Raw genomic sequence first — 340,066 nt, 5'->3', positions numbered from 1 at the left:
ATAAGCGAGCGAAGCCTACGTCAGGCCACTTTTACACCGCTCCTGGGACGCCACCAGCGCGTTAGCCAGGATTTTGCAGTAGTTGTGGGTGACACGGCGTGTAGATAACGGAAAGCCTTTCTGTTGCAAGGGAAACTGTAGTTGCTAACCGTAACAGTTCCAACAGCAGAAGGGCACTTCCGAGGTGAAGACTACAGCTGGCCGTCCGGGTCTGGTGGTAACTACAGGCGGACGGGGTGTCGTGGCGCACGCGGGCACGCGATTGTTGTGCGAGCTGGCCGACGGGCTGGGACTGACTGAGGGGTTGTCAGCGGCGATGGCACCGACGAAGAAGCGCCGCCGCGGCCATGACCGGGGCCGGGTGCTGACCGACCTGGCGGTGGCGATCGGCGACGGCGCGACGGCGATCAGCGACCTGCGGGTGCTGGCTGATCAGCCCGACCTGTTCGGTCAGGTGGCTTCGGTGGCCACGGCATGGCGAACCTTGGAGGCCGTCGACACCGACGCGCTGGCCCGCATCCAAACCGCCCGCGCCGCCGCGCGTGCCGCGGCCTGGGCAACCGGGGCCGATCCGGGCTGGTATGTCATCGATATCGACGGGGTACTCATCGAGGCCGATTCCGACAAGCACTATGCGGCGCCGACCTATAAGCGCGGGTTCGGGTTTTATCCGCTGTTGGCGGTCCTAGACGCCACTGGGGAGGCGCTGGCCGGGCTGCTACGGCCGGGCAATGCGGGTTCGGGTACTGCCGGCGACCACCTCAGCGTGTTGGAGGCGGCGCTGGCGCAGCTGCCGGTGGACCCCGCGCACCAGCAGGTGATCTGTCGCACCGACGCCGGGGGCACCAGCCACGAGCTGGCCGCGGCGTGCCGCAGCCGGGGTGTGCGGTTCATCGGTGGGGTCCCGATGCCCGCGGCCCGTGCCGAGGTGATCCTCGCCCTGCCGCGATCACGCTGGCAGTCAACGATCTCCGCCGATGCCAGCGAGGTTCGCGACACCGGTGAGGTGGCCGAGATCACCGACCTGGTCTCGTTGTCGGGCTGGCCGCCCGGCACCCGGATGCTGGTGCGCCGCGAACAACCCCACCCGGGCGCGCAACTGCGCTTCACCGACCTCGACGGTTACCGCTACCAGCTGTTTGTCACCGACCTGCCCGATGCAGACCTGGCCTACCTGGAGGCGCTCTACCGTGGCCGTGGCCGCATGGAATGCGCCATCCGCGACCTGAAGGACACCGGGCTGGCCAACCTGCCCTCCCATGACTTCGCCATCACCAACGCGTGGCTGATGGTGGTGCTCATCGCCGCCGACTTGCTCGCCTGGACCAAAACGCTCTGCCTGGATGGTGCGCTGGCCAGTGCCGAGCCCAAACGGCTGCGCTACACCCTGCTGCACACCGCCGGGGTGCTGGTGCGCTCGGCGCGGCGCACCACACTGCGGCTGGGCGCCAACTGGCCCTGGGCCATCGACCTGCTCACCGCGTTCACCCGACTACCCGGATGGGTCGCAGTCCCCGGCTAAACAAACCCACACCACCCACAGGGGCCCCTCGGCGACACCCCCGAGGTAGTTGAACGCTGTTTCCGCTCAGCGATGCTGATACAGCACGCCGTGAATCGACCCACCCACAACCCGTCGAGGGTTAATCGGCTCAACCACATTGCAGCACGCGAGCTTGACCGACCTCCACCGCACTCGACCCGAGCGGCAATGCCCACCTAATCACCTCTCTCCAGGCCCTACCGCAAAATCCGGGCTAGGTGACATTGGAGGCGCGTTCCGTGGCATCGTGCGTCAGCGACAGCCTGGGTGGCGTTCGAGGTATTCCACGACTGCCTGACGGATCAGTTCTGACTCTGAGCGGGATTCCCCGGCCTTCACCCGGTGTTCGATCTCGACACGCAGAGAAGTGGGGAGCCGGACAGTCACTCCCGGCGTCTTACCCGCCGTCGGGGTGCCTTTGATGGGGCGGCCCATGCGTAGCGTGGCGCCGAACTCCATCGGGCCGCGCACGGTGTACGCGCCAGATTCAACAGCGCGGCTCATCTCTTCGTAATCCTTAGCGCTTCTCTTCGCCATGGTCAGATTTCCTCTCCTATGTCGTACCGGGGGCCGATATACGGCCGTTGCGGCGACAGGTCGCTGCGGAGGTCGATGATGCCGCCAGAGATGTCATAGACCTCGTCAGCGACACGGAGGGTGAGCATCATTGCGTGAAAAACCACCCATGTGTGCCCGTCTTCGTCTTCGGCTGCAACCTCGATCCATGGTTCGTTGTTGACCCTGTTCCCGACAAACATGTAGGTGTCGGCGTCCGCGTAGACGGTGGTGATCCCGTACCGCAGGAGCGGGTAGGAGATCCGGGTAGGAGATCACCGCGCGGATCTCATCGCTTGTGATGCTGTGCTGCCAGGCGGAGGACAGACATTCGATCCGCACCACCTAAAGTGTAATGCACTTTGTGAGTTAGTGCAATACACTTTTTTGCCCCGGATGGCTTTGATCCTAGTTAAGCCGAGAAATCCACCAGCAACCCAGGCGAGCTCAGGCCATCTCTGCAGATCCTCGGCTTAACCTTAGGCTAGGTGCGAGTTCGGGGACCCTTGCCTAAGAATCTCTGGCGATCAGCGGCCTCGTTTCGGCATTGATAGCGATCAAGATGGGATTAGCCGACGCGCTTCAGCGGCGAACTTCGGCACCTGGGTGCCAGCGCATCAAGGACCTGGTGGGCCGTGAATGGCGGGTTCGTGTATGCGGCCACGATCCCGAGAAGGGCCGAGCGGGTGGCCATGCTCGTTTAAACCCTCACCGCGCCTTGAGGATCGCCTCGATCTCGTTCGCCGAGTCTCGGGTTAGCTCGTCAAGCGCCGCGCGCCGGCGGGCCCGCATCTCCTGCTGATACTGCAGCAGCGCGTCGAGGCTGACCTTGCGGTGCCGCCCTGGCTTCTCGAAAGGGATGCGGCCCTCTTCGAGAAGCTTCACCAGCGTCGGCCTGGAGATGTTCAGTAGGTCGGCTGCCTCCTGAGTGGTGAGCTTGCTTTGGCGCGGCACTAGCGTGATGCCCTTGCCCTGCGAGAGGGCCAACACGACGTTGTACAGCGCCTCCCGGACAGGATCGGGGAGGGTGATCGGATGGCCGTCGCCGCCACACACGGAAACCTGGCCCGAGCCCAGCGCCGCCAGCAGCGCCGACAAGTCCTCGGGCTGTTGAGGTGGTAAAACGGTGCGTTCCTCAAGGAAGGGTGGGGCTGTCATACACCCCAGGCTAAAACGAAAGAAACGAAAAGTCGAGGAGGCGAGCATGGGTGTGAACCCATGGCGGTGGTGCCGCCGTTGCGTAAGAGGCTGTCCAGCCGATACCGCAGTAGATACCGCAGTGCTCCCAGACCTGTCCAGCTCCGGTCAACGCGACAAACCCTATCGCCGCAGCTAGAAGGGCGTTACTCAGAACGTACCAACGCTGGCCGACGCGGCAAACGCCCAGAAACACCGATTATGAGTCCGCGGCTCTAACCGACTGAGCTACCGCCCCTGAGGTCAACTGGCTGCGTCTTTGCTTGGTGACTGCCCTACTTTTCAGCACCTCACGTCTGCGTCATTGCCTCGGTCGGGCTCCGGCGAGGCTGCGGGAACACCGCCGCCGCAGTGCTGCCGAACATGCGTTGCACGTCGCTGACTTTAGCGGCATTAGCGACATTAGCGCCCCCGAGACGGCAAGCAATACCACGGTGTGCCTACAACCGGCCGGAACCGATCGCCGCTGAGGCGGCTACTCCCGGGCGCTACCGCCGCCATCAGCAGCGGCCCGCGATGGCCCGGGGCCCCGAATGCCCGAGCCGCCGACCTCCGCGGCTCCTCGCCGACACCCGGCGGTGAACTACTGCGCCGGGCTCACCGACGACATGTGAAAGTCAGGTATCCGCAGCGGCGGCATGGCCGCCCGGGTGGCCCAATCGCCCCATTCTCGTGGCAGTGTCACCTCGCTGGCGCCGACGTCGGTGACGCGGCGCAGCAGATCCAGCGGGCTCTCGTTGAACCGGAAGTTGTTGACCGCCGCGGTCACCCGGCCGTCCTCGACCAGGTAGACCCCGTCGCGGGTAAGCCCGGTGAGCAGCAGCGTGGTGGGGTCAACCTCGCGGATGTACCACAGCGTGCTCAGCAACAGGCCGCGTTCGGTGCCGGCGATCATGTCGTCCAGCGCGGCATCGCCGCCGCTCATCAGCAGGTTGTCGGCGGCCACCGCGACCGGGGCGCCGAATTCGGCTGCCGCCGCCCGCGGATAGGCCAGGGCGTTGATCACCCCGTCGCGGATCCAGTCCACCCGAGCGATATCCATCCCGTTGTCGAACACCGACACCGTCTCCGAGGAGGCGCTGACCGCCACGAACGGCGAGCACGCCAGTCCGGCGGCGAAAGGATCGGAGTAGAGCGTCAGCGGCAGATCGGTGAGCCGCTCCCCCACCCGGGTCCCGCCGCCGGGGGCCGAGAACGCGGTGCGCCCCTCTTGCGCACCGCGCCCGCTCATCGCCCACTGCAGGTAGATCATCATGTCGGCCACCGCCGACGGCGGCATGATCGTCTCGTAGCGGCCCACAGGCAGTTCCACAACCCGTGCCGCCCACCCCAGCCGGGCCGACAGTTGCTCCAGCAGCAAATCCGTTGGCACATCGGCGAAATCGGGCGTACCCATGCCGGCCCAGGCGCTCGCCCCGCCACGTTTGGCGTTGATCTGCACCGATCCGGTGGGCTGGGTGAAGCGCCGCCGCAGTCCGCTCGACGTCGCCAGAAACGTCGTCTCCACCGTGTGATGCGCAAACCCGTAGAGCTGGTCGGCACCCCGAAACCCCCGGGCCAGCGGTTCCGCGACACCGGCGAACACCTCCGCACCGGTGCCGGAGACGGCGTCGTCCCAGTCATCTGGTACGTCCGTGCCGGTGATCAGTGGCGCGGCATCGCGTGCCCTCGGGGCGGACGCGGCCGCGTTCTGGGATGCCCTCACCAGGGCGGGCAGCACCGACGGATCCACCTCGGTGGAGCGCAGCGCACCAACCCGCGCGTTGTTGCCCTCGCGCACAATCGAAATCACGGTGGTGCTGCGGCTGGTCGACACCCCGTTGGTGGTCATGGTGTTGTTCGCCCAGCGCAGCGAGGCCTCGGAGCGATCGGTGACCAGCACCATGGTCTCGTCTGCCCCCCCGGAGCGGGCCGCGTCCAGCGCGATCTCGATGGCCAGTTGTGCGCCGATCATCGGCGGCCCTCAGCCACGGTGTTGAGCACGTTGACGCCGCGGAACAACGCCGACGGGCAGCCGTGGCTGACCGGGGCCACCTGCCCGGGCTGAGCCTTCCCGCAGTTGAAGGCTCCGCCCAGCCGCCACGTCGAGGCGCCGCCCACGGCTTCCAACGAGTTCCAGAACTCGGTGGTGGTGGCCTGGTAGGCGACGTCACGCAGCTGTCCGTCGAGGCGGCCGCCGCGGATGCGGAAAAAGCGTTGACCGGTGAACTGGAAGTTGTAGCGCTGCATATCAATCGACCACGACTTGTCCCCGACGATGTAGATGCCGTTCTCGACCTTGCCGATCAAATCGGCCGTGGTGACGTCTGCCGCGGCCGGCTGCAGCGACACGTTGGCCATTCGCTGAATCGGCACATGGTGCGGTGAGTCGGCATACGAACAACCGTTGGAGCGCGGCAGCCCCAGCCGGCGTGCGAACACCCGATCAAGCTGATAACCGACGAAAATCCCCTCGCGCACCAGATCCCAGCGCTGCGCCGCGACTCCCTCGTCATCGTAACCGACACTGGCCAAACCGAATTCAACCGTCCGGTCGGCTGTCACGTTCATCACCGGTGACCCGTAGCGCAGACTGCCCAGCTTGTCGGGGGTGGCGAACGAAGTGCCGGCGTACGCGGCCTCGTAGCCGATCGCTCGGTCGTATTCGGTCGCGTGGCCAATAGATTCGTGAATGGTCAACCACAGGTTGCTGGGGTCGATCACCAGGTCGGTTGGCCCGGGTGTGACGCTAGGCGCTTTGACCTTTTCGGCCAGCAGCGACGGAATCTGCGCGAGCTCATCGGTCCAGTTCCACACCTCGTCGCCGGCCATCACCTCCCAGCCGCGCGCCATCGGGGGCGCCAGGGTCCGCATCGAATCGAACCCTCCGGGCGCGGCGTCGACCGTCACCGCCTCCAGGGTGGGCATCAACCGCACCCGCTGCTGGGTGATCGATGACCCGAAAGTGTCGGCATAAAACGTCTGCTCCTTGACGGCGGTAAGACCGGCCGACACGTGATCAACGCCGATCCCGCCGTCCTTACCGGCCAGCAGCCTGCCCGAGTAGTCCCCCAGCACGGCGATCTTATCGGCGGTGGGAACGCTGAACGGATCGACCCGATAGCTCGACACCCAGGTGACGTCACTGTAGACCGGCTCCGGTGCCAGCTCGATACGCTCGGCGTTCAGCGCCGCCAGCGTCCCGGCCACCTGGACCGCCCGGCGCGCGGTGTCGGCGGCGACGTCGACGGCCAGCTCGGCGTGGGAGGCGAATCCCCAGGTGCCGTCGACGATCACCCGGACCGCCAGGCCAAGTTCGCGGTTTATCACCGCGGTCTCCAGCTGCCCGTCACGCAGCTGGATGCGCTCGGTGGTGATGCGGTGAACCCGCAGGTCAGCGTGGCCGGCTCCGGCGGCTGTGGCCGCCGACAGGGCGGCATCGGCGAACTCATGGCGCGGCAGGGCCAGAAACTCGGCATCGATCCCGGGTGTCACAGCACCACCGTAGCGACCGGCTTTAATACCTTCATGGTCCACGTCGGCGACAGTCTGGCCCGAAGCGTTGAACAGGGCCGCCCTCGGCCCGCGCTGTGGGGCCACCCCGCCTGCGGGGGGAGACCGTGCCGGTGAATGACGCCGGGCCGGCACCCCGACGCCGGGTCACCGCGCTAGGGTATGCGTTGCTGGCACCCAGCCTGTTCGGGATGGTCACCTTTCTGCTGCTGCCCGTCCTGGTCGTAATCTGGCTCAGCCTGCATCGATGGGATCTTCTCGGCCCCATCGAGTATGTCGGACTGGACAATTGGCGCTCGGTGCTGACAGACCCGGCGTTCGGCAATTCGCTGGCCGTCACCGCGGTGTTCGTGGTGATGGTGGTGCCGGCACAAACAGCGCTCGGGCTGCTGGCGGCGTCGATGCTGGCCCGCCGGCTGCCGGGCAGCGCCCTGTTCCGCACGCTGTACGTGCTGCCGTGGATCTGCGCCCCGCTGGCGATCGCGGTGTTGTGGCGCTGGATCCTGGCACCCACCGACGGCGCGGTCGCCTCGGTGTTAGGCCACCAGATCGACTGGCTCACCGATCCCGGCCTCGCGCTGCCGGTGGTGTCGGCGGTCGTCGTATGGACGAATGTCGGCTATGTGGCGCTGTTTTTTCTGGCGGGCATCCTGGCTATCCCCGAGGAGCTCCATGCGGCGGCGCGCATCGACGGCGCCAGCTCCTGGCAGCGATTCCGGCGTATCACCCTACCGATGCTGCGACCCACGATGTTCTTCGTTCTGGTCACCGGAATCATCAGCACTGCACAGGTTTTCGATACCGTGTATGCACTGACCGACGGTGGTCCGCAGGGCCGCACCGACCTGCTCGCTCATCGCATTTACGCCGAAGCCTTCGGCGCGGCGGCCGTCGGTCGGGCCGCGGTGATGGCTGTGGTGCTTTTCGTCATCCTGGTCGGCATCACCATCGTCCAACATCTGTATTTCAGGCGCCGAATCAGCTATGAGCTCACCTAGCCGCGCCCTCCCGGCTATCGCGATCTACACCGGACTGACGGTGGGCGCGGTCATCACACTGCTTCCGTTCACGTTGGGGTTGCTGACATCGTTCACCGCACCGCTGCAGTTCGCGACGGGCGGGCCGCTGGCACTGCCCCGTCCGCCCACCCTGGCCAACTACATCGGTCTGGCCGACGCCGGGTTTGTCCGAGCGCTGGCCGTCACCGCGGTGATGACGGCCATGATTGCGCTCGGCCAACTGAGCTTTTCCGTGCTGGCCGCATACGCGTTCGCGCGATTGCAGTTTCCGGGGCGCGACGTGTTGTTTTGGGTGTATGTCGCAACGTTGATGGTGCCGCCCACGGTTACGGTGATTCCGCTGTATTTGATGATGGCCCAAATCGGTTTGCGCAATACCTTCTGGGCGCTGGTGCTACCGTTCGTGTTCGGCTCGCCGTACGCGATCTTCCTGCTGCGCGAGTACTTTCGTGCCATCCCGGAGGACTTGATCAACGCGGCACGTCTCGATGGCGCCAATACCCTCGACGTGATCGTGCATGTGGTGGTGCCGGCCAGCCGGCCGATCCTGGTTACGCTATTGCTGATCACCGTGGTCTCACAATGGAACAATTTCATGTGGCCGTTGGTGATCACCAGCGGTACCAAGTGGCGGGTGCTGACGGTGGCAACGGCGGCCCTGCAGTCACGGTATAACGCTCAGTGGACATTGGTGATGGCCGCCACCACGGTCGCTATCGTGCCGCTGATTGTGGTGTTCCTCGCCTTCCAACGGCGCATTGTGTCCTCAATCGTCCTTACGGGACTGAAATGAGCTGGCGTCCACGGCTTTCCACTCTGGTTGCTACGGGGCTGGCCCTGGCTGCTGCGATGTTGGGTGCTGCGGCGGTGCTTTTGGATATATCCGCCCGGCCGCCCGGCGGCAAGACCGTGGTGACGGTGCGACTGTGGGACGAACAGGTTGCCGCAGCCTACCGGGAATCGTTTGCGGCGTTCACCCGAGCGCACCCGAATATCGAGGTACGCACCAACGTAGTGTCCTATTCGACATATTTCGACACCTTGCGCACCGACGTGGCCGGCGGTAGCGCAGACGACATCTTTTGGCTGTCCAACGCCTATTTTGCCGAGTATGCCGACAACGGTCGGCTATTGAACATCGACCAGGCGTTCGGCCGGGCTGCCGCAGCGGAATGGGAACCGGCGGTGGTCAGCCAGTTCACCCGCAACGGTGTGCTGTGGGCAGTGCCCCAACTGACCGACGCGGGCATCGCCGTTTACTACAACGCGGATCTGCTGGCCGCGGCCGGCGTCGACCCCGCCGTACTGGGAACGCTGCGGTGGAGCCCGGACGGCGCCGACACACTGCGCCCGCTGCTGGCCAGGCTCACCCTTGACGTCGACGGGAATGCCGCGGGCACTAGAGATTTCGATGCAAGCCGGGTCCGCCAATGGGGATACAATGCGGCCAACGATCCGCAAGGGATCTATCTGAACTACATCGGGTCGGCGGGTGGAGTGTTTCAGCGTGACGACAAGTTCGCCTTCGACAACCCCGCTGCGGTCGCGGCTTTCCGTTACCTTGTCCGCCTGATCAACGAGGACCACGTTTCGCCACCGGCCTCGGACACCAACGACAACGGGGATTTCTGCCGTAACCAATTTCTGGCCGGCAAGATGGCGCTGTTTCAGTCCGGCACCTACAACCTGGCGGCGGTTGCCGAGGGGGCGAGATTCCGCTGGGGGGTGGCGATGCTGCCACTCGGGCCGTCCGGGCGGGTCAGTGTCACCAACGGTATTGCAGCGGCAGGTAATTCAGCATCTAAGCACCCGAATGCAATGCGTCAGGTCCTAGCCTGGATGGGCAGCGAGCAGGGTGACGGCTACCTCGGCCGCCGGGGCAGCGCCATCCCGGCGGTGCTGCCGGCGCAGCAGATCTACTTTGGCTACTGGGCCGCCAAGCACGTGGACGTCTCACCCTTTTTCACCGTGCTGAACGGCCCGCGCATCCCCGCGCCGGGGGGCGCCGGCTTTGCCGCCGGCTTTCAGGCCCTCAAACCGTTTTTCGACGACATGTTCCTGGGCCGCGGGGACGTCGCGGCAACCCTCACGCGGGCCGAGGCGGCGGCCAATGCCGCCGCTCGCCGTTACCGATAGCGCCGTGATGGGGCTCGGCCGGGCCGGCCGCATCGCCCCCAGGATCGGCCGAGTCGTGCCGAGTGGCCTGCACCGCGGGTTGGCCGAGCCCTGCCGAGTTGTGTTGACCTGTGCTGCGCCGGGCTGGCTGTGGATGCATTCGCGGCTGTGGATAACCCGGTTCGTTTTCGTCATTTGCACCGGTTGAGCGTCCGCGATGTCACACAGGCGATATAGCTTTCGAATATGGGTTCGAGTAGCCGCGAAGAGATCGTGGAGCGTTTCGATGCGCTGCATGATGCGGTGTCGGGGCTACTCGAGCTGTCCTTCGACGCACTGACCGTCCCCGAACAGCTCAGGCTTCTGGAGCGGCTGGAAGCGGCTTCCCGGCGGCTGAGCGTCCCGCGGCACGCGCTGATCAATCACGTAGGTCAGCTGGCCAGCCCGATCGAACTCGGCGGCGGTTTGGCGCAGGCGTTGGCGAATCGGTTGCGCATCACCCGCGGGGAGGCCGCGCAGCGTATCCATGAGGCCGCGGATTTAGGTGAGCGGCGGGCGCTTACCGGTGAGCCGCTGCCCCCACGGTTGCCGTGTACCGCCGCCGGGCAACGCGCTGGCACAATCGGAACCGGCCACGTGACGGTGATCCGGCGGTTTTTCCGGCAGCTGCCCCACTGGGTCGACGCCCCCACCCGCGATCGCGCGGAGTCACAGCTGGCCGACCTGGCTGCCCGGCACCGGCCGGATGAGCTGCGAAAGCTCGCCGACAAACTCGCCGATTGCCTTAACCCCGACGGCAATTTCAGTGATGGGGACCGGGCACGGCGGCGTGAGTTGACGCTTGGCATCCAAGACGCCGACGGGATGTCGCCTATTCGAGGTTGGCTGACCCCCGAGGTGCGCGCCGGGCTGGAAGCCGTGCTGGCCCGCTGGGCCGCCCCCGGGATGTGCCATCCCGACCACCAAGCGGCCACCGTCGACGGCACGCCCTGCGAAGATGCCGTCGCCCGGGACGCCCGCTCCACCGGGCAACGAAACCACGACGCTCTCGCCGCAGTGGTGCGCAGTGTTCTGGCCTCCGGAAAGCTGGGCCAGCACAACGGGCTACCGGCATCCATCATCGTCACCACCACACTTCAAGAATTGGAGGCCGGCGCCGGGCGAGCACTCACCGGCGGCGGGTCGTTGCTGCCGATGAGCGATGTGATCCGGCTGGCCCGCCACGCACACCACTATCTGGCGATCTTTGACAACGGCCGGGCAATCGGGCTGTATCACACCAAACGGCTCGCCTCACCCGGGCAGCGGATCGTGCTCTACGCCAAGGACCGTGGCTGCAGCTTTCCCAGTTGCGATGTGCCCGGCTATTTTTGCGAGGTTCATCACGTCACCGAGTACGCCAAATCCCGTAAAACCCACATCGATGACCTGACGTTCGGCTGCGGACAACATCATCCCCTGGTCAAAGAGGGCGGCTGGCAAACCCGCAAACGCGCCAGCGGCGAGACGGAATGGCTTCCCCCAGCCCACCTCGACCATGGGCAGGCTCGCGTCAATGCCTACCACCACCCCGAAAAGCTCCTGGGCGACGACGAAGACGACGACGACCCGTAGGGCAACCACCGGCGGCTACGCCGGCCACGGCGTGGCGACCCGTCAGAGCGCCCGGTGACGCCCCAATCTGTGACGCGCGGTGGTCCCGGCTGGGATCGAACCAGCGACCTCCCGCGTGTGAAGCGGGCGCTCTCCCACTGAGCCACGGGACCGGCACCGAGACGCGAACGACGTCGAAGACTAGCACGAACGGGCCTGGTGGCAGAACGTGCCGCATCCCCGCACAATGAGGACGCGTCGCGTGGTATCAAGAAATTTGTGCGGTCCCGCGTAGGTGGACTATCGTCGTGCTTCGCACCGGGCGACGTCCTCGTCCGTTGCGCGCGGATGTAGCGCAGTTGGTAGCGCATCACCTTGCCAAGGTGAGGGTCGCGGGTTCGAATCCCGTCATCCGCTCGAAGGTGTTTCAGTGGCGTCAACCCCGCGGTGGAGTGGCCGAGTGGTGAGGCAACGGCCTGCAAAGCCGTGCACACGGGTTCGATTCCCGTCTCCACCTCTTTTCTCGGACCCGGGCGCGGTTAGCTCAGCGGGAGAGCGCTTCCCTGACACGGAAGAGGTCGCTGGTTCAATCCCAGTACCGCGCACCAGTGTTTACGCAGCTCAGAGGCGGTAGTTAGCTCAACAAACACGGTGCCGTGACCTAGATATGACCTGACAATCGGCGACGCTGGCTCCGAACCCGAAGGGAGCCACATGTCCATTGAGTCCTACCGCGAGTTGTGCCGGGCCGGTGACGGGTTGGAGGCGGTGGTGTCTATGTTCGATTGCCCGCCGGGTTGTGAGATGCCCGCCGCCGGTGAGGGTCGGCGATGCCGCCGGCCGGCCGGCTGGCGGGTGAACCTGCACGGCTGTGAGGCGGTGCTGATGTGCGGGCAGCACAAGGCCGCGTGGCTGCGGCAGACTCGGGCGCAGTTTTTCACCGGCCGGCCGCGCTGCGCGCATTGCGGGCGCGTGTTCGGCAACCTGGCCACCGCAGTACGGTTGGTGCGGCTATGAGCGCGGCCCGACACCACCACCGGCATTTGGCGTTGGTGGTGCCCGCCGCCGGTTCCGGCGATGACGATGGCGAGCTGAGCGCATTGGAGCGCTGGGAGCTGTACATGCGCGGCGCGGGCCGCTCCAACCGCACGATCAACGAAACCCTGGGTGTGTTGCGCCGGTTGGAGAAATTCGCCGGGGCGGGCGTGGAGTCGGTGCGGCCCCTTGACATCGCCCGGTTCCTTGGCCGGCCCAATTTGAAGCCCAACAGCCGCGCCGCCTACTACGGCTACATTCACAGCTTCTACCGCTGGTTGGGGCAAAACGGCGGCACGAATGCCGCAGCGCAGCTACCACGGCCGAAGCCCCCCAAAGGCGTGCCCCGGCCGATCACCGATGAGCAGTTGCAAAACCTGCTCGCGGTGCGCATGCATCACCGCACCCGCGTGATGATCCTGTTGGCGGCGTTCGCGGGCTTGCGGGTGCATGAAATCGCCAAAATACGCGGCGAGGACGTTGACCCTCAGGCGCGCACCCTGTGGGTGACCGGCAAGGGCAACGTGACCGCGATACTGCCGCTGCATCCGCTGCTGGTTGAGGCCGCCGAGACGATGCCCCGGCGAGGTTGGTGGTTTCCGGGCAACGCGCGCCGGCGCGGGCAGCCGATCCGGCCACGCGGCGTCGCCGACATCATCGGGCAGGCAATGGATCGCGCCGGCATTCCAGGCGGCACCGCGCACAGGCTGCGACACTGGTACGGAACCAGACTGGTCAGCGACGGCACCGATCTGCGCACCGCGCAAACCCTGCTGCGGCACGCCAATTTGAACACCACCGCCATTTACACTCGGGTGTCGGATGCTCGGCGCACGGAAGCGATCAACCGGCTGGCCGCGGACGGTGCGCGCGCCCAACACGACGATGGAGCCACCGATGGGCCGCGATGACTACCGGCAGGTGACGCCCGCCGAGCTGGCCGAGGAAACCCGGCGCGCCGAGGAAGCCCGTGCCGGCGCGGCCGGAGGTCTCGCCGAAGCGGCCGGCTACCTGGAGGCCTGTCGCCATTTTCTGCGTAGCGCGCTCACCGACGCCCGCTGGGCCGAGCAACACCTATCCGGTGCCCGCGCGGCGCGCGCGTTCGAGCTGGGTGGGCGAATCAGCGACGCCATCGCCTACGCCGAGCGGCTGGCCTTCGTGGTCGAAGGCGACGTGCGCGCCGAGCTGGGAGGCCCGCGATGAAGGCAACCGTCGTGCGCAAAGACCTGCTCCGCTACGTGCTGGGCACGCTGCCGTGGGACGGCCGCGACACGTGGAATGTCGGCGGCATCATCGACGACCTGCTGGCCGAATACCCCGGCCTGCTCGGCGAGCACGACCTGGCCGGCTACCCCGGCCCGGACCCGGTGACCCAATACCTCGACGACCGCATCGACTACGACACTTACCGGCGCATCGTGGAGCGGCGGGACACGGCACCATGATCGCCGCGCTCGCCGCTGCCGCCGTGTTGCACGCTTCCACGCACGGCCCGATCCAATGGTGTGATCCCGCATCGCCGCTGTTCGATCCGATCATCTGCTACAACGAGTCGCCGCCGCGCAGCGGCTACTCCTGCGACCCGTTCGGGCCGGCCTACGACCCGAACTATTGCGCGGCCCAGGATCACGGGAGAACAGCCCCGACGTGAGCTAGCCGCGCGGCACACTGGACGGCGATGGTGGACTTCACCTGTACCCGGTGCGGTGCGCGGCCTGAACCGCTGGCCGAGAGCTTCGCCATCGTGCGCCACCGGCCCGGCTGCTCGGTGCTGGCCGGGGTGGTGCGCCGGCGCTGGCCGCTGCGGCGAGACACCAGCCTGCCCGACACACCGAAGCCGACGCCGTTTGCGCAGCGCGCCGACTGGGGCCGGTTCCACCGGGCCGTGGAAGCGATGCAAGCCCGCCGCAATGACCGCATGCGCGCACGGTCACGATGACCGCACATGCCGTGGGGTGCGGCCGCCGCACGCAGCCGGGTCAGAACGGCATGTGCAGGTAGTCGGGGCCGTCGCCGTCGTCGCGTCTTGCCTGCCAGCATTGGGTCAGCAGCTCAGCCCACGGGTCACGGTTGCCACGCTCATCGGACAGGCTACGCAAAACCTGCTGCGCCAAAAGCGCGTTCACCAGACGCTCATCCATCACCCATCACGGCTCCTCAGGAGTTTGGGTAGGGTGCCGGCCCCGGTGGGTGAAAGCTCGCGAAAGCCCCACCAAGGCCGGCACCCCGTGTTGCGCGGGCGTGAGCGACCGGGGAAAGGAGAACCCGAAACCCGCGCACGCCAATCAAGCCCAACCACCGCCGTTCTCTATGAGTTCGATTTCCAGTTGGCCTCCCGGCCCGGTGGCTATCGCCGACAACGCCATCGGGTGACCGTAGGTGTCGAGCATGGGTAGCGTCGCGAACTGGCCCGGCTTCAACCGGCAACCCACCTGCGGGTCCAGGGACGCCGGGTCGCCTTGGTTGACAACCACATCCGGCGCGGGCCCGTCGCCGAGGCCACCGGAGCTGTTGAGCACCCACACCGCCGCCACGGGCGGCAGCGGGATCGGGGTGGTTGTCGTGCCCACCACCACCACCGCAGGGACGTTCGACACGCTCACTCAGGAAACCCCGGCGAGTACGCGGTGACCTCACCCCGGCCGTCCGGCGCGACCGCGTACACACTCAAACTCCGGTCGTCCCGGTGGCGCGGGAGTGTCACCCGCTCACCGGGCCGCAACCGCACACCGGAAATGTCGGGTGGCTCCAGCGCTTCCTCGTGCGCGTCGATGAAAACATCAACGCTGCCACTGTTTTCGACCAGGATGCCCGAGCACTGCCAGTGCGCGGTCGCAACATGCACGGGCGTCGGCCCCACCTGCACACGCTCGGCGATCATTTCGCCTCCCACGGGAACGGATCGCCCGCCCTCCACGGGGGGTCCGAGTTGAACAACGTCAACGCTTTGGCGATGGCGTCGTTCGAGTAGCGGAAACCGTTGCGCCGCAACATATCCGCAGCCCTTGGACGACCACACCCCAACGGGACACCAACCGCGCTCAGCGCGGACAAGCATTCGATCACCCGGCCCGGATCAGTCGGCCGCCCGGCCGCATCGCAAACCTCAACCAGCCCATGATCCAACAGCCGGCGAATCTGCTCGGCGTCGTGGGCCACCCACTGCGGCAGCAGCCGGCCCGGCCCATAAAAATCGTGCAGCCTGCCGCGATGGTCCGCCACCCGCAGCAGCGCGCACGTCGAACGGAACCGCGCGTCAGGGTGGATCAACAGTTTAAAGTCATCGGTCTCGGTCACGACGGAATCCCTTCTCACCACGGCGTTTTCGGCACCCACCGGCCGGTAGCCGGATCGAAGCGGGAGACATCACCCGGGCTTGGAATGTAGTAGCTCGTGCTGCCCGGCGGCGGCTTCAACCCCGCACGGAAGCGTGGTCCCAGCCGCCATAAAAGCGCGTCGCGAACCTCAGCGTCGCTCCATTCCTCGGGTGGCCGGCCATGGGTGATCCGCACCGGCTCGCCGAGGTCGTCGAGCGGCAGACCCGCGAGATCGCGCTTCACACCATCGGCCGGGCCTTGACGCGGCGGCGGCGGCTGGAACCCGCGAGCGCTGGAAACAAATGTAGGCATTCGGCGCCTCCTCCTCGGACGTATCGAGAGCTGTCCGCGGACGGGCCGGTCGCGGACAGCCAGCCTAAGCATAGCAACATCTGCGAACAGGTGTTTCCACATTCACCCGCGTGCCGAAAACTGTCCCGGCGGGACAGCTCAGCTCGTCGAAGGCGGCGGCTCAACCGGCTGCACAGTGGCCCGCCGCTGCCGCTCCAGCCGGCGCAGGCGAACCTCGGCCAGCACCGAGGGAGCCGACCCGGCCGACCGGCCCTCCAAGCGGTCCAGCTCAGCCAGGATGGTCAGCAGCGTCCCCACCAGCGAACAGACGGCCCGCGCATCGACAGTGCGTCCCAGCTGCCAGCCCACGCGGCGCCGCAACGCGCGAAGCGCGGTTTCGTAATCATCGGACTCGACCGCAGCCAGCACCGAAATTCGCTGCGGCACAATGTTTCTGGAGCGTCGCGTGGTCAATTTTGCCCTCCAAAATGTGGAATTAGCGGCCGGGGAGAGAAAACCGCGACCGCAGCGGGGTCGCGCGCACACCCCCTCCCTCCGAATTTTTTTGCGGGGTGGTCATTTGTGCTGGTGGTGTGGGGTGGTGGTGTTTGCCGAGTTTGGGTGAGGTTTGGCGCGGGACATGGGTGGGTGGTGGTGTGTGGTGTTTGCTGTCGTGGATGGCGATGTTTGCCGGTGTGGGGTGTGGGGTGTGTAGGCAGCGCCTTGCGAGCGGTGGGGTGGCGTGCGGCCATGCCGATGCGGCCATCCCAAGATGCGGCCAAGATGCCGGCCGCGATGCGGCCTGGTGGGAATGCAGGCTGATGCGGCCCGGATGCGGCCCGGCCTGGCTGATGCGGCCCGGATGCGGGGTGGGGGCCACGATGCGGCATGGATGCGTGAATGCGGGGTCCGGTGCGTGTGATGGGATCGTTGGGTGGTGTCCGGCGCGCGCAGGGTGTGGTGGTGATGGAATGCCGGGATGGACGTGTCGGCCGTGGGCGTGACCGATCCCGCTGGGGGATTTCGTTTTGTCTCGAATTGTTTGTTCTGAATTGTTTGCTCTGAATTGTTTGCTCTGAATTGTCTGTTCTGAATTGTCTGTTCTGAATTGTCTGTTTGTTCTGTTTGTTTTGTTCATTTGTTGTTTCTCTGTTTTGTTCATTTCTTGTTTCGTTTGTTTGTTTGTTGCTTGTGTTGAATGCTTGAATGCAGGGTCGCGAGATACAGGTCACGCAGGCGGTCGCGGTCGAGTCGGGCCAGCAGTGCCGTCGCGTCGTCGAGGTCGAGCTGGTCGCCGAGCTGGGCGTGCAGTTCGACAAGCTCGTAGACCAGTGGGTCGGGTTCGCGGCGGCGGGTGCGGCGGCGGTGATGGTCGCTCATCGACGGTTCCTCCGTGGCGGGATGCGTGGCGGCCGGTGGAGTCGGCCGGCGGTGACACCCGCCGGGCGCTCACCGGCCGGCAAGGCGTCGAACCACGACCGGCAAGCTGCGAGGGCCGGGCAACTGCGGCAGGTGTTGAGCGCGTACTCGACGGCCGCTGGGTCGTCGGTCTCGTCGAACAGTTCGTGCCGGCCGACGCAGCGGGCTCCCGGCAGCAGCGGGACGGAGCGCAGCGGCGCGAGCAGGTCATCGAGTCTCACGACGTGAGTCCTCCCGTGGTGGTGTTTTGGCGGCACGCCGCCACGCTTGAACCTGGCGCTGCCGGGTGATGCGTTGGGTGCGTGATTGTCGGCGCGGCGGGTCGAGGCGGGCGACAGCCGGGGTGAGCCTCGGACGAGACGGCTGGCCGGTCACGGTGCCCTCCGATGCCAGCCGCACGCCTGGCCGGGACAGCGCACCGGGATCCGGCAGCGACCACCGGATGCCGTGCGCCTTCCACAGCGAAGCGGGGTTGACCAGATACGGGACCGCCACGCGGGCGGCAGCGGGCCGGTTTGGTCGTGTCGGGCGTCGGCGCAGTGGGGATCGACGGTCGCGTCCGGGTCACCGATTAGCTCGGCGTCGGCCACCAGCAGCACCGTGTCCCCGTCTGAGCCGACCGCCGTCACGGCGAGGCAACCCGGCAGTCCAACATCGCACAAATGTGCGGAACGGTGATCGTCGATCAGCAGCGTCGCGTCGAGGTCGGTCATCGGGCGGCCGCCTCCCGTTTCGCCGAGCACCAGTGACAAAGGCCACTCTCGGGATCGACGGGTGCGGGCCGCCCGCACGGGCAAAGGCGGCGTGCCGGCTTCCCGGCGTGGCCGTCTGGTTCGGCGGCGCTAGGCGTTGGCACCGTAGTCCTCTCCTCTCGGTCGGTTGTCTGGTGGGTTCCGTTAAGGCGCTCGGTAGTTTGCTGGACACGCTCGGTGTGGTCGGTGGTGCGGTCGGTGATACCGCCCAGCGGCGTGGTGTCCGGCTCGGGTGGCCGGGTGTAATCCAAGCGCTCGTCACCAACTTTTCCGTTTTTATGCGTGACATCCGTGACATCCGTGACATTTTCGGAAAACAGCTGGTCAGATGGTGTTTCCGTTGTCACGGATGTGTCACGGATGTCACGCTCATCCGTGCCGTTGTCACGCTTGTCACGGATCGGATTTTCATCCGTGACGCGCTGACCTGCGATGTCACGCTTGTCACGCATGTCACGCTTAGGGGCGGGCGGGAGCCAGTGCGCCCAGGCTTGACCGAGCCCATCTTCGCCGTCAACCCGGTAGCCTCTGGCGCGTGCTTCTCCGATGCGGATGGTGTCTGACGCCACTCCGTAGCGTTTCAATTCCTTTGCTAGCCGACGCTCGTTGAGGGGCTTGCCCCACACGTCAAGCCACTCCGATTCCGCGTCGGATGTCAGCGCGGCGATGATGTCAACCGAAAACATGCGGTCGCGCTCACCGAACACGGCGCGGACATCTCGAAGCAACCGCGTGCCGAAAGACAGCCGATCCTCGGTGCTGTCGCACTCAAAATGCTCGCAGGCGTCGCGGGCGCGCTCAGGCCAATCGGCGCCGGCGGCGTCAGCAACCGCCAGCAGTGCTTCCCATATCTCAGCGCGCCGGTCGCGCACCCCGGCCGGCATAACTGGCCGAGCCTTCGCCAGCGTGTCGAGGGTGGCTGCGGCCCATGCCTCGATACGCGCCCGCAACGGCCAGGCCTCAATGTCAACATCCCGTTCACGCCAGTCATCCAGCAGTTCGTCGGCGAGCCGGCGGCGCATATGCATGACGATTGCCCGGCTGGTGACCGTGCGCGGAATCTTGCCCTCCAGCCCGGCCAGCGCCGCTGGCGCAAACACCCGAAATTCGCGCACGTCCATGTTTTTCGCGTCGCCGACGCAGCGGTCGACGGTGGCGCCCCGCCGGTATCCGTTGTCGTAGAGCGCTCGTAATTCCTCAGCCTGGCCGGTCGCTCCCCGGCTCCAAACGGCGTCGGCCTCATCCTGCAGAACAGTCGGCGGCCGGTCACCCCCGGCGTGGATGCGCCGATACAAAGCTGCTGGAGATGTCGAGACGATGAGCCGTGGCGCGTAGCACAGCTTTTCGAGAACTTCCAGCACCCGAGTTTTGCCGCTACCCCATTCTGGCGACTCAAGCACAAGCCTCGGTGTGACATAGAACGCTTCGATCGCCCATGTGTGAACAGCCCATAAACTGAGCGCGACAAGGTGGTGTTCGGTTGGAAGCGCCAGGAATCGAGCGGCGAATGATTCGATGTCGTCCAGCAGCTTCGCGCCGTTCGGCTCGTCTTCCGCGTACCAGTCGCGCAGCTCGTCGGCTCGGTCGTCAGCAGTGGTAGTCATTTCGAGGCCTTTCGTGGGATTCGTGTACCGGCCGCCTCGGCGGTGCGGCGCTGTGTGATCTCGGCGGCTATCGCCGGCCAATCCGCTGCCGCTGCAATGTCTTTCGATGCTTCGGCGAGCGCTTCCTGCGCGGTCTCCATCCGCAGCACGTGGTGCTCGCCGGCGACGGCCAGCGCCAAAAGTTTCCGGGGATCGCCGTCGGCCAGCGCGCACCAGCCTGGCGTGCCCGCCAACGGAAGCGGCCCGCCGCAATTCGCTTGGGAGAGTATAGATTCGATGAACGTGTGGACCGACCACCATGAGACTTGCCGGCTTTCGGGACATGTCGCGGTCATCGGCCGTCACCGACCTGTCGCCTGGTCGGGTCGAGCAGTCCGACGCGCCGGCCGACCCGCCAGCACGACCGGCACATGCGCCGACGCAAGGTGGTGGGTGAGCGCAGCGGCGCGCCGCACTCACGGCAGGTCGGCGCGGTGCTACACTGGGCGAGTCCTTCAGCGGTTAATCGAGGGCCGGGCGGCAGCGCCCGGCCTTCGCCGTTCATTTGGCACCGCCGGCGGTCATGGCGACGTCCAGCTCGTTCAAGTCAACTCGGACGATTCGCTTGCCGTTGCGGTACAAGCGGATTCGACCGTCGGCACCCATCTGGCGGATCGTGCGGGCGCTTACCCCGAGATAGTCGGCGGCTTCTTGCGGGGTGGCCCACCGGCGGGGAGGAACGACAGCAGACGCGGTTTTCGCGGGCATGCGGAAACTCCTTGCATATCAAGGGTTTCCGGTTGCCTAAGCCGGTGTCCCGACGAATAACCGCCGGGTTTCGCGCACCGCGAGGTCTGAACCTAAGGCTAGCCCATCGCGGCGTTGGATGCCATGATGCGCCGTCTCACGGCGTGTCGCGTGCGGGCGAGCTCGGCCCGCAGCACGGCCGGATCGAGACTGACCTGCCAGTGGACAGGACAAACAGCCACGGCCGCCACTTCTAGCGGCACCAGCAGCTCGGGGGCGGTGTAGCGCTTGGCGACCCGACGGGCGCCAAGGCGCCGTAGCGTCCGCGCGTCGTAGTCGGCCTGGCGGGCGCGCAGCATATCGGCGAGGGTGCGCCCGGTGGCGTCGGTGATCTTCTCGGCGGCTTGTCCTAGCTTGTCGAGCAGTGCGGCCGGTGGCGCGGCTGGTACTACCCGGTCGGGAAGCCGCTGCCACAGTTTCACGACAACCAGCTCGGGGTCGGCGGCGTCGGTGTGCACGTCGGCCAGCCGGGAGCCGCAGCCGTCGATCCCGCACACTACGAGCAGCGTCGGCGGCATGCGACGCCCGGCGTTCTCCCACCAGTCCAGCAATCGCGGCGACAGGTAGTGGCTGTACGAATCATCCGGTGGCTGAATACTCGGGCCGCCCACGTGTTCCTCGACTGGGCCGCCCAGGTGCTCCTCGACCGCGCGCATGATGCGCTGATGAACGTACTCTAACTCGTCTGCGCTCATTAGGGTCTCGCCCGGTTCTCGGCGAGTTTGCTTAGCAGTGCGGCGATTTCACGGTCCCGGCCTTGCGCGGCGTGCTGGTAGCGCATCGCGGCCTGCGGAGTGCTGTGACCCAAACGGCTCATCAACTCGGCCAAGCTCGCCCCAGTGGCCGCGGCCAGCACCGCGCCGGAATGCCGCAGATCGTGAAAGCGAAGGTCGGGCCGGTTGGCCGCGTCACGCGCTTTGTAGAAGTGCCGGTTCAAGGTGGCGGGCGCTAGGTGGCGTCCACTCTTAGCCGGGAACAGCAGTGAATCACGCGCGCCGCCAACGTGTCTGGCGAGATGTTCCTCGATGGCGGGCAGCAAGTGCGGCGGGACCGCCACATCACGGACACTGGCGCCGGATTTCGGTGTGGTGACCTGGAATTGGCCGCCGTGGACACGCACCACGGCGCGACGCACCCGGATCACTTCATCGGACAGGTCGATGTCCATGCGGCGCAGCTCGGCGAGTTCCCCGAAACGCAACGCGCACCACGCGCCGAGCAGCACCATCAGCTTGTACTCGTCGGGCATCGCATTGGTGATGATCTCCAGCTCGCCGAGCGTGGCGGGCCGGATGCGGTGGACCCGTTTGGCGGTGCCCGCGCCGCGGATCACGCACGGATTGAGAGCGATCTTGCCGTCGCTGGTCGCGGTGCCCAGAATCGTCCGAATTAACCCGTAGCAGTGCGCGCGCAGGGTAGGGGTCTTGCGGTGGCTCATCGCCGCGTGCCAGCCGCGCACGTCCTCGACCGTGATGGACGCCAGCGGCATGCCACCGAATGCGGGCAGCAAGTGGTGGTCGAGCAGCTTGCGGTAGTGCTCGCGGGTGCGCTCCTTCAGGTCGCGCTGGGACAGCCAGGTTTCGGCGTACTCGGCGAACGTCAGCTTCGGCTCGGCCGGTCGCTCGGCCTCCGGTGGTGTCCATGCGTTGCGCACGATCTCGGCCTGCTTGAGCGCCAGCCAGGCGCGGGCCTCAGCCTTGGTGAGAAACAGGGTGGGCGCTTTGTGGCGGCGGCCGTCCGGCCCGTAGTAGCGGGCGCGGTAGCCGGTGGCGAGCTTATCGACCGATCCGAACGTGCCGGAAGTGCGGTTCCTGCGACCCGCTCCCCGCGTCATTGTGTGATTCCCAGTCCTCTTGGCTTCTCAGGTCATGACCTGAACATGACCTGACCATAGCACACTTGCTTCCGCTTGCCGCCGCGTGCTTCCTGTTGTACTGTCCGTTGTAAGCGCAGGCAATTCAACGTCGGCGCTGGTCAACAAGTAAAATCCAGCAAACCGATTGGACTGGTTCAATCCCAGTACGGCGCACCAGTGTTTACGCAGGTCAAAGGCGGTAGTTAGCCGATTTATCAGACTGTACATCGGATGCGCACCGTGGTGTGGGGGTCCGAGACGGGCGCCGGGGTCAGCCGCCCCCACCGCTGCTGGTGGCGATGTGTTGAGGGCAGTAAACACTGGCTGCGATGCCGACGAACCTTTCGGCGTTGTGCACCATGAATCCCGGGTTGGCTTCTGTGAGCTGCTTGACAACATCCGGGGCCGACGTGCCGTTGTCCATCTCCATGCACACCGCTTTTCCGGCCGCTACCACTTTGGTTGCGTTGCTGTAGGTGATCCCGGCGTCTTTTAGTCCGAAGTTGCGGCGGGTCAGTTAGGCAATTTGGGGGTTGAGCTGGGGTCTGTGCGGGTTGGTCTGCCGAAGGTGTAGCCAGTGAATATGGTGTGTTGATGCTATTGATTGACGAGTTCGCCTTGTAATATTCAGTTATGGTCAAACCTGTGCGGATGCACGTAGCCCGGACTCCGAGCAAATATGTGGACAAGGCCGGCAACGTGCACCGCTATGAGTCGGTGCTGGTGCGTCGCACCTACCGCGACGGGACGAAGGTCCGCCACGAGACCCTGGCCAACCTGTCCAAGTTGCCCGCGGAGGTGATCGCCGCGATCGAGGCGACGCTGAAGGGACAGGTGATGGTGCCTGCCCAGTCGGCCTGCACCATCACCCGCTCGCTGCCGCACGGGCATGTGGCCGCAGTGGCGGCGATGGCGCGTCGGCTGGGGTTTCCGGCGCTCCTGGGTCCGGCGTGTCGATCCCGCGATCTGGTGCTGGGGTTGGTTATTTCGCGGGTGATCCGTCCGGCGTCCAAGCTGTCAACGTTGTCGCGGTGGGCCGATACCACCTTGGGGCCCGACCTGGACGTGGCTGGCGCCTCCACCGATGAGGTGTATGCCGCGATGGACTGGCTGGCGAATCGTCAGGACGCGATCGAGAAGAAGCTGGCCGCTAAACACCTTGGGCCAGCGGCGAACCCGTCACGGATGGCGTTGTTCGATCTGACCAGCTCATGGGTGACCGGGCGGTGCTGTGAGCTGGCCGCCCATGGCTATTCCCGCGACGGCAAAAAGGGCCTGCCGCAGATCAACTACGGGGTGCTCACCGACCCGGCCGGACGCCCCGTGGCGGTGCGGGTGTTTTCCGGAGATACCGCCGACCCGGTCGCGTTCACCGACATCGTCGAGGTGCTGCGCGACACGTTCGGGTTGACCCGGCTGGTGCTGGTGGGGGATCGCGGCATGATCACCAGTGCACGCATCAGCGCACTGAGAGAGCTTAACACCGATGCGGGAACCGGTTTCGGGTGGATCACCGCCCTGCGTGCACCCCAGATCGCCACCCTGGCCGCCGACAAGGGACCGCTGCAGATGAGCCTGTTCGACACCCAAGATCTCGCCGAGATCGCCCACCCCGACTACCCCGGGGAACGGTTGATCGCCTGCCGCAACCCCGCCCTGGCCGCCGAGCGGGCCCGCAAACGCGCCGCGCTGCTAGCCGCCACCGAGGCCGACCTGGCCGCCATCGCCGAGCGGGTGGCCCGCGGCACCCTCAAGGGGGCAGGCAAGATCGGTGAAGCCGTTGGGCGGATCATCGTCAAACACAACGTGGGCAAGCATTTTCACCGCACCATCACCGACACCAGCTTCACCTACCAGCGTGACCAGGCCGGCATCGATGCCGAGGCCAGCCTCGATGGCATCTACGTGCTGCGCACCAGCGTCGACGCCGATACCCTCACCCCAGCAGCCGTGGTGGAAAGCTACAAAAACCTCGCCCACGTCGAGCGCGACTTCCGCAGCATCAAGGCCGATGATCTGGATCTGCGGCCCATCCATCACCGCCTCGATAAGCGTGTCCGCGCCCACGTGCTGATCTGCCTGCTGGCCTGCTACCTGGTCTGGCACCTGCGTAAAGCCTGGGCGTCGCTGACCTTCACCGACGAACACCCACCCGCCCGCGACAACCCCGTCGCGCCCGCACAACGCTCACCACAGGCCCAGGCCAAAGCCTCGACCCAGCACGACCCAGACGGTAACCCGCTGCGCAGCTTCCGCGGCCTGCTCGATCACCTAGCGACCCTGACCCGCAACGACATTCACTACCACGGCACCAACGCCACGGTACCCACACTGGCCGAACCCACCCCCGACCAACGCCGCGCCTTCGACCTTATCGGCACCCCCATCCCGCTGACCGCCGCGTAGCCAGAACCACGACCCCACACCACCAGCAAAAACCCACGTCAGCCACGAATCCACCCACCCAAACCGCCGCAACTTCGGTTTAGTGCCGCGAGAAATCTCGCGTCGTCACCGGCGGGATCGGCCTGCACCGGCACCGCGAAGGCGATCACGGCGATGACTCCAGCCGCGACCAGCGGAAGTCTCATGGTTTCATCATTGCCCGGGCGTGGCTGATCCGCATGCGGTTCTCCGTCAAGAAGACACGAAGAGCTGATGCGCCAAGCGGGTCACCACCGAACCGCCAGGAGGCACCGGATAGTCTCTCTCGGACAGCTACTCGACGGCTGGCAGTGCTGCCCGCCCAGACCGTGATGCGAACCGGCCCGGCTACCTGGTCCGCTCATCGTCGAAGGAGGACGTCATGGCCAAGATCGTGCTGGTGTTGTATCCGGATCCGGTTTCCGGCTATCCGCCGGTGTATGCCCGTGACAGCATTCCCGCGGTCCGCGGCTACCCTGGGGGTCAGAGTCTGCCGAGCCCGTCGCGGATCGATTTCACTCCCGGTGAGCTGGTGGGCTGCGTCTCCGGTGCGCTGGGTCTGCGGAAATTCCTTGAGGATGCCGGCCATCAGCTGGTGGTGACCGCCGACAAAGACGGCCCGGACTCCGAGTTCGAACGGCACCTGCCCGACGCTGATGTCGTTATCTCCCAGCCGTTTTGGCCCGCGTATTTGACTGCTGAGCGGATTGCAAAAGCCGCTAAGCTCAAACTGGCCATCACCGCGGGGATCGGCTCGGATCACGTGGATCTCGACGCCGCGATCACCCGGGGCATTACGGTCGCCGAGATCACCTACAGCAACAGCATCAGCGTCGCCGAGCATGCGGTCATGCAGATCCTTGCGCTGGTGCGCAACTTCATCCCGTCGCATCAATGGGCGGCGCAGGGCGGCTGGAACATCGCGGACTGTGCTGCGCGCGCCTACGACCTGGAGGGCATGGATGTGGGGGTGCTCGCCGCCGGGCGCATCGGGCAAGCCGTGCTGCGCCGGCTGGCGCCCTTCGATGTCAACCTGCACTACACCGACACACACCGGCTGCCGGCCGAGGTCGAGCGGCAACTGGGCGTCACCTACCACCCCGAGGTGCAGTCGCTGGTGCGTGCGGTCGACGTGGTCTCCATCCACGCCCCGCTGCACCCGCAGACCTATCACCTGTTCGACGAGAAGCTGCTGGCCTCGATGCGGCGTGGTTCCTACATCGTCAATACCGCCCGCGCCGAAATCTGCGTGCGCGACGCGGTCGTGGCCGCACTGAACAGCGGTCAGCTCGCGGGCTATGCCGGCGACGTCTGGTACCCCCAGCCCCCGCCGGCCGAGCACCCGTGGCGCCGCATGCCGTACAACGCCATGACTCCCCATGTCTCGGGCACCACGCTGTCCGCCCAGGCGCGCTACGCCGCGGGCACCAGGGAAATCCTCGAAGACTGGTTCGCCGGCCGGCCCATCCGCGAGGAATACCTCATCGTGGCCGGGGGCCAGCTGGCCGGCACCGGCAAACGGTCCTACACCGCCGGAGCCGCCACCAGCCTCGGCGGCAACCGGTAGAGACATCCCGCTACGATCCCCTGGACTGCGCCAGCGGCACCGCCGAACCGAACCCCGTCAGGTAACCGCGGTGGCCGGCGGCGATGTCCGGCCGTAGCGGCGCAGCGGCCGCAGCCGGGGCAGCTCCCAGACGTCGCCATCGAGCACACCGGGCAGCTCGGCGGTTTTGAACACCGGCTTTTGGCCCGCGGCGGACTGGCGGTGGAAATCCCGCACGGCGGCGAACGCCCACTCACCCAGCAGGCAAATCGCGATCAAGTTGCCGACTGCCACCAATGCCATCCCGACATCGGCGAGCGACCACACCACCGCCAGCTTGGCCAACGCCCCCACGGCAACCGCCACCAGCGTCACCACCTTGAGCACCGCAACCGCCCGCCGCCCCGCGCCCAGGAAGAACAAGTTGGCCTCGGCGCAGACATAGTTGCTCAGCACCGCGGAAAACGCGAAAACGAACACCACGATCGTCATCACGCCGGTGGTCCAGGATCCCAGGCCTGCGGCGATCGCCGTCTGTGTCAGGCTGGCGCCGGCGATCGCCGCCGGGCGAGCCGGGTCATAGATGTCCGGACCCGAAACCATGACGATGAACGCCGTGGACGTGCACACCACCATGGTGTCGACGAAAACGGCGAGGGACTGGATCAAGCCCTGCTCAACCGGATGAGACACCGTCGCGGTGGCCGCGATGTGGGGCGCACTGCCCATACCGGCCTCGCTCGCAAACAGCCCCCGCTTGACCCCGTTGAGCATCGCGGCGGTGATGCCGCCGCCAAAACCCCCGGCCAACTGCTTAAATCCGAACGCGCCGCCGAGGATCTGTGCGATCACCGCCGGCAGATGCGCGATGTTGACCGCCACGATGACCAGCGCCAGCAACACATACCCGGTTGCCACGATGGGAAGGACAAAACCCGCGACCTTGGCCACCCGTCGAATCCCACCGAAGAGCACCGGCGCGGCAAACGCGACTAACCCCAGCGCCGTCCACTCCGCCGTGACCGCATGCGAGGTCTTCAAGACGTCGCTGATCGCGTTGGCCTCCACCATGGTGAAGGCGATCCCGAACGTGAACACCACCAGAATCGCGAAGACGATCCCGCCGGGCCGCGAGCCTAGCCCCCGCTGGATGTAGAACGCCGGACCGCCCCGGAAGGCACCGTCTTTCGAGCGCACCTTGAAGATTTGCGCCAGCGTGGCCTCGATCAGTGCCGTCGCCATACCGACCGCCGCCACCACCCACATCCAGAACACCGCGCCGGGACCACCCACCGTGAGGGCAATGGCGACCCCGGCGATGTTGCCGATGCCGACCCGAGACGCCAGGCCCACGCAGAACGCCTGGAACGACGAGATGCCACCGGAGTGACCGTGCGAGCTCCGGATCTGGTGAAGCATTCTGCCGAAATAACGGATCTGAACAAAGCGGGTCCGCAGCGTGAAATAGATCCCCACACCGATGAGCACAAAGATCAGGACGTGGGTATAGAGGATCGTGCTCAGCGGATCGATCAACTGTTCCTGGAGGAAGTCCATCTTCACTTCCCTCCAAAAACCTGGCCGCCGCTTGACTGCAAAATCGTACGGGCGAGATGTTGACGATAGGTTTCACCACTCCGCGAGCGCAGCACGAAGCTGTAACGATTGGATTACCCCACGGCCCCGCTGTGAGCCCGGCAGGACCACGACGATGCGGATCATGTTCGTCAACGGTGTACCGACAACATCCGTCAACCTAGGGTTGACACCATGACCGAGTCGAGACCCGTCGACCCGATCCGCCTCGATGACCTGATCGACACCATCAAGCGCGGCCACCACGACGTCCTGGAGCAACTCACCGCCGCCGTCCTGGCCGCCGAGCGTCTCGACGAGATCGCCGACCATTTGATCGGGTATTTCGTCGATCAGGCGCGCCGCGCGGGAGCCTCCTGGAGCGCTATCGGCAAAAGCATGGGCGTCACCAAACAGGCGGCACAGCAGCGGTTCGTCCCCCGGGCGGACATCCTGGCGCTCGAGCCCGACCAGGGCTTCGAACGCTTCACGCCGCGAGCCCGCAACGCCGTCGCCGCGGCCCAGAGTGCGGCACACGATGCCGGTAATGCCAAGATCGCACCCGAGCACCTGCTGCTGGGTGTGCTCAGCGATCCGACCGCGCTGGCCACCGCGCTGCTGCGTGCCCAACGGGTCGACGCCGAAGCCGTCCGCGCGGCCGTGACACTTCCCGCCGCCGCCGAGCACCTCCCGGAGGTGATCCCGTTCAGCGGCCCCGCACGCAAGGTACTGGACTTGAGCTTTCGTGAGGCACTTCGCCTCGGCCACAAATACATCGGCACCGAACACCTGCTGCTCGCGCTGCTCGAACTCGAAGACGATGCCGGACCGCTGCACCGGTCCGGTGTCGACATGGAGCGCGTTGCGGTCGACCTGATCACCATCCTGGAGTCGATCACCGCCGGAAAAGACGTTGGCGGTGCGACCGATTCCGCGGCCGATTACCCGGCCGGAAACAGCGGTTGACGGTGCCATCTCGCACAGCGGCGGCCCGCGGCGCCTACAGCAAAGGTCTACGGCAAAGGTCTACGGCAAAGGTCTACGGCAAAGGTCTACGGCAAAGGTTGTGTCGGCTTGACGCAGCTACCCACAACCGCCCGCCGGCACTATCGTCGAGGCCTGGCAGGGTCACGATTACGCACCGGCGCGGCCTCGATGCCGCCGGACCGCCGCCGGCGGCATCAAGACGCCCCTCCGCACCTATCCGAGGAACGAAACATCATGAACCGCTTAAGCTTTCCCGCTGTTGCAGATCCCGCTGTCGCAGATGAAACCCCTGCATTGGTCAGGCTGCACACCAGGCTGGAACGCAGCGCCGACGATGACGGCCTGTTCGACATCGCCTACCGCACCGTCGACACCCCGGTGGGTGTGCTGCTGCTGGCGGCCACCGACACCGGACTGCTGCGGGTCGCCTACGACGTCGAAGACCACGCCGCCGTGCTGACCGCGCTCGCACACTCAGTCGGCCCGCGCATCCGATGCGCCCCGGCGCGGCTGGACGCCGCCGCCCGCCAGCTCGAGGAGTATTTCGTCCGACAGCGAAAATACTTCGAACTGCCGATCGACCTTCGCCTGGTAACGGGCTTTCGGCGCACCGTCATCGAGCACCTGCGCGGCATCGGCTACGGGCAGCGCGAAAGCTACGCGCGCGTGGCCGCCGCCGTCGGCCATCCCGGCGCGGCCCGTGCGGTGGGCACGGCATGCGCGCACAACCCGTTGCCGGTGGTCATCGGGTGTCACCGGGTGGTGCGCTCGGACGGTTCGCCCGGTCAGTACGCCGGCGGAGCCCGGGCGAAGGCGGCGCTGCTGGACCTGGAAGCGGCCTAGCCGCAGTGGATGCCGAACAACCCGTGACGCACCCGGAGATGAACCGGGACGCGAGGCTTCGCGGGCGGGATCCGGGCGACCCACCGCCGGCGGTGACGGTGCACCTCGCCACCGGGGGCCACGTCGCCACCGGGGGTTTTGTCGCCACCGGGGGTTTTGTCGCCACCGGGGGTTTTGTCGACACCGAAGAGCTGGCGGCGATCGCGGCCCGAACCTTTCCACTGGCGTGTCCGCCGTCGGTGACCGCGGAGAACATCGCCTCATTTATCGCGGCGAACCTTTCCGCCGAGCGCTTCACCGGATACCTGAACGACCCCGGGCGGTTGATTTTCACCGCACAGCACGAGCATCGAATCATCGGCTATGCCATGCTCGTTCGCGGCGCCGCCGAAAATGCCGAGGTAGCCCGGGCGGTTGGCCTGCGCCCCGCGGTCGAGCTTTCGAAAATGTACGTGCTGCCGGACTATCACGGTCAGGGGGTATCGACGGCGCTGATGGACGCCGCGCTCCGCGGTGCAACCCGGTGGTCCGCGCGTTGTGTCTGGCTGGGCGTTAACCAGCACAACCGGCGCGCCCAACGCTTCTATGCCAAGCACGGCTTTACCGTCTGCGGCACCAGGAGGTTTCGGCTGGGCAGCGGTGTCGAAGACGATTACCTCATGGTGCGCGTCTTCGACCCTGCCGGATGACCCGGCTCCGGCGGTGTCCACCGCTGCCGGGGGCGTGCGTACCGACGCCATCGCGGCGTGCTCCAATCGTGCTCATGCCCGACCCTGACACCGGCCACACCGAAGGGGGCAAGCTCAGCCTGCTGGGCGCGGTCCGCGAGCTCGACGACGCCGAACTGCTTGCGCTTTACGACTACCCGGCCGAACATCGCGGCATTTGGCTGCGGGCGAACATGATCACCAGCCTTGACGGCGCCGCTGCCGTCAAGGGCACCACCGGCGGCCTCGGGGGCTCGGGCGATCGGCTGGTGTTTCACCTGTTACGCGAGCTGGCCGACGTCATCCTGGTCGGCGCGGGCACCGTGCGGATCGAGAACTACTCCGGGGCTCGCCCGAGTATCGCCCAGCGTCAGCGCCGGCAGACTCGCGGCCAAACCGAGGTTCCGCCGCTGGCGATCGTCACCGGCTCGGGTCGCCTCGATCGCGATCTGCCGGTATTCACCCGCACCGAGGTAGCGCCGCTGGTGTTGACCAGCACCGCCGCCGCCGCCGAAACACGCCGCCGGCTTGCCGGTCTCGCCGACGTCATCGCCTGCTCCGGCGAGGATGCGACGGCCGTCGATGAAGCCGCCATCCTCGTCGCGCTGGAAAGTCGCGGCCTGCGCCGGGTGCTGACCGAAGGCGGCCCGATGCTGCTTAGCGCTTTCGTCGACCGGGACCTGCTCGACGAGCTGTGTTTGACGATCGCCCCGGTGATCGTCGGCGGGCAAACGCAGCGCCTCACGCCCATGGCGACGGCCCCGGGCCGGATGCCGACCCGAATGCACTGTCGGCACGTGCTCACCGACGAAGCCGGCTATCTGTACACCCGTTACGTCACGGTCGGGCGCCCACGGTCCTGATCCCCGATCGCTAGGGTGGTCGGCATGGGTCGGCACGCCATGCCCGCACTGGTCGTGATGTCGGTGGCTGGGCTGCTCGCCGGTTGCGTCCCGGGCCTGGCCGCAGACCCGCGATTCGCCACCAATTCCGGCGCCCGCCCGCACGCGCGGGTCACCACCACGCCGCCGGCGAGCGGGCCACCGCCAATCGCGGCGCCGAAGAACGACCTGTCCTGGCGGGACTGCACGTCGCGGGTGTTCGGGGGCGCGGCGGTCCCCGTGGCGCCGGGTGTGCACCTGGACTGCGCCAGCTACGATGCCGACCTCGACCCGGCCAACGGCGCGGCCGGGACACTGAGCATCGGCGTGGTTCGCGCCCGCTCGGATCAGACCCCGCCCGCGGCCGGCCCGCTGGTGTTCACCACCGGCTCGGATCTGCCGTCGTCGGTCCAGCTGCCGGTCTGGCTATCCCACGCGGGCGCCGACGTGCTGCGCAGCCACCCCATCGTGGCCGTCGACCGGCGGGGCATGGGCATGTCGAGTTCGGTGGACTGTCGCGATCCCATCGACCGTGAACTGATGCGCGATGAGGCGCAATTCGAGCCGGGTGACGACCAGGTCGCCAACCTCAGCGACGTCACCGAGAAGGCCACCACCAGTTGCACCGATACCATTGCGCCCGGCGACTCCGCCTACGACAACCAGCATGCCGCCACCGATGTCGAGCGCCTGCGCAGTATCTGGGATGTGCCCGCACTCGCGTTGATCGGTGTCGGCAATGGGGCCCAGATTGCGCTGACCTACGCCGGTTTGCATCCCGCCAATGTGGCCAGGCTGATCCTCGACTCGCCGGTGGCGTTGGACGTGGGCGCCGAAAACGCTGCCGAGCAACAGGTCCAGGGCGAGCAGGCGGCGCTCGCCGCGTTCGCGGCGCAGTGCGCGGCGCTCGACTGCCCGCTGGGTCCCGACCCCAGGGGCGCCGTCGACTCGCTCCTGGCCGCCGCCCGAACCGGGCACGGCCCCGCGGGTGCGTCGGTGGCGTCGGTAGCCAATGCCATCACCACCGCTTTGGGTTTCCCCGTCGGCGACCGCGTCGGTGCCACCCTGGATTTGGCGCGTGCGCTGGCCACCGCCCGCTCCGGTGATACCAATCTGCTGACCAGCCTGATCAACCGGGCCGAATCCCTGCGGGGCACGGATGGTCAGTTCATCAACACGTGCAGCGACTCCCTCAACCGCCCCACCCCGGACCGGATTCGCCAACTGGTGGTCGCCTGGGGCAAGCTCTATCCGCAGTTCGGCGCCGTCGGCGCGCTCGGACTGACCGACTGCATCCACTGGCCGAGTGCCGCTGCGCCGCAACCGCCGAAGAACCTCAAGATCGACGTGTTGTTGCTGGGCGTGCAGAACGACCCGATCGTCGGCTCACAAGGGGTTGCCGCGACGGCCGCCATCGTCATCAACGCGGGCACGGCCAGCAAGCGGGTGATGTGGCAGGGCATCGGCCACGGCGCCAGCATCTATTCCCCCTGTGCGGTGCCACCGTTGATCGGCTACCTGGACAGCGGCACGCTGCCCCGAACCGACACCTACTGCCCCGCCTGAGGCTTCGGTTTCCGGGTTTTCGGCGGCCAGCTGCCGCGGTGTAGTGTGCGCTGGTGGCGACAGCTGAGTTAATCCGCACCGGCATACGCGATTCCGCGCTGGCCGCGTTTCGTCCCCGTACCCGTGCACCGAGCGCCGCCACGGTACTGCGGTCGGCGCTGTGGCCGATAGCCATCATGTCGGTGATCCACCGCAGCATCGTGCTGACCACCAACGGCAACATCACCGACGACTTCAAACCGGTCTACCGGGCGGTGCTGAACTTCCGGCACGGCTGGGACATCTACAACGAGCATTTCGACTACGTCGACCCGCACTACCTGTACCCGCCCGGCGGCACACTGATCATGGCGCCGTTCGGCTTCCTGTCGTTCACGGTGTCGCGCTACCTGTTCATCTTCTGCAACGTGGTGGCGATTGTGGTTGCCGCCTATCTGCTGCTGCGGTTGTTCGGGTTCACACTGAGCTCGGTGGCGGCTCCGGCGCTGCTGCTGGCCATGTTCTGCACCGAGAGCGTGACCAATACGTTGGTGTTCACCAACATCAACGGCTGCGTCCTGCTACTCGAGGTGCTGTTTTTGCGCTGGCTGCTCGACGACTGCGCGACAAACCGGGTCAGCCGTCAGTGGTGGGCCGGCATCGCGGTCGGGCTGACGCTGGTGGTCAAACCGTTGCTGCTGCCGCTATTGCTGCTGCCGCTGCTCAACCGCCAGTGGCGGGCGGTGGTGGCCGCCGTGGTGGTGCCGGTGGTGTTCAACGTGGCGGCATGGCCATTGGTCAGTGACCCGCAGGACTTCTTCACCCGCACCCTGCCCTACATCCGCAGCACCCGTGACTACTTCAACAGCTCGATCGGGGGCAACGGTGTGTACTTTGGCCTGCCCACCTGGCTGATCGTGTTCCTGCGAATCCTGTTTACCGTGATCGCCATCGGCTGCTTGTGGCTGCTCTACCGCTACTACCGCACCCGCGACCCGCTGTTTTGGTTCACCACCTCCTCGGGTGTGCTGCTGCTGTGGTCCTGGCTGACGCTGCCATTGGCCCAGGGCTACTACTCGATGATGCTGTTCCCGTTCCTGATGACCGTGGTGCTGCCCAACTCGGTGATCCGCAACTGGCCGGCCTGGCTGGGAATCTACGGGTTTATGACACTGGACCGCTGGCTGCTCTTCAACTGGATGCGATACGGCCGGGCGCTGGAATACCTCAAGATCACCTATGGCTGGTCGCTGCTGCTGATCGTGGTGTGCTGCGTGCTCTGCTTCCGCTACCTGGACGCCAGGGCCGAGAACCGGCTGGACAGCGGCATCGATCCGGCGTGGCTGCTACCCGGCAACACAAGCGCTAACGTGGGCACATGAGTGCCGAGGGTTTACCGCCCCCGCGGATACAACTCACCGACGAGGAGTGGCGTCAAAAACTCACCCCCGAGGAGTTCGCCGTGCTGCGCCGTGCCGGCACCGAGCGGCCCTTCACCGGCGAGTACACCGACACCACGACCGCGGGAATCTACCTGTGCCGGGCCTGTGGCGCCGAATTGTTCCGCAGCACCGAAAAGTTCGAATCGCATTGCGGCTGGCCCTCATTCTTCGACCCGTCGAGTTCGGATGCGGTTATTCTGCGCCCCGACCGTTCGATGGGCATGATGCGCACCGAAGTCCTGTGTGCCGGCTGTCATAGCCACCTGGGCCATGTGTTCGCCGGCGAAGGGTACCCGACACCGACGGACGTGCGCTATTGCATCAACTCGATCAGCCTGCGTTTCGTGCCGTCCTGAGGTCCTATCTCACGTATCTCGCGAGAGTGCAACTATCGACGCGTTTCGCGAGAGACACCGTCGCTAGTTGCACTCTCGCGACGAGACCATCTCGGGGCATCACGGCAGTGCGGCCACCAGCTGCTCCACCGACACCCGGGGTCCGGTGAAAAACGGTGTCTCCGCACGGGTGTGGCGCCGAGCGTCGGTGGCGCGCAAGTCGCGCATCAGGTCGACGATGCGGTGCAACTCGGGAGCCTCGAACGCCAGGATCCACTCGTAGTCGCCCAGCGCGAACGCCGGAACGGTGTTGGCTCGCACCTCCTTGTACTCGCGGGCGGCCATGCCGTGTTCGGCGAGCATGCGGCGACGTTCCTCCTCGGGCAGCAGGTACCACTCATAGGACCGCACAAACGGATATACGCAGATGTAGGCGCCCGGCTCCTCGCCGGCAAGAAACGCCGGGATGTGGCTTTTGTTGAACTCCGCCGGCCGATGCAACGCCACACTGCTCCACACCGGTGTGCAGGCCCGTCCCAATGTGGTGGTGCGCCGGAAATCCTTGTAGGCCGCTTGCAGCGCCTCCACCGGTTCGGCGTGCGTCCAGACCATGAAATCGGCGTCCGCGCGCAAACCCGCGACGTCGTAGAGCCCGCGCACCACCACGCCGCGTTCCTCCTGCTGCTTGAGGAAGGTGGCGGTCTCATCGATGATCGTGGCGCGCTCGGCCCCCAGCACACCCGGGCGCACGGAAAACACCGAAAACATCACATAGCGCAGCGTGGCGTTGAGGGCGTCGTAGTCCAAGCGGGCCATGGCTCTATCGTGCCACGCACGCCGCAACCTCCCTCACCACGCGGGCTACCGCGTGCCCGGCAGCCGCGATACAGGCCGGCACACCGATTCCGTCGAGGTAGCCGCCGGCCACGGCCAGCGTCGGCGGTAGGCCGGCGCGCACCGCGGCGACCACGGCGGCATGGCCGGGACCGTACTGGGGCATCGCGTCGATCCAGCGCTGCACGCGGGCATCGAGGGGGTCGACGGACACCCCGAACACGGTGGCCAGGTCGGCTAACGCCCAGTCCAGCAGCTCGCCGTCGGACACGCTGACAGCGACCTCGTCGCCGAACCTCCCGAACGACAGCCGCAGCAGCTCCACATCACCGCGGCGGCCCCACTTGCGCGACGACAGCGTGATCGCCTTGGCGTGCAACCGCTCGCCGCTGGCCACCAGCACACCCGAGTGTTCGGGAAACCGGGTGTCGCCGGGCACCGCGAGCGCCACCACCGCCGACGATGCGCTGGCGATCCGGCGCGCCGCCGCCGCGGTCCCCGGGGCAACGGGCTCAACCAGGGGGGCCAGCCGCGGGGCCGGGACGGCCAGGACGACGCCGTCGGCGCGCCAGTGGGCACCGGTGTCGTCGTGCAGCGTCCAGCCGGTCTCGGTACGGGCACGGTCGATCCTGTTCACGCCCGCCCGCACCCAGCGCACCCGGCTGCGCCGGACCAACTCGTCGACCAGCACCCCATAGCCGCCGTCCACCGCGCCGAACACCAGCCCGCCGCTCCCGCTCGGCCGCGCCCGGCGGACCGCGTCGGTCAAGCTGAGCGCACCGGCATCCAGGGCGGCCGCCACGGACGGTGCCGCCGAGCGCAGCCCGATGCTGGCAGCCGAGCCGGCATACACCCCGCCCAGCAGCGGATCAACCGACCGGGCCACCACCTGCTCGCCGAACCTCTCGGCCACCAGCGCGGCCACGGCGGGATCACCGCCGGGCCGCCAGCGCAGCGGACGCCTCGGTTCCCCGGCGATACGTGCGATCGTCGTCGCGTCGACCAGCCCGGCCACGGACATCGCTGACGACGGAATCCCGGCCACCGTGTCCGGTGGCAGCGGATGCAGCCGGTCCCGGCTGTAGATCAGCGGCCGGGCACCGGTGGTGGGCCGTTGCCGGTCCGACAGCCCCAGCTCGGCCAGCAGCGCCGGAACTTCGGGACGGCGCACCACGAACGCTTCGGCGCCCACGTCCATCGGCTGCCCGCCGACGCTCTCGGTGCGTAACACCCCACCGAGCCGGTCGGCGGGGTCGAACAGCGTGATCGTCGCGTCCTCCCCGGCGCTCACCCGTAGCCGGTAGGCCGCGGTCAACCCCGAGATGCCGCCGCCGACAATGCCGTAGGAGCGGGTCATAGCGAGTGCACCAACGCCACAAGGTCGGTCAGAATGCCCGGATCGGTCTCCGGCAGCACGCCGTGCCCGAGGTTGAAGATGTGACCGGCCGCACCGGCGTCGACCGCGTGACGACCATCGTCGACCACGGCGCGCGCCGCGCTCTCGACCACGGGCCAGCCCGCCAGCAGCACCGCCGGGTCGAGGTTGCCCTGCAGCGCCGTGCCCGGCTCGACACGGCCGGCGGCATCGGTCAGCGACGTCCGCCAGTCGACCCCCAGCACCCTCGCCGGCCCGGGCTGCTCACCCGATTTCAGGGCCGTCGACATCGCGCCCAGCAATTCGGCGGTCCCGATGCCGAAGTGCGTCATCGGCACGCCGTATCCGGCCACCGCGGCAAACACCCGTGCGCTGTGCGGCAACACGTACCGGCGGTAGTCGGCCAACGAGAGCGTTCCCGCCCATGAGTCGAACACCTGCAACGCGTCCGCTCCGGCGTCGAGCTGGACACGCAGGAACGCAATGGTCAAATCGGCCAGCTTCGCCATCAGCGCGTGCCAGCTCGCGGGCTCGGCCAGCATCAGCGCCTTGGTCCGGACATGGTGGCGGCTGGGTCCGCCTTCGACCAGATAGGACGCCAATGTGAAAGGGGCTCCGGCGAAGCCGATCAGGGGAACCTCACCCAGTGCGCCCACCAGCAGCGAAACCGCCTCCGACACCGGCTGAACCGCTTGCGGCTCAAGGGGTCTGAAAGCAGTGATATCGGCCTCGGTACGCACCGGGGACGCGATGACCGGACCGACATCGGGGACGATGTCCAAATCGACGCCTGCGGCGCGCAGCGGCACCACGATGTCGGAGAAGAGGATCGCCGCATCGACACCGTGGCGACGGACCGGTTGCACGGTGATCTCGCAGATCAGTTCCGGGTCGAAGCACGCCGCCAGCATGGCGTGCTTATCGCGTAGCTCCCGATATTCGGGCAGCGAGCGGCCGGCCTGACGCATGAACCACACCGGTATCCAACGGGGTTTGCGGCCAGCGGCCGCGGCCAGATACGGCGACTCGGGAAGGTCGCGACGGGTTCTCATTGTGCTCAATGCTGCCACGGCAGCCCGCTGGCACCGGCACCCGTCGTTCGACGAGCCACATATTTGCCCTATCCCCGGTACGGGCTCGGGGAACGCTGAATCGGAGACGGCCAGGCCCGCGCGTAACATCACGGACCGCAGCCGTTTAGTGACCAGCGCCGAATGAGCCCCCTCGAGCGTCAGGAGCCGGGATGCCAGTCAGCCACCCCCCCGTCAGCTACGACGAGTTTTCGAGCCTTCGCGTCGAGCCGGGTGCCGAGGGGGTGCTGCACCTGATCCTCGATGCACCCGGTCTGAATGCGGTCGGGCCGCAGATGCACCGCGACCTCGCTGACATCTGGCCGGTCATCGATCGCGATCCCGACGTGCGTGTCGTCCTCGTCCGCGGGGAGGGCAAAGCGTTTTCCGCCGGTGGCAGCTTCGAGCTGATCGAAGAGACCATGGGGGGCTTTGCCGACCGGGTCCGCATTCTGCGGGAAGCACGCGACCTGGTGCTTAACCTGGTCAACTTCGACAAGCCGGTGATCTCGGCGATCCGGGGCCCGGCCGTCGGCGCGGGTCTGGTGGTAGCGCTTCTCGCCGATATCTCGGTTGCCGGCCGGACCGCGAAAATCATCGACGGTCACACCAAACTCGGGGTGGCCGCCGGGGATCACGCCGCGATCTGCTGGCCACTGCTGGTCGGCATGGCCAAGGCGAAGTACTACCTGCTTACCTGCCAGCCGCTGTCCGGGGAGGAAGCCGAAAGGATCGGCCTGGTGTCACTGTGCACCGACGACGACGAGGTGCTGACGACCGCAACACGCCTGGCCTCGGATCTCGCGAGGGGCGCTCAAACTGCGATCCGCTGGACGAAACACAGCCTCAACCACTGGTACCGGATGTTCGCGCCCGCTTTCGAAGCCGCCCTCGGCCTGGAATTTATCGGATTCAGCGGCCCCGACGTTCGGGAAGGACTGGCGGCACACCGCGAGAAGCGCCCGGCACGATTTGACGCCGCAACCGACAGCACGCCCACCCAAGCGCGCTGAATGGTCCCGGCCCGCTTGACGGGCATCCTGCCGCACGGACCCGGCGCACCGCGCGGCCGGTAGCTACCGGCCGGGCCTGCGGCGTGCCTGCCCACGCGGGTCTGCGGTTGGGTCTACCGTCGAATGGTGTGAGCCCCGCCGGCGACGATGCAGAGCGAAGCGATGAGGAGGAGCGGCGATATTGAGCTCAGCCGAACCGATCCCATTCCGCGAAGCGGTGGCCACGATGAATGCTGTCACCGTGCGCTCCGAAATTGAGCTCGGCCCGATCCGACCGCCGCAGCGCCTGGCACCGTATAGCTACGCCATCGGCGCCGAGGTCAAACATCCCGTGCGCGACGTGGTCCCGGAGCAGCCGGAGGGCGATGCGTTCGGTCGGTTGATCCTGCTCTACGACCCGGACGGGTTCGATGCGTGGGATGGCACCTTGCGGTTGGTCGCCTACATCCAGGCCGACCTGGACTCCCATGAGGCCATCGACCCGCTGTTGCCGGAGGTGGCGTGGAGCTGGCTGGCCGACGCGTTGAAGTCGCGCGCCGAGCACGTCACCGCGCTCGGCGGTACCGTCACTGCCACCACGTCGGTGCGCTATGGCGATATCTCCGGACCGCCGCGCGCCCACCAGTTGGAGCTGCGGGCATCCTGGACCGCGACCACCCCCGACCTCGGCCCTCACGTCGAAGCGTTCTGCGAAGTGCTCGAGCACGCCGCGGGGCTGCCACCGGTCGGGGTAACCGACCTAGGTTCGCGCTCACGCATCTGACATGGGTGACGCGGCGGCCGATCAGAGCTCCGAACCCGTCCCGACACCGTTGCTGCACCCGGCCGGCGGGGTGCCGAAGCTCTCAGCCACGAGCACCGAGATCGAGGCGGCGGCCGAACTCCTGCGCGGCGGATCTGGACCATTCGGGGTAGACGCCGAGCGGGCATCGGGATTTCGTTACTTCAACCGCGCGTATCTGATCCAGATTCGGCGCGCCGGCGCGGGCACCGTGCTCATCGACCCGGTCAGCCACGGCGGTGATCCGCTCGCCATGCTTCGGCCGGTGGCCGAGGTGCTCAGCGAAGACGAGTGGATCCTGCACGCCGCCGATCAGGATCTGCCGTGCCTGGCCGAGGTCGGCATGCGACCGCCCATGCTGTTCGACACCGAGCTCGCCGGACGGCTCGCCGGGTTCGACCGGGTCAACCTGGCGGCCATGGTCCAGCGGTTGCTTGGTCTCAGCCTCGCGAAAGGCCATGGCGCGGCCGACTGGTCTCGGCGCCCCCTGCCGGTTGCGTGGCTGAATTACGCTGCCCTCGACGTCGAGGTGCTGATCGAACTACGCGGAGCGGTCGCGGATGTGCTTGCCGAGCAAGGAAAAACCGATTGGGCTGCCCAGGAATTCGAATACCTTCGGACCTGTGTAACGCCGCCGCCCACCCGGCGGGACCGCTGGCAACGCACCTCAGGCATCCACCGGGTGCGCGACCGACGCGGCCTGGCCGTGGTTCGCGAACTCTGGACCGTGCGTGACCGCATCGCCAGGTGCCGCGACATCGCGCCCGGCCGGGTGCTGCCCGACTCGGCCATCATCGACGCGGCCATCGCCGACCCCAAGACCCTCGAGGATCTCCTTGCCCTGCCGACATTCGGCGGGCCAAAACAACGCCGCCACGCCGGTACCTGGCTGGCCGCGATACAAGCGGCCCGGGAAAACCCTGGGGCCCCCGAAGAGGCCGAGCTGACCAACGGCCCGCCCCCGACGACGCGCTGGGGCAAACGGAGGCCGGAGGCGGCCGCGCGCCTCGACGCGGCCAGAGCGGCGCTGGCAGCGTTATCGCAACGGGTGGCGGTGCCCACGGAAAATCTGGTGTCCCCGGATTTGGTGCGGCGGTTGTGCTGGGACTGGCAGGGCGGCGACGAAAGCGTGATCGAGGAGTTTTTGCGCGCCGGCGAGGCCAGGGCGTGGCAGCGCGAGCTCGTGGTTCCGGTACTGGCGGCGGCGTTGTGCCATCGGCCGACTGAAAGCTAGCCCGGGTAGTCCGGGTGCTCGCCGACCCCGGACTGATCCGCCGTTCTCCGACACTCTCCCCCGAGCGGGGGATCGCCCCATCCCGGCCCGTCCCCGCCCGCATCGTCGCCGGACCCAAGCCCGATCGTCCGGCTCCCCAGTGCCGCAACCCAACCGGTGATCCGGCGGGCCACGTTCTGGTCGGTCAGGCCGGCCTCCGCCAATACCTCGGCCCGCGACCCGTGATCGTAAAACCGCTGCGGCAATCCGATGTCGCGGCACGGGACGTCGATCTCTGCGCGCCGCAGTGCGGCCGACACCGCCGAGCCGACACCGCCGTTCACACCGTTGTCCTCCAGTGTGGCGACCAACTTGTGAGCCACCGCCAACTCGCAGACGGTGTCGGGCACCGGCAGAACCCACCGTGGGTCGATCACCGTCACTCCGATGCCCTGCTTACGCAGCCGTTTGGCCACCGCCAGCGCCATCGAGGCGAATACCCCGACCGCCACCAGCAGCACATCGTGGGTCAGACCGCTGGCGGGCACCGCCAGCACGTCCACACCGGACCTCCGCTCCAATGCCGGAATATCTTCTCCCACATCACCTTTGGGGAAACGAATCGCCGTCGGGCCGTCGTCGACGTCAAGCGCCTCACCGAGTTCTTCGCGCAACCGGGTGGCATCGCGAGGCGCGGCCACCCGCATGCCGGGCACGATGCCCAGCATCGACAGGTCCCACATACCGTTGTGGCTGGCGCCGTCCGGGCCGGTGATCCCGGCCCGGTCGAGCACCATGGTGACCGGCAGCTTGTGCAGCGCGACGTCCATCATGATCTGGTCGAACGCGCGGTTGAGGAACGTCGAATAGATCGCCACCACCGGGTGCAGCCCGCCCATTGCCAACCCGGCCGCTGAGGTCAGTGCATGCTGCTCGGCGATGCCCACGTCGAACAACCGGTCCGGGAACCGCTGCCCGAACGCCGTAAGCCCGGTCGGGCCGGGCATGGCCGCGGTGATCGCCACGATGTCGCGGCGCTTGGCGGCATAGGCGATGAGCGCGTCGGAGAAGGTAGCGGTCCAGCCCGGCCCCGTCACGTCGGCGGCCAGCCCGGTCGCCGGGTCGATCACCCCGCAGGTATGCATCTGCTCGGCCTGGTCACCCTCGGCCGGGGCGTAGCCCATGCCCTTGCGGGTCACCACGTGAACGATCACCGGCGCACCGAAGCCGCGGGCCCGCCGCAGCGCGGACTCCACGGCGTGCTCGTCGTGACCGTCAACGGGCCCGACGTACTTCAGGCCCAAATCGGTGAACAGCAGTTGCGGCGCCAACGCATCTTTGATGCCGGCTTTGACGCTGTGTATGAGGTGATAACACAGCTCACCGACGACCGGAATGCCGCGCATCGCGCGGCGACCCTGGTCCAGCGCTCGCTCATAGCCCGGCTGCAGTCGCAGTGCGGCCAGGTGGTCGGCCAGTCCGCCAAACGTCGGCGCATAGCTGCGGCCGTTGTCGTTGACGACGATCACCACCGGCCGGCGGGCCGCGGCGATGTTGTTGAGGGCCTCCCAGCTCATCCCGCCGGTCAGCGCCCCGTCACCGACCACCGCCACCACATGCCGGTTGCGGTGCCCGGTCAACTCGAACGCCTTGGCCAGGCCGTCGGCGTAGGACAACGCCGCGCTGGCGTGGCTGGATTCCACCCAGTCGTGTTCGCTCTCGGTGCGGCTGGGGTACCCCGACAAGCCGTCCTTTTTGCGCAAGGTGTCGAAACCCTGGCGGCGTCCGGTCAGCATTTTGTGGACGTACGCCTGATGGCCCGTGTCGAAGATGATCGGATCGTGCGGCGAGTCGAAGACCCGGTGTAGCGCCAGCGTCAGCTCGACGACGCCGAGGTTGGGCCCTAGGTGTCCCCCGGTCGCGGCCACCTTGTGGATCAAAAACTCGCGAATCTCGTGGGCCAGCTCATGGAGCTGGGTCTGGGAAAGATGCTGCAGATCGGCGGGCCCGCGGATCTGTTCAAGCATCCCGCCAGTGTACGCAGGCGGGCCGGTCACCTCCCAAAGGCGGGACCAACCGCGATCCGCACCGTGGATCCCTGCTATACGCCGGCCAGACCCTCGAAAGGCGAACCGGCCGCCGTCTTGATAGCGTTGGTGCCCGGTGAGCCGGGAAGTCTGGTCGGCGTCGTTGTCCGCTCAACCCGGGAGTTCATCATGGGCGTCGCCGTCTCCAGTTGCAGTGCCCGCGATTTGCGAGCACACCGCCGCTTCGGCAAGCGCTGGGGCATCGGAGGGTGCGTCCGCGCCCGCAGCGATCACAGAATCGCCGCGCATCGGAAGTATCGTTGCGGTGTGCGTGCAGAGGACATCGACGAGAAGTTTCCGGTCGTGCACATCGACTCCGATGCGCTCGACGCCGTCCGCCTTCTCGCCGAGCACCGCCTGACCGGAATCGTGGTTGTGACGGGGACCCCCGCCAAGCCGTACGCCGTGCTGCCGGCCTCCCAGGTTGTCCGGTTCATCGTGCCCGGCTATGTGCAGGACGACCCCGGGCTGGCCGCTGTGCTGAACGAGTCGATGGCCGACCACGCCGTCGAGAAGCTGCGCGGCAAGACGATCCGTGACGTGCTGCCCCAGCAACGACAGATCGTGCCCGTGGCCAACGCCGACGACACGATCATTGAGGTGGCCGAGACCATGGCCCGCCTGAGATGTCCGCTGGTCGCGGTGGTCAAAGACGGCAAGTTGCACGGGGTGATCACCGCTTCGCGCCTGCTGGCGGCCGCGCTGAAAAATTGATCGGCGGCCCGGTGGATCGGCCCCGATGATGCTCTACGCCGGTGCGGTGTTCGTGGTCGCTTATGCGCTGATCATCAGTGAGCGCTTCAGCAAGACCACGGTCGCGCTGGTGGGTGCGGGGCTGATGGTCCTGTTACCGGTGATCGACGCCCCCGACGTGTTCTACTCCCAAGCGACCGGAATCGACTGGGACGTCATTTTTCTGATGCTGGGCATGATGATCGTCGTCAGCATCCTGCGCCAGACCGGCGTTTTCGAATACGCCGCGATCTGGGCCGCCAAACGCGCCAACGGCTCCCCGCTGCGCATCATGGTCCTGCTGATGGTGGTGATGGCGCTCGCGTCGGCGGTGCTGCCCAACGTCGTTTCGGTGCTGTTGATCGCACCGGTCACGCTGCTGGTCTGCGATCGGCTGGCGATCAGCCCGGTACCGCTGTTGATCGCCGAGGTGTTCGCCTCCAACATCGGCGGCACGGCGACACTGGTCGGCGACCCGCCGAACATCATCATCGGCGCCCATACCGGCCTGTCATTCAACGCCTTTCTGGTGCACATGGCGCCGATCGTGGTCATCGTGATGCTGGTCTTCATCGCCGTGTCACCGCTGTTGTTCCGCGGTTTTCCCGCGGTCGATGCCGAGCGAATCGCCGACGTCATGTCGCTGCAGGAGGACGAGGCGCTTCGCGATCGCGGGCTGCTCGTCAAGTGCGGGGTGGTGTTGGCGACGATGCTCACCGGGTTCGTCGTCTCCCCGGCAATCCATCTTCAGCCGTCCCTGGTGGCACTCTTGGGCGCCGGCGCCCTCATCCTGGTCTCCCGCCTGGATCGGTCGGACTACCTGCACAGCGTGGAATGGGACACCTTGCTGTTCCTCGTCGGCCTGTTCATCATGGTCGGCGCCCTGCTGAAGACCGGCATCATCACCAAGCTGGCCCAATTGGCGGCCCACGCCACCGGTGGCAACGCCCTGCTGACGACGATGCTGGTGCTGGGGGTGTCGACGCTGGTGTCCGGTTTCATTGACAACGTGCCGTACGTAGCCACGATGACACCGATCGTCGGCCACCTGGCAGAGACCATGCCCAGTCACCCGCACCAGAACGTGCTGTGGTGGTCGCTGGCGCTCGGCGGCGATTTGGGCGGCAACCTGACCGCCGTCGGGGCCACCGCCAATATCGTGATGCTCGGCATCGCCACGCGCGCCGGCAATCCCATCTCGTTTTGGGAATTCACCCGCAAGGGCGTGGTGGTCACGGCGATCTCCGTGGCGCTTTGCGCGGCCTACTTGTGGCTGCGCTACTTCGTGGCCGGTTAGCGTCGTGAGCCGCTAGCGGGTGAGCAGTGCGACGCATTCCACGTAATGGGTCAGCGGAAACGCATCGAACACCCGCAACTTGTCCACGACGTAGCCGTGAGCACGGTAGAGACCGATATCGCGGGCGAAGGACGCCGCCTCGCAGCCCAGGTGGACCACTCGTGGAACCCCCGCGGCGGCCAGCAAGTCGATCACCTCGCGCCCGGCCCCGGACCGCGGAGGATCCAGCACCGCCACGTCGGCGCCGAACGTCTGCCCCTCGAGCACACGCCGCACCGAGTCGGTGATGACCTGTACCTGAGGCAGGTCGGCCAGGGCGGCCGCGGCCGCGCGCGATGCCGCTCGAGAGGTATCCACGCTGAGCACCCGCCCCGACGGGCCCACGGCAGCACCCAGAACCGCGGCGAAAACACCCGCGCCACCGTAAAGATCCCAGGCGGTCGCGCCCGCATCGGGTTGCGCCCACTCGCTCACCAGGGCGCTGTAAACGCGCGCCGCATCACGGTGCGGCTGCCAGAACGCCGACACCGGTACCTGCCAGCTACGCCGGCCAACCCGCTGCGCAGCGTGATAACTGCCCTCCACCACCGTGGTCGACGTCCGTCTGCCCCGCCGCAGCGTCCAGGCCACGTGCCGCTGACCGTCGTCGTCGACGGCCACATGCAGGTGGGCGGTGGGGGGGCAGCGGATTCCCTCCAACCCTTCGGTCATACCGGGGGACAGCTGCGCGCAGCGCAGCTCGGTGACGAGTTCGTCGCTGTGGTAACGGTGAAAGCCCGCACGACCGTCCGGCCCCACGTCCAACCGGACCCGGGTGCGCCAGCCGGTGGGTCCTGTCACCGAGAGGGGCTCGACCTCGCCGTGCCACCGGTGACCGCCCAACCGCGCCAGCTGATTAGCGACCACCTCGGCCTTGAGCGCACGGGCTGCCCCCGGGTCGGCGAAGGCCAGGTCGCAGCACCCGGAACCACCCGAACCGGAGATCGGGCACAGCGGCTCGATTCGGTGCGGCGACGGCTCGATCACCTCGATAACTTCGGCGTGCCAGTAGGAATGGTGCCCCGAGGTAACCCGTATCCGCACCCGCTCGCCGGGCAACGCATACCGAACGAACACCACCCGCCCGTCGTGGCGCGCCACGCAGCTGCCACCATTCGCCGGGACCCCGGTAACCACAGTCAGCTCTGCTAACGGGATATCGGTGGAGTTCGCGGTCAATCGAGGATCCCCCGACGCACATCGTCCGCAGCCCACCGTTGCACCATCTTGAGGTGCTGCGATGAACCCAGCTGCCGGGCAACCGAAGTCATCGTCACTGCGGACATGAACAACAGCCTTCCCCTCAACGGGCGGGGCACTGTGCGGATGCCCCATCCGCGCCCACCCGGTGCACCGGCATGCTCCGGGTACGCCGTCACTCGGTGCGCGGTACTCGCTGGGCGGCCCCGCGTCATTGTGCTGGCAAGCGGCCGGCCCGCGCAATTCCTGGCTGGCGGTTCGGGGTGCCCGCGGGGCCAGGCGCCGCAAGGCGACCCGCTGGGGGCTAAGCGGGTGTGGGTCGACCCTTCGCTATCCCACAGCATCCCACAGCCCCGGGGACACCGTCGCTCTCCAACGGCCCCGGAACAAGCTTAGACGTGAGAGCCAGGGGCGAGCTCACACGGGACTGGCGGTAGCGTTCCCTGGGCAGGAACGTTTCCGACGATTATCGGCCGGCCAACGGGGTCGCCGAGGCGGTCTGCGAGCGGGAGACCTTCGGTGCGGGTAGTGGTCATGGGTTGCGGCAGGGTAGGGGCGTCGGTGGCCGACGGTTTGTCGCGGATCGGCCACGAGGTAGCGGTGATCGACCGCGACAGCACCGCCTTTACCCGGCTGAGTCCGGAATTCGCCGGCGAACGTGTGCTGGGAATGGGGTTCGACCGAGACGTACTGCTGCGAGCCGGCATCGAGCGGGCCGATGCCTTCGCCGCGGTGTCCTCCGGGGACAACTCGAACATCATCTCGGCGCGGCTGGCCCGGGACACGTTCGGTGTCACCCGCGTTGTGGCGCGGATCTTTGACGCCAAACGCGCCGCGGTCTACGAACGGCTCGGCATCCCGACGGTCGCAACCGTGCCCTGGACCACCGATCGTTTGCTTCACGCGTTAACCGGCGAGACCGAGACCGCCAGGTGGCGCGACCCGACGGGCACCGTCGCGCTCGTCGAGCTCGCCTTGCACGAAGACTGGATTGGGCATCGGGTCACCGACCTGGAGGTAGCCACCGGCGCCCGCGCCGCGTTTGTGATCCGCTTCGGTACCGGCCTGTTGCCCGAACCGAAGACCATCATTCAGGCCGGCGATCGGGTCTATGTCGCCGCGATTTCCGGTCGGGTCGCTGAGGCGGCTGCCATCGCGGCTTTGCCGCCGAGTGAGGAACTCGAGTCGTGAAGCGGGTGTTCAAGCCCACCGGGGTTGAGGAGTGGCGCAGATGAAAGTCCTCATCGCCGGGGCGGGCGCGGTCGGGCGCTCCATCACCCGTGAACTCACCGACGGCGGCCACACCGTGACCCTGATCGAGCGCAACCCCGAACACGTCGACGTCGACGCGATTCCGCAGGCGCATTGGCGGCTCGGCGACGCCTGCGAACTGAGCGTGCTGGAGTCGGTGCACCTCGAAGATTTCGACGTTGTGGTGGCCGCCACCGGTGATGACAAGGCCAACGTGGTGCTCAGCTTGCTGGCCAAGACCGAGTTCGCGGTGCCCCGGGTGGTGGCGCGGGTCAACGATCCCCGCAACGAATGGCTTTTCACCGACGCCTGGGGCGTCGACGTCGCGGTGTCCACCCCGCGCATCTTGGCCTCCCTGGTCGAAGAGGCGGTCTCCGTCGGAGATCTGGTGCGGCTGATGGAGTTCCGCAAGGGCCAGGCGAACCTGGTCGAGATCACGCTGCCCGACGACACCCCGTGGCGCGGCAAACCGCTTCAGCGGCTGCAGCTGCCGCGGGATACGGCGCTGGTGACAATACTGCGCGGGCCCCGGGTTATCGTGCCGCAGCCCGACGAACCGTTGGAAGGCGGTGACGAGTTAATCTTCGTCGCCGTCGCCGAGGCGGAAGCGGAGTTGCACCGACTGCTGCTGCCGAAAGCCTAACATCGCCAGCAAAGTCAACACCGAATCGGCCGTAGCGAACCCCGGCGGGCCCGCTGATGGCGGGTCCGCAGGCTATTCGCCGCCGGGATCGGTTACGGTCGCCGCGGCGTTCCCGTTGGCCGCGATCGCGCGCCGTGCCGCTTTGATGGCCGCATAGCTCGCCAGGGCGGCTGCCGCCGTCAACGGCAAGCCCATCGCAATGCGTGTCGCCGCCAGCCAACCGGTCCGGTCGGCGTCGTACAGGAGCCGCTGGACCACGAACCGCGCCGCGAATACCAGCACCCAGGCAAGCGTGGCGATATCGAAGGCGTAGACCGCGCGACGCACGCCGCGCCAGCTGCCGTCGTGCCCGCCGGCCCAGTTCCACAGACAACCCACCAGAGGCCGGCGAATCAAGACCGAAAGCATGAAGACCACGGCCCACAGCAGCGACGCCCAGATGCCCAGCAAAAAGTAACCCTTGGACTCCCCCACGGCGTAGGCGATCGCCGCACAGACACCGACCCCGACGAATCCGGACACCGCCGGATGCGCGGACTCCCGCCGGATCAGCCGCCACAGCAGGATCAACGCCGCGGCACCGAGGGCGGCACCGATCGCCGCGCGCAACCCGAAGACACTGGAGGCCGGCACAAACACCAGCACCGGCAGCGACGAGTAAATCAACCCACTGACCCCACCCAGCCGGGCCAGCACGTGCTCGGCGTCGACGCGGTTAGCCCTCATGCGCGGTCGGGCCGACCGTTCGTCCGGCTCGCGAACTCCCCACTGCCGGTCATCGCTGAATTTCGTAGTGCGGGTTGAACAGCGCCTTGGTGCCGTTCTCGAGCATGCCCAGTCGGCCTCGCACCCGCACGGTGCGGCCGGATTCAATGCCGGGGATGCGGTGTTGCCCCAACCACACCAAGGCCACGGTATCGGTGCCGTCGAACAATTCGGCGCGCACTCCCCCGTCCAGATTGGCGCCGGCCTCCACGCTGCGCAACGTGCCCACCATGGTGACCTCCTGGCCACGCTTGCAGTCGATTGCGCGCTGCACGCCGATATCAAGACCCGCGTCGGATAACTGCGCGCCGTCGCGTTGCCCCGGGCGATCGGTCAGCCGACGGGTCAGCCGGCGCAAATAACCTTCGGCCGCCATGGCCTCTCCTGACAGTCCTGACAGTTCAAAGCTTCGTGACGAAAACTGCCGTGACGAAAACTGTTCCGTTACGACAGCTCATCTCGTTGCGGTCGCTCCCTGATGCCAACGGACACCCTAACGCGTCGGTTCCCCGGGATCCCGCAGCGACAGGGTGTGGACCAGCCGTTGGCGGCGGGCACTATCAAGAGGTGGCTGTCGAATTGTCCGGTGTTCGGGCCGTGTTGCTGGCCGGAACCGGCTCCGACGACGACTACATCCGTCGGGCGTTTGCCGGCCCGTTGCACGGTGTCGGCGCGCTGCTGCTGGCGCCGCGGCCACAGCCAGGACATTTGATCGCCGGCTACCTGGCAGCCCTGGACAACGCCGCTCGTTGGGGCCGGATTGCCGTCGGCGGCGTTTCGATCGGGGCCGCGGTCGCGGCCGCGTGGGCGCTGGCCAATCCGCATCGCGCAGTCGCCGTGCTGGCGGCGCTGCCGGCTTGGACCGGAGACCCCGCAACAGCCCCCGCCGCCCAAGCCGCCCGGCAGGCGGCACGCCAGCTGCGCCACGAGGGCCTCGCGGCGGCGACCATGCGGCTGCGCGCATCCAGCCCACCCTGGTTGGCCGAGGAGCTCAGCCGATCCTGGCGGCGTCAGTGGCCACAGCTGCCCGATGCCATGGAGGAAGCGGCTGTCTACGCAGCGCCCGGCCGCGCGGAGTTGCAGCGCCTGGCCGTGCCGCTGGGGATCGCCGCGGCGGTGGACGATCCGATTCATCCGCTGGAGGTGGGCGTGGAATGGGCGGCCGTGGCGCCGCACGCGGCCCTGCGGACCGTCACGCTCGATCAGATCGGCGCCGATCCGGCGGCGCTCGGTGCTGCGTGTCTGGACGCGCTCACCGAGGTCGACTAGCCACCGGTTGTGCTGCTGCGCAGCTGCTGCATCGCCGAGCCCGCCGCGCTGCGCCGCCCGGCCGGCGACCGACCACCCGGTTGGTGTTCCGCGGCCTGCTGGGCGGCCGCAGCCTCGCGCAGCTGCGCCGCCATCGGCTCCGGCAGCTGCACCGGCAACGGCGTGCGCACCGGTAGCGGCGTACTACCACGTCGAACAACAGTGTCGGCCAACGCTTCTCGAGCCTCAGCTGTCAATGCGTCGATGGTCTCGTGCCCGCCGTTGACGACGCAACGGATCATCCAGCGATAACCGTCAACCCCAATGAACCGCACCACACCGGCGGCGATGCCAACCACCTCTCGCCCCCACGGCCCGTCCTGGATGGTGACATTGACCGAGTCCTTGCGCAGTGCGTCGGCAAGTTCGCCAGCCACTTCCCGCCACAGACCGCCGCTCTTCGGCGCCGCGTAGGCGGCGATCGTGAAGCGACCGTTGGGCGTCACGATCCACACCGCGCTGGGCACACCGGTCTCGGTCAGCTCGACCTGCAGCTGACTCCCCGCCGGCACCGGGATCAGAACCGAGCCCAGATCGAGGCGAGCCTGCTCGGCGGCCCCGGGATCGTCAAAGTCGTCGATGTCGAACGGGCCTTCCGGTTCCTCGGCGACGGGCTCAGGCGCGGGAGCCGCTTCCGGTTCCGGCTGCGTAGCGGGCGAGCCAACGGATTCCCGCTCCCGGTTGTCTTTGCGCTTGCGTCTCCCGAATACCATCACAGACTCGCATGTCCGCCCGAGGAGCCGTGACCGCCATCACCGCGGGAGGTGCCGGCCAGCCCGGCCTCGTCAAACGAGGAGACCTCGACCAACTCGACCAGCTCCACCGGCTGCACCAGCAATTGAGCGATGCGATCACCGCGATGCACGACGATCGGAGTGACCGGATCGAGATTAATCAGCGTGACCTTTATCTCACCGCGATACCCGGCGTCGATGGTGCCCGGGCTATTGACGATCGAAAGCCCCACCCGCGCGGCCAATCCCGATCGGGGGTGGACCAGACCCACCATGCCGAACGGGATGGCGACCGCGATACCCGTTGAGACCAGGGCACGTCGCCCGGGAGCGAGTTCGACATCTTCGGCGCTGTAGAGATCAACCCCGGCGTCGCCCTCGTGAGCTCTTTTGGGCAGCGGAAGCCCGGGATCCAAGCGGATAACCGCCAGACTGGTCGACACGGGCCCTGAGATTACCCTTAATCGGATGTCGGGTACGCGCGTCGCGCCCCAAAGCGTGCGATATCGCGAGCGGCTTCGGGTGCCGTGGTGGTGGTGGCCACCGGCCTTCGGGCTGGCGGCGCTCATCGCGCTGGAAGTCAACCGGGGCGTTCCCGGCCTTCCTGCCTGGTTGCCGTTCGCGGTGCTGTTCGCTGCCGCCGCTGCGGCGTTGATATGGCTGGGTCGCGTTGAGATCCGGGTCGTCGCCAGTGACACCGGGGTCCAACTATGGGCCGGAGAGGCGCACCTGCCGGTCACCGCGATCGTCCGATCTGCCGAGGTGCCACGCTCGGCCAAGTCCGCGGCGCTCGGCCGCCAACTCGACCCCGCCGCATACGTGCTGCATCGCGCGTGGGTGGGACCAATGGTGCTGGCCGTCCTGGACGACCCGGAGGACCCGACGCCCTATTGGCTGGTGAGCAGCCGTCACCCGGATAAGCTGCTGTCGGCATTACGAAGTTGACCCCCCCAGCGAGGACGACGGGTCGAACGATCCGGGGAGAAACCTTCTGGGGGAAAACCGAGCACCCCGTCAAGCCGCGCAGTCGGTGCAGATCATCACGCCGTTCTGGGCACTGGCCAGCCGGCTGCGGTGCTGCACCAAGAAGCACCGGGAACAGGTGAACTCGTCAGCCTGCTTCGGGATGACGCGAACCGTGAGCTCTTCGCCGGACAAGTCGGCACCGGGCAGTTCGAAGGACTCGGCGGAATCGGATTCATCGACGTCCACCACGGCCGAGGCCGCCTCGTTTCGCCGGGCCTTGAGCTCCTCCAGCGAATCCTCGGAGACGTCATCGGTGTCAATACGCCGTGGGGCGTCATAGTCGGTAGGCATCGGCCTCTCCCCTGGAAATCCCCTCGTTACCTTGCAAGCAACGCTTTGTACCAGCGTCGAACGCATCTACCAAACGATTCGTGCCCGCTTGCACCTCGATTCACATGTGATTTACATCACATCACGTATGTGACCATCGTGGGCCGATTTGAGCGCAGCATTTAGAGTTTCCTTCATGGTCACCCAAATCACCGAGGGCACCGCCTTCGACAAGCACGGTCGGCCATTTCGACGGCGTAACGCCCGCCCGGCTCTTGTGGCTCTGGTCGTGCTGGCGGCGATGACCGCGGTGGTGTGGGCGATCGCGCTGACCCGCCCCGATGACGTCCACGAGGCGGTGGCCTGCAACCCGCCCCCGCAACCCGCCGATCCGGCGGCACCGAAACTGGGTGAACAGGTGTCGCGTGCAACGATGATGGACGTCACACCGGCCAAACTCGCACAAACCAAGGTCCGGGTTCTCAACGCCAGTGGTCGCGGCGGTCAGGCCGCCGACACCGCCGACGCCCTGCGGGAACTGGGCTTCGCCCAGCCCACCGCCGCCAACGACCCGATCTATGCCAACACCCGGTTGAATTGTCAGGGCCAGATCCGGTTCGGCGAGGCCGGTCAAGCCGCCGCCGCCGCCGTGTGGCTGGTGGCGCCGTGCACCGAGTTGTACCGCGACGGCCGCACCGATGACTCCGTCGATCTGGCGCTGGGCACCGAGTTCACCTCGCTGGCGCACAGCGATGACATCGACACGGTATTGGCCAGCCTGCGCCCCGGCGCCACCGAGCCCTCCGACCCCGCCCTGCTGTCGAAAATCCACTCCAGCAGCTGCTGATCGCGGACGCGATTGCCCGGCCCGGCTGCCGCCGGCGGTCCCGCCTCGTCGAGCGGCTCAGTCGTCCCGGATCGGTTCCAGCCCGTGGAATCGCTCCAGGGCGCCCAGCAGATCGTCGGCAATTCCCGGCGCGGCGGCCACCACCAACTCCGCAGCGCCCGGCGGCCCTCCCGGGAGCGGCAGTACCACACGCGCTCCCGCCTCGGCGGCGATCAGCGCACCGGCGGCACAATCCCAGACCTGCAGCCCGTGCTCGTAGTAGGCATCCAGGCTCCCGGCCGCCACCATGCACAGATCCAGCGCCGCCGAACCGATGCGACGCACATCGCGGACCACCGGCAGGATCTTGGCCAACAGCGCCGCCTGAGCGGCGCGACGACCCCGCGAGTACCCGAATCCGGTGCCCACTAATGCCATCGACAGATCATCGATCGCGGTGCACTGCAACGCGCGGGTTCCGTGCTCGTCGGTGAGGTGCGCGCCGAGCCCGGCGCCGGCCGAATACAGCCGCTCGGCGACAACGTCGGCGACCGCGCCGGCCACCGACACGCCGTCAACCTGAGCCGCGACCGACACCGCGTAGGCCGGGATGCCGTACACGAAGTTCACCGTGCCGTCGATCGGGTCAAGCACCCACGTGACAGCCTCGGCTTCGGTGTCCGACGAATCCCCGGGCCCGCCGCCCTCCTCACCGAGGATCGGGTCACCGGACCGCAGTTGCGCCAACCGGCTGCGCAGTAGCTGCTCGGTTTCGGTGTCCACCACGGTCACCGGGTCGGTCGGAGTGCTTTTGCTCCGTACCGCGCTGTTTTTGCTGTTTTTGGCAGCGCGGGTGTCGGGGCCGAACACCTCGGCACGGCGACGGCGCACGAACGCAGCGGCCTCCGCGGCTAGCGTTTCGGCCACCCGCCGCAGGTGTGCCGGCTCATTGTCGAGCTTTGTCACCAAGTTATCGCCTCACCATCACCAGACCAGGTATTCTCGCGCGCATCCGGCGACACCCTAGCCAACTCGGCGGCCGTCGGGAATGACCGCTGAAAAGCGGACCCTTGGCCGATCGGGTGCGCCACCACTCTCGGCGTCACGAGCGGTGTGCTGCGACACCCTGGAGATTGGCGTCGCACGGCACGCGAACCCACAATCACATGTGAACGAGACATGTGAACGAGGTTTTCCCCGCCCGTGCGGCTAGGGTGTGGGCAATACGCACGGCTCGTCGAGGAGTTTTGATGGTCGGCTGCGACGCCACAACCGCCATTTCCGCCGGCACGTCCGGGACCGAAGTGTCCGGTGCCGGGACGCGGCTTCGGGGGCTCGGTGTCGACGTCGGCGGCAGCGGCATCAAAGGCGGGATCGTCGACCTGGCCACGGGACGGCTGCTCGGCGACCGTTTCAAGCTGCCGACGCCGCAACCGGCCACCCCGGCCGCGGTCGCCAAGACCGTGGCCAAGATCGTCAAGGAATTCGGATGGACGGGCCCGCTCGGGGTGACCTATCCCGGCGTCGTCATCGGTGGTGTCGCGCGGACCGCGGCTAACGTGGACAAATCTTGGATCGGCACGAACGCCCGCGAGGTCATCAGCGTAGAACTCGGTGGCCAGGAGGTCACCGTTCTCAATGATGCCGACGCGGCCGGGCTGGCCGAAGCACGCTACGGAGCGGGCAAAGATAACTCCGGCGTGGTGGTATTGCTGACGTTCGGGACGGGAATCGGATCCGCCATCATCCACAATGGGAAGCTGCTGCCCAATACCGAGTTCGGCCATCTGGAGGTGGGCGGCAAAGAGGCGGAGCAGCGGGCGGCGTCATCGGTGAGGGACCGCCACGGCTGGAGCTACAAAAGGTGGGCGAAAGAGGTCACCAAGGTCTTGGTCGCCATCGAGAACGCGATCTGGCCCGATCTGTTCATTGCCGGCGGCGGCATCAGCCGCAAGGCCGACAACTGGGTGACGCTACTCGAGAATCGCACCCCGGTGGTGCCCGCCGCCTTGCTGAACACCGCGGGGATCGTCGGTGCGGCCATGGCGGCAACCACCGATGTCACACACTGAATTCTGCCCGCTCCACCCGTGCGTTCTCCTGTGACCGTTACAATAGTCGGCGGCGGCCGCCTAACCGATAGCGGCGATTATCGCGCCGACATTCGACATAGCAGACATTTTCGGTTAAGCACGCCCAGAGGCACCGAAAGTGAGTCCGACCGAAGGGGTGTATGTGGCAGCGACCAAAGCAAGCTCGGCGACAGACGAGCCGGTGAAACGGACCGCCACCAAATCCCCAGCCCGAACCGGAGCGAAGCGGTCTGCCGCCAAGTCTGCTAGCGGCTCCGCCCCCGCCAAGGGGGCCGGCAAGACAGCCAGCCGGACCAAGACTCCCCCGCGGGCCACCAAGACCGGCGCACGGGCCACCAAGACCGGCGCCCGGGTCGCCACGCCCGGCTCCGCCGCCGACGGCGCCGACACCCCGAAAAAGAGCCGTGCCACCGCCAAGGATGCTGCCGCCAAGTCAGCGTCTGCGCGCAGCCACGCCCAGAAGGCCAAGGCGCCGAAGACCGCCATCAAAAATGGCGGAACCAACACCGCTGACACCGAGTTCGACGTCGCCGTCGAGGACCTTGATGTCGAGCCGGACCTGGACGCGGAACCCGGCGTCGACCTCGACGCCGAAGACATCGACCTCGACGCCGGCGACCTCGACCTCGAGGACCTCGAGGACGTAACGGCGGACAGCGCCGATGTCGATCTCGATCCGGACGACCTGGAACCGCCGGAGGATCCTGTCGCGGTTGCCGCCATCGGCGAAGACAGCGTCGATGATGACGAGGAACTCGTCGAGCCCACCGAGATGGACAAGGCCTCCGGTGATTTCGTCTGGGACGAGGACGAATCCGAAGCGTTGCGTCAGGCGCGCAAGGATGCCGAACTCACCGCATCGGCGGACTCGGTTCGCGCCTATCTCAAGCAGATCGGCAAGGTGGCGCTGCTCAACGCGGAGGAAGAGGTCGAGCTGGCCAAGCGGATCGAAGCCGGGTTATACGCCAGTCAGCTGATGGCCGAGATGGCCGAACGCGGGGAGAAACTTCCCGCCGCCCAACGCCGTGACATGATGTGGGTCTGCCGCGACGGCGATCGCGCGAAAAACCATCTGCTGGAAGCCAATCTGCGGCTGGTCGTGTCGCTGGCCAAGCGCTACACCGGCCGCGGGATGGCGTTTTTGGACCTGATCCAGGAAGGCAACCTCGGGCTTATCCGCGCGGTAGAAAAATTCGACTACACCAAGGGCTACAAGTTCTCCACCTACGCGACGTGGTGGATCCGCCAGGCCATCACCCGTGCCATGGCCGACCAGGCCCGCACCATCCGCATACCGGTGCACATGGTCGAGGTGATCAACAAGCTGGGCCGCATCCAGCGTGAACTGCTCCAGGACCTGGGCCGCGAGCCCACGCCGGAGGAGCTGGCCAAAGAAATGGACATCACCCCGGAGAAGGTGCTGGAGATCCAGCAGTATGCCCGGGAACCGATCTCGTTAGACCAGACCATCGGTGACGAGGGTGACAGCCAGCTCGGCGACTTCATTGAAGACAGCGAAGCGGTGGTGGCCGTCGACGCGGTGTCCTTCACATTGCTGCAGGACCAGCTGCAGTCGGTCCTAGACACGTTGTCCGAGCGCGAGGCCGGCGTGGTGCGGCTGCGCTTCGGCCTCACCGATGGCCAGCCCCGCACCCTTGACGAGATCGGCCAGGTCTACGGCGTCACCCGGGAACGCATCCGCCAGATCGAGTCGAAAACGATGTCGAAGTTGCGTCACCCCAGCCGTTCTCAAGTCCTGCGCGACTATCTGGACTGAGCGAGCGTCGACGATCTATGCCGCTGGGCGATTTGGCCGCGGTGACCTCGTTTCTCAGACCCGAGATGCTCTGCGCCGAGGTCCGGCCCGCGGCCACGATGGTCGAGGTCTCCGCGTTTATCGCCCCCCAGCTGTTGGTCGAGATCGAAGCCGACGCCTACCTAACGCCCTCAGGGCGACCCTCAGGCCCGGTGACCTGAGGACAGGAGCATCCCCGCCGCGGCGGTTCGGCTCCGATGACGTGCACCAGCACCGCGGGAGCGGGGTTCACCCACCGGTCCGCCTGAACCGTGGGTGGCGGACCCGGGGGTGGCGAACCCGGGGGGTGCGGACCCGGGAAACGACACACGGGGAATTCGCGGGAATACACCCGAACGCCGCGGCGTCTGAGAGACTGAAGATATGGCAGCAAGGGAGAAGCCATGAACACCACATTGACCAGCCCGGAGTTAACCAGGGCTGATCGCTGCGACCGGTGTGGAGCCGCCGCTCGCGTCCGCGCCACCTTACCCTCGGGAGCGGAGCTTCTCTTCTGCCAGCACCACGCCAACCAGCATGAGGCGAAACTGATCGAACTGGCCGCGGTGTTGGAGGTCAACGGCTCACCAGAACCGTAATCCCGGCCCCCGCCGGGGCCCAGCAGGCCGGAGTGCCTTCAGTCCTTCTTGAGCCGGTCGTAGATCCGCTTGCACTCCGGGCAGACCGGGGAGCCTGGCTTGGCCGCTCGGGTCACCGGAAACACCTCGCCGCACAGGGCGACCACATGGGTCCCCATGACCGCGCTTTCCGCGATTTTGTCTTTTTTGACGTAGTGAAAGTACCTCGGGGTGTCACTGCCGGTCCCGTCGTCGACGCGTTCGTCGATATCGGCACGTTCGATCGTCTGGGTCTGCATGTCTGACATTCTGCCCCGAAACCGGTTCCCAAATCGAGCCCGCCGGAGTCGACAGAATGTGGGACAGTAGAGAGATGAAGCGCGGCCCGAAGCCGGGTTTCGACGACGATGGTCACCCGGTGCTGATCACGGCCGCCGCACCCTCTTACGAGGAGCAGCGTCGCGAGCGGGTGCGCAAATACACGACCCTGATGGCGTTCCGGGTACCCGCTTTTGTGCTGGCCGCACTCGCCTACGGTGCATGGCACAACGGGTTGATCTCGCTTGCGATCGTGGCAGTTTCGATCCCGCTGCCGTGGATGGCGGTACTGATCGCCAATGACCGGCCGCCGCGCCGTGCCGATGAGCCTCGACGGTTCGATAACAGTCGTCGGCGCACCCCGCTGTTCCCGACCGCACAGCGGCAGGCGCTTGAGCCCCGCCGTGAGTCGGCGGCACAACCGGACCCGCCAGCGACCGGCGGTTCCAAATAGCCGCCGCTGATCGCATCTTCTCAGGACATTCTCAGGTCGTCGGCACATTTGCGCAGGTCAAAGGGTGTAAGACCGGGGACCGGCGGGAACTCCGGACCGGGGTTGCGCGTTGGACAACATGACAGTTCAAGCCGATCAGGAGGCCGCAATGGCAGATGCCACCACAAGCCGGGTTGACAGCGACCTGGATGCTCAAAGCCCCGCAGCGGACCTGGTGCGCGTGTATCTGAACGGCATCGGTAAAACGGCGTTGCTCAACGCCGCCGATGAGGTTGAATTGGCCAAGCGCATCGAGGCGGGCCTTTACGCCGAGCACCTGCTGGAAACCCGCAAGCGCCTCGGCGAGAACCGCAAACGCGAACTGGCGGCCGTGGTCCGCGATGGCGAGGCAGCGCGCCGTCACCTACTGGAAGCGAATCTGCGGCTAGTGGTCTCACTGGCCAAGCGCTACACCGGTCGCGGAATGCCGCTGCTGGATCTCATCCAAGAGGGCAACCTGGGGCTGATCCGCGCAATGGAAAAGTTTGATTACACAAAGGGATTCAAATTCTCGACGTATGCCACGTGGTGGATCCGGCAGGCCATCACCCGCGGCATGGCCGATCAGAGTCGCACCATCCGGCTGCCGGTCCACCTGGTTGAGCAGGTCAACAAGTTGGCGCGGATCAAAAGGGAGCTGCACCAAAACCTGGGTCGCGAGGCCACCGACGAGGAGCTCGCGGCGGAATCCGGGATTCCGATCGACCGGATCAACGACCTGTTGGAGCACAGTCGCGACCCGGTCAGCCTGGATATGCCGGTCGGCTCCGAGGAGGAGGCTCCCCTGGGTGATTTCATCGAGGACGCCGAAGCGATGTCGGCGGAAAACGCGGTGATCGCCGAACTCCTGCACACCGATATCCGCAGCGTGTTGGCGACCCTTGACGAGCGCGAGCAGCAAGTGGTCCGGCTGCGCTTCGGCCTGGACGACGGGCAGCCCCGGACCCTCGACCAGATCGGTAAGCTTTTCGGCCTCTCCCGTGAGCGGGTCCGCCAAATCGAACGAGAAGTGATGGCCAAGCTGCGCCACGGCGAGCGCGCCGACCGGCTGCGTTCCTACGCCAGTTAACCCGCCAGTTAACCCGCCAGTTAACCGAGCCCGTTAACCGAGCCCGATAGCAGGATGCCCGCCGTGCACGATCGGCGGGCATCCTGCCGTCTTGAGGTGTTTAGGGGGTCATTCACCTAGCCGGACACGTAGACTCAGCAGCGATGGAGGGTGCGCGATGAATGAGCTGGTCGATACCACCGAGATGTATTTGCGGACTATCTACGACCTCGAGGAAGAGGGCGTCATGCCGCTGCGCGCACGGATCGCCGAACGGCTCGACCAAAGCGGGCCGACCGTCAGCCAGACCGTGGCGCGGATGGAGCGGGACGGTTTAGTGCGTGTCGCCGGTGACCGCCACTTGGAGCTCACCGACAAAGGTCGGGCACTGGCCATCGCCGTAATGCGCAAGCATCGGCTCGCCGAACGGCTGCTCGTCGATGTCATCGGCCTGCCATGGGAGGAGGTACATGCGGAGGCCTGCCGGTGGGAGCATGTGATGAGCGAGGATGTCGAGCGCCGTCTGGTGCAGGTCCTCAACAATCCGACCACCTCCCCGTTCGGCAACCCGATTCCGGGCCTGGAAGACCTTGGTGTCGGACCGGAGCGCGGTACCGATGACGCCAACCTGGTGCGGTTGACCGAGCTGCCGGCCGGTCCGCCGGTGGCGGTAGTCGTTCGCCAACTCGCCGAACACGTTCAAGGGGATATCGAGCTGATCACCCGGCTCAAGGACGCCGGCGTCGTCCCCAACGCGCGAGTGACCGTCGAGACCAACCCCGGGGTCGGGGTGACGATCGTGATCCCCGGTCACGAGAATGTCAGCCTGCCGCACGAGATGGCGCACGCGGTCAAGGTCGAAAAGGTTTAGCCCGCCTGCCGAACACCCGTCGCGGCGGGAGCCGCACCCCGAGTCGTTCAGCCAGCCGGTAGCCGGTGACGGCCAGTTCGCGGATGTGCTCGGGTGGCAGGCCGGATTGCAATGCCGTGTCCAACATGCCCGCCATGCGGTGTCTTGGATCGCAGCGCAGCGCAGATTCCAGCGTTATCCCTGCCAACGGTCCATCGCCGCGGGCGTAGGCACTGAACGCGAGTAACACCAACGCCTCGACCCGCCACCGACCGGGCAGGGTGCGAGCCAGTACCGCCCACAACGACTCCGCCTCCCCGGCATTCTCCCCGACCGCCAGGGCAAACAGCGTGTCGCGGACCTGCACGTCGGCCAGCGCGCAGCCCAGTTGCGCCAGCTGCGCGTCAGACAGGGGCTGTCCGTCACCGACACGGGCTGCGGCAGCCATCGTGTCCTGCACATCGCGGCGGCGGCAGCCAAGGGGATCGGCGCGGTGTGCGGCTTCCCGCGACACCGCCACTTCGCCGATCAGCCCGGTCAGCCTGGCTCCCCGTGAGGGATCGGTGATGGCGATGACGGCCTGCAGGTCGGCGCGCCGCTCATAGAGCCGTCGACCCTCCAGAACCGCCGCCATGGCCAGTGGCGATGCCGACGGATCGTCGATCAGGCCGCTCGCACCGCAACCATCAACACAATGCCAGCGTCCGCCGGCGGCCACCCGATCCACCACATGTGCTGCCCACAACACGATGCCGTGTTCGGACAATGCCTCGGTAAGCCCCGCGCAGAGCTCGCGGTATTCCTCGTTGCATATCGGGCAGCGCGCACCATCGGCGTCGACGATCACCGCGATCGCCGCCTCGGGATCGGCCGCGGCCGCGACCTGCGCAAGATGAGTCGCTCGGCCGATCAGCTCTCGGGAAAGATCGATACGCATCACCGGCCCCAGTTCACCGCTGTTCACCGACACCAGGACCAGGGATTTTTCCGGTGTGAAGCCGAGAATGGCCGGCAGGGCGGCGATCAGCGCCCCGGGGCGGTTCAGGCCGAAATCAGCTCGATGCTTCGTCATGCCTGTAACGCTGGCAACCGGTACCGTCAGCCGCTGCGCCGGCGGGCGTCGTGGCCCATCGGCTGTGGATAAAGTCACGACTGTGTGTTTATGGCCCCCTCGGGCGCGTCGGTGTAGCCCGACACCCGACGCCTCGCGGCCAGCGACAACCCGGGCCGGACAATCCGAGGAACTTACTTTAGCGATAACACGTTCGAAATACGTGTCGGGTATATCCCGGTAATCGGGTCGGACGGGTTCGCTAATTTACCGATCGGTTACCCAGCGAGACCCACGCCAAGTGAGTCTCCGAGTGAGACTAGGGACGTGGTGCAACGGCGCGCCATGGAGGAGGCGACAGCTATGGCCCAAGATCAATACCCATGGCAGGACCACCAATCCGGGCAGGCGGGCATGTACGAACTTGAGTTCCCGGCACCGCAAGTGTCGTGCCAGGACGGCCGCGGCCCGGTGTTGGTGCACGCCTTGGAGGGCTTTTCGGACGCCGGCCATGCGATCCGGCTGGCGGCAACCCACCTCAAGGACACCCTGGACACCGAGCGGGTCGCATCGTTCGCGATCGACGAGTTGCTGGACTATCGATCGCGGCGGCCGCCGATGACCTTCAAGTGGGATCACTTCACCCACTACGAGGACCCCGAACTGGCTTTATACGCGCTGCGCGACACCGCGGGAACGCCGTTTTTGCTGCTGGCCGGCATGGAGCCCGATCTGAAGTGGGAGCGTTTCGTCACCGCTGTGCGGCTCCTGGCTGAGCGTCTCGGCGTCCGGCGGACCATCGGTCTGGGGACAATCCCGATGGCGGTGCCGCACACCCGGCCGATGACCCTGACCGCGCACTCCAACAACCGGGATCTGATCGCCGATTTCACGCCGTGGATCGCTGAGGTCCGGGTTCCCAGCAGCGCGTCCAACCTGCTGGAATACCGCATGGCTCAACACGGTCATGAGGTCGTCGGTTTCACCGTGCACGTGCCCCATTACCTGGCGCAGACCGACTATCCGGCAGCCGCGCAAACACTGCTCGAGCAGGTGGCCAGGACCGGGCAACTGCAGCTTCCGCTGGCCGCGCTGGCCGAAGCGGCCGCCGAGGTCCGCGCCAAGGTCGACGAGCAGGTTCAGGCGAGCCCGGAAGTGGCTCAAGTGGTGGCGGCGCTCGAGCGCCAGTACGATGCTTTCGTTGCCGCCCAGGAGAACAGGTCCCTGCTGGCGCACGATGAAGATCTGCCCAGCGGAGACGAACTCGGCGCCGAGTTGGAGCGGTTTTTGGCCCAGCAGACAGAAAAAAAGCCGGACGGCAACAACTCGACCTGACCGCCCCACCGGGCCCGGCACCGAGGTTGGCGACATGACGGAGCGCAAGCCACATCTCCGCCCCGTGCGCGAAGTGGCGCCGTCGCTGCAATTCCGCACCATCCACGGCTACCGGCGGGCGTTCCGGATCGCCGGTTCGGGGCCGGCGATTTTGCTGATCCACGGGATCGGCGACAACTCCACCACCTGGAACGCCGTGCAGGCCAGGCTGGCGCAGCGGTTCACCGTCATCGCCGTCGACTTGCTGGGCCACGGGCAGTCCGACAAACCGCGTGCGGACTATTCGGTTGCGGCATATGCCAACGGGATGCGGGATCTGCTGAGCGTACTCGGCATCGATCGGGTCACCATAGTCGGCCACTCGCTGGGCGGCGGGGTGGCAATGCAGTTCGCCTACCAGTTCCCCCAACTGGTCGAGCGGCTGGTCCTGGTGGCCACCGGCGGTGTCACCAAGGACGTCAACATCCTGTTGCGCTGGGCCTCGTTGCCTTGGGGCGGGGAGGCACTGGCGTTGCTGCGGCTGCCGTTGGTGCTCCCGACGCTGCAGCTGGCCGGGCGTGTGGTCGGGATGATGCTCGGATCAACCGGAGTGGGCCGCGACCTCCCCGATATTTTGCGAGTGCTGGCCAACTTGCCGGAACCGAAGGCCTCCTCGGCGTTTACCCGGACATTGCGTGCCGTGGTGGACTGGCGCGGTCAAATCGTGACCATGCTGGACCGCTGCTATTTAGCGAAAGCTATTCCAGTACAGATCATCTGGGGTACCCATGATGTCGTCGTGCCGGTAAAGCATGCCTGGATGGCGCATGCGGCGATGCCGGGTTCTCGGCTGGAAATCTTCGAGCGCTCCGGGCATTTCCCGTTCCACGACGACCCGGACCGCTTCATCGAGGTGGTCGAACGCTTCATCGATACCACCGAGCCGGCCGAATACGATCAGGAAGCGTTGCGTGAGTTGCTTCGCTTGGGCAGCGGCGAGCGTTCCGTCTCCGGTCCGGCTGACGCCCGTGTCGCCGTCCTCAACGCGATGGGCGCAGACGAACGCAGCGCCACCTGATCACTCGTCGCGCAGGCGTCGTACAGTCAGCCCATGGGTTTCGACGTGACCGTCTTGCGGGTTTTCACCGACTCAGAAGGCAATTTCGGAAACCCGCTGGGCGTCGTGGACGCTCGCGCGGTCCACCCCCGGGACAGGCAGCGGCTGGCGGCTCAATTAGGTTATAGCAAAACGATATTCGTGGATCTTCCTAGCGGCGGGTCGGCGACCGCTCAGGCGCGCATCTACACCCCCCGTACCGAACTGCCGTTCGCGGGTCATCCGACTGTGGGAGCATCGTGGTGGCTGCGCGAGCAGGGCATGCCGATCCGGACCCTGCAGGTCCCGGCCGGCATCGTGCAGGTGTGCTACCCGGACGACCTGACGGCCATCCGCGCCCGTTCGGAATGGGCACCGGAATTCGCGATACACGACCTCGACTCGCTCGACGAGCTGGCCGCCGCCAACCCGGCCGACTTTCCCGACGACGTCCAGCACTACCTGTGGACCTGGACCGACCGGTCGGCGGGAGTGCTACGTGCCCGGATGTTCGCCGCCAATGTGGGGATTCCCGAAGATGAAGCGACCGGCGCCGCGGCGGTGCGCATCACCGACTATCTCAGCCGCGACCTCACCATCATCCAGGGTAACGGCTCGGTAATTTGGACCACCTGGAGTCCGGAGGGCTGGGTTCAGGTGGCCGGCCGGGTCGTCAGCGACGGGGTGACGCACTTCGTCTAGGGTCGTCCACGATGTTCTTCGACCGCGGTCGGGGACTGACCCGGTGCCACGCCAGCGCCGCAGCAAGGCCAGCTCGGGTCGGACAAGTTGACATAGCCACCCATGGGCCATCCATGGCACCCCAAGACTGTGACCTTTCTGGGGACCTTTGGGCATTGCCGAACAGGCCCGGTTCCAAACGGGCGCGTCGTCCCACACTCCTCAATCGACGGAAATTGCCCTCGATCGGTGGAGATTTCCGGAAATTCCGCAACACCCCGAATTGCGGGACGATCGGCATTCAGCTTGTGCTTTTGCGGTGTAACACCGCGGTGAGATGGTTCTGCGTGGGCTGGCCGACCGCGCCCATCTGCACGGAGTAGGAAAGCTCGTCGCCGTCGAGGCGAAAGCGCCGGGCGAGCTCGCTGACCTTTTTGGCGGTCGGGCTCAGCCCGATGGACGAGGCGGTCAATTCGAGTTCGATGACGGACCCGTTCACCGCATACGTGCCCACCTCGATTTCGGTGATGCCGGTGGGGTGGGCCAGGACCAGTTCCACCCGACCCGATCGCGGCACCCGAAGATAGCCGCTCTCGGCGTGCAGCGGCTTTCCGTCATCCGGCGCCCTGGTCTTTTGGCCGTAGATCAGAAACGGTTTGCCCACATGGGAGAACACGACGTCCTCGAGGTACTCGAACGGCTCGATCGTCGGATATCTGCCGCAGCCGCGACCCGCCCAAGTCCCGAGAAGCGGCGCCAGCTCCTGCAAATCGGGGTGCAGAACGGCGGACACGCTGTTTAGCCTAACCGCGCGCCGTCCAACACCCAACGGCGCGGGAACGGGCAACGGCCACGGTGCCCAGCGCAGCCGACGAACAGCTGGCTGCGACCCGGCCGGATCGCCGACCGTCAGCTCGGAGTCGACACTTTGCGGTGTGCGCGCAGCGCCTCGATCTCGCGCTCGAAATCATCCGCCGAAGAAAACGATCGGTACACGGAGGCGAACCGCAGGTAGGCCACTTCATCCAGTTCTCGTAACGGTCCGAGGATGGCCAGCCCTACCTCGTGGCTCGGGACTTCCGCCGACCCGGTGGCACGGACCGTGTCTTCCACCTGTTGGGCCAGCCGGTTCAACGCGTCTTCGTCCACTTGACGGCCCTGGCACGCCCGCCGTACGCCGCGGATGACTTTCTCTCGACTGAAGGGCTCGGTGACACCGCTGCGCTTGACCACCGCCAGCACGGCCGTTTCGACGGTGGTGAATCGCCGACCGCATTTGGGGCAGGATCTGCGGCGCCGGATGGCCTGACCCTCATCGGTTTCCCGGGAGTCGACCACCCGGGAATCGGGATGGCGACAAAACGGACAGTGCATAACCGCTCCTCCGTCGCGCCGACAGGTCTCCGACCACTCCGAGAGTACCTGGGCACCGCGGCGCAGGGCGACCGTCGCCGCCGTCGATGCCGCGTCACCGGCGCCCAAGCGGGCGATCGCCGAGCCCTCGGGGTTCTCGCGATGCATGGCCGGGTCGCTACCCAACCGGTGCGATCAGCGTCTGACCCGCCGCCAGTGCCGCGGGTTCCACGCCGTTGAGTTCCCGGATACGTTCGATGACCTGCCCGACCGGCGCCCCGGGCGCCACCCTGGCGGCAAGGTGTTGCGCGGTCTCCCCGGCTTCGACCCGCACCACCGCCAGCCGGTCGGGAACCCGGGGCGGTCCGCCCTCGGCGGTGCCTGGGGAGGTGTCTCGCAATTGCGCCAGCAGCCCCAGCCACCCGGTGATGACCGCGGCCAGCAGGGCCAGCACCACCGTCGTCGCCGGAGTCACGGCACGTCCGCGATGCGGTGCGGTGGACATCATGACGGCGGGACCCCGGTAGCGCGGCGACGCGCCCTCCGGTCGTCGGGAGCCGGGTCCGTGGGGCGCGGGCCGGCCGCACCCGCCGGGGTGCGCCCGGGCGGAGCCTCGGGCTGCGCTCTTGGGGACGGTGCCGAACGCTGTCATCGTGCCTTCCTCCTCATCTCTGGCTCATCTGGCTCATCTCTCGGCCGTGTTCTTTTATTCGATCGTGTGTTCGAATATATACCACATCCGCCCGTCTTCCGAACATTTGACCGATCCGGTGTCCGATGCGCCCGAAGCGTAGGCCAAGCCACCGACACCGAGCTCGGGAGCGGGTCCGCCTCCGGCACTTGCCGACCTTCCGGGCAGGACACGCTCGAACACACGTTTGATAACTGGCGGCAGTTGGGCTACCATTCGGGCTCATGAGCGAGCGCAGCGACAACCGGAACGCCGAGCCAGGCCGCCGCCTGCAATCGGTCGATTCAGCGCTGACCGAGCGGCAGCGCACCATTCTCGACGTCATCCGCGCGTCGGTCACCAGCCGTGGGTATCCGCCCAGCATCCGCGAAATCGGGGACGCCGTGGGCCTGACGTCGACATCCTCGGTGGCGCACCAGCTGCGCACGCTGGAGCGCAAAGGGTATTTGCGCCGGGACCCCAACCGTCCTCGCGCCGTCGACGTGCGCAGCGCCGACGAAGTCGCCGCTCCGCCGGCGCCGGCCGATGTCGGCGACTCCGACGCCTTGCCCGAACCCGCGTTCGTCCCGGTCCTCGGCCGGATCGCCGCCGGCGGTCCCATCCTGGCCGAGGAAGCCATCGAAGACGTCTTTCCGCTGCCGCGCGGGCTGGTTGGCCAAGGGACGCTCTTTTTGCTCAGGGTGGTCGGTGACTCGATGGTCGATGCGGCGATCTGCGACGGCGACTGGGTCGTGGTCCGTCAGCAGAACGTGGCCGAGAACGGGGACATCGTGGCGGCGATGATCGACGGTGAGGCCACCGTCAAGACGTTCAAACGCACCGGCGGCCAGATTTGGCTCATGCCGCACAACCCGGCTTTCGAACCGATCCCCGGCAACGACGCCACCGTACTGGGCAAAGTGGTCACCGTGATTCGCAAGATTTAACCGGGTGTGGCGCCACCGCAGCCGGTGCCGGGCTTAGACGTCGCTAGCTCGCTCTGATGAAGCCGTTAGCCCGCGCGGCTTCTTCGCTGGCGAACCAGATATCGGCGAGAACCTCCGGATACCGCGGGTGATCGGGAGTGTAGTAGGTTCCGCCACCGGCGGTGGCCTTGATGGGGTAGCCTTCCGGCGCCTGATACGGGTCGTCCAACGGAAGATGGATCGCCAGCCGAGCGGTCCTTCCGGGTCGAAGCTGGTGCGGTGGTGCGGTGGCGTGGTCATCGATGTCCTCGGTCTCCGCGGCCGCGTGTCGCCCCCTGCGCACCTCGGCCGGCGACGGGACACGGGTAGGGGCGGTGTCTACCTCATCGGGGTTTTCCAGATCGGCTTCCACACCCGTGCCGGCGCCCGCGCCGGCCGGTGCCGCGGGTCGTCCCGCCTCAACCCCGGGCTCGTGGTCGGTGCCCACCGCGGATTCGGTTGTCCGGATGCTATAGGCCCCGGTATCGGTGGCAACATCGGTGGCATAGGTCTCGGCCTCGCGGCCGGCACGACGTCCTCGCCACCCCAGCACCGCCAGCACCAGGATTGCGATCAGCGCCAGCACCGGTACCGCGACCTTCAGCCACCACCAGTGCCAGCTCAGCCCCTTGCCCGAGTTGCCCGATGTCATCGATGCCGAACCGCTGGGCAGGTTCTGCCCCGGCACCTGTAAGCCGACCAATTGGGAGGCCAGGTTGGTCGGCACGGTGCTGAACGTGTTCTTTGCCGGGTTCCAGGAAATCGTGCCCCCGGTAAACGTCTGGGTGACCAAGCCGCCGTCGACCGCCTGGTCGCCGACCGGCGCGCCGAGCACGCCGGTCGCGGCGCCGAGCTTGTCCCAGGCTGCTTTCATGGCCCCACGCACCACAAAGGCGCCGTGGGCGGGTGTCCAGAAGATCACCGGCTTATCCGCGGCGGAAAACCTGCTGATCCGGCTCGCCGGGAGCCCGCCGTCGGCCTCGTTGGCGATCGGGAAACCCAGGCCGCTGCCGACCGGCCCGCCCAGTGACTCATACTTGGCCAGAATCGCCCCCTCGACGGCGTTGGCCCCGGTAGCCGGACTGAAGTAGACCTTGCCGCCGGCGAAGTCCTGCACGATGCCGTTATCGCCGATGCGATGTTGCTCGCCCCTTTTGGCGCCCAGCGGACCGGTCGCACCGCCGGCCGCACGCCAAGCCGTGTCGATGGCCGCGGTCGGATCGATCGGCACCTGCAGACCCGTCAATTGATTCGCCAACTCGGGCGGGATGGTGGCGAAAACCTTGGTCAGCCTGTTCCACGACACCTGGCCGCCGCTGAACCTCTGGGTGGCAAGTTCACCGTCGTAGGTTTCGTCGCTTACCGGTGCGCCGAGCGGACCGCCGGAGCTGCCGAGTTTGTCCCACGCGGCATTGATCGCGCCGCGCACCACGAACGCGCCGTGCTGGGGCGTCCAGAAAATCACCGGCTTGTCGCTGGCGGAAAACAGGCTGACCCGGCTGTCCGGTCCGATCAGGCCGGGAACCTCATCGGTTGTCGGGAAACCCAGAGCGCTGCCGACGGGACCGCCAAGGGATTCGTACTTGTCGAGGATCGCACCGTACATTGCGTGCGCGCCGGTTGCCGGGGTGTAGAACATCTTGCCGCCGGCGAAATTCTGGGCGAATCCGTCGCCGACGGAATAGACGTCACCCTGCTTGGCTCCCAGCACGGAATTGTCGCCGCCGGCACGCTCCCAGGCCGATGTGATGGCGGCCTCGGCGTCGCTCTCCGGGGACGCCGCCGCCAGGGGCGCGACCAGCACGAGGGCGGCCAGCGTCGTCGCCACAGCCAGCCCCAGAAGCCCGACAATCCCGACTCCGCCCCCCCGCCGACTCACCCGGGTGTTCCGGCCCGCCGAAATGCCGTTACCGATAGCCGGGCGGGACTGCCCGGCGACGGCTTGCCCGGCCGGCCCCGGCAAGGGCGCCGACTCCCCGCTTCGGGGAGTCACACCCCCATTGGCGCCGGGCTCCACCCGGGCGCGGGTCTTGGCCCCCCGCCGCGCGGCGGCGCCCCGGGTCGCCGGGCGACCTGCCACTGTTCCCGCGAACGACAATTGCACTGTCATATCGCAGACATTACGAAAGCGCCGACCCGACCGATGTGGAAATGAGACAGGCCCGCGTCCGTGTCGCCGGCAATCTCACCGCGTTCGCGGCGACGCGTAGGTTACCGTGCCGAAGACAACCGCTCAGCACACGCCGGGAGAGGGACCGCAACTGACATGGGCGCTTCCGAACTGGTCTGGGCGCTGACGGTCGCGGTCATCCTCGGGTTGGTGCTGGCGGACTACGTCTTCCACATCCGCAAGACCCACCTGCCCACGTTGGGTGACGCCGCGGTCTGGTCGGCACTCTATCTGGGCATCGCGCTACTGTTCGGGATCGGCGTCGTCATCGTCGGCGACACCACGATGGGCGCCCAATATTTCGCCTGCTATCTCAGCAACGAGGCCCTGTCGGTGGACAACCTGTTCGTCTTCCTGGTGCTCATGGGCAGGTTCACCGTCCCGCGGGGTGCTCAGCAAAAGGTACTGCTGTTCGGCATCCTGTTCGCGCTGATCGCGCGCACCGGATTCATCCTTGCCGGGGCGGCGCTCATCAGGGTTTTCAACTGGGCGTTTTACCTGTTCGGTCTGGTCTTGCTGATGACGGCCGACAAACTCGCCAAACCCGAGGACTCCGAGCGGCGCACGGCCGAGAGTGTGGTCATTCGTCTTGCCACCCGCTTCTTGCGGACCTCCGCCAGCTACGACGGCGACCGGCTTTTCACCGCCGAGAACGGCAAATCGGTGATGACCCCGATGCTGCTCGCCATGATCGCGGTAGGCGGCACGGACCTGTTGTTCGCATTCGACTCGATTCCGGCGCTATTCGGGCTTACCCGGAACATCTACCTGATGTTCACCGCCACCGCGTTATCGCTATTGGGTCTGCGCCAGTTGTATTTTCTGATCGACGGACTGCTGGACCGACTGGTCTACCTGTCCTACGGGCTGGCGGTGATCCTGGGCTTCATCGGTGTCAAGCTGCTGCTGCAGGCGCTGCACGAGAACAGCGTTCCGTTCATCAACCACGGTAGCCCAGTCCCGGTCGGCGAGGTGAGCACCGGGGTGTCGCTCATGGTGATCATCGCCATCCTGGTTGTCACCACTGGAATGTCGTTGCTGTCGGCTCGCGGACGCGCCCAGAACACGGTCGCTCGGGCCCGTCGCCACGCCAGGGAGTATCTCAACCGGTATCGGGAACTCGATCCCGCCGAGCGCGAGAAAATATTCGCTGAACTGCTCATCGAAGAAGGCCAAATCAACGCGCTCCCAATGAAATACCGTGCCCGAATCCAAGACGAAGACGAACTCGACGAGCTGTTGCGCAAGGCGCACCACATGCACGACACGCACCGGCCGGGCCAAACCCGAAGCGCACCCCCGGAGACTGAGAACCCGCCGGTTCCGGGCGATAGCCCAGGGGGAACCCCATCCGGTCAGCGGCGGTTTCACAACCGGCACCGTCGCCCGGGTTAGATACCGAGACTGCGGCCGATGATCTCCTTCATAATCTCGGTTGTGCCACCGTATATCGTCTGCACACGCGCGTCCAAATATGCTCGGGCGATAGGGTATTCGCGCATGTAGCCGTAACCTCCGTGTAGCTGCAGGCAGCGGTCGATCAGGTGCACCTGCTTTTCGGTGGCGTACCACTTAGCCATCGCCGCCTGCTCTGCGGTGAGCTTTCCGTCGAGGTGCAGTCGGATGAACTCGTCGACCATGATCCGCACCAGCGTGGCCTCGGTGGCCAGCTCGGCCAGCAGGAACCGGCTGTTCTGGAAACTGCCGATCGGCCGGCCGAAGGCCTTGCGCTCCTTGGTATATTGCAGCGTCTGCTCCAGCACGGCCTCCATCGCGGCGGCCGCCATGATAGCGATCGCGATGCGCTCCTGGGGCAGGTTCTGCATCAGATAGATGAACCCCATGCCCTCCTCGCCGAGGAGGTTCTCCGCGGGAACCTTGACGTCGCTGAACGACAGTTCCGCGGTGTCCTGGGCGTCCAGGCCGATCTTATCCAGGTGACGGCCGCGTTCGAAACCCGGCATCCCGCGCTCGACGACCAGCAGCGAGAAGCCCTGGGAGCCCTTTTCCGGGTCCGTCTGCGCCACCACGATCACCAGATCGGAGTTGATTCCGTTGGTGATGAACGTCTTTGATCCGTTAAGCAGATAATGGTCGCGGTGTTTGACGGCACGGGTTTTGATGCCCTGCAGGTCGCTTCCGGCGCCCGGCTCGGTCATGGCGATCGCGGTGATCAGTTCCCCGGTGCAAAACTTAGGCAACCACCGCCGCTTTTGTTCCTCGGTGCCCAACCGCAGCAGGTAGGGCGCAACCACGTCGTTGTGCAGCCCGAAGCCGATACCGCTGTAGCGGCCCTTGGTGGTCTCCTCGGTGATGATCGTGTTGTACCGGAAGTCGGGATTGCCCCCGCCACCGTATTCCTCGGGCACCGCCATACCCAGAAAGCCCTGCTTGCCGGCCTCGAGCCAGACATCGCGGTCAACGATCTTCGCCTTTTCCCAGGCGTCGTGGTACGGCGCGACATGGCGGTCGAGGAAGGCCCGGTAGGACTCACGGAAAAGCTCATGCTCGGGCTCAAACAGAGTGCGCTGATACTTGACGACACCGCTCATCGACGACCTCCGACAGCTGGGGATGCTGGCGCCCAAGATATACCAACCAGCTGGTTGGTCGGGCGCCGGTCTATGGGGTCGGGGCCGGGCCGGGCACCGCGGCGAACTCGCGCAAACTCGCCGCCAGGGCCAACGGCACCCGGGCCCGGATGTGCGTGCCGGCCGCCTCGTGCTCGGTTTGCTGGACCCGGCCGTCGGCATACACCCGGGAGACGAGATCGCCGCGGTGATACGGGATCACCACGTCGACCGCGGTGTCGGCCGGCGCCGCCAGCTCGGCCATCCGCCGTCGCAACGCGTCCATGCCCTCACCCGTGCGTGCGGAGACGAACACCGCCCCCGGTAGGGCGCGACGCAGCTGGGCCAGTGCCAGATCGCTGGCGGCGTCGACCTTGTTGACCACCAACAGCTCCGGCGCCGGATCACCGCGGTGGTCGGCGATCACCTCGGAGATGACGTGACGCACCGCGCTGATCTGCGCCAGCGGGTTGACTCCGGCGCCGTCGACGACGTGGACCAGCAGATCGGCGTCGACGACCTCCTCCAGCGTGGAGCGGAACGCCTCGACCAGCTGGGTGGGCAGGTGGCGCACGAAGCCCACGGTGTCGGTGAGCACGAATGGCCGCCCGTCGGGAAACTCTCCCCGGCGAGTGGTGGGATCCAGGGTCGCGAACAGCGCATCCTGCACCAGGACCCCGGCCCCCGTCAGGGCGTTAAGCAGGCTGGACTTGCCGGAATTGGTGTAACCGACGATCACGATGGACGGCACGTCGCTGCCCAGGCGCCGGCTGCGCTGGGTGTCTCGGGCCTGTTTCATGGCCTTGATCTCGCGCCGCAGTTTGGCCATCCGTTGGCGGATGCGACGGCGATCGGTCTCGATCTTGGTCTCACCGGGACCCCGCAAACCCACGCCGCCGGTGCTTCCCCCGGCCCGGCCGCCGGCCTGCCGCGACATCGACTCGCCCCATCCGCGAAGCCGCGGCAGCAGGTACTCCATTTGCGCCAGGGACACCTGGGCTTTGCCCTCCCTGCTGACGGCGTGCTGGGCGAAGATGTCGAGGATCAGCGCGGTGCGGTCGATGACTTTGACCTTGACCGCCTTCTCCAGCGCGGTCAGCTGTGCCGGGGAGAGCTCGCCGTCGCAGATCACGGTGTCTGCGCCGGTAGCCAGCACCACCTTGCGCAGTTCGGCGGCCTTACCCGAGCCGATATAGGTGGCCGGATCGGGCTTGTCGCGGCGCTGGATCAATCCCTCCAGCACCTGTGAGCCGGCCGTTTCGGCGAGCGCCGCGAGCTCGGCCAGGCTGGCCTCCGCGTCCGCGGCGCTGCCGTCGGTCCAAACCCCGACCAGCACCACCCGCTCGAGGCGCAGCCGGCGATACTCGACCTCGGAGACATCGGTGAGTTCGGTGGACAGCCCCGCGACCCGGCGTAGCGCTGATCGATCATCGAGCGCTAACTCGCCTGCGGTGGGCGACACGACGGCGTCAAGAGATCCAGAATGTGTCATAGGCAATTACTGATGGTGCCCGCCAAATCGGCATTGTGCATCACGATTAACGCAGCTGCGCTCGCCACCATTCCTCGCTGAGGTCGCCCCGAGCCACCAGCACCGACGGTCCCCGCAAGTAGCTGGTGGCATCGGTGATGGTGACGAGAACCTCCCCGCCAGGAACGCGCACGGTGAGCGTGCCGGTACCGGAACCGACGTGGGCCAGTGCGGCCACCGCGGCAGCAACGGTTCCGGTTCCGCACGAGCGGGTTTCCCCGACGCCTCGTTCGTGTACCCGCATCGACACCGCCCCACCGGACGGGGCGGTGAGGATTTCCACGTTGACGCCGTCGGGAAACTGCGCCCGGTCATAGGTCACCGGCGCAGCCACCTCCAACGCCGCGAGCGCCTCAGCGGTTAGCCGCGGGTCCACGCACGCCAGGTGCGGGTTGCCCACGTCGACCGCCACCCCGCTGAACCGGCGACCCCCCACGGCGACCTGCCCCGTGCCCAGCCGATTGGCCTTGCCCATGTCGACGGTGACGTCGGCGGTGGTCGCATCGGCGCGATGCAGCGTGATCGGCCGCGGGCCGGCCAAAGACCCGATCGTGAACCGATCACGGGTCTCCAATCCGGCGGCGTGCAGGTAGTGCGCGAACACCCGCGCGCCGTTGCCGCACATCGGCGCGACCGAGCCGTCGGCGTTGCGGTAGTCCAGGTACCAGTCGTCCGCGCTCACGCCGTCGGGCAGGCGCTCCAGCACCCCGGCCGCCAGCGCCGCGCGTGCCGTCGTCACCCGCAGCAGACCGTCGGCACCCAGCCCGCGGCGGCGGTCACAGACCGCGGCCACCGCCGCGGGCGTCAGCGTCAATTCGGCGCCCAGGTCGGCTAACAGCACAAAATCGTTCTGCGTGCCATGGCCCTTGGCGAAGATCACCTGCTCAACGATACGTGCCGCCAGGCACGCACGGTGTCCTCGACGAGGCGGTCCGAGGTCGCATCGAGCCAGTGGATGCGGTGGTCGCGGCGAAACCATGACCGCTGGCGGCGCACGTAGCGGCGGGTACCGATATAGGTCTTCCGGCGCGCCTCCTCCAGCCGGTCGGCTCCCCCACCGGCGTCGAGCGCCGCGATCACCTGGGCGTAGCCCAAGGCCCGGGAAGCCGTGAGGCCCTCGCGCAGTCCCCGGCCGAGCAGGGTGACCACCTCGTCGACCAGACCATGAGCAAACATCGCTTCGGTACGGCGGGCCAAACGATCGTCGAGAAGTTCAGTGTCGCAATCCAATCCGACGATCACGGCGTCCCAGCGCGGGGCGCCGATGCTGGGCACCGACGCGGCGAACGGCCGCCCGGTAAGCTCCCCCACCTCCAGTGCGCGCACAATGCGGCGGCCGTCGGTGGGCAGGATCGAGGCGGCCGCCGCCGGATCGCGATCCGCCAGTTCGGCATGCAACCCGGCGGCACCGATTTCGGCGAGTCGTTGCTCCCATTTGGCCCGCACCTGCCGATCCGTCGCCGGGAAGGACCAGTCGTCGAGTAACGATTGGATGTAGAGCATCGAGCCGCCCACCACCAGCGGCACCGCTCCACGCGCCGCGATCGCCTCGACGTCGGCGGCAGCCGCCTGCTGGTAGCGGGCGACGCTGGCCGTTTCACCGACCTCTAGGACGTCCAGCTGGTGATGCGGAATGCCGCGCCGTTGGCTCAACGGCAGTTTCGCGGTGCCGATGTCCATGCCGCGGTAAAGCTGCATCGCGTCGGCATTGACGATTTCGACGCCGCTCGCGCCGCCGAGGCGCTCGGCGACATCCAGCGCCAACTGCGACTTGCCGGTGCCGGTGGGGCCGACGATCACCAGTGGTCTCACGACGAGCGGGTCACGGCTGCCACACGCCGGCGAAATAGCCCACGCCATAGGGCGCTCCTCGGTAGAGCTCCTTGGCGGACCGAGGCGCCGGCGCGGCCAGGCCGGCCAGCACCTGAAACGCCACCCGGCCGACGACCTGTGCGGGCAGCCGGCCCAAGGTGGCGATGTCACCGCAGGCCAGCGCATCGTCGAGGGTGCGTTGAATGGCGGCGTCGCGGGGCTGGTAGCCGCCAGGGGCGGTGGGTGTGAGGGTGGTCACGCCGTCGGCCACGACCAGCACCCCGGTCGGCTCGGCCACCGCGTCGATCTCGGCACGCAGCTGCCTGCCCCGTGCCTGCGCGGCGTGGGCATCATGGGTCTCGGCGTAGACCCGGACCTCGGCGCTGGCCTCGGGCCGGGCCTGACCACGGGCCCAGCCGGCAAACAGCGCACACAACGGTAACTCGACCAGTTGCTCGGCCCGATCGCCGGTCCGCGGCGAGAGGCGCACCCGCAGGTCGGCCCCGAAACCGGCGAACGTTCCGGTGGTTTCCGGGTGCAGCACCCGGTCCGCGCGGTCCACGCCGACAACCACCCACCGCGGCGGCAACGATGCGGCCGCTGCGATCACCGCCGCCCGTGCCTCATCCACTTCGGCGGCGGCGGCTCCGGCGAGTTCGGGAACCAGCACCGGGGCAGACGGGACAATCGCAATAGCGACCAACACGCCACCAAATTAGCGTCGTTACGCGGTGACCGGTTGGGCGTCGACCGCCACCGTGGCGGCGGCACGCGCCTCCATCGCGGCGGCCTCGCCTCGGGCCAGGGCCGCGGTCGCCAGGATCACGACGATCACCGCCGCCACCAACGCGAACACTTCCGGGCCGTCGACGCGCAGCGACTCGTGCAGCACCGTGATCCCCAAGATCCACGCCACCACCGGCTTGGCCATGGTCATGGTCGGTAACGAGGCGGTCAGGGCGCCGGCACGAAACGCCGACTGCTGAAACACCATCCCGGTCAGCGCCATCGCCATCCAGGCGTACAGTTCAGGCGCGCGTAGCAGCGCCCCGGCGCCACCTTCCCCCGCTTCGACGACTCCCTTGGTCAGCACCGCGAACAGTGCCAGCGACGAGCCGGCGACCATCGCCAGCAGCACCGCTGCCACCGATCCCGACCAGGTCCGCGCGCCCACCACACACAACACCAATATCGGGCCCATCACCGCGGCGACAACCGCCCAGGTTCCCAGGGAGGCCCGCTGCTGACCCTGCGTCGGGTGACCGATCGTGATGACCGCCGCCACCGCACCGGCCAGCAGCGCGGCCCACATCCATTCCCAGCGGGTGACCCGGTGGTGGGTCAGGCGGGCATTGATCGGCAACGCGAACAGCAGCACCGTCACCTGCAATGCCGTCACCAGGATCACCGACCCGAGACCCAGCGCGGCGGCCTGCAGACTGTAGTTCGCCACGGCCGCGGCGCCTCCCAACCACCATCTCCCATCGCGCAGCGAGAGCACGAACAGCGCCCACGGGCCGACGGGCCGGTCGGTGACCTCCTGCGCGGACCGCTGACGGATCACCGAGCCGATCGCGGAGACCAGCGCGGCGCTTAATGCGAGCAGCACCGCGATATCCGCTTTCGCCATCGCCACCTCCTCACCGTCGTGCCGGGCCGGGGCCGTCACGTGCCACCAACTGTTTCACAACCACGCGGGCGCAGCGGCTCTCCGCGTTCGCGGCGCGCCCGGGGCTATTCACGTCAATCCTGACACCCCGCCGATCAGGGTTGTGACGGCGCCGCGGGCCGCTGGGCTATTCTCGCATCGCGCCCGGCGCCGGCCGCCATGGTCGCGGCCTCGCCGCGGGCCAGCGCAATCGTGGCAACTATCACCACCGCCGCCGCTACCCCCAGCGCAACCCACTCGGTGCCGTCGGCGTTCAGGGTCTCACCAAGCACGGTGATTCCGAGCACCGAGGCCACCACCGGTTTGGCCACCGTCATCGTCGGCAGCGAGGCGGTCAGCGCGCCGGCGCGAAACGCCGACTGCTGATAGATCATCCCGGTCAGCCCGGCCAGCAACCAGGCGTACAGCTCGGCAGAATGCAGCAGCCGGCCGGCACCGTGTTCGACCACCTCGACAACGCCCTTGGTCAACACCGCGAAAAGCGCCAACGATGAACCCGACACCGCCGCCAGCAGCACCGCCGCGGCCGGGCGGTCCGCCCAGGCGCGGGCGCCCAACACACAAAGCCCCAGCAGTGGACCCATCACGGCGCCCACCACGATCCAGCTTCCCAGCGAGCCGTGTGAAGTGCCGGCTTTCGGCTGCCCGACCGCCACGACGATCGCCAATGCCCCGGCCAGCAATATCGCCCACAGCCACTCCTGGGCGGTGATCCGGTGGCGGGTCACCCGCGCATAAATGGGCAGGGCGAAGAGCAGGGCCGTCACCTGCAGCGCCATCACCAACATCACCGAGCCCTTGTCGAGGGCCACGGCTAGCAGGCAGTAACTGGCGATGTCCCCCGCGCCGCCCAGCCACCATCGGGTGTCGCGCACCAACAGGGCGAACAGCGCCACCGGGCCGACCGGTTTCTCGGTGATCTCCTGCGCGGAGCGCTGCCGAATCACCGAGCCGATCGCGGCGGCCAGCGCGGCACACAGGGCGAGCCACACCGCGATATCCGCCTTCGACATCCGGTGACCTCCTCGCCGATGTGCGGCCCGAAAGCCGACTCGAGTACGCGCTGTTCTTTACGCCCGGCGCCACGCCGACACTCACTGGGCCTGATTGCGCTGGACACCGTCGCGACTGCGATGGGTTCCGGCCCCCGTAGAGCTTCCTACCCTAGCTACTAACCTACGCATGAGCGCGGCCAGCCCGAGAACACGACAGGCACGACTCGGTGCTTCCCTACCGCCGCCGAGAGCTTCCGAATTACGCCCTGGCGAGCTGGCGTCCGGGTTCCACCGGCTTTTTGCCGCCAGCCGTCAAAGTGGCGGCCTCACCGCGGGCCAGGGCCGCGGTCGCGACGATCACCACCACCACCGCGGCCGCCAAAGCAACCATCTCCGGGCCGCTGACCTCAAGGGTCTCGCCCAGCACGGTGACCCCCAGCACCGACGCCACCACCGGCTCGGCCACCGTCATGGCCGGCAACGAGGCGGTCAGCGCGCTGGCGCGAAATGCCGACTGCTGAAACACCGCCCCGATCAACGCGGCCAATGCCCACCCGTAGGGCTCCGGCGCGCGCAGCATCGCTCCCGGGCCGTCGTCAAGCACGGCGACCACGCCTTTGGTCAGCACCGCAAACAACGCCCACGACGACGCCGACACCACAGCCAACAGCACCGCGGCCAGCGGACCCGACCAGATCCGTGCACCCACCACGCAAAACACCAACACCGGGCCCAGGACGACCGCCACCTCGCTCCAGGATTCCAGCGAAGCCCGTTGGCGACCGGCTGCCGGGTCGCCGAGGGTGACGAACACCGCCACCGCGGCGGCCAGCAGTACCGCCCATAGCCACTCCCACCCGGTCACCCGTTGACGCGCCAGGCGCGCATAAATGGGCAACGCAAACAACAGCGCCGTGACTTGCAGAGCCTGCACCAGCACCACCGATCCCAGCGCCAGCGCCACCGCTTGCAGTCCGAAACTGACCACGGCGGCGGTGCCGCCCAACCACCACAGCCTGTCCCGCAGCGACATCCGGAACAGCGCAACGTGCCCGACCGGCTCCTCGGTGACCCGCTGGGCGCAGCGCTGCCGGATGACATCACCGACCCCGGATATCACCGCCGCCACCAGGGCGAGCCCGGCCGCGAGATCCACCTTGGCGATGGGTACCCTCCTCGGCGATGTCGGGCCGCCGGCCGTTAGCGGCATTCGTGGCAGATGATGGCACGACGGTAGCCGCCCTCCGGGAAATTGAGACGCCGCCGCGCCGCAGCATCCGGCGGTTGGTGAACGAAGACCGGTCTACGGTTTCATGAGCGCCACCGGCCCGGCGGCGCGTCACCGGTCAAGCTGCTTGAATAGCTGGTGGGAACTGTCGGGGGGATCCTGTCACGGCCGGTGGGCCGGCGGACTTCCGACGGTGAGCTGATGGCGCCGCAACGCGCGGCAGGTGCGCGGGGATGACTCGCGCGAAGGGTAGGTGACGGAAGCACATGACGGCCGAAAAGCCCCGGACCAGTGATTCGCCCAAGCCAGCTCCCCGTCCGGGACCGCGTCCAGGGCCCCGACCTACCGCCTCAGCGTCGCCAGCGGCCAACGATCCGCGCCGATTCGGTCGTGTCGATGACGACGGCATGGTGTGGCTGATCACCGAAACCGGTGAGCGGGTCATCGGCTGCTGGCAGGCCGGCGATCCCGAGGCCGCGTTCGCTCATTTCGGGCGGCGCTTCGAGGACCTGAACACCGAGATCACGCTGATGGAGGAGCGGCTGGCGTCGGGCACCGGCGATGCCCGCAAGATCAAAAGTGCCGCGGCGGCGCTGGCTGAGGCCTTGCCGACGGCAAATGTGCTCGGCGACGTCGACGCCCTCGCGGCCCGCTTGGACGCTATTCGCGAACACGCCGAGGCCGTCACCGCCGCGGACCGCGCCCGCCGCGAAGAGCTGCGCGCCGCCCAGACGGCCCGCAAAGAAGCGCTGGTCGCCGAGGCCGAGGAACTGGCCGCGCACTCGACACAGTGGAAGGCGGCCGGCGACCGGCTCCGCGCCATCCTCGAGGAATGGAAGACGATCACCGGCTTGGACCGCAAGACCGACGACGCGTTGTGGAAGCGCTACTCGGCCGCCCGGGACACCTTCAACCGGCGGCGGGGATCCCATTTCGCCGGGCTCGACCGGGAGCGGTCCGGTGCTCGGCAGGCAAAAGAACGGCTGTGTGAACGCGCCGAGGAACTATCGCGATCCACGGACTGGGGTGCCACCAGCGCGGAATTCCGCAAACTCCTCAACGAATGGAAAGCGGCCGGGCGAGCGGCCCGCGAGGTCGACGAGGCCCTGTGGCGCCGGTTCAAGGCCGCTCAAGACGCGTTTTTCGCGGCGAGAAATGCGGCGACCGCGGAACGGGAAGCGGAGTTGTGGGCCAATGCGCACGCGAAAGAAGCGCTCCTGGCCGAGGCGGAGAAACTCGACACCAGCAACCTCGACGCCGCGCGGGCGGCGCTACGGTCGATCACCGAGAGATGGGATGCGATCGGCAGGGTGCCACGGGAACGATCCGCGGAATTGGAGCGGCGACTGCGCGCGGTCGAGAAAAAGATCCGTGAGGCCCAGCCGGACTGGTCGGATCCGCAGGCGCTGGCGCGTGCCGAGCAGTTCCGCGCCCGAGCCGAGCAATTCGAACGCCAGGCACAAAAAGCCGAAGCCGCCGGACGCAGCAAAGAAGCCGAGGAGGCGAAGGCGAGCGCCGCGCAGTGGCGTCAGTGGGCCGAGGCGGCCGCTAACGCGCTGACCCGCAGGCCCTAGGCCGACCCCGCCCGAACCCCGAACACCCCGAGCCGCAACCGGGCTGTCAATCCCGCTGCGGCTTATCGCTCTCCGGATCGGGCGGACCGTCATCGGCCGCGCTGCGGCGCGCCGGGTTTTCCGGTGGGATGGTGAAGCGTCGGGCCGCGGCGTCACGCCGGCGCTGCTGTTCGGCGGCAAGTTGGACAAGGGTGCGCGACCCCACCACCCGGGCCCAGTGGAAGGTGAGCACAATCACCGTGATCCACGCGATGATGAGTCCGAGACCGGGACCCGGATGGCCGGCGGCCGCGGTCTGTCGCGACCACACCGCCAGCAACCCGCCGGCGCTGGCGACCGCCGTGCCGACAAGTGCCACCCAGGCCAGCGTCCAACGCCGGGTCAGCAGGGCCAGCATCGAGAAACCGACGCCGAACACCAGCGCCAGCCAGCTGAACATCCGTGACGGCAACGTCACCGCGGCCGTGCGCGCGCCGTGGGTGCCAAACAGCACGTCCCAACCGTTGACGTCGCCGGTGTGCGGCAGAATAAACGACCCCAGCAACACGAACACCAGGACGGCGACGACGACAGCTCTGGCGCCGGGCTCGATCTCCCGGGCGATACGGCGTTCCGCCTCTTCGATATCGGTCTTGAAGGCGTCGAAGCCATCAGGCTGCCGCCCGGCGTTCATCGGGTGCACCCGCTTGCACCGACCGGATCGGCCGGCGGTCCGACACCGGGCATGCCGAGGCCGACAACACCGCGCCGCCCGGTGGCGTGCACCTCACCGGCACGGGTCCGGCGGTGAGAGCCAATGCCCGCATCCGCGATGAGATGGTGCGGCGCGGCGTCGGTGATCACCGTGGTGACGACGTCGCCGGGCCGCACCTGCTGTCCGCCGGGGGTGAAATGCACCAGCCGGCCATCCCGTGCCCGCCCGCTCATCCGCGCGGTGTGGGCATCCTTGCGCCCCTCGCCGATGGCGACCAAGACCTCCACCGTTCGGCCGATCTGGGCGCGATTCTCCTCCAGTGAGATCTGCTCCTGCAGCGCTACCAACCTGCTATAGCGTTCCTGTACAACAGCTTTCGGGATCTGATCGGCAACTTCAGCTGCGGGCGTGCCGGGCCGTTTGGAGTATTGGAAAGTGAACGCGCCCGCGAACCGCGCTTGCCGCACGACGTCCAGGGTCGCGGCGAAGTCCTCTTCGGTCTCACCGGGGAAACCGACGATCACGTCGGTGGTGATCGCGGCGTGCGGTATGGCCGCGCGTACCCGCTCGATGATACCCAGGAAACGCTCGGCGCGATAAGAGCGCCGCATCGCCCGCAAGACCCGGTCGGAGCCGGACTGCAGCGGCATATGCAAGGCCGGACAGACGTTCGGGGTTTCCGCCATCGCCTCGATGACGTCCTCGGTGAACTCGGCCGGATGCGGGGAGGTGAACCGGACCCGCTCGAGCCCGTCAATGTGCCCGCACGCGCGCAGCAACTCGGCGAAGGCGTGGCGATTGCGTGGCAGCCGCGGATCGGCGAAGGCGACCCCGTAGGCGTTGACGTTCTGTCCCAGCAGGGTGATTTCGAGCACCCCGGTGTCTACCAGCGCCCGGATCTCGGCCAGGATGTCCGCCGGGCTGCGGTCGACCTGTTTCCCGCGCAGCGACGGGACGATGCAGAACGTGCACCGATTGTTGCAGCCTACCGAGATGGAAACCCAGGCAGAATACGCGGATTCGCGAACCGACGGCAGCGTGGAGGGAAACTGCTGCAGCGCCTCGACGATTTCCACCTGCGCGGACTTGTTGTGACGCGCCCGCTCCAGCAGCGTCGGCAGCGCACCGATGTTGTGGGTTCCGAAGACCACGTCGACCCACGGCGCTTTGCGCAGCACCACGTCCCGGTCCTTTTGAGCCAGGCAGCCGCCGACCGCGATCTGCATGTCCGGGTTGCGGTGTTTGCGCGGCGCCAGGTGGCTCAGGTTGCCGTAGAGCTTGTTGTCGGCGTTCTCCCGCACGGCACAGGTGTTGAAGACCACCACGTCGGCGGTGGAACCCTCGGGCGCGCGCTGGTAGCCCGCCGCCTCCAGTAGGCCCGCCAACCGCTCGGAATCATGGACATTCATCTGGCAACCGTAGGTGCGGACCTGATAGGTGCGCCCACGCCCGGGCGCGCCCCCGTCTGCGGTTCCCGCGCTCCTTAGACCCTGCGCCGCCGTTGACGTCACGGGGCCATGGTACGGCGACGTGAGGGCTCCCGGTTGGCCGCCCGCCCGACCGTGGTGCGCCCGAACGCGACGACGGCACACCACGTCGCCGAGGATCGGCACCCGCTGTCCCCGTGCCACCGGTTGGGCCCGGCCGCTGCCCCGCCTACACCCGGCGACGGTCCCGTTCGGCGGCCAACTCGGCGCACACTACCTCGGATGCCATCACCCGGTCATAGCCGCGGCGCGCCAACATCGCCACCAACCGACGACACACCCTCGCATCATCGTCAGTGAGGTCCTCCCGTCGTAACCTGGCCCGCACCAGTCGCTCGGCCCGCTCCCGCTCGACATCCGTGTCGATACCGTCCATCACCGCGCTGATGACATCGTCGTCGACGCCCTTGGCGTGCAGCTCGGCGGCCAGCACGCGCCTGCTTTTCCCCGCGCTGGCCCGCCTGACGTGCACCCATTGGTCGGCGAACTCCGTGTCATCGATCAGCCCGGCGGCGGTCAGCCGGTTCAGCACCCGGTCGCTGACGTCGTGGGGGTATCCGCGTTTCGCGAGCTGCGCGGATAATTCGGCCCGGGTTCGTGCCCGCACGGTGAGCAGGCGCAGGCACAACGCCCGGGCCTGCTCCTCGCGAGACGGTTCAGAAATCGACGGGTGCGGGCAAGACGTCGTCATCGGTCACCACCGCACCAATGCCGAGCTTTTCTTTGATCTTCTTCTCGATCTCGTTGGCTATGTCGGCGTTTTCCCGCAGGAAGTTGCGGGCATTCTCCTTGCCCTGACCGAGTTGCTCACCCTCGTAGGTAAACCAGGAACCGGACTTGCGGATGAAGCCCTGATCCACACCCATGTCGATCAGCGAGCCCTCCCTGCTGATGCCCTTGCCGTAGAGGATATCGAACTCGGCCTGCTTGAACGGTGGCGCACAGTTATGCACGACAACCCCCTCCGCGACCAGGTTGTGTAGCTCCTCGACCTCGAGGTCGAATGTTCGCATCCGCCGCGCGGGCAGTACTTCTCGGATCACCGAGTACCGCAGTTCTTCGATCAGCACAGCACGCAGAAACGTGTCATCCAGGGCATCCGCAAGCGCCTGCACACGGTCCCTGCGCAGCCGGCTGACACCTCCTAAGACCCGCTTCATTCCGCCACGGGTGCTCCCGGCTCCCGCGCCGACCAGCGTTGCCGCCTCTCGCACGCTCACGCCGCGCTCTTGCAGGTAATTCAGCACGGCGCCGGTCACCTCCGCGGAAAGATATGTCACCTGCGATCCACACCGCGGCCGCGGCAGAGCCTGTGAAATTACCCGGACAAGGGCGATACCGCGCGGTCCCCACATGGGAACCGATTGCGCGAATGCCCTGACGTTTTCCATGCCTGCGATCCGGACCTCCAACACCCGGCGGCCCCGAATTCGTCGGCCGAGGGCGGTATTCGGCGATTTCTGGGCCGGACCGTAATCTCGGACGCTACTCACGATTCCGAATCGCAACAGCAGCCAATGAATCTGGTGGGCAAGCTGTTCAGAGGTCGTGGTGTATCCGGCCAGAAGCGCTCCGGCATGTCCCCGGCCTACCTGACCACCGCCTTCGAACAGGCCGAACAGTAAATTACCGACAATGTCGGCAGCAATGTCGGGCCCGAAGAACCAATGCGGAATCGTCCTTTCCGATGCGGGCTTTCCGGAAACACCGGCCTGCTGGCACAGATCCAGGACACCATTGCGCTCGCCGGGCCGAGGAGTGATCGCAACGGAGTTCTGCCCCTGCGGATCGGCCGCACAACCGAGCGTCGCTGCGATTCGGGCCACGTCATCGATGAGTGCCTGATCAACGTTGATGAAATGAATCGGGGGACTACCGCTTGCGTAAGAGTCCGCGATCAGGTAGCCGAGCAGCCGTGCCTGATCGGGCGAAATAGGAGCATTGTCACCGAATCCGCCGAAGCACCGCGGTTGCGCCACCCGGTCTCCCCGGCGGAGTTTCCCGGCCTGGCGCCAGCCGTACTCTGTCAGCACTTTGTGATCGGGCGTTGCCCAAACGGTCGCGCCGCCGGCGATCCGCAACCCGATCACATCCTGCGTTCCCTGGTCGAACCAGGACACCACGGGCCGCGGATGCAGCGTGCCGTCTTTGGCCGCGGCCATCACATGGATCCGCTTCCGTCCGTCGACGACATCCTCAATACGATGCGTCGCGCCGGTGAGCGGATCGAAGATCCGGGTACCCGCTGCAAGGCACTTGTTCTTGACGACTTTGGCCCGGGTGCGGTTACCGACCGCTTCGGTACCGTCCTTGAGCGTCTCGATTCTCCTGACATCCAGCCTCACCGAGGCGTAGAACTTCAAAGCCTTTCCACCAGTTGTGGTTTCGGGGCTTCCGAACAACACTCCTACCTTCTCACGCAACTGGTTGATGAAGATCGCGGTTGTTCCTGAATTATTCAGCGCACCAGCCATTTTCCGCATTGCCTGGCTCATCAGCCGGGCCTGTAGGCCGACGTGGCTGTCGCCCATCTCGCCCTCGATCTCCGCTCGCGGCACCAGCGCGGCCACCGAGTCGACCACCAGAATGTCCAGCGCGCCGGAGCGCACCAGCATGTCGGCGATCTCCAATGCCTGCTCCCCGGTGTCGGGTTGACTGACCAGCAACGAGTCGGTGTCCACGCCGAGCTTCTTGGCGTACTCCGGGTCTAGGGCGTGCTCGGCGTCGATGAATGCCGCGATGCCTCCGGCGGCCTGGGCATTGGCCACCGCATGCAGGGCGACGGTGGTCTTCCCCGAGGACTCCGGCCCGTAGATCTCCACGATCCGCCCACGAGGCAGGCCACCGATGCCCAGGGCGGCGTCCAGCGCGATGGACCCGGTTGGTATCACCGAGATCGGTTGACGCACCTCGTCGCCGAGGCGCATCACCGACCCTTTGCCGTAGCTCTTCTCGATCTGGGCCACCGCCAACTCGAGAGCCTTCTCACGATCAGGGGCTTGCGTCATAGTGGTGTCTCCTGTGGTTGCTGTTCGGTCGACCGGTGTCGATCGGTTGGCCGTGACCCTAGTGGAAGCGTCTGACAAGTGGCCTGACCAGCATCTTCACCGTCGAACACCCCACCACATTAGCGAACGTGTGTTCGATGGCAAGGAGGCGCGCCGTGTGGCGGTCGAGATCTGAAACGCACGGCCAGGGCCGCCGGCCCCGCAAACAGCCGGACCCAACGCGGTGAGCCACCCTGGCTAGGCTTTTGCGCGGCCGCCCCATTGAGAGCCGCCGGCAGATGACCGGCAAATTCGATCCGGTGATCGCATCACCGCAAACTTGCCCGGAAAATCGCTGCTACGTCTAAGATTAGCCGCGAAGATCACCACGGGATCATTCCAGATAGGGGAGGTCCGGTATTGAACGGTAGTCTCCTGGGTGTCGATTATTTGTTTATCGGAATGATCCTGATTGTGAATGCCGCATGGTTGCGGGGTAAAACAGATTCTTATGATGCGGGGATTTTCAATGTGTTCGTCGGCCTCCTGGCAACGGGCACAGCGCTATACTTCGGACTAGTCGAGCACAACTACCCGATTGCTGCTGGTGGGGCGCTGTTCGGCGTGACCTACTTATGGACCGGGTGGAACGCCATGAGGGGAGCGACGGACCAAAGGGCACTCGGCATCTATTGCGAGCTGGTCGCGTTCGTTACGATCCCGTACGCCATAAAAGCACTGCTGGGCGGCGATCTAGGATGGACATTCGAGTGGATTAGCTATGGCGTCTTGTGGTACATGTTTTACCAACTTCACACCGGCAAGCCTCCGTGGATACTGAAGCCCACGATAGCGATGACCTATTTCGTGGGAATAGAGGTCGCGATCACCGGCTGGCTCTATCTCTACGGGTACTGGCCTTTTGGAAATTGGTGGCCGGTGGTGCACAAGTAATTTCTCTAGTTTCTCCCATATCCGCCGGACCGACACCACCACGACGCAGTCGACGGTTGATGAAGTCCGGCCAGGAATGCGGTACCGGAGGTCCTGGTTTAACTTAACACGCTAAATACGCCGACCGAGGTGAGCACACGACGTCCGATCCGGTACCCCGGATCGGATATGAACGGAGACAACGGATGATCGCCAACGACGATCCGAAGCCGGTGGCCGGTAGTCGGCTGTCCGATGCCGAGCGGGCGGGTCTGGTCCTGCTACGGGAGGAAGAGCGGGTGGCTCGTGATCTGTACCGGCGGTTCCACCAGGCGTGGGGTATGCCGATTTTCGGCAACATCGCCGCCAGTGAACAGCGCCACTACGATGCGATCGGGCGACTGCTCAAGCGGTACAGCGTCCCCGATCCGTCGGTAGGCCGGCCTCCCGGTGTCTACGCCGATACCGAACTGCAGAACGCCTACGACATGTGGCTGGCCCGCGGGTTGTCGTCGGCCGAAGAGGCATTTGCTGTCGGAATCGAACTCGAAACCGGCGATATCGCCGATCTGTCTGTGGCCATGCACGGCAGCGATCAGGCGGCCATCCAGAGGGTGTGTGAAAACCTGCGGGCCGCTTCCCAGAATCACCTGCGGGCCTTTAAAGCCGCAAGAGCGGCTACCCACCGTCACCACTGATCGCGGGGGATGTCGAAGTCGACGCACAATGCCCGCCATACCTCACGCGGGTCAACGCCGTCTTCGATCGCCTCGGCGGCGGTGCGGCCACCGAAGCCGGTCAGCACGTGATCGACCAGCACCGATGCCCCGTAGGCCACACCGAACCGCGAGGTGATCCGTTCGTGAAATTCCGTCAGGCGCACGTCGTTCAACCTACCGGGCCGACGCCAACGCTTCGTGGCACACCGATACCGGATCGGTGACGCCGGTGATGCTGGCGGCGGCCCGCCGGGCGGCCTGGCGGTAGCGGGGCGACGACAGCACCTCGCCGACCGCTGCGGCCAGTGCGCCAGCGGTCAACGGTCGGATCAGCTGGCCGCTGCCTTGGCGTACCACACGATTGGCGATCTCCCATTGATCCCCACCGCCGGGAACCACGACCATGGGAACCCCGGCCAGCAGCGACTTGGCCACCATCCCGTGTCCGCCCCCGCAAATCACCAGGTCGGCATGGCCCAGCAGCGTATCCTGGCGTCCCAGCCCGGCCGTCGCCCAATACGGCAGGTTCAGTTCCCCTCCGCTCAACCGCGACACCACCAGCCGCGATCCCGGTGGCAGGGTTTTCCCCGGGATCAGGCACTGCAGCGACACTTCGGCCAGACCAGGGGTCCCGGTCGCCGCCGTGGAGGGGGCAACCACCACGACCGGTCCGGAGCCCGGCGGGATCGGCAGCAGCCGGTCGGTCGGTTCATAGTGCAGCGGACCCACCACCACCGCCTCGGGCGGCCAGTCCGGGCGCGGAACCTCCAGCGCCGGCAGCGTGGCGATCAGCCGGCGCAGCGGGCCGGGGTCGTGCGCCGGCAGGCCGATTTCGGCCCGCACCGCTTCTCGCTGCCGCAAACCCTGACGCCAGGATCGTGCGGACAGGGCCCGCATCACGGCGTCTCGCAACCGGCCAGGAACGCCTTTACCGGGCGCTAAACCGCTGCCCAGCGGGGGCAGCCCCGTCGAGGGTAGGTACAGCGGATGCGGGTTTAGCTCGACCCACGGGATTCCTAGCAACTCAGCGGCCATGCCTCCACTGGCGGTGATTACGTCGGACACCACCAAATCGGGAGCCAGGTCGGCTAACCGGGGCACGTTAAGCACCGCCATCCGCGCCGCGCGCCGATGGATCCGGAATCCGGCGTCACGGTCCTCCGCTGTGGGTTCAAGCCCGTCCAGCTCTATGACCCGGACACCGGCGGCACGAGCAGCGTCGAACCAGTTGGCGCCGGTGAGCAGGGTCGGGGTATCACCTGCCGCCACGAAGCGCTGACACAAGGCGATAGCGGGAAACGCGTGCCCAGGATCCGGTCCGGCAACCACAGCAACACGCACGCCCTACCCTCCCACAGCCCGCGGCCGCGATCCATCGGCTCCGCGCCGGCTCCAATGCCGGGGTTCGCCCATATTCGGGGATCCGCAATGAACTAATCGCCCTGTGACGCAACAGCTTCCGCGTCTATCACCGCTCGGGGAAATTCGTGATGAGGCCATCGATCAGTCCCAGCAGACCATGATGCGGTCTGAACCGTTGGAGATCCGCGTAATTCGCAGATCATGTCATGATGGCCGTCGCCGCAGCGGTTCGGTTCACCACCGCAACAAAATCGGGATACCGGCAACAGGCAAGACATTTCCTCGTGCAGGCCTCGCTTCAGGGCCTCGTTCAGGGCCTCGCTTCAGGGCCGCAACAGCGGGGCGCGCCGGCGCACCCGCAATCTCTCGATTCGCCCGCGCGGTCAAATCTGGCCATCCGCCGACCGCTGACCGAGCGGTGTCTCGGCCGGGGCGTCGGCGCTGGCCTCGGTGCTGGCCGGAGTGGCCGGGATGGCCGCGGGCCCGCCCTCCTGCCTTCCGGCCGGCAAGGCCTCACCGCGCATCGACGCGCGGATCTGCTCCAGTCGGGCGTGCCCGGCCATCTGCACGGTGGCCTGCTCGACCTCGAGCATCCGACCCTGCACCGAATTCTGCGCGAGCTCGACCGCGCCCATCGCGTTGGCGTAACGACGCTCGATCTTCTCGCGCACTTCCTCGAGTGTCGGCGTGGTGCCCGGCGCGGCGAGTTCGCTCATCGAGCGCAGCGACGCGCTCACCTGTTCCTGCATCTTTGCCTGCTCAAGCTGGCTAAGCAGCTTGGTGCGCTCGGCGATCTTTTGCTGCAGCATCATCGCGTTCTGCTCGACGGCCTTTTTGGCCTGAGCGGCCGCGCTCAGCGCTTGATCGTGCAACGTCTTGAGATCCTCGACGCTCTGCTCGGCGGTCACCAGCTGGGCCGCGAAGGCCTCGGCGGCGTTGTGGTATTCGGTGGCCTTGGCGGTATCCCCGGCGGCGGTGGCCTGATCGGCTAAGGTCAGCGCCTGGCGCACGTTGACCTGGAGCTTTTCCACCTCCGCCAGCTGCCGGTTGAGCCGCATCTCTAACTGGCGCTGGTTGCCGATGACTTGCGCGGCCTGCTGGGTCAGCGCCTGGTGCTGACGCTGCGCTTCTTCTATGGCCTGCTGGATTTGCACCTTGGGGTCTGCGTGCTCGTCGATCTTCGCGCTGAACAGCGCCATAAGGTACTTCCACGCTTTGACAAACGGATTGGCCATGAGTCAGCTCCGCCCTCGTTTCCCACTCTCCCCGGACCACACACCCGCTGGACTGCTGGTCCCGCCCCGTCGCCTAATCTATCGGTTCCGCGCGGGTACGCACGCCCGTGTGGGGTGGTTGCCGTCGCGCGCCACCCGCGCGATGTCATCGACGTACCTGCCCGGCTCAAGCCACTGCCAACGAGGACACCGGCGGAATGACGACCTTGGTGCTCTCGTCGATGTTGGCGGTGCCGGCTTCGGCGAGCGCCGCTCGCTCCTGCCGTGCCATCTGTTCACCCACATCGATGAGCACCGCGGACAAGGGCAGCTCCAGCGCATCGCAGATCGCGTTCAGCAACTCGCTCGAGGCCTCTTTGCGGCCGCGTTCGACCTCGGAAAGATACCCCAGGCTGACCCGCGCTGAATCCGACACTTCACGCAGCGTCCGGCCCTGCGAAATCCGGGTGCGGCGCAGCACGCCGCCGATGAGTTCGCGCAATAGGGACGCCATTGTGCTCCTCTTCGTCCTGTCAAGCCTGATCGGCAGCGGTTATTTAAAGAAACGCCGACGACGGTGGTGTGGGTTCCCCGCCGTCTGACTGCCTCCAGCTCACACCCCCGCCGCGCCGGCCGCAACACTAGACCGCACCCAAATCCGGGCATTCCCGCCGTCGTCGCAGATCAGCGAATCGTCCCGCGGACCTCCCTGGCGGCCGAGGCCACGTAGTCGATCCCGGTGATCACCGTCAGCGTCACCGCCGCGGCCATCACCGCCCCCGCCGCCGCCAGCCAGGAACCCGACAGCGGCAGCACGAACAACCCGATCGCCACCGCCTGAACAAAGGTTTTGAGTTTACCGCCCCAGCTGGCTGGGATGACACCGCGGCGCAGCACAGCGAAACGCAAGACGGTAACACCGACCTCGCGGGCCAAGATCAGCATCGTCACCCACCACGGGAGATCACCGAGCATCGACAAGCCGATCAGCGCCGCGCCGATAAGGGCCTTATCGGCGATCGGATCGGCCAGCGTACCCAGCTCGGTCACCATGCCGTAGTTGCGGGCCAATGCACCATCGAACCGATCAGTGATGACAGCAATCGCAAAGATCACGAAAGCTGCTGTGCGACTGGCTGTTTCGTGTCCACCTCCGGCGAACAGCGCACCTAGGAAGATCGGGACAAGCACCAGGCGCATGCCGGTGAGCACATTGGCGAAGTTGGTGATGCGGGTGCGCTTTTCCAGTGGACCGGTTTGCGGCTGCCCCGACACCGCCTCAGAATAACGGGTGCTCAGATGGCGCGGAACCGCATACCGATACTGTGCATCCGTGAATCTCCAGGGCGACCGGCCACTGGTTCGGCGTGCGCGAACCTCCGACGTCCCGGCGATCAAGCGGCTCGTGGACATCTATGCGGGGAAGATACTTCTGGAAAAAAACCTGGTGACGCTCTACGAAGCCGTCCAGGAATTCTGGGTGGCCGAGCACCGGGGGAACGTGGTTGGTTGCGGCGCACTGCACGTGTTGTGGTCGGATCTCGGCGAACTGCGCACGGTCGCGGTCGACCCCACCATGACCGGGCGCGGTATCGGTCATGCGATCGTCGACCGGCTCATCGAGGTCGCGCGTGACCTGCAGCTGCGGCGGCTGTTCGTGCTGACCTTCGAAACCGAGTTCTTCGGCAAACACGGATTCACCGAGATCGAGGGAACGCCGGTGACCGCCGAAGTGTATGAGGAGATGTGCCGCTCTTATGATCTCGGCGTCGCCGAGTTCCTGGATTTGAGCTACGTCAAACCGAACACGTTGGGCAACTCGCGGATGCTGCTGATCCTCTGATCCGGTGGTGCGACGGTGTAGCCGCGGTTCGCGGGTACCTCGGCTGACCGGGGAGCCGATCGGAGAGCCGGGGAGCCGAATCAGCGAGCTGATCAGAGCGGAAACTTGGTCCCGGTGAGCTGTTCAGACAGCTCCCAGAGTGCCGCGGCGGTGTCGGCCCGCCTGGCCGACCAGCTGCGCCAGGTGGGCCCGGTGCGCCCGTACAGCCCGAATCTCGGACCGACGAACGTGTTGCCCGGCAGGTCCTGCGATATGGCGTAGAGCGTTTGCCGGGCACCGAAGTCGGCATCGGTGGCCACCAGACGGGTGACGGCCCGTATCAACGCGTCGCCGAACTTGCGGCCGGAGCGGCCTTGCAGGTTGGTGTGCGAATAGCCCGGATGAGCGGCCAGTGCGCGCAGCGGCGAGCCGACGGCGTCCAGGCGCCGCTGCAGTTCACCGGTGAACAGCAGATTGGCCAGCTTGGATTGGCCGTAGGCCAGCCAGGCCGAATACGGCCGCGATTGCCAGTTCAGATCGTTGAGGCTGATGTAGCCAATGGTGTGCAGCAGCGAGGACACCGTGACCACCCGGTCGGTGATGCTGGGCAGCAGCAGGTTGGTCAACGCGAAATGACCCAGGTGATTGGTGGCGATCTGGCCCTCGAAGCCGTCGACGGTGAGCGCGTATTTGGTGGCCATGATGCCGGCGTTGTTCACCAGGACGTCGACTTTGCCCACCCCGCCACCTACCCCGTCTGCGAAGCGCCGCACCGAGGACAGGTCCTGCAGGTCGAGCCGACGCACCTCGACCGGGCCGGTTTTGGGTCCCCGCATGCGATCGGCGGCGGCCTCGCCTTTTTCGGTGTCACGGACCGCCAGGATGACGCGGGCGCCGACCCGGGCCAACTCCCGGGCGGTCACCTCGCCCAGCCCGCTGCTCGCGCCGGTGACGATGACGGTGCGTCCGGTGAACGAGGGCAGGTCCGCCGCGGTCCACCCAGGCATGGCACCCACCCTAATCCGGCCCGGCGGGAAGTTCCGGCGGGCCGGGTGATCGCGCCGCGCATGCCCGACGACGGCTCGTCCGCCCGGGTATCGTTGCCGGTTAGCGCCCACGGCAGGTCGCCCGAGCCGCGCCGGAGCGCCCAGCCCGTCCCGAGGAGTCTTCAGGTGGGACGCGACACTTCGCGAGCCCGTCACCGGACGCGTCGCCAGTTGATACCCGGCGCCTATCCGGGAGCCGGGCGCAGGTGATGCCCGGATGTATCTAGGCGTCATCGTCAATCCGCTCGCCCGCAACAACCGGGTCGCGGCCGGGGATCGCGCCGCCAAGCTGCGGAGCATCGTCGGCCCGTGGGGCGAGGTACACCAAACCGCGTCGGTCGCGGAGCTCCGCGGCATCCTGGAACAGCTCTATCCGCGGGCGAGCCACCTCGTCGCCGACGGAGGTGACGGCGCGTTGCACTGGTTGATCAATGAACTCCGTCGGTGCGTGACCGATCCGCGACGCTGGCCGGCATTTGTGCCCACCAACGGCGGCAGCGTCAACGCGGTGGCGCGCAAGGCGCGGGTCCGGGGGCGGGCCGATACCATTCTGCGTGCCCTGACGGCCGCCGCCGAAGCGGACCGGCCACCGCCCGAGGTGTGTCTGGACACGTTGCAACTCGACGGTGTCACCGAAGACGGCGCGCCGTTTCACCGCCTCTGCTTCGGCCTGGCCGCCGGAGGCGTCGGCAACCGGTTCTATGACAAGTACTATGAGCTCCCCGATCACGACCGCGCGGCCGTCGCCCGCGTGATCGCGCGCACCGTCGCCGACTACCTCACCTCCAAGGTGGTTCCCGGGCGCTCGGGCAGGCCCAACTACGCGACCCACCTGTTCACACCCACACGCGCGCGCGTCTTCATCGACGGCCGGGAGGTTCCCACGCGCATCCATCGCTTGCTGCACGCCGGCGCGATCGACCTCCGTATCGGCGGTCCGTTTCGGCTCTTCCCAAAGGCGTCCGAACCCGGCGCGCTGCATTTCCAGGCCGGGGAGCTGCGGCCCTCGCGGATCGTCGCACAGCTTCCCGCGGCGCTCACCAACGGCACCGTCCGCGGTGCCCGGGTCTGGGACACCACCGGCCGCGAGATGATCATCGAAGCCGAGGACCAGGCGCTCTCGCCGATCATCGACGGCGAGCGTTTCACCGGTATCGTCAGGCTGGTGGTTCGCGCCGGCCCGCGGATCCGCATCGCTCAGGTCGGGTCGTCGACGGCCGCCCCGGCCCGGGCCCGCGCCGGGCCGTCGCAGCAGGTGTAAGCCGCGGGTGCCCGGCCGGTAGGCTCACCGCCGCCCCGCGCGGATCACGCGGATGATCTGAGCCGAGAGTGTGGGATCGCTCAGCAGCTGGTCGACGAGCGCGGCGAGGACCTCCTGGCCGGTGACCCGGGCGAGGCCGAGACGGTCGGCGGCTTCTCGCTGCCACATGTCAAGGGCCCGGTGCTGCGCGGGGGTGAGGTCGACCGTTCGCCGGGTTCGTGGGCTGCGGGTTCGACCGATGACGACCGGTTCGGTCGGCGCCGCTGCGACCGAGGGCGTCAGCCGGGCAGCAGACCCGGGGTAGCCGCGAGACCGTTCGCCGGCTGCTGTGACGCGATCGGCGTTGCTCATCGCGGAACCTCCTGCCGTGCGTATCGCAGGTCAGTACGTCAGTACGTCAGTACATCAGTGTAGCAGTAGGGTAGATTACCTCAGCAATCTTGGCAGCAATCTTGGCAGCAATCTTGGCAATGTCGGCGCCGTCTGCGACCGCTTCACGTGGTGGGTCCCGATTAAGACGGTGATCGGAACACCCGCCTTGGCGTCGGACCCGTTGCGGGAGCAATGGCAATAGCAGTTTACCTTAAAACTTGCATCTTAAAACTCTCATATAGGATTGCTGTAAAATCTAACATAGAAGAATTAAAAGCCAATTATATCCTCAACCTTTGTTTGCAGAAAGTGTCGTATTTCCTGCCAATAATACCCAATAGGTAGCGAAATAACCGTGTGCAATCAGGAAATACACTCCTACGGATATACGGGCATCAGTATCACAGTGGCTACGGAAATCAGTAGCAAAACGCGCCTGAAGTCCAGTACTGAGGTACTGATCGTCGTATTTACGGAGATATGGAAACCAACACGTGCACGCCTTCGAACGATCGACCTGTAAGCGCAGAACAGGACCTCATCGTTCGTAGCTAAGTCGGTTAAATGAGACTATCATGCGGAGCATAGAAATGGCGTATATAACTTTGCTTGATATCGGCACACAGCCTACTATCGGCTTTACCGCGAAAGATGTTGTTTGGTTGATTTCGGCTCATACCGGCTCGACGGTGGGAGGGACTGCGATGGCGACGCTGATCGATTACCTGCGGATGGGGGAAGCGCGACGACCCGACCAGACCCTGTACCGGTTCGTCGATGTCGACGGTCGGGAACTCGAGCACTACACCTACCGGAGCTTCAGTGAACGCACGCGTGAGCTGGCCGCCTGCTTGTCCGCCGAAGCCGGCCTGCGGCCGGGCGACCGCGCGCTGCTGGTCTACCCGCCGGGCCTGGAGATGGTGGCGGCGTTCGTCGCGTGCGCGCGCCTCGGGGTGATCGCCGTCCCCGTCAGCCCGCCGGTGCCCATGGCGTTCGATGCGGGGCTGGCCAAACTCGGCTTCATCGCGCGCGACTGTCAGGCCAAAACGGTGCTGTCCACGAAACAGTTCGAGTACGACTACCGGCTGCTCCTCGGTCACCGACGGGGTGCGCCGCCGTGGGCGGACTCCGAGCCGCCCCCGGAGCTGCCCTGGTTCGCCACCGACGGCACGCAGGACTTCGGCGGCGTCCCCGTCGCGGACACCCCAGGCCCGGTGCTGTTTTTGCAGTACACCTCCGGCTCCACCGGCGATCCCAGGGGCGTGATCGTCAGCCACGCCAACGTCATCGCCAACGGCTCCGCCTTCACCGGCAAGGAAGTCTGCGTCAGCTGGCTCCCCCAGCACCACGACATGGGCTTGATCTCGGCATACCTGTTCGTGTTGGTAAAAGGCGGCACTACCCACGCGATGTCGCCGGTCGATTTCCTGCAGCGGCCATCGGCCTGGCTGCGGCTCATCAGCGACGTGCGCGCCACCCACACGCCCGCGCCGAACTTTGCCCTGGAGTACTGCCTGCGCGAGGACAAGCTCCCCGAGTCCGAGCTGGACGGAGTCGACCTGAGCAGTCTGGACAGCATCATCGTCGGGGCAGAGCCGCTACGGGATACGACGTTCGCCCGCTTCCGGAAGCGCTTCGCTCCCTACGGTCTGCGGCCCGACGCGCTGACCGGCGCCTTCGGTTTGGCCGAAAACACCCTGATCGTGTCCATCGGCGGGCGCCAAACCCTGGCTTTGAACAAGCGAGCGTTGGAGCGCACCGTTGTGCAGGTCGAAAAAGCCGTGCCGCACAACGGGAATCAGGCCGCGGTTGTGAGCTGCGGCAAACCCGCCGCCGGAAACGTGGTGCGCATCGTCGACCCCTCGTCGGGGCACGATCTGGGCGAGGGCCGCATCGGCGAGATTTGGGTGGACGGACCCTCCAAAGGGCGCGGCTACTGGCGCCGGCCCGGGCTTAGCGCGCGGACCTTCCACGCCCGCATCGTCGGCGACGACGAGCACGGCTACCTGCGCACCGGGGATCTCGGCTTCCTGCACGAGGGCGAGTTGTTCGTCTGCGGGCGCAGCAAGGATCTGATCATCGTCCGCGGCGTCAACTGCTACCCCTCGGACATCGAGGCCGTCGTGGAACGCTCGGCCGAGCAGGTGCGTGACGGCTGCGTCGCCGCCTTCTCGGTCGAGCGCGACGAGCAGGAAGCGCTGGTGGTGGTCGCCGAGGTGCGCAACGGGCGGGCCCTCCCGAACGCCGCGGCCCTGGCGCGCGCCATCCGCAGACACTGCCATATCGACCCGCATACCATCGTGTTGGCGCCGCCGCACAGCATTCCCAAGACCACCTCGGGGAAGATCCAGCGTGCCCACACCCGCCGGCTCTGGCTGGAGGCCCAGCTGCCCGTGCTGGCGAGCTGGACTAATCCGATGACCCGGCGGACCCAGCGGGACCGGGACACCGCGGCGGATCCGCTGCAACGCTTCGGTTATCTCATCGAAAGCTACGACCTGGACGGAGACGAGAACTGCTCCTTTGCGGACCTGGGCATCGACTCACTGTCCCTGGCCGAGCTGCGCGCCGACCTGAAGGCGCTGCTGGCCGAGCATGGCGCGGCCGAGCTGGCCGAGGATGTCGATACCCGCCTGCTGCAGCGGCTGACGGTCGCCGAATTCTTCCGGCTGGTGCGCCAGTTCGGCGAGGGGTCGGGGCGACCGCTGCACGCCCTGCGCCGCGCGCTGAATCGGATTTCCGCCGACTACCAGGCATACGAAACCGGTCGGATGCGCGCCGACGCGCAACTGGCCCTGCCGGCGCTTCCGCCGGCGCCAACACACCAACGCGGCGACATCCTGCTGACCGGCGCGACCGGGTTCCTGGGGCCGTTCCTGCTCGACGGCCTGCTCGGGCGGACCTCCGACACGCTCCACACGCTGGTGCGCGCCACCGACGCGGCCCACGGGCTGGACCGGATCCTCGCCGCGCTGCGGCGGGCCCGGCTGTGGTCCCCGGCCCTGGACGCCGAGGTCCGCGCGCGGGTGCGGGTGATCTGCGGGGACCTGGCCGAGCCCTGCCTGGGGATCGGCGAAGAGGCGTTTCAGCGACTGGCCCGGCGCGTCGACGCCGTCGTCCACAACGGCGCCCTGGTCAACTACGTCCGCACCTACGATGCCCTGCGGCCCACCAACGTGGCCGGCACCCGGGAGCTTTTGCGCCTGGCCATGACCGCGCACCGCAAGACCTTCCACCTGGTCTCCAGCACCTTCATCTACGGCTGGAGCACCAAGCCGGTGGTCGGCGAGTGGGATGCCAATGAGGAGATGGCGGGCCTGGACTTCGGCTACTCGCAGACCAAATGGGTCGCCGAACAACTGGCGCGGGCCGCGGCCCGTTGCGGACTGGATGTGCGCATCTACCGGCCCTCGCTCATCTCCCCCACCAGCGCGGGCTACGGCAGCCGCGACGATATCTATGTGCGCCTCATGGCGTTCATGATCGAGCACGGCCTGGCCGTCAACGCCCACAATCAAATCAGCCTGCTGCCGGCGGACCTGATCGCCGATCACATCGTCGCGCTGATGGGCCTACCGAACGAGGACGCCGGCTGCGCGGCGGTGTTCAATATGACCGCGGATAACTACTACAACCTGATGGATATCACCCGGATTCTGGCGGAACGCCACGGCTACCGGTTCACCTACCACGACATCCCGTCCTTCGCCGAGCAGTTAGACCGCCGCTGCACCCCGCGGGATCCGCTTTATCCCCTCGTCGATTTCCTCACCCGCTCGGCCGAGCGGATCGCGGCGATGCGGGACAAGCGCTACGACAACACCCGGTACCGGAACGCGCGCGCGCTGGCCGGTGTCCGGCTGCACGAGCCGGCGCTGACCACCACCGTCGACGCCCTGGTCCGGTTCTTGCGCAGCGAGCGGCTGATCACCGAGGCTGAGACGGAGGCACAATGCATCGCCTAGCGACTGCGGGGGTTCACCATGTTCAGCGTCGATGACCGGGCAGCCGGACCGCACGACGCGCCGCTGGATCACGAGCGGATCGTCCTGCAGGCGCGCGACGTCGAGTTCGACTGGGCGACGCTGCCGTTCTACTACGTGCCCAACGAGCCCTTCGCCACCCATTTCTGCAATGTCCTGCACCTGCTGCTGCCGGCGGGCGAAAAGTGGATCGTCGAGGTATTCACGACGGCGCTGCCGCTGATCCAGGACGACCAGCTGAGGCTGGACGTGCAGGGATTCATCAGCCAGGAGGCCATGCATTCCCGGGCGCACGCCGGTGTGCTCGGGCACTTCGCGGCCCAGGGCATCGACGTGACACCGTTTACCGACCAGATTCGCTGGCTGTTCGACAAGCTGCTCGGCGAGCGGCCCCGATGGGGCCCGCGACGACGCCAGAAGTGGCTGGCAGAACAGGTGTCGATCGTGGCGGCCATCGAGCATTACACCGCCATCCTGGGTGACTGGATCCTCGACACCCCGCAGCTGGACTCCCTCGGCGCCGACCCGGTGATGCTGGACCTGCTGCGCTGGCACGGCGCCGAGGAGGTGGAACACAAGGCCGTCGCCTTCGACACCATGAAGCATCTGCGGGCCGGATACTGGCGCCGCGCGCGCACCCAGCTGCTGGTGACCCCGGCGCTGCTGTGGTTGTGGATACGCGGCGTGCGGTTCATGTACTCGGTCGACCCGCACCTGCCGCCGGGAACCACGCCACGCTGGCGGGACTACCTCGATGCGGCGCGCCGGGGTTTGGTGCCCGGGCCGGTACGGTTCCTGCGGGTCATCGCCGCCTACTACCGGCCGGGTTTCCATCCGTCTCGGCTGGGCGGGGTCGGACGCGCGGTCGACTACCTGGCCCGCTCCCCTGCCGCTCGCGCATCTCACTGAACGCCGTGCTGAGCACCGTGGGAAGGACTCGGAGAGCACCTGTGTCACAGACTATTTGGAGCAGCAGGCCCGCCGACCTCTACGGTCGCCGCAAACACGATCGCGTTCTCACCGCGTTTTGGGGTGTGGGTGTGCTCTTCGGCGGCTTGGCCTCGCTCTCCCGCTGGAGGCCCTCGCGGGTCACCCCGGTGTCACACACGATCAGCGCGGTGGTCACCAAGCGCGAACTGCTCGCACCCGACGTGGTGGCGCTGACACTGGCCGACCCGCACGGGGGATTGCTGCCGTCCTGGACGCCCGGCGCACACATCGATGTCCGGCTGCCCTCGGGCCGGCGTCGGCAGTACTCGCTGTGCGGCCCGCCCGGGCGGCGCACCGACTACCGCATCGCGGTGCGCCGCATCGCCGACGGCGGCGGCGGCTCGATCGAGATGCACGACACCGTCGGCGTGGGCGACACCCTGGTTTTCGAAGGTCCCCGCAACGCCTTTTACCTCGTCACCGACGAGGACGACGTGTTGTTCGTGATCGGCGGCATCGGGGTCACGCCGATCCTGCCCATGATTCAGCTGGCGCACCGCCACGGAATCGACTGGCGCGCGGTCTACGCCGGACGCAGCCGGGAATACATGCCGCTGCTCGACGAGGTGGTGGCGGTAGCACCGGATCGGGTGACGGTCTGGGCCGATGACGAGCGCGGCCGAATTCCCACCGCAGCCGACCTGCTCGCCGACGCCGGGCCGACCACGGCGGTGTACGTCTGCGGACCGGCCGGCATGCTCGAGTCGGTGCGCGCCCTGCGCGGCAGCCACGCCGACGCGCCGCTGCACTACGAGCGGTTCGGACCGCCGCCGGTCATCGACGGTGCCCCGTTCGAGCTGGTGCTCGCGCGTTCGCGGCGGGTGCTCGCCGTGCCGTCGAACCGCTCGGCGCTGGCCGTCATGCTCGACCACAACCCGGCGACCCGCTATTCGTGCCAACAAGGGTTCTGCGGCACCTGCAAGGTCAAGGTGCTGGCCGGGGCGGTCGATCGCCGCGGACGCATCGCGGAGGGCGAGGGCGAGATGCTCGTGTGCGTGTCGCGGGCCAACGGCGACCGCGTGGTCATCGACGCCTGAACGCCCGTCGGTCGCTACCGCGAACCGGCGCCCGCCGCGGCGTCGATACCCCTGATCGCGGCCAGCGTCGCCGCCAGCTCGTCGGGTTTGACCAGCACCTCGCGTGCTTTGGATCCCTCCGACGGTCCGACGATGCCGCGGGTTTCCATCAGATCCATCAGCCGGCCGGCCTTGGCGAACCCGACGCGAAGCTTGCGCTGCAGCATCGAGGTGGAGCCGAACTGACTGGAGACCACCAGCTCTACGGCCTGCAGGAACAGCTCCATGTCCTCGCCGATGTCCGGGTCGACGTCCCGGCGTTCGCCGGTGGGCTTGGCGGCGGTGACACCCTCGGTGTATTCGGGTTCGGCCTGCTCCTTGCAGGCGGTGACGACGGCGTGGATCTCCTCGTCGGTGATGAACGCCCCCTGCAGCCGGATCGGCTTGCTCGCGCCCATCGGCAGAAACAGCCCGTCGCCCATGCCGATCAGCTTTTCCGCGCCCGCCTGATCGAGGATCACCCGGCTGTCGGTGAGCGACGAGGTCGCGAACGCCAGCCGCGAGGGCACGTTGGTCTTGATCAGCCCGGTCACCACGTCCACCGACGGCCGCTGGGTGGCCAGCACCAGATGAATGCCCGCGGCGCGGGCCTTTTGGGTGATCCGCACGATCGCGTCCTCGACATCGCGGGGGGCGGTCATCATCAGATCGGCCAACTCGTCGACGATGGCCACCACGTAGGGGTAGGGACGGTATTCGCGCTGACTGCCCAGCGGTGCGGTGATCTCACCGGAGCGCACCTTGTCGTTGAAGTCGTCGATGTGGCGCACCCGTGACGCCTGCATGTCCTGGTAGCGCTGCTCCATCTCGTCGACCAGCCACGCCAGCGCGGCCGCCGCCTTCTTCGGCTGGGTGATGATCGGGGTGATCAGATGCGGGATGCCTTCATACGGTGTCAGTTCCACCATCTTCGGGTCGATCAGGATCATCCTGACCTCTTCGGGGGTGGCCCGGGTCAGCAGCGACACCAGCATCGAGTTGACGAAGCTGGACTTGCCCGAGCCGGTGGAACCCGCGACCAGCAAGTGCGGCATCTTGGCCAGGTTCGCCGAGATGAAGTCGCCCTCGATGTCCTTGCCCAGCCCGATCACCAACGGGTGGTGGTCGCGGCGGGTGGACGGCGCGGTGAGCACATCGGCCAGCCGCACCATCTCGCGATCGGTGTTGGGCACCTCGATGCCGACCGCGGATTTACCGGGGATCGGTGCCAGCATTCGCACGCTCTCGGTGGCCACCGCGTAGGCGATATTGCGGTGCAGCGCGGTGATTTTCTCCACCTTGACACCGGGCCCCAGCTCGACCTCGTAACGGGTGACGGTCGGCCCGCGAGTGCAGGCGGTGACGGCCGCGTCGACCTTGAATTGGGCGAGCACCTCGTTGATGGCGCCGACCATGTGGCTGTTCGCGGCGCTGCGTCTCTTGGGCGGGTCGCCCGGGATCAACAGGTCGAGCGACGGCAAGGTGTAGGGCCCATCGACGACCCGGTCCGACGCCGGTTGGTCAAGCGCGCGTGCGGCTGGGGCAGCGCGCCGGCGAGGGCGCGTGCCGGCGGGCTCTGCGACCGTGGCGGTGTCGTCCGTGCCCGGGGCCTGCTCGCCGGGCCGGTCCCATGCCCCGTCACCGGGGAAGTACGCCGGGTCGTCGTAGTAGCCGTCGGAGAAGTCCTCGGCGGCAATATCCTCGGCATCGTCGACGGCGCCGGGGCGCTGCGCGCCGGTCCCGAAGAATAGCGAGAACCGGCCACGGCGTGCCGGCAGCCCGGTGCCCAACACGGTGCGCAGTTTGCCGGGCACCTCGCGAAGCGTGGTCCGGGTCAACAGCAGCACCCCGAACAGCGCCCCGATCAACAGCAGCGGCGCGGCTATCCACGCTGTCAACCCGTCGGCGAGCGGTCCCCCGATGGCGAAACCGAGAAACCCCCCGCCGCGGCGACGTGCGTCCGGGGTGTCGGGGGATCCCGCCCACAGGTGCCACAGCCCCAGCGTGGGAAGCGCGATCATCACCGCTCCGAGGATTAGCCGCGGGCGGGCCTCGGGATCGGGTGCGGTGCGCATCAGCACCACCGCAACGACGGTGACGACCGCCGGGAGCAGCACAACTGCCGAGCCGATCAGCGTCCGCAGCAGGGTGTCGACCCAGGCCCCCGCCGGGCGGGCGGCGTGGAACCACGAGCTCGCCGCGATCAGGACGGCCAGGCCCAGCAGCGTCAGCGCGATCCCGTCGCGGCGGTGTGCGGGCTCGATGTCGCGGGCGCGGCCCATCGAGCGCGCCGCGGTGCCGGCGCCCCGTGCCAGGGTCAGCCACACCCCGCGGGCGACCTGGCCGGCCGCCAGCCCGGTGGCAACGGGCAGGGGCCGGTTGCGCCGCCCCCCGGACGGGCGCGCTCTGGTGACCCGCGACATGCCCTTTGACCGGGCTTTTCGGGCGCCGGATCGGCCTGATCGGATAGCGGTCTTGTTGGACATGCCGGCAAGCCTAATCGCAAAGACACCATCTGCATCATCTGCCACACTGATTGCAGCCGGTCGCGTTTCGGTGTCCGGGCCGCCGGGTAGGGTGCGAGTCGTCAGGTGTTTACCCCAGAGAGCCTCAGGAGGCCCCCATGCCCGTCGTTGTCGTCGCCACTCTGACCGCCAAGCCCGAGTCCGTCGACACCGTCCGCGACATCCTCACCCGCACCGTCGAAGACGTCCACAACGAGCCGGGATGCCAGCTCTACGCGCTGCACGAATCGGGGAACACCTTCGTCTTCGTCGAGCAGTGGGCCGATGCCGAGGCGCTCCAGGCTCACAGCACCGCTCCCGCCCTGACCCGCCTGCTCAAGGAGACCGGGGAGCACCTCACCGCCGCGCCGGACATCAAGACGCTGACCCCCGTCCCCGCCGGCGACCCGGACAAAGGACAGCTGCGCCGCTGACGGCCGGTGCCGGGCCCGGCGCATCGTGTTACCGGCATCGCCGTGGCCGTCGCCGCGGCGCTGTCCGGTGGCGCCGGGTAGCCGGCTGGTGTTCACCTACGTGCGCCGCGACTTCATCGACGGGACGAACCTGTACGGCGCCCCCATGCTCTACCGCCGAATGCGGCAGCGCCGACAGCTGTGGCACTTCGGATTACAGCCCGAGGAAGTGGCGGAGTTTCTCGCCGGATCCGGGTGGCGGCTGATCGAGCAGCTCGGGCCGGAGCAGATCGTGCGGCGCTACGTCGCACCGACCGGTCGCAACCTGACGGCATCAGACATCGAGTGGTCGGCGTACGCGGAAAAGGTTTAAAGTACCGGCGATCCCCACCGGGTGGGTCTTCAGATTTCCAGGACCGTCGGCACGATCATCGGCTGGCGACGGTAGGTTTCCCCCACCCACTTGCCGACCGTGCGGCGCACCGCCTGAGCGATCCGTACCGGATCGGTGATGTTCTCGGCGGCAAGCAATTCCAGCTCTTGCTCGACTTTACGCACCGCGGGCTCCAGTGCCTTGGGATCTTCGGAGAAACCCCGGGAGTGCAAATGCGGCGGAGCCGCCGGACGGCCGGTGCCGTGTCGCACCACCACGGTCACCGCAACGAAACCCGATGACAGAATGAGCCTTTCGCCCAAGGTGATTTCGCCGACGTCCCCGGTGACCAGGCCGTCGACGAACATTTTGCCGACCGGAACCGCTCCGGCGATGCCGGCTTTGCCGGCGATCAGATCGACACTGACACCGTTCTCCGCCAATAAAATTGACTCTTCCGCCACGCCAGTGCGGGCGGCCAGTTTGGCGTTGGCCCGCAGCATCCGCCAGGTGCCGTGGATGGGCATAACCTGTCGCGGCCGCACCGCGTTGTACAGGAACAGCAGCTCACCGGAATATGCATGGCCTGAAACATGCACGCGCACTTGCTGGTTGGTAATGACTTGGGCGCCGATCTTAGACAGCTCGTCGAGCACACCGTAGACAGCTTCCTCGTTGCCGGGGATCAGCGAGGAGGACAGGATGATCAGGTCATCGGAGGTAAGCGTGATACTGCGGTGCTCACCGCGCGACATTCGCGACAACGCCGACATCGGCTCACCCTGGGTGCCGGTGGTGATCAACACCACCCGCCCGGGAGGCATCATCTCGGCGGCGGCGATATCGATCAGATCGGAATCGGCGACCCGCAGAAAACCAAGCTCGCGGGCGATTCCCATGTTGCGCACCATGGACCGGCCGACGAAGGCCACCCGCCGGCCCAGTGCCACCGCGGCGTCGATGATCTGCTGCACCCGGTCCACATGGGAGGCGAAGCACGCCACGATGACCCGGCCTTCGGCGCCCCTGATCAGGCGGTGCAATGCCGGGCCCACTTCGCTTTCCGACGGCCCTACACCGGGAATCTCGGCGTTGGTCGAATCGCAGAGCAAGAGATCCACACCGGCGTCACCGAGCCGGGACATGCCGGGCAGGTCGGTGATGCGTCCGTCGAGCGGCAACTGGTCGAGTTTGATGTCTCCGGTGTGCAGGATGGTTCCCGCCCCGGTGTGCACCGCAATCGCCAGCGCGTCCGGGATGGAATGATTGATCGCGAAGTACTGGCACTCGAACACGCCATGCGTGCGGCGCTCGCCCTCGGCGACTTCCACAAGCACCGGCTTAAGCTGGTGCTCACGGCATTTGGCGGAGACCAGCGCCAGGGTGAACTTCGAGCCGACCACCGGGATGTCGGGCCGCAGCTTGAGCAGAAACGGGACCGCCCCGATGTGGTCCTCGTGCGCGTGGGTCAGCACCAGCGCCTCGATGTCGTCGAGCCGGTCCTCGATGTGACGCAGATCCGGCAGGATCAGGTCGACCCCGGGCTCGTCGTGGGTGGGGAACATCACCCCGCAGTCGATGATCAGCAGCCGGCCCAGATGCTCGAAAACCGTCATGTTGCGGCCGATTTCGCCGACACCGCCCAGCGCGGTGACCCGCACCCCGCCCGGGTTCAGGGGTCCGGGGGGATTGAGGTTGGCATTCACCGGCCGCTCACCCGTCGCTTAGCGGAGCACCGAGGCGGTGCGCATGTCGGCGGCTAGCGCCTCGATTTGGTCAGATGTCGCAGGCATTTGCGGTAACCGTGGATCGCCGACGTCCATCCCCTGCAGCCGCAGACCCGCTTTGACCATCGTCACCCCACCGATGCGGCCCATCGCGTCACACAGCGGGCCGAGGGTCACGCTGATCTTGCGGGCGGTGGCGATGTCGCCGGAATGAAAGGCAGACAACATCTCCCGCAACTGACCCGCCGCCAGATGGGAAATCACGCTGATGAAACCGCTTGCCCCCATTGCCAGCCAGGGCAGGTTCAGCGAATCATCGCCGGAATAATAAGCCAGCCCGGTTTCGGCCATGAGCTGAGCGCCGGTGTGCAAATCGCCCTTGGCGTCTTTGACCCCCACGATGTTGGGGTGTGACGCCAGCGCACGGATGGTGTCCGGCGCGATGGGTATTACCGAGCGCGGCGGGATGTCGTAGAGCAGCACCGGCAACGCGGTGGCGTCGGCGATGGCGGTGAAATGGGCGATCAGCCCGTTCTGCGGGGGCTTCGAGTAGTACGGGGTGACCACCAGCAGGCCGTGCGCCCCCTCGGCGGCGGACGCCTTCGCCAGACGCACACTGTGCGCGGTGTCATAGGTGCCCGCGCCGGCGATGACCCGGGCACGGTCGCCGACCGCTTCCAGCACGACCCGCAGCAGCGTGCGTTTCTCCTCGTCGGTGGTGGTCGGCGACTCCCCGGTGGTGCCGGACACCACCAGCCCGTCGCACCCGGAGTCGACGAGGTGGTTGGCCAGCCGCGCCGCGGCGGCGGTATCCAGGGAGCCGTCAGCGCCGAACGGAGTCACCATCGCGGTCAGCAGCGTGCCCAGGCGTGCCGGGGCGTCGAATCCGACGGTGCTCACGGTCCCTAGGTTACGTCACGCCTCGGTCGCCAGGGGTGACGTCGCGATCTCGGTGCCGTCGGCCAGGGTGGTGATCTCGAAATCGGCGAAGACCGCGGGCGCCACCTCGAGGAGGTGCCGCAGGCACAGTAGGGCAAGCCGCCGGATCTCGACGTCGGCGTGCTCGCTGGCGCGCATCGCGATGAAATGCCGCCACGCCCGGTAGTTGCCGGTCACCACGACGCTGGTCTCGGTGGCGTTGGGCAGCACGGCGCGGGCTGCCTGGCGGGCCTGTTTGCGGCGCAACCCGGCGTTGGGCCCCTCGGCGAGCCTGGCCTCCAGTTTGGCCAGCAGTTCGGTGTAGGCGGCGCGACTGGCGTCGGCGGCTGTAGTCAGGATCCGCTGTAGCTCGGGGTCGTCGGGCATGCCCGGCGGTATGACGATCCGCGAGTCCCCTTCCGGGACGTAGCGTTGGGAAAGCTGTGAGCAGGACAAATGCCGGTGCCGGATCAGCTCGTGGGCGCAGGATCGCGAGATTCCGGTGATGTAGAAGGACACGCTAGCGTGCTCGAGCAGCGAGAAGTGCCCGACGTCGATGATGTGCTTGATGTAGCCGGCGTTGGTCGCGGTCTTCGGGTTGGGTTTGGACCAACTTTGGTAGCAGGCCCGGCCGGCGAACTCGGTGAGCGCCTGCCCGCCGTCGGCGTCGGTGCTCCACGGCACGTCATCCGGGGCGCTGAACGCGGTCTGAGCGATCAGTCGCACGCGCAGCGGGGCGGTCTCTGCCACGGCGTTCACCATAGCCCGGTGGTTGGGAGATGCCGGCGGGATCGCTGTCGCTCGCCGGAGGGTTGCCGCGGAGGGGAAACCCGCAGATGCCCCGCCCCGCGCTGGGTTAGCATGCGGTTGCGGTGACTGGCGTGCCGATTCTGGCCGGGCGGTGTGGAGGAACGGCGGTGGCGGGTGAGTTGCGGGTTGACCTGGAGGCGTTGGCGTGCTCGGCGGCGCATGTCAGCGGCCAGGGCGAGGACTTGGCGGCGGCCCATCTCACGTCGGATAACACGATCGAGGCCGCGCAGTCCGGCTGGGTGGGGGCGTCCTCGGTGGCGCTGGCCGCCCGGATGGACATTTGGTTGCAGACCTCCCGGCGGCTTTTGACCAACGTCGGCGCGCACGCGCTGGACCTGCACAACGACGCCATCGATTTCGCGGCGATGGAGCGCGAGAACGCCCAGCGGCTGCGCGCGGTCGGCGACAGCGCCCCGGGACGGCCGGTGCGGGTCGAGGCGCCGTGACGCTGACGGTGGCCGATATTGATCGGTGGAGCTCGGATGCGGTGCGGGCGGTGTTTCACGCGGCCACCGCCCGCGGGCAGGCCACCTTGGAGGTGTCGCGTCAGCTGAGCTCGCTGGCGGTGTTTGACACCTGGGAGGGCCAAACCGCTGCGGCCCGCAAACACCACAATGCGCTGATCCGCCAGGACCTTGACGCGCATGGCAACGAGGCGCTGGCCGTGGGCGCCGCGGCGGGCAAAGCCGCCGATGGCATCGATAAGGTGCAGGCCGACTTGCGCCGGTTGCGCGCTGATGCCGCCGAGATGGGTCTGTGGGTCGATCCGCTGGCCAACAAGGTGGTGGCCGGGTCGGGTTTCCGCGGCGACGAGAAGCAGCTGGCCGCCGCGCAAGCCGAGCTGCAGCCACGGCTGAACGCGATCCTGGCCGAAGCCAACGCGGTCGACGCGGACCTGGCGGCCGCGATCAACATGGCCGACGGTGACACCCCCATCCCGGCCGGCCCCCACGAGAATCGTCCCGAGATTCAAGACGCGCTGTCCAAACCCCTGCCCGAGGATCCGCAGCAGTTCACCGCGCTGTGGAATCAGCTGACCCCGGAAGAAAAAGACTGGCTCTACGCCCAAGACCACAACATCGGCAACCATCCCGGGATGCCCTGCGATCCCCCGGACCACCTCGGCTACGACCACTACAACCGGCTCAATCTCGATGACCAGCTGGCGCGCGCCCGGGCCGCCGCCGCGCAAGCCGACGCGCTCAAAGCCCAGCACCCCGACTGGGCGGAGGGCAAAAATATTCCGCCTCCCAACGAGCCGGGTGCGATCTTCGATGACCGGCTGGCCTATGAGGCCTGGCAGCGCCACTACGACGCCGCCCGAAACGCCGCGAAAAACCTGCCCGATCTGCAGGCGGTCGACAAAGCCCTCAAAGCCGGCCCGGATCGCAAGCTGATGCTGCTGGACACCCAAAACGGCAAACAAGTCCACGCCGCGATCGCCGTCGGGGATCCCGACACCGCCACCCACGTGTCGGTCACCGCCCCTGGGCTGAACACCACCGTGCGCGACAGCATCGGCGGCATGGCGGACGAAGCTATGCACGCTCGTGTTGAAGCTCGTAAGCAGCTCATACTTGCTGGTCGTGGAAACGAAACCGTGTCGGCTATCGCGTGGATCGGTTACGACACGCCGCAGGTCCCCGGTTGGGATCACCTCGGTACGTCCCTCGGGGGCGGGTGGGATGTCAGCCACGACACCCTGGCCCGCGCCGGCGCGCATGACCTGGCCCGCTTCTATGACGGGATACAAGCCTCCCACCAGGGCGGGCGGGCCGATCTGACCGCGATCGGGCACTCCTACGGCTCGCTGACCACCGGGCTGGCGTTGCAGCAGCCCGGTGATCACGGGGTGTCGCGGGCGCTGTTTTACGGCTCACCCGGCATCGAAGCCTCCACCCCGGCCCAGTTGCACCTGCAACCCGGCCATGTCTATGCCATGGAGGCCCCCGATGATCTCATCCAAAGGGTGTACGACGGCCGCGCCGTTGCCCAGGGCATCCCAATTCTCGGGTCGTACGCCGACGCCGAGTTCGGCAACTTCGGTTCCAACCCGGCCACCAACCCCAACTTCACCCGCCTAGCCACCGGCCCCACGACCGTGCCCGACGGCCGCGCCCTGGAAGGCGTGAGCGGGCCGCACGCGCACAGCCAATACCCTCAACAAGGCGACAACGGTCAGCCCCGCACTAGCGGCTACAACATTGCAGCGGTCATCGCCGGACTCAAGCCGATCAGCGGAAACTGAACACCAGATGAAAAGACCCCGCCACCACCGCCGCAGCCTCCTATCGACCACGATCGTGGTCATCGCACTAGCATCACCAGGATGCCATATGAAAAACCCTTATAAACCAACGGATCCCGACGCGGCTAGCAAAGCGGCTGCCACACTCAATACGCTGCCATCGCTAGAAGATACGCAGACACAACTCAAGACAACAATCGAACAGATCGGGACGGCGGCCTCCGCGATTGCCCCCACCCTGGCATGGCACTGGCTCGATGAACCGAGCCGCGGCGGCTGCTCCCCCCCCTATGAGCAGTCTGACGGTCAAGAGGTGCTCATGCCGAACTATGTATCGAATACCCCGATTCCCGAGGAGAATTGGCAGTCGGTCTTTGACATCGCTCGCGATGCTGCCGCCAAGCTCGGCGCCAATAGCATCGAGGTATTTCGCGATGCCCCCGGCAATCATGATGTCGAATTCTTCGACGAGACGGGCACAACCATCCGATTAGGATCGCAGCAGGTGGCGTTAATATCGGGTAGCACCGGATGTCGCTTACCCCGCGACAGAAAGTAGCACCACCCCGCCACCGTCGGCGCGCTACGAAAGCGTGGCCGCGCCAGCCCAGCTGGGCGAGAAGGCGATTCGTCGCAATCGAACACCAGGGCGGGCGGGCCTTTCTGACCGCGATCGGTCACTCCTACGGCTCGCTCACCACCGGGCTAGCGTTGCAGCAGCCCGGTGATCACGGGGTGTCGCGGGCGCTGTTTTACGGCTCACCGGGCATCGAAGCCAGCACGCCGGCTCAGCTTCACCTGCGGCCCGGCCAGGTGTTCGCCATGGAAACCCCCGACGATCCCATCCAGTGGACCTACGACGGCCCGCGTATCGCCCATGATGTGGCCCCGTTTTTGCCGCCGCCGTTGAACACCATCGCCGAAGGCATCTTAGGAGACGCCGACGCCTCCGGGGCCGGGCATTTCGGCCCGAACCCGGCCACCAACCCCGCCTTCACCCGCCTGGCCACCGGCGCCACCGCGGTGCCCGACGGCCACGGCGGCACCCTGCAGCTGGAGGGCGCCCACGGCCACAGCGACTACCCCCGCTTTCCCGACGACGGGGGGATCCGGACCACCAACGACAACATCGCCGCCGTGGTGGCCGGGCTGGGTGATAAGGCGGTTACCGGCCAGTGAGGAAACCCGCTGACCCTCCCCCGCGCCGGCGACGCCACGGATTGCTGGGTGCCGCCCTACTACTCACCACCACCCTCACCGCCGCAGGATGTCACGTGACAGGACCCGATCAACCCACCTCGCCCTCGGTGGCCGCCAAAGCCCTTGAGGTCCTCAAATCCCTGCCCTCCCTGGAGGACACCCAAACCCAGGTGCAAGCCGCGATGAACGAAATCAAAACGGCCGCCAGCACACTCATCCCCGGAATCACCTGGGAGACTCCTCACGAAGGATCAGGCAGTACCTGCGCGCGGCCCTACGAACAAAGCGACGGGCGAGAGTACTTCCCCCCCGACGCGGTCGCTGTTCGTGTGCCAATGTCTGAGCAGGACTGGGCGAAAATTCAGGAGGCCGCCAAACGGGCGGCCGCCAAACTGGATGCCACCGAGGTCCAGGTGTTCCAAGACAAACCTGGCGATCACGACGTCCGCTTCTATGGTCCCACCGGGATATCCATTGGCGTCGGTTACCGGGGCAACCTGGTGGTCTCTGGTTTCACCGGCTGCCGGCTACCCCGCGACCAGAAACAACGCCACGGCTAGCACCGAGCGCGTTGGCCCCGCCACGGGCACGGCACATTTCTCCGGCGGTTGCCCGCGGGCGAAGCGTGCTCAATCTTGCGCGGCGCGCAGTTCGCCCGCCAAGTTGCCGACGCTGCCCACGGTGATGCCGCCCAGCGCCAGCCAGGATGCCATGGTCTGCAGTTCGGCCGTCAACGCCGCGGCAACCCGGGTGGGCGGTTCATCCGGTTCGATGAACGCGCCCACGACGTGCAGGGCGTTTCGCGCCCTATCGGCCTTGAGGTCGACGCGGCCAACCAGCCGCCCGTCGAGCAAAAACGGCCAGACGTAGTAGCCGTACCGACGCCGGGACGCCGGGGTGTAGATCTCCAGGCGGTAGTGAAACCCGAACAGCCGCTGCACCCGCGGCCGGTAGAAGATCAGCGGGTCAAACGGGCACACCAGCGCCGTTCCGCGGTCGCGGCGCGGCACGGCCTGCCCGGTGCGCAGATACGCCGGCGCGGCCCAGCCATCGACGTCGACGGGCTCCAACTCGCCGTCGGCGACCAGCTTGGCGATAGCCGGCCCGGCCTGCCGGGCAGACAGCCGAAAATAATCGCGGATGTCGGCCTCGGTGCCCACCCCCAGCGCGGTTGCCGCCCGCAGCGTGAGCTCCCGGACGGCCTGTTCGTCGTCGATCTGGCGGGCGAGCACCGCTCTGGGCAACACACGCTCGGTCAGGTCGTAGTACCGGCTGAACCCGACCCGGGTGGCGGTGGTGAGCACGCCCGCGGCGAACAGCGCCTCGGCGACCCATTTGGTGTCGCTGCGATTCCACCAGGCGCCTTTCGTGCGGGAGCGCCCGCGAGCCAGGTGGGCCTCGATCTGCCCGGCGCTACACGGTCCCAGTTCGGTGACCGCGGCGATGACCTCGTCGGCTAGGCGTTGGTTGGCTCGCACGATATGCACACCCCAGCGGCCGTGCCGGTACTGGCGCATCCGCCAGCGCAGCAGCGGCCAGTCCTCGACGGCCATTAGCGCGGCTTCGTGTGCCCAGTACTCCACCAGTAGCCGCGGTGCACGGGTTCGGTGGGCCCAGGCGGCGCGGTCGAGGATGTCGCGGTCGTAGGGGCCGAACCGGCTGAACACCGGCGCGTAGTGGGCGCGCACCGCCACCGACACCGAATCCAGTTGCAGTACCTGGATGCGCGACATCAGTCGGCGCAAATCGGCCCGGGTAACCGGACCACGCCGTGGTGATGGGGTGAATCCCTGTGCGGCGACGGCAATCCGGCGTGCCTGCGCCGCGGTCAGCCGGCTCACGCGGCGCGCCGGTAACTGACGAACCGGTAGCGCAGCCCGCTGCTGCTGGCCCGCCACTCCCCCGTGGAGCCCACCCAGGTGTCGTCGAGAACCGGGGCCAGCGCGTCCCCCTCTTCGGGAGGCAAGTCGATGTCGACCTCGGTGACCTCGCAGCGGGTCGCCAGTGGCAGCGCCAGCGCAAAGAGTTGCGCGCCGCCGATCACCCAAGTCTGCTCGTCGGTCAGCGCCTCGCCCAGGCTTCCCACCACGTCCGCACCGTCGGCGACGTAGTCGGCGCGGCGGGACAGCACGACATTGCGCCGGCCCGGAAGCGGGCGCACGCTAGCGGGCAGCGACTCCCAGGTGCCCCGTCCCATCACCACGGTATGGCCGACGGTGATCGCTTTGAAGCGGGCCTGGTCTTCGGGCAGCCGCCAGGGGATACCGCCGCCGCGACCGATGACACCCGAGGTGGACTGAGCCCAGATCAAACCCACCTTCATACCGCGACGGGGGCTTTGATGGGCGGGTGCGGATCGTAGTTTTTGATGACGATGTCCTCGTAGGTGTAGTCAAAAATCGAATCACGATGGGCCAGAACGAGTTGCGGGTAGGCCCGCGGTTCGCGCGAGAGCTGCAGCCGTACCTGCTCGACGTGGTTGTCGTAGATGTGGCAGTCGCCGCCGGTCCAGATGAACTCCCCGACGTCGAGTCCGGCCTGGGCGGCCATCATGTGGGTCAGCAGCGCGTAGCTGGCGATGTTGAACGGCACCCCTAGGAACATGTCGGCGCTGCGCTGATACAGCTGACAGCTCAACCTTCCGGCGGCGACGTAGAACTGGAAGAGCAAGTGACACGGCGGCAGTGCCATGTTGGCGAGCTCGCCGACGTTCCACGCCGAGACGATGATCCGCCGCGAATCCGGGTCGGTGCGCAAAAGCTCCAACGCGGCGCTGATCTGGTCGATGTGCTCACCCGTCGGCGTCGGCCAGGACCGCCACTGCACCCCGTAAATCGGACCGAGATCTCCTGAAGGAGAAGCCCATTCGTCCCAGATGGTGACGCCGTGCTCATGCAGCCAGCCGATGTTGGAATCGCCCCGCAAAAACCACAGTAGCTCGTAGATCACCGATTTGACATGCACCTTCTTCGTGGTAATCAGCGGAAAACCGGCCGAGAGGTCATAGCGCAACTGGCTGCCGAACAGGCTGCGGACCCCGGTGCCGGTGCGGTCGGCTTTGGGTATGCCCCGCTCCAGCACCAGGCGCAGCAAATCCTCGTAGGGCGTGGGGACGGGCACGCGCCCAGCTTAGCGGCGATCGCCAGCGCGGCGAAGCCGGGCGCAGCGGGTCGACGCCCAAGAATCCAGCGGCGATCGCCAGCGCGGCGAAGCCGGGCGCAGCGGGTCGACGCCCAAGAATCCAGCGGCGATCGCCAGCGCGGCGAAGCCGGGCGCAGCGGGTCGACGCCCAAGAATCCAGCGGCGATCGCCGCGGAGTAGAACAGAAGCCATGCCCCACATCACCGACAGCATCCGCACCGCCGACGGCGTGTGCACCGTGCACCTGTTCACCCCCGATGGTGCGGGCCCGTGGCCCGGTGTGGTCATGTACCCCGACGCCGGCGGCGTGCGCGACACCTTTTACCAGATGGCCGCCAAGCTGGCCGGCTTCGGGTATGCGGTGCTGCTGCCCGATATCTATTACCGGCACGGCGACTGGGCTCCCTTCGACATGCGCACCGCGTTCCGCGACCCGGGGGAGCGCGCCCGGCTGATGTCGATGATCGCCAGCGTCACGCCGGACATGATGGCCCGGGACGCCGCCGCGTTCTTCGACTACCTGGCGGCCCGCCCCGAGGTCAAGGGCGAGCGTTTCGGCACCACCGGGTACTGCATGGGTGGGCGGACGTCGCTGGTGGTGGCCGGACGGGTTCCGGATCGGGTTGCGGCCGCCGCATCTTTCCACGGCGGTGGGCTGGCGACCGACAAGCCCGACAGCCCGCATCTGCTGGCCGACAGGATCCAGGCCGCGGTCTATGTGGCGGCGGCGGAGAACGACGGCTCGTTCACCCCCGAGCAGGCCGAGCAGCTCGAGAAAGCGCTCACGGCGGCCGGTGTGCGCCACACCATCGAGACCTATCCGGCCGCACACGGCTTCGCGGTGCCCGACAACGCGCCCTACGATGCCGCCGCAGCCGAACGGCACTGGGCGGCCACGCGGGAGTTCTTCGGCTCCGCGCTACCGCGCTGACCCGTCGGTCGCCGGTGCCGGTCAGGCGGCCCGGTTGGCCGGGGACGGGCGCCGCGTCCGCACCCCCGGGCGGCTCCTACACGGTGCGGGCCAGCCGGTTCGCCAGCAGGCCGGCAAACTTTGCCGGATCCTCGGGTACGTCGCCTTCGGCGAGAAGGGCGGTGCCGTAGAGCAATTCCGCGGTTTCGACCAGCTCCCTGGACGGCGATCCACCGTCCGGGCGGTTTGAGTACGCCTGGTGCAGGCCGGCGACCAGCGGATGCTTCGGGTTGAGTTCGAGTATCCGTTTGCTGGCGGGAACCGGTTGTCCGGAGGCCCGATACATGCGCGCCAGCGCCGGGGTGAACCCGAAGACGGGGGTGATCAGGCACGCCGGGGACTCGGTCAGCCGTGCCGACAACCGCACGTCGGTCACGTGCTCGCTCAACGTCTCCTTCAGCCAGCCCAGCAGGTCGGCGAACTCCTGCTGTTGTTGCTCACGCTCGGCCTCGTGCGCCTTTTTTTCCTCCTCGGAGTCGAGGTCCACCTCGCCCTTGGCCACCGACTGCAGCGGTTTGCCGTCGAACTCGCTCACCGACCCCGTCCAGATCTCGTCGACCGCGTCGGTGAGCAGCAGCACCTCGTAGCCCTTGGCCTTGAACGCCTCCAGGTGCGGCGCGTTCAACAGTTGCTCCCGCGACTGACCGGTGGCGTAGAAGATCTGCTGCTGGCCGTCTTTCATGCGCTCGACGTACTCGGCAAGGGTGGTGAGCTGCTCGTCGCTGTGGGTTGAGGCGAACGAGCAGATCCGCAGCAGCGTGTCTTGGTTGTCGAAGTCCGATATCAGGCCCTCTTTGAGCACCGGGCCGAACTGGGCCCATAGGGTGCGGTAGTCCTCGGGGCGCTGCGACTGCAGATCCTTGATCGTGGAGAGCACTTTTTTGGTGAGCCGTCGGCGAATCGCCGTGACCTGCCGATCCTGTTGCAGCATTTCACGGGAAACGTTGAGCGACATGTCCTCTGCGTCGACGACCCCCTTGACGAAACGCAGGTATCGGGGCATCAGCTGCTCGCAGTCGCCCATGATGAACACCCGCTTGACATACAGTTGCACCCCGACCTTGGCCTCCCGGGTATACAGGTCGAACGGGGCGTGCGACGGGATGAACAGCAGGGCCTGATACTCAAAGGTGCCCTCGGCCTTCATCGGGATGACGACCAGCGGGTCGTCCCAGGCGCGGGCGATGTGCTTGTAAAACTCGTTGTACTCCTCGTCGGTGACCTCGTCTTTGGACTTGGTCCACAGCGCCTTCATCGAGTTGAGGGTCTCGGTTTCGAGGGTGACCACCTCCCGGCCCTTTTCGCCGCCCGCGGCGTCTTCCTCGCCCTCATCGGAGGCCGGGCTGCGCCGCTCGACCTGCATCCGGATGGGCCAGGCGATGAAATCGGAGTACTTCTTGACCAGCTGCCGAATCTTCCACTCCGCGGTGTAGTCGTGCAGCTCGTCCTCGACGTCCACGGGTTTAAGGTGCAATGTCACCGCCGTTCCCTGCGGCGCATCCTCGACGGTCTCGATGCTGTAGGTGCCCTCACCGCTGGACACAAATCGGGTGGCCGCACTCTCACCGGCCTTGCGGGTGAGCAGCTCGACCTTGTCGGCCACCATGAACGTCGAGTAGAACCCGATCCCGAACTGGCCGATCAGCTCCTCGGAGGCGACCGCCTGCTTGGCCTCACGCAACTTTTGACGCAGCTCGGCGGTGCCGGATTTGGCCAGGGTGCCGATCAGATCCACGACCTCCTCGCGCGTCATACCGATGCCGTTGTCGCGGACGGTCAGGGTGCGCGCCCCCTTGTCTGTCTCGATCTCGATGTGCAGATCGGAGGTGTCGACGTCCAGCTCCTTGTTGCGCAGCGCCTCCAGCCGGAGCTTGTCCAGCGCATCGGAAGCGTTTGAGATCAACTCCCGCAAAAACGCGTCCTTGTTCGAGTACACCGAATGGACCAGCAGGTCCAGCAGCTGACGCGCCTCCGCCTGAAACTCCAACTCTTCCACGTGTGCAGTCATCTGAGTGCGTTACCTCCGTGTCCGACTCCGCAGACATTATCCCCAGCGCAATCCCGGCGCCCCCGCGACCGGCACCCCCAGCAGCGGTCAGCACCCGCAGGCGCGCCGAGGACACCGCGCCCGGCAGCGCTCGGGCGCGGCCGCCCGGAACCGATCACCGGGAAGCACCCGGCGCCGGCCATGCACCCGTCGTTCAGGCCGGAGGCCGGAAAGACCGCGCATCACCGAGCAGCTGCCCGCCATCGACGACCATGATCTCGCCGGTGATCCAGCCGGCCGCGTCGGAGACCAGGAAGCCGACCGCGGCCGCCACATCCGCCGGCTCGCCGATGCGCCCCAGCGCCGTGGACGCCGACAGCTCCCGCTCGTAGCCCTTCCACAGCGCCTCGGCGAGCCTGGTGCGCACGACCCCCGGGCAGATCGCGTTGACCCGCACCCGGGGGGACAGCTCCAGCGCCAGCTGCTTGGTGACGTGGATGAGCGCGGCCTTCGTGGTGTTATACAGCCCGAGGTTCGGCGCGACCTGCATGCCGCCGATGGAGGCGATGTTGACCACCGCCCCGCCATGCTCACCCATCCACCCCTTGACCGCCAGCGAAACCCACAGCAGCGGGGCCCACAGGTTGACGTCGAAGATCTTGGCGAAGCGGGCATGGTCCTGCTCGATCAGCGGACCGAACGCGGGATTGGTACCCGCGTTGTTGACCAGGATGTCCACGCTGCCGAAACGCTCCAGGGTGAGATCGATGCAGCGCTGCGCGGCGCCCTCATCGGCCGCGTGGGCGGCGACGCCGAGCGCGTTTCCGCCGACCTGCGCCGCCGCCGCCTCGGCGTTCTCCCGGGTGCGGGAGGTGAGCACCACGTTGGCGCCGGCCTGCGCAAGCTCACGCGCGATCGCCAGCCCGATGCCCCGCGACGCACCGGTGACGATCGCGGTACGTCCGGCCAAGTCCACAGCGGTCATAGATTCCCCTTCCTGCTGGTTGCGGGGTGCGCGGGTGCGGCGGGGACCTCGCGGCGGATAACTCGCGGTGGGTGTTGCGGACCCGCCGTCGTCACGACATCAACGTCGCGGCCAGCGTCCCGCCCAGTTCGTAGGCCCGCCCGCGAATCGCCGCGTTGAGCTCGCCGACCACCTCGAGCGGGTCGGCGGCTTTGGTCAGCGACAACCCGGTGGCGACCTTGTGCACCGCCGCGGCCGCCCCCACGGTGTCGTTGTTGCCGTGCACCCACAGACCGTAGGGCCGACCCGCCACGTAGTCCAGGCTCGGGTAGTAGACGATGTCGAAGAAGTGCTTGAGCGCGCCGGACATGTAACCGAGGTTGGCGGTCGTGCCGAAGAGGTAGCCGTCGGCGCCCAGCATGTCGGAGACCGTCGCGGCCAGCGCCGGGCGGACCACCACGTCGACGCCTTCGATTTCGGGGTCGTTGGCGCCGGCCAGCACGGCTTCGAGCAGCTCGCGCGTGGTGGGCGACGGAGTGTGGTGGACCACCAGCAAGGTTTTGCTCATGTGCTCCCCGGGAGTCGTCGTGGCGGCGCGCCGTTTGCGGGTTTCGGCCCGGTCATCCCAGGTTAAGCAGGGGCTCCAGCCCGACCGTCAGTCCCGGACGTTCCTTGATGCGGCGCACCGCCATCAGGACGCCGGGCACAAATGCGGCGCGATCCAGGCTGTCGTGGCGGATGGTCAGGGTCTCCCCTGCGGTGCCGAAGAGCACCTCCTGGTGGGCGAGCAGCCCCGCCAATCGGACGGCGTGCACCGGGATTCCGCCGACGTCGGCGCCGCGGGCGCCGGGCAGGCCGGTGCTGGTGGCATCGGGGTTGGGCGGCAAGTCTTTTCGCGCCTCGGCGATGAGGGTGGCGGTGCGCACGGCGGTGCCCGACGGGGCGTCAACCTTGTCCGGGTGGTGCAGCTCGATGATCTCCGCCGAATCGTAGAATGGCGCGGCCTGCTTGGCGAAATGCATGGACAACACCGCCCCGATCGCGAAGTTGGGTGCGATCAGCACGGCGACGCCGGGTTTGGCGGCCAGCCAGGAGCGCACGTGCCGCAACCGCTCGCCGGTGAAGCCGGTGGTCCCGACCACCGCGTGAATCCCGTTGTCGATCACGAACTTCAGGTTGTCCATCACGACGTCGGGGTGGGTGAAGTCGATGACGACCTCGGTCCGCCCGTCGATCAGCAGGCTCAGCGGATCACCGGCATCGACCTCGGCGCAGAGTGTCAGGTCGTCGGCGGCCCGCACGGCGCGCACCATGGTGGAGCCGACCCTGCCTTTAGCTCCCAGCACTGCTACCCGCATAGCGTCAACCCTAGCCCGAGGGCTCTGCGCGCAGCCGGTCCGCCGGCTCGGGTGTGCGCAGCCCACTCGGTGAGAGGGTCGGGTGATTTGCGGTCAGGCCCACACTCATAACGCCCAGATGACGACCGCCAGTACCACCATTGCCAGCACCGACAGCACAGCGCTGACCCAAAAGTCGCCGGCGGCACACACGTTGCCCAGGGCACCCCGGTAGCTGACCGCGGCCCGGTCCCGGATCAGGGCGGCACCGGTTGCGTCGACATCGCCGAACCCGTAGTTGATCGCCATTGGTATCTCCTGCCATGTAAGGGGTGCGCTGCTGAGTTAGTCGCTCCCCGCCGGCAAAAGTTCCCCGCCGACCACGGCATAATCGACTGGCAGCGTTCGGCCTTCGCCATCACATATCCCGCCCATCGCCGCCCACGCCAAACTTTCGGCCCTACACCGTATTCCGGTGACATGTGCCGTTCCCGCCCTCAGCGGACTGCACCGAAAATATCTACAGGCCACGGAATTTAAACTCGCGCGGTAAACGGCACGAAAACGGTGCATTACCCGGCCCGGCCGGTAGACGGCAGGTATCGTTCACGTCTTGTTCACCCGGTGTTGGTGGCTATTGATTCGATAGCTGTCAATATCGACATATGTCGAAACCACGAACCACCCCGATCGAGACCTTGGACTGCGAATTGGCGCCCGAGATGAGTGAACCGCTGTCCCCTGTCGCGGCTAATGAGCTGGCCGGAAAGCTCAAGGCGTTGTCGGATCCGGTGCGGCTGCGGCTGTTCAGTGTCGTGGCCAGCCGCCGTGGCGGGGAGGTTTGTGTGTGCGAGCTCTCGGCCGGCATTGCCGTGAGCCAGCCCACCGTGTCCCACCACTTGAAGGTGCTTAAGTCGGCGGGGCTGCTGGCGAGCGAACGGCGCGGCTCCTGGGTGTATTACCGGATCGTCCCTGAAGCACTGCAACAACTTTCAGATCTGCTGGATGCCGAGAGCCCAACCGGGGTCGGCAGGTGATCAGCGTCGGGCGCGACACGAAAGGCGGTGATCGGTGATGAGCGCTTCCCCCCGAGGCCCTTACCCTCGCACCCCCTACCCGCCGGCTGTGGCCGATACCGACGTCTTGACCCGGTTGTCGGCCGTGGATCGTTTCTTGCCGTTGTGGATCGGGCTGGCCATGGCGGCCGGGCTGCTGCTGGGGAGGCTGATTCCCGGTCTGGCCAGCGGGCTTGACGCGGTGTCGATCCACGGCACCAGCCTGCCGATAGCCCTCGGGCTGCTGCTGATGATGTACCCGGTGCTGGCTAAGGTCCGCTACCGGGAGATCGGGCGGATCACCGCCGATCACCGGATGATCACCGCGTCGCTGATCCTCAACTGGGTCATCGGGCCGGCGGTGATGTTCACCCTCGCCTGGCTGCTGCTGCCCGACCTGCCCGCCTATCGTACCGGTGTCATCCTGGTCGGGCTGGCGCGCTGCATCGCCATGGTGCTCATCTGGACCGACCTGGCCTGCGGCGACCGGGAGATGGCCGCCGTGCTGGTCGCCCTCAACGCCGTTTTCCAGGTGCTGGCCTACGCCGCGCTCGGGGTGTTCTACCTCAACGTGCTGCCCGGCTGGCTCGGCCTGCCCAGCCAGAGCCTGCACGTCTCCTTCGCTGCCATCGCCCTCACCGTCGTGGTGTTCCTGGGCATCCCGCTGGTCGCCGGATTTCTCACCAGGACCCTCGGGGAACGCTCCCGCGGCCAGGAATGGTATGAAAGCAGGCTGCTGCCGCGCATCGGGCCGGTCGCGCTGTACGGGCTGCTGTTCACCGTGGTGGTGCTGTTTGCGCTGCAGGGCAAGACGATCACCTCGCAACCGGTGAATGTGGCCCGGATCGCGCTGCCGCTGCTGGCCTACTTCGCCGTGATGTGGGCCGGCGGGTTCGCCGTCGCCCGGTGGCTGCACCTGGCCTACCCGCGCGCCGCGGCGCTGGCGTTCTCCGCCGCCAGCAACGACTTCGAACTCGCTATCGCGGTGGCCATCGGCGTATTCGGCGCCACTTCCGGCCAGGCCCTCGCCGGGGTCGTCGGCCCACTGATCGAGGTGCCGGTGCTGCTCGCCCTGGTTTACGTGGCGTTGCGGCTGCGCCGTTGGCTGGCGTGGCCGCAAGACGGCCGGCCGCTGCGGCGAGCCGAGCTGCTTGCTAGCGCCCAGTCATCGACCAAACCCCGACCGCCACAAGGAGATCCATCATGGTGTCCCGTCATATCATCACCGTGGGCGGCAGCGACGCCGCCATAAGTGCCGCCCTGCGCGCCCGCGAACTGGATCCCGCAACCGCGGTGACGGTGGTGGTCGCCGATGGCTATCCCAACTTCTCGATCTGCGGCATCCCCTACTACCTGTCCGGGGAGGTCACTCACTGGAGCAACCTGGCGCATCGCACCGGCGCCGACCTGGCGGCCACCGGGATGCGGGTGCTCACCGACACCCGTGCCACCCGCATCGACCCGGACTCCCATACCCTCGAAATCCTCAATGCCAGCGGGGAACCGGGTCAGTTGTCCTACGACGCATTGATCGTGGCCACCGGCGCCCTCAGCGCCCGCCCACCCATCGGCGGACTCACCGGACCTGGGCGACTCGGCCCGCGAGACGGGGTTCACCTGCTGCACTCGATGGGTGACACCTTCGCCGTCATGAAGTCGTTGACCGCCGGAAACCCCAAGACGGCGGCCATTATCGGTGCCGGCTACATCGGGCTGGAAATGGCCGAGGCCCTCACCCTACGGGGCATCGCCGTTACCCAGATCGAAGCCCTTCCCGAAGTGCTGCCCACCGTCGACACCCAACTCGGCTCCCTCATCCACGCTGAACTCGAACGCCACGGCGTCGAGGTGCTCACCGACACCACGGTCACCGCGATCACCCGCGCGGACACCGGTGGCCTCACCCTCACCGCGCGTCATCATGACGAAATCATCACCCGCACGGTGGAGTTCATTTTGGTCGTGGTCGGTGTGCGGCCGGATACCGACCTGGCCGCCGCCGCCGGGGTGGAACGCGGGGTCAAGGGTGCCATCGCGGTTGATGAAACCATGCGCACCAATCTGCCGGATGTCTTCGCCGCCGGTGATTGCGTGCACACCCATCACCGCCTGTTGGGACTGACCTGGTTGCCGCTGGGCACCACCGCCCACAAGCAGGGCCGGGTCGCCGGCGAGAACGCCGTCGGCGGTGATGCGCGCTTCGCCGGGAGCCTGGGCACTCAGGTCGTCAAGGTGTTCGACCTGGTCGCTGCCCGCACCGGAGTACGCGACCACGAGGCCCGTAGCGCCGGCCGCGGGTGGGCACCGGCCACCAACGCCTGCAGTGCCGATGACCACAAGGCCTATTACCCGGGTGCCACTCCCATTCACATCCGCATCACCGGTGACCCGGGGACCGGCATGCTGCTGGGGGCCCAGCTCGTCGGGCACCGCGGCGCCGAGATCGCCAAGCGCGTCGACATCTTCGCCACCGCCATCTTTAACGCCCTGACCGTCGACGCCATCAGCGAGCTGGATCTGTCCTACACCCCGCCTCTGGGATCACCCTGGGACGCAATACAAATCGCGGCCCAGGACTGGGTGCGCCAATACCGCGGGACGGCCTATCCACAGGCGGTGACCAACCAACCGCTCACCGGATCGGCTCGTTGGCGGTGACCGCAGCGCATCCCGTTCCGGCCGTTCATTGACATCTATCGATGAGCGTGCTGCTGGCGGCCCGCCGGGTCGGCCCGAGCGGGTTCGTCTATGGAATCGACATGGTCGACGAGATGGTCGCCCTGGCCGAGGCGAACAAAGCCAAAGCCGGTGTCACCAACGTCGAATTCCGCAAGGGCGCCATCGAAGACATCCCGATGCCCGATGCCTCGGTTGACGTGGTGATCTCCAATTGCACGATCAACCTGTCGCTCAACAAACCGGCCGTGTTCGCCGAGATGTTCCGCGTCCTGGTTCCCGGTGGGCGGATCGCAATATCCGACACCGTCGCCGAAGACCGTCTCACACCAGAGGACCGCGCCGAACGCGGTACCCACGCTCGCTGTATCGCCGGAGCGCTGTCCAGGCAGGAGTACCTCGACGCCCTGGCCGCGGCCGGGTTCACCGATGCGTCGGTCACCTTCACCCGGGAACGCATCGACGGAATACACCACGCCATCATTCGTGCGACCAAACCCGGTTCCCGGCCTATGGGCACCGCATAGTTCAACCGGGCTGCGCGGTAACACCGGGGCATTGAACGGTCAAGCCCGTGTCGGCCGGGGTTTCCTGCCGGCGCGGCCGCGCTCGCACGGTCCCGGGCGCGCCAGGCGTCAGCGCCTGCGGCTCGCGCCGGCCAGCACGTCGGCCAGCGCGTCCAGCACACCCGGAACGACGCGGTAGTACGCCCACTTGCCACGCTGCTCCCGCTCCAGCAGCCCGGCCTCGACAAGCACTTTCAGGTGGTGCGAGACGGTCGGCTGCGACAGCCCCACCGGGTCGGTCAGCTCGCATACGCACGCCTCGGCGCCCGGCCGCGTGGCGATCATCGACACCAGCCGCAGCCGGGTCGGTTCCCCCAGCGCCCGAAGCACCCCCGCCAGCCGTTGGGCGGTCGCGCTATCCAGCACCCCGCCGGTGATCGGACGGCAGCACGCCGCCGAGTCGGCGATCAACAGCGAGCCGGCGGCGGGGGTGGTGGTGGCGTAACGGGTCATAGCGGCATTCTGGCACACTTATTGACAAATATCGATGGGTGATGCATCCTTCCTTATCGCATAGACAACTATCGATGGATTGAGAGGTTGGGATGACCACCAAAAACACGGAGCTGCGCGAGCAGGTTCGGGAGCGCTACGCCGCGGCCGCCACCGCGATAACCGGTGGCGCCACTAACGGTGATGTGCTCACCGCGGCCAGCTGCTGCGGATCCAGCGACGCCGCCGAAGTCGGCATCCTCTTCGGGGCCGGGCTCTACGGCGATGCCGAGCATTCCGAGCTGCCCGCCGAGGCCCTCGCGGCCAGCCTGGGTTGCGGCAACCCGGTCGCGGTCGCCGAGCTGCATCCGGGCGAGCGGGTGCTCGACCTGGGTTCCGGCGGCGGGATCGACGTGCTGCTCTCGGCGCGGCGGGTCGGTCCGTCGGGATTTGCCTACGGGATCGACATGACCGACGAAATGCTGGCCCTCGCCCAGGCGAACAAGGCCAAGGCCGGCGTCACCAACGTCGAGTTCCGCAAAGGCAGCATCGAAGACATCCCGCTGCCCGACGCCTCCGTCGACGTGGTGATCTCCAACTGTGTGATCAACCTGTCGGTGGACAAGCCCCGGGTGTTCGCCGAGATGTTTCGGGTCCTGGTGCCCGGCGGGCGCATCGGCATCGACGACGTCGTCGCCGAGGACCGGCTCAGCGCGGCCGAGCGGGCCGAACGAGGCTCTTATGTCGGCTGCATCGCCGGAGCCCTGTCCAAGCAGGAATACCTCGACGGGCTGGCGGCGGCCGGATTCATCGACGCCTCAGTCACGTTCACCCACCAAGTCGCCGACGGGATGCACGGCGCGATCATCCGCGCCACCAAGCCCGTCGCAGCCCCCAAGGACTGAACCGTCCGCGGCCCGCAGCCACCGTGGGCAGGCACCCGGGGCTAGATCGGCGCCGCCCCCCGCAGGTGCTCGAAGATCAGCGACGTCTTCGTGCCGGCGACGTCGGCGTCGGCATTGAGCTTCTCGACCACGAAGGAACGCAGATCCTCGGTGTCACGGGCGGCCACGTGCAGGATGAAATCGTCGGCCCCCGCAAGGAAGTACACCTCCATCACCTGGCGCCGGCAGCGGATCTGCTCGATAAAGCTGCGGATCTTCCCGCGGGCGCTGGCCTGCAGGTTGACCGAGATCATCGCCTGCAGCGGCAATCCGACAGCGGCCGGGTCGATATCGGCGTAAAACCCGCGGATGGCACCGAGGTGCAGCAGCCGCCGAACACGGCTGTGACAGGTCGACGGCGCGATGCCCACGCGCGCGGCCAGCGCGCTGTTGGTGATCCGGGCATCCGAGTGCAGCACGCTCAGAATGTCGCGGTCCACATCATCGAGCTCGGCGGGCGGCCGAACATTCTTCGCGGAACCACCGGGATAAGCGCTCAATTCTGTTGACTTAGCAGACATATCCCGACTTTACAGAATATTCGCCATCGATATTGGCGCAGTTATCGAACGTTCTTCACACTGGTAGTGGATCTGCAGAGTTCTGGCGAGGAGCGAAGATGCGCGTCGGGATTCCGACCGAGACCAAAAACAACGAATTCCGGGTGGCCATCACCCCGGCCGGCACCGCCGAACTGACTCGCCGCGGCCACGAGGTACTCATTCAGGCGGGCGCCGGCGAAGGCTCGGCGATCACCGACGGGGATTTCAAGGCCGCCGGTGCCCAGCTGATCAGCAGCGCCGACGAGGTCTGGGCGAAAGCCGAGCTGTTGCTCAAGGTCAAAGAGCCGACCCCGCCCGAATACCACCGTCTGCGGCGCGGGCAGACCTTGTTCACCTTTCTGCACCTGGCCGCCTCACGGGCGTGCACCGACGCCCTGCTGGCGTCGGGCACAACGTCAATCGCGTTGGAAACGGTGCAGACCGCCGACGGCACCCTGCCGCTGCTCGCCCCGATGAGCGAGGTCGCCGGGCGGCTCTCGGCACAGGTCGGCGCCTATCACCTGATGCGCACCCACGGCGGACGCGGCGTGCTGATGGGCGGGGTGCCCGGCGTCGAACCGGCCGACGTCGTGGTGGTGGGCGCCGGCAAGGCGGGTTACAACGCCGCCCGGGTCGCTAGCGGCATGGGAGCCACCGTCACCATTCTCGACATCAACATCAATAAACTTCGCGCGCTCGACGCCGAGTTCGGTGGCACCGTGCGCACTCGCTACTCCTCGGCCTATGAGCTCGAAGACGCGGTTAAACGCGCCGACCTGGTGATCGGCGCTGTGCTGGTGCCGGGCGCCAAAGCTCCCAAGGTGATATCGAATTCTCTTGTCGCGCAAATGAAACCGGGAGCTGTTCTGGTGGACATCGCGATAGACCAGGGTGGCTGCTTTGAAGACTCGCACCCCACCACCCACGATCACCCGACCTTCCCCGTACACGACACGTTGTTTTATTGCGTGACGAATATGCCCAGTGCGGTGCCGAAAACGTCGACTTTCGCGCTGACCAACGCCACCATGCCGTATGTAATCAAGCTCGCAGACTACGGCTGGCGGACAGCATGCCGATCGGATCCGGCACTGGCCAAGGGTCTTTCGACGCACGACGGGGCATTGCTGTCCCGGCAGGTCGCCAGCGACCTGGGTTTGCCGTTCACCGACCCGGCCACCGTCCTGCGCTGACAACGGCGCTATCCCACCGCCCCAAGCTTTTTCACGATGTCTGCCGCCGGCCCGCTGCACGCCTCCCGATATCCGGTCCCGGCCCACAAGCTCATTCCGTGCGGGTCGTCCAGCGCGGCGGCGGCCGCACGGATCGGCGAGGTCATGTGGTTGACCTCTGGATACCCCAACGGGGCGACGTTGTCGAAAAGTCGCGTGAAATCGTTCTCCAGGCCGCGCGCATAACGCCCCGAAAAGGCGCGGGTGACAACCGTACTGGTGAACCACGGGTGCTGCAGAGCGCCGCGATGCGCGGAGGTGGTTCCCGCTTCGTCGCTGAGCAGCAACGCGGTGCCGATCTGCGCCGCGACCGCTCCCCGGCGCAACACCCCGGCGACGTCCTCGGTGGTGCTCAACCCCCCGGCCGCGATGAGCGGAACATCATGGGCGCTGCCGATGTGGTCGAGTAGGTCACCCAGTGACTCGGTGCCGGGCTGCATGTCCGGGGCGAAGGTGCCGCGATGCCCGCCGGCATCCGGACCCTGCACAACCAGGCCGTCGGCACCGGCGGCCACGGCCACACCGGCCTCGTAGGCCGACGTCACCGTGATCAGCAGCACGATTCCCAGCGAGCCCAACCACCGCAAGACGTCCGGCGGTGGGGCACCGAAGGTAAACGACACCACCTCCGGCCGGACGTCGGCCACCACCTCGAGCTTGCGCTGCCAGCCGTCGTCGTCACCGAAGCGGGGCTGCCCCACCTCGACGCCGTAGTGCTCGGCAACCTCGTCGAGCGCCGCAGCATAGTAATCCAGCTGCAGGTAATCGGCGACGCTGGGTTGGGGCACGAACAGATTGACCCCGATAGGACCGGTGGTCGTCGCGCGCGCCGCCGCGATGTCGTCGGCGAGGCGGTGCGGGCTGACGTACCCCCCGGGGATGAAACCCAGCCCGCCGGCGTTCGACACCGCCGCGGCCAGTTCCGGCGTTCCCGGACCACCGGCCATCGGCGCGCCCACCACGGGCACCGCGAGGTCCCAAAACCCCAATACCATAGCGCTACCGTACAATCATCCGAAGTTGTTGGGGCAGAGACCGCTTGGACTCGTGCGGACCGAGGACGGCAGCACCGTAGCACTTGTTCAGCAGTCGGCGAGCGACCGCATTGACTTCCTCCACGGTTACCTCGTCGATCTGCCGCAACGTGCGCTCGATGCTGCGATGCTCCCCATAATTCAGCTCGTTGCGGCCGATGCGGTTCATCCGTGCGCTCGAGTCTTCCAGGCCCAGCACCAATCCGCCGCGTAGCGAGCCCTTGGCGATCCGGCACTCCTTCTCGGTGATCCCGTCGCGCGCAACAGATTCGAGCACCTTCGTGATCACGGTTATCACATCGGCGAACCGGTCGGGCAGGCATGCGGCATACACCGACAGCGCCCCGCTGTCGGCGAAGACGTCCAGCGACGAGTAGACCGAGTACGCTAGACCGCGGGACTCACGGACTTCCTGGAACAGCCGCGAACTCAATCCCCCGCCCAGCGCGGTGTGCAGCACCGACAGCGCCCAGCGGTGTTGCCAATGACGTCCCGGTGTGCGTACCCCCAGGGACACATGCGTCTGGTCGGCGTCCCGGCTCACCATCGTCAACCCGGGACGGCCCGGCACCCGGCCGGCCCCTTTGCGCGGTGCCACCGGCCGTCGGCCCCGGACCAAGCGCGGCCCGAAGTGCTCACGCACCAACCCGACCACTTCGTCGTGGTCGACGTTGCCGGCCACCGCCACGACCATCCGCTCGGGCGTGTAGCGGCGTTTGTGAAACGAATGCAGCTGGGTTTGCGTGATCGCCGACACGGATTGCACGGTGCCGATCACCGGACGGCCGATGGGGTGCTCACCGAACAGCGCGGCCAGGAACAAGTCGGCCACCGCGTCTTCAGGGTCATCGTCGCGCATGGCGATCTCCTCGAGGACGACGTCGCGTTCCAACTCGACGTCCTCGGGTCGGCAACGGCCGTTGAGCACCACGTCGGCGACCAGATCGACGGCCAGCTGCAGATCGGTATCGAGGACATGCGCGTAATAGCAGGTGTGTTCCCTGGCGGTGAAGGCGTTCAGCTCCCCGCCCACGGCATCCACCGCCTGTGCGATGTCCACCGCGGTGCGGGTCGGGGTCGCCTTGAACAGCAAATGCTCGAGGAAGTGCGCCGCCCCGGCGACCGTGGCGCCCTCGTCGCGTGATCCCACGCCGATCCACACCCCGACCGACGCGGAATGCACCGCGGGCACCCGCTCGGTGACCACCCGCAACCCGCCCGGCAACGTGGTGCGGCGCACCGCGGCCGTTTGATCGGCCCCGGCCCCGGCGCTGTGCCGTAAGGCGCCGGGCCTAGCCGCGGGTCGTCGCGGCATCGGCCGGCGCGGCTTCACCGTCGGCAGAGTCCGCGTCCGGAGCCGATTCGGGGACCAACACCAACGAGATCTTGCCGCGTTTATCGATGTCGGCGATCTCCACCCGCAGCTTGTCGCCGACGTTGACGACGTCCTCGACCCTGGCGATACGCTTGCCCTTGCCGAGCTTGGAAATGTGCACCAGACCGTCACGGCCCGGCAGCAACGACACGAATGCACCGAATTCGGTGGTCTTAACGACGGTTCCCAGGTATCGCTCCCCGACCGTGGGCAACTGCGGGTTGGCGATGGCGTTGATCCGCTCGATGGCGGCCTGCGCCGACGCCCCGTCGGCGGCGCCGACGTACACCGTGCCGTCGTCCTCGATGGAGATCTGCGCGCCGGTCTCCTCGGTGATCGCGTTGATGATCTTGCCCTTGGGCCCGATGACCTCGCCGATCTTGTCGACCGGCACCTTGATGGTGGTGACCCGCGGGGCGTACGGGCTCATCTCGTCGGGCTTGTCGATCGCCTGGGCCATCACGTCCAGGATGGTGAGCCGGGCATCCCGGGCCTGCGCAAGCGCCCCGGCCAGCACCTGCGATGGAATCCCGTCGAGCTTGGTGTCCAGCTGCAACGCGGTGACGAAATCGCGAGTACCGGCGACCTTGAAGTCCATGTCGCCGAACGCGTCTTCCGCCCCCAGGATGTCGGTCAGGGTGACGAAGCGGCGCTCGGTCCCGCCGCCGGGAAGTTCGACGTCGTCAGACACCAGACCCATCGCGATGCCGGCCACCGGCGCCTTGAGCGGCACCCCGGCGTTGAGCAGCGCCAGGGTGGAGGCGCACACCGACCCCATCGACGTCGAGCCGTTGGAGCCCAAGGCTTCCGACACCTGGCGGATGGCGTAGGGGAACTCCTCAAGACTGGGCAGCACCGGGACCAGCGCTCGTTCCGCCAGCGCGCCGTGGCCGATCTCGCGGCGCTTGGGGGAGCCGATCCGGCCGGTTTCGCCGGTGGAGAACGGCGGGAAGTTGTAGTGGTGCATGTAGCGCTTGGTGGTCTCCGGTCCCAGCGAGTCGATCTGCTGAGCCATTTTGATCATGTCGAGCGTGGTCACGCCGAGGATCTGGGTCTCGCCACGCTCGAACAACGCGCTGCCGTGCGCCCGCGGCACCACCGCGACCTCGGCCGACAGCGCGCGAATGTCGGTGACGCCGCGACCGTCGATGCGGAAATGGTCGGTCAGGATACGCTGGCGCACCAGCTTTTTGGTCAGCGCGCGAAACGCCGCGCTGATCTCCCGCTCCCGCCCGGGATAGGCCTCGGCGAGCCGTTCGAGCACCTCGGCTTTGATCTCACCGGTGCGGTTGTTGCGTTCGGTCTTGCCGGTGATGGTCAGGGCGGCGGCCAGCTCCTCGGCGGCCGCCGAGGACACCGCGGCATACACGTCGTCACCGTAGTCGGGAAAAAGCGGGTATTCCCCGGTGGGCTTACCGGCTACCCCGGCGAGTTCCCGCTGCGCGGCACACAAGGTGGCGATGAACGGCTTCGCCGCTTCCAGACCTTGGGCGACAACGCTTTCGGTCGGCGCTTGGGCACCCGCCCCGATGAGGTCGATGACGTTTTCGGTGGCCTCGGCTTCCACCATCATGATCGCCACATCGGGCTGGCCGTCGGCGCCGGTCGTGTCCGTCACCCGGCCGGCCACCACCATGTCGAACACCGCCCGCTCGAGCTGCTCGACCGTGGGAAACGCGACCCAGGTGCCGTCGATGAGCGCCACCCGCACCCCGCCGATCGGCCCGGAGAACGGCAGCCCGGCCAGCTGGGTGGAGGCCGAGGCGGCGTTGACCGCCAGCACGTCGTAGAGCTCGTTGGGATCCAGGCTCAGGATCGTCACCACGATTTGGATCTCGTTACGCAGCCCCTCCACGAACGACGGGCGCAGCGGGCGGTCGATGAGCCGGCAGGTCAGAATCGCGTCGTTGGACGGGCGGCCTTCACGCCGGAAGAAGGATCCCGGGATGCGGCCGGCGGCATACATGCGCTCCTCGACGTCGACCGTCAGCGGGAAGAAGTCGAACTGCTCCTTGGGGGTCTTGCTGGCGGTGGTCGCCGACAGCAGCATGTTCTCGTCGTCAAGGTAGGCCACGACCGAACCGGTGGCCTGCCGGGCCAGCCGGCCGGTCTCAAAACGGATGGTGCGGGTGCCGAAGCTCCCGTTGTCGATGACGGCGGTTGATTCGAACACGCCGGGGTCGATTTCAGCTACAGACATGGACGTCCGTGGGGCCTCTCTGGGTATTGAGCTGTTTTGCGTCGTCACGCACAACCCGCAGGTGTTCCAGGAAATCTGCAGCCGTCCGGCCTGCAACGGTTACGGCCGTCGATCGAAGCTGCCGGCCTGCCCCGTTTTGGAGCGCCCGGCAGCTACTACCGAAGACCGCCCGATACAGACCCCGATCCAGACTGAGCCTTTCCTGTTCGTGACACGCCGGAACGGCACACGCAGGCCGCGCATGCCGCACCATTCTCGGGCCGATCCGACCCAGAATGCCCCCACTCTACACGGCTACCTGCCGGTTTTGCGCCGTGCGGCGGCCGGGCGTCAGCGGCGCAGACCCAGCCGCTCGATCAGTGAGCGGTACCGCTCCACATCGATGCGGGCCACATACTTCAGCAACCGGCGCCGCCGCCCCACCAGCAGCAGCAACCCCCGCCGCGAGTGGTGGTCGTGCTTGTGCACCTTGAGGTGCTCGGTGAGGTCGGCGATCCGCTTGGTCAGCAGGGCGACCTGCGCCTCCGGTGACCCGGTATCGGTATCGTGCAAGCCGAACTGGCTCAGGATTTCTTTTTTCTGCTCGGCTGTCAGCGCCACGGGGAATCTCCATCTATCGGTCCGCGAAACCTGGGGTTCGGGATGCGGCCGCCGCGAACCGCAGCACGCTCCGTTTCGCCGAAAGTCTAGCAGCGGGCCGGCGGTGCTCCCGGTGCGCACGCCGCCGATGTCACCGGGACGAGAGCAGGGCGCGGGCCCGCTCGGTGTCCGCGGCCATTGCGGCGATGAGCTCATCCACCGAGTCGAATTTCCGCTGTCCGCGGATGCGCGCGACGAAGTCCAACGCCACATGCTGCCCGTAGAGGTCGGCGGTGGCATCGAGCACGAACGCCTCGACGGTGCGGGTGCGCCCGGAAAAGGTCGGGTTGGTGCCGATTGAAACCGCCGCCGGATAACGCTTGCCCGGGACCACGGTGCCGGTCACCGGCCCGTGGCCCAGCACGGTGAACCAGGCGGCGTAGACCCCGTCGGCCGGGATGGCCGAGTACATCGGGGGGGCCACGTTAGCGGTGGGAAAGCCCAACTGGGTGCCCCGCCGGTCGCCGCGGACCACGACGCCTTCGACACGGTGGGGACGACCCAGGGCCTCGGCGGCCGCCACCACGTCACCGGCGTCCACGCAGGCCCGGATGTAGGTCGAGGAGAACGTGACCACTTCGCTGTCATAGCGCTCTGCCACCAGCGACACCGATTCCACCGCGAACCCGAAACGCTCACCGGCCCGGCGCAGCGTATCGACGGTGCCTGCGGCCTTTTTGCCGAACGTGAAGTTCTCGCCGACCACGACTTCCAGCACGTGCAGCCGCTCGACCAGCAGCTCGTGGATGTAGCGCTCCGGTGTGAGCTTCATGAAATCGGCGGTAAACGGCATCACAAAAAAGACGTCGATGCCCAATTCCTCGACCAGCTCGGCGCGGCGGGTCAACGTGGTCAGCTGCGCCGGGTGGCTGCCGGGGAAGACCACCTCCATCGGGTGCGGGTCGAAGGTCATCAACACCGTCGGCACCCCGCGCATCCGTCCGGCTTTCACCGCGTGTGCGATCAGCTCGGCGTGTCCGCGGTGCACGCCGTCGAAAACGCCGATGGTCAGTACACATCTGCCCCAGTCCGTGGGGATCTCGTCTTGTCCCCGCCACCGTTGCACAACGCCAGCCTACGGCGGTGGCCGGTGGCGCTCGGGGCACGGATCGCCGGGCCCCGCACACCCGGGCGGTGACGCGGATCGCCCGGCCCCCACGGATTGCAGCGGCACGCCGTGGCGTCCCAGACCAGGTGATCGATGCCTAAACTTCCGGGTGTGAGCCCTGATGACGAGCCCGGCGGTCTCACCGCGGTTGCCCAGGACTATCTGAAGGTCATCTGGACCGCGCAGGAGTGGTCACTGGAAAAGGTCAGCACCAAGATGCTGGCCGAGAAGATCGGGGTGTCGGCCAGCACCGCCTCGGAGTCCGTCCGTAAGCTCGCCGAGCAGGGTCTGGTCGACCACGAGAAATACGGCGCGGTGACGCTGACCGAATCCGGGCGGCGCGCCGCGCTGGCGATGGTCCGCCGGCACCGTCTGCTGGAGACCTTTCTGGTCAACGAGCTCGGTTACCGCTGGGACGAGGTGCACGACGAGGCCGAGGTGCTCGAACACGCGGTATCCGATCGGCTGTTGGCGCGAATCGACGCGAAGTTAGGGTTCCCGCGGCGCGACCCGCACGGCGACCCGATCCCGGCGTCCGACGGGCGGCTGCTCACCCCGCCGGCACGGCAGCTTTGGCTCTGCCGCGACGGCGACACCGCAACGGTGGCCCGAATCTCCGATGCCGACCCGCAGATGCTGCGATACTTCGACAGCGTCGGGATCAGCCTGGACGCGCGGCTGAAGGTTCTGGCCCGCCGCGAGTTCGCCGGCATGATCTCGGTGGCGATCGAGTCGGCCGACGGCGCCCCCACCACCGTCGACCTGGGAAGCCCGGCCGCCCAAGCGATCTGGGTGGTCATCTCGCCGCCGGTTGAGGGTTCGGGCGACCGCCGGTGACGTTGGCCCCGCCCCCGCGCTATAGCGTGGCCGGGCGAATCACGACCACCGCCTTGGACCGCGGGCCGTCGTCTTTTAGCAGCGCGATCACCCGGTCGCCGGCGGCGACGGCGGCATAGAGGCCGTCGATCCCGGCCGCCGTCAGCGGGCGCCCATTGGCGGCCGCCTCAACCTCCTCGCCGGCGAGGTCGCGACGAGGAAACATCTGCAGACACACCTCGTCGAGGGTCAGGCTCAGCCGCGGCCGCTCGGCGAGCTCGTCGAGGGTCCGGGCCTGGTCCAGCCCGAACCGTCCGACCCGGGTGCGCCGCAGGCCGACCAGATGCCCGCCAACGCCCAGCGCGTCACCCAAATCCCGGGCGAGCGCGCGGATGTAGGTCCCCGGCGAGCAGTCCACCGCCACGTCGATGTCGACGAGACGATCGTGTCTGCGGACGGCCGTGATGTCGAACCGGTCGACCCGCACCGGTCGGGCCGCCAGTTCCACCGCCCGGCCTTCCCGGGCGAGCCGGTAGGCCCGCCGCCCGCCGACCTTGACGGCGCTGACCGCCGACGGCACCTGCATGATGTCCCCGCGCAGCCCGGCGACCGCGGTGGCAATGGCCGCCTCGGTCAGGTGGTCCGCCGAAACCTGCCGTGTCAGCGCGCCTTGGGCGTCCTCGGTGACGGTGCACTGGCCCAGGCGGATGGTGGCGGTGTAGGACTTGGAGGTCTCGCTCAGCAGCCCGAGGATCTTGGTGGCACGCTCGATCCCGATCACCAGCACGCCGGTGGCCATCGGGTCCAGCGTGCCGGCGTGGCCGACCCTGCGTGTCTGGAAGATCCGCCGGCAGCGGGCCACCACGTCGTGGCTGGTCACCCCGGCCGGTTTGTCGACGACGACGATGCCCGGACCCACGCTCATAGCACGATCGCCGTCAGCACCAGACCACGCTCGACCGACCAGCGGCCGGTCAACTGCGTCAGCGGCGGACCCGATAGCGCCGAGCCGTCGATGAGGATCCGCGAGACGAAACCACCGCCGGTCCCCACCGCATCGAAGGTGATATGGGCGTCCTCGAAACCCAGCCACCGTTTAGTCAGCGGAAACCACGCTTTATACGTTGCCTCTTTGGCGCAGAACAATATTCGGTCCCAATGCAAGTTCCCCGGCAGAGCTGCGATTTCGCGGCGCTCTTCTTTCAGGCTGATCGCCTCCAGCACCCCGTCGGGCAGCACGGCGTGCGGTTCGGCGTCGACACCCACCGATCGCACCGTGGGGCGGCGGCCCACCACCGCGGCGCGGTAGCCGGTGCAGTGGGTGATGCTCCCGACGGCGCCGTCGGGCCAGAGCGGCTCACCCTTGTCGCCCTTGAGGATCGGCGCCGCCGGCAGGCCCAGCCGGTGCAGCGCGGTCCGCGCGCAGTGGCGGGCCGTTGTGAACTCGTTGCGCCGCTTGGCTACCGAACGCGCCATCAACGGTTCCTCTTCGGGTAACAGGGCCAAGCCGGGCGGGTCGACGTAAAGCTCGGCAAACGCGAGGTTCTCCGGATCGTCGGGCAGCACCGATGCCACCAGTGTGTCTATCGTCATCGTGATTGGCGCTGGCGCAACCGTTTCCGAAACCGTTCGACCTGCGCCCGCAGTTCTGGGGTGATCACGAAATGGCCGCCGAAGTCGTTGAGATAGCCCGGCGCGTACCGTGGTTCCGGCAGCACCTGACGCAGCCAGCTAAAAGGCTTGCGACGCCGCCATTCCCGTGGATAGCCGACGGACACCTCTTCGAAGCGAACATCGTCATACCATGTGGTGCGCGGGATGTGCAGATGCCCGTAGACCGCGCACACGGCGTTGTAACGGGTATGCCAGTCGGCGGTCTCGGTGGTTCCGCACCACAGCGAGAATTCCGGGTAAAACAGCGCATCGCAGGGCTCGCGCACCAGCGGGAAGTGGTTGACCAGCACGGTCGGCGTCATCCAGTCCAGGTCTTCCAGCCGGGCGCGGGTCCCGGCGATCCGCTCGCGACACCAGGCCTCCCGGGTGGGGTACGGCTGCGGCGACAGCAGAAACTCGTCGGTGGCCACCACATTGCTTTCCCAGGCGATCGCCAGGCCCTCGGCCTTGCTGGCCGCCCCGTCGGGCAGGAAGGTGTAGTCGTAGAGCAAAAACATCGGCACGATGGTGGCCGGGCCGCCCCGCTCGGTCCACACCGGATAGGGGTGTTCGGGCGTGACCACCCCCATCTTGTCGCACATGTCGACCAGGTACTCGTAGCGCGCGCGGCCGGAGATCTGCACCGGGTCGCGGTTGGTGGTCCACAGCTCGTGGTTGCCGGGCACCCAGATCACCTTGGCGAATCGCCGGCGCAGCAGATCCAGCGTCCAGCGGATGTCCTCGATGCGCTCGGCGACGTCGCCGGCGACGATCAGCCAATCGTCCGGGGACGAGGGGTGCAGCGACTCGGTGACCGCCTTGTTGCCGAGGTGGCCGGTGTGCAAATCGGACACCGCCCAGAGCGTCGGCTGTCCCGCATTGCCCGGCCGCTGCCCCGCTTCTTGCCACGCCACGACTTCCCACCCTAATGACCGGGCGCGGCGCGCCGCGCACCGCCGTTTGCGGCCGGCCCCTACCCTGGCTCCGTGACGATCACGTCCCCGACGCCCGGGCCCGCCAAGCTGCGCGCCCCGATCGGTCGAGCCGGTGGGCGTGTCCTCGGCGGGCTGCTGCGCCTGCCCCCGGCAACCGCCGGCTACACGGTGAGCCGGGTGCGGATCCCGATGCGCGACGGGGTCGACCTGGTGGCGGACCACTACGCACCGCGCACCACGCCCGCCGGCACCTTGCTGGTTCGCGGGCCCTACGGGCGCGGGTTTCCGTTCTCGCTGGCGTTCGCCGGACTCTACGCCGCCCGCGGCTACCACGTCGTCTTGCAGAGCGTGCGCGGAACCTTCGGCTCAGGGGGGGTGTTCGAGCCGATGATCCACGAAGCCGCCGACGGCGCGGACACCGTGGCGTGGCTGCGCCGACAGCCGTGGTTCACCGGCCGGTTCGCCACCATCGGCATCTCGTATCTGGGATTTACCCAGTGGGCCCTGCTGGTGGATCCACCGCCGGAGCTGGCCGCGGCCGTGATCACCGCCGGCCCGCACGACTTCAGCGCTTCCGCGTGGGGCACCGGCTCGTTCACTCTCAACGACTTTTTGGGCTGGAGCGATCTGATTGCCCACCAGGAAGACCGCCCCCGGATACGCGTGGTGATCCGCCAGCTCACGGCGCGACGGCGGCTGGCCCGCGCGGCCCTGGGATTACCGATGGGCGCCGCGGGTCGGGCGCTGCTGGGCGACCGGGCGCCCTGGTACGAATCCTGGCTCGAACACCCCGATCCCCAAGACCGGTTCTGGGATCCGCTGCGCTTCGGCGCGGCGCTGGAGCGGGCGCGGGTGCCGGTGCTGCTGCTGACCGGATGGCAGGACCCGTTCTTGCGCCAAACCCTCCAGCAGTACCGCCGACTGCGCGAGCGGGACGTCGAGGTGGCGCTGACGGTGGGACCGTGGACCCACACCCAGCTGCTCACCCGGGGCCTGGGCACCATCTGCCGGGAGTCACTGGGCTGGCTGGACAGCCACCTGCGTGGTGCGCGCAGCGGCACCCGGGCCGCCGCGGTGCGCGTCTTTGTCACCGGTCAGGGCTGGGCCAACCTGGCCGACTGGCCGCCGCCGACCACCCAGAGGGTGCTGTATCTGCAGCCCGGCGGCCGCCTGGGTGCGACTGCGCCGCCACCGACAACGCCGCCCGTGACATTCACCTACGACCCCCTCGACCCGACGCCCACCGTCGGCGGACGGCTGCTGGCGCCGCAGGGCGGCTACCGCGACGACACCCGGCTGGCCCGGCGCGCCGACGTGCTCAGCTTCACCGGTGAGGCCCTCACCGCGGATCTGCGGGTGACGGGCACCCCGGTTGTCGAGCTGGCGCACACCGCTGACAATGCCCACGTCGACGTGTTCGTCCGGGTCAGCGAAGTCGACCCCCGGGGGCGCTCGGTGAACGTCAGCGAGGGCTACCAACGACTGTTTCAGCCTGCGTTTCAGCCTGTGTCAGCCCGCACCGTCGCACTCGACCCCGTCGCGCACCGGTTTCGCGCCGGATCCCGGATCCGCGTTCTGATCGCCGGCGGCTCTCACCCCCGCTACGCCCGCAACCTCGGAACCGGCGATCCCCCGGCGACGGGGATGCGGGTGAAACCGGCCACTCACACCGTGCACTTCGGCGCCTCGCGGCTGTTGCTGCCACTCGCCTCATCCGACGGTGGCGCGGACCCGGGCGGCGAGCCCGATTAGCGTGGCCTCGTCGTACACCGGTGCCGCGACGGCCGGCATCACGGGCAGCCACACCCAGCTGGCGCAGCCGGCGTATTCGGGTCTGCGGGGCATCCGCAGCGGCTCCACCAACGGCATGGCCTGAACGACCACGACGGTCAGCCGGTGCCTGGGCCTGAAGTCGAGCCGGTCGGCGCGCACCGACTCAGCGGTCCAGATGTGCAGGTCTTCGATGGCCTCCAGGTTATCCGGGCGGTTGACTTCCACCACCGCGACAACTCTCGCCGCAGCGCGAAGAATCACCCGCTCGTCGGTGCTGTCAGCGGCCGAGGCGGCCAGTAGGTCTCGGTGTTCGGGCCGCACCCGCTCCGCGTGGCTGTGCGCGACCGTTGGGAACAGCAGAAACTCTTGGGCCGCCACCTCGAACCGCTTCTCATGAATACCGCCCTTGCGCAACAGGATTCGCTGACGCCCGTCGAGCAGCGCGTGCACCGCCGCACTCCACTCCTTGAGTGCGGGCACCGCCCCGGCCCGGATCATCCCGCTCCGCTTTGGGGGCGGGTCACACTGCGGCACACCCCTCAACGATAAGGCGGCTGCCGCGGCCGGGGTTTCTGCCCCGAACCGCCGTGGCCCCGGGTGAAACGAGCCGGGTCGAATCGAGATCTCCGCTGGGCTACAAGAGGCTACAAGAGTGGGCCCAGCCAACAGCGTGCCGGCTTCATGCTGACACCGGAGTGCGACGACGGGCGGGCGTTTGCGTTGCCCGGTGTCGCCAGGCGACCTCAAACAGCTCCAGCGACACGGATCGCCGGTGCGTCGGCATAAAGCAGTCAGCACAGCGGGTCCGGTGCGCCGACCCCGATGCCCGCGAGCCCCCGGAAATCGCTTTCGCCTCATTCGTCACAGCCCGGCGTGGGTCGTGGGGGATGTCGGTCATCGCCGGTAGCGTCCCGGCGCAACGCTTGCGCGCATCAAGTGAGATGGGGAGGGCGTATGACCGTCACGATGGCCGCCGACCAGGCGTCCGCCGAAGACCTGTCGACCTACCTGCCGTTGCTGGAGCGGCTACGCAATGGCGCACGGCAGCAGCAGGATTGGTCCAAGATCGTCGACGAGGCGGTCCAGGTCTGGTCGCGGCCGGGATTCGACACTTTTCTGGCGGTGCCCCGGTTGCGCTTCGAGCCGTTCGACTACCAGTTGCAGGCCGCGCGGACGGTATTGCGGCGGATGCGCGGCAGGGGCATCCTGGCCGACGAGGTGGGGCTCGGCAAGACGATCGAGGCCGGGCTGGTGCTCTCCGAGCTGCGGATGCGCGGGCTGGCCGATCACGCCCTGGTGATCGCTCCGGCGGGACTGGTCGATCAATGGCGCGACGAATTGGAGCGCAAGTTCGGGTTGCCCACCACGATCGCCCAATCCGGGTCGGCGCCTGCCCATGAGGCGGGGACGCCTCACCCGGTCGTGATCGCCTCGCTCGCCGCCGCTCGCCGGGCTCCACTGCTGGGCAGGCTGACCGGCGCCAACTGGGATCTGGTGATCTTCGATGAGGCGCACCGCCTGCGCAACCCCCGAAGCGCCTCGGGCAGGCTCGGGCGCGGGCTGCGCACCCGCTATCTGTTGATGCTGACCGCAACGCCGGTGGAAAACCAGCTCTCGGACCTGTACCAGCTGGTCAGCCTCGTCGCGCCGGGACTGCTGGGCACACCGGCCCAGTTCCGCGCCAAACATGGCGCGGCGTCGGTCGAGTCGAGACCGCGCAACCTTGACGAGCTGCGCGCCCGGACCCGCGAGGTGATGGTCCGGCATCGCCGCAGCGAAGTCGCTGTGATGCTGCCGGCGCGCCTGGCCGAGACGATCCTGGTGACGCCCGGCGCCGACGAGGCCGGCCTGTATGCGGACATCGTCCGGCGGGTCAGGCTAGCGGCGCCCGCACCGGTGTCCGGCGACGGCGCGGCCCGTGCCAAGCTCGAAGGTGCGGGCGCCTGGCGGCAAAGGGCCGGACAGTCGGCGTCACGCACCCGGTTGGTTTTGCGCGGCCTGACCCGGCTGGCCGGCTCCAGTCCCGCGGCCGCCGCCCCGACGCTGGCCAAGCTCGGCTGGAACGACTTGGCGCAACGGGCCCGGGCGATCCGGGAACCCGAGAAGGTGCGGGTGCTCGTCGAACTCCTGCGGCGCCACCTCACCAGGGGCGAGAAGGTGCTGGTGTTCACCGGGTTTCGGCAGACACTGGAGGCTCTTGCCGCTGCGGTCGAGTGTTCCGGGCTGCCGTCGGCGGTGTATCACGGCAGCCTCACCCGGACCGAAAAAGAGTCCACGATCAGCAAGTTTCGCTCCGAAACGCCGATCCTGCTGTCGACCGAGTCCGCGGGTGAAGGTCGCAACCTGCAGTTTTGCCATGTCATGGTGAACTTCGACCTGCCGTGGAACCCGATGCAAATCGAGCAGCGGCTCGGCCGGCTGCACCGGGTCGGGCAGCAACACCACGTGACGCTGACCAACCTGGTCTGCCGGGGCAGCATCGAGCAACGGATCGTGCAGGTGCTCGAGTCCAAGATCAACCTGTTCGAACTGGTCGTCGGTGAGCTTGACATGATCCTGGGCCGGGTCGATGACGACTTCGATTTCGAGAACGAGGTGTTCGATGCGTTCGTCGATGCCGTCGACGACGAGGAGTTCGAGCGACGGCTCGAGGCTCTTGGCGCCGCGCTGGCCGAGGCGCGCCGCGGCTACCTGAAAAGCAGGGAGGACGTGGACCTTCTGGTGGGGACCGCCAGCGCCGCACAGCCGGGCGTCGCGGGTCGCCACCCGGCAACCCGGGCGGGTGAGCCCTCGTGACGGGCACCGATGCGGGGCTGGACTTCTGGTTGCGGTATGTCGAGGCCTGCGGCGGGCTCACCGAATCGGGCGGTGACACGACACTGGTGATGCTCCCGCCGACCCTGCAGGCGATGCTGGAGTTGCCGGAGGTGCTGCAGGTCACGGCCGATCCCGATGTTGCTCGCGAGGATGGCGCGACCTTGCTTTCGGCCGGGCATCCCGCGCTGGGGCGCTGCGCAGACGAGGTGCTGGCGCTCGGCGACGTCGCCACGGTGGCGGTGTCGGTGCCCGCCCTGCCGCCACCCCCGGCCGAGCACCTGCAGGCCCTGGCGCGCGAGCAGTTCACCGTCGATCACGGGCGGATCGACGCCGCGGCCGCACCGACCAGATCGGTTCGCCCGATTCTGCGGGTCGGCGCGCTGGTTGATTACACGCTCTCCACCGACGAGCACTACCAGGAATGCGCCGAATGCTGGGTGGATGTGCACTCGCAGCGCCGGCTCCCAGCTCAGCTCGGGAGCAAACTTGCCACCTTGGCGACGACGCCGACCGATAGCTCGCCACCGCTGCCCGGGCTGACCCCGGCGATCGGGTGCGCGAACCGGGTTATCGAGCAGCGCGCCCAGCGGCGCCAATCCGAACTCGCGGATGACATCGACGCAGCGCGCGACGCGGAGCTGCAACGCGTGGAGGCCTACTACCGCGATGCGCTCGCGACGATCGAGCGCCGGCGTGCGCAAGCACCTGCCGATCGATGGCAACTGCTGGACGCCCGCGTCGAGAGTGTACGCAACGAGCGTGCCCGGCGCCTCGAGGAGACTCGGGAGAAGTACCGGGCCAGCCATGCGATCCGGCCCTACCGGCTGCACATCTACCAGGTGCCGGTGTGGCGGTTGCCGGTTCACGTCCGCCGCGGCGACCGACGCTACCCGCTGACGCTGGACTGGCTCATCCCGCTGACCCGTTTCACCGACATCGCCTGCCCCCACTGCGGCGCCGATGAGCGGCTGACGGCGACGAAAACCAGGCTCGGGTGCGCCCGCTGCGTTCCCAGGCCGACCGTCCGGGTCGCGCCCGAGCCCATTAGACCACCGGCCGACCCGATGCCCCGGCCGGCGGCGAGAGCGAAACAGGTTGTCACCCAACCACCGGAACCGAGGAAGCGGCCGTCGCGGCTGCCTGCCGATCGCGGTGCCACGCCGGCCAAGCTGTCGAGAATCGGCGACAAGCTGGCCGCAAAGGTGTGGGAGGCGGTGGTCTGTAACGATCGGCGGCTGGCGCGTATCTGCGCGCCGGATTCGCCTGCGGGGACGGCGGTGCGGCTCTATGGTCCGTCGGGCGCCGCGTGGGCGCTCGGGATCTCGCCGGCTGAGGAGCTGGTCGCTTTCGCCGCTCGCACGATAACCCCGCCGCCGGGTGTACGCCATGCCTCCAGCGGCTACGTAGACACCACGGCCGGACATCGCTTTCCGTTCCTGCTGCGTTGGCTAGCGCCGGGCGAGACCGGGCAGGTCGTCGAGATCTTGCCCTATGACCGCGCGCTGGAGCCCGCGCACCTGAGCCGATGGGTGTCCGGACCCGGCCGCCATGGTGTATATGCACCGCCGCAACCTCGGATTCCGCTCGGCCCTGTCGGTGAACTGCTGTGGCAGCGAGTGATTCCGGTGTTCGGCCTGCCCTGCGTTCTGCGTTGCCTCGCGGCGCTGTGGCGAATTCCCGACGAGAACGCCGTTCTGGATGCGCACGGCCCCGCTGCGGTCGCAGCCGGGATCACACGAATGGTGTGTCAACGAGCCCACCTGACCACCGGCCGCTTCGCCGACATCGCCGCGGCATTCCGCGTCGAGGAAGGCGCGGTTCGCGCCGCCGACACCGACCTGCAGAAAGACCTCCGGCTCGGCCCGCAGCAGTGGTGGTAGCAGCCCTCGAAGGCGTTGACCACGCCACACCCGTAGCGACACAGGACCGCGGCCCAGGTGTGATTGCTCTGCCGGATTGTGGCAGCGAGATCGCCATGGCAGCACTATCCGGGAATTTCAGTCTCGCGATTCCCCGCCGGTAGGTGGACAGCTAAGGTATGCTGGCATACATGAAGCGGACGACGGTCAAGATCCCTGACGCGCTGGATGCACGTCTGCGGCACGAGGCTAGGCGACGGAATTTGACCATCTCGGAGGTCAGCCGTGAAGCGCTCGAGGCTTACCTGGGCATGACCGGTGCCCGTCGACGCCTCAACGCAGCAGCCGCCGGCCGTAGCGGCCGTAGCGATATCTCCGAGCGCATCGAAGAAATTCTGGCTGCCGAGGTCGGACGATAGCGGCAATTGTTGTCGATGCGGGCCCCCTGTACGCCTACGTCGACGCCGACGACGCTCATCATGTGTCGTCACTGGAACTACTAGAGACCCATCCGGGTCCGTTGATCGTCCCGACACTTGTCATCACCGAGGTGGTCTGCCTACTGGGTACCCGACTGGGCGCCGAACCTGAAGTGCGATTCCTCGGCGACTTGGCCGATGGTGCGTTCGCTGTCGAACCGGTAGCCGCCGGAGATTGGCTGCGGATCGCTGAGCTTGTTGCCCGATACCGAGACCTGCCACTTGGCGCCGTAGACGCCTCCGTGGTGGCCACAGCAGAACGCTTAGGCATCAGTGAGATCGCGACCGTCGACCGCCGTCACTTCACCATCGTCCGTCCCTGCCATACCGAGCGCTTCACCCTTCTTCCGTGAATCGTCCGGTTGTCGTCGGAGTCGTCTCACGCCGGCGGTTGGTCACGTCATAAATGGGCGTTCGGCGACACTCCAGCACCCTCGACGGGGGGTAGATTGCCGACTTGCAACAAAGGTCGGATTGCTTGGTCGTTTTGACGTCGGCCGCTGACGAAACTTACTGGGAGAAGCAATGATCGAGTCAAGGGGTGTTATTTGAGGCATCTGAGGTGATCCGCATGAGTTGGGCGAATGCACGGGCAAGGTGGCGATGCCGACTGGCACCCTCAGAAGCCCGAGGCCAGTTGCAGTCTGCGTGGTACGTGCCACGACGGTGTCGACATTCCTGCGCGAGGGCCAGCGGGGTTCGCATCACTTGCAAAACCCGCCATTCCCCGTTGCCGTTCAGTCGTGCCAGCGCTGGCCAAGTGCCTTAGCCGCTGTGGACACCTTCATCACCAGACGGCGCTGGCGGTTGCGGACGGGGACGAAGTGGTAATGCTCGTAAAACGACTGGGCCTCCTCGTCTATCGCATCAACGACGATAAGCCGTCCTTCGCCGATCTCCGATGCGGCCACTGCTTTCCCGAGTGCGTCCAGGAGTAACTGCTCGCCGTACCCTCGACCATGCAGCGTTGCGTCGATTGCCAGACGGGCGATCAAATATCCGGGTATGCGGGAATAGCCCGCAGCCATCGACGCCGGCACGCCGGCGTCTTTCCGCACGATTTCGGTGGGACAGATGGCGAAGTAAGCGCAGACCTTCGGTTCCCCGTGCGGGGTCCATACGTAGACGTGCGCTGTGCCGCTGCTGTCCGCGCGGCGGGCGTGTTCGGCCAGCCAGTTGTTCAGCGGTTCCTTGCCGCAGTCGAACCCTTCCAGGGTGTGGTCGTCGTCGAGCCGCGCGGACTCGAACATCGCTCAGCGCCGCTTGAACGCCGCAGGCTTTCGTGCGGCTGCCGCGAGTCGTGGTGCGGCGTCGGCGGCGTCGAGCGAAGACATCAACTTGTCGAACTGTTCGGGCTCCATCACCGTTACCAGCTCTTGGCGCAGGACGTCCTCGGCACGCTGGATCGCGGCTTTGCGGACGAATTCCGAGGTCTGCTCATGCACGACATTGGCGGCTCGCTGGATGCGGTCCAGGGTCGCCTCCTCCGCGCGAAGCTCGAAGCGCTTCGCTTTGACTGCCACGATGACTCCTCCTTAACCAACAACCATAGTGTACGGTTAATGTACGTACGTTGCTACCCTAAACCATACCGTCGCGAGTCAGCGCCACGACCTCCGCGACTCCGCACTCGACCGGTGACCCGCGCAGACCAACTGTGAGCTGCGAAGACGGACCTCTGGGCACTGGCGTCAAGCCGGCTCCGGTTGTGCCAACCTCCATCCGAATGAGGGTAGATTCCCGACTTGTCACAAACACCTTGCCCGTGTCATCGAGATGCTTCGCTATGAGCACCGGCCCCCCACACAGCCGGCGACCACAACCGGATTTCGGACAGTCCCCACAACCGAATCGCACCGCGATTGTTCGGGGATTGATGGCCTCGGGGTGCGGCCGGGCTGAGTTGTGGCAGCCAACGTGAGTCGGTTTGCCGGGTGGCATCCGATGAGCCGCTGCGGGTGGATCCGGCGGTGTTGGCGGGTTTCGCGCAGGCGTTTGCGGTGGGGCTGAGGCGCTGCGGGACCGGCTGGCTGAGCTGGACGGCGAGGTCGCCCAGATGCTGGGGGTGGTTGGCAGGCCCTGAAGCGCGCCCACGCCCGGGCGCAGGAGCTGTGGCATCGCGGGGCCGGTGAGATGATGCTGGGGTTGTCGATCTTGGCCGAGGCGGTCGGGGGCGGACTACCAGGACAGCGAGTCGGCATCGGCGCGGCGGCTGGGGGTGTGGTCGATGGCTAAAGGCGTTTCGGGTGGATCCGGAGGGGGTTGGCCGAGGCGGTGCAGCGAATGGGGGAGTTTCAGCGCGAGGCGGTGCAGCGAATGGGGGAATTTCAGCGCGATGCCGAGGCATTGCTGGCCGAGTTCGATTCCCTGGTCGCGACGCTGCATGCATGGCCGCAGCAAAACGGTCGGTCGCAGCAAAACGGTCAGCCCGGCCGCTCCACCCAAAGCGGCATGCCCGTCGGCAAATCCGGTCAACGCAGAGCCTCAACGCAAAGCGGCGCGCAACGAGGTGACCACTTCGGCTGCGGTGCCGGTGGTTGTGTAGCCTGCGGCCAGCGGATGCCCGCCACCCCCGAACACCGCCGCGACCGCGGCCAAATCCACTGCGCTTTTAGCCCGCATCGACACCGACCATCGCTGCGGCTCGATCTCTTTGAACACCACCGCCACCTCGGCCTGTTGCGTGGTGCGCACGATATCGATGATGCTTTCGACATCCTCCGCCCGGGCGTTATCCCAGTCCCGGTTGCCGACAACGACATAGACCAGTCCAAGACCGCCGACAGCGTCGGGCACCAACCGCGCCGAGCCCAGCACCCGCGACAGCAACCCCAGCCAGGAAAACGGACGGCTGTCCATCAGCGATCGGCTGATGGCGGCATTGTCCACCCCGATCTCGATCAGCCGGGCCGCCAGCCGATGCCCGCGCGCGCTGGCCCAGCGGAACGAGCCGGTGTCGGTCGCCAGCCCGGCGTAAATACACTGCGCCACTTCGGCGTTGATGGGCTGACCCCACGCGTCCAGCAGCTCGGCGACCAGCATCGTGGTGGAATCCGCCGAGGGGTCCACGAAGTTCGCGGTGCCGAACAGCTGGTTAGAGGCGTGGTGGTCGATGACCAACAGCTCCCGGGCGGAGGCCAGCCCGGCCAGCCCGCCGAGCCGGTCGACACTCGGAATGTCGACGGTGACAACCAGATCGACATCCCGGCGGATGGCATCGGGGCCGGCCAGCAACCGCCCGCCCGGCAACGACCGCAGCGACTCCGGCAGCGTCGCCGGCGCGGCGAAACCGACCTGGACCTGCTTGCCGCAGCGCTCGAGTGCCAGGCCCAGCGCCAACCCGGCCCCAACCGTGTCGGCGTCGGGATAGACATGACAGAGCACCGCGACCCTCGTGGCGGCGGCGAGCAGCTCGGCGGCGCCGGCGGCGTCAACGCGCCCGGCCGTGGACCCCGGCTCAGCCTTGGGGTTGATCGTCGTCACCGGAGCCCCCGGCGGTTGCACCGGCCTGATTGCCACCGCTCACCCGGTACGGGTCGGCCTCGCCGGCCGGCTTGGCCCCGGAGCGCACCCGGGCCAGCTCGGCGTCGGCGGCGCGGGCCCGGGCCAGTAGCTCGTCCATTTGGTGCACGGCGTCGGGCACGGTGTCGCGCACGAAGCTCAGCGTGGGGGTGAAGCGCACACCGGTGCCGGCTCCGACCTTGGTGCGCAGCACACCCTTCGCGCTTTCCAGCGCCGCGGCGGCGGCCGCGTAGTTCGGCTCCTCGTCGAGGGTGCGGCCCATCACCGTGTAGTACACCGTCGCGTCGTGCAGATCCCCGGTCAGCTTGGTGTCGGTGATGGTCACCCCGTCCAACCGCGGATCCTTGATCTCGTGTTCGATCGCCGAGGCCACGATGGTGGAGATCCGTTTGGCCAGCCGGCGCGCCCGTCCCGGGTCAGGCATAAGACGCTCCTACCCTCGTTCCTTTTGGACCAGCTCGTAGGTTTCGACGACATCGCCTTCCCTGAGGTCGGAGTAGCCCAGCGTCAAACCGCACTCGTAGCCCTCGCGAACCTCGGTGACGTCGTCTTTTTCCCGGCGCAGCGAGGCCACGGTCAGGTTGTCGGCCACCACGATGTTGTCCCGCAGCAGCCGGGCCTTGGCGTTGCGCCGGATCACCCCGGAGGTGACCAGGCACCCGGCGATGGTGCCGACCTTCGAGGAGCGGAACAGCGCCCGCACCTCGGCGCGGCCCAGCTGGACCTCGGCGTAGACCGGCTTGAGCATGCCGCGCAGCGCTTGCTCGATCTCGTCGATCGCCTGGTAGATCACCGTGTAGTAGCGGATCTCCACGCCTTCACGGCTGGCCAGCTCGGTGGCCTTGCCCTCGGCGCGCACATTGAACCCGATAATCACCGCATCCGACGCCGAGGCCAGGTTGACGTTGGTCTCGGTGATGGCGCCCACCCCACGGTCGATGACCCGCAGTTGCACGTCGCCCTCGACCTGGATGCCCAGCAGCGCCTCTTCCAGCGCCTCGACCGTTCCGGCGTTGTCGCCCTTGAGGATCAGGTTCAGCTGGCGGGTTTCCTTCAGCGCCGAGTCCAGGTCCTCCAGGCTGATCCGTTTGCGGGTGCGGGCGGCCAGGGCGTTGCGTTTGCGGGCGCTGCGCCGGTCGGCGATCTGACGGGCGATGCGGTCCTCCTCGACGACCAGGAAATTGTCACCGGCGCCGGGAACCGAGGTGAAGCCGATCACCTGCACCGGGCGCGACGGCAACGCCGCGTCGACGTCCTCGCCGTACTCGTCGAGCATCCGCCGAACCCGGCCGTGGGCATCGCCGGCCACCACCGAGTCGCCGACGTGCAGGGTGCCGCGCTGCACCAGCACGGTCGCCACCGGACCGCGGCCACGGTCTAGCTGCGATTCGATCACCACGCCCTGCGCCTCCATGTCCGGGTTGGCCCGCAGGTCCAAAGCGGCATCCGCGGTCAGCAGCACGGCCTCAAGCAGCTGATCGATATTGGTGCCGACCTTCGCGGAGATGTCGACGAACATGGTGTCACCACCGAATTCCTCAGGCACCAAACCATATTCGGTGAGCTGACCACGGATCTTGGCCGGGTCGGCACCCGGCTTGTCGATCTTGTTCACGGCCACCACGATCGGGACGTCGGCCGCCTGCGCGTGGTTGATGGCCTCCACCGTCTGGGGCATCACGCCGTCGTCGGCGGCGACCACCAGGATCGCGATGTCGGTGGCCTTCGCGCCGCGGGCACGCATGGCGGTGAACGCCTCATGACCCGGGGTGTCGATGAAGGTGATCGGTCGCTGGGTGCCCTCGTGCTCGACCGTCACCTGGTAGGCGCCGATGTGCTGGGTGATGCCACCGGCCTCGGCTTCGCGCACATTGGTCTTGCGGATGGTGTCCAGCAGGCGGGTTTTGCCGTGGTCGACGTGGCCCATCACCGTCACCACCGGCGGGCGGACCTGCAGGTCTTCCTCGGTGCCCTGGTCCTCGCCGTAGGTCAGGTCAAACGACTCGAGCAGTTCGCGATCCTCGTCCTCCGGGCTGACCACCTGCACGTTGTAGTTCATCTCGTTGCCCAGCAGCTCGAGCGTCTCGTCGCTGACCGACTGGGTGGCGGTCACCATTTCGCCCAGGTTGAACAGCGCCTGCACCAACGCCGCCGGGTTGGCGTCGATCTTCTCGGCGAATTCCGCCAGGGAAGCGCCGCGCGCCAGCCGGATCGTCTCACCGTTGCCGTGCGGCAACCGGATGCCACCGACGACCGGGGCCTGCATCGAGTCGTATTCCTGGCGCTTTTGCCGCTTGGACTTGCGGCCACGCTTCGGCGCGCCGCCGGGACGGCCGAACGCGCCCGCGGCACCGGCGCGCTGCCCGGGACGGCCACCGGTCCCGGGACGGCCGCGGTAACCCGCGCCGGGCGGTGCCCCCACCCCGCCGCGGTAGGCGCCGCCACCCGCTCCGGCGCGACCACCGGCCGGAACACCGGGGCGACCGCCGGGAGCGGGACGCGGCACCCCCGGACGCGCCGGGCGGGCCTGGCCCCCGGGCCCGCCCGGTCGGGGCGGCATGCTGCCCGGGGTGACCCCCGGGCGCGGCGCCCCGGGCCGAACGGCCCCCGGACGCGGGATCTGGGGTCGCGGAATGGGTCGATCGACCGGTTGCGCCGAGGAGAACGGGTTATTTCCGACGCGCGGGGTCCGAATTCCCGGTTTCGGCGCGGCGCCAGGGCGCGGTGCGGGAGTCGCCCCGGGCGAGGGGGGTCTGGCGCCCGGGACCGGCGGGTGCCCGGCTTCCGGGACCGACGGCGCTCGCGAAGGCGCCGGCGGCGCGGCCGCCCCGGGTGCGGGCGATGCGGCCGCCCCGGGTGCCGATGGCGCGGCTGCCCCGGGTGCGGACGGCCGGCCAGCGGTCTTGGCCGCGGCCACTCCGGCACCGGATGCCGTAGCGGGCGCGGCGGTGGCCTCGCCGTTGCCGGCGGTCTTCTGCTGCGCGGCCTTGCCGCCGCCGAACGATTCCCGCAGCCGCCGGGCGACGGGTGCTTCCACCGTCGACGACGCCGATTTGACGAATTCGCCCTGTTCGCTCAGCCGGGCGAGAACTTCCTTGCTGGTTACACCGAGTTCCTTGGCCAACTCGTGTACGCGGGCCTTGCCTGCCACTCCATCTCCTGTCCATGAGGCGACGGCGTGTGGTGGGCCGCGCCTCGGGTTTAGCTACGACGCATGATCATCGTCGGGGCTTCACGGTGTGCTCATGTTCTGTGCTGCCTGTTCTGTTGCCGGGTGGGCCGAGCGCATTAATATACTCGACCACCGCGGATGGGTCCGGTGAACCGGTGATGCGCAGCGCTCGTGCGAACGCTCGCCGCCGAATCGCTTGCCGCACACACTGCTGAACGGGATGCAGCCATGCGCCCCGCCCCGGCATGCTGCCGGCGGTATCAACGATCACGGCGTGCCCGCCATTCCCGATCGACACCGCCACCACGCGCAACAATTCGACAGCCAACCCTCGCCTTCGACACCCGACGCACGTGCGCACCGGCCCGTCGATGCGTCGATGCGCCGAGGCAGAAGTCTCGCGCTGGATCACGGCTTAGTCTACCTTCAGCCCGGCCGGGCGCAGAACCGCCCGATCTGCGACGCACCAAACCGCCCCACGGCGTTACCGTTCGTGCGCCATTCCCTGGTCGGCGCCGTGCTCCTGCCGGGGCCCCGGCTGCGCCGGCGAATCGCCCCGGATGTCGATCCGCCATCCGGTCAACCGCGCGGCCAACCGCGCATTCTGACCCTCTTTGCCGATGGCCAGCGACAACTGGAAATCGGGGACCACCACCCGGGCGGCCCGGGCGGTCGGGTCGATCACCGTCACCGAGACCACCTTGGCCGGAGACAAAGCGTTGGCGACGAAGCGGGCCGGGTCCTCGTCGTAGTCGATGATGTCGATCTTCTCCCCGGACAGCTCGCTCATCACGTTGCGCACCCGCTGCCCCATTGGACCGATGCAGGCGCCCTTGGCGTTCAGCCCGGGAACGTTCGACTTCACCGCGATCTTTGAGCGATGCCCGGCCTCGCGGGCGACCGCGACGATCTCCACCGAACCGTCGGCGATCTCGGGAACCTCCAGTGCGAACAGCTTGCGCACCAGGTTGGGATGGGTGCGCGACAAGGTGATCAGCGGCTCGCGGATCCCGCGACTCACCCCGAGCACGTAGCATCGCAGGCGGTTGCCGTGCTCATAGCTCTCACCCGGAACCTGCTCGGCCGCCGGGATGACACCCTCGGATGCCCGGGTCTCACTGCCCATCCTGACCACGACCAGACCGCGGGCATTGGCCCGGCTGTCCCGTTGGATCACCCCGGCGACGATGTCCCCCTCCCGGGTGGAGAACTCACCATAGGTGCGTTCGTTTTCGGCGTCGCGGAACCGCTGGAGCATTACCTGGCGCGCGGTTGTGGCCGCGATCCTGCCGAAACCCTCGGGGGTGTCGTCCCACTCGCTGACCACGTTGCCCTCAGCGTCGGTTTCGCGGGCGATCACCCGCACCGCGCCGGTTTTGCGGTCGATCTCGATGCGCGCGTCGTTGTGGTGGCCTTCGGTGTGGCGGTAGGCGGTGAGCAGCGCCGACTTGATCGTCTCGAGCAACTCGGTGACGGAGATTCCCCGATCCACCTCGATCGCATGCAGGGCGGCCATGTCGATGTTCATGCCCCGGCCTCCGTTCCCGCAACGCCGGCCAGTTCCAACTCCCGTGGGGCGGGCCGCGAAAACTCAACCTGAACAACGGCTTTCGTGATTTCCTCGAGCGGGATCCTTCGAACGGTCCAGCCGCGACCGTCGCGAATCACCAGTGCCACCGCATTGCCGCGCGTCTCCCCCACACGGCCGGTCAGCCGGGAACCGTCCGCCATCGACAATTCAACCTTGCGGCCACGGGCGCGGCGAAAGTGCCTCTCGGTGGTCAACGGGCGATGCACGCCCGGCGAGCTGACCTCGAGAAGGTAACTGCCGGTAATGCCGTCCAGGGTGTCCAGCAAAGCCGACGCCGAGCGAGACAACGCGGCTATGGTGTCCAAGTCAAGCGGGGTATCGCCATCGGCGACCACCGAAATGCGCGGCGGGCGGGCTCGAGTGTCGATGACGACTTCTTCGATGTCGTAGCCGGCGCGCGCAAAATGCCCACCAAGTAGCTCGATCACCTGCTTCTGCGAAGGTAGCCCGGTGGCCACGGCGAGCTCCTCATCTTGAGTTGTTCGAGTTATCCGGTCATCGGCTGGATGTCGCCGGCGGGCGGCTCCGAGCGGCCCCGCGGTACGCCGCGGCGGGCGTTCCACAGGGGCCAGCTACCAACGATACGCCAGGAATCGGCTCCGGAATCGGCTATCGAACCCGATGGCCGCAACGGTTCACCGGGTCACGCCGACACGCGGGCAATGGCAGGATGTGGCTGTGTCAAGCACCGCTTCCGTGGTCAGCAGGAGACAGCTGCTCGCCGGTGGCGCTGCCCTCGTGGTGCTCGGTGCGGTGGCGCCGGGGTGCGGCTCCCCGCCGCCGCCTCCCGCGGTGGACGAATTGCAGTCCCAGCTGGAGTCGGCCCGCAACGACAGTGAGCTGGCCACCGCGGCGGCCGCGACCGAACTGGGACAGCTCGCTGCCGCGCTGCGGGAAGTCGCGCTGGAACGTTCCCGCCATGCGCAGGCGTTGGCCACCGAGATCGACCGGGTCGCCGGTAGGACCACGACCACCTCGAGCGCACCGGCCGGTCCGGTCGCTAACGGCCCGGCGGCGCCGGCGCCCTCGCTCTCGGATGTGATCAATGCGCTGCACGCCTCCGCGGACAGCGCCACCCGGCTCGCCGCCAGGTTGTCGGGTTACCGGGCCGGACTGCTGGGCTCCATCGCCGCCTCCTGCACCGCCGCCTACACGGTCGCGCTGGCGATCGGAGCGCCCACGCCATGACCTCCGTCGAGCCCACCCCGGGTACCAGGTCACCGTCGCCACACCCGGGGGGCAAAACCGACTCCGACGACGCCGCCCTCTGCGACGCGCTGGCCACCGAGCACGCCGTTATCTACGGCTACGGCATCGTGTCCGCGCACTGCGCGACCGACGTCAACGCCCTGGTGTCCACCGCGCTCGGCGAGCATCGGGAACGACGGGATCGTGTCATTGCGATGCTGGCGGCCCGCAAGGTCGCCGCGCCGGTGGCCGCCGCGGGCTACCAGCTGCCGATGGCGGTGAACAGCCCGCGCGCCGCGGCCCGGCTGGCCGCGCGGATGGAGAACGACGCCGCGGTGGCCTGGCGGGCGGTCGTGGAACAGGCCCAGGGGCCCGAGGACCGGGAATTCGGCGTGCGGGCGCTAACCCAAAGCGCGGTGCTGGCGGCGCAGTGGAACCGGGTGCTGGGAGCCTGGCCGATCACCACGGCTTTTCCCGGCGGCGGATGAGGGGACGGGCCCGGGGTGGTCCGCGGCTCAGCCGGCCGCCGCAGCGCCGGCGTCATCACCGCGCCGGCCGGACACGATGGCGGCGATCTCGGTGGCCGGCGAAGCGCCGGTGGCCAGCTCGCGGGTCTGGCCGCTGAAGCGGTCGCGCAACTCGACGACGCCTTTTGCCCAGCCGCGACCCACCACGACGATCCAGGGCATGCCCAGCAACTCGGCGTCGGTGAACTTCACCCCCGGCGAGGCCTGCCGGTCATCGAGCAGCACCTCGACACCGAGGCGGTCCAGCTCCGCGGCCAGCGCGGTAGCGCCGGCGTGCACCCCGGCGTCTTTGGTCGCGATCACCACGTGCACATCGAACGGCGCCACGGTGGACGGCCAGCGCAGGCCCAGCTCGTCGTGATGCTGTTCGGCAATGACGGCAACCAGCCGCGACACCCCGATGCCGTAGCAGCCCATGGTCAATCGCACCGGTTTTCCGTCCTCGCCCAGCACATCGACGGCAAAGGCGTCGGTGTATTTGCGGCCGAGCTGGAAGATGTGGCCTATCTCGATGCCGCGGGCCGACACCAGCGGGCCGGCCCCGTCGGGGGACGGGTCGCCATCGCGGACCTCGGCGGCCTCGATCGTGCCGTCGGCGGTGAAGTCCCGGCCGGCCACCAGTCCGACGACATGCTTGCCGGGCTGGTCGGCGCCGGTGATCCAGCTGGTGCCGTCCACCACCCGTGGGTCGACTAGATAGCGAACACCGTTTTCGCGCAACGCTTTCGGCCCTATGTAACCCTTCACCAAAAACGGGTACCTGGCGAAGTCGTCGTCACCGAGCAACGCGTACTCGGCGGGGGCGAGCGCCGCCTCCAGCCTCCGGTCGTCGATTTCACGGTCGCCCGGCAGTCCGATGGCCAGCAACTCCCAGTCCGATCCCGGCCGGCGAACCTTGAGCATGACGTTCTTCAGGGTATCGGCGGCGGTGATGGTGCGCCCCAGGCCCGCTCGGTTGGCCCAGTCGACCAGGGCGGCGATGGTCGGAGTGTCACCGGTGTCATGGATCACCGGCTCGGGCTGCCCGTCGATGGGCAGGCTCTCCGGGCGGGCCGTGACCACCGCCTCGACGTTGGCGGCGTATCCGGACTGCAGGCAGCGCACAAAGGTGTCCTCGCCGACCGGGCTCTCGGCCAAAAACTCCTCCGACGCGCTACCACCCATCGCGCCGGAAACCGCGGAGACGATGACGTAGCGCACCCGGAGCCGGTCGAACATGCGCTGGTAGGCCTCGCGGTGCGCGTAATAGGCGGCCTTGAGCCCGGCGTCGTCGGTGTCGAAGGAGTAGGAGTCCTTCATCAGGAACTCCCGAACCCGCAGAATACCGGCGCGCGGCCGTGGCTCGTCTCGGTATTTGTTCTGGATTTGGTACAGCAAAAGCGGAAAGTCCTTGTGAGAGCTGTACTCTCCCTTCACCATCAAGGTGACCAGCTCTTCGTGCGTTGGCCCCAGCAGGTAGTCGTGTCCACGGCGATCCCGAAGCCGAAACACCCCCTCGCCATACTCGGTCCACCGGTTAGTCGTCTCGAACGGCGCCCGGGGCAGCAAAGCGGGAAGCAGGATCTCCTGCCCGCCAATGGCGTTCATCTCCTCACGCACGACGCGTTCGATCTTGCGCAACACCCGCAGGCCGAGCGGAAGCCAGCTGTACAGCCCGGGTGCGACCGGCCGGATGTAGCCGGCCCGAATCAGCAGCTTGTGGCTGGGCACTTCGGCGTCGGCGGGATCCTCCCGCAACGTGCGCAGGAACAGCTGGGACATGCGCATGATCACAGCAAACGAGCTTAATGAGCCCGCCGCCCGAGGTCCGGACTCGCCCGGCGCGGACCCTAAAGACCCCCGTGCTCGATCGCTTCCTTGGCCTCTTGGGCCTGCGCCACCTGCTGCGCCGTGTAGCCGATCAGCAGCGCCGCGCCGCCGACCAGGATGGCCACCCCGGCCACCCACAGCAGGCCGTAGGTGTAACCGCGATCCAGCGCGTGCAACTGGGCGGCGTCCATGAACTTCACCGGGCCGGTGGTGCCGCCCAGGTACAAGGTGCGTGAGGTGATGACGGCCTGGATGATGGCGAGCACCACCGGCCCTCCCAAATTCTGCAGCATGAGCGCGATCGCCGAGGTGGGCCCGATCCGGTCGAAACCGACGCCGGCGATCGCCGAGAGCGCCAGCGGGACGATGATCATGCCGATGCCGATCCCGCCCACGACGATCGGCATCACCAGGTTGGGGAAGTAGGGGATCCCGCGGTTGAGTGTCGAGCCGTAGAGCATCGCGCCCAGCACCAGGATGCCCCCGCCGATCACCACGACCCGCGGCGGGAACCACGCCACCAGCTGCGACGACGCGCCCAGTCCGACACCCATCGCAATGGCGAACGGGATGAAGCCGATGCCCGCACGCAGGGCGCTGTAGCCCATGATGTCCTGCACGTACAAGCCGATCAGCACGGTCAGGGTGAACATCACCCCGCCGGCCAGGAAGATCGCGGCGAAGGTGGCCAGCCGATTGCGGTCGCGGAACAGGTTGAACGGCACGATGGGGTTCTCGGCGGTGCGCTCCACCACGGCGAACGCCACGAAAGCACCCAGGGCCAGCACAGCCGACCCGATCGTGGTGGCCGACAGCCAGCTCTTTTCCGGCCCCATCGAGAAGCCGAAAACCGCCGCGGTGCAGGTCAGCGTGGCCAGCACGGCCCCGGTGGCGTCAAGCTTCATGCGTTCTTTCTGGGTTTCCCGCAGCGCCACCCGGGCCAGATGCACCATCAGCAGCCCGATCGGCACGTTCACCACGAACGCCAGCCGCCACGACACCTCGGTCAGCGCCCCGCCGACGACCAGGCCCAGCACCGAGCCGACGCCGGTCATCGCGCCGAACACCGCCGTCGCGGCGTTGCGAGCCGGGCCTTTCGGGAAGGTTGTCGCCACCAACGCCAGGCCGGTGGGCGAGGCGATGGCGGCTCCCACGCCCTGCAACAGCCGGGCCAACACCAGGGTGCCCGCGTCCCAGGCAATGCCGCACATGGCAGAGGCGATGGTGAACAGCGCGACGCCGACGATGAACGTGCGCTTGCGCCCGATGGTGTCCCCCAGACGGCCGCCGAGCAGCATCAACCCACCGAAAGTCAGCACGTAGGCGGTGATCACCCAGCTCCGTCCGGCGTCCGAGAGGCCCAGCTGGTTCTGGATCTTGGGCAGCGCGACGATCGCGATGGTGCCATCCATGGTCGCCATCAGCTGCATGCCGCCGATGGCGATAACCGCGGCAACAAAGCGGCGAGGCGGCAGCCACGGTGGCAGAAACCTGCGTACCGGCCGCAGCGCGATCCCTTCAACGGGCATCGGGGTCGCACGCCGCGCGCGCGGGGCCGTCCGGTTCGGCACTGCCCAGTCCGCGTCGTTGAGGGCCGTCATAACGGGCCACCTTACAGTAATCTTAAGAATTGTTTAAGCGCCGAACGCGGCCACCGGGCCGATCACGATGACCGCGGGAGGCCGAAGGCCCGCTGCGCGGATCTTCTCCGGTGCCTCCGCCAGCGTTGCCCGCAAAGTGCGTTGTGCGGCCATTGTTCCGTGTTGCACCGCCAGCACCGGCGTCTGCGCAGGCCGGCCGCCTCGTAGCAAAGCCTCAGCGAACAACTCGAAGTGTTCCACCGCCATCAGCAAAACGATGGTGCCCGACATCGCCGCTATTGCATCCCAATTCACTAACGATTCGGGGTGCCCCGGGGGAAGATGCCCGCTGACCACCACAAACTCATGGCAGACACCGCGGTGGGTGACCGGAACACCCGCTAACGCGGGCACCCCTATGGCGCTGGTCACACCCGGCACCACGGTCACCGGCAGCCCGGCGTCGGTGCAGGCCAAAAACTCCTCGTAGCCGCGGGCGAACACAAACGGGTCACCGCCTTTGAGGCGGACCACGAACTTGCCGGCTTTGGCCCGCTCGATCATCACCGCGTTGATGGCGTCCTGGGCCATGGCGCGGCCGTAGGGGATCTTGGCGGCGTCGATCACCTCGACGTGCGGCGGCAGCTCGGCCAGCAGTTCGGGTGGCGCCAGCCGGTCGGCGATCACGACATCGGCCCGAAAGAGCAGCCGACGACCGCGGACGGTGATCAGCTCGGGATCGCCCGGACCGCCGCCGATCAGCGCCACCCCGCCCGGTATGACGTCGTCGGTGTCGGCGGCGATGACACCCTGTTGTAGCGCCTCGCGGATCGCCGAGCGGATGGCCGCCGAGCGGCGATGTTCACCGCCGGCCAGTACTCCGACCGACAGCCCTGCGTACTCGAATGACGCCGGGGTGACCGCGGTGCCCTCCGCGGCGACGTCGGCACGCACGCAAAAGATTCGCCGCCGCTCAGCCTCGGCGACCACGGCGGCGTTCACGTCCGCGTCGTCGGTCGCCGCGATCGCATACCACGCCCCCTCGAGGTCGCCGTCACGATAATCCCTCAGCAACAAGGTAATTCGGCTCATCGCCTCGACAGCGCGGGTGGCCCTGCGGGTGATGACGTGAACGTCGGCGCCGCTGGCGATCAGCAGCGGTAACCGGCGCTGGGCGACCGTGCCGCCGCCAACCACGACGACTTTCTTGCCGGCCAGCCGCAGACCGACCAGGTACGGCTTATCGGCCACCGGACACCGTGTTTCCCGAGCCGGCGGCGTGGTCGACGAAGCGCGCCACCGCATCCGGGGCCGCGGCCGGATGGGTGTGCAGATAGGACGCGTGCACACCGGCGTGCACCACCCCGTCACGCACCGCGCCACCCCCGGGCCCCGGATACACCCATGCCGGGGGATAGCTCTTGGCGAATGTGGCTGAGGTTCGGTGAAATTCGTGGCCGACCACACGTTGCCCCGCGGTGTAGAGCGGCGAATCGGCCGTCGCAACGGCGTTGCGATAGCCCAACGTGAGGCGGCTGGTGAAACGCGCCGATCCGGCCAGCACACCGCACATCGGGTAGCCGTCGAGTTCGGAAAGCAGATATGTCAGCCCAGCGCATTCGGCGTGCACCGGCGCACCGGCGGCGGCCAGGGCGGTGATCCGGTGGCGGGCGAGGTCGTTGCTGGAGAGCTCGGCGGCGTACTGCTCGGGAAACCCACCGGGCAGCACCACCCCGTCGGTGTCGTCGGGCAGCGGGTCGCACAGCGGATCGAATTCGGCCACCTCGGCGCCGGCGGCCCACAACAGCTCACCGTGTTCGGGATAGCCGAAGCTGAACGCCTTCCCGCCGGCCACGGCGATCCGGGCCCGGGGGGTCCGCCTTGCGGTGGGTCGCCCGGCCCGACTCACCGGCGGGCACGGCGGCTCGCCCGCCCCGCCCACCGCGGCCACCGGATCCCACGCCGGGGCTACGATTCGGCTCTGTGCGAGTGCCACCACCGCGGCCAGGTCGACGTGGCGGGCCACCAACGCTGTCATCGCCGCCACCGCGCTGCGGGCACGCCGGCCGTACTCCACGGCGGTGACCAGACCCAGATGGCGGGCGGGCACCTCCACCGTGTCGCTGCGCGGAATCGCGCCGACGACCGTCGCACCGGCCTGGGCACAGGCCTGGCGCAACACCTGCTCGTGTCTGGCGGACCCGACCCGGTTGAGAATGACGCCGGCGACGCGGGTTGCGGGGTCGAACGTCGAAAAGCCGTGCAGCAGCGCGGCGATGCTGTGGCTTTGGCCGCGGGCGTCGACCACCAGGAGCACCGGGGCGCCCAGCAGTCCGGCCACGTGCGCGGTGGATCCGGGCGCCGGCGTGGGGGCGTCGGCGCCGATGCGCCCGTCGAACAGGCCCATCACCCCTTCGAGCACCGCGACGTCCGCCCCGGCCGCGCCGTGCGCATACAGCGGCCCGATGAGCTGCTCCCCCACCAGCACCGGGTCCAGGTTGCGCCCGGGCCGCCCGGCGGCCAGGCAGTGATAACCCGGGTCGATGAAGTCCGGTCCCACCTTGAACGGTGCGACCGCATGGCCGGCCTGGCGCAATGCGCCCATCAGACCCGTTGCGACGGTTGTCTTTCCGCTTCCCGACGCGGGCGCGGCGACGATCACGGCGGGGACGCTCACCACTCGATGCCTTGTTGGCCCTTGCGCCCGGCATCCATCGGGTGCTTGATCTTGGTCATCTCGGTCACCAGGTCGGCGGCGTCGATCAGTCGCTGCGGGGCATCGCGCCCGGTGATCACCACGTGCTGGCGGCCGGGGCGCGACAGCAGCGTGTCCACCACGTCGTCGACGTCGACCCACCCCCATTGCAGCGGGTAGGTGAACTCGTCGAGCAGGTAGAAGTCGTGGCGGCAGCCGGCGAGGCGACGGGCGATCTCGGCCCAGCCGTTCGCGGCGGCCGCCACGTGATCGCCGTCGGTCCCGGACTTGCGCGACCACGACCAGCCGGCACCCATTTTGTGCCATTCCACCGACCCGCCCAACCCGTGCTCGTCGTGCAGCCGGCCGAGCTCGCGGAACGCGCCCTCCTCACCGACCTTCCAGCGGGCGCTCTTGACGAACTGAAACACCGCGACGGACAGTCCGGCGTTCCACGCCCGCAACGCCATCCCGAACGCGGCCGTCGATTTCCCCTTGCCCGCCCCGGTGTGCACCGCCAGCACCGGCGTGTGGCGCCTGGCCCGGGTGGTCAGCCCGTCGTCGGGAACCTCAAGCGGACGCCCCTGTGGCATAGCTCGGCACCCCCGGCCGACTCACGCTGCGCCGCGCACGGCGCGGGTCAAATGATCGGCGCGCAACTGCGGCAACCGCACGCTCGGTGCGCCGAGCCAGCGGGCCAGTTCCCCGGCAAGCCCCAGTCTCGCATGCTGGGTTTCGCAATCCACGACGACCGCTGCGACCCGTTCGGCGGCCAGCCGGGCGGCAGCTGATCGACTGCGGCCCAACGGATCCGGGCCGCCGGTGGCCCGTCCGTCGGTGAGCACCACCACCAGGGGACGGCGCGCCCGGTCGCGCACCTTCTCCCGAACGATCAGCTCACGGGCCGCCAGCAGGCCTTCGGCGAGCGGCGTCTTGCCGCCGGTGTCGAACCCGGCGAGCCGACGCCCGGCGATGTGCGCCGACGAGGTCGGCGGGAGCAGCAGCCGCGCCCCCGCCCCGCGGAACGTGATCACCGCGACCTGGTCGCGCCGCTGGTAGGCGTCGCGCAGCAGCGACAAGGCGGCACCGCTGACCGCGGCCATGCGGTCGCGGGCCGCCATCGAACCGGAGGCGTCGACGAGAAAGACCACCAGATTGCCCTCGAGGCCCACGCGCACGGCGCGGCGCACGTCGGTGGGCTGCGGGCGCAACGGGCCCGGACCACCGCCGCGCTTGGCGGCGGCCAGCACGGTCGCAAACAGATGCACCCCGTGACCGCCGGGGCTGTCGGTCGCGGCCACCACCGCGCCACAGGCGTTGCGGGCCCGCGACCGCCGTCCGGGCGCCCCCGCGCCAACCCCGGGCACGGTCAGCGCACGGGGCCGAAACGTCGCTGACGGCGGCGCGCTTGGCTTGGGGGACTGCGGCGCCGACCCGGTGTTCCCGGTATTCCCGGGTAACGGTTCAGGGTCCATCCCGGTCGAGCCTCCGCCACCCGGCGGGTCGGGATCCGGGTCGGGCTCGCCGGGGGCACCGGCGGCGCCGGCCTGCGCCAGCGCCGCGTCCAACCGTTGGCGGTCGATGCCCGGCTCGTCGAACGGGTCCCGGCGCCGCCGATGCGGCAGCGCCAGCTCGGCGGCCACCCGGATATCCTGCTCGCCGACGGTGCGACAGCCCCGCCAGGCCGCGTGCGCCACCGCGGTGCGGGCCACCACCAGATCGGCGCGCATGCCGTCGACATCGAACGCCGCGCACAGGCTCGCGATGCGACGCAACTCGTCATCGGGCAGCACCACCTCGCCGGCAAGCCGGCGGGCCGCGGCGATCCGATCAGCCAGCTCGGCGTCGGCGCCGGCATAACGAGCGGCGAACCCGTCGGGGTCGGCCTCGTAGGCCATCCGCCGGCGGATGACCCGCATCCGCACGTCGACGTCGCGCGGCGCGTGCACGTCGACCGTCAGGCCGAAGCGGTCCAGCAGCTGCGGGCGCAGCTCGCCCTCCTCCGGATTCATGGTGCCGATCAGCACGAACCGGGCCTCATGGGAATAGGAGATGCCGTCGCGCTCGATGTGCACCCGCCCCATCGCGGCGGCATCGAGCAGCAGGTCGACCAGGTGATCTTGCAGCAGGTTGACCTCGTCGACGTAGAGCACCCCGCGGTGGGCGCGGGCCAGCAGTCCCGGGGAGAACGCGTGCTCGCCGTCGCGCAGCACCCGCTGCAGATCCAGCGAGCCGATCACCCGGTCCTCGGTGGCGCCGATCGGCAGCTCGACCAGGCCGGCGCCCTCGGCCACGCCGGACAGCAGGGCGGCCAGCCCGCGCACCGCGGTGGACTTGGCGGTGCCCTTCTCGCCGCGGATGAGCACCCCGCCGATCTCCGGACGCACCGCGCACAACAACAGCGCCAGCCGCAGCTGGTCCTGTCCGACGATCGCACTGAACGGATAAGGTGTCACGCCAGCACCGCCCCGGTGCCGGTCCCCCCCGCCCGCGCTACCGGCCCGGCAGCGGCCTGCAACGGAGCCGGGCGGCCCAGCCGACCGATGCGGAACACCTTTGCGCCAGCGGCATGCTCTTCCATCAGCCGCAGCGTACCGATCACCGCGCCGTCGGGTTTCTCCAGCCGGTGATGGCGGGTCTTGGCGGGCGGGTCCCGCCGGGCGTGCCCGAGGTATCGGGCTCCAAGCGCAGCGCCCGGGTTCCCCAGGACCACAGCTTCTCGAACAACGCCGGCTGATCGGACAACCGGATACCCAGCGACGGCACCATGTCTTTCAGGGTGGGCAGCCAGGATCGGTACCGGCCGGGAAAACATTGCGCCAGCACGTCGAGCATGGCCGAGACGGCGGTGGAGGCTCCCGGGGAGGCCCCGAGCAGCCCGGCGATGCTGCCGTCGCCACCGATCACCAGCGTGGTCCCGAACTCGAGCACCCCGCCTGTCACCCGGTCGCGGCGGATCACCTGCACCCGCTGACCCGCGGTCGTTGTCTCCCAGTCCGCGTCCGCTGCGCTCGGGGCGAACTCCCGCAGCGCGTCGACCCGGGCCGGTGCGGACATCATCAGCTGGCCGATCAGGTAATTCAGCAAGCTCAACTGGCTAACCCCGCCGCGCAGCATCGGCACCACGTTGTGGGGTTTGACCGACCGCGGCAGGTCGCCGGCCCGGCCGTGCTTTAAGAATTTCGCCGACCAGCCGGCGAACGGCCCGAACAGCAGCCACGACTTGCCGTTGATGACCCGCGCGTCCAGGTGCGGTGCCGTCATCGCCGGCGCGCCCGGCGCGGGACAGCCGTACACCTTGGCCCGATGCGCGGAGGTGAGCGTGGGGTTGTCGCTGCGCAGAAACTTTCCGCCCACCGGGAAACCGCCGTATCCCCTGGCCTCCTTGATGCCGGATCGCTGTAACAGCCGCAGCGTGCCACCGCCGGCGCCGACGAAGACGAACTTGGCGTTGAGTCGGTGTTTCTCGGCGGTGCGCCGATTGCGGAGCGTCAGCGTCCAGCTGCCGTCGAACTCCCGCGACAGGGCCCCGACCTCATGACCGAAAAGCGCGGTCATTCCGCCCCGCAGGCCGTAGCCGATGAGCTGTTTGGCCAACGCGCCGAAGTCCACGTCGGTGCCGTGTTGGGCCCAGCTGAGCGCTATCGGCTCGGAGAAGTCACGGTGTGCCGCCATGAACGGCAATCGACGGGCGAATTCATCTGGGCTGTCGATGAATTCGGTGTCGGCGAACAGCGGGTTGGCGCTCAGCGCCTGGCAACGGCGGCGCAGATAGTCGACGCGCTCGGCGCCGTGCACGAAGACGACGTGGGGGATCGGGTGCAGGAAGCTCCGAACGTCGGTCACGATGCCGGATTCCACCGCGTATGCCCAAAACTGGCGGGTGACCTGGAATTGCTCATTGACGTGCACGGCTTTGGTGATGTCGATGGAGCCGTCCCGGTCCGGGGTGTAAAACAACTCGCACAGTGCGGAATGCCCGGTCCCGGCGTTGTTCCATGGGTCGGTGCTTTCGGCGGCCGCGGCGTCCAGCCGTTCCACCAGCGTGATCGACCAGTCCGGCTGCAGTCGGCGCAGCAGTGCGCCCAGGGTGGCGCTCATAATGCCCGCACCCACCAGCGCAACATCCGTCTTAGCGGTTCGAGCTGGCTGTGACACCGGATCGCTGGTCCCTTGGGTTGGCGCGGACTCGCTGGGTCGCCGGGGGGCGCTACCCAGGTTATCCCGCGGGGCATGGCGTCGGGCCCGCCAATCCGGCCCGCATCACCCGGCGCGGGAGCCTCGGCGGTCAGGGAACGAGGAGCGGGCCGCGGCCGCTCCCGTCCAGAAGACACCCGCACTCCGGAACCAAAGTTGCCGCAGCGTCACTGTCGTTAAACTACGACTTCGGCAGCTCAACTCCCACCGGCGAGGCGGACACAACATGAGCCCCAACGACATGAGCCCCAACGACATGAGCCCCGACGAGAAGCACGACAGCGGCGACCCCGAGGCCACCACACGCGGCGCGGGCACCGAACACCGGGCGGTTGCCGGCAATCTGGCGGCGACTCAACGGCGTCCCTCGGTTTCCCTTGGCGAACGAACGCGCCGGCACCACGCCCACACGACGGTGGTCGCCGCCGGTCTCATCGGATCGATCGTCGGCGCCGTGGTCACCGCCGCGATGGTGGCACCTGCTTCTGCCGCAGCCGTTTTCACGTCACAGCCGCCGGCCGAAACGCTGCTTATCCTGCCCGATCAGCCATGGCCGGGGCCACCCGGTCCGCCCGGGCCTCCGCCGCCGCCCGACCCCTGGGGACCGCCACCGCCCGGCCCCTGGGGACCGCCACCGCCATAGCGATCGGCGCTCAGGCGGGCTGGCCGGCGGTCGCGCACCGATCACGCTTTGATATGTAATTCGTTTTGTCAACCAGGCAGGGGGAAGCAGGCGCCGCGGCCGTCGCCGGGCGCCTGCTTCCGGTTGACCGAATCGTCCCGGTTGGCGAGCGTGTCGAGGTTGTCGACGCGGGTGTCAAGTCTGATATTCGCGGGTTGGTTACCGCAGGACGGACTGTTCTGCTGGAGTGGATCGCGGATCTAGAGGTCGAGCGTCATCATGTTGTCAGGCAACAGGATTGCTCATAAAGCGTTCGCGGGTCACTCCCAGGCGCTGCCGCCACCAGGCTCGATTCGGGCAGTTGTGGAGGGCGCGGGTTTAGCTGTCGAGGACCGCCAGTGACCAGCACCAGCCCGCCAGTTCGCGGGCGATCGCGGTGTTGGCGACCACCGGGCGCTTGTTACGGGCATCGAAGCGACACCAGCGCTCGTGCAGGCGCCGGTTGGCCTGTTGGCCGCGCGCCCGTGCTGCCGGGCTGGCCGCGTCCCAGCGGCGCCGCATCACCATTCCGGGTCGGTAGGGCTGGCGGTGATGCCAGGCCGCCTCGATGAGCAGTCGGCGGGCGTGGCCGTTGCCGGTCTTGGTGATCGCCCCCTGCGAGCGGGAAGCCCCCGAGCTGTACTCGCATGGCACCAGACCCAGGTAGGCGCCGATCGAGCGGCCGGTCAACCGGTGCCAGTCGCCGATCTCGACGGCCAGCCCAAACGCCGTCAGCGTCGAGACCCCGCGCAGACAACCCAGCCGGGTCACCACCGGGGTGTAGGCGCTGTCGGCGGCCAACTTGGCGATCGCCTCGTCGAGGCGGTTACGGCGATCCACGGTGGCCAGCATCGTGTCCAGTGCCGTGTCGTAGGTGAGCTGCAACGCCGGTGCGTCAAACCGCTGCCGCTGCAGCCACAGTTCGTGCTTGCCGGTCCAAGTTCCTCCACCGGAATAGATAACCCCCTGCCGCAACAGCAGTTTCGACAATCGATGCCGGGCACTCATCAGATCCCCGCGGCAGTCCTCTCGTGCCCGCACCAGATCTCGGGCCGCCTCCTGCTCGGCGCTGGGAACCGTGACCTCCACAATCTGACCCAAATGCAGCAACCGGGCCAGATGCGCCGCATCACGGGCATCGGTCTTGACCCGATCCCCGGTCGGGCGTTGCAGCTTCGACGGAGCGGCCACCAGACACATCACCCCAGCCGCCACCAGAAAGCGCGCCAGACCGAACCCCGTCGGGCCAGCCTCATAGGCCACCGCGACCCGGCCCGGCAACGATCGCAACCACTCCAAAATCTCCTGATAATCCGGGGTCAACCGACGTTCGAATACCTCACCGGTATCTCCGTCCAACGCGCACCCAACCACCGACCGCGCATGCACATCCAAACCAACACTCGTACGCTGAACCTTCACTGGGGCCTCCCACATCTTGTGGCTCTACCGGCCAGGACCCGTTTCCTGTCGGCAACCCACGTTCACATGTGAGCGAGACCCCAGCCCCCCATAACCGTCTAAGCTGGCGACGTGACTGGCTGGCAGCCTGATGTCCTGCCCGGCTATTGGCAATACCCGATTCCGCTGGGCCGCGATCCCGACGGCGAGGGCGATCTGGTAGCCACGCTGGTACGGCGAGGGGACGCCGGGGTCGAGGCGCACGCCGTACTGGCGGTGCACGGGTACACCGACTATTTTTTCAACACCGCCCTGGCCGACCACTTTGCCGACCGCGGCTTCGCCTTTTATGCGCTGGACCTGCACAAGTGCGGCCGGTCGCATCGTGTCGGGCAGACCCCGCACTTCACCACCGACCTGGCCCGCTACGAGCGCGATCTCGAAGAAGCGCTGGCCGTCATCCGGACGCAGACACATTCGGCTCGTCCCGTCAGGGTGCTGATGTACGGCCATTCCGCCGGTGGGCTTATCGTGTCGCTCTGGCTGGACCGCCTGCGGCGCCGGGGCGCCACCGCGCGGGCGGGCGTGGGCGGTTTGGTGCTCAACAGCCCATGGCTGGACCTGCACGGCCCCCCGATCGTGCGCACCGGGGCGATATCGGCCGTGATCGCCGCGATAGCCCGGCTGGGGAAAAAATGGGTTGCTCGTGGGCCGGGTGACGGCGGGTACGGCGCCAGCCTGCATCGGGATTACGATGGCGAGTTCGACTACAACCTGCAGTGGAAACCACTGGGCGGCTTCCCGATCACTTTCGGGTGGCTGCATGCCGTTCGCCGCGGTCAGGCACGACCGCATCGCGGGCTTGATGTCGGAGTGCCCAACTTGATCCTGCGTTCAGACCACAGCGTGCCGGAAACCGCCGACCCGATCGCCCGGCACCACGGCGACGCCGTGCTCGACGTGCGCCAGATCGCCCGGTGGGCCGGGTGCATCGGCAACCACAGCACCATCGTCCCGGTGACCGATGCCAAACACGATGTATTCCTGTCGATGCCGCGGCCCCGCCAGGCCGCCTACCAGGAACTCGATACCTGGTTGAGCTGGTATTTACGGACGGACCGCGACCCGAACGCCACCGCGCATGCGGCAGTATCGACCGAGGGTGAGTAAGGCGCATGGAAAGCTACGATCTCGCGATCATCGGAACCGGTTCGGGCAACAGCATTCTCGACGAGCGTTACGCGGGCAAACGGGTCGCGATCTGCGAGGCGGGCGCCTTCGGCGGCACCTGCCTTAACGTCGGGTGCATCCCGACGAAGATGTTCGTCTACGCCGCGGAGGTCGCTAACGCGGTCCGCGGCGCGTCACGTTACGGCATCGACGCGAATATCGAGCGAGTGCGCTGGGATGACATCGTGTCGCGCATCTTCGGGCGTATCGACCCGATAGCGATCAGCGGTGAGGATTACCGGCGCTCCTCGCCCAATATCGACGTGTACGGTCACCACACCCGCTTCGGGCCGGTCGGGGCCGACGGGCGCTACCTGCTGCGCACCGACGCCGGTGATGAGTTCACCGCCGAGCAAGTGGTGATCGCGGCGGGATCCCGCCCGGTGATTCCGCAGGCCATCCTCGCCAGCGGGGTCGATTACCACACCAGCGACACCATCATGCGGATCCCGGAGCTACCCGAGCACCTGGCGATCGTGGGGGGCGGTTTCGTGGCTGCCGAATTCGCCCACATCTTCTCCGCGCTCGGTGTCCGGATCACCCTGGTGATCCGGGGCGGCATGCTGCTGCGGCATTGCGACGACACCATCTCCGAACGCTTCACCCGCATGGCCGCAACCAAATGGGAACTGCGCAGCCATCGCACGGTCGTCGGCGCACGCCGGGACGGGTCCGGCATCACCCTGAGTCTTGATGACGGCAGCGAGGCGAACGCCGACATGCTGCTCGTGGCAACCGGGAGGGTAGCCAATGCCGATGTGCTGAACGCCGAGCAGGCCGGCATCGACATCCACGACGGAAGGGTGGTGGTCGATAAATACCAAAGAACCTCCGCACGCGGTGTTTTCGCGCTTGGTGACGTCTCCTCGCCGTATCAGCTCAAGCACGTCGCCAACCACGAGGCCCGGGTCGTGCAGCACAACCTGCTGTGCGACTGGGATGACACCGACTCGATGGTCGCCACCGACCACCGCCACGTCCCGTCGGCGGTGTTCACAGATCCGCCTATCGCTACCGTAGGACTTACCGAAAACCAAGCTGTTGCAAGCGGTTTCGATGTTTCCGTTGGGATTCAAGAGTACGCCGACGTGGCCTACGGCTGGGCGATGGAGGACACCACCGGGATCGCCAAGGTGATCGCCGATCGCGTCAGCGGCCGGCTGCTGGGCGCGCACATCATGGGCCATCAGGCTTCGTCGATCATCCAGCCGCTGATCGGCGCGATGAGCTTCGGTCTGACCGCCGCGCAGATGGCCCGCGGCCAGTACTGGATCCATCCGGCGCTGCCGGAAGTCGTCGAAAACGCGCTCCTGAACTTGAACTGACACCTGCCGGCGGGACCGCTCAGCCAGGTTCGCTCCCGTCACGCCGGTCACCCTGGCAGTTCGGGCACAGGCCGTGCAGGGTGAGCCCGGCCCGCTCGGACAAGGTGAACGAGCTGCCGGCCATCGCGTGCTCGAGCGCTGACGTCAGTCGGCGCGCGGGAACCTCGATGATCGACCCGCATCGGGTGCACACCGCATGATGGTGCGGATCGATGGCCAGCCCGTAGGTGGTGACACCGCCCTCCAGGGTCAACGCGTGCAGCACCCCCTGATCCACCAGGGTGGTCACCGTGCGATAGATCGTCGCCAGATCCGGTGGCGGAGTCCCCGCGGGCAGACACTGGCGCACCCGCTGGTGGATCTCGGCCACCGACAGGTGCCCGTTGACCGGCTCGAGAACCGCCAGCACTTCGATACGCGACGCCATTCGCCGCAACCCACGGGACCGCAGCATCTCACCGATGCGCTCGGTGACGGCCGGATCCCAAGCCGACGGTCTGGCCACCCGTCCAGTATTCCGCATCCGCGTCGCAATGCACCGCCCACCCGCGTGCGGCGATTCGGTGCGCGGTCCGCCGTGGCTGCCAGACTGGCCGTCGTGGCCGGTTCACTCTGCGACGTGCTGCCCTCGGCGGCCGCGCTGCTGGGGGTCCCGGGCGCGCCCGACCCGCTGGCGCTGACCGGCCGCGTCGGCAATGTGCGACGCCTCGCGATTCTGCTCGTCGACGGGATGGGTCGGCGGCTGCTCCCGCAGATGGCCGTCGACGCCCCGCTGCTGGCCTCGGTCCTCGCCGGCGGCGCCGGGCAACTGGTCGAGCTGGTGAGCACGTTCCCGTCGACCACACCGACCAGCCTGGTGTCCCTGGCCACCGGCGCACCTCCCGGTGAGCACGGCATCCTGGGTTTCACCGTCAAACTTCCCGGCAGCGAGCGGGTGCTCAACCACATCCGGTGGCGCGACGACCCGCCGCCGCCCCACTGGCAGCCCGTCCCCACCTGGTTTCAACGGCTCGCGCAGGCCGGGGTGCGCGCCCGGGCCCTACTGCCGGCGCCGTTTCTCGGCAGCGGCCTGACCGAGGCGGCCTACCGGGGTGCGGAGCTTTGTCCCACCGGCACCGACGACGACTATGCCCAGCGGCTGGCCGAAGAGCTGCGCGCAACACCGGGGCTGGTCTACGGCTACACGGCCGAACTCGACACCGCGGCGCACCTGTTCGGTATCGGCTCGCACCAGTGGCATCAGGCGGCGGCCCGGGTCGATGCGCTGCTGCGCCGACTGGTCGAGACGCTGCCGCGGGAGGCCGCGTTGCTGGTCACCGCCGATCACGGGGGAGTGAACGTCCCGGAGATTGCCCGGGTCGATCTGGCTGCCGACCCCCGGCTGGGCGCGGGCGTCCGCGTCGTGGCCGGCGAGCCACGGGTGCGCTACCTGCATACCGAGCCCGGCGCCGCCACCGACGTGCAAGCCGCCTGGAGTGAGGTGCTCCACGGGCGCGCCGAGGTGCTCAGCCGCGACGACGCCATCGCGGCGGGACTGTTCGGACCGGTGCGTGCCCAGCACCGCGCACGCATCGGCGACGTCATCGCGATCTGCACCGGTGACACCGCGATCCTGGCCAGCGCTCACGAGCCGCCGGAAGTGGCTCGCCTCGTCGGCTTCCACGGCGCCGCCACCCCGGCAGAAATGACCATCCCGCTGATCGTCTTCCGCGGCTGACCGCAGCCGGTGAACAATTGCGAAACACTTGCAGCTACTTTTGTGAACCAGATCCACCGTGTTAGCGCCGTGGATTAGCGTTCGTGCAGGGTAGTTTCCTCATGCTGCGGCGCAGTTTCTCATGTTCGAAAGGACGCACCATGGCCGCTGACGTACTCGGGAGGCCACGCCCGTCAGGGTCGCGGCTGCGTGGCGCCCTGACGCCATCGGAGTGGACGCGGCTGGGATCGATGTTCGCGGCGATCGTCGTGCTGAATCTCATCGGCTGGGGAATCCTGGTGCTGATAGTGCAGCCCGCCCACTTCAGCCTCGGCGACAAGGTTTTCGGGGTCGGCATCGGGCTGACGGCCTACGCACTGGGCTCCAAGCACGCCTTCGACGTCGACCACATCGCGGCCATCGACAACGTGACCCGCAAGCTGATGAACGACGGGCAGCGCCCGCTGGCCGTCGGGTTCTTCTTTTCCCTCGGCCACTCCACCATCGTGTTCGCCCTGGCGGCGCTGCTGGCATTCGGCATGAAGGCGATCATCGGGCCCGTCAAAAACGATTCCTCGGCTCTGCATCACTACACCGGCTTGATCGGCACCGGTGTGTCGGGCGTGTTTCTCTGCCTGATCGCGATCATCAACATCGGCGTCCTGACGGGCATCCTACGAGTCTTCGCCCGGATGCGTAGCGGCATCTACGACGAGGCCGAACTCGAAGAACAGCTCAACCACCGCGGCTTTTTCAACAGAATCCTCGGCCGGCTCACCAAATCGATCACCACCTCGTGGCACATGTACCCGGTTGGCGTGCTGTTCGGACTGGGCTTTGATACCGCCACCGAAGTTGCCCTGCTGGTGCTGGCCGGCACCAGTGCCGCGGTCGGTCTGCCCTGGTACGCCATTTTGTGCCTGCCCGTGCTGTTCGCCGCGGGGATGTGCCTGTTCGACACCATCGACGGCTCGTTCATGAACTTCGCCTATGGCTGGGCGTTCTCCAAACCCGTGCGCAAGGTCTACTACAACATCACCGTCACCGGACTCTCGGTCGCCGTCGCGCTGCTCATCGGCGGCCTCGAGATCCTTCAGCTACTCGGTCAACAGCTGGCCTTCCGGGGCGAGTTCTGGGACTGGATCCAAAACGTCAGTTTCAGCAAGCTCGGTTTCAGCATCGTCGGCCTATTCGCCGCCACCTGGGCGCTGGCCCTGGTGGTGTGGCATTTCGGCCGCATCGAAGAAAGATGGACCGCGGCGGCGCCGCAACACGACACCTGACCGAGGGTGGGTTTGAGCCGCTCGGCGACGCCGCCGGCGCCACCGGACGCGGCATCGTCCGCGCTCTTACCGGATCCCAACCGGTAGCGCTGGTAGGGTTGAAGTATCGGAACGTTCACGGCGGTATCCAGAAGGCCACGGCGGCGACCGGTCGCCGGGATAGTTGTGGGTCTGTGTCTGCTCGCCACCGTCACCGGTTTCTGGCTGGTGCAATCCGAGCGGATCGTGTCCATGCTGCCCCAGCCGGTGGCGATATCCGCCGGTGCCATGCCCGGAAGCCACATGCAGCTTGCCACCGGCGCGTCAGCCGCGGTCCATCCGGTGTTGACCCCGGCCAGGCCGCGTCGTGACCTGCCGCCAGCCCCGTCACGGTCACCGGCTTCACTGGCGCCGTGGTGGTCGCCGTCGCCCGACTCAATGGATACGTTGCCGACTTTTTTGCCGGCCGTCTGGAACCGATCCGGCGGGGCGCAGTGGCCGGCGCCGCCGGCTGCCCGAGCACCCGCTGCGGTTCCCGCGGGCCCCGACCTTTTGACACAGCTCTGCGTCAGCCGGCGCTGATCGGCCAGCGTCAGGTCGTTGTGCCCCGTCACGACGGCCGGTGACCAGCGATCCGCGCTGACTGCGGCGTCCGGGCCCACAGCAACCGAAAACCATCGACCCGTCGGGTGCCCCGGGTGCAGATTCGGGTAGCAGGGTAGCGGTCAAGCCTCTGGTGTCCCTGGTGCTGTCGCAGCTAAGCGGGTCGGACTAACCACAAATCCGTGTTTAACGAGGAGTAGTCCGTGTCTTTCGTCACCACCTCTTTCGTCACCGTCGAACCGGAAACACTGGCCGCGGCCGCCGGCAATTTGGACGCCATCGGCTCGTCCATGGCCGCCGGCGGCATGTCCGCGGCGGCACCCACCACTGCGGTGGTCCCCCCTGCCGCCGATGAGGTTTCTGCGCTCACCGCTGCGCAGTTCACCGCGCACGCCATCATGTGCCAGGCGGCCCTCGCTCAAGCCGCGGCGATTCATGAGCTGTTCGTGTCCACATTGCGGGCCAGCGCCGGCTCCTATGCCATCACCGAGGCTGCCAATGCGGCTTTGACCAACTAGGGGACCACCACACCTCGGGGACTCACGAACAGACCATCTAAGGGGATGACAATGGATTTCGGAAAATTGCCCCCGGAAATCAACTCCGGGCGGATGTACGCCGGTCCGGGCGCACTGTCGATGCTGGTTGCCTCGGTGGCCTGGGGGCGGCTGGCCACCGAACTGCATACCGCGGCGGCGGGCTACCAGTGGGTGACCACAAGCCTGGCCGGCGGCGGATGGGACGGCGCGTCGGCGGACTTGATGGCAGCCGCGGCCGCACCCTATGTGGCGTGGCTGAGCGACACCGCCGCAAAGGCCGAACAGGCCGCCGCCCAGGCCAGGGCCGCGGCCGGCGCCTTCGATATCGCGCATCGAATGACGGTGCCACCACCGTTGATCGCCGCCAATCGTGCTCAGCTGAGAAGGTTGGCCGCGACGAATTTTTTGGCTCAATACAGCCCGGCCATCGCGGCCATCGAGGCGGACTACGAAGAAATGTGGGCTCAAGACGCCGCCGCGATGTACGCCTACGCCGGCGCCGCGGCAACCGCCTCGAAGGTTATCCCGTTCGACTCGCCACCGGTCACCATCGACCCGGCGGGGCTGGCACGTCGTGAGGGCACGATGGCCAAAACCACCCGGAGCCTGGCCGGGGCCGGGGCGCAGGAAATCCTGGCGACAGGATCTCAAGTCATTCGGACCGTGCCTCCGACACTGCAACGACTGGCCTCACCCTCGGGCTTCACCTGGTCACTCTCGTGGTCCACGCCGTCGCCGTCGGGATTGTCGTCGCTGCCGCAACCGGGCTCCCCGTTTGTTCCGGCTGCTGTCGCGATGTATGCGCCGTATCCGATCAATTCGGTGCTGGCCGCAATGGGCTTCGGCAGGTCCAACGACACGCCCGGCATCGCGGCAATCCGGCCGGTGCCTTCCGGCACGGCAACCGGTGACTCCACTGCCTTCGCTCCCAAACCGGACCCGGCCTTTTCGGGGACCTTCTCCGCCCCGGGCGCTGGTGACCCCGGGTCCGGCGTGTCTGCGGGGGTCGGTGGGGCGAGCAGGGTCGGCCGGTTGTCGGTGCCCGGTACCTGGTTCGCGGTGGCGTCGATCTGCCAGCCCGCGACCACCGGTGTGGGGCTCCCCGTCGTCTTGTGGAGAACATCGTCGGGACATGGACCCGTGGGCGTGCGGATTACGCCGATCGCCAGTACGGCGGGGCGCCGTGTCAGCCCGGCCGTCGCTTCCCGGCTCAAGGTTGGCCGCGGCGTGGTTCCGCGTCCACCCGCCGCGGGATGACCGCGCCTGCCCGGGTGCGCGCGTAAGCGCGCGCCGCGTCCACGATCCCGGCGAACAACCGCAGGTCGTCCAGGGCTTCTTCGGGATGCCACTGCACGGCGAGCACGAACCTCTCGCCGGGCAGCTCAACCGCCTCGACCACTCCGTCGGCATCCCACGCGCTGACTAGCAGGCCCGCGCCGACGTCGGCGATCGCCTGGTGGTGGTAGCAGTGCACCTCGGCCGACTCGCCGAGCAGCGCCGCCAGTCGGGTGCCGGGGGCAATACGCACCGCAACGGTCGAGAACACCGCGTTGCCGGGCTGATGTCCGGTGTGACCGATGACGTCGGGCAAATGCTGGTGCAGCGTTCCGCCGAGCACGACGTTGAGCACCTGAGCACCGCGGCAAATTCCCAGGATCGGCAACCGCCGGCGCAGAGCGCATTCCAGTAACGTGAACTCCCAGGCATCGCGGACACCGCGGGGCTCGTCGGTGGCCTGGTGTGGCAGCTGACCGTAGCGGGCCGGGTCGACGTCGCTGCCGCCGGTGATGATCAGGGCATCCAGCCGGTCAAGCACGCTCTCGGCGATGCCGGGATCCACCGGTTGCGGGGGCAGCAGCACCGCCACGCCGCCGGCCATCGTGACACCCCGGAAGTAGGCGGCCGGAAGGAAGCTGGCGGGCACGTTCCAGACCCCGGTCTGCGCCCGGTCCAAATAGGTGGTCATGCCCACCACCGGCCGGTCGCCGGTGCTGACCCGATTACCCCGTTCCTCCCCGGGCCGCACACGGCCCGCATCGTCGCCGGTGTTGAAGACGCTCAACCTTGCCACCCTTTCGTCGGCTGACCGCCGCGTTGAGCCGTTGCAAACTCGAATGTCGGCGCTGTCCAGATGGATCGGCGGGGACGCCGTAACCGTACCGTGCGCACGCGGGGTCAGACCGCTACCGCGTGGTGCGGGTTGATATGCCGCCGGGCAGCCGCGCGACCGCGCCGTCAGCCGGCGGCGTGTCACCGCGTCGCAGTGGCACCCGCGATATCCCGGCTGCGGCACGTATCGGGTGGCACCTATCGGGTGCCACCGTCCCCGATCCGGACAACGCCCACTCGGTGGCCCGGTTGGCCGGCCGCGGCGATCACCAGGTGTGGGCGCGCAGCACGATCTCGGCGGCCAGCTGCGCAGTCAACTCCTGGGCGTGGCGTCGTCCGAGAAGGTCCACCACACGGTAGTCGGCGTAGACGAACCGCTGGCTGGCACGGGCCACCGCCCGCGCCGCCGGGTTGCTGACCAGCGCGGTGGTGTCGATCTCCACCGGCGGGCAATGCTCGTCGCGGATGACACCGGCCGGGTCGGCCACCCGCGGATGTCCCCGGTCGATAACCACCAGGGCGGTGAAACGGTCCAGCCTGCTCGCCGCCAGTTCCCACGCGAGTTCGCCACCGGCTCGATCGCCCACTATGACTCCCCACCGAATGCCCAGCGAATCGAGTATGCCGATCACCGAGTCGCCGGTCAGCCGAGCATCGGAGCCGATGACAACCGTCCGCAGCGACGCGGTGTGCAGACGCTCACACACCGGGTCGTATGCGGCGACCGGGAAACGGGCCGCGCCGAGCACGACGACGACGGACCCTCTTTCCGGACCCGTCACCGCGACCGGGACGGGAAACCCGTCCAGAGTGGTCATCATCGTCGAGGGCACGGTGGCAAGTTACCGCCAGTTGGCCGGCCTGTGGGCTGTTTCGCCCGCTCTCTCAGGCCGCTATCAGGTGCCGGACCGCGTTGCCGGCACGCCAAGAATGTCAGAAAGCGGGCGAGTACGCCGTTTTATGGCTAACGGCTAGCAGCCACGCGCCTCATGCAGAGCCATGCAGAGCCGTGACGATAGTCGGACGTGGTGGCGGCCCATCCTCGATCAACCCCACGACGGCATCCACATCGAGGTGATCGTCCAGCAAATCAGCTACCCGATCCAGCCGGGCGTCGCGGCGCGCCCCGACGTCGACATCGTCGGCCGCGACGAAACCGTCCCGTCCGGCCAGGGCCGCCGCCTCGGTCAACCATTGCCGGCGGAATGCGTCGTTGTCCAACAGGCCGTGCCAGTGGGTTCCGAACACACCGTTGTGCCGATAGCCCTGCGGACATCCGTCCACGCCGAACCAGTCATCCTCACGGCAGCGGGTGACCCGGCCGTGATGAATCTCGTAGCCGGCCAGCGGCACCCGCCAGCACCGGAGCACCTTATCGGGGTCCAGCACGATATCGGCGTCCAACAGACCTAACCCCTCGACACGGCCGGAACCCGTCTCGACCGGGTCGTCGATCGACCGGCACAGCATCTGAAACCCGCCGCAGATGCCCAGCACCACGCCGCCCGCCTCGGCGTGCGCGGCGACGGCGCGCGCCAGGCCCCGATCGTGCAGCCATCGCAGGTCCGCGACGGTGGCTTTGCTGCCCGGCACCACGATCACGTCGACATCGGCCAGGTCGGCGGGATCGCTGACCCAGCGCACCAGTACCCCCGGTTCGCAGGCCAGCGCCTCCACATCGGTGGAGTTGGAGATCCGCGGCAGCCGTAGCGCTCCGACCCGCAGCCATTGGCGGCCGCGCGGTGGCCCGGGGGTGCCCAATAGGTGCCCGGACCGCACCGACACCGAGTCTTCGGCGTCCAGCCAGAGCCCCTCGGCATACGGCAGCACCCCGTAGGTAGGGCGTCCGGTCAGCTCGGCCAGTTGCCGCAGCCCGGGTGCCAGCAGCGCGGAGTCACCGCGGAACTTGTTGACAATGAACCCCGCAACCAGCCCCTGGTCGCCGGGGTCGAGCACCGCGATCGTCCCGAACAGGTGCGCCAGCAGACCCCCGCGGTCGATGTCGCCGACCACGACGACAGGTAGGTTCGCCGCCCGGGCAAGCCCCATATTGGCCAGATCACCTGCTCGTAGATTGATTTCAGCAGGCGAACCAGCGCCTTCGCAAATAACCGCATCGAATTCGGAACGCAGACTTGATAATTCGTCGATGACTATAGAGGAAAGCCGCTCACGGTGCCCGAAGTAGCTTGCCGCGGTGACCGAGTCGACGACCTTCCCCCGCAACACCAACTGCGAGAAATGATCGGCACCGGGTTTCAACAGGATCGGGTTGAACCTGATGCTGGGCTCCAGGCCGGCGGCACGTGCCTGCATGGCCTGTGCCCGGCCGATCTCGCCACCCTCCACGGTCACCGCAGAGTTGTTGGACATGTTCTGGGCCTTGAACGGGGCGACCCGAATCCCCCTGCGGGCCAGCAGCCGGCACAGTCCGGCGACCACCAGGGATTTCCCGGCCTCAGAGCCGGTACCCGCCACCAGCAGGGCACCGCTCATCGGTTCGGGGAAAGTAGCCGCGACCGCTCCCGTTGATCGTCTACGTGCCGGGCGTGAGCTCTACTCATCGTCGAAACATCATGGCAGGGTGAGGATTTCGACCCCGGTCTCGGTGACCAGTACGGTGTGTTCGAATTGGGCGCTCCACTTTCGGTCCTTGGTGACCACCGTCCAGCCGTCGTCCCAGATTTCGTAGTCCAGCCCGCCAAGGTTGATCATCGGCTCGATGGTGAACGTCATCCCGGGTTCCATGACGGTTTCCACGGCGGGCTGGTCATAGTGCAGCACCACCAGGCCGTTGTGGAACGTGGTGCCGATACCGTGCCCGGTAAAGTCGCGAACCACGGTGTACCCGAACCGGTTTGCGTAGGACTCGATGACCCGTCCGATCACCGACAACGCCCGACCGGGTTTGACGGCGTTGATCGCGCGCATCATCGCCTCCCGGGTGCGTTCGACCAACAACCGGTGCTCCTCGGAGACGTCGCCGGCGAGAAAGGTCGCGTTGGTGTCACCGTGGACACCGTGGATGTAGGCGGTGACGTCGATATTGACGATGTCACCGTCCTCGATCACCGTCGAGTCGGGGATGCCATGGCAGATGACCTCGTTCAGCGAAGTGCAACAGGACTTCGGATAACCCTTGTAGCCCAAGGTCGACGGATAGGCGCCGTGGTCGACCATGTAGGCGTGCGCGATCCGGTCCAGCTCATCGGTCGTCACCCCGGGCGCGACCGCCTTGCCGGCCTCGGCCAGCGCGCCGGCCGCGATCCGGCCGGCGATGCGCATCTTCTCGATCACCTCCGGGGTCTGCACCCACGGTTCGCTGCCCTCGCGCGCGGTCGGTTTGCCGACATATTCCGGGCGTGGGATCGAACTGGGCACCGGCAGTGTCGGGGATACCACGCCGGGCGAAAGCGCGGTGCGAACGGACATGGCGCCAGCTTAACCATCCACGCGGCGGCGATGCGGGCCGTGTCGTCCCGGGGAGAAGGCGGGTACCCCCCACGGCGTCACGCCAGGTAGTCCGCCGGCAGCGAGTTGAACATCATTTTGGTCATCCGCACCGCGTGCTCGGAGCTACCGCCCCCGACGATCAGCGCCGCGAACGCCAGGTCGCCACGGTATCCGGCGAACCAGGAGTGCGATCCACCGGGAAACTCGGCCTCCCCCGTCTTGCCGAACACCGCACCGCAATCCGCGATGTCCTTAGCCGTCCCATTGGTCACCACCAGTCGCATCATCGGCCGCAGCGCATCGAGCATCTTCGTGGTGATCGCTGCTGCAGTGCCGGCGACCGGGGTCGGCCGGCCTTCGATGAGATGCGGCAGCGGGGTTTTCCCGGCCGCCACCGTGGCCGCCGCCAGGGCCATGCCGAACGGGCTGGCCAGCACCTTGCCCTGGCCGAAACCGTCCTCGGTGCGTTCCGCGAGGTCCACCGTCGGGGGCACCGATCCGGTCACCGTCGAGATGCCGTCGACCTGATAGTCCAGGCCCAGCCCGTACTGGGCGGCGGCCTGCGACAGGCCACGGGGCGGCATCCGGCTGGCCAGCTCGGCGAACGTGGTGTTGCAGGAACTGGCGAACGCGCGCGACATCGGCACCACACCCAGATCGAACCCGCCGTAGTTGGGGATGGTGCGTTGGCCGATATCGATCTCGCCGGGACACCCCAGCAGCGTGTTGGGCGTGGCCATGTCCCGTTCGACGGCGGCGCCGGCGGTGATCATCTTGAACGTCGACCCCGGCGGGTACAGCCCGGTCGTGGCGACCGGGCCGTCGGCGTCGGCCGCCGCGTTTTGGGCGATGGCCAAGATCTCCCCCGTTGACGGCTTGATCACCACGATCATCGCTTTGCGGCCCTGGGTGTCCACGGCGTGCTGGGCCGCGTCCTGCACGATGCGGTCCAAACTGATCGTGATCGACGGCGCCGGCGCGGGAGCGACCTCGTGCAACACCGCGACGTCCGCACCGTTCTGGTTGACGCTGACCACCCGCCAGCCTGACTGGCCGTCGAGTTGATTGATCACCGCCTTTTTCACCTGGGTGATCACCGTGGGCGCGAACCGGTCGTCGGTCGGCAGCAGGTCGGCCTGGGGGGTGATCACCACGCCGGGCAAGCTGCCGATCGCCGGCGCCACTTTGCTGTGGTCGTCGGGGCGCAGCGTGATCAGATCCAGCGGCTCGGTTGCGGAGCTGGCCTGCTCGGCGAGCCGTTGCGGGTCCAAAGTGTCGTCAAAAGGGCGCAGCGCCTCCACCACCGCCCGGGATGTGCCGATCAGGTTGCCGCCTGCCCCGCGGGCGTCGAGGCGGTAATGGTAGAGGTTTCCCGGCACCAGCACCTCGGTGCCGCCGATCTCGTTTACCGAGGCGCGTCGCGGTGGATCGGCCCGCAGGGCGAACGTCTGATGCTCTCCCAGCCTGGGATGCAGCCCGGTCGCCGTCCAGCGCACCTGCCAGCGGCCCTCGTTGCGGGCCATCTTCAGCTGGCCCTCATAGGTCCAGGTGCGGTTTTTGGGTAACTGCCAGGTGTAGCGATACACCACGCTGCCGGTGTCCTCGCTGTATTTCGAGCTGAGGAGTTGCGCGTCTAGGCGAATGGCCTGCAATCCGGCCCAGGCGGCGTTGAGCGCTTCGCGGGCGGCGTCGGGGTCGTCGCTGAACCGGGCAGCCGATGCGGTATCCCCGGCGGTCAATGCGGCGAAAAACTTCTCGGCGGCGGGGGCCGGGCCGTCGGGACGTGGAGTGCACGACGGCACGGCGGCGCCGACAAGCACCGCCAGCAGGCACGTGATCGCCGATACCAGTGTGGTTTTAGTGACCATTGTGGCAGATGGTAGGAGAGGGCGCGGCGGGACCGGCGGAGGCACACCGAGACCGAAGCGTTATCTCCAGGTCCCGGCAGGGCCGACGCCGCCTTGAGGGCATGCCGGCAATCGACGGCAACCAGGGACCGTCCCCGCGGCTGGGCCGGTGTGCACGCTCGCTCCCACCCGACACGCCGATCGGCGGTGCGACGTTCGCGGGTCAGTCCAGCAGCACGGTGGCGAAACTGCCGACTTCAACGAAGCCCACGCGGGCGTAGGTGGCCCGGGCGATGGTGTTGAAATCGTTCACATACAGGCTGGCGATGCGTCCCATGCCGACGATGACCGCCGCCAGCGTCGCGGTGCCCGCGGTGCCCAGGCCCTGCCCACGCCGCTCGGGATGCACCCACACACCCTGGATCTGGCCCACGGCCGGGGACTGCGAGCCCACCTCGGCTTTGAAGACCACCTCGCCGTGCTCGAAACGGGCCCAGGCCCGGCCGGCCGAGATCAGGCTGGCCACCCGTCGGCGGTACCCGCGCCCACCGTCACCGAGCCGCGGGTCCACCCCCACCTCGCCGATGAACATGTCGACGGCGGCCACCAGGTATGCGTCCAGCTCATCGGGGCGCACTTGGCGCACCTCGGGATCGATGGCGCACCTGGGCATGCTGTTCAAGGCCATCAACGGCTGGTGGGCGCGCACGTCGCGCGCCGGACCCCAGGCGGGTTCCAGCCGCCGCCACATCGGCATCACCAGTTCGGCCCGGCCGACCAGCGAGGAACATCGCCGCGACCCGCTCATCGCCTCGTCGGCGAACGCCGCCAAGTCGTCCGGACCGCCGCGCAGCGGGATGAGGTTGGCACCGGCGTAGCACAACGATTCGTCTGCGCCGCGGCGGGTCCACAGTTCGCCGCCGATCGCATCGGGGTCGACACCGTGATCGGCGACCCGCGCGGCGACCATGCACGTGCCGACCGGGTCGTCGTGCAGCACGCGCCACACCGCGGAGGCATCACGCACCACCGCCACCCGTCGCTTGCCTACCGGGCGAAAGATGGGCGGAGCCGACATGGTGCGTCTTTCTGTGACGGCGAGAGAACCGGCTGGTTTCAGCTTACGATCACGACGGGAGAACCGCTCGCCGTGGTGTCCGAACCGTGCTTTTTGTCGACCTCAGCGGCAAGGCGCATGGCCTCCTCGATCAGCGTCTCTACGATCTGCGATTCCGGCACGGTCTTGATCACCTCGCCACGAACGAAGATCTGGCCTTTGCCGTTTCCCGACGCGACGCCCAGATCAGCCTCGCGGGCCTCACCGGGACCGTTGACGACACATCCCATCACCGCTACCCGCAACGGCACGTTGAGCCCTTCCAGGCCGGCGGTGACCTCGTTGGCCAGGGTGTAGACGTCGACCTGGGCGCGCCCACACGACGGGCAGGACACGATCTCCAGCGAGCGCGGCCGCAGGTTCAGCGACTCCAGAATCTGGTTGGCGACCTTGACCTCCTCGACCGGGGGCGCCGACAACGACACCCGGATGGTGTCGCCGATCCCCTTGGACAGCAGCGCGCCGAAGGCGACCGCGGACTTGATGGTGCCCTGAAAGGCGGGGCCCGCCTCGGTGACACCCAGGTGCAGCGGGTAGTCGCATCGGGCGGCCAGCAGCTCGTAGGCGCGGACCATCACCACCGGGTCGGTGTGCTTGACGCTGACCTTGATGTCACCGAAGCCGTGCTCCTCGAACAGCGAGGCCTCCCACAACGCCGATTCGACGAGCGCCTCGGGTGTGGCCCGGCCATACTTGGCCAGGATCCGCTTGTCCAGCGAGCCGGCGTTGACGCCGATGCGGATCGGGACGCCGGCGTCACCGGCGGCCCTGGCGACCTCTTTGACCCGACCGTCGAATTCTTTGATGTTGCCCGGGTTGACCCGGACGGCCGCGCACCCCGCCTCGATGGCCGCGAAGATGTAGCGCGGCTGGAAGTGGATGTCGGCGATCACCGGGATCTGGCTGTGGCGGGCGATCTCGGCCAGCGCATCGGCATCCTCTTGGCGCGGGCAGGCGACCCGCACCAGGTCGCACCCGGCGGCGGTCAGCTCCGCGATCTGCTGCAACGTCGCGTTGACGTCGTGCGTCTTGGTGGTGCACATCGACTGCACCGAAATCGGGTAGTCGCTGCCCACCCCGACGTCACCGACCATCAACTGGCGCGTCGGGCGCCGCGGCGCCAGGGTGGGTGGCCGCGGTGCCGGCACCCCCAACTCGACGGTCACGTCATCTCCTTCGGTCTTCTGGTTCCCGGTGGGAGCCTATTGGAAAAGCCTGATCGGGTTGACCACGTCGGCGGTCACGGTCAACAGCATGTAGCCGATCACCAAGGCCAGCACGACATAGGTGGCGGGCATGAGTTTGAGATAGTTCACCGGTGCGGCCGCCACCATGCCCCGGGCCGAGCGGATGGTGTTGCGGATCTTCTCGAACACCGCGATGGCCAGGTGCCCGCCGTCGAACGGCAACAACGGGACCAAGTTGATCGCGCCGACCACGAAATTCAGCTGGGCGAGGAAAAACCAGAACGCCACCCACAAGCCATGTTTGACGGTTTCGCCGCCGATGATGGAGGCACCCACCACGCTGATCGGCGTGTTCGGGTCGCGATGCCCCCCGCCGATAGCGTGTACCAGCGCCCCGATCTTGGTCGGCATGGCGAGCAGCGACTTGCCCAGCTCGACGCTCAAATCCCCGGTGAAGACGAAACTGGCGGGTACGGCCGAGGCCATGTCGTAGCGCGTCGGCGGGTAGATTTTCGGCGCCACCCCGATCATGCCCACCGTCGACGGGGTGTCGCTGCCCTTGACCCAGCGCTGCGTGGGTGTGACATCGACGTACCTGGTCATCCGGGTGCCGTCACGCTCGATGACGAACGGCACGACGCCGTGCAGCCCGCGCACCGCGGCGGCCATTTCGTCGAAGGTGTGCACATCGGTGGCACCGACCCGGAGCACGACGTCACCGGGGCGGATTCCCGCGATCGCCGCCGGCCCCGGACCGGTGCAATGGCCGAACTGACCCCTGGCGGTTTCCGGGGCAACACAACCGGTTTCGCCGATCACCGCGGCGGTGGGCGGGTGCAGGTCGGGCAGCCCCCACGCCACGGCGATGGCATAGATCAGCAGCACACCGATGAGGAAGTTCATCGCGGGCCCGGCCAGCAACACGGCGGCGCGCTTCCAGGTGGCCTGCTTGAACATGGCTCGGTCACGTTCGTCGGGCCGCAGCTCCTCCACGGGGGTCATCCCGGCGATATCGCAGAAGCCTCCCAGCGGGAGAGCTTTGACGCCGTATTCGATACCGCCGCGCCGCGTTGACCACAGGGTCGGGCCGAAGCCCAGGAAATAGCGGCGCACCTTCATCCCGGTGGCCCGCGCGACCCACATGTGCCCGCATTCGTGCAATGCCACCGAGGTCAGGATGGCCAGCGCGAAGGCCGCGGTGCCGATAGCGAACATCATGGGGCTGGCATAACCTCCTGTGTGACCGCCCGCTGGGCGCGTTCGCGGGCCCAGCGCTGCGCCTCGAGTACGTCATCCACGGTAGCGGGCTCCGCGGTCCACTGGCCGGCTTCGCGCACCACCTCAGCGACAGTGCGCACGATGGCCGGGAAGCGGATCCGCCCGGCCAGAAACGCCGCGGCGGCTTCTTCGTTGGCGGCGTTGTAGACCGCGGTCATGCACCCTCCGGCCTGCCCGGCCTGCCGCGCGAGCTCGACCGCGGGGAAAACCTCGTTGTCCAGCGGCTCGAACTCCCAGCGAGCGGCGGTGGAGAAATCGCAGGCGGCGGCGGCCGCGGGTACCCGCGCCGGCCAGCCCAGCGCCAGCGCGATGGGCAGCCTCATGTCCGGGGGGCTGGCCTGGGCGATCGTCGAGCCATCGGTGAACGTGACCATCGAATGCACGATCGACTGCGGGTGCACAACCACCTCGATGCGCTGGTAGGGGATCCCGAACAGCAGATGGGTCTCGATCAGCTCGAGCCCCTTGTTGACCAGCGACGCCGAGTTCAAAGTGTTCATCGGACCCATAGACCAGGTCGGGTGGACGCCGGCCTGCTCTGGGGTGACGCGCTCGAGTTCGGCTGCCGACCAGCCGCGGAACGGCCCGCCGGAGGCGGTCAGCACCAGCTTGGCGACCTCGTCGGCGGTGCCCGCGCGCAGGCATTGCGCCAACGCGGAATGCTCGGAGTCGACGGGCACAATCTGCCCCGGCCGCGCGGCCCGCAGCACCAGGGGACCCCCGGCGACCAGCGATTCCTTGTTGGCCAGTGCCAACCGGGCCCCGGACGCCAGCGCGGCCAGTGTCGGGCGCAGCCCCAGTGCCCCGACCAGCGCGTTGAGAACCACGTCGGCCTCGGTGTTTTCCACCAGCCGGATGACCGCATCGGGACCGCGATAGGTGACGTCGCCGACGGCGTCGGCGGCACGCTCGTCGACGACGGCGATATTGGTCACCCCGGTCTGCGCGCGCTGCGCTGCCAGCAGCTCCGGGCGTCCCCCGCCCGCGGCCAGCCCGACCACGACAAAGCGATCCGGGTTAGCGGTGATGACATCCAGCGCCTGGGTGCCGATCGAGCCGGTGCTGCCCAGCACCAGAACGCGCAACCGGCGATCGGCGGGACTCGTCATCCCCTCATTGTGCCGTGTCCACGAAATTGTGCCGGGCCACCGCGACCCGAGAGCCGCGCGGACCGCGCCAGGATCGGCGACACGCGGGTGTGTCACAATGTGGACACCGCCAATGCGCTCATGCGAGAAATCGGGAGGGGATTGCCGTGGCCGGTACCGAGGTGCAGCGCACCACCGCCGTCGACACCGCCGAGGTGCCCTCTGCCGACTGGGGTTGGAGCAGGATCAACCATCGCACCTGGCACATCACCGGCTTCGCCATCTTCGGGTTTTTGCTGTGCATGCTCAAGGGCAACCACGTGGGCCACGTCGAGGACTGGTTTCTCATCGGGTTCGCCGCGCTGGTGCTTTTGGTGCTGGTGCGCGATCTGTGGGGCCGTCACCGCGGCTGGATCCACTAACCCGGTGAGCGCAGCCCACAACCATGGCTAGGTCGTGAGCGCACGCACCCGATCGGCCAGCTCCTGCTCGGACATGGCGGTGGTAGGGGTGTTCACGAACGTGGACGAGCCGTCCGCGCGATAGAACACGTATGCCGGCTGCCACGGCACGTGGTAGCGCGCCCAGATGGTGCCGTCGGCGTCGTTCAAGTTGGTGAAGTTGAGGTGGTACTTCGAGACGAAGTCCTGCATCGCCGCCACGTCCGACCTGCCGGCGATACCGACGAAGGTAACCGCCGGGTTAGCGGCCGCCACCCGGCTCACCCCCGGGGCTTCCTGGTTGCAGATCGGGCACCACGGCGTCCAGAACCACAGCACGGCCGGTTTGCCCTGCAGGCTCGCCCCGTTGAAGGGCGCGCCGGTGAGGGTGGTGCCGGTGAAGTTCAAACGCTCGTCTACGGCAAGCGCGCGCGGGGCGCTGGCCAGTGCGACCACCAGGGCCCCGATGACCACGGCCAACATTAACGATTTGACTGACGACAACGACCGGATTTTCATGAGAGGACCTTTCTGCTGATACCTATTAGCACCTACAGCATGGCGCAAATCCCGTTGAGCACGGGCGGATTCGTCGGGCAGGCACCCGATCCTGGCGGGCATCCTCACAGCGGCTTCCCGATGGCTGCACACCGGCATGAGCGGATTCGGGCGTAAGCGGGCGCGGGCCCGCATGCGGGGACTAATTTTCGGCGGCCAGCTGGCCGCAGGCTGCGCTGATCTCCCGCCCGCGAGTGTCGCGCACGGTGCAGGGCACCCCGTTGGCGCGGACCCGGCGCACGAAGTCGCGCTCGACCGGTTTAGGGCTGGCGTGCCAATCGCTGCCCGGCGTCGGGTTCAGCGGGATCACGTTGACGTGCACCAGCGCGCCGAGCGCTCGATGCAACCGCTTGCCCAGCAGGTCGGCCCGCCACGGCTGGTCGTTGACATCACGAATCAGCGCATACTCGACCGAGACCCGCCGGCCGGTGACGGCGGCGTAATAGCGGGCGGCGTCCAGGACTTGGCCGATCTTCCATCGGTTGTTGACGGGCACCAGGGTGTCCCGCAGCTCGTCGTCGGGGGCGTGCAGCGACACGGCCAATGTCACCCCGAGGCGTTCGTCGGCGAGTTTGCGAATCGCCGGGGCCAGCCCCACCGTCGACACCGTCACCGCACGAGCCGAAATCCCGAACCCGTGGGGCGCCGGCTCGGTGATGCGGCGCACCGCGGCCACCACCCGGGCGTAGTTGGCCAGCGGCTCGCCCATGCCCATGAACACGACGTTGGACAGCCGATCACCGAAGTCGTCCCGCAGCGCCGCGGCCGAGGCGCGCACTTGTTCCAGAATCTCCGCGGTCGACAGGTTCCGGCGCAGCCCCGCCTGCCCGGTAGCGCAAAACGGGCACGCCATGCCGCAACCCGCCTGCGACGAAATGCACGCGGTGTTGCGTTGCGGGTAGCGCATCAGCACCGATTCCACCGTGATGCCGTCGCCGGCCCGCCACAACGTCTTGCGGGTCCGGCCGGCGTCACACGCGACTACTCGGATCGGGGTCAGCAGCTGCGGGAACAAGGCCTCGGCGACCCGGTCGCGAACGGCTGCCGGCAGATCGGTCATCCGCCGCGGGTCGGCGGTCAGCCGGGCGTAGTAGTGGTGCGCGAGCTGATTGGCGCGAAACGCGGGCAGCCCCAGATCCACGACGGCAGCCACTCGGCCTGCCGCGTCAAGATCGGCGAGGTGGCGCGCCGGCCGCCCCCGCGGCGACGAAACGCGCGGTGGGAACTCCCCCGGCCGCCGGGAACGGGACGTATCGCCGGGGTCGATTGCGTCATAGGGTGAAGCCGGTGTCGGGGGTGACGGTCGTTGCGGTTGCATCACCCACCAGTGTGACGTCCCTCGGCAACGAAGCGGATCCTCAGGGCACCAGCGTCAGCACGATCCAGGCGGCGACCGCCGAAGGCAAAAATCCGTCGAAACGATCCAGGATCCCACCATGACCGGGCAGTATGCTGCCCATGTCCTTGATGCCGAGATCGCGTTTCACCTGCGATTCCACCAGGTCGCCGAGGGTGTCGCTGACGACCAGCGTCAGCCCCAGCAGCACGCCGATCCAGGCGGGTTTGCCGGTCAGATAGGTCACGCTGAGGGTGGTCGCAGCGATGCCCAGTGCCAGCGAACCGGCAAAGCCCTCCCAGGACTTTTTCGGGCTGATGGTGGGGACCATCGGGTGCTTACCGAAGAGCACGCCGACGGCGTACCCGCCGATATCGGAACTGACGACACCGATCGCCAGGGAAAACACCCGCCCGGCGCCATCGTGCGGGTAGATCAGCAAAGCGCCAAAGGACGCGAACAGCGGAACCCAGGTGGCCAGGAAGACCGTGGCGGATACGTCGCGCAGGTAGTTGGCCTGGACGGCGGCATCCCATTTGAGGGGAGCCGCCCGGCCGTGTTGGCTCAATAGCCGCCACATCATGCAGATCACCACCGTGGCACCGAAGCCGGCGAGTGCGCCACGAGCCCCGAAGGGCCATGTCAGCCACAGCATGGCCTGGCCGCCGACCACCAGCGGGATCACCGGGATCACATATCCACCGGCCCGCAACCGACGCACCACCTCAAGGGTGCCCAGCAACGCCCCGACGGACAGGACGCCGACCCAGCCGTAGGGCCGCGCGTACACCAGGCTCGCAACAGCGACACCGCCCAACGCCGCGCCCACGATGATCGCGACCGGCAGGTTGCGCCCCGCCCGAGAGGTGTTCTGCGCCGGCCCCCCAGCCGAGGTGCCCGCACCGGTATCAGTGTCTGCCACGGACATTGGTTGCTGAACGGCCGTTAGACCTCCAGCAGCTCGCCTTCTTTGTGCCGGACGAGCTCATCGATCTGGGTGACGTACTGGTGGGTGACCCGGTCCAGCTCCTTTTCGGCACGGCCGACCTCGTCCTCGCCGGCCTCCCCGTCCCGGCGGATGCGATGCAGCTCTTCCATTGCCCGACGGCGGATGTTGCGCACCGACACGCGCGCTTCTTCTCCCTTCGCTTTGGCCTGCTTGACCAGCTCGCGGCGGCGTTCCTCAGTCAGCTGTGGCACCACCACCCGGATCAGGGTGCCGTCGTTGGTGGGGTTCACCCCGAGGTCGGAATTGCGGATCGCGGTCTCGATGGCATGTAGCTGGTTGGCTTCATACGGCTTGATGACGACCAGCCGCGCCTCGGGGACATTGATGCTGGCCAGCTGGGTTATCGGGGTGGTGGCGCCGTAATAGTCGATGGTGATCCGGGAGAACATGGCGGGACTGGCCCGGCCGGTGCGAATGGTCGCCAGGTCATCCCGGGCCACCGCCACGGCCTTTTCCATCTTCTCTTCGGCGTCAAAGAGGGTCTCCGCAATCATGGCGCCGCTCCTCCTCATCCCTGTGCCCTGCATGGTCGCCGGCGCGGATCACGGCTTCCTTCCGTCAGCTGGTGACCTTCCGTCAGCTGGTGACCAGCGTTCCGATCTTCTCACCAGCGACCGCCCGGGCGATATTGCCGTCGGTTAAAAGGTTGAACACCAAGATCGGCATGCCATTGTCCATACACAGGCTGAACGCGGTGGCGTCGGCCACCCGCAGTCCACGGTCGATGACCTCCCGGTGGGTGATCACCGTGAGCAGTTCGGCGTCGGGGTTTACCCGCGGATCCTCGGCGAACACCCCGTCGACCGCCTTGGCCATCAGCACCACTTCGGCACCGATCTCCAGTGCCCGCTGCGCCGCAGTGGTGTCGGTAGAGAAGTACGGCAGCCCGATGCCGGCACCGAAGATCACCACCCGCCCCTTCTCCAGATGCCGCCGTGCCCGCAGCGGAATGTAGGGCTCGGCGACCTGACCCATCGTGATCGCCGTCTGGACCCTGGTAGCAATGCCTTCCTTTTCCAGGAAGTCTTGTAGGGCAAGGCTATTCATCACGGTGCCCAGCATGCCCATATAGTCTGATCGCGCGCGGTCCATGCCACGCTGCTGCAGCTGGGCGCCTCGGAAAAAGTTACCGCCGCCGATGACGACGGCGACCTGGACACCGTCGCGGACCACTTCGGCGATCTGGCGCGCCACCTGGGCCACCACCTCGGGATCCAGGCCCACCTGGCCGCCGCCGAACATTTCGCCGCCGAGCTTGAGTAGCACCCGCGAGTACTTGGGCCGACTTGCCGGCTTCCCGGCCGGATGCCCGCCGTCCCGGGGAAACGCCTCCGCACCCGTCGGGGTCCCTGGCTCCGTCATCAGACTCCTCGCGTGACAGCGATGGCAACCACCAAGCGCGGCGTACGCCACCCTGCCTGATCGGCATACCCGCGCGTGGCCCGGGTAAATTTTAGCTGGCCGTTGTCCTTGGAATTGAACTCACATTCGAACCCGGCTCGCACCGGCGAATCCGGTCGAGACCGATACGGATGGCAAAGCCCGGCTCAAGGCTGACCGACCTCGAACCGCACGAACCGCGTCACCGTGACGCCGGCCTCGTCGAGCAGGGCCTTGACGGTCTTCTTGTTGTCGGAGATCAACGGTTGCTCGAGCAGCACTGCATCCTTGAAGAATCCGCCCAGTCGGCCCTCGACAATCTTGGGCAACGCCTGCTCGGGTTTGCCCTCGGCCTTCGCAGCCTCCTCGGCGATGCGGCGTTCACTGGTCACCACGTCGGCGGGCACGTCGTCGCGGCTCAGGTAGCGGGCCTTCAGCGCGGCGATTTGCAGCGCGACCGTGTGCGCGGCGTCTCGGGCCGATTCAGCATCCGATCCGCGGTCGGAGCTGGTCTGGTACTCGACCAGCACCCCCACGGCGGGCGGCAGGTCGGCCGACCGCCGGTGCAGGTAGGTTTCGACAGTTCCGTCAAAGCGCGCGAGGCGGCGCAGCTCGAGCTTTTCGCCGATCTTTGCCGACAGCTCGCCGATCGCCTGCTCGACGGTCTTAGTACCCGAAGGTTGGCCAATAGGAGAAGCCTTGACCGCGTCGACGTCAGCGGCCCGGGATGCCGCCGCGGCCGCCACGATCTCTTGGGCCAGGGCTTGAAACTCCGCGTTCTTGGCAACGAAATCGGTCTCCGAGTTCAATTCGATGAGCACGCCGTCCTTGGCGGCGACCAAGCCCTCGGCGGTAGCGCGCTCCGCGCGCTTGCCGACGTCCTTGGCACCCTTGATGCGCAGCACCTCAATGGCCTTGTCGAAGTCTCCGTCGGTCTCGGCCAGCGCGTTCTTGCAGTCAAGCATGCCGGCACCGGTGAGCTCGCGAAGCCGTTTGACATCGGCAGCGGTGAAGTTCGCCATATCAGCCTTCCGTAGTGGTCGCATCGGTAGTGTCCGTTGGTTCGTCCTGGGTGCCGGGGGGTGCCGGTTCGGAGGTGCCCGCCGTCGCGGCCGCCAACAGCTCCTGCTCCCACTCGGGCAGCGGCTCGGCGGCCTCAGCCTCGGGCTTACCATCCCCGCCGGCGAGACCCGCGCGCGCCTGCAGTCCCTCGGCCACCGCGGAGGCAATCACCTTGGTCAGCAGCGCCGCCGAGCGGATCGCGTCGTCGTTGCCCGGGATCGGGTAATCGACCTCGTCGGGGTCGCAATTGGTATCCAGGATCGCAATGACCGGGATGCCCAGCTTGCGGGCCTCACCGACGGCGATGTGCTCCTTGTTGGTGTCCACCACCCAGATCGCCGAGGGCACCTTGTTCATGTCACGGATCCCGCCGAGGCTGCGCTCCAGCTTGGCCTTCTCCCGCGTCAAGCCCAGGATCTCCTTTTTGGTGCGCCCCTCGAAACCACCGGTCTGCTCCATGGCCTCGAGCTCCTTGAGACGCTGAAGCCGCTTATGCACGGTGGCGAAGTTGGTGAGCATGCCGCCCAGCCAGCGCTGATTAACATATGGCATCCCGACGCGGGTGGCCTCGGCGGCGATGGCTTCCTGTGCCTGCTTTTTGGTGCCGACGAACAGGATCGTGCCGCCGTGGGCGACGGTTTCTTTGACGAATTCGTATGCCTTGTCGATAAAAGTCAGCGTCTGCTGCAGGTCGATGATGTAGATGCCGTTGCGGTCGGTGAAGATGAACCGCTTCATCTTGGGGTTCCACCGACGGGTCTGATGCCCGAAGTGGGTGCCGCTGTCGAGCAGCTGCTTCATGGTGACTACGGCCATGCCGGGTCCTTTTGTCGTCGGTTGCCGCCCGGCCTCGGGTGAGGCCGGGCCCTGGCGTCTGCCGCGATGCCGGACCCGTTGTCGAACGGGACCGCCCGGCACGCTGTCCGTCCCCATCGGGGGCGGGGCAGACACGCGAAGTCAGCCCGCTGGTATCGGGCTGCGGGACGCCAGTTTACACGCCGCGAGCAGCCGCTTTTCACAGCGCCGCGAGGGTCCACAGATCGGTGGTCCACGGTTGGCTTCCCGCGGCGCGCGGTAGTGCACTGGACGGTGTGCGGCGGGCGACGCTGATTTTGGCGGTGCCGCTGGTGTGCGCGGCGCCGGCGCGCGCGGAGGGTGAGCGGCTGGACTGGCCGTTGCGGCCGCGGCCGGCCGTGCTGCGCGCATTCGACGCTCCGTCGCCCGATTGGCGCCCCGGACACCGGGGCGTGGACCTGGCGGGCGCTCCGGGGCAGCCGGTGTATGCGCCCGGCGAGGCGACCGTGGTGTTCGCCGGCGCGCTGGCCGGGCGACCGGTGGTGTCCCTGGCCCATCCCGGCGGTCTGCGCACCAGCTACGAGCCCGTCCGGGCGGCCGTGCGGGCGGGTCAGCGGGTGAGCGCCGCGACCGTGATCGGCGAGCTGGCGGCCGGCCACCCCGGCTGTGGGGCGGCGGCGTGCCTGCACTGGGGCGCGATGTGGGGTCCGGCGGCCCGCGCCGACTACGTCGACCCGCTCGGGCTGTTGAAAGCCACCCCGATCCGGCTCAAACCGCTGGGTGGGTGGCCCGCGAGCAGCGACGGTGCGCCGAGGGCGGCGACACGCCGGGAAGTTCCGCCCTGCACGCGCACTCGGCGCCCCCGGCGCACCGTCAACGGCTTGGTCAGACCCGCGGGTGGGCCTGGTCGTGCACCGCGCGTAACCGCGCGATGGTGACATGGGTGTACAGCTGGGTGGTGGCCAGGCTGGAGTGCCCGAGCAACTCCTGCACGACCCGCAGGTCGGCCCCGCCTTCGAGCAAGTGGGTGGCCGCAGTGTGGCGCAGGCCGTGTGGGCCCATGTCGGGCGCGCCGGGCACCGCGGCGACGGTCTGGTGCACCACGGTGCGGGCCTGGCGCACGTCGAGCCGTCGGCCCCGGGCGCCCAGCAGCAGCGCCGGACCGGACTCCGCCGTCACCAGCGCCGGGCGTCCGTGGGCCAGCCAGCCCTGCAGCGCGTCGGCGGCCGGCTCGCCGAACGGCGCGGTGCGCTGCTTGTCGCCCTTGCCGAGCACCCGCAGCAGCCGATGCCCGGGGTCCACGTCGTCGACGTCCAGCCCGCAAAGCTCGCTGACCCGGATACCCGTGGCGTAGAGCAGCTCGACGATCAGCCGGTCCCGCAGGGCCAGTGGATCGCCTTGCCGGCAGCCGCGGTCGGCGGCCGCCATCGCCGCCAGCGCCTGATCCTGGCGCAGCACCGCCGGCAGGGTGCGATGCGCCTTGGGCAGCTGCAGGCGCACGGCCGGGTCGCCGGTCAGCAGGCCGCGCCGCACCGCCCACGCGGTGAACGCCTTGACCGCCGAGGTGCGACGGGCCAGGGTGGTGCGGGCCATGCCCGCCCCGGCCTGGGCCGCCAGCCACGCCCGCAGCACCGGCAGGCTCAGTTCATTAAGATCGCAACCGCGTTCGGCGAGAAAGCTCAACAGCGACCGCAGGTCGCCCAGGTAGGCGCGACGGGTGTGCGCCGACCGACCACGGTGCAGCGCCAGGTAGTCGTCGAACTCCTCGAGGATCCCCTCCACTCTGCCACCGTCGCAGACCCGGGTGGGTTGTCTCAGTCGACGCGCCGCAGCGCGTCGGGGCCGAGATCCGACACCGCGCGATACCCGTCGACGGCCATGATCAGGTCGGCTTCGGCCAGCAGCGCGCGCAGCACGTGCACGACGCCGTCCACCCCCCCGAGCGCCAGCCCGTAGGCGTAGGGGCGGCCGATCCCGACAGCGGTGGCGCCCAGGGCGAGGGCCTTGACGATGTCGGCGCCGCTGCGGATCCCGGAGTCGAACAACACCGGCAGCCCGTCGGCCGCCTCGACCACCGCCGGCAGGCAATCCAGCGCGGGCAGCCCGCCGTTGGCCTGCCTGCCGCCGTGATTGGAGCAGTAGATGGCGTCGACCCCACCATCCCTGGCGCGCCGGGCGTCCTCAGGATGGCAGATCCCCTTGAGGATCAGCGGCAGACTCGTCAGCGACCGCAACCACGGCAGGTCGTCCCAGGTCAGCGGGTTGCCGAACACCTGAACCCAGCGCAGCACCACCGCCTGTGGGTTTTCCTCGGGGGGTTGCTGCAGGCCGGCCCGAAAGACCGGGTCGCTGGTGTAGTTGCTCAGGCAATGCCCCCGCAGTTGCGGGAAGTTGGCGGTGCTCAGATCCCGGGGACGCCAGCCGGGCACCCAGGTGTCCAGCGTGACGACGATGCCCTTAAACCCGGCCGTCTCGGCGCGACGCACCAGGCTGGCCGCCAGCTCGCGATCGGTCGGGGTGTAGAGCTGGAAAAACCCGGGGGTTTCGCCGAATTCGGCGGCGACATCCTCCAGCGGATCGGCCGTGAGCGTCGACACCACCATCGGGATCCCGGTGCGGGCGGCGGCACGGGCCGTGGCCAAATCCCCGTGACCGTCTTGGGCGCAAATGCCGATGACACCGATGGGCGCCATGAACACCGGTGACGGCAACTTCATTCCGAATAGGTCCACCGACAGGTCACGGTCTTTTGCGCCGACGAACATCCGCGGGATCACACCCCAGCGCTGGAACGCCTCGCAGTTGGCCCGCTGGGTGCGCTCGTCACCGGCGCCGCCGGCCACATACGACCACACCGACGCCGGCAACGCCGCGGCCGCCTTGGCTTCCAATTCCGCGAAGTCCATGGGCAGCGACGGCATCACCCCGGCCAGCCCCTGCAGGTAGATCTCGTACTGGTAGTCCCCGAAATGAGGTGCGAGTGCCATGTAGTGAGGATGCCAGCCGAACTCGAGCGGCCCGCAGCCGCTGGCGGCTCGCCCGGCCACCTGCTGCCCCGGCCTGCCTTTTTCTACGTCCACCCCTTCACGGCCTACTTCCACCGCCGCCACGGCCCGACGGGACCCGGGGTGCGACACCGCGCCCGCCGATAGGCGAGGTCCACGACACTCGACGAGTGTCTGCGGTGCGCCGACGGTCAGCGGGACCTCGTCTGCGGACCGGATATCTATGATATCTATGCCGTCTTTCCGGTTGCCGTCCGGTTGCGGCGGCGGGCAAGGCTTCCAAGGTCAGCGGGCCGATTCGTGCTCAGGGCGGACCCGAATGACCCGGCTGTCCGAACCGCGCGTTGGGCGCTGCCCGTTGCGCAGTGCTGGCACGATTCGCCAACGCCCCTGGTGGCGTTCGACCAGCCCGGCCACCTCCAGCATCGCCAGCGGCCCCAGCACCTCAACGGGCAGCAGCCCGCACCCCGCTGCCACCTCGTCGATAGTCACGGCGCCACGGCCCGGCAGCGCCTCGTAGACCAGCCGCTGAATCGCGCTCAGCTCGTCGAGCGCGGTCGTCGGCCGGGGCTCGTCGGCCGCCAGCTCCCCCATGCGGCCCACCAGCTCGACGATGTCGTCGGCGCGCGTGACCAGCTCCGCGCCGCCGCGCAGCAGCTCATGACACCCCGCCGACGCCGAGCTGGTCACCGGGCCGGGCACCGCGGCCACCACCCGGCCCAATAACCGCGCCCAGGCGGCGGTGTTCGCCGCACCGCTGCGCAGGCCGGCCTCCACCACCACCGCCGCCCGAGCGAAGGCGGCGACCAGGCGGTTCCGGGTCAAAAACCGATGCCGCGCCGGTCGTACCCCCGGCGGGTATTCGGTCACCAGCAGCCCGTGGGTGGCAATGCGATGCAGCAGTGCCGAATGCCCGACCGGGTAAGGGATGTCGAACCCGCCGGCGAGCACCGCCGCAGTGACTCCCTCGCCCGCGAGAGCCGCCCGATGGACTGCGCCGTCGATGCCGTAGGCGCCGCCGGAGATGACCGCGACGTCATGCTCCACCAGCCCGGCGGCCAGGTCGGCTGCCACCTGCTCACCGTAGGCCGTGGCCGCCCGCGTTCCGACGACGGCGGCGGCGCGCTCGGCGATGTCGCCGAGGAGTGCCGGGCCCAGCGCCCACAACACCAGTGGCGGTCTGGCGTGTGGTTTCGTGCGGGCGACCGCACCGGCGAATGCGCTGCAGGCAAGCACCGGCCACTCGGCGTCGGCCGCGGTGATCAACCGACCGCCACGGCGTGCCAGCAGCTCCAGATCCGCTGCAGCCCGGTCGATTCCACGTCGGGCAGCGGTGTGGCGCGCCAGCGTCGCGTCGACCTGTCCGCGCTGCACCCGTTCGGCCGCCTCTACCGGACCCACGCTGGCCACCAGGGCGGCGAGTTCAGCGCACGGCGGTTCGGCCACCCGGGACAGATACGCCCAGGCCCGCAGCGTCGAGTCGGACACCGCGCTCACCGCGACAGTCCCGGTTGCCGGAAGCTCAACGCGGCCGCCACCTCGTCGAGCCCCGGCGATGTCCGGCCGGCCAAATCGGCCAGCGTCCAGGCGACTCGCAGGCAGCGGTCGACCCCGCGGATGCTGAGTAGCCTGCGGTCCACCGCGGTCCGCAGCGGCGCCATCGCGGCGCTGGTCGGACGGAACTTCCGCCGCAGCAGCGCCGCGCTGACTTCGGCGTTGGTGCGAAATCCGTGTGGCCGCCACCGCTCGGCGGCCGCCTGACGGGCCGCCGCCACCCGGGCGCGCACCCGTTCCGTCGACTCGCCTTCGGCCGCGCCGAACACCCCGGCCCGCACCGGATGCATTTCCACCCGGAGGTCCACCCGGTCGAGCAGCGGGCCGGACAACCGGCCGAGGTAGCGCCGTTTTTCCCTGGGCGCGCAAACGCAATCAGCCGGGTCCGCGGGCGCGCAGGGGCAGGGGTTGGCGGCCAGGACCAGCTGAAAGCGCGCCGGGTAGCGGGCCACGCCGTCGCGGCGGGCGAGGCGGATTTCACCGTCCTCCAGCGGTGTTCGCAACGCTTCCAGGGCGCTGACGCCGATCTCGGCGCACTCGTCGAGAAACAGCACCCCGCGATGAGCCCGGCTGACGGCGCCCGGCCGGGCCATCCCGGAGCCGCCGCCGACGAGGGCCGCGACGGTGGAACTGGGGTGCGGCGCGACGAAGGGCGGCCGGGTGATCAGCGGCGCGGCGCCGGAGAGCAGCCCGGCCACCGAATGGATTGCGGTTACCTCCAAGGCCTCGCTCTCGGACAGCATCGGCAATAACCCCGGAAGACGTTGCGCCAGCATTGTTTTCCCGACACCGGGCGGACCGGTCAGCAGCAGATGATGCGCCCCGGCCGCGGCCACTTCGACGGCGAAACGCGCTTGCGTCTGACCGACCACGTCGGCCAGGTCGGCCGGGCGATCCGCTGCGGTGGGCAGCGCCGTCACCCTGTCTTGCAGCCGGGCCGAGCCCCCCAGCCACGCCTGCAGGTGCCCCAGGCTAACTACCCCCCAGACGTCGATGCCGTCGACCAGGCTGGCCTCCGCCAGGTTGTCCGCCGGAACGACGACGGCCGGCCAGCCGTCGTGTTTGGCGGCCAGCACGGCGGGCAACACGCCATGCACCGGCCGCACCCGGCCGTCGAGTGCCAGCTCGCCCAGCAGCACGGTCTTCTCCTGGCGCGGCCACGGCTTCCTGCGCTGCGCCGCCAACACCGCCGCCGCCAGGGCAAGGTCGTAGACCGAGCCCATTTTGGGCAGCGTGGCCGGTGACAGCGCGAGCGTGAGCCGCGCCATCGGCCATCGGTTCCCGCAATTGGTGATCGCCGCCCGGACCCGGTCACGCGACTCCTGCAGCGCCGCGTCGGGCAGACCCACCAGGTGCACGCCGGGCAACCCCGAGGAGATGTCGGCTTCGATCTCCACGATCTCGCCGTCCAATCCGCGCACCGCCACCGAATACGCCCGCCCGAGTGCCATCAGCCGACCCCTTGCACGTGGTAGATCTCCCGAACACCGCGCCGGCCAAATCGCACCCCGATCACATCGAGCCGGACCGCCGCCCACCGCTGTTCCTGACCGGCCAGCCATAACGCGGCCAGCCGGCGCAGACGGAGGACTTTGCGCCCGGTCACCGCTTGCGCCAGACCGCCGAAACCGTCGCCGGTGCGGGTCTTCACCTCCACGAATACCGCTGTGTGGGTGGCCGGGTCGGCGGCGATCACATCCAGCTCGCCGTATCGGCAGCGCCAGTTGCGGGCGACGATCCGCAGCCCCTGCCGGGCGAGGTGATCCACGGCCGCCTGTTCTCCCAGCGCTCCCAGCTGGGCCCGAGTCAGTGTCGTCATGCGTCCATGCTCGCGGGAGCGCCGACATGGGTGATCCCTCCCGGCGGCCACCGCCGCCGCCACCGCCCAGTTATCCCCAGTCGGGCGCTATTCCACAGCTGTAGCCGCGGAGCTCACGCCGGCCGCGCCCCTCACGTCTCACCGGCCGCGCCCCTCACGTCTCACCCGGTGCGCACCAAACCTCAGGAGGTCGCGATCGCCACCGCGAGGACGGCCAGCACCGCGATGAGCAGGTAGGCCAGATAGGCGTCCAGACGCCCTGACTGCAGCCGTCGGGCGGATCGCGACACGCACAGCAGGGCCGCCACCAGCGGCCGGTAGAAATAGCGTTCGACGAGATCGACCACGTCGACGCGGTAGGTAAACGCGAACGGGACGGTTAAGCGGCGGCCCGTGACGTCGTCCGTCGAGGCCGCCAGCTCGGCCCGGGTCACCAGCACGGTGGACAACACGGTGCGCACCGGGCTGGCGTAGCCGAACGAGGTATAGCCGACTCCGCGGTCGACCCCGGGCGACGCGGACGACCAGGCGCGGAGAATTCCGCATACCACTGCTGCCGGTCTCCCCACGCACCACCGGGGTCCGTCTGCGGCTTCCCCAGCCGTGCCGGACCGAACGCGGTGAGGGCGACCACACGCACGAATGTCACGCCTGCGATGCCGATGGTCAGCGCCACCAACGCTCCGGTGACGGCGGTGGACAGCTGCATGGCAAGGCTGGAGATACGGAATTGCCAACAGCAGCAACGCATATGCCGCCTGACCCACGGCGCTGCGTGGATCCACCGCGCCGCCGGTGAACGCAAAGGTGTGCGTCTGCCCCGCCAGCAGCAACGCCCCGCTCAATACCGCTGCGCCGCTGCCCTTTCCGAACACCACCGTGATGACCGAGCCGGCTGCCCTGCCGGGCAGCTCACGGTCGTAGCCGGCCAGGAGGTCGAACGTGTCCGGATGAAGCGATCAGCACATTCCTTCCGCGCGGCTTCGATTGCTGCTTCGGTGTGATCCAGAGCCCCATCATGAGGATGAATGCGACCAGAACCACCGCCACCACCAGGTTCAGCGCGATGGTGGGCAACACGGTGGAACTGATCCCGAGAACACCGACGGCGAAAAACCCGTAGGCGGCGATCGCGATCGAGATCAGTACCGCATTGGCCACGCCGATTGCGCCGCTGCCGGCACGCAGCCGTCTGCAGCCCATCGGCGCGGCAGGGTTGACTGGGCCCTGAGACAACTGCGTTAGCTTGCGCGCTCAGTTAACCGTTCGTTAATATCGTCCGACGGCGATGAAGCTCGCCACAACCGCCACCCCGGCTGATGGCTTCTACCCATGAGGGGATCAGGGTAGAAGGGAGTTGGTCCAGGGCAGACGGCAGATGGCGAGTAGTCGATGGCGCACCCCGGTGCGGTTTTTCCGTTGCGCCGCTTCGGCGTGGTGTGCCAGGAAACTTCAATTGTGTTGGTGCCCCCCGGAAGGGCCACCTTCGCCCCACAGGCTTTCGAAAACACCGTTACCGCAGCACGTTCTGCTGTCGGCCTCACATCAGAGGCGCCTCGGCAATTGCACTTCGCCTACAACACCGTAGTTCTGGCAGCACACACCTATAAGTTCTGACAGCACACTATTGAGGAGGGGCATCGATGTCTTTCGTGATCACACAGCCGGAAGTGCTGGCAGCAGCGGCCGGCAATTTGCAGGCGATTGGCTCTGCAATGGTCGCCAGCGGTGCGGCCGCGGCCGCCCCGACAACCGGGGTGATCCCTGCCGCCGCCGACGCGGTGTCGGCATTGACGGCGGCGCAGTTCGCGACGCACGCCCGGATGTACCAGGCCGTCAGCGCCCAGGCCGCGGCGATTCACGAGGCGTTCGTGAATACGCTGGCCGCCAGCGCCGGGTCGTATGCGGTCACCGAAGCCGCGAACGCACTCGCGGCCGGCTAAACACCGGCCGACTGAGAACGGAAGGCCGACAGAAGTGGATTTCGCGCTGCTACCGCCGGAAATCAATTCCGGCAGAATGTATACCGGCCCGGGGTCGGGGCCGATGCTGGCGGCCGCGGCGGCCTGGGACGCGCTGGCCGCCGAGCTTCATCACATCGCCAGCGCCTACGAATCGGTGATCTCCGGGCTGGTCAACGGGCCGTGGCTGGGGCCGGCGTCGGCGTCGATGGCGGCCGCCGTCGCGCCCTACGTGACGTGGCTGCGCACCACCGCGATGCAGGCCGAGCAGACCGCCTCCCAGGCCGGGGTGGCCGCGTCCGCCTACGAGTCGGCGTTCGCGTCGACGGTCCCCCCGCCGGTGATCGCGGCCAACCGTGCTCAGCTGGTGTCGCTGATCGCGACGAACTTCCTGGGGCAGAACACCCCGGCGATCGCCGCCGCCGAGGCCGCCTACGCCGAGATGTGGGCTCAGGACGTCGCGGCGATGTACGGGTACGCCGCCGCGTCGACGGCGGCGTCGGCGTTGACGCCGTTCACTCCCCCGGCGCCGACCACCGACCCCGCTGGATTGACCGGCCAGGCCGCCGCGACCACACACGCCGTCGGCACACCGGCCGGCGCCGCGGCGCAAACGATCATGTCGAGCGGACCGCAGCTGATGTCCGCGGTGCCCGCGACGCTGCAGGGGCTCGCGTCGTCCGCGTCGTCGGCAGACCCCGGGGCGGGGCTGACGGCATTTGCAACGCTCGTAACAGAGGTGGCGATAGCCGTGGCCGCTGCCGACACAGTCGCGGCATCCACCAGTGCACCCGCATCGTTCACGAGCGCACCATCATCGATGGTGTCGGCGACGATGTCATATCGAGGCATGCTGATCAATGCCGATCGCGATTTTGCCCAGGGTAAGGGACCGTTTACCGGCAACGGGCCGGGCGGTCAGGCGCTGCCCCAATGGATCTTCGGTGGCCCGGCCGCGTTCGGTGAGCCGTCGACCACGCCCGCGCCGTCGGTGGCGGCCGGCCTGGGGCAAGGGACAGCGCTCAGCGGCTTGTCGGTGCCCCGCGGCTGGGTCAGGGCCGCCCCGGCGATCCGCACCGCCGCCCTGGCATTGCCGTTCACCAACGTCGGCGCCGCACCGGCGACGACGGCCGAGATCGCCCCGGCGATGACCGCGGGCATCCCGGGAAGCATGGTCAGCGGCACGGCCCTGGCCGGTATGGCCGGGGGCGCCGTCGGCAACGCCATCGGCCCCGGCCGCCGGGAGCCTGTCCGGGCCAGCTCCCCGGAGACGCGGGTGGGGCCGGCGCCGCGGCCTCCCGGCGAGCCGGCCGCGGGAATCTCCACCGAGTTGCGCGAACTCGCCCTCGCCGTGCTGCGCGACTCCGGGGTTTTGACCGAAGAGGAATTCGCCGAGAAACAACGCCTTGTCGGTCGCTGACCACGGCTGTCCAGGACGGTCACCGGGTGCGTCGACGTGCTGGCCGGGGACTTTCGGAGTGGTGCCGGTTCGACGACCACCGGCGAACAGGAGATGGGCGAACGGGAGATGCTCGCCGTCGCCGCGATGGCGCAGCCCGCCGATCACCGGATACCATGCCGGTAGGCGATGAAGCCCGCCACAACCGCCACACATCGGCTGATGGCTTCTACCGTGGACGACGGCGGTAGCAGGCGGTGGTCGATGGCCGGCTTTACCAGCATCCTCTTCCCCGGCGCGCATCCCGGGCCCGACGTCACGGGGCCAACACCACCGGAATGCCTTCCCGACCTCTGTCTCGACCAGATCATCGACGAGGTGACGGCCGCGCATGGCGGTGATGGCCTTGCCCAGTTCTTCTACCTACCGTTGCACGACGTTTCGGCTGTCGAATATCGCCATGAGGTATTCCGGGATCTTGAGCGCGACCAACGCCGTCAGCCCGTCGAGAATTTTATCGACCGCATGCGCACCGTGCGGCTCCGGCTCCACCACGCCGAACGTGTCTTTCATCCCTTGCAAAAGCAGGGCTGGTTCCTGCATGCCGTCGACGGCTATTGCGGCGCGGTGAAAACCCTGCGAGACGATCTCGGCCGCGTCGCGCCGACGTCTCGTGGCCTGCGCGACTTTGCCGACTATGTGGCCGGTTACGTCGACAGCGAAGAGTTTCAGAAGCTCTCCGCCGACACTCAAGCCGTCACGGCCGAATTGCGCAAGGTTCGCTACACCGTGCACATTCAAGGCCTGCGGGTCCACGTGCAGAAGTTCGACGGCCAACCCGATTACAGTTCGGCAATCACTGCGACATTCGAACGCTTTGCCACCGAGGCGAGTAAGGACTACCACATCCCGCTCAAGGACTTCGCCGACATGGACCACGTGGAAGAACAGATCCTGGAGTGCGTCGCCAAACTACATCCGCAGCCCTTCGCGCTGCTGGAACGTTTCTGTAGCCGCCACCATGGCTTTATCGACCACGCCATCGGCCGGTTCGAACGCGAGGCCCACTTTTACCTGTCCTACCTCGCGTTCATCGGCCGCTTTGCCGCGGCCGGACTGGCCTTCAGCTATCCCGAAGTGACCAGCGAGCCCGGTGTCCTGCGCGCGACCGATGCCTTCGACCTTGCGCTGGCGATCAAGACGACCGGCGACGGCACGCCCGTGGTGCGTAATGACTTCCGGCTCTCGGGGCCCGAGCGGATCTTCGTCATCACCGGCCCCAACCAGGGAGGCAAGACGACGCTCGCCAGAACGATCGGCCAGTGCGCCTACCTTGGCGCGCTGGGCTGCCCGGTGCCTGCCAGCCGCGCCGAGCTGAGCCTGCCGGACCAGATCTACACCCACTTCGAACGCCGGGAAAGCCTGTCGAGGCCGCATGGAAAACTCGACGACGAGTTGGTGCGCATCCACGACATCCTGGCTCGCGCCACCGAGGCGAGCATCATCATGAATGAGAGCTTCTCGTCGACCACCGCCGAGGATGCGCTGCTGATCAATACCGAAGTCCTGAAACGCATCATCAGGCTGGGCTGCGTCGCGGTGTGCGTCACCTTCCTCGACGAGCTGGCCGCCCTGGGTCCGGCGTGCGTCAGCATGGTCGGCGAAGTCGCACCAGACGATCCGACCCGGAGGACGTTCACATTCACCCGCAGACCCGCCGACGGTCTCGCCTACGCCGCGGCGCTGGCGAACAAATACCGGCTCAACTATGACACCCTGCGCCAGAGGATCACCCGATGAAGGTCCGGCTGTTACACCCCGAACGCGACCCCGACCTAGAGCCTGCGATCCCCCGTCCGCTGCGTGAGCAGATCGACGACGACCTTGAGCTCACGCGCCTTTACCCAGCGATGGCAGCCGGCGACGAATTCCTGCTCGAGACCGCCCGGAAAGTCCTGGCACTCCCGGTCACCGATCCTGACGTCATCGTCTACCGCCAACAGGTGTTGGCCGACTGTCTGGCCAATCGTGCTGCTGTGCAACAGATGTACGACATCGCGGTTGACGCCGTGCAAGTGCGCCGCAAGATCTTCCTTGGCGGGCTATTGACTCGCGACCCCGATTCGCTGCTGCGCCGTTCCGTGCGGGTGCTGGAACTGCTCGCCGGCAATCTCAAACAGCTGCGCACTCTGCGCGACGCGCATGCCGGGCGGTTTCGCTCCCGCGGATTTCAGCAACTGCTCGCGATGATCGGCGACCAGCTTTCCGATGACTATCTGAAGCGGCTTGACGAGGATCTTTCCGAACTGCACCTGCCGCGCGGCATCCTGGTCAGCGCCCAATTGGGGCTCGGCAACAAGGGTGCGCACTACCTGCTGCACCAGCCCCCCCGGCGCAGCTGGTGGGACAGGCTCACCGGAAACCACGACGGCTGCGGGTTTGTCGTCGACGACCGTGACGAGGCCGGTGCTCGGGCTCTGAGCGAATTGGCGGGCCGCGCGATCAACGAGGTCGCCAATGTCGTCGCGCAATCGGCGGACCACGTCGAGGGATTCTTCGGTCGGCTGCGCACCGAACTGGGCTTTTATCTCGGGTGCCTCAATCTTTACGATGAGCTCACAAGATTCGGCGTGCCCGCATGCTTTCCGATTCCCAGCCCGGCCGGCACACCAGAGTTTCAGTGCCGCGACCTGCGCGACGTGGGTCTGTGTCTGACCACCGTAACAAAAGTCACCGGCAACGACGTCAACGCCGACGGCAAATCACTGATCGTGATTACCGGCGCTAACGCGGGCGGCAAGTCGACGTTCCTGCGCAGTGTGGGTGCCGCTCAGGTGATGATGCAAGCCGGCATGTTCGTCACCGCCGAGTCGTTTCGCGCCGACGTCCGAGACGGCGTCTTCACGCATTTCAAGCGGGAGGAGGACGCTACCCTCACCCGCGGCAAGCTCGACGAAGAGCTGGCCCGGATGAGTGCGATCGCCGAGCATATCGGGCCGAGGTCGCTGCTGTTGTGCAACGAGTCCTTCGCGTCCACCACCGAGCGCGAGGGTTCGGAAATCGCACGCGGCGTTGTGGACGCCATGGTCGATGCCGGGGTCAAGGTTGTTTTCGTCACCCATTTTTACGATCTCGCCAGCAGCCTGTGCGCGCGCCGGGATCCCGCCTACTTTTTCTTACGCGCGGAGCGTCGCCCCGACGGGGTGCGCACCTTTCGCCTGTTTCCCGGCGAACCCGCACCCACCAGTCACGGCGAGGACTCGTTGCGACGGGTCTTCGGCATTCCCGCAGGGGCCCCCGCGGCCACCGTCACCCCCTAATCGCCGACTGCCCGCATCGCACCCGGTGCACCAAATCCACTGCCGCGCAGTAGGTCTGGTAGCAACTAGGAGACCATGGCCGATTGGTCGGGTTCGGCCGGCCCGATCCCCACGCCGGCCGCGGTGAAGGGGCGGCCTGACATCGGCGATGAGAACGTCGCGACCGCGTTGCGGCCCGCACAGATCCGCGTCGCGCACCGCCCACAGCCGCGCTGTTTGCTGCTTTTGTTCTTATATCGTTCCTATCCGATGCAGAACCTGCTCGCATTCACCGATCAGACGTCGTGGCTCTTGCTGCGCGCCACCGGCCAGGGACCCGTCATCCAATGCGTGTGGGTGTATGAGCGTGCCGTCGACCTCGATGGGGTACGGCGCTTTCACCGCAACCTCGGGCTGGGGTTGCTGGGACGGCGAATCGAGTGTTCCCCGCTGCCGTTCGCCCGTCACCGGTGGGTGTCCTGCCCGGCGCCGTCGGCCATCGATATCGCCGACCGTCCCCGTCCGCGCGCCGAGCTCAGCGCGTGGGCTGACGAACGCGGGCAACTCGTCGTCGATCCGCAACTGGGGCCCGGCTGGCATCTCGGGGTTGCTGCATTCACGGACGGCTCCGCGGCGGTCAGCCTGGTGGCATCGCACACCCTGGTCGACGGCATGGGGTTGTGCCGGGCGATAGCCGACGCGGTCTTGGGTGCGACCCCCCAGTTGGGTTACCCGCCGCCGCACTCACGCACCCGCACGCGTGCGGTGCTCCAGGACGCTTACCAAACCGCGCGGGACGCACCCCAGGCTGCGCGAGCGCTCGCCACGGCGGCGCACGTGGTTCGCCGGCGCCGGGCCGGCGGTGCCCGATCGCGCGCATCAAGCCCCGTCGCGATTCGGCGCGGCGCCGCTCACCGCGGTGCCCCGGCTATCAGCATCTACATCGATTTGGACGACTGGGATTATCGTGCGAAATCCCTTGGCGGAACGAGTAACTCGTTATTCGCCGGGTTCGCTGCGAAACTCGCGGAGCGCTCTGGATTCCACGACGCAGCCGCCGGCACGGTGCGGATATCTTTCCCGGTCAGCGACCGTATCGAGGGCGATACCCGCGCGAACGCCCTGTCGTTTGTCATCGTCGACGTGGAGCCGGCGCGGGTCACGACAACGCTACGCGAGGTCCGCGGCGCGATCAGCCGGGAACTGCAGACCCTGCGCGAGACACCGGAGGAGCTGTTGGGACTGCTTGCGCTGTCCCCGTTCACACCCAAGCGGGTGGCCCGGAAACTGGCCGAAACGGCCTACGGCTATCCCGACGTGGGGTGTTCCAACCTCGGTGACCTCGACCCGGCGGTCGGCCGCCCCGACGGCACCGACGCCGACCGGGTCTTCATCCGGGGATTACGACAACAGCTCACCCCACAAGGCTTCGAGCGTCCCCGCGGGATCCTCCTGGTTTCCGGACGCATCGGGGCAAAGATCTTCATCACCGTCGTCGCCTATCACCTCGCCGCCAAGAACCCGACGCCCGGCGCCGAGCCGAACTTGCGCGAGTTGGCGGCGCACACGCTCGCGGAGTTTGGCCTAACCGGTGTGATCGACTAGTAAAGCAGCATGGAGAAAACAACCACCGGATCGCCCATGGTGCTTTCTGCCCGGCACAACCGCCGGATAGCCGACCGATAGTGGGTGATCGCGATGCCGATGGCCGAGTCCCCCCTGGTGACGGTGCTGCGTGAGCGCGCCAGCCTGCAGCCCGAAGACACGGCATACACGTTCGTGGATTACGAACGGGACTGGGACGGCGTTGCCGAGAGCCTGACGTGGTCGCAGCTGTATCGTCGGACAGGACACGTTGCGCGGATGCTCGAGAATTGCGGCTCGACGGGAGACCGCGCCGTGATAGCGGCACCACAGGGGCTTGACTACATCGTGGCGTTTCTCGGCGCGCTGCAGGCGGGGCAGATCGCGGTTCCGCTGTCGGTTCCGCAGGGTGGCGCCCATGATGAGCGAGTCACATCGGTGCTGCGGGACGCCGCGCCGACGGCAATTCTCACGACATCCGCCGCGGCAGGAGCTGTGGCCCCCTACGCCGCGCCGCAGTCCGGCCGGTCCGCCGTGGCAGTCATCGAGGTGGATGTGCTCGACCTTGACCCCCCGCGAGGGTCTGCCGTTAGACGTGAAATCGACTCGGATGCAGCGTATTTGCAATACACCTCCGGGTCGACGCGGGAGGCCGCCGGGGTGATGGTCTCCGCCGGGAACCTTTTCGCCAATTTCGATCAGCTCATGTCCGACTACTTCCTGGAATTCGGAAAGGTGGCCCCGGCAGACACCACCGTGGTGTCGTGGCTGCCCTTCTATCACGACATGGGCTTGGTGCTGGGGATTTTCCTCCCGCTGCTCGCCGGCCTTCCCGCCGTGCTGACCAGCCCAGCGTCCTTCCTCAAGCGGCCGGCCCGGTGGATGCAATTGCTCGCCGGCCATAGCCGGGCGTTCTCGGCGGCGCCGAACTTCGCTTTTGAATTGGCGGCGCAAAAGACGTCCGATCATGACATGGCCGGGCAGGATCTCGGCGGGGTGCTCATCATCATCAACGGCAGTGAGCGGGTACAGCCCGCGACGCTGCGTCGCTTCACCCGCCGGTTCGCCCGCTTCAATCTGCCCGGACGGGCGATCCGGCCGTCGTACGGGCTGGCCGAGGCAACGGTGTATGTGGCGACCCGCACCGGTGCCCAGCCACCGGCCGTCGTGCACTTCGAATCCGAGAAGCTCGCGACCGGGCGCGCCGAACGCTGCGAAAACGATCGGGGCACACCGCTAGTCAGCTACGGTGTGCCGCGGTCGCCGATGGTGCGCATCGTCGATCCCGAGACACGTAGCGAGTGCTCGCCGGGAACCGTCGGGGAGATCTGGGTGCACGGCGCTAACGTCGCGAGGGGTTACTGGCGGAAACCCGAGGAGACCGAAAGCACCTTCGGCGCACGGCTTGCCGACCCGTCCCCGGGAACGCCCGAGGGACCCTGGCTGCGAACCGGTGACTCGGGATTTTTGTCCGACGGTGAGCTGTTCATTGTCGGACGCCTCAAGGATCTGTTGATCGTGTATGGGCGCAACCACTCTCCTGACGACATCGAGGCCACCATCCAGGAGATCACCCACGGCCGGTGTGCGGCGATCTCAGTTTCCGATGCGCACACCGAAAAGCTCGTCGCCATCGTCGAAGTCAAACACCGGGGCGAGTCCCACCGGGACGCGAAGGATCGGCTCGACGCCGTCAAGCGGGACATAACCTCGGCGATATCGCGCTCGCACGGCCTTAGTGTCGCGGATCTCGTGCTGGTGCCCCCGGGTTCGATCCCGTTGACCACCAGCGGCAAGGTCAGGCGGGCGGCGTGTGCCGAGCGGTACCGGCAAAGTCAGTTCGTCCGCCTGGACGGCTACGGCTAAGCCGAGTAACTGCGTGGGGCACCAGGGGTTTTCGCACACCGCGCCACCCGGACTAGCGGGTTAGCTTATCCCGGTAGCCATGATCAAGACCGCCACCGCGCCGAGACTGAGGGCCAGGATCCGGCGGCGGCGAGGCCGCACCCACTCGTGTAATTGCATCATGACCGCGTGCGTTTGCGCCGGCCTGGCCGGGTAGCTGAGGAGCGGGATCTCGATGACCGCGAGCATCACCACGACGAACATCACGACGGCGCCGAGCTGCGTGCCGATGGTGCCTCCCGAGGCCGCAATCACGGCCAGTGCCACCGGGTACTCGACGGCGGGGAATCCGGAGCTGAGACCGACCACGAACGCCGGCCACAACGACTTGCCGTGCAGCACATCTCGAGCGCGGCCCCGCAGCCGGGTGACCGCGCCGGGCGTGCGCGGCTGCGGCGCCGCGGCCCAGACACCGCCGCCCATGCTCGGTGTCCGGATCCGCCGGACCGAAAAGCCCACTGCGATCAGCGCGGCGGCCGACAACACGACTATCCCGATCGCGATGTGCGCCCGGCGTGCGACGGAGCTTGACGCCAGCGCGGACACCGACTGGGTAACCGTCGGACCGAAGTCGTGCACCGCTGCCAGCAGGCACAGGCCCGCGGTGAGACCCGTTGTCATGGCGCCCAGCCAGAACGTGAGCAGGTTGAGCAGGGGCCGTGGCCGGGAAATCAAGAGCAGCGCGACACCGAGCCGCACCGGGTTGGCCGCCGCGATGAGTGCCATCGCCAGCACCGCGTCCATCAGCCGACCCGCCCCGAGCCGGCGGCGTTTTCCAGGAGATCGGCTGCGGCCGCGACGCTGACGTCGGGTGTGGTCATCCTGGAGGCGATCTCGCGGGCCCGGGCGGAGCATTCCGCCCCGAGGATTCCGCGCAGGCCGGCCACCAACGACTTTCGAGTAGTGCTCGAAAGACGCTGGGAGGAACCGACTTTCAGTCGTTTGACCACCGCCCCCCAGAGCGGCTGCTCGTTTCTGATCCACAGGATCAACGTCGGAATGCCGGCTCGCAGACCCGCGGCGGTGGTGCCGGCGCCGCCGTGGTGCACGATTGCCCGGCACGCGGGAAGGACGGCCCCGTAGTTCAGTGCGCCGACAACCTTGACGTGCCCGGCATGCGGGATGCCGCTGAAGTCATGCGCGCCCGAGTGAACCAGGGCCCGCTCGCCTAGCTGTTCACAGGCCGCCGTGATCATGGCGACCGTGTCGGCGGGTGATCGGATCGGTGTGCTGCCGAAGCTGAAGTAGATCGGTGGGGTTCCGGCGGCAATCCACGACAGGACTTCGTCATCGGCCGCCGTCGGCAACTGCATCGTCAGCGCGCCGACGAAGGGCCGCCGGCCGTCGCAGTGCGCCCATTCTGCCGCCAGCCCGGGGAAGAAGAATTCCTCGTAGGCCTGGATCTCGAGGGCTCCGCGTCGCACGATCCGCTGTGTCGAGGGAGCGGTCGTCTTCGGCAGGCCCAGATCCCGGCGCTGGGCGTTTTCCGCCTCCCTCGTCAGGCGCCAATGTGCCCACCAGAACCCCCAAATCGCCGCGCGGGTCACCGGCGAGGGCAGGCCCGCAACAAGCTGCCCGTTGACCCGAATCGGCATCGAGTGCAGGCTCGCCAGCGGAATGTCGTAATACTCCGCCACGTTGGCGGCCAGTCCCTGATGCACACTGCCGGTCACCAGCAGATCAGCCCCGTCCGCCAGGGCGGTCAGCGTCGTGCCCATCTCCAGCCAGACTCGGCCAAGGTAGTTTTTCCAGGCGGACAGCTTGATCGGATTCTTTTTCCCCCAGACTTTGCCGAAAAGCACCTCCCGCGTATCCGGACCGTAGGCGAGGGCGGCGAGCCCCGCCGACTCCGTCAAGCCGTGCAGGTCGGGCGGGACCGCGAGGCGCACGTCGTGCCCGCGGCGCAGCAACTCCAGGGCGACGGCCGCGTGCGGTTCGACATCGCCGCGTGACCCATGGACGGCCAGAGCAAATTTCATCAGCGGCCCTTGCCTCCCGCTTTTCCCGGACCCCGGATGCCAAGAGCCGGTGCGGCAGTCGCGCGTGTCACACCCGGCAGGCCAACTGGTGGCGGAGGCGCGCGCCGTCGGGCCGAGGCTTCATTGCGCCGCCCTGCTCGGCGACCCGGACATACACGGATTTCGCGACCGCCAGGTAGCGGGTGATCGATTCCCGGGCGATCGGGTTGTCCGGGAACAACACGATCATCTGTGTTTCGTTCTCGAGCCGATTCACCCGGATAGCGACCTGAGACGGAATCCGGCCGTCGTGATACAGCCCGGCGTTCATGCCCTCCAGCTGTGACGTGACGACGGCCGACAAGGGCGGAACGCCGGCATCGAGGTAAAACAGCAACGGGGTACCCCGTTGCGGCATTCTCAGGCTCGGCGCCAGTTCCAGGACGCGATCGATCGGCACACGCGCGCACTCTTTACCCGAGTCGAAAGATCCCTGGGCGGCACGGACGGTTTCGGCGAAGGAGGTCCCGACGGGCACGGTGAGCGGAACAAAGCCGACAAACCACCCGGTCGTCATCAGGTCCGCCTGGGTGCTGCGGGTATCGACCGGAATAATCCCGTAATAGGTTTCCGCGCCGATCAACTCGTGTTCGATGAGCGCGGCGCAGGCGAACACACCGCCGCTGAAACGCGCCCCCGCGGCCAGGCACGCGGATTCGAACCGGGCTGTCTGCCGCTCATCGAGCAACCGAATGCCCATCATGTCGCAGGGAACCGGCTCATCGGCGACCGGCAGCGGGAATTCCGGCAGGGTTCCGTTATTTTTGTCGAAGAACTCCACCCATCTGCGCACCGGCGGGGACGCTAATGTCAGGGCGGATAGCTCCCGGTGTTGGCGCACACAGTAATCGTCGTAGCTGCCCGCGGCCGGAAGCGACAGCGGCGCCGCGCCGGCCACCAGGGCGGCGTACATCATATGAAGCTCCACGAATGCCACGCCCACGAACATCGCGTCGATGTGGACGTGGTCGACACACAGGCAAAACGTGAAGTGGTCCGGGCGCTGGATGACCATGAAGCGGAAGGAATCCCACTGCAGCGGATTCGGGGTGCTCAGCGCCTGGCGTCGTAGCTCGCCCGGGGTGATCTCGCCCAGCCGGGTCGAGGCGAACGCGATATCGGCCGGTTCGCGGATGGTGCGGCGGACGATGACTCCGGCGTCGCTGCACTCGAACCAGCTGTGATACGTGTCGTGCCGGCGCAGGTGCGCGTTGATGACGTGCGTCATGGCACGGATGTCGCATCGGCCCGGGACGTCCCAACAGGCGGTGAGCAGCCGCGACATATCGATACCCTGGGCCGCGTAGTCAACAAAGCGGCGAAGATGTTGGGCCTGCTGATAGCTGGCGGGTACCGCACTGGCCGGGGCCTGCCGGGCCGCCGCCAGTGCCGCGGGTGTGGCCTGCCAGCACACCACCGAACCTGCCGCCGGCGCCCAGTCGCGGATCGGCCCTACCGTCACCTTCCCTACTGCAATCACGGTCCCTCCAATGCTCCGGCGGCTGCGGCGTTCAGCGGATCCCCCGCCGTCAGGGTTCGGACCCGGATGCCGGTCCGGGCTCCGGGCCGGCCAGCGCATCGCACACCTGCGCCGCCACACCCCGCACGGTGGTGATGTCGGTGGGGTTGATCCGGACCCCTGCTTCGGTTTCTATGCGGGTGCGCAGTTCGAGGTTGCCCAGCGAGTCAAGCCCGTACTCCGACAGCGGGCGGTCCGGGTCGACCGTGCGGCGCAGAATCAGGCTGACCTGCTCGGAGACCAGGCGCCGAACCCTCGTGGACCGTTCGTCGGGGGGCAGCGCGGTTAGCTCGGCCCGGAATGTGGCGACGGCCGAGCGGCTTTGCGCGGTGGGCCGGAAGGCTTCGGCGAACGGGCTGCGCTGCGCGAACGCCGTCAACCACGGTGCCCCGATGACCGGGGCGTAGCCGCTGTATGCGCGATCGTGGGAGAGCAACACCCGAAAGGCGCGGGCGCCCTCCTCGGGGTCGATCGCGGTGTCGAAGCCAGCCGCGAACGCGGTTGCGCGGCCGATGTCGGCCCACGCTCCCCAGGCGATCGCGGTGGCCGGAAGACCCTTGGCCCGACGCCAGTGGGTGAAAGCATCCAGCCAGCTGTTGGCCGCGGCGTATGCGCCCTGACCGGGTGAGCCCACCAGGGCGGCCGCCGACGAGAACGAGCAGAACCAGTCCAGTTGCAGGGTGGCGGTGGCCCGGTGCAAATTCCAGGCACCGTAGACTTTCGGCGCCCAGTCCCGCTCGAGCAGCTCCGCGGTGATGTTGGGCAGGGTGGCGTCCTCGACCACCGCCGCCGCGTGCAGCACACCGCGCACCGGAAGCCCGGTGACGCTCGCCACGCTCACCAACCGGTGCGCCGTCTGCGGTTCGGCGATGTCACCGCACTCCACCACGACGTCGGCTCCGGTGGCCCGGATCCGTTCGAGGGCCTGCCGCGCTTTCGCGTCGGGCCGGGAACGAGAGCCCAAGACGATCCGGCCGGCGCCCGCCTCGGCCATCTTCCCGGCGAGGAAGAGCCCCAGGCCACCCAGGCCACCGGTGATGATGTAGGCGCCGTCGCGGCGGACAACCGGCGCCCGCTCCGGCGGCACCACCGCGCGGCTGCGCCCGCGGTGAGCGATGTCGAGCACGAGTTTGCCGGTGTGCCGGGCGGCGCTCATCACCCGGATCGCGGTGGCCGCGTCGGCGAGCGGGTAGCGGGTGTACTCCGGCGCCGGCAGCGCGCCGTCGGCAATGAGGCGCAACACCGTCTGCAGCACGTCTCGGACCCGCCCCGGGTGGGTGGCGGCCAGCAGCCCCAGATCGACGGCGTGAAATGTGAGATTGCGCCGGAACGGGAACAGCCCCAACCGCGTGTCGCCGTAGATGTCACGCTTGCCGATCTCGACGAACCGGCCACCGAACGCCAGCAATTCCAGCCCGGCACGCTGAGCCGCCCCGGGCAGCGAGTTGAGCACGATGTCGACGCCGTAGCCGTCGGTGTCCCGGCGGATCAGCTCGGCGAACTCGGTGCTTCGTGAGTCATAGACGTGCTCGATACCCCGACTGCGCAGCAGTTCCCGGCGCTCTGGGCTGCCCGCCGTGGCGAAGATCTCGGCTCCGGCCCTGCGAGCTATCGCGATGGCCGCCTGCCCCACCCCCCCGGTCGCCGAGTGAATCAACACCCGCTCACCGGCCGTGACTCCGGCCAGATTGTGCAGACCGTGCCAGGCGGTGGCGTGCGCGGTGGCCACCGCGGCCGCCTGGTAATCGGTCACACCCGGCGGCAGGGTCACGGCAAGGCGGGCGTCGCAGGTGACGAACGTGCCCCAGCAGCCGTTGGGGGAGATGCCGGCCACATGGTCACCGACCCGGTGGTCGGTGACATCGGGCCCGACCGCGGTCACCACCCCGGCGAAGTCGGCACCCAACTGTGGCGACCAACCCTCAAAACCCGGGTATCGACCGAAGGCCACCAGGACATCGGCGAAGTTGACGCTGGAGGCGTTGACCGCCACCTCGATTTGCCCCGGACCCGGCGGAACCCGATCGGCCGCCACCAGTTCCAGTGTCTGCAGGTCACCGGGTGTGCGGATCTGCAGGCGCATCCCGTCGCGTTCGTGGTCGGCGATCGTGGTTCGCCGCTCGTCGGGCCGCAGCGGACTCGAGCACAACCGGGCGGTAAACCACTCGCCGTGGCGCCAGGCGGTCTCGTCCTCCTCGGATCCGGCCATCAACTGCCGGGCCACCCGCTCGGCGTCGGTCCGCTCGTCCACGTCGATTACGGTCGCGCGCAGCTGGGGGTGTTCGGCGCCGATCACCCGGATCAGGCCACGCAGCCCGGCGTGCTCCAGGTTGACCTCGTCGCCGGGCAGCACCGCCTGGGCCGCACCGGTCACCACGTAGAGCCGCGGTGACTCGCCGGGGAATTCCGCCAGTCCCCGCGCCACCCGCACCAGGTGGTGCACGTGTTCTAGCGCCCGCAGCCCGCATCGGTCATCCGGGTCGCCGGTGCGCGGTCCGGTGAGCACCACCACCCCGCTGAACCCGCCGGAGCCGAGGTGCGAGCCCAGCGTTAAGGCGGTGGCTTCGTGGTCGGCCTGCTGCGGCCAGCACATGGTCGTGCAGTGCGCGCCGCTGAGCTTCAGCGCGTCGGTCAGCCTGGTGGCCATGACATCTGCGGCGGTCGACGTGCTGATCAGCAGCCACGTCCCCGGGTTGGGGTGGTCCACCTCGGGAAGCTCGCACCGCCGCCATTCGACCGTCAGCAGCCGCTCGCCACACACGTGATCCCGCTCGGCGCCCGCGGCGGCTCCGGTGCCGATGCGCAACCCCCGCACGATGAGCAGGGCCGTCCCCTGCTCATCCAGCACGTCCAGGTCGGCCTCGATTCCGGCGGTGTCGGCCGCGGTCACCCGGGCATAGCAGTAGCGGGCGGAGCGGGCCGGGCCGTAGGCGCGCAACCGGCGCACGCTCACCGGCAGCAGCAGCCCGCCGTGGTCGGCGTCCTGGACGGCGGGGTGCGCCGCAACGGACTGGAAACACGCGTCCAGCAAGGCGGGGTGAACACCGAAGCGCCCCCCCTCCGGGCGAATCGGGCTGGGTAGGGTCACCTCGGCCACTACGGTGGGATTGACCCCGGCCGCGGTGTGCACCGCGGTCAGACCGCTAAAGGCGGGACCGAGGTGAATGCCTCGGGTGTCCAACGACCGGCGCAGCTCGCTGCCGGTCACCCGGCGCGGGTGCGCGGCCAGCAGCGCGGCCGGGTCGTACCCGGGCCGCCGGTCCTCGCCGTCCGGGGCGCACAGCACCGCGGAGGCCAGCCGCACACGCTCGCCGTGGCGGTTCGTCTCCACGGCGAAAGTGGCGGCACCGGGGGCCGTCACCGAGGCGACCGAGCCGACCGCCGACCGGTCGTCGAGCAGCAGCAGCTGCTCGAAGCGGAGGTCACGCACCTCGGACCCGTCGCCGAGGACCGTCTGCGCCGCCGCCAACGCCATCTCGCAGTAAGCCGCCCCCGGAAGGGCGGCTACCTGATGTACTCGATGGTCGCCCAGCCAGGGCTGCGCGTCGGTGCCGAGTTCCGCGTGCCAGGCGTGACGCTCGGGTTCCTCCATCAGCCGCACATGCGGGCCCAGCAGCGGATGCCCGGCGACGGCGCTGGCCCCGCCCGCCTCCCGACCGTCGCGGGCCAGGAGAAACTGCCGGTGGGTCCAGGTCGGCAGCGGCGCGTCCAACAGCCGCCCGTGCGGGTACAGCGCCGAGAAGTCCACCGCGGCGCCGGCGCTGTGCAGGTCCGCCAGAAAGCCGAGCAGCCCGTGCGGGAGCGCCTGGTCCCGCCGCATGCACGCCAGCGCCGCCACCGGCACCTCGAGGCTTCGGGCGGTCTCCTCGACGGCGTGGATGAGCAGGGGGTGCGGGGCGAGTTCGGCGAAAACCCGGTGCCCGTCTTGCAACGCCGCCTGCACCGCCGCGGCGAACCGCACGGTGTGACGCAGATTGTCCACCCAATAGCCGGCGTCGCACACGGGCTGCTCGCGCGGGTCGAACAGGGTCGCGGAGTAGAACCGAATCTGCGGTGTCATCGGCGTGAGCTCCGCCAGGGCGTCGGCAAGCTCGCCGAGTATGGGGTCGACTTGCGGCGAGTGCGAGGCGACGTCCACGGCCACCTCGCGGGCCAGAAGGCCACGCCGTTCCCACGCCGCGACCAGGTCGCGAACCGCGTGCGCGGCGCCGCCCACGACGGTCGACCGCGGGGAGGCGACCACCGACAAGACGACGTCGTTCACGCCGCGCGGCGTCAGTTCGGCCAGCACTTGTTGGGCAGGCAGCTCCACCGACGCCATGGCGCCGGCGCCGGACAGGCGGGACATCAGCCGGGACCGCCGGCAGCTTACCCGCACGCCGTCGTGAGGCGACAGCGCGCCGGCGACCACAGCGGCGGCCACCTCGCCCATCGAATGCCCGATGACCGCGCCCGGCCGGACCCCGTATGACGTCATGGTGGCGGCGAGCGCGACCTGCATGGCGAACAGGGCGGGCTGGACCCGGTCGATACCGGTCAGGGTCTGTGGCGCGGCCAGCGCCTCGCTGACCGAGAACCCGGCCTCCCGGGCGATCAGCGGCTCCAGCTCCGCGATCGCCGCCGCGAACGCCGGCTCGGTCGCGAGCAGCTCAGCGCCCATGGCGGCCCACTGCGAGCCCTGCCCGGAGAACACCCATACCGGGTCGGCGTCGTGTCCCACCGCGGGCGGGTAGGGGGTGTCGCCCTCGGCGATCTCGCGCAGGCCCGCCGTCAGCTCCGACAGATCCGCCGCGACCACGGCGGTGCGCACCGACCGGTGCACCCGCCGACGCGCGAGGGTGTAGGCCAGATCCGAAAGCACCGGGGCGTTGGGATTTTCCCCCGCATGCTTGGGCACCCATTCGGCCAGTCGCCGGGAGGTCCGGCGCAGCTCGCCGGCGGAGGTGGCGGACAGCGGGAAGAGCAGCGGGCCCGCGGCGCCGCCGGGGGGTGCGTCGGGTCCGGCGGCGGTCGGCGGTGCTTGTTCCAGGACGGCATGCACGTTCGTTCCAGACAACCCGTACGAGGACACCACCGCCCGCCGCGGGTGCCGGCCGTCACCCGGCCACGGCGTAGTCGCCTGTGGCACAAAGAGTTTCGTTTCTATTTGGGCGAGCTCGTCCGGGAGGCGGGTAAAGTGCAGATGCGGCGGGATCACCCCATGGCGCAGCGCGAGCACGGTCTTCATCAACGACAGCGCGCCGGATGCCGACTGGGTATGCCCGAAATTGGTCTTCACCGACGTCAGCGCGCAGGGTCCGGTGACGCCGTACAGCCGGGCAAGGCTCGCGTATTCGATCGGGTCACCCACGGGGGTGCCGGCTCCGTGCGCCTCGACCATCCCGACGCTGCCGGCGTCCACACCCGCCGCGGCCAAAGCGGCCCGATACACCTCGGTCTGCGCCGTGAGCGACGGTGTCGCGATGTTCACGGTGCGACCGTCCTGGTTGGCGGCCGTGCCGCGCACCACGGCCAGCACGCGGTCACCGTCTGCCAGCGCGTCCGGTAACCGCTTGAGCAGCACCACTGCGCAGCCCTCGGAGGTGACGAACCCGTCGGCCGCCGCATCGAATGCGCGACAGCGCCCGGTGGGCGACAGCATGCCCTGCGCCGATCCGGAGACGAATTTCCGCGGGTCCAAGACCACGCAGGCGCCCCCGGCGAAAGCCAGGTCGCATTCGCCGCCGTGCAGGCTACGGCAGGCCAGGTGCACCGCGAGCAACCCGGAGGAACACGCCGAGTCCACCGTGAACGCGGGGCCGTGGACCCCCAGGGCGTAGGCGATCCGCCCGGAGGCCAGGCTGAAAGTGGTGCCGGTGAACCCGTAGGGTCCCTCCACGCTGCGGGCGTCGGCGGCCAGCAATTGGTAGTCGCCGTGAGTCAATCCCACGAACACGCCGGTCAGCGAGCCGGCGATGGTCTGCGGGGTGAGGCCGGCGTGCTCCATCGCCTCCCAGGACGTCTCCAAAAGCAAGCGGTGCTGTGGATCGGTGGCCATCGCTTCGCGCTCGGTGATGCCGAAAAACTCGGCATCGAAGCCGCCCACGTCGTCTAAGAACCCGCCCCACCGGGAGACCGAGCGGCCGGGCACCCCGGGCTCGGGATCGTAGTAATCGTCCGCGTCCCAGCGGTCCGGTGGGATCTCGGTGACGAGGTCATCACCCCGCAGCAGCGCCGCCCACAGTTGATCCGGCGAGTCGATCCCGCCGGGAAGCCGGCAGGCCATGCCGATGACCGCGACGGGTGTGACACCTGTGTTACCCAAAGCCGCTCCCCCTTCCGGTGTCGTCCTCGCGCAATCCTCGTTCGAGTCCGCCGCTCGGCGATGCTACGGCACCGGGTGCCGCCGAACGTGTCGTCGGTGCTGGCTTCGCGTCATCACCCTCGGGCCCGCCGATCCCGGGAGCCACGCCGGTTTCGCGTTCGCGCATCGACCGGCGCAGCCGCTTCGGTGCACAGATCGTAAACAACGTCGCTGCCCGGGGCGACTTGGAGGGACCGCGCCGGCTGCCCCGCACACCGGCTTCGCGTCCCCGCCGCGCCCGCCGGCGAACCGGCCCGCCGCTGGGCAGCGTTGACACGCCAGTAAATCCGACCCGGGGCACAGGGACAAGACCCCCTCCCGGTATGGGACGTGGGTACCGGGTATGCGCGAGACCGCAGAGACGCCGGCTCACCCCGGGGTCAAGCATGGCGGCCTGCGCGGTATCGCGGCCGGGCCGCTTACTCGGGCAGGCGCAGTTCGGGCTTCTCCACCTCTTCGATGTTGACGTCCTTGAACGTGACGACCCGCACTTGTTTGACGAACCGGGCGGGCCGGTACATGTCCCAGACCCACGCGTCGGCCAGCCGCAGCTCGAAGTACACCTCGCCGTCGGCGTTGCGGGGCACCATCTCGACACTGTTTGCCAGATAAAACCGCCGCTCGGTTTCCACCACGTAGCTGAACTGACCCACGACGTCCTTGTATTCGCGGTACAGCGAGAGCTCCATCTCGGTTTCGTATTTCTCGAGATCTTCGGCACTCATCTGCTCAGCCGTCCTTCTGCTGTGCCAACTTGCCCGACTTTCCCCGTAGCTGGGAGATGGCCCCGGCACGCCGGGGGGCCCTCACGGGCGGTTCGCCCGGGCCGGGTCGTCGCTGGGCGGGAAACCTGCTCCCATCTTTCCTCAACGCTCATCGCCATGCTCATCCGGCGGGGCGAATTCGGCCAGCGCCCGCGTGCCTGCGGCGGTCGCCACCCGGCGGACGGTGATGAACGAATGACGATGCTGGGGACACGGGCCGAGCCGGCTCAGCGCCTCGCTGTGCCCGGGGGTGCAATAGCCCTTGTGCTCGGCAAAGCCGTATCCGGGATGGTGGGCGTCCAACGCGATCATCCACCGGTCCCGGCTCACCTTCGCCAGCACACTGGCCGCGGCGATACAGGCGGCGGTGGCGTCGCCGTCGATCACCGGCAGCGAGGGCATCGGCAGCCCGGGTATCCGCAAGCCGTCGCTCAGCACATACCCGGGTCGCACCGACAGGCCGGCCACCGCGCGGCGCATGCCCTCGATGTTGGCCGCGTGCACCCCGCGCCGGTCCACCTCCCCGGAGGAAATAAACACCACGTGATAAGCCAGCGCGCAGCGACGGATCACCGAGAACAACTTCTCACGGGCCTGCTCGGTGAGCTTTTTGGAATCGTCAAGACCGGCCAGGCTCTCCGACCGTCCCGGCCCCAGCACACAGGCCGCGACCACCAGCGGGCCGGCGCAAGCGCCCCGACCCACCTCGTCAACACCCGCGACCGGCCCCAGGCCGCTGCGGTACAGCGCGGACTCCAGGGTGCGCAGCCCCGAAGATTTGCGGATCACCGTCCGCGGCGGCCAAGTGGTCGCCATGGCTAGCGGCCCTGTTGCGGGTTCACCGAACGCACCAGACCCCAGCGCGTCGGCGGCCACACGATCACCTGGGCCTTGCCGATGACGTTGCCCACCGGCACCGTTCCCGACGTCGGGTCCCCGGTACACAAGATGCCCTTCAGGGCGTCGGCGGGGATGCTGGTGCAGTGGGCGCGTGAATCTGCCGAATGAGTCCGGTTGTCGCCCATCACCCACAACCGTCCCGGTGGGACGGTGACCGGGCCGAACTCGCTGCCCAGGCAGGGGTACACCGAGGGGTCGGCCATCATGACGGCCGGGTCCAGATACGGCTCCTGCAGCCGCTTGCCGTCGACCGTCAAGCCGGTGGCGTTGCGGCACTTCACGGTCTGCCCGCCGACCGCGATGACCCGTTTCACCAGGTCATTTTCATCGGGCGGCACGAAGCCGACGAACGACAGCGCGTTCTGCAGCCAGCGCACCACGACGGTGTGCGAGCGAATCGACCGATACCCGACGTTCCACGACGGCGGCCCTTTGAACACGATGACATCACCGGGCCGCGGTGCGCCGAAACGATAGCTGAGCTTATCCACCATGATGCGATCGCCGACGCAACCCGGACAGCCGTGCAACGTGGGTTCCATGGACTCCGACGGAATCAGGTACGGGCGCGCCACAAAGGTCAGCATGACGTAGTAGAGGACCACCGCGATCGCCACCAGGATCGCGGTTTCCCGCAGCACCGGGTGCTTTTTGGGGGTCTGCTTATCGGCAACGGCCTCATCGGAATCGGAGTCGGCGCCCGGCTCACGGGTAAAGACCGGGGGCGGTGCCGGAGGGGGATCGGGGGGGCGCTTCGCTGATGAGTCCGTAGTTTCGGTCACGCTCTAAGCGTAGCCAGCCGACGGGCCCGCGCGGTTAGCGCTTCTCTTTGATCTTGGCCTTTTTACCCCGAAGCTGACGCAGGTAGTACAGCTTGGCGCGGCGAACATCACCTCGAGTCACCACCTCGATGTGGTCGATGCTCGGCGAATGCACCGGGAAAGTCCGCTCGACGCCGACACCGTAACTCTCCTTGCGCACCGTGAACGTCTCGCGGATTCCCCCGCCCTGGCGACGAAGCACCACACCCTTGAACGCCTGGATGCGCTCCTTGGCTCCCTCGACCACCTTGACGTGCACGTTCACCGTGTCGCCCGGGCCGAAGTCCGGGATGTCGTCGCGCAGCGACGCCCGGTCGACGAAATCCAGCGTGTTCATCGGACACTTCCTTGCTTGCAGGTCGCGGCCCGGGGTGCGGCCCGCGCCGCGGGCGCGTAGCCGGTCACCGGGCCGATGAATGTCGCAATCTGCGCCTTTCGCATCCGGCGGTGGCCCCCGGCCGGAGCGGACGGCTGCTCAATTGTGCCAGATATCGTGCACCAGCGAAAATCACCCGACATTCGGGGAGCGTCGGTGCGCCGGTGCTCCTCGTCGGGATGGTAGATCGGAATGGTAGATATGACGGCGGCATCCGCCGACGGCCTGAGCCGCGCTGCGCACCGGATGCCGGGCGAGCGGGAGAAGTGGCTGCACCACGTCCGAGGAGAGCCACGTCCGAGGTGAGCCACGTCCGAGGAGAGCTATGCACGGACGGTCAGCGACACTGGCCACCGCCTGCGCAGCGGCACTGCTGGCGTCGGTGACCGGTTGCCAGGCCACGGTCTCCGGCGCAGCCCGAGCCGTTTCGGCCGGGCCGGCCGCCCCGTTGACCGCTGCGCCCCGGCCGCGGCCGGCGCCACCGCAATCGGTGTTCGCCGGGCTGGCGGGCCGGATCCGGCGGGCGATCGACGAAGCCGCCGCCGACGACGCCCGCATTTCGGTCGCGGTGCTGGACCGGGTGACGCATCAGATGGTCTCCGACGGCGACCCGCAGATCCTGGCCACCGCCTCGGTGGCCAAGCTCTTCATCGCCGACGAGGTGCTGCTGCGGGAGTCTCGGGGCGAGATCACCCTGTCCGTGGAAGATCGCCGGTCACTGCTGGCGATGCTGCGATCGTCGGACGACGACGCCGCCGAGAAATTCTGGAACCAAAGCGGCGGCAGCGCCATTATCAGTCGGGTCGCCGACCGCTACGGGCTGGCGTCCACCGCGCCTCCCGGTGACGGGCGCTGGTGGAACACCACCAGCTCGGTGCCGGACCTGATCCGCTACTACGACATGCTGTTAGACGGCAGCGGTGGCCTGCCGCCGGAGCGGGCCGACGTCATCGTCGGCAGCCTCGCCCAGGCCACCCCGGCCGGAAGCGACGGCTATCCTCAGCGATTCGGCATTCCCGAGGGCCTTTACGCCGAAACGGTGGCGGTCAAACAGGGCTGGCTGTGCTGCATCGGCGAAGACTGGATGCACCTGTCCACCGGCGTGGTCGGCCTGGACCGCCGCTACGTGGTGGTGATCGAGGCGCTGCAGCCGGCCGACGACGCCACCGCGCGAGCAACGATCACCCGCGCGGTGCGAACCATCTTTCCCGTCGGCCGCATCTGATCCGCGGTTCGAGGCGGGCTACCGCAGCAGGTCCGGACGGCGTTCCCGGGTGCGCTGCAGCGCGGCCGCCCGGCGCCATTCGGCAATGCGCGCATGATCGCCGGAGAGCAACACCCCGGGGACATCAAGACCCCGCCAGGTCGGCGGCCGGGTGTAACACGGCCCTTCCAGCAGACCCTGCGAATACGAGTCCTCCCGGTGTGATTGCGGGTTGCCCAATACGGTGGGCAACAACCGGATCACCGCCTCGATCATCACCAGGGCCGCGGATTCCCCTCCCGGCAGCACGTAGTCACCGATCGAGACCTCCGCCACCCGCATCCTCCGGGCGGCGTCGTCGATGACACGCTGGTCGATGCCCTCGTAACGCCCGCAGGCGAACACCAGATGCGCTTCACCGCTCCACCTTTGGGCCATCTCCTGGGTAAACCGTATCCCTGCCGGGGTAGGAACAACCAAAAGCGTGTCACCGGAGCAGATCTCGTCGAGGGCTTCGCCCCACACCGGTGCCTTCATCACCATCCCGGGGCCACCCCCGTAGGGGGAGTCGTCCACCGAGTGGTGCACATCATGAGTCCAGCGGCGCAGGTCGTGCACCTGCAGCTCGACCACACCCGACCGGATCGCCTTGCCGGGCAACGATTGCCGCAGCGGCTCCAGATAGGCCGGGAAGATGGTGATGACGTCGATGCGCATCGCTACTTCAGATCCAATAGACCGTCCGGAGGATCGATCTCGATCCTTCGCTCCTCCAGCGACACCGCCGTTACGATTGCGCTCACGAACGGCACCAACACCTCGCCGCCGGTGTCGCAGCTGACCGCCAGCAACTCTCCGCCGGCGGTGTGGCGTACTTCGGCGACAACACCCACCGGCTGACCGCCCACCGTTGTGACCCGAAGGCCTTCCAACTGATGATCGTAGTAGGTGTCGGGTTCGTCGATCGGGGGCAAGTCTTCGGAGTCGATGACGATGGAACTGCCCCGCAGGGCGTCGGCGGCCGCACGGTCGCTGACCCCGGCCAAGCGCACCAGCAGCCGCCCGCCATGTTCCTGCACACCGTCAATGACGTAGCTGCGCTCTTGGTCACCGGATCCTTTGACGCGCAACGCGGTCCCCGGCATAAATCGAGCCCCGGGCTCATCGGTGTGCACGTCGACGACGATCGCCCCGCTGATGCCGTGCGCCTTGACCACGCGCCCGACTAGCAGCTCCATGCGAGCTCCGTCACCGAGACTGCGCTACTGGTCGGTGTCCACCACATCGACGCGGATGCCGCGGCCGCCAATCCCGGCAACCAGGGTACGCAGCGCGGTCGCGGTGCGCCCCCCGCGACCGATCACCTTGCCCAAATCGTCGGGGTGAACATGAACCTTGATGGTCCGTCCCCGCCGGCTGGTCACCATTGCGACCCGGACGTCGTCGGGATTGTCGACGATCCCGCGGACCAGATGCTGCACGGCATCGACCACGACGGCATTCATCACGCCCGTCACGTTTCGGCCCCCGGACCGGCTTGGTCACCGGCTTGGGCGGGCGTCTCCGCGGCTTTCTCGGCCGCCTCCGCCGGGGCGGTCTCCGCAGCCGCGAGCGTCTCCTCGGTCTCGGTGGCTTTCTCGGCCTCGGCCTCCTTCTTCGCCGCCTTCTTGGCCGGTGCCTTCTTCTTGGGTTTGGTGGCCTCGCCAGCAGGAGCGCCCTCGGCGGCCGCCAACGCGGCGTTGAACAGCTCCAGTTTGCTGGGCTTGGGTTGGGCCTTCTTCAACCTGCCCTCGGCGCCCGGCAGGCCCTTGAACTTCTGCCAGTCACCGGTGATCTTCAATAGCTTGAGGACGGGCTCGGTGGGCTGGGCGCCCACGGAAAGCCAGTACTGGGCCCGTTCGGAGTCGATCTCGATGAGGCTCGGCTCTTCCTTGGGGTGGTAGCGCCCGATGATCTCGATCGCCCGGCCGTCGCGCCGGGTTCGCGCGTCGGCGACGGCAATGCGGTACTGGGGATTGCGGATTTTACCGAGCCTGGCGAGTTTGATCTTGACAGCCATGGTTATGCGCCTACTCCTGCAAGTGTCACGCTGCAATTCAGCAACCAGGGCGGGATGCCCGGATCCGGTTTTGCCTCGCGTGTGCGTCTCGCCGGCAACCTCCGGTCGCGGGGCGGACAGCCGCCCATTGTGCCAGAGCCGCCCACCCCGGTGAAAATCCGCTAACCGCGCGGGTTGGCGGTCGCGACGAACCGGGGCTCCCGAGCGCAGGTCAACGCGGCCAATGTCATCCATGGGCATGATAGCCGGGCTATGCTCACCGGGCATGCGGACATTTCCGGTCGTGGCCGCGGCCCTGCTGGTCGTGGGCTTTGGCTGGGCCGCTGCCGGCACCGCGACGGCACGGGCGGAAACCGACGTGCAGCCCGTGGGGTCGGTGCCGATCCCGGACGGCCCCGCGCAAACCTGGATCCTCGCCGACTTGGACAGCGGTCAGGTATTGGCCGCCCGCGACGAGCACGTGCGCCATCCACCGGCCAGCACCATCAAAGTGCTGCTGGCACAGGTGGCGCTCGAGGAGTTGAACATGGACTCCACCATCGTCGCCGACACCGCCGACGCCGATGTCGAGTGCAGCTGCGTGGGTGTGCGGCCCGGCCGCAGCTACACCGCCCGCCAGCTGCTCGACGGGTTGCTGCTGGTGTCGGGTAACGACGCCGCCAACACGCTGGCGCACATGTTGGGCGGCCCCCAGGCCGCGGTCGCCAAGATGAACGCCAAGGCCGCGGCCCTGGGTGCGGTCAACACCCACGCCACTACCCCGTCCGGCCTGGACGGCCCCGACGGATCCGGCTGGTCGACCGCACACGACCTGGCGGTCATCTTCCGCGCCGCCATGGCCAATCCGGTGTTCGCGCAGATCACCGCGGAGCCGTCGGCGATGTTCCCCACCGACAACGGCGACCGGGCGATCGTCAACCAGGATGAGCTGCTGCAGCGATATCCCGGCGCGATCGGCGGCAAGACGGGGTTCACCAATGCCGCCCGCAAGACGTTTGTCGGCGCCGCCGCCCGCGACGGCCGCCGGTTGGTGCTGGCCCTGATGTACGGGCTGGTGACCGCGGGTGGGCCGACGTACTGGGATCAGGCCGCCAACCTGTTCGACTGGGGCTTCGCGCTCGACCGGCAATCCGGCGTCGGCTCCCTGTAGCCTCGGTCCTCTCACCGGTGCCCCTTTTTCGGCGACCCGTCGGATCCCGATCCGCCGGCCGGGCCCAGCCTCAGCGGGTCGGCGTCGTTGTCGCCGGTGTCGGGGCATCGGGGGCCGGGTTGGGCACCGTGATGCCGGGCGGCAGATCGCCGACCCGCTGGGCCACCACCGGAATCACGAACCGCCCTCCCTTCTGGCCGCACTCGTCGGTGTGCACGGTGACGGTCATCACGCCCCGCAGCGACCGATGATCCCCCGGATGCAATGAGAGCACCTGCGTCGTGGTCTCTTCGGCCGGTGTGCCCTCCGGTGTGGTGCAGGCAAACGGCAGCGTTTCCGGGCGTGACTGCCAGGAGCCGACCTGGAAATCCAGGACGAGTGGCCGGCCCCCGGCGGCGGTGCTCGTCGCGTGGTGGTCGCCCCCGTCGAGCATGATCCCGCTGGCGACACATCCGGTGGCGGTGCAGGAGGAACGAAAAGCCCACCAGGTGGCCGCGTTCGGCGGTTGCGGGTTGGGGGTGCCGTTGTAGGTCTCCTGCGCGCGCTCGAGGTCGATCCGGTAGCTGCCCTCCAGCACCGCCGGCACGCCGGCCGAGGTGACCGTTGACGGGGCCGCGCCCGCCGGAAAGGTGCCGCCCGTGGGGCCACCGGCCCGAGAGGGTGTCGCCCCGTTCTTGCGTGCGATGCCCAGGACCAGCAGGACAACCAGCGCCACCAGCCCCGCCGCGATCGCCGACCCGGCCAGGATCCGCCGCCTGGGCCGTGTTCGCGTCGGCTCGATGCCCGGGAAATCCGTGTCGGTGCCCGATGCGCACGGGGCGTGGGAATGATCGGTGACGAGAACGGCCTCGGGGCTGTGGCGGCCCGTGCCGACCGCGCAGTTGAGCGCGTCCGCAAACTGAGCACACGAATCGAAACGGTGCGCGGGATTTTCGGCGAGGGCTTTGCCGATGATGCCGTCCAGGTGTGCCAGCTCGGGATGGCGGCCGCCGAGCCTCGGCGGCCGTCCGCTGAGGCGGCGGCCGATGACCGTCGCGGAGTTGGCATCATCGGCTGGCGGCGCGCCCGTGAGCAGCGCAACCGCCGTCGCCGCCAGCCCGTACTGGTCGGCGCGCCCGTCGATACCCGCGCCCTGCAGTTGTTCCGGCGCAACGTAGCCGACCGTTGCCGCGCTCAGGGTGATCGGCGGCGCTATTCCGAAGTCCGCCACCAAAACCCGTTGCTCACCATTTCCCGGATTCGTCAGAAACACGTTGCCGGGCGTGACATCGCGGTGCAGCAGTCCCCGCTGGTGGGCGTAATCCAGCGCCCCGGCGACCGCGGTCACGATCGCCAGCGCCTCACCGACCGGCATACCGGCCGGGAACCGCTCCCGCAGCAGCTGTGCGGCGGTGGCGCCGTCGACGTAGTCCATCGCGATCCACAGCCGTCCGTCGCACTCCCCGCGGTCGTGCACCGCCACGATGTGCGGATGGTACAGAGTGGTGGCGATCGGGGTTTCCCGCGTGAATCTCGCGCGGAACTCGGGATCCGTCGTCATCGCCGGGGGCAGCACTTTGAGCGCATCGCGCCGCGACAGGCTGGTGTGCCGCGCGAGATACACCTCCCCCCGCCCGCCGGTTCCCAGCATCCGGATGATGGTGTACCCGGCAAAGACCGTCCCGGGGGCCAACGGCATTCCCGAATCCTATCGGTCGCCGCGGCCGCCCGCTTCTTCTGCACAGCCGGCGCGCGCCACCGGCGCTGATCCCGCGGATTCGCACCCCTTCGGCGCCGCCGTGCCTTGGCCGGCCGCCGCGGCGATCAGCGACTCGGCGTCGTGGTCGGCGCCGGGGGCGAGCCGGGCGCCGGGTTGGGCACGGTGACGTCGGGCGGGACGGCGCCGACCCGCTCGGCTACCGCCGGAATCGAGATCTGCCCACCCTGCTGGCCGCACTCGTTGGTTTGAACGGTCACCGTCATCACCCCGCGCAGCGGGCCGCTGGTGTGCGGTTGCAACGACAGCACCTGCGTCACGGTTTCTTTGCTCGGTGTTCCGTTAGCTGAAACGCACGGAAACTGCAAGGTTTGCGGCCGCGACTGCCAGGCGCCCTCGCGAAAATCCAGCACCACCGGCGGCCCGGCCGTTGAGCTCACCTTTTGGTGGTTGTCGCTGTCGAGCATAACCGCGTCGGCGACGCATCCCCCCGGAGTGCACGCCGAGCGAAACGCCCACCAGGTGGTCACGTTCGGCGGCTGCGGATCGGGACTGTCGTTAAAGGTCTGCTGCGCACGGTCGATGTCCACCCGGTAGACGCCATCGAGGGGGGCCGGGGGGACGCCCGAGACGCTGCGCGGCGGCGCGACGGCCGGCACGGATGTGCGAGTCGCGGACGCCGGGCTCGGAGCCGAGGCCCGGTCGGTCTGCCCGCCGGTCCCACCGCCGAGGGCCAGCTTGCCAAGAACCGCCAGCAGCAACGCGGAAGCCGCCACCAACCCGCCGAGCAGCCAGCGCCGCCGGTGGCGCGTCGGCGCAGCCGGCATGTCCTCCACCGCCCCGGGCTCCGGAGCAGCCGTCGCGGGGGTCCCGTTCCCGAGGCGCCCGGCCGGTGACAGCCCGGCCGGGCCCCTCGGTGCCTCCGCGGAGATGAGGGTCGATCCGGCGTATGCGGGATCCACCCCGGATCCGGCGTCGGGATAGCCGACGGCGCCGGCGATGTCGTAGGTCTTCGGGCCGGCACTGCCGGTCGAAACGCCGGTCGAAACGCCGGTGGTCAGCGCCTCGGCGAAATCCCGGCAGCGGCCGAAGCGGTCGTTGGGATCCTTGGCCAGAGCGGTGGCCACCGCGCCGTCAAGTGGCGCCAGTTCCGGGCGCCGGTCGCTGAGTTTCGGCGGCGTGCCGGTCAGATGCGCGCTGATGACCGCGACCGGGTTGGCATCCCGAAACGGCGGCGCGCCGGTGAGCAGGTGAAACGCGGTGGCCGCCAGCGCGTACTGGTCGGCGCGGCCGTCGACGGCGGAACCCATCAGTTGTTCGGGCGCGGCGTAGGCCACCGTCCCCAACGTCAAGTTGGTCGCCGTGAGCCCGCTGGGGTCACCGAGGTATCGCGCTATTCCGAAGTCGGCCAGCAGAATCCGTCGCTCACCGGCTTCCGGATCGGTGAGCAGGATGTTGGCGGGCTTGACATCGCGGTGCAGCAGACCGCGCTGGTGGGCGTAGTCAAGAGCGCCGGCGATCGCGGAGATGATCGCCAGCGCATCGCCGACCGGCATGCCGGCCGGGAATCGGTCCCGGACGAGCGTGGCGGCATCGGTGCCGTCGACGTAGTCCATCGCGATCCAGAGCTGCCCCTCGAACTCGCCGCGGTCATGCACCGCCACGATGTGCGGGTGATACAGCGTGGCGGCCACGTCGGCTTCGCGCTGGAACCGCTCCCGGAACTGGTGGTCCGCGGTCGCCGCCTTGGGGAGGACTTTCAGCGCGTCGCGGCGCGGCAGTCGTGGATGTTGCGCCAGATAGACCTCACCCATTCCGCCGGAGCCCAGGAGTCCCAAAATGGTGTACCCAGCAAAAGACGTGCCCTGGGCTAACGGCATGCCCCGATATTAACCGCCATCGCCGCCGGGCGCTCGGTACAACCGTCCGCGCAGGATCACCACATCGGGCCGGCGCAGCACGGCGGCGGACTGCCGCGGATCGTGGGTGTAGCACACCAGGTCGGCGGGCGCCCCGTGGGCCAAACCCGGCCGGCCCAGCCAGCGTCGGGCGTCCCAGCAGGCGGCGCCCAGCGCCTCGGTGGGGCTCATCCCAATGCCTTTGAGCGCCTCGACCTCGTCGGCGATGCGGCCATGGGTGATGCCACCGCCGGCGTCGGTGCCGGCATAGATCGGCACCCCGGCCTCGCGGGCGGCACCGACTCGGCGGCGGCTGTGCGCATAGAGGTCCCGCATGTGGGCCGCATACCTGGGGTAGCGCTGCGCGGAGTCGGCGATCCGGGGAAAATTGTCGACGTTGATCAGGGTCGGCACCAACGCGGTGCCGTGGGCCAGCATCAACTCGATGACCTCGTCGGTGACCCCCGGCCCGTGCTCGATACAGTCGACGCCCGCGGTGATCAGGCCCGGCAGCGCATCCTCGCCGAAAACGTGTGCGGTGACCCGCGCCCCGTGCGCGTGAGCGGTGTCGACGGCGACCTTGAGGATCTCGTGGGACCACAGCGGTGCCAGGTCACCGGCCTCCCGGTCGATCCAGTCCCCGACGAGTTTGACCCAGCCGTCGCCGCGGCGGGCCTGGGCCTCGACCGCCGCCGGCAGCTGGGATTCGTCCTCGAGGTCCAGCGCCACCCCGCGGATGTAGCGTTTCGGCCGGGCCAGGTGACGGCCGGCGCGAATGATGCGCGGAACGTCGTCCCGGTCATCGAGACCCCGGGTGTCGATCGGCGATCCGCAGTCTCGCAGCAACAGCGCGCCGACATCGCGTTCCGTCTCGGCCTGGGTGAGCGCCTCACCGAGGTCGACCGCGCCCTGCGGTCCCAGCCCGATATGACAGTGCGCATCCACCAGCCCGGGCAGGATCCAGCCATCCCCGTCGGCGCCGAACACCGTCTCGGCGCCAGCGACCGGCTCGGCACTGAGGTGTCCGTCGACGACCCACAGCTCGATCGGGGCCTCGGCGGGCAGGGCCAACCCGCGCACGTGCAGTCGCACGGTGCGGCTACTTCTTTCCCGGGAACTTCAGCTTGGACAGGTCGAAGTCGGCCAGCCCGGGCGGCAACTCGTCGAGACCGGGAGGCAGGTGCGACAAGTCGGGGAAGCCCGCGGGCAGACCCATCGGACTGCGCTGCGCCGGGGTAGGGCCACGCTTTTTGGCTTTCCTCCCTTTGGCTCCCTTGGCCCCCTTGGCTTTGGCGGCTTTGCGGGTCGGGGATTTGCGGCCCAGACCGGGCATCGCCATGCCGCCGACCATCGATGACATCACCTTGCGGGCCTCGAAAAACCGGTCGACCAGCTGGTTGACCTCGGCCACCGTGACACCGGACCCCTTGGCGATCCGCAGCCTCCGTGAGGCGTTGATGATCCTCGGATCGGCCCGCTCTTGCGGTGTCATCCCGCGGATGATGGCCTGCAGCCGGTCGAGTTGTCGGTCATCGACGGCGGCCAGCGCCTCCTTCATCTGGCCCGCACCCGGCAACATGCCCAGCAGGTTGCCGATCGGGCCCAGCTTGCGGAGGGCCAGCATCTGCTCGAGGAAGTCCTCCAGCGTGAACTCACCGGAACCGATCTTGGCGGCGGCGGCCTCGGCCTGCCGGGCGTCGAACACCTGTTCGGCCTGTTCGATCAGGCTCAGCAGATCGCCCATGCCCAAAATGCGGCTGGCCATCCGATCCGGATGAAAGACGTCGAAGTCCGTCAACTTCTCGCCGGTTGAGGCGAATAGGATCGGCACCCCGGTCACTTCGCGCACCGACAGCGCGGCGCCGCCGCGCGCGTCGCCATCGAGCTTGGTCAGCACCACGCCGGTGAACCCGACCCCTTCGCGAAACGCCTCGGCGGTGGTGACGGCGTCCTGGCCGGTCATCGCGTCCAGGACGAACAGCACCTCATCGGGATGGATCGCCGCCCGGATGGCCGCGGCCTGGGCCATCATCTCGTCATCGATGCCCAGCCGCCCGGCCGTGTCGACGATGACGACATCGAAATGCTTGGCCTTGGCTTCGGCAAGCCCCTGGGCCGCGACGGCGACCGGGTCGCCCGGGCCCGTCTCGGCCGAGGCGCCCGGGTGTGGCGCGAACACCGCGACGCCGGCCCGCCGGCCGATGACCTGCAGCTGGGTCACCGCCGCCGGGCGCTGCAGGTCCGCGGCCACCAGAAGCGGGATGTGCCCTTGCCCGCGAAGCCAGGCGGCCAGCTTGCCCGCCAGCGTGGTCTTACCGGAGCCCTGCAAGCCGGCCAGCATCACCACGGTCGGCGGCGTCTTAGCAAACGCCAGCGGGCGGGTTTGGCCGCCGAGGATGCCAATCAGCTCCTCGTTGACGATCTTGACGACCTGCTGAGCGGGGTTGAGCGCACCGGATACCTCGGCTCCCCTGGCGCGCTCCTTGATGCGGCCGATGAACGCCCGGACCACCGGCAGGGAGACATCGGCTTCCAGCAAGGCCAACCGGATCTCGCGGGTGGTGGCCTCGATATCGGCCTCGGTCAGCCGGCCTTTGCCCCGCAGCCCCTTCAGGGCCCCGGTCAGCCGGTCGGACAGCGATTCAAACACGCCGCCAGCCTAGCCGGGCACCGCCGGTGAGGTGGAGGCCGACTTTTGACCTCCGCCACCGCCGACCGCAATGACCACCCCGCACCCGCGATCCCTGACCTTTCGGCGGCAGGCTCAGCCGGTGTTCGCGGCGGCAGGCAACACGGCCGCCAGCTCCCGCTGAACAACCACCCGTCCGCTCGAGTCGGGTTCGCCGGCCGACCCGCCGGCGACCGGTCCCGGCAACACGACGCAAAACGTGTCGTCCACCGTCGACCCGACGGTGGTGACCTTCGCCCACACGATATCCGCCCCGGCACGCTCCAGCGCCCGGGTGAGCAACGCCAGCAAACCGATCCGGTCGGTGGTGCGGATCTCAACGATCCGCTGTCCGGGGGCGGTGCCGTCGAACCACCGAATGCGGGGAGCGGCGCTCGACGGCGGCGCGGGCACCCCCGCCCGAACCTCGCCGACCATGGCGGAAGTGGCCTCCGGGCTGCGCCGCTCCAGCATGCCGAGAACGTCGATCTCACCCGCAAGCGCGCCGACGAACTGCTGACGCAGCAGGTCGGCAGCGGCCGGGGAGCCGAAGTGGGGCGACACCACGAATTCGTTGATCGCCGTATCCCGGTGAACGTTCACCGCGGCGGAATGCACCCGCAACGAGTTCAGGGCTAACACACCCGCGGCTTTCGACAGCAATCCCCGCCGATTGGGCGCGATCATGACTACCCGATAGAGACGCGGGCCGCCGTTCTCGCGGACCTCCACGTGCACCTCGTGGCCCTCCGCTAACGAAAGATAGCGGGGATCAAGCGGATCGGGGCGCGGCATGGGCTCGCCGGCCATCACGGCACGGCAGCGGCGCACCAGCTCGCCCACCAGCGACTCCTTCCACTCACCCCACATCCCGGGGCCGGTGGCCAGCGCGTCGGCCATGGTCAGCGCGTGCAGCACGTCGAGCAGCACCGGATCGCCACCGACGGCGTTCGCGACGGTTGTGATGGTCTGCGGATCATTCAGGTCGCGGCGAGTGGCCATCTTGACCAACAGCAGGTGGTGACGCACCAGGGCCGACAGTCGCTCGACGTCCGCGGGCGGCATTCCCAGCCGGGTGCCGATCTGCGCAGCCAGTTCGGCACCGATCTCGCTGTGATCGCCACCCCGGCCTTTACCGATGTCGTGCAGCAGCGCACCCAGCACCAGCAGGTCGGGCCGTGCCACACGGGTCGTGAAAGCGCTTGCTTGCACTGCAGTTTCAACCAAATGACGATCAACCGTCCAGGTATGGACAACATCACGTGGGGGCAGATCGCGGATTGCGCTCCATTCGGGGAACATCCGCCCCCACAGCCCCGCGCGGTCGAGGGATTCTATCGTCACCACCGCGCTCCGGCCGGCGCCGAGCAAAACCAGCAGGTCGTCTAATGCCCCGGGTGGCCAGGGGGTGTGCAGTTCGGGGGCGGTATCGGCGAGCCGGCTCAGGGTAGCCGCCGCAATAGGGGTTTGGGCGACGGCCGACGCCGCGGCCACTCGCAGCAGCAACCCCGGGTCGCGTTCCGGCCGGGCGTCCCGGGCGAGCACCACCTCCCCGGCGTACTCCACGACACCCTCCTCCAGCGGTCGGCGCCGCCACCGCAACCCCGAAATCCCCTGCCTTGGCAACGAGTTGGCGGCGGTCCGCAGCCCGGCATCGACCCGGTAGCTGATGGTGCGAGCGGCGTCGGACAAACGACGCGCCAAGTCGAATCGGTCACCAAGGCCCAGGGCGGTGCTGATCTCATCCGCGTACTGCGCTAGCAGTACATCACGTTCGCGCCCGGAAACCCGGTGCAGTTCGGTGCGGATATCGAGCAGCGTCCGATACGCGCCGGTCAACGATCCCCCCGGGCTGTCCGGCCGGTGCACGATGTGCCGGTCGGCCAGCTGGGCAATCGCCAGCGCATCGAGCAACTGGACATCGCGCAGCCCACCACGGCCGTATTTCAAATCTGGCTCCGCACGGTGCGCGATCTCACCGCTGCGATGCCAGCGGGCCCGCGTCACGTCGACGAGCTCATCGAAGCGGCAACGGATTCCGAAACGCCATTGCTGCCGCACCCCGGCCACCAACTGCGCGGACAACGCCGCATTGCCGGCGATGTGGCGGGCCTCCAGCATCGCCAGGCCGGCGGAGATCTCCGTTTTGGCGACGTGCAGCGCGTCGGCGACGGTTCGCACACAGTGGTCAAGACGAATGTTGGCATCCCACAACGGATACCACAGCAGATCCGCGACCCGGCCGACGACATCGGCAGGCATGTCGTCATGTAAAAGCAGCAGGTCCAAGTCGGAGTGGGGCAGCAGTTCGCGGCGGCCCAGTCCACCGGTCGCAATGATCGCGAAGCCCCCGGTATCGCTGAGTCCGATCTGCGCCGCCTTGGTCGTCAACCACGACTCGTGCAGGTTCAGCCATGCCTCGCGGAGCTCAACCGCGTCCAGCTCCCGCGGCCCACGGGCCAGCAACCGCTCCCGTGCGGCGGCCAAATCGGTTGCCGGACGAAGACTCTCCGAAGCCTCGGCGTCCCACCGGGAAGGCCCGAGGGGAACCGGTCCGCGCTGTTTCACCGCTATCCGGATCGCATCAGGTATCCGCGCCAAATCTCATGCCATCTCATAGTGCATCGGGTCCGCGTTCACCGGTGCGCACCCGCACCACGGTGTCAACGGGGGTGACCCATACCTTGCCGTCACCGATCTTGCCGGTACGCGCGGCCCGCACGATGCCGTCGACGATCTTGTCGGCCGCAGCATCCTCGACGACCACCTCGATGCGTAGCTTCGGCACGAAGTCCACCGAATACTCGGCACCCCGATACACCTCGGTATGGCCCCTCTGGCGCCCGTAGCCCTGGACTTCGCTGACCGTCATCCCCAGGACTCCGGCCTGCTCAAGATTGGCTTTGACGTCCTCGAGCGTGAACGGCTTCACGATCGCGGTGATCAGCTTCATGCCCTCTTTCCTCCAAGCCGTGACGACCAAGAACCGCGCCGGCACCCAGCGCCGCGAAATCGTAACCGCTTTCGGCGTGCTCCGCCTCGTCGATACCCGAGGCTTCATCTTCGGCACTCAGACGCAGCCCGACGGTGTACTTCAGGACCAAAGCCAAGATAGCCGTCCCGACGGCCGAATATGCGAGAACACTGAACGCTCCGATCGTCTGCCGCCACAGCTGATCGAACCCGCCCCCGTAGAACAACCCCGGCGACACCCCCGCCACCCCGGCAATCGCCGTGGTCTGCGGCGCCGCGAGCAGACCCACCAGCAGCGTGCCGACCAGACCGCCGACCAGGTGCACTCCCACGACGTCGAGCGAATCATCAAAGCCGAAACGGTATTTCAGGCCCACCGCTAACGCGCACAGCACACCGGCCGCCACACCGACCACGAGGGCACCGAGCACGTTGACCGACGAGCACGACGGTGTGATGGCGACCAGTCCGGCGACGATGCCCGATGCCGCCCCCAATGAGGTCGCCCGCCCGTCGCGGATGCGCTCGGTCAGCAGCCAGGCGAGCATGGCCGCGGCGGTGGCGATGGTGGTGGTCATGAAGGTGGACCCGGCGGCGCCGTTGGCGCTGACGGCGGAGCCGGCGTTGAACCCGTACCAGCCGAACCACAGCAAACCGGCACCGAGCATCACCAGCGGCAGATTGTGGGGCCGCATCGGGGTGCCCGGCCAGCCCTGGCGCCGCCCGAGGATGATCGCCAGGACCAGGCCCGCCGCGCCGGCGTCGATGTGCACCGCGGTGCCGCCGGCGAAGTCGATGGCGTGCAGCTTGTTGGCGATCCAGCCGCCGCGGGCGGCGGTGACCTTGTCGAACGCGAAGACCCAGTGAGCGACCGGGAAATAGACCACCGTAGCCCACAGTCCGGCGAACAGCATCCAGCTGCCGAACTTCAGCCGGTCGGCCACCGCGCCGGAGATCAACGCCACCGTGATGATGGCGAACATCAGCTGAAAGGCCGTGTAGACGACGTGCGGCACGGTGCCCGCCAACGGAATCTGCACGCCCGGGCTGCCCGCACCGGCCGCGGAGGCGTTGCCACCGATGAGGCCCTTCAAACCGAAGTATTCCAGCGGGTTGCCGGCGAGGTCATGAACGTCGTCGCCGAAGGCCAGCGAGTAGCCGTAGAGCACCCACAGCACCGTCACCACGCCGATCGCGCTGATGCTCATCATGATCATGTTCAGCACACCGCGAGCGCGGACCATCCCGCCGTAGAAGAAGGCCAGGCCCGGGGTCATCAACAGCACGAGCGCGGAGCTGGCCAGCATCCATGCGGTATCACCGGTGTTCGGCACCCCCATGGTCGGGAATTGGTCCACGGGCGCCAACCTCCTTCGCCGCGGCCGGGTCCGCGACGGCCGCCAGGGATTCGGACTGAACAATTCGTCCACGACAATGCGCAGCGGTTGTTTCCGTTTCGACGCGTCCGTGTTTCGGCGACGTTACGGAACGCTACATCTGCGCCCGGAAGGGATTTCGGCCACGAAGTGGTCTCAGCCCAGGAGCGCGTCGACGAAGGCGGCGGGTTCGAACGGCGCCAGATCGTCCGGCCCTTCCCCGAGTCCCACCAGCTTGACCGGGACCCCGAGTTCCTGCTGGACACGAAAGACGATGCCACCCTTGGCCGTCCCGTCCAGTTTGGTCAGCACCGCGCCGGTAATGTCGACGACATCGGCGAAGACCCGTGCCTGCGCCAAGCCGTTTTGGCCGGTCGTGGCGTCGAGCACCAACAACACCTCGTCGACCGCGGCGCGCCGGCTCACCACCCGTTTGACCTTGCCGAGCTCGTCCATCAGCCCGGTCTTGGTGTGCAGCCGCCCGGCGGTGTCGATGACGACGACATCGGCACCGGTGGCGATGCCCTCGTCGACGGCGTCGAACGCCACCGACGCCGGATCCGCGCCCTCGGCGCCGCGCACCACGTCGGCACCCACCCGGGCTGCCCAGGCCTGGAGCTGATCGGTGGCCGCGGCGCGGAAGGTGTCCGCCGCCCCCAGCACGACGCGCCGGCCGTCGGCGACCAGCACTCGCGCCAGCTTGCCGACCGTGGTGGTTTTCCCGGTGCCGTTGACCCCCACAACCAACAGCACCGAGGGGCGATCGGCATGCGGCAGCGCGCGGATGGAGCGGTCCATGTCCGGGCGCAGCTCCCCGATCAAGACGTCGCGCAGCACCGCCCGCGCGTCGGCCTCGGTGCGCACGGTGACGCTGGCCAGCCGACTGCGCAGCCGCGACACCACGGAGGCGGTGACCACCGGGCCCACGTCGGCGACCAGCAGGGTGTCCTCGACCTCCTGCCAGGAGTCTTCGTCCAGGTCACCGCCGCCGAGCAACCCCAGCAGGCTGCGCCCCAAGGCGTTCTGCGACCTGGCGAGCCGGCCGCGCAATCGCTGTAAGCGGCCTTCGGGGGGTGAGATACCCGCGAGATCGGGTGCCGGGGGTGCGACGGTGTCGGGCTGGGACACCCGGACCTCGGCATGCGGGCGCCTCAGCGCATCCGGAGAAACGGCGGCACCGCCACCGGGGGCCGGCGCACCGGCGGTCTCCTGCTGCTGCACCGGGTTCTCCGTCGGCCGGACCGCGGGCGGTGGCTGGACCGCGGGCGGTGACTGGCTGAAAGCAATACCCGAGGAGGTGGTGTACCCGGAGCGATCGGGTGCGCCGGCCTGCCGGACCGACACCCGCAGCCGTCGCCGGCGGTAGAGCACCACGCCCAGGATCAGCGTCGCGAGGGCAACCACGACCGCGGCGACGGTTATCGCGACCCACAGACCTCCCGACACGTCGTCATTGTTTCAGGGCCGCGATCCCCGGCGCCGCGGCCCCTGACATCATCCGGCGCGCATCGTCACCGAACCGGCCCGAGGGCCCACCCGTTGACCCCGGATCCGCTGCGAGATGACCGTGGTGATGCCGTCGCCACCCATGGTCACGCCGTAGAGCGCGTCGGCCACTTCCATGGTCGGCTTCTGGTGGGTGATGATGATGAGCTGCGACCGGGCCCGCAGCTGCTCCAAAAGGCCCAGCAGCCGCCGCAGGTTCGCGTCGTCGAGGGCCGCCTCCACCTCATCGAGGACGTGGAACGGCGACGGACGGGCCCGAAAGATCGCCACCAGCATCGCGATCGCCACCAGCGCCTTCTCGCCGCCGGACAGCAGCGAGAGCCGCTTAACCCTCTTGCCGGGTGGGCGGGCCTCCACCTCGACGCCGGTGGTGAGCATGTCGTCCGGGTCGGTGAGCCGCAACCGACCCTCCCCGCCGGGAAACAGCGCGGCGAACACGTCCCGGAATTCGCGTTCCACGTCGGCGTAGGCGTCGCTGAACACCTGCACGATGCGCGCATCGACGTCGGCGATGACGTTCAGCAGATCCTTGCGGGCGGCCTTGACGTCCTCGAGCTGGGTGGACAGGAAGTTGTAGCGCTCCTCCAGCGCGGCGAACTCCTCCAGGGCCAGCGGATTGACCCTGCCCAGTTCGGCCAGCTCCCGCTCGGCCCGCTTAGCCCGGCGTTCCTGGGCGGCCCGGTCGAACGGCATCGGTGCGGGCGCAACCACCCGCTCCCCGCGTTCTCGGGCCTGCCGGTATTCCGCGAGCTCGAGCGCCGTCGGCGGCAGCGCCACCTGCGGGCCGTACTCGGCGACCAGGTCGGCCGGCGACATCCCGAACTGTTCGAGCACCGACCGCTCGAGCTGCTCGACCCGCAGCGCAGCCTGTGCCTCGGCCACCTCGTGTCGATGCAGCGAGTCGGTGAGCGCGGCCGCCCGGGCGCTCAGCGTCTCGACCTCGTCGCGGATCGCGGCGATCGCCTGCGAACGCTGGTGGCGTTCGGCCGCCAGGGCATCGCGGTGCCGCGATGCCGCCACCACCACCTGCTCCAGCCGTTGCGCCAAGAGCCGGCCGCCGTCGGCCACCGCGGCGGCCACCGCGGCGGCCTGCTTGCGGGCAGCCTGGGCCTGCTGGGCGCGCAGCCGAGCCTGGCGTTCTGCGGCGGCTGCGCGGCGCAGCGACTCGGCGCGTCCGCGAACCGCGGTGGTGCGTTCCTCGGCGGTGCGCAGCGCCAGCCGGGCTTCCATCTCTGCGACCCGGGCGGCCTCCACCTCGGCGCGGGTGGCGGCGATCTGCTGCGGCCCGGCGGGTTCGGCGGGGCCGTGGTCGGCTTGCTCGGCGTTACGCACCCGGGCTTCGAGATCACCGAGCTCCTCGAGAGCCTGCGCGCGGGCGATTTCCAGCTCCTCGCGCTGCCGCAGCAGCCGACGCCGGTCCGCGTCGGCCGTGCGGGCCTCCTGCCCCAGCCGGGCCAGCTGTTCGTAGATCGCCGAAATGGTCGCATCGGATTCGTTGAGCGCGGCCAGCGCCTGCTCGGCGGCGTCCCGGCGACCGGCCTGCTCGGCCCTGGCGCCGGCCAGCTCCGCCGTCAGTCGCGCGGCCCGCTCCTCGGCGCCGGCCAGCTCGGCGCGTGCCTTCTCGATCTCCGAGGTGAGCTCCAAAGTCGACGGTTTGCGGTCGGAACCGCCGCTCACCCAGCCCGCACCCACCAGGTCACCGTCGAGTGTGACCGCGCGCAACTGTGGCCGGGTAGCCACCAGATCCAGCGCTTGGGTCAGGTCATGAACCACGGCGACGCCGGACAGCATGGCGGTCATGGCACCGCGCAACCGGGGTGGCGCCTCGATCAAATCCACGGCCCAGCGGGCACCGTCGGGCAGCGGGCAGGCCGCGGGCACCGGGTCCTCGGGGGCCGGCCAATCCCCCAACACGATTGCCGCTCGTCCCCCGTCGGCTTCCTTGAGTGCGGTGACCGCGGATCGAGCCGCGCCCAGACTGTCGGCGGCCAGCGCGTCGGCAGCCGCACCGAGCACCGCCCCCAGCGCCGCCGCATAACCCGGACGCACCTTCACCAACTTGGCAATAGAACCGAAAAGCCCGGTGCCATTATGGTTTTGAGTCAGCCAAGCGGCACCGTCCTTGTGCTCCAAGGCAACCGAGAGGGCTTCGATACGGGCTCGCAACGACGCCACCCGACGTTCGGCGTCGCGCTCGGCGGCCTGCAGCTCGGCGACCCGCTCGTCGGCCAGTCGCAGGGCCGCCACCGCCCGCTCGTGCTGCTCGTCGAGCCTGACCTCGCCCTGTTCCAGCTCACCGAGGCGGCCCTGCACCATGTCGAACTCGGCCTGAGCCTGTTGTGCGTGTGCGGCGGAGCGCTCGACGCGCTCGGCCAACCGGGTGAGGCTCTCCTCGATGGAATCCGCCCGGGCCCGCATGGTCTCGGCCTGACCGGCCAGCCGGGCCAGCCCTTCGCGCCGGTCGGCCTCGGCACGGACCGCCGCCAGATGGGCCTTTTCGGCCTCGGCGGCCCGCTGCTCACGGGCGGCAAGCGCGGTTCCCGCGGCTTCCAGCCGGGCCTGGGCGGCGGCCAGCTCCGCCAGCAGCTGCCGCTCCCGGCTCTCCGCCGCGTCGGCCTCGGCCTCCAGCGCATCCGGATCCGTTCGGCCATCCGCCGGCACCTCGCGCTCGAGATGCTGCGCGCGCTCACCGGCGACCCGCACCGTGGCGCTCACCCGTTCGGCCAGCGTGGACAGCCGAAACCAGGCGTGCTGGACCGAATCGGCCCTTTGGGAAAGGCAAGCCAGCGCGGATTCCTCCGCCGCAAGCCGTTCGGATGCCATCGCCAATCGGGCCGTGGTCTCCTCATGCTCGCGGCGGAGGGCCACCGCGGTGTCATTCGCGGCTTTCAGTTCGGCGTGGCGGGACACCAGATCGTCGGCGGCCAGCCGCAGCCGGGCATCCCGCAGATCGGCCTGGATGGCGGCGGCCCGCCGGGCCACGTCGGCCTGACGGCCCAGCGGTTTGAGCTGGCGGCGCAGCTCGGTGGTCAAATCGGTGAGCCGGGCCAGGTTTGCTGCCAGCGCATCGAGTTTGCGTAGCGCCTTTTCCTTGCGCTTGCGATGCTTGAGCACACCGGCGGCTTCTTCGATAAAGGCCCGGCGGTCCTCCGGGCGGGCCTGCAGGATCTCCTCCAGCCTTCCCTGCCCGACGATGACGTGCATCTCCCGGCCGATGCCGGAGTCGCTCAGCAGCTCCTGAACATCCATCAAACGGCAACTGCTGCCGTTGATTTCGTACTCGCTAGCACCGTCGCGAAACATCCTGCGGGTGATCGACACCTCGGAGTACTCGATCGGCAGCGCATTGTCAGAGTTGTCGATGGTGACGGTCACTTCGGCGCGGCCCAGCGGTGCGCGCGACGACGTCCCGGCGAAAATGACGTCTTCCATCTTGCCGCCCCGCAACGTTTTGGCGCCCTGCTCCCCCAGTACCCACGCCAGAGCGTCGACCACGTTGGATTTGCCCGAGCCGTTAGGACCGACCACGGCGGTGATGCCCGGCTCGAAGCGCAGAGTCGTCGGTGAGGCGAAAGACTTAAAGCCCTTCAGCGTCAGACTCTTGAGGTACACGACCTGCCAGACTACCGCTCACCCGCCCGGCGACGATGCGGACGCGCAAACCCGCGGGCAGCAGGCGGGCGCACCCGGCCCCGGACCGGTCAGCGCTCGGTGAATCCGCGGATATCCTCGTCCGGCTGCGACCAACTGGCGACCACTCGGGTGACATGGCCGGGCGTGGTGCCGCCCTCCAGTAACTTCAGCAACTTCTCGCAGGCGGCACGCGACCCCTGGGCGACCACCAGCACCCGACCGTCGGGTTTGTTGGCGGCGTACCCGGTAAGCCCCAGCTCTAACGCTCGCGCCCGGGTCCACCAGCGGAACCCGACCCCCTGCACCCGCCCGTGCACCCAGGCGGTCAGCCGGACGTCAGCCACCGACATCGGCGAGCCCGAAAGTGATTTTGGTGCCCGATTTGAGGGTGCGCCCCACGGTGCAGACCTGATCGACCGCTCGATTGACAACCACCACCAGCCGCTCGGCCTCCTCCTGGGTCAAGGCTGAGAGATCCACCTCGAGGGTGACCTCGAGTAGCGGATAGCGTTCCTGGTCGCGGTCGGGCGGGCCGGACACCTTCAACGTCGCCGGGTAATCGTCGCCGAGGCGACGGGCCAGCGGCCGGTCGCCGGCCATCCCGCTGCACGCGGCAAGCGCGATCTTGAGCAGCTCTCCGGGGGTGAACACCCCGTCGACGTCCACCGGGCCGACATGCACCTGCGCGCCCCGCGAACTGTACCCGGTGTAGCGGCGAACCCCGGTGCGTTCCACCCACAGTTGCGTCATGGGTTCCGTCATGGGTTCTTTCTACCTTGCGTCTCCGGCGCTCACCGTGGGGTCGCGCACCCGGCGGCGCCAACCGCGGTCTCAGGCGCCTCGGCCGCGGCGCCGCGGGCGCGGCTGACATTTCGGGCAGTAGAACGACGAGCGGTTCATGAACTTCTCCCGGCGGATCGCCGCCCCACAGCGTCGGCACGGTTCGCCTTCGCGACCGTAGACGTCCAACGATCGGTGGAAGTAGCCCGATTCCCCGTTGACGTTGACGTACAGCGAATCGAAGGAGGTTCCGCCGTGGGCCAGCGCGTCTCGCATCACCGCGGCGGCCGCCGCCAGCACCGCCGCGAGCTGCCGACGGGTCAGTGCGGCGGCGATGCGCGCCCCGTGCACTTGCGCCCGCCACAGCGCCTCATCGGCGTAGATGTTTCCGATGCCCGACACCACGGTCTGGTTGAGTAGCTGGCGTTTTATCTCGGAATGCTTGCGCTGCAACGCCTTAACGACCGCGGCGGCGTCGAATGCCGGGTCGAGCGGGTCGCGTGCCAGATGCGCTACCGGTGCCGGCACGGCGCTGCCGTCCACGGTTACCAGGTCGGCCAGCAGCCAGCCCCCGAATGTCCGCTGGTCGGCGAAGCTCAGTGTGGTGCCGTCGTCGAGCAGGGCCGAGATCCGGACGTGGTCGGCGCGGGGGGCGGTCCCGAGCAACATCTGCCCGCTCATGCCCAAGTGGACGACTAAGGCGGTGTCTCCCCCGCCCAGCGTCAGCCACAGGTACTTGCCGCGCCGTTGGGTGTCGCCGATCCGGGCGCCGGTCAGCCGCGCCGTCAGGTCGGCCGGCCCGGGCTCGTGCCGCCGCACCGCGCGGGGGTGATGCACCCGGACCGCCGTTATGGTCTTGCCCACCACGTGGGCTTGCAAGCCCCGCCGCACCACCTCGACTTCGGGCAGCTCGGGCATCTAGCTCACGCGCTCTCCAGCGCGTTCCACGCAGCCGCCGCGGCCTTTTGCTCGGCTTCTTTTTTGGAGCGGCCCACGCCCGACCCGTACTCGGTGTCCATCACGACGACCACCGCGGTGAATTCCTTATCGTGGTCCGGACCCGTGGAGGTAACCACATACGACGGCGCACCCAACCCGCGCGCCGCGGTCAGCTCCTGCAGGCTGGTTTTCCAGTCCAGCCCCGCACCCAGGGTCGGTGCGGCGTCGAGCAGCGCACCGAACAGCCGCAGCACCACCTGCCGCGCCGTCTCCAGTCCGTGATGCAGGTAGATCGCGCCCAGCAAAGACTCCATCCCATCGGCGAGGATGCTGGCTTTGTCGGCTCCCCCGGTGTTGGCCTCGCCACGCCCTAACAGCACATGAGCACCGAGACCCCCATCGGTCAGGGTGCGTGCCACGTCGGCCAGCGCCTGGGTGTTGACGACACTGGCCCGCAGCTTGGCCAGATCCCCCTCGGAGCGCCCGGGATGGCGGCGGAACAGCTCCTCGGTGACGATCAACCCCAGGACGGCGTCACCGAGAAACTCCAAGCGCTCGTTGGTCGGCAACCCGCCATGCTCGTAGGCGTAACTGCGGTGCGTCAGCGCCTGGGTCAGCAACTCCTCCGGCAGGTCCACCCCGAGCGCCTCGAGCAGGCTGCTCACGGCCGACCCGCATCGTCGTCCGGGCGCATCCCGGCCAATTTCGCCCAGCGCGGGTCGATCCGATCGTGACGGTGACCCGGCTCGGCGGTGGCCAGAGGGACGCCGCAGTCCGGGCACAGCCCGGGGCAATCTGCCCGGCACAGTGGCGAAAACGGCAGTTCCAGGCCGACGGCGTCGATGACGGACTGTTCCAGGTCGATGATGTCGCCGATAATCCGCCCGACGTCGTCGTCGGTGGTCTCGTCGGTGGTGCTGTCCGGATACGCAAACAGTTCCGTGAGGGCGACCTTGACATGCCCGGTGACCGTCGTCAGGCAACGCGCGCACTCACCGGTGGTAGGTGCGGCCACCGTCCCCGTCACCAGCACGCCTTCAGACACCGACTCCACCCGCAGGTCCAACTCCAGCGGGGCGCCGCGCTTGATCGCGATCAGCTCGATCCCGATGCGCGACGGGCTGGGCACCGTTTCCCGCACCGAAAATGCCGCTCCCGGGCGACGAGCCAGCCGCGCGATGTTGACCGTCAGCGGCGAGGTCGGATGGCGCTTTGCGATCGGACTGTACTGCCTCGCCATAGCGCAATCCTACGGCGCGCGGCGTTGGGCGCGGACCCCTCGAGGCGGTTATTCACCGGGTAGCGTAGTCGTGTGTACCCGCCGCCGTGCGCAGCTGGTGGCGGCCGCGCCCGACCGAGCGCAAGGTGGTGTTCAGGAATTCCTCGAACTCGGCGAGCTTGGCGTCGACGTAGATGTCGCATTCGCCGCGCAACCGGTCGGCCTCGGCGTGCGCGGCGTCGATCAACCGGGTGGCTTCCGCGTTGGCCGCCTGGACCACCTCGGTTTGGGAGACCAGGCGCTGCTGTTCCTTGATGCCTTCCTGCACGGCCTTCTCGTAGGAGATATTGCCGCTTTCCACCAGCCGGTCGCACTCCGCCTTGGCTCGGCTGGTGGTGGCCTCGTACTCGCGTTTGGCCGCGGCGGCGATGCGAACCGCTTCCTCGCGAGCCTCACCGACCATCCGCTCGCTGTGCTGGCGCGCCTCGGCCACCATCCGGTCGGCCTGCGCCTTGGCGTCGGCCAAGATCCGGTCGGCCTCCGAGCGGGCATGGTTGAGCATCGACTCGGCCTCGGTGCTCGCCGAAGACACCATGGAGTCGGCGTGCGCCTTCGCCTCGTTCAGCAACGAATCGCGCGCATCCAGCACATCCTGGGCGTCGTCCAGCTCACCGGGGATCGCATCCTTGATGTCGTCGATCAACTCGAGAACGTCCCCGCGCGGCACCACGCAGCCTGCCGTCATCGGCACCCCACGGGCTTCTTCGACAATGGCGCTCAATTCGTCGAGCGCTTCAAAGACTCGGTACACGGCAACACCCTTCCCGGCTTCACCTACCCGGCCGACGCGGCTGTTACTAGTGTGCCTGATGGTATGCCTGTGACCCTGCTGAAACGCCCGGTGTGTCGGGCCCCGGCACCGCAGGTCGTGCCAGGGTACCCCAAAGCCACCGCGGCCGCTGCCGTCCGGCAAACCGTTGCACGCGCTCCGTCAGGACGGTCCGGCCGACGCGGCCCGATCCGCAACGGCCCTGATCTGGTCGATGACGATGGGCCACAGCGGTTCTGGTAGGTCGTGACCCATTCCTGGCAGCAGCATCAGCTTCGCGCCGGGAATGGCAGCGGCTGTCGCGCGTGCACCGTCCGGGCGGATGACGGGGTCGCGCCGGCCGTGCAGGATGACGGTGGGGATGCGCAGGTGCGCAAGCCCGGGCCGGCAGTCGGTGCCGGCCATCATTGCCGCGGTTTGTCGCGCCCGTGCCGCCGGATCGAATCCGCCTCGGGCGTACATCTGTTCGCCGAGTCGGCGCAGCCGGTATTCGTCAGGAGGATAGCCGGGCGAGCCGATGACACGGTGCTGGCGCACCAGCCAGTCCCCCGCCTCGGCAGGTCCGCGTGGCGGCTTTCGGGTCAGCACGCCGGGTACCGCCCACGACAGGCGCAGCATGGTCAGCACGCTCAGCCGGCCGATGTCGGGGCACGGTGTGGTGCTGATAGCGGTGAGCGATCGCACGCGCGCGGGGTAGCCGATGGCCAGCCGTTGGGCGATCATCGCGCCCATCGAGTGCCCCACAAGGTGCACCGCGTCCCAGCCCAGTGCGTCGAGAACCGCGATCGCGTCCCCGGCCATGTCCTCGAGGCTGTAGGGAGCGGCCGCCGGGTCGCGCCGCGCGGCCCGGCGGGACGGAGCGCGGAGGTGATCCAGATGGGTGGATCTGCCCGAATCCCGATTGTCAAACCGTGCAACTTGAAATCCCTTATGCACCAAGGCATCACAGAAACCATCGGGCCAGTAGTGCTTGTCGGCAGCCAGCCCTGCGATCAACAGCAACGGGTCTCCGGCGCCTCCGGTGTGCTCATAGCACAGGCGAATGCCATTGTGATGGGCGATCAGCTCCGGCATGGTGGGCGTAACGATAGCTGGGCTGTTCTGCGGGGGCTCTGGATCGTGGGCGGTGCCAGGGTAGCCGGCCCCGGAAACGGTGTTCACGACGCGTTAGCGCCCGACTACCTCGATAATGCCGTGCGCACCGCGTTCGGCGTCGACCATCGCGTGTGACACGAACGGGTAATGACCCGGCTGGCCGAAGGTCAGTTCGACGAATCCGCCCTGGGCCGCAAACAGGCCCAGTGTCTGGGCGCCGCCTGCGCCCCCGCGGAGTCGGTAGTCGCCTTCGGCCCACACGGTGTCGAACTGCCCCCCGACGATGTGGAAGGAGGTGCCTCGGTTCGGTCCGGCGGCAAGCACCCAGACGCGCACCCGCTCGCCCACCCTCGCGGTGAGCGGGGCATGGTCGTATTGCCGGGCGTAGCCGTTGAACACCACCAGGTCCGGCTTGTCCGCCGCAACTTTGGCCGGGTCGGCCCCGCCTCCGGGTGCCCCGAGATACATCTCCGATTGCACGATCAGATACTCCCGATCGACGGGCGGCAGATCCGGCGGGTCGATGATCACCGCACCGAACATGCCGTTGGCAATGTGCAACGACATCGGCATCGTGGAGCAGTGGTACAGCCAGATGCCGGCGCGCGTCGCGGTGAATCGGTACAAAAGACGCTGGCCGGGCAGGATGGTGCGCATCGGCTCGTCGGGAGCCAGCGTCCCGGCGTGGAAATCGATCGAATGTCCGACGGTGCCGTTGTTGACGAGGGTGACCTCGAAAACATCGCCGACCTTGCCCCGCAACGTGGGTCCCGGTGCGGTGCCCCCGAATGTCCAAAGCCGCTGGGTGATTCCGGGGGACACTTCACGCTGGACCTCGGTCACCGACAACGTGATGCGGTGATCGGCGGTTGCCGGGGCCAGCGCGGCGGCACGCGGGGTGAAGCCCGGACCCGGCTCGGCGCCGAGGCTGCGGGTGATGGCGGCGGCGGATATCGGTGCGGGCTGCCCCGGGTCGCTGCGGCCGGGGCGCCCGGTGGGTCCGGTCGCCCCGGTCACGCGGACCGAGAACGTCATGCCCAGCTGCCGGTGTCCGGCCACCGCGCACCAGCCGTCGAGGTTCGCGCCGATCACCCCGGCGTCGAGGACCGCCGTCTGACCCGGCGCGATCCGACCGGTGCGGGCGCCGTTGGCCAGCACCAGGTCGTGCTGGTCGGTCCCGTCGTTGACGATGCTGATCAGCAGCCGATCCCCGGCAGGGACTTCGACCGTATCCGGCACGAAGCGCATGCCCTTGATGCGCACCGACACCGCGGTGGTGTGCCCGGTGGCGGTCACCGCGACCCGCGGCGAGACGCCGATACCCAGCGATGCGGGGTCGGCGGCCACTCCGCCCGCGGCTGCCAGCACCACGGCGCCCAGACCCGCGGCGGCGACACCGAGCCGACGCCGCGCCGGAGCCGGTTGCGGCTGTCCCGGTGCCGATGGTGCGCCCCGAGACCGCCGGGCCCGCCACACCGCGCGAACCAGCAGCGGCAGGAAAACCGCGTAGGACACCAACACCAGCATGGACGCGGCGACCCGCACCAGGCTCGGGGTTGGCAGCACGCAGAGCAGCAGCCCGGCGTTGGCGACGGCGAGCCGCCACGGGGCGCCCCGCTCGAGCTCGGTGCTTGCCGCCAGCGCGGCGGAGCGCCCGCCCATCACGACGGGGGTCAGGTAGCTCAGTGACCCCAGCAGCACCTGCACCAGGAAGCCGGCCAGCACCGCCGCGGTGAGGTTGCCGGCCGCCGTCACCGCCGCCTGCCAGGTCGGCGAGATCACCAGCGCGACCGCGGCGAAGGCCAGCGATCCGAGCAGCCAGGCCACGCCCGCTAGCACCGACAAGGTGGCGAAGTCCGCGGGCCGCTTGCGGCGGATCTCGTCGAGGTGCGGGCGCAGGACGAGGCCGGCTGCGCCGAGGTAGCCGGCGGCGCCCACGCCGGTGACCGGCGGTGATCCCACCGCCGCGCCCCCCACGGCGACGGCCAGCGCGATCAGCAGCGGCGGCAGGCCGCGCCGGGCGGCCCCCTCAACCCCGGGGGCCATCCGGGTGCGCAACATCGTCGGCCAGAGCGTGACCAGGGTGCCCAGGACCGTGAGCCCCACCCAGCCGAACACGTTCACCGCCGCATGCGCGATCACGAGGCGCTCGTGAAAGTCGCCCGCCAGCTCGGGATTCGCCATCACCACGCCCAGGCCCGCACCCAGCGCCAGGCAGCAGCCCGCGGCGACGTAATAACGCACGGTGACGCCGAATCGGGCCGGCAACGCGGTGCCCAGCTGCCGTGCCAGGGTCGCGCCGTGCACCACGGCGACGGCACCGACGACCACACCGCCGATCAGCACGACGGGCCACCAGCGGCCCAGCATGCCGGCGATCACCGTCACGGCGCCGGCGTTGAAAGCCCCGATGGTGGCCGCTTCTGCGGTGCGCGCGGGGTCCGGCGCCCGGCGTAGCAGGGCGTCGGTGAAATGCCGGCTCCAGATCAGGATCGCGTTGCCGGCCGCACCCAGCCCCAGCAGGTGGATCAGCAGCCAGCCCGACAGCGGAAGGAATCGGTGGGCAATTGCCACCGCGACGAGCGCGCCGAGCCAGGCGAACACCACCGCCCCGACGCGCAGATGCCATCCCGAGCGGTTCATGTCGGCACCCGGCCAGCTGCACGCAACGCCGAATAGCTTGTGACGCCGAGGAATCCGAGCACAGCCACAACATTCAGCACCCCACCGGCCCGCACCGCCCAGGAGATGCCGCGCGCGTCACCGACCACCAGGCGCAGCAGCAGCGACAGATGCAACAGCGCCACCGGGCCGTACATCACCCTGGTGTAGGGCAGCGGGCGGCGCAGCACGGCCGGCAGAATCACGGGTGCGTGCGCCATAACCATCGACATCACAAACCCCAACATCACCGCGTGCACCACCGCGTCGTAGCCGCCCCCGGAACGCACCCGGCCGACCAGCAGCCAACTCAACGCCGGCACCAGCAGCCATCCATAACCGGCGATCACACCCACCGCCAGGTATCGGGGCAGGCCCGCCGCGTGCACGGTGCGGCGGGCGACGTCGAATCGGCCCAGCCACCCCACGGCGGCCACCAGTGCCGCGCCGAGCAGCGGGTACCCCGGCGCCGGCCACAGCAACGCGGCGACGGTGCCCGCGACGATCGCCCCCGCAACGGCAGCCAGCAGCGCCTCGGCCCGGGTATCGGTCATCGCCACGCGGGCGAGTTCGAGGCGCTCACCGACGATCGTGAGGATCAAAAACCCGGATAGCCACGGCAGCAGATCGGGGACCGGCACACCGCCCACCCACAACAGCGCCGCGCCGGTCGCCAGCACCGCACCGCCAACCTGGACCAGCACCGCCACGTCGGCGGCCCGCCGCCACAGCGGAACGTAGACCGCGATCAGCGTCGCCGACCCGGCCAACAGCAGCACGCCGCCGAGGCGCCGAGGGGCCGGAGTGGCCAGCGCCACCGCGCCCGCGCCGAGAAGCATCGGGCCCAGGTAGGCCCACCACCGACGCACGGCCACGGCCCGTTCCAGGGCGATCATTGTGCCCACGAACCCCAGGACCAGCAGGATGCCGTGCACTGCGGTCAGCCGGGTGGCCCCCACCGGCGCGGGCAGCCCCAGCAGCAGCAGCGCCGCGTCAAGGCCGGCCAGCAGCGCGAATCCACCGGGCAGCAGCAGCAGCGCCCGGGGCGAGATTCGGCGGTCAATCATCGGTTCGTGGCATCGGATAGGGCAGAAACAGCCGGCAGGCGCCGGGTTCGGCGAACGGAATCAGGTCGAGGCCCGGTCCGGTGCGGGCGCCGAGTCGCTCGAGCACGCCCTCGACGATGCCGAGGTGGACCTGACAGATGATTGCGGGATAGCGGCGGGCCGCGTCCAGCAACGGGCAGCGGCGCAGTGCGATGCCTCCGCGGGCGCCCGGCGTGTCGGTGTCGTCGTCCGGTGCGAAGCCGAGGCGAGCCAGTACCTCGAGCACCGCCCGTCGCGGATCGCCGTCGAGGTGGGTGAGCTCGTCGGCCAGCTCCCGCCCCCACTCGATACCGGCGGCCCGCGCGTCGCGTTCCGGCTGGGTGCTGGTGCGGGCCAGATGACCGGCCAGTGCGGTCGCCAGGCCCGCGTAGTCGCGGACCGCTACGAACGGATCGGCACTCGACGCCTGATACCACGCGGCCGGGCGCCCGCGCCCGAGCGGGGATGCGGTGGAGCGCTCGACGAGCCCCTGTCCGGCAATCGCGTCGAGGTGCTCACGCACGGTGTTGGGGTGCAGGTCGAGACCGGCGGCCACGTCGACGACCCGGACGGGGGAATGCGCACGCACGTACTCGAGCACCCGGAGCCGCTGCCCGGACAGTGCCGCGGGGATATCGTGCACCGGCGCCGGCTCGGGGCCCAAGGTCGCCGGGCGGAGCCGCCCTTTTTCCACGGAAAATACTGTAGTAAATTGTGGACCGGTGCGCACCGGGCAATCCGTCACATTCGCGGCGGTGCGGTCGACGGATCGGTGCGGTCAACGGAGAGGAACCGACCATGCCAGCCCACGAAGTGATCGTCGCGTCCACAGCGGCCGACGCCGAGGCCGTCGAAGCCATCAAGAATCACCACGCCCACCTCGCCGGGCAGCTCGCGGCGTTCACCGAGGCGATGCTGGCGGCGGCCGAACGGGGTGTCGGCTTCGAGCCGGCGCGGGAAGCCGCCCTGGGCTTTCTGGCCGATGAGTTATTGCCGCACGCCGCCGCCGAAGAGGCGCACCTGTACCCGGCCGCCGCCCGCAGCGAGCCCGCCCGGCCTCTGATCGAATCGATGATCGCGACACACCGCAGCATCGGCTCGCTAATCAATCGGATCCGCGTCGAACCGCCGGTGCGCGCCGCGGCCAGCGGCCGGGCCCTGCGGGTGCTGTTCGATGCGCATCTGACCGACGAGAATGAGCGCATCCTGCCGCTCGTGGCCGCCGATCCGGAGGTCTTTCTCGCCGAGGTCGCCCGCGGCATGCATGAACTCCTCGGTGATCGCCAGTCCGCCACTGGTGCTGCACCGGCACCGGCGTGCGGCTGTGGTGAATCCGACACCGACGATCCCGTTCTCGATGTCCGCGAGGTGGCGCACTCGATTCGGCATGCGACCGTTTTCGGGGCTTTCGATGCCGTTCCCCCCGGTGCCGCACTGGTGTTGGTGGCTCCCCATGACCCCATTCCCCTGCTGCGCCAACTTGACCACCGCTGCCCAGGCGGGATCGACGTCGATTACCAGCAGCGCGGGCCGGACGCCTGGCGGCTGCGGCTGACCAAGCGATAGCCCGGGCGCCGGCATCCGGCGATCAGCGCGAGCTGCGCTAACCCGCCGGCAGTTGTCGGCGATCGCCGAGCGCTTGGATCCCACATCGACGATCGAACCCTCGCCTGCGGCCCCGCCACCCGCAAACGTAAAGACGGCCCACCGAGTGGCTCCCGCCCGCGCGCCTCGATCACGGACGGCCCACAACCAACACCTGCCACCACCCCGAGAAAGCTCCTGCGCCCCGAAGATGACGACCCACCGTAGCGCCGGACGAACTGCGGCTGCCCAGACGAATGGTTCAGGCGATTTACCTTCCCCGGGACAGCTTTTCGCGCAGCTGACGATTCACCGGTTCGGGTAGCAGGTCGGATACGTCGCCGCCGAGCATCGCGACCTCTTTCGCCAATGACGACGACACGAACGAATAGCGCGGTGCGGTCGCGATGAAAAACGTGTCGACGCCGGCGATGTGCTTGTTCATCTGCGCCATCTGCAGCTCGTATTCGAAGTCGGTGCCGGTACGCAGCCCCTTCACGATGGCGGAGAGCCCGCGCGACCTGACGAAGTCGACCACCAGACCCTCGCCGGCCTCGACCCGCAAATTGGGCAGGTGCGTCGTCGACTCGGTGATCATCGCCATCCGCTCCTCCAGGCCGAACATGCTCGCTTTGGCGGGGTTGGTCAGGATCGCGACCACCACTTCATCGAACTGGGCGCACGCGCGCTCGAAGACGTCGATGTGGCCCAATGTCACCGGGTCGAAAGATCCCGGACACACCGCCCCACTCATGAACAGTGCCCTTCCGCGTGCTCTTCCGCGCACCCGGAAAACCGGCACCGCAGGTGGCCCAATCCCCCTGCCCCATCGCGTCGCTTCGCATGGTCACCAGCGGTCATGACGGAGACGCTAGCAGCAAGCTCAGGATCGTTCGGCCAGCTCGATGCGGGTGTCGCCGTAGACCCGTGACCGCCAGGGGCGCCACCCGGCAGGCCAGTTCAACGGCGGGTGGCCGGCGGGACGTTCGATCGCCGCGACGGTTCCCGCACGCACCCAGCCGTTTGCGGTGAGCGCCGTGACCATCGCCTCGATCTCGGCGCAACCGAGACGGTACGGCGGATCGGCCAGCACCAGGTCTACCGGGGAGTCGGTGCCGCCTGCCAGCACCGCGGCCACGGTGCCGCGGTGCAGCGTCGCACCCGCCAAGCCCAAAACCGCGATGTTGCGCTCGAGCACCGCCGCGTTGCGTCGATCGGACTCGACGAAGATCGCCGACGCCGCTCCGCGCGACAACGCCTCCAGCCCGAGCGCGCCCGAACCGGCGTAGAGGTCGAGCACCGACAGTCCGGTCATCTCCAGGCGCGCGGTCAACACATTGAACAAGGCCGCGCGCACCCGCTCGGTGGTCGGGCGGGTTCCCCGCCGCGGCACCGCGATGCGCCGCCCGCCGGCCACCCCGGCGATGATCCGCGTCAGCGCAACACCACCAGCAGATCCCCACCCTCCACCTGGGCGGTGCCCGATACCGCGACCCGCTCCACGGTGGCATCCCGGGGCGCGGTAATCGGGGCCTCCATCTTCATCGCCTCGATGGTGGCGATGGTCTGCCCGCTGCGCACCCGATCTCCGGGAGACACCGCCACGGTCACGACGCCGGCGAATGGTGCGGCGATGTGGTCGGGCCGGCTCCGGTCTGCCTTCTCCGCGGCCACAACCGTGCCGGCGATGCTGCGATCCCGCACCTCGACCGGGCGCAGCTGCCCATTCATGATGCACATCACCGTTCGCATACCACGCTCGTCCGGATCGGAAATGGCCTCCAGCCCGATGAGCAGTTCCACTCCCCGCTCCAGGCGCACCCGGTGTTCTTCGCCGCGGCGCAGGCCATAGAAGAACTGGTTGGCCGACAGCTGCGAGGTATCCCCGTAGGTTTGCCGGTGTTCTTCGAATTCCTTTGTCGGACCAGGGAACAGCAGGCGGTTCAAGGTAGCCTGCCGCTTGGGCCCGGCCAGCACCAGCGACGCTTCATCGGCTGCGGACAGCTCTTGGGTGGGCTTGGTCGCCGAACGACCGGAAAGCGCTGCGCTGCGCAGCGGCTCGGGCCAGCCGCCGGGCGGATCACCCAGCTCCCCACGCAGAAACCCCAACACCGATTCCGGGATATCGAATCGTGCGGGATCGGAAGCGAATTCCTCCGCGCTGATCCCCGCGCCGACCAATGCCAACGCCAGATCGCCGACCACCTTGGACGTCGGGGTGACCTTGATCGGCCTGCCCAGAATCCGGTCGGCCCCGGCGTAGGCCTCCTCGATCTCCTCGAAACGGTCACCGAGCCCCAAAGCGATCGCCTGCTGACGCAGATTGGACAGCTGGCCACCGGGGATCTCGTGACGATACACCCGGCCCGTCGGCGCGGGCAGCCCGGATTCGAAAGGGGCATAGACTTTTCGCAATGCTTCCCAGTACGGCTCCAACGCGCACACCGCCGAAAGCGACAGCCCGGTGTGGTATTCGGTGTGCGCTGCGGCGGCCACGATCGAACTCAACGCGGGCTGGCTGGTGGTGCCGGCCAGCGGGGCCGCGGCCCCGTCGACCGCGTCGGCTCCGGCATGCCAGGCCGCCACATAACTGGCCAGCTGACCACCGGGAGTGTCGTGGGTGTGCACGTGCACCGGCAGGTCGAAGCGACTGCGCAGTGCACCGACCAGCCGGTGCGCGGCATCCGCCCGCAACAGCCCGGCCATGTCCTTGATGCCCAGCACATGCGCGCCGGCGTCCACGATCTGCTCGGCGAGCTTCAGATAGTAGTCGAGGGTGTAGATGCTCTCACCGGGATCGGATAAGTCACCGCTATAGCACATCGCGACTTCGGCTACAGCGGAACCGGTTTCGCGCACCGCGTCGATCGCCGGACGCATCGACTCAACATTGTTGAGCGCATCGAAGATCCGAAAGATGTCGATCCCGGTGCGGGCGGCCTCGTCGATGAAGGCCGAGGTCACCACGGCGGGATAGGGTGTGTAGCCCACGGTGTTGCGGCCACGAAGCAGCATCTGCAGGCAGATGTTGGGCAGCGCTTCCCGGATCGCGGCCAGCCGCTCCCAGGGATCCTCCTTGAGGAAGCGCAGCGCCACATCGTAGGTGGCGCCGCCCCAGCACTCCACGGACAACAGCTCGGGCGTGAGCCGTGCGATATACGGCGCCACCGTCACCAGGCCGTCGGTGCGCACCCGGGTTGCCAGCAGCGACTGGTGGGCGTCGCGGAAAGTGGTTTCGGTGACCCGCACGCCCGGCGAGTCGCGCAGCCACCGGGCAAAGGCCTCGGGACCCAGCTGGTCCAGCCGCTGTTTCGAGCCCGGCGGTGGCGTGGTCGCAAGATCGGTTTCGGGCAGCTTGTCGTGCGGGTAGACCGTCGCCGGGCGGGGTCCGTGCGGCTGGTTGACGGTCACGTCGGCCAGGTAGTTGAGAATCTTCGTGCCGCGGTCGGCCGAGGTTCGCGCGGTCAGCAGTTGTGGGCGCTCATCGATGAACGACGTGGTGATGCGGCCGGCCTGAAAGTCGGGATCATCCAAAACCGCCTGCAGGAACGGGATGTTCGTCGCCACCCCGCGAATCCGGAACTCGGCCACGCCGCGCCGGGCCCGAGCCACCGCGGTGTGAAAATCGCGTCCCCGGCAGGTCATCTTGACCAGCATGGAATCGAAGTGCGCGCCGATCTCCGCGCCGAGATTGGTGCTGCCGTCCAGGCGGATGCCCGCGCCGCCGGGCGTGCGATAGGCACTGATGCGGCCGGTGTCGGGACGAAACCCGTTGGCCGGATCCTCGGTGGTGATCCGGCATTGCAACGCTGCGCCGTGCGGCCGGATCTCCGCTTGGCGCAAACCCAGCTCCTCCAGTGACTCACCACCCGCGATGCGCAACTGAGCCGAGACCAGGTCGACGTCGGTAACCTCTTCGGTTACGGTGTGCTCCACCTGGATTCGCGGATTCATCTCGATGAAGACGTGATGACCGCGTTCGTCCAGCAGGAACTCCACGGTACCCGCACCGCTGTAGCCGATATGGCGAGCGAATGCTACCGCGTCGGCACACATCATATCCCGCACCGCCGCATCCAGATTCGGCGCCGGCGCCAGTTCGATAACCTTCTGGTGGCGGCGCTGCACACTGCAGTCCCGCTCGAAGAGGTGGATCACGTTACCGCGGCTGTCGGCGAGGACCTGTACCTCGATGTGTCGGGGATTAAGCACCGCCTGCTCGAGATACACCGCCGGATCCCCGAACGCCGATGCGGCTTCACGGCTGGCGGCTTCGATGGCCTCGGGAAGCTCGGCGACATCGGTGACCCGGCGCATCCCGCGGCCCCCGCCGCCGGCAACCGCCTTGACGAACAACGGGAACCCCATGCCCGCCGCCGCCGACATCAACTCGTCGACCGCGACCGACGGCGCGGACGATCTGAGCACCGGCAGGCCGGCTTGGCGCGCGACGGCAATCGCGCGGGACTTGTTGCCGGTCAGTTTGAGCACATCGACACCCGGTCCGACGAACGTGATTCCCGCGGCGGCACACGCGGCGGCCAGCCGGGGATTCTCCGACAGGAACCCGTATCCGGGATACACCGCGTCGGCGCCCGCCCGATGGGCGGTTGCCACGATCTCGTCGACCGACAAATAGGCGCGCACCGGGTGCCCGGGTTCGCCGATCTGGTAGGACTCGTCGGCCTTGAGCCGGTGCAGTGAGTTGCGATCCTCGTACGCGTAGACGGCGACGGTGCCGATGCCCAGCTCGTAGGCGGCACGAAACGCCCGGATCGCGATCTCTCCGCGATTGGCGACCAGGACTTTGGAGATCACGCGTACCCCCTGCCGAAAACTACATTAACGTCGACCAGTAGTCCCAGAACCGTGTCAGGATCAGCAGGATTACCGCGGTGAACCACAGCGCGGTGATCGACCACCGCCACCGGTAAAGCGTTTGCGCCGCCGTGCTATTTTCACACGCCGGGCGCAGCGCGATCGATGCCACCACCACCAACAGCGGCATGGTGACCGCCCAGACCACCATGCAGTAGGGGCAGAGTTCCCCGATCCGATAGAGGCTCTGGAATATCAGCCAATGCACCAATCCGGCGCCGAGTGCCGTTGCCGTTGCAAGTCCAATCCAATACCATTGGGGTAGAGGCACTTTCGCTACAGCCAGCACGCCCGAGACCACGACCACGGTGAAACTCGCGATGCCGATCAGCGTGTTGGGAAAGCCCAGCAGCGAAGCTTGCGGGGTGACCATCACCGAGCCGCATGACAGCACCGGGTTGAGGTTGCACGACGGTGTGTATGACGGGTTGAGCAGGACCTGAATCTTTTCCACCGTCAGCATCATCGACGCCAGCAGGCCGACCACCCCGGCAATCAGCACCCACCACGCGCTGGCCGGGGAAACCCGCACGCCCACCCGAGCCGAGTCGCCGGGTCGGGCGGCGGGTTCGGCTGAGACCGCGGACGACGCGGGCACTGCGGGCGTCACGAGGCTGCGGGCGTGGTAGCCAAGTCCAGACCCGGCACATCGCCGACGATTTCGCGGATCTTGGCGACCAGCGCCTGCGGTGTCGTCGGGTCGTAGTCCTGGCCGTTGATGCGGATCGTCGGCGTGGCATGAATGTGGTGAGCCGCGGCCAGGCCGTTGACCATGGGGAGGTATTTCCCGCTGTTAATGCAGGCCGGGACCTTCCCGGCGGCCCCCGCCTCGCGGGCCAGCTCGATCAAGCGGGCGTTGTCGGGGAAGGTCGGGCCTAATTCCGAGGGCTGAATCTGCTTGGTGAACAACGCCGCGTGAAAGCGCCGGAACGCCTCGATGGACTCATCGGCGACGCAATACGCCGCCGCGGCGGCGCGCGACGAATACTCGTCGTTTTGTGGGCGGCTGAGAAAGCCCAGCATGTAGTAGTCGGCCGCGATCGCCCCGCTGTCGATGAGCCGGGACACCGTGGGCCCGAAGGTCCGCTCGAAGTTCCCGCAAGCCGGGCAGAGGAAATCCTCATAGAACGACACCACGGCCTTGGGTTCGCCGGTTCCGGGCTTGGTGATCAGTTTGCTCGAGGTCACCCGCACCGCCTGACCGACGCCGGGGGTTTTCTTGTCGTGCGACATCATGATGTAGAGCACCAGACCGACCGCAAAGACCACCACGATCGCGGTGAGCCCGATCCTGATGGCCAGGTCCCGTCTGCGGTTGGCGGCCTTCAGGTCATAGCGCGCGGGGTGTTTAGGTTTGTCGGCCACGGGTGTGCTGATCCTCGGTCGTCGGCGTGGGCGATGGCGATAGCGCCTTTAGCGTACCGGCACGGCCCCTCTCAGATCCGGCTGAGGTGCGCGCGCAGTGCCGAGATCAGCTCCCGGGTGGCGGTCGCACTGCCGCCCCCGAGCCGGAACAAGCTGGCAAACCCGTGCGTCAGCGATCCCAACACCCGCAGGTCGACCGCGGTCCCCGCGGTTCGCAGCGCCGTCGCGTACTGCTCGCCTTCGTCGCGCAGCGGATCGAAACCGGCGATCGCGATCAACGCCGGAGCCAGCCCGGTGAGGGTGTCGGCCCGCAGCGGGGACACCCGGGGATCGGCCGGGTCGATCCCCGACCCGCCCAGGTATTGCGCGGTAAACCAGTCGAGGTCGTGTTTGGTCAGCAGAAACCCCTCGGAGAACAGGGACAGCGAGCGGGTGTGCGCGGTGAAGTCGGTCCTCGGGTACAGCAGCCACTGCAGCACCGGGGCCGAGACGGCGTCGTCGCGTGCCCGCTGCGCCACCACGGCAGCCAGGTTGCCGCCCGCGCTGTCACCACCCACCGCCACCCGGGCGTCGATCGCGCCGAGTTCGGCCGCGTGCTCGCGGGCCCAGCGAAAGGCCGCGTAGGCGTCGTCGACCGCGGCCGGCGCCGGATGCTCGGGACCCAGCCGGTAATCGATCGACAGCACGTGGATGCCGGCGTCACGGCAGGTCAGCCGGCACAGCGCGTCGTGGGTGTCCAGGTCGCCCAGGGCCCAGCCGCCGCCGTGGTAGAAGACCAGCAACGGCGCCGGCCCGGCGCCGGGCGGCAGGTAGTGCCGGGCCCGGATCGCACCGGCCGGGCCGGGCAGCGACACCTCGTTCACCGCGACGTGGATCTGCGGGCCCGGCAGGACCGTCAACAGCTCCCGCAGTCCGGCCCGGGCCCGGGCCGGATCCTCGTCGCCCACCAGCCCGTTAATGCCGAACACCCGTAACGCCGCCAGCATCAGCTGCAGCGTGGGATCCAGCGTGTTGCCGTCGATGGTGATCGAGCGGCCCCAAAACAGCAGCCGCTTGACGCGGTCGGGGATCCGCGGAAGAACTTTGACGCCGATGCCGATGGCGGCGCCCCGCCCACGGCCTGGCAGCCGAATCGGTGCGCGCAGCGCTTTGAGCTGCCGTTCCGGCGTGCCTGGCAGACTTCGTATCATGGCTGCTCCCTTAGTCGCGCTGAACGACGGTAACTCGATCCCCAGCGTCGGTTTCGGCGTTTTCAAGATTCCACCCGAGCAGACCGAGCGGGCGGTGGCCGCCGCGCTGCAGACCGGCTACCGCCACATCGACACCGCGTCGATGTACCGAAATGAACGTGAAACCGGCCGGGCGATTGCCGCGTCCGGCATTCCCCGCGACGAACTCTACGTGGTCACCAAGCTGTGGAATGCCGACCAAGGCTACGACAGCACCCTGACGGCGTTCGATGCCAGCCTGGACCGGCTGGGGCTCGACTACCTCGACCTGTACCTGATTCACTGGCCGCTGCCCCGGCAGAATACCTTCGTCGACACCTTCAAGGCCTTCGCGTACCTGCGCGACCAGGGCCGGGTTCGGTCCATCGGGGTAAGCAATTTCGAGCCCGAGCACCTCGACGTCCTGATCGACGCCACCGGTATCGTGCCCGCCGTCAACCAGATCGAGCTGCATCCGCGGTTGCCCCAGACCCGGCTGCGGGAGGTGCACACCCAGCTTGGCATCGCCACCGAGGCGTGGGCCCCGCTGGGGCAGGGGTCGCTGCTGACCCATCCTGCGGTCACCGCGGTGGCCGAGGGATGCGGCCGCACACCCGCCCAGGTGTTGATCAGGTGGCATCTTCAGCTCGGTAATATCGTGATCCCCAAGTCGGTGAACCCATCGCGGATTGCGAGCAACTTCGAGGTGTTCGATTTCGAACTGAGCCCCGGCGAGATGGCGTCGATCTCCTCGCTCGACGACGGAACCCGGCTTGGTCCCGATCCGTGGACCTTCGATTTCACAGGCAGGTGATGACGTTGACGGGCGGCGCCGGTGAGTCTTCGGTAATTCCCTCCATTGCGCTCAACGACGAGAACACGATGCCCGCGCTCGGCCTCGGCGTCGCCGAGTTGTCGGACACCGAAACCGAACGCGCGGTGTCTGCGGCCCTGCAGCTCGGGTGTCGGCTGATCGATACCGCGGCGGTCTACGGCAACGAAGCCGCGGTGGGCCGCGCGATCGCGGCCTCCGGGATTCCGCGCGCCGAACTTTTCGTCACCACCAAACTGGCCACCGCCGACCAGGGCTTCGTCACCTCCCAGGAAGCCTGCAAGGCAAGCCTGGAACGGTTGGGCCTCGATTATGTCGACCTGTACCTGATCCATTGGCCGGCACCGCAGCTGGGCAAGTACGTGGACAGCTTCGGCGGACTGATTCAGTGCCGCGGGGACGGCCTGGCCCGCTCGATCGGTGTGGCGAACTTCACCGAGGAGCACCTGTCGACCGTCATCGACCTCACCTTCGTCACGCCGGCGGTCAACCAGATCGAGCTGCACCCGCTGCTCAACCAGGCCGAGCTGCGCAAGGCTAACGCCCAGCACAACGTCGTCACCCAGGCCTACAGCCCGCTCGCGGTGGGCAGGCTGCTGGACAACCCCGCGGTGACATCCATTGCCGCCGAGTACGGGCGCACACCTGCTCAGGTCCTGATCCGCTGGAACCTGCAGCTGGGAAACGCGGTGGTCTTCCGCTCGGCCAACCCGGAGCGCATCGCCAGCAACGTCGATGTCTTCGATTTCGAGTTGGCCGCCGAACACCTGCAGGCGCTGAACGCCCTCAACGACGGCACCCGGGTGCGCGAAGACCCGCTGACCTACACCGGCGCTTAACCCGGCGACGATGCGCGCCGCTACGCGGCGCGAGGAGAAGCCGGGTCAATCAGACCCCGCCCGGCGACGATGCGTGCCGCCGGGCGGCGCGAGGAGCACCCGGGTGAGCGGCTACCTAGTCGGGCAGGTGGACGCGGCGCGGCGCAACACCTCCGCTGACGGCTGGTCGACCGGCAGCGCGTAGCCGCGCAGCACGGCGATGTATTGCATGCCGTACTGGCACCAAAAGGCGGTGTTGGGGGGCATCCACAGCGCGGGCTGCGAGTCCGCCTTGTCCTGGTTGGCCTGCCCGGCAACGGCCAACAGGTTGGCCGGATCGTTGGCGAATCGCACCCGTCGCGGATACGGCCAGTCGTAGGCCCCCATATCCCAGGCGTAGGCCAGCGGCACAATGTGGTCGATCTGCACCGCCGCACCGGTCCCAGCGCCGCGCTGAAAGGCGACCGTGGTATCGGTGTAGGGATCGTGCAGTATGCCGCTGGCCACGGCATCCGGACAGCGTTTGATCGCCACGTACGTCTTATCGACGAGGTCGCGGTTGAGGATGTCATCGCGGGTGTCGCAGTTGTTGTGCCCGCCCGGAGCGTCATTGTCGTCGGTCCAGGCCTCACCGAATGCGGCCCGGCGGTAGTCGTAGCGGCGGAGTCGCGCCGGCACCACGACGATCCCTGCGAGCACGTCGGCGCCGGGTTGCACGGTAGGCACATCGGCCCGCGAGGCGAACTCCCCGGCGTGGTCACCCACCGAGGAGGTCACCACCTGATAGGCGACCACCAGCGTGAGCGCCGCGACCGCCGCCAGGCGCAGCAGCGTTTTACGGCTCATCTGCGCCGCTCCTCCGCATCGCTGCGCTCTGCGTCGTCGCCGCGGGACTCATGACTTGTCCAGATACTCGACCCGATCGGCGTCGGTGAATCGCGCCGCCAGCAGGGCCAATCCGGGATGCGACGGATCGTCGGCATAGGTTCGGGCGCAGAATTCCCGGGCGGCCTCGATGACCTCCCGGTGATCGGCCAGCGAGAGCAGTCGCAGCGTGAGCGCACGACCCGATTGCCTGCGGCCCAACACGTCTCCTTCACGGCGTTCTTTGAGATCCAACTCGGCGAGCGCGAACCCGTCCAGAGTTGCGGCGACGGCCCGCACCCGCCGCCCGGCGTCGGACTCCGGCGCCGCCCAGGTAGCCAGCAGACACAGCCCCGGATGCGTGCCCCGGCCGATGCGCCCCCGTAGCTGATGCAGCTGACTGACACCGAACCGGTCGGCGTCCAGCACCAGCATGACGGTGGCATTGGGCACATCGACACCGACCTCGATCACCGTGGTGCACACCAGCACATCGATCTCACCGGAGCGGAACGCGGACATGACGGCGTCCTTCTCCTCGGCCGGCAGCCGCCCGTGCATGAGCCCCAGCCGCAGGCCCGCCAGTTCACGGCCACGCAGCCGGGCGAACAGCTCTTCGGCGGTGACCGAGGGCCGGCCGCCTGCCGCGCTCGGGCCGGCGTCGTCGCTCTCGTCGATGCGGGGCGCCACCACGTAGGCCTGACGCCCTTCGGCAGCCTCCTCTTTGATGCGCTGCCAGGCACGGTCGAGCCATGCCGGCTTGTCCCTGACGAAGATCGTCCTGGTGGTGATCTCCCGGCGTCCGCTGGGAAGCTCGCGCAACGTCGAGGTTTCCAGGTCTCCGTACACGGTCAGCGCAACCGTGCGCGGTATCGGCGTCGCCGTCATCACCAGCAAGTGCGGCGTGATTCCTTCAGTTGCCTTGGCGCGCAACTTATCTCGTTGCTCGACACCGAAGCGGTGTTGCTCGTCGACGACAACCATGCCCAGTCGGTGAAACTCGACCGCGTCTTGCAGCAGCGCGTGGGTGCCAACCACGATTCCCACCTGTCCGCTGCTGATCTCGGCGCGGACCCGTTTTTTCTGGCCCGGGGTCATCGATCCGGTGAGCAGCGCCACCCGGGTCGCGCCTTCGATCTCGCCGAGCTGGCCGGCCGTGCCCAGCGGGCCCAGTATCTCGGTTATTGATCGGAGATGTTGGGCAGCAAGGACTTCCGTTGGCGCCAGCAAAGCGCATTGATAGCCTGCGTCGACCATCTGCAACATCGCCAGCACGGCCACGATCGTCTTCCCCGACCCGACTTCACCCTGGAGAAGGCGGTTCATCGGCCGAGGGGCCGCAAGTTCGGCCGATAGCACTCCCAGGACCTCGCGCTGCCCGACTGTCAGCTCGAAAGGCAAGCGCCGCAATAGCTCTTGGGCGACCCCGTCCGCTCGTGGCAGTGCCGGTGGGCCGGTTCGCGACAATTCCCCGTGCCGGCGAGCGACCAGCGCCCACTGCAGGCCCACAGCTTCGTCGAAAGTCAGCCGCTCGCGGGCACGTTGGCGTTCTGTTTCGCTTTCGGCGAGGTGGATGGCGCGCAACGCCTCATCTTCGGAGATCAGACCGCGCTCGCTGCGCACCGCTTCGGGCAACGGATCGGGCACCGGGTCGAGCACCTCGAGCACCTGGCGCACGCAGGCGAAGATATCCCAGCTCTGCAGTTTCGTGCTGGCCGGATAAATCGGGTAGCAGCGACGCTGGAACGCCTCCAGCAACACCGCACCGCTGACGGCCTGAGACGCGTCGGCGATGCTGCGCAGCGACGCGCTGCCACGGTTCTTCCCGTCCGGCGAATCCAGGACAAGGTAGGCGGGGTGGGTGAGCTGCATGGCGCCCCGAAAGAAACCCACCTCCCCGGACAGCATCACCTTGGTCCCGCGGGTGAGCTGACGCTTGATCCATTTCGCGTGAAAGAAGGTGGCGGTCACCTTCCGCCGCCCGGACCCCACGCTGATCACCAGGTATTCGTCGTTCTGCGGCGTTTTTTTGCCGTGGTCGCCGCGCTGCGACCGCTTTTTCTTCATGGGCCGCACCTGGGCACTGGTGATCACGTCGACGAGGGTGATGTGCTCGCCGACCTGCGGGCGCTCATCGTCGGCACCGCGTACCACCGCGCCCTCCACATAGCTGCGCGGATAGTGCCGCAACAGGTCATCGACGGTGCGGATGCCAAACACCTCGTCGAGGGGCCCGGCGGCCTTCGCGCCGATGACGTAGTCCAGCCGGTCGCTCAGCCCCACCACGACTACTCCACCCCGATCAGCAGAGCGTCACCGCGATGGCCGGTGCGGTAGGTCGCCAGCTCGGTGCCCGGATGCCGATCATGCAGGTGCCTGCCGAGAACGGATTCGATGACGGCCGCCTGCGCGTCGACACCGGCGCCAATCAGCACGGTCAGCAGCTCGCCGCCGGAGGCCAGCAACAGATCGATCAGCCCGGTGGCCGCCGAGGCGACATCCGGCGCCACGATCAGCACCTCGTCACCGGCGAGACCCAGGCCGTCGCCGGGCGCGCACGGGCCGGCCCACGTCAGCGCCCTCTCCGTCGCGACCCGCACCGAGCCATACCGGGCGGCGGCGGCGGCGCGGGCCATGGTGTAGCCGTCATCGACCGCCCGCCGGTCCGGCTCGTGCACCGCCAGCGCCGCCAATCCCTGCACCATCGACCCCGTCGGCAACGGCACCACGTCGATCCCCCACCCCATGGCGGCCGCACAGGCGGCCACCAGTTCTTCGGCGGCCACGTAACCGTTGGGCAACACCATCACCTGCGCGGCGCCGGTGTCCACCACGGCGCGTAACAGCTGCTGAGCGCTGACCACGGTGGCCGGATCCGCGGCGTCGGGGTCCGGGCGCAGCACCGCGGCGCCCTCCCCGGAGAACAACCCGGCGGCACCGTCGCCGTCGACGACCGCTACCACGGCCCGCTCACGGGTCCAGCTGCCCGGGGGCAACCGGCGGGCGGCACCGGTCAGCGCCGAGATCTGGATCTGGCGGGGGATGCCGAACACCAACCCGGCTTCCACGGCGGCGCCGGCATCGTCGGTGTGCACATGCACCGAGTAGCCCTCCGCGGCGCCGGGGATCGGGGAGGCGGACGTCGCGATCGCCACCGAATCACCGAGCCGGCCGAGCCGTTCTCGCAGCGCATCCGCCCCGGCCGCATCGCAACCATCCAGCAAATACATCACCTCGAATTGGGGGGCAGGTTGGCCGGTGGCGGCATCCGAGGAGCGGCGCGGTGCGGGCCGATACACCGGGCGGGCCGCCGGCGGGCCGGCGATCGTCGCGCACAGCGCGTCCAGCAGAACCAGCAGGCCCCGCCCCCCGGCGTCGACCACACCGGCGTCGGCGAGAACGTCGAGCTGTTCGGGGGTTTTCTCCAGCGCGACGAGCGCGGCATCACCGGCGGCGGTGACCGCGCGGGCCAGCCCCTCGCCGTCGGCCGCGCACTGCTCGACGGCGTCGGCCGCCGCCCGGATCACCGAGACGATTGTCCCGGGGATTTCCCGCCCGCCCATCGACGCGATCGCCAGACCCACGCCGTGCCGCAGCGCGGCCCCAAGGATGCCCGCGTCGATGTGGGCCAGCTCACCGCCGGCGTCGGCGGCAGCCCTCGCGGTGACGTCGGCGATGCCGCGCAGGATCTGCGACAAGATGACACCGGAGTTGCCGCGGGCGCCGTTCAGGGCGCCGGTCGACAGGGCGGCCGCCACCCCCGCGACGTCTGCCGTCCCGGGCTCGTTATCGGCCTCGGCCACTGCGGAGCGCATGGTGAACAGCATGTTGGTTCCGGTGTCGGAGTCGGCCACCGGAAAGACGTTGAGCCGGTTGATCTCGTCGATGTGGGTGATCAGCTCGCCGACCGCCGTGTGCGCCCAGTCCCGCAACGCGGCGGCGTCCAGCAGACGAGCCGGCGACCCAGCGCCGGTAGCACCCGAAGCGCCCAACACGCAGTCACCTCCTCACGCGCCGGTGGGCGCCAGCCTAGCCATCGAGGCCGACGGCGACAGCTCACCGCGGGTGCCGGCGGTACCCGCCGTTTTGGCGGTCGCGCGCGCCGACGGCTATGCTGGCCGGGTTGGCGGGGCACCCGGATCAAGTCAACAGCAACGGGTCTGCGGTGGCGCGGGCCGAACCGCCCCGACGGCGAACGGGACCCCCAGCCACAGCCCCCAGCAGGCGATCCGAGGAGTTGGAGATGGCAGCCGTGTGCGATATCTGCGGGAAACGTCCGGGATTCGGCAAATCGGTGTCACACTCCCACCGGCGGACCAGCCGGCGGTGGGATCCCAACATCCAAACCGTGCACGCCGTGACCCGCCCAGGCGGCAACAAGCAGCGGATCAACGTCTGCACCTCCTGCCTCAAGGCCGGAAAGGTCACCCGCGGGTAGCGGGGCACGTCGGCACAAATCGGCATCTCGCTACGGCAAACGCCAATCTATTGGCTCGGCACCCAGCCCGGCCAGCAACTCGTTGGCCCGACTAAACGGCCGGGAACCGAAAAACCCCCGGGATGCCGATAACGGCGAGGGGTGTGCCGATTCGATCGTCACGCACTCGCCCCTGGCCAGCATCGGTTTCAGCGTCAAGGCGTCACGGCCCCACAAGATGGCCACCAGCGGCTGCCGACGCCCCACCAGCGCGCGGATGGCGCACTCGGTAACCGGCTCCCAGCCCTTGCCGCGATGCGACGCCGGACTGCCGGGCTGCACCGTCAGCACCCGGTTGAGCAGCATCACCCCCCGCTTCGCCCAGGGCGTGAGATCTCCCGTCGACGGCAACGGGTAGCCGAGATCGCTGGCGTACTCGGCGAAAATGTTCTCCAAGCTGCGCGGCAGCGGCCGCACGTGCGCAGCCACCGAGAAGCTCAGCCCCACCGCGTGCCCCGGTGTCGGATAGGGGTCTTGGCCGACGATCAGCACCCGCACCTGATCGAAAGGAAAAGTAAAGGCGCGCAACACATTCTGCCCAGACGGAAGGTAGCCCCGGCCGGCTGCTATCTCGGCGCGCAAAAACTGGCCCATCCGAGCGACCTGCGCGCCGACCGGCTCCAGCGCACGTGCCCAGCCCGCCTCGACGAGTTCGCTCAGCGGACGTGCGGTCATCCAAGTCCCCTCCCGTCCGGCGCTTGGCCTACCGGGTCACCCATACCGGGTCACCTGCGTCACCCTAGCGATCCGAAGGACTGCCAACCCGCATACCCGTGCCACTCGGTGCCGTCCACGAGCACACGGGCCGGGCCGTCGAGGACCCGCCCGATGACGCGCCAGCCGGCCGGCACCCGGTCGGCGAACGCGGCCACCAGCGCGTGGTCCTCTCCCCCGGTCAGCACCCACGACCACGGATCGGCGCCCACCGCCTCGGCGGCCGCCGACAGCGCCCGACACTCCGGCGCCAGCGCCTCGGTGCTCAGGTCCACCGCCACGGCGGAAGCCGCCGCCAGGTGGCGCAGATCGGCCACCAGGCCGTCGGAGACGTCGATCATCGCCTGCGCCCCGGCCTCGGCGGCGACGCCGCCCTGCCCATACGGCGGCTGCGGCACCAGATGGCGACTGCGCAGTTCGTCAAACCCTTCAATTCCCTTGCTCCACAATGCATATCCGGCAGCAGAGCGGCCGAGTTCGCCGATGACCGCGACCGCCGAGCCGGGCCGCGCCCCGGAGCGCAGCACCGGCGGGCGTCCGGGCAGATCGCCCAGCGCGGTCACCGCCACCACCCACTGCGGGCAGCTGACCAGATCGCCACCCACGATGCCGGCCCCGATCCGCCCCGCCTCATCCCACATCCCCTCCGCCAGCGCGCTAACCAGCGCCGCCGGGGTGTCGGCCGGTGCGCCGAAGGCGACCACAAAGGCGGTGGTCCGCGCACCCATTGCCTCGATGTCGGCGGCATTCTGCGCGATGGCTTTACGGCCCACGCTGTGCGGCGTCGACCAGTCCAGCCGGAAATGACGGTCCTGCACGAGCATGTCCGTCGACACCAGCGTGCGGCCGCCGTCGGCGTATACCATGGCCGCGTCGTCACCCGGCCCGATCGCCACCGCGGCGGGCTGGCGACGGCCCGCCAACAGCCGGTCGATCATGCCGAATTCGCCAAGCTCACGGAGGGTGGGACCGCGCTCGCCGCTGCTCACACCGCCTCCTTACCGGCCGGCGGCGGAAGAGACCACCGGCGCCGACTCGGGCAGTGTAGGCGGCCAGCAACAAGGGTCGCGACAAGGGCCGCGGGGAGGCTGCGGGCCCGGGCCGGTGGGCAGTGACCAGGAGGTGATCCGGTGCCGGACCTCGAGGGGCCGCCACGGGTGACGCTGATCGCCGCTTTGGTGCTGGCCGTAGCGGCGGTCGGTGTCGTGCTGGCGATCGCGGCCACCCGGCGACCCCCCCGCCAACCGGTCGCTCTCCCGGCCGTGCCGGCTCCGCAGGCCGACGACAAGTCCTGCCGGGCGTTGCTGGCGGCGCTGCCGCGGCGGCTCGGCGACTATGAGCGCGTGCCCGCCGCTCCACCCGTGCCGCCCGGCGCCGCGGCCTGGAGGAACGGCGGTGACCTCGTGGTGCTGCGGTGTGGACTGGACCGCCCGGCGGATTTCGTGGTCGGCTCACCGATCCAGGTTGTCGACCGGGTGCAGTGGTTTTCCGTGGCGGCCCCCCGGTCCGGCGGTGATGGCGGCCGCAGCACCTGGTACACCGTCGATCGGCCGGTCTACGTGGCGCTGACATTGCCGCCGGGCTCCGGACCGACCCCAATCCAGCAACTCTCCGAGTTGATCGACACCACGATTCCGGCCGTGCCGATCAGGCCGGGGCCGCCGGGCTGAGGCGGTGTGACGGCTAACTGCGGCTGCTACCGTCGTGAGCTATCGCAGCCCCACGCCCCGCGCCAGCGCGGTGCGCACCATCGTCGCCAACAGGGCGGGGTAGTCCAGGCCGCTGGCCGCCCACATCCGCGGATACATCGAGATGGTCGTGAAACCCGGCATGGTGTTGATCTCGTTGATCAGCAGCCCCTCCTCGGTGAGGAAGAAGTCCACCCGGGCCAGCCCCTGGCAGTCGATCGCCCGAAACGCGGCGATCGCCAATTCCCGCACCGCCGCGCTAATGTCGTCGTCGATCTTGGCGGGCACGTCCAGTTCGGCGGCGTCGTCGAGGTATTTGGTCGCGAAGTCATAAAACGCGTCTTCGCGTCCGCGCACGCCGGCGACCCGGATTTCGCCGACGGTGCTGGCCCGCACCGCGCCGTCGGGGAATTCGAGGACACCGCATTCCAATTCCCGACCGGTCACCGCCGCCTCCACGAGCACTTTGGGGTCGTGGCGACGGGCGTGGGCGATGGCCGGGGACAGCTGGCCCCAGGTGACCACCCGGCTGATACCGATCGACGAGCCGCCGCGCGCCGGTTTGACGTAGACCGGCAACCCCAGCCGCTGGCGCTGCTCGGGCGACAGTGTCGCCTCCCCCGGGCGCAGCACCTCATGCGCGCCGACGGGAAGTCCCGCGGCGGCCAGCAGCTTCTTGGTGAACTCCTTGTCCATGCCGGCGGCGCTGGCCAGCACCCCGCTCCCGACGTAGGGCACACCGGCCAACTCGAGCAATCCCTGCAAGGTGCCGTCCTCGCCGTACGGACCGTGCAGCACCGGGAACACCACGTCGACCGATGCCAGCACCTCACCCGCACCGGCGCCGACGGCGAACAGCTGGCCCGCTCGGCGCGGGTCGGCGGGCAGGGCGATCTCGGCACCGGAATCCGGGCTCACCCCCGGAAGCCGGCGATCGGTGATCGCCAGCGCCTCCGGACCCACGTCGGCAAGCACCCAGGAGCCCTCCGGGGTAATGCCGACCGGGATCACCTCGAACTGCTGCGGGTCGAGGTTGCGCAGGATGCTGCCCGCCGACACGCAGGAGATGGCGTGCTCGTTGCTGCGTCCGCCGAACACCACGGCGACGCGGATCCGGCCGCCGGAGCCGGACGCTCTGCAACCGCTCACAACCTAGAGAGGCTACCGGGCCGAGACCCGCGATGCCGGGCCGTCGCGTGCCAAACCGGGTCATTCCGGCTTGGTGCTGCGGCCCAGCAGCAAAAGCATCGCCTCGTCCACCGACAGCCCGCGATGGCACACCCGGTGCACGGCGTCGGTGAGCGGCATCTCCACGTCGTAGCTGGCCGCCAGCGCGAGCACCGACTCGCAGGAGGTGACTCCCTCGACGACGTGGCCGTTCCACGCCCGCTGCGCCGACTGCATCGTCTCCCCCCGGCCCAGGAGCGTCCCGAACGATCGGTTCCGGGAGTGCGGCGAGGTGCAGGTAGCCACCAAATCCCCCACCCCCGCCAGACCCGCCAGGGTGGCACCTTTGGCCCCCAGCGCCCGGCCGAGCCGCATAATCTCCGCTAACCCCCGGGTGATGATCGCGGCCGCGGTGTTTTCCCCGAAGCCCACGCCGGCCGCCATGCCGCACGCCAGCGCGATGACGTTCTTGCAGGCCCCACCGAGTTCGGTGCCGATGACATCGGCGTTGGTGTACGGGCGGAAGTACCTGGTCTTCAGCGCGCGCTGCAGGGCAACCGCGCGGGCGGAGTCGCTGCAGGCCACGACGGTGGCGGCGGGCTGCTCGGCGGCGATCTCCCCGGCTAGGTTGGGCCCGGAGATCACCGCCACCTGATCGGGGTCCGCACCGGTCACCGCGACGATGACCTGGCTCATCCGCATCAAGGTGCCCAGTTCAATGCCCTTGGCCAGGCTGACCAGGGTCGCGCCCGTGGGCAGCAGCCCGGCCCACTTTTCGAGGTTGGCGCGCATCGTCTGCGCCGGCACACCCAGCAGCACCGTCGACGCCCCGCTCAGCGCTTCTTCGGCGCGGGCGGTGCCGCGAATGCCCGCGGGCAGCGCTACCCCCGGCAAGTACCCGCTGTTGCGTTTGGCGGCGTTGATCTCCTCGGCGACCTCGGGCCGCCGTGCCCACAGCGTGACCTCGCCGCCGGCGTCGGCCAGCACCTTGGCCAGTGCGGTGCCCCAGGCGCCGGCGCCCATCACCGCTATCGGGCCGGCCATCGGCACCATCCTTCGTCGTCACCGGAGTGCTGTTTCGGCGCCCACCCTAGTCGGGGTTCCCGTTTGGCAGGATGAGCGCATGAGCGGCACACAGGCCGGCGCCGATGTCGGCTTGATCATCGCCGTCAAGCGGCTGGCCTCCGCGAAGACCAGGCTGGCACCGATTTTCGCACCGCAACACCGCGAGGCGGTGGTCCTGGCCATGCTGGTCGACACCCTCACCGCGGCGACGGCCGTGGGATCGCTGCGCTCGGTCACCGTCGTCACCCCCGACGCCGTGGCCGCGGCGGCGGCGGCCGAACTCGGCGCCGAGGTGCTAGCCGACCCCACTCCCGAAAGCCATCACGATCCGCTGAACCACGCAATCGCCCTCGCCGAGCGGGTGGTTACCGAATCAATACCCAATGTCGTTGTGCTACAAGGTGACCTGCCGGCGTTACAGGCGCACGAGCTCGCCGAGGCGATCACCGCGGCACGCCGTCATCGGCGGAGCTTCATCGCCGACCGCCAAGGCACCGGCACCACTGCGCTGTGTGCGTTTCACACCGCACTGGATCCCCAATTCGGCCCGGACTCCGCGGCCCGCCACCGGCGTTCGGGCGCGGTCGAGCTGCTCGGCGCCTGGCCGGGTCTGCGGTGCGATATCGATACCCCGGCAGACTTGGCGGTAGCCCGCCGGCTCGGCGTCGGGGCCGCGACCACGCGGGCGCTCGCCCGCCGCTGAGACCCTGCACGGCCGCCCGCAGCCCATCCCCAACGGCACGCGGATCTGCGTGACGGTGGCAACACCACCCGCTGATACGCGATGATCGAAAACATGACCGAAATCGAAGCCGAGGTACGACCCGATGAGAGCGCGTGGCATCCGACCGACTCCGCCCCGGGGGCACCTCCGGCCGCGACCACCGTCGCGATCGACGAGCGGCTGCCCGAGGACCGCTACCTGAACCGGGAACTGAGCTGGCTGGACTTCAACGCGCGGGTGCTCGCGCTGGCCGCCGACACCTCGCTGCCGCTGCTGGAGCGCGCCAAGTTCCTGGCGATCTTCGCCTCCAACCTCGACGAGTTCTACATGGTTCGCGTCGCCGGCCTCAAGCGCCGTGACGAGATGGGTCTTTCGGTCCGCTCCGCGGACGGTCTGACACCACGTGAGCAGTTGCGCCGCATCGGCGAGCTGACCCAGCAGCTCTCCGGCCGGCACGCCCACGTGTTCCTCGACTCGGTGCGACCGGCGCTCGCCGAGGAGGGGATCCACATCGTCACGTGGGCCGATCTGGATCAGCCCGAGCGTGATCGGCTCTCGGTCTACTTCCAGGAGCAGGTTTTCCCGGTCCTGACGCCGCTGGCGGTCGATCCGGCTCACCCCTTTCCGTTTGTCAGCGGGCTGAGCTTGAATCTGGCGGTCACGGTGAGGCGTCCCGATGACGGCGGCCAGCACTTCGCCCGGGTCAAGGTGCCCAATAACGTGGATCGCTTCGTCGAGCTCGCCGGCGGCGTGGACGCCGACGGAAAACCCGTCGTACGGTTCCTGCCGATGGAGGAATTGATCGCGGCGTTCCTCCCGGTGCTGTTCCCGGGTCTGGAGATCGTTGAGCACCACGTGTTTCGCATCACCCGCAACGCCGACTTCGAAGTCGAGGAGGACCGCGACGAGGATCTGCTGCAGGCGCTCGAGCGGGAGCTGGCCCGGCGGCGATTCGGCTCGCCGGTGCGGCTCGAGGTGTCCGACGACATGACCGAGCACATGCTGGAGTTGCTGCTCCGCGAACTCGACGTGCATCCCGGCGATGTCATCGAAGTTCCCGGGCTGCTTGATCTGTCGTCGTTGTGGCAGATCTACGAGCTGGACCGCCCGGCGCTCAAGGATCCGCCGTTCGTGCCGGCAACCCCGCCGGCGTTCGCCGAGCGGGAAACACCCAAAAGCATCTTCGCGACGCTGCGCGAAGGCGACGTGCTGGTGCACCACCCATACGATTCGTTTTCCACCAGCGTGCAGCGATTTATCGAACAGGCCGCGGCGGATCCCGATGTGCTGGCGATCAAGCAGACGTTGTACCGCACCTCCGGTGATTCGCCGATCGTGCGGGCGCTGATCGACGCCGCGGAGGCCGGAAAGCAAGTGGTGGCTTTGGTCGAGATCAAAGCCCGCTTCGACGAGCAAGCCAATATCCAATGGGCGCGGGCGCTCGAGCAGGCGGGGGTTCACGTCGCCTACGGGCTGGTGGGGCTCAAGACGCACTGCAAGACGTGCCTGGTGGTGCGCCGTGAAGGCTCGGCCATTAGACGCTACTGCCACATCGGAACCGGCAACTACAACAGCAAGACGGCCCGGCTCTACGAGGACCTCGGGCTGCTGACGGCGGCCCCCGACATCGGCGCCGACCTGACCGATTTGTTCAACTCGCTCACCGGCTATTCGCGCATGGTGTCCTACCGCAATCTGCTGGTGGCCCCGCACGGTATTCGCAGCGGCATCATCGACCGCATCGAGCGGGAGGTTGCCGCCCACCTGGAGACCGGTAACGGCCGGATCCGGTTTAAACTCAACGCTCTCGTGGACGAGCAGGTCATCGATGCGCTCTACCGCGCGTCGCAGGCGGGTGTCCCCGTCGAGGTGGTGGTGCGTGGGATTTGCGCACTGCGCCCCGGCGCGGAAGGCTACTCCGATAACATCTCGGTACGCTCGATTCTCGGCCGGTTCCTGGAGCACTCGCGGATCATTCACTTCCGCGCGATCGACGAGTTTTGGATCGGCAGCGCCGACATGATGCATCGCAATCTGGACCGCCGGGTCGAGGTGATGGTTCAAGTCAAAGATCCCCGGCTGACCGCCCAACTCGACGACATCTTCGAGTCGGCGTTGCACCCGGCGACCCGGTGCTGGGTACTCGGTCCCAACGGGCAGTGGACCGCGTCGCCACAGCCCGGCCACACCGTGCGCGACCACCAGGTCTCGCTGATGGAAAAGCACCGCAACCCGTGACGCTGTGCGCCGTCATCCCGGCGCCACGTCCGTAACCTCGTGTCCGGGCATGAATTGACCTGCAGGAGTGAAGGTGTCGACAGAGATATTGCCTACCGGCCAACGTCGCGCCGGCACAACTATCGGCGCCGCCGGCGCGGTGGTCTGGCGGGAGGGCTCCGACGCCGCGGTCGAGGTTGCGGTGATCCATCGTCCCCGATACGACGACTGGTCGCTGCCCAAAGGCAAAATCGATCCCGGGGAAACCGAACCGGTGACCGTGGTGCGGGAAGTGCTCGAGGAAACCGGCCACCGCGTGCATCTCGGGCGTCGGCTCCACCGTGTGAGCTATCCGGTCGAGCAGGGCATCAAAAGGGTGCGCTATTGGGCGGCCCGCAGCCTCGGGGGGCAGTTCACGCCGGGTCGCGAGGTTGACGACCTGCTGTGGCTGACGATACCCGACGCCGCCGCGAAGCTCTCCTACGAGCACGACCGAAAGGTGCTGCGCCGGTTCGCCAAACTTCCAGCCGATACCCATACGGTGTTGATCGTCCGCCATGGCAGCGCGGGCAGCAAGAAACTGTTCCCCGGCAACGACGCCGAGCGCCCGCTGGACAAAAAGGGCCGCGCGCAGGCGGAGGCACTCGTCGGACAGCTCCTGGCCTTCGGTGCCACAGCCGTCCATGCGGCCGATAAGCTGCGGTGCCATCAGACGATGGAACCACTGGCCGAAGAGCTGGGCGTAGCCATCGTCAACGAACCCACGCTGACCGCCGAGGCCTACGCGGAGAACCCCGGACGCGCCCGGGGCCGGGTCATGCAGATTGCCGGCCTGGATGACGTGGAATCAGCGAGATCCGGACGCCCCGGGCCGATGGGAGGCACCCACACACCGGTGATATGCACACAGGGGGAAGTGATTCCAGACTTGATTGCCTGGTGGTGCGGCCGCGACGGGGTGCGCCCGGACAAGTCCCGCAACCGCAAGGGCAGCATCTGGGTACTGTCGCTGTACGCCGGTCACCTGGTGGCGGCCGACCACCTCGCCAGCGCCCTGCCTCCCACGACGTCGGCCTGACACGCAGATACCCTTCGGGGACCAGTCCCGAAGGGTATCCGCGTATGAGAACCGGCTATCTCCTTACTTGCGTCCCCTTCTGGCGGACGCCTGCCTGGCCGGAGCCTTTTTGGCGGTTGATTTTTTCGCCGGGGCCTTAGTCGCCTTGCGGGCAGTGCTCTTGGTGGCCCTTTTCACGGCTTTGGCCGCCTTCTTAGCGGGCGCCTTTGCCGTGCCGACGGCTTTTTTGGCCGCCCTCTTGGTGACGGCCGTCGTTTTCGCCGCCGCCTTTCTGGCGGTGGCCTTAGTCGCGGCCTTCTTGGCTGCGGCCCCCTTGGCGGGCGCCTTCTTCGCCGCCCTCTTGGCCCCGCCCGCCATGACACCGCGCTTGACGGCGGGTCCTTCCGCCGGGAGACGCTGCGCTCCGGACACCACCGCTTTAAATTGCGCGCCCGGACGGAACGCCGGGACGTTTGTCGGTTTTACCCTAACCGTCTCGCCGGTACGGGGATTGCGGGCAACTCGCGCCGCGCGGTGGCGCTGTTCAAACACGCCGAACCCGGTGATCGTAACGTTCTCACCCCGGTGCACCGCGCGCACGATGGTGTCGACGATATTCTCGACGGCAGCGGTTGCCGATCGACGATCCGAGCCCATTTTCTGTGTGAGTACGTCGATGAGCTCTGCTTTGTTCATCCAAACCTCCGCAGTCAGTGGTCCTCTTTGGACCGACTAGAGGACACGGTAAACCCTAACCCGGCTGATTTCCAAGAGCCACGCCTAATTTCAGGAGCATCTAGCGAATTTTTAGGAATCCGCTTGCTGCCCTTGGCCGGTAGCCGGGACCTGAAATTGCCCGGACATCGTCTCGAGGCGAACCCGAAATTCGGTCCCCGTCGGTCCGTTAAGAGGTGGGAACGGTCCGCGGTTTCCAGGGCGGGCGGGTCGTTTCGAAAGCCTCGATCCGGTCGAGTTTGCGCAGCGTAAGGGCTATATCGTCGAGACCTTCAAGCAGCCGCCAGGCGGTGTAGTCGTCAATCGTGAATGGCAACAGTACCGTTCCCGCGGTGATATTCCGATCTTGAAGATTGGCAGTGATTTCCAAACCTGGGTTCTGTTCGATGAGCTCCCAGAGCTGCTCGACACCGTCCTGGGCGACTTCGGCCGCCAAGAGCCCCGCCTTACCCGCGTTACCCCGGAAAATGTCGGCGAACCGCGACGAGATCACCACCCGGAATCCGTAGTCCATCAGCGCCCACACCGCATGCTCGCGCGAGGACCCGATGCCGAAATCGGGTCCGGCGACCAGTACCGAGCCCCGGTCGAACGGGCTGATGTTGAGCACGAATGAGGGGTCCGCCCGCCAGGACGCGAACAACCCGTCCGCGAAACCCGTTCGGCTGACGCGTTTCAAATAGGCCGCCGGAATGATCTGATCGGTGTCGACGTTGGAGCGCCGCAGCGGGACCCCGATACCGGTATGGGTGCGAAAAGCTTCCACGCTGATCTCCTGGTTCTCTGGATTGGCCTTGTTCCCCGGATTCATCCGGATTCATCGGGTCAGGTCGGCCGGTGCGGACAACCGACCGCGTACCGCGGTGGCGGCCGCGACTGCCGGGGACACCAGATGGGTGCGGCCGCCCTTGCCCTGGCGTCCTTCGAAGTTGCGGTTGGACGTGGAGGCGCACCGCTGCCCCGGACCCAGCTGGTCGGGGTTCATCCCGAGACACATCGAGCACCCCGCCTGGCGCCACTCGGCGCCCGCTGAGGTGAAAATCTCGTCCAGCCCTTCGGCTTCAGCCTGTGCCCGAACCCGCATGGATCCCGGGACGACGAGCATCCGCACTCCCGGGGCCACCTTGTGGCCGCGCAGCACATCGGCCGCCGCGCGTAGATCCTCGATACGGCCGTTGGTACACGACCCGACGAATACGACATCGACCGCGATATCGCGCATCGGGGTGCCAGGTCGAAGATCCATGTATGCCAATGCCTTCTCCGCGGCCCGCCGCTCGGCGTCATCGCTCATCAGCCCGGGATCGGGCACCGCCCCAGCCAACGGCACTCCCTGGGCGGGGTTGGTGCCCCAGGTGACGAACGGACTCAACGTGGTCGCGTCGAGGTAGATCTCGGTGTCGAAGACCGCCCCGCGGTCGGTGCGCAACCCCTCCCAATACGCCACCGCGGCCTCCCACTGCTCTGCCCGGGGCGCATGCGGGCGGCCCCGCAAAAAATCGTAGGTAATCGCATCCGGCGCCACCATTCCGGCTCGGGCGCCGGCTTCGATGCTCATATTGCAGATCGTCATGCGGCCTTCCATGGACAGCGATTCAATGGTGCTGCCTCGGTATTCGATGACGTGACCCTGCCCGCCGCCGGTGCCGATCTTGGCGATCACCGCAAGGATGAGGTCTTTGGCCGTCACCCCTGCGGGCAGTTGGCCGTTGATATTGACCGCCATCGTCTTGAACGGCTGCAGCGGCAGCGTCTGGGTGGCCAGTACATGCTCGACTTCCGAGGTGCCGATGCCCATTGCCAGGGCGCCGAATGCGCCGTGGGTAGAGGTGTGGCTGTCGCCGCACACGATCGTCATTCCCGGCTGGGTAAGGCCCAGCTGCGGCCCGACGACGTGCACGATGCCCTGCTCGATATCGCCCATCGGATGCAGCCGGATACCGAATTCGGCGCAGTTGCGCCGTAACGTCTCGACCTGAGTGCGTGATACCGGGTCCGCGATCGGCTTGTCGATGTCGAGGGTGGGCACGTTGTGATCCTCGGTGGCCAGCGTAAGGTCGGGCCGCCGCACCCGCCGTCCCGCAAGGCGCAGGCCGTCGAAGGCCTGCGGGCTGGTGACCTCGTGCACCAAATGCAAATCGATGTAGAGCAAAGAGGGCTCGCCATCACCGCCGGATGCCACGACGTGGTCGTCCCAAATCTTCTCCGCCAATGTCCGCGGGCCGCGATGATCGGCTGCCATGGTGGTCTCGCTTTCGCCGGGGTTGCGCCTCACTAACGATGGTCTCAGAATATGAGACGCTAATATCTGTATATGAGACAGCATAGCGGCATCGGGGTCCTCGACAAAGCCGTGGGCATGCTGCAGGCGATCGCGCAATCGCCGTGCGGGCTGGCCGAATTGTGTGACCGCACTGGCTTACCCCGGGCCACCGCGCACCGGCTGGCGGTCGGCCTAGAGGTCCATCGCCTGCTGGCCCGCGATCCCGCAGGCCGCTGGCTGCTGGGTCCCGCCCTCAGCGAACTGGCGGCGCACGCCACCGACCCGCTGCTGGCGGCGAGCGCAATAGTGCTGCCCAGACTGCGCGACACCACCGGCGAAAGCGTGCAGGTATATCGGCGCGAGGGCACCACCCGGGTCTGCGTGGCCGCACTTGAACCTCCTGCGGGTCTTCGGGATACCGTGCCGGTGGGGGCGCGCTTGCCGATGACGGCGGGTTCCGGCGCCAAAGTGCTGCTGGCATACGCTGACTCCGCCACCCAGCGGGCCATATTGCCGGCAGCGAAATTTACCGAGCGCGCGTTGGCCGACGTGCGCCGGCGCGGCTGGGCGCAAAGCGTTGCCGAGCGAGAGCCGGGTGTGGCCAGTGTCTCGGCGCCGGTACGCGATGCCCGCGGTGCGGTGATCGCGGCGATATCGGTGTCCGGGCCGATCGACCGGCTGGGCCGGCGTCCCGGGGAGCGTTGGGCCGCCGACCTGTTGGCGGCGGCCGAAGCGCTCACCCAGCTCCTGTGATGCGGCCGATGGCCGAGTGTGCATCCCCGGTTTCGACTGTGCAACCAGGGCGGGATTCGAAGGCGAGATCGCGCCCTCAGCGCACACTCGAAGCCCTCAGCGCACACTCGAAGCCAGGCGTCCCATGCGCCCGAAACAACGGCTGCCACACTGACGCCATGGGAATCAACCAGCGCGCGCAGATCGTCATGTCGCAGGCCGAGATCGCCGACTTCGTCGCCACTAGCCGCACCGGCACGCTGGCCACCATCGGTGCTGGCGGGCAGCCGCATTTGACCGCGATGTGGTACGGAGTCATCGACGGTGACATCTGGCTGGAGACCAAGGCCAAATCACAAAAGGCCATCAACCTCAGACGTGACCCGCGGGTGAGCTTCCTGATCGAGGACGGCGACACCTATGACACGTTGCGTGGGGTCTCCTTTGAAGGCGTCGCCGAGATCGTCGAGGATCCCACCACGCTTTTTCGGATCGGCGTCAGCGTATGGGAGCGCTATACCGGTCCCTATACCGAAGACAAGAGGCCGGCGATCGACCGGATGATGAACAAGCGGATCGGGGTCCACCTCGTTGTCCGCCGGGTGCGCTCGTGGGATCACCGCAAGCTCGGACTGCCCCGCATGCCGGTGGCCGGTTCCACCGCGCCGAGCGCGCTGGTGCGACAAGGCCGTGATCCGGGTGCTGACGCGGTTGTTGGGTGCGAACCCGCATCGAAGCGCGGTGGCGGCGGTTCGGTGAGCGGCTGAGAGTCGGCGACGAGCCGATAACCGCCTGGCCGAAGTGGATGCCGTCGGCCGGAAGGAACCGGTTGCGGCCGCTGCTCGACGGGGCGCCGGGCGAGGGCATCACCAGCGTGCCCGCTGCGCCGGAGCCGTTGCACGGGTTCTGCGGTCACCCGCCGGTGAGACGAGTAGCCCCGATGGGATTCGAACCCACGCTACCGCCGTGAGAGGGCGGCGTCCTAGGCCGCTAGACGACGGGGCCAGAACCGATCCGAGCTGTCAGCATAGCCCACCCGGTGCGCTCGGTGATTCCCACCTAACCGCCGCCCGACCTTCGCGGGGTACATACTTTGCTGGGGTACCAGGACTCGAACCTAGAACGGCTGAACCAGAATCAGCTGTGTTGCCAATTACACCATACCCCATTGGCTGGCGAAACCCGCTGGTCACGGCGGACTCAGCAGGCTTCCCGGCGGCCATGCGGCCGCTGCTGCCGGCGATCCTCGGCCGAGGTGCAGATTACCAAAGATTCTCATCGCGCTCTTCACCGCGGCAAGACTGGCCGGTGCCGAACCGTCGGGCGGCACGCAACCGCTGCAGGCTACGCCCGCGACCCAGCAGCTCCAGCGACTCAAACAGCGGTGGGCTGACGGACGCCCCCGTGACGGCCACCCGGATCGGGCCGAAGGCCCTGCGCGGCTTCAGCCCGAGCCGCTCGAGCAGCGCGGCTTTGAGGGCGCCCTCGATGTGCGCCGCGGTCCAGTCGGCCACCCCCTCCAGCGCCGTGACGGCGGCGTCGAGCACCGGCACCGTGTCCGGCCCCAGTTCCTTGGCGGCGGCCTCGGGATCGATCGCGTAGTGCTCGTCGTTGAAGAACTTCAGCAGCGGCCACGCGTCGCCCAGAACGACGATGCGCGTTTGGACCAGCCGGGCCGCAGCCGCAAACCCGACGTCGTCCAGCCCGGTGTGATACCCGTGCGCATCGAAGTAGTCGCGCAGCCGGGCGGTGAAGTCGTCCGCGGCGAGCCGGCGAATGTGCTCGGCGTTGATGGCATCCGCCTTTTTCTGGTCGAACCGGGCGGGGTTGGGGTTGACGTCTGCGACGTCGAACGCTGCCACCATTTCCTCGAGGCTGAACACGTCGCGGTCAGCGGCTATCGACCACCCCAGCAGCGCAAGATAATTCAGCAGTCCTTCGGGAATGAATCCCCGTTCGCGGTGGACAAACAAATTCGACTGCGGATCGCGTTTCGACAACTTCTTGGTGCCTTCTCCTAACACCGTTGGCAAATGGGCGAATTCCGGAATCCGATCCGCCACCCCGATGCGCATCAACGCCCGGTACAGTGCGATCTGGCGCGGTGTCGACGGCAGCAGATCCTCGCCGCGCAGCACATGGGTGATCTTCATCAGCGCGTCGTCGACCGGGTTAACCAACGTGTACAGCGGATCTCCACTGGCGCGGGTGAGCGCGAAATCGGGGATGCTGCCGGCCGCAAAGGTCATTCGTCCGCGCACCAGGTCGGTCCAACTGAGGTCGTCGTCGGGCATCCGCAGCCGGATCACCGGTGTGCGACCCTCCGCCAGGTAGGCCGCGCGCTGCGCGGCCGTCAGATCCCGGTCGAAGTTGTCGTAGCCCAGCTTGGGGTTGCGGCCGGCCGCGCGATGGCGGGCCTCAACCTCCTGGGGGGTCGAGAAGGCCTGGTAAGCCTCCCCCGCCGCGAGCAGTCGCGCCACCACGTCACGGTAGATGTCTTTTCGCTGCGACTGGCGATACGGTCCGTAGGGCCCGCCCACCTCCGGGCCTTCGTCCCAGTTCAGGCCCAACCAACGCAACGCGTCGAGCAGCGCTAAATAGCTTTCCTCGCTGTCACGTCCGGGGTCGGTGTCTTCCACCCGGAAGACGAACACACCGCCGGTATGCCGGGCGTAGGCCCAGTTGAACAACGCGGTGCGGATCAGCCCGACGTGGGGAATCCCGGTGGGCGACGGGCAGAACCGGACCCGAACGCTAACTGTTGACGTCACTACATTCCTTTGCGCACAACAGGATTGGTCAGGGTTCCGATATCCTCAACGGTAACGCTGACGGTGTCGCCGTGCTCGATGGGACCGACGCCGTCGGGTGTCCCGGTGAGGATGAGGTCCCCCGGCAGCAGTGTCATCACCGTCGAGACCCATTCCACGATCGCGCCGACGTCGTGAATCATCAGCGAGGTTCGGCTGTGCTGTTTGACGTCCCCGTTGACCTCGGTGCGAAGCTCGAGGTCGGCCGGGTCGACATCGGTGACGATCCACGGCCCGACCGGGCAGAAGGTGTCGTGGCCCTTGGCCCGGGTCCATTGACCGTCGGCTTGTTGCTGGTCACGTGCCGTCACGTCGTTGGCGATGGTGTAGCCCAGGATGTACTCGCCGGCCCGGGCCGCCGCAACGTCCTTGCACGGCCGGCTGATCACCACCGCCAACTCGCCCTCGAAATGCACCGGTGACGCCTTGGCGGGCAATCGAATCGGCACATTCGGCCCGATGATCGCGGTATTGGGCTTGAGGAAGATCACCGGATCGGTCGCTGCTGCACCTCCGCCCATCTCGGCGATGTGGGCGGGGTAGTTTTTGCCGACGCAGATGACCTTGCTGGCCAGCATCGGCGCCAGCAGTCGCACATCCGCCAGCGGCCAGTAGCGCCCGGTGAAGGTCGGCGTGCCGAAGGGGTGCTCTGCGATCTCCCGGGCGATCATCGTGGCCGGGTCGTGCGGCTCACCTTCGACGCTGACGAAGGCGACCCCGTCGGGGCTGGCGATTCGACCAAGGCGCACCCGACCAATCTAAACGGGGTGGTGTGCCGGGCGGTGCGCCGGCTCGCGGTCGGTAACGGCTGTCGGTGGGATACCTGTGAAACCATGGACCTATGCCGACCGACTCGACCAGCATGGGCGCGCGCTGGTCGATGGTGGCGATTTCGCTGGCGGCAACCCTGTGCTCGTTCGTCTTCATCAATGGCGTCGCCTTCGTGATCCCGGCGCTGCAAGCCGAGCGGGACGTCACCCTCACGAATGCCAGCCTGTTGTCTTCCATGCCCAGCTTCGGCATGGTTTTCACGCTGATCGGCTGGGGTTACCTGGTGGATCGTGTGGGCGAGCGGATCGTGCTCACCGTGGGTTCGGCGCTGACCGCGGTGGCGGCCTACGGCGCGGCGTCGGTGCGGCCGCTCGTCGCGGTCGGGGTATTGCTGTTTTTCGGCGGCATGGCCGCCGCCAGCTGTAACACCGCCAGCGGCCGGCTGGTCACCGGTTGGTTTCCGCCGCACCAGCGTGGCCTGGCGATGGGCGTCCGCCAGACCGCGCAACCGCTGGGCATCGCGCTGGGCGCGGCGATCATGCCCGAACTGGCCGAACGCGGGGTCGCGGCGGCGTTGATGTTTCCCGCGATCGTGTGCGCGGTGTCGGCGGTGGCCTGCGCGGTCGGTGTGGTCGACCCCCCGCGGAAAACCCGGGCCAGCGCCACCGACGACGAGCTCGCCAGCCCCTATCGGGGATCGGCGGTGTTGTGGCGAATCCATGCGGTGTCCGCCCTGCTGATGGTGCCGCAGGCGGTAACTGCAACGTTCATGCTGGTCTGGCTGATCGAGGACGAGCGCTGGTCGGTCGCCGCCGCCGGCGCGCTGGTGACCCTCGCCCAGCTGCTGGGCGCGCTGGCGCGCATTGTGGTCGGCCGATGGTCGGACCGTGTCGGTTCGCGGATGCGCCCGATCCGCGCCCTCGCCGTAATGGCCGGCCTGGCCATGTTCCTGCTGGCGGTTAACGACCACCTGGACACGCCCTTCGCCGAGGCGGCGATGGTCGCCGCGGCGGTGATCGCGGTGACCGATAACGGGTTAGCGGCCACCGCGATCCCCGAGTACGCGGGCCCGTTTTGGAGCGGGCGCGCGCTAGGCGCCCAAAACACCGGCCAGCGGGTGACGGCAAGTCTGACACCGCCGGTGTTTGGTGCCCTGATCACGGCGCTCGGATACCCGTTGGCATTCACGGTGTGTGGGCTATTCCCGCTCATGGCGGTGCCGTTGGTGCCGGTAAGCGCGGAACCGCGGGGACCGGACGCTGACGCTAGAGCGCGGCGAGAATCCGATCACCGATTTGCCGGGTTGACAACCGATCGTTGCCCCGGGTGGCCAGATGGGTCGCCACGGCCCGGTCCACGCGTGCGGCGGCGGCTTCTTCGCCGACATGGGCGAGCAGCAGCGCCACCGACATGATCGCCGCGGTCGGATCGGCGACTCCCCGTCCGGCGATATCGGGCGCGCTGCCGTGCACCGGCTCGAACATCGACGGATTGGCCCCGGTGGCGTCGATATTGCCGCTGGCGGCCAAGCCGATGCCGCCGCACACCGCCGCGGCCAGATCGGTGATGATGTCGCCGAACAGGTTGTCGGTGACGACCACGTCGAAGCGACCGGGATCGGTGACCAGGTGGATGGTCGCGGCGTCGACGTGTTGGTAGCTCACCTCGACCTCCGGGTACTGATCGGCGATCTGCTGCACGGTGCGCCACCATAACGCCCCCGCAAAGGTCAGCACGTTGGTTTTATGCACCAGGGTCAACCGTTTGCGCCGGTTGCGGGCGCGCTCAAAGGCGTCCCAGACCACCCGACGCACGCCGAACGCGGTGTTGACGCTGACCTCGGTGGCGACCTCGTTGGGAGTTCCGACCCGAATCGCGCCGCCGGTGCCGGTGTAGGGGCCCTCGGTGCCCTCGCGCACCACCACGAGATCGATGTCACGGCTGCCGGGCGACAGCGTCAACGGGCTGGCCACCCCGGGGTACAGCCGGGCGGGCCGCAGGTTGATGTAGTGGTCCAACTCGAAGCGCAACCGCAGCAGCAGCCCCCGCTCCAGCACGCCGGGCGGCACCGACGGATCGCCGATCGCGCCGAGCAGGATCGCGTCGTGGGCGCGCAACTCGGCCAAAACCGAGTCCGGCAGCACTTCACCGGTGGCGTGAAAGCGCCGCGCGCCCAGGTCGTAGTTGGTCTTCTCCACACCGGGCAGGACCGCGTCCAGGACCCTGACGGCTTCGGCCACCACCTCGGGACCGATCCCGTCGCCGGCGATGATCGCCAACTTCACTGGCGCCGCTCCTTCTCATCGCTTCGCTCTGCATCGTCGCCGGCGCGGTTCACTGGCGCCGCTCCTTCTCATCGCTTCGCTCTGCATCGTCGCCGGCGCGGTTCACGACAGGTCGACCACCTCGAGCTTGAAGGCGTCGACCGCCGCGGCGATCGCCGACCGCACGTCCTCGGGCACCTCGCGGTCCAGCCGCAGCATTATCGTCGCGCCCGGGCCCTCGGCGTCCTCGGAGAGCTGAGCGGCGTGGATGTTCACCCCGGCGGCACCGAGCAGCGTGCCGATCTTACCCAGCGCTCCGGGCCGGTCGATGTAGTGCACGATCAAGTTGATTCCCTCGGCGCGCAAATCGAAGTTGCGCCCGTTGATCTGCACGATCTTCTGCACCTGCTGCGGCCCGGACAACGCGCCCGCGACGTTGACGACCGAGCCGTCGGCGGCCACCGCGCGCACGTCGACGACACTGCGATGATTAGGGCTCTCGGTCACCGTGCTGATCTCGGCGGAAACCCCGCGTTCCTCGGCGATCGCCGGCGCGTTGACGAACGTCACGGGCTCCTCGATAACCGCCGAAAACAGGCCCCGCAGGGCCGAAAGCCGGAGCACCTCGACATCTTCGGAGGCCAGCTCGCCACGCGCCTGGATCACCAGCGAGGTCGGCAGTTGGTCCGACAGCACCCCGACCAGCAACCCGAGTTTGCGCACCAGGTCCAGCCAGGGCAGCACCTCGTCACTGACCACCCCGGCACCCACGTTGACGGCGTTCGGGACGAACTCCCCGGCCAGCGCCAGCTTCACGCTTTCGGCCACGTCGGTGCCGGCGCGCTCCTGTGCCTCGGCGGTCGAGGCACCCAGGTGCGGGGTGACGACCACCTGCGGCAGGTCGAACAGCGGGCTGTCGGTGCATGGCTCTTTGGCGAACACGTCTAGACCCGCGGCCCGGACATGCCCACTGGTCACCGCATCGGCCAACGCCTGCTCGTCCACCAGGCCGCCGCGGGCGGCGTTGACGATAATGACCCCCGGCTTGGTCTTGGCCAGCGCCGCCCGGTCGATCAGGCCCGCCGTCTCGGGGGTCTTGGGTAAATGCACCGAGATGAAATCGGAGCGCGACAACAGCTCCTCCAGCGACAACAGCTCGATTCCCAGTTGCGCCGCCCGGGCCCGCGACACATATGGGTCGTAGGCGACCAGGTGGGCGCCGAAGGCGGCCAGCCGCTGGGCCACCAACTGCCCGATACGCCCCAACCCGACAATGCCGACGGTCTTGTCGAAGACCTCGGTACCCGAGAACGACGAACGCTTCCAGGTGTGAGCGCGCAACGAGGCATCGGCGGCCGGGATCTGGCGGGCCGCGGCCAGCAGCAGCGCGATCGCGTGTTCGGCGGCGCTGTGGATATTCGACGTGGGGGCGTTGACGACCAGCACACCGCGCTCGGTGGCGGCGTCGACGTCGACATTGTCGAGTCCGACACCGGCCCGGGCGACGATCTTCAGCTTGGGTGCCGCGGCCAGCACCTCGGCATCCACGGTGGTCGCCGACCGCACCAGCAGTGCGTCGGCGTCGGGCACCGCGGCCAGGAGTTTCTCCCGGTCGGGGCCATTGACCCAACGGACATCAACCCCGTCGCCCAGAGCGGCGACGGTCGATTCGGACAGCTTGTCGGCGATCAGGACCACGGGAAGACTCATACCGCTACCCTAGCGTGGCTAACCAACGGGCTTGCGTTGCGTCGACGGCACAACTACCCGCCGCCACCGGTATCGTCCGTCATGGCCGTGACACCGACACGCGCTCACGCGAGCGTAACAGCGCGCCGAAATAAGCTGCGCCACAGTAGATTCCGGAGAGCCCAGCGGCGGTCCCCGTCGGCGACGCGGTGCGGGCCGCGAAATCGCGCCGGAGGTCTCCGCGGCTCAGACGGTTTCGGTGATCGGACGGTCCACCCAACTCATCAAGTCGCGCAGTTTTTTCCCGGTGGCCTCGATGGGATGCTCGGCATTGCGCTTGCGCAACTCTTGCAACTGCTTACCACCGTTTTCGACATCGGCGACCAGTTTCTTGACGAAGCTGCCGTCCTGGATTTCCCGCAGAATGCCGCGCATCCGCTCCCTGGTTCCGGCGTCGATCACCCGTGGGCCGGCCAGGTAGCCACCGAACTCCGCGGTGTCAGACACCGAGTAATACATCCGGCCGATGCCGCCCTCATACATCAGGTCGACGATCAGCTTAAGCTCGTGCAGCACCTCGAAGTAAGCCAGCTCCGCTGGATAGCCGGCCTCGACCATGATGTCAAAGCTCGCCTTGACCAACTCTTCTACCCCGCCGCACAGCACCGTCTGCTCACCGAACAAGTCGGTTTCGGTCTCATCTTTGAAAGTGGTCTTGATGACACCGGCCCGGGTGCCACCGATGGCCTTGGCGTAGGACAGCGCCAGCGCCAGACCGTCACCCGATGGATCTTGCGCCACCGCAACCAGACACGGAACGCCCTTGCCGTCGACGAACTGGCGGCGCACCAGATGCCCGGGGCCCTTCGGGGCGACCATGGCCACGGTGATCTCGGGGGCGGGCTTGATCAAGCCGAAGTGGATGTTAAGCCCGTGGCCAAAGAACAACGCGTTGCCCGGCGCCAGGTTGGGCTCGATGTCGTCGCTATAGATGTCCGCCTGCGCGGTATCGGGTGCCAGCAACATGACCACGTCGGCCCAGCGGGACACTTCGGCAGGGGTGCCGACCGGCAGGCCTTGCTCGGTGACCTTCGGGCGCGACTTGGAGCCCTCTCTCAGTCCGACACGCACATCCACCCCGGAGTCGCGCAGGCTCAGTGAGTGTGCATGCCCTTGGCTGCCGTAACCGATCACGCCGACCTTTCGGCCCTGGATGATCGAGAGGTCTGCATCGTCGTCGTAGAACATCTCCACTGCCACGTGTTTCTCCTTGTTGTTATTTGGCGGTGCCGATGCCGCGGGGGCCGCGGGACAAGGACACCAGACCGGACTGGGCGATCTCACGCACGCCGAATGGCTCGAGTACCCGCAAGAGGGCTTCGATCTTGCCCGGCGTGCCGGTGGCCTCGACGGTCAGCGACTCCGGCGAGACGTCGATCACGCTGGCACGAAAGAGGTTTACCGCTTCGATCACCTGGCTTCGGGTACCGGCGTCGGCACGCACTTTGATCAACGCGAGCTCCCGGGACACCGAGCTGTCCGGGTCTTGTTCGATGATCTTGATGACGTTGATCAGCTTGTTGAGCTGCTTGGTGATCTGCTCGAGCGGAGTGTCCTCGGCGGAGACCACAATGGTCATCCGCGACATGTGCTTCTGCTCGGTGGCGCCGACAGCCAGCGACTCGATGTTGAAGCCGCGCCGCGAGAACAGTCCCGCCACCCGAGCGAGCACCCCGGGTTTGTCTTCGACCAGTACCGACAACGTGTGTGTCGAAGACATCAGGCGTGCCCTTCGTTGTCGTCGTCGTCGAACAGCGGGCGAATCCCGCGGGCGGCCTGGATCTCGTCGTTGCTGGTGCCGGCGGCCACCATTGGCCACACCTGAGCGTCGGCGCCGACGATGAAGTCAATGACCACCGGGCGGTCGTTGATCCGCCGGGCATGGTTGATCACGCCGACGACGTCTTCTTCACGCTCGCACCGCAAACCCACACAGCCCAGCGCCTCGGCCAGCTTCACGAAGTCCGGGATGCGGTGCGAGTGGGTGGCCAGGTCGGTCTGCGAATAGCGTTCGGCGTAAAACAGCGACTGCCATTGCCGCACCATGCCCAGGCTGCCGTTGTTGATCACGGCCACCTTGATCGGCACGCCCTCGACGGCGCAGGTGGCCAGCTCCTGGTTGGTCATCTGAAAGCAGCCGTCGCCGTCGACCGCCCATACCTCGGCGTCCGGCCGGCCGATCTTGGCGCCCATGGCCGCCGGGATGGCAAAACCCATGGTGCCCAGGCCGCCGGAGTTGATCCAGGTGCGTGGCTTCTCAAACGAGATGAACTGCGCGGCCCACATCTGGTGCTGGCCGACACCGGCGACGTACACCGCGTCCGGCCCCGCGATCTTGCCCAGCGTGGAGATCACGTATTCCGGGCTCAGGCTGCCGTCGCTTTGCGGCCCGTAGCTCAGCGGGTAGGTCGCCTGCACGCCGCGTAAATACTGCCACCAGGCATCGAGGTCGAGGGTGCCGGCGGACACCCCGAGATGCCGCAGCGCCGCGCTGAGATCGGTGATGACGGCTTTGACGTCACCCACGATCGGAACGTCGGCACGCCGGTTCTTGCCGATCTCGGCGGGATCGATGTCGGCGTGGATGACCTTGGCCTCGGGGGCAAACGAGTCGAGTTTTCCGGTCACCCGGTCGTCGAAGCGGGTACCCAACGCGATCAGCAGGTCGCTGCGCTGCAACGCCGCCACCGCTGCCACCGTGCCGTGCATGCCGGGCATGCCCAGGTGCTGGTGATGGCTGTCCGGGAACGCGCCACGGGCCATCAGTGTGGTGACGACGGGGATGCCGGTGAGTTCGGCCAAATCCCGCAGTTGCTCGGTGGCGTTGCCGCGGATGACGCCCCCGCCGATGTAGAGCACCGGTTTACGGGCGGCCGCGATCATCCTGGCGGCCTCACGCACCTGACGGTTGTGCGGTTTGATGGTCGGCTTGTAGCCGGGCAGATCCAGGCGCGGTGGCCAGCTGAACGCGCATGGGCCCTGCAACACGTCCTTGGGGATGTCCACGAGCACCGCACCGGGGCGTCCGGTGGACGCGATATGAAACGCCTCGGCCAGCACCCGCGGAATCTCGTCGCCGCTGCGGACCAGGAAGTTGTGCTTGGTGATCGGCATGGTGATGCCGGAGATGTCGGCCTCCTGAAAGGCGTCGGTGCCGATCAGCGAACGCCCGACCTGCCCGGTGATCGCGACCACCGGGATGGAATCCATCTGGGCGTCGGCCAGCGGGGTCACCAGGTTGGTTGCGCCGGGACCGGACGTCGCCACGCAGACGCCGACCCGGCCGGTGGCATGCGCGTAGCCGCTGGCGGCATGGCCAGCGCCTTGCTCATGGCGAACCAGCACGTGCCGCAACTTCTTCGAGTCAAACAGCGGATCATATACCGGTAGCACCGCACCGCCGGGGATCCCGAAGATCACCCCGACGCCCAGCTCCTCTAACGACCTCACCACCGACTGTGCTCCGGTAAGTTGCTGCGGCACAATCCTTTTCGGATGTGAACCGGAAAGCTCCGCCGCAGATCCGGCGGTGGCCGAAACGCCGTTGGCGGTGTGCGGCTTGTCCTTCGAAGCCAACGGGGGCCTCGTGGTAGGTGCGCTCACGATGTCCTCTTAGTACTTTTGTCCTAACTCTGCTGGTCTTGCGGGCAAATGCGCAAGGGCACGCAACAAAAAACCCCCGCCAGCACAGCTTGCTGCACGAGGGTTGCGCGTTGTTGCCGGAACGTTATCCGCGCCAAGCACCAACGCGCCGACCAGGTACTACCGGCATCCCGCGGGTTTGCACAATTTGACGGTAGCCTCCGCACGGCTCGGGCGTCAAATCCCGCTCGGTGACGCGGCCCGCGGCCCGATGATCGAACCCCGGGTGCTCACGACGATCTCCGGATGGCCCGGTCCGCCCGGAGCACACCTGCCCGGATAGCCGTCAGGAAAATCCCAACGAAAACCGTGAAAAGATGCAGGGGTGGCTTCGGATTCCTCGGCTGCAGCAGCCCCCGGGCGGCCCGTGGTGATCAGGATATCGCCGATGGCGCATTTGGCGGTCGGATTCACCACCGTCGGACTGCTCGTACCCGTGCTGACCTGGCCACTGACCGCGCCGTTGCTTGTCATCCCGGTGGTGTTGTCGGCGTTGATCATCCGGTTACGCACCGTCGCCGACGCTCAGGGAGTAACGGTGCGCACCCTGCTCGGCAGCCAGACCGTGCGCTGGGAGCAGATCGACGGGCTGCGATTCCACAAGGGTTCGTGGGCACGAGCACAGCTCAAAAACGGCGGGGAGTTGCGATTGCCCGCGGTCAGCTTCGCGACGCTGCCGCTGTTGGCCGAGGCCAGTGCGGGACGGGTACCCAACCCGTATCGCTAGCCGGCCGACGATGCGCGCCGCCCAGCGGCGCGAGGAGGAGACCGGCCATCCAACCCAGCCGGCCGACGATGCGCGCCGCCCAGCGGCGCCGGGCCGGGATGTCAGCCCAGCGGGTTCGCCCCGTTCAGCAGCACCCACACCGCGACGCCGGCGCCGACCCCGCCGAGCAATGACACCAACGATCCGATGAATGGTCGCCGGGCCCAGCCGCGACCGGCGTCGAAGCCATAGCGGCCGGGACCGATCAATACGACGGCGATGGCCACGAGGATAAGGGTGAGCTCGTATTCATGCCCGTGCGGAAGGAAGAAGGAGAAGCGCGAGTGCGGCTGGGTTGAGACACCGGCAAGCAGCTCGTTGATCAGATAGGCCAGCGCCCCCGCGGCGGCCAGCGGGGTGACCAGTCCCAGCACCAGCAAGACCCCGGCGCCGATCTCGCCGCCGGGACCCACATAGCTGAGGATCTCGGCATGCCGGTAACCCGCGTCGGTCAGCGAGTGGGTGAAGCCCGCCCGACCCCGCCCGCCCCACCAGCCGAACAGCGTTTGCAACCCGTGGGCGATCAGCACTATCCCCAGGCCGACCCGCAATATCAGCAGACCGAGGTCCTGGGTGCCGCGCCGGCCTGCGGCGCGCACCCGTTCGTCGTCCTCGTCCGCCTCGATCTGGTCCGGCGGGGCCGCCGAGTGCCGCCCCCCGGGCCGCTGCCGCCCGTATGACACCTCGTCATGCGGACCGGCCAGACCGTACCGGGAGCCGGCGACAAGGGGCCCGCCGGGGCCATAGTGGGGGATCGCAGTGGTCTCAAAATCGCCTGAATAGGCGGCCGATGGCAGGTCGTCTTCCGGGTCGACCAGGCTTGCTGAAGCTGGTCGCAGCTGGGTTTGCGCTCCGGAATCGTCCGGCGGGCGCCAATCCGAGTCATTCGATTGACTGGTCACGCGTGCCAGGGTAAGGGTATTTGCCCGGCGAATTGGGGATTTGAGCGGCCCTTTCGCCGACTTCTCTGATTTTCCGGCGGTTGCCACCCCGGTTCGGCCGGCCCCTTGCGGCGGAGACCACCGGTGAGGCCGAACCGGCCACCGGGCGTAAAGGTGCCGGATAGCGGTACAGCCCGTGATGTCCGTACCCTGACAGCTATGCGAAGACGGCGGTCGGTGCGGTGCGGGATCGCTGGGCTGTGCGCCGTGCTGCTCGCGGCGAGCGGCTGTGCACGGTTCAACAACGCCCAGTCGCAACCCTTCACCACCGAACCGAAGCTGATGGCGCCGCCCAGCTCGTCGCCCCCTCCGCCGCCGCCATTGCCCGCCAAGCCGTTTCCGAAGGTCTGCCCGGCCCCGGGCGTGATGCAGGGCTGTCTGGAGAGCACCAGCGGCCTGATCATGCTGCCCGACAGCAAATCCGCGCTGGTCGCCGAGCGCGTCACCGGCGCGGTCAAGGAGGTCTCCCTCAACGCCGAGCCGAAGGTCAAGACGGTCATCCCGGTCGACCCGTCCGGGGACGGCGGGCTGATGGACATCGTGCTGTCGCCCACCTATTCGCAAGACCGCCTGATGTACGCCTACATCAGCACGCCCAGCGACAACCGGGTGGTCCGCGTCGCCGACGGCGACGTCCCGAAGGACATCCTGACCGGCATCCCCAAAGGTGCCACCGGGAACACCGGTGCGCTGCTTTTCACCAGCCGCACCACACTGGTGGTGCTGACCGGCGATGCCGGCAACCCGGCGATGGCCGCCGACCCGGGATCACTGGCGGGCAAGGTGATCCGGATCGAACAACCCACCACCCTCAACCAGGCGCCGCCGACGACGGCGCTCACCGGCATCGGCCCCGGCGGCGGGCTGTGTAAAGACCCGGTCGACGGCTCGCTGTATGTGCTCGACCGCGCTCCCAGCGCCGACCGGTTGCAGCGCATCACCCGGGAATCGCAGGTTTCCACCGTCTGGACCTGGCCGGACAAACCCGGGGTGGCCGGCTGCGCGGCCCTGGACGGCACCGTGCTGATCAACCTGATCAACCCCATGCAGACGGTGGCGGTGCATCTCGCCCCGGCGTCGGGGGCGGTCACCGGTGAACCCGACGTGGTCCGCCAGAAGACCCACGGCCACGCCTGGGCGTTGCGGATGGCTCCGGACGGAAACGTCTGGGGTGCAACGGTCAACAGAACCGACGGTGACGCCACCAAGTTCGATGACGTGGTGTTCCCGCTGTTCCCGCAGGGTGGGGGCTTCCCCCGCAACAACGAGGACAAAACCTGAGCGGTGGCGCGGGTCACGCGGCGAGGCTCAAGGCTGCCCCGGCTTTGCCCTTTCGTTCGGCCGCGGCAGCGGCGGACCCGGTCGCGCTATGGTGTCGACGTCCCCAAGCGCGAACCCGACCCTGCGAAGGACACCTATGCCCGATACCGTGGTGCCACGAATTCCGGTTGCGATGGCCACCCCGAGCCTCAATCGGGGGGTTGGATTCACCCACGAGCAGCGTCGCAAATTGGGGTTGACCGGACGGCTTCCGCCTGCAGTTCTCACCCTGGAGCAGCAGGCGGAACGCGTGTGGTATCAGTTGCAAAGCATGGCAACCGATCTGGGCCGTAATCTGCTTTTGGATCAGCTGCATTACCGCAACCAAGTGCTGTACTTCAAGGTGCTCACCGAGCATTTGGCCGAGTTGATGCCGATCGTGTACACACCCACCGTCGGCGAGGCGATCCAGCGTTTCTCCGATGAGTATCGCGGGCAGCGGGGACTGTTCTTGTCGATCGACCACCCGGATGAAATCGCGGAATCGTTTCAGACATTCGGACTCGGTCCCGACGACGTCGATCTGATTGTGTGCACCGATGCCGAAGCGATCCTGGGCATCGGTGACTGGGGAGTCGGCGGCATCCAAATCTCCGTCGCCAAGTTGGCGCTGTTCACCGCCGGAGGCGGCATCGATCCGTGCCGCGCCATCCCGGCCGTACTCGACGTCGGCACCGATAACGAGCAACTGCTGCAGGATCCGTTCTATTTGGGCAACCGCCACGCTCGCCGTCGGGGGGCCGATTATGAAGAGTTCATCCATCGCTATATCGAGACGGCCCACCGGCTGTTCCCGCACGCAATGCTGCATTTCGAGGACTTCGGGCCGAAGAATGCTCGCGCCATTCTGGATCGCTACTCATCGCAGTACTGCGTGTTCAACGACGACGTGCAGGGCACCGGCGCTGTCGTGATGGCGGCCATATACAGCGCAACCAGAGTTACCCGGATCCCGTTGCGCGACCAAAAGGTGGTCATCTTCGGCGCCGGCACCGCCGGCATCGGTGTCGCCGATCAGATCCGCGACGCGATGGTGGCCGACGGCGCTACCCTGCAGCAGGCCTACGCACAGATCTGGCCCGTCGACAAGCAGGGGTTGTTGTTCGACGACATGGACGGCTTGCGCGATTTTCAGCGTCCCTACGCCAAGAACCGGGAGCTGCTAGGACTTGACACGGTTCCCGGCGTCGGACTGCTCGATGCCATCAAACTCGCCGCACCGACCATCCTGATCGGTTGCTCAACGGTCTACGGCGCGTTCACCCGTGAGGTGATCCAGGCGATGGCGGCCGCGACCGAGCGGCCGCTGATCTTCCCGCTGTCCAATCCCACGTCGCATATGGAAGCGACCCCGGCCGATGTGTTGGCCTGGTCGGACGGCAAGGCGCTGATCGCAACCGGCAGCCCCGTTCCGCTCGTGCAATACCGCGGCACGACCTACGTTATCGGGCAGGCGAACAACGCATTGGTATTTCCCGGTCTGGGGCTGGGTGTCATCGTGGCCGGTGCCCGCCGGGTCACCAAAGGGATGCTCGATGCGGCAGCTAAATCCATTGCACAGCAGGCTAATCCGACATTACCGGGAGGCTCGTTGCTGCCCGGCGTGCAGAACCTGCGGGCGGTGTCGGCTATCGTCGCCGAAGCGGTCTATCGGGCCGCGGTCGACGAGGGGATAGCCACAAAAATCCACGAGAACATCGTGCAATCCATTCTCGATGCCATGTGGGTACCCAAATACGATTAGGGAGGGCGTATGGCCACCGTAGCACAGCACCTCATCGATATCTTGAAATCCAATGGGGTGCAACGTGTTTACGGTCTCCCAGGAGACAGCCTCAATGGTTTTACCGATGCCATTCGCCGTTCTGGGGAAATCAGCTGGGAACTTGTGCGTCATGAAGAGGCGGCGGCATTCGCCGCTGCCGCCGATGCGACGTTAACCGGCCGGCTGGCGGTGTGTGCAGGCAGCTGCGGCCCGGGCAATCTGCATCTGATCAACGGTTTGTTCGACGCGCAGCGGACCCGGGTTCCGGTGCTGGCAATCGCGGCGCACATTCCGCTGGCCGAGATCGGCTCGGGCTATTTCCAGGAGACACATCCTCAAGAGCTGTTTCGCGAGTGCAGCGTCTACTGCGAGCTGGTCAGCAGCCCCGAGACGATGCCGCGCATAGTGCAGATCGCGATGCGCACGGCCGTCGAGGAGTGCGGGGTGGCCGTGGTGGTGATCCCCGGCGAAGTCTTCGGAAGCCGTTTGGGTGAGCCGGGCTGGGAAATCCGGCCGGTCTCTCCCGCCCGTTCGGTCATGCGCCCCGACGACGCGTCGCTGCGTCAGGCCGCCGACATCCTCAACGCGCACACCCGGATCACCATCCTCGGGGGAGCCGGATGCGCGGGGGCTCACGACGAATTGGTGAGCACGGCCGCGACGTTGCAGGCACCCATAGTGCATACACTGCGCGGCAAGGAATTCATCGAATACGACAACGCATATGACGTCGGCATGACCGGTCTGCTGGGATTCACTTCGGGATACAAAGCCATCCGGGAGGCCGAGGTGCTGCTGATGCTCGGCACCGACTTTCCGTATCGCCAGTTTTATCCCGACCGTGCCCGGATCATTCAGGTCGATATTCGCGGCAGCCACATCGGTCGACGGGCCCCGGTGGATCTCGGCTTGGTGGGCACCGTGAAAGACACCCTCGCCGTGTTGCGCCCGCTGCTGGCGCGCAATCTCAACAGCGATCACCTAGACCGGGCGCTTCGGCACTACCGCAAGACCCGCAAGTCGCTGGACGATCTGGCGGTCAACGACCGCAACCGCACACCGATTCGACCGGAGTACGTCGCCCGCCTCGCGGATCGATTGGCTGACGAAAACGCGGTGTTCACCTACGATGTCGGCACGCCCACCATTTGGGCGGCGCGTTATTTGACCATGAACGGGTGCAGGCGGCTGATCGGATCGGCAACCCACGGCAGCATGGCCGGGGCGTTGCCGCACGCCATCGGCGCCCAGACCGCCGATCGCGGTCGCCAGGTAGTAGCCCTGGCCGGTGACGGCGGGCTGACAATGCTGTTCGGCGAGTTAGCCACCCTGATACAAAACAAGCTTCCGGTGAAGGTGATCGTCTTTAACAACTCGTCGCTGAGCTTCGTCGAACTGGAGATGAAAGCAGCCGGGATCGTCAACTTCGGTACCGAGTTGAGCCCCATCGACTTCGCCGCGGTAGCCGAGGCGATGGGCCTATTCGGCCGGCACGTCGAAAACCCCGGAGACCTCCCGGCCGCTTTGAGCGCTGCTTTCAGCTGGGAGGGGCCGGCGGTTGTCGATGTCGTCACCGCGCGCCAAGAGCTCACAATCCCGCCGGTTATCACCGCCGAGCAGGCAAAGGGCTTCTCACTGTATGCAATTCGCACCATACTGGCCGGTCGCGGTGACGAGCTGCTGGACCTCGTCAGCACCAATGTCGCCCGCAGAATCCTCGACTGAAGCGTCTAGGAGTGCGCCAGGCGCCGGTTGGTCACCTGCACTTGGCGGAAGGTGGCCTCGGCGAGGGCCCGGATCTGCCGGGGATGCAGCCGACCGCAGATCCGGCTCCAGTGGACGGCAACCTGGTCACCCACGGCCACGTCGGGAACCGCGCTGTAGCCGTCGACCCACACTTCCAGTTGGCGGTTCTCGGGTTCGGACAGCCCCAGGCGGCGACCATCCCAGATCAACCGGCGGCAGGACACCGTGACATTGTCTTTATTGCGGGAAAGCACTGTACCCCAAGTGATCCGACAGCTATCAAGAACTCTGAGCGGGTGCTCGCCGAGTCCGCGGCCCAGCAGCCGCGACCATGGATACACCCCGAACACATGAAAACAGTGGTTGGCGGCCGCTTCCCTTGCCAAATCCGGTGTCAGATGCGACCAGTAGCGGCCCGCCTGCGGCCCGATGATGGCCAACAACTCATCGAGGAACGCGCTCGCGTCGAGGTCGGCGCCGACACCACCACCGAGCCAGTACGATTCGACGATCCGGTAATCCAGCGGATCGGCGATCCCGGTCATTTTCGAGAGCACCTGCAGATAGGGCCAGGCGCCGGAAAACTTCCGCGCCGCGCTGCGCACCTCCTCCACCGACCCGTCGCGCAACGTCGCGCCCAGCGGCGGACCGCAAAAACCCAGCGCGTTAGGGGCGTACGCGTAGCGGGCGAACATCTCCGCGCCCTGCGCGGCCCACTGGTCGACGGTCGCCAGCGCCACCGTCAGGCCCGCCCGGCGGAACCCACCAGCTTGGCGGCGTCGCGGTGCATCCGCCCGAAGTTGTAGTAGGCCGCGCAGGCGCCCTCGGGAGACACCATGCACGTGCCGATCGGGGTCTCCGGGGTGCATGCGGTTCCGAAAACCTTGCATTCCCAGGGCTTGAGAACACCCTTGAGCACCTCGCCGCACTGGCAGGCCTTCGGGTCGGCGACCCGCACGCCGGGCATCTGGTAACGCAGCTCGGCGTCAAACTCGGCGAAGTCGTCGTGCAGCCGCAGCGCGCTCTGCGAGATGAAACCCAGTCCACGCCATTCGAAGTGCGGGCGCAGCGCGAACACCTTGCCCATCAACGCCAGCGCCGCGGGGTTGCCGTTCTCGGGCACCACCCGCTTGTACTGGTTCTCCACCTGGCAGCGGCCCTCGCGGATCTGGCTCAGCAGCATCGCCACCGACGCCAAGATGTCCAGCGGTTCAAAGCCGGAGACCACCAGTGGCTTTCCGTAGACTTCCGGCACGAACCGGTACGGCCGGATACCGACCACCGTGGAGACGTGCCCGGGTCCGATGAAACCCGACAGCCGCAGGTCCGGTGAATCCAGGATGGCCTTGATCGGCGGAATGATCGTGACGTGGTTGCAGAACACGCTGAAATTGGCCAGGCCCAGATCGCGGGCCCGCACCAGCGTCACCGCGGTCGACGGCGCGGTGGTCTCGAAACCGACTGCGAAAAACACCACCTGCTTGTCCGGATTGTCGACGGCGATCTTCAGCGCGTCCAGCGGCGAGTAGACGAATCGCACGTCGGCGCCGCGGGCCTTGGCGTCCAGCAGGTTTCCGTTGGAGCCGGGTACCCGCATCATGTCGCCGAAGCAGGTGAAGATCATGCCGGGTTGCCCGGCCAGCCACATGGCGTCATCGATGCGGCCCATCGGGATCACGCATACCGGGCACCCCGGGCCGTGTACCAGTTCGACATTCTCGGGCAGTAGGTGCTCAATGCCGTGGCGGTAGATGGTGTGGGTGTGCCCGCCACACACTTCCATGAACTTGAAGTGCTCGCCGCCACCACCGGCCAGGTTCCCGATGGCCACCAGCAGTTTGCGGGCCGCCGCCGGATCACGGAACTCGTCAACGAATTTCATGTCTGTTTCCTTTTCGCGCTAAACGATGGCGGACGAGTCGAAGGCCTCCATCTCGGTGGTGTAGGCATCCCCGAGTTTTTGGACCGCGGCCAACGTCAGCAACGCTTCAGTCTCGTCGATCTTGGCCATCGCGAAGCCGACGTGCACCAGCACCCAGTCGTCGGGTTGGGGCATGTCGTCTTCCAGCAGTCGCACGCTGATGGTGCGCTGCACACCACTGACATCGACCTTCGCCAAATAGTTTTCCGGATCGACGATCTCGACGATTCGCCCCGGAATCCCCAGACACATGTGCGGCCACTCCCTCTCTTAGCAGATCCGCGGCAGCGGATCGCCGACGAGCATGTCGACGATCCGGGTTCCCCCGAACCCGGTGCGCACCACGACGGTTTCCGCGGGCTCGGCGACGATCTCCCCGATCTCGGCCGCATCCGCACCCAACGGGTGCGACCGCAACGCGGCCAACGCGGCCTCGGCCTCCTCCGGTGCCACCACGGCCAGGACCTTGCCTTCGTTGGCGACGTAGAGCGGGTCGATACCGAGCAGCTCACACGCACCGCCGACCATCGGGTGCACCGGGAGCCGGGTCTCATCGAGCACCACCCCCAGGCCGCATGCCCGGGCCAGTTCGTTACACACGGTGCCCACCCCACCGCGGGTGGGGTCCCGCAGCCAACGGGTGGACGGTGCCGCCGCCAGCAGCGCTTCGACCAGCGGACTCACCGAGGCGGTGTCGGAGCAGATGTCGGCTTCCAGGGCCAAATCACCCCGGGCCAACATCACCGCCATCCCGTGATCGCCCATCGACCCACTCAACAACACCCTGTCACCGGCACGCACCGACCCCGCGGACAGCCGGCGTCCCTCGGGAATGACACCGGCCCCGGTGGTGGTGATGAACACCCCGTCGGCGGCACCCCTGGGCACCACCTTGGTGTCACCGGTGACGATCTGCACACCGGCTTGCGCGGCTGCCGCCGCCATGTCGGCGACGATGTCTTTCAGCTCCGCGATCGGAAAGCCTTCTTCGAGTACGAACGCAGCCGAAATCCATTGCGGAACAGCACCGACGACGGCGAGGTCGTTGGCCGTGCCGTGAACGGCGAGTTCGCCTATCGAACCTCCGGGAAAACGCCTGGGCTGCACCACAAATGAATCGGTGGAGATCGCCATCCGCTCACCGCTCGGTAACCCGAGGACGGCGCTGTCGCCCAGCGACTCCAGAACCGGGTTACGGAAGGCCTCCAGGAACACCGCGTCGACTAGGGCCGCCGAGGCTTTGCCGCCGGCCCCGTGCGCCAGGGTCACGTGGTCGTCAAGCAGCCGGGGACGGCGCCGGCGGAACGATTCGATGCGCTCAATCACCTGGTCCTCGTCGAATCTCGGGCCCGACGAGAGGTATTCACCTGCCGGCCTACCGATCACACCACCGCTCCCTGCCGTTCGTCGAGTTTCTGCACCGCCAGCCAGAGCTCATAGCCCAGCAGCGCTTGCGCTTCCTGGATGCGGTGCACGCTTTGCGACCGCACGATGAAGCAGGCGTCAACGTCCGGGTTATCGGCGAACGCCCCACCGTCGTATCCGGCGAAGCCGATGGTGTACATGCCCCGATGGCGGGCCTCGCGCAGCGCGGTGATCAGGTTCGGTGAGTTGCCACTGGTGGACATGGCGATCGCGATATCGCCCGCCTTCGCGCGAGCGATCAACTGGCGGGCGAACACCAGCTCGTAGCCCACGTCGTTGCCGAGTGCGGTCAGGATCGCCTGATCGGCCGTCAACGACCAGGCCGGCAGCGGCCTGCCGATCGGAGGCCGGGCGAACAGTCTGGCCACCGTCGTGCAATCCGTGCAGCTGCCGCCGTTGCCGAAGGTGAACAGCCGTCCGCCCGCCGCGAAACGGCATGCCATCTCGGCGGCGGCCCGGCCCAGCAGTTCGGCGTTGGCTGCCAGCGTGGAGCGCCGCAGCGCCAGGCTTTCGGCCGCCTTTGCCTGCGCCGACGTGGCCAAGTCGGTCAGCAGCGGGCCGGCATCGTCTTCCTGCGCGTCGATGAACGGGTACAGAAAGCCGGTCGGCTCCTGCGGCTCCTGTTGGCTCATCGGCTTTCCCCCTGGAGTGGGTTCATCGGCGCGGCTCCTCGATCCCGGCCATGCCGGCATCATCGTCGCCGACGCGGTTCATCGGCGCGGCTCCTCGATCCCGGCCATGCCGGCATCATCGTCGCCGACGCGGCAAATCGCGGTTCCTGCATGTACGAGTACCAGATCCCCGGCGACGACCGGGTCGACCAGCGCGGTCGCGACGGTCTCGACACCCTGGGCGGTGCGCACCCGCGCGGTCCCGTCGGCCGACGCTGCCAGCACCTCGCCCGGGCGACCTTCGTCACCGCAGGTGACACACACCTGCTCGCCGGGGGCCGGCTGCAACAGACCGGGATGCTCGAAGCAGACGTGGGTCAGTTCCCACAGCAGGTGGTAGAAAAGCACGAACCCCCCGGTCGCCGGAACCCGGGGATCGGGGTCGTCGAGCCACAGCACGTGGTCGGCGCTTCCCGGTCGGGGTCGCTCACCGCTGCCGATCCAGACGCTGGTGACCCCCCACGCCGGGCACCGGCGCATCACCGAGCGCAACTCGGCTTCGCCGGCATCGCCGACGCCAATCACGATGTCACCCGCCCGCGCCGAAACCCGCACCAGGTCCACCAGGTCGGGCCCGGTCAGCGCCACCGCCGGCAACGCCCGCTTGCCCACAATCACCGGGTGGATGAATTCCACCGCGATGTGCTGGGCGTGCGGCTCCCAACCCGGCGCGACGGACCACATGGTGGCGCCCGCCGCGAACCGTTTGGCCAGCGTGAGCGCGGCGGCCGCCAGATCGGCAGCCAGCTCGGCGCCCAGCCCACGGTCAATCACGGGGCTAGTCATCGCGACACCACCCTTCCGCAACCCGACACCGATGCCGTCACCGGCGCCTTTAACCACCATGGCACCTTTGGACACAGGCGTCATCCCCCTTCGGCTAAATCGGCCCGGGGATCCAGCGCGGTCAACACCGACACCGCCGCCTGGCCGAGCGCCAGCCCACCGTCGTTGGGGGGCACGCCGTGATGGATCAGCACCTCAAAACCCGCCCGTTGCAACCGTTGTCGGCAGGCACGCAGCAGCAGCACGTTCTGAAACACCCCGCCGGTGAGGCCCACCAAACGCACGGTCCCGGCGACCCGCGCGACCGCCTCCGCGACCGCGCCGGCGACCGCATGGTGGAATCCGGCCGCCAGCACCGCCGGGCCGGCACCGGCGCGCAGGCCCGCCACCAGCGCGCGAATCAGGCCGCGGGGGTCGATCACCCCGTCGTCACGCACGTCCAGGCGCAGTTCGGCGGCGGGCCCCGCGGCCGACTCGGCGAGCACCTCCAGTTCGATGGCGGCCTGAGCCTCGTAGTCGATGCGGTGCCGCACGCCCAGCAGCGATGCGACGGCGTCGAACAGCCGGCCCATGCTCGAACACGGCACACAGCCCACGCCGCTGACCAATTGTGACCGGGTGACCCGCAGCTCTGCCGGGGTGGCCGCGCTGACCGGCGGTAAATCCGGGGTCCAATCGACGCCGGCGACCCATAACTGGGACAACGCCATCCGCCACGGGTTGCGCACCGCGGCGTCGCCGCCCGGCAGCGGCACGGGTAGCAGGTGGGCAACGCGTTCAAAGCGGTGGCTGTCGCGCCCGAGGGCGAGGATCTCCCCTCCCCAGATCGACCCGTCGCTGCCGTATCCGGTGCCGTCAAAAGAGACCCCGATGATGGGTTCACCGAGGCGGCCCTGCTCGGCCAGCAGCGACACCACGTGCGCGTGGTGGTGCTGGACGAGGTCCAAGGGGCGTTCGCCGCTGTGACGTTCCGCCCAGCTGCGGGTCTGATAGCCGGGGTGCAGGTCGGCGGCCAACCGCACCGGCCGGTGCCGGATTTCGCTGAGCTGGTCGACGGCGCGTTCGAACGCCCGCAGGGTCTCCAGGGTGGCCATGTCGCCGATGTGGGCGGACATGAACGCGCGGGGCCCGTCGGTGAGGCAGAAGGTGTTTTTCAGTTCCCCGCCCACCGCCAGCACGGCGGGGCCGTCGCGCCCGAGATCGACCGGCAGCGGCGCGTACCCGCGGGACCGGCGGATCGGCAGTTCCCGACCGTCGATCACGCGTACCACGGAGTCGTCGCACGGCACGTGAATCGGCCGGTTGTGGTCGAGCACCGCGTCGCACAAGGGAACGGACGTGCCCCAAAGTCTATGTGCCGCATCGTCCTCAGTGAAACAGATAGGCTCGTCTGCGCGGTTGGCGCTGGTGAGCACCAGCGCGTCGGGCACCGGTGTGTCGACGTTGGGGATCGGCGCCAGCAGCAGGTGGTGAACGGGTGAGTACGGCAGCATCAGCCCGAGTAGCGGGTTGCCGGGCGCGACGGCCTCGGCGACCGGCGCGTCGGGGCGCCGGCGCAGCAGCACGATGGGCCGCGCCGGGCCGGACAAGATCGCGGCCTCGGTGTCATCGAAGTGCGCGTAGCGACGGGCGACGTCGAGATCACGCACCAGCATGGCGAACGGCTTGGCGCCCCGCGCCTTGCGGGCGCGCAGCGCACCGACCGCGTTCTCGTCGTCGGCCACGCAGGCCAGGTGGTAGCCACCGATGCCCTTGATCGCGACCACGGCACCGGCGGCCAGCGCCCGCTGGGCGGCGGCCAGCGCGGCATCCGAACCGACTATTCTCTCTGGCCGCCCGGTCTTCGAATAGAACCACAGCGACGGACCACAGTCCGGGCAGGCGATCGGCTGCGCATGAAACCTGCGGTCGGCCGGGTCGTGGTATTCGGCGGCGCAGCGCCCGCACATGTCGAACGCTGACATGGTGGTGCCCGGGCGGTCATACGGCAACGTGCGGATGATGGTGAACCGCGGCCCACAGTTGGTGCAGGTCACGAACGGGTGCCGGTAGCGGCGGTCGTGCGGGTCGAACAACTCGGCAACGCAGTCGTCGCACACCGCGATATCGGGCGGGATCGGCGTGGTGGCCCCGGGCACCGTCTGGCTTTCCACGATGCGAAAATCCGCCCCGCAGCCGGTATCGACGTCGACCTCGACCGCTGTGACGGCGGCGATCCGCGCCAGCGGCGGCGCTTCGGCGCGCAGCCGGCGCCCGAATTCCTCCACCCGGGAACGCGGTCCTTGCACCTCGAGGAAGACCGCACCCGAATCGTTGCCGACGAAACCCGCCAACCCGAGTTCGCCCGCAAGCCGGTGCACGAACGGGCGGAAACCGACACCCTGGACGACCCCGGTCACCGTCAACCGCCGGCGAACGATGCCGGACCGCAGCAGCATCTCGGTCATGACGATCGCCAACCGCGGGCGGGCACCGGGTCAGCGGGCGACTCGAAGCCCCCGCCGCCGGAGCCCGTGCAGCCCGCACCCCACCGGATCACACCGTTTCCCAATCGCCGACCACAAACCCGACCGTACCCATGCTAAGCGGCCGCGGACCGCCTCGGGCAGGATCCGGCGCGAATGTAAGACATCTCAAGGCGTTTCATACACGTCGTCGGCGGCGACCCGGCCGTCATCTGCGGGGAGGCGGGGTCACAGCGCCTCGGAGCGGTAGCACTCGACGAAATCCCCGTAGCCACAGGACTCGGCCAGGGCCAGCTCGTCTTCGCGGTCGGGCTCTTCCAGCTCGCCCATCCATTGCCGCACCAAGGCGGCGCCCTGGCGGAGCAGCGCACCGCCCGAATCGGCGCGCAACTGTTCGAAGGAGCGGATATACCAATCTGCCAGGGTCAGCCGGTGGGCGGCGGTGACCACATCGACGGCTTCACCCGCCCACAGGCGCACCGTTCGCCGGTACGCCGTCAACTCTTCGACCGGTAGGCCCGCGGCCCGCAGGGCATGTCGGGCGTTTGCGAGTTCCGCGAGGATGGCGGTGCGCCGGACTTTCAGGGTGTCACGCGCCCGGCGCAGGTCGATTCCGAATTGCTCCGCAGCCAACGGTATCGACGGGCGGTCCACCGCGGACTCATAGAGCGCGTGCTCCACGTCAACGCGGGCCCACCGGCCGAAACTTTCCGCCCATAACGCTAATTCGCCTATGGCCACGTTCAATTCGCCGCGATGACGATCAAGATGTTGCGCGAACTCCACGCACCCCTCGGCCGCCATCAGCTGCGAGGCCCGTACCACCGAAGCGGTCAACGCGCCATGGGCGGCGACCAAGGCGACGATCCGGCCACGGGCCCGCCGTTTATTGTCCATCACGGTCACCCCGGGGCAGGACTGTCCGCTTTAACCCCGGATACGCCGATGATCGCCGTGCCGCAGGGTATAGGTAGGCGTCGAGATCGAATTGTTGCAGGCGGTTCAGTGCCTCGTCGACCAGGGTGTCGAGCCCGCTGCGCGCCTCGATGGCGGCCAGCCGGTCGGCGGAGGTACGGGTGGCTACCCGTGCAGGTAAGAACAATTGGCAGCAGTCCTGGTCCGGTAGGGCAGCGATCTCGGCGATGCCGAGCCGTCGGGCTTCATCCATTATCTCCAGTTTGTCGAAGCCCAGCAGCGGCCGCAGCACCGGCAGGCTGGCAGCTTGGTCCGCGGCGATCAGGTTCGGCAGGGTTTGGCTGGCGACCTGCCCTAAACTGTCGCCGGTGACCAAAGCTTGGGCCCCGATCCGGCGTGCGAGCCGATCCGCCAAATGCACATAGACGCGGCGCTGCGCCACGATCTGCGCCTCGCCGGCGCCACTGGCGGCCAGCGTGCGCAGGGCACGCCCGACCGCAACCACGAACAGCCGCGAGCCCGGCTGGAAACGGGCAAGACAGCGGGCCAGCGCATACGCCTTGTACACCGATGACGGCTCGGTATACGGGGCGCCGGAGCAATGCAGGAAATCGCAGTGCAGGCCGCGCCGCAGCGCGCGGTAGGCGGCAACGGGTGAATCGAACCCCCCGGACAGCAGCACCAGGGCGTGACCGCTCGACCCCACCGGTAAACCGCCCCGGCCGGGGTGCCGGGCGACACCGAGAAAAATCTCGCACCGGTCGACCTCAACGGTCAGTTCCACATCCGGCCGCTCCAGGTCCACCCGCCATCCCAATTCGGCGCACACTCGTGCCCCGACCCGTGCCGCCAACTGCTCGGAGGTCAGTTCGAATTGCTTATCGCGGCGCCGGCACCGAACCGCAAAGGAGGGTCGCATCGACCCGGGTTGTCGCTCCTGCAGTAACCGCACCGCAGCGCACTCGGCTGCCGTCACCGATTTGCCGACGCGCCATACCGGTTGCACGACACTGATGCCGATCACGTCGCCGGCCCGCGCAACGAGGTCATCACCCCGCAGTTCGGGCGCCGACACCACCAAAACGCCGGCACGGCGGCGCAACCGCACCCGTGGCGGTTGCTCCCGTCCGTAACTCAGCGCATGCTCAAGGTTTCGGATCAGGTAGCTCTCGAATCGGCGCCGATTGCGGCCCTTGAGCGCCATTTCACCGTATTTAAGCAAAACACACGGCTCGGCTCCCATCCCGGCCGTTTCGGCCACCGAAACCTGCGCGCCCGGGTCGGAACAGGCCGTCCGCGTCATCGCCCCGGTACCTTTATCCGCGTCATCGTCCCCGGCACCTTTACTCGGGTTGACATTGCCATTGCCGGCCACATCGGGGGGTGCTTGTCACCGAGACGGGCCGACCGGCAACAAAAACAAACTCGTTAACCAATGGCGTTGCCGGCCGGGGCCGGCGGGCGCCCCAGCGCAAGCGCCGAAAAGCACTTTCCGCCACGCCGACCCCTGACTACCGCTGTGATGCGATCACCTCCCCAACCTCCCGCAAATCTGGTAGCGAATCGGTGGTCAACATGGTGGGCCGCCCGCCGGGTGATCGCGCGGACGGCCCCAACTGCCCCCACTCCGATATGAGCCGGCATCACCCCGCCGGGTCAGGCGTCGATGGCCTTCGGCGCACCGGCCCCGATGGGGATCTTGCGCGGCTTGGCCGCCTCGGCCACCGGAATCGTCAGACGCAACACCCCATCGGTGTAATCGGCGGTGATCTTGTCGGTATCCAGGTTATTGCCCAGGTATAGCTGCCGGCTGAATACCCCATGCGGACGTTCCGAGACGAGCCACCCCTGGTCGTCGCCCGGGTACGGCCGCTCGGCACGCACCGTCAGGGTCTCGTTTTCGACCTTCACGTCCAGCGATTCGGCCTTGATCCCCGGCAAGTCGAACTCCACGACAACCGCATCACCGTCCCGCCGGGCGTCCATCGGCATCACGGCCGGGCGGGCCGCGGTTCCGAGCGTAGCGCCCAGCAACTGTTGGGTGAGCCGGTCGAAGTCACGCAAGAATGGATCGAAGCTCAGCATGGTGATCACCTCCATCGACTACTCCCAAGCTGATCTGACCTTTTCGCCACAGATAACTTGTGTGCGCCTAGGTATATTCCTTCTGTCTCGCGGACAATTTTAGTCTTCTCGGTCACGCCGGAGGCGGCCATCGCAGGCACTGAAACCGGTCGCCACGCTCGGCCGCGACCCACCACCCGCACCGGGCATCGCGATCACCACCGAGCCGCTGCCGGCGGCCGGCCAGCCAGATGTGATGCAGATCACCGCCGAAGAACATGGGATCCGGGCACCGAATTCTGCGGCCGACGCGTTCAGGAAGCTACGAAAAGAGCAAACTTTCACTGTGGTTGTCAAGTGAGGGGGAGCGATGATGGCTACGGACTATGACTCTCTACGGCACACCGAGATTGATGATGCCTATGGATATTCTGAATACTCGCTTGAGGTGCTGAAGGCGCACCGCGGCGAAGCCGGATCGGCCGTGGGCGACATCGATGAACTGGAATCGGTGGAACCGTTCGAGCCGCCGGGCGCCGATTTGTCCGGCGAGGAACTGGCGGTCCGGGTCATTCCGCAGCGACCTGACGAGTTCACCTGTTCGAACTGCTTTCTGGTGTACCACCGCAGTCGTTTAGCCCGCGAAACGGACGGTAAGATGCTCTGCGCCGACTGCGCCTTTTAGCAGTCGCCTTTGAGCAGTCTTTAGATATCGGCCCGCCGGTTAACTCTGCCCACACGCGGCCAGCACGAGTTCCCGCACCCGGGCGGCATCGGCCTGGCCTTTCGTCGCCTTCATCACCGCGCCGACGATCGCCCCCGCCGCTGTTACCTTGCCACCGCGAATCTTCTCCGCCACATCAGGATTGGCTGCCAAGGCATCCTCAACGGCGGCCCGGATCAGCGACTCGTCGCGAACCAGTGCCAGCCCGCGCGCCCGCATCACCTGCTCGGGCTCGCCCTCCCCGGCGAGCACGCCCTCGACGACCTGGCGGGCCAGCTTGTTGGACAGCTTGCCCTTGTCGACCAACTCCACCACGGCGGCGACCTGGGCGGGGGTGATCGGCAGTTGGTCAAGGTCGATGCCCGCCTCGTTGGCCTTCTGGACCAGGAAGTTGCCCCACCAGGCGCGGGCCGCCTCGCTGGACGCACCGTGCTCGACGGTCGCGGCGACCAGTTCGACGGCGCCCGCATTGACGAGGTCTCGCATCACTTCATCGGAAACCCCCCACTCCTGCTGGATGCGCTTGCGCCGCAACCACGGGAGTTCGGGAATGGTCGTGCGCAATCGCTCCACCAGCTCGGCGGTGGGTGCGATGGGCTCTAGGTCGGGCTCCGGGAAATACCGGTAGTCCTCGGCGGTCTCCTTGGTGCGGCCCGGGCTGGTGTACCCGTTCTCGTGAAAGTGTCTGGTCTCCTGGATAACCCGGCCGCCAGACGCCAGAATGGCGCCTTGGCGCTGCATCTCATAACGAACCGCGACCTCGACGCTTTTCAGCGAGTTGAGGTTTTTGGTCTCCGAGCGGGTGCCGAATTCGGCGGCTCCGATCGGCTTCAGCGACACGTTGACGTCACAGCGCATCGAACCCTGATCCATGCGTACGTCGGAAACACCCAGCGCCCGCATCAGATCCCGCAACGCCGTCACGTAGGCCCGAGCGATCTGCGGCGCCCGGCCCCCGGCTCCCTCGATCGGCTTGGTGACAATCTCGATCAACGGTACGCCGGCGCGGTTGTAGTCGATCAGCGCTCCGGTGGCGCCTTCGATCCGGCCCGTTTCACTGCCCAGGTGCATCAGCTTTCCGGTGTCTTCCTCCATGTGCACCCGTTCGATCCCGACCCGGAAGCTGTCCCCATCCGCCACCGGAACATCTAGGTAGCCATTGACGGCGATCGGCTCGTCATACTGCGAAATCTGGTAGTTCTTGGGCATATCCGGATAGAAGTAGTTCTTCCGGGCGAAGCGGCACCAGGGCACGATCTCGCAGTTCAGCGCCAGCCCGATTCGGATCGTTGACTCCACCGCGGCCTGATTGAGCACGGGCAGCGCACCGGGCAGGCCCAGGCACACCGGGCACACCTGGGTGTTGGGTTCCGCGCCGAATGTGGTGGCGCAGCCGCAGAACATCTTGGTCCGGGTGGACAGCTCGACGTGCACCTCCAGCCCCAGCACCGGCTCGTAGCGCATTTCGACCTCGTCATAGCCGAGCAGCTCGGCCGTAGGGGCAACCGTCATGTGGCCAATTTTACGGACCACGCCCCGGATCCCGGCGCCCGTGTGCATCAGTCCGGCCGCGGCATCGGCCGCCGGGGGATCGAGCGCTGCGGCTGGAACTTCAGACCGAAGTGCCCTTAGCCGAAGAACGCGGCCGCGTCATCGTAACGGCTCTGCGGTACCAGCTTGAGTTGGCGCACCGCGTCGGCCAGCGGCACCCGGCCGATGTTCTGGCCTTGCAAAGAGACCATCATCCCGTATTCGCCCGCGTGCGCCGCGTCGGCGGCGTTCACCCCGAAGCGGGTGGCCAGCACCCGGTCGAAAGCGGTCGGGGTACCGCCCCGCTGGACGTGCCCGAGCACGGTCACCCGGACCTCCTTGCTGATGCGCTTTTCCAGTTCGACCGCCAGCTGGGAGGCTACCCCGGTGAACCTCTCGTGTCCGAACTCATCGACGCCGCCCTCCCGCAGCACCATCGACCCCGGAGCCGGTTTGGCGCCCTCGGCGACCACACAGATGAAGTGCTGCTCACCGCGCTGGAACCGACGTTTGACCAGCCGGCACACCTCGTCCACGTCGAAGGGCTGTTCGGGGATCAGCGTCAGGTGCGCCCCGGAGGCCAGCCCGGCGTTCAACGCGATCCAGCCGGCGTGCCGGCCCATCACCTCCACCAGCATCACCCGCTGATGCGATTCGGCGGTGCTGTGCAGCCGGTCGATAGCCTCCGTGGCCACCGTCAGCGCGGTGTCGTGGCCGAAAGTCACATCGGTGCAGTCGATGTCGTTGTCGATCGTCTTGGGCACGCCGACCACGGGAACGTTTTTTTCGGAGAGCCAGTGCGCGGCGGTCAGCGTGCCCTCACCGCCGATCGGGATCAACACGTCGATGCCGTTGTCGTCGAGTGTCTGCATGATCTGCGGCAGCCCGTCCCGCAGCTTGTCGGGATGCACCCGCGCGGTGCCCAGGACCGTGCCGCCCTTGGCCAGCAACCGGTCGTTGCGGTCATCGTTGTACAACTGGATGCGCCGGTTCTCCAGCAGTCCGCGAAAGCCGTTCTGGAACCCGACCACCGATGAGCCGTAGCGCGCGTCGCAGGTGCGTACCACCGCGCGGATGACGGCATTGAGCCCCGGGCAGTCGCCGCCTCCGGTGAGAATTCCGATCCGCATGCCCTCATCTTGCCGCGCTCCGCCGGTCGCGGCAGCCGGTTCTCAGATGGCCGACGGCAGCGGACCGCGGGCCGCCTCGTAGGCGGCGCCGACGCGGTAGAGCCGGTCGTCGGCCAGTGCCGGTGCCATGATCTGCAACCCCACCGGAAGCCGGTCATCGGGTGAGAGTCCCGACGGCACCGACATCCCGCAGTGGCCGGCCAGGTTCAGCGGCAGCGTGCACAGGTCGAACAAGTACATGGCCAGCGGATCGTTGACCTTCTCCCCCAACCGGAACGCGGTGGTGGGCGTCGTCGGCGACACCAGGACGTCGACCGACTGGTAGGCCCGGTCGAGGTCCCGGGCGATCAGGGTGCGCACCTTCTGCGCCTGGTTGTAGTAGGCGTCGTAGTAGCCCGCTGAGAGGGCGTAGGTGCCGATCATGATGCGCCGCTTGACTTCCGGCCCAAATCCGGCGGCCCGGGTCAACGCCATCACCTCCTCGGCGCTGTGGGCGCCGTCGTCACCGACCCGCAGCCCGTAGCGCATGCCATCGAAGCGGGCCAGATTGCTGGACACCTCAGACGGCAGAATCAGGTAGTAGGCGGACAGCGCGTAATCGAAGTGCGGGCAGTCGACCTCGCTCACCTGGGCGCCAAGGGCGGTCAACTGCTCGACGGCCGCCGCAAATGACGCCAGCACACCGGGCTGATAACCGTCGCCGCGCAGCTGGCGGACCACCCCGATACGCACCCCGCGCAGGTCGCCCGCCGCCCCGGCCCGCGCCGCCCCGACGACGTCGGGCACCTCGACGTTCAACGAGGTGGAATCGCGGGGGTCGTGCCCGGCGATCACCTGGTGCAGCAGGGCGGTGTCCAAGACGGTGCGCGCACACGGCCCCCCCTGGTCCAGCGACGACGCGCAGGCCACCAGACCGTAGCGCGACACGGTGCCGTAGGTGGGTTTGACGCCGACCGTCGCGGTGAGGGCCGCCGGCTGGCGGATCGAGCCGCCGGTGTCGGATCCGACGGCCAGCGGCGCCTGGAAGGCGGCCAGCGCCGCAGCGCTGCCGCCGCCCGAGCCACCGGGCACCCGGTCGACATCCCAGGGATTGCGCGTCGGCCCGTAGGCGGAGTTCTCGGTCGACGAGCCCATCGCGAACTCGTCCATGTTGGTTTTGCCCAGGATCGGGATCCCGGCCGCGCGCAGCCGCGCGGTGAGAGTGGCGTCGTAGGGTGATCGCCAGCCTTCCAGGATCTTCGAGCCGCACGTGGTCGGCATGTCAACCGTGGTGAACACGTCCTTCAACGCCAGGGGCACCCCGGCCAGCGCAGACGGCAGCGGCTCCCCGGCGGCCACCGCGTTATCGATGGTGGCCGCCGTCGCGAGCGCCGGCTCGGCCGCCACATGCAGGAAGGCGTGGTAGCGCTCGTCGCTCGCTTCGATCCGCTCCAGGCAGGCCCGGGTGAGCTCGGTGGACGACAGCTCCCCGGCCGCAATCTTGGTGGCCAGCGTTGCCGCGTCCAAGCGGACGATGTCGGTCACTGCGGCTCTCCGAGAATCTTCGGCACCGCGAAGCGACCGTCAACCGCTTCCGGCGCCTGCCCGAGCACCTGTTGCTGTCCCAAGCTCGGTGTGACCTCGTCGGCACGGGTGATGTTGACGTCCCGAAGCGGGTTCCCGGTGGGCTCGACGCCGGTGACATCGACGGCGCGGATTTGACTGACGTGGGTCAGGATGGCGTCAAGCTGCCCGGAAAAGCTATCCAGCTCGGCGTCGGTCAGCGCCAGCCGGGCCAGCCGGGCCAGGTGCGCCACTTCGTCACGAGAGATCTGCGACACGACCGAACAGCCTAGACCGTATGGCCGACGCGGGCTCGACACACCGACATGCCGTGCGCGCCGCGCTGTGCGACAGTGTGCTGGTGCCCTCCTATCTGCTGCGCGTGCAACTGGCCGACCGACCCGGCAGCCTGGGATCGCTGGCCCTGGCGCTCGGCGGGACGGGCGCCGATATCCTGTCGCTCGACGTGGTGGAGCGCGGCTGCGGATACGCGATCGACGATCTCGTGGTCGACCTGCCCCGCGGGGTGATGCCGGACACCTTGATCACCGCCGCGGAGGCGCTTGCCGGTGTCCGGGTGCACAGCCTGCGCCCCCATACCGGCCTGCTGGAAGCCCACCGCGAGCTCGAGCTCCTCGATCACATCGCCGCGGCCCCGGATAAGACGGCAAAGCTGCAGGTGCTCGTCGACGAGGCACCCCGCGTGCTGCGAGTGGGCTGGTGCACGGTGCTGCGGGTTTCTGAAGCCGGGTTGCGACGGGTCGTCGGCAGTCCAGGCGCGCCGGAAACCCGGCTGGTTACGGCCCCGTGGTTGCCGATCGAACGGGCCACGGCGCTCGACGGCACCGCCGAGTGGGTGCCGACGGTGTGGCGTGAGATGAACACCACCCTGGTCGCGGCACCGCTGGGCGACCGGCACACCGCTGTGGTAATGGGCCGGCCGGGCGGTCCGGAATTCCGGCCGTCGGAGGTCGCCCGGCTGGGTTATCTGGCCGGGATCGTTGCGACGATGCTGCGCTGAACACCGCTGCGCACGGTTGGGCAATCACTCATCGTCCCGAAGGGGTGGGTGACCCGACGTGGCCGCGGGCAAGCCGTCGTCGAGGGGCGGCGAACGGGGCGGCCACCGTGGCCCACAGGTGGCGGCGGTGGGCAATGAGCCCGGCGATCGCCAGCGCGGCGTAGCTACCGGACAGCACCAGCCTGTCGTGGATCGAACCGAGGGGAAACTGCGCCACGAACAACCCCAGCAGTGCCGCCGCGGCGTAGCGGTGAAACCGCAACGCCAGGATCAGCGCCACCCCCATCAGGGTTTGCGTCGCCGTGAGCAGCACCTCGTCGACCTGGCGGGCGTCCAATCGCAGGGTCGGCCCACCGCCGCCGATCAGGTAGGACAGCGGCAGCGAGCCGACCAACAAGGTCCACTGATTGACTTTCGCCGAGATCAGCATGGCGATCGCGCCGGCGCCCCGGCCCCGGGCGGCCAGCAGGATCGCGACAATGAACTCCGGCGCTTCCGAGGCCACCGGCGCCACCCACTGCACCAGCAAGAAGCGGTCGGCGCCGAGCTGCATCCCCGCGGCGATCAGGTTGTCGGCGAACGGCGCCGCACACAACAGGATCACCGTACCGGCGGCGGCGAACAACGCCGTCACGACCAACCGGCGAGCCCGCCGGGGGAGCGCGGCCAGCGCCGCGGCGGTGCCGATGAGCTGCGGCTCAGCGACCTCCCCGCGGCCCATGGTGTAGAGGTAGCAGCCGAACCACACCAACAGCGCGACGCCGAGCCCGATGTGGATCTGGCCGCTAACGGGCACCGCAAGCGCAATGATGCCGGCGATCAGCAGAAACCCCAACTGCACGCGGCTCCCCGGCGGCAACGCCAGCGGGGCGGAACCGACGCCGGATCGGCGCGCCACCACGGCCGCGACCAACACCACCGCCGGCCAGCCCAGCCCCATCAACAGCCGGTTGGATCCGGTCATGTTCGCCGACGCGAACTGCAGGTAGGCCGGAACGTGCCCGGCGGCAAACGCATAGTAAAGGTCCACGAAATACTCGGGCAGCACCGCGATCACGGCCAGCACCGCGATCGCCAACCCTCCGGCCACGTCGAGTTGCGCCGCCTCGGCCGCCCACGCCAGCAGAAAGCTGGCGGACACCACGCCAGCGCCGTCAATCACCAGTGCGACACCGGGACTGAGATGAACACCGGTCAACCGCACCAGCATCGCGGGTCCCACAAACCCCGCGATGATCAACGAGGAGCGCACCAGCACGTACCCCGCCGACCGCCCCTGGGCCGACGCGCCGGCGGGTGCTAACCCGCTGACCCGAGCGTCGACGGGCGTGCTGATCGGCATGTGCGCTGTCCTTCGGTAGCGGCCCGTGATCACGGCCGTGGGCCCAGCCCGTGGGCAGTGGGCCGAAGCCGGCCCCGCCCGGCAGCTTAGACCGGCCGACACCCGAACAGCAACGTAGCCGACCTAGCGAAATGGGAAATGGCAGTAAGCAAAGTAGCTGGCTATATCGGCCTGATGTGATAGTTCGTAATACCTAACTTTGCTTTTTCAGCAACCTCGGTAAAACCTCCGGGTTCCCATCACGGAACCGGCATCCACCCGTCAACTGCGACGGTGCGCGGCAACACCCGAGCCCCGGCCGTTATTCGGCGCTCGAATTGCCCGGCGGTCCCTCGGCGAGCAGCCGCCGAAACCCGTCCTCGTCGAGAATCGGGACACCCAGCTCGAGGGCTTTGTCGTATTTCGACCCGGGTGAGTCGCCGACGACAACGTAGGCGGTCTTCTTCGACACCGAGCTGGCGGCTTTGCCGCCGCGCGCCACGATGGCCTCCTTGGCGCCGTCGCGGGAAAAACCTCTCAGCGAGCCGGTGACCACGATCGACAGGCCCTCCAGGGTGCGCGGCACGCCGGTGTCACGCTCGTCGGCCATGCGCACCCCGGCGGCCCGCCATTTCTCGACGATGGCGCGGTGCCAATCGACGCTGAACCACTCGGAGACCGCCTCGGCGATTGTCGGCCCGACCCCCTCGACCGCGGCCAGTTGCTCGACGGACGCCGACATGATCGCATCCATGCTGCCGAACCGGGCGGCCAGCGCTCGGGCGGCCGTCGGCCCCACATGACGGATCGACAACGCCACCAACACCCGCCACAGCGGCCGGTTTTTGGCCTTCTGCAGGTTCTCCAGCAGCCGTTTGCCGTTGGCCGACAACGTGCCGGCCTTCGTTCGGAACAACTCGGTGCGCAACAGGTCATCCTCGGTCAGGCTGAACAGGTCGCCCTCGTCGGTGATGACGTGCGCCTGCAGCAGCGCGACCGCCGCCTCGTAGCCCAGCCCCTCGATGTCCAAAGCGCCGCGGCCCGCGGCGTAGAACAGCCGTTCGCGCAGTTGCGCCGGGCACGACCGCGCGTTCGGGCAGCGAATATCGACGTCACCCTCCTTGGCCGGCGCCAGTCGCGCGCCGCACTCCGGACACGTCGTGGGCATGACGAATTCGCGTTCGGACCCGTCACGCAGGTCGACGATGGGCCCCAACACCTCCGGAATCACGTCACCGGCTTTACGGATCACCACGGTGTCACCGATCAGCACACCCTTGCGCTTGATCTCCTGCACGTTATGCAGTGTGGCCAGCCCAACCGTCGAGCCGGCGACCTTGACCGGTGTCATGATCGCGAACGGTGTGACCCGTCCGGTGCGGCCCACGTTGACCCGGATGTCGAGCAGCTTGGTCTTCGCCTCCTGGGGCGGGTACTTGTAGGCGACGGCCCAGCGTGGCGCCCGCGACGTCGAACCCAGCCGACGCTGCAGTGCGATGTCATCGACCTTGACCACCACTCCGTCGATTTCATGCTCGAGGTCGAATCGGTGCTCACCCCAGTAGGTGATGCGGTCCAGCACCGCGGCGATGCCGCGCACCCGGGTGGTGTGATCCGACACCGGTAGCCCCCAGGCCTTCAGCGCGGTGTAGGCATCGTGCAGTGTGGCGGGCTGGAATCCCTCGGTGTGACCGATACCGTGGCAGATCATCCGCAGCTTGCGCCGGGCGGTCACGGCGGGATTCTTTTGCCGCAGCGACCCGGCCGCGCTGTTGCGCGGATTGGCAAACGGGGCCTTGCCCTCCTCGACCAGACCGGCGTTGAGCGCCTCGAAGTCGGCGATCCAGAAAAACACCTCGCCGCGGACCTCCAGCACGGCGGGCACCGGGAAGTCGGCGCTGGCGTGCAGACGCTCCGGGACATCGTCGATGGTGCGCGCGTTCAGCGTCACGTCTTCGCCGGTCCGCCCGTCCCCCCGGGTGGCGGCGTGTGTCAGCCGGCCATCGCGGTACACCAAGCTCAGCGCCACCCCGTCGATCTTGAGCTCACACAGATAATCGGCATCATCGCCGACCACCGGCCGGATGCGCGTCGCCCACGCGTCCAGCTCCTCGGGGGTGAACACGTCATCGAGGCTGAGCATGGGTTCGAGGTGGTCGACTGGGGCGAAGTCGGTAGCGAACCCGGCGCCGCCGACCAGCTGCGTCGGCGAATCCGGGGTGCGCAGTTCGGGGTAGGCCTCTTCCAGCGCGTTCAGCTCATGGAAAAGCTGGTCGAATTCCGCGTCGGAGATGATCGGCGCATCCTTGACGTAGTAGAGGAACTGGTGTTTGCGGACTTCTTCGGCCAGCCGCTGCCACCGGCGCCGCACCTCGGGAGCGACTGAATCCACCTCTGCTGGGCTCACTCCCGCAGGTTATCCGAGGATGACGATCCGGGCCCGATGCCGCCCGCAGGCCGATGCGTTCGAGCGCCGCGACTCACGGCCGGCATCCGCTTCGGCCCACCCGCGTCCTCGCCTCGGCAGTGATGCCGGTTACCGTTGGCCGCGGCGTCAGCTCGCGTCCGAGCGCAGTGCCCGCAGCCCCCGACCCAAGGACCATGCGGTGGCATACTCTTTCGGCGTGGTGCCGAAACGGCCCCGGAACTCCTTGATGAAGTGCGACGTGCTGGTGTATCCGACCGCGCGGGCGACATCGGTGACGCCCAGCTGCCCCGCGACCAGCAATTCGCGAGCCCGGTCCAGGCGCGTCTCCTTCACGAACCGATACGGCGAGCGACCGGTCACCTCGCGAAACAGGTGGGAGAACGCCGACGGACTCCAGCTCACCTGTTCGGCCAGATGACTGACCGTCAGCGGTTCCGAGAGGTGCTCGTCGATGTAGTTCAGCGCCGCGGCGATCGGATTAGCCAACGTCTGCTGGGCGGCGATGTGCAGCATCCGGGCGAACTGCTCACGCTGCAGCACCCGATACACCATTTCCTGAAGGTACAACGGCGCCAGGACCCTGCGGTCCGCACCCACCGCCAACGAGCGCAGGAATCGCAGCACGCTGCCCATCAACTCATGGTCGAGAGTCGAGACCATGCACGCGGTGTCGGTCTCACCGTCGCTGGTGTCCGCTCGCCCGGACCGGAAGGCCACCACCCGCCGCTCCGACATGTCCGCGGACACCTTGCGCACCAGCGGCGGATCGATCTGCAGCACCAGGGACAGGAATGGCTTGCGCGGCGAGGCCTCCAAAATCTCCGCCCGGAAATGCAGGTTGCCACCCAACACCAGGTAGTTGGATTGGTCATACACATACCGCTGACCGTCGACAGTCACCGCCTTGCGCCCCTGCGCCACGATCCCCAGCGATAACGACCGAACTTCCTCCCACCGCGGCGCCTGCGGCTCGGTGAACCGGTAGATTGTCAAACCCGGCCACAGCCCGGAATTCGCACCCACGTGGGGTGCTCGCGCGGCCAGCTCGGAAATGAGGTCCTGCGACGTCACGGAATATTCGATCTGGCTCACCGCCGACACCTCCAGCCCGCGCAGTGTGGTCGCTTCATTACACATCGTGAAGCGCTGGGGATTATTCCCGGTTTCTTGGCGGGGGTGGCGGACCCCGACGGCGGGTCGGCGGCCGGGCGCGGCGATCAGGTGTCCGGGCCGATGGTCGTGAACGTCTGCACCGTGCGGCTCGCCAATCGGGAAATCGCATCGCCGACGACCAGCCTTTGGAACGCCTCGGTGGCCCGATGCTCTTCATACCCGCCGGGGTCGGTGTAGTGCTCGTAGAGCACAAAGGTGTTCGGATCCTCGGCGCTGACGTGAGCCTGAAAGTGGAGCATCTTGGGCTCGGCGCGGTTCCCGGGAGTCATCTTCTCGAGGAGGATCGCGCGAATGTGCCCGGCCTCTCCGGGCTTGGCCACCCAGGTGGCGATGACGACGAATCCCGCGGCGACACCCCTCTCGTCTCGGCACGGCTGACGATACGCATCCATAGCAAACCTCACCGCAGGATCGGCGCGGTAGCGCGTTCGTGGTGAACCGGCGCCCATTCCGACCGGATCGGCGGTCGATATCGGGTTTCACCGAACTTGTGTCGCAAAGGAGCTGGATGCCTGGCGGGTGCATGGCGGGGAACCTAACCTGAATGGCGCAGACATCCGCCAGCGACGAAACGGAGAAATCGCGTGACACGTGTACTGTTCGCAGTCTCGGGTTCGGATCATTGGACCCTCGCCGATGGGACTAAGCATCCCTGCGGCTTCTGGCCGGAAGAACTCGCGGTGCCGCACGAGGTGTTCACGCAGGCGGGCTTCGAGATCACCATCGCCACCCCGGGGGGCGTTCGACCGGTTGCCGACGAGGCCGGGTTTACCCCCGAGATGAACGGCGGTTCGAGCGAACCGGGCAAGAGGTTTCGCGCGTATCTGGAAAGTATCGCGGATCAGCTCGCCGCGCCCGCCGACCTGAACGCGGTGAAAGCCGACGATTACGACCTGGTCTTCATCCCCGGCGGGCACGGACCGATGGAGGATCTCGCCGAGTCGGAGCGCTTCGGCGCCCTGCTCGCCGACTTCACCGCGCAAGGCAAGCCCATCGCCGCGGTGTGCCACGGCCCCGCGGCATTGCTGCCCGCCCGCAGCCCTGACGGGACGTGGTTATTCGCCGGGCGTCACGTGACCGGCTTCGCCAATGTCGAAGAGGAGCAGGTCGGTTTCGCCGACAAGGCGTGCTGGTTGCTCCAAGACCGCCTTACCGCCCAGGGCGGTCGCTACGAACAAAGCGACACGCCGTGGTCCTCGCACATCACCGTCGACGGTAACCTCTACACCGGCCAGAATCCGGCGTCTTCGGAGCCGCTGGCGAAGGCTCTGGTGGCCAAGCTGGCCGCGGCAACGAGCGGCTGAGCCCACAGCACGGTCGGACCGGCGCCCACGGGGGCGTCAACTGCCCAACCCGGGGAGCGACGGTCGTTTCGGCGTTAACCCGGTCCTAACTTGGGCCTATCCCGAGCCGTTGTCTCACACCGCTTCAGGGTCTTGCGCGAACACCTCCGCCGCCTTGCGGGCAAGCCCGATCGCGGTGCGCGCCCATTGTGGGGTAGCCGCGGCCAGGCCGCGTACCGGGGTGATGCCGACGCGGTCGACCAGGGCCGACCGGGCAAAACCGAGCCGATCGATCACCCCGGCCACCGTACCGGCGATCTCTTCCACCGACGGGCGCCGCGGCGGGGCGGTCGCGGCGACTACCCCGAGCACGACGGTGCGGCCCGATTCGACGAACTCGGCGATACCGTCTAAATCGGCGGGACGCAGCGTGCCGGTATCCACCAACACCGCCCCAATAGTGCTGCGCTGCAACAGATCCCAGGGAACAGCCGACCCGCAGGGGTTGAGCAGCACGTCGCCTCCGGCGGCTGCGGCGCAGGTATCGAGCACGGCCAACGCGTCGGTCTTCTCGATCGGCTCCACCGGTGTCAACCCGGTCACCCCGCTCAGCCGCCCACCCACCGCCGCCGCCAGCGAGGGCTCGTCGAACTGCACCGCCACCGCAGTGCCTAGCCGCCGCGAGACCGCCGCCCGGTGCGCGGCGACCCCTTCGGCCAGCGACGCCGCCAGGTCGCGCACCGCGCCCGCGTCGGTGATCGCCCGATGCCCGTTGGCCAACTCCAGCTCCGCAACCAGGGTGATCGGCCCGGGCGCCTGCACCTTGACCGCATGCCCACCGCCGCGCAGGCCCGCCAGCTCCCAGGCCTCCTCGAGAGCGTCGACATCCTGATCAAGCAAGCTGACGGCTCTGCGGGTCACCGCGCCGGGGCGGGCCGCGACCCGGTAGCCGCGCGGCACCGTGTCGATGGCCACGTCGATCAGCAGCGCGCCGGCGCGCCCGATCACGTCGGCACCCACTCCCCTGGCGGGCAACTCAACGATGTGCGCGAGCGCCCCGGCCAGCTCACCGACCACGATCGCGGCGGCTTCCCGCGGCGACGTGCCGGGCCACGACCCGGTGCCGCTGGCGGTCGCGAAGACACTCACCGGGCAACCGTATTCGACGGCTCACCGCGCGCCAGGTCCCGGGTGTGCTGCCGCTTTTGGCAGCACCCGGCTACTCTCACCGGCTACCCTCACCCGGCTACCCTCAAAATGAGGGAAGGCTGCCCATCCTGCTGGATCAGCCCCGCATGGGGCGATCACCGGAGCCGACGAAAACCTGACCGTCATCCCGTCGATGGACACCCGACGCCCGACGGACCTCGACATCCTCGCCGAAACCGCGCCCCCGGACGGCCGGTTCGTCTATTCCGAGACGGCAACCTTCGGGTCCGACATCGCCGGATTCCATAAGACCACCTTCCAAGACCCGCCGGCCCGGGCCCTGATCTCCGAGGGCGTCGCGGCTTATCGCGACGCCGGCACCGCCCGGCGCGCGTTCGACTCCCTGGCGGCGGCCGTGCAGCGCTACGCGGCCGATTCCGCGGGGCGGCTTCTCGTTGGTGCGTGGACCGCCGACGCCGACTCCCTGCACACCCGGCCCGGCGGGTGCGGGCGCGACTACCGGCTCGAGTCCAGGGTTTTGCTGGAAGTCACGTTCTGCGGGTTTCCCCGCCGGCCGCCGACATCGTGATGACGAATCTTGCCGCCAACGTGCCCGATTAGGCCGAGGTGCTGGCGATCGTCGCGCTGCCGATCACCTCGTCGCCGTCGGGGTCGGGCCGGTAGAGTGCCACGGTCTGCCCGCGCGCCACCCCGTACAGCGGAGACCGCAACCGAACGACAAGCTCGCCACCGACCAACTCCGCTCGGGCACCGACGGCCTCGCCGTGCGCTCGCACCTGAACCAGGCAGTCGACGGGTCCCGGCGGCGGTGTTCCCGCGGTGAAAACCGGCGCCCGCCCGGTCAGCGCCCACACCGCCAGTTCGGAGGCGGCGCCGACGCGCACGGTGGCGGTGTCGGCGTCGATCGCGGTCACGTAGCGGGCACCGCCGCCCGGTCCAGGCCCGGCGATGCCCAGCCCCTTGCGCTGGCCGATGGTGAAGTTGTGCACCCCGGTGTGCTCGGCCAGCACCGTGCCGCGGGCATCGACCACCCGGCCGCGCCGTACCCCGATGCGCTCACCGAGAAAAGCGCGGGTATCTCCGGAGGGAATGAAACAAATGTCATGGCTGTCCGGCTTGTCGGCGACCGCCAACCCCCGGCGCGCCGCCTCCGCGCGGACCTGCGGCTTCGGTGTGTCACCGACCGGGAACACCGCGTGACGCAGCTGATCGGCGGTGAGCACAGCCAGCACATAGGACTGGTCCTTGCCCCGGTCGGCAGCACGGCGCAGCCGCCCGTCGCAAAGCCGCGCATAGTGGCCGGTGGCCACGGCGTCAAAGCCCAGCGCCAGGGCACGCACCAGCAACGCCGAGAATTTAATCCGCTGGTTACACCGCACGCACGGGTTCGGAGTTTCACCGCGTGCATAGGACAACACGAAATCCTCGATCACGTCCTCTTCGAATTTTTCAGCGAAATCCCAGACATAAAAAGGGATTCCGAGCATATCGGCAACTCGGCGGGCATCCCCGGCATCTTCTTTCGAACAGCATCCCCGCGACCCGGTGCGCAGCGTCGCCGGCGTGGCCGACAGCGCGAGGTGCACCCCGACCACGTCGTGGCCGGCGTCGACCATCCGGGCGGCGGCCACCGACGAATCGACACCGCCGCTCATCGCAACCAGGACTTTCATCGGGCCGGCCCCGCAGCTGCAACGGCGGCCCGGCGGGCGCGGGCCACCGCCCCGGGCAGTACCGCCAACACCGCATCGATGTCGCTGTCGACACTGGTGTGCCCCAACGACAGTCGCAGCGAACCGCGGGCACTGGCCGGATCAGCGCCCATCGCGACCAGGACATGCGAGGGCTGGGCCACTCCGGCGGTGCACGCCGAGCCGGTTGAGCATTCGATACCATTGGCGTCCAACAACATCAACAACGCGTCGCCCTCGCACCCGTCGAAGGTGAAGTGCGCATTGCCCGGCAGGCGTCGGGCACCGGAGGGGCCGTTGAGTCGGGTGCCGGGAACCCGGTCCAAGACCGCGTCGATGAGCCGGTCACGCAAGGTGCGCAACCGTGCGCTGTGTGCCTCCAGCCCGTCCACGGCGATCCGCAACGCCGTCGCCATCCCGACAGCTGCGGCGACATCCGGTGTTCCGGAACGAATATCACGCTCCTGGCCACCGCCATGTGATAACGGCACACAGCTGACATCCCGGCGCAACAGCAACGCGCCGGCACCGGGCGGGCCACCGAACTTGTGCGCCGCAACGCTCATCGCGGACAGGCCGCTGGCAGCGAAGTCGACCGGCAGCTGGCCGACCGCCTGGATGGCGTCGCTATGCATGGGAACCTCGAATTCGGCTGCCATCGCGGCCAGTTCGGCGATCGGCATGATGGTGCCGACCTCATTGTTGGCCCACATCACCGACACCAGCGCAATGTCGTCATGGCTCTGCAGCACCTCGCGCAGCGCGGCCGGGGATACCGACCCGTCGGGGGCGGTAGGCAGCCACGTCACTTCGGCGCCTTCATGTTCGGCGAGCCAGGTCACCGTGTCGAGCACGGCGTGATGCTCCACTTCGGTGGTGACGATGCGACGACGGTGCGGCCGAGCGTCACGGCGTGCCCAGTAGATCCCTTTGATGGCGAGGTTATCGCTTTCGGTGCCACCCGCGGTGAAAATCACCTCTGACGGGCGCGACCCCAACCGGTCGGCGATCAGTTCCCGGGCTTCTTCCATCCGGCGTCGCGCCGCCCGGCCGGAGGTGTGCAGCGACGAGGCGTTGCCGACCGTGCCGAGCACAGCCGTCATGGCCTCGATGGCCGCGGGATACATCGGGGTGGTGGCGGCATGATCCAGATACACCATGACGGGCCCAGGATACCGGGCGAACACGTCCCGCCCGGCGACGATGCGGGCCGCGCAGCGGCGAACCCGGGAGGGCTCGGGTGTTCGGCTCAGCCCTTGCGCGCCTTGACGGCCTCGGTCAGCTGCGGAGCGACCTGGAACAGGTCACCGACCACGCCGAAGTCGGCGATCTCGAAGATCGGCGCCTCTTCATCCTTGTTGACCGCGACAATGGTCTTGGAGGTCTGCATGCCGGCGCGGTGCTGGATGGCGCCGGAGATGCCCAGCGCGATGTAGAGCTGCGGCGAGACCGTCTTGCCGGTCTGGCCCACCTGAAACTGGCCCGGATAGTAGCCGGAGTCCACCGCCGCGCGCGACGCGCCAACCGCGGCGCCGAGCGCGTCGGCCAGTTCCTCGACCACCCGGAAGTTCTCCGCGCTGCCCACCCCGCGGCCACCGGACACCACGATGGCGGCCTCGGTCAGGTCCGGCCGGTCACCGGCCACCGCGGGCTGGCGGGAGATGATCTTGGTGGCGTTCTCCGCGGGGGCGGGGACTTCGACGATAACCTGCTCACCTTTGCCTTCGACCGGTTGTGCCTCGATGGAACCCGCCCGCACGGTGATCACCGGGGTGTCGCCGTTGGCCTGCGCCTCAACGGTGAACGCGCCGCCGAAGATGGAGTGCACCACCCTGGCCCCCTCTTTCACGTCGACCGCGTCGACCAGAAGACCCGCGCCGATCCGGGCGGCCACCCGGCCCGCGATTTCCTTGCCGGTGGCGGTGGCGGCGAGCAACACCGCCGCCGCAGCGGATGATTCGGCCAGTGAAGCCAGCACATCGACATAGGGGGTGATCAGGTAATTCTCGACGGTGTCGGACTCGGCGATGTAGATCTTCTCGGCGCCGGCCGCCTTTAGCCCGTCGATCAACGGTGCGGCCGTCCCCGGACGGCCGACCACGACGGCGGCCGGCTCGCCCAGCCGGCGCGCGGCGGTGAGCAATTCGGCGGTGACCTTTTTCAGTGCACCTTCGGTGTGCTCGACGAGCACCAGTACTTCAGCCATAGATGAGCCTCCAGAGATGGGCCTTTTAGGTCGTGTTCGGGCGTGTCGGGGAATAGCTCGCTAGATCAGCTTCTGCGCGATCAGGTACTCGGCGATCTTGATGCCGCCGTCGCCCTCGTCGCGAATCTTCACACCGGCGGTCTTGGGCGGCTTCGGTGTCGCCGACAGCACGGTCGAACCGGCGTTGGCCAGCCCGACCTCGTCGGGCTCGACCCCGATATCGGCCAGCGTGAGGGTGGTGACTTCCTTTTTCTTGGCGGCCATGATGCCCTTGAAGGACGGGAATCGCGGCTCGTTGATCTTCTCGTTCACGCTCACGACCGCGGGCAGCGGGGCCTCGAGGATGAACACGCCGTCATCGGTCTCCCGCTCGCCGGTGACCTTGCCGCCCTCGACGGAGAGTTTGCGCAGGTGGGTGAGCTGCGGCAGGCCCAGGTATTCGGCGATGATGGCCGGCACGGCGCCGGCCACGCCGTCGGTGGACTCGTTACCGGCAATCACCAGTTCGGTGCCCTCGATGGTGCCCAGCGCCCGCGCCAGCGCCCACGCGGTCTGAATGACATCGGAGCCGTGCATCCCGTCGTCTTTGAGATGGACCGCCTTGTCGGCCCCCATGGACAGCGCCTTGCGAATCGCCTCGGTGGCCCGCTCGGGGCCGGCCGTGAGCACCGTCACCGATCCCTCGATGCCGACGGCGGCCTCTTTCTCCCGGATCTGCAGCGCCTCTTCGACGGCGCGCTCGTTGATTTCGTCGAGCACGGCGTCGGCGGCCTCACGGTCCAAGGTGAAATCCCCCTCGGTGAGCTTGCGCTCCGACCAGGTGTCCGGGACCTGCTTGATCAAGACGACGATGTTCGTCATGAGTCGGTTCGTCCTCCTCGACGAAGTCCCGCAGCCCCGGCTGCAAGACGTCGGTCACGTTCTTCCGTCGCAACCGCACATTCCCGGTTACTGTCGGGTAACTTTGTGCGGTTCGCCTTCACACCATAGCGGGTCGGCCGAGCTCGGCCGCCGGTGTCTGCCCATGGTCTGCCCCCTGGCACGGGCAGCTGTGGCGGGCCGTTCGCGAACCCGTCGCTTCGGATAGCCTGCCATAGCAATGAGCGCATTTGTTCCCGAGGTTTCCGGCAACACCGACATGCCGGCCGCGCCGAGCGCGGCCGTGGCGCTCACCGGGGAGCGCACCGTCCCCGGTTTGGACGTCGAGAACTACTGGTTTCACCGTCACCGGGTGGTGTATCAGCGGCTCGCGCCGATCTGCGCGGGCCGCGAGGTGCTCGACGCCGGCTGCGGCGAAGGTTATGGCGCGGACCTGATCGCCGGCGTCGCTCGCCGGGTGATCGCGCTGGACTACGACGAAGCCACGGTCGCCCATGTGCGCGCCCGCTATCCGCGGGTGGACGTCATCCACGCCAACCTCGCCGAGATGCCGCTGCCCGACGGTTCGGTGGATGTTGTGGTCAGCCTGCAAGTGATCGAACACCTGTGGGACCAGGACCGGTTCGTCCGCGAGTGCTTCCGGGTACTGCGGTCATCGGGGTTGCTGATGGTGTCCACCCCCAACCGGCTCACCTTCTCCCCGGGCCGTGACACCCCGATCAACCCGTTTCACACGCGCGAGCTCAACGCCGACGAGCTCACCGAACTGCTCGCCGGTGCAGGCTTTTCGCCGGTGTCGATGAGCGGGGTGTTCCACGGGCCGCGGCTGCGGGAGATGGACGCCCGCCACGGCGGCTCGATCGTCGACGCGCAGATTGCGCGCGCGCTGGCCGGCGCACCCTGGCCGGCCCAGCTGCTGGCCGACGTCGCCGCGGTCACGACCGCCGACTTCGACGTCGTCGCCGCGACCGACCCGTCCGACGGCCCGGACCTCAACACCAGCCTGGATCTGCTCGCGATCGTGGTACGCCCGTGAGCGCCGGGGACCGGGTGCCCGGGTTGTTCACCCTGGTGCTGCACACCCACCTGCCCTGGCTGGCCCACCATGGGCGCTGGCCCGTCGGCGAGGAATGGCTCTACCAATCCTGGTCGGCGTCCTACCTTCCGCTGCTGCGGGTGCTGCGTACCCTTGCCGGCGAGGGCAGGCGCGGGGTGATCACGCTCGGCGTGACACCGGTGGTGGCGGCCCAACTCGACGACCCGTACTGCCTCGACGGCATGTATCACTGGCTGGGCAACTGGCGGCTGCGGGCCGCCGAGGCCGCCAGCCTGCGGCCTGGCCGCCCGTCGGATCCGCTGACGGCTTGCTCACCGGAAGCCCTGCGGTGCTACGGGATTCGTGAATGCGCAGCGGCGGATCAGGAGATCGATGACTTCGCCGCTCGGTGGCGCCACGGTGCCAGCCCGCTGCTGCGCGGCCTTGTCGACGCCGGCGCGGTGGAACTGCTCGGCGGGCCACTGGCACACCCGTTTCAGCCACTGCTGGCGCCGCGGCTGCGGGAGTTCGCGCTGCGCGAAGGGCTGGCCGACGCCCAGCTGCGGCTGGGTCGCGCTCCGGCCGGGATTTGGGCGCCCGAATGCGCTTACGCCCCGGGGATGGAACACGACTACGCGGCCGCCGGGGTTACCCATTTCATCGTCGACGGCCCCGCGCTGCACGGTGATACCGCCCTGGGCCGGCCGGTCGGCGACACCGGGGTGATCGCGTTCGGGCGCGACCTGCAGGTGAGCTACCGGGTGTGGTCGCCGAAATCCGGTTATCCGGGGCATGCCGCCTACCGCGATTTCCATACCTATGATCACCGCACGGGTCTCAAGCCGGCCCGTGTCACCGGCCGCAACGTCGCACCGCATGACAAGGCACCCTACGATCCCGAGCGTGCCGCGCGGGTCGTCGGCGTGCACGTTGCGGATTTCGTCGACGTGGTCCGCCACCGGCTGTTGACCGAGTCGCAACGTATCGGGCGTCCGGCGCACGTGGTCGCCGCTTTCGACACCGAACTGTTCGGCCATTGGTGGTATGAAGGCCCGATGTGGCTGGAGCAGGTGCTGCGGGCGCTGCCCGACGCGGGTGTGCGAGTCGGTACGCTGACCGATGCGATCGCCGGCGGATTCGTCGGCGCCCCAGTCGAATTACCGCCGAGTTCCTGGGGGTCCGGCAAGGACTGGCGGGTGTGGACCGGGGAGAAGGTTGCCGATCTGGTGCAGCTTAACGGCGAAGTGGTCGACACCGCGCTGACCACCGTCGACAAGGCGCTGGCGCACTCGGCCTCGGTGGCCGGCCCGACACCTCGCGATCGGATCGCCGATCAGATTCTGCGGGAGACGCTGCTCACGGTGTCCAGTGACTGGCCGTTCATGGTGAGCAAGGATTCCGCCGCCGATTACGCCCGTTACCGTGCGCGGCTGCACGCCCATGCCACCCGGGAGATCGCCGAGGCGCTGGCGTCGGGGCACCGTCAGACGGCGCAACGACTGGCTGACGGGTGGAACCGCGCCGACGGGCTGTTCGGCGCCCTGGACGCCCGCAGGCTGCCCCGATGAGGGTTTGCCGGGAAGAGCGCACGGCCCGGAGGCGCCGATGAAAATCATGATGGTGTCATGGGAGTACCCGCCGGTGGTGATCGGCGGGCTGGGGCGCCACGTCCATCAGCTATCAACCGCGCTGGCAGCGGCAGGTCATGACGTCGTGGTGCTCTCGCGCCGGCCAGCGGACACCGATCCGAGCACTCATCCGTCTTTAGACGAGGTACGCGAGGGTGTAAGAGTTGTTGCGGCCGCGCAGGATCCGCACGAGTTCACTTTCACCCACGACATGATGGCGTGGACCTTGGCGATGGGTCATGCCATGATCCGTGCTGGCTTATCACTGAAAACCGCTGATGCCACTGATCTTTGGCGTCCTGACGTGGTCCATGCGCATGACTGGCTGGTGGCCCATCCCGCTATCGCTCTTGCTGAATTCCATGATGTGCCACTTGTTTCCACGATTCATGCGACCGAGGCCGGCCGTCATTCAGGCTGGATTTCGGGTGCTCTCAGCCGTCAGGTGCACGCGATCGAATCCTGGTTGGTACGTGAATCCGATTCGCTGATCACCTGTTCGGCGTCAATGCGTGACGAGATTACCGAGCTGTTCGGTCCGGGTCTGGCCGAGATAACCGTTATCCGCAACGGGATCGACACCGCCCGTTGGCCGTTCGCCCCCCGCCGGCCCCGGACTCAGCCACCCGAACTGCTCTTCGTCGGGCGGCTGGAGTACGAGAAGGGCGTGCATGACGTCATCGCCGCGCTGCCCCGAATCCGACGAACCCATCCCGGCACCCGATTGACCATCGCCGGCGAGGGCACCCAGCAAGACTGGCTGATCCAACAGGCCCGCAAACACCGGGTGCTCAGGGCGACGACATTCCTCGGGCGGGTGGACCACGCCGACCTGTTGCGGTTATTGCACCGCGCCGACGCTGCGGTGTTACCCAGCCACTATGAGCCGTTCGGCCTGGTCGCGTTGGAAGCCGCCGCGGCCGGCACCCCGCTGGTGACCTCAAACATCGGCGGCCTGGGCGAGGCGGTGATCGATGGGCAGACCGGGGTATCCTGTCCTCCCCGGGACGTGGCGCGACTGGCGGCCGCCGTGCGCGCGGTGCTCGACGACCCCGATGCCGCGCAACGCCGCGCCCACGCCGCCCGCCGGCGTCTGAGCTCCGAGTTCGACTGGCACACCGTGGCGGGGGAAACCGCCCAGGTGTACCTGGCGGCCAAACGGCGCGAACGCCAGCCACTGCCGCGGTTGCCCATCGTCGAGCACGCGCTGCCGGACCGATAACCGGTCACCGGCCCTCCGGGCCGTTGACGGCTCCGGCAAAGACACCGGTCGCGCGCCAAGCCATGTCAGCGGGCCGCCTTCTTGCGTTCGATGTCGGCGAGCGCCGCGGCGAGCTCGGCACGCTGCGCGGCCGATGTCTCCCACGCCAATTGCCGGTTTTTGACCACCTTCGCCGGTGCGCCGACCGCAATCGAGTAATCGGGAATGTTGCCCCGGACCACGGCGTGGGCCCCCAAGACGCAGCCCCGGCCGATGATGGTGCCGCGCAGCACCGTCACCTTCGCCGCGATCCAGGTGTCCGGCCCGATTCGGACCGGGCTTTTCACGATGCCCTGGTCTTTGATGGGCATCGTGATGTCGTCCATGCGGTGGTCGAAATCGCAGATGTAGCACCAGTCGGCCATCAACACCGAATCGCCGATCTCGATGTCGAGGTAGGTGTTGATGACGTTGTCGCGGCCCAGCACCACCTTGTCACCCAACCGCAGCGAACCCTCGTGGGCACGGATGGTGTTCTTGTCGCCGATATGCACCCAGCGGCCGATCTCCAACTGGGCCAGCTCCGGGGTGCAGTGGATCTCCACGTCTTTGCCGAGAAACACCATGCCCCGGGTGATGACGTGCGGATTGGCCAGTTTGAACTTCAAGAGCCGCCAGTAACGAACCAGGTACCACGGAGTGTAGGCACGGTGGGCCAGCACCCACTTCAGCGACGCCAGGGTAAGGAACTTGGCCTGGCGCGGGTCACGTAACTTCGAGCCTCGCCAGCGGCGACGCAGCGGCGCACCCCACATGGTCGTCACGCCCGAAGCCTAGCGTGACGACGATGCGGGACGCGCAGCGTCCCGAGGAGGAGTCACGCCCGACAACCCGCCGTGACGACGATGCGGCACGCGCACGTTACCCTCACTGGGATTCGCCCGGCTGCGGCAACGTCACCGATGCGTTCCGGAAAGGATAGGGAGGGCACCGTGTTCTGGCGACATCCGCCTCGTGCGCTGCGGCGCGGGGTGTCGGCGGCAGCGGTCGTTGTGCTGATCCCGGCGGGCGGTTGCGGCAACACCGACTCGTGGGTCAAGGCGGTGCCCGCGCAGGGCTGGCCGGCGCCGTATGGCGACGCATCCAACAGCAGCTACACACCGCTGTCCGGAGCGACCACGTTGCGGTTGCAGTGGACTCGCTCGGTCAAAGGGACCTTGGCGGCCGGGCCGGCGTTGGGCTCGCGCGGCTGGCTGGCGCTCAACGCGCAGACAGCGGGGGGCTGCTCGCTGATGGAGTGGGAAAACGACGACAACGGCCGACAGCGCTGGTGTGTCCGGCTGGTGCAAGGCGGCGGTTTCGCCGGGCCGTTGTTCGACGGCTTCGACAACCTGTACGTCGGCGAGCCGGGGGCGATGCTCTCCTTTCCACCGACTCAGTGGACCCGCTGGCGGGCACCGGTGATCGGGATGCCCTCCACCCCAAGGATTCTCGATAAAGGCCAGTTGCTTGTGGTCACGCATTTAGGTCAGGTGCTGATTTTCGACGCACACCGCGGCACCGTGGTCGGCAACCCGCTGGACCTGGTGGACGGCATCGACCCGACCGATTCCACGCGTGGGCTGTCCGATTGCGGACCGGCCATGCCGGGCTGCCCGGTGCCTGCCGCGCCGGCGTTTGCGGCGGCGACCGCGACGGTGGTGCTGAGCCTGTGGGAGCCGGGAGCCAAGGCTTCCGTGCTGGTGGGGCTCAAGTACCACCCGGGGCAGACCCCGTTGCTGACCCGTGAATGGTCCAGCGACGCGATCTCCGCCGGTGTGCTGGGCAGCCCGGTACTTTCCGCCGACGGCTCGACGGTTTACGTCGACGGCCGAGACGAACGGCTATGGGCGCTGGGCGCCGCGGACGGGAAACCGAAATGGTCTGTACCGTTGCGTTTTTTGGCGCAAACTCCGCCCGCGGTAACCCCGGGCGGAGTGGTCATCGCAGGCGGCGGGCCCAACGCCGGCCTGGTCAGCTTCAAGGACGCCGGTGATCACTGCGAACAACTCTGGCGCCGGGACGACCTCAACCCCCAGTCCACCTCGAGCCTCGCCGGGGACGGGGTCGGTTACACCGTGGTCAGCGGCCCGCCCCGAGGGGACGCGCCCGGGCTGTCGTTGCTGGTTTTTGATCCGGCGACCGGGCGTACCCTCAACCGCTATCCGCTTCCGGAAGCCACTGGATATCCGATCGGGGTGTCGGTCGGCCACGATCGCCGGGTCGTCACCGCCACCAGCGACGGCCAGGTCTATAGCTTCGCGCCCCAGTAAAAACCGTTGCCGTTGAGTGTGTTTGAGTTGCACACGCTCATGCGGCGTCCCCGTGCGGGGTTTGGGTTTTGGCCTCTCCGCTTCCGGCCCCGCGCGGGCGGGGTCTTATGGATGCTCCGCCGGCACCGGATGTTCCGGTGTCCGCGCCATGGCCTGTACCAACCGGTGTGGTTGGCCCGGGTACCGATGGGGCCGTGGTCCCGACTGGACCACAACTGGCGTATTCCGGCCAGTCACGGAGATTAAGCGCGGCGTTGCGATCACGGTCGACGACTTCGCCGGTGCGCGGACACACCAGCGATTTGTCGATGCGCCCTTTGCCGATCAGCCGACACGGCGAGCCGTCCGGTGTGGTGCAGCCGTGATGGATCTGGCTGGACGGGAACCAGCGATCCGCCACGGTGAGCACCACGCCAGAGCGGGCGGTCTTGTAGGCCAGCATCGGCCGTATCGGACCCATCGCCGCGTCGGAGACGGCGCGCCGGTAGGCACGCCGCCCTATGCTGCGTTTCATGGCGGCCACGTCGAGGTCTTCGATCACGATGTGGCCATAGCTGCCCGCCAGCTCGGTGGTGAGCTGGTGGGCGGCGTCCCGCCGCAGGTGCACGCACCGGCGATCCAGCCGGGACAGCTTGGCTTTCGCTGCCCGGTGGCCGCGGGAGCCGGGGGTGCGGCGGGAAAGTTCACGCCCGGCCCGCCGCCGCGCCGCCAGGGTGGCTTTCAGCGGGGCCGGATTCGGGTATTCGACGATCGACTCTTCACCGGTGGCGGTGTCGAGGACGGCGACGGTGGCCAACGTGCGCACCCCGAGATCAACCCCGGCGCGCGCGGTCGGCGCGGCGACCGTGCGCGCGGTGGCCGGTGTGCGCAGCGCGTAGCCGATCGAGACGAACAACCGGCCCCAACGCTGCGAGAGCGTCATGTTCAGGATGCGGGCCCGCCCCGAGGCGACATGCCGCTGCACCCGGCGGGTGTTCTCCTTGGAGCGCAGCGGCCCGATCACGGGCACGGTGATGGTGCGCCGATCGGCCTCCACCCGCATCGCTCCGGTGGTGAACCGCACCCGGCCAGCGTCGCGGCGCGCGGATGTGAACCGCGGAAACCCCACACGGCGACCCCGCCGGGTGCCGTTGCGGCTGGCCGACCAGTTATCCAGGGCCCGCGCCAGATCAGCCAGCCCCGAGGAGTAGGCCTCTTTGGAATTGGCGGCCCACCACGGCGCCACCTCACCCTTAGCGCGGTTCCACGCCCACCGCAGCGAACCCAGATCCCAACCGATCGACGCGTGGCCGGGATCAACAGCTTTGGCGTCCAGGTCGGCTTTCACTTTCGCCAAGCCCCAGTTGAACGCTTTGCGTCGCGCCCCGAAATGCGAGCGCACCAACCCCGCCCGCTCCGGCTCTGTGGGCCATTCGACCTCGAACTTCGCTGCCGTCACCGCCCACCCGGTGTGCAACGGCGCGCCGGGTGAACCCGTCTGGGCGTAGCCCGCGGCGTCGCCGTCATAAAGGTCGAACAGCACCGACACCGACTCCACCGCGCTGCGCTGCGCCCCGAAATCGGCGCCCACATCGACATACCGCGACAACCTCGGCGTGCCATCGGGGTTGGGCTTACCCGCCAGATGCGCTCCACCGGTGGCCGCGGCCACCCTCGCGGCCTGCGCCCTGGTGCGCATCCCGACGATCATGGAAGCGCACTGGTGCTCGTCGAGCTAATACCGCTGCGGCATCGACGTGAGGACTTCGATCATGTCGCGCACCAGATCATCGATCGTCTCACCGGGATCGGCCACCACGATCCGGCGGCCCTGCGCAGCCAACACCGCCTTCAGGTGCTCCACCCCGAAACGGGCCAACCGGTCAGGATGCTCCACAACAATGACCTTCGCATCCGGGTCCGACAAGATAAGATCCGGCGCAGCTTCGGGCGTTTACCGTTCAGGCCCGACCCGACCTCGACAACGACCTGCCGTACCGTCAGATCCTGCTCGGTCGCCCACGCCGTCAGCCGGGCCACCTGGCGATCCAGATCGGCGCGCTGATCATGGCTGGACACCCGGGCATAGATCACCACGCCGCCCGGCGCGCTTTCGCCGGGCGGGGTCGCGCGCACCAGAATCAGCCGGCCCACCCGCTCCGCGGGCGCCGGCAGTGTTCCCTCCCGAAAACCAGCGATAAGCCGTATGCCGGTTCACCCCAACCGATTCGGCCCACCCCGCCAGATTCACAACGCCAATCCAAACACACTTACGCACACTCAACACGCAACAGTTCGCAACCCTGGGACAGACCCGGCGAAGGGCGGTTGTCCGGCTCTTCCCGGCGCCCTACACGGTGAGCGGCGGGATGGCGCTGCGGGGTACCCGCACTTGGGTGGCGCCGGCAGCCGGCGGCAGCAGCTCACCCGGTGCGAAGAAAAAGATCAGCTCGTCGTCGGTGATGGCGAAGTTCTGGTAATGGGAGGGATCCATGCCGGCACCGGGGAGTATCGTGACGCCCGGCCCGGTCTCCCGTCCCAGCTCCCGCTGAACGATGGGGTAAATGGCCTCCAGCGGTTTGCTGCCGGGCGCGAACAGCGTGTCGAAACTGACGGGATGTGGTGGGTCCAGGTCGTAGTTGAACGCCTTGTAGAAGGTCGACGGGCGCGGCCCGCCGAGATCCTCGAAGATCTTGAGCACCACACTCCGCGTTCCGCGCGGCGGCTGCCCGGAGCGGTACTGCTCGGAAGTGACGTCCATCTGGTAGGGCAGGTCGCGCGTCCCTGACGACGTTTGCGCGACGTTGACGAAGCCGTCCCGGTTCTGGGTCAGATAATCGCTCAGCGCCTGCTCGTCGGGGTAGTCGATGGGAAACGACATGTTCAGTATGTAGGTGGCGGTCGAAGCATGGACCCGGCACGTGGTGCTTTCGACAATGCCGCCCAGGCTGGCGCAGCCGGAGGGCGCCGCCACCACCGGCTCCCCCCGGCAAACCACCAACACCGCAGCAGCCGCAGTTGCCATCAGCCTACGCATCGTCGAATTGCCCCTCACTGGGGACGGGGGCGCGAACGCCCGCAGCAGGAACCGCCGTTAGCCTACCGGGGTCCTAACAAGACGGCCGGCAAACGAACGCCGTCGCGGTGCCGGCGGCGCCGGTGCCGATGCGGGCGATGATCACCGACAGCGGCCGGTTGCCGTGCGGCCGCATCCGCCGCCGCAGAGCGTCGGGATCGACCTTCAGGCCCCGCACCAGGATCTCCAGGGGCCCGCAGCCGAGCGCCGACAACGCCTGGCGCAGCCGCCGCTCGGTGAAAGCGAACCGCTCGAGGACCTCGAACCCGCGCACTCCCGGCGGCAACCGGTCACCGGACAGGTAGGCGATGTCGGGGTCGAGCTGCCACAGCCCGTGCCGCGCACCGTAGTGGCGGACCAGCCCGGCCCGCACCACCGCGCCATCGGGGTCGATGATCCATCGTCCCGCGGGCCGCACCGGGCAGTCGTCGGGCTCGGCGTCGGTGATCTGTTCCCCGTGATCAAGAATGCTCGCCCGACGGCGCACCCCGTGCTCGCTCAACCCCACCGACCACAGACACGTCTCACGGACCGAGCCACGATACGACGTCACCTCGATTTCGCCGTCGAAACCCAGGCTGCGTACCTGATCGAAATCGATTCCGGGAGCACACTTTACAACCAGATCCCGATCCCGATAGACATCCAGAAGCCGGTCCAGGGGGGGTTGGTAGTCACGCGGGCCGTAACGCCGCCGACCCCCCTGGCGCCGGGCCGGATCCACGACGACGGCCGTGTCGCGGGTCACCGGATGCAGCGCGTCGGCGCGGCACAGGTCAACGGCCGCACCTAGGTTGTGGCGCGCCATCGCCAGCCGCACCGGGTCGATATCGCTGCCCACCACCCGGGCGGCCGCACCCCTCAGCGCCGCCAGCTCGGTGCCGATCGAGCAGGTGGCGTCGTGCACCGTCAGGCCGGCCAGTCGCCGGGCTCGGTGCAGCGCCACCGGCGCTGCGCTTGCCTGCTGCAGCGCCTCGTCGGTGAACAGCCAATGCGACACATCGCCCAGCTCAGCCAGTTTGGCGGTGGCCCGCCGCCGCAGCAGCGTCGTCTCCACCAGCACGGGTGCCCACCGACCGTATCGCGTCCGGATCGCGGCGGTGTCGGCGAGGCGGGTGGTGTTCGTCAGCGGAAATTCGGCGACCGCGCGCAGCGCCTCGCCGCCCGGCTCAGACCGCAGGTAGCTGACGTCGTCCCTGCTGAAGTGCAGACCGCCGCTCAGAGCGGTTTTACCCCGGTGAGCACGATGTTATAGAACCAGTCCTTGGGCACCAGGTGGCGCCACACGTTGGCGTCCGCCCAGCTCAGGGCCTTCCAGCTGGTGTAGGCGAACCGTGCCCACCCCCAACCGAGGCGGCCGCGTGGCACCGCCGCTTCAAACGTGCGCAGCGGCCAGCCCAGCATCGCCGCAGTGAACTCCTCGGTGACGGTCGCGACCCGGACCGCACCGGCGCGGGCGGCCATCAGCTCCAGATCCGCGGGCCTGAAGGTGTGCAGATCCACGAGGGCCTCCAGCGCGGCAGCGCGCGAAGATTCGTCGAGTTCGTGCCGGGGCCGCCGCCATCCGGCCAAACCGGGCAACCTGGTGGCGTTGGTGGTGACCCGCCATGTCAGTGTTGAAAGGGCGCGGGCATAGCGGTCGCCGACCGTAGTCGGCTCGCCGGCGAATACCAACCGGCCGCCGGGCCGTAGCACCCGAATCGCCTCTCGCAGCGACAGCTCGACATCGGGAATGTGGTGCAGCACAGCGTGTCCAACCACCAGGTCGAAGGCGTTGTCGTCGTAGGGGATGCCCTCGGCATCGGCGACCCGGCCATCGATATCCAGGCCCAGCGACCGCCCGTTGCGGATGGCCACTTGGACCATACCGGGAGACAAGTCGGTGACCGACCCGCGCCGCGCCACTCCGGCCTGGATCAGGTTGAGTAGGAAAAATCCAGTACCGCAACCTAATTCGAGTGCCCGATCATAGGGCGGCTCGCGAAGTGCGTCAGCTCCGAGAATCACGTCGAACCGCCCGCGGGCGTAGTCGACACAACGTTTGTCGTAGGAGATCGACCATTTCTCGTCGTAATTTTCCGCTTCCCAGTCGTGGTAGAGCACCTGCGCGAGTTTCGTGTCGCGGCGGGCAGCCGCCACCTGTTCGGCCGTGGCATGCGGCCTCGGAGCGGGATCGGCGTCGGTCCCGGGTATCCGATCCGCGGGTGTCCTCGACGTCATGACAGTTCAGCCTAACCACTATCCGCGGCGCTGCCGCCGGGCGGCGACCCAGGCAGGAGCCGGGCATCGGATCCTGCGGCGAACACCTGGGCGTAGCGGCGCTGCTCGGCGGCGAGCCACTCGGCGGGAGACAGCTCGAAGACGGTGTCGATGCTGGCCTTGGCGGCAGCGAGCGCCTCCCGCGGGCCGTCCACGAAGCGCCGCGCCCAGGCCAGCGCGGCCTCGTACACGTCGTCGGGGCCCACCATTTCGTCGATCAGGCCCAGTGTCAACGCCTCCCGGGCGTCGAAGAAACGCCCGCTGAACACCAGATCCTTGGCCGTGCCGGCCCCGACCGTGCGGGTTAGCCGCGCCATCGCGCCGCCCCCGGGAATCAGGCCGGCCGAGATCTCGGTCATCGCGAACTTCACATTGTCGCCGCTGACCCTCCGGTCGGCGGCCAGCGCCAGGGTCAGGCCGGCGCCCAGGGCGTAGCCGGTGATGGCGGCGACCGTCGGCTTCGGGATGGCCGCGACGGCTTCGACGGCATCGCAGCGGACCCGGGCAGTGACTCGGGCTTCCGCCGCGCTTAAGGTCCGCAATTCGGGGGTGTCGTCGCCGGCGGAGAAAATTTCATGGCCCCCGAACAGGATCACCGCCGTGACGTCGTTACGCCCGCCCAGTTCGCCGGCCGCTGCCGCGATCTCCCGGTAGACCTGGCGGGTCATCGCGTTGATGGGCGACCGCGACAACACCAGGGTGGCGACCCCGGGGTGCTCGGGCGCCACATGGACGCTGACGAATTCCCTCATAACCGTCGCCGGCGAAGCGCCTGCCGGTAGCGGTCGGCGCCGGAAAACTCGACCTCCCGGCGGTCACCGGCGGCCGACAATTCCGGTTGCACGGCGACGATTTGACGTTCCGTCGCCAAAACCTCGGCCACGGTGCGGCCGCGGAGGGTGTCCAGCTGGCTCCAGGTCGGCGGCAGCAAGAAGCTCCGGCCGGCCGTGAAATCGTCGATCGCGGCCTGCGGGGTCGCCCAGCCGGCGTGATCGGACTCACTGTTCTCACCGTCGGCGCGCTGGCCTTCCGGCAATGCCGCAACAAAAAAGTAGGTGTCGTAACGGCGGGTCCGTTCGGCCTGAGGGGTCACCCAGTTTGCCCACGGCCGCAGCAGATCCGCGCGCAGCACCAGGTTTTCCCGGCGCAAGAAGTCGGCAAAGGACAACCTACGCTCGGCCAGGGCGAGCCGGGAGTCGCGGAACACCGAGGCATCGCGGATGATCCCGCGCGGGTCCCGCTCCGGTGCGGCGAACAACACCCCGGTTTCCTCGAACGTCTCCCGGGCGGCGGCACAGACCAGGGCTTCGGCAAGGTCGGTTCCGATGCCGAATCGCTGCGCCCACCAGTCCGGCGGCGGTCCCGTCCAGACGATCCCGGTGTTGCGGTCACGGTCGTCGACGCCGCCCCCGGGAAACGCCATCACCCCGGCGGCGAACTCCATGGCGGAATGCCGCCGCATCAGAAAGACCGCGATGCCCTCGGCGGTGTCACGAACCAGCATCACCGTCGCGGCCGGTCGCGGCGTCAGCGGGGGCTCTTTGATCGGCGTGCTCATGAGCGTCTCCGGTGAGCGGCGCGACTGCGGGCGCGCCGCGCGAAGTAGCGCCCGTCGATAACGTCCACCGCTATAGACTGCCCGAACGCCGCCGACAGGTTGTCCGCGGTGAGCACATCAGGCAGCAACCCCGCGGCCACGACCCGGCCCTCCGAGAGCAGCATGCCGTGAGTGAAACCCGGCGGAATCTCTTCAACATGGTGGGTGACCAGCACCAACGCCGGCGCATCCGGGTCGGCGGCCAGATCGGTCAGGCGCATGACCAGCTCCTCGCGCCCACCCAGGTCCAGGCCGGCGGCCGGCTCATCGAGCAGCAGCAGCTCCGGATCGGTCATCAACGCACGCGCGATCAACACCCGCTTGCGTTCGCCTTCCGACAGGGTCTCATAGCAACGGTCGGCCAGATGCTCGGCCCCCAGACTTTCCAGCAGGTCGATCGCGCGGGCGTAGTCGACGTCGTCGTACCGCTCCCGCCACCGGCCCAGCACCGCGTAGCCCGCCGAGACAACCAGGTCGCGCACCACTTCCTGGCCGGGTATCCGTTGCGCCAGCACCGCGGAGCTCAGCCCGACGCGGGCCCGCAATTCGGTCATGTCGACCCGGCCCAGCCGCTCACCCAGCACGTAGGCCACCCCCGAGGACGGGTGATCCATCGCCGCGGCGATGCGCAGCAGCGACGTCTTGCCGGCCCCGTTGGGCCCGACGATCACCCAGCGCTCGTCGAGTTCCACCGACCAGTCCACCGGTCCGACCAAGACCCGTCCGTCGCGGCGCAGCGAAACGTTTCTGAAGTCGATCAGCACATCGGGGTCGACTGCGTCACTTCCGGTTTCGGGCACTCGACCATCGTGCCGTACCGCCACGCTCCAACACCTGGCGGGTCGCCCCATCACGCGACCAGACGCAAAAGCCCCCAATTTCGGTGCTAAACCGGGGCTTTTGCGTCTGCTCGCGCTTACTCGGGCGGGATCTCGACGCGCCGCGACACGCCGTCGGCCGCGTCGGCGGCCTCGATCTCGCTGCGCGTCACCCCCAGCAAAAACAGCACCGTGTCCAGGTACGGGTAGCTCAACGACGCGTCGGCGACCTCCCGCAGCGCGGGCTTGGCGTTGAACGCCACGCCCAGGCCGGCGGCGGCCAGCATGTCGATATCGTTGGCGCCGTCGCCGACCGCGACCGTCTGCTCCAAGGGCACCCCCGCCTGGTGCGCGAAGTCACGAAGCGCCCTGGCCTTGCCCGCCCGATCAATGATCGGGCCCACCACCCGACCGGTCAGTTTGCCATCGACGATTTCGAGCTCGTTGGCGGCGACGAAGTCCAGGCCCAGCTCGCGCGCCAGCGGTTCGACGATCTGCCGGAAGCCACCGGAAACCACGCCGCAGTGAAAGCCCAGCCGTCGCAGCGTCCGTAGCGTCGTGCGGGCGCCCGGCGTCAGCTGTAACTGCCCGGCGACCTCGTCGAGCACCTCGGCGGGCAGGCCCGCCAGGGTCGCCACCCGCTGCCGCAGCGACTCCGCGAAGTCCAGCTCGCCGTGCATCGCCTTTGCGGTGATCGCGGCGACCGCTTCTTGGGCGCCGGCCCGCGCGGCCAGCATCTCGATGACTTCGCCCTGGACCAGCGTCGAGTCCACGTCGAAGACAATCAGCCGTTTGGCGCGTCGCTCCAGGCTGTAGTCCTCGACGGCGATATCGACGCCCTGCTCGGCCGCCACCCGGGTCAGGGCGGCCTGCAGCTGCCCGCCGACCCCCAGGGGCACCGAGACTCGCAGCTCCAGGCCGGTCACCGGGTAGTCGGACAGGCCGCGGATCACATCGATGTTGACGCCCAGGGTGGCCACCTCCCGGGCCACCGCCCCGAACGCGTCGGCGGTGACCGGCCGGCCAAGCACCACGATGGTGTGCGTCGAGGGTTCCCGGATGATCGGCAGGTCGTCACTGCGTTCGATGGTGACGTCTAAACCCAGCCGGTGAACGGCCGCTTCGACTTCTTCCCGCAGTGCGTTACCCTCGTCGGCTTCCAGCATCGTCGACACCAGCACCCCTAGCGTCAGCCGGCCCCGAATCACTACCTGTTCGACGTTGAGCAGCTCGACCTTGCGCCCGGAGAGCACCTCGAAAAGTGCTGATGTCACACCCGGGCGGTCGCTGCCGGTGACGGTGATCAACACCGACACCCTGCGAGGCGTGCTCACCCGCGGATGTCACCCGATCCAGGAGCCCCCGGCCGGCCGAACATGTCCAGACCGCTTCGTGTCAGCTCGCGGACGATTGCTCGGCGAGCTCCCGGGCGGCGCCGCCGCGCCCCAGGTGCGCTTCGGCGCGCATCCGCGGCACCATGTGCGGGTAGTGCAGCTCGAACGCCGGACGCTCCGAGCGGATCCGGGGCAGCTCGGTGAAGTTGTGCCGCGGCGGCGGGCAGCTGGTGGCCCACTCCAGCGAGTTGCCGTACCCCCACGGGTCGTCGACGGTCACCGGCTCACCGTAGCGCCAGCTGCGAAACACGTTCCAGGCGAACGGCAGCATCGAGACCCCCAGGATGAACGCGCCGGTGGTGGAGACGACGTTGAGCGGCTGAAACCCGTCGCTGGGCAGGTAGTCGGCGTAGCGGCGCGGCATGCCCATGTCCCCGAGCCAGTGCTGCACCAAAAACGTGGTGTGAAAGCCGATCAGGGTCAACCAGAAGTGCAGTTTGCCCAGCCGCTCGTCGAGCAGGCGGCCGGTCATCTTCGGAAACCAGAAATAGATCCCGGCGAAGGTGGCGAACACGATGGTGCCGAACAGGGTGTAGTGAAAGTGCGCGACCACGAAATAGCTGTCGGTGACGTGAAAGTCCAGCGGCGGGCTGGCCAGCAGCACCCCGGTCAGACCGCCCAGCAGGAAGGTGACCAGGAAGCCGACCGAAAACAGCATCGGTGTCTCGAAGGTCAGCTGGCCCTTCCACATGGTGCCGATCCAGTTGAAGAACTTGATCCCGGTGGGCACCGCGAT

General features: G+C 67.9%; 311 protein-coding genes, 6 tRNA genes, 14 pseudogenes and 2 riboswitches. Of the genes and pseudogenes, 116 read left to right on the top strand and 215 right to left on the bottom strand.

The annotated features are described in order from the left end of the window. Positions 1 to 184: 184 nt before the first annotated feature. A complete protein-coding gene (locus tag QJR12_RS09625; protein ID WP_300580009.1) occupies positions 185 to 1,522 on the top strand; it encodes an IS1380 family transposase in 1,338 nt (445 codons plus the stop codon). 273 nt (positions 1,523 to 1,795) lie between these two features. Here QJR12_RS09625 and QJR12_RS09620 read toward each other — a convergent pair whose 3' ends face one another. From QJR12_RS09620 to QJR12_RS09600, 5 genes are all read right to left on the bottom strand, one after another. Further along, complete coding sequence (locus QJR12_RS09620; protein ID WP_300581206.1) at positions 1,796 to 2,080, bottom strand: ribbon-helix-helix domain-containing protein; 285 nt, start codon at positions 2,078 to 2,080, stop codon at positions 1,796 to 1,798. Between the two features lie 2 nt (positions 2,081 to 2,082). Next, the gene (locus QJR12_RS09615; RefSeq protein WP_300581204.1) at positions 2,083 to 2,301 is read right to left on the bottom strand and encodes a hypothetical protein; all 219 of its coding nucleotides are present in this window, start codon (positions 2,299 to 2,301) and stop codon (positions 2,083 to 2,085) included. 505 nt (positions 2,302 to 2,806) lie between these two features. Next, positions 2,807 to 3,256 carry a helix-turn-helix domain-containing protein gene (locus tag QJR12_RS09610; protein ID WP_300581201.1) on the bottom strand — a complete coding sequence of 150 codons (450 nt, stop codon included), beginning with the start codon at positions 3,254 to 3,256 and terminating at the stop codon, positions 2,807 to 2,809. Between the two features lie 622 nt (positions 3,257 to 3,878). Next, entirely contained in the window at positions 3,879 to 5,249 is a 1,371-nt protein-coding gene (locus QJR12_RS09605) for a TldD/PmbA family protein (RefSeq protein ID WP_300581198.1), read from the bottom strand. After that, complete coding sequence (locus tag QJR12_RS09600) at positions 5,246 to 6,769, bottom strand: TldD/PmbA family protein (RefSeq protein ID WP_300581195.1); 1,524 nt, start codon at positions 6,767 to 6,769, stop codon at positions 5,246 to 5,248. The genes QJR12_RS09605 and QJR12_RS09600 overlap by 4 nt, the downstream gene beginning before the upstream one ends. A gap of 131 nt (positions 6,770 to 6,900) precedes the next feature. On the opposite strand from QJR12_RS09600, the gene QJR12_RS09595 reads away from it, so the two are divergent. The 4 genes from QJR12_RS09595 (at position 6,901) to QJR12_RS09580 (ending at position 11,535) form a co-directional block, all read left to right on the top strand. Next, a complete protein-coding gene (locus tag QJR12_RS09595) occupies positions 6,901 to 7,785 on the top strand; it encodes a sugar ABC transporter permease (RefSeq protein ID WP_300581193.1) in 885 nt (294 codons plus the stop codon). Continuing rightward, positions 7,772 to 8,599: a carbohydrate ABC transporter permease gene (locus tag QJR12_RS09590; protein WP_300581191.1), complete on the top strand. Its 828-nt coding sequence runs from the start codon at positions 7,772 to 7,774 to the stop codon at positions 8,597 to 8,599. Before QJR12_RS09595 ends, QJR12_RS09590 begins: the two co-directional genes overlap by 14 nt. Then, a complete protein-coding gene (locus QJR12_RS09585; protein ID WP_300581188.1) occupies positions 8,596 to 9,942 on the top strand; it encodes a sugar ABC transporter substrate-binding protein in 1,347 nt (448 codons plus the stop codon). The genes QJR12_RS09590 and QJR12_RS09585 overlap by 4 nt, the downstream gene beginning before the upstream one ends. A 225-nt stretch (positions 9,943 to 10,167) precedes the next feature. Continuing rightward, positions 10,168 to 11,535, top strand: a complete 1,368-nt coding sequence (locus tag QJR12_RS09580) for an HNH endonuclease signature motif containing protein (protein WP_300581186.1) — start codon at positions 10,168 to 10,170, stop codon at positions 11,533 to 11,535. A gap of 80 nt (positions 11,536 to 11,615) precedes the next feature. Here the strand turns inward: QJR12_RS09580 and QJR12_RS09575 are convergent. Further along, a tRNA-Val gene (locus QJR12_RS09575) sits at positions 11,616 to 11,687 on the bottom strand. Positions 11,688 to 11,858: 171 nt separating this feature from the next. Between QJR12_RS09575 and QJR12_RS09570 the strand changes: the two genes are divergently transcribed. The 9 genes from QJR12_RS09570 to QJR12_RS09530 all read left to right on the top strand — a co-directional run bounded on the left by QJR12_RS09570 (position 11,859) and on the right by QJR12_RS09530 (position 14,488). Next, a tRNA-Gly gene (locus QJR12_RS09570) sits at positions 11,859 to 11,931 on the top strand. Positions 11,932 to 11,960: 29 nt separating this feature from the next. Further along, positions 11,961 to 12,031: transfer RNA gene (locus QJR12_RS09565), tRNA-Cys, on the top strand. A gap of 16 nt (positions 12,032 to 12,047) precedes the next feature. Beyond that, positions 12,048 to 12,122: transfer RNA gene (locus QJR12_RS09560), tRNA-Val, on the top strand. 106 nt (positions 12,123 to 12,228) lie between these two features. Further along, entirely contained in the window at positions 12,229 to 12,531 is a 303-nt protein-coding gene (locus QJR12_RS09555; RefSeq protein ID WP_300581183.1) for a hypothetical protein, read from the top strand. Then, entirely contained in the window at positions 12,528 to 13,460 is a 933-nt protein-coding gene (locus QJR12_RS09550) for a tyrosine-type recombinase/integrase (protein ID WP_300581180.1), read from the top strand. The genes QJR12_RS09555 and QJR12_RS09550 overlap by 4 nt, the downstream gene beginning before the upstream one ends. Next, positions 13,447 to 13,752 carry a hypothetical protein gene (locus QJR12_RS09545; protein WP_300581178.1) on the top strand — a complete coding sequence of 102 codons (306 nt, stop codon included), beginning with the start codon at positions 13,447 to 13,449 and terminating at the stop codon, positions 13,750 to 13,752. Before QJR12_RS09550 ends, QJR12_RS09545 begins: the two co-directional genes overlap by 14 nt. Further along, positions 13,749 to 13,994, top strand: a complete 246-nt coding sequence (locus tag QJR12_RS09540) for a hypothetical protein (RefSeq protein WP_300581177.1) — start codon at positions 13,749 to 13,751, stop codon at positions 13,992 to 13,994. Before QJR12_RS09545 ends, QJR12_RS09540 begins: the two co-directional genes overlap by 4 nt. Next, entirely contained in the window at positions 13,991 to 14,200 is a 210-nt protein-coding gene (locus QJR12_RS09535; RefSeq protein ID WP_300581174.1) for a hypothetical protein, read from the top strand. The genes QJR12_RS09540 and QJR12_RS09535 overlap by 4 nt, the downstream gene beginning before the upstream one ends. 27 nt (positions 14,201 to 14,227) lie before the next feature. Beyond that, positions 14,228 to 14,488, top strand: coding sequence for a hypothetical protein (locus QJR12_RS09530; RefSeq protein ID WP_300581172.1), 261 nt, complete (start codon positions 14,228 to 14,230; stop codon positions 14,486 to 14,488). A 40-nt stretch (positions 14,489 to 14,528) separates the two neighbouring features. Here the strand turns inward: QJR12_RS09530 and QJR12_RS09525 are convergent, their stop codons facing one another. The 15 genes from QJR12_RS09525 to QJR12_RS09455 all read right to left on the bottom strand — a co-directional run bounded on the left by QJR12_RS09525 (position 14,529) and on the right by QJR12_RS09455 (position 23,090). Next, the gene (locus QJR12_RS09525; RefSeq protein WP_300581170.1) at positions 14,529 to 14,690 is read right to left on the bottom strand and encodes a hypothetical protein; all 162 of its coding nucleotides are present in this window, start codon (positions 14,688 to 14,690) and stop codon (positions 14,529 to 14,531) included. 144 nt (positions 14,691 to 14,834) lie between these two features. Next, positions 14,835 to 15,152, bottom strand: coding sequence for a hypothetical protein (locus QJR12_RS09520; protein ID WP_300581167.1), 318 nt, complete (start codon positions 15,150 to 15,152; stop codon positions 14,835 to 14,837). Next, positions 15,149 to 15,430, bottom strand: coding sequence for a hypothetical protein (locus QJR12_RS09515; protein ID WP_300581164.1), 282 nt, complete (start codon positions 15,428 to 15,430; stop codon positions 15,149 to 15,151). The genes QJR12_RS09520 and QJR12_RS09515 overlap by 4 nt, the downstream gene beginning before the upstream one ends. Continuing rightward, positions 15,427 to 15,846, bottom strand: a complete 420-nt coding sequence (locus tag QJR12_RS09510; RefSeq protein WP_300581162.1) for a hypothetical protein — start codon at positions 15,844 to 15,846, stop codon at positions 15,427 to 15,429. Before QJR12_RS09510 ends, QJR12_RS09515 begins: the two co-directional genes overlap by 4 nt. 14 nt (positions 15,847 to 15,860) lie before the next feature. Next, a complete protein-coding gene (locus tag QJR12_RS09505) occupies positions 15,861 to 16,178 on the bottom strand; it encodes a hypothetical protein (protein ID WP_300581159.1) in 318 nt (105 codons plus the stop codon). Between the two features lie 138 nt (positions 16,179 to 16,316). Continuing rightward, positions 16,317 to 16,631 (bottom strand): hypothetical protein, encoded by a 315-nt coding sequence (locus QJR12_RS09500; RefSeq protein WP_300581157.1) that lies wholly within the window; start codon positions 16,629 to 16,631, stop codon positions 16,317 to 16,319. Positions 16,632 to 17,315: 684 nt separating this feature from the next. After that, on the bottom strand, positions 17,316 to 17,537 hold the full coding sequence (locus QJR12_RS09495; RefSeq protein WP_300581154.1) for a hypothetical protein: 222 nt from the start codon (positions 17,535 to 17,537) through the stop codon (positions 17,316 to 17,318). Next, positions 17,534 to 17,797, bottom strand: coding sequence for a hypothetical protein (locus tag QJR12_RS09490; RefSeq protein WP_300581152.1), 264 nt, complete (start codon positions 17,795 to 17,797; stop codon positions 17,534 to 17,536). Before QJR12_RS09490 ends, QJR12_RS09495 begins: the two co-directional genes overlap by 4 nt. A gap of 150 nt (positions 17,798 to 17,947) precedes the next feature. Then, entirely contained in the window at positions 17,948 to 18,289 is a 342-nt protein-coding gene (locus QJR12_RS09485) for a hypothetical protein (protein WP_300581149.1), read from the bottom strand. Next, positions 18,286 to 19,932, bottom strand: coding sequence for a DUF3631 domain-containing protein (locus QJR12_RS09480; protein WP_300581147.1), 1,647 nt, complete (start codon positions 19,930 to 19,932; stop codon positions 18,286 to 18,288). The genes QJR12_RS09485 and QJR12_RS09480 overlap by 4 nt, the downstream gene beginning before the upstream one ends. Then, positions 19,929 to 20,267: a DUF2742 domain-containing protein gene (locus tag QJR12_RS09475; RefSeq protein WP_300581143.1), complete on the bottom strand. Its 339-nt coding sequence runs from the start codon at positions 20,265 to 20,267 to the stop codon at positions 19,929 to 19,931. The genes QJR12_RS09480 and QJR12_RS09475 overlap by 4 nt, the downstream gene beginning before the upstream one ends. Before the next feature lie 205 nt (positions 20,268 to 20,472). Continuing rightward, positions 20,473 to 20,679 carry an excisionase family DNA-binding protein gene (locus QJR12_RS09470; protein ID WP_300581140.1) on the bottom strand — a complete coding sequence of 69 codons (207 nt, stop codon included), beginning with the start codon at positions 20,677 to 20,679 and terminating at the stop codon, positions 20,473 to 20,475. A 98-nt stretch (positions 20,680 to 20,777) separates the two neighbouring features. Continuing rightward, entirely contained in the window at positions 20,778 to 21,413 is a 636-nt protein-coding gene (locus QJR12_RS09465) for a hypothetical protein (protein ID WP_300581138.1), read from the bottom strand. Further along, positions 21,413 to 22,552 (bottom strand): site-specific integrase, encoded by a 1,140-nt coding sequence (locus QJR12_RS09460; protein ID WP_300581135.1) that lies wholly within the window; start codon positions 22,550 to 22,552, stop codon positions 21,413 to 21,415. Before QJR12_RS09460 ends, QJR12_RS09465 begins: the two co-directional genes overlap by 1 nt. A 292-nt stretch (positions 22,553 to 22,844) precedes the next feature. After that, positions 22,845 to 23,090 (bottom strand): DUF732 domain-containing protein, encoded by a 246-nt coding sequence (locus tag QJR12_RS09455; protein ID WP_300581288.1) that lies wholly within the window; start codon positions 23,088 to 23,090, stop codon positions 22,845 to 22,847. A gap of 116 nt (positions 23,091 to 23,206) precedes the next feature. On the opposite strand from QJR12_RS09455, the gene QJR12_RS09450 reads away from it, so the two are divergent. Further along, positions 23,207 to 24,979 carry an IS1634 family transposase gene (locus tag QJR12_RS09450; RefSeq protein WP_300575500.1) on the top strand — a complete coding sequence of 591 codons (1,773 nt, stop codon included), beginning with the start codon at positions 23,207 to 23,209 and terminating at the stop codon, positions 24,977 to 24,979. A 38-nt stretch (positions 24,980 to 25,017) separates the two neighbouring features. Here QJR12_RS09450 and QJR12_RS09445 read toward each other — a convergent pair whose 3' ends face one another. Beyond that, on the bottom strand, positions 25,018 to 25,164 hold the full coding sequence (locus QJR12_RS09445; RefSeq protein ID WP_300581132.1) for a hypothetical protein: 147 nt from the start codon (positions 25,162 to 25,164) through the stop codon (positions 25,018 to 25,020). Between the two features lie 215 nt (positions 25,165 to 25,379). Between QJR12_RS09445 and QJR12_RS09440 the strand changes: the two genes are divergently transcribed. Next, positions 25,380 to 26,564 carry an NAD-dependent formate dehydrogenase gene (locus tag QJR12_RS09440; RefSeq protein WP_300581129.1) on the top strand — a complete coding sequence of 395 codons (1,185 nt, stop codon included), beginning with the start codon at positions 25,380 to 25,382 and terminating at the stop codon, positions 26,562 to 26,564. Between the two features lie 57 nt (positions 26,565 to 26,621). Here the strand turns inward: QJR12_RS09440 and QJR12_RS09435 are convergent, their stop codons facing one another. Next, the gene (locus QJR12_RS09435; RefSeq protein ID WP_300581125.1) at positions 26,622 to 28,100 is read right to left on the bottom strand and encodes an alanine/glycine:cation symporter family protein; all 1,479 of its coding nucleotides are present in this window, start codon (positions 28,098 to 28,100) and stop codon (positions 26,622 to 26,624) included. A 213-nt stretch (positions 28,101 to 28,313) separates the two neighbouring features. Here QJR12_RS09435 and QJR12_RS09430 point away from each other — a divergent pair, with 213 nt between their 5' ends. From QJR12_RS09430 to msrB, 7 genes are all read left to right on the top strand, one after another. Then, positions 28,314 to 29,084, top strand: a complete 771-nt coding sequence (locus QJR12_RS09430; protein ID WP_300581122.1) for a Clp protease N-terminal domain-containing protein — start codon at positions 28,314 to 28,316, stop codon at positions 29,082 to 29,084. A 255-nt stretch (positions 29,085 to 29,339) separates the two neighbouring features. Continuing rightward, a complete protein-coding gene (locus QJR12_RS09425) occupies positions 29,340 to 29,948 on the top strand; it encodes a methylated-DNA--[protein]-cysteine S-methyltransferase (protein ID WP_300581119.1) in 609 nt (202 codons plus the stop codon). 23 nt (positions 29,949 to 29,971) lie between these two features. Continuing rightward, the gene (locus QJR12_RS09420) at positions 29,972 to 30,637 is read left to right on the top strand and encodes an N-acetyltransferase (RefSeq protein ID WP_300581117.1); all 666 of its coding nucleotides are present in this window, start codon (positions 29,972 to 29,974) and stop codon (positions 30,635 to 30,637) included. A gap of 74 nt (positions 30,638 to 30,711) precedes the next feature. Then, complete coding sequence (locus QJR12_RS09415) at positions 30,712 to 31,518, top strand: pyrimidine reductase family protein (RefSeq protein ID WP_300581114.1); 807 nt, start codon at positions 30,712 to 30,714, stop codon at positions 31,516 to 31,518. Positions 31,519 to 31,542: 24 nt separating this feature from the next. Next, positions 31,543 to 33,102 (top strand): alpha/beta hydrolase, encoded by a 1,560-nt coding sequence (locus QJR12_RS09410; protein WP_300581112.1) that lies wholly within the window; start codon positions 31,543 to 31,545, stop codon positions 33,100 to 33,102. A 50-nt stretch (positions 33,103 to 33,152) separates the two neighbouring features. Further along, entirely contained in the window at positions 33,153 to 34,463 is a 1,311-nt protein-coding gene (aftC, locus tag QJR12_RS09405; RefSeq protein ID WP_300581286.1) for an arabinofuranan 3-O-arabinosyltransferase, read from the top strand. After that, a complete protein-coding gene (gene msrB, locus QJR12_RS09400) occupies positions 34,460 to 34,879 on the top strand; it encodes a peptide-methionine (R)-S-oxide reductase MsrB (protein ID WP_300581109.1) in 420 nt (139 codons plus the stop codon). The genes aftC and msrB overlap by 4 nt, the downstream gene beginning before the upstream one ends. A gap of 99 nt (positions 34,880 to 34,978) precedes the next feature. Here msrB and hemQ read toward each other — a convergent pair whose 3' ends face one another. From hemQ to hemE, 3 genes are read right to left on the bottom strand one after another with little or no spacing between them, the layout of a single operon-like run. After that, complete coding sequence (hemQ, locus tag QJR12_RS09395; RefSeq protein ID WP_300581107.1) at positions 34,979 to 35,674, bottom strand: hydrogen peroxide-dependent heme synthase; 696 nt, start codon at positions 35,672 to 35,674, stop codon at positions 34,979 to 34,981. A gap of 4 nt (positions 35,675 to 35,678) precedes the next feature. Next, positions 35,679 to 37,049, bottom strand: a complete 1,371-nt coding sequence (locus QJR12_RS09390; protein ID WP_300581104.1) for a protoporphyrinogen oxidase — start codon at positions 37,047 to 37,049, stop codon at positions 35,679 to 35,681. Continuing rightward, positions 37,046 to 38,119 (bottom strand): uroporphyrinogen decarboxylase, encoded by a 1,074-nt coding sequence (gene hemE, locus QJR12_RS09385; protein WP_300581101.1) that lies wholly within the window; start codon positions 38,117 to 38,119, stop codon positions 37,046 to 37,048. The genes QJR12_RS09390 and hemE overlap by 4 nt, the downstream gene beginning before the upstream one ends. A gap of 191 nt (positions 38,120 to 38,310) precedes the next feature. On the opposite strand from hemE, the gene QJR12_RS09380 reads away from it, so the two are divergent. The 3 genes and pseudogenes from QJR12_RS09380 to QJR12_RS09370 all read left to right on the top strand — a co-directional run bounded on the left by QJR12_RS09380 (position 38,311) and on the right by QJR12_RS09370 (position 41,165). Continuing rightward, a complete protein-coding gene (locus tag QJR12_RS09380; RefSeq protein WP_300581099.1) occupies positions 38,311 to 39,150 on the top strand; it encodes an enoyl-CoA hydratase/isomerase family protein in 840 nt (279 codons plus the stop codon). 128 nt (positions 39,151 to 39,278) lie between these two features. Then, a pseudogene (locus QJR12_RS09375) lies at positions 39,279 to 39,913 on the top strand (DUF3000 domain-containing protein). A 1-nt stretch (position 39,914) separates the two neighbouring features. Continuing rightward, a complete protein-coding gene (locus QJR12_RS09370; RefSeq protein ID WP_300581096.1) occupies positions 39,915 to 41,165 on the top strand; it encodes a ribonuclease D in 1,251 nt (416 codons plus the stop codon). Here the strand turns inward: QJR12_RS09370 and dxs are convergent. Further along, positions 41,162 to 43,171 carry a 1-deoxy-D-xylulose-5-phosphate synthase gene (gene dxs, locus QJR12_RS09365; protein WP_300581094.1) on the bottom strand — a complete coding sequence of 670 codons (2,010 nt, stop codon included), beginning with the start codon at positions 43,169 to 43,171 and terminating at the stop codon, positions 41,162 to 41,164. The genes QJR12_RS09370 and dxs overlap by 4 nt on opposite strands. A 327-nt stretch (positions 43,172 to 43,498) precedes the next feature. Between dxs and QJR12_RS09360 the strand changes: the two genes are divergently transcribed. Continuing rightward, the gene (locus QJR12_RS09360; RefSeq protein ID WP_300581092.1) at positions 43,499 to 43,945 is read left to right on the top strand and encodes a CBS domain-containing protein; all 447 of its coding nucleotides are present in this window, start codon (positions 43,499 to 43,501) and stop codon (positions 43,943 to 43,945) included. Between the two features lie 25 nt (positions 43,946 to 43,970). Next, positions 43,971 to 45,260, top strand: a complete 1,290-nt coding sequence (locus tag QJR12_RS09355; RefSeq protein WP_300581089.1) for an ArsB/NhaD family transporter — start codon at positions 43,971 to 43,973, stop codon at positions 45,258 to 45,260. A 12-nt stretch (positions 45,261 to 45,272) separates the two neighbouring features. Here QJR12_RS09355 and QJR12_RS09350 read toward each other — a convergent pair whose 3' ends face one another. Then, a complete protein-coding gene (locus tag QJR12_RS09350; RefSeq protein WP_300581284.1) occupies positions 45,273 to 46,457 on the bottom strand; it encodes a TRAM domain-containing protein in 1,185 nt (394 codons plus the stop codon). Between the two features lie 561 nt (positions 46,458 to 47,018). On the opposite strand from QJR12_RS09350, the gene QJR12_RS09345 reads away from it, so the two are divergent. Further along, positions 47,019 to 47,690, top strand: a complete 672-nt coding sequence (locus tag QJR12_RS09345) for a TrkA family potassium uptake protein (protein WP_300581086.1) — start codon at positions 47,019 to 47,021, stop codon at positions 47,688 to 47,690. A gap of 40 nt (positions 47,691 to 47,730) precedes the next feature. Then, the gene (locus QJR12_RS09340) at positions 47,731 to 48,393 is read left to right on the top strand and encodes a TrkA family potassium uptake protein (protein WP_300581083.1); all 663 of its coding nucleotides are present in this window, start codon (positions 47,731 to 47,733) and stop codon (positions 48,391 to 48,393) included. Positions 48,394 to 48,465: 72 nt separating this feature from the next. Here QJR12_RS09340 and QJR12_RS09335 read toward each other — a convergent pair whose 3' ends face one another. Further along, positions 48,466 to 49,119: a DUF3159 domain-containing protein gene (locus QJR12_RS09335; RefSeq protein WP_300581081.1), complete on the bottom strand. Its 654-nt coding sequence runs from the start codon at positions 49,117 to 49,119 to the stop codon at positions 48,466 to 48,468. A gap of 49 nt (positions 49,120 to 49,168) precedes the next feature. After that, the gene (locus QJR12_RS09330) at positions 49,169 to 49,534 is read right to left on the bottom strand and encodes a DNA-binding protein (protein ID WP_300581078.1); all 366 of its coding nucleotides are present in this window, start codon (positions 49,532 to 49,534) and stop codon (positions 49,169 to 49,171) included. A gap of 191 nt (positions 49,535 to 49,725) precedes the next feature. On the opposite strand from QJR12_RS09330, the gene QJR12_RS09325 reads away from it, so the two are divergent. Continuing rightward, positions 49,726 to 50,427: an alpha/beta hydrolase gene (locus tag QJR12_RS09325; RefSeq protein WP_300581076.1), complete on the top strand. Its 702-nt coding sequence runs from the start codon at positions 49,726 to 49,728 to the stop codon at positions 50,425 to 50,427. On the opposite strand, the gene QJR12_RS09320 is transcribed toward QJR12_RS09325, so the two are convergent. Beyond that, positions 50,424 to 51,179 (bottom strand): DUF3710 domain-containing protein, encoded by a 756-nt coding sequence (locus QJR12_RS09320; protein WP_300581073.1) that lies wholly within the window; start codon positions 51,177 to 51,179, stop codon positions 50,424 to 50,426. The two genes, QJR12_RS09325 and QJR12_RS09320, sit on opposite strands and share 4 nt — an antisense overlap. After that, on the bottom strand, positions 51,179 to 51,643 hold the full coding sequence (dut, locus tag QJR12_RS09315; protein WP_300581070.1) for a dUTP diphosphatase: 465 nt from the start codon (positions 51,641 to 51,643) through the stop codon (positions 51,179 to 51,181). Before dut ends, QJR12_RS09320 begins: the two co-directional genes overlap by 1 nt. 25 nt (positions 51,644 to 51,668) lie before the next feature. On the opposite strand from dut, the gene QJR12_RS09310 reads away from it, so the two are divergent. Then, on the top strand, positions 51,669 to 52,145 hold the full coding sequence (locus QJR12_RS09310) for a DUF3093 domain-containing protein (RefSeq protein WP_300581068.1): 477 nt from the start codon (positions 51,669 to 51,671) through the stop codon (positions 52,143 to 52,145). Positions 52,146 to 52,214: 69 nt separating this feature from the next. On the opposite strand, the gene QJR12_RS09305 is transcribed toward QJR12_RS09310, so the two are convergent. Beyond that, positions 52,215 to 52,517, bottom strand: a complete 303-nt coding sequence (locus QJR12_RS09305; protein WP_300581066.1) for a DUF4193 domain-containing protein — start codon at positions 52,515 to 52,517, stop codon at positions 52,215 to 52,217. Positions 52,518 to 52,692: 175 nt separating this feature from the next. Here QJR12_RS09305 and cei point away from each other — a divergent pair, with 175 nt between their 5' ends. Further along, complete coding sequence (gene cei, locus QJR12_RS09300; RefSeq protein ID WP_300581063.1) at positions 52,693 to 53,343, top strand: envelope integrity protein Cei; 651 nt, start codon at positions 52,693 to 52,695, stop codon at positions 53,341 to 53,343. Positions 53,344 to 53,400: 57 nt separating this feature from the next. Here the strand turns inward: cei and QJR12_RS09295 are convergent, their stop codons facing one another. Beyond that, positions 53,401 to 54,288, bottom strand: a complete 888-nt coding sequence (locus tag QJR12_RS09295) for an inositol monophosphatase family protein (protein ID WP_300581060.1) — start codon at positions 54,286 to 54,288, stop codon at positions 53,401 to 53,403. Between the two features lie 284 nt (positions 54,289 to 54,572). Here QJR12_RS09295 and ppgK point away from each other — a divergent pair, with 284 nt between their 5' ends. From ppgK to QJR12_RS09275, 4 genes and pseudogenes are all read left to right on the top strand, one after another. Further along, positions 54,573 to 55,394: a polyphosphate--glucose phosphotransferase gene (ppgK, locus tag QJR12_RS09290; protein WP_300581057.1), complete on the top strand. Its 822-nt coding sequence runs from the start codon at positions 54,573 to 54,575 to the stop codon at positions 55,392 to 55,394. A gap of 163 nt (positions 55,395 to 55,557) precedes the next feature. Continuing rightward, a complete protein-coding gene (locus QJR12_RS09285; protein WP_300581282.1) occupies positions 55,558 to 57,192 on the top strand; it encodes an RNA polymerase sigma factor in 1,635 nt (544 codons plus the stop codon). 80 nt (positions 57,193 to 57,272) lie between these two features. Beyond that, positions 57,273 to 57,392: pseudogene (locus tag QJR12_RS09280) on the top strand (RidA family protein); the annotation flags it as partial. Between the two features lie 222 nt (positions 57,393 to 57,614). After that, positions 57,615 to 57,809, top strand: coding sequence for a hypothetical protein (locus QJR12_RS09275; RefSeq protein WP_300581054.1), 195 nt, complete (start codon positions 57,615 to 57,617; stop codon positions 57,807 to 57,809). 38 nt (positions 57,810 to 57,847) lie between these two features. On the opposite strand, the gene QJR12_RS09270 is transcribed toward QJR12_RS09275, so the two are convergent. Then, the gene (locus tag QJR12_RS09270; RefSeq protein WP_300581052.1) at positions 57,848 to 58,087 is read right to left on the bottom strand and encodes a DUF3039 domain-containing protein; all 240 of its coding nucleotides are present in this window, start codon (positions 58,085 to 58,087) and stop codon (positions 57,848 to 57,850) included. A gap of 56 nt (positions 58,088 to 58,143) precedes the next feature. Here QJR12_RS09270 and QJR12_RS09265 point away from each other — a divergent pair, with 56 nt between their 5' ends. From QJR12_RS09265 to QJR12_RS09255, 3 genes are all read left to right on the top strand, one after another. Next, positions 58,144 to 58,560: a DUF3099 domain-containing protein gene (locus QJR12_RS09265; RefSeq protein WP_300581049.1), complete on the top strand. Its 417-nt coding sequence runs from the start codon at positions 58,144 to 58,146 to the stop codon at positions 58,558 to 58,560. Positions 58,561 to 58,678: 118 nt separating this feature from the next. Next, on the top strand, positions 58,679 to 59,668 hold the full coding sequence (gene sigB, locus QJR12_RS09260) for a sigma-70 family RNA polymerase sigma factor SigB (RefSeq protein ID WP_300581046.1): 990 nt from the start codon (positions 58,679 to 58,681) through the stop codon (positions 59,666 to 59,668). Positions 59,669 to 59,825: 157 nt separating this feature from the next. Beyond that, the gene (locus tag QJR12_RS09255; RefSeq protein WP_300581044.1) at positions 59,826 to 60,518 is read left to right on the top strand and encodes a metal-dependent transcriptional regulator; all 693 of its coding nucleotides are present in this window, start codon (positions 59,826 to 59,828) and stop codon (positions 60,516 to 60,518) included. On the opposite strand, the gene QJR12_RS09250 is transcribed toward QJR12_RS09255, so the two are convergent. Then, complete coding sequence (locus tag QJR12_RS09250; protein WP_300581041.1) at positions 60,499 to 61,569, bottom strand: DUF4192 domain-containing protein; 1,071 nt, start codon at positions 61,567 to 61,569, stop codon at positions 60,499 to 60,501. The two genes, QJR12_RS09255 and QJR12_RS09250, sit on opposite strands and share 20 nt — an antisense overlap. Positions 61,570 to 61,911: 342 nt before the next feature. Between QJR12_RS09250 and QJR12_RS09245 the strand changes: the two genes are divergently transcribed. Genes QJR12_RS09245 through QJR12_RS09235 form a run of 3 tightly spaced genes read left to right on the top strand, consistent with a single transcriptional unit; the run spans position 61,912 to position 64,660 of the window. Next, the gene (locus QJR12_RS09245) at positions 61,912 to 62,883 is read left to right on the top strand and encodes a PAC2 family protein (RefSeq protein WP_300581039.1); all 972 of its coding nucleotides are present in this window, start codon (positions 61,912 to 61,914) and stop codon (positions 62,881 to 62,883) included. A 34-nt stretch (positions 62,884 to 62,917) separates the two neighbouring features. After that, positions 62,918 to 63,940 carry an alpha/beta hydrolase gene (locus tag QJR12_RS09240; RefSeq protein ID WP_300581036.1) on the top strand — a complete coding sequence of 341 codons (1,023 nt, stop codon included), beginning with the start codon at positions 62,918 to 62,920 and terminating at the stop codon, positions 63,938 to 63,940. 33 nt (positions 63,941 to 63,973) lie between these two features. Continuing rightward, the gene (locus QJR12_RS09235) at positions 63,974 to 64,660 is read left to right on the top strand and encodes a PhzF family phenazine biosynthesis protein (RefSeq protein WP_300581034.1); all 687 of its coding nucleotides are present in this window, start codon (positions 63,974 to 63,976) and stop codon (positions 64,658 to 64,660) included. A gap of 280 nt (positions 64,661 to 64,940) precedes the next feature. Here QJR12_RS09235 and QJR12_RS09230 read toward each other — a convergent pair whose 3' ends face one another. From QJR12_RS09230 to QJR12_RS09220, 3 genes are all read right to left on the bottom strand, one after another. Then, entirely contained in the window at positions 64,941 to 65,432 is a 492-nt protein-coding gene (locus QJR12_RS09230) for a peroxynitrite isomerase (protein WP_300581031.1), read from the bottom strand. A gap of 116 nt (positions 65,433 to 65,548) precedes the next feature. Continuing rightward, positions 65,549 to 66,013, bottom strand: coding sequence for a transcriptional regulator NrdR (gene nrdR / locus QJR12_RS09225; protein WP_300581281.1), 465 nt, complete (start codon positions 66,011 to 66,013; stop codon positions 65,549 to 65,551). A gap of 157 nt (positions 66,014 to 66,170) precedes the next feature. Next, positions 66,171 to 66,644 (bottom strand): peptigoglycan-binding protein LysM, encoded by a 474-nt coding sequence (locus QJR12_RS09220; protein ID WP_300581029.1) that lies wholly within the window; start codon positions 66,642 to 66,644, stop codon positions 66,171 to 66,173. 263 nt (positions 66,645 to 66,907) lie between these two features. Here QJR12_RS09220 and lexA point away from each other — a divergent pair, with 263 nt between their 5' ends. Next, positions 66,908 to 67,609, top strand: a complete 702-nt coding sequence (lexA, locus tag QJR12_RS09215) for a transcriptional repressor LexA (RefSeq protein WP_300581027.1) — start codon at positions 66,908 to 66,910, stop codon at positions 67,607 to 67,609. A 43-nt stretch (positions 67,610 to 67,652) separates the two neighbouring features. On the opposite strand, the gene QJR12_RS09210 is transcribed toward lexA, so the two are convergent. Further along, positions 67,653 to 69,737, bottom strand: coding sequence for a hypothetical protein (locus tag QJR12_RS09210; RefSeq protein WP_300581024.1), 2,085 nt, complete (start codon positions 69,735 to 69,737; stop codon positions 67,653 to 67,655). A gap of 156 nt (positions 69,738 to 69,893) precedes the next feature. Here QJR12_RS09210 and QJR12_RS09205 point away from each other — a divergent pair. Beyond that, positions 69,894 to 71,051: pseudogene (locus QJR12_RS09205) on the top strand (TerC/Alx family metal homeostasis membrane protein); the annotation flags it as partial. Between the two features lie 137 nt (positions 71,052 to 71,188). Here the strand turns inward: QJR12_RS09205 and QJR12_RS09200 are convergent. The 8 genes from QJR12_RS09200 to QJR12_RS09165 all read right to left on the bottom strand — a co-directional run bounded on the left by QJR12_RS09200 (position 71,189) and on the right by QJR12_RS09165 (position 79,539). After that, positions 71,189 to 72,349: an acyl-CoA dehydrogenase family protein gene (locus tag QJR12_RS09200; RefSeq protein WP_300581021.1), complete on the bottom strand. Its 1,161-nt coding sequence runs from the start codon at positions 72,347 to 72,349 to the stop codon at positions 71,189 to 71,191. 70 nt (positions 72,350 to 72,419) lie between these two features. Continuing rightward, positions 72,420 to 73,859: a GTPase HflX gene (gene hflX / locus QJR12_RS09195; RefSeq protein ID WP_300581020.1), complete on the bottom strand. Its 1,440-nt coding sequence runs from the start codon at positions 73,857 to 73,859 to the stop codon at positions 72,420 to 72,422. Positions 73,860 to 73,905: 46 nt separating this feature from the next. Further along, entirely contained in the window at positions 73,906 to 74,778 is an 873-nt protein-coding gene (gene dapF / locus QJR12_RS09190; RefSeq protein ID WP_300581018.1) for a diaminopimelate epimerase, read from the bottom strand. After that, a complete protein-coding gene (gene miaA / locus QJR12_RS09185) occupies positions 74,775 to 75,710 on the bottom strand; it encodes a tRNA (adenosine(37)-N6)-dimethylallyltransferase MiaA (protein WP_300581279.1) in 936 nt (311 codons plus the stop codon). The genes dapF and miaA overlap by 4 nt, the downstream gene beginning before the upstream one ends. A 10-nt stretch (positions 75,711 to 75,720) precedes the next feature. Further along, positions 75,721 to 76,416 carry a hypothetical protein gene (locus QJR12_RS09180; RefSeq protein WP_300581016.1) on the bottom strand — a complete coding sequence of 232 codons (696 nt, stop codon included), beginning with the start codon at positions 76,414 to 76,416 and terminating at the stop codon, positions 75,721 to 75,723. 18 nt (positions 76,417 to 76,434) lie between these two features. Then, positions 76,435 to 77,340: a DMT family transporter gene (locus QJR12_RS09175; protein WP_300581013.1), complete on the bottom strand. Its 906-nt coding sequence runs from the start codon at positions 77,338 to 77,340 to the stop codon at positions 76,435 to 76,437. 134 nt (positions 77,341 to 77,474) lie between these two features. Next, on the bottom strand, positions 77,475 to 78,392 hold the full coding sequence (locus QJR12_RS09170; protein WP_300581010.1) for a DMT family transporter: 918 nt from the start codon (positions 78,390 to 78,392) through the stop codon (positions 77,475 to 77,477). Positions 78,393 to 78,633: 241 nt separating this feature from the next. Beyond that, on the bottom strand, positions 78,634 to 79,539 hold the full coding sequence (locus QJR12_RS09165) for a DMT family transporter (RefSeq protein ID WP_300581277.1): 906 nt from the start codon (positions 79,537 to 79,539) through the stop codon (positions 78,634 to 78,636). Positions 79,540 to 79,868: 329 nt separating this feature from the next. On the opposite strand from QJR12_RS09165, the gene QJR12_RS09160 reads away from it, so the two are divergent. Continuing rightward, positions 79,869 to 81,176 carry a DUF349 domain-containing protein gene (locus QJR12_RS09160; protein ID WP_300581008.1) on the top strand — a complete coding sequence of 436 codons (1,308 nt, stop codon included), beginning with the start codon at positions 79,869 to 79,871 and terminating at the stop codon, positions 81,174 to 81,176. Positions 81,177 to 81,222: 46 nt separating this feature from the next. Here the strand turns inward: QJR12_RS09160 and QJR12_RS09155 are convergent, their stop codons facing one another. The 4 genes from QJR12_RS09155 to recA form a co-directional block, all read right to left on the bottom strand. After that, complete coding sequence (locus QJR12_RS09155) at positions 81,223 to 81,849, bottom strand: hypothetical protein (protein WP_300581005.1); 627 nt, start codon at positions 81,847 to 81,849, stop codon at positions 81,223 to 81,225. Then, positions 81,846 to 83,381: a tRNA (N6-isopentenyl adenosine(37)-C2)-methylthiotransferase MiaB gene (miaB, locus tag QJR12_RS09150; protein WP_300581003.1), complete on the bottom strand. Its 1,536-nt coding sequence runs from the start codon at positions 83,379 to 83,381 to the stop codon at positions 81,846 to 81,848. The genes QJR12_RS09155 and miaB overlap by 4 nt, the downstream gene beginning before the upstream one ends. Before the next feature lie 145 nt (positions 83,382 to 83,526). Then, positions 83,527 to 84,048: a recombination regulator RecX gene (gene recX, locus QJR12_RS09145; RefSeq protein WP_300581001.1), complete on the bottom strand. Its 522-nt coding sequence runs from the start codon at positions 84,046 to 84,048 to the stop codon at positions 83,527 to 83,529. Beyond that, the gene (recA, locus tag QJR12_RS09140) at positions 84,014 to 86,365 is read right to left on the bottom strand and encodes an intein-containing recombinase RecA (protein WP_300580998.1); all 2,352 of its coding nucleotides are present in this window, start codon (positions 86,363 to 86,365) and stop codon (positions 84,014 to 84,016) included. Before recA ends, recX begins: the two co-directional genes overlap by 35 nt. Before the next feature lie 399 nt (positions 86,366 to 86,764). Between recA and QJR12_RS09135 the strand changes: the two genes are divergently transcribed. After that, positions 86,765 to 87,298, top strand: coding sequence for an AmiS/UreI family transporter (locus QJR12_RS09135; RefSeq protein ID WP_300580995.1), 534 nt, complete (start codon positions 86,765 to 86,767; stop codon positions 87,296 to 87,298). Between the two features lie 185 nt (positions 87,299 to 87,483). Then, positions 87,484 to 87,975 carry a DUF2202 domain-containing protein gene (locus QJR12_RS09130; protein WP_300580992.1) on the top strand — a complete coding sequence of 164 codons (492 nt, stop codon included), beginning with the start codon at positions 87,484 to 87,486 and terminating at the stop codon, positions 87,973 to 87,975. On the opposite strand, the gene QJR12_RS09125 is transcribed toward QJR12_RS09130, so the two are convergent. From QJR12_RS09125 to pgsA, 5 genes are all read right to left on the bottom strand, one after another. Continuing rightward, entirely contained in the window at positions 87,966 to 88,160 is a 195-nt protein-coding gene (locus tag QJR12_RS09125) for a DUF3046 domain-containing protein (RefSeq protein ID WP_300580990.1), read from the bottom strand. The genes QJR12_RS09130 and QJR12_RS09125 overlap by 10 nt on opposite strands. A gap of 10 nt (positions 88,161 to 88,170) precedes the next feature. After that, a complete protein-coding gene (locus tag QJR12_RS09120; RefSeq protein WP_300580987.1) occupies positions 88,171 to 89,337 on the bottom strand; it encodes a nucleotide disphospho-sugar-binding domain-containing protein in 1,167 nt (388 codons plus the stop codon). A gap of 404 nt (positions 89,338 to 89,741) precedes the next feature. After that, positions 89,742 to 90,593 (bottom strand): phage shock protein PspA, encoded by an 852-nt coding sequence (gene pspA / locus QJR12_RS09115; protein ID WP_300580984.1) that lies wholly within the window; start codon positions 90,591 to 90,593, stop codon positions 89,742 to 89,744. Positions 90,594 to 90,759: 166 nt separating this feature from the next. Continuing rightward, on the bottom strand, positions 90,760 to 91,086 hold the full coding sequence (gene clgR, locus QJR12_RS09110) for a transcriptional regulator ClgR (RefSeq protein ID WP_300580981.1): 327 nt from the start codon (positions 91,084 to 91,086) through the stop codon (positions 90,760 to 90,762). Positions 91,087 to 91,256: 170 nt separating this feature from the next. After that, positions 91,257 to 91,847 (bottom strand): CDP-diacylglycerol--glycerol-3-phosphate 3-phosphatidyltransferase, encoded by a 591-nt coding sequence (pgsA, locus tag QJR12_RS09105; RefSeq protein ID WP_300580979.1) that lies wholly within the window; start codon positions 91,845 to 91,847, stop codon positions 91,257 to 91,259. Positions 91,848 to 91,905: 58 nt separating this feature from the next. Here pgsA and QJR12_RS09100 point away from each other — a divergent pair, with 58 nt between their 5' ends. Beyond that, positions 91,906 to 92,415, top strand: a complete 510-nt coding sequence (locus QJR12_RS09100) for an amino-acid N-acetyltransferase (RefSeq protein WP_300580977.1) — start codon at positions 91,906 to 91,908, stop codon at positions 92,413 to 92,415. Between the two features lie 92 nt (positions 92,416 to 92,507). On the opposite strand, the gene QJR12_RS09095 is transcribed toward QJR12_RS09100, so the two are convergent. Continuing rightward, complete coding sequence (locus QJR12_RS09095; protein WP_300580974.1) at positions 92,508 to 93,401, bottom strand: oxidoreductase; 894 nt, start codon at positions 93,399 to 93,401, stop codon at positions 92,508 to 92,510. Positions 93,402 to 93,657: 256 nt separating this feature from the next. On the opposite strand from QJR12_RS09095, the gene QJR12_RS09090 reads away from it, so the two are divergent. Beyond that, positions 93,658 to 94,701 carry a diacylglycerol kinase family protein gene (locus tag QJR12_RS09090; protein ID WP_300580971.1) on the top strand — a complete coding sequence of 348 codons (1,044 nt, stop codon included), beginning with the start codon at positions 93,658 to 93,660 and terminating at the stop codon, positions 94,699 to 94,701. A gap of 24 nt (positions 94,702 to 94,725) precedes the next feature. On the opposite strand, the gene QJR12_RS09085 is transcribed toward QJR12_RS09090, so the two are convergent. Then, positions 94,726 to 95,052, bottom strand: coding sequence for a hypothetical protein (locus QJR12_RS09085; RefSeq protein ID WP_300580968.1), 327 nt, complete (start codon positions 95,050 to 95,052; stop codon positions 94,726 to 94,728). 725 nt (positions 95,053 to 95,777) lie between these two features. Here QJR12_RS09085 and QJR12_RS09080 point away from each other — a divergent pair. From QJR12_RS09080 to QJR12_RS09070, 3 genes are read left to right on the top strand one after another with little or no spacing between them, the layout of a single operon-like run. After that, the gene (locus QJR12_RS09080; RefSeq protein ID WP_300580965.1) at positions 95,778 to 99,038 is read left to right on the top strand and encodes a thioester reductase domain-containing protein; all 3,261 of its coding nucleotides are present in this window, start codon (positions 95,778 to 95,780) and stop codon (positions 99,036 to 99,038) included. 18 nt (positions 99,039 to 99,056) lie between these two features. Further along, positions 99,057 to 99,965: a metal-dependent hydrolase gene (locus QJR12_RS09075; RefSeq protein WP_300580962.1), complete on the top strand. Its 909-nt coding sequence runs from the start codon at positions 99,057 to 99,059 to the stop codon at positions 99,963 to 99,965. A gap of 41 nt (positions 99,966 to 100,006) precedes the next feature. Beyond that, positions 100,007 to 101,083: a PDR/VanB family oxidoreductase gene (locus tag QJR12_RS09070; RefSeq protein ID WP_300580960.1), complete on the top strand. Its 1,077-nt coding sequence runs from the start codon at positions 100,007 to 100,009 to the stop codon at positions 101,081 to 101,083. Positions 101,084 to 101,097: 14 nt separating this feature from the next. On the opposite strand, the gene QJR12_RS09065 is transcribed toward QJR12_RS09070, so the two are convergent. Next, entirely contained in the window at positions 101,098 to 103,587 is a 2,490-nt protein-coding gene (locus QJR12_RS09065) for a DNA translocase FtsK (protein ID WP_300580958.1), read from the bottom strand. Between the two features lie 137 nt (positions 103,588 to 103,724). On the opposite strand from QJR12_RS09065, the gene QJR12_RS09060 reads away from it, so the two are divergent. Both QJR12_RS09060 and QJR12_RS09055 read left to right on the top strand, forming a co-directional pair. Continuing rightward, the gene (locus QJR12_RS09060; protein ID WP_300580956.1) at positions 103,725 to 104,039 is read left to right on the top strand and encodes a putative quinol monooxygenase; all 315 of its coding nucleotides are present in this window, start codon (positions 103,725 to 103,727) and stop codon (positions 104,037 to 104,039) included. Between the two features lie 70 nt (positions 104,040 to 104,109). Next, a pseudogene (locus QJR12_RS09055) lies at positions 104,110 to 104,391 on the top strand (SAM-dependent methyltransferase); the annotation flags it as partial. Between the two features lie 29 nt (positions 104,392 to 104,420). Here QJR12_RS09055 and QJR12_RS09050 read toward each other — a convergent pair. Genes QJR12_RS09050 through thyX form a run of 3 tightly spaced genes read right to left on the bottom strand, consistent with a single transcriptional unit; the run spans position 104,421 to position 107,786 of the window. Next, entirely contained in the window at positions 104,421 to 106,097 is a 1,677-nt protein-coding gene (locus QJR12_RS09050; protein WP_300580953.1) for a ribonuclease J, read from the bottom strand. A gap of 18 nt (positions 106,098 to 106,115) precedes the next feature. Then, a complete protein-coding gene (gene dapA / locus QJR12_RS09045; RefSeq protein WP_300580950.1) occupies positions 106,116 to 107,018 on the bottom strand; it encodes a 4-hydroxy-tetrahydrodipicolinate synthase in 903 nt (300 codons plus the stop codon). A gap of 15 nt (positions 107,019 to 107,033) precedes the next feature. Beyond that, the gene (thyX, locus tag QJR12_RS09040; protein ID WP_300580947.1) at positions 107,034 to 107,786 is read right to left on the bottom strand and encodes an FAD-dependent thymidylate synthase; all 753 of its coding nucleotides are present in this window, start codon (positions 107,784 to 107,786) and stop codon (positions 107,034 to 107,036) included. A 179-nt stretch (positions 107,787 to 107,965) separates the two neighbouring features. Here thyX and QJR12_RS09035 point away from each other — a divergent pair, with 179 nt between their 5' ends. The 5 genes and pseudogenes from QJR12_RS09035 (at position 107,966) to QJR12_RS09015 (ending at position 111,854) form a co-directional block, all read left to right on the top strand. Next, positions 107,966 to 108,292 carry a WXG100 family type VII secretion target gene (locus QJR12_RS09035; RefSeq protein ID WP_300581275.1) on the top strand — a complete coding sequence of 109 codons (327 nt, stop codon included), beginning with the start codon at positions 107,966 to 107,968 and terminating at the stop codon, positions 108,290 to 108,292. Continuing rightward, positions 108,289 to 110,094, top strand: coding sequence for an alpha/beta hydrolase (locus QJR12_RS09030; RefSeq protein ID WP_300580945.1), 1,806 nt, complete (start codon positions 108,289 to 108,291; stop codon positions 110,092 to 110,094). The genes QJR12_RS09035 and QJR12_RS09030 overlap by 4 nt, the downstream gene beginning before the upstream one ends. 88 nt (positions 110,095 to 110,182) lie before the next feature. Further along, complete coding sequence (locus tag QJR12_RS09025; protein ID WP_300580943.1) at positions 110,183 to 110,653, top strand: LppA family lipoprotein; 471 nt, start codon at positions 110,183 to 110,185, stop codon at positions 110,651 to 110,653. An 83-nt stretch (positions 110,654 to 110,736) separates the two neighbouring features. Then, a pseudogene (locus QJR12_RS09020) lies at positions 110,737 to 111,273 on the top strand (alpha/beta hydrolase); the annotation flags it as partial. A 95-nt stretch (positions 111,274 to 111,368) separates the two neighbouring features. Continuing rightward, positions 111,369 to 111,854: an LppA family lipoprotein gene (locus QJR12_RS09015; protein WP_300580940.1), complete on the top strand. Its 486-nt coding sequence runs from the start codon at positions 111,369 to 111,371 to the stop codon at positions 111,852 to 111,854. A 69-nt stretch (positions 111,855 to 111,923) separates the two neighbouring features. Here the strand turns inward: QJR12_RS09015 and QJR12_RS09010 are convergent, their stop codons facing one another. From QJR12_RS09010 to QJR12_RS09000, 3 genes are read right to left on the bottom strand one after another with little or no spacing between them, the layout of a single operon-like run. Then, complete coding sequence (locus QJR12_RS09010) at positions 111,924 to 113,135, bottom strand: crosslink repair DNA glycosylase YcaQ family protein (protein WP_300580937.1); 1,212 nt, start codon at positions 113,133 to 113,135, stop codon at positions 111,924 to 111,926. Further along, positions 113,132 to 113,617 carry a dihydrofolate reductase gene (locus QJR12_RS09005; RefSeq protein ID WP_300580935.1) on the bottom strand — a complete coding sequence of 162 codons (486 nt, stop codon included), beginning with the start codon at positions 113,615 to 113,617 and terminating at the stop codon, positions 113,132 to 113,134. The genes QJR12_RS09010 and QJR12_RS09005 overlap by 4 nt, the downstream gene beginning before the upstream one ends. After that, positions 113,614 to 114,414: a thymidylate synthase gene (locus QJR12_RS09000; RefSeq protein ID WP_300580933.1), complete on the bottom strand. Its 801-nt coding sequence runs from the start codon at positions 114,412 to 114,414 to the stop codon at positions 113,614 to 113,616. The genes QJR12_RS09005 and QJR12_RS09000 overlap by 4 nt, the downstream gene beginning before the upstream one ends. A gap of 211 nt (positions 114,415 to 114,625) precedes the next feature. On the opposite strand from QJR12_RS09000, the gene QJR12_RS08995 reads away from it, so the two are divergent. Further along, complete coding sequence (locus QJR12_RS08995) at positions 114,626 to 115,366, top strand: dienelactone hydrolase family protein (RefSeq protein ID WP_300580931.1); 741 nt, start codon at positions 114,626 to 114,628, stop codon at positions 115,364 to 115,366. Positions 115,367 to 115,442: 76 nt separating this feature from the next. Here the strand turns inward: QJR12_RS08995 and htpG are convergent, their stop codons facing one another. The 5 genes from htpG to QJR12_RS08970 form a co-directional block, all read right to left on the bottom strand. Beyond that, positions 115,443 to 117,413 carry a molecular chaperone HtpG gene (htpG, locus tag QJR12_RS08990; RefSeq protein WP_300580929.1) on the bottom strand — a complete coding sequence of 657 codons (1,971 nt, stop codon included), beginning with the start codon at positions 117,411 to 117,413 and terminating at the stop codon, positions 115,443 to 115,445. Positions 117,414 to 117,606: 193 nt separating this feature from the next. Further along, positions 117,607 to 118,377: an SDR family oxidoreductase gene (locus QJR12_RS08985; RefSeq protein WP_300580927.1), complete on the bottom strand. Its 771-nt coding sequence runs from the start codon at positions 118,375 to 118,377 to the stop codon at positions 117,607 to 117,609. Between the two features lie 91 nt (positions 118,378 to 118,468). Further along, positions 118,469 to 118,924: a flavodoxin gene (locus QJR12_RS08980; RefSeq protein WP_300580924.1), complete on the bottom strand. Its 456-nt coding sequence runs from the start codon at positions 118,922 to 118,924 to the stop codon at positions 118,469 to 118,471. Between the two features lie 52 nt (positions 118,925 to 118,976). After that, the gene (dapB, locus tag QJR12_RS08975; protein ID WP_300580922.1) at positions 118,977 to 119,714 is read right to left on the bottom strand and encodes a 4-hydroxy-tetrahydrodipicolinate reductase; all 738 of its coding nucleotides are present in this window, start codon (positions 119,712 to 119,714) and stop codon (positions 118,977 to 118,979) included. A gap of 105 nt (positions 119,715 to 119,819) precedes the next feature. After that, positions 119,820 to 120,002, bottom strand: a complete 183-nt coding sequence (locus QJR12_RS08970) for a hypothetical protein (protein ID WP_300580919.1) — start codon at positions 120,000 to 120,002, stop codon at positions 119,820 to 119,822. Positions 120,003 to 120,358: 356 nt separating this feature from the next. Between QJR12_RS08970 and QJR12_RS08965 the strand changes: the two genes are divergently transcribed. The 4 genes from QJR12_RS08965 to QJR12_RS08950 are packed head-to-tail and all read left to right on the top strand — an operon-like array spanning position 120,359 to position 123,951. Beyond that, complete coding sequence (locus QJR12_RS08965; protein WP_300580916.1) at positions 120,359 to 120,730, top strand: metalloregulator ArsR/SmtB family transcription factor; 372 nt, start codon at positions 120,359 to 120,361, stop codon at positions 120,728 to 120,730. Positions 120,731 to 120,767: 37 nt separating this feature from the next. Further along, positions 120,768 to 122,000 (top strand): ACR3 family arsenite efflux transporter, encoded by a 1,233-nt coding sequence (gene arsB / locus QJR12_RS08960; protein ID WP_300580913.1) that lies wholly within the window; start codon positions 120,768 to 120,770, stop codon positions 121,998 to 122,000. Then, positions 121,952 to 123,406 carry an FAD-dependent oxidoreductase gene (locus QJR12_RS08955; RefSeq protein WP_300580912.1) on the top strand — a complete coding sequence of 485 codons (1,455 nt, stop codon included), beginning with the start codon at positions 121,952 to 121,954 and terminating at the stop codon, positions 123,404 to 123,406. Before arsB ends, QJR12_RS08955 begins: the two co-directional genes overlap by 49 nt. Positions 123,407 to 123,447: 41 nt before the next feature. Next, complete coding sequence (locus QJR12_RS08950) at positions 123,448 to 123,951, top strand: methyltransferase domain-containing protein (RefSeq protein ID WP_300580910.1); 504 nt, start codon at positions 123,448 to 123,450, stop codon at positions 123,949 to 123,951. Positions 123,952 to 124,059: 108 nt separating this feature from the next. On the opposite strand, the gene QJR12_RS08945 is transcribed toward QJR12_RS08950, so the two are convergent. After that, the gene (locus tag QJR12_RS08945) at positions 124,060 to 124,443 is read right to left on the bottom strand and encodes a metalloregulator ArsR/SmtB family transcription factor (protein ID WP_300580907.1); all 384 of its coding nucleotides are present in this window, start codon (positions 124,441 to 124,443) and stop codon (positions 124,060 to 124,062) included. Between the two features lie 92 nt (positions 124,444 to 124,535). Between QJR12_RS08945 and arsM the strand changes: the two genes are divergently transcribed. After that, positions 124,536 to 125,327 (top strand): arsenite methyltransferase, encoded by a 792-nt coding sequence (gene arsM / locus QJR12_RS08940; RefSeq protein ID WP_300580904.1) that lies wholly within the window; start codon positions 124,536 to 124,538, stop codon positions 125,325 to 125,327. Between the two features lie 41 nt (positions 125,328 to 125,368). On the opposite strand, the gene QJR12_RS08935 is transcribed toward arsM, so the two are convergent. Beyond that, on the bottom strand, positions 125,369 to 125,887 hold the full coding sequence (locus tag QJR12_RS08935) for an Lrp/AsnC family transcriptional regulator (RefSeq protein ID WP_300580900.1): 519 nt from the start codon (positions 125,885 to 125,887) through the stop codon (positions 125,369 to 125,371). A 98-nt stretch (positions 125,888 to 125,985) separates the two neighbouring features. On the opposite strand from QJR12_RS08935, the gene ald reads away from it, so the two are divergent. Continuing rightward, entirely contained in the window at positions 125,986 to 127,101 is a 1,116-nt protein-coding gene (gene ald, locus QJR12_RS08930) for an alanine dehydrogenase (protein WP_300580898.1), read from the top strand. 8 nt (positions 127,102 to 127,109) lie between these two features. On the opposite strand, the gene QJR12_RS08925 is transcribed toward ald, so the two are convergent. The 5 genes from QJR12_RS08925 to QJR12_RS08905 form a co-directional block, all read right to left on the bottom strand. Then, positions 127,110 to 128,135, bottom strand: a complete 1,026-nt coding sequence (locus QJR12_RS08925; RefSeq protein ID WP_300580896.1) for a nitronate monooxygenase — start codon at positions 128,133 to 128,135, stop codon at positions 127,110 to 127,112. Between the two features lie 4 nt (positions 128,136 to 128,139). Continuing rightward, positions 128,140 to 129,489 carry a pitrilysin family protein gene (locus QJR12_RS08920; protein ID WP_300581274.1) on the bottom strand — a complete coding sequence of 450 codons (1,350 nt, stop codon included), beginning with the start codon at positions 129,487 to 129,489 and terminating at the stop codon, positions 128,140 to 128,142. Continuing rightward, complete coding sequence (locus tag QJR12_RS08915; protein ID WP_300580893.1) at positions 129,467 to 131,749, bottom strand: polyribonucleotide nucleotidyltransferase; 2,283 nt, start codon at positions 131,747 to 131,749, stop codon at positions 129,467 to 129,469. The genes QJR12_RS08920 and QJR12_RS08915 overlap by 23 nt, the downstream gene beginning before the upstream one ends. A 330-nt stretch (positions 131,750 to 132,079) precedes the next feature. Beyond that, on the bottom strand, positions 132,080 to 132,349 hold the full coding sequence (rpsO, locus tag QJR12_RS08910; protein ID WP_300580891.1) for a 30S ribosomal protein S15: 270 nt from the start codon (positions 132,347 to 132,349) through the stop codon (positions 132,080 to 132,082). Positions 132,350 to 132,479: 130 nt separating this feature from the next. Beyond that, positions 132,480 to 133,454, bottom strand: coding sequence for a bifunctional riboflavin kinase/FAD synthetase (locus tag QJR12_RS08905; RefSeq protein ID WP_300580888.1), 975 nt, complete (start codon positions 133,452 to 133,454; stop codon positions 132,480 to 132,482). A 153-nt stretch (positions 133,455 to 133,607) separates the two neighbouring features. Here QJR12_RS08905 and mntR point away from each other — a divergent pair, with 153 nt between their 5' ends. Further along, positions 133,608 to 134,333: a manganese-binding transcriptional regulator MntR gene (gene mntR, locus QJR12_RS08900; protein ID WP_300580886.1), complete on the top strand. Its 726-nt coding sequence runs from the start codon at positions 133,608 to 133,610 to the stop codon at positions 134,331 to 134,333. A gap of 19 nt (positions 134,334 to 134,352) precedes the next feature. Here the strand turns inward: mntR and truB are convergent, their stop codons facing one another. From truB to QJR12_RS08885, 3 genes are read right to left on the bottom strand one after another with little or no spacing between them, the layout of a single operon-like run. After that, a complete protein-coding gene (gene truB / locus QJR12_RS08895; protein WP_300580884.1) occupies positions 134,353 to 135,237 on the bottom strand; it encodes a tRNA pseudouridine(55) synthase TruB in 885 nt (294 codons plus the stop codon). Further along, positions 135,234 to 135,905: a 4'-phosphopantetheinyl transferase gene (locus QJR12_RS08890; protein ID WP_300580882.1), complete on the bottom strand. Its 672-nt coding sequence runs from the start codon at positions 135,903 to 135,905 to the stop codon at positions 135,234 to 135,236. The genes truB and QJR12_RS08890 overlap by 4 nt, the downstream gene beginning before the upstream one ends. Then, the gene (locus QJR12_RS08885) at positions 135,902 to 136,879 is read right to left on the bottom strand and encodes a metallophosphoesterase (protein WP_300580880.1); all 978 of its coding nucleotides are present in this window, start codon (positions 136,877 to 136,879) and stop codon (positions 135,902 to 135,904) included. The genes QJR12_RS08890 and QJR12_RS08885 overlap by 4 nt, the downstream gene beginning before the upstream one ends. A 108-nt stretch (positions 136,880 to 136,987) precedes the next feature. On the opposite strand from QJR12_RS08885, the gene QJR12_RS08880 reads away from it, so the two are divergent. Further along, entirely contained in the window at positions 136,988 to 138,652 is a 1,665-nt protein-coding gene (locus QJR12_RS08880; protein ID WP_300581272.1) for a CocE/NonD family hydrolase, read from the top strand. Here the strand turns inward: QJR12_RS08880 and QJR12_RS08875 are convergent. Beyond that, complete coding sequence (locus QJR12_RS08875; RefSeq protein ID WP_300580878.1) at positions 138,611 to 139,171, bottom strand: DUF1802 family protein; 561 nt, start codon at positions 139,169 to 139,171, stop codon at positions 138,611 to 138,613. The two genes, QJR12_RS08880 and QJR12_RS08875, sit on opposite strands and share 42 nt — an antisense overlap. A 456-nt stretch (positions 139,172 to 139,627) precedes the next feature. Here QJR12_RS08875 and QJR12_RS08870 point away from each other — a divergent pair, with 456 nt between their 5' ends. From QJR12_RS08870 to QJR12_RS08855, 4 genes are all read left to right on the top strand, one after another. After that, positions 139,628 to 141,469 carry a DEAD/DEAH box helicase gene (locus QJR12_RS08870; RefSeq protein WP_300580876.1) on the top strand — a complete coding sequence of 614 codons (1,842 nt, stop codon included), beginning with the start codon at positions 139,628 to 139,630 and terminating at the stop codon, positions 141,467 to 141,469. Continuing rightward, positions 141,466 to 143,370 (top strand): hypothetical protein, encoded by a 1,905-nt coding sequence (locus QJR12_RS08865; protein ID WP_300580873.1) that lies wholly within the window; start codon positions 141,466 to 141,468, stop codon positions 143,368 to 143,370. Before QJR12_RS08870 ends, QJR12_RS08865 begins: the two co-directional genes overlap by 4 nt. 170 nt (positions 143,371 to 143,540) lie before the next feature. Further along, positions 143,541 to 143,768 carry a CopG family transcriptional regulator gene (locus QJR12_RS08860; RefSeq protein WP_300580871.1) on the top strand — a complete coding sequence of 76 codons (228 nt, stop codon included), beginning with the start codon at positions 143,541 to 143,543 and terminating at the stop codon, positions 143,766 to 143,768. After that, positions 143,765 to 144,181 carry a PIN domain-containing protein gene (locus tag QJR12_RS08855; protein ID WP_366526300.1) on the top strand — a complete coding sequence of 139 codons (417 nt, stop codon included), beginning with the start codon at positions 143,765 to 143,767 and terminating at the stop codon, positions 144,179 to 144,181. Before QJR12_RS08860 ends, QJR12_RS08855 begins: the two co-directional genes overlap by 4 nt. Positions 144,182 to 144,565: 384 nt before the next feature. On the opposite strand, the gene QJR12_RS08850 is transcribed toward QJR12_RS08855, so the two are convergent. The 9 genes from QJR12_RS08850 to rimP form a co-directional block, all read right to left on the bottom strand. Then, positions 144,566 to 145,078: a GNAT family N-acetyltransferase gene (locus QJR12_RS08850; protein WP_300580869.1), complete on the bottom strand. Its 513-nt coding sequence runs from the start codon at positions 145,076 to 145,078 to the stop codon at positions 144,566 to 144,568. A 3-nt stretch (positions 145,079 to 145,081) separates the two neighbouring features. Continuing rightward, positions 145,082 to 145,351, bottom strand: a complete 270-nt coding sequence (locus QJR12_RS08845; protein WP_300580866.1) for a DUF1778 domain-containing protein — start codon at positions 145,349 to 145,351, stop codon at positions 145,082 to 145,084. A gap of 655 nt (positions 145,352 to 146,006) precedes the next feature. Beyond that, entirely contained in the window at positions 146,007 to 146,303 is a 297-nt protein-coding gene (locus QJR12_RS08840) for a hypothetical protein (protein WP_300580863.1), read from the bottom strand. 9 nt (positions 146,304 to 146,312) lie between these two features. Continuing rightward, positions 146,313 to 147,311: a bifunctional oligoribonuclease/PAP phosphatase NrnA gene (locus tag QJR12_RS08835; protein WP_300580860.1), complete on the bottom strand. Its 999-nt coding sequence runs from the start codon at positions 147,309 to 147,311 to the stop codon at positions 146,313 to 146,315. After that, positions 147,286 to 147,774: a 30S ribosome-binding factor RbfA gene (gene rbfA, locus QJR12_RS08830; RefSeq protein ID WP_300580858.1), complete on the bottom strand. Its 489-nt coding sequence runs from the start codon at positions 147,772 to 147,774 to the stop codon at positions 147,286 to 147,288. The genes QJR12_RS08835 and rbfA overlap by 26 nt, the downstream gene beginning before the upstream one ends. A gap of 9 nt (positions 147,775 to 147,783) precedes the next feature. Further along, the gene (gene infB / locus QJR12_RS08825; RefSeq protein ID WP_300580856.1) at positions 147,784 to 150,501 is read right to left on the bottom strand and encodes a translation initiation factor IF-2; all 2,718 of its coding nucleotides are present in this window, start codon (positions 150,499 to 150,501) and stop codon (positions 147,784 to 147,786) included. A gap of 67 nt (positions 150,502 to 150,568) precedes the next feature. Then, positions 150,569 to 150,934: a DUF448 domain-containing protein gene (locus tag QJR12_RS08820; RefSeq protein WP_300580853.1), complete on the bottom strand. Its 366-nt coding sequence runs from the start codon at positions 150,932 to 150,934 to the stop codon at positions 150,569 to 150,571. 72 nt (positions 150,935 to 151,006) lie between these two features. Beyond that, the gene (nusA, locus tag QJR12_RS08815; RefSeq protein ID WP_300580851.1) at positions 151,007 to 152,050 is read right to left on the bottom strand and encodes a transcription termination factor NusA; all 1,044 of its coding nucleotides are present in this window, start codon (positions 152,048 to 152,050) and stop codon (positions 151,007 to 151,009) included. Further along, on the bottom strand, positions 152,047 to 152,571 hold the full coding sequence (gene rimP / locus QJR12_RS08810) for a ribosome maturation factor RimP (RefSeq protein ID WP_300580848.1): 525 nt from the start codon (positions 152,569 to 152,571) through the stop codon (positions 152,047 to 152,049). The genes nusA and rimP overlap by 4 nt, the downstream gene beginning before the upstream one ends. A 220-nt stretch (positions 152,572 to 152,791) precedes the next feature. On the opposite strand from rimP, the gene QJR12_RS08805 reads away from it, so the two are divergent. Both QJR12_RS08805 and QJR12_RS08800 read left to right on the top strand, forming a co-directional pair. Then, positions 152,792 to 153,301: a hypothetical protein gene (locus QJR12_RS08805; protein WP_300580846.1), complete on the top strand. Its 510-nt coding sequence runs from the start codon at positions 152,792 to 152,794 to the stop codon at positions 153,299 to 153,301. Beyond that, positions 153,298 to 153,789, top strand: coding sequence for a ferritin-like domain-containing protein (locus tag QJR12_RS08800; protein WP_300580843.1), 492 nt, complete (start codon positions 153,298 to 153,300; stop codon positions 153,787 to 153,789). The genes QJR12_RS08805 and QJR12_RS08800 overlap by 4 nt, the downstream gene beginning before the upstream one ends. 27 nt (positions 153,790 to 153,816) lie before the next feature. On the opposite strand, the gene QJR12_RS08795 is transcribed toward QJR12_RS08800, so the two are convergent. The 8 genes and pseudogenes from QJR12_RS08795 to mqo all read right to left on the bottom strand — a co-directional run bounded on the left by QJR12_RS08795 (position 153,817) and on the right by mqo (position 164,070). After that, positions 153,817 to 155,601, bottom strand: a complete 1,785-nt coding sequence (locus QJR12_RS08795; RefSeq protein ID WP_300580840.1) for a proline--tRNA ligase — start codon at positions 155,599 to 155,601, stop codon at positions 153,817 to 153,819. A 56-nt stretch (positions 155,602 to 155,657) separates the two neighbouring features. Then, entirely contained in the window at positions 155,658 to 157,238 is a 1,581-nt protein-coding gene (locus QJR12_RS08790; protein ID WP_300580838.1) for an MFS transporter, read from the bottom strand. Between the two features lie 22 nt (positions 157,239 to 157,260). Further along, positions 157,261 to 158,468: pseudogene (cobA, locus tag QJR12_RS08785) on the bottom strand (uroporphyrinogen-III C-methyltransferase). After that, entirely contained in the window at positions 158,458 to 159,894 is a 1,437-nt protein-coding gene (locus QJR12_RS08780; protein ID WP_300580835.1) for a cobyrinate a,c-diamide synthase, read from the bottom strand. The pseudogene cobA and the gene QJR12_RS08780 overlap by 11 nt, the downstream one beginning before the upstream one ends. After that, on the bottom strand, positions 159,891 to 160,505 hold the full coding sequence (gene cobO, locus QJR12_RS08775; protein ID WP_300580832.1) for a cob(I)yrinic acid a,c-diamide adenosyltransferase: 615 nt from the start codon (positions 160,503 to 160,505) through the stop codon (positions 159,891 to 159,893). The genes QJR12_RS08780 and cobO overlap by 4 nt, the downstream gene beginning before the upstream one ends. Before the next feature lie 21 nt (positions 160,506 to 160,526). Next, the gene (locus tag QJR12_RS08770; protein WP_300580830.1) at positions 160,527 to 162,368 is read right to left on the bottom strand and encodes a magnesium chelatase subunit D family protein; all 1,842 of its coding nucleotides are present in this window, start codon (positions 162,366 to 162,368) and stop codon (positions 160,527 to 160,529) included. A gap of 77 nt (positions 162,369 to 162,445) precedes the next feature. Then, positions 162,446 to 162,568 (bottom strand): annotated as a pseudogene (locus QJR12_RS08765) (GNAT family N-acetyltransferase); the annotation flags it as partial. Then, entirely contained in the window at positions 162,511 to 164,070 is a 1,560-nt protein-coding gene (mqo, locus tag QJR12_RS08760; protein WP_300580828.1) for a malate dehydrogenase (quinone), read from the bottom strand. The pseudogene QJR12_RS08765 and the gene mqo, both read right to left, overlap by 58 nt. Before the next feature lie 265 nt (positions 164,071 to 164,335). Here mqo and QJR12_RS08755 point away from each other — a divergent pair, with 265 nt between their 5' ends. Beyond that, entirely contained in the window at positions 164,336 to 164,752 is a 417-nt protein-coding gene (locus QJR12_RS08755) for a hypothetical protein (protein WP_300580825.1), read from the top strand. Between the two features lie 357 nt (positions 164,753 to 165,109). Here the strand turns inward: QJR12_RS08755 and QJR12_RS08750 are convergent, their stop codons facing one another. Beyond that, on the bottom strand, positions 165,110 to 166,207 hold the full coding sequence (locus QJR12_RS08750; RefSeq protein WP_300575550.1) for an IS110 family transposase: 1,098 nt from the start codon (positions 166,205 to 166,207) through the stop codon (positions 165,110 to 165,112). A gap of 96 nt (positions 166,208 to 166,303) precedes the next feature. On the opposite strand from QJR12_RS08750, the gene QJR12_RS08745 reads away from it, so the two are divergent. Further along, positions 166,304 to 167,341, top strand: coding sequence for an alpha/beta hydrolase (locus QJR12_RS08745; protein WP_300580823.1), 1,038 nt, complete (start codon positions 166,304 to 166,306; stop codon positions 167,339 to 167,341). 5 nt (positions 167,342 to 167,346) lie between these two features. Further along, a complete protein-coding gene (gene mtr / locus QJR12_RS08740; protein ID WP_300580820.1) occupies positions 167,347 to 168,726 on the top strand; it encodes a mycothione reductase in 1,380 nt (459 codons plus the stop codon). Between the two features lie 19 nt (positions 168,727 to 168,745). On the opposite strand, the gene QJR12_RS08735 is transcribed toward mtr, so the two are convergent. Continuing rightward, a complete protein-coding gene (locus QJR12_RS08735) occupies positions 168,746 to 169,180 on the bottom strand; it encodes a Fur family transcriptional regulator (protein ID WP_300581266.1) in 435 nt (144 codons plus the stop codon). 144 nt (positions 169,181 to 169,324) lie between these two features. Between QJR12_RS08735 and QJR12_RS08730 the strand changes: the two genes are divergently transcribed. From QJR12_RS08730 to QJR12_RS08715, 4 genes are all read left to right on the top strand, one after another. Further along, positions 169,325 to 170,443, top strand: a complete 1,119-nt coding sequence (locus tag QJR12_RS08730; RefSeq protein WP_300580817.1) for a nucleotide pyrophosphatase/phosphodiesterase family protein — start codon at positions 169,325 to 169,327, stop codon at positions 170,441 to 170,443. A 140-nt stretch (positions 170,444 to 170,583) separates the two neighbouring features. Further along, complete coding sequence (locus tag QJR12_RS08725) at positions 170,584 to 171,705, top strand: HoxN/HupN/NixA family nickel/cobalt transporter (protein ID WP_300580815.1); 1,122 nt, start codon at positions 170,584 to 170,586, stop codon at positions 171,703 to 171,705. Positions 171,706 to 172,490: 785 nt separating this feature from the next. Next, positions 172,491 to 172,805 carry a PE family protein gene (locus tag QJR12_RS08720; RefSeq protein WP_300580813.1) on the top strand — a complete coding sequence of 105 codons (315 nt, stop codon included), beginning with the start codon at positions 172,491 to 172,493 and terminating at the stop codon, positions 172,803 to 172,805. Between the two features lie 51 nt (positions 172,806 to 172,856). Beyond that, the gene (locus QJR12_RS08715) at positions 172,857 to 174,083 is read left to right on the top strand and encodes a PPE family protein (RefSeq protein ID WP_300580810.1); all 1,227 of its coding nucleotides are present in this window, start codon (positions 172,857 to 172,859) and stop codon (positions 174,081 to 174,083) included. Here QJR12_RS08715 and QJR12_RS08710 read toward each other — a convergent pair. From QJR12_RS08710 to dxr, 9 genes are all read right to left on the bottom strand, one after another. Continuing rightward, positions 174,037 to 174,792, bottom strand: a complete 756-nt coding sequence (locus tag QJR12_RS08710) for a gamma-glutamyl-gamma-aminobutyrate hydrolase family protein (RefSeq protein WP_300581263.1) — start codon at positions 174,790 to 174,792, stop codon at positions 174,037 to 174,039. The two genes, QJR12_RS08715 and QJR12_RS08710, sit on opposite strands and share 47 nt — an antisense overlap. Before the next feature lie 409 nt (positions 174,793 to 175,201). Continuing rightward, the gene (locus tag QJR12_RS08705; RefSeq protein ID WP_300580809.1) at positions 175,202 to 175,753 is read right to left on the bottom strand and encodes an alpha/beta hydrolase; all 552 of its coding nucleotides are present in this window, start codon (positions 175,751 to 175,753) and stop codon (positions 175,202 to 175,204) included. Between the two features lie 169 nt (positions 175,754 to 175,922). Further along, complete coding sequence (locus QJR12_RS08700; protein ID WP_300580806.1) at positions 175,923 to 177,431, bottom strand: cobyric acid synthase; 1,509 nt, start codon at positions 177,429 to 177,431, stop codon at positions 175,923 to 175,925. Positions 177,432 to 177,509: 78 nt separating this feature from the next. Beyond that, on the bottom strand, positions 177,510 to 178,367 hold the full coding sequence (map, locus tag QJR12_RS08695) for a type I methionyl aminopeptidase (protein WP_300580803.1): 858 nt from the start codon (positions 178,365 to 178,367) through the stop codon (positions 177,510 to 177,512). A gap of 77 nt (positions 178,368 to 178,444) precedes the next feature. Further along, on the bottom strand, positions 178,445 to 180,256 hold the full coding sequence (locus tag QJR12_RS08690; RefSeq protein ID WP_300580801.1) for a penicillin-binding transpeptidase domain-containing protein: 1,812 nt from the start codon (positions 180,254 to 180,256) through the stop codon (positions 178,445 to 178,447). A gap of 202 nt (positions 180,257 to 180,458) precedes the next feature. Then, positions 180,459 to 181,313 carry a GNAT family N-acetyltransferase gene (locus QJR12_RS08685; RefSeq protein ID WP_300580798.1) on the bottom strand — a complete coding sequence of 285 codons (855 nt, stop codon included), beginning with the start codon at positions 181,311 to 181,313 and terminating at the stop codon, positions 180,459 to 180,461. Positions 181,314 to 181,351: 38 nt separating this feature from the next. Then, positions 181,352 to 182,518 carry a flavodoxin-dependent (E)-4-hydroxy-3-methylbut-2-enyl-diphosphate synthase gene (ispG, locus tag QJR12_RS08680; RefSeq protein ID WP_300580795.1) on the bottom strand — a complete coding sequence of 389 codons (1,167 nt, stop codon included), beginning with the start codon at positions 182,516 to 182,518 and terminating at the stop codon, positions 181,352 to 181,354. 36 nt (positions 182,519 to 182,554) lie between these two features. After that, positions 182,555 to 183,757 carry a M50 family metallopeptidase gene (locus QJR12_RS08675; RefSeq protein ID WP_300580793.1) on the bottom strand — a complete coding sequence of 401 codons (1,203 nt, stop codon included), beginning with the start codon at positions 183,755 to 183,757 and terminating at the stop codon, positions 182,555 to 182,557. Then, a complete protein-coding gene (gene dxr / locus QJR12_RS08670) occupies positions 183,754 to 184,926 on the bottom strand; it encodes a 1-deoxy-D-xylulose-5-phosphate reductoisomerase (RefSeq protein WP_300580790.1) in 1,173 nt (390 codons plus the stop codon). The genes QJR12_RS08675 and dxr overlap by 4 nt, the downstream gene beginning before the upstream one ends. A gap of 146 nt (positions 184,927 to 185,072) precedes the next feature. Here dxr and QJR12_RS08665 point away from each other — a divergent pair, with 146 nt between their 5' ends. Beyond that, positions 185,073 to 185,327, top strand: a complete 255-nt coding sequence (locus QJR12_RS08665) for a DUF2631 domain-containing protein (protein ID WP_300580787.1) — start codon at positions 185,073 to 185,075, stop codon at positions 185,325 to 185,327. A gap of 27 nt (positions 185,328 to 185,354) precedes the next feature. Here the strand turns inward: QJR12_RS08665 and QJR12_RS08660 are convergent, their stop codons facing one another. From QJR12_RS08660 to rpsB, 7 genes are all read right to left on the bottom strand, one after another. Further along, the gene (locus QJR12_RS08660) at positions 185,355 to 185,864 is read right to left on the bottom strand and encodes a protein disulfide oxidoreductase (RefSeq protein ID WP_300580785.1); all 510 of its coding nucleotides are present in this window, start codon (positions 185,862 to 185,864) and stop codon (positions 185,355 to 185,357) included. Between the two features lie 181 nt (positions 185,865 to 186,045). After that, entirely contained in the window at positions 186,046 to 187,170 is a 1,125-nt protein-coding gene (gene rlmN, locus QJR12_RS08655) for a 23S rRNA (adenine(2503)-C(2))-methyltransferase RlmN (RefSeq protein ID WP_300581260.1), read from the bottom strand. Positions 187,171 to 187,261: 91 nt separating this feature from the next. After that, complete coding sequence (locus QJR12_RS08650) at positions 187,262 to 188,167, bottom strand: phosphatidate cytidylyltransferase (RefSeq protein ID WP_300580782.1); 906 nt, start codon at positions 188,165 to 188,167, stop codon at positions 187,262 to 187,264. Between the two features lie 17 nt (positions 188,168 to 188,184). Beyond that, positions 188,185 to 188,742, bottom strand: a complete 558-nt coding sequence (frr, locus tag QJR12_RS08645; protein WP_300580780.1) for a ribosome recycling factor — start codon at positions 188,740 to 188,742, stop codon at positions 188,185 to 188,187. A gap of 82 nt (positions 188,743 to 188,824) precedes the next feature. Further along, a complete protein-coding gene (pyrH, locus tag QJR12_RS08640; protein WP_300580778.1) occupies positions 188,825 to 189,610 on the bottom strand; it encodes a UMP kinase in 786 nt (261 codons plus the stop codon). A gap of 185 nt (positions 189,611 to 189,795) precedes the next feature. Further along, a complete protein-coding gene (gene tsf, locus QJR12_RS08635; protein ID WP_300580776.1) occupies positions 189,796 to 190,650 on the bottom strand; it encodes a translation elongation factor Ts in 855 nt (284 codons plus the stop codon). A 1-nt stretch (position 190,651) separates the two neighbouring features. After that, positions 190,652 to 191,506, bottom strand: coding sequence for a 30S ribosomal protein S2 (gene rpsB / locus QJR12_RS08630; RefSeq protein ID WP_300580773.1), 855 nt, complete (start codon positions 191,504 to 191,506; stop codon positions 190,652 to 190,654). A gap of 227 nt (positions 191,507 to 191,733) precedes the next feature. Between rpsB and QJR12_RS08625 the strand changes: the two are divergent. Continuing rightward, positions 191,734 to 192,264: pseudogene (locus QJR12_RS08625) on the top strand (M23 family metallopeptidase); the annotation flags it as partial. Positions 192,265 to 192,370: 106 nt separating this feature from the next. Here QJR12_RS08625 and QJR12_RS08620 read toward each other — a convergent pair. The 7 genes from QJR12_RS08620 to QJR12_RS08590 all read right to left on the bottom strand — a co-directional run bounded on the left by QJR12_RS08620 (position 192,371) and on the right by QJR12_RS08590 (position 199,099). Then, positions 192,371 to 193,267, bottom strand: coding sequence for a tyrosine recombinase XerC (locus QJR12_RS08620; RefSeq protein WP_300580771.1), 897 nt, complete (start codon positions 193,265 to 193,267; stop codon positions 192,371 to 192,373). A 32-nt stretch (positions 193,268 to 193,299) separates the two neighbouring features. Then, on the bottom strand, positions 193,300 to 194,472 hold the full coding sequence (locus QJR12_RS08615; RefSeq protein ID WP_300580769.1) for an alpha-hydroxy-acid oxidizing protein: 1,173 nt from the start codon (positions 194,470 to 194,472) through the stop codon (positions 193,300 to 193,302). Positions 194,473 to 194,775: 303 nt separating this feature from the next. After that, the gene (gene dprA / locus QJR12_RS08610) at positions 194,776 to 195,978 is read right to left on the bottom strand and encodes a DNA-processing protein DprA (RefSeq protein WP_300581257.1); all 1,203 of its coding nucleotides are present in this window, start codon (positions 195,976 to 195,978) and stop codon (positions 194,776 to 194,778) included. A 5-nt stretch (positions 195,979 to 195,983) separates the two neighbouring features. After that, positions 195,984 to 197,495, bottom strand: a complete 1,512-nt coding sequence (locus QJR12_RS08605; RefSeq protein ID WP_300580767.1) for a YifB family Mg chelatase-like AAA ATPase — start codon at positions 197,493 to 197,495, stop codon at positions 195,984 to 195,986. Further along, on the bottom strand, positions 197,495 to 197,863 hold the full coding sequence (locus tag QJR12_RS08600) for a YraN family protein (protein WP_300580765.1): 369 nt from the start codon (positions 197,861 to 197,863) through the stop codon (positions 197,495 to 197,497). The genes QJR12_RS08605 and QJR12_RS08600 overlap by 1 nt, the downstream gene beginning before the upstream one ends. Before the next feature lie 182 nt (positions 197,864 to 198,045). Beyond that, on the bottom strand, positions 198,046 to 198,324 hold the full coding sequence (locus tag QJR12_RS08595; protein WP_300580762.1) for a hypothetical protein: 279 nt from the start codon (positions 198,322 to 198,324) through the stop codon (positions 198,046 to 198,048). A gap of 451 nt (positions 198,325 to 198,775) precedes the next feature. Further along, a complete protein-coding gene (locus QJR12_RS08590) occupies positions 198,776 to 199,099 on the bottom strand; it encodes a hypothetical protein (protein ID WP_300580761.1) in 324 nt (107 codons plus the stop codon). Positions 199,100 to 199,138: 39 nt separating this feature from the next. Beyond that, a riboswitch (Fluoride riboswitch) is annotated at positions 199,139 to 199,199 on the top strand. A 307-nt stretch (positions 199,200 to 199,506) separates the two neighbouring features. Between QJR12_RS08590 and QJR12_RS08585 the strand changes: the two genes are divergently transcribed. From QJR12_RS08585 to QJR12_RS08560, 6 genes are all read left to right on the top strand, one after another. After that, complete coding sequence (locus QJR12_RS08585) at positions 199,507 to 199,806, top strand: PE family protein (RefSeq protein ID WP_300580760.1); 300 nt, start codon at positions 199,507 to 199,509, stop codon at positions 199,804 to 199,806. Between the two features lie 34 nt (positions 199,807 to 199,840). After that, positions 199,841 to 201,244: a PPE domain-containing protein gene (locus QJR12_RS08580; protein WP_300580759.1), complete on the top strand. Its 1,404-nt coding sequence runs from the start codon at positions 199,841 to 199,843 to the stop codon at positions 201,242 to 201,244. A 155-nt stretch (positions 201,245 to 201,399) separates the two neighbouring features. Continuing rightward, positions 201,400 to 201,462, top strand: a riboswitch (Fluoride riboswitch). Continuing rightward, a complete protein-coding gene (locus QJR12_RS08575; protein WP_300580756.1) occupies positions 201,446 to 203,023 on the top strand; it encodes a DNA mismatch repair protein MutS in 1,578 nt (525 codons plus the stop codon). Its footprint overlaps the riboswitch before it by 17 nt. After that, on the top strand, positions 203,020 to 204,543 hold the full coding sequence (locus QJR12_RS08570) for a DNA mismatch repair protein (protein ID WP_300580753.1): 1,524 nt from the start codon (positions 203,020 to 203,022) through the stop codon (positions 204,541 to 204,543). Before QJR12_RS08575 ends, QJR12_RS08570 begins: the two co-directional genes overlap by 4 nt. 75 nt (positions 204,544 to 204,618) lie before the next feature. Further along, positions 204,619 to 206,127: a hypothetical protein gene (locus QJR12_RS08565; RefSeq protein ID WP_300580751.1), complete on the top strand. Its 1,509-nt coding sequence runs from the start codon at positions 204,619 to 204,621 to the stop codon at positions 206,125 to 206,127. Between the two features lie 99 nt (positions 206,128 to 206,226). Further along, positions 206,227 to 207,972 carry an AMP-binding protein gene (locus tag QJR12_RS08560; RefSeq protein WP_300581255.1) on the top strand — a complete coding sequence of 582 codons (1,746 nt, stop codon included), beginning with the start codon at positions 206,227 to 206,229 and terminating at the stop codon, positions 207,970 to 207,972. A 60-nt stretch (positions 207,973 to 208,032) separates the two neighbouring features. On the opposite strand, the gene QJR12_RS08555 is transcribed toward QJR12_RS08560, so the two are convergent. The 8 genes and pseudogenes from QJR12_RS08555 to rplS all read right to left on the bottom strand — a co-directional run bounded on the left by QJR12_RS08555 (position 208,033) and on the right by rplS (position 220,713). Continuing rightward, a complete protein-coding gene (locus QJR12_RS08555) occupies positions 208,033 to 208,755 on the bottom strand; it encodes a GAP family protein (RefSeq protein ID WP_300580748.1) in 723 nt (240 codons plus the stop codon). After that, on the bottom strand, positions 208,755 to 209,990 hold the full coding sequence (locus QJR12_RS08550) for a glycosyltransferase (RefSeq protein WP_300580746.1): 1,236 nt from the start codon (positions 209,988 to 209,990) through the stop codon (positions 208,755 to 208,757). Before QJR12_RS08550 ends, QJR12_RS08555 begins: the two co-directional genes overlap by 1 nt. Before the next feature lie 67 nt (positions 209,991 to 210,057). Then, positions 210,058 to 211,509: a condensation domain-containing protein gene (locus QJR12_RS08545; protein WP_300580745.1), complete on the bottom strand. Its 1,452-nt coding sequence runs from the start codon at positions 211,507 to 211,509 to the stop codon at positions 210,058 to 210,060. Positions 211,510 to 211,558: 49 nt separating this feature from the next. Further along, positions 211,559 to 217,852 (bottom strand): sulfolipid-1 biosynthesis phthioceranic/hydroxyphthioceranic acid synthase, encoded by a 6,294-nt coding sequence (gene pks2 / locus QJR12_RS08540; RefSeq protein WP_300580743.1) that lies wholly within the window; start codon positions 217,850 to 217,852, stop codon positions 211,559 to 211,561. A gap of 458 nt (positions 217,853 to 218,310) precedes the next feature. Further along, a complete protein-coding gene (locus QJR12_RS08535; RefSeq protein ID WP_300580740.1) occupies positions 218,311 to 218,616 on the bottom strand; it encodes a DUF2469 domain-containing protein in 306 nt (101 codons plus the stop codon). Positions 218,617 to 218,717: 101 nt separating this feature from the next. Continuing rightward, positions 218,718 to 219,471 (bottom strand): annotated as a pseudogene (locus QJR12_RS08530) (ribonuclease HII); the annotation flags it as partial. A 2-nt stretch (positions 219,472 to 219,473) separates the two neighbouring features. Continuing rightward, the gene (lepB, locus tag QJR12_RS08525) at positions 219,474 to 220,337 is read right to left on the bottom strand and encodes a signal peptidase I (protein WP_300580737.1); all 864 of its coding nucleotides are present in this window, start codon (positions 220,335 to 220,337) and stop codon (positions 219,474 to 219,476) included. A 34-nt stretch (positions 220,338 to 220,371) separates the two neighbouring features. Then, positions 220,372 to 220,713 carry a 50S ribosomal protein L19 gene (rplS, locus tag QJR12_RS08520; protein ID WP_300580735.1) on the bottom strand — a complete coding sequence of 114 codons (342 nt, stop codon included), beginning with the start codon at positions 220,711 to 220,713 and terminating at the stop codon, positions 220,372 to 220,374. 364 nt (positions 220,714 to 221,077) lie between these two features. Here rplS and QJR12_RS08515 point away from each other — a divergent pair, with 364 nt between their 5' ends. After that, positions 221,078 to 221,977 carry a hypothetical protein gene (locus tag QJR12_RS08515; protein WP_300580733.1) on the top strand — a complete coding sequence of 300 codons (900 nt, stop codon included), beginning with the start codon at positions 221,078 to 221,080 and terminating at the stop codon, positions 221,975 to 221,977. Between the two features lie 18 nt (positions 221,978 to 221,995). Here QJR12_RS08515 and trmD read toward each other — a convergent pair whose 3' ends face one another. Genes trmD through rpsP form a run of 4 tightly spaced genes read right to left on the bottom strand, consistent with a single transcriptional unit; the run spans position 221,996 to position 224,015 of the window. Continuing rightward, positions 221,996 to 222,673, bottom strand: coding sequence for a tRNA (guanosine(37)-N1)-methyltransferase TrmD (trmD, locus tag QJR12_RS08510; protein WP_300580731.1), 678 nt, complete (start codon positions 222,671 to 222,673; stop codon positions 221,996 to 221,998). Positions 222,674 to 222,675: 2 nt separating this feature from the next. Beyond that, positions 222,676 to 223,194, bottom strand: a complete 519-nt coding sequence (gene rimM / locus QJR12_RS08505; protein ID WP_300580729.1) for a ribosome maturation factor RimM — start codon at positions 223,192 to 223,194, stop codon at positions 222,676 to 222,678. Positions 223,195 to 223,218: 24 nt separating this feature from the next. Further along, the gene (locus tag QJR12_RS08500) at positions 223,219 to 223,461 is read right to left on the bottom strand and encodes an RNA-binding protein (protein WP_300581252.1); all 243 of its coding nucleotides are present in this window, start codon (positions 223,459 to 223,461) and stop codon (positions 223,219 to 223,221) included. An 8-nt stretch (positions 223,462 to 223,469) separates the two neighbouring features. Further along, positions 223,470 to 224,015, bottom strand: coding sequence for a 30S ribosomal protein S16 (gene rpsP, locus QJR12_RS08495; protein ID WP_300580726.1), 546 nt, complete (start codon positions 224,013 to 224,015; stop codon positions 223,470 to 223,472). A 265-nt stretch (positions 224,016 to 224,280) separates the two neighbouring features. Between rpsP and QJR12_RS08490 the strand changes: the two genes are divergently transcribed. Continuing rightward, positions 224,281 to 225,165 carry a D-alanyl-D-alanine carboxypeptidase family protein gene (locus QJR12_RS08490; protein ID WP_300580724.1) on the top strand — a complete coding sequence of 295 codons (885 nt, stop codon included), beginning with the start codon at positions 224,281 to 224,283 and terminating at the stop codon, positions 225,163 to 225,165. A gap of 70 nt (positions 225,166 to 225,235) precedes the next feature. On the opposite strand, the gene QJR12_RS08485 is transcribed toward QJR12_RS08490, so the two are convergent. The 19 genes from QJR12_RS08485 to QJR12_RS08395 form a co-directional block, all read right to left on the bottom strand. Continuing rightward, a complete protein-coding gene (locus tag QJR12_RS08485; protein ID WP_300580722.1) occupies positions 225,236 to 226,843 on the bottom strand; it encodes a serine/threonine-protein kinase in 1,608 nt (535 codons plus the stop codon). Positions 226,844 to 226,968: 125 nt separating this feature from the next. Beyond that, positions 226,969 to 228,741 (bottom strand): serine/threonine-protein kinase, encoded by a 1,773-nt coding sequence (locus QJR12_RS08480; protein ID WP_300580719.1) that lies wholly within the window; start codon positions 228,739 to 228,741, stop codon positions 226,969 to 226,971. 9 nt (positions 228,742 to 228,750) lie between these two features. Beyond that, positions 228,751 to 229,851, bottom strand: a complete 1,101-nt coding sequence (locus tag QJR12_RS08475; protein ID WP_300580716.1) for an amidohydrolase family protein — start codon at positions 229,849 to 229,851, stop codon at positions 228,751 to 228,753. A 7-nt stretch (positions 229,852 to 229,858) separates the two neighbouring features. Continuing rightward, positions 229,859 to 231,409: a signal recognition particle protein gene (gene ffh, locus QJR12_RS08470; RefSeq protein WP_300580713.1), complete on the bottom strand. Its 1,551-nt coding sequence runs from the start codon at positions 231,407 to 231,409 to the stop codon at positions 229,859 to 229,861. Positions 231,410 to 231,523: 114 nt separating this feature from the next. Beyond that, a complete protein-coding gene (locus tag QJR12_RS08465; protein ID WP_300580711.1) occupies positions 231,524 to 233,995 on the bottom strand; it encodes a [protein-PII] uridylyltransferase in 2,472 nt (823 codons plus the stop codon). A 46-nt stretch (positions 233,996 to 234,041) separates the two neighbouring features. Continuing rightward, on the bottom strand, positions 234,042 to 234,380 hold the full coding sequence (locus QJR12_RS08460; protein ID WP_300580708.1) for a P-II family nitrogen regulator: 339 nt from the start codon (positions 234,378 to 234,380) through the stop codon (positions 234,042 to 234,044). Then, positions 234,319 to 235,758, bottom strand: coding sequence for an ammonium transporter (locus QJR12_RS08455; protein ID WP_300580705.1), 1,440 nt, complete (start codon positions 235,756 to 235,758; stop codon positions 234,319 to 234,321). Before QJR12_RS08455 ends, QJR12_RS08460 begins: the two co-directional genes overlap by 62 nt. 174 nt (positions 235,759 to 235,932) lie before the next feature. Beyond that, on the bottom strand, positions 235,933 to 237,222 hold the full coding sequence (gene ftsY / locus QJR12_RS08450; protein WP_300580702.1) for a signal recognition particle-docking protein FtsY: 1,290 nt from the start codon (positions 237,220 to 237,222) through the stop codon (positions 235,933 to 235,935). Between the two features lie 48 nt (positions 237,223 to 237,270). Further along, entirely contained in the window at positions 237,271 to 240,894 is a 3,624-nt protein-coding gene (gene smc / locus QJR12_RS08445) for a chromosome segregation protein SMC (protein WP_300580699.1), read from the bottom strand. Between the two features lie 89 nt (positions 240,895 to 240,983). Beyond that, positions 240,984 to 241,265, bottom strand: coding sequence for an acylphosphatase (locus QJR12_RS08440; protein WP_300580697.1), 282 nt, complete (start codon positions 241,263 to 241,265; stop codon positions 240,984 to 240,986). After that, positions 241,252 to 241,665: an OsmC family protein gene (locus QJR12_RS08435; protein ID WP_300581250.1), complete on the bottom strand. Its 414-nt coding sequence runs from the start codon at positions 241,663 to 241,665 to the stop codon at positions 241,252 to 241,254. Before QJR12_RS08435 ends, QJR12_RS08440 begins: the two co-directional genes overlap by 14 nt. 81 nt (positions 241,666 to 241,746) lie before the next feature. Beyond that, a complete protein-coding gene (gene mutM / locus QJR12_RS08430; protein ID WP_300580694.1) occupies positions 241,747 to 242,613 on the bottom strand; it encodes a DNA-formamidopyrimidine glycosylase in 867 nt (288 codons plus the stop codon). A 5-nt stretch (positions 242,614 to 242,618) separates the two neighbouring features. Beyond that, on the bottom strand, positions 242,619 to 243,299 hold the full coding sequence (gene rnc, locus QJR12_RS08425; protein ID WP_300580691.1) for a ribonuclease III: 681 nt from the start codon (positions 243,297 to 243,299) through the stop codon (positions 242,619 to 242,621). Then, positions 243,296 to 243,874, bottom strand: a complete 579-nt coding sequence (locus tag QJR12_RS08420) for a DUF177 domain-containing protein (protein ID WP_300580689.1) — start codon at positions 243,872 to 243,874, stop codon at positions 243,296 to 243,298. Before QJR12_RS08420 ends, rnc begins: the two co-directional genes overlap by 4 nt. A gap of 52 nt (positions 243,875 to 243,926) precedes the next feature. Next, on the bottom strand, positions 243,927 to 244,664 hold the full coding sequence (gene sepIVA, locus QJR12_RS08415) for a cell division protein SepIVA (RefSeq protein WP_300580686.1): 738 nt from the start codon (positions 244,662 to 244,664) through the stop codon (positions 243,927 to 243,929). Positions 244,665 to 244,844: 180 nt separating this feature from the next. Then, positions 244,845 to 245,756 carry an alpha/beta hydrolase gene (locus QJR12_RS08410; RefSeq protein WP_300580683.1) on the bottom strand — a complete coding sequence of 304 codons (912 nt, stop codon included), beginning with the start codon at positions 245,754 to 245,756 and terminating at the stop codon, positions 244,845 to 244,847. A gap of 93 nt (positions 245,757 to 245,849) precedes the next feature. Continuing rightward, positions 245,850 to 248,420 (bottom strand): multicopper oxidase domain-containing protein, encoded by a 2,571-nt coding sequence (locus QJR12_RS08405; protein WP_300580681.1) that lies wholly within the window; start codon positions 248,418 to 248,420, stop codon positions 245,850 to 245,852. Then, positions 248,417 to 249,505 (bottom strand): hypothetical protein, encoded by a 1,089-nt coding sequence (locus QJR12_RS08400; RefSeq protein ID WP_300580678.1) that lies wholly within the window; start codon positions 249,503 to 249,505, stop codon positions 248,417 to 248,419. The genes QJR12_RS08405 and QJR12_RS08400 overlap by 4 nt, the downstream gene beginning before the upstream one ends. Beyond that, complete coding sequence (locus tag QJR12_RS08395) at positions 249,498 to 250,166, bottom strand: transcriptional regulator (RefSeq protein ID WP_300581247.1); 669 nt, start codon at positions 250,164 to 250,166, stop codon at positions 249,498 to 249,500. The genes QJR12_RS08400 and QJR12_RS08395 overlap by 8 nt, the downstream gene beginning before the upstream one ends. A gap of 155 nt (positions 250,167 to 250,321) precedes the next feature. On the opposite strand from QJR12_RS08395, the gene QJR12_RS08390 reads away from it, so the two are divergent. Then, positions 250,322 to 251,089 carry a DUF2249 domain-containing protein gene (locus QJR12_RS08390; RefSeq protein ID WP_300580674.1) on the top strand — a complete coding sequence of 256 codons (768 nt, stop codon included), beginning with the start codon at positions 250,322 to 250,324 and terminating at the stop codon, positions 251,087 to 251,089. Positions 251,090 to 251,206: 117 nt separating this feature from the next. Next, positions 251,207 to 251,335: pseudogene (locus QJR12_RS08385) on the top strand (hypothetical protein); the annotation flags it as partial. Between the two features lie 43 nt (positions 251,336 to 251,378). Here the strand turns inward: QJR12_RS08385 and coaD are convergent. The 6 genes from coaD to QJR12_RS08355 all read right to left on the bottom strand — a co-directional run bounded on the left by coaD (position 251,379) and on the right by QJR12_RS08355 (position 258,540). Beyond that, positions 251,379 to 251,861 (bottom strand): pantetheine-phosphate adenylyltransferase, encoded by a 483-nt coding sequence (gene coaD / locus QJR12_RS08380; protein WP_300580671.1) that lies wholly within the window; start codon positions 251,859 to 251,861, stop codon positions 251,379 to 251,381. Positions 251,862 to 251,990: 129 nt separating this feature from the next. Further along, a complete protein-coding gene (gene rsmD, locus QJR12_RS08375) occupies positions 251,991 to 252,545 on the bottom strand; it encodes a 16S rRNA (guanine(966)-N(2))-methyltransferase RsmD (protein ID WP_300581244.1) in 555 nt (184 codons plus the stop codon). After that, the gene (locus QJR12_RS08370) at positions 252,542 to 255,925 is read right to left on the bottom strand and encodes a pyruvate carboxylase (protein WP_300580668.1); all 3,384 of its coding nucleotides are present in this window, start codon (positions 255,923 to 255,925) and stop codon (positions 252,542 to 252,544) included. The genes rsmD and QJR12_RS08370 overlap by 4 nt, the downstream gene beginning before the upstream one ends. 19 nt (positions 255,926 to 255,944) lie before the next feature. Then, a complete protein-coding gene (locus QJR12_RS08365; RefSeq protein ID WP_300581242.1) occupies positions 255,945 to 256,523 on the bottom strand; it encodes a vitamin K epoxide reductase family protein in 579 nt (192 codons plus the stop codon). A gap of 68 nt (positions 256,524 to 256,591) precedes the next feature. Continuing rightward, positions 256,592 to 257,350: a DsbA family protein gene (locus tag QJR12_RS08360; protein ID WP_300580665.1), complete on the bottom strand. Its 759-nt coding sequence runs from the start codon at positions 257,348 to 257,350 to the stop codon at positions 256,592 to 256,594. A gap of 71 nt (positions 257,351 to 257,421) precedes the next feature. After that, the gene (locus QJR12_RS08355; RefSeq protein ID WP_300580663.1) at positions 257,422 to 258,540 is read right to left on the bottom strand and encodes an alpha/beta hydrolase; all 1,119 of its coding nucleotides are present in this window, start codon (positions 258,538 to 258,540) and stop codon (positions 257,422 to 257,424) included. Here QJR12_RS08355 and QJR12_RS08350 point away from each other — a divergent pair. Then, a complete protein-coding gene (locus QJR12_RS08350; protein WP_300580660.1) occupies positions 258,539 to 259,372 on the top strand; it encodes an aldo/keto reductase in 834 nt (277 codons plus the stop codon). The two genes, QJR12_RS08355 and QJR12_RS08350, sit on opposite strands and share 2 nt — an antisense overlap. Positions 259,373 to 259,377: 5 nt before the next feature. Further along, positions 259,378 to 260,229 (top strand): aldo/keto reductase, encoded by an 852-nt coding sequence (locus QJR12_RS08345; RefSeq protein ID WP_300581239.1) that lies wholly within the window; start codon positions 259,378 to 259,380, stop codon positions 260,227 to 260,229. Positions 260,230 to 260,340: 111 nt separating this feature from the next. Here the strand turns inward: QJR12_RS08345 and QJR12_RS08340 are convergent, their stop codons facing one another. Genes QJR12_RS08340 through QJR12_RS08330 form a run of 3 tightly spaced genes read right to left on the bottom strand, consistent with a single transcriptional unit; the run spans position 260,341 to position 265,019 of the window. Then, a complete protein-coding gene (locus tag QJR12_RS08340) occupies positions 260,341 to 261,054 on the bottom strand; it encodes an HNH endonuclease family protein (protein ID WP_300580656.1) in 714 nt (237 codons plus the stop codon). A 48-nt stretch (positions 261,055 to 261,102) separates the two neighbouring features. Further along, the gene (recG, locus tag QJR12_RS08335) at positions 261,103 to 263,358 is read right to left on the bottom strand and encodes an ATP-dependent DNA helicase RecG (RefSeq protein ID WP_300580653.1); all 2,256 of its coding nucleotides are present in this window, start codon (positions 263,356 to 263,358) and stop codon (positions 261,103 to 261,105) included. Positions 263,359 to 263,360: 2 nt separating this feature from the next. Further along, positions 263,361 to 265,019, bottom strand: coding sequence for a DAK2 domain-containing protein (locus QJR12_RS08330; RefSeq protein ID WP_300581237.1), 1,659 nt, complete (start codon positions 265,017 to 265,019; stop codon positions 263,361 to 263,363). Positions 265,020 to 265,315: 296 nt separating this feature from the next. Here QJR12_RS08330 and rpmB point away from each other — a divergent pair, with 296 nt between their 5' ends. Continuing rightward, on the top strand, positions 265,316 to 265,510 hold the full coding sequence (rpmB, locus tag QJR12_RS08325) for a 50S ribosomal protein L28 (protein ID WP_300580651.1): 195 nt from the start codon (positions 265,316 to 265,318) through the stop codon (positions 265,508 to 265,510). Between the two features lie 30 nt (positions 265,511 to 265,540). On the opposite strand, the gene QJR12_RS08320 is transcribed toward rpmB, so the two are convergent. After that, positions 265,541 to 266,224: a uracil-DNA glycosylase gene (locus tag QJR12_RS08320; RefSeq protein ID WP_300580649.1), complete on the bottom strand. Its 684-nt coding sequence runs from the start codon at positions 266,222 to 266,224 to the stop codon at positions 265,541 to 265,543. A 59-nt stretch (positions 266,225 to 266,283) separates the two neighbouring features. Next, on the bottom strand, positions 266,284 to 267,252 hold the full coding sequence (locus QJR12_RS08315; RefSeq protein WP_300580646.1) for a thiamine-phosphate kinase: 969 nt from the start codon (positions 267,250 to 267,252) through the stop codon (positions 266,284 to 266,286). Between the two features lie 141 nt (positions 267,253 to 267,393). Here QJR12_RS08315 and QJR12_RS08310 point away from each other — a divergent pair, with 141 nt between their 5' ends. Then, on the top strand, positions 267,394 to 267,933 hold the full coding sequence (locus QJR12_RS08310; protein WP_300580643.1) for a DUF3515 domain-containing protein: 540 nt from the start codon (positions 267,394 to 267,396) through the stop codon (positions 267,931 to 267,933). Positions 267,934 to 267,972: 39 nt separating this feature from the next. Here QJR12_RS08310 and QJR12_RS08305 read toward each other — a convergent pair whose 3' ends face one another. Beyond that, positions 267,973 to 269,100, bottom strand: coding sequence for a D-alanine--D-alanine ligase family protein (locus tag QJR12_RS08305; protein WP_300580640.1), 1,128 nt, complete (start codon positions 269,098 to 269,100; stop codon positions 267,973 to 267,975). Positions 269,101 to 269,160: 60 nt separating this feature from the next. Beyond that, entirely contained in the window at positions 269,161 to 270,171 is a 1,011-nt protein-coding gene (locus tag QJR12_RS08300; protein WP_300580638.1) for an NAD(P)H-dependent glycerol-3-phosphate dehydrogenase, read from the bottom strand. A 70-nt stretch (positions 270,172 to 270,241) separates the two neighbouring features. Between QJR12_RS08300 and cofC the strand changes: the two genes are divergently transcribed. From cofC to QJR12_RS08285, 3 genes are all read left to right on the top strand, one after another. Next, positions 270,242 to 270,886 carry a 2-phospho-L-lactate guanylyltransferase gene (gene cofC / locus QJR12_RS08295; protein ID WP_300580636.1) on the top strand — a complete coding sequence of 215 codons (645 nt, stop codon included), beginning with the start codon at positions 270,242 to 270,244 and terminating at the stop codon, positions 270,884 to 270,886. Positions 270,887 to 270,967: 81 nt separating this feature from the next. Further along, complete coding sequence (locus QJR12_RS08290) at positions 270,968 to 273,145, top strand: RNA degradosome polyphosphate kinase (protein ID WP_300580634.1); 2,178 nt, start codon at positions 270,968 to 270,970, stop codon at positions 273,143 to 273,145. Positions 273,146 to 273,218: 73 nt separating this feature from the next. Continuing rightward, a complete protein-coding gene (locus QJR12_RS08285; RefSeq protein ID WP_300580631.1) occupies positions 273,219 to 274,202 on the top strand; it encodes an NUDIX hydrolase in 984 nt (327 codons plus the stop codon). Positions 274,203 to 274,265: 63 nt separating this feature from the next. On the opposite strand, the gene QJR12_RS08280 is transcribed toward QJR12_RS08285, so the two are convergent. The 3 genes from QJR12_RS08280 to leuC form a co-directional block, all read right to left on the bottom strand. Then, complete coding sequence (locus QJR12_RS08280; protein WP_300580629.1) at positions 274,266 to 274,877, bottom strand: HU family DNA-binding protein; 612 nt, start codon at positions 274,875 to 274,877, stop codon at positions 274,266 to 274,268. Positions 274,878 to 275,085: 208 nt separating this feature from the next. After that, on the bottom strand, positions 275,086 to 275,682 hold the full coding sequence (gene leuD / locus QJR12_RS08275; RefSeq protein WP_300581234.1) for a 3-isopropylmalate dehydratase small subunit: 597 nt from the start codon (positions 275,680 to 275,682) through the stop codon (positions 275,086 to 275,088). Positions 275,683 to 275,733: 51 nt separating this feature from the next. Then, entirely contained in the window at positions 275,734 to 277,158 is a 1,425-nt protein-coding gene (gene leuC / locus QJR12_RS08270) for a 3-isopropylmalate dehydratase large subunit (protein WP_300580626.1), read from the bottom strand. Positions 277,159 to 277,230: 72 nt separating this feature from the next. On the opposite strand from leuC, the gene QJR12_RS08265 reads away from it, so the two are divergent. Then, the gene (locus QJR12_RS08265) at positions 277,231 to 277,932 is read left to right on the top strand and encodes an IclR family transcriptional regulator (RefSeq protein ID WP_300580623.1); all 702 of its coding nucleotides are present in this window, start codon (positions 277,231 to 277,233) and stop codon (positions 277,930 to 277,932) included. A gap of 158 nt (positions 277,933 to 278,090) precedes the next feature. Then, positions 278,091 to 278,579: pseudogene (locus tag QJR12_RS08260) on the top strand (PPOX class F420-dependent oxidoreductase); the annotation flags it as partial. A gap of 264 nt (positions 278,580 to 278,843) precedes the next feature. Here QJR12_RS08260 and QJR12_RS08255 read toward each other — a convergent pair. From QJR12_RS08255 to QJR12_RS08240, 4 genes are all read right to left on the bottom strand, one after another. Beyond that, positions 278,844 to 278,916: transfer RNA gene (locus QJR12_RS08255), tRNA-Glu, on the bottom strand. Positions 278,917 to 279,007: 91 nt separating this feature from the next. Next, positions 279,008 to 279,079: transfer RNA gene (locus tag QJR12_RS08250), tRNA-Gln, on the bottom strand. Positions 279,080 to 279,173: 94 nt separating this feature from the next. After that, positions 279,174 to 280,682 (bottom strand): glutamate--tRNA ligase, encoded by a 1,509-nt coding sequence (gene gltX, locus QJR12_RS08245; protein ID WP_300580620.1) that lies wholly within the window; start codon positions 280,680 to 280,682, stop codon positions 279,174 to 279,176. Continuing rightward, positions 280,682 to 281,470, bottom strand: coding sequence for a fumarylacetoacetate hydrolase family protein (locus tag QJR12_RS08240; protein WP_300580618.1), 789 nt, complete (start codon positions 281,468 to 281,470; stop codon positions 280,682 to 280,684). Before QJR12_RS08240 ends, gltX begins: the two co-directional genes overlap by 1 nt. 92 nt (positions 281,471 to 281,562) lie before the next feature. On the opposite strand from QJR12_RS08240, the pseudogene QJR12_RS08235 reads away from it, so the two are divergent. Further along, positions 281,563 to 282,618 (top strand): annotated as a pseudogene (locus QJR12_RS08235) (MFS transporter); the annotation flags it as partial. 139 nt (positions 282,619 to 282,757) lie between these two features. Here QJR12_RS08235 and QJR12_RS08230 read toward each other — a convergent pair. From QJR12_RS08230 to QJR12_RS08210, 5 genes are all read right to left on the bottom strand, one after another. Next, complete coding sequence (locus QJR12_RS08230) at positions 282,758 to 283,777, bottom strand: 3-isopropylmalate dehydrogenase (protein ID WP_300580615.1); 1,020 nt, start codon at positions 283,775 to 283,777, stop codon at positions 282,758 to 282,760. 102 nt (positions 283,778 to 283,879) lie between these two features. Beyond that, on the bottom strand, positions 283,880 to 285,466 hold the full coding sequence (gene serA / locus QJR12_RS08225; protein ID WP_300580612.1) for a phosphoglycerate dehydrogenase: 1,587 nt from the start codon (positions 285,464 to 285,466) through the stop codon (positions 283,880 to 283,882). A gap of 225 nt (positions 285,467 to 285,691) precedes the next feature. Beyond that, a complete protein-coding gene (gene ilvC, locus QJR12_RS08220; RefSeq protein ID WP_300581231.1) occupies positions 285,692 to 286,693 on the bottom strand; it encodes a ketol-acid reductoisomerase in 1,002 nt (333 codons plus the stop codon). Positions 286,694 to 286,721: 28 nt separating this feature from the next. Beyond that, a complete protein-coding gene (gene ilvN, locus QJR12_RS08215) occupies positions 286,722 to 287,228 on the bottom strand; it encodes an acetolactate synthase small subunit (RefSeq protein ID WP_300581229.1) in 507 nt (168 codons plus the stop codon). Continuing rightward, entirely contained in the window at positions 287,225 to 289,108 is a 1,884-nt protein-coding gene (locus QJR12_RS08210; RefSeq protein WP_300580610.1) for an acetolactate synthase large subunit, read from the bottom strand. The genes ilvN and QJR12_RS08210 overlap by 4 nt, the downstream gene beginning before the upstream one ends. Positions 289,109 to 289,535: 427 nt before the next feature. Between QJR12_RS08210 and QJR12_RS08205 the strand changes: the two genes are divergently transcribed. Next, entirely contained in the window at positions 289,536 to 289,874 is a 339-nt protein-coding gene (locus tag QJR12_RS08205; RefSeq protein WP_300580607.1) for a PH domain-containing protein, read from the top strand. Positions 289,875 to 289,975: 101 nt separating this feature from the next. On the opposite strand, the gene QJR12_RS08200 is transcribed toward QJR12_RS08205, so the two are convergent. Then, positions 289,976 to 290,815, bottom strand: coding sequence for a DoxX family protein (locus QJR12_RS08200; RefSeq protein WP_300580604.1), 840 nt, complete (start codon positions 290,813 to 290,815; stop codon positions 289,976 to 289,978). A 198-nt stretch (positions 290,816 to 291,013) separates the two neighbouring features. Between QJR12_RS08200 and QJR12_RS08195 the strand changes: the two genes are divergently transcribed. The 3 genes from QJR12_RS08195 to poxB all read left to right on the top strand — a co-directional run bounded on the left by QJR12_RS08195 (position 291,014) and on the right by poxB (position 295,664). Then, positions 291,014 to 292,135, top strand: coding sequence for a PQQ-dependent sugar dehydrogenase (locus QJR12_RS08195; protein WP_300580601.1), 1,122 nt, complete (start codon positions 291,014 to 291,016; stop codon positions 292,133 to 292,135). 136 nt (positions 292,136 to 292,271) lie between these two features. Continuing rightward, the gene (locus QJR12_RS08190; protein WP_300580598.1) at positions 292,272 to 293,918 is read left to right on the top strand and encodes an NAD-dependent malic enzyme; all 1,647 of its coding nucleotides are present in this window, start codon (positions 292,272 to 292,274) and stop codon (positions 293,916 to 293,918) included. 9 nt (positions 293,919 to 293,927) lie between these two features. Further along, complete coding sequence (gene poxB, locus QJR12_RS08185) at positions 293,928 to 295,664, top strand: ubiquinone-dependent pyruvate dehydrogenase (RefSeq protein ID WP_300580595.1); 1,737 nt, start codon at positions 293,928 to 293,930, stop codon at positions 295,662 to 295,664. A gap of 5 nt (positions 295,665 to 295,669) precedes the next feature. On the opposite strand, the gene QJR12_RS08180 is transcribed toward poxB, so the two are convergent. From QJR12_RS08180 to QJR12_RS08135, 10 genes are all read right to left on the bottom strand, one after another. Further along, positions 295,670 to 296,419: a DUF6390 family protein gene (locus tag QJR12_RS08180; protein WP_300581226.1), complete on the bottom strand. Its 750-nt coding sequence runs from the start codon at positions 296,417 to 296,419 to the stop codon at positions 295,670 to 295,672. Positions 296,420 to 296,427: 8 nt separating this feature from the next. Beyond that, positions 296,428 to 297,567 carry a hydrogenase formation protein HypD gene (hypD, locus tag QJR12_RS08175; RefSeq protein WP_300580592.1) on the bottom strand — a complete coding sequence of 380 codons (1,140 nt, stop codon included), beginning with the start codon at positions 297,565 to 297,567 and terminating at the stop codon, positions 296,428 to 296,430. An 18-nt stretch (positions 297,568 to 297,585) separates the two neighbouring features. Continuing rightward, complete coding sequence (locus QJR12_RS08170; protein WP_300580590.1) at positions 297,586 to 297,858, bottom strand: HypC/HybG/HupF family hydrogenase formation chaperone; 273 nt, start codon at positions 297,856 to 297,858, stop codon at positions 297,586 to 297,588. Between the two features lie 18 nt (positions 297,859 to 297,876). Next, positions 297,877 to 298,989 (bottom strand): hydrogenase expression/formation protein HypE, encoded by a 1,113-nt coding sequence (hypE, locus tag QJR12_RS08165; protein ID WP_300581223.1) that lies wholly within the window; start codon positions 298,987 to 298,989, stop codon positions 297,877 to 297,879. Then, entirely contained in the window at positions 298,989 to 299,663 is a 675-nt protein-coding gene (locus QJR12_RS08160; RefSeq protein WP_300580587.1) for an SIS domain-containing protein, read from the bottom strand. Before QJR12_RS08160 ends, hypE begins: the two co-directional genes overlap by 1 nt. A gap of 78 nt (positions 299,664 to 299,741) precedes the next feature. Next, positions 299,742 to 300,488, bottom strand: a complete 747-nt coding sequence (locus tag QJR12_RS08155; protein ID WP_300580585.1) for a HypC/HybG/HupF family hydrogenase formation chaperone — start codon at positions 300,486 to 300,488, stop codon at positions 299,742 to 299,744. Positions 300,489 to 300,568: 80 nt separating this feature from the next. After that, on the bottom strand, positions 300,569 to 302,935 hold the full coding sequence (gene hypF, locus QJR12_RS08150; RefSeq protein ID WP_300580583.1) for a carbamoyltransferase HypF: 2,367 nt from the start codon (positions 302,933 to 302,935) through the stop codon (positions 300,569 to 300,571). 246 nt (positions 302,936 to 303,181) lie between these two features. Continuing rightward, positions 303,182 to 303,850: a hypothetical protein gene (locus tag QJR12_RS08145; protein ID WP_300580580.1), complete on the bottom strand. Its 669-nt coding sequence runs from the start codon at positions 303,848 to 303,850 to the stop codon at positions 303,182 to 303,184. Next, positions 303,840 to 305,111 carry a tRNA uracil 4-sulfurtransferase ThiI gene (gene thiI, locus QJR12_RS08140; protein WP_366526299.1) on the bottom strand — a complete coding sequence of 424 codons (1,272 nt, stop codon included), beginning with the start codon at positions 305,109 to 305,111 and terminating at the stop codon, positions 303,840 to 303,842. Before thiI ends, QJR12_RS08145 begins: the two co-directional genes overlap by 11 nt. Positions 305,112 to 305,524: 413 nt before the next feature. Next, complete coding sequence (locus QJR12_RS08135; protein ID WP_300581221.1) at positions 305,525 to 305,962, bottom strand: HSP20 family small heat-shock protein; 438 nt, start codon at positions 305,960 to 305,962, stop codon at positions 305,525 to 305,527. A 343-nt stretch (positions 305,963 to 306,305) separates the two neighbouring features. Here QJR12_RS08135 and QJR12_RS08130 point away from each other — a divergent pair, with 343 nt between their 5' ends. Then, on the top strand, positions 306,306 to 306,617 hold the full coding sequence (locus tag QJR12_RS08130) for a DUF4193 domain-containing protein (protein ID WP_300581219.1): 312 nt from the start codon (positions 306,306 to 306,308) through the stop codon (positions 306,615 to 306,617). Between the two features lie 39 nt (positions 306,618 to 306,656). Here QJR12_RS08130 and gatB read toward each other — a convergent pair whose 3' ends face one another. The 4 genes from gatB to gatC all read right to left on the bottom strand — a co-directional run bounded on the left by gatB (position 306,657) and on the right by gatC (position 311,136). After that, positions 306,657 to 308,168, bottom strand: coding sequence for an Asp-tRNA(Asn)/Glu-tRNA(Gln) amidotransferase subunit GatB (gene gatB / locus QJR12_RS08125; protein WP_300580576.1), 1,512 nt, complete (start codon positions 308,166 to 308,168; stop codon positions 306,657 to 306,659). 116 nt (positions 308,169 to 308,284) lie between these two features. Next, the gene (locus QJR12_RS08120) at positions 308,285 to 309,316 is read right to left on the bottom strand and encodes an ATP-dependent 6-phosphofructokinase (protein WP_300580574.1); all 1,032 of its coding nucleotides are present in this window, start codon (positions 309,314 to 309,316) and stop codon (positions 308,285 to 308,287) included. Between the two features lie 42 nt (positions 309,317 to 309,358). After that, entirely contained in the window at positions 309,359 to 310,840 is a 1,482-nt protein-coding gene (gene gatA / locus QJR12_RS08115; RefSeq protein ID WP_300580572.1) for an Asp-tRNA(Asn)/Glu-tRNA(Gln) amidotransferase subunit GatA, read from the bottom strand. Next, positions 310,837 to 311,136, bottom strand: coding sequence for an Asp-tRNA(Asn)/Glu-tRNA(Gln) amidotransferase subunit GatC (gene gatC, locus QJR12_RS08110; RefSeq protein ID WP_300580570.1), 300 nt, complete (start codon positions 311,134 to 311,136; stop codon positions 310,837 to 310,839). Before gatC ends, gatA begins: the two co-directional genes overlap by 4 nt. A gap of 83 nt (positions 311,137 to 311,219) precedes the next feature. On the opposite strand from gatC, the gene QJR12_RS08105 reads away from it, so the two are divergent. Further along, the gene (locus tag QJR12_RS08105; protein WP_300581216.1) at positions 311,220 to 311,879 is read left to right on the top strand and encodes an amino acid-binding protein; all 660 of its coding nucleotides are present in this window, start codon (positions 311,220 to 311,222) and stop codon (positions 311,877 to 311,879) included. 28 nt (positions 311,880 to 311,907) lie between these two features. On the opposite strand, the gene QJR12_RS08100 is transcribed toward QJR12_RS08105, so the two are convergent. The 4 genes from QJR12_RS08100 to QJR12_RS08085 all read right to left on the bottom strand — a co-directional run bounded on the left by QJR12_RS08100 (position 311,908) and on the right by QJR12_RS08085 (position 317,193). Continuing rightward, complete coding sequence (locus tag QJR12_RS08100) at positions 311,908 to 313,089, bottom strand: sodium:proton exchanger (RefSeq protein WP_300581213.1); 1,182 nt, start codon at positions 313,087 to 313,089, stop codon at positions 311,908 to 311,910. Positions 313,090 to 313,522: 433 nt separating this feature from the next. Further along, positions 313,523 to 315,607, bottom strand: a complete 2,085-nt coding sequence (gene ligA / locus QJR12_RS08095; protein WP_300580568.1) for an NAD-dependent DNA ligase LigA — start codon at positions 315,605 to 315,607, stop codon at positions 313,523 to 313,525. Between the two features lie 147 nt (positions 315,608 to 315,754). Continuing rightward, positions 315,755 to 316,720 (bottom strand): AraC family transcriptional regulator, encoded by a 966-nt coding sequence (locus tag QJR12_RS08090; protein WP_300580565.1) that lies wholly within the window; start codon positions 316,718 to 316,720, stop codon positions 315,755 to 315,757. A 125-nt stretch (positions 316,721 to 316,845) separates the two neighbouring features. Next, positions 316,846 to 317,193 carry an antibiotic biosynthesis monooxygenase gene (locus tag QJR12_RS08085; protein WP_300580563.1) on the bottom strand — a complete coding sequence of 116 codons (348 nt, stop codon included), beginning with the start codon at positions 317,191 to 317,193 and terminating at the stop codon, positions 316,846 to 316,848. A 192-nt stretch (positions 317,194 to 317,385) separates the two neighbouring features. Here QJR12_RS08085 and QJR12_RS08080 point away from each other — a divergent pair, with 192 nt between their 5' ends. Then, entirely contained in the window at positions 317,386 to 318,105 is a 720-nt protein-coding gene (locus tag QJR12_RS08080; protein ID WP_300580561.1) for a type 1 glutamine amidotransferase domain-containing protein, read from the top strand. A 114-nt stretch (positions 318,106 to 318,219) separates the two neighbouring features. Here QJR12_RS08080 and QJR12_RS08075 read toward each other — a convergent pair whose 3' ends face one another. Next, positions 318,220 to 319,233 carry a methionine synthase gene (locus QJR12_RS08075; protein ID WP_300580558.1) on the bottom strand — a complete coding sequence of 338 codons (1,014 nt, stop codon included), beginning with the start codon at positions 319,231 to 319,233 and terminating at the stop codon, positions 318,220 to 318,222. 125 nt (positions 319,234 to 319,358) lie between these two features. On the opposite strand from QJR12_RS08075, the pseudogene QJR12_RS08070 reads away from it, so the two are divergent. Then, positions 319,359 to 319,854 (top strand): annotated as a pseudogene (locus tag QJR12_RS08070) (sensor domain-containing protein); the annotation flags it as partial. Here the strand turns inward: QJR12_RS08070 and mnmA are convergent. From mnmA to QJR12_RS08050, 4 genes are all read right to left on the bottom strand, one after another. Continuing rightward, positions 319,851 to 320,927, bottom strand: coding sequence for a tRNA 2-thiouridine(34) synthase MnmA (gene mnmA / locus QJR12_RS08065; RefSeq protein WP_300580556.1), 1,077 nt, complete (start codon positions 320,925 to 320,927; stop codon positions 319,851 to 319,853). The pseudogene QJR12_RS08070 and the gene mnmA overlap by 4 nt on opposite strands. Further along, entirely contained in the window at positions 320,924 to 322,105 is a 1,182-nt protein-coding gene (locus tag QJR12_RS08060; RefSeq protein WP_300580554.1) for a cysteine desulfurase family protein, read from the bottom strand. Before QJR12_RS08060 ends, mnmA begins: the two co-directional genes overlap by 4 nt. Positions 322,106 to 322,194: 89 nt before the next feature. Continuing rightward, complete coding sequence (locus QJR12_RS08055) at positions 322,195 to 323,151, bottom strand: electron transfer flavoprotein subunit alpha/FixB family protein (RefSeq protein ID WP_300580552.1); 957 nt, start codon at positions 323,149 to 323,151, stop codon at positions 322,195 to 322,197. A gap of 60 nt (positions 323,152 to 323,211) precedes the next feature. Continuing rightward, positions 323,212 to 324,012, bottom strand: coding sequence for an electron transfer flavoprotein subunit beta/FixA family protein (locus QJR12_RS08050; protein WP_300580549.1), 801 nt, complete (start codon positions 324,010 to 324,012; stop codon positions 323,212 to 323,214). A gap of 238 nt (positions 324,013 to 324,250) precedes the next feature. Between QJR12_RS08050 and QJR12_RS08045 the strand changes: the two genes are divergently transcribed. Genes QJR12_RS08045 through QJR12_RS08035 form a run of 3 tightly spaced genes read left to right on the top strand, consistent with a single transcriptional unit; the run spans position 324,251 to position 327,916 of the window. Continuing rightward, positions 324,251 to 325,066, top strand: coding sequence for a class I SAM-dependent methyltransferase (locus QJR12_RS08045; protein WP_300580547.1), 816 nt, complete (start codon positions 324,251 to 324,253; stop codon positions 325,064 to 325,066). Next, on the top strand, positions 325,063 to 326,634 hold the full coding sequence (locus QJR12_RS08040; protein WP_300580545.1) for a glycoside hydrolase family 57 protein: 1,572 nt from the start codon (positions 325,063 to 325,065) through the stop codon (positions 326,632 to 326,634). Before QJR12_RS08045 ends, QJR12_RS08040 begins: the two co-directional genes overlap by 4 nt. A gap of 37 nt (positions 326,635 to 326,671) precedes the next feature. Beyond that, the gene (locus tag QJR12_RS08035) at positions 326,672 to 327,916 is read left to right on the top strand and encodes a glycosyltransferase family 4 protein (protein WP_300580542.1); all 1,245 of its coding nucleotides are present in this window, start codon (positions 326,672 to 326,674) and stop codon (positions 327,914 to 327,916) included. Positions 327,917 to 327,981: 65 nt separating this feature from the next. Here the strand turns inward: QJR12_RS08035 and QJR12_RS08030 are convergent, their stop codons facing one another. After that, positions 327,982 to 328,719: an acetyltransferase gene (locus QJR12_RS08030; RefSeq protein ID WP_300580540.1), complete on the bottom strand. Its 738-nt coding sequence runs from the start codon at positions 328,717 to 328,719 to the stop codon at positions 327,982 to 327,984. 207 nt (positions 328,720 to 328,926) lie between these two features. Between QJR12_RS08030 and QJR12_RS08025 the strand changes: the two genes are divergently transcribed. After that, positions 328,927 to 330,207 carry a PQQ-binding-like beta-propeller repeat protein gene (locus QJR12_RS08025; protein WP_300581211.1) on the top strand — a complete coding sequence of 427 codons (1,281 nt, stop codon included), beginning with the start codon at positions 328,927 to 328,929 and terminating at the stop codon, positions 330,205 to 330,207. Positions 330,208 to 330,244: 37 nt separating this feature from the next. On the opposite strand, the gene tnpB is transcribed toward QJR12_RS08025, so the two are convergent. The 10 genes and pseudogenes from tnpB to QJR12_RS07975 all read right to left on the bottom strand — a co-directional run. Further along, positions 330,245 to 331,897, bottom strand: a complete 1,653-nt coding sequence (tnpB, locus tag QJR12_RS08020) for an IS607 family element RNA-guided endonuclease TnpB (RefSeq protein ID WP_300580115.1) — start codon at positions 331,895 to 331,897, stop codon at positions 330,245 to 330,247. Between the two features lie 45 nt (positions 331,898 to 331,942). Then, positions 331,943 to 332,437 (bottom strand): annotated as a pseudogene (locus QJR12_RS08015) (IS607 family transposase); the annotation flags it as partial. A 99-nt stretch (positions 332,438 to 332,536) separates the two neighbouring features. After that, a complete protein-coding gene (locus tag QJR12_RS08010; RefSeq protein ID WP_300580537.1) occupies positions 332,537 to 333,223 on the bottom strand; it encodes an esterase in 687 nt (228 codons plus the stop codon). Between the two features lie 73 nt (positions 333,224 to 333,296). Further along, positions 333,297 to 334,472 carry a class I SAM-dependent methyltransferase gene (locus tag QJR12_RS08005; RefSeq protein ID WP_300581209.1) on the bottom strand — a complete coding sequence of 392 codons (1,176 nt, stop codon included), beginning with the start codon at positions 334,470 to 334,472 and terminating at the stop codon, positions 333,297 to 333,299. 8 nt (positions 334,473 to 334,480) lie between these two features. Further along, on the bottom strand, positions 334,481 to 335,482 hold the full coding sequence (locus QJR12_RS08000; protein ID WP_300580535.1) for a class I SAM-dependent methyltransferase: 1,002 nt from the start codon (positions 335,480 to 335,482) through the stop codon (positions 334,481 to 334,483). An 11-nt stretch (positions 335,483 to 335,493) separates the two neighbouring features. Further along, positions 335,494 to 336,273 (bottom strand): enoyl-CoA hydratase, encoded by a 780-nt coding sequence (locus QJR12_RS07995; protein WP_300580532.1) that lies wholly within the window; start codon positions 336,271 to 336,273, stop codon positions 335,494 to 335,496. Next, positions 336,270 to 337,079 carry an NUDIX domain-containing protein gene (locus QJR12_RS07990; RefSeq protein ID WP_300580529.1) on the bottom strand — a complete coding sequence of 270 codons (810 nt, stop codon included), beginning with the start codon at positions 337,077 to 337,079 and terminating at the stop codon, positions 336,270 to 336,272. Before QJR12_RS07990 ends, QJR12_RS07995 begins: the two co-directional genes overlap by 4 nt. Next, a complete protein-coding gene (locus QJR12_RS07985; RefSeq protein WP_300580527.1) occupies positions 337,076 to 337,969 on the bottom strand; it encodes an ABC transporter ATP-binding protein in 894 nt (297 codons plus the stop codon). The genes QJR12_RS07990 and QJR12_RS07985 overlap by 4 nt, the downstream gene beginning before the upstream one ends. A 65-nt stretch (positions 337,970 to 338,034) precedes the next feature. Further along, entirely contained in the window at positions 338,035 to 339,270 is a 1,236-nt protein-coding gene (serB, locus tag QJR12_RS07980; RefSeq protein ID WP_300580524.1) for a phosphoserine phosphatase SerB, read from the bottom strand. Positions 339,271 to 339,331: 61 nt separating this feature from the next. Further along, positions 339,332 to 340,066, bottom strand: a 735-nt coding sequence (locus tag QJR12_RS07975) for a cbb3-type cytochrome c oxidase subunit I (protein ID WP_300580522.1), incomplete at its 5' end; no start/stop codon positions are given.

Source organism: Mycobacterium sp., from assembly GCF_029961025.1.
Classification (GTDB): Bacteria; Actinomycetota; Actinomycetes; order Mycobacteriales; family Mycobacteriaceae; genus Mycobacterium.
Note: the sequence above shows the minus strand (reverse complement) of the source record. Positions and strands in the feature narration are given on the sequence as shown.

What these genes read in the sequence shown, in the direction of transcription:
- QJR12_RS09610 (WP_300581201.1), bottom strand. Translation starts at nt 3,256, where the DNA reads ATGACAGCCCCACCCTTCCTTGAGGAACGCACCGTTTTACCACCTCAA.
- QJR12_RS08955 (WP_300580912.1), top strand. Translation starts at nt 121,952, where the DNA reads ATGGTGTCCCGTCATATCATCACCGTGGGCGGCAGCGACGCCGCCATA.
- QJR12_RS08000 (WP_300580535.1), bottom strand. Translation starts at nt 335,482, where the DNA reads ATGACGTCGAGGACACCCGCGGATCGGATACCCGGGACCGACGCCGAT.
- QJR12_RS09060 (WP_300580956.1), top strand. Translation starts at nt 103,725, where the DNA reads ATGCCCGTCGTTGTCGTCGCCACTCTGACCGCCAAGCCCGAGTCCGTC.
- QJR12_RS08485 (WP_300580722.1), bottom strand. Translation starts at nt 226,843, where the DNA reads ATGCCGTTGGCCCCCGGGACGGTCTTTGCCGGGTACACCATCATCCGG.
- QJR12_RS08700 (WP_300580806.1), bottom strand. Translation starts at nt 177,431, where the DNA reads ATGAGCGGTGCCCTGCTGGTGGCGGGTACCGGCTCTGAGGCCGGGAAA.
- QJR12_RS08690 (WP_300580801.1), bottom strand. Translation starts at nt 180,256, where the DNA reads ATGGTCACTAAAACCACACTGGTATCGGCGATCACGTGCCTGCTGGCG.
- QJR12_RS08190 (WP_300580598.1), top strand. Translation starts at nt 292,272, where the DNA reads ATGCCCGATACCGTGGTGCCACGAATTCCGGTTGCGATGGCCACCCCG.
- QJR12_RS08145 (WP_300580580.1), bottom strand. Translation starts at nt 303,850, where the DNA reads ATGGACAATAAACGGCGGGCCCGTGGCCGGATCGTCGCCTTGGTCGCC.
- arsM (WP_300580904.1), top strand. Translation starts at nt 124,536, where the DNA reads ATGACCACCAAAAACACGGAGCTGCGCGAGCAGGTTCGGGAGCGCTAC.
- gatB (WP_300580576.1), bottom strand. Translation starts at nt 308,168, where the DNA reads ATGACGGTTGCCCCTACGGCCGAGCTGCTCGGCTATGACGAGGTCGAA.
- coaD (WP_300580671.1), bottom strand. Translation starts at nt 251,861, where the DNA reads ATGAGTGGGGCGGTGTGTCCGGGATCTTTCGACCCGGTGACATTGGGC.
- pyrH (WP_300580778.1), bottom strand. Translation starts at nt 189,610, where the DNA reads ATGACGGAGCCAGGGACCCCGACGGGTGCGGAGGCGTTTCCCCGGGAC.
- QJR12_RS09370 (WP_300581096.1), top strand. Translation starts at nt 39,915, where the DNA reads ATGGGTGACGCGGCGGCCGATCAGAGCTCCGAACCCGTCCCGACACCG.
- rbfA (WP_300580858.1), bottom strand. Translation starts at nt 147,774, where the DNA reads ATGCCTGACCCGGGACGGGCGCGCCGGCTGGCCAAACGGATCTCCACC.
- pspA (WP_300580984.1), bottom strand. Translation starts at nt 90,593, where the DNA reads ATGGCCAATCCGTTTGTCAAAGCGTGGAAGTACCTTATGGCGCTGTTC.
- tsf (WP_300580776.1), bottom strand. Translation starts at nt 190,650, where the DNA reads ATGGCGAACTTCACCGCTGCCGATGTCAAACGGCTTCGCGAGCTCACC.
- QJR12_RS09220 (WP_300581029.1), bottom strand. Translation starts at nt 66,644, where the DNA reads ATGACAGCGTTCGGCACCGTCCCCAAGAGCGCAGCCCGAGGCTCCGCC.
- leuC (WP_300580626.1), bottom strand. Translation starts at nt 277,158, where the DNA reads ATGGCAGCCGATCATCGCGGCCCGCGGACATTGGCGGAGAAGATTTGG.
- QJR12_RS08935 (WP_300580900.1), bottom strand. Translation starts at nt 125,887, where the DNA reads ATGTCTGCTAAGTCAACAGAATTGAGCGCTTATCCCGGTGGTTCCGCG.
- QJR12_RS09320 (WP_300581073.1), bottom strand. Translation starts at nt 51,179, where the DNA reads ATGGTATTCGGGAGACGCAAGCGCAAAGACAACCGGGAGCGGGAATCC.
- QJR12_RS08755 (WP_300580825.1), top strand. Translation starts at nt 164,336, where the DNA reads ATGAGCCCCAACGACATGAGCCCCAACGACATGAGCCCCGACGAGAAG.
- QJR12_RS09245 (WP_300581039.1), top strand. Translation starts at nt 61,912, where the DNA reads ATGGCCCAAGATCAATACCCATGGCAGGACCACCAATCCGGGCAGGCG.
- QJR12_RS09240 (WP_300581036.1), top strand. Translation starts at nt 62,918, where the DNA reads ATGACGGAGCGCAAGCCACATCTCCGCCCCGTGCGCGAAGTGGCGCCG.
- QJR12_RS09525 (WP_300581170.1), bottom strand. Translation starts at nt 14,690, where the DNA reads ATGGATGAGCGTCTGGTGAACGCGCTTTTGGCGCAGCAGGTTTTGCGT.
- QJR12_RS08875 (WP_300580878.1), bottom strand. Translation starts at nt 139,171, where the DNA reads ATGATCCGGGCCGGGGCGGTGCCCGCACTCAAGGAGTGGAGTGCGGCG.
- poxB (WP_300580595.1), top strand. Translation starts at nt 293,928, where the DNA reads ATGGCCACCGTAGCACAGCACCTCATCGATATCTTGAAATCCAATGGG.
- QJR12_RS09475 (WP_300581143.1), bottom strand. Translation starts at nt 20,267, where the DNA reads ATGACCGCGACATGTCCCGAAAGCCGGCAAGTCTCATGGTGGTCGGTC.
- QJR12_RS08970 (WP_300580919.1), bottom strand. Translation starts at nt 120,002, where the DNA reads ATGGCGATCAACTACGGGTTCGGCGATGTCGACGCAACCGGTGCCGCC.
- QJR12_RS09515 (WP_300581164.1), bottom strand. Translation starts at nt 15,430, where the DNA reads ATGATCGCCGAGCGTGTGCAGGTGGGGCCGACGCCCGTGCATGTTGCG.
- QJR12_RS09250 (WP_300581041.1), bottom strand. Translation starts at nt 61,569, where the DNA reads ATGACGAAGCATCGAGCTGATTTCGGCCTGAACCGCCCCGGGGCGCTG.
- QJR12_RS08985 (WP_300580927.1), bottom strand. Translation starts at nt 118,377, where the DNA reads ATGACCGCTGTGGACTTGGCCGGACGTACCGCGATCGTCACCGGTGCG.
- QJR12_RS09330 (WP_300581078.1), bottom strand. Translation starts at nt 49,534, where the DNA reads ATGGCGGCCGAAGGTTATTTGCGCCGGCTGACCCGTCGGCTGACCGAT.
- QJR12_RS09175 (WP_300581013.1), bottom strand. Translation starts at nt 77,340, where the DNA reads ATGGCGAAAGCGGATATCGCGGTGCTGCTCGCATTAAGCGCCGCGCTG.
- QJR12_RS09210 (WP_300581024.1), bottom strand. Translation starts at nt 69,737, where the DNA reads ATGACAGTGCAATTGTCGTTCGCGGGAACAGTGGCAGGTCGCCCGGCG.
- QJR12_RS09530 (WP_300581172.1), top strand. Translation starts at nt 14,228, where the DNA reads ATGGTGGACTTCACCTGTACCCGGTGCGGTGCGCGGCCTGAACCGCTG.
- hemE (WP_300581101.1), bottom strand. Translation starts at nt 38,119, where the DNA reads ATGAGAACCCGTCGCGACCTTCCCGAGTCGCCGTATCTGGCCGCGGCC.
- QJR12_RS08050 (WP_300580549.1), bottom strand. Translation starts at nt 324,012, where the DNA reads ATGACGAACATCGTCGTCTTGATCAAGCAGGTCCCGGACACCTGGTCG.
- QJR12_RS09355 (WP_300581089.1), top strand. Translation starts at nt 43,971, where the DNA reads ATGATGCTCTACGCCGGTGCGGTGTTCGTGGTCGCTTATGCGCTGATC.
- QJR12_RS09445 (WP_300581132.1), bottom strand. Translation starts at nt 25,164, where the DNA reads ATGAGACTTCCGCTGGTCGCGGCTGGAGTCATCGCCGTGATCGCCTTC.
- QJR12_RS08160 (WP_300580587.1), bottom strand. Translation starts at nt 299,663, where the DNA reads ATGAGCCAACAGGAGCCGCAGGAGCCGACCGGCTTTCTGTACCCGTTC.
- sigB (WP_300581046.1), top strand. Translation starts at nt 58,679, where the DNA reads ATGACAGTTCAAGCCGATCAGGAGGCCGCAATGGCAGATGCCACCACA.
- QJR12_RS08265 (WP_300580623.1), top strand. Translation starts at nt 277,231, where the DNA reads ATGAGACAGCATAGCGGCATCGGGGTCCTCGACAAAGCCGTGGGCATG.
- QJR12_RS09075 (WP_300580962.1), top strand. Translation starts at nt 99,057, where the DNA reads ATGTTCAGCGTCGATGACCGGGCAGCCGGACCGCACGACGCGCCGCTG.
- QJR12_RS08555 (WP_300580748.1), bottom strand. Translation starts at nt 208,755, where the DNA reads ATGGACGCGGTGCTGGCGATGGCACTCATCGCGGCGGCCAACCCGGTG.
- QJR12_RS08550 (WP_300580746.1), bottom strand. Translation starts at nt 209,990, where the DNA reads ATGAAATTTGCTCTGGCCGTCCATGGGTCACGCGGCGATGTCGAACCG.
- QJR12_RS08350 (WP_300580660.1), top strand. Translation starts at nt 258,539, where the DNA reads ATGGCTGCTCCCTTAGTCGCGCTGAACGACGGTAACTCGATCCCCAGC.
- QJR12_RS08945 (WP_300580907.1), bottom strand. Translation starts at nt 124,443, where the DNA reads ATGACCCGTTACGCCACCACCACCCCCGCCGCCGGCTCGCTGTTGATC.
- QJR12_RS09450 (WP_300575500.1), top strand. Translation starts at nt 23,207, where the DNA reads ATGGTCAAACCTGTGCGGATGCACGTAGCCCGGACTCCGAGCAAATAT.
- QJR12_RS08490 (WP_300580724.1), top strand. Translation starts at nt 224,281, where the DNA reads ATGCGGACATTTCCGGTCGTGGCCGCGGCCCTGCTGGTCGTGGGCTTT.
- QJR12_RS08340 (WP_300580656.1), bottom strand. Translation starts at nt 261,054, where the DNA reads ATGAGCCGTAAAACGCTGCTGCGCCTGGCGGCGGTCGCGGCGCTCACG.
- QJR12_RS09465 (WP_300581138.1), bottom strand. Translation starts at nt 21,413, where the DNA reads ATGAGCGCAGACGAGTTAGAGTACGTTCATCAGCGCATCATGCGCGCG.
- ald (WP_300580898.1), top strand. Translation starts at nt 125,986, where the DNA reads ATGCGCGTCGGGATTCCGACCGAGACCAAAAACAACGAATTCCGGGTG.
- rpsP (WP_300580726.1), bottom strand. Translation starts at nt 224,015, where the DNA reads ATGGCTGTCAAGATCAAACTCGCCAGGCTCGGTAAAATCCGCAATCCC.
- rpsB (WP_300580773.1), bottom strand. Translation starts at nt 191,506, where the DNA reads ATGGCCGTAGTCACCATGAAGCAGCTGCTCGACAGCGGCACCCACTTC.
- QJR12_RS08950 (WP_300580910.1), top strand. Translation starts at nt 123,448, where the DNA reads ATGAGCGTGCTGCTGGCGGCCCGCCGGGTCGGCCCGAGCGGGTTCGTC.
- QJR12_RS09160 (WP_300581008.1), top strand. Translation starts at nt 79,869, where the DNA reads ATGACGGCCGAAAAGCCCCGGACCAGTGATTCGCCCAAGCCAGCTCCC.
- QJR12_RS09460 (WP_300581135.1), bottom strand. Translation starts at nt 22,552, where the DNA reads ATGACGCGGGGAGCGGGTCGCAGGAACCGCACTTCCGGCACGTTCGGA.
- QJR12_RS08100 (WP_300581213.1), bottom strand. Translation starts at nt 313,089, where the DNA reads ATGCTGGTGCGGTTGACCGGTGTTCATCTCAGTCCCGGTGTCGCACTG.
- ppgK (WP_300581057.1), top strand. Translation starts at nt 54,573, where the DNA reads ATGGTCGGCTGCGACGCCACAACCGCCATTTCCGCCGGCACGTCCGGG.
- QJR12_RS08055 (WP_300580552.1), bottom strand. Translation starts at nt 323,151, where the DNA reads ATGGCTGAAGTACTGGTGCTCGTCGAGCACACCGAAGGTGCACTGAAA.
- QJR12_RS08980 (WP_300580924.1), bottom strand. Translation starts at nt 118,924, where the DNA reads ATGAGCAAAACCTTGCTGGTGGTCCACCACACTCCGTCGCCCACCACG.
- QJR12_RS08535 (WP_300580740.1), bottom strand. Translation starts at nt 218,616, where the DNA reads ATGAGTGCCGAAGATCTCGAGAAATACGAAACCGAGATGGAGCTCTCG.
- QJR12_RS08565 (WP_300580751.1), top strand. Translation starts at nt 204,619, where the DNA reads ATGGCCGATTGGTCGGGTTCGGCCGGCCCGATCCCCACGCCGGCCGCG.
- QJR12_RS08045 (WP_300580547.1), top strand. Translation starts at nt 324,251, where the DNA reads ATGAGCGCATTTGTTCCCGAGGTTTCCGGCAACACCGACATGCCGGCC.
- frr (WP_300580780.1), bottom strand. Translation starts at nt 188,742, where the DNA reads ATGATTGCGGAGACCCTCTTTGACGCCGAAGAGAAGATGGAAAAGGCC.
- QJR12_RS08710 (WP_300581263.1), bottom strand. Translation starts at nt 174,792, where the DNA reads ATGACCACCTATTTGGACCGGGCGCAGACCGGGGTCTGGAACGTGCCC.
- QJR12_RS08500 (WP_300581252.1), bottom strand. Translation starts at nt 223,461, where the DNA reads ATGAATGCCGTCGTGGTCGATGCCGTGCAGCATCTGGTCCGCGGGATC.
- QJR12_RS08650 (WP_300580782.1), bottom strand. Translation starts at nt 188,167, where the DNA reads ATGTCCGTGGCAGACACTGATACCGGTGCGGGCACCTCGGCTGGGGGG.
- truB (WP_300580884.1), bottom strand. Translation starts at nt 135,237, where the DNA reads ATGAGCGTGGGTCCGGGCATCGTCGTCGTCGACAAACCGGCCGGGGTG.
- QJR12_RS08800 (WP_300580843.1), top strand. Translation starts at nt 153,298, where the DNA reads ATGACCTCCGTCGAGCCCACCCCGGGTACCAGGTCACCGTCGCCACAC.
- QJR12_RS09535 (WP_300581174.1), top strand. Translation starts at nt 13,991, where the DNA reads ATGATCGCCGCGCTCGCCGCTGCCGCCGTGTTGCACGCTTCCACGCAC.
- QJR12_RS09305 (WP_300581066.1), bottom strand. Translation starts at nt 52,517, where the DNA reads ATGCCTACCGACTATGACGCCCCACGGCGTATTGACACCGATGACGTC.
- QJR12_RS08405 (WP_300580681.1), bottom strand. Translation starts at nt 248,420, where the DNA reads ATGAACCGCTCGGGATGGCATCTGCGCGTCGGGGCGGTGGTGTTCGCC.
- QJR12_RS09390 (WP_300581104.1), bottom strand. Translation starts at nt 37,049, where the DNA reads ATGACCCGCTCCTACGGCATTGTCGGCGGCGGCATCTCGGGGTTGACC.
- QJR12_RS08725 (WP_300580815.1), top strand. Translation starts at nt 170,584, where the DNA reads ATGGCCGCTGACGTACTCGGGAGGCCACGCCCGTCAGGGTCGCGGCTG.
- QJR12_RS08585 (WP_300580760.1), top strand. Translation starts at nt 199,507, where the DNA reads ATGTCTTTCGTGATCACACAGCCGGAAGTGCTGGCAGCAGCGGCCGGC.
- QJR12_RS08995 (WP_300580931.1), top strand. Translation starts at nt 114,626, where the DNA reads ATGCCCCACATCACCGACAGCATCCGCACCGCCGACGGCGTGTGCACC.
- QJR12_RS09470 (WP_300581140.1), bottom strand. Translation starts at nt 20,679, where the DNA reads ATGCCCGCGAAAACCGCGTCTGCTGTCGTTCCTCCCCGCCGGTGGGCC.
- QJR12_RS08660 (WP_300580785.1), bottom strand. Translation starts at nt 185,864, where the DNA reads ATGAAAATCCGGTCGTTGTCGTCAGTCAAATCGTTAATGTTGGCCGTG.
- QJR12_RS08890 (WP_300580882.1), bottom strand. Translation starts at nt 135,905, where the DNA reads ATGACGATAGACACACTGGTGGCATCGGTGCTGCCCGACGATCCGGAG.
- mtr (WP_300580820.1), top strand. Translation starts at nt 167,347, where the DNA reads ATGGAAAGCTACGATCTCGCGATCATCGGAACCGGTTCGGGCAACAGC.
- QJR12_RS09545 (WP_300581178.1), top strand. Translation starts at nt 13,447, where the DNA reads ATGGGCCGCGATGACTACCGGCAGGTGACGCCCGCCGAGCTGGCCGAG.
- QJR12_RS08390 (WP_300580674.1), top strand. Translation starts at nt 250,322, where the DNA reads ATGCCAGCCCACGAAGTGATCGTCGCGTCCACAGCGGCCGACGCCGAG.
- QJR12_RS08675 (WP_300580793.1), bottom strand. Translation starts at nt 183,757, where the DNA reads ATGATGTTCGCTATCGGCACCGCGGCCTTCGCGCTGGCCATCCTGACC.
- QJR12_RS09580 (WP_300581186.1), top strand. Translation starts at nt 10,168, where the DNA reads ATGGGTTCGAGTAGCCGCGAAGAGATCGTGGAGCGTTTCGATGCGCTG.
- QJR12_RS09380 (WP_300581099.1), top strand. Translation starts at nt 38,311, where the DNA reads ATGCCAGTCAGCCACCCCCCCGTCAGCTACGACGAGTTTTCGAGCCTT.
- QJR12_RS08290 (WP_300580634.1), top strand. Translation starts at nt 270,968, where the DNA reads ATGATCGAAAACATGACCGAAATCGAAGCCGAGGTACGACCCGATGAG.
- QJR12_RS09170 (WP_300581010.1), bottom strand. Translation starts at nt 78,392, where the DNA reads ATGTCGAAGGCGGATATCGCGGTGTGGCTCGCCCTGTGTGCCGCGCTG.
- QJR12_RS08600 (WP_300580765.1), bottom strand. Translation starts at nt 197,863, where the DNA reads ATGACGACACTGACTCGGGCCCAGCTGGGAGCGCTGGGAGAACAGGCG.
- QJR12_RS09485 (WP_300581149.1), bottom strand. Translation starts at nt 18,289, where the DNA reads ATGACCGACCTCGACGCGACGCTGCTGATCGACGATCACCGTTCCGCA.
- QJR12_RS08685 (WP_300580798.1), bottom strand. Translation starts at nt 181,313, where the DNA reads ATGTCGGCTCCGCCCATCTTTCGCCCGGTAGGCAAGCGACGGGTGGCG.
- QJR12_RS08130 (WP_300581219.1), top strand. Translation starts at nt 306,306, where the DNA reads ATGGCTACGGACTATGACTCTCTACGGCACACCGAGATTGATGATGCC.
- nusA (WP_300580851.1), bottom strand. Translation starts at nt 152,050, where the DNA reads ATGAACATCGACATGGCCGCCCTGCATGCGATCGAGGTGGATCGGGGA.
- QJR12_RS08155 (WP_300580585.1), bottom strand. Translation starts at nt 300,488, where the DNA reads ATGACTAGCCCCGTGATTGACCGTGGGCTGGGCGCCGAGCTGGCTGCC.
- hflX (WP_300581020.1), bottom strand. Translation starts at nt 73,859, where the DNA reads ATGACACATTCTGGATCTCTTGACGCCGTCGTGTCGCCCACCGCAGGC.
- map (WP_300580803.1), bottom strand. Translation starts at nt 178,367, where the DNA reads ATGTCCGTTCGCACCGCGCTTTCGCCCGGCGTGGTATCCCCGACACTG.
- cofC (WP_300580636.1), top strand. Translation starts at nt 270,242, where the DNA reads ATGAGCGGCACACAGGCCGGCGCCGATGTCGGCTTGATCATCGCCGTC.
- QJR12_RS09585 (WP_300581188.1), top strand. Translation starts at nt 8,596, where the DNA reads ATGAGCTGGCGTCCACGGCTTTCCACTCTGGTTGCTACGGGGCTGGCC.
- QJR12_RS08320 (WP_300580649.1), bottom strand. Translation starts at nt 266,224, where the DNA reads ATGACCGCACGTCCGCTGAGCGAACTCGTCGAGGCGGGCTGGGCACGT.
- QJR12_RS09265 (WP_300581049.1), top strand. Translation starts at nt 58,144, where the DNA reads ATGTGGGACAGTAGAGAGATGAAGCGCGGCCCGAAGCCGGGTTTCGAC.
- QJR12_RS09410 (WP_300581112.1), top strand. Translation starts at nt 31,543, where the DNA reads ATGGGTCGGCACGCCATGCCCGCACTGGTCGTGATGTCGGTGGCTGGG.
- QJR12_RS09505 (WP_300581159.1), bottom strand. Translation starts at nt 16,178, where the DNA reads ATGCCTACATTTGTTTCCAGCGCTCGCGGGTTCCAGCCGCCGCCGCCG.
- thiI (WP_366526299.1), bottom strand. Translation starts at nt 305,111, where the DNA reads ATGGGAGCCGAGCCGTGTGTTTTGCTTAAATACGGTGAAATGGCGCTC.
- recA (WP_300580998.1), bottom strand. Translation starts at nt 86,365, where the DNA reads ATGACGCAAGCCCCTGATCGTGAGAAGGCTCTCGAGTTGGCGGTGGCC.
- QJR12_RS09155 (WP_300581005.1), bottom strand. Translation starts at nt 81,849, where the DNA reads ATGAACGCCGGGCGGCAGCCTGATGGCTTCGACGCCTTCAAGACCGAT.
- QJR12_RS09235 (WP_300581034.1), top strand. Translation starts at nt 63,974, where the DNA reads ATGGGTTTCGACGTGACCGTCTTGCGGGTTTTCACCGACTCAGAAGGC.
- trmD (WP_300580731.1), bottom strand. Translation starts at nt 222,673, where the DNA reads ATGCGCATCGACGTCATCACCATCTTCCCGGCCTATCTGGAGCCGCTG.
- mutM (WP_300580694.1), bottom strand. Translation starts at nt 242,613, where the DNA reads ATGCCCGAGCTGCCCGAAGTCGAGGTGGTGCGGCGGGGCTTGCAAGCC.
- QJR12_RS08870 (WP_300580876.1), top strand. Translation starts at nt 139,628, where the DNA reads ATGACCGTCACGATGGCCGCCGACCAGGCGTCCGCCGAAGACCTGTCG.
- QJR12_RS08615 (WP_300580769.1), bottom strand. Translation starts at nt 194,472, where the DNA reads ATGGCACTCGCACCTCATTTCGGGGACTACCAGTACGAGATCTACCTG.
- QJR12_RS08925 (WP_300580896.1), bottom strand. Translation starts at nt 128,135, where the DNA reads ATGGTATTGGGGTTTTGGGACCTCGCGGTGCCCGTGGTGGGCGCGCCG.
- ilvC (WP_300581231.1), bottom strand. Translation starts at nt 286,693, where the DNA reads ATGTTCTACGACGACGATGCAGACCTCTCGATCATCCAGGGCCGAAAG.
- recX (WP_300581001.1), bottom strand. Translation starts at nt 84,048, where the DNA reads ATGACGACGTCTTGCCCGCACCCGTCGATTTCTGAACCGTCTCGCGAG.
- QJR12_RS09425 (WP_300581119.1), top strand. Translation starts at nt 29,340, where the DNA reads ATGAACCGCTTAAGCTTTCCCGCTGTTGCAGATCCCGCTGTCGCAGAT.
- msrB (WP_300581109.1), top strand. Translation starts at nt 34,460, where the DNA reads ATGAGTGCCGAGGGTTTACCGCCCCCGCGGATACAACTCACCGACGAG.
- rpmB (WP_300580651.1), top strand. Translation starts at nt 265,316, where the DNA reads ATGGCAGCCGTGTGCGATATCTGCGGGAAACGTCCGGGATTCGGCAAA.
- QJR12_RS09415 (WP_300581114.1), top strand. Translation starts at nt 30,712, where the DNA reads ATGCCCGACCCTGACACCGGCCACACCGAAGGGGGCAAGCTCAGCCTG.
- arsB (WP_300580913.1), top strand. Translation starts at nt 120,768, where the DNA reads ATGAGCGCTTCCCCCCGAGGCCCTTACCCTCGCACCCCCTACCCGCCG.
- QJR12_RS09270 (WP_300581052.1), bottom strand. Translation starts at nt 58,087, where the DNA reads ATGCAGACCCAGACGATCGAACGTGCCGATATCGACGAACGCGTCGAC.
- QJR12_RS08400 (WP_300580678.1), bottom strand. Translation starts at nt 249,505, where the DNA reads ATGATTGACCGCCGAATCTCGCCCCGGGCGCTGCTGCTGCTGCCCGGT.
- QJR12_RS08790 (WP_300580838.1), bottom strand. Translation starts at nt 157,238, where the DNA reads ATGACGGCCCTCAACGACGCGGACTGGGCAGTGCCGAACCGGACGGCC.
- mnmA (WP_300580556.1), bottom strand. Translation starts at nt 320,927, where the DNA reads ATGAAAGTCCTGGTTGCGATGAGCGGCGGTGTCGATTCGTCGGTGGCC.
- nrdR (WP_300581281.1), bottom strand. Translation starts at nt 66,013, where the DNA reads ATGCACTGTCCGTTTTGTCGCCATCCCGATTCCCGGGTGGTCGACTCC.
- QJR12_RS08850 (WP_300580869.1), bottom strand. Translation starts at nt 145,078, where the DNA reads ATGTTCGAGTCCGCGCGGCTCGACGACGACCACACCCTGGAAGGGTTC.
- QJR12_RS09620 (WP_300581206.1), bottom strand. Translation starts at nt 2,080, where the DNA reads ATGGCGAAGAGAAGCGCTAAGGATTACGAAGAGATGAGCCGCGCTGTT.
- QJR12_RS08515 (WP_300580733.1), top strand. Translation starts at nt 221,078, where the DNA reads ATGCACGGACGGTCAGCGACACTGGCCACCGCCTGCGCAGCGGCACTG.
- dxs (WP_300581094.1), bottom strand. Translation starts at nt 43,171, where the DNA reads ATGCTTGAACAGATCCGCGGGCCCGCCGATCTGCAGCATCTTTCCCAG.
- QJR12_RS09495 (WP_300581154.1), bottom strand. Translation starts at nt 17,537, where the DNA reads ATGAGCGACCATCACCGCCGCCGCACCCGCCGCCGCGAACCCGACCCA.
- QJR12_RS08715 (WP_300580810.1), top strand. Translation starts at nt 172,857, where the DNA reads ATGGATTTCGGAAAATTGCCCCCGGAAATCAACTCCGGGCGGATGTAC.
- QJR12_RS08440 (WP_300580697.1), bottom strand. Translation starts at nt 241,265, where the DNA reads ATGTCGGTGGCTGACGTCCGGCTGACCGCCTGGGTGCACGGGCGGGTG.
- QJR12_RS08195 (WP_300580601.1), top strand. Translation starts at nt 291,014, where the DNA reads ATGCGAAGACGGCGGTCGGTGCGGTGCGGGATCGCTGGGCTGTGCGCC.
- QJR12_RS09480 (WP_300581147.1), bottom strand. Translation starts at nt 19,932, where the DNA reads ATGACTACCACTGCTGACGACCGAGCCGACGAGCTGCGCGACTGGTAC.
- QJR12_RS08920 (WP_300581274.1), bottom strand. Translation starts at nt 129,489, where the DNA reads ATGCCGCGACGACCCGCGGCTAGGCCCGGCGCCTTACGGCACAGCGCC.
- hypF (WP_300580583.1), bottom strand. Translation starts at nt 302,935, where the DNA reads ATGACCGAGATGCTGCTGCGGTCCGGCATCGTTCGCCGGCGGTTGACG.
- cei (WP_300581063.1), top strand. Translation starts at nt 52,693, where the DNA reads ATGGTCACCCAAATCACCGAGGGCACCGCCTTCGACAAGCACGGTCGG.
- QJR12_RS09550 (WP_300581180.1), top strand. Translation starts at nt 12,528, where the DNA reads ATGAGCGCGGCCCGACACCACCACCGGCATTTGGCGTTGGTGGTGCCC.
- QJR12_RS09340 (WP_300581083.1), top strand. Translation starts at nt 47,731, where the DNA reads ATGAAAGTCCTCATCGCCGGGGCGGGCGCGGTCGGGCGCTCCATCACC.
- QJR12_RS09430 (WP_300581122.1), top strand. Translation starts at nt 28,314, where the DNA reads ATGACCGAGTCGAGACCCGTCGACCCGATCCGCCTCGATGACCTGATC.
- QJR12_RS09025 (WP_300580943.1), top strand. Translation starts at nt 110,183, where the DNA reads ATGAAAAACCCTTATAAACCAACGGATCCCGACGCGGCTAGCAAAGCG.
- QJR12_RS09130 (WP_300580992.1), top strand. Translation starts at nt 87,484, where the DNA reads ATGATCGCCAACGACGATCCGAAGCCGGTGGCCGGTAGTCGGCTGTCC.
- QJR12_RS09090 (WP_300580971.1), top strand. Translation starts at nt 93,658, where the DNA reads ATGTATCTAGGCGTCATCGTCAATCCGCTCGCCCGCAACAACCGGGTC.
- QJR12_RS09200 (WP_300581021.1), bottom strand. Translation starts at nt 72,349, where the DNA reads ATGAGCGGTGTCGTCAAGTATCAGCGCACTCTGTTTGAGCCCGAGCAT.
- QJR12_RS08010 (WP_300580537.1), bottom strand. Translation starts at nt 333,223, where the DNA reads ATGCGTAGGCTGATGGCAACTGCGGCTGCTGCGGTGTTGGTGGTTTGC.
- QJR12_RS08120 (WP_300580574.1), bottom strand. Translation starts at nt 309,316, where the DNA reads ATGCGGATCGGAATTCTCACCGGAGGCGGCGACTGCCCGGGGCTCAAT.
- QJR12_RS08575 (WP_300580756.1), top strand. Translation starts at nt 201,446, where the DNA reads ATGGCTTCTACCGTGGACGACGGCGGTAGCAGGCGGTGGTCGATGGCC.
- QJR12_RS08280 (WP_300580629.1), bottom strand. Translation starts at nt 274,877, where the DNA reads ATGAACAAAGCAGAGCTCATCGACGTACTCACACAGAAAATGGGCTCG.
- QJR12_RS09255 (WP_300581044.1), top strand. Translation starts at nt 59,826, where the DNA reads ATGAATGAGCTGGTCGATACCACCGAGATGTATTTGCGGACTATCTAC.
- QJR12_RS08205 (WP_300580607.1), top strand. Translation starts at nt 289,536, where the DNA reads ATGGCGCATTTGGCGGTCGGATTCACCACCGTCGGACTGCTCGTACCC.
- QJR12_RS07990 (WP_300580529.1), bottom strand. Translation starts at nt 337,079, where the DNA reads ATGAGCACGCCGATCAAAGAGCCCCCGCTGACGCCGCGACCGGCCGCG.
- QJR12_RS08460 (WP_300580708.1), bottom strand. Translation starts at nt 234,380, where the DNA reads ATGAAGCTGATCACCGCGATCGTGAAGCCGTTCACGCTCGAGGACGTC.
- QJR12_RS08735 (WP_300581266.1), bottom strand. Translation starts at nt 169,180, where the DNA reads ATGCTGCGGTCCCGTGGGTTGCGGCGAATGGCGTCGCGTATCGAAGTG.
- QJR12_RS09435 (WP_300581125.1), bottom strand. Translation starts at nt 28,100, where the DNA reads ATGGACTTCCTCCAGGAACAGTTGATCGATCCGCTGAGCACGATCCTC.
- tnpB (WP_300580115.1), bottom strand. Translation starts at nt 331,897, where the DNA reads ATGATCGTCGGGATGCGCACCAGGGCGCAGGCCGCGAGGGTGGCCGCG.
- QJR12_RS08965 (WP_300580916.1), top strand. Translation starts at nt 120,359, where the DNA reads ATGTCGAAACCACGAACCACCCCGATCGAGACCTTGGACTGCGAATTG.
- QJR12_RS08750 (WP_300575550.1), bottom strand. Translation starts at nt 166,207, where the DNA reads ATGTGGGAGGCCCCAGTGAAGGTTCAGCGTACGAGTGTTGGTTTGGAT.
- QJR12_RS08170 (WP_300580590.1), bottom strand. Translation starts at nt 297,858, where the DNA reads ATGTGTCTGGGGATTCCGGGGCGAATCGTCGAGATCGTCGATCCGGAA.
- QJR12_RS09065 (WP_300580958.1), bottom strand. Translation starts at nt 103,587, where the DNA reads ATGTCCAACAAGACCGCTATCCGATCAGGCCGATCCGGCGCCCGAAAA.
- QJR12_RS08060 (WP_300580554.1), bottom strand. Translation starts at nt 322,105, where the DNA reads ATGGTGTATCTGGATCATGCCGCCACCACCCCGATGTATCCCGCGGCC.
- QJR12_RS09005 (WP_300580935.1), bottom strand. Translation starts at nt 113,617, where the DNA reads ATGAAGGTGGGTTTGATCTGGGCTCAGTCCACCTCGGGTGTCATCGGT.
- QJR12_RS08435 (WP_300581250.1), bottom strand. Translation starts at nt 241,665, where the DNA reads ATGACGCAACTGTGGGTGGAACGCACCGGGGTTCGCCGCTACACCGGG.
- cobO (WP_300580832.1), bottom strand. Translation starts at nt 160,505, where the DNA reads ATGCCACAGGGGCGTCCGCTTGAGGTTCCCGACGACGGGCTGACCACC.
- QJR12_RS08410 (WP_300580683.1), bottom strand. Translation starts at nt 245,756, where the DNA reads ATGCCGGAGCTGATCGCCCATCACAATGGCATTCGCCTGTGCTATGAG.
- htpG (WP_300580929.1), bottom strand. Translation starts at nt 117,413, where the DNA reads ATGACTGCACACGTGGAAGAGTTGGAGTTTCAGGCGGAGGCGCGTCAG.
- QJR12_RS08035 (WP_300580542.1), top strand. Translation starts at nt 326,672, where the DNA reads ATGAAAATCATGATGGTGTCATGGGAGTACCCGCCGGTGGTGATCGGC.
- clgR (WP_300580981.1), bottom strand. Translation starts at nt 91,086, where the DNA reads ATGGCGTCCCTATTGCGCGAACTCATCGGCGGCGTGCTGCGCCGCACC.
- QJR12_RS09335 (WP_300581081.1), bottom strand. Translation starts at nt 49,119, where the DNA reads ATGAGGGCTAACCGCGTCGACGCCGAGCACGTGCTGGCCCGGCTGGGT.
- QJR12_RS07985 (WP_300580527.1), bottom strand. Translation starts at nt 337,969, where the DNA reads ATGGGGCGACCCGCCAGGTGTTGGAGCGTGGCGGTACGGCACGATGGT.
- dxr (WP_300580790.1), bottom strand. Translation starts at nt 184,926, where the DNA reads ATGACGAGTCCCGCCGATCGCCGGTTGCGCGTTCTGGTGCTGGGCAGC.
- QJR12_RS08300 (WP_300580638.1), bottom strand. Translation starts at nt 270,171, where the DNA reads ATGGTGCCGATGGCCGGCCCGATAGCGGTGATGGGCGCCGGCGCCTGG.
- QJR12_RS09310 (WP_300581068.1), top strand. Translation starts at nt 51,669, where the DNA reads ATGTCGGGTACGCGCGTCGCGCCCCAAAGCGTGCGATATCGCGAGCGG.
- dapB (WP_300580922.1), bottom strand. Translation starts at nt 119,714, where the DNA reads ATGCGGGTAGCAGTGCTGGGAGCTAAAGGCAGGGTCGGCTCCACCATG.
- QJR12_RS08355 (WP_300580663.1), bottom strand. Translation starts at nt 258,540, where the DNA reads ATGATACGAAGTCTGCCAGGCACGCCGGAACGGCAGCTCAAAGCGCTG.
- QJR12_RS09590 (WP_300581191.1), top strand. Translation starts at nt 7,772, where the DNA reads ATGAGCTCACCTAGCCGCGCCCTCCCGGCTATCGCGATCTACACCGGA.
- QJR12_RS09540 (WP_300581177.1), top strand. Translation starts at nt 13,749, where the DNA reads ATGAAGGCAACCGTCGTGCGCAAAGACCTGCTCCGCTACGTGCTGGGC.
- QJR12_RS09095 (WP_300580974.1), bottom strand. Translation starts at nt 93,401, where the DNA reads ATGCCTGGGTGGACCGCGGCGGACCTGCCCTCGTTCACCGGACGCACC.
- QJR12_RS08570 (WP_300580753.1), top strand. Translation starts at nt 203,020, where the DNA reads ATGAAGGTCCGGCTGTTACACCCCGAACGCGACCCCGACCTAGAGCCT.
- QJR12_RS09615 (WP_300581204.1), bottom strand. Translation starts at nt 2,301, where the DNA reads ATGTTTGTCGGGAACAGGGTCAACAACGAACCATGGATCGAGGTTGCA.
- rimM (WP_300580729.1), bottom strand. Translation starts at nt 223,194, where the DNA reads ATGGAGCTGCTAGTCGGGCGCGTGGTCAAGGCGCACGGCATCAGCGGG.
- QJR12_RS08085 (WP_300580563.1), bottom strand. Translation starts at nt 317,193, where the DNA reads ATGGATGCGTATCGTCAGCCGTGCCGAGACGAGAGGGGTGTCGCCGCG.
- QJR12_RS08480 (WP_300580719.1), bottom strand. Translation starts at nt 228,741, where the DNA reads ATGCCGTTAGCCCAGGGCACGTCTTTTGCTGGGTACACCATTTTGGGA.
- QJR12_RS08915 (WP_300580893.1), bottom strand. Translation starts at nt 131,749, where the DNA reads ATGTCTGTAGCTGAAATCGACCCCGGCGTGTTCGAATCAACCGCCGTC.
- QJR12_RS08605 (WP_300580767.1), bottom strand. Translation starts at nt 197,495, where the DNA reads ATGGCACTCGGGCGGGCGTATTCGGTGGCGGTGCGCGGATTGGACGGC.
- QJR12_RS09440 (WP_300581129.1), top strand. Translation starts at nt 25,380, where the DNA reads ATGGCCAAGATCGTGCTGGTGTTGTATCCGGATCCGGTTTCCGGCTAT.
- QJR12_RS09605 (WP_300581198.1), bottom strand. Translation starts at nt 5,249, where the DNA reads ATGATCGGCGCACAACTGGCCATCGAGATCGCGCTGGACGCGGCCCGC.
- QJR12_RS08860 (WP_300580871.1), top strand. Translation starts at nt 143,541, where the DNA reads ATGAAGCGGACGACGGTCAAGATCCCTGACGCGCTGGATGCACGTCTG.
- QJR12_RS08560 (WP_300581255.1), top strand. Translation starts at nt 206,227, where the DNA reads ATGGCCGAGTCCCCCCTGGTGACGGTGCTGCGTGAGCGCGCCAGCCTG.
- lexA (WP_300581027.1), top strand. Translation starts at nt 66,908, where the DNA reads ATGAGCGAGCGCAGCGACAACCGGAACGCCGAGCCAGGCCGCCGCCTG.
- QJR12_RS09080 (WP_300580965.1), top strand. Translation starts at nt 95,778, where the DNA reads ATGGCGACGCTGATCGATTACCTGCGGATGGGGGAAGCGCGACGACCC.
- QJR12_RS09085 (WP_300580968.1), bottom strand. Translation starts at nt 95,052, where the DNA reads ATGAGCAACGCCGATCGCGTCACAGCAGCCGGCGAACGGTCTCGCGGC.
- serA (WP_300580612.1), bottom strand. Translation starts at nt 285,466, where the DNA reads ATGAGTCTTCCCGTGGTCCTGATCGCCGACAAGCTGTCCGAATCGACC.
- rplS (WP_300580735.1), bottom strand. Translation starts at nt 220,713, where the DNA reads ATGAACACGCTGGATTTCGTCGACCGGGCGTCGCTGCGCGACGACATC.
- QJR12_RS09275 (WP_300581054.1), top strand. Translation starts at nt 57,615, where the DNA reads ATGAACACCACATTGACCAGCCCGGAGTTAACCAGGGCTGATCGCTGC.
- hemQ (WP_300581107.1), bottom strand. Translation starts at nt 35,674, where the DNA reads ATGGCCCGCTTGGACTACGACGCCCTCAACGCCACGCTGCGCTATGTG.
- QJR12_RS07995 (WP_300580532.1), bottom strand. Translation starts at nt 336,273, where the DNA reads ATGAGGGAATTCGTCAGCGTCCATGTGGCGCCCGAGCACCCCGGGGTC.
- QJR12_RS08420 (WP_300580689.1), bottom strand. Translation starts at nt 243,874, where the DNA reads ATGGCGAGGCAGTACAGTCCGATCGCAAAGCGCCATCCGACCTCGCCG.
- QJR12_RS08705 (WP_300580809.1), bottom strand. Translation starts at nt 175,753, where the DNA reads ATGACCACTCTGGACGGGTTTCCCGTCCCGGTCGCGGTGACGGGTCCG.
- hypD (WP_300580592.1), bottom strand. Translation starts at nt 297,567, where the DNA reads ATGAAATTCGTTGACGAGTTCCGTGATCCGGCGGCGGCCCGCAAACTG.
- QJR12_RS09555 (WP_300581183.1), top strand. Translation starts at nt 12,229, where the DNA reads ATGTCCATTGAGTCCTACCGCGAGTTGTGCCGGGCCGGTGACGGGTTG.